Source organism: Olleya sp. NP1-10 (genome assembly GCF_055804415.1).
This window is the reverse complement of record NZ_CM147840.1, coordinates 3,148,089-3,609,461: the sequence shown is the minus strand read 5'-3', so window position 1 is coordinate 3,609,461 and position 461,373 is coordinate 3,148,089. Positions and strand designations below refer to the sequence as shown.

At 31.0% G+C, this 461,373-nt stretch carries 425 protein-coding genes, 2 tRNA genes, 29 pseudogenes and 1 riboswitch (2 of these 457 running past the window's edge); of the genes and pseudogenes, 220 read left to right on the top strand and 236 right to left on the bottom strand.

Going from position 1 to position 461,373, the window contains the following annotated elements:
- From AC0L4B_RS17105 to AC0L4B_RS17090, 4 genes and pseudogenes are all read right to left on the bottom strand, one after another.
- Positions 1-1,200, bottom strand: partial view of a TonB-dependent siderophore receptor gene (locus AC0L4B_RS17105; protein ID WP_473437972.1) — the 5' portion only. It extends 1,170 nt beyond the left edge of the window; the window shows 1,200 of its 2,370 coding nt (coding positions 1-1,200); it begins with the start codon at positions 1,198-1,200; its stop codon lies off the left edge, out of view.
- A gap of 112 nt (positions 1,201-1,312) precedes the next feature.
- A complete protein-coding gene (locus AC0L4B_RS17100; protein WP_473439464.1) occupies positions 1,313-2,269 on the bottom strand; it encodes a M48 family metallopeptidase in 957 nt (318 codons plus the stop codon).
- Complete coding sequence (locus AC0L4B_RS17095; protein ID WP_473437971.1) at positions 2,221-2,544, bottom strand: hypothetical protein; 324 nt, start codon at positions 2,542-2,544, stop codon at positions 2,221-2,223. Before AC0L4B_RS17095 ends, AC0L4B_RS17100 begins: the two co-directional genes overlap by 49 nt.
- 4 nt (positions 2,545-2,548) lie before the next feature.
- Positions 2,549-3,345, bottom strand: a pseudogene (locus AC0L4B_RS17090) (TrmH family RNA methyltransferase).
- On the opposite strand from AC0L4B_RS17090, the gene AC0L4B_RS17085 reads away from it, so the two are divergent.
- The 3 genes from AC0L4B_RS17085 (at position 3,338) to AC0L4B_RS17075 (ending at position 7,396) form a co-directional block, all read left to right on the top strand.
- Positions 3,338-5,536, top strand: a complete 2,199-nt coding sequence (locus AC0L4B_RS17085; RefSeq protein WP_473437970.1) for a DUF7619 domain-containing protein — start codon at positions 3,338-3,340, stop codon at positions 5,534-5,536. The pseudogene AC0L4B_RS17090 and the gene AC0L4B_RS17085 sit on opposite strands and share 8 nt — an antisense overlap.
- A 127-nt stretch (positions 5,537-5,663) precedes the next feature.
- Positions 5,664-6,482, top strand: coding sequence for a DUF6503 family protein (locus AC0L4B_RS17080; RefSeq protein WP_473437969.1), 819 nt, complete (start codon positions 5,664-5,666; stop codon positions 6,480-6,482).
- 110 nt (positions 6,483-6,592) lie between these two features.
- Positions 6,593-7,396 carry a DUF6503 family protein gene (locus tag AC0L4B_RS17075; protein ID WP_473437968.1) on the top strand — a complete coding sequence of 268 codons (804 nt, stop codon included), beginning with the start codon at positions 6,593-6,595 and terminating at the stop codon, positions 7,394-7,396.
- An 86-nt stretch (positions 7,397-7,482) separates the two neighbouring features.
- On the opposite strand, the gene AC0L4B_RS17070 is transcribed toward AC0L4B_RS17075, so the two are convergent.
- The 3 genes and pseudogenes from AC0L4B_RS17070 to AC0L4B_RS17060 form a co-directional block, all read right to left on the bottom strand.
- Positions 7,483-8,778: an amidohydrolase family protein gene (locus AC0L4B_RS17070; protein ID WP_473437967.1), complete on the bottom strand. Its 1,296-nt coding sequence runs from the start codon at positions 8,776-8,778 to the stop codon at positions 7,483-7,485.
- Between the two features lie 60 nt (positions 8,779-8,838).
- Complete coding sequence (locus AC0L4B_RS17065; protein WP_473437966.1) at positions 8,839-11,829, bottom strand: amidohydrolase family protein; 2,991 nt, start codon at positions 11,827-11,829, stop codon at positions 8,839-8,841.
- A gap of 84 nt (positions 11,830-11,913) precedes the next feature.
- A pseudogene (locus AC0L4B_RS17060) lies at positions 11,914-12,935 on the bottom strand (DUF3810 domain-containing protein).
- A gap of 304 nt (positions 12,936-13,239) precedes the next feature.
- On the opposite strand from AC0L4B_RS17060, the gene AC0L4B_RS17055 reads away from it, so the two are divergent.
- The 3 genes from AC0L4B_RS17055 (at position 13,240) to AC0L4B_RS17045 (ending at position 15,703) form a co-directional block, all read left to right on the top strand.
- Positions 13,240-13,779, top strand: coding sequence for a phospholipase D-like domain-containing protein (locus AC0L4B_RS17055; protein WP_473437965.1), 540 nt, complete (start codon positions 13,240-13,242; stop codon positions 13,777-13,779).
- Between the two features lie 50 nt (positions 13,780-13,829).
- Positions 13,830-14,114, top strand: coding sequence for a hypothetical protein (locus tag AC0L4B_RS17050; protein WP_473437964.1), 285 nt, complete (start codon positions 13,830-13,832; stop codon positions 14,112-14,114).
- Between the two features lie 128 nt (positions 14,115-14,242).
- Positions 14,243-15,703: an aminoacyl-histidine dipeptidase gene (locus AC0L4B_RS17045; protein ID WP_473437963.1), complete on the top strand. Its 1,461-nt coding sequence runs from the start codon at positions 14,243-14,245 to the stop codon at positions 15,701-15,703.
- A 683-nt stretch (positions 15,704-16,386) separates the two neighbouring features.
- Here AC0L4B_RS17045 and AC0L4B_RS17040 read toward each other — a convergent pair.
- The 4 genes from AC0L4B_RS17040 to AC0L4B_RS17025 all read right to left on the bottom strand — a co-directional run bounded on the left by AC0L4B_RS17040 (position 16,387) and on the right by AC0L4B_RS17025 (position 19,267).
- Positions 16,387-16,959, bottom strand: a complete 573-nt coding sequence (locus AC0L4B_RS17040) for a hypothetical protein (protein ID WP_473437962.1) — start codon at positions 16,957-16,959, stop codon at positions 16,387-16,389.
- Positions 16,960-17,216: 257 nt separating this feature from the next.
- Positions 17,217-17,834: a hypothetical protein gene (locus AC0L4B_RS17035; RefSeq protein WP_473437961.1), complete on the bottom strand. Its 618-nt coding sequence runs from the start codon at positions 17,832-17,834 to the stop codon at positions 17,217-17,219.
- Positions 17,835-17,991: 157 nt separating this feature from the next.
- A complete protein-coding gene (locus AC0L4B_RS17030; RefSeq protein WP_473437960.1) occupies positions 17,992-18,711 on the bottom strand; it encodes a hypothetical protein in 720 nt (239 codons plus the stop codon).
- A gap of 208 nt (positions 18,712-18,919) precedes the next feature.
- On the bottom strand, positions 18,920-19,267 hold the full coding sequence (locus AC0L4B_RS17025; RefSeq protein WP_473437959.1) for a hypothetical protein: 348 nt from the start codon (positions 19,265-19,267) through the stop codon (positions 18,920-18,922).
- Between the two features lie 236 nt (positions 19,268-19,503).
- On the opposite strand from AC0L4B_RS17025, the gene AC0L4B_RS17020 reads away from it, so the two are divergent.
- Positions 19,504-20,496 carry an IS110 family RNA-guided transposase gene (locus tag AC0L4B_RS17020; RefSeq protein WP_473437958.1) on the top strand — a complete coding sequence of 331 codons (993 nt, stop codon included), beginning with the start codon at positions 19,504-19,506 and terminating at the stop codon, positions 20,494-20,496.
- 177 nt (positions 20,497-20,673) lie between these two features.
- Here the strand turns inward: AC0L4B_RS17020 and AC0L4B_RS17015 are convergent, their stop codons facing one another.
- The 3 genes from AC0L4B_RS17015 to AC0L4B_RS17005 all read right to left on the bottom strand — a co-directional run bounded on the left by AC0L4B_RS17015 (position 20,674) and on the right by AC0L4B_RS17005 (position 22,819).
- Positions 20,674-21,222, bottom strand: a complete 549-nt coding sequence (locus AC0L4B_RS17015; RefSeq protein WP_473437957.1) for a hypothetical protein — start codon at positions 21,220-21,222, stop codon at positions 20,674-20,676.
- A 227-nt stretch (positions 21,223-21,449) separates the two neighbouring features.
- A complete protein-coding gene (locus tag AC0L4B_RS17010) occupies positions 21,450-22,046 on the bottom strand; it encodes a hypothetical protein (RefSeq protein ID WP_473437956.1) in 597 nt (198 codons plus the stop codon).
- A 155-nt stretch (positions 22,047-22,201) separates the two neighbouring features.
- Complete coding sequence (locus tag AC0L4B_RS17005) at positions 22,202-22,819, bottom strand: hypothetical protein (RefSeq protein WP_473437955.1); 618 nt, start codon at positions 22,817-22,819, stop codon at positions 22,202-22,204.
- A gap of 289 nt (positions 22,820-23,108) precedes the next feature.
- Here AC0L4B_RS17005 and AC0L4B_RS17000 point away from each other — a divergent pair.
- Positions 23,109-23,410 (top strand): annotated as a pseudogene (locus tag AC0L4B_RS17000) (transposase); the annotation flags it as partial.
- Between the two features lie 169 nt (positions 23,411-23,579).
- Here the strand turns inward: AC0L4B_RS17000 and AC0L4B_RS16995 are convergent.
- The 3 genes from AC0L4B_RS16995 to AC0L4B_RS16985 all read right to left on the bottom strand — a co-directional run bounded on the left by AC0L4B_RS16995 (position 23,580) and on the right by AC0L4B_RS16985 (position 26,179).
- Entirely contained in the window at positions 23,580-24,485 is a 906-nt protein-coding gene (locus AC0L4B_RS16995; protein ID WP_473437954.1) for an SH3 domain-containing protein, read from the bottom strand.
- Positions 24,486-24,725: 240 nt separating this feature from the next.
- Complete coding sequence (locus tag AC0L4B_RS16990; RefSeq protein ID WP_473437953.1) at positions 24,726-25,376, bottom strand: hypothetical protein; 651 nt, start codon at positions 25,374-25,376, stop codon at positions 24,726-24,728.
- 383 nt (positions 25,377-25,759) lie between these two features.
- Positions 25,760-26,179, bottom strand: a complete 420-nt coding sequence (locus AC0L4B_RS16985) for a winged helix-turn-helix transcriptional regulator (protein WP_473437952.1) — start codon at positions 26,177-26,179, stop codon at positions 25,760-25,762.
- A gap of 134 nt (positions 26,180-26,313) precedes the next feature.
- On the opposite strand from AC0L4B_RS16985, the gene AC0L4B_RS16980 reads away from it, so the two are divergent.
- Positions 26,314-27,330: an SDR family oxidoreductase gene (locus AC0L4B_RS16980; RefSeq protein ID WP_473437951.1), complete on the top strand. Its 1,017-nt coding sequence runs from the start codon at positions 26,314-26,316 to the stop codon at positions 27,328-27,330.
- Between the two features lie 166 nt (positions 27,331-27,496).
- Here the strand turns inward: AC0L4B_RS16980 and AC0L4B_RS16975 are convergent, their stop codons facing one another.
- From AC0L4B_RS16975 to AC0L4B_RS16945, 7 genes are all read right to left on the bottom strand, one after another.
- The gene (locus AC0L4B_RS16975; RefSeq protein WP_473437950.1) at positions 27,497-28,084 is read right to left on the bottom strand and encodes a hypothetical protein; all 588 of its coding nucleotides are present in this window, start codon (positions 28,082-28,084) and stop codon (positions 27,497-27,499) included.
- A 183-nt stretch (positions 28,085-28,267) separates the two neighbouring features.
- Positions 28,268-29,032, bottom strand: a complete 765-nt coding sequence (locus AC0L4B_RS16970) for a YoaK family protein (RefSeq protein ID WP_473437949.1) — start codon at positions 29,030-29,032, stop codon at positions 28,268-28,270.
- A gap of 274 nt (positions 29,033-29,306) precedes the next feature.
- Positions 29,307-30,137, bottom strand: a complete 831-nt coding sequence (locus AC0L4B_RS16965) for a hypothetical protein (RefSeq protein ID WP_473437948.1) — start codon at positions 30,135-30,137, stop codon at positions 29,307-29,309.
- A gap of 384 nt (positions 30,138-30,521) precedes the next feature.
- On the bottom strand, positions 30,522-31,655 hold the full coding sequence (locus AC0L4B_RS16960; protein WP_473437947.1) for a polysaccharide deacetylase family protein: 1,134 nt from the start codon (positions 31,653-31,655) through the stop codon (positions 30,522-30,524).
- On the bottom strand, positions 31,655-32,149 hold the full coding sequence (locus AC0L4B_RS16955; protein WP_473437946.1) for a tetratricopeptide repeat protein: 495 nt from the start codon (positions 32,147-32,149) through the stop codon (positions 31,655-31,657). The genes AC0L4B_RS16960 and AC0L4B_RS16955 overlap by 1 nt, the downstream gene beginning before the upstream one ends.
- Before the next feature lie 8 nt (positions 32,150-32,157).
- Positions 32,158-32,820, bottom strand: coding sequence for a hypothetical protein (locus AC0L4B_RS16950; RefSeq protein ID WP_473437945.1), 663 nt, complete (start codon positions 32,818-32,820; stop codon positions 32,158-32,160).
- 700 nt (positions 32,821-33,520) lie between these two features.
- Positions 33,521-33,946 carry a hypothetical protein gene (locus AC0L4B_RS16945; RefSeq protein WP_473437944.1) on the bottom strand — a complete coding sequence of 142 codons (426 nt, stop codon included), beginning with the start codon at positions 33,944-33,946 and terminating at the stop codon, positions 33,521-33,523.
- 161 nt (positions 33,947-34,107) lie between these two features.
- Here AC0L4B_RS16945 and AC0L4B_RS16940 point away from each other — a divergent pair, with 161 nt between their 5' ends.
- Positions 34,108-34,725, top strand: coding sequence for a class I SAM-dependent methyltransferase (locus tag AC0L4B_RS16940; protein WP_473437943.1), 618 nt, complete (start codon positions 34,108-34,110; stop codon positions 34,723-34,725).
- Positions 34,726-34,792: 67 nt separating this feature from the next.
- On the opposite strand, the gene AC0L4B_RS16935 is transcribed toward AC0L4B_RS16940, so the two are convergent.
- Genes AC0L4B_RS16935 through AC0L4B_RS16925 form a run of 3 tightly spaced genes read right to left on the bottom strand, consistent with a single transcriptional unit; the run spans position 34,793 to position 37,573 of the window.
- Entirely contained in the window at positions 34,793-36,001 is a 1,209-nt protein-coding gene (locus AC0L4B_RS16935; RefSeq protein WP_473437942.1) for a peptidylprolyl isomerase, read from the bottom strand.
- A 17-nt stretch (positions 36,002-36,018) separates the two neighbouring features.
- Positions 36,019-36,564, bottom strand: a complete 546-nt coding sequence (gene gldI, locus AC0L4B_RS16930; protein ID WP_473437941.1) for a gliding motility-associated peptidyl-prolyl isomerase GldI — start codon at positions 36,562-36,564, stop codon at positions 36,019-36,021.
- Positions 36,554-37,573 (bottom strand): DHH family phosphoesterase, encoded by a 1,020-nt coding sequence (locus tag AC0L4B_RS16925; protein WP_473437940.1) that lies wholly within the window; start codon positions 37,571-37,573, stop codon positions 36,554-36,556. Before AC0L4B_RS16925 ends, gldI begins: the two co-directional genes overlap by 11 nt.
- A gap of 141 nt (positions 37,574-37,714) precedes the next feature.
- Here AC0L4B_RS16925 and AC0L4B_RS16920 point away from each other — a divergent pair, with 141 nt between their 5' ends.
- Positions 37,715-38,134 (top strand): nucleoside-diphosphate kinase, encoded by a 420-nt coding sequence (locus AC0L4B_RS16920; protein WP_028290520.1) that lies wholly within the window; start codon positions 37,715-37,717, stop codon positions 38,132-38,134.
- Between the two features lie 170 nt (positions 38,135-38,304).
- Here the strand turns inward: AC0L4B_RS16920 and AC0L4B_RS16915 are convergent, their stop codons facing one another.
- The 4 genes and pseudogenes from AC0L4B_RS16915 to recF form a co-directional block, all read right to left on the bottom strand.
- Positions 38,305-38,496: a cold-shock protein gene (locus AC0L4B_RS16915; protein ID WP_028281616.1), complete on the bottom strand. Its 192-nt coding sequence runs from the start codon at positions 38,494-38,496 to the stop codon at positions 38,305-38,307.
- A 108-nt stretch (positions 38,497-38,604) separates the two neighbouring features.
- A complete protein-coding gene (locus tag AC0L4B_RS16910; RefSeq protein ID WP_473437939.1) occupies positions 38,605-38,901 on the bottom strand; it encodes a DciA family protein in 297 nt (98 codons plus the stop codon).
- 3 nt (positions 38,902-38,904) lie between these two features.
- On the bottom strand, positions 38,905-39,318 hold the full coding sequence (locus AC0L4B_RS16905; protein WP_473437938.1) for a lipocalin family protein: 414 nt from the start codon (positions 39,316-39,318) through the stop codon (positions 38,905-38,907).
- Position 39,319: 1 nt separating this feature from the next.
- Positions 39,320-40,398, bottom strand: a pseudogene (recF, locus tag AC0L4B_RS16900) (DNA replication/repair protein RecF).
- 134 nt (positions 40,399-40,532) lie between these two features.
- Between recF and AC0L4B_RS16895 the strand changes: the two are divergent.
- From AC0L4B_RS16895 to AC0L4B_RS16860, 8 genes are all read left to right on the top strand, one after another.
- Entirely contained in the window at positions 40,533-41,309 is a 777-nt protein-coding gene (locus tag AC0L4B_RS16895; RefSeq protein ID WP_473439463.1) for a tetratricopeptide repeat protein, read from the top strand.
- An 8-nt stretch (positions 41,310-41,317) separates the two neighbouring features.
- Positions 41,318-41,797 (top strand): 6,7-dimethyl-8-ribityllumazine synthase, encoded by a 480-nt coding sequence (gene ribH, locus AC0L4B_RS16890; RefSeq protein ID WP_473437937.1) that lies wholly within the window; start codon positions 41,318-41,320, stop codon positions 41,795-41,797.
- 90 nt (positions 41,798-41,887) lie between these two features.
- The gene (locus AC0L4B_RS16885; protein WP_028607764.1) at positions 41,888-42,106 is read left to right on the top strand and encodes a hypothetical protein; all 219 of its coding nucleotides are present in this window, start codon (positions 41,888-41,890) and stop codon (positions 42,104-42,106) included.
- 8 nt (positions 42,107-42,114) lie between these two features.
- On the top strand, positions 42,115-42,396 hold the full coding sequence (locus AC0L4B_RS16880) for a riboflavin synthase subunit beta (protein ID WP_473437936.1): 282 nt from the start codon (positions 42,115-42,117) through the stop codon (positions 42,394-42,396).
- A 3-nt stretch (positions 42,397-42,399) separates the two neighbouring features.
- Positions 42,400-44,256 carry a DNA mismatch repair endonuclease MutL gene (gene mutL, locus AC0L4B_RS16875; RefSeq protein ID WP_473437935.1) on the top strand — a complete coding sequence of 619 codons (1,857 nt, stop codon included), beginning with the start codon at positions 42,400-42,402 and terminating at the stop codon, positions 44,254-44,256.
- A gap of 3 nt (positions 44,257-44,259) precedes the next feature.
- Complete coding sequence (locus AC0L4B_RS16870) at positions 44,260-45,087, top strand: rhomboid family intramembrane serine protease (RefSeq protein WP_473437934.1); 828 nt, start codon at positions 44,260-44,262, stop codon at positions 45,085-45,087.
- Between the two features lies 1 nt (position 45,088).
- A complete protein-coding gene (locus tag AC0L4B_RS16865) occupies positions 45,089-45,949 on the top strand; it encodes a rhomboid family intramembrane serine protease (protein WP_473437933.1) in 861 nt (286 codons plus the stop codon).
- 8 nt (positions 45,950-45,957) lie between these two features.
- Positions 45,958-46,974 carry an endonuclease/exonuclease/phosphatase family protein gene (locus AC0L4B_RS16860; protein ID WP_473437932.1) on the top strand — a complete coding sequence of 339 codons (1,017 nt, stop codon included), beginning with the start codon at positions 45,958-45,960 and terminating at the stop codon, positions 46,972-46,974.
- Here AC0L4B_RS16860 and AC0L4B_RS16855 read toward each other — a convergent pair whose 3' ends face one another.
- The 14 genes and pseudogenes from AC0L4B_RS16855 to udk form a co-directional block, all read right to left on the bottom strand.
- Positions 46,975-47,289 carry a DUF6122 family protein gene (locus AC0L4B_RS16855; protein WP_473437931.1) on the bottom strand — a complete coding sequence of 105 codons (315 nt, stop codon included), beginning with the start codon at positions 47,287-47,289 and terminating at the stop codon, positions 46,975-46,977.
- Positions 47,282-47,911, bottom strand: a complete 630-nt coding sequence (locus tag AC0L4B_RS16850; protein ID WP_473437930.1) for a WbqC family protein — start codon at positions 47,909-47,911, stop codon at positions 47,282-47,284. Before AC0L4B_RS16850 ends, AC0L4B_RS16855 begins: the two co-directional genes overlap by 8 nt.
- A gap of 53 nt (positions 47,912-47,964) precedes the next feature.
- Positions 47,965-49,659 (bottom strand): signal peptidase I, encoded by a 1,695-nt coding sequence (lepB, locus tag AC0L4B_RS16845; RefSeq protein WP_473437929.1) that lies wholly within the window; start codon positions 49,657-49,659, stop codon positions 47,965-47,967.
- 63 nt (positions 49,660-49,722) lie between these two features.
- Positions 49,723-50,424: a 4-hydroxy-tetrahydrodipicolinate reductase gene (dapB, locus tag AC0L4B_RS16840; protein WP_473437928.1), complete on the bottom strand. Its 702-nt coding sequence runs from the start codon at positions 50,422-50,424 to the stop codon at positions 49,723-49,725.
- Between the two features lie 45 nt (positions 50,425-50,469).
- The gene (locus AC0L4B_RS16835; RefSeq protein WP_473439462.1) at positions 50,470-50,874 is read right to left on the bottom strand and encodes a DUF5683 domain-containing protein; all 405 of its coding nucleotides are present in this window, start codon (positions 50,872-50,874) and stop codon (positions 50,470-50,472) included.
- Between the two features lie 221 nt (positions 50,875-51,095).
- Positions 51,096-52,004 (bottom strand): ParB/RepB/Spo0J family partition protein, encoded by a 909-nt coding sequence (locus AC0L4B_RS16830; protein ID WP_473437927.1) that lies wholly within the window; start codon positions 52,002-52,004, stop codon positions 51,096-51,098.
- Between the two features lie 3 nt (positions 52,005-52,007).
- Positions 52,008-52,771: pseudogene (locus AC0L4B_RS16825) on the bottom strand (ParA family protein).
- A gap of 248 nt (positions 52,772-53,019) precedes the next feature.
- On the bottom strand, positions 53,020-55,140 hold the full coding sequence (scpA, locus tag AC0L4B_RS16820; RefSeq protein ID WP_473437926.1) for a methylmalonyl-CoA mutase: 2,121 nt from the start codon (positions 55,138-55,140) through the stop codon (positions 53,020-53,022).
- Positions 55,140-55,490, bottom strand: coding sequence for a hypothetical protein (locus AC0L4B_RS16815; RefSeq protein WP_473437925.1), 351 nt, complete (start codon positions 55,488-55,490; stop codon positions 55,140-55,142). Before AC0L4B_RS16815 ends, scpA begins: the two co-directional genes overlap by 1 nt.
- The gene (locus AC0L4B_RS16810; RefSeq protein WP_473437924.1) at positions 55,477-55,749 is read right to left on the bottom strand and encodes a hypothetical protein; all 273 of its coding nucleotides are present in this window, start codon (positions 55,747-55,749) and stop codon (positions 55,477-55,479) included. Before AC0L4B_RS16810 ends, AC0L4B_RS16815 begins: the two co-directional genes overlap by 14 nt.
- 30 nt (positions 55,750-55,779) lie before the next feature.
- Positions 55,780-56,475, bottom strand: a complete 696-nt coding sequence (locus AC0L4B_RS16805) for a hypothetical protein (protein WP_473437923.1) — start codon at positions 56,473-56,475, stop codon at positions 55,780-55,782.
- Between the two features lie 13 nt (positions 56,476-56,488).
- Positions 56,489-57,811, bottom strand: coding sequence for a methylmalonyl-CoA mutase subunit beta (locus tag AC0L4B_RS16800; RefSeq protein WP_473437922.1), 1,323 nt, complete (start codon positions 57,809-57,811; stop codon positions 56,489-56,491).
- Positions 57,804-58,103, bottom strand: coding sequence for an FtsB family cell division protein (locus tag AC0L4B_RS16795; RefSeq protein ID WP_473437921.1), 300 nt, complete (start codon positions 58,101-58,103; stop codon positions 57,804-57,806). The genes AC0L4B_RS16800 and AC0L4B_RS16795 overlap by 8 nt, the downstream gene beginning before the upstream one ends.
- Before the next feature lie 5 nt (positions 58,104-58,108).
- Positions 58,109-58,717: a uridine kinase gene (udk, locus tag AC0L4B_RS16790; protein ID WP_028607778.1), complete on the bottom strand. Its 609-nt coding sequence runs from the start codon at positions 58,715-58,717 to the stop codon at positions 58,109-58,111.
- Positions 58,718-58,940: 223 nt separating this feature from the next.
- Between udk and AC0L4B_RS16785 the strand changes: the two genes are divergently transcribed.
- Positions 58,941-59,015: transfer RNA gene (locus AC0L4B_RS16785), tRNA-Pro, on the top strand.
- A 40-nt stretch (positions 59,016-59,055) separates the two neighbouring features.
- On the opposite strand, the gene AC0L4B_RS16780 is transcribed toward AC0L4B_RS16785, so the two are convergent.
- Positions 59,056-59,208 carry a hypothetical protein gene (locus AC0L4B_RS16780; RefSeq protein ID WP_473437920.1) on the bottom strand — a complete coding sequence of 51 codons (153 nt, stop codon included), beginning with the start codon at positions 59,206-59,208 and terminating at the stop codon, positions 59,056-59,058.
- A 6-nt stretch (positions 59,209-59,214) separates the two neighbouring features.
- The gene (locus AC0L4B_RS16775) at positions 59,215-60,579 is read right to left on the bottom strand and encodes an NAD-dependent succinate-semialdehyde dehydrogenase (RefSeq protein WP_473437919.1); all 1,365 of its coding nucleotides are present in this window, start codon (positions 60,577-60,579) and stop codon (positions 59,215-59,217) included.
- Between the two features lie 191 nt (positions 60,580-60,770).
- Here AC0L4B_RS16775 and AC0L4B_RS16770 point away from each other — a divergent pair, with 191 nt between their 5' ends.
- The 6 genes from AC0L4B_RS16770 (at position 60,771) to AC0L4B_RS16745 (ending at position 63,480) form a co-directional block, all read left to right on the top strand.
- Positions 60,771-61,097 carry a YtxH domain-containing protein gene (locus AC0L4B_RS16770; protein ID WP_028290493.1) on the top strand — a complete coding sequence of 109 codons (327 nt, stop codon included), beginning with the start codon at positions 60,771-60,773 and terminating at the stop codon, positions 61,095-61,097.
- Between the two features lies 1 nt (position 61,098).
- A complete protein-coding gene (locus AC0L4B_RS16765) occupies positions 61,099-61,479 on the top strand; it encodes a hypothetical protein (RefSeq protein ID WP_473437918.1) in 381 nt (126 codons plus the stop codon).
- The gene (locus AC0L4B_RS16760; RefSeq protein ID WP_028290491.1) at positions 61,448-61,648 is read left to right on the top strand and encodes a hypothetical protein; all 201 of its coding nucleotides are present in this window, start codon (positions 61,448-61,450) and stop codon (positions 61,646-61,648) included. Before AC0L4B_RS16765 ends, AC0L4B_RS16760 begins: the two co-directional genes overlap by 32 nt.
- Positions 61,649-61,668: 20 nt before the next feature.
- Positions 61,669-62,025, top strand: coding sequence for a hemerythrin domain-containing protein (locus AC0L4B_RS16755; protein ID WP_473437917.1), 357 nt, complete (start codon positions 61,669-61,671; stop codon positions 62,023-62,025).
- 87 nt (positions 62,026-62,112) lie between these two features.
- The gene (locus tag AC0L4B_RS16750; RefSeq protein ID WP_473437916.1) at positions 62,113-63,189 is read left to right on the top strand and encodes a DNA topoisomerase IB; all 1,077 of its coding nucleotides are present in this window, start codon (positions 62,113-62,115) and stop codon (positions 63,187-63,189) included.
- A 132-nt stretch (positions 63,190-63,321) separates the two neighbouring features.
- On the top strand, positions 63,322-63,480 hold the full coding sequence (locus tag AC0L4B_RS16745; protein ID WP_473437915.1) for a DUF1328 domain-containing protein: 159 nt from the start codon (positions 63,322-63,324) through the stop codon (positions 63,478-63,480).
- Between the two features lie 2 nt (positions 63,481-63,482).
- Here AC0L4B_RS16745 and AC0L4B_RS16740 read toward each other — a convergent pair whose 3' ends face one another.
- Positions 63,483-63,893, bottom strand: a complete 411-nt coding sequence (locus AC0L4B_RS16740; protein WP_473437914.1) for an arsenate reductase family protein — start codon at positions 63,891-63,893, stop codon at positions 63,483-63,485.
- Between the two features lie 176 nt (positions 63,894-64,069).
- Here AC0L4B_RS16740 and trxB point away from each other — a divergent pair, with 176 nt between their 5' ends.
- The gene (trxB, locus tag AC0L4B_RS16735) at positions 64,070-65,053 is read left to right on the top strand and encodes a thioredoxin-disulfide reductase (RefSeq protein WP_473437913.1); all 984 of its coding nucleotides are present in this window, start codon (positions 64,070-64,072) and stop codon (positions 65,051-65,053) included.
- A 69-nt stretch (positions 65,054-65,122) separates the two neighbouring features.
- Here the strand turns inward: trxB and AC0L4B_RS16730 are convergent, their stop codons facing one another.
- The 5 genes from AC0L4B_RS16730 to AC0L4B_RS16710 all read right to left on the bottom strand — a co-directional run bounded on the left by AC0L4B_RS16730 (position 65,123) and on the right by AC0L4B_RS16710 (position 68,921).
- Positions 65,123-65,947 carry a GIN domain-containing protein gene (locus AC0L4B_RS16730; RefSeq protein ID WP_473437912.1) on the bottom strand — a complete coding sequence of 275 codons (825 nt, stop codon included), beginning with the start codon at positions 65,945-65,947 and terminating at the stop codon, positions 65,123-65,125.
- Between the two features lie 188 nt (positions 65,948-66,135).
- Positions 66,136-67,419, bottom strand: coding sequence for a hypothetical protein (locus AC0L4B_RS16725; protein WP_473437911.1), 1,284 nt, complete (start codon positions 67,417-67,419; stop codon positions 66,136-66,138).
- A complete protein-coding gene (locus AC0L4B_RS16720) occupies positions 67,406-67,978 on the bottom strand; it encodes a PspC domain-containing protein (protein WP_473437910.1) in 573 nt (190 codons plus the stop codon). Before AC0L4B_RS16720 ends, AC0L4B_RS16725 begins: the two co-directional genes overlap by 14 nt.
- Positions 67,975-68,316 (bottom strand): PadR family transcriptional regulator, encoded by a 342-nt coding sequence (locus tag AC0L4B_RS16715; protein WP_028290483.1) that lies wholly within the window; start codon positions 68,314-68,316, stop codon positions 67,975-67,977. Before AC0L4B_RS16715 ends, AC0L4B_RS16720 begins: the two co-directional genes overlap by 4 nt.
- 158 nt (positions 68,317-68,474) lie before the next feature.
- On the bottom strand, positions 68,475-68,921 hold the full coding sequence (locus AC0L4B_RS16710) for a DUF4870 domain-containing protein (protein ID WP_473437909.1): 447 nt from the start codon (positions 68,919-68,921) through the stop codon (positions 68,475-68,477).
- A gap of 145 nt (positions 68,922-69,066) precedes the next feature.
- Here AC0L4B_RS16710 and AC0L4B_RS16705 point away from each other — a divergent pair, with 145 nt between their 5' ends.
- The 7 genes from AC0L4B_RS16705 (at position 69,067) to AC0L4B_RS16675 (ending at position 74,184) form a co-directional block, all read left to right on the top strand.
- Positions 69,067-69,522 (top strand): DUF4442 domain-containing protein, encoded by a 456-nt coding sequence (locus AC0L4B_RS16705; protein ID WP_473437908.1) that lies wholly within the window; start codon positions 69,067-69,069, stop codon positions 69,520-69,522.
- A gap of 60 nt (positions 69,523-69,582) precedes the next feature.
- On the top strand, positions 69,583-70,413 hold the full coding sequence (locus AC0L4B_RS16700; RefSeq protein ID WP_473437907.1) for a TIGR00266 family protein: 831 nt from the start codon (positions 69,583-69,585) through the stop codon (positions 70,411-70,413).
- A gap of 147 nt (positions 70,414-70,560) precedes the next feature.
- On the top strand, positions 70,561-70,758 hold the full coding sequence (locus AC0L4B_RS16695) for a hypothetical protein (RefSeq protein ID WP_028290479.1): 198 nt from the start codon (positions 70,561-70,563) through the stop codon (positions 70,756-70,758).
- A gap of 137 nt (positions 70,759-70,895) precedes the next feature.
- Positions 70,896-71,249 carry a hypothetical protein gene (locus AC0L4B_RS16690; RefSeq protein ID WP_473437906.1) on the top strand — a complete coding sequence of 118 codons (354 nt, stop codon included), beginning with the start codon at positions 70,896-70,898 and terminating at the stop codon, positions 71,247-71,249.
- A gap of 65 nt (positions 71,250-71,314) precedes the next feature.
- Entirely contained in the window at positions 71,315-72,118 is an 804-nt protein-coding gene (locus AC0L4B_RS16685) for an MbnP family protein (RefSeq protein ID WP_473437905.1), read from the top strand.
- 133 nt (positions 72,119-72,251) lie between these two features.
- The gene (locus tag AC0L4B_RS16680; RefSeq protein ID WP_473437904.1) at positions 72,252-73,220 is read left to right on the top strand and encodes a cytochrome-c peroxidase; all 969 of its coding nucleotides are present in this window, start codon (positions 72,252-72,254) and stop codon (positions 73,218-73,220) included.
- Positions 73,198-74,184, top strand: a complete 987-nt coding sequence (locus AC0L4B_RS16675) for a transporter family protein (protein ID WP_473437903.1) — start codon at positions 73,198-73,200, stop codon at positions 74,182-74,184. The genes AC0L4B_RS16680 and AC0L4B_RS16675 overlap by 23 nt, the downstream gene beginning before the upstream one ends.
- Positions 74,185-74,239: 55 nt before the next feature.
- Here the strand turns inward: AC0L4B_RS16675 and AC0L4B_RS16670 are convergent, their stop codons facing one another.
- Positions 74,240-75,181 carry a LysR substrate-binding domain-containing protein gene (locus AC0L4B_RS16670; RefSeq protein WP_473437902.1) on the bottom strand — a complete coding sequence of 314 codons (942 nt, stop codon included), beginning with the start codon at positions 75,179-75,181 and terminating at the stop codon, positions 74,240-74,242.
- A 104-nt stretch (positions 75,182-75,285) separates the two neighbouring features.
- On the opposite strand from AC0L4B_RS16670, the gene AC0L4B_RS16665 reads away from it, so the two are divergent.
- Complete coding sequence (locus AC0L4B_RS16665; protein WP_473437901.1) at positions 75,286-75,765, top strand: Dps family protein; 480 nt, start codon at positions 75,286-75,288, stop codon at positions 75,763-75,765.
- A 64-nt stretch (positions 75,766-75,829) separates the two neighbouring features.
- On the opposite strand, the gene AC0L4B_RS16660 is transcribed toward AC0L4B_RS16665, so the two are convergent.
- The gene (locus AC0L4B_RS16660) at positions 75,830-76,288 is read right to left on the bottom strand and encodes a DUF2141 domain-containing protein (protein WP_473437900.1); all 459 of its coding nucleotides are present in this window, start codon (positions 76,286-76,288) and stop codon (positions 75,830-75,832) included.
- A 333-nt stretch (positions 76,289-76,621) separates the two neighbouring features.
- Between AC0L4B_RS16660 and AC0L4B_RS16655 the strand changes: the two genes are divergently transcribed.
- Entirely contained in the window at positions 76,622-77,224 is a 603-nt protein-coding gene (locus AC0L4B_RS16655) for a trimeric intracellular cation channel family protein (RefSeq protein ID WP_473437899.1), read from the top strand.
- A gap of 16 nt (positions 77,225-77,240) precedes the next feature.
- On the opposite strand, the gene AC0L4B_RS16650 is transcribed toward AC0L4B_RS16655, so the two are convergent.
- From AC0L4B_RS16650 to AC0L4B_RS16630, 5 genes are all read right to left on the bottom strand, one after another.
- The gene (locus AC0L4B_RS16650; protein WP_473437898.1) at positions 77,241-77,765 is read right to left on the bottom strand and encodes a hypothetical protein; all 525 of its coding nucleotides are present in this window, start codon (positions 77,763-77,765) and stop codon (positions 77,241-77,243) included.
- Between the two features lie 4 nt (positions 77,766-77,769).
- The gene (locus AC0L4B_RS16645; RefSeq protein WP_473437897.1) at positions 77,770-78,681 is read right to left on the bottom strand and encodes a helix-turn-helix domain-containing protein; all 912 of its coding nucleotides are present in this window, start codon (positions 78,679-78,681) and stop codon (positions 77,770-77,772) included.
- Between the two features lie 67 nt (positions 78,682-78,748).
- Positions 78,749-79,360, bottom strand: coding sequence for an SRPBCC family protein (locus AC0L4B_RS16640; RefSeq protein WP_473437896.1), 612 nt, complete (start codon positions 79,358-79,360; stop codon positions 78,749-78,751).
- A 31-nt stretch (positions 79,361-79,391) separates the two neighbouring features.
- Positions 79,392-80,342, bottom strand: coding sequence for an SDR family oxidoreductase (locus tag AC0L4B_RS16635; RefSeq protein WP_473437895.1), 951 nt, complete (start codon positions 80,340-80,342; stop codon positions 79,392-79,394).
- Between the two features lie 150 nt (positions 80,343-80,492).
- Positions 80,493-81,611 (bottom strand): transglutaminase domain-containing protein, encoded by a 1,119-nt coding sequence (locus AC0L4B_RS16630; RefSeq protein WP_473437894.1) that lies wholly within the window; start codon positions 81,609-81,611, stop codon positions 80,493-80,495.
- Positions 81,612-81,969: 358 nt separating this feature from the next.
- On the opposite strand from AC0L4B_RS16630, the gene AC0L4B_RS16625 reads away from it, so the two are divergent.
- A complete protein-coding gene (locus AC0L4B_RS16625; protein WP_473437893.1) occupies positions 81,970-82,719 on the top strand; it encodes a hypothetical protein in 750 nt (249 codons plus the stop codon).
- 501 nt (positions 82,720-83,220) lie between these two features.
- On the opposite strand, the gene AC0L4B_RS16620 is transcribed toward AC0L4B_RS16625, so the two are convergent.
- From AC0L4B_RS16620 to AC0L4B_RS16580, 9 genes are all read right to left on the bottom strand, one after another.
- Positions 83,221-83,334 (bottom strand): T9SS type A sorting domain-containing protein, encoded by a 114-nt coding sequence (locus tag AC0L4B_RS16620; RefSeq protein ID WP_473437892.1) that lies wholly within the window; start codon positions 83,332-83,334, stop codon positions 83,221-83,223.
- An 8-nt stretch (positions 83,335-83,342) separates the two neighbouring features.
- Positions 83,343-84,302 carry a DUF6923 family protein gene (locus AC0L4B_RS16615; protein WP_473437891.1) on the bottom strand — a complete coding sequence of 320 codons (960 nt, stop codon included), beginning with the start codon at positions 84,300-84,302 and terminating at the stop codon, positions 83,343-83,345.
- Positions 84,303-84,762: 460 nt separating this feature from the next.
- Complete coding sequence (locus AC0L4B_RS16610; protein WP_473437890.1) at positions 84,763-85,374, bottom strand: hypothetical protein; 612 nt, start codon at positions 85,372-85,374, stop codon at positions 84,763-84,765.
- Between the two features lie 139 nt (positions 85,375-85,513).
- Positions 85,514-85,885, bottom strand: a complete 372-nt coding sequence (locus AC0L4B_RS16605; protein ID WP_473437889.1) for a hypothetical protein — start codon at positions 85,883-85,885, stop codon at positions 85,514-85,516.
- The gene (locus tag AC0L4B_RS16600) at positions 85,882-86,553 is read right to left on the bottom strand and encodes a hypothetical protein (RefSeq protein WP_473437888.1); all 672 of its coding nucleotides are present in this window, start codon (positions 86,551-86,553) and stop codon (positions 85,882-85,884) included. The genes AC0L4B_RS16605 and AC0L4B_RS16600 overlap by 4 nt, the downstream gene beginning before the upstream one ends.
- Positions 86,554-86,611: 58 nt before the next feature.
- Positions 86,612-87,151 carry a hypothetical protein gene (locus tag AC0L4B_RS16595; RefSeq protein ID WP_473437887.1) on the bottom strand — a complete coding sequence of 180 codons (540 nt, stop codon included), beginning with the start codon at positions 87,149-87,151 and terminating at the stop codon, positions 86,612-86,614.
- 164 nt (positions 87,152-87,315) lie between these two features.
- Positions 87,316-88,032 carry a hypothetical protein gene (locus tag AC0L4B_RS16590; protein WP_473437886.1) on the bottom strand — a complete coding sequence of 239 codons (717 nt, stop codon included), beginning with the start codon at positions 88,030-88,032 and terminating at the stop codon, positions 87,316-87,318.
- Positions 88,033-88,181: 149 nt separating this feature from the next.
- Positions 88,182-88,436: a hypothetical protein gene (locus tag AC0L4B_RS16585; RefSeq protein ID WP_473437885.1), complete on the bottom strand. Its 255-nt coding sequence runs from the start codon at positions 88,434-88,436 to the stop codon at positions 88,182-88,184.
- Positions 88,437-88,645: 209 nt separating this feature from the next.
- Positions 88,646-89,140 carry a hypothetical protein gene (locus tag AC0L4B_RS16580; RefSeq protein ID WP_473437884.1) on the bottom strand — a complete coding sequence of 165 codons (495 nt, stop codon included), beginning with the start codon at positions 89,138-89,140 and terminating at the stop codon, positions 88,646-88,648.
- A gap of 279 nt (positions 89,141-89,419) precedes the next feature.
- On the opposite strand from AC0L4B_RS16580, the pseudogene AC0L4B_RS16575 reads away from it, so the two are divergent.
- Positions 89,420-89,722 (top strand): annotated as a pseudogene (locus tag AC0L4B_RS16575) (IS110 family transposase); the annotation flags it as partial.
- Positions 89,723-89,805: 83 nt separating this feature from the next.
- Here the strand turns inward: AC0L4B_RS16575 and AC0L4B_RS16570 are convergent.
- From AC0L4B_RS16570 to AC0L4B_RS16550, 5 genes are all read right to left on the bottom strand, one after another.
- A complete protein-coding gene (locus tag AC0L4B_RS16570) occupies positions 89,806-90,183 on the bottom strand; it encodes a hypothetical protein (RefSeq protein ID WP_473437883.1) in 378 nt (125 codons plus the stop codon).
- 196 nt (positions 90,184-90,379) lie between these two features.
- A complete protein-coding gene (locus AC0L4B_RS16565; RefSeq protein WP_473437882.1) occupies positions 90,380-90,961 on the bottom strand; it encodes a DUF3885 domain-containing protein in 582 nt (193 codons plus the stop codon).
- Positions 90,962-91,108: 147 nt separating this feature from the next.
- Complete coding sequence (locus tag AC0L4B_RS16560) at positions 91,109-92,098, bottom strand: Kelch repeat-containing protein (protein ID WP_473437881.1); 990 nt, start codon at positions 92,096-92,098, stop codon at positions 91,109-91,111.
- Positions 92,099-92,466: 368 nt separating this feature from the next.
- Entirely contained in the window at positions 92,467-92,736 is a 270-nt protein-coding gene (locus AC0L4B_RS16555; RefSeq protein WP_473437880.1) for a hypothetical protein, read from the bottom strand.
- Between the two features lie 299 nt (positions 92,737-93,035).
- Positions 93,036-93,617 (bottom strand): DUF3885 domain-containing protein, encoded by a 582-nt coding sequence (locus AC0L4B_RS16550; protein ID WP_473437879.1) that lies wholly within the window; start codon positions 93,615-93,617, stop codon positions 93,036-93,038.
- Between the two features lie 343 nt (positions 93,618-93,960).
- On the opposite strand from AC0L4B_RS16550, the gene AC0L4B_RS16545 reads away from it, so the two are divergent.
- Positions 93,961-94,932, top strand: a complete 972-nt coding sequence (locus tag AC0L4B_RS16545) for an IS110 family RNA-guided transposase (RefSeq protein ID WP_473436607.1) — start codon at positions 93,961-93,963, stop codon at positions 94,930-94,932.
- Between the two features lie 48 nt (positions 94,933-94,980).
- On the opposite strand, the gene AC0L4B_RS16540 is transcribed toward AC0L4B_RS16545, so the two are convergent.
- From AC0L4B_RS16540 to AC0L4B_RS16495, 10 genes are all read right to left on the bottom strand, one after another.
- The gene (locus tag AC0L4B_RS16540) at positions 94,981-96,756 is read right to left on the bottom strand and encodes an AIPR family protein (RefSeq protein ID WP_473437878.1); all 1,776 of its coding nucleotides are present in this window, start codon (positions 96,754-96,756) and stop codon (positions 94,981-94,983) included.
- A gap of 165 nt (positions 96,757-96,921) precedes the next feature.
- Positions 96,922-97,431 (bottom strand): hypothetical protein, encoded by a 510-nt coding sequence (locus AC0L4B_RS16535; RefSeq protein ID WP_473437877.1) that lies wholly within the window; start codon positions 97,429-97,431, stop codon positions 96,922-96,924.
- 538 nt (positions 97,432-97,969) lie between these two features.
- On the bottom strand, positions 97,970-98,539 hold the full coding sequence (locus tag AC0L4B_RS16530; protein WP_473437876.1) for a hypothetical protein: 570 nt from the start codon (positions 98,537-98,539) through the stop codon (positions 97,970-97,972).
- Positions 98,540-98,652: 113 nt separating this feature from the next.
- Positions 98,653-98,949 (bottom strand): hypothetical protein, encoded by a 297-nt coding sequence (locus tag AC0L4B_RS16525; RefSeq protein WP_473437875.1) that lies wholly within the window; start codon positions 98,947-98,949, stop codon positions 98,653-98,655.
- A 107-nt stretch (positions 98,950-99,056) separates the two neighbouring features.
- Positions 99,057-99,449, bottom strand: a complete 393-nt coding sequence (locus AC0L4B_RS16520; RefSeq protein WP_473437874.1) for a hypothetical protein — start codon at positions 99,447-99,449, stop codon at positions 99,057-99,059.
- A gap of 148 nt (positions 99,450-99,597) precedes the next feature.
- On the bottom strand, positions 99,598-100,026 hold the full coding sequence (locus AC0L4B_RS16515) for a UPF0158 family protein (RefSeq protein ID WP_473437873.1): 429 nt from the start codon (positions 100,024-100,026) through the stop codon (positions 99,598-99,600).
- Positions 100,027-100,326: 300 nt separating this feature from the next.
- On the bottom strand, positions 100,327-101,358 hold the full coding sequence (locus tag AC0L4B_RS16510; RefSeq protein WP_473437872.1) for an SH3 domain-containing protein: 1,032 nt from the start codon (positions 101,356-101,358) through the stop codon (positions 100,327-100,329).
- A gap of 150 nt (positions 101,359-101,508) precedes the next feature.
- Entirely contained in the window at positions 101,509-101,859 is a 351-nt protein-coding gene (locus AC0L4B_RS16505; RefSeq protein WP_473437871.1) for a hypothetical protein, read from the bottom strand.
- Positions 101,860-101,861: 2 nt separating this feature from the next.
- Entirely contained in the window at positions 101,862-102,209 is a 348-nt protein-coding gene (locus AC0L4B_RS16500) for a hypothetical protein (RefSeq protein WP_473437870.1), read from the bottom strand.
- 388 nt (positions 102,210-102,597) lie between these two features.
- Positions 102,598-103,404 (bottom strand): AraC family transcriptional regulator, encoded by an 807-nt coding sequence (locus AC0L4B_RS16495; protein ID WP_473437869.1) that lies wholly within the window; start codon positions 103,402-103,404, stop codon positions 102,598-102,600.
- Positions 103,405-103,583: 179 nt separating this feature from the next.
- On the opposite strand from AC0L4B_RS16495, the gene AC0L4B_RS16490 reads away from it, so the two are divergent.
- A complete protein-coding gene (locus AC0L4B_RS16490) occupies positions 103,584-105,092 on the top strand; it encodes a succinate CoA transferase (RefSeq protein WP_473437868.1) in 1,509 nt (502 codons plus the stop codon).
- Between the two features lie 192 nt (positions 105,093-105,284).
- Here AC0L4B_RS16490 and AC0L4B_RS16485 read toward each other — a convergent pair whose 3' ends face one another.
- Positions 105,285-105,578, bottom strand: coding sequence for a hypothetical protein (locus tag AC0L4B_RS16485; protein WP_473437867.1), 294 nt, complete (start codon positions 105,576-105,578; stop codon positions 105,285-105,287).
- 552 nt (positions 105,579-106,130) lie between these two features.
- Between AC0L4B_RS16485 and AC0L4B_RS16480 the strand changes: the two are divergent.
- A pseudogene (locus AC0L4B_RS16480) lies at positions 106,131-106,385 on the top strand (IS110 family transposase); the annotation flags it as partial.
- 412 nt (positions 106,386-106,797) lie between these two features.
- Here AC0L4B_RS16480 and AC0L4B_RS16475 read toward each other — a convergent pair.
- Together AC0L4B_RS16475 and AC0L4B_RS16470 are read right to left on the bottom strand one after the other, a co-directional pair.
- The gene (locus tag AC0L4B_RS16475; RefSeq protein ID WP_473437866.1) at positions 106,798-107,025 is read right to left on the bottom strand and encodes a DUF7660 family protein; all 228 of its coding nucleotides are present in this window, start codon (positions 107,023-107,025) and stop codon (positions 106,798-106,800) included.
- A 167-nt stretch (positions 107,026-107,192) separates the two neighbouring features.
- The gene (locus AC0L4B_RS16470) at positions 107,193-107,900 is read right to left on the bottom strand and encodes a hypothetical protein (protein WP_473437865.1); all 708 of its coding nucleotides are present in this window, start codon (positions 107,898-107,900) and stop codon (positions 107,193-107,195) included.
- A gap of 444 nt (positions 107,901-108,344) precedes the next feature.
- Here AC0L4B_RS16470 and AC0L4B_RS16465 point away from each other — a divergent pair, with 444 nt between their 5' ends.
- Positions 108,345-109,316, top strand: a complete 972-nt coding sequence (locus AC0L4B_RS16465; protein WP_473437864.1) for an IS110 family RNA-guided transposase — start codon at positions 108,345-108,347, stop codon at positions 109,314-109,316.
- Positions 109,317-109,364: 48 nt separating this feature from the next.
- On the opposite strand, the gene AC0L4B_RS16460 is transcribed toward AC0L4B_RS16465, so the two are convergent.
- The 7 genes from AC0L4B_RS16460 to AC0L4B_RS16430 form a co-directional block, all read right to left on the bottom strand.
- On the bottom strand, positions 109,365-109,583 hold the full coding sequence (locus AC0L4B_RS16460) for a hypothetical protein (RefSeq protein ID WP_473437863.1): 219 nt from the start codon (positions 109,581-109,583) through the stop codon (positions 109,365-109,367).
- Between the two features lie 18 nt (positions 109,584-109,601).
- Complete coding sequence (locus AC0L4B_RS16455; RefSeq protein WP_473437862.1) at positions 109,602-110,042, bottom strand: hypothetical protein; 441 nt, start codon at positions 110,040-110,042, stop codon at positions 109,602-109,604.
- A 131-nt stretch (positions 110,043-110,173) separates the two neighbouring features.
- Entirely contained in the window at positions 110,174-110,725 is a 552-nt protein-coding gene (locus AC0L4B_RS16450) for a hypothetical protein (protein ID WP_342862894.1), read from the bottom strand.
- A 152-nt stretch (positions 110,726-110,877) separates the two neighbouring features.
- Positions 110,878-111,882, bottom strand: coding sequence for a TlpA family protein disulfide reductase (locus tag AC0L4B_RS16445; RefSeq protein WP_473437861.1), 1,005 nt, complete (start codon positions 111,880-111,882; stop codon positions 110,878-110,880).
- Between the two features lie 661 nt (positions 111,883-112,543).
- Positions 112,544-113,251: a VOC family protein gene (locus AC0L4B_RS16440; RefSeq protein ID WP_473437860.1), complete on the bottom strand. Its 708-nt coding sequence runs from the start codon at positions 113,249-113,251 to the stop codon at positions 112,544-112,546.
- Positions 113,252-113,376: 125 nt separating this feature from the next.
- A complete protein-coding gene (locus AC0L4B_RS16435) occupies positions 113,377-115,533 on the bottom strand; it encodes a M3 family metallopeptidase (protein ID WP_473437859.1) in 2,157 nt (718 codons plus the stop codon).
- A gap of 82 nt (positions 115,534-115,615) precedes the next feature.
- Positions 115,616-116,293: a peptidylprolyl isomerase gene (locus AC0L4B_RS16430; RefSeq protein WP_473437858.1), complete on the bottom strand. Its 678-nt coding sequence runs from the start codon at positions 116,291-116,293 to the stop codon at positions 115,616-115,618.
- A 7-nt stretch (positions 116,294-116,300) separates the two neighbouring features.
- On the opposite strand from AC0L4B_RS16430, the gene AC0L4B_RS16425 reads away from it, so the two are divergent.
- Together AC0L4B_RS16425 and AC0L4B_RS16420 are read left to right on the top strand one after the other, a co-directional pair.
- Positions 116,301-116,942, top strand: coding sequence for an NUDIX hydrolase (locus tag AC0L4B_RS16425; protein ID WP_473437857.1), 642 nt, complete (start codon positions 116,301-116,303; stop codon positions 116,940-116,942).
- Between the two features lie 47 nt (positions 116,943-116,989).
- A pseudogene (locus AC0L4B_RS16420) lies at positions 116,990-117,792 on the top strand (lysophospholipid acyltransferase family protein).
- Between the two features lie 72 nt (positions 117,793-117,864).
- On the opposite strand, the gene AC0L4B_RS16415 reads toward AC0L4B_RS16420, so the two are convergent.
- Positions 117,865-118,497 carry a hypothetical protein gene (locus AC0L4B_RS16415; protein WP_473437856.1) on the bottom strand — a complete coding sequence of 211 codons (633 nt, stop codon included), beginning with the start codon at positions 118,495-118,497 and terminating at the stop codon, positions 117,865-117,867.
- Positions 118,498-118,500: 3 nt separating this feature from the next.
- Entirely contained in the window at positions 118,501-118,995 is a 495-nt protein-coding gene (locus AC0L4B_RS16410; protein ID WP_473437855.1) for an RNA polymerase sigma factor, read from the bottom strand.
- 265 nt (positions 118,996-119,260) lie between these two features.
- On the opposite strand from AC0L4B_RS16410, the gene AC0L4B_RS16405 reads away from it, so the two are divergent.
- Positions 119,261-121,414 carry a TonB-dependent receptor gene (locus AC0L4B_RS16405; protein ID WP_473437854.1) on the top strand — a complete coding sequence of 718 codons (2,154 nt, stop codon included), beginning with the start codon at positions 119,261-119,263 and terminating at the stop codon, positions 121,412-121,414.
- 680 nt (positions 121,415-122,094) lie between these two features.
- Here AC0L4B_RS16405 and AC0L4B_RS16400 read toward each other — a convergent pair.
- Complete coding sequence (locus AC0L4B_RS16400) at positions 122,095-122,337, bottom strand: hypothetical protein (protein ID WP_473437853.1); 243 nt, start codon at positions 122,335-122,337, stop codon at positions 122,095-122,097.
- 231 nt (positions 122,338-122,568) lie between these two features.
- A complete protein-coding gene (locus tag AC0L4B_RS16395; protein WP_473437852.1) occupies positions 122,569-122,754 on the bottom strand; it encodes a hypothetical protein in 186 nt (61 codons plus the stop codon).
- Between the two features lie 178 nt (positions 122,755-122,932).
- Between AC0L4B_RS16395 and AC0L4B_RS16390 the strand changes: the two genes are divergently transcribed.
- Genes AC0L4B_RS16390 through AC0L4B_RS16375 form a run of 4 tightly spaced genes read left to right on the top strand, consistent with a single transcriptional unit; the run spans position 122,933 to position 126,104 of the window.
- Positions 122,933-123,559, top strand: coding sequence for a hypothetical protein (locus AC0L4B_RS16390; RefSeq protein ID WP_473437851.1), 627 nt, complete (start codon positions 122,933-122,935; stop codon positions 123,557-123,559).
- A 30-nt stretch (positions 123,560-123,589) separates the two neighbouring features.
- Entirely contained in the window at positions 123,590-124,930 is a 1,341-nt protein-coding gene (locus tag AC0L4B_RS16385) for a 2TM domain-containing protein (protein ID WP_473437850.1), read from the top strand.
- A gap of 11 nt (positions 124,931-124,941) precedes the next feature.
- Complete coding sequence (locus tag AC0L4B_RS16380; protein WP_473437849.1) at positions 124,942-125,289, top strand: 2TM domain-containing protein; 348 nt, start codon at positions 124,942-124,944, stop codon at positions 125,287-125,289.
- A 59-nt stretch (positions 125,290-125,348) separates the two neighbouring features.
- Entirely contained in the window at positions 125,349-126,104 is a 756-nt protein-coding gene (locus AC0L4B_RS16375; RefSeq protein WP_473437848.1) for a LytR/AlgR family response regulator transcription factor, read from the top strand.
- A gap of 3 nt (positions 126,105-126,107) precedes the next feature.
- Here the strand turns inward: AC0L4B_RS16375 and AC0L4B_RS16370 are convergent, their stop codons facing one another.
- Positions 126,108-127,286, bottom strand: coding sequence for an LETM1-related biofilm-associated protein (locus tag AC0L4B_RS16370; protein WP_473437847.1), 1,179 nt, complete (start codon positions 127,284-127,286; stop codon positions 126,108-126,110).
- Positions 127,287-127,441: 155 nt separating this feature from the next.
- On the opposite strand from AC0L4B_RS16370, the pseudogene AC0L4B_RS16365 reads away from it, so the two are divergent.
- From AC0L4B_RS16365 to AC0L4B_RS16345, 5 genes and pseudogenes are all read left to right on the top strand, one after another.
- Positions 127,442-127,714 (top strand): annotated as a pseudogene (locus AC0L4B_RS16365) (DUF4331 family protein); the annotation flags it as partial.
- A gap of 33 nt (positions 127,715-127,747) precedes the next feature.
- A pseudogene (locus AC0L4B_RS16360) lies at positions 127,748-128,677 on the top strand (DUF4331 family protein).
- A 96-nt stretch (positions 128,678-128,773) separates the two neighbouring features.
- On the top strand, positions 128,774-130,057 hold the full coding sequence (locus AC0L4B_RS16355) for a tetratricopeptide repeat protein (RefSeq protein ID WP_473437846.1): 1,284 nt from the start codon (positions 128,774-128,776) through the stop codon (positions 130,055-130,057).
- A gap of 11 nt (positions 130,058-130,068) precedes the next feature.
- Positions 130,069-131,373: a TonB-dependent receptor plug domain-containing protein gene (locus AC0L4B_RS16350; protein WP_473437845.1), complete on the top strand. Its 1,305-nt coding sequence runs from the start codon at positions 130,069-130,071 to the stop codon at positions 131,371-131,373.
- Positions 131,271-132,296 (top strand): TonB-dependent receptor domain-containing protein, encoded by a 1,026-nt coding sequence (locus AC0L4B_RS16345; RefSeq protein WP_473439461.1) that lies wholly within the window; start codon positions 131,271-131,273, stop codon positions 132,294-132,296. Before AC0L4B_RS16350 ends, AC0L4B_RS16345 begins: the two co-directional genes overlap by 103 nt.
- 302 nt (positions 132,297-132,598) lie before the next feature.
- On the opposite strand, the gene AC0L4B_RS16340 is transcribed toward AC0L4B_RS16345, so the two are convergent.
- The 4 genes and pseudogenes from AC0L4B_RS16340 to AC0L4B_RS16325 all read right to left on the bottom strand — a co-directional run bounded on the left by AC0L4B_RS16340 (position 132,599) and on the right by AC0L4B_RS16325 (position 137,916).
- Positions 132,599-133,396, bottom strand: coding sequence for an anti-sigma factor (locus AC0L4B_RS16340; RefSeq protein ID WP_473437844.1), 798 nt, complete (start codon positions 133,394-133,396; stop codon positions 132,599-132,601).
- A gap of 1 nt (position 133,397) precedes the next feature.
- Positions 133,398-133,925: an RNA polymerase sigma factor gene (locus AC0L4B_RS16335; RefSeq protein ID WP_473437843.1), complete on the bottom strand. Its 528-nt coding sequence runs from the start codon at positions 133,923-133,925 to the stop codon at positions 133,398-133,400.
- 79 nt (positions 133,926-134,004) lie between these two features.
- Positions 134,005-134,637 carry a YceI family protein gene (locus tag AC0L4B_RS16330; protein WP_473437842.1) on the bottom strand — a complete coding sequence of 211 codons (633 nt, stop codon included), beginning with the start codon at positions 134,635-134,637 and terminating at the stop codon, positions 134,005-134,007.
- A gap of 70 nt (positions 134,638-134,707) precedes the next feature.
- A pseudogene (locus tag AC0L4B_RS16325) lies at positions 134,708-137,916 on the bottom strand (WD40/YVTN/BNR-like repeat-containing protein).
- Positions 137,917-138,013: 97 nt separating this feature from the next.
- Here AC0L4B_RS16325 and AC0L4B_RS16320 point away from each other — a divergent pair.
- The 3 genes from AC0L4B_RS16320 to AC0L4B_RS16310 all read left to right on the top strand — a co-directional run bounded on the left by AC0L4B_RS16320 (position 138,014) and on the right by AC0L4B_RS16310 (position 142,135).
- Positions 138,014-139,159, top strand: a complete 1,146-nt coding sequence (locus AC0L4B_RS16320) for a vWA domain-containing protein (RefSeq protein WP_473437841.1) — start codon at positions 138,014-138,016, stop codon at positions 139,157-139,159.
- Complete coding sequence (locus AC0L4B_RS16315) at positions 139,140-140,606, top strand: MoxR family ATPase (protein WP_473437840.1); 1,467 nt, start codon at positions 139,140-139,142, stop codon at positions 140,604-140,606. The genes AC0L4B_RS16320 and AC0L4B_RS16315 overlap by 20 nt, the downstream gene beginning before the upstream one ends.
- A 134-nt stretch (positions 140,607-140,740) precedes the next feature.
- Positions 140,741-142,135, top strand: a complete 1,395-nt coding sequence (locus AC0L4B_RS16310; protein WP_473437839.1) for a glycosyl hydrolase family 8 — start codon at positions 140,741-140,743, stop codon at positions 142,133-142,135.
- A gap of 25 nt (positions 142,136-142,160) precedes the next feature.
- Here the strand turns inward: AC0L4B_RS16310 and AC0L4B_RS16305 are convergent, their stop codons facing one another.
- The 5 genes and pseudogenes from AC0L4B_RS16305 to AC0L4B_RS16285 all read right to left on the bottom strand — a co-directional run bounded on the left by AC0L4B_RS16305 (position 142,161) and on the right by AC0L4B_RS16285 (position 148,543).
- Positions 142,161-142,712, bottom strand: coding sequence for a PepSY domain-containing protein (locus AC0L4B_RS16305; RefSeq protein WP_473437838.1), 552 nt, complete (start codon positions 142,710-142,712; stop codon positions 142,161-142,163).
- An 88-nt stretch (positions 142,713-142,800) separates the two neighbouring features.
- Positions 142,801-144,012: a bifunctional alpha/beta hydrolase/OsmC family protein gene (locus tag AC0L4B_RS16300; RefSeq protein WP_473437837.1), complete on the bottom strand. Its 1,212-nt coding sequence runs from the start codon at positions 144,010-144,012 to the stop codon at positions 142,801-142,803.
- 56 nt (positions 144,013-144,068) lie between these two features.
- Positions 144,069-144,640 (bottom strand): annotated as a pseudogene (locus tag AC0L4B_RS16295) (YdeI/OmpD-associated family protein).
- 1 nt (position 144,641) lies between these two features.
- The gene (locus AC0L4B_RS16290; RefSeq protein WP_473437836.1) at positions 144,642-146,291 is read right to left on the bottom strand and encodes a M1 family metallopeptidase; all 1,650 of its coding nucleotides are present in this window, start codon (positions 146,289-146,291) and stop codon (positions 144,642-144,644) included.
- Positions 146,292-146,344: 53 nt separating this feature from the next.
- Positions 146,345-148,543, bottom strand: a complete 2,199-nt coding sequence (locus AC0L4B_RS16285) for a bifunctional alpha,alpha-trehalose-phosphate synthase (UDP-forming)/trehalose-phosphatase (protein ID WP_473437835.1) — start codon at positions 148,541-148,543, stop codon at positions 146,345-146,347.
- Positions 148,544-148,624: 81 nt separating this feature from the next.
- On the opposite strand from AC0L4B_RS16285, the pseudogene AC0L4B_RS16280 reads away from it, so the two are divergent.
- Positions 148,625-150,423: pseudogene (locus AC0L4B_RS16280) on the top strand (glycoside hydrolase family 15 protein).
- Between the two features lie 83 nt (positions 150,424-150,506).
- Here AC0L4B_RS16280 and AC0L4B_RS16275 read toward each other — a convergent pair.
- The 13 genes from AC0L4B_RS16275 to AC0L4B_RS16215 form a co-directional block, all read right to left on the bottom strand.
- A complete protein-coding gene (locus AC0L4B_RS16275; protein ID WP_473437834.1) occupies positions 150,507-151,838 on the bottom strand; it encodes a M28 family peptidase in 1,332 nt (443 codons plus the stop codon).
- 80 nt (positions 151,839-151,918) lie between these two features.
- Positions 151,919-152,143, bottom strand: a complete 225-nt coding sequence (locus AC0L4B_RS16270) for a hypothetical protein (RefSeq protein ID WP_054851480.1) — start codon at positions 152,141-152,143, stop codon at positions 151,919-151,921.
- Positions 152,144-152,452: 309 nt separating this feature from the next.
- Positions 152,453-154,261: an acyl-CoA dehydrogenase family protein gene (locus AC0L4B_RS16265; RefSeq protein ID WP_473437833.1), complete on the bottom strand. Its 1,809-nt coding sequence runs from the start codon at positions 154,259-154,261 to the stop codon at positions 152,453-152,455.
- Positions 154,262-154,297: 36 nt separating this feature from the next.
- Positions 154,298-154,654, bottom strand: coding sequence for a four helix bundle protein (locus AC0L4B_RS16260; protein WP_473437832.1), 357 nt, complete (start codon positions 154,652-154,654; stop codon positions 154,298-154,300).
- 46 nt (positions 154,655-154,700) lie between these two features.
- Positions 154,701-155,891, bottom strand: coding sequence for an acetyl-CoA C-acyltransferase (locus AC0L4B_RS16255; protein ID WP_473437831.1), 1,191 nt, complete (start codon positions 155,889-155,891; stop codon positions 154,701-154,703).
- A 7-nt stretch (positions 155,892-155,898) separates the two neighbouring features.
- Positions 155,899-158,307, bottom strand: coding sequence for a 3-hydroxyacyl-CoA dehydrogenase/enoyl-CoA hydratase family protein (locus AC0L4B_RS16250; protein WP_473437830.1), 2,409 nt, complete (start codon positions 158,305-158,307; stop codon positions 155,899-155,901).
- A gap of 2 nt (positions 158,308-158,309) precedes the next feature.
- Positions 158,310-158,765 carry a MarR family winged helix-turn-helix transcriptional regulator gene (locus tag AC0L4B_RS16245; protein WP_028291275.1) on the bottom strand — a complete coding sequence of 152 codons (456 nt, stop codon included), beginning with the start codon at positions 158,763-158,765 and terminating at the stop codon, positions 158,310-158,312.
- Positions 158,766-158,952: 187 nt separating this feature from the next.
- Entirely contained in the window at positions 158,953-160,722 is a 1,770-nt protein-coding gene (locus tag AC0L4B_RS16240; RefSeq protein ID WP_473437829.1) for an AMP-dependent synthetase/ligase, read from the bottom strand.
- 259 nt (positions 160,723-160,981) lie between these two features.
- Entirely contained in the window at positions 160,982-161,149 is a 168-nt protein-coding gene (locus tag AC0L4B_RS16235) for a helix-turn-helix domain-containing protein (protein WP_473437828.1), read from the bottom strand.
- Between the two features lie 22 nt (positions 161,150-161,171).
- A complete protein-coding gene (locus AC0L4B_RS16230) occupies positions 161,172-161,786 on the bottom strand; it encodes a DUF6597 domain-containing transcriptional factor (protein WP_473437827.1) in 615 nt (204 codons plus the stop codon).
- Positions 161,787-161,854: 68 nt separating this feature from the next.
- Positions 161,855-165,547 carry a phosphoribosylformylglycinamidine synthase gene (gene purL / locus AC0L4B_RS16225; protein ID WP_473437826.1) on the bottom strand — a complete coding sequence of 1,231 codons (3,693 nt, stop codon included), beginning with the start codon at positions 165,545-165,547 and terminating at the stop codon, positions 161,855-161,857.
- 167 nt (positions 165,548-165,714) lie between these two features.
- Positions 165,715-166,824 (bottom strand): endonuclease, encoded by a 1,110-nt coding sequence (locus AC0L4B_RS16220; protein WP_473437825.1) that lies wholly within the window; start codon positions 166,822-166,824, stop codon positions 165,715-165,717.
- A 59-nt stretch (positions 166,825-166,883) separates the two neighbouring features.
- Positions 166,884-168,095, bottom strand: coding sequence for an RsmB/NOP family class I SAM-dependent RNA methyltransferase (locus AC0L4B_RS16215; protein ID WP_473437824.1), 1,212 nt, complete (start codon positions 168,093-168,095; stop codon positions 166,884-166,886).
- 167 nt (positions 168,096-168,262) lie between these two features.
- Here AC0L4B_RS16215 and AC0L4B_RS16210 point away from each other — a divergent pair, with 167 nt between their 5' ends.
- The 11 genes from AC0L4B_RS16210 to AC0L4B_RS16160 all read left to right on the top strand — a co-directional run bounded on the left by AC0L4B_RS16210 (position 168,263) and on the right by AC0L4B_RS16160 (position 175,910).
- Positions 168,263-168,841: an RNA polymerase sigma factor gene (locus AC0L4B_RS16210; protein WP_473437823.1), complete on the top strand. Its 579-nt coding sequence runs from the start codon at positions 168,263-168,265 to the stop codon at positions 168,839-168,841.
- 42 nt (positions 168,842-168,883) lie between these two features.
- Entirely contained in the window at positions 168,884-169,198 is a 315-nt protein-coding gene (locus tag AC0L4B_RS16205; RefSeq protein WP_473437822.1) for a hypothetical protein, read from the top strand.
- Between the two features lie 34 nt (positions 169,199-169,232).
- On the top strand, positions 169,233-169,661 hold the full coding sequence (locus tag AC0L4B_RS16200; RefSeq protein WP_473437821.1) for a Spy/CpxP family protein refolding chaperone: 429 nt from the start codon (positions 169,233-169,235) through the stop codon (positions 169,659-169,661).
- A 122-nt stretch (positions 169,662-169,783) separates the two neighbouring features.
- Positions 169,784-170,068 (top strand): EF-hand domain-containing protein, encoded by a 285-nt coding sequence (locus AC0L4B_RS16195; protein ID WP_473437820.1) that lies wholly within the window; start codon positions 169,784-169,786, stop codon positions 170,066-170,068.
- Between the two features lie 31 nt (positions 170,069-170,099).
- Positions 170,100-171,563 (top strand): CotH kinase family protein, encoded by a 1,464-nt coding sequence (locus AC0L4B_RS16190; protein WP_473437819.1) that lies wholly within the window; start codon positions 170,100-170,102, stop codon positions 171,561-171,563.
- 167 nt (positions 171,564-171,730) lie between these two features.
- A complete protein-coding gene (locus tag AC0L4B_RS16185; RefSeq protein WP_473437818.1) occupies positions 171,731-172,015 on the top strand; it encodes an EF-hand domain-containing protein in 285 nt (94 codons plus the stop codon).
- Positions 172,016-172,071: 56 nt separating this feature from the next.
- Positions 172,072-172,626 (top strand): EF-hand domain-containing protein, encoded by a 555-nt coding sequence (locus AC0L4B_RS16180; RefSeq protein WP_473437817.1) that lies wholly within the window; start codon positions 172,072-172,074, stop codon positions 172,624-172,626.
- Positions 172,627-172,671: 45 nt separating this feature from the next.
- Complete coding sequence (locus AC0L4B_RS16175; RefSeq protein WP_473437816.1) at positions 172,672-173,436, top strand: YHYH protein; 765 nt, start codon at positions 172,672-172,674, stop codon at positions 173,434-173,436.
- A 106-nt stretch (positions 173,437-173,542) separates the two neighbouring features.
- Positions 173,543-174,067, top strand: a complete 525-nt coding sequence (locus AC0L4B_RS16170; RefSeq protein ID WP_473437815.1) for a toxin-antitoxin system YwqK family antitoxin — start codon at positions 173,543-173,545, stop codon at positions 174,065-174,067.
- A complete protein-coding gene (locus tag AC0L4B_RS16165; protein WP_473437814.1) occupies positions 174,067-174,738 on the top strand; it encodes an SCO family protein in 672 nt (223 codons plus the stop codon). The genes AC0L4B_RS16170 and AC0L4B_RS16165 overlap by 1 nt, the downstream gene beginning before the upstream one ends.
- A gap of 74 nt (positions 174,739-174,812) precedes the next feature.
- The gene (locus tag AC0L4B_RS16160; RefSeq protein ID WP_473437813.1) at positions 174,813-175,910 is read left to right on the top strand and encodes a WD40/YVTN/BNR-like repeat-containing protein; all 1,098 of its coding nucleotides are present in this window, start codon (positions 174,813-174,815) and stop codon (positions 175,908-175,910) included.
- Between the two features lie 70 nt (positions 175,911-175,980).
- Here AC0L4B_RS16160 and AC0L4B_RS16155 read toward each other — a convergent pair whose 3' ends face one another.
- The 7 genes and pseudogenes from AC0L4B_RS16155 to AC0L4B_RS16125 all read right to left on the bottom strand — a co-directional run bounded on the left by AC0L4B_RS16155 (position 175,981) and on the right by AC0L4B_RS16125 (position 182,917).
- Positions 175,981-176,421 (bottom strand): hypothetical protein, encoded by a 441-nt coding sequence (locus AC0L4B_RS16155; RefSeq protein ID WP_473437812.1) that lies wholly within the window; start codon positions 176,419-176,421, stop codon positions 175,981-175,983.
- Positions 176,422-176,433: 12 nt separating this feature from the next.
- The gene (locus AC0L4B_RS16150) at positions 176,434-176,922 is read right to left on the bottom strand and encodes a hypothetical protein (protein ID WP_473437811.1); all 489 of its coding nucleotides are present in this window, start codon (positions 176,920-176,922) and stop codon (positions 176,434-176,436) included.
- Between the two features lie 33 nt (positions 176,923-176,955).
- Positions 176,956-177,501, bottom strand: a complete 546-nt coding sequence (locus AC0L4B_RS16145) for an RNA polymerase sigma factor (RefSeq protein WP_473437810.1) — start codon at positions 177,499-177,501, stop codon at positions 176,956-176,958.
- Between the two features lie 271 nt (positions 177,502-177,772).
- A complete protein-coding gene (locus AC0L4B_RS16140; protein WP_473437809.1) occupies positions 177,773-179,602 on the bottom strand; it encodes an ABC transporter ATP-binding protein in 1,830 nt (609 codons plus the stop codon).
- A 4-nt stretch (positions 179,603-179,606) separates the two neighbouring features.
- Complete coding sequence (locus AC0L4B_RS16135) at positions 179,607-181,334, bottom strand: phospho-sugar mutase (RefSeq protein ID WP_473437808.1); 1,728 nt, start codon at positions 181,332-181,334, stop codon at positions 179,607-179,609.
- Between the two features lie 56 nt (positions 181,335-181,390).
- A pseudogene (locus AC0L4B_RS16130) lies at positions 181,391-182,351 on the bottom strand (glycosyltransferase family 2 protein).
- The gene (locus tag AC0L4B_RS16125; RefSeq protein WP_473437807.1) at positions 182,336-182,917 is read right to left on the bottom strand and encodes a DUF4199 domain-containing protein; all 582 of its coding nucleotides are present in this window, start codon (positions 182,915-182,917) and stop codon (positions 182,336-182,338) included. The pseudogene AC0L4B_RS16130 and the gene AC0L4B_RS16125 overlap by 16 nt, the downstream one beginning before the upstream one ends.
- Before the next feature lie 159 nt (positions 182,918-183,076).
- Here AC0L4B_RS16125 and AC0L4B_RS16120 point away from each other — a divergent pair, with 159 nt between their 5' ends.
- From AC0L4B_RS16120 to AC0L4B_RS16105, 4 genes are all read left to right on the top strand, one after another.
- Positions 183,077-183,328 carry a type B 50S ribosomal protein L31 gene (locus AC0L4B_RS16120; protein WP_473437806.1) on the top strand — a complete coding sequence of 84 codons (252 nt, stop codon included), beginning with the start codon at positions 183,077-183,079 and terminating at the stop codon, positions 183,326-183,328.
- Between the two features lie 98 nt (positions 183,329-183,426).
- A complete protein-coding gene (locus tag AC0L4B_RS16115) occupies positions 183,427-184,602 on the top strand; it encodes a GlmU family protein (RefSeq protein ID WP_473437805.1) in 1,176 nt (391 codons plus the stop codon).
- Positions 184,603-184,969: 367 nt separating this feature from the next.
- A complete protein-coding gene (locus tag AC0L4B_RS16110; RefSeq protein WP_473437804.1) occupies positions 184,970-185,437 on the top strand; it encodes a lysoplasmalogenase family protein in 468 nt (155 codons plus the stop codon).
- A 1-nt stretch (position 185,438) separates the two neighbouring features.
- Entirely contained in the window at positions 185,439-186,134 is a 696-nt protein-coding gene (locus AC0L4B_RS16105) for a lysoplasmalogenase (protein ID WP_473437803.1), read from the top strand.
- Between the two features lie 9 nt (positions 186,135-186,143).
- Here AC0L4B_RS16105 and AC0L4B_RS16100 read toward each other — a convergent pair whose 3' ends face one another.
- A complete protein-coding gene (locus tag AC0L4B_RS16100) occupies positions 186,144-187,763 on the bottom strand; it encodes an ABC transporter substrate-binding protein (protein ID WP_473437802.1) in 1,620 nt (539 codons plus the stop codon).
- Between the two features lie 132 nt (positions 187,764-187,895).
- On the opposite strand from AC0L4B_RS16100, the gene mtaB reads away from it, so the two are divergent.
- Positions 187,896-189,227 (top strand): tRNA (N(6)-L-threonylcarbamoyladenosine(37)-C(2))-methylthiotransferase MtaB, encoded by a 1,332-nt coding sequence (gene mtaB, locus AC0L4B_RS16095; RefSeq protein ID WP_473437801.1) that lies wholly within the window; start codon positions 187,896-187,898, stop codon positions 189,225-189,227.
- Positions 189,228-189,269: 42 nt separating this feature from the next.
- Here the strand turns inward: mtaB and AC0L4B_RS16090 are convergent, their stop codons facing one another.
- Positions 189,270-189,566 (bottom strand): N-acetyltransferase, encoded by a 297-nt coding sequence (locus AC0L4B_RS16090; protein ID WP_473437800.1) that lies wholly within the window; start codon positions 189,564-189,566, stop codon positions 189,270-189,272.
- Positions 189,567-189,688: 122 nt separating this feature from the next.
- Between AC0L4B_RS16090 and AC0L4B_RS16085 the strand changes: the two genes are divergently transcribed.
- Genes AC0L4B_RS16085 through cls form a run of 4 tightly spaced genes read left to right on the top strand, consistent with a single transcriptional unit; the run spans position 189,689 to position 192,788 of the window.
- On the top strand, positions 189,689-190,348 hold the full coding sequence (locus AC0L4B_RS16085) for a YqiA/YcfP family alpha/beta fold hydrolase (protein WP_473437799.1): 660 nt from the start codon (positions 189,689-189,691) through the stop codon (positions 190,346-190,348).
- A 53-nt stretch (positions 190,349-190,401) separates the two neighbouring features.
- Complete coding sequence (locus tag AC0L4B_RS16080) at positions 190,402-191,331, top strand: lytic transglycosylase domain-containing protein (protein WP_473437798.1); 930 nt, start codon at positions 190,402-190,404, stop codon at positions 191,329-191,331.
- A complete protein-coding gene (locus AC0L4B_RS16075) occupies positions 191,332-191,490 on the top strand; it encodes a hypothetical protein (protein WP_473437797.1) in 159 nt (52 codons plus the stop codon).
- Positions 191,487-192,788: a cardiolipin synthase gene (gene cls, locus AC0L4B_RS16070; RefSeq protein WP_473437796.1), complete on the top strand. Its 1,302-nt coding sequence runs from the start codon at positions 191,487-191,489 to the stop codon at positions 192,786-192,788. Before AC0L4B_RS16075 ends, cls begins: the two co-directional genes overlap by 4 nt.
- A gap of 72 nt (positions 192,789-192,860) precedes the next feature.
- Here cls and AC0L4B_RS16065 read toward each other — a convergent pair whose 3' ends face one another.
- Positions 192,861-193,439 (bottom strand): tetratricopeptide repeat protein, encoded by a 579-nt coding sequence (locus AC0L4B_RS16065; RefSeq protein WP_028291244.1) that lies wholly within the window; start codon positions 193,437-193,439, stop codon positions 192,861-192,863.
- A gap of 211 nt (positions 193,440-193,650) precedes the next feature.
- On the opposite strand from AC0L4B_RS16065, the gene rpmH reads away from it, so the two are divergent.
- Positions 193,651-193,812 carry a 50S ribosomal protein L34 gene (gene rpmH, locus AC0L4B_RS16060; protein ID WP_028291243.1) on the top strand — a complete coding sequence of 54 codons (162 nt, stop codon included), beginning with the start codon at positions 193,651-193,653 and terminating at the stop codon, positions 193,810-193,812.
- Between the two features lie 104 nt (positions 193,813-193,916).
- Positions 193,917-196,769, top strand: coding sequence for a carbamoyl-phosphate synthase large subunit (gene carB / locus AC0L4B_RS16055; RefSeq protein ID WP_473437795.1), 2,853 nt, complete (start codon positions 193,917-193,919; stop codon positions 196,767-196,769).
- 55 nt (positions 196,770-196,824) lie between these two features.
- Here carB and AC0L4B_RS16050 read toward each other — a convergent pair whose 3' ends face one another.
- The 6 genes from AC0L4B_RS16050 to AC0L4B_RS16025 form a co-directional block, all read right to left on the bottom strand.
- Positions 196,825-197,328: an acyl-CoA thioesterase gene (locus AC0L4B_RS16050; protein ID WP_473437794.1), complete on the bottom strand. Its 504-nt coding sequence runs from the start codon at positions 197,326-197,328 to the stop codon at positions 196,825-196,827.
- A 52-nt stretch (positions 197,329-197,380) separates the two neighbouring features.
- A complete protein-coding gene (locus AC0L4B_RS16045) occupies positions 197,381-197,746 on the bottom strand; it encodes a hypothetical protein (RefSeq protein ID WP_028606468.1) in 366 nt (121 codons plus the stop codon).
- 12 nt (positions 197,747-197,758) lie between these two features.
- Positions 197,759-199,144: a DNA recombination protein RmuC gene (locus AC0L4B_RS16040; protein WP_473437793.1), complete on the bottom strand. Its 1,386-nt coding sequence runs from the start codon at positions 199,142-199,144 to the stop codon at positions 197,759-197,761.
- Between the two features lie 548 nt (positions 199,145-199,692).
- The gene (locus tag AC0L4B_RS16035) at positions 199,693-200,487 is read right to left on the bottom strand and encodes an ABC transporter ATP-binding protein (protein WP_473437792.1); all 795 of its coding nucleotides are present in this window, start codon (positions 200,485-200,487) and stop codon (positions 199,693-199,695) included.
- Between the two features lie 4 nt (positions 200,488-200,491).
- Positions 200,492-201,517, bottom strand: coding sequence for a FecCD family ABC transporter permease (locus AC0L4B_RS16030; RefSeq protein WP_473437791.1), 1,026 nt, complete (start codon positions 201,515-201,517; stop codon positions 200,492-200,494).
- A 56-nt stretch (positions 201,518-201,573) separates the two neighbouring features.
- On the bottom strand, positions 201,574-202,731 hold the full coding sequence (locus AC0L4B_RS16025) for an ABC transporter substrate-binding protein (RefSeq protein ID WP_473437790.1): 1,158 nt from the start codon (positions 202,729-202,731) through the stop codon (positions 201,574-201,576).
- A 181-nt stretch (positions 202,732-202,912) separates the two neighbouring features.
- A riboswitch (cobalamin riboswitch) is annotated at positions 202,913-203,105 on the top strand.
- Positions 203,106-203,135: 30 nt separating this feature from the next.
- Between AC0L4B_RS16025 and AC0L4B_RS16020 the strand changes: the two genes are divergently transcribed.
- From AC0L4B_RS16020 to AC0L4B_RS16005, 4 genes are all read left to right on the top strand, one after another.
- Positions 203,136-204,971, top strand: a complete 1,836-nt coding sequence (locus AC0L4B_RS16020; RefSeq protein ID WP_473437789.1) for a TonB-dependent receptor plug domain-containing protein — start codon at positions 203,136-203,138, stop codon at positions 204,969-204,971.
- Between the two features lie 23 nt (positions 204,972-204,994).
- Positions 204,995-206,047 carry a hypothetical protein gene (locus AC0L4B_RS16015; protein WP_473437788.1) on the top strand — a complete coding sequence of 351 codons (1,053 nt, stop codon included), beginning with the start codon at positions 204,995-204,997 and terminating at the stop codon, positions 206,045-206,047.
- Between the two features lie 177 nt (positions 206,048-206,224).
- On the top strand, positions 206,225-206,365 hold the full coding sequence (locus tag AC0L4B_RS16010) for a hypothetical protein (protein WP_473437787.1): 141 nt from the start codon (positions 206,225-206,227) through the stop codon (positions 206,363-206,365).
- 26 nt (positions 206,366-206,391) lie between these two features.
- Positions 206,392-208,179 (top strand): T9SS type A sorting domain-containing protein, encoded by a 1,788-nt coding sequence (locus AC0L4B_RS16005; protein ID WP_473439460.1) that lies wholly within the window; start codon positions 206,392-206,394, stop codon positions 208,177-208,179.
- Positions 208,180-208,252: 73 nt separating this feature from the next.
- Here AC0L4B_RS16005 and AC0L4B_RS16000 read toward each other — a convergent pair whose 3' ends face one another.
- Both AC0L4B_RS16000 and AC0L4B_RS15995 read right to left on the bottom strand, forming a co-directional pair.
- The gene (locus tag AC0L4B_RS16000; RefSeq protein ID WP_473437786.1) at positions 208,253-208,972 is read right to left on the bottom strand and encodes a Dph6-related ATP pyrophosphatase; all 720 of its coding nucleotides are present in this window, start codon (positions 208,970-208,972) and stop codon (positions 208,253-208,255) included.
- Between the two features lie 9 nt (positions 208,973-208,981).
- Positions 208,982-210,424, bottom strand: a complete 1,443-nt coding sequence (locus AC0L4B_RS15995) for a S41 family peptidase (RefSeq protein WP_473437785.1) — start codon at positions 210,422-210,424, stop codon at positions 208,982-208,984.
- A 110-nt stretch (positions 210,425-210,534) separates the two neighbouring features.
- Here AC0L4B_RS15995 and AC0L4B_RS15990 point away from each other — a divergent pair, with 110 nt between their 5' ends.
- Genes AC0L4B_RS15990 through AC0L4B_RS15975 form a run of 4 tightly spaced genes read left to right on the top strand, consistent with a single transcriptional unit; the run spans position 210,535 to position 212,650 of the window.
- Positions 210,535-211,044 carry an RNA polymerase sigma factor gene (locus tag AC0L4B_RS15990; protein ID WP_028291228.1) on the top strand — a complete coding sequence of 170 codons (510 nt, stop codon included), beginning with the start codon at positions 210,535-210,537 and terminating at the stop codon, positions 211,042-211,044.
- A complete protein-coding gene (locus AC0L4B_RS15985) occupies positions 211,031-211,513 on the top strand; it encodes a hypothetical protein (protein WP_473437784.1) in 483 nt (160 codons plus the stop codon). Before AC0L4B_RS15990 ends, AC0L4B_RS15985 begins: the two co-directional genes overlap by 14 nt.
- 23 nt (positions 211,514-211,536) lie before the next feature.
- Complete coding sequence (locus tag AC0L4B_RS15980) at positions 211,537-212,103, top strand: DUF4252 domain-containing protein (RefSeq protein ID WP_473437783.1); 567 nt, start codon at positions 211,537-211,539, stop codon at positions 212,101-212,103.
- Between the two features lie 4 nt (positions 212,104-212,107).
- Entirely contained in the window at positions 212,108-212,650 is a 543-nt protein-coding gene (locus AC0L4B_RS15975; RefSeq protein WP_473437782.1) for a DUF4252 domain-containing protein, read from the top strand.
- A gap of 52 nt (positions 212,651-212,702) precedes the next feature.
- Here AC0L4B_RS15975 and AC0L4B_RS15970 read toward each other — a convergent pair whose 3' ends face one another.
- The 3 genes from AC0L4B_RS15970 to AC0L4B_RS15960 form a co-directional block, all read right to left on the bottom strand.
- A complete protein-coding gene (locus AC0L4B_RS15970; RefSeq protein ID WP_473437781.1) occupies positions 212,703-212,906 on the bottom strand; it encodes a hypothetical protein in 204 nt (67 codons plus the stop codon).
- Positions 212,907-212,908: 2 nt separating this feature from the next.
- Positions 212,909-214,252: an adenylosuccinate lyase gene (gene purB / locus AC0L4B_RS15965; RefSeq protein ID WP_473437780.1), complete on the bottom strand. Its 1,344-nt coding sequence runs from the start codon at positions 214,250-214,252 to the stop codon at positions 212,909-212,911.
- A gap of 92 nt (positions 214,253-214,344) precedes the next feature.
- A complete protein-coding gene (locus tag AC0L4B_RS15960) occupies positions 214,345-214,908 on the bottom strand; it encodes an adenylosuccinate lyase (RefSeq protein ID WP_473437779.1) in 564 nt (187 codons plus the stop codon).
- Positions 214,909-214,944: 36 nt separating this feature from the next.
- Here AC0L4B_RS15960 and AC0L4B_RS15955 point away from each other — a divergent pair, with 36 nt between their 5' ends.
- From AC0L4B_RS15955 to AC0L4B_RS15945, 3 genes are all read left to right on the top strand, one after another.
- Positions 214,945-215,418 (top strand): heme-binding domain-containing protein, encoded by a 474-nt coding sequence (locus AC0L4B_RS15955; protein ID WP_116823124.1) that lies wholly within the window; start codon positions 214,945-214,947, stop codon positions 215,416-215,418.
- A 31-nt stretch (positions 215,419-215,449) separates the two neighbouring features.
- Positions 215,450-215,995 carry a hypothetical protein gene (locus AC0L4B_RS15950; RefSeq protein WP_473437778.1) on the top strand — a complete coding sequence of 182 codons (546 nt, stop codon included), beginning with the start codon at positions 215,450-215,452 and terminating at the stop codon, positions 215,993-215,995.
- A gap of 96 nt (positions 215,996-216,091) precedes the next feature.
- Entirely contained in the window at positions 216,092-216,697 is a 606-nt protein-coding gene (locus tag AC0L4B_RS15945; RefSeq protein ID WP_473437777.1) for a glycosyltransferase family 4 protein, read from the top strand.
- A gap of 118 nt (positions 216,698-216,815) precedes the next feature.
- Here AC0L4B_RS15945 and AC0L4B_RS15940 read toward each other — a convergent pair whose 3' ends face one another.
- On the bottom strand, positions 216,816-217,262 hold the full coding sequence (locus AC0L4B_RS15940; RefSeq protein WP_028291219.1) for a KTSC domain-containing protein: 447 nt from the start codon (positions 217,260-217,262) through the stop codon (positions 216,816-216,818).
- A gap of 316 nt (positions 217,263-217,578) precedes the next feature.
- Here AC0L4B_RS15940 and AC0L4B_RS15935 point away from each other — a divergent pair, with 316 nt between their 5' ends.
- Together AC0L4B_RS15935 and AC0L4B_RS15930 are read left to right on the top strand one after the other, a co-directional pair.
- Positions 217,579-219,045 carry an alkaline phosphatase PhoX gene (locus AC0L4B_RS15935; RefSeq protein ID WP_473437776.1) on the top strand — a complete coding sequence of 489 codons (1,467 nt, stop codon included), beginning with the start codon at positions 217,579-217,581 and terminating at the stop codon, positions 219,043-219,045.
- A gap of 3 nt (positions 219,046-219,048) precedes the next feature.
- Complete coding sequence (locus AC0L4B_RS15930; protein ID WP_473437775.1) at positions 219,049-220,830, top strand: cytochrome-c peroxidase; 1,782 nt, start codon at positions 219,049-219,051, stop codon at positions 220,828-220,830.
- Positions 220,831-220,912: 82 nt separating this feature from the next.
- On the opposite strand, the gene AC0L4B_RS15925 is transcribed toward AC0L4B_RS15930, so the two are convergent.
- From AC0L4B_RS15925 to AC0L4B_RS15890, 8 genes and pseudogenes are all read right to left on the bottom strand, one after another.
- Positions 220,913-222,613: a sodium:solute symporter family protein gene (locus AC0L4B_RS15925; protein ID WP_054851425.1), complete on the bottom strand. Its 1,701-nt coding sequence runs from the start codon at positions 222,611-222,613 to the stop codon at positions 220,913-220,915.
- Positions 222,614-222,727: 114 nt separating this feature from the next.
- A complete protein-coding gene (locus AC0L4B_RS15920) occupies positions 222,728-225,259 on the bottom strand; it encodes a PIG-L family deacetylase (RefSeq protein ID WP_473437774.1) in 2,532 nt (843 codons plus the stop codon).
- Between the two features lie 176 nt (positions 225,260-225,435).
- Complete coding sequence (gene corA / locus AC0L4B_RS15915; RefSeq protein ID WP_473437773.1) at positions 225,436-226,467, bottom strand: magnesium/cobalt transporter CorA; 1,032 nt, start codon at positions 226,465-226,467, stop codon at positions 225,436-225,438.
- Positions 226,468-226,841: 374 nt separating this feature from the next.
- Positions 226,842-227,762 (bottom strand): septum formation inhibitor Maf, encoded by a 921-nt coding sequence (locus AC0L4B_RS15910; protein ID WP_473437772.1) that lies wholly within the window; start codon positions 227,760-227,762, stop codon positions 226,842-226,844.
- A 27-nt stretch (positions 227,763-227,789) separates the two neighbouring features.
- Positions 227,790-228,383: a Maf family nucleotide pyrophosphatase gene (locus tag AC0L4B_RS15905; protein WP_473437771.1), complete on the bottom strand. Its 594-nt coding sequence runs from the start codon at positions 228,381-228,383 to the stop codon at positions 227,790-227,792.
- A 2-nt stretch (positions 228,384-228,385) separates the two neighbouring features.
- Positions 228,386-229,321 carry a geranylgeranylglycerol-phosphate geranylgeranyltransferase gene (locus AC0L4B_RS15900; RefSeq protein WP_473437770.1) on the bottom strand — a complete coding sequence of 312 codons (936 nt, stop codon included), beginning with the start codon at positions 229,319-229,321 and terminating at the stop codon, positions 228,386-228,388.
- A gap of 20 nt (positions 229,322-229,341) precedes the next feature.
- Complete coding sequence (locus AC0L4B_RS15895) at positions 229,342-229,872, bottom strand: KdsC family phosphatase (RefSeq protein ID WP_473439459.1); 531 nt, start codon at positions 229,870-229,872, stop codon at positions 229,342-229,344.
- Positions 229,873-229,893: 21 nt separating this feature from the next.
- Positions 229,894-230,619 (bottom strand): annotated as a pseudogene (locus AC0L4B_RS15890) (Rossmann-like and DUF2520 domain-containing protein); the annotation flags it as partial.
- Positions 230,620-230,677: 58 nt separating this feature from the next.
- Here AC0L4B_RS15890 and AC0L4B_RS15885 point away from each other — a divergent pair.
- Entirely contained in the window at positions 230,678-231,082 is a 405-nt protein-coding gene (locus AC0L4B_RS15885) for a group III truncated hemoglobin (RefSeq protein WP_473437769.1), read from the top strand.
- Between the two features lie 91 nt (positions 231,083-231,173).
- Positions 231,174-234,395: a cytochrome c biogenesis protein gene (locus AC0L4B_RS15880; protein WP_473437768.1), complete on the top strand. Its 3,222-nt coding sequence runs from the start codon at positions 231,174-231,176 to the stop codon at positions 234,393-234,395.
- 243 nt (positions 234,396-234,638) lie between these two features.
- Here AC0L4B_RS15880 and AC0L4B_RS15875 read toward each other — a convergent pair whose 3' ends face one another.
- Complete coding sequence (locus tag AC0L4B_RS15875) at positions 234,639-235,442, bottom strand: hypothetical protein (protein ID WP_473437767.1); 804 nt, start codon at positions 235,440-235,442, stop codon at positions 234,639-234,641.
- Between the two features lie 324 nt (positions 235,443-235,766).
- On the opposite strand from AC0L4B_RS15875, the gene mscL reads away from it, so the two are divergent.
- Positions 235,767-236,213, top strand: coding sequence for a large conductance mechanosensitive channel protein MscL (gene mscL / locus AC0L4B_RS15870; protein WP_473437766.1), 447 nt, complete (start codon positions 235,767-235,769; stop codon positions 236,211-236,213).
- A gap of 4 nt (positions 236,214-236,217) precedes the next feature.
- Positions 236,218-236,376: a hypothetical protein gene (locus AC0L4B_RS15865; protein ID WP_473437765.1), complete on the top strand. Its 159-nt coding sequence runs from the start codon at positions 236,218-236,220 to the stop codon at positions 236,374-236,376.
- 1 nt (position 236,377) lies between these two features.
- On the opposite strand, the gene AC0L4B_RS15860 is transcribed toward AC0L4B_RS15865, so the two are convergent.
- The gene (locus AC0L4B_RS15860) at positions 236,378-236,749 is read right to left on the bottom strand and encodes a hypothetical protein (RefSeq protein ID WP_028291201.1); all 372 of its coding nucleotides are present in this window, start codon (positions 236,747-236,749) and stop codon (positions 236,378-236,380) included.
- A 140-nt stretch (positions 236,750-236,889) separates the two neighbouring features.
- Here AC0L4B_RS15860 and AC0L4B_RS15855 point away from each other — a divergent pair, with 140 nt between their 5' ends.
- The 4 genes from AC0L4B_RS15855 (at position 236,890) to AC0L4B_RS15840 (ending at position 239,820) form a co-directional block, all read left to right on the top strand.
- Entirely contained in the window at positions 236,890-238,041 is a 1,152-nt protein-coding gene (locus AC0L4B_RS15855; RefSeq protein ID WP_473437764.1) for a trans-sulfuration enzyme family protein, read from the top strand.
- 11 nt (positions 238,042-238,052) lie between these two features.
- Positions 238,053-238,946 carry a 23S rRNA (adenine(1618)-N(6))-methyltransferase RlmF gene (gene rlmF / locus AC0L4B_RS15850; protein ID WP_473437763.1) on the top strand — a complete coding sequence of 298 codons (894 nt, stop codon included), beginning with the start codon at positions 238,053-238,055 and terminating at the stop codon, positions 238,944-238,946.
- A 5-nt stretch (positions 238,947-238,951) separates the two neighbouring features.
- On the top strand, positions 238,952-239,668 hold the full coding sequence (gene bshB1 / locus AC0L4B_RS15845) for a bacillithiol biosynthesis deacetylase BshB1 (protein ID WP_473437762.1): 717 nt from the start codon (positions 238,952-238,954) through the stop codon (positions 239,666-239,668).
- Positions 239,669-239,744: 76 nt separating this feature from the next.
- A tRNA-His gene (locus tag AC0L4B_RS15840) sits at positions 239,745-239,820 on the top strand.
- Positions 239,821-239,925: 105 nt separating this feature from the next.
- Here the strand turns inward: AC0L4B_RS15840 and AC0L4B_RS15835 are convergent.
- From AC0L4B_RS15835 to AC0L4B_RS15820, 4 genes are all read right to left on the bottom strand, one after another.
- Complete coding sequence (locus AC0L4B_RS15835) at positions 239,926-241,320, bottom strand: M28 family peptidase (RefSeq protein WP_473437761.1); 1,395 nt, start codon at positions 241,318-241,320, stop codon at positions 239,926-239,928.
- Positions 241,220-241,486 (bottom strand): hypothetical protein, encoded by a 267-nt coding sequence (locus AC0L4B_RS15830; protein ID WP_473437760.1) that lies wholly within the window; start codon positions 241,484-241,486, stop codon positions 241,220-241,222. The genes AC0L4B_RS15835 and AC0L4B_RS15830 overlap by 101 nt, the downstream gene beginning before the upstream one ends.
- A gap of 162 nt (positions 241,487-241,648) precedes the next feature.
- Positions 241,649-241,978 carry an FUSC family protein gene (locus tag AC0L4B_RS15825; RefSeq protein WP_473437759.1) on the bottom strand — a complete coding sequence of 110 codons (330 nt, stop codon included), beginning with the start codon at positions 241,976-241,978 and terminating at the stop codon, positions 241,649-241,651.
- A gap of 7 nt (positions 241,979-241,985) precedes the next feature.
- Positions 241,986-242,777: a DUF3108 domain-containing protein gene (locus AC0L4B_RS15820; RefSeq protein WP_473437758.1), complete on the bottom strand. Its 792-nt coding sequence runs from the start codon at positions 242,775-242,777 to the stop codon at positions 241,986-241,988.
- 128 nt (positions 242,778-242,905) lie between these two features.
- On the opposite strand from AC0L4B_RS15820, the gene AC0L4B_RS15815 reads away from it, so the two are divergent.
- The 3 genes from AC0L4B_RS15815 (at position 242,906) to AC0L4B_RS15805 (ending at position 246,097) form a co-directional block, all read left to right on the top strand.
- A complete protein-coding gene (locus AC0L4B_RS15815) occupies positions 242,906-243,322 on the top strand; it encodes an HYC_CC_PP family protein (protein ID WP_473437757.1) in 417 nt (138 codons plus the stop codon).
- 187 nt (positions 243,323-243,509) lie between these two features.
- Complete coding sequence (locus AC0L4B_RS15810) at positions 243,510-245,726, top strand: TonB-dependent receptor (RefSeq protein WP_473439458.1); 2,217 nt, start codon at positions 243,510-243,512, stop codon at positions 245,724-245,726.
- 14 nt (positions 245,727-245,740) lie between these two features.
- Positions 245,741-246,097, top strand: coding sequence for a heavy-metal-associated domain-containing protein (locus tag AC0L4B_RS15805; protein ID WP_473437756.1), 357 nt, complete (start codon positions 245,741-245,743; stop codon positions 246,095-246,097).
- Positions 246,098-246,163: 66 nt separating this feature from the next.
- Here AC0L4B_RS15805 and AC0L4B_RS15800 read toward each other — a convergent pair whose 3' ends face one another.
- The gene (locus AC0L4B_RS15800; RefSeq protein WP_473437755.1) at positions 246,164-247,591 is read right to left on the bottom strand and encodes a TlpA family protein disulfide reductase; all 1,428 of its coding nucleotides are present in this window, start codon (positions 247,589-247,591) and stop codon (positions 246,164-246,166) included.
- Positions 247,592-247,743: 152 nt separating this feature from the next.
- On the opposite strand from AC0L4B_RS15800, the pseudogene AC0L4B_RS15795 reads away from it, so the two are divergent.
- Both AC0L4B_RS15795 and AC0L4B_RS15790 read left to right on the top strand, forming a co-directional pair.
- Positions 247,744-249,365 (top strand): annotated as a pseudogene (locus tag AC0L4B_RS15795) (ABC-F family ATP-binding cassette domain-containing protein).
- Between the two features lie 199 nt (positions 249,366-249,564).
- A complete protein-coding gene (locus AC0L4B_RS15790; protein WP_473439457.1) occupies positions 249,565-250,098 on the top strand; it encodes a fasciclin domain-containing protein in 534 nt (177 codons plus the stop codon).
- Positions 250,099-250,163: 65 nt separating this feature from the next.
- Here AC0L4B_RS15790 and AC0L4B_RS15785 read toward each other — a convergent pair whose 3' ends face one another.
- On the bottom strand, positions 250,164-250,394 hold the full coding sequence (locus AC0L4B_RS15785) for a putative signal transducing protein (RefSeq protein ID WP_028291188.1): 231 nt from the start codon (positions 250,392-250,394) through the stop codon (positions 250,164-250,166).
- A gap of 342 nt (positions 250,395-250,736) precedes the next feature.
- Positions 250,737-253,166 (bottom strand): phenylalanine--tRNA ligase subunit beta, encoded by a 2,430-nt coding sequence (pheT, locus tag AC0L4B_RS15780; RefSeq protein ID WP_473437754.1) that lies wholly within the window; start codon positions 253,164-253,166, stop codon positions 250,737-250,739.
- 248 nt (positions 253,167-253,414) lie between these two features.
- Here pheT and AC0L4B_RS15775 point away from each other — a divergent pair, with 248 nt between their 5' ends.
- From AC0L4B_RS15775 to AC0L4B_RS15760, 4 genes are all read left to right on the top strand, one after another.
- Positions 253,415-253,627, top strand: coding sequence for a hypothetical protein (locus AC0L4B_RS15775; RefSeq protein WP_473437753.1), 213 nt, complete (start codon positions 253,415-253,417; stop codon positions 253,625-253,627).
- Position 253,628: 1 nt separating this feature from the next.
- Positions 253,629-253,769: a hypothetical protein gene (locus AC0L4B_RS15770; protein WP_473437752.1), complete on the top strand. Its 141-nt coding sequence runs from the start codon at positions 253,629-253,631 to the stop codon at positions 253,767-253,769.
- Positions 253,770-253,776: 7 nt separating this feature from the next.
- Positions 253,777-254,343 (top strand): hypothetical protein, encoded by a 567-nt coding sequence (locus AC0L4B_RS15765; protein ID WP_473437751.1) that lies wholly within the window; start codon positions 253,777-253,779, stop codon positions 254,341-254,343.
- Between the two features lie 104 nt (positions 254,344-254,447).
- Entirely contained in the window at positions 254,448-255,656 is a 1,209-nt protein-coding gene (locus tag AC0L4B_RS15760) for a peroxiredoxin family protein (protein ID WP_473437750.1), read from the top strand.
- A 23-nt stretch (positions 255,657-255,679) separates the two neighbouring features.
- On the opposite strand, the gene AC0L4B_RS15755 is transcribed toward AC0L4B_RS15760, so the two are convergent.
- The 9 genes and pseudogenes from AC0L4B_RS15755 to recG all read right to left on the bottom strand — a co-directional run bounded on the left by AC0L4B_RS15755 (position 255,680) and on the right by recG (position 263,630).
- Complete coding sequence (locus AC0L4B_RS15755; RefSeq protein WP_473437749.1) at positions 255,680-256,168, bottom strand: GDYXXLXY domain-containing protein; 489 nt, start codon at positions 256,166-256,168, stop codon at positions 255,680-255,682.
- On the bottom strand, positions 256,155-256,349 hold the full coding sequence (locus AC0L4B_RS15750) for a DUF4401 domain-containing protein (RefSeq protein ID WP_473439456.1): 195 nt from the start codon (positions 256,347-256,349) through the stop codon (positions 256,155-256,157). Before AC0L4B_RS15750 ends, AC0L4B_RS15755 begins: the two co-directional genes overlap by 14 nt.
- 59 nt (positions 256,350-256,408) lie before the next feature.
- Positions 256,409-257,215, bottom strand: a complete 807-nt coding sequence (locus AC0L4B_RS15745) for a DUF4401 domain-containing protein (RefSeq protein ID WP_473437748.1) — start codon at positions 257,213-257,215, stop codon at positions 256,409-256,411.
- Positions 257,203-258,153, bottom strand: coding sequence for a DUF2157 domain-containing protein (locus tag AC0L4B_RS15740; RefSeq protein WP_473437747.1), 951 nt, complete (start codon positions 258,151-258,153; stop codon positions 257,203-257,205). The genes AC0L4B_RS15745 and AC0L4B_RS15740 overlap by 13 nt, the downstream gene beginning before the upstream one ends.
- Before the next feature lie 122 nt (positions 258,154-258,275).
- A complete protein-coding gene (thiD, locus tag AC0L4B_RS15735) occupies positions 258,276-259,088 on the bottom strand; it encodes a bifunctional hydroxymethylpyrimidine kinase/phosphomethylpyrimidine kinase (RefSeq protein WP_473437746.1) in 813 nt (270 codons plus the stop codon).
- Positions 259,076-259,729: a thiaminase II gene (tenA, locus tag AC0L4B_RS15730; RefSeq protein ID WP_473437745.1), complete on the bottom strand. Its 654-nt coding sequence runs from the start codon at positions 259,727-259,729 to the stop codon at positions 259,076-259,078. The genes thiD and tenA overlap by 13 nt, the downstream gene beginning before the upstream one ends.
- A gap of 63 nt (positions 259,730-259,792) precedes the next feature.
- Positions 259,793-260,374: a MiaE family protein gene (locus AC0L4B_RS15725; protein WP_028291177.1), complete on the bottom strand. Its 582-nt coding sequence runs from the start codon at positions 260,372-260,374 to the stop codon at positions 259,793-259,795.
- Between the two features lie 75 nt (positions 260,375-260,449).
- Positions 260,450-261,526 (bottom strand): flavin monoamine oxidase family protein, encoded by a 1,077-nt coding sequence (locus AC0L4B_RS15720; RefSeq protein ID WP_473437744.1) that lies wholly within the window; start codon positions 261,524-261,526, stop codon positions 260,450-260,452.
- A gap of 2 nt (positions 261,527-261,528) precedes the next feature.
- A pseudogene (gene recG, locus AC0L4B_RS15715) lies at positions 261,529-263,630 on the bottom strand (ATP-dependent DNA helicase RecG).
- Positions 263,631-263,741: 111 nt separating this feature from the next.
- Here recG and AC0L4B_RS15710 point away from each other — a divergent pair.
- Both AC0L4B_RS15710 and AC0L4B_RS15705 read left to right on the top strand, forming a co-directional pair.
- A complete protein-coding gene (locus AC0L4B_RS15710) occupies positions 263,742-265,802 on the top strand; it encodes a M1 family metallopeptidase (protein ID WP_473437743.1) in 2,061 nt (686 codons plus the stop codon).
- A 1-nt stretch (position 265,803) separates the two neighbouring features.
- On the top strand, positions 265,804-266,733 hold the full coding sequence (locus AC0L4B_RS15705; protein ID WP_473437742.1) for a patatin-like phospholipase family protein: 930 nt from the start codon (positions 265,804-265,806) through the stop codon (positions 266,731-266,733).
- A gap of 51 nt (positions 266,734-266,784) precedes the next feature.
- On the opposite strand, the gene AC0L4B_RS15700 is transcribed toward AC0L4B_RS15705, so the two are convergent.
- Complete coding sequence (locus AC0L4B_RS15700) at positions 266,785-267,216, bottom strand: DUF7935 family protein (RefSeq protein WP_473437741.1); 432 nt, start codon at positions 267,214-267,216, stop codon at positions 266,785-266,787.
- A gap of 316 nt (positions 267,217-267,532) precedes the next feature.
- Between AC0L4B_RS15700 and AC0L4B_RS15695 the strand changes: the two genes are divergently transcribed.
- From AC0L4B_RS15695 to AC0L4B_RS15650, 10 genes are all read left to right on the top strand, one after another.
- Entirely contained in the window at positions 267,533-268,327 is a 795-nt protein-coding gene (locus AC0L4B_RS15695) for a prolipoprotein diacylglyceryl transferase (RefSeq protein ID WP_473437740.1), read from the top strand.
- A gap of 10 nt (positions 268,328-268,337) precedes the next feature.
- Positions 268,338-268,793, top strand: coding sequence for a hypothetical protein (locus AC0L4B_RS15690; protein ID WP_473437739.1), 456 nt, complete (start codon positions 268,338-268,340; stop codon positions 268,791-268,793).
- Between the two features lie 10 nt (positions 268,794-268,803).
- A complete protein-coding gene (locus AC0L4B_RS15685) occupies positions 268,804-269,457 on the top strand; it encodes a hypothetical protein (protein ID WP_473437738.1) in 654 nt (217 codons plus the stop codon).
- A 5-nt stretch (positions 269,458-269,462) separates the two neighbouring features.
- Positions 269,463-269,912 carry a hypothetical protein gene (locus tag AC0L4B_RS15680; RefSeq protein WP_473437737.1) on the top strand — a complete coding sequence of 150 codons (450 nt, stop codon included), beginning with the start codon at positions 269,463-269,465 and terminating at the stop codon, positions 269,910-269,912.
- 8 nt (positions 269,913-269,920) lie between these two features.
- The gene (locus AC0L4B_RS15675; RefSeq protein ID WP_473437736.1) at positions 269,921-270,223 is read left to right on the top strand and encodes a hypothetical protein; all 303 of its coding nucleotides are present in this window, start codon (positions 269,921-269,923) and stop codon (positions 270,221-270,223) included.
- 27 nt (positions 270,224-270,250) lie between these two features.
- Positions 270,251-270,781: a hypothetical protein gene (locus AC0L4B_RS15670; RefSeq protein WP_473437735.1), complete on the top strand. Its 531-nt coding sequence runs from the start codon at positions 270,251-270,253 to the stop codon at positions 270,779-270,781.
- Positions 270,782-270,863: 82 nt separating this feature from the next.
- The gene (locus AC0L4B_RS15665; RefSeq protein ID WP_473437734.1) at positions 270,864-273,035 is read left to right on the top strand and encodes a two-component regulator propeller domain-containing protein; all 2,172 of its coding nucleotides are present in this window, start codon (positions 270,864-270,866) and stop codon (positions 273,033-273,035) included.
- Positions 273,035-273,676 (top strand): sensor histidine kinase, encoded by a 642-nt coding sequence (locus tag AC0L4B_RS15660; protein ID WP_473439455.1) that lies wholly within the window; start codon positions 273,035-273,037, stop codon positions 273,674-273,676. The genes AC0L4B_RS15665 and AC0L4B_RS15660 overlap by 1 nt, the downstream gene beginning before the upstream one ends.
- Positions 273,676-274,416 (top strand): LytR/AlgR family response regulator transcription factor, encoded by a 741-nt coding sequence (locus AC0L4B_RS15655; protein WP_473437733.1) that lies wholly within the window; start codon positions 273,676-273,678, stop codon positions 274,414-274,416. The genes AC0L4B_RS15660 and AC0L4B_RS15655 overlap by 1 nt, the downstream gene beginning before the upstream one ends.
- Before the next feature lie 83 nt (positions 274,417-274,499).
- The gene (locus tag AC0L4B_RS15650) at positions 274,500-276,257 is read left to right on the top strand and encodes a hypothetical protein (RefSeq protein ID WP_473437732.1); all 1,758 of its coding nucleotides are present in this window, start codon (positions 274,500-274,502) and stop codon (positions 276,255-276,257) included.
- 63 nt (positions 276,258-276,320) lie between these two features.
- Here AC0L4B_RS15650 and AC0L4B_RS15645 read toward each other — a convergent pair.
- Positions 276,321-277,873, bottom strand: a pseudogene (locus tag AC0L4B_RS15645) (FMN-binding glutamate synthase family protein).
- A gap of 178 nt (positions 277,874-278,051) precedes the next feature.
- Here AC0L4B_RS15645 and AC0L4B_RS15640 point away from each other — a divergent pair.
- From AC0L4B_RS15640 to AC0L4B_RS15630, 3 genes are all read left to right on the top strand, one after another.
- The gene (locus tag AC0L4B_RS15640) at positions 278,052-279,623 is read left to right on the top strand and encodes a hypothetical protein (protein WP_473437731.1); all 1,572 of its coding nucleotides are present in this window, start codon (positions 278,052-278,054) and stop codon (positions 279,621-279,623) included.
- Between the two features lie 79 nt (positions 279,624-279,702).
- Positions 279,703-282,042, top strand: a complete 2,340-nt coding sequence (locus AC0L4B_RS15635) for an ATP-dependent helicase (protein ID WP_473437730.1) — start codon at positions 279,703-279,705, stop codon at positions 282,040-282,042.
- A 17-nt stretch (positions 282,043-282,059) separates the two neighbouring features.
- On the top strand, positions 282,060-282,680 hold the full coding sequence (locus tag AC0L4B_RS15630; RefSeq protein WP_473437729.1) for an L-threonylcarbamoyladenylate synthase: 621 nt from the start codon (positions 282,060-282,062) through the stop codon (positions 282,678-282,680).
- A gap of 76 nt (positions 282,681-282,756) precedes the next feature.
- Here AC0L4B_RS15630 and AC0L4B_RS15625 read toward each other — a convergent pair whose 3' ends face one another.
- The 3 genes and pseudogenes from AC0L4B_RS15625 to AC0L4B_RS15615 form a co-directional block, all read right to left on the bottom strand.
- Entirely contained in the window at positions 282,757-283,614 is an 858-nt protein-coding gene (locus tag AC0L4B_RS15625; RefSeq protein WP_473437728.1) for an OmpA/MotB family protein, read from the bottom strand.
- 93 nt (positions 283,615-283,707) lie between these two features.
- A pseudogene (locus tag AC0L4B_RS15620) lies at positions 283,708-284,693 on the bottom strand (glycosyltransferase family 2 protein).
- Positions 284,690-285,136, bottom strand: a complete 447-nt coding sequence (locus AC0L4B_RS15615; RefSeq protein ID WP_473437727.1) for a type I restriction enzyme HsdR N-terminal domain-containing protein — start codon at positions 285,134-285,136, stop codon at positions 284,690-284,692. Before AC0L4B_RS15615 ends, AC0L4B_RS15620 begins: the two are co-directional and overlap by 4 nt.
- 25 nt (positions 285,137-285,161) lie before the next feature.
- Between AC0L4B_RS15615 and holA the strand changes: the two are divergent.
- The 3 genes and pseudogenes from holA to AC0L4B_RS15600 all read left to right on the top strand — a co-directional run bounded on the left by holA (position 285,162) and on the right by AC0L4B_RS15600 (position 287,290).
- A pseudogene (gene holA / locus AC0L4B_RS15610) lies at positions 285,162-286,164 on the top strand (DNA polymerase III subunit delta).
- Positions 286,165-286,200: 36 nt separating this feature from the next.
- Entirely contained in the window at positions 286,201-286,566 is a 366-nt protein-coding gene (locus AC0L4B_RS15605) for a cupin domain-containing protein (protein ID WP_473437726.1), read from the top strand.
- A 163-nt stretch (positions 286,567-286,729) separates the two neighbouring features.
- Complete coding sequence (locus tag AC0L4B_RS15600; protein ID WP_473437725.1) at positions 286,730-287,290, top strand: type 1 glutamine amidotransferase domain-containing protein; 561 nt, start codon at positions 286,730-286,732, stop codon at positions 287,288-287,290.
- A 61-nt stretch (positions 287,291-287,351) separates the two neighbouring features.
- On the opposite strand, the gene AC0L4B_RS15595 is transcribed toward AC0L4B_RS15600, so the two are convergent.
- The 7 genes and pseudogenes from AC0L4B_RS15595 to uvrA all read right to left on the bottom strand — a co-directional run bounded on the left by AC0L4B_RS15595 (position 287,352) and on the right by uvrA (position 298,416).
- Entirely contained in the window at positions 287,352-287,822 is a 471-nt protein-coding gene (locus tag AC0L4B_RS15595; RefSeq protein ID WP_473437724.1) for a hypothetical protein, read from the bottom strand.
- Positions 287,823-287,864: 42 nt separating this feature from the next.
- Positions 287,865-288,128 (bottom strand): DUF202 domain-containing protein, encoded by a 264-nt coding sequence (locus tag AC0L4B_RS15590; protein WP_028291153.1) that lies wholly within the window; start codon positions 288,126-288,128, stop codon positions 287,865-287,867.
- Between the two features lie 86 nt (positions 288,129-288,214).
- Positions 288,215-290,626 carry an alpha-ketoacid dehydrogenase subunit alpha/beta gene (locus AC0L4B_RS15585; protein WP_473437723.1) on the bottom strand — a complete coding sequence of 804 codons (2,412 nt, stop codon included), beginning with the start codon at positions 290,624-290,626 and terminating at the stop codon, positions 288,215-288,217.
- Between the two features lie 154 nt (positions 290,627-290,780).
- Positions 290,781-293,543 carry a gluzincin family metallopeptidase gene (locus AC0L4B_RS15580; protein WP_473437722.1) on the bottom strand — a complete coding sequence of 921 codons (2,763 nt, stop codon included), beginning with the start codon at positions 293,541-293,543 and terminating at the stop codon, positions 290,781-290,783.
- Between the two features lie 65 nt (positions 293,544-293,608).
- The gene (locus tag AC0L4B_RS15575) at positions 293,609-294,799 is read right to left on the bottom strand and encodes a hypothetical protein (RefSeq protein ID WP_473437721.1); all 1,191 of its coding nucleotides are present in this window, start codon (positions 294,797-294,799) and stop codon (positions 293,609-293,611) included.
- 85 nt (positions 294,800-294,884) lie between these two features.
- Complete coding sequence (locus AC0L4B_RS15570) at positions 294,885-295,574, bottom strand: LOG family protein (protein ID WP_473437720.1); 690 nt, start codon at positions 295,572-295,574, stop codon at positions 294,885-294,887.
- A gap of 11 nt (positions 295,575-295,585) precedes the next feature.
- A pseudogene (gene uvrA / locus AC0L4B_RS15565) lies at positions 295,586-298,416 on the bottom strand (excinuclease ABC subunit UvrA).
- Between the two features lie 130 nt (positions 298,417-298,546).
- Here uvrA and AC0L4B_RS15560 point away from each other — a divergent pair.
- Positions 298,547-299,071: a hypothetical protein gene (locus AC0L4B_RS15560; protein WP_473437719.1), complete on the top strand. Its 525-nt coding sequence runs from the start codon at positions 298,547-298,549 to the stop codon at positions 299,069-299,071.
- A gap of 38 nt (positions 299,072-299,109) precedes the next feature.
- On the opposite strand, the gene AC0L4B_RS15555 is transcribed toward AC0L4B_RS15560, so the two are convergent.
- Genes AC0L4B_RS15555 through AC0L4B_RS15545 form a run of 3 tightly spaced genes read right to left on the bottom strand, consistent with a single transcriptional unit; the run spans position 299,110 to position 302,146 of the window.
- Positions 299,110-299,823 (bottom strand): hypothetical protein, encoded by a 714-nt coding sequence (locus tag AC0L4B_RS15555; RefSeq protein WP_473437718.1) that lies wholly within the window; start codon positions 299,821-299,823, stop codon positions 299,110-299,112.
- Positions 299,824-299,870: 47 nt separating this feature from the next.
- Complete coding sequence (gene ggt, locus AC0L4B_RS15550) at positions 299,871-301,550, bottom strand: gamma-glutamyltransferase (RefSeq protein ID WP_473437717.1); 1,680 nt, start codon at positions 301,548-301,550, stop codon at positions 299,871-299,873.
- Between the two features lie 5 nt (positions 301,551-301,555).
- Positions 301,556-302,146, bottom strand: coding sequence for an acyl carrier protein phosphodiesterase (locus AC0L4B_RS15545; protein ID WP_473437716.1), 591 nt, complete (start codon positions 302,144-302,146; stop codon positions 301,556-301,558).
- Between the two features lie 41 nt (positions 302,147-302,187).
- Here AC0L4B_RS15545 and AC0L4B_RS15540 point away from each other — a divergent pair, with 41 nt between their 5' ends.
- The 3 genes and pseudogenes from AC0L4B_RS15540 (at position 302,188) to AC0L4B_RS15530 (ending at position 306,166) form a co-directional block, all read left to right on the top strand.
- On the top strand, positions 302,188-303,255 hold the full coding sequence (locus AC0L4B_RS15540) for an acyltransferase family protein (RefSeq protein ID WP_473437715.1): 1,068 nt from the start codon (positions 302,188-302,190) through the stop codon (positions 303,253-303,255).
- Positions 303,255-304,642: pseudogene (gene glmM / locus AC0L4B_RS15535) on the top strand (phosphoglucosamine mutase). Before AC0L4B_RS15540 ends, glmM begins: the two are co-directional and overlap by 1 nt.
- A gap of 24 nt (positions 304,643-304,666) precedes the next feature.
- Entirely contained in the window at positions 304,667-306,166 is a 1,500-nt protein-coding gene (locus AC0L4B_RS15530; RefSeq protein ID WP_473437714.1) for an aminotransferase class V-fold PLP-dependent enzyme, read from the top strand.
- 67 nt (positions 306,167-306,233) lie between these two features.
- On the opposite strand, the gene AC0L4B_RS15525 is transcribed toward AC0L4B_RS15530, so the two are convergent.
- On the bottom strand, positions 306,234-306,941 hold the full coding sequence (locus AC0L4B_RS15525) for a lysophospholipid acyltransferase family protein (RefSeq protein ID WP_473439454.1): 708 nt from the start codon (positions 306,939-306,941) through the stop codon (positions 306,234-306,236).
- Positions 306,942-307,186: 245 nt separating this feature from the next.
- Between AC0L4B_RS15525 and AC0L4B_RS15520 the strand changes: the two genes are divergently transcribed.
- A complete protein-coding gene (locus AC0L4B_RS15520; protein WP_473437713.1) occupies positions 307,187-307,822 on the top strand; it encodes a rhomboid family intramembrane serine protease in 636 nt (211 codons plus the stop codon).
- A 16-nt stretch (positions 307,823-307,838) separates the two neighbouring features.
- Here AC0L4B_RS15520 and AC0L4B_RS15515 read toward each other — a convergent pair whose 3' ends face one another.
- On the bottom strand, positions 307,839-308,258 hold the full coding sequence (locus tag AC0L4B_RS15515) for a peroxiredoxin family protein (RefSeq protein ID WP_473437712.1): 420 nt from the start codon (positions 308,256-308,258) through the stop codon (positions 307,839-307,841).
- A 136-nt stretch (positions 308,259-308,394) separates the two neighbouring features.
- On the opposite strand from AC0L4B_RS15515, the gene mnmE reads away from it, so the two are divergent.
- The 35 genes and pseudogenes from mnmE (at position 308,395) to AC0L4B_RS15340 (ending at position 350,042) form a co-directional block, all read left to right on the top strand.
- Positions 308,395-309,786, top strand: a complete 1,392-nt coding sequence (mnmE, locus tag AC0L4B_RS15510; RefSeq protein ID WP_473437711.1) for a tRNA uridine-5-carboxymethylaminomethyl(34) synthesis GTPase MnmE — start codon at positions 308,395-308,397, stop codon at positions 309,784-309,786.
- A gap of 130 nt (positions 309,787-309,916) precedes the next feature.
- Positions 309,917-310,369, top strand: coding sequence for a helix-turn-helix domain-containing protein (locus tag AC0L4B_RS15505; protein WP_473437710.1), 453 nt, complete (start codon positions 309,917-309,919; stop codon positions 310,367-310,369).
- Between the two features lie 7 nt (positions 310,370-310,376).
- Entirely contained in the window at positions 310,377-311,471 is a 1,095-nt protein-coding gene (locus AC0L4B_RS15500; RefSeq protein WP_013622768.1) for a site-specific integrase, read from the top strand.
- Positions 311,471-312,418, top strand: coding sequence for a DUF6617 family protein (locus tag AC0L4B_RS15495; protein WP_013622769.1), 948 nt, complete (start codon positions 311,471-311,473; stop codon positions 312,416-312,418). Before AC0L4B_RS15500 ends, AC0L4B_RS15495 begins: the two co-directional genes overlap by 1 nt.
- 156 nt (positions 312,419-312,574) lie before the next feature.
- Positions 312,575-312,877: a helix-turn-helix domain-containing protein gene (locus AC0L4B_RS15490; protein ID WP_013622770.1), complete on the top strand. Its 303-nt coding sequence runs from the start codon at positions 312,575-312,577 to the stop codon at positions 312,875-312,877.
- The gene (locus AC0L4B_RS15485; protein WP_289044129.1) at positions 312,874-313,170 is read left to right on the top strand and encodes a helix-turn-helix domain-containing protein; all 297 of its coding nucleotides are present in this window, start codon (positions 312,874-312,876) and stop codon (positions 313,168-313,170) included. Before AC0L4B_RS15490 ends, AC0L4B_RS15485 begins: the two co-directional genes overlap by 4 nt.
- Entirely contained in the window at positions 313,157-314,065 is a 909-nt protein-coding gene (locus AC0L4B_RS15480; RefSeq protein ID WP_289044127.1) for a BT4734/BF3469 family protein, read from the top strand. The genes AC0L4B_RS15485 and AC0L4B_RS15480 overlap by 14 nt, the downstream gene beginning before the upstream one ends.
- Positions 314,062-315,813, top strand: a complete 1,752-nt coding sequence (locus AC0L4B_RS15475) for a DUF3987 domain-containing protein (RefSeq protein WP_289044125.1) — start codon at positions 314,062-314,064, stop codon at positions 315,811-315,813. Before AC0L4B_RS15480 ends, AC0L4B_RS15475 begins: the two co-directional genes overlap by 4 nt.
- A 155-nt stretch (positions 315,814-315,968) precedes the next feature.
- Positions 315,969-316,265: a helix-turn-helix domain-containing protein gene (locus AC0L4B_RS15470; protein WP_038507003.1), complete on the top strand. Its 297-nt coding sequence runs from the start codon at positions 315,969-315,971 to the stop codon at positions 316,263-316,265.
- A 15-nt stretch (positions 316,266-316,280) separates the two neighbouring features.
- Positions 316,281-316,972, top strand: a pseudogene (locus AC0L4B_RS15465) (ApeA N-terminal domain 1-containing protein); the annotation flags it as partial.
- Between the two features lie 36 nt (positions 316,973-317,008).
- Entirely contained in the window at positions 317,009-317,533 is a 525-nt protein-coding gene (locus AC0L4B_RS15460; protein WP_473439453.1) for a HEPN domain-containing protein, read from the top strand.
- Between the two features lie 21 nt (positions 317,534-317,554).
- Positions 317,555-319,666, top strand: a complete 2,112-nt coding sequence (locus AC0L4B_RS15455) for a Piwi domain-containing protein (RefSeq protein ID WP_289044119.1) — start codon at positions 317,555-317,557, stop codon at positions 319,664-319,666.
- Positions 319,667-319,729: 63 nt separating this feature from the next.
- The gene (locus AC0L4B_RS15450; protein ID WP_289044117.1) at positions 319,730-320,125 is read left to right on the top strand and encodes a hypothetical protein; all 396 of its coding nucleotides are present in this window, start codon (positions 319,730-319,732) and stop codon (positions 320,123-320,125) included.
- Positions 320,126-320,248: 123 nt separating this feature from the next.
- Positions 320,249-324,583: a CusA/CzcA family heavy metal efflux RND transporter gene (locus AC0L4B_RS15445; RefSeq protein WP_379899985.1), complete on the top strand. Its 4,335-nt coding sequence runs from the start codon at positions 320,249-320,251 to the stop codon at positions 324,581-324,583.
- A 4-nt stretch (positions 324,584-324,587) separates the two neighbouring features.
- On the top strand, positions 324,588-325,793 hold the full coding sequence (locus tag AC0L4B_RS15440) for an efflux RND transporter periplasmic adaptor subunit (protein ID WP_289044113.1): 1,206 nt from the start codon (positions 324,588-324,590) through the stop codon (positions 325,791-325,793).
- 2 nt (positions 325,794-325,795) lie between these two features.
- Complete coding sequence (locus AC0L4B_RS15435; protein ID WP_054851361.1) at positions 325,796-326,209, top strand: Fur family transcriptional regulator; 414 nt, start codon at positions 325,796-325,798, stop codon at positions 326,207-326,209.
- 56 nt (positions 326,210-326,265) lie between these two features.
- Positions 326,266-326,628, top strand: coding sequence for a DUF3703 domain-containing protein (locus AC0L4B_RS15430; RefSeq protein ID WP_013622781.1), 363 nt, complete (start codon positions 326,266-326,268; stop codon positions 326,626-326,628).
- Between the two features lie 43 nt (positions 326,629-326,671).
- The gene (locus AC0L4B_RS15425) at positions 326,672-328,573 is read left to right on the top strand and encodes a heavy metal translocating P-type ATPase (protein ID WP_473437709.1); all 1,902 of its coding nucleotides are present in this window, start codon (positions 326,672-326,674) and stop codon (positions 328,571-328,573) included.
- Positions 328,574-328,645: 72 nt separating this feature from the next.
- Positions 328,646-329,059 carry an HYC_CC_PP family protein gene (locus AC0L4B_RS15420; protein ID WP_226696413.1) on the top strand — a complete coding sequence of 138 codons (414 nt, stop codon included), beginning with the start codon at positions 328,646-328,648 and terminating at the stop codon, positions 329,057-329,059.
- Positions 329,060-329,168: 109 nt separating this feature from the next.
- Positions 329,169-332,876 (top strand): efflux RND transporter permease subunit, encoded by a 3,708-nt coding sequence (locus AC0L4B_RS15415; RefSeq protein WP_289044109.1) that lies wholly within the window; start codon positions 329,169-329,171, stop codon positions 332,874-332,876.
- Positions 332,873-334,108 carry a TolC family protein gene (locus AC0L4B_RS15410; RefSeq protein ID WP_226696415.1) on the top strand — a complete coding sequence of 412 codons (1,236 nt, stop codon included), beginning with the start codon at positions 332,873-332,875 and terminating at the stop codon, positions 334,106-334,108. The genes AC0L4B_RS15415 and AC0L4B_RS15410 overlap by 4 nt, the downstream gene beginning before the upstream one ends.
- A 2-nt stretch (positions 334,109-334,110) precedes the next feature.
- Complete coding sequence (locus AC0L4B_RS15405; protein ID WP_226696416.1) at positions 334,111-334,842, top strand: heavy-metal-associated domain-containing protein; 732 nt, start codon at positions 334,111-334,113, stop codon at positions 334,840-334,842.
- Positions 334,843-334,854: 12 nt separating this feature from the next.
- On the top strand, positions 334,855-335,337 hold the full coding sequence (locus AC0L4B_RS15400; protein ID WP_226696417.1) for a DUF305 domain-containing protein: 483 nt from the start codon (positions 334,855-334,857) through the stop codon (positions 335,335-335,337).
- The gene (locus tag AC0L4B_RS15395) at positions 335,327-337,105 is read left to right on the top strand and encodes an efflux RND transporter periplasmic adaptor subunit (protein ID WP_289044106.1); all 1,779 of its coding nucleotides are present in this window, start codon (positions 335,327-335,329) and stop codon (positions 337,103-337,105) included. The genes AC0L4B_RS15400 and AC0L4B_RS15395 overlap by 11 nt, the downstream gene beginning before the upstream one ends.
- A 32-nt stretch (positions 337,106-337,137) precedes the next feature.
- A complete protein-coding gene (locus AC0L4B_RS15390; protein ID WP_473437708.1) occupies positions 337,138-337,638 on the top strand; it encodes a heavy-metal-associated domain-containing protein in 501 nt (166 codons plus the stop codon).
- Positions 337,639-338,797: 1,159 nt separating this feature from the next.
- Positions 338,798-339,310, top strand: coding sequence for a DUF6943 family protein (locus AC0L4B_RS15385; RefSeq protein ID WP_226696420.1), 513 nt, complete (start codon positions 338,798-338,800; stop codon positions 339,308-339,310).
- 125 nt (positions 339,311-339,435) lie between these two features.
- Complete coding sequence (locus AC0L4B_RS15380) at positions 339,436-340,077, top strand: DUF6266 family protein (RefSeq protein WP_226696421.1); 642 nt, start codon at positions 339,436-339,438, stop codon at positions 340,075-340,077.
- Positions 340,078-340,678: 601 nt separating this feature from the next.
- On the top strand, positions 340,679-341,062 hold the full coding sequence (locus tag AC0L4B_RS15375; RefSeq protein ID WP_473437707.1) for an HU family DNA-binding protein: 384 nt from the start codon (positions 340,679-340,681) through the stop codon (positions 341,060-341,062).
- 511 nt (positions 341,063-341,573) lie between these two features.
- Positions 341,574-343,216 (top strand): annotated as a pseudogene (locus tag AC0L4B_RS15370) (type I restriction-modification system subunit M).
- Positions 343,216-344,397, top strand: a complete 1,182-nt coding sequence (locus AC0L4B_RS15365) for a restriction endonuclease subunit S (protein WP_473437706.1) — start codon at positions 343,216-343,218, stop codon at positions 344,395-344,397. The pseudogene AC0L4B_RS15370 and the gene AC0L4B_RS15365 overlap by 1 nt, the downstream one beginning before the upstream one ends.
- Positions 344,381-344,545, top strand: a complete 165-nt coding sequence (locus tag AC0L4B_RS15360; protein ID WP_473437705.1) for a restriction endonuclease subunit S — start codon at positions 344,381-344,383, stop codon at positions 344,543-344,545. Before AC0L4B_RS15365 ends, AC0L4B_RS15360 begins: the two co-directional genes overlap by 17 nt.
- Before the next feature lie 11 nt (positions 344,546-344,556).
- On the top strand, positions 344,557-346,263 hold the full coding sequence (locus AC0L4B_RS15355) for a hypothetical protein (RefSeq protein ID WP_473437704.1): 1,707 nt from the start codon (positions 344,557-344,559) through the stop codon (positions 346,261-346,263).
- A gap of 30 nt (positions 346,264-346,293) precedes the next feature.
- Positions 346,294-349,164, top strand: a complete 2,871-nt coding sequence (locus AC0L4B_RS15350) for a type I restriction endonuclease subunit R (protein WP_473437703.1) — start codon at positions 346,294-346,296, stop codon at positions 349,162-349,164.
- Between the two features lie 227 nt (positions 349,165-349,391).
- On the top strand, positions 349,392-349,679 hold the full coding sequence (locus AC0L4B_RS15345) for a GIY-YIG nuclease family protein (RefSeq protein WP_473437702.1): 288 nt from the start codon (positions 349,392-349,394) through the stop codon (positions 349,677-349,679).
- 207 nt (positions 349,680-349,886) lie between these two features.
- A complete protein-coding gene (locus AC0L4B_RS15340; protein ID WP_473437701.1) occupies positions 349,887-350,042 on the top strand; it encodes a hypothetical protein in 156 nt (51 codons plus the stop codon).
- Positions 350,043-350,159: 117 nt separating this feature from the next.
- Here AC0L4B_RS15340 and AC0L4B_RS15335 read toward each other — a convergent pair whose 3' ends face one another.
- The 5 genes from AC0L4B_RS15335 to AC0L4B_RS15315 all read right to left on the bottom strand — a co-directional run bounded on the left by AC0L4B_RS15335 (position 350,160) and on the right by AC0L4B_RS15315 (position 356,691).
- A complete protein-coding gene (locus AC0L4B_RS15335; protein WP_473437700.1) occupies positions 350,160-352,274 on the bottom strand; it encodes a UvrD-helicase domain-containing protein in 2,115 nt (704 codons plus the stop codon).
- Positions 352,268-354,619 carry a RecQ family ATP-dependent DNA helicase gene (locus AC0L4B_RS15330; RefSeq protein WP_473437699.1) on the bottom strand — a complete coding sequence of 784 codons (2,352 nt, stop codon included), beginning with the start codon at positions 354,617-354,619 and terminating at the stop codon, positions 352,268-352,270. The genes AC0L4B_RS15335 and AC0L4B_RS15330 overlap by 7 nt, the downstream gene beginning before the upstream one ends.
- Positions 354,620-354,750: 131 nt before the next feature.
- Positions 354,751-354,975, bottom strand: coding sequence for a hypothetical protein (locus tag AC0L4B_RS15325; RefSeq protein ID WP_473437698.1), 225 nt, complete (start codon positions 354,973-354,975; stop codon positions 354,751-354,753).
- Positions 354,976-355,206: 231 nt separating this feature from the next.
- A complete protein-coding gene (locus tag AC0L4B_RS15320; RefSeq protein ID WP_473437697.1) occupies positions 355,207-355,929 on the bottom strand; it encodes a LytR/AlgR family response regulator transcription factor in 723 nt (240 codons plus the stop codon).
- A complete protein-coding gene (locus AC0L4B_RS15315; protein WP_473437696.1) occupies positions 355,930-356,691 on the bottom strand; it encodes a LytS family sensor histidine kinase in 762 nt (253 codons plus the stop codon). It abuts the gene before it with no gap.
- A gap of 494 nt (positions 356,692-357,185) precedes the next feature.
- Here AC0L4B_RS15315 and AC0L4B_RS15310 point away from each other — a divergent pair, with 494 nt between their 5' ends.
- From AC0L4B_RS15310 to tssD (AC0L4B_RS15290), 5 genes are all read left to right on the top strand, one after another.
- Positions 357,186-357,329: a hypothetical protein gene (locus tag AC0L4B_RS15310; RefSeq protein WP_473437695.1), complete on the top strand. Its 144-nt coding sequence runs from the start codon at positions 357,186-357,188 to the stop codon at positions 357,327-357,329.
- A gap of 58 nt (positions 357,330-357,387) precedes the next feature.
- Entirely contained in the window at positions 357,388-358,815 is a 1,428-nt protein-coding gene (locus tag AC0L4B_RS15305) for a viperin family antiviral radical SAM protein (protein ID WP_473437694.1), read from the top strand.
- Positions 358,816-359,094: 279 nt separating this feature from the next.
- Positions 359,095-359,520: a 5' nucleotidase, NT5C type gene (locus AC0L4B_RS15300; RefSeq protein WP_473437693.1), complete on the top strand. Its 426-nt coding sequence runs from the start codon at positions 359,095-359,097 to the stop codon at positions 359,518-359,520.
- 40 nt (positions 359,521-359,560) lie between these two features.
- On the top strand, positions 359,561-359,836 hold the full coding sequence (locus AC0L4B_RS15295; RefSeq protein WP_473437692.1) for a hypothetical protein: 276 nt from the start codon (positions 359,561-359,563) through the stop codon (positions 359,834-359,836).
- A gap of 102 nt (positions 359,837-359,938) precedes the next feature.
- On the top strand, positions 359,939-360,466 hold the full coding sequence (gene tssD, locus AC0L4B_RS15290) for a type VI secretion system tube protein TssD (protein ID WP_473437691.1): 528 nt from the start codon (positions 359,939-359,941) through the stop codon (positions 360,464-360,466).
- 153 nt (positions 360,467-360,619) lie between these two features.
- Here tssD (AC0L4B_RS15290) and AC0L4B_RS15285 read toward each other — a convergent pair whose 3' ends face one another.
- Positions 360,620-361,015, bottom strand: coding sequence for a hypothetical protein (locus AC0L4B_RS15285; protein WP_473437690.1), 396 nt, complete (start codon positions 361,013-361,015; stop codon positions 360,620-360,622).
- 328 nt (positions 361,016-361,343) lie between these two features.
- Between AC0L4B_RS15285 and AC0L4B_RS15280 the strand changes: the two genes are divergently transcribed.
- Positions 361,344-362,144, top strand: coding sequence for a hypothetical protein (locus AC0L4B_RS15280; RefSeq protein WP_473437689.1), 801 nt, complete (start codon positions 361,344-361,346; stop codon positions 362,142-362,144).
- Between the two features lie 16 nt (positions 362,145-362,160).
- Here AC0L4B_RS15280 and AC0L4B_RS15275 read toward each other — a convergent pair whose 3' ends face one another.
- The 7 genes from AC0L4B_RS15275 to AC0L4B_RS15245 form a co-directional block, all read right to left on the bottom strand.
- Entirely contained in the window at positions 362,161-362,802 is a 642-nt protein-coding gene (locus tag AC0L4B_RS15275) for a response regulator (RefSeq protein ID WP_473437688.1), read from the bottom strand.
- Positions 362,803-364,641, bottom strand: coding sequence for a tetratricopeptide repeat-containing sensor histidine kinase (locus tag AC0L4B_RS15270; RefSeq protein WP_473437687.1), 1,839 nt, complete (start codon positions 364,639-364,641; stop codon positions 362,803-362,805).
- A 150-nt stretch (positions 364,642-364,791) separates the two neighbouring features.
- Positions 364,792-367,053, bottom strand: coding sequence for a hypothetical protein (locus tag AC0L4B_RS15265; protein WP_473437686.1), 2,262 nt, complete (start codon positions 367,051-367,053; stop codon positions 364,792-364,794).
- Positions 367,041-367,700 carry a DUF1266 domain-containing protein gene (locus tag AC0L4B_RS15260; RefSeq protein ID WP_473437685.1) on the bottom strand — a complete coding sequence of 220 codons (660 nt, stop codon included), beginning with the start codon at positions 367,698-367,700 and terminating at the stop codon, positions 367,041-367,043. Before AC0L4B_RS15260 ends, AC0L4B_RS15265 begins: the two co-directional genes overlap by 13 nt.
- A 4-nt stretch (positions 367,701-367,704) precedes the next feature.
- Positions 367,705-370,191: a hypothetical protein gene (locus AC0L4B_RS15255; RefSeq protein WP_473437684.1), complete on the bottom strand. Its 2,487-nt coding sequence runs from the start codon at positions 370,189-370,191 to the stop codon at positions 367,705-367,707.
- A gap of 66 nt (positions 370,192-370,257) precedes the next feature.
- Positions 370,258-370,647, bottom strand: coding sequence for an SMI1/KNR4 family protein (locus AC0L4B_RS15250; RefSeq protein ID WP_473439452.1), 390 nt, complete (start codon positions 370,645-370,647; stop codon positions 370,258-370,260).
- 68 nt (positions 370,648-370,715) lie between these two features.
- A complete protein-coding gene (locus AC0L4B_RS15245; RefSeq protein WP_473437683.1) occupies positions 370,716-371,303 on the bottom strand; it encodes a hypothetical protein in 588 nt (195 codons plus the stop codon).
- Positions 371,304-371,472: 169 nt separating this feature from the next.
- Between AC0L4B_RS15245 and AC0L4B_RS15240 the strand changes: the two genes are divergently transcribed.
- From AC0L4B_RS15240 to AC0L4B_RS15205, 8 genes are all read left to right on the top strand, one after another.
- On the top strand, positions 371,473-372,384 hold the full coding sequence (locus AC0L4B_RS15240; RefSeq protein WP_473437682.1) for a DUF6892 domain-containing protein: 912 nt from the start codon (positions 371,473-371,475) through the stop codon (positions 372,382-372,384).
- Positions 372,385-372,502: 118 nt separating this feature from the next.
- A complete protein-coding gene (locus AC0L4B_RS15235; protein ID WP_473437681.1) occupies positions 372,503-373,150 on the top strand; it encodes a hypothetical protein in 648 nt (215 codons plus the stop codon).
- Between the two features lie 50 nt (positions 373,151-373,200).
- Entirely contained in the window at positions 373,201-374,457 is a 1,257-nt protein-coding gene (locus AC0L4B_RS15230) for a YncE family protein (RefSeq protein WP_473437680.1), read from the top strand.
- Between the two features lie 15 nt (positions 374,458-374,472).
- Positions 374,473-374,898: a DUF2262 domain-containing protein gene (locus AC0L4B_RS15225; protein WP_473437679.1), complete on the top strand. Its 426-nt coding sequence runs from the start codon at positions 374,473-374,475 to the stop codon at positions 374,896-374,898.
- 36 nt (positions 374,899-374,934) lie between these two features.
- Positions 374,935-375,456: a hypothetical protein gene (locus tag AC0L4B_RS15220; protein WP_473437678.1), complete on the top strand. Its 522-nt coding sequence runs from the start codon at positions 374,935-374,937 to the stop codon at positions 375,454-375,456.
- A gap of 32 nt (positions 375,457-375,488) precedes the next feature.
- Positions 375,489-376,244: a DUF2314 domain-containing protein gene (locus AC0L4B_RS15215; protein WP_473437677.1), complete on the top strand. Its 756-nt coding sequence runs from the start codon at positions 375,489-375,491 to the stop codon at positions 376,242-376,244.
- A gap of 36 nt (positions 376,245-376,280) precedes the next feature.
- The gene (locus tag AC0L4B_RS15210; RefSeq protein ID WP_473437676.1) at positions 376,281-376,790 is read left to right on the top strand and encodes an endonuclease V; all 510 of its coding nucleotides are present in this window, start codon (positions 376,281-376,283) and stop codon (positions 376,788-376,790) included.
- A gap of 18 nt (positions 376,791-376,808) precedes the next feature.
- A complete protein-coding gene (locus AC0L4B_RS15205; protein WP_473437675.1) occupies positions 376,809-377,240 on the top strand; it encodes a hypothetical protein in 432 nt (143 codons plus the stop codon).
- A gap of 82 nt (positions 377,241-377,322) precedes the next feature.
- On the opposite strand, the gene AC0L4B_RS15200 is transcribed toward AC0L4B_RS15205, so the two are convergent.
- The 8 genes from AC0L4B_RS15200 to AC0L4B_RS15165 form a co-directional block, all read right to left on the bottom strand.
- Complete coding sequence (locus tag AC0L4B_RS15200; protein ID WP_473437674.1) at positions 377,323-378,093, bottom strand: hypothetical protein; 771 nt, start codon at positions 378,091-378,093, stop codon at positions 377,323-377,325.
- Positions 378,094-378,206: 113 nt separating this feature from the next.
- Complete coding sequence (locus AC0L4B_RS15195) at positions 378,207-378,581, bottom strand: hypothetical protein (RefSeq protein WP_473437673.1); 375 nt, start codon at positions 378,579-378,581, stop codon at positions 378,207-378,209.
- A gap of 47 nt (positions 378,582-378,628) precedes the next feature.
- Positions 378,629-379,249, bottom strand: a complete 621-nt coding sequence (locus AC0L4B_RS15190; RefSeq protein ID WP_473437672.1) for a DUF1444 domain-containing protein — start codon at positions 379,247-379,249, stop codon at positions 378,629-378,631.
- 164 nt (positions 379,250-379,413) lie between these two features.
- The gene (locus tag AC0L4B_RS15185) at positions 379,414-379,929 is read right to left on the bottom strand and encodes a GNAT family N-acetyltransferase (RefSeq protein ID WP_473437671.1); all 516 of its coding nucleotides are present in this window, start codon (positions 379,927-379,929) and stop codon (positions 379,414-379,416) included.
- Between the two features lie 65 nt (positions 379,930-379,994).
- Positions 379,995-380,273 carry a hypothetical protein gene (locus tag AC0L4B_RS15180; protein WP_473437670.1) on the bottom strand — a complete coding sequence of 93 codons (279 nt, stop codon included), beginning with the start codon at positions 380,271-380,273 and terminating at the stop codon, positions 379,995-379,997.
- 53 nt (positions 380,274-380,326) lie between these two features.
- Positions 380,327-380,677: a hypothetical protein gene (locus AC0L4B_RS15175; protein ID WP_473437669.1), complete on the bottom strand. Its 351-nt coding sequence runs from the start codon at positions 380,675-380,677 to the stop codon at positions 380,327-380,329.
- 178 nt (positions 380,678-380,855) lie between these two features.
- Entirely contained in the window at positions 380,856-383,825 is a 2,970-nt protein-coding gene (locus AC0L4B_RS15170; RefSeq protein WP_473439451.1) for a DUF5724 domain-containing protein, read from the bottom strand.
- A gap of 89 nt (positions 383,826-383,914) precedes the next feature.
- The gene (locus AC0L4B_RS15165) at positions 383,915-385,855 is read right to left on the bottom strand and encodes a DUF5724 domain-containing protein (RefSeq protein ID WP_473437668.1); all 1,941 of its coding nucleotides are present in this window, start codon (positions 385,853-385,855) and stop codon (positions 383,915-383,917) included.
- A gap of 370 nt (positions 385,856-386,225) precedes the next feature.
- Between AC0L4B_RS15165 and AC0L4B_RS15160 the strand changes: the two genes are divergently transcribed.
- The 10 genes and pseudogenes from AC0L4B_RS15160 (at position 386,226) to AC0L4B_RS15115 (ending at position 400,471) form a co-directional block, all read left to right on the top strand.
- Positions 386,226-386,723, top strand: a complete 498-nt coding sequence (locus AC0L4B_RS15160; RefSeq protein WP_473437667.1) for a PAS domain-containing protein — start codon at positions 386,226-386,228, stop codon at positions 386,721-386,723.
- Between the two features lie 17 nt (positions 386,724-386,740).
- Positions 386,741-388,564 (top strand): annotated as a pseudogene (locus tag AC0L4B_RS15155) (PAS domain S-box protein); the annotation flags it as partial.
- Between the two features lie 102 nt (positions 388,565-388,666).
- Positions 388,667-389,347, top strand: a complete 681-nt coding sequence (locus AC0L4B_RS15150; protein ID WP_473439450.1) for a sensor histidine kinase — start codon at positions 388,667-388,669, stop codon at positions 389,345-389,347.
- A gap of 35 nt (positions 389,348-389,382) precedes the next feature.
- On the top strand, positions 389,383-393,057 hold the full coding sequence (locus tag AC0L4B_RS15145; RefSeq protein WP_473437666.1) for a PAS domain S-box protein: 3,675 nt from the start codon (positions 389,383-389,385) through the stop codon (positions 393,055-393,057).
- Positions 393,027-395,558, top strand: a complete 2,532-nt coding sequence (locus AC0L4B_RS15140; RefSeq protein WP_473439449.1) for a sigma 54-interacting transcriptional regulator — start codon at positions 393,027-393,029, stop codon at positions 395,556-395,558. The genes AC0L4B_RS15145 and AC0L4B_RS15140 overlap by 31 nt, the downstream gene beginning before the upstream one ends.
- Positions 395,559-395,746: 188 nt before the next feature.
- Positions 395,747-396,160, top strand: coding sequence for a hypothetical protein (locus tag AC0L4B_RS15135; RefSeq protein ID WP_473437665.1), 414 nt, complete (start codon positions 395,747-395,749; stop codon positions 396,158-396,160).
- Between the two features lie 17 nt (positions 396,161-396,177).
- A complete protein-coding gene (locus tag AC0L4B_RS15130) occupies positions 396,178-396,573 on the top strand; it encodes a DUF7793 family protein (protein WP_473437664.1) in 396 nt (131 codons plus the stop codon).
- 23 nt (positions 396,574-396,596) lie between these two features.
- Positions 396,597-398,594 carry a T9SS type A sorting domain-containing protein gene (locus tag AC0L4B_RS15125; RefSeq protein ID WP_473437663.1) on the top strand — a complete coding sequence of 666 codons (1,998 nt, stop codon included), beginning with the start codon at positions 396,597-396,599 and terminating at the stop codon, positions 398,592-398,594.
- A 2-nt stretch (positions 398,595-398,596) separates the two neighbouring features.
- Complete coding sequence (locus tag AC0L4B_RS15120) at positions 398,597-400,060, top strand: autotransporter outer membrane beta-barrel domain-containing protein (protein WP_473437662.1); 1,464 nt, start codon at positions 398,597-398,599, stop codon at positions 400,058-400,060.
- 51 nt (positions 400,061-400,111) lie between these two features.
- The gene (locus AC0L4B_RS15115; RefSeq protein ID WP_473437661.1) at positions 400,112-400,471 is read left to right on the top strand and encodes a hypothetical protein; all 360 of its coding nucleotides are present in this window, start codon (positions 400,112-400,114) and stop codon (positions 400,469-400,471) included.
- A gap of 176 nt (positions 400,472-400,647) precedes the next feature.
- Here AC0L4B_RS15115 and AC0L4B_RS15110 read toward each other — a convergent pair whose 3' ends face one another.
- Positions 400,648-401,394 carry a hypothetical protein gene (locus AC0L4B_RS15110; RefSeq protein WP_473437660.1) on the bottom strand — a complete coding sequence of 249 codons (747 nt, stop codon included), beginning with the start codon at positions 401,392-401,394 and terminating at the stop codon, positions 400,648-400,650.
- Positions 401,395-401,657: 263 nt separating this feature from the next.
- Between AC0L4B_RS15110 and AC0L4B_RS15105 the strand changes: the two genes are divergently transcribed.
- The 4 genes and pseudogenes from AC0L4B_RS15105 (at position 401,658) to AC0L4B_RS15090 (ending at position 406,736) form a co-directional block, all read left to right on the top strand.
- The gene (locus tag AC0L4B_RS15105) at positions 401,658-404,039 is read left to right on the top strand and encodes an ATP-dependent Clp protease ATP-binding subunit (RefSeq protein ID WP_473437659.1); all 2,382 of its coding nucleotides are present in this window, start codon (positions 401,658-401,660) and stop codon (positions 404,037-404,039) included.
- Between the two features lie 149 nt (positions 404,040-404,188).
- Positions 404,189-404,637 (top strand): annotated as a pseudogene (locus AC0L4B_RS15100) (hypothetical protein).
- 3 nt (positions 404,638-404,640) lie between these two features.
- A pseudogene (locus AC0L4B_RS15095) lies at positions 404,641-405,995 on the top strand (DUF5458 family protein).
- An 87-nt stretch (positions 405,996-406,082) separates the two neighbouring features.
- The gene (locus tag AC0L4B_RS15090; protein WP_473437658.1) at positions 406,083-406,736 is read left to right on the top strand and encodes an outer membrane beta-barrel protein; all 654 of its coding nucleotides are present in this window, start codon (positions 406,083-406,085) and stop codon (positions 406,734-406,736) included.
- A 265-nt stretch (positions 406,737-407,001) separates the two neighbouring features.
- On the opposite strand, the gene AC0L4B_RS15085 is transcribed toward AC0L4B_RS15090, so the two are convergent.
- From AC0L4B_RS15085 to tssD (AC0L4B_RS15000), 18 genes are all read right to left on the bottom strand, one after another.
- Entirely contained in the window at positions 407,002-407,733 is a 732-nt protein-coding gene (locus AC0L4B_RS15085; RefSeq protein ID WP_473437657.1) for a hypothetical protein, read from the bottom strand.
- 105 nt (positions 407,734-407,838) lie between these two features.
- Positions 407,839-408,126 carry a hypothetical protein gene (locus AC0L4B_RS15080; RefSeq protein WP_473437656.1) on the bottom strand — a complete coding sequence of 96 codons (288 nt, stop codon included), beginning with the start codon at positions 408,124-408,126 and terminating at the stop codon, positions 407,839-407,841.
- A complete protein-coding gene (locus AC0L4B_RS15075; RefSeq protein WP_473437655.1) occupies positions 408,111-408,365 on the bottom strand; it encodes a hypothetical protein in 255 nt (84 codons plus the stop codon). The genes AC0L4B_RS15080 and AC0L4B_RS15075 overlap by 16 nt, the downstream gene beginning before the upstream one ends.
- A gap of 482 nt (positions 408,366-408,847) precedes the next feature.
- Positions 408,848-409,654 carry a hypothetical protein gene (locus AC0L4B_RS15070; RefSeq protein ID WP_473437654.1) on the bottom strand — a complete coding sequence of 269 codons (807 nt, stop codon included), beginning with the start codon at positions 409,652-409,654 and terminating at the stop codon, positions 408,848-408,850.
- A 558-nt stretch (positions 409,655-410,212) separates the two neighbouring features.
- Complete coding sequence (locus tag AC0L4B_RS15065; protein ID WP_473437653.1) at positions 410,213-410,929, bottom strand: hypothetical protein; 717 nt, start codon at positions 410,927-410,929, stop codon at positions 410,213-410,215.
- A 21-nt stretch (positions 410,930-410,950) separates the two neighbouring features.
- On the bottom strand, positions 410,951-411,145 hold the full coding sequence (locus AC0L4B_RS15060) for a hypothetical protein (RefSeq protein ID WP_473437652.1): 195 nt from the start codon (positions 411,143-411,145) through the stop codon (positions 410,951-410,953).
- A gap of 257 nt (positions 411,146-411,402) precedes the next feature.
- Complete coding sequence (locus tag AC0L4B_RS15055; protein ID WP_473437651.1) at positions 411,403-412,161, bottom strand: hypothetical protein; 759 nt, start codon at positions 412,159-412,161, stop codon at positions 411,403-411,405.
- Positions 412,162-412,207: 46 nt separating this feature from the next.
- On the bottom strand, positions 412,208-412,927 hold the full coding sequence (locus AC0L4B_RS15050) for a hypothetical protein (RefSeq protein WP_473437650.1): 720 nt from the start codon (positions 412,925-412,927) through the stop codon (positions 412,208-412,210).
- Between the two features lie 21 nt (positions 412,928-412,948).
- Positions 412,949-415,201 carry an OmpA family protein gene (locus tag AC0L4B_RS15045; protein WP_473437649.1) on the bottom strand — a complete coding sequence of 751 codons (2,253 nt, stop codon included), beginning with the start codon at positions 415,199-415,201 and terminating at the stop codon, positions 412,949-412,951.
- 100 nt (positions 415,202-415,301) lie between these two features.
- Positions 415,302-415,712, bottom strand: a complete 411-nt coding sequence (locus AC0L4B_RS15040) for a hypothetical protein (RefSeq protein WP_473437648.1) — start codon at positions 415,710-415,712, stop codon at positions 415,302-415,304.
- A 2-nt stretch (positions 415,713-415,714) separates the two neighbouring features.
- Positions 415,715-416,215, bottom strand: coding sequence for a DUF4280 domain-containing protein (locus AC0L4B_RS15035; RefSeq protein WP_473437647.1), 501 nt, complete (start codon positions 416,213-416,215; stop codon positions 415,715-415,717).
- A gap of 3 nt (positions 416,216-416,218) precedes the next feature.
- A complete protein-coding gene (locus tag AC0L4B_RS15030; RefSeq protein ID WP_473437646.1) occupies positions 416,219-416,662 on the bottom strand; it encodes a hypothetical protein in 444 nt (147 codons plus the stop codon).
- Between the two features lie 41 nt (positions 416,663-416,703).
- The gene (locus AC0L4B_RS15025) at positions 416,704-417,165 is read right to left on the bottom strand and encodes a hypothetical protein (protein ID WP_473437645.1); all 462 of its coding nucleotides are present in this window, start codon (positions 417,163-417,165) and stop codon (positions 416,704-416,706) included.
- 24 nt (positions 417,166-417,189) lie between these two features.
- Positions 417,190-418,956, bottom strand: coding sequence for a type VI secretion system Vgr family protein (locus tag AC0L4B_RS15020; RefSeq protein ID WP_473437644.1), 1,767 nt, complete (start codon positions 418,954-418,956; stop codon positions 417,190-417,192).
- 924 nt (positions 418,957-419,880) lie between these two features.
- A complete protein-coding gene (locus AC0L4B_RS15015) occupies positions 419,881-420,033 on the bottom strand; it encodes a hypothetical protein (RefSeq protein WP_473437643.1) in 153 nt (50 codons plus the stop codon).
- Positions 420,034-420,189: 156 nt separating this feature from the next.
- Positions 420,190-420,585, bottom strand: a complete 396-nt coding sequence (gene tssD / locus AC0L4B_RS15010) for a type VI secretion system tube protein TssD (protein WP_473437637.1) — start codon at positions 420,583-420,585, stop codon at positions 420,190-420,192.
- 91 nt (positions 420,586-420,676) lie between these two features.
- The gene (tssD, locus tag AC0L4B_RS15005; RefSeq protein WP_473437642.1) at positions 420,677-421,063 is read right to left on the bottom strand and encodes a type VI secretion system tube protein TssD; all 387 of its coding nucleotides are present in this window, start codon (positions 421,061-421,063) and stop codon (positions 420,677-420,679) included.
- 333 nt (positions 421,064-421,396) lie between these two features.
- Positions 421,397-421,783, bottom strand: a complete 387-nt coding sequence (gene tssD / locus AC0L4B_RS15000; RefSeq protein WP_028291068.1) for a type VI secretion system tube protein TssD — start codon at positions 421,781-421,783, stop codon at positions 421,397-421,399.
- Between the two features lie 631 nt (positions 421,784-422,414).
- On the opposite strand from tssD (AC0L4B_RS15000), the pseudogene AC0L4B_RS14995 reads away from it, so the two are divergent.
- Positions 422,415-422,615 (top strand): annotated as a pseudogene (locus AC0L4B_RS14995) (IS110 family transposase); the annotation flags it as partial.
- A 47-nt stretch (positions 422,616-422,662) separates the two neighbouring features.
- Here AC0L4B_RS14995 and AC0L4B_RS14990 read toward each other — a convergent pair.
- The 9 genes from AC0L4B_RS14990 to AC0L4B_RS14950 all read right to left on the bottom strand — a co-directional run bounded on the left by AC0L4B_RS14990 (position 422,663) and on the right by AC0L4B_RS14950 (position 430,720).
- Positions 422,663-423,235 carry a DUF7638 domain-containing protein gene (locus tag AC0L4B_RS14990; RefSeq protein ID WP_473437641.1) on the bottom strand — a complete coding sequence of 191 codons (573 nt, stop codon included), beginning with the start codon at positions 423,233-423,235 and terminating at the stop codon, positions 422,663-422,665.
- Positions 423,236-423,422: 187 nt separating this feature from the next.
- The gene (locus AC0L4B_RS14985; RefSeq protein ID WP_473437640.1) at positions 423,423-423,986 is read right to left on the bottom strand and encodes an NADPH-dependent FMN reductase; all 564 of its coding nucleotides are present in this window, start codon (positions 423,984-423,986) and stop codon (positions 423,423-423,425) included.
- A gap of 260 nt (positions 423,987-424,246) precedes the next feature.
- Positions 424,247-425,356 (bottom strand): hypothetical protein, encoded by a 1,110-nt coding sequence (locus tag AC0L4B_RS14980; protein ID WP_473437639.1) that lies wholly within the window; start codon positions 425,354-425,356, stop codon positions 424,247-424,249.
- Positions 425,357-425,521: 165 nt separating this feature from the next.
- Positions 425,522-426,424: a hypothetical protein gene (locus AC0L4B_RS14975; protein WP_473437638.1), complete on the bottom strand. Its 903-nt coding sequence runs from the start codon at positions 426,422-426,424 to the stop codon at positions 425,522-425,524.
- Positions 426,425-426,874: 450 nt separating this feature from the next.
- Complete coding sequence (tssD, locus tag AC0L4B_RS14970; RefSeq protein ID WP_473437637.1) at positions 426,875-427,270, bottom strand: type VI secretion system tube protein TssD; 396 nt, start codon at positions 427,268-427,270, stop codon at positions 426,875-426,877.
- Between the two features lie 89 nt (positions 427,271-427,359).
- Complete coding sequence (gene tssD / locus AC0L4B_RS14965) at positions 427,360-427,746, bottom strand: type VI secretion system tube protein TssD (RefSeq protein WP_054851291.1); 387 nt, start codon at positions 427,744-427,746, stop codon at positions 427,360-427,362.
- A 135-nt stretch (positions 427,747-427,881) separates the two neighbouring features.
- Positions 427,882-428,760 (bottom strand): TssN family type VI secretion system protein, encoded by an 879-nt coding sequence (locus tag AC0L4B_RS14960; RefSeq protein ID WP_473437636.1) that lies wholly within the window; start codon positions 428,758-428,760, stop codon positions 427,882-427,884.
- Positions 428,761-429,307: 547 nt separating this feature from the next.
- The gene (locus AC0L4B_RS14955; RefSeq protein WP_473437635.1) at positions 429,308-429,679 is read right to left on the bottom strand and encodes a hypothetical protein; all 372 of its coding nucleotides are present in this window, start codon (positions 429,677-429,679) and stop codon (positions 429,308-429,310) included.
- 12 nt (positions 429,680-429,691) lie between these two features.
- Positions 429,692-430,720, bottom strand: coding sequence for an NlpC/P60 family protein (locus AC0L4B_RS14950; RefSeq protein WP_473437634.1), 1,029 nt, complete (start codon positions 430,718-430,720; stop codon positions 429,692-429,694).
- A 209-nt stretch (positions 430,721-430,929) separates the two neighbouring features.
- On the opposite strand from AC0L4B_RS14950, the gene AC0L4B_RS14945 reads away from it, so the two are divergent.
- The 14 genes from AC0L4B_RS14945 (at position 430,930) to AC0L4B_RS14880 (ending at position 450,916) form a co-directional block, all read left to right on the top strand.
- The gene (locus AC0L4B_RS14945; RefSeq protein ID WP_054851288.1) at positions 430,930-431,361 is read left to right on the top strand and encodes a GPW/gp25 family protein; all 432 of its coding nucleotides are present in this window, start codon (positions 430,930-430,932) and stop codon (positions 431,359-431,361) included.
- A 7-nt stretch (positions 431,362-431,368) separates the two neighbouring features.
- On the top strand, positions 431,369-433,201 hold the full coding sequence (locus AC0L4B_RS14940) for a type VI secretion system baseplate subunit TssF (RefSeq protein WP_473437633.1): 1,833 nt from the start codon (positions 431,369-431,371) through the stop codon (positions 433,199-433,201).
- Between the two features lie 11 nt (positions 433,202-433,212).
- The gene (locus tag AC0L4B_RS14935) at positions 433,213-434,214 is read left to right on the top strand and encodes a PKD domain-containing protein (protein WP_473437632.1); all 1,002 of its coding nucleotides are present in this window, start codon (positions 433,213-433,215) and stop codon (positions 434,212-434,214) included.
- A gap of 30 nt (positions 434,215-434,244) precedes the next feature.
- The gene (locus AC0L4B_RS14930) at positions 434,245-435,402 is read left to right on the top strand and encodes a hypothetical protein (protein WP_473437631.1); all 1,158 of its coding nucleotides are present in this window, start codon (positions 434,245-434,247) and stop codon (positions 435,400-435,402) included.
- Between the two features lie 27 nt (positions 435,403-435,429).
- Complete coding sequence (gene tssO / locus AC0L4B_RS14925; protein WP_473437630.1) at positions 435,430-435,936, top strand: type VI secretion system TssO; 507 nt, start codon at positions 435,430-435,432, stop codon at positions 435,934-435,936.
- Between the two features lie 150 nt (positions 435,937-436,086).
- Positions 436,087-436,275: a hypothetical protein gene (locus tag AC0L4B_RS14920; RefSeq protein ID WP_473437629.1), complete on the top strand. Its 189-nt coding sequence runs from the start codon at positions 436,087-436,089 to the stop codon at positions 436,273-436,275.
- A gap of 119 nt (positions 436,276-436,394) precedes the next feature.
- A complete protein-coding gene (locus AC0L4B_RS14915; RefSeq protein WP_473437628.1) occupies positions 436,395-436,877 on the top strand; it encodes a hypothetical protein in 483 nt (160 codons plus the stop codon).
- A gap of 120 nt (positions 436,878-436,997) precedes the next feature.
- Entirely contained in the window at positions 436,998-439,796 is a 2,799-nt protein-coding gene (locus AC0L4B_RS14910; RefSeq protein ID WP_473437627.1) for a helix-turn-helix and ligand-binding sensor domain-containing protein, read from the top strand.
- 229 nt (positions 439,797-440,025) lie between these two features.
- Positions 440,026-443,073, top strand: coding sequence for a SusC/RagA family TonB-linked outer membrane protein (locus AC0L4B_RS14905; protein WP_473437626.1), 3,048 nt, complete (start codon positions 440,026-440,028; stop codon positions 443,071-443,073).
- A 3-nt stretch (positions 443,074-443,076) separates the two neighbouring features.
- Positions 443,077-444,543, top strand: a complete 1,467-nt coding sequence (locus AC0L4B_RS14900) for a RagB/SusD family nutrient uptake outer membrane protein (RefSeq protein ID WP_473437625.1) — start codon at positions 443,077-443,079, stop codon at positions 444,541-444,543.
- 30 nt (positions 444,544-444,573) lie between these two features.
- Positions 444,574-446,181, top strand: coding sequence for a hypothetical protein (locus AC0L4B_RS14895; RefSeq protein WP_473437624.1), 1,608 nt, complete (start codon positions 444,574-444,576; stop codon positions 446,179-446,181).
- 12 nt (positions 446,182-446,193) lie between these two features.
- Positions 446,194-447,831 carry a glycoside hydrolase family 16 protein gene (locus tag AC0L4B_RS14890; RefSeq protein ID WP_473437623.1) on the top strand — a complete coding sequence of 546 codons (1,638 nt, stop codon included), beginning with the start codon at positions 446,194-446,196 and terminating at the stop codon, positions 447,829-447,831.
- Between the two features lie 2 nt (positions 447,832-447,833).
- The gene (gene bglX, locus AC0L4B_RS14885) at positions 447,834-450,134 is read left to right on the top strand and encodes a beta-glucosidase BglX (RefSeq protein WP_473437622.1); all 2,301 of its coding nucleotides are present in this window, start codon (positions 447,834-447,836) and stop codon (positions 450,132-450,134) included.
- A complete protein-coding gene (locus AC0L4B_RS14880; RefSeq protein WP_473437621.1) occupies positions 450,134-450,916 on the top strand; it encodes a glycoside hydrolase family 16 protein in 783 nt (260 codons plus the stop codon). The genes bglX and AC0L4B_RS14880 overlap by 1 nt, the downstream gene beginning before the upstream one ends.
- Positions 450,917-450,988: 72 nt before the next feature.
- Here the strand turns inward: AC0L4B_RS14880 and AC0L4B_RS14875 are convergent, their stop codons facing one another.
- The gene (locus AC0L4B_RS14875) at positions 450,989-451,666 is read right to left on the bottom strand and encodes a Crp/Fnr family transcriptional regulator (protein ID WP_473437620.1); all 678 of its coding nucleotides are present in this window, start codon (positions 451,664-451,666) and stop codon (positions 450,989-450,991) included.
- 110 nt (positions 451,667-451,776) lie between these two features.
- On the opposite strand from AC0L4B_RS14875, the pseudogene AC0L4B_RS14870 reads away from it, so the two are divergent.
- The 9 genes and pseudogenes from AC0L4B_RS14870 to AC0L4B_RS14830 form a co-directional block, all read left to right on the top strand.
- Positions 451,777-454,148, top strand: a pseudogene (locus AC0L4B_RS14870) (heavy metal translocating P-type ATPase).
- Positions 454,149-454,365: 217 nt separating this feature from the next.
- Positions 454,366-454,551 carry a cbb3-type cytochrome oxidase assembly protein CcoS gene (ccoS, locus tag AC0L4B_RS14865; protein WP_473437619.1) on the top strand — a complete coding sequence of 62 codons (186 nt, stop codon included), beginning with the start codon at positions 454,366-454,368 and terminating at the stop codon, positions 454,549-454,551.
- Between the two features lie 12 nt (positions 454,552-454,563).
- On the top strand, positions 454,564-456,762 hold the full coding sequence (gene ccoN / locus AC0L4B_RS14860) for a cytochrome-c oxidase, cbb3-type subunit I (RefSeq protein ID WP_473437618.1): 2,199 nt from the start codon (positions 454,564-454,566) through the stop codon (positions 456,760-456,762).
- Between the two features lie 6 nt (positions 456,763-456,768).
- Positions 456,769-456,960, top strand: coding sequence for a cytochrome c oxidase subunit IV (locus AC0L4B_RS14855; protein ID WP_028291035.1), 192 nt, complete (start codon positions 456,769-456,771; stop codon positions 456,958-456,960).
- Positions 456,957-457,925 (top strand): cbb3-type cytochrome c oxidase N-terminal domain-containing protein, encoded by a 969-nt coding sequence (locus AC0L4B_RS14850; RefSeq protein WP_473437617.1) that lies wholly within the window; start codon positions 456,957-456,959, stop codon positions 457,923-457,925. Before AC0L4B_RS14855 ends, AC0L4B_RS14850 begins: the two co-directional genes overlap by 4 nt.
- Positions 457,926-457,935: 10 nt before the next feature.
- The gene (ccoG, locus tag AC0L4B_RS14845; protein ID WP_473437616.1) at positions 457,936-459,360 is read left to right on the top strand and encodes a cytochrome c oxidase accessory protein CcoG; all 1,425 of its coding nucleotides are present in this window, start codon (positions 457,936-457,938) and stop codon (positions 459,358-459,360) included.
- Between the two features lie 11 nt (positions 459,361-459,371).
- Entirely contained in the window at positions 459,372-459,818 is a 447-nt protein-coding gene (locus AC0L4B_RS14840) for a FixH family protein (protein WP_473437615.1), read from the top strand.
- Complete coding sequence (locus tag AC0L4B_RS14835; RefSeq protein ID WP_473437614.1) at positions 459,818-460,519, top strand: sulfite exporter TauE/SafE family protein; 702 nt, start codon at positions 459,818-459,820, stop codon at positions 460,517-460,519. Before AC0L4B_RS14840 ends, AC0L4B_RS14835 begins: the two co-directional genes overlap by 1 nt.
- 99 nt (positions 460,520-460,618) lie before the next feature.
- A protein-coding gene (locus tag AC0L4B_RS14830; RefSeq protein WP_473437613.1) for a universal stress protein crosses the window boundary here: on the top strand, positions 460,619-461,373 show its 5' portion. The gene runs 73 nt beyond the window's last position; 755 of the gene's 828 nt are visible here — the first part of the coding sequence; its start codon is at positions 460,619-460,621; its stop codon lies off the right edge, out of view.

Genomic DNA, 461,373 nt, shown 5'->3' with positions numbered 1-461,373 from the left:
CGTGTAATACCCTAAAGATTTAGCTAATCCACCAGAAATTAATGTTTGAGAAGACCATTGGTCAGATATTTTCCAAGCAATTTCACCACGATAATTCTGAGTAATGTTTTTAATGCTAATATCATCATTTGTAAATGATAAGTCCGTATTGTAATTTAACTCGTCAATAGAGCTAAATGCTAAAGGTGCATATCTGTTTAAAAATAAGAAAGTTTCATTTGTTTGTTCGTTATCTGAGGCTTCATATGAAAAGTTAAAAGTCAAGTTATTGTTTACCTTATAAGAAATTGAAGGTGCTACAAATACAGATTTTTTAAATCCAGCATCTTGAAAACTATGTTCTTGTTGAAAACCAGTGTTTATTCTAAACGATAATTTATCACTTGGGCTAACATTGACATCTGCATTAAACTTTGCAAAATCAAAAGATCCACCAGATACAGTTATTTCTCCACCAGTTTTATTGTATGGTTTTTTAGTAATGATGTTAATTAACCCTCCGTATGAAGAAACAGAGCTTCCAAATAATGTTCCAGCAGGTCCTTTAATAACCTCAACACGCTCTACGTTAGAAGGATTTATAAAGCCATTAGTAATACCAGCAACACCATTTACCAATTGTGGTTGTACCGCAAAACCACGACTAGAATAGTAACCTGCACCATCACCACTACGACCAGTAGATGACCATAATTTTGTTATACCAGCAGCATTTTTTAATGCATCTTCAAAAGTATTTACAGACTGAGATACTAATAATTGGTTTGTAATTGTATTATAAACTTGTGAGTTATCAATATTTTTTAATGGTAATTTAGAAACATAAGCACTTTGCTTTCTTGAAAATTTATTTTTTCTGTCAATATCTAATACAACCTCATTTAGTATTTCGTTTCCTTCGTACATTGTTGTTGTTCCTAAAACTACGCTTTCATTATTTAAAATAGAAACTTCTATTTCTTTGGTTTTATAACCTAAATAGGATACAGAAATTACATAATCTCCATTGGTTACATTTTTTATTTTAAAGTTTCCATCAATATCAGATGTTGTTCCTTTTGTAGTGTTTTTAATTAACACATTAACACCTACTATTGGTGATTGATTATTATCCAATATAGTTCCTTCAATTGTCGCATTTTGTGCAATTGATACAAATGAAACTAAAAATAGGGTTAGTAATAGTAATAAATTTTTCATTTATCTTTATTTAGACTTAATTTAAATAGTTAATTTTGTGCAAAAATATCTATGTACTTTGGATTAACCAAATTATTTATAATAATTCTAAATAATATTTTAAAATTTTAATCTAACCCTTTAAATTTGAGATACGTTGTAATAAAGTAGGATGAGAGTAATGCATGAAAACGTAAGCTGGATGTGGTGTTAAATTACTTAAACTGTTTTTAGATAATTTTTTAAGAGAAGAAATTAAAGGCTCTGGCTTATAGGTGTTTTTAGCATAATCATCAGCTTGATATTCAAATTTACGCGAAAACCAATTCATTAATAAACCTGTTATTTCTGATAAAGGTGAATACAAAATACCAAATGCTATTAATCCTATATGAAAACTTGGTGTTGCAACACCTAAAGCTTCACTTAACACAGGGTTTCCTATTAATAAAGATAAAATATATAGTGTAAATCCAGTAAGTAATACAGAAGTCACTAGATTAAAAATGATATGTTTCTTTTTATAATGACCAATTTCATGAGCCAAAACAGCAACAATTTCATCTTCATTTAAATCATTAATTAAAGTATCGTAAAGTGTGACGCGTTTTTCGCTTCCAAAACCAGAAAAATAGGCATTGGCTTTGGTACTTCTTTTAGAACCATCAATAACAAAAATTTTATCTAAATTAAAACCAACCGTTTTAGCATAGTCAGATATTGCGGTACGTAGACTTCCATTTTCTAAAGGGCTTTGTTTGTTAAATATCGGGACAATTAATTTTGAGTAAAATAAATTTATAAAAACTGTAAATACCGTTATTAATAACCATGCATACAACCAAAAATTAGTTCCTGTTGTTTGATAAAACCAAGTTAAGGCTGCCAATACAGCTCCTCCTACAATTATAGTCATAAGCCAACCTTTAATTTTATCTAAAATAAAGGTTTGTTTTGTGGTTTTATTAAAACCAAATTTGGCCTCAATTACAAAGGTTTTATAATAAGAAAACGGAGTCGTTAATAAATCACTACCCAACATTATAATTCCAAAAATATAAGAGTTACTAAAATGGAATGATCTGTTAATTGACGTGCTATATGGTCTACAAAAGCAAAGCCATCTAAAAAGAAAAAACTAAGCGTTAGTACAATTGAAAACCCAGAAGTTAACAACCCAAATTTATAGTTTGTGGCTTTGTATTGTTGTGATTTTTTATAGTCTTCAGTATCGTAAACATCTTCTAATTCGGTTGGAAGTAAATTGTTGTAATGTTTCGCGTTAAGCGCATCTAAAACTTTATCAATCAAAAAACTAATAATTATTATGGCTATAATGATGTAAAATAGTGTGTTTGCTGTCATAATATTATTTAAAATTACGTTGACGTTTAGCTTCAAAAATTAATATTCCTGCTGCAACAGATACATTCATAGAGTCAATTGCGCCTTGCATTGGTATTTTTATGTTTTTTTGGAAGCGTCTCTCCATGCGTCGCTCAATCCAATAGCTTCTGTACCAACAACTATGGCTGATGCTTGAGTAAAGTCTTGTGTGTGATACTCTTCAGCTTCCTGTAAAATAGCACTGTAAATGTGGATATTATTTTGGTTTAAAAATGTGATAATATCATTGGTGTTTCCTGTAGCAATTTGGTTGGTAAAAACGCAACCAACACTAGAGCGTACTATATTTGGATTGTATAAATCTGTTTTAGGATTTGCAATAATTACAGCATCTACATTTGCTGCATCAGCAGTACGTAAAATAGCTCCAATATTACCAGGTTTTTCGGGTGCTTCAGCAATTAATATTAGAGGTGTTTTGTTAGTAAAAATAATACTGTCTAATTGATGAGGTCTACTGTTTACAATTGCTACAATCCCTTCCGTTGTATCACGATAAGCAATTTTTTGATAGACTTCTTTTGTAACTTCAATACAATTTATATTTTCAGGAAGCGCACTTAGTTTATTAGTATCATAAATTTCCGGAAAATATAAAACGGTTTCAATACTATACTGTCCATTAATGGCTAATTGTATTTCGCGTTCGCCTTCAATAACAAAAGTCTTTGTTTTTTTACGTTCACGAGATTTTTCTTTTAACAAAACTATATGCTTTATTAATTGATTTTGTGTACTTGAAATTTGTTTGTTGAGCATATTGAATATTAATACTATATTTGAGATTATAAAATTACAGTTTTATGAATTACAAAATATTTTTTTATATGTTGTTTTTAGTATATCTTCAGTTAATTTAAAAGCGCAAAATAATACTTTATGTGAGAATTTACAGGCTTTATGTTTTGAGAATAATACGTTTGTATCTACAAATAATATAAATAGTAATAGTATAGGACAAATCGCTTGCTTAGGATTGACACCTAATCCTTTATGGAATTATATTCAAGTAGATAATTCCGGAACTTTAAATATAGAAGTAAAGCAAATTAATAATTCAGGAAATTTAATTGATGTAGATTTTGTAATTTGGGGTCCATATAGTTCTTTTCAAACACTTTGTGATAATTCATCTTCTTATCCTAATGAAGCAGATATAATTGATTGTAGCTTTAGCCCATTTAGTATTGAAAACTTTACTATTACAAATGCTCAATCAGATGATTTTTATATTTTATTAACTACTAATTATTCTGGGCAACAAGGCGAAATAATTATAACACAAAGTAACTCTAGTTCTGTTAATGCTGGTTCCATTTATTCTAATGTAGAAATAGATTTAGGTCCAGATCAAACGCTTTGTAATGATGAAATTTCAACAACGTTAAGTGCATATTTTCCTGGAGTACAGAGTTATGAATGGTTTAAGGATGGGGTTTTTTTAAGTGATCAAAGTAGTTCTGAGTTAATAGTTTCAGAGTCTGGTAATTATGTGGTTACAGCCTATAATTCTTGTAATACTGTTGGTCAGGATAATATCAATATAGCTTTTGTGGATTGTTCTAATTATGGCTTAATAAATGTAAATTCCTTTTCTGATTTAAATAATAATTCGGTTTTTGATTCTGATGAGTCATTATTTAATAACGGATATTTTACTTATGAACTAAATTCTGATGGAATAATAAATTATATAACCTCTTCTACTGGTGATTTCTCAATTATTAGTAATGATGGTAACAATACATATGATATTTCATATTTTTTAAATGATGATTATCAAAATTGTTATAGTTTACCATTAACACAATTTAATAGTGTTAGTGTAGAAAATGGGGAGGAAATAAATTTAGGTTTCTCTGTTACAGAACAGCAGGTTTGTGAGGATATCGCAGTTTCTTTAAATAGCAGTCAACCTCCAGTACCAGGATTTAATATCTCTAATTCGCTTACAATTGAAAATCTTGGAATAGTTCCTGTTTCAGGAACAATAGAGTTTAATTTGGATGATAATTTAACTTTTAACTCAGCTACGTATATTAATCAAAACTATACACTTACTCCAAGTGCTAATGGATTTGTTCTAGATTTTGTTGATTTACAACCTAATAATAGCTCGAATATTGATATATCTATTTACTGTCCAAATAATCTAGTATTAGGTAATTTAATTACAAATACAGCCGAATATATAACAGGATCTAATGACTTAATAGTCGATAATAATTTTTATGCTATTACTGAGAGTATTGTAGGGTCTTTTGATCCCAACGACATTATGGAGTCCAATGGTCCTGAAATTATTTATGAAGATTTTATAACTACCAACGAGTTCTTATATTACACTATTCGTTATCAAAATTTAGGGACTGCAGAAGCTGTTAATGTAAAAATTGAAAATTCTTTAGATTCATTTTTAGATAAAGAGACATTACAAATGGTAGATTCTAGTCACGATCTTATTCTTAGACGAGTTGATAACCAATTAACATTTGATTTTAAAGATATATATCTTCCAGCAGAATCTCAAAATGAAGAAGGTAGTAAAGGTTTTGTTACATATAAAATAAAACCTGTTTCTGGTTATGATATAAATACCATAATTCAAAATACAGCTGAGATTTATTTTGATTTCAACGCAGCAGTTGTAACAAATACTTTTACCACAAGTTTTGTTACAACACCTTTATCGGTTGAAGATTTTGAAATAAAAGGTTTTGACTTATACCCAAATCCAGCAAACGGAGAAGTATCAATTCGTTTAAATGAAACTTTAATTGGTGATTTCGATTTAAAAGTATTAAATATACAGGGTAAAGTTATGTTGTCTGAAAGTGTTAACTCAGGCATTTCAAATACAATTAATGTATATGGATTTGAGAGCGGAATGTACTTTGTGAAAATTAATAATAGTATAACAACACATACACAAAAACTAATAGTAAAATAAGTAGTTTACAATACTTTATCAAGTTGGATATTAATGAAAAGTTTATTTTAACTTTTTAAGCTTTTTTATGTAAGTTATTGTGATTAATTTAGACTAAGTATAAAGTACTAAACCAATTTATTTTAAAATGAAACATTTATTTTACACCTTATCTTTAGGGTTATTATTGTTTTCTTGTAAAACAGAAACAAAAAAAGAAACAACTACAGTTGCAGAAGAAACGACTAAACCAGAAACTAAAAAAGTAGTTAAAGAGACTAAAAAATATCCAGAAAACTTGGTTAAGGTTTTTGATGCACATGGAGGCTTGGACGTTTGGAAGTCTATGAGAACTTTAGAGTATACTGAAGAAAAACCAGATGGTAAATTAATTACTACAACAGATTTATATAACAGAAAAGCGTTATTAGATTCGCCAAAACACGCAATAGGTTTTGATGGAGACAAACCTTGGTTGTTAAATAAAACAGATGAAGAATATAAAGGTTACGATCCTAAATTTGGATATAATTTAATGTTCTATTTTTATGCGATGCCTTTTATTTTGTCTGATGACGGAATTACATTTTCTGAAGCTGAAGCATTAACGTTTGAAGGAATAACTTACCCTGGAATTAAAATATCTTATGATAGTGGAGTAGGAGCAACACCTGAAGATATTTATGTACTGTATTATAATGCTGAAACTTATACAATGGAATGGTTAGGTTATACAGTTAATTTTGTACCAGGAATTGATACCAAAGAATTACACTTTAGACGTTATGGAGATTGGCAGGAAGTAAGTGGTTTACTTTTACCAAATACAATTACAGGTTATGGTTTTAAAAATGACCAACCTACAACTCCAAAAAAACCAAACGTTTTTACTGATGTGAAATTATTAAAAACAGCTCCTGATGCTGCTATGTTTGTTAAGCCAGAAAAAGCAGAATTTGTAGACTAAAAAATTCAACAGATTATATATTTAAAAGCTTCAGTTTAAAACTGAAGCTTTTTTTGTAAAGAAACAGAAGTATTATCGACTATAACCAGAATTATAAAACAATAAATTAAATGAAACACTTACTTTACACATTATGTATTGCATTGCTTGTTGTATCATGTAAAAATGAGACGCAGTCAACACCTAAAGATTCACCAATGCCAAAAGCGGTTACTAAAACAGTAGCGACTAAAACTTATCCAGAAAATATTACTAAAGTATTTGATGCTCATGGTGGTATTGATAGCTGGAATGCATTAAAAGCTTTAGAATTTACTATTACAAAACCAACAGGTAAAGAAGTAACCACTGTTAATCTAAAAACAAGACAATCTGTAATTACTATGCCAAATCATACTCTAGGTTTTGATGGCAACAATGTGTGGTTAGATAGTAAAAATGATGAAGCTTATAAGGGTAACCCTAAGTTTTACTACAATTTAATGTTTTATTTTAATGCAATGCCTTTTGTTTTAGCTGACAACGGAATTAATTATGAAGACACTAAACCATTAGAATTTGAAGGGGTTACGTATCCAGGAATTAAAATTAGTTATGATAATGGTATTGGATCGTCTTCTGACGATGAGTACATTGTTTACTACAATCCTGAAACATTTAAAATGGAATGGTTAGCCTATACCGTTACTTTTAATACTAAAGCTAAAAGCGAAAAATGGTCATTTATTAAATACGGAAAATGGCAAACCATTGAAGGTGTAGTTGTACCAGATACATTAACATGGTATGTAGTTGAAGATAATTTACCTGTTAAAAAGCGTAATGATTTACCTTTTACTGATGTTAAATTATTTAAAACAGCACTTCCTGTAAGCACATTTGCAAAACCAGAAACTGCTAAAATAGTTGAGTAATTTTACTGAAAACAATAAAAAGGCGACCCAATGGGTCGCCTTTTTTATTTAACTATGAGTTAGTATTACTAAAACTGAATACAGCTTTAGTTTTTCTTATACTTATTTGAGTAACGTTTGTATAATTCTGTTTGATGAGTTTCTAAACTTACATCACGACCTTGTATAAACGCTTTGTCAAGTTTGTTGGTTCTCATGTCTAAAGCATCACCTTCACTTATAAAAAGGGTTGCATCTTTACCAACTTCTAAAGATCCAACACTATCATCAACACCTAATATTTTGGCAGTATTTAATGTAATTAAACTTAATGCTTGCGCTTTGGTTAAACCATGTGCAACAGTTGTACCAGCTAAAAACGGTAAGTTTCTTGTATTCATACGCTCCATATCTCCAGCGTTTTCTAATCCAACTAAAATACCATCATTTACTAATTGTGTTGCTAGTTTGTATGGTAAATCATAATCATGATCATCTCCATTTGGTCTAGAATGTACACGTTGTAATAACACAGGTACATTGTGTTGTTTTAATAAATCACTAACATTATTAGCTTCATAACCACCAACTATTACAAGGTGTTTTACATTTTGTGTTTTAGCAAAATTGACAGCGTCTGTTATTCCTTTTTCATAATCTACATGTACAAATAGTTTTTTACTACCATCAATCAAACCATGTAAAGCTTCAAACGGTAAGTCTTTAGGACTGGTTTTGTTGGCATTGTATGCTTTACTTTGTGCAAAGTAGTTAGAAAGTTCTTCAACTTCTTTTGAGTAGTTTTTGTTTTCTTTTAAAACATTAGGTTCTCCTAACCACCAACGACCTCTAGAATAATTTCTTGGCCAATTTAAATGAATTGCATCGTCTTCTTTAATAACAGCATCTTCCCAGTTCCAAGCATCTAATTGCACAACACTTGACGTACCAGAAATACGTCCACCTCTAGGAGTAATTTGTGCCATCAAGACTCCGTTAGGTCTCATAGATTCTACTATTTTTGATTCTGTATTATAAGCAATTAAGCTTCGTATGTGTGGATTCATTGCGCCAACTTCGTCCTCGTCATCACTAGCTCTAACAGCATCGACTTCTACCAAACCTAAAGTAGCGTTTGGTGCTATAAAACCAGGATACACATGTTTACCTGATGCAGTAATAATATTACCTTTTCTTGCAATTTTTGTATTGGCACTTCCAACAAAGGTTAGTTTACCGTTTTCAAAAATTATTAATGAATTTTCAATGACTTGACCGTTGCCTATATGTGCTGTAGCACCTTCAATAGTAATGGCTTGAGATTGTTTGTCTCCTGGTGTTTGCTGGGCAAAACTAATTACCGAAATCAACAACGCAAGGATTAATATATTAAGTTTTCTCATGATTTATTATCGTTTTTATTTCCGCTTAAAGCGAAAAATTTATGAGTGTTTTTCTGTTTACTAATGGATGTGTTGGTGATCAATAGAGTCGCAATGCAATAATTCTTTCTCCTTTTTTTCAATAGGTTTTGTTTTTAAACCTTTGTTTTTAGCATCAAGCATTAACATTGTTAATTCGTTTTTCTCTTTTTTGATAGCCTCTCTAAGTTCTGCATCACGTTTTAAATCAAAATAAACAGCACCTTCAATGATTGTTTTTTCCGCTTTAGCGTAAATAGATAAAGGGTTATCTGTCCATAATACAACATCAGCATCTTTACCAACTTTAATACTACCTACACGATTGTCAATATGTAATAGTTTTGCAGGATTTAAGGTGACAAATTTCCAAGCATCTTCTTCGCTAATGTCTCCATATTTAACAGATTTTGCAGCTTCTTGATTTAGACGTCTTGACATCTCTGCATCGTCACTATTAATGGCTACTAAAACACCTGCATTATGCATGATTGGTGCGTTAAAAGGTATGGCATCATTAACTTCATATTTGTAAGCCCACCAGTCAGAAAATGTAGACCCTCCAGCACCATGTTGTACCATTTTGTCTGCGACTTTATAGCCTTCTAAAATATGTGTAAACGTGTTGACGTTAAATCCATATGCTTCACAAACCTTCATTAACATATTAATTTCGCTTTGCACGTAAGAGTGACAAGAAATAAAACGTTCTTTATTTAAAATTTCTGCAATAGTTTCAAGCTCTAAATCTTTACGGTAAGGTTTACCGCTTTTTTTAAGAGCATCATATTCTTTTGCACGTTGGAAGTAGTCTGTAAAAACTTGTTCTACACCCATTCTGGTTTGTGGAAAACGTGTTTTAGCATTGTCTCCCCAATTTGATTGTTTTACATTTTCTCCTAAAGCAAATTTTATAAATTTAGGACTGTTTGTGTACACTAGGTTATCAGCTTTTTCACCCCATTTTAATTTAATAATTGCTGAGCGTCCACCAATTGGATTGGCAGATCCATGTAAAATCTGAATACTTGTTACACCTCCAGCAAGGTTACGGTAAATGTCTACATCTTCAGCATCAATAACATCTTCAATAGTAACCTCTGCGGTACTGTTGTGTCCAGCTTCGTTTACACTTTCTGTCGCAATATGCGAGTGTTCATCAATAATTCCAGCAGTTAAGTGTTTACCTGTTCCGTCAATAACAGTTGCGTTACTAGCACTTAGATTTACACCTATTTTAGCAATTTTTCCGTTTTTAATTAAAACATCAGTATTTTTTATAATGCCATCTTTCTCATTAGTCCAAACCGTTACATTTTTAAACAATAATGTTTCTTGCTGTGGAAGGTTTTCTGTACCATAAGCCATGTTAGGGTAGGTAACAGGATACATTTTTGGTGTGTCTGTTTTTTTATTCTTTTTATCTTTTTTACTACCTTTTTTATCTTCTTTGTTTTGTTTGGAAGCAAAAAAGGTTGTTTCGTTTCCGTTAGGATAAAAGACCTTACCATTTAAAGTGTTGGTATTAGTAACATGACTTACAACTCTAAAAAACTCTTTTTTGGTAGTGTCTTGTGTTGCAAATGTTAGTTGCATCCAGTTTTTATCAAAACTAATTTTTCCGTCGTAAGCTTTAGTATCGGTTTTAACCTTAGATTTAAGTTTTTTAATATTACCAGTAATTTCTAATTGGTAGTCTGTATTGTCTAAATTAAAAGTGTAATTACCACGTAAATCCGTGGTGTTCATGTCAGTTAGTTGGTCTTTAATACCTGTAATCCAGTTTTCATAAATTGTAGTTTCTTTATCAAAAATATCTCCAGAGGTAATTAAAAAGTTAGCATAAGCACCAGACTTAAGATGTCCTAATTCTTCAGATTTTCCTATTATACTTGCAGGAACAGAAGTTAATGCTTGTAATGCAGTAGTTTTATCTAAACCATATTTTATAGCTTTTAATAAATTAGGCATTAATTGTTTAGCGTCTTTTAACTTATGAGTAGTTAAAGCAAATGTGATATTGTTTTCTGCTAAAATTTTAGGATTAGCAGGACTTTGGTTCCATGCTTTTAAATCTTCTAAACTAACAGATTGCGCTAACAAAGGATCTTCCATATCATAAGCAACAGGAAAATCTATTGGAAGTACAAATTTTGCATTTGTATTTTTGATGTCTTTAATAAGTTCAAACTCGTCACCACCACCAACAAATACATATTGTATACCAAATTGGTCGCCTAATTTGTCAAAACGTAAAGCGTTGACTTTTTTTCCTGCATTGAAAAACTGAACCAGATTTTTGTTAGCTATATACGCCTCTAAAGCTCTGTCTTTTTGTTTAATATTACCTTTTGCATACCAATCTGCATCATGATTAACTTGACGTAATAAAGCCATAGTACCCATTAAAGATGTTGGGTAAGCTTGTCTTGACGTTCGGCTTTTTGAAGTACTAGAAAACTGTCCCACTTTTTGGTCTAGTAATCTAGTAGCATCATTACCATTAGCAGCTAAAGTAACTAAAACTCCAGTCCCTTGGATAATACCATCATCAATATGTGACGTTACAACACCAAAACCAGCTTTACGTAAAGCTTCTGCTTTTTTGCTGTCAAACTTAAAATGATCTACAGCGTTTTGGTCAGGTCTAATGTGGTCATTCCAATAGTAACCTTCACGACCAGCATCATACTGAGGGTTTCTTCTGTTACCAGGAGTGCTGCTTGGTTTTTTAACACCAAAATCAGAATAGATATCAATAAAAGAAGGATAGATAGTTTTACCAGAAATATCAACAACAACAGTGTTTTTAGGGATAGTAACATTGTTTCCGCTAGAGACAACTTTACCATCTTTTATTAGTAACGTTCCGTTTTCAATAACTTGATTTGCAGTGACATAAATTTTAGCATTTGTAAATGCAGTGTAGTTAGAAGTGTTAGTTTTAACACCATCATTTTTAGGTACATACTCCTGTGCAAAAGAAAAATAACCACACAGCAGTAGGCTTAATATTGCCCATTTTTTAATCATTTGTTGATAGTTTAAGGTTGTTTAAACCTTAAATATACGCAATAGCCAATATGCTAAACAAACGTTAAAAGCTATTTTAACGTTTTATATGGGTTTTCCGTCTAGGTAATTAACTAATAATGCAACGACATAACTATAGCTGTCCATACCCTTAGATTGGTTGTTTGCTTTAAGGTAAGAGGTGTATGTAGATCTAAAAAGGGTTCTAACGGATTCATATACTCTAACCAAAACTGTCTGCTTTCTTGGAAATTTTTTATAATCCCTTTATTTATGTCGGCTAATAAGGTATCATACAATTCAGGATCACGTTTATAGACTTCGCCTAAACAATGTCTTAATCCAAAAGTGTAACCAGAATATTTAAAATATATATTGTGATTACTAATAGTCGCTAAAAAAGCGATAAAATTGGCTTCGTTTTCTTTTGCATAACCTAATTGGTGTGCAACTTCATGTGCAGAAGTCGTTGGGTATTTGTATACAGGAATAAGGTAATTAACCTGAGCTTCATGTGTTAAAGGGTTAAAATAACCAGCAAAACCCATATAAGCTTGAGGATAACTAAACAGTGATTTTTTTAAACTCTTAGGATGATATGCCAATTCTGGAAAATCATTTTTTAAGACCTCGTAACTTGTTGGCGTTAACTCTAAAATTTCTGACCTTGTAAATGGTAACACCACTTTAATACTATCATTTTTAACAATATCTAAATGTAAAGCATTAGACTTATTTATAAGGTGTTTAGTCACCTTAATAAGTTGTTCTGTAGTATAGTCGTCTTCAAGATCTAAGGTTTTATGTAAAGCAACTCTATGATAATTTAAACCCCAAAATAACTGAAAAGCAATAAAAATAATACTAACAGTAGCACCAACATCCAATAACCAGTTGACAGTGTCTTTCCAGATGCGTTTAAAATTTAGAATTAACCAACGGATTGCATAAATAATAGAAAAACCTAAAAAAACATCACCAATACTAAATGGTATCCATCCTAAAGTATATCTAAACAATTTAGCTATAAAAGGGTAGATGCCTTTACTGTAAATAACTTCGACTGTTTCAGGGTAATTAGTCGCTAGTTTTACAACAATGTACATTGGTATTATTAGTAAGACAACCCAAAGTTTTTTGTTTTTAATCATAACTCAAAAATAATTAAAAATTAGGACCAATCACTTAGGTTTATTTAAAAGGTTTCTACCTGCTGTCCGTTATATCTTTTTTTGCAAAAAAGGATGCCACTACCATCAGGAGTAGCGACTAAGGTTGTTTTGTATTTGTAATGGTATGCTAAGTAGTTTAAAGATTTGAAAAACATTCGATATTGAGGAGTCATTGAAGTATAAATCAATTTATATTTCTACTTTTAAAAATTCAATAAAAATAAACTGTTGTAGAGTAATGAAATTTATACCACCATTAGAAATAGCTTCTAAAATTATGACTTTAATTGAAGAGTCAAATAATGAGCTTATTTTAGTTTCACCATATGTTGAATTGTCAAATTGGAATAAAATGAAAAAATGCATTGATCGAGCATTAAAAAGAGGTGTGAAAATCACTTTTGTAGCGAGAAAAAATGCTAAGCAAAATTTAAGTTTTTTGAAACAATCAGGTATAAAATTAATTTTAGTAAATGATTTACACGCTAAACTTTATGTAAATGATAGTTATGGAATTGTGACCTCTCAAAACATTGTATTCTATTCAGATATTAACTCTATTGATATAGGATACAGAACAATTAATCCTGAGCAAAGATTAGAGTTAATTGACTTTATAAATAAATATGTTTTAAATAATAGATTAGAAGTAGATGATAAAAAATCTATTAAAATTTTAGATATTAACAGTACAAACAAAAAGGTAAAACTAACTTTAAATCAATTAGAAGAATTGTCTGTTTTTTTAACAGAAAATACAATGAAATTAAATTTGTAACAACAGATTCTTATCTTTTTAGTAAACACTTAATTTCTTTTGCTGATGTTATGATTAATGGAAGTTATACTATAAAAACTCATAAAAAAAGAAATGAGAATATTAATGAGTTTATAGATGAGATTATAACATTTGATTTAAATCTTCAAAATCAATTTGAAGTTAAATTGGATTCAGAACATAACAGGTTTTATTATATAAATTTCTATCCTAAAGAAAATTTTCAAATAGAAGGATTAATTAAAGACTTTTGTTTAATTACAGAAGCTGTTGTAAATTCTAAATATGCTAATCGAACAGTAAAATCTGAATCAGTATTAATTATTAATCGTTAATATTATTTGTTGTTTACATCTTTTTTAAGCTTTTAGTTGTTTATAATAGCCAATATTATTTCTAAGCTAAAAAGGTTTCTAAATGCCTATGCAATTTGTATTTTTGTACTTCAATTAAAACAACACAAATGAGTCAAGACGTTAGGGCTTTAGAGCCAAAAGCATTATGGAATAAATTCGCAGATTTAAACGCAGTACCTAGACCTTCAAAAAAAGAAGAACGCGTTATTAAATTTATGAAAGACTTTGGGACTAATTTAGGTTTAGAAGTTATAGAAGATGAGGTAGGAAACGTCATCATTAAAAAGCCAGCAACTGCAGGTATGGAAGATCGTGTGACTATTGTAATGCAATCGCATTTAGATATGGTACACCAAAAAAATGCTGATACCGATTTTGATTTTGACACACAAGGCATCCAAATGGTAGTGGAAGGTGACTGGGTAAAAGCAAAAGGAACAACACTTGGTGCAGATAACGGATTAGGAGTGGCAACCATTATGGCACTTTTAGAAAGTACAGACATACCACATCCAGCTATTGAAGCTTTATTTACTATTGATGAAGAAACAGGTATGACAGGTGCAATGGGACTTAAAGGTGGTTTGTTAACTGGAGGAATCTTACTAAACTTGGATACAGAAGAGGATGATGAGATTGGTGTTGGTTGTGCAGGAGGTATTGATGTTACAGCAACAAGAACCTACGAGCAAGAAGAAACACCAGAATTTAAAATAGGTTTTGAAGTAACAGTAAAAGGCTTACAAGGAGGACATTCTGGTATGCAAATACATGAAGGTTTAGGTAATGCTAATAAAATAATGAACCGTTTATTATTTGATGGTTTCGAAAACTTTGGTTTACGTATCTCTGAGATTGATGGTGGAAGCTTACGTAATGCAATTCCAAGAGAGAGTAGAGCAGTAGTTGCTATTGATGCAGTACATGAAGCCGCTTTTGTAAACGATATGCAATTATTAGCAGATAGCATTAAAACTGAACTTAAAACCATGGAACCTGATTTGGTTGTTGAGGTGTCTAAAACCGAAACTCCAGAATCTATTATGGATCTTGGTGTGCAAGAAGGATTAACACGTGCTATTTATGCTGCATTAAATGGCGTGTATCGTATGAGTGCAGATATTCCGGAATTGGTAGAAACTTCTAATAACATTGCGCGTGTAATTGTTAAAGATGGACACGTTAAAATAGGGTGTTTAACGCGTAGCTCTGTAGAAAGTAGTAAAATGGACTTAGCTAATACGTTGCGTGCTGCATTTGAGCTTACAGGTTGTGAGGTTGAATTGTCTGGAGACTATCCAGGTTGGACACCAAATATGGATAGCTCGATATTAAAAGTGTTAGATAATTTGTATCAAAAATTAAACGGAGAAAAAGCACATATTGCTGCCTGTCATGCTGGATTAGAATGTGGTATTTTAGGACAAAATTATCCAGATATGGAAATGATTAGTTTTGGACCAAACATTAAAGGCGCACACAGTCCTGATGAGCGTGCACAAATATCGTCTGCTCAAAAATATTGGAAATTTGTTTTAGAGATTTTAAAAGAGATACCAAAAAAGTAATCTTTTAAGCGTATTTTAAATAACATAGAAAAAGCACAATCTTAGGATTGTGCTTTTTTTGTGATTTATTTTATTTGTTCAAGGGTTTGTTTAAAATTAGTTGCGTTGGTTTAGTGTATAAGACAATGAATGTAAATTGAATATGCCATCCAATAGAATGCTAAAACTAGGCTAGAACCTATTAACTTGGATATTTGCGTCTTAACGTTACACGCTTAAATTGCTAAATGGTCTATTAGGGTTAGTACTTACTGACTAACTAATATTATGCTATAAACTTGCTATAAGCACTTTATAACCATGCTATAACCACGCTATAACCTATATTTGAATATTATGTAAACCTTTGTTTTATAGGTGTTTAGTTTGAAATGTGATGATTTTATAAAATAGACAGAAATTATACCTTTTTTGGGACTTTTAAGTGATATAAAATTTTATTATTCGAAAAGGAAGTATAACACTACAGCTAGTCTTTCAAAGTGATTTTTAAGCAATTGATAGCTAGAGAAAGATGTGAAAATTAAGTGTTGATAACCGTTTGGAATACACTATTAAAACAAGCTTTTTTTAATAGTAAATCAAGACTAAGTTATGATAATAATTATAGAAGTTTTTTATTAAAAAATTAATGAGGTTTTACTTGTTTTTTGCCACAGTACTTTGTTGTGCGTTCGGCTTTGTTACATAGACCATAAGTTCCATTTTGTTTTTACAGCATTTGGGTTGATTAATTTTATTTTCTCATAAAAAAGAGGGAAATTTTTATTCCAGATTGTAAAGTTATGAGCAAATTTGAAAACGATTTCTTTATCATTTTCTTGTTTTATTTTTACTTGCCAAAGTCGCCGATTATTGATTTCGATAGACGTTTTTTTAATTTCTACAATATCACTAATTTTAAAAACTGCTTTTTTAAAATTTTTGTTTATTGCGTAAAAATTATTATCATCAAAGTAAAATTCATAGTCATTTATGAGTTTTTTTTCAAGTCCAAATAAGAAAGGTCTTGTCGATATTCGTTTTAGGTTGTCAAAATCAGAGCTTGCTATATTGTTGTAGCTTATCTTGTTATTGTTTGGCTTGAAACCAAGAATGTGTTTTTTATAAATTTCTCTGATTATTAAAACTGAAAATGCTAAACTAATTGCTATAATTATAAAAATGTATGAATCGCCAACTTTCTCCGTATTTAACGTTAGAGTCAAATTGACTAATATATAAATTATAGATAATATTATTATTTTTTTTACCATTTTGGTTTCGATGCGATTTTTCAAATGTTTGTAAACGTGTTTCGTTAGTTTGTAATAAATTATATTTAGATAGAAAAAGAGGAGAACTATAACGTGTTTTAGAACACTAGGTCCATGACACCTACCGGTTATGTATATGGTTTGTTGCGTGATTTAAGCGCTAAAGTTAGCAAATAAATCACAGATAGAAAGTCCGCGAGGACTTTCGTAAATAAGCTAAAAACAAGCAATTAATTTTATACGGTGTTAGCAAATCGTTATTTTCTTTTCCATTTAACTCCACTCCAAATAATTCCTAATGAAACTAAAATTAAAGCAAAACTCACAAAATTAAATTTCTCATCCGTAAACGATTTGTAAATTGTTCCAATCACAAATAAAATCGACATAATTACAGCAAAGTAATAACCCTGTTTAGATTCGAAAAACGACTTTTTTCTTTCTATTTGTCCGTTATTATATTTTAAGAGTTTTGAGTCAATATTATGGCATAAATTCACAAATTTCTCGGAATTACAGAAATTATCATTTGAGCTTAATCGGACTGTTTTTCCGTTTTTGAGCCTAAATTTTATTCCAGCTCCTTTCATCCAATGAATTTTATAATATTCTAAATTTTTAAAATCAACATTTTTATTATTCCATTCCAACTGATTTGATGTTAATTCAAAATCTGAAACTTTTACTATAAACTTCTTTTTTAATAAATAGAAATAAATTCCAGCGAGAACAAGAGCTAAAATTCCTTTTAATAGCCCAAAACTCATAATTCTATTCAACACGAATATTATTCCAGAAAAGACAGCTACTGTTGAACCAAGTAAGAATAGTAATTCAAATTGGTTTGTATATTCAACATTTTCGTGTTTCCGCATTGTTTTGTGTAATGTTTGCCAACGTTGTTGTATAAGATTAGTTGCGTGTTTTAAGCACTAAACTTAGCAAATAAATCACAGATAGAAAGTCCGAGAGGACTTTCGTAAGTAGGCGAGAAACCAGCAATAAATTATATACGGTGTTACCCACAGGCTTTTATTCCCAAATATTTTCTAATTTAATTTCTTCTCCAACTTGTCTCGATAAAGATGCAAGTAATCTTTCGAAAATCTCTTTTTGCATTTCAACAACTTTTTCTAAACTCTCTGTTGAATTAAATTCATCTAATGACTTTTGGAATTCATTATCAACATCAGCTTTTTTTGAAAGATCAGAAATTAGGCTCGAAAAATATTCATCAAGTATTTCTTGAACAGCATAAATATGAGAACGTCTTATGATTAAAACTCTGTCTGGTGGTCCATTTTCAAATTCTGGACTTTTTGTATGTTCAGTCATTAATTCGAAACGACCCAAAATATCCAATAAATCGTGAATTTCAAATGTCAGTTCAGGAATAATTTCACTTTCTTTTTCTGCAACAACTTTGAATTTTATTATTTCTTCTTCAAAATTGTCAATTTTGTCAATCATTTGAATTAGAGCAAAATCGGGAACATTTTCAACACCATTTTCCGCAAATAGCATTTTATGTTTTACATATGAATGATAAACTTTTAATAGATTTCCTAAAACTCGATTATAAGCTTTTGATTTTTCTATTTCGTTCTTTTCAGATTGAAGTTTGAAGTTCCTTTTATTATTAACTACTGTAAAAATTAATGTTCCGATTGCAGATAGAAATCCCAGTATTCCAATAAAGATTGAAACTGTTGCTGTTGTATCATTAAATATTCTGTCTTGTATTTCAGTCACGATGTTTCTTTAGCTTGTGGGTAACGTGTTTGTATAAGAATAGTGCGGTTTTGTGTGCGAGGATTTTCCGAAGGAAAATCAGATGTAACAAAAAAGCACGACACTTTGATTAAGCACTAAACTACGCATTATTTTTATACGGTGTTGGCAACCGTTTTTTATTCAGATTATTAATTTTAAAATTCAACATATTATGAAAAATATTAATTCATATTTTTTTCAATCGTTCGTTTTCTTTCTCCAAAGTTCGCACTTGATTCTGAAGGTCGAGTAAATAAGTGGACATTTCTGATATTGTTTCAGATTGTTTTGATTGCGTGTCAATTATTCGGTTTATGGATTCGTTATAGTTAGGTTTATCAACTAATAATTCAGCAGCAATAGGAACTAAACTAATAACAATGGCAGCAATAGTCAAAAATATTGAAATTTTATACTGCTTATCAGATGTTTTTGATTGTATTTCAGCAGTCTTTAATTGCGAATCTATTAAATCACGAATTTCTATTTGTGTTTTTTCAGAACCGCTTAATAAATCAAAAGTAGGATAGTTCATGTTTTTAAGATTATGAGTGAGTAATGGTTGCCAACGTGTTTCTTTAGTTTGTAATAAATTATATTTAAATAGAAAAAGAGGAGAACTACAACGTGTTTTAGAATATTAGGTCCATGACACGTACCAGTCCTCTCTTTCTATAAAGTTGCAAAGAACCATTTGGAATACTAGAAGTATTATCTCCCGATAAAGGAAGTAGTTAAAGCAACATAATTATTAACTGTAATTGTAAAAATATGAAAAATTATGAAGAAGTTGTAGGAATCGATGTTTCAAAGACAACATTAGATGCTTATTGTTACCAAAGTGAAGTACACAAAGTGTTTGTAAATGATTTAACAGGCTATAAAAGTCTTATAAAATGGGTTTTAAAGCAAGCCAAAGGAAGGTCTTTATTTTATTGTTTTGAGAATACTGGTTATTACTCGTTAAAACTGGCTCTTTATTTAAGCAATCAATCAATTGTTTATGTAGAAGAGAGTCCATTAAAAATCAAGCGCTCTTCAGGAATAGTTAAAGAAAAGACGGATAAATTAGATGCTCAGCTAATCGCACGATACGCATGGTTATATAGAGAAGAGTTAGCGCCAAGCAGTGTCAAGAGTAATTCACAATTAGAATTAGGTAGATTGTTAGCCTTGCGCGACCAAATAGTTAGAAATAATGCAGGACTTAAGGGGACTTTAAAAGAAATGAAAATGCTTTTATCTAGCCCAACAACAGATTTAGGTTGTATTAGTTTAAAACGCAGTATAGACTATTTAACCAAGCAAGTAACCAGTGTTGAAGCACGAATAAAAGAAATTATATCAGAGAACGAATCGATGAATACAAACTATAAATTATTAAGTAGTTTAAAAGGAATAGGTTTGGTAGTGGCATGTCAATTAATATATCACACCGGTAATTTTACCCGTTTTGATAATTGGCGAGCATTTTCAAGTTATTGTGGTACCGCACCCTATGAACATCGCTCAGGGACAAGCATCCATAGACGAAAACAATGTCATTATTTAGGAGATAGAAAAATGAAAAGTCTATTGAGTATGGCAGCGGTATCAGCTATACAACACGATAGTGAGTTGCGTTTATATTACAAACGAAAATTAGCTGAGGGTAAAAAAACTATGATTGCAGTCAACAATGTTCGAAATAAATTAATAGCAAGAGCTTTTGCTGTGGTAAAGAGAGGAACACCTTATGTGGTTCTTGATCAATATGCAGCTTAAAAAAAATGTTTTTTTATTAGGATTTGATCTTGGAATACGTGTATGGTTAGTTGCGTGGTTAAGCAACTAAATTAGCAAACTTTTACGAACCTGTGAATATTCCGCAGGAATATTCGCAAGTAGGGAAGAACCTAGCAATTAATTATACACGGTGTTGTGTGTAGTTTTTATTCTATATTATATTTTTATTCTTTGCTTTAATTCAGAAAGTTCTATCCCAATCTGTATGTCTTTTGTAACTAATTTTAAATATCCTGTAATCGAATCATCATTTTTTATTAAAAAACAGAGGTTATCTGCTCTCTTAAAAAAAATAGCAGAGTCGTATTTAACTTCTTCGATTTCTCCTTTTTCAATTCTTTCGTAAACAATTATTTCTGTTAGCTTGGATGTCGCACCTAAAAGAAGTGAACTAAAATTCGGATAGTGGATAAGCGAGTTTTTTAGTTTTGGGTCTTTCTTTGTTTTTATGTCAGCTGGTTTTTTCTCAATTCTTGCGTTTAATTCGAAATAATTAATTCCCTCTTTTTGAGTATCTGACCATTCATTTGTAATTATCAAATATTCCTCACGGCTTATATTTATTGATATTGTTGTAGTCAAAATAAAATCAGTTCGTACATCCAATTGAAAATTTCCAGATTTAATTGATTGTACTGATTTGTTGAGCATATAATTCAACGCTTGTTCACTTTTTGAGTCTAATTTTTTTATGATTTTGTTCATTCAGTTTAAGTTGCTCAAATTACACACAACGTTGAGTGTATGGTTAGTGCGGGAATAGAAAGTCCCAAGACTTTCAATTTAGCACGAAGGCAAACCATTTTGTTTGTCTTTAAATTATTTTTACTGAAGTCGAATCAAAATGATTTGACGACAATGTAAAAATACACAAAACTTTTGATAAAACAGAAAACCCCGCATTAACTATACACATTGTTAGCACCTGCCTTTTATTCATCATAAGTGTCATTCTCTTGAAGAGGAAATATTTCCCACTCAAATTCCGTTAATATACTTTTTTCATATTTGTCATTTTCCTCGTGGTATAAATGTCCGTGTGGTGCTGGAAAAGAAAAATTTTGTTCCTTGTATTTATTATTAATTAATCGAGTTCTATATTTTTCGATGCTTCCATAAGCAAATATTACATTATGTTGGTCATAAACAAATAATCCATTATTTTCAATTGTTCCAATCCAAATATGGTGTCTTGAATCAGTTTCAAAGTATTCTTGATACTTATTTAAGAATTCAGTTAATTCGTTTTTAGTTTCAAAAATTGGGGATTGATATCTTCCTCTTTCTTGTTCTATTCTTGAAACAACTAAAACATACAAAACATAAAAGGGCGGTTGCAAGTCTTCCAGTAAATCACATAAAAGTTCAATTTGGTTTTTACTTGCTGAAATTTTTATAGAATTATCAGATTGTTCAAATATTTTTCCATAATCAAATTCAATTTCAGGAGTATCTAAATCTCCGGCAACAAATTTCACTAATCTTTTAGATTCTGTTTTATTAGATTTAAATATTCGACTTAGTTTCATTTTTTTTGTTGGTTGGTGCTAACGTGTTTGTATATGGTTTGTTGCGTGGTTTTAGCACTAAAGTAAGCAAATAAAAACCGAATAGAAAATCCGAGAGGATTTTCGTAAGTAGGCTAGAACTAGCAATAAATTATATACGGTGTTACCAAACGTAATTATTCAATTTTTAATTTCTTTATTATACTTTCCAGCGCTAAGGTTTGTTTTTCAGTTAATTTTCCTTTTTTCTCACAACTCGATTTTAAAGAATTCACGAAAGTTTTGTCAAACCAAGATTTGTCCTCTGCCCATTTTAAAACAAGATTTATTCTCGTAAAATTCGAATTCGATTCATAACTCGTGAAGTCAATTAGTTTCTGATTTATTCTTTCTCTAATAGCTAATTGTTTGTCCGATAATTTCCTCTTTCTAATTGTGTCAGAATAGAATTTATAATCAAATTCCGTTAAAACATTCTTTTTTCTTAAATATTCCAAAACTTCAGGACTCATACTTTTGGATTTGTCTATTTTTAGTTTTTTAATTGATGTGAAAATTTTATTTCCATCTTCGATTCCTAAAAATTTATTTACGCAACAATTCCCAACTTCCGTTTCGTTTTTGTTGTCACTATTTTTTATGACACAAACATTTTTAATTGGATAATGTCCACAAAGGCATCTTTGTAATTCTTCGCTATAATAAGCGTATTCAAAATTCCATTCAAGTTTTGCGCTACTCCAAATGTCAGAATTACTTAATTTAATAATTTCCTCTGTCAATTTATAGTGCATTTTCCGGTCGGTTTTTTATGTTTGGTAACTGGTTATATGACAACTAATATAGTTGTTTTTGGGGTTATATTTCCCGTTATGACAACTTTTTATAACTCATATCAAATAATTGTCATTTTATTATTGCTGTATTATTGATAGCTAAACTATAATAATGCGCTTGCAAATGCAATACGTATAACTACGTATTTTTATTAAAAAAAGCAATCCGATTACTTTTATATGACTTTAGTAATTGTACGTTTTAAGATGCATTTAATTTTTAATCCAACTATTTCAGGAAAATTAATTATATGGTTACGCTAGTTCAACACCAGTGATTTAGCAAAGTGGGAATAGCGTAAAAGGACGTTCGCGAATTGGTAAAATAAGAAATTAAATGCTTCGAAATTTATTATTTATGTGCAGTTTTAATGCCTGTAAATATAACTATGCTTGAAAAGCAATATACGATCGATTAGTAGCTAAAGGGAAGAGTAAAAATTAGTCTTAAAAGCGGTTTGTAATACACTATTAAAACAGGCTTTTGCTATGGCAAAATCAGGAGTAAGTTATGATTATAATTACAGAAGGACTTTATTGAAAAATTAATACGTTTTCTTATACCACATAACGTGTAACGAATTTCATTCCGATTTAATAAATGATATTTGAGGTTAGTATAAAAAAATGACATAGTCAAGTGGGTTGTTAATTTGTGGTTTAGCTAATTAAAAGTAAATTAGATAAGTGTGTTTTAGTTGTTTTTGTTTGATGCTTTTTATTTACAAAGACAATCTGTATTAGTTAATTCAACTCTGTTCCCTTTTTTTATATCTAATGTGCTTTTTTCTAATTTAAAATTAATGAAGTCAATTAGATAAGTTTCATAAATTTCTTTTTCTTCACTCCAAACTGACGTAAAGTATGTCTCGTTTTGATAAAACCAATCTCCCAAAGGTATTTCTAATTCTTTTTTTAAGCGAACTTGTTTATTTTTTAAATCATAAATAGTTAAACCACCAATATCTGATTTCCAGTTGGATACCAGGTATTGATTATTTTTTGTTATAAAATATTCTCCTCCTTCATATTTTAATATTTTACCAGTGGTATCGATGATAATAATTTCTCCATTATAGTCACCAAATTTTGAAAGAATAAATAAATCTGATAGATTTTGATTTTCAGAAAAAGTTATTCCATAACTACCACCAACCGGTTCAATGTCATTATAATATGTTTCATCTATTAATTTATTTGTCTTACAGGTTCTTATTAAAGCTTTACAGTAAAATTTATAATTAACGTTTTGAGGTTTTAACTGAAATACAGAAATGTTGATATTATTAAGTGAATATTCAAATAATGAAATATCTACTTTATTATTTAAAATTTTTCCTTGATGATAATATCCTTCCTTAAAGAATGAAATTCTACTTTTATGTACGTATCCAATGATTCCTGATTTTGATTCTACTATCCACCAGTTTGAAGACCTGTCTTCAAAAAAATTAAAGGATTCATTTTCAGTCAACGTTCCTATTAGATCACTTTTACTTGATTTTTTTAATCTAATATTTACAAAACCATCTTTATCATTTATAATACCAATTTTTGAATGACAAAACCCTTGTGCTGATGTTAGTAATAAAAATAATAATAATATTTCTTTAATTTTTTTCATAATGTGTACAACTTTAAGCTAACGTAATTCCGTTTTAACACATTATTTTATGCGTTAACCGAAGTGAATTTTAAAGAAATAGAGACTCAAAATAAGTGATTAATTTGTCAAGTACATTTGATTTGTCTTTTTTAATCTAAAGCCCAAATCAAAAGATTTGGTAGTATTAATTAATAATTCAACGTTACATCTTAAGCACCAAAATCTGTATTTATTTGTAGTTATTGTTAGTTGTGGTTTTTATTTGATAATTATAGAACCAATTAAAAGAATTATTTGAACAATAATTAATATCCAGAATAACTTTAAAGATGGTTTTGTGGTTTCAGTTATAAAATTATTAAACTTGCTAGTTAATATATTTGATATATTTAAGTTTTCATCTTGAAAATTAATTTCGTCAAGTTTTATTTTATTAAACCCAAAATTTATAATCTTACGTTGTAATTTAGATGTATCATTGTCATTTTTTGTTAGCTGTAATATTTTAGCTTTTAAAATAGCTTTATCAGTAAGATCTTTTTTCCATCCTTCTTTTTCTGTTAATTTTTTAGTTACATTTTCTACTTTCGACGAAATATAATTTCCAGCTTTTGCTTTCCATAATAGATATATTGCATTTTGAACAGAAATTTTATTTGCAATTATAAAATAGATAGCAATGAAAACTGGAGATCCAAAAATAAGTATAAAGGCAAATATATTTGTTGTGATTAGTCCAGTAAATAAACCTATAATACTTCCATGACCACCACCAGCTAGTTCGATATTTCCATACAAAGCTATAAGGAATGTTATTAAGGTTACTATAGTTCCAAATGCAAAAATAAAAAGCCATTTAAGAGCTGTTTTTCCACTAATTTTTACTGCTATTTTAAAGTTTTCTTTCATTGTTTTCTTTTCGTTTATAATACTGTCAACGTATAGAGGGTATCATTCTGTTTTAATAAATTATATTAACGTTAACCGAAGTTAATTTAAAAAATGAGAAACTCAAAGTTGATTATTAATTTCTTACTTAAGTAAGTCAAGTTATATGTGATCTACTATTTTAGTTATTATACAGAACGTTTGTCTTGTAAATGTTAAATGAGGTGTAAAAACGTAATTAGTATATATCTTGAGATTGTATTAATTTATTTGTTTAACGGTTTAGTATATGATTTCGTTACGTGTTTGAGATTTAAATATACCAAATAAATCACAGATAGAATGTCCGCAAGGGCTTTTGTAAGTAGGCTTGAACTAGCAATAAATTATATATAGTGTTGTAGCTAGTTATTTTTCTTGTAATTTTCTATTATATTTTCAATAAACTTTTCTTTGTTATCTCTTATCATTTCTATCTGTTCTCCTGAATATAAATCTGAATGAAATTCTCGTAGGTTATTATCGCTCCAAATTATTAATTCTACAATTAATGGTGTAAGTGCAATTCCCTTTTCTGTTAATGTGTATATGTTTGTTTTTTTGTTTTCAGGAAGTTTTCCCTTTATTATAATTTTAAATTCCTCAAGCATTTTTAATCTCGTGGACAATATATTTGTTGCGATAGCTTCTTCACTCTCAATAAAATCTTTAAATGTTTTTTTATTTTCAGTTAGCATTTGCTTAATAATAACTAAAGACCACTTATCTCCAATAATATCAATTGCACTAGTAATTGGGCAGTCGCATCTAAATTTATGTTCCATTTTTAATTTTGTATTACTTTAAAATTATTTTGTAAAAATACATTTTTTTATTTATTGCTTGCAAAACAAAAGTAATATATTATATTTGCTTGCGATTTGCAAGTAATAATTTGATGTAAATAAAATATAATAAAATGAAAAAAGTATTAGTAACGGGAATTTCAGGATATGTTGGTCTACACGCAGCGGTAGAATTATTAAAAAATGGATATGCAGTCAAAGGTTCAGTTAGGAATTTATCCAAAAGAGACGAGTTAACACGAGCAATTCGTAGAGAAGTTGAGCCCAAAGGTAATTTAGAATTTTGTGAACTTAATCTTTTAAAAGATGAAGGTTGGAGGGAAGCAATGCAGGATTGTGACTATGTTTTACATATCGCCTCACCTTATGTGGCAAGTGAGCCTAATGATGAAAACGAGCTGATAAAACCTGCTATTGAAGGTACACAACGTGCTTTAAATTTTGCTAAAAACGCAGGTGTGAAACGAGTAGTTTTAACCTCTTCTATGGTAGCCATGTTTGGTGATGCAAATAAGTCATTAAACATAAAACAAGATACTTGGACTAACCCAAATGCTAAAAATATGTCTGCCTATGTAAAAAGTAAAACACTTGCAGAAAAGAGTGCTTGGGATTTTATAGAAACTCAAAAAGGGGATAACAAGTTAGAACTGGTTGTTATTAATCCAGGTCCAATTTGGGGACCAACCTTGTCTGATAAACTTTCTGGTGAATCGATGAATATTGTAAAAGATATGATAACTGGTAAAATGCCAATGCTTGCCAAAGTGCGTATTAATATGTCAGATGTAAGAGATATTGCCAATATCCATGTTAAGGCTTTAGAGAATGAGAAGGCTAATGGACAACGATTTGTTGTTGCAACTGAAAATCCATATTCGTTTAAAGAAATGGCTCAAATCTTAAAATCAAATGGAAATGATAAAGTAAGCACTTTAGAAGGTCCAAATTTCTTATTAAAATTTATGTCTAATTTTAATAGCGATTTAAAAGGTATGAAGCCTTTTATTGGAAACACTTATGACGCAGATGTTAGCAAAACAAAGGAAGTGTTTAATTGGAAGCCGATTTCTTTTGAAAAGTCGATTTTAGACACAGTTCAATCAGTAAAACAACGATTAAACAAATAGTTGTTTTTCAATTATCACTCGAATTTCAATTAAAGTTCGAGTGATTTTTTAATTGGATACAACGGTTCATATATGAGTATTTGCAGATCTCTAATCACAAACTCTTCGGTTTGTACTGATCTTTTTTATATCTAATCTTTCGTTTTATCACTTAAAACGTTATTACTTATACAGTGTGTTGTAGCACGTTTTTATTGTTTTCTTTTAATAAAATTAAGCTAAAACCAATTAGAGTTATCGCGTATCCAAAAACCAGTCGGTAAGGCAATGGGATTATATGCCATAAAATAAGATTGGCTATAAAAACTAAAATTATTCCCAGTTTACCCTTTTTTATATAATTTAAACTTAAAATTAGTAATCCTAGGTTGAAAATTTTTGAGCTTGGACCTATAGTCATAAATGGTTTCCAAATGGACGGAACTTGAGAGATATGATTAGTGAATTCATTTCGCATTTCTGCATTCGGAAAACTCCACCAAATAATATCCAACACACACATTCCGATAATACAAACAATTCCAATTAATGTTAAGGGTATTCCTATCAGACTATAGATTTTTTTAGGAAAATTTACTACCTGTGGAATCAATAAAGCCACACCGATTAATAAAAACCAATGAGCAAAATCAATAGGTTCTTGTTTATACACAAAATCATTGCCTTTTGCTAATATTAGTTCTCCTATTAAGAAGAAAACAAGTCCAACTAGAAAAAGTATTCTATTGGTTATGTCAATTTTTTTATCTGTCATAAATTTCGTTATGTCAAATGTGCTACAACGTATAACGAATATTACTCAATTTCAATGAATTATATTCGATGTTAAACGAAGTTAGTAGAAAAAAAGGACAAAGTCAAATGTGGGATTTAACTCATTTAAATTATGTCGTTAATGTTAAAATCCATAAGATTTGAGTATTTATTATTAAAGATATTATTGCCAATAAAAAGCTTTTGAATTAAGCTTTTTTCTTTGTTTATATTTTCTGTTTACTCGGATTAACTTATATCTTAAATCGTCGTAAAATAGACTTGTTAATAAAATTACAGCACCAATAATTAGAGTGTTTAATTTTAGGTCTAAAGTTGAGTAAAAATAGCCACCAATTATTCCTCCAAGAAAGAAAAAACAGATAATATACATACGTAGTTTTATAGTCGATTTTATTTTTTCTTTATTTGGTTTGTATTTACGAAAAAACAGTTGTGATAGCTCAATCCCTAAGTCGGTAAATAGTCCTGTTAGGTGTGTTGTTCTTACAACAGCATCCGAAATTTTTGTTACAAAAGAGTTTTGAATACCCATTGCAAAAAGTAGTATGCAAACTATTATATCAGGATGTTTAATATTTGTATAATTACTTGTAATAGCGATTGATAATAAAAGGAGACATTCAATTATTGTTGGTAAAACAAAAACATTAAGTTTTTTGTTTTCGTTAAATTTTTCAATTAAAAAACTTGATAAAAAAGCACCAAATAGAAAGAAGAGTATGTATAAAAAATAGATGGTTCCTTTCCAGAAATTAAAATGAGCAACATCATTAATAAATAACGCAAAATGCCCTGTTACGTTAGTAGTTAGTTGCTTAAATTTTAAAAAGCCTGTTACATTTACAATCCCAGCCACAAAGGATAAAATTGTAGCAATACGCAGATTGTGTTTTAAAGTTCTGCTTTTGCCTTGATGTCTAAACATTATTTTTGGTTGTATTTAGATGATTCATTTCTTGCTTAAGTAAGTCAAGTTGCATTTGATCAATTATTTTAGTTACTACAGGACGTTTGTCTTAGAAATGTTAAATGAGGTGTGAAAACGTAATAAGATATATCTTAAGATTGTATTATTTTATTCGTTTAACGGTTTTGTATAAGATTAGTTGCGTGGTTTGTATGCGAGGGTTTTCCGAAGGAAAATCAGATGTTACAAACACGCAACAACCTTTGATTAAGCACTAAAACCGCAATTATTTTTATACGGTGTTGTACAACGTAATTTTTAATTCGGTTATTTTTCTATCAAAAAAGTCATAAATAAATATCTCATCAAAATTTGATTCAAAAGGTTTTTCTGTAATGTCAGAATCGAAAAATGAATAATCAGATGATTTTTCAACTCCTCCAATGACTAATAGCAACCAAATCTCATCAAGATTTTCATTTGAGTAACTTTTTAATTTATTCTCTTTTGTTTTAATTTTTTCTTCAACAACTTTTCGTTCTAAGTTTCCAACAATTGTAGTTTCTCCTTTGTAAATGCTAATTTCAGACATTGGTCTTTTCTTGATAGCTTTTACATATTTCTGTTCTATTTGCTGACCTTTAATCAGAACAATTATTTCTTTCTTGAGAGCTTCTCTATTTTTCTTTTTTAAAGATAAATTCTCATCGATTAATTCTACACGATAGAGTCCGCAAAGAGATTTTTCCTCACTTTTTAATTCGGATTTAATTTGCTCAAAAAGTGATTTTAAAATTCCCTCTTTTTCTTTTTCATTCTGGCGAATTACTAAATCTTTTAATTCGACACCAATATTTAGTTCATTTTGTTTTATTATAAAATCAGGACTCTCACTTAATGCGTCTTCAATTATTAAACTTGAATCAAAATAATGTATAAAATTCCCAATGTCAATAATTTCTTTACGTTTTTGTTTTTTTTCAATTTTTGATTGTGAACTCTTTTCTAAAATATCTAACCAAGGATTTATTTTTGAAAGCACAACTTTCCTATCTTCTTGAAGTTTTTTACTTTGTTCAAGAAGTAATTCAATGAGATTCGGATTATCTGCTTGTATTCCCATTCAGTTTGGTTATGTTGCACAACGTATAACGAATATCATTCCATTTTAATGAATTATATTCGAAGTTAAACGAAGTTAGTAGAAAAAGATGACAAAGTCAAATTGGTTGTTTATTTGTAGTTACACTTATTATTGAATGAAAAAGGGAGATTTTAAAATTATACTTTTTTAATCCAGTCATTAACTGTTGATGAGTAACGGAGTGGTGTTTGCGTGGTAAGCTATGTGTAAGTTTTACTAAAATTTTTAGTTTAAAAGGTTAGTTATAACACCTAATTATTATATTGTTGTTGAGCACAATACTTAAACTAAATTTTAAATATAACATAGTACAATGTTGGGATTGTACTATGTTATTATGAGGTATCAAAATGTCTTTGTTAATTATTTAGAGCTATTAAAGATTGAAAATTCATTAGGTTTTATCCAATTTATATCTGAGTTTTTAAAGTAGGTATAAACAATTGGAGTTACTTTTTGAGCTTTGGAGTGTATATCATGAAACAATAGGATCCCTTTTCTCCATAATAACATTAATTTTATTTGTCTGTTAGCTACTTGTTCGACAGTTAATTTCGAGCTCCAATCTCTAGAATCAATATTCCAATATAAAATTTTAGATTTTTTAGATGTAAAATAATCAACTATCTCTTGGTTTCTTTGTCCATAAGGAGGTCTAAAATAAATTAATTTATTAGCGGATGGGAAAATAGCTTGAATTAGATCATTAGTATGATTAATAGAGGTTTTCCATTCGGCATATTTTTGATGAGGTTTGTGTGTTTTTCCATGAGAAAATACTAGATTTTTATTGTATAAAGTTTTAATAGACTCTACAGAGGTTTCTTTTAATCTTTTTGTTAGATTATCTCCTAGGACAAAAAATATTCCTGATAAATTATATTTATCTAATACTTTAATTAGTTTATCTGTATTACCATTTGTTTTTGTAGGACCATCATCAAAAGTTAATAGAAATTTTTTGTCTTCAAAATTGTGTCCTTGAATTTCATTATCTGAAAAGGTTAAAATTTCACTAGTAATTGTAGGGAATAAAGCTGCTAGTCTAATTTGTTCTTTTACATAATTGGTATAAAACACTTTAGTTTCATTATACCAATTTAAAAAATGCTTGGGTAAATTGGTTTTTAAATTTACATTAGATAATGTTTTCCATGAATTTTCCTTTTGTATAACTACGATCTCTTTTAAAGATTGACTTGAAAGATTATTAAAATTGGTTAAAATTCTTTTTTTAGTTTCTTTTTTCCAAAGGTTAATAGAGCTTTTGTTTATGTTTTTAACCTTTATTTTAGAAGCTAGATCTACTGTAGACAACGTATCAATAGAGTTAAAGACTTCTATAAATACTAACATTTCACATTTTGAAGCAATATCAAAATCATTACCAGAATTTAATTCTAATGGCCAATTAGTATTGCCTATATTGTTTTTTTCTGCAAAGGAGTAGGAGAAAATCAAAAAAGGTAGGTAACATAAAAATAGAAGTTTTTTCATTATTGTAACTTAATGTTCATTCTTGAAATCCCTTCTGTATAAGCTCTGTGTTCTCTATTTTGTTTGGCATTTTTATAGTTTTCTAAAGCATCAGCCCATTGTCCTTTCTTTTCGTAAATTTTTGCAATGTTGTAATATGAACTTGCTCTAACAATGTGTGCTTTACTTCCGTTTGCTAAATCAATAGCTTTTCTATTAGCCCATAACGCTTCAGCTTCTCTATTCAGTTTTTGAAAAGCTAATCCTAAATTACTATATGCTTGTCCGTTATTATTATTAAATTCTATGGCGCTCTGATATAAAGAAACCGCACTTTCTAAATTACCAGAATGATATTCTTGTTCTCCTTTTTTATTTAATTTTAATGATTCACTTTTATCATAATCTGACACTATTAAATTTTGTCCATCAAATCTATAGTTTCTTAAAATACTGCGTACTCCTTCCCAAGTAGTTGCATTTTTAAAATCACCAACATCTACGATATTACCCATTTCATCAATTAAAAACGGAATCCAAACGGTTCCTTTTTTTCTCTAGGTATTTCATAAGTTTTAATAAGCGTATTTCCTATATATATAAATACTTTTGCTCCACTTATATTAGAAATATTTTCATTGTTAATTGAGTTTCTGTCTGAGTAGTTGTGTACCGCATAAACATATTTTTTTCCATGCTCTTTTTTAGTTATGGTAATAGTTTCTGGTCCGTAACCATCTGTGTCATCTACATCTAAATTTGCTTGAGAAGCATCTTTATCATGATAACAAACATACCCTCCTTCATAAGATAAATGAGAGTCAATATCTTCAGGTGAATTATTCCAATTTAATACAATTCTCATACCATCTAATTCTGACATTGTTGGACTAATTGCATATGTTAACCCGTCGCATAAACATTTAGTTACTAGTGCAGAATAGCCTTGTTTTTTTATTATTACTAAAACATTTTTGTCATTTCTATATTCAACAGGGATTGTAACTTTTCCGTTACTATTAGTATACTGAGTTATTGATGTTTCTCCATTTTTTTGAAAAATAACTTTAGCACCTTCTATGGCTTTGTCTTTTATGGTTGCACTTAAAACTAATATTTCAGTTGAAGACTGTGCAAAAATTAATGTGTTAAAGAGTAATAATGCTAGAATTAATATTTTTTTCATGATAGTTATGTGTTTTAAAATCTACAACAAATAGGGTTTAGTGTTAATCAGTAATACTAGAAGTTAAACGAAGTTAATTTAAAAATACATAAACACAAAGTAGATGATTAATTTCTTGCTTAAGTAAGTCAAGTTGCATTTGATCAACTATTTTAGTTACTACAGGACGTTTGTCTTAGAAATGTTAAATGAGGTGTGAAAACGTATTAAGATATATCTTAAGATTGTATTATTTTATTCGTTTAACCTATAACGTATATCATTCTTTTTTAATGAATTATATTCGAAGTTAAACGAAGTTAGTAGAAAAAAATGACAAAGTCAACCTCTGTATTAATTTGTACTATTATTAGAGGTTCGATAAAGTCAAGTCGTTAAATTTTAAAAATTTAAAATGTATACTCAACAAAATTTTGTTGATCAAACAGGTTAGGGTTAGTAACTAGTTTAAGGTATTTATTTTTGGTTGTATTTAATTAGTATTTTTTTAATTTTTCTGCTCCGTTATTATCAAATGAAAAATCTGATGGTTTTAGATTATAATTTTTAGAAAGCCATTCAAAAAATAATTGATATTTTTTTCTTCTTGGCAAGTCATATGTTGTGTATCCATCAAATTCTCCATCAGTAATTTTTTTTAATATATAATTAGACTGTAAAGCCAGTCGTGTTTTTTTATCATTGAGAGTAGTTAGATATGCTATTTCAATTTAACACCATTTCCTCCGTATAAATACACTGCTATGGCACTAAATTCATCTTGTATTACTTGTCGTTTAATCCCGTATTTTTTTCCGGAGTCTTTTAAGTTGTTTTTTAATTGGTTGTTTAATCTTATAGCTACTATTGCTGTTATTATTAATGCAAAAACAAGTATGCCTACAATAGATATTTCGATTGTTTTAATAGAATTATATGTGTCATAATCATAGGTTTTTCCTGCTATAAAAACATTGTGTATTAAAATTAAAACAGGAAATATTATAAAACTCATTTTAGCATAAGCTTCAATATTAGCAGATTTAGCATATAAGTTTAATTGATCTGTTAATAATTGCTTGGGTAATTTCTCTGTTATTTCTAACTTTTCTTCTTCAGTTTGGTTTTGTTGTTCAATTGTATTCATAGCTTTGGTCGGTCGTTATTAATAATTAAAATATATAAATATGATCTTTTAATTATGAGTGTTTAAATTTATTTTTGGTAATATAGTGTAAATCGAAATATTAATATTTTAGTGTGAAGTTAAAAAAGAAAAATAAACAGCCTTGGCCAACTAAAAAAGCAATGGAACAAGTATATGATTTAAAACTTTGGGGAGATAACCAAGCTCCGTTTTATTCTGGAGAAGGGTCTCATGATCCAGAAATAATTACTCCATATTTACAAGTTGTTAGCACATTTTTAAAATCTTTTAAAACACCAATAGAGGTTTGCGATTTAGGTTGTGGAGATTTTAATATAGGGAAACATTTAGTTCCTTTTACAAGGATATATCATGCAATAGATATTGTTGAAAATTTAATAGATTATAATAAGTCTAATTATAAAACTGAACATTTAAATTTTAAATGTTTGGATATTGCAGTTGATGAATTACCAGATGGCGATTGTGCTATTATTAGACAAGTTTTACAGCATTTATCTAATGCAGAGGTTAAAAATGTACTTAGTAAATTAGTGAAGTATAAATACCTTATTTTAACTGAACATCTCCCAAATACGACGTTTGTACCAAACTTAGATATTATTTCTGGTCAAGGGATTAGAATAAAAAAGAAGAGTGGTTTAAATATTTTAGAAGCACCTTTTAATTTTAAAGTCACGTCAGAAAAACGACTAATGTCACATGTTTTAAAAAATAACAAAGGGCTTATTGTAACCACTTTATATCAAGTTTTTTAATTATTTGTCTATACTTTAAAGCAAAAAAAGCACTCCGTAGAGTGCTTTTTTATATTTTGATGTTGTTTTATTTTTTATCTAAACCAACTAATTCTATATCAAAAATTAAGTTAGCATTTGGTGGTACTGGACCACGTCCAGCAGCTCCATAACCTAAATAACTTGGTACAAATATTCTGGCTTTATCACCAATATCCATATTTAACATCGCTTCTCTAAATCCTGGAACTAGGGTAGCAGACTCGTTGTATGGCATTGCAAATGCATTATATGCACCTTGCTTTTCAGCATCTTCATTGTAGTTGTTGTATTTTTTAGCGTCTTCTACTATTGTAGAAAAGAAAAAACTTCCATCTTCAAAAAGACCAGTACAGTCAATTAAAACACGATCAGAAGGTTTAGGTTTAACACCATCTGCTTTAGCATCTAATATCATAACCATTCCTGTAGGAAACTCTTTAACTTCTCCAGGGAAATCAGCATGCTTTTTAATAAAGTTAGCAGCTGCTTCTTTTGACTGTTCTTTAATACGCTCTAATTCTTTTGCTTTAAGCTCTTCCAATTTTTGCGGTAATAATGGTTCTTGTTCTGTAAATACTTTAGCTGCATCAAATGCTTTAGCTGCATCACCTTTACGTATTATATTTAATTTTTGAATCACAACATCTTCTAAAGGTTTGTTTTTAGGATTAACAGCAACATTAGAGATACTGTCTTGTACTTCTAATCCTTTAACTAATTCTCCAAATACAGAATGACAACTTACGCGACCATTACAGTTTTTTAAACTACCATCTGCATAAAAACCATCAAGGTTTTGTTTTGGTACCTCTGTTATAAAAAATTGACTTCCGTTTGTATTGTAACCACCAGAATTAGCCATAGATAAAATTCCTGCTTTGTCATGACTTAAACTTGTGTCAAACTCGCTAAAAAATTTGTATCCAGCGCTTCCCATTCCTGTTCCTGTTGGGTCACCACCTTGTATCATAAATTTATCCATCACACGATGAAAAATAATGCCATCATAAAAAGGTTTTCCTTTTAAGCTATCTGCTAATTTTGGATGTGTCCCTTCTGCTAATCCAACAAAGTTAGCGACTACAACAGGTACTTTTTCATAAAATAATTTAGCAACCATTGTCCCTTTATTTGTAACAAACTCTGCGTAAAGACCGTCTTCTAAATCTTGGTGTTTTTCTTGACAAGAGCTACTTGTTAAACTGACCATTAAGGCAATAAATAATAATTTCATTGTGTTAATTAATTTGTTCATTTGTTTTGGGTTTATATCTATTCTTTTTGGTAAATCGAAAATACAGAAACTTCACAAATTATAGGGATGTTAGTTCCTATTTTATTTTCATCTCCATAATAACCATATGCTTTTTGTGACGGAAAAATAAAAGTTGCACTCTCGCCAGCTTTCATTAATTTTAATCCTTCGCGAAGACCAGAAAATAGCTCTTCTTGATCCATTACATACTTTTGTACTTTAAGCTCTTCTTTGCTGTATATAGTCGTTCCTTTTAAATCTTTAACATTGTAGCTATACACGATTTTATCTCCAAAATTGGGTGTAGATAAGCTGTCGCTTTCAATTTTAGTGCTAAAGTAATACCAAAAGCCATTACCAGATATTTGATAGTTTTTTTCTGGTTGTTGGGCTATTATGGCTTTAATAGCTTTAGTTTGTTTTTGATTTAAAGATTTATTTCTTTCAATAGATTCGTCTATAAAAGAGCCACTACTAACTGTTACTGGTTTTCTAGCTTCAGGAGATTTGCATCCTAAAACAGTACAAACTATAATAACTAATATAACTAAACTATGCTTCATGTAATGCTGTGTTGTATTGTGGTAAGATACTAATAAATTTTTCAACAGTTTTAGCAATATTTACATCGCTTTTTCCTCCTGCAGCATTAGTGTGTCCTCCACCTTGGAAGTGCGCTCTTGACATTTCGTTTACCGAAAAATCTCCTTTTGATCTCAGAGATATTTTTATAATCCCTTGTTGTAAATCTTCAATAAATATAGCAGCTAAGACCACGTTATTTAAAGATAATGCATAGTTTACAAAACCTTCTGTATCTCCTTTTTTGTAATCAAATTGTTGTAATTCTTTTTGAGACAAAGTGATAAACGCAGCTCTAGATTCTGGTATTACTTTAAGATTACTTAAAGCACAACCTAAAAGTTGTAGTCTATTGTAGCTATTAGTGTCAAAAACTTGATTGTGTATAAAAGTGTTGTCTGCACCTTTATCTATTAAGTTGGCAATAATCCTATGTGTAGCACTGGTTGTAGATCTAAATCTAAACGAACCAGTATCTGTCATAATACCAACATAAATGGCTGTAGCAATATTACTGTCAATAACTTGTAAACCGTCTAAATACTCTATAAAATTATAAATCATCTCACAAGTGCTACTCATGCTAACATCACTATATGTGTATTTAGCATAATCATCAGGTTGTTGATGATGATCTATCATAATTTTTAATGCTTGGCTATTAGTTAACACATCAACCATGTCTCCAGCACGATGGAACGCGTTGAAGTCTAGAGTAAAAATAATATCAGCTTCAGCTATTTTTTGTTCGCTATCTTCTTTTTGACTGTCGTATTTTAATATTAAATCTTGACCAGGAATCCATTTTAAAAAATCCGGATAATCATTAGGGACAATAACAGTCGCTAGATGATTAGTTTTTGTTAAATAATGAAATAAAGCCAAACTAGAACCTATAGCATCTCCATCAGGATTTTTATGGCTTACAATTACAATTTTTTTAGGTGTTGCCAATAACTGATTAATGGCTGTAATGTCTTGTTTTGTCATAGCCAACGAAGATACAATTTTTTAATATTGGATTGTATTGTTTTTCTTAATAAATGGCGTACTTTTGCACAAAATTAACAGCCACTTTTTACAAGTATAGTGGTTGTAATTAATCACATTAGATAACATTAAAATTAAAAAATGGCAACTAACAGAACATTTACAATGCTTAAGCCTGACTCTGTTGAAAAAGGGTACATTGGCGCAATCTTAGAAAAAATTAACGCTTCAGGTTTTAGAATCGTTGCAATGAAGTTAACACAAATGACTAAGCAAGATGCTGAAGCATTTTATGCTGTACATAACGAAAGACCTTTCTTTGGTGAGTTAGTAGAGTACATGACACGTGGACCTATTGTTGCTGCTATTTTAGAAAAAGATAATGCAGTTGAAGATTTTAGAACTTTAATTGGTGCTACTAATCCTGATGATGCAGCAGAAGGTACTATCCGTAAATTATATGCAGCTTCTATTGGAGAAAATGCAGTACACGGAAGTGATAGTGATGAGAATGCAGCTATTGAAGGTGCTTTCCATTTTTCTGGACGTGAAATGTTTTAAGTATAAAACACTATAGATTATATAAAAAAATCCAGCGTATGCTGGATTTTTTTGTTTTAACATTACTCAGAAATAAATTTAAAAGTAATTGAGTAATAATGTGTGCCACGAAAAAAGCCTTTCCAATTGGAAAGGCTTTTTTTGTAATGGTTTAAATAGAAAATATATAATTATACTACTTTTACATTTACTGCGTTCATTCCTTTTCTTCCTTCTTGTAAATCGAATTCTACAACATCACCTTCACGAACTTCGTCGATAAGTCCAGAGATGTGTACGAAATGGTCTTTGTCTGATCCTTCTTCAGTTATAAAACCGAATCCTTTTGAATCATTGAAAAATTTTACTGTGCCTTGAGCCATTGTAATAAAAAAATTTGTTAATAATAGTGTCAAAGATAGAATTAATAATATTAACTAAACGTTATTTTTAAATTATTTCAAAAAAATATTTAGTTTTTCTATTTTTAATTATCTCAAAACCAGTTTTTTAATAATTTCCTTTCCTAATTCTTCATTTAGCATGGTAATTATCTTTTGATTACCATAACTTAATTCTTCTCTTAAAGCACTAGAACTTAGTTGTATATAAAGGATGTCTTTTTTAAGCTCAATTGCAGTGGTGTAATTGTTAATTCCGTTGCCCATTAACTTCGACCAAGCGTCTCTAACATTAACTTTGTCTAGTCCTTTTTCAAGTTTATTTTCGGTAACAAAATCTTGTAATGCTTCAGATATGTTAAGTAAATTGTTGCTGCGTTTTGCCATGTTTTAATCTAATGTAATTGGTGTGTAGCGTTTGTATAAATACAAATCTTTATTTTGGTTAATGACGTGTAATTTGTCCTCGCTTGCTTTTAATATCGTTTCTTTCCATTTAGCAAATGGAGTAGTGTAATATAAATTTAGACTATCGTTTTCAATTTTAAATAAAAATTGTTCTTGACTTTTTGAAGTTTGGTAAGTGCCTCCAAAATTAGGTTTTAGTTTTTTTCTAAATCCAACCGAGTCGTTACTTATTTCAATATAATCAATAGTCTCGTTAATTGTGTATTGTTTTTTTGTGCCATCCTTAAGGATCACCTCTTCAATCTCCCAATATCCAGTAATGTGTTGTTTAAATTGTTCGGGATTATTGCTACAACTAAGTATAAGTAATAATATTATATAGATGGATTTTTTCATGTTAAAGTTTAAAAATTTCATAGGATTGATGCACTTGTTTTACTGCGTTTTCGGTACGTTCTGCATGTGTATCGCTTATAAAAATCTGACCAAAATTTTCGTCATTTACAAGTTTTATAATTTGTGCGACACGTGTTTCATCTAACTTATCAAAAATGTCATCCAATAATAATATAGGGTTATCACCACTTAGTGCCTTAATACTATCAAATTGTGCTAATTTTAATGCTATTAAAAACGATTTTTGTTGGCCTTGACTACCAAATTTTTTAATAGGATAGTCTCCAATATTAAACTCTAAGTCATCTTTATGTATACCAACACTAGTATATTGTAGCGCTTTATCTTTATTAATGGATTTTCTTAGTAATTGCTCTAAATCGTTTGTAAATAAATCACTTTTGTAGTTTAAGCTAACTTCTTCGTTATTATTACTTATAGCTTTATGACGAGCTTTAAATAACGGGATAAAGTCTTCTAAAAATTGTTTACGTTTTTCAAAAATTTCGGTACCATATAATTGTAATTGTTGGTTGTAAACCTCAATAGTGTCGTTGTTATAAGTGTGATTTGCAGCAAAATATTTTAATAACGAATTACGTTGCGAAAGTATCTTGTTGTAATTAATAAGGCTACTTAAATAATTTTTATCACTTTGGCTAATTACGCTATCTATAAACTTACGCCTTGTGTCACTACCTTCAATAATTAAATCTCTATCTGCTGGACTTATTATAACTAAAGGTAAAAAGCCTATATGATCACTAAATTTGTCATAAGCTTTAGTGTTACGTTTGATAACTTTTTTTGTCCTTTTTTTAGACTAACAACTATGTTTTCGGTTTTATTATCTTTATGATATTCACCATTTATAACAAAAAACTCTTCGTTATATTTAATGTTCTGCGATGCGACAGGGTTAAAGTAGCTTTTACCAAAGGATAAATGATAGATTGCATCCAATACATTGGTTTTTCCGACACCATTATTACCTACCAAACAGTTAATAGTCTCATTAAATGCAAAGGTTTTTGAGTCAAAATTTTTGTAGTTTAATAGTGATAAAGACTTTAAAATCATAGAGTTATTTCTAAAAGGGAAGGCTTTTAATGTGGTGGCCTTTTAAGGATGTGCAAATTATTGAAAAATATCAAATAAATAACCTTTTATTTCTGAAGAAAAATTATATTTTTGTGCGCATTAATAAAATTAATATGGCAACTTACAAGAAAAGAGGATACAAACCAAAAACAAAAGTAGAAAAGGAAATTGAGGTTGAAGACACATCGTCATCAACAACAGCTGAGGTTTTTGATACTTTAGATGAATCTGCTAATAAAGCAGAAGAATTTGTTGAGAAAAATCAGAAAAATATTTTTATTATCATTGGTGCTGTAGCAGCTGTAGCATTGCTATATTTAGGATATAAACAATTTGTTGTTAAACCTAATCAAGGTGAAGCAATGAATGAAATGTACCAAGCACAAAAATTCTTTAACGATGCTGTAACAGCAACAGTTGGACAGGACTCTTTATACACGTTGTCTTTAAAAGGAGGAGAAGGTAAATTAGGTATGGTCGATATAGCTGACCAATACAGTGGTACTGCTGCAGGAAATTTAGCTAACTATTATGCAGGAATGGCATATTTAAATACTAAAGATTACCAAAATGCTATCACATATCTTGATAAGTTTGAGAGTGATGACGAAACTTTAGCTCCTATGGCTAAAGGTGCAATTGGTGATGCCTTTATGCAATTAACAGAAGCAGAAAATGCTTTAGATTATTATATAGAAGCTGCTAACTTACGTCAAAACGAGTTTACTGCTCCAACATATTTATTTAAAGCTGGTATTACTGCTTTAAATTTAAACCAAGCATCAAAAGCATTAGATTTATTTAATAAAATAAAAGACAATTACCCAAGCTCACCTGAAGCAACTCAAGCAGAAGTGTTTATTGGTAAAGCTAAGGCAATGTCTAACTAATACATACTATGGCAACAACAAATTTATCAGCATACGATAAAGCAACAATCCCAAACGGAGAGCAATTTCGGTTTGGGATTGTTGTTTCTGAATGGAACGAAAAAATCACTCAAGGTTTATTAGAAGGTGCCAAAAGCACATTAATAAAACATGGTGTAAATGAAGATAACATAGCTATTTGGGATGTTCCAGGAAGTTATGAGCTAATTTATGGTTGTAAAAAAATGCAGAACCAAATGGTAGATGCAGTTATAGCAATAGGTAGCGTAGTGCAAGGTGAAACAAAACATTTTGATTTTGTTTGTGAAGCTGTAGCACAAGGTATTAAAGACCTAAATGTTATAGATGAGACACCTGTTATTTTTTGCCTATTAACCGATAATACGATGCAACAAGCTATTGATAGATCTGGAGGTAAACTTGGTAACAAAGGTGTTGAAGCAGCAGTTGCAGCATTAAAAATGGCCCAATTACGTAGTAATGCTTAAGGACTGTTAACAATTTTTAGCATTCTTAACCTATAGCTTTATAGTATTTTCAGTATTTTTGAGTAGTATTCACTTAAAAACTACTTAGACTTGTTTGGTCAAAAACAAAATAAAAAATTTAACTATCAGTCTCGTTTTTCAAAAGACGAAAACTCAGCAGCTAAACTTAAACAAAGTTTAAATACAAGTTGGACTGAAACTAGACGAACAGCTTCAAAATCAAAAAAAGGAAACACATTGTTTCTACTTATTGGTGTGTTAGCTGTTTTGCTGATTGTAATGGTGTACTTAAACACCAAAATTAAATAGATAACGCTATGGGATTACTATCTAAACGTAAAAATAAAAAGTTTAATTACTCGCCTAGATTTTATAAAGGTGAAGGTAATCCGTATGAAATCAAACATAAGTTTGATGAACATAGAACAACAGTTGGTGAAAATCCAAATCTTAAACAAAAATTTAATAATGCTTTTGATGAGTTTAAAAATAGCCCAGATAAAGCAGCCAATAGACGTATACTGATAATCGTAGCTGTATTAATATTTTTATTTTTACTAATCATCGGTTTTGATTTATCTATATTCTTCTCTAATTAAAGTATGGCAGATATTATTCAATTATTACCAGATCATGTAGCTAATCAAATTGCTGCAGGTGAAGTAGTGCAACGACCAGCTTCGGTTGTAAAAGAGTTACTTGAAAATGCAATTGATGCAAATTCAGACTCCATTAAATTAATTATTAAAGACGCAGGAAAAACCCTAATTCAAGTTATTGATAACGGAAAGGGGATGAGTGCAACTGATGCAAGACTTAGTTTTGAGCGTCATGCAACTTCAAAAATAAAATCTGCTGACGATTTATTTCAACTTAATACAAAAGGGTTTAGAGGTGAAGCTTTAGCAAGTATTGCTGCAATTGCACATGTAGAGCTAAAAACGAAACAAGACCAAGAAGAGCTTGGTACAACTATAGTTATAGAAGGTAGTGAAGTTAAAACCCAAGACGTTATTGTTACACCAAAAGGGACGTCATTGTCAGTCAAACACTTGTTTTTTAATATTCCTGCTAGACGTAATTTTTTAAAATCTAATACAGTTGAACTTAGGCATATTATTGACGAATTCCATCGTGTTGCATTAGCTCATCCATCCATTGCATTTTCAATGTTTAGCAATGGTAACGAGACTTTTAACCTTCCTCAAAGTAATTACAGACAACGTATTGTAAATATTTTTGGAAATAAAACAAACGAAAAATTAGTACCTGTAGAAGAAACCACAGAAGTATTAACCATATCTGGATTTGTTGGTAAACCTGAGTTTGCTAAAAAGTCTAGAAACGAGCAATTCTTTTTTGTTAATAACCGTTTTATTAAAAGCGCGTATTTAAATCACGCAATTAATTCTGCTTTTGAAGGTTTGCTAAAAGATGGAGCACAACCAAGTTATTATTTAAACTTAACGGTTAATCCGCAAACTATAGATATTAATATTCATCCAACAAAAACCGAAATTAAATTTGATGATGAGCATACGTTGTATGCTATTTTAAGATCCGCTGTAAAACATAGTTTAGGACAATTTAATATTGCACCTGTTTTGGATTTTGATCGTGATGCTAATTTGGATACACCTTATAGCTACGAGCAAAAAGGTATGCCAAGTGTAGAGGTAGACCAAAGCTTTAATCCATTTAAGGATGACACACCAGTATCTAAACCTACAGCAATTGCTAGTCCTAGTTTTAAAAAAGATACAGGAGCAAGTTGGGAGAGTTTATATGTTGGTTTAGAGTCTAAAGGCACTAAAACGACTAAAGATTTTGATGAAATTACTTTTGAAAGTCAACCTGAAAATGAAAGTATTTTTAAAAATGAAAATGAAGTCGAAACTAAGCAAACTACGTACCAATTAAATAATAAATTTATAATAAGTACCATTAAATCTGGTATGTTGGTTATAGATCAGCATCGCGCACATCAACGTGTTTTATATGAAGATTTTTTGCGACATATTACTATAAAAGAAGGCGTAAGCCAACAATTACTGTTTCCGTTAGAATTGCATTTTTCCAGTCAAGAAATAGCCTTAATTAATCAATTAAAAGAAGATTTAGAATCTACAGGGTTTGTATTTCAATCCATAAAAGATGATACCATTTTAATTTCAGGTGTACCAGTAAATGTACCAGAAAGCGAAGTCTCTATAATCTTAGAACAGCTAATTAGTGATGTTGAAAACGAAGTGCCTGACAGTAATTTTTCGGCAACAGATTTATTAGCTAAATCTATGGCAAAAAGTTTAGCCATAAAAACAGGTCAAACGTTAACCAATCCAGAGCAAGAGCATTTGGTAAACCGATTGTTTGGTTGTAAAGAACCTAACGTGTCACCTACTAATAAAACCACATTTATAACAATGACTGTGGATGAGTTAGATAAAAAATTTATGTAAGTTATGATTAAAATAACAGATACAGTCAAGCACCTAATTATCATAAATGTACTAATGTTTATTGGAACAATGACTGTTGGTGATGGACGTTTGTTTTACGATTTATTTGCAATGCATTTTCCTGCAAGTGACGCCTTTAAGCCTTGGCAAGTGATTACTCACATGTTTATGCATGGTGGTTTTACACACTTGTTATTTAATATGTTTGCTTTATGGATGTTTGGAAGCCCAGTAGAGCAACGTTTAGGTCGAAATAAATTTTTATTCTTATATTTTTCAGCTGGATTAGGAGCAGTCTTGTTTCAGTTATCTGGATATTATTGGGATTATTTTCCAGCTTTAAAAAGCTTACTAGAATCAGGGTTAAGTAGTTCTGCTATTAATGATATTATAAATTTTAATATTTTAGATGGTCAGCAATATACAGGTCAGTTATTACAAGAACAATTAGCAACGTATATGGCAGATCATAACATCAGTAGTAATGTTATTAATCAATCTGTATTTCAGTCTTTATTTGAAACTAATGTACTTATAAATAATAGTACAATGGTTGGTGCGTCAGGATGTATTATGGGTGTTTTAGCTGCTTTTGGTATGATGAATCCAAATGCTGAGCTAATGATGATATTTTTACCAATCCCGATAAAAGCTAAATATTTTATACCAGGAATTATACTTTTAGATGTTATCTCCGCGTTTACAGGACAGTCGTTTTTTAGTCCAAGTAATACTGCTTATTTAGCTCACGTAGGAGGAGCGATTATTGGCTTTTTTATAATGTGGTATTGGCGTAAAACACAATTTAATAAAAACCGTTGGGATAGGTAATATGAATCAAATTCAGCAATTAAAATATAAATATGCTAGACTAAATGTCCTAGAAAAAATTATAGCAATTAACGCTGTAGTGTTTTTATTTGCTTTATTGTTAAGGCGTTTGGTTCCTGAATTATTTGTTTGGCTGCGTCTACCTAGTGATTTTATTGGCTTTTTATATAAACCATGGACAATCATCAGCTACGGGTTTCTTCATTTTGATCCGTTACACTTGATATTTAATATGTTATGGCTTTACTTTTTAGGTAGAATCATGCTTAATTTATTTAGTCCTAAAATGGCACTTAATATCTATTTTATGGGTATTATATCAGGAGGTTTGGCTTTTTTATTGGGTTATAACTTGCTACCAAAATTATTTTTGCAACCAGCATATTTAATTGGTGCATCTGCAGGAGTAAGAGCTATTTTAATATTTTTGTGTACTTATATGCCTAATAAGGAGTTAAGGTTTTTTACCTTTAATTTAAAATTATGGTGGATAGGAGCAGTGTTAATTGGATTTGATATTATTAATATATTTAGTGGTCAAAATGCTGGTGGAAATTTAGCCCATTTAGGAGGTGCTTTATTAGGTTTTATCTATGCTAAACAGCTAGTAAAAGGCCATGATATTGGTACTGGTTTTTCGCGTTTTATGGATTGGATTTCTGGTGTTTTTAAAAGTCGTCCTACTACCAATTTAAAAACTGTACATAAACAAAAAGGGAAAGTTGCTGGTTATAAAAAAGAAGAGTTTAACCAATTTAATAATCAGAAAAAAGTAGATACTATATTAGACAAAATAGGCAAAAGTGGTTATGATAGTTTGTCTAAAGAAGAAAAAGCGTTTTTATTTAAAGCAGGTAAATAATTAATAATATGAAGAATTTAAATTTTTTCGAGAAAGTCGTGTTCTTCATAAATTCTATTGTTGCTTTTTTATTGCTGTTATCTTATGTTTTGCCTAATATTCCGCCAAAAACATTTGCAGTATTATCTGTTTTAAGCTTAGGAGTTCCTTTTTTAATATTACTTAACGTTTTGTTTTTTGTGTATTGGTTGCTTAAAATAAAAAAGCAATTGCTATTGTCTTTAGTAGTTATAGCAGTTGGTTATTTTTTGTTTGGATCGTTGTACAAATTCTCTAACTGGGAAGAAAATGATGCAGATAGTTTATCTATAATGAATTATAATGTGCGTTTATTTAACCTTTACGATTGGATTGAAGATGATGCTATAGATACAAAACTTGTAGATTTTGTAAAGAATGAAAATCCTGATGTTTTATGTATTCAAGAATATCATGAGCAGGACGGTGTTGATTTTTCGTTTTACAAATACAAATACAAAAAACTGGATGACAAAACTAAAAAAATAGGACAAGCTATATTCTCTCACTATCCAATTGTTAATTCTGGCTCTGTTCAGTTTCCTAAAACAGCTAATAATGCTATTTTTGCAGATATTGTTAAAGGTAAAGATACTGTTAGAGTGTATAATTTGCATTTACAATCTTTAAGAATTGATCCTAGAGTACAAAGTTTAACGACTCAAAACTCTGAAGACCTGATAAACGGAATAGGAGAGACGTTTAAACTTCAGCAAAATCAAACAGAATTATTTTTAAAACATAAAAATCAAAGTCCTCATAAATCCATTATAAGTGGAGATTTTAACAATTCTGCATTTTCATACGTTTACAAAGCTATTAGAGGAGACATGAAGGATGCTTTTAAGCAACAAGGTAACGGTTTTGGACGTACATATAACTTTAAGTTTTTTCCGTTGCGTATAGATTTTATTTTAGTCGATAAATCTTGGAATGTCAACAGTTTTAAAACTTACGATGTACAATACTCTGATCACTTTCCTATTCTTACTAAAATTTCATTTTAATTAGTAAGACATTAAAAAACAGTCTGTAATGTCTGCAATAATATGAATTACTAATCCTAAACCAATTAACCTCGTGGCTTTAGGTAGTAATAAAATAATATATAATGCTATAGCGTAATAACTGTGTAAAGGATGAAAGTTTATGCTACATCTATCAGCTTGAAAAATTGGTGTAGCTAATAAGTGGTCCAAGTCTATTAAATATCCTGAAAGCATAATTAAATATGCTTTTTTCCAATTCGATTTAAAAAATAACAAAGCTACTAAAAGTGGTAGTAAAAAATGAATTCCGTAATGTATAAACGGTCTAATCATTATGTGTTATCATTTGGTTTTCAAGATAATTTAAAGCATTTGTACCTTCGTTAAATAATAAATCTAGGATACTTAAATTATTTAAGAAACCATGTTTGGGACTAAAAACTTGTGTGTAAGCTTCAAAATTAAAATTTTGTTGCTGTCTCGCCTTAGATAAGAATCTATAATCTATTGTGTTTGCATTGGTTTCCTTATTAAAGGTCGTTGTGAATTTTGGTGTTATATCCAACTGAAGACAATCACAGACTATTTCAAAACATTTAAGATTATGGTCAAAAATAAATTCTGATTTTAAATCAAAAAGAGGCTGTAATTCATCTTCATAAAATTCGAAAAAAGGTGACGTTCGGTAAGCAGACTCTAAGCTTTTCCAGTGTACAGTTTGCCAATTATCTACATCACTAATTTTAACATCTTTGTAAAGCTGACGTTGTTTGTGACTATGAATAATAGGTACACTTAATTGTAACTTACCGTTTGCTCCATATATATAGGTCCTATTTCTGTAGGACTGTTTCTGAAAATTATCATGTATTTCAAACGTCAGACTTTCAGCTTTAGCTATAGCAACAAATTGTGCTATACTTGGAAAATATGTTGGATGCAGTACTATATTCATTTTAAAATAGAGCACACTAAAATTAATATTAGTATACTAATGTCTTTTTATTATTAAGCCGCTTTTTTATTTTTCCTGAATTTTTTGTAACCAAAAAATAAAGCTAAGACTACCAAAAACGGAATAAAATATGATGTTAATTTACCATCACCACCAACAGTTGTAAATAATCTGTTCCAACGTATTTTATTTATTCCTTTTCCATTAGTATCATAACTCATCCATACAAAAACTGGTTTTCCAACAACATGATCAAACGGTACAAATCCCCACATTCTAGCATCTTGAGAGTTATGTCTATTGTCTCCCATCATCCAATAATAGTCTTGTTTAAATGTGTATGAAGTTGCAACTCTTCCGTTAATTAAGACTTGATTCCCTTTTACATTAACTGTATTGCCTTCATAGGCTGTTAATAAGCGTTTGTAAACTGGTAAGTTGTCTACATTAATATCAATAGATTTTCCTTCTTGTGGTATATAAATTGGTCCAAAATTATCTCTGTTCCAGGTATATCCAGGTGCATTTGGGAAAATGTTTTCAGTTGTACTATTAGATAAATCCTTAGTAACGCTTTTAACGTCAGGATCACTTTTCATTATAGTAGCCAAATCTTCTGTAAGATTAACGTGTAGTAAACTTTCAGCAATATCTAGTTTAAGTAAATTGAAAGATTCTTGATCAATATTAGCTGTAAAATTAACTTGTAAAGAGTCTTGTTTTGTAATCTCTACTGCAATTTTTTTAACTTTTAAGTAATTCTGAAATTGAGGTCTATTAAAATTAGCGGTTTCAGTTTTAAAAACGTATTGGTCGTATTTTTCTGTAATGTTATATTTTTGGTAGATTGATTCTGGAGAAACACCGTTTAATACTACTTTATAAAAAAACTGTAGTTTAGCTCTATCTGGTAATTGGTTTTTAGTTCCATTAATATAAACATAACCATCTTTAATAGATAGGTTGTCACCAGGTAATCCAACACAACGTTTTACATAATTGGTTTTTTTGTCAATTGGTTTGTGTCTTACTTCTCCATAAGGATTATTTATGTCTACTAAGGTATCTACAGGCCAGTTAAAGACAACAATATCATTACGTTTTATACTTTGAAAAGCAGGAAATCTAAATTTTGGTAATTGTGGAAATTTAAGATAAGATGGCGTAGTACTTCCAGGTATTGCATCATGTATCATTGGTAAAGCTACTGTCGTTTGAGGCGCTCTGGCTCCATAATGTATTTTACTTACCAATAAAAAATCACCTACTAATAGTGTTTTTTCAAGTGATGATGTAGGTATAACAAAGGGCTGAATAAAATAAGTATGCACTATAGTCGCTGCAACAATTGCAAATAATATCGAGCTTACCCAATCACCAACTTCTGTTCTAGGTTGTAAATCTCTGTCTTTTATATGGTTGATATCCTTAGCGACATAGTTTAAATAAAAACTATAAAAACCAAAAGTAAAAATAGCTAAAAAGGTATCTATAGCAGAATTTTTGCCATAGCTTCTTGCAATTTCAACCCAAATTACTGGAAATAAAATTAGATTAACAATTGGTAAAAATAATAGAATTGTCCACCACCAAGGTCTGTTAATAATTTTCATTAAAATTACAGAATTATAAACAGGAATAAATGCTTCCCAAGCTTGTCTGCCAGCTTTAATGTATAGTTTCCAAGTGGCTAAACCATGTAAAACCTGAATAACTAGAAAAAATATAATCCACTGCGTAACGTCCATATTGGTAAAAATTATTGTCTTTTGGTTAATCTATTAATGCAAATGTTGTTAAAATTAATAAAGTTACCCAATATTTAACACATCTTTCATAGTAAAAACACCAGTTTTATCTGCAATCCACTCTGCAGCTATAACAGCACCAAGCGCAAAACCTTGCCTGTTGTGTGCTTCGTGTTCAATTTTTATAGTATCAATTGGACTAGTGTAACTTATAGTATGCGTTCCTGGGACTTCAGGGATACGTTTAGCAACTATAGGTATATTGTCATTATTAGCTTTATCTAATTCCCAACCTTTGTAAGCTTCATTATTTTTAATGATACCTTCTGCTAAAGTTATAGCTGTACCACTAGGAGCATCTAATTTTTGAGTATGATGTATTTCTTCAATATCTAATTTGTAATCCTTTAATTTGGACATCATTTTTGCTAAAGTTTCATTTAGTTCAAAAAATATATTTACTCCTAAACTAAAATTAGAAGCATAAATAAAAGCTCCTTTTTGTTTTTCGCAAAGCGAAACCACATCGTTATATTGATCTAACCATCCTGTAGTACCAGATATAACAGGTACTTGATTGTTGATACAGTTACTAATGTTTCCAAATGCAGCAGAAGGGACACTAAAATCAATAGCTACATCGGCATCAGTTATAGTGTAATTATCTGTTTTTGAAGTTTTAATTACTATGGTATGACCACGTTGTAATGCTATGGCTTCAATTGCTTTTCCCATTTTACCGTAGCCTAGTAAAGCTATTTTCATAAGATGATAGTGTTTTAGTTTTCAGAGTTGTTGAAAACTATAGTTTTAAAATTGAAAATTTAAAGTTAATCCTACACGACCTACATTATCAATTTCTTCGATTTGATAGTGTGGTTTTAAACTTAAATCGTCGTTAATATTATATTGTAGTAAATGCGCATCAACATTGGCATCAATTATATTTAAAGCATACATACCTATGGTGACTAAAAGTGATAATTCTTTATTTCTACGATAGTTTTTTTGAGCTTCTTGTAAACCTTCATCAGTTATTCTATCTTGGAACTCGTCATCAGAAAAACCAGCTAAACGTCTTTTATAAGCATCTCTAACACGTTTGTATTGGTTGTTATTGTCTATATAAAAATATATACCTGTACCTAATGCAGCATAGACAATAGGTATTTTCCAATATTTACCATTGTAAGCTTGGCCTAAACCTGGTAAAATAGCAGAATAGAAAGCAGCTTTTGAAGGCGCTAAAGGATCGTAGGCTTTAGTTTTTTTAATAACTGTACTATCTATAATTACAGGTTTGTCTCTTTTTTTGTTTTAAAGATTTAGGTAGCTTTTTTGATGATTTAGAACTGTCTGTTGTTTTGACAGCATCATCTGTTTGAGCAAAACCAATTGCACAAAATAAACAGAATATAATACAGAATAGATATGGCTTATTTACCACCTTCGACTAGCTTTTTAATACGATTAAAATCTTCTTCAGAATGAAAAGGAATCGTAATTTTACCTTTACCATTATTAGATACTTTAACGTCTATTTTATGACCAAAGTATTCAGAAAATGTGCTAATCCCTTTTTTAACAAAAACTGGTAATTGTTCCTTTTCTTTTTTAACAGGAATTTTGACTTCTTTAGTCGTATTGTAGTTGCGTACTAAAGCTTCAGTATCTCTAACAGAAAGTTTGTTAGCTAATATTTTTTCATAAATTTCTAACTGTATGTTTTGATCTTCAATATTAATTATAGCACGACCATGACCCATAGATAAAAATCCGTCACGCATTCCTGTTTGGATAATTGGATCTAATTTTAAAAGACGTAAATAGTTAGAAATGGTACTACGTTTTTTTCCAACACGCTCACTCATTTGGTCTTGAGTCAGTTCAATTTCGTCAATCAAACGTTGGTAAGATAAAGCAATTTCGATAGGGTCTAAATCTTGACGTTGGATATTTTCTACCAATGCCATAGTTAGACTTTCCTGATCATTAGCTATCCTGATATAAGCAGGTATGGTTTCTAACCCTATGGATTTAGATGCTCTAAAACGACGTTCTCCAGAAACTAGTTGGTACTTTTCAAATCCTAATTTTCTAACAGTAATAGGCTGTATAACACCTAACTCTCTAATAGAAGAGGCTAATTCACGTAAAGTTTCTTCGTTAAAGTTAGTACGTGGCTGAAATGGATTCATTTCAATAGCCTCTAAATCTAACTCGACTATATTTCCTATTACTTTATCTGCATTTTTATCTTTTGCAGTTTGAATATCATTTTCTGGATCTTTTAATAATGCTGAAAGTCCACGTCCTAAAGCCTGTTTTTTTGTTGCCTTCGCCATATTTTAGGAGTTTTTTGTAATAATTTCTTTTGCTAAACTTAAATAGTTACTAGCACCTTTACTTGACGCGTCATAGTTAATGATACTTTCTCCATAACTTGGGGCTTCACTTAACTTAACATTACGTTGAATGATCGTTGAAAACACCATGTCGTTAAAATGCTTTTGCACTTCTTCTACGACTTGATTAGATAAACGTAAACGAGAATCGTACATGGTAAGTAGTAACCCTTCAATATCTAATTCTGGATTATGTATTTTTTGAACACTTTTCACAGTGTTTAATAGTTTTCCTAAACCTTCTAATGCAAAATACTCACATTGTATTGGTATAATTACAGCGTCTGAGGCTGTTAAAGCATTAAGGGTAAGTAATCCTAAAGAAGGCGCACAGTCAATTAAGATATAATCGTACTGATTTTTGATGTCTTCTAATGCTTTTTTAAGCATGTATTCTCTTTGGTCTTTATCTACAAGTTCTATTTCAATAGCAACTAAGTCTATATGAGCAGGAATAAGATCAAGGTTAGGTGACTCTGTTTTTAATACAGCTTGTGCAGCCGAGTTTGTATGCTCTAATAATTGGTAGGTACCAATATCTACGCTTTCAACATCTATACCTAAACCAGATGTAGCATTAGCTTGTGGATCTGCATCAATAAGTAGGACTTTTTTTCTAAAACACCTAGAGATGCTGCTAAGTTTACTGAGGTTGTTGTTTTACCAACACCACCTTTTTGATTGGCAATTGCTATTATTTTACCCATTAATTCGATTTGGTTTTATTGAAATTTTAGCTTTTAACAAAAGCTAAAAGACCAGCGTAAAAATACAATTATTTATGACTAATAAAAACCTTAGTTGTTAACAATAGATAAAATGAGACAACCATGCTTTATAAACCTGATTATAAACCTCTATTTTAATAAAAGTTATGCTTAAAAAATAAAAACAAACTTATATTTTTATAAATTATATTTGAATTTGATTGTTTATGTAAGAATTTAATGAAGGATTAATCAATCAAAATCTCTAAAATTTTAATAGCAGCATCACTAATTTTTGTTCCAGGTCCAAAAACAGCAACAGCACCTGCATCAAATAAATATTGATAATCTTGTTTTGGTATCACTCCACCGACAATTACCATTATATCGTCACGACCGTATTTTTTTAGTTCTTCAATAACTTGCGGAACTAATGTTTTATGTCCAGCAGCAAGAGAAGATACACCAAGTATGTGTACATCATTTTCTACCGCTTGTTTTGCAGCTTCTTCTGGAGTTTGAAATAACGGTCCAATGTCTACATCAAAACCTACATCAGCATAGCCAGTAGCTACAACTTTTGCACCACGATCATGTCCATCTTGTCCCATTTTTGCAATCATTATACGTGGTCTTCTACCATCTTGATCTGCAAATTGATCTGCAAATGCTCTTGCTTTTGCAAAAGACTTATCATCTTTAATTTCTTTACTATACACGCCAGAAAATGATTTTATTTGTGCTTTGTAACGTCCAAATTCAGCTTCAAGAGCATCACTAATTTCACCTAAAGTAGCTCTTTCACGAGCAGCAATTACAGCTAAAGCTAATAAGTTTTCTTGACCTGTTTTAGCAGCTTTAGTTAAATTAGCTAAAGCATCATTGACTTTACTGGTATCTCTAGTCGCTTTTATCTTTTCTAAACCTTCAATTTGTTGTAATCGTACAGTTTGGTTGTCTACTTCAAGCGTTGCAATAGCATCCTCTTCATCCAAAACAAATTTATTAACACCAACAATTATATCTTGACCGGAATCTATACGTGCTTGTTTTCTAGCAGCAGCTTCTTCAATACGTAACTTTGGTATACCTGCTTCAATTGCTTTTGTCATACCACCTAAAGCTTCAACTTCTTCAATTAAAGACCAAGCTTTTTCAGTAATATCATGAGTAAGTTTTTCGACATAATAACTTCCTGCCCAAGGATCAACTGTTTTAGTAATATTAGTTTCTTCTTGTAAAAATATTTGTGTGTTACGTGCAATTCTAGCAGAAAAATCTGTAGGTAATGCTATGGCTTCGTCTAATGCATTGGTGTGTAAGCTTTGTGTGCCACCAAAAGCAGCAGCAGCAGCTTCAATGGTTGTTCTAGCTACATTATTAAAAGGATCTTGTTCGGTTAAACTCCATCCACTAGTTTGGCAATGTGTACGTAGCGCTAAACTTTTAGGGTTTTTAGGATTAAATTGACTTACTAATTTTGCCCAAAGCATTCTAGCAGATCGCATTTTTGCAATTTCCATAAAATGATTCATCCCTATTGCCCAGAAAAAGGATAATCTTGGTGCAAACGTGTCAATATCCATTCCTGCAGCTAGTCCTTTTCTAATATATTCCAGTCCATCAGCAAGTGTGTATGCTAGTTCAATATCACAAGTTGCTCCAGCTTCTTGCATATGATATCCAGAAATACTAATACTATTAAATTTAGGCATATTTTGACTAGTGTATTCAAAAATATCCGAAATAATTTTCATGGAAGGGGTAGGAGGATAGATGTAGGTATTACGTACCATAAACTCCTTTAAAATATCATTTTGAATAGTTCCTGCTAGTAATTCTGGTTTAACACCTTGCTCTTCGGCTGCAACAATATAAAAAGCCATAATAGGTAAAACAGCTCCATTCATGGTCATTGAAACAGACATTTTATCTAATGGAATTTGATCAAATAACACTTTCATGTCTTCAACAGAGTCTATCGCAACTCCTGCTTTACCAACATCTCCAACAACACGTGGATGATCAGAATCATATCCTCTATGAGTCGCTAAGTCAAAAGCTACTGATAGCCCTTTTTGACCAGCTTCAAGATTACGTCTGTAAAAGGCATTACTTTCTTCAGCAGTACTAAAACCTGCATATTGGCGTATAGTCCAAGGTCTTCTAACGTACATCGTGCTGTAAGGACCACGCAAATTAGGTGCTAGTCCAGCAACAAAATCTATATGATTGACTTGACTTAAATCGTCTTTAGAATATTCAGATTTAATACTAATGTCTTCTGCAGTTAAAAACGTATTGTTGTTTGTGTTTGACTTATTTGCGTCAGATTTTAGGGTTATATGTTGAAGGTCTTTTCTAGCCATTAGTTAATTATGGTTTTTTGAATGAACTTATTATAATCTCTGTTCAATAAAGAGCGAAAGGTTATTATAAAAGATTTATAATTAGAACTAACAGCGTATATCGTTGAATAGCTAGAAGGTTCTGTTTCAGAATCAATTTTAAATTTAACCATAAAAGCTTGTGTTTTATGGTTTCCTGAATACCCTGATTTTATCTTTGTACACGTACTGTTAGTTGTTTCAGCAGTTTCTTGACAATGCTGTGTTAATAATGCTGACATATAATTTGAGTCTTTTTTATTAAAAGGATAGTAGTCAATCATTTTTATAGAAACATCTGTTGTGTGATTTGCAGATCTAAAGAAGTACACGTTTTTTTGAATATTTTAAAATATTATAACGCAATATTTCAGATTCTCTAGCTATTGAATCTTCAATAGTATTAAGCATTCTTTTGTATTCAACTAAATTGTAATGCTGTAAAGTGTTAGGTAAATATATATCAATATTATCTTTTTTTAAGTTGAAATATTTACCAAATATATCTTGTTTGACAACAGTTTGTTTCTTTTTCTCTTCACAAGAAAAACAAATAAATAGAATTATTAATATTGAAACTTTTATTTTCAAACTGTGTTATGTTTAAGTAGAGTTGTTTTATTAGTTATGATTATGTCCTGTGTGGTCAATACTACTATTAATAGGTTCTTTAACTTTTAAAGGTGTTTTAACAGGCGTCTTATTAAAGTCTATTGGCTCTGGTTTTGGCGTGTTTGCTGTTAGATCAACTTTAGAAAAATCTATATCATGTAATTTAGAATAGTATAAATCTAAAGCAACAAAAGTTGCTAAATAGGCATCTCTTGAGTACGCAGTACTACTTCTTAATGGTGCTGCAAATAAGTCCGAACTCATACTGTTAACAGACAATAAAGATTGTATAGTTTGTTTTAAGTTTTTGTCGTTTAAATTGTCAATAATGCATGTTACTTCAGGACTACTGTAATTTAATTGTTTGCCATTCCATAAAGTTTTTTTCGATTTTAAAACATCAAACACAGCTTTTGTGTGAGGTGAAACAGTTTCTTCTAAAGCGGTTCTATTAGAAATGTAATTACTGATATATGCACGATAAGCGCGTAATTTGTTTTTTTGTTTTGGGTCGTATTTATTAATAATATCACTCTCAAAAGTATACAAAGCTTCTTTTAAAATAGCGTCATAACCTGTATTACAAGTTATGGTTTCTTTTTGGTCTGCGTATTTAAACTGTTCAAGCTTAGCTTCATTTGTATTACAACTTAAATTAAAAGCAATGATTAATAATAATGAAATTTTTAAAATACGTGTACTCATGGTTGTTTTGATTTTATTCGGTTTTTAAACGATTTTGTTCAAGGGTTTCGGCTAATCTTTTTTCTATAATAGGTTCGATTAAAGTTTGTCTTGGGTTCATTTTAACAAAAGGATACAATTCCAACTCATTTTGCATTTTATCGTTTTTATTAGGATGTTTGTTTGTTCCTAACAAAGTGATTTGTCCATTGTCAAATTGTTCTTGCTCTTTGGTAGCGCTTTCTTTTATTTTTTTCTGAATACTGCCTTCTTTTAACTGAGCGATAAAACCACCGTTAGCCTCAATCTCTTTAAAGAGAATTAAAGCTTTATCTGCTAATTGAGAGGTTAAAGTTTCGATGTAATAACTACCGTCAGAAGCATTATTGACAATATCAAAATAGCTTTCATTTTTTAAAATTAACAATTGGTTTCTGGCAATACGCTCGCCAAACTCATTGTCTTTATGGTAAATCGCATCGTATGGCAAGTTAAAAACGGTATTGGCACCACCTAAAATAGCACTCATACATTCCGTTGTAGTCCTAAGCATATTTGTATTGTAATCGTAAATAGTTTTATTACGTTTACTAGGAATAGCATTTATAACCAAATCTGCATCACAATTATACTCAGCTGTTAAAGTGTTATAAAGTGCACGAAAAGCACGAAGTTTTGCAATTTCAAAAAAGTAATTGGTACTAATAGCTACATTAAAAGTGACTTGTTGTATTGCTGAAATGTTAGCTTGGGCAACATTAAAATATTCGTTTAAATGTGATAAACCATACGCTAATTGTTGCGTTATATTTGCTCCAGCATTTTGATACGTATCCGTATTAATGGTAATGGTATTACCAATTATTAAGTTGTTATTGGTTGTGTTAAACCAGTTGCCTGATTTAGCAAAATGACCAATTGGGTCTATAATTAATATTGCTTTCGCAGAAATTTTAGCTAGTTGATCTATATATTCTTGGTCAAAAAACTGAAGTTCTATTTTAATATCAACAGTATTTAGGTCGATATTTAATAATGTTTTTTCAATTGAAATATAGCTATTTGGAATTACAAACTTTATTGTTTGTGCACCTCTACTTAAAGCATCAATAGCCTTTAGATTCGCAGCATTTTCATTCTGAACAAATATAATTTGACCAATCGTCCATTGTTGTGGTTTTATGGTTAATGTTTCAGTCATTTCATCTTGATGATAAAATGGTCTTACATCTATACCATGATTGGTGTTCCAAATTAAAGTATCGTTATAATCAGCACCTTTTAAATCTACATGTATTTTTTGTTTCCATGCTTTAGACGATACTTTTTCAAATGCGGAAAAAAGTGAATTATTCATTGTTATTAGTCTTTAAACTGTCAGCATACTCGATGATATAAATATCTTCGTTCTCTTTTTTCATGTAATATTTTTCTCTAGCAAAGGTTTCTAATCCCTCTTCACTAGTCAAACGTTTGATAGCTTTCTTATCCTTAATGATTTCTTTTTTGTAATATTCTTTTTCGTCTTCCAATTTGCTTTTTTCTTGGTTAACATCATTATGGTTTAGCAAAGAATTGGTGTCAAAAAATATCATCCATACACCAAAAATGATGAGGATAAGAATATATATGTTTTTGAACCATTTCATATTAATTACTGAAGTTTTTCGTTAATAATAGTTTTAACAATACCGACAGCAACCGTATTATACTTGTTGTTAGGTATAATAATATCAGCATACTCCATCATTGGTTGTATAAATTGCTGATGCATTGGTTTAAGGGTGTTTTGATAGCGCGTTAAAACCTCGTCAATATCTCTACCACGCTCAGTAATGTCGCGTTTAAGTCTTCTAATAAGTCGCTCATCACTATCCGCATGCACAAATATTTTAATATCAAACATTTCTCTTAACTCAGGATGTGTTAAAATTAAAATACCTTCAACAATCATTACCTTTCTAGGTTTTGTTCTGATGGTATCACCTGTTCTGTTGTGTTTTACAAACGAATATACAGGTTGTTCAATAGGTTGACCTTGTTTTAATTCTTTTAAATGTTGTTCTAATAATTCAAAATCTATTGACCTTGGGTGATCAAAGTTGATTTTAATACGCTCGTCATAAGTTAAATGACTTGTATCTTTATAATATGAATCTTGAGAAATAATACCAACTTCTCCTTCTGGCAACTGGGTTAAAATTTGATTAACAACCGTTGTTTTTCCGCAACCTGTTCCTCCTGCAATACCTATAATTAGCATAATATTTTATTAAATCTTTTAAAGTACAAATTTAATAAAATCTTTAGGATGTTTGTTATTGATATATATGTAAATGCAAATTAGTTTAATCTGATAATGTAGAAATTTTCTTGCTAGATTTATTTTTAAAAATAATTTAATAAAAACAGCATTAGTTTAAAGAAAAATTATATATTTGCACCTCCAAAAAAACAAATAGTTTTTGAGGAAAGATAATCAAATTCGGGGTGTAGCGTAGCCCGGTTATCGCGCCACGTTTGGGACGTGGAGGCCGCAGGTTCGAATCCTGCCACCCCGACTTTTAGAGCTTCAGTTTTTACTGAAGCTTTTTTTATATATTAAAACCACTTAAATATATAGCCTGATACGATTACAGCCACTACTAATATAGCTAGTACAGTGACTACAAACCCTCCTGTACGTTTTGTAGTTTTATCTTTTTGCAAAATGTAATCTTTTGTGTTTTCGTCTTTTTCTTTAATTAAACTCATAGTTTTTTATTTGTTAATATATACTGTTTTTGTGTTTACAAATTCTAAAATGCCTTCTTTAGATAATTCTCTACCGTAACCTGATGCTTTTGTACCACCAAAGGGTAATCTTGGGTCTGACTTAACCATTTCGTTTATAAAAAGTGCACCATCAGGAATTTGACTAATGTCTTGATAAATATTATCAATATCTTCGGTGAAGATCATGGTTCCTAGACCAAATCTTGAATTTTTGGCAAGATTTAAAGCTTCGGTTTTGTCTTTTGCTTTAATTATTGCTGCAACAGGACCGAATGTTTCTTCTTTAAATATAGGCATGTCGGTAGTTACTTCTGTAATGATTGTTGGTTGGTATTTTGCTTTGTCTCTTAAGTTACCATAATGAACTTTAGCTCCTAATTGTAATGATTTAGAGACTTGATCTTCTAGCTCTTTAGCTAAATCTTCTCTAGCCATTGAGGTACTGTAAGCATCAGAGTCCTTAGGGCTTGCTTGTTTTAAGTCTTTTACTTTATTAGTAAACTTTGTTAAGAATGTGTCATAAATATTTTTAGTTACAATAAATCTTTTTGCAGCAATACAGCTTTGACCATTATTTTGCATACGTGCATTTACCATTGTGTCTATATGTTTATCTAGATTAGCATCATCTAATACGATGCATGCATTATTTCCTCCTAACTCTAAGACTGTTTTTTTTAAGTTTTTTCCTGCTAAAGCAGCAATGCTTCGACCAGCTTTTTCGCTACCAGTTAATGTCACCGCTTTTATAGTATCGTTTTCTAATAAGCTGTCCATTTGATCATGCTGAATGATTAAGGTTTGAAAACAACCTTCAGGATAACCAGCATCAGTAAAAAGTTTTTGAATGGCTAAAGCTGTTCCGGTTACATTTGATGCATGTTTTAAAAGACCTACATTACCTGCGGTTAAAGTTGGAATAGCAAATCTGAAGACTTGCCAAAATGGATAATTCCAAGGCATTATGGCTAAAATTGCTCCTAGTGGATCGTAGCTAATGAAACTTTCTGAAGCTTCAGTTTCAATAATTTGATCTGCTAAAAAGTTTTCCGCATTAGCGATATAAAAATCACATAAAGTTGCGCATTTTTCGATTTCAGCTATACTTTGGGATATGGGTTTCCCCATTTCTTCAGTCATTAAATTAGCATACTCTTGTTTATTGTCTTCAAGTAAATTAGCTAAATTTTTTAAAAGTTTAACCCTGTGTGCTATTGGCTTGTTGCTCCATGCGTTAAACGTTTGATTAGCAGTTTCAAGTTTTGAGTTGACTTCAGAATCAGAATTAAAGTTGTAAGAATTTAATTTTTCGCCTGTATAAGGATTGTAGGTTTCAACTTGCTTTTTCATTTCTTTTTGTTTTTGTTAAAATTATGAATAATCAGTATTTTTAGCTTTGTTAATTTGGGTTTTAACATAGATTTATCAGTTTATTTAAAGTTTTATTAAGAATTATTTAATGTTAAAATTTTATCTTTGAGTAAGTTGCTTTGAGAGACCTCTTAGAGCAAAAATTATTAACCAAAAAAACAAAAAGAAAAATGAGCAAGAACACAAACACAGCGTTAGGATTATTATTAGGAGGAGCAATTGGTACAGCGGTTGGAATTTTATTTGCGCCAGATAAAGGAAGCAATACTAGAAAAAAACTGAAAGAAGATGCAGTTGCTACTAAGGATAAGTTAACCGATAGTGCTTTACATATGAAAGATCAAGTTACAAGTACTTTGACTTCTAAAAAACATACGTTAGATACTCAATTAGAATCCATAGTATCTGATGTAAGCTATAAAGCAGATGATGTTATTACAACTTTAGAGAATAAGTTGAAAGAATTAAAATTGAAGAACAAAAAACTTCAGAAATAAGATGACTGTATTTGAATCGATACAAGACTCGTCCAATCAAGCTATAGATAAAGGAGAGGAATATCTTAAAAAATCTCATGAATACTACAAATTAAAAGTTTTTGAGCAACTAACTACATCAGTAAGTTTAGTTTTAAAAGCACTTTTAATTGGTGGTTTAATTTTGATTGCTTTTGTTTTTATGGCAATAGCAGCTTCCATTGCTTTAGGTAATGCAATAGATAGTTATTCAGGCGGATTTTTAATAGTTGGTTTATTTTTTATTGTTTTTGCAATTGTCATATACGTTGCTAGAAAACACATAAATAATAAAGTCATCCAATCTATATCTAAAACTTTTTTGAATAACTATGGCACAATACAAAACACAAGAAGATATTGAAATTAATTTAAAGCGTTTACGTCTTGAAAAAGATATTGCTTGGGAAGAACTTAAAGGTATTAAAGGGGACTTTAAAGAAGCAGTCCAACTACCAAATTGGTTACAAACTGGATACAAAATGATTTCTAAGTTTAGTACCATGATGCTTTTAAAAAGAATTATTAAATAATTAACCACAAAACAACCACCATGACTATATTTGAATCTATTAGAAAAGATCACGATACACAACGTCATTTACTTGATAGACTTGTTAAAACAGAAGGCGATAGTGACCAAAGAGATGATATTTACAAATCGTTAAAAAACGAGTTAGAAATTCATGCTCAAGCTGAAGAGCGTCATTTTTATAAGCCATTAATTAGTAATGATATGATGCAAGAGAAAGCCAGACACGGTATTGCTGAACATCATGAAATTGATGAATTGATTAGTCACTTAGATGAAACCGATTACAGCTCGTCTGCATGGTTAAAGATAGCTAAAGATCTTAAAGAAAAAGTTGAGCATCATTTGGAAGATGAGGAGCACGTTTTTTTCAATTAGCAGGAAAAGTTTTTAATGAAAATGAAAAAGAAAGCTTAGCAAAACAGTATAGTGATTTCATGGTGAATAACCTTTAATTTTAACAAATTGAAGGCTTTAACAAAACAAATTTACAATCAAATTCTTTTACAACCAGAACAGGTTATAGAAGAATTTGATTTGGTTTATACCAATCCGTCTCATCTAAAAATTATTAGAGAAAGACAGGATGAAAATTTTATTTTTAAATTGAAAAATAAAATTATTAAAGAAAAAACGGAACTAAGCAGAATAAATAACTTAGTTATACCTCCAGCTTGGAATAACGTTAAGATTTCTGAATTAAAAAATGGTCATCTTCAAGTTGTTGGAAGAGATGCTAAAAAACGTAAACAATACCGCTACCATCCTAAATGGAATAAAATAAGGAATCAAACTAAATTTTATAAAATGTATTTGTTTGGTCAACAGCTACCAAACATTCGTGCTCAAGTTGATTTGGATTTAGATCAAAACACTTGGACTAAAACTAAAGTGTTAGCTTTAATTGTAAGATTAATGGAAGAAACACATATAAGAGTTGGTAATACTCAGTATGCAAAGCGAAATGAAACTTATGGCTTAACTACACTTAGAAGTAAGCATGTTAATACTTATAAGGATAGAATTTTATTTGAATTTACAGGAAAGAAAGGGAAGAAGTATAAAATTTCATTAAGGAATAAGAAATTAATACGTTTAGTTAATAAATGTGAAGACATACCTGGTTGGGAATTGTTTCAGTATTATGATGAATTTGGAGAAAAGCACAAGGTAGATAGTGCTATGTTAAATGATTATTTAAAAACTTTAAGCGGAACTTTATTTACAGCAAAAGACTTTAGGACTTGGGCAGCAAGTATTATTTGCTTTGAAACCCTAAAATCTATTGGTTATGTTTCCAATATAAAACAGAATAGTAAAAATATAATTCAAGCTATAGACATTGCAGCACAGCAATTAGGTAATAGTCGCAATGTGTGTAAAAAATATTATATACATCCAGCTGTTATTAGTAGTTATCAAGATGGTACAATTGTTAATTACTTTAAGCAGGAAGCATTAGTCAGTAAAACAGTAAATTTCACCAAAATGGAACATGTGATGATGCTGTTACTTAAATCTTATCAGCCTAAGTTTGATTAAGTTTTTTCTTAATAACGTCTTAATAATCTAATATTAGTGTTAAGTGCAGTTAAAGTCTTTGTAAATGCATGTTAAACACTGTTATACAGTTTGTTTTAGGTTTTATATTTGTAAAACTAAATACAATTAAACATGCGTTGGACTATTTTTTTTATAACATTTGCATTTATATCTGCTGTGTTGGGATTTGGACATATTGCAGGTAATTTAGCTATTATAGCTAAGTTATCTTTCTTTATTTTTATAGCCTTATTTTTAGCAAGATTATATAAAACGATAAACGAATATTAAATTTATATGTGTTTTTTATCGTCAATAGCGTTCGAGCTTCCTTCTAAATAATGTCTAGCTTCAGAGGGATTTTCAATCTTATAATACTTATCACCAACAACTAATATTGAAAAAGCAACGACTTGAGGACTTTTTTGTATGACTTTAATCCAATCTTCATTACTTAAATCACTATTAGAATTATAATTATTTGTGTAATCTGGATGCTGTTTGTTTACCAAATCAGCAACAGATATATTTAACTTATCACAAATTTCAATCCATTGTGTATCTGCAACTTTTGTTTTAGAAAAATCTATAGTTAAAACCTTTTTTAAGCTGTCAGTAACATAAGCTAAGGTTTGTTTGTCTAAGTTGCTGTTAGAGTTGTAATAAAAGGTTGTTTTGTTGATATTGGTGGCTATAATTCCCATGATTTAGATTTGTTTGTATTTAAGGTATAAGTTATACTATTTGAATTATAATTTTCTTAAAAAAATCAAAAATTGCAGTATAAGTACTGTTTATGATTAAATAATAACTTTTAATAATTGTAGTGTAAGTTTTCTTTTAAAAATTCTACTTTTGTAATAGATAAAATGATAAAATTATGTCAGACACAATAGAAAGAGTAAAATGCTTAATAATAGGTTCTGGTCCTGCTGGTTATACAGCAGCAATCTATGCAGCTAGAGCTAATATGAGTCCTGTTTTATATCAAGGCGCTCAACCAGGAGGACAATTAACAACAACCAATGAGGTTGAAAATTTCCCTGGATATCCTGACGGAATTACTGGTCCTGAAATGATGATGGAACTTCAAAAACAAGCAGAACGTTTTGAGGCTGATATTAGAAATGGTTGGATTACTAAAGTAGATTTTTCTGGAGATGTACATAAAGTGTGGGTCAATGACGAGAAAGAAATACACTGTGATACTGTAATTATTTCTACAGGAGCTAGTGCTAAATATTTAGGACTTGATTCTGAGCAAAAATATTTAAAACTTGGTGGAGGAGTATCTGCTTGTGCAGTATGTGATGGATTTTTCTATCGTAACCAAGAAGTAGTGATTGTTGGAGCAGGAGATAGTGCTTGTGAAGAGGCGCATTACCTATCAAAATTATGTTCTAAAGTTACAATGTTGGTACGTCGTGACGAGTTTAGAGCTTCAAAAATTATGGCAGAACGTGTTAAAAACACTGAAAATATTGAGATATTATTCAATACTGAAACAGAAGAGGTTATTGGTGATGGTCAAGTTGTAACTGGTGTTCAGGTTAAAAACAATCAAACTAACGATCAACATTTAATACCAGCTACTGGATTTTTTGTTGCTATTGGACACAAGCCTAATACAGACATTTTTAAAGGCTTTATAGATTTAGATGAAACAGGGTACATAATCAATGCTAAACCAGGAACTTCAAAAACTAATGTTGATGGTGTTTTTGTAAGTGGTGATGCTGCAGACCATGTTTATAGACAAGCTATTACAGCTGCTGGAACAGGATGTATGGCTGCTTTAGATGCAGAGCGTTACTTAGCAGCTAAAGACGCTAACTTTGAAGTAAGTACTTCAAATTATAACTAAAGTTTTTAAAACTTAGACACAAAAAAACCGAAGCTAAATGCTTCGGTTTTTTTATTGGTATAATTATAATTATTTCTTTTTTAAGATCGCATTATCTTCAAAAGATTCAATTATTATTTTTGGACTTCCAAATGTTTCAATAATCGAAGATCCTGAAGCATTAATAACTAATTCTGAAGTTGTTTGGACGCTTACTTCTGCTCTGTTTGCAGTTGTTAGATTAGTGTTTTTAGCTGTTAGATTTTCTCCTGTAAAATCTGAAGAGTTATCTATGTTAAGTATTAGGTTTTTAGTGTCACCTTCAATTTTAGCATTTGCACTTTCTAGCATGTCTACAACAATTTTTGATGCATTTATTAAAGCTTCCACTTTACTACTTCCGTTTAACTCTAAAGTTGCAGATTGTGCAGTTATATTTAATTCAGCTTTAGCTTTATCATTATTGATTAGTTTAAATAAATCAGTTTCAATAGTTAAATAAGCTTCAGAGCTAGATGTGGTTGTTAAGGTTAAGTCTTTAAATTTTAAACTTGTTTTAGATAGGATTTCAGCATCTTCGTTTAGCTCGATAGTATTTAAAAAGTCATTATAATATATAGTTATATCTAATCTTTTTTCTTGAAGTCTAGCAGTAGTTTTAAGGCTTAAAGTACTGTCTTGAGATACAATTTTGATGTATTCGTGTAGGTTTTCATCTGTAGTGATTTCTATTTTAGTAGAATCTGATTTAACTAAGTTAACTTCAAATTCTTCGTTTAAAACCAAACGTTTAAAACTATGCAAAGGGGTTGCAACCTTGGTTAGTACACGACTACCTTTTACTTTTTCCTTTTTTTGAGCAAAAGCTGTAATAGTTATGAATGTAAAAATTAGTGTAAGTAAGCGTTTTGTCATTTATCTGTAAATTTATTTGTGTACAAATATAATCAAAAACCATCCCAAACTTTTTGTTAAGGAAAAAGTGAGATGGTTTTTTTGGTTGGTTTTTTAAATGTGTGTCATAAAAATATAGACACTAGGGTATTTACTATGTACTCGATTACAGTAATCATAATGTTTGGTTTTTGATTGATGATTGATTATTAGTCTTTTGGTGTGATGTTAATTCCGTTTTTATTGTCAATAGTTACATTAATATTTTCGGTACTAGCTTCAGTCCCTTCGCTTTCAATTATAGGTTCTGTGTTTTTAGGTTTTTCAATGTCATTGCTGTTATTTTTATTTATTAGTGGTTTAGTATTGATTTGTTGTTCATTTACATCACTATTTTGGTTATCACAATCTAGACATATTAATTTAGAGCGTTTAACTAACAAATAGTGTTCTTCCATCTCGTTATTTAAAATATCATTGTAATAATGCGTATTATTTCTGTGGTAATTATATGTGCTTTCGTCTGCATATAAAATTGTTCCTTCAGGTAAAAATAATGTTAGTTCAATTTCTTGATCTCTTGATATTGCATCGTTAGGGACTGTAAAATGATTATTTAAAACCAAATTATTGTTAGTTAATCTGTAGTCATACTGTATGTTTTTTGCTCTGTCTTTTGCAACGTTATAATTTGTACCTCTAGCCGATTTATCCACTCTTAGTTTAGCAACGCTGTCTTTAGTAGATTTTACGATTAGTCTGATGCCTTGCGAGAAAATTATTGGATTGCCATTATCATCATGTGCCTTTTGTAAGCCATAATCACGTCTAAAACGATCTGCAAAACTATCGTTATAATTCATGCTAACTACTAAAGTGTCATTAGCTTTAATTGAAGTAAAAGGCGTTGTTTTAACTACTGCAGCTTCTTCTTTATAGCTTAGGCCTTGTCTAGCGCTAATTACAGCTAAGGCAATTACAGCTAATATCCAAAATCCAATTAGGCTATATTTGGCAACATTACCCATTGGTTTTAGGTTGTTTACCAAGATTTTTAATCCTAAGTAAATAAAAAAGATAATTGGAATAACGCTAACAATAAATATTAATACCGGAAACATCCAAAAAGGTCCAGCTTCAGTGTTATATCCATTTACAAAATTAGTATCAAAAAATCTTAAGTCGGCTTCAAAGAAGGTTCCGAAAATTAAACCAACTAAAAGCGCTATAATTCCTGCGACACAAGATACAACCAGAGCGACACCAATAAATTTAGAAAACACTTTAAATACAGATGAAAATACTTGACCTAAACTTCCGAAAAAGGATTTACTACTAGATTTTATTTTATTGGTATCTATGCGTTTAACCGAGTCTGATATACTATCTGAGGCTTGGTCAAAACCTTCTTTAAACTTATCTGCATGTTTCTGAAAGTCTATGTTTTTTACGTTTTCAGAAACGCTGTCAAATCCGTCTCTAATTTTTTTCAATGTTTGTAATCGTGACTTCTTCTCCTGTCATGGTTATCTTGTCAGAAGTAGAAGTTGCTTCAGGAATAAATATCCATAATAAGATGTATAAAAACACACCTGTTCCAGCTCCAAAAATTAGTAATACCCAAATTAATCTGATCCAAACAACATCAATGTTAAAGTAGTAAGATAATCCAGAGGCTACACCACCAACATAACTATTGTCTGTATCTCTAAATAATTTTTTAGAGTTACTGTTAGATGATTTTGATCTAGAGGTTTTGGTTTTAGGTTCGTCTTCAAATATTTCGTCATCAACAAGGTAATCTTCAGGTTGTCCCATAATGGTAATAACCTGGTCTACTTCTTTGTTTCCAATAACTTGACGATCTGTTTTCATACGTTCAGAAAACAATTCAGCTATTCTAATTTCTATATCAGCAATAATTTCAGAACGCCCTTGAGAGTCAGTAAATGAACGTTTTATAGCCTCAAGATAGCGCTGTAATTTTAAGTATGCATCTTCATCTATATGAAAAAATATACCTGCTAAATTTATGTTGACTGTTTTATTCATTTTTTAGTTGATTTAATTGATGTTACTATATTAACTGCATTTTGTAATTCGTCCCAAGTCGTGGTTAATTCTTTTAAAAAAAGTTGACCTGTTTCTGTTAATCCATAATATTTACGTGGTGGTCCAGAAGTGGACTCTTCCCAACGATAGCTTAGTAATCCTGCATTTTTAAGTCGTGTTAGTAAAGGATATATTGTGCCTTCAACAACCAGCAGTTTGGCGTCTTTTAATGTGCCTAAAATTTCGGCAACATAAGCGTCTTCGTCTTTTAATACAGACAAAATACAGTATTCAAGAACACCTTTACGCATTTGTGCTTTAGTATTTTCTATTTTCATAAGTCTTTTCTAATGTTTGTTACAAGTCTTATGCATTTTGCATCATAGACATCAGTATATAATAATAAAGTATGTGATGATGTAGCTGTCATAATTGTGTAATTGATTTCATAATTAACTGTTCGTTTTTTGATGATTTGATTGATTGATGATGATGGTTATTTGATAAAATCAATGGTAAAAGGATACTTATAGTCCTCACCATCTCTAGCCTTTAAACTAGCATTGATAATAAATACAATTTCTAATATAAACCCTAATATAGCAAGTAGTGTAAATGTACCGCAGATATAAAATAATGGCGACGGACTGTTTATTTTAATGCTAATGTCACTAAAATAATTAAAGTCTAAAATGTCTAAATGATTAAACAAGCTAAAAGCAAAAAAAGGAATGCATAATGTACCAATTATTAATACATATAATAAAATACTAAACTGAAAATTAATAGCTTGTTTACCATGTGTATCTACAAAATCAGACTTTTCTTTATTAGTTATCCATAAAACTAAAGGCGCTATAATGTTTCCAAACGGAAATATAAACCTAGCAAAGGTGGATAAGTGTATAAAAGTAGCAATGTTTTTGTGGTGATTAGTTACCATGATTTAAAAGTATATAATAGTTTCTTATGCAAATATATATCTTTAAAAAGGTATTATGCAATACAAAGTACTAAAAATTAACATTTTTTTAACATATTGGTAATTCAATTATTTTCAATAATTTAGCTGAAAAATATTTAATATAATGAAGATGACTCCTAGTAAACTCAATACTTTTACAATGTTTAAGTTACCATCTGCTTTCTTGTGTGGTGTACGTACTAAAGTATTAAACGAAGCACAATGTGTAACAACTGTAAAACATAGATGGATTAATCAAAACCCATTTAAATCCATGTTTTGGGCTGTTCAAGGTATGGCTGCCGAGTTTTCAACTGGAGCTATGATGATCATGAAAATTAAAAATTCTGGTAAAAAAGTATCCATGCTTGTTACTACCAATAATGCTACATTTACAAAAAAAGCTACAGGTAAAATTACATTTGTTTGTAATGATGGAGCAAAAGTAGATGCAGCTTTAGCTGAAGCAATAAAAACAGGAGAAGGTCAAGCCTTTTGGATGCAGTCTATAGGTACCAATGAAGATGGAGTAGTCGTTTCTACTTTTAATTTTGAATGGTCTATAAAAGTAAAAAACTAATAGATTTTGTAACAAAACAGAATCCTTTGCAACATATAAATAAATTAAACCCTTAATAATATGTATCAAAAAGACCAAATACCAAACAATAAATTAAATGCACACGAGATTGATTTTGAAATCTTTGGTGAAGAAATGCAATATGTAGAAATCGAATTAGATCCTGAAGAAGGTGTTATAGCTGAAGCAGGTAGCTTTATGATGATGGACGATGGCATTAAAATGGAAACTATATTTGGTGATGGTTCTCAAAAAGACACAGGTTTTTTAGGAAAAGTTTTTGGTGCAGGAAAACGTCTTTTAACAGGAGAGAGTCTTTTTATGACTGCTTTTTACAACAACCTTACCGGAAAACGCAAGGTTAGTTTTGCTTCTCCATATCCTGGAAAAATTGTAGCAATCGATTTGTTAGAATATAATGGTAAATTTATATGTCAAAAAGATGCTTTTTTATGTGCAGCTAAAGGTGTAAGTGTAGGTGTCGAATTTAGTAAAAAGCTTGGTCGTGGATTATTTGGAGGAGAAGGTTTTATCATGCAAAAATTAGAAGGTGATGGATTAACATTTGTACATGCAGGAGGAACTTTAGCTAGAAAAGTTTTAAAACCAGGTGAAACTTTAAGGGTAGATACAGGATGTATTGTTGGATTTACACAAGATGTAAATTATGATATAGAGTTTGTTGGTGGTATAAAAAACACTGTTTTTGGAGGCGAAGGTTTGTTTTTTGCCAAGCTTGAGGGTCCAGGTGTTGTTTATATACAATCTTTACCTTTTAGTAGGTTGGCTGGACGTGTTTTACAAAGTGTGCCAAGTGGAGGTAAAAGTAAGGGTGAAGGTAGTATTTTAGGAGGTTTAGGAGATTTGTTAGATGGTGATAATAGGTTCTAATTTTACTGTTTTAACTTTGTTTTAACTGTTAAAATTTGTAGCCAGTAAGTTTTGAATAATATTTTTTCATTACCTTTAATCGAAACTTTTAAACTGTTTGCCTATAGTATAACACTACTTTAATTTAACCAAATCCAATAATTAATTATGGCAAGAGCAATGTTTGAGTACACTAAAACTGTACTACAAAAGGTTAGTTTTGACACCACGTTGTTTTGCAAAGAAGTACAAAAAGCCCTAGAACGCCTTTTACCATATGAGGTAGAAGAACTTAAAGTTTATATACAGTCTTTAGTACAGCAAAACCCAAAACTAGACCAGTGTTTAATTTATTTAAACCCTTAAAAAAATAAAATTTAAAAAAAGCGACCAAATAGGTCGCTTTTTTTGTGTTAATGCACAAGATTAATTAAAAAAAGACGTCTTAATAATGTAACTTTGCCAAAATTTTATTTTTTCTGAAAAAGCTATTTACAATATTATTGTTTTTATCATTTGCTATACGTCCAATGTATTATGTTGGGTATGTGGCTTATTTTCAGTTAAACATAGATTACATTGTAGATACTTATTGCGTTAATAAAGAAAAACCAAAATTAGCCTGTAATGGTAAGTGTCATTTAGCTAAACAACTTCAATCTGCAACTGCAGATAGCATAAATTCTGAAGGAATAACTTCTTTAGCTGAGTCTTTTTTTCCAGTATTTTATGCAACTTATAATTATGATCAACAACAAGTATTTTCAACAGACTCAGACAATCGTGTAACTATAGCTTATAAACAGAGTTATTCTTTTGACTTTGATTATGATCATTTTAAACCTCCAATTGCTTAATTTTTATTTTCGGCTTAAGCCAAATATGGCTTAATAACTTACTATTTAAAATAAAAATTATACAAATGAAATTATTAAAATACACATTTGCACTATTAGCATGTGCAGTAATAACAGCATGTTCATCTGACGATGACGCAACATCAACTGAAGACTTATCAGGACAAACAGGATCATTAACATTAAAATATGATAATGGAGTAGGAGATCAAGATTTTTTATTCTCTACGTCTTACAATAAATCAAATTCAGAATCTTTTAAATTAGATAATGTAAAATACATTATTAGTAATGTAAGATTTACAGATAGCAATGGAGATGTATTTATGTATCCTGCTGAAGATAACGTATTTATTGTTGATGAGGAAGATGGTAATAATGCAGGAGAAATTTACATCACTTTAGATAATGTAGATGCAGCAGATTACGTATCTGTAACTTTTGGTGTAGGTATAGATCAAGAACGTTTTGCTCTAGGAGCAGAAGGACAAGGAGACTTTTTAGACTTAGCAGACGAAAAAGGTATGATGTGGAGTTGGGCTACTGGTTATAAGTTTATTAGATTAGACGGAACTTACACAACCAGTACTGTTATTGATGAGCCATTAAACATACACATGGGAAGTGTAGGTACCTCTTTAGATAATTATAAAGAAGTAACTTTAGATTTTCCTAATACTGTTTTGGTAAGAACAGATAAATCTCCAGAAGTACACATAAAAGCAGATATTGCTAAGGTGTTTGATGGTACTGTATCAGTAAATTTTGCAGATGGATATAATCAAGTGCATACCGACGAGCTTACTACAGGTATTATTGCAACAAATATCTCTTCAATGTTTGAAGTACACCACGTACACAACGATTAAAACTAATAATAATACACCATTATAAATTTTATAATGGTGTATTAAATTTTATTAAAATGAAAAAAGTAAGCCTTTTAATTTTAGGGTTGGTTACTTTTTTTCCTGTTCTGATAACTCATCACAAGAAAAGTATGTGCCAATACCTTTACAAATGGAATTGCCGACTAATTTTCCGGACTTAGCCTACAATTTAGATAATAATCCAATCACAGATGCTGGATTTGAGTTAGGTAAAACCTTATTTTACGATGGTAAACTATCATCAAATGGAGCAATACCTTGTGCTTTTTGTCATGAGCAAGCATTTGCATTTACACATCATGGACACACATTAAGTCATGGTGTAAATGGAGCTGTTGGTTTAAGAAACGCACAACCCATTCAAAACTTAGCCTATCAAACCTCGTTTATGTGGGATGGAGCCTCTACACATCTAGATTTACAGCCAATAATACCGTTAACTAGTGAGGTAGAAATGAATGAGACATTAAGTAATGTTATCAGTAAATTACAAGCCGATAGTTATTATCAAGAACAATTTGGGATAGCCTTTGATGATGGTGAAGTTAATTCTGAAAACATGCTAAAAGCATTATCTCAGTTTATGTTAATGATGGTATCTTCTAATTCAAAATACGATAAATATGTAAGAGAAGAAGATGGTGTAACATTAACCACAACAGAATTAGATGGACTTAATACCTTCCAGAATAAATGTAGCACTTGTCATGCAACAGATTTGTTTACAGATCAAACCTTTAGAAATAACGGTTTACCTGTAAACCCTCAATTAGACGATAAAGGACGTTACAACGTGTTAGAAAATCCTGATGACTTATATAAGTTTAGAGTCCCAAGTTTACGTAACGTTGAGGTGTCTTATCCATACATGCATGATGGACGTTTCTCTACATTAGACGCTGTTTTAAATTTTTATGATACAAATGCAGTAGATAATGGTAACGTAGATCCAGAGTTATTAAGACCTGACGGAACTTACGGAATAACATTATCAGATTACGAAAAAGAAAGCTTAATAGCCTTTTTAAAAACATTAACCGATACTCAATTTTTAGAAGATGAACGTTTTGCCGAATTTTAAACAAATACTATTAATTGTGCTGTTATTAGGTTTCGCTAAAGCGGAAGCACATAGCTTGAAAACACCTTGTTCTACACATCAACCATTACAAGTGTTGTGTGATCTTTGTGGATGTTCTACCAGTAGCGGAAGCTTTGGCTTTGGAACGCTAAGCAACGCTAACTTTGTTGGTGTACGCTATATTTATCAAAATTTTGAATCAAGAAATGGAATTTTTGAAGATTCGCCATTAAGTAAAGAAACCTTCAATACGTATCAAGTTTGGGCTCAAATACCAATTAACGATTCGTTTTATGTTACCGCTAGTTTACCTTATCAGGATCTTACTAGAGATTTTAACAATGTAAAAGAAAACTTAAACGGAATTGGAGATGCTAACATTATTGGTTGGTATAAACATGTGTTTTATAAAAAAGAAGACGAAACTGTTATTAATTTTTCAGGCGAAAAAATAGCTTCAGGACACAGTTTACAGTTTGGTTTAGGTGTTAAGCTACCAACAGGCGAGTTTGAACAACGTTTAACAGATAATATTAATCCTGGTTTTCAAGTTGGAACAGGAAGTGTAGATGGTATATTTTCGGTTGGATATAATTACGGTAGTGATACCTTTGGTGTCAATACTTTATTAAGTTATTATCTAAAAGGAGAAAACAAAAATGATTACCAATTTGGAGATCAGTTTAGTTATGCAGTTAACTTTTTTACTGCTATACCTAAAGAAAAAATGAATATTATGCCATTTGTTGGATTATCAGGAGATCGATATGATAATATTACACAATATGGAGAAACCTTAAAAGACACTGATGGAAGCATCCTAAATGCGTCTATTGGTACAGAGTTGGCTATCGAAAAATTTATTTTTGGAGCCAGTTATACGTTACCAGTCAGTCAAGATTTATTTGGAGATAATGTGCAGTCCAAACAACGATTGTCTTTATATGTTAATTTTGCATTATAGCAATAATAAAAAAACGCGACCAAATGGTCGCGTTTTTTTATTACATAAAGTCATTCTATTTTTTAGAAATAGGACTTATAATTTGTACGTTTTGAAACGCAATAGCACCTCTAATAACTCCAGAGATTACATCTTGTAAAGCTTCAATGATTTGCATTTTAAGTTCGCTTTTATGATAAATTAGACTGACTTCTCTAGCAGGAGAAGGCTCAGTAAAATAATGTAAGTTTGCTTTAGATTTTTCATGTATATCTAAGGTGTGTAAATAAGGTAGTAATGTCATACCTAAACCTTCATTAGATAATTTAATTAATGTTTCAATGCTTCCGCTTTCTAACTGAAACTTATCATCTGTATGGTTTTTAAATGCTTTACATAGGTTAATAACACCTTCTCTAAAACAGTGACCATCTTCAAGCAACAGCATATCGTCTATGTCTAAATCGGTAATGTTTAAACTTTTTTTGTCTCTTAATCTATGATTATTGGGTACGTAAGCTACAAATGGTTCAAAATACAAAACACGTTCTTTAATCGTTTCATTTTCTAAAGGTGTTGCAGCAATTGCAGCATCTAAATGCCCATCATTAATACGTGCAATAATTTCTTCAGTAGTTAATTCTTCAATTTTAAGTTTAACTTTTGGGTATTTTTTCACAAAGTTGTTTAGAAACATTGGTAAAAGAGTAGGCATAATTGTTGGAATGATACCTAATTTGAATTCGCCACCAATAAATCCTTTTTCTTGATCTACAATATCTTGTATTCTATAAGATTCGTTTACAATATTTCTGGCTTGCGTCACTATTTTTTTTCCAACTTCGGTTAACTCGATTGGTTTTTTACTTCTATCAAAAATTAAAATATCTAATTGATCTTCTAGTTTTTGAATTTGCATGCTTAATGTTGGTTGTGTTACAAAACATTTTTGAGCAGCTTTAGTAAAATTTTGGTGTTCGGCTACAGCCAAAACATATGATAATTGAGTAATCGTCATGGATATAAATTTAGGTTATAAAAATATAACATCTATCAATAAAACTTATTGAATATCTTGATTATTTAATCGTAAATTTGAATAACAATCAAAACACAAATATTATGACTTTAAATACACTAGGATTAGATACCCAAAAGACCAAAGAATTAGCAGGACAATTAAACCAATTATTGGCTAATTTTCAGATTTATTATCAAAATTTAAGAGGAATCCACTGGAATATTAAAGGGAAAAACTTTTTTGATTTACATGTGAAATTTGAAGAGCTTTACAATGACGCTAACATGAAAGTTGACGAAATTGCAGAACGTGTTTTAACTTTAGGCGAAACCCCTTTACATACATTTGATGATTATGTTAAGCTAGCAAAAGTGCCTGTAGGACACAATATATCTGTAGATGACAATGCTGTAGCTTTAATTGTGACCTCTTTAACTGAGTTATTAAAATTAGAACGTGACATTTTGAATGCAGCTGGAGACGCTAATGACGAAGGTACAAGCTCTATGATGAGTGACTTTATCTCTGAACAAGAAAAAACTGTTTGGATGATGAATGCTTGGTTAGGTAAAAGTTTATAACATATATAATTTAGTAATATAAAAAAAGAGCAACTATTGTTGCTCTTTTTTTATTTAATGAGGTTTAGAATCTAACCTTAAAATCTAAATCTTGGTTAGCGACCTCAAACTTTGCGTCACTAAATTGTGGTGGTCCATAACTTAATGGATTATTGGTCATTCCGTAGTTTTCTAAAGGCATACCGTTTTTAAAATCCATGCGGTTATTTTTGTTTTCATCATGTAATACTAAAACTGCATAATTACCAGGTTTTACGTTTTTAAAAGTTACAGTCGCTATATTGTTTTCAATTTTAGTTGAGGTGCTTTGTATGCCTTGGGTTTTCATCCAAGTTTGATTATTATGTAATCCAAATGTAACTTGTCCAGAATTGTTTTTAACATTGTTAACTGTTACTGTTATGGTTTGTCCAGTTTCAGCGTTTTGCTCAGTTTGACCAATTGTTGTCAGGCTAAATGCAAAAAATAATATAACGTTTAAGATTATTGTTTTTGTTTGGTTAAATGTTGTTGATGTTTTCATGATGTGTTGTTTTAATTGGTTAACACTTCAAAATTGCAACATTTACTAAGTGTTTAATAAAACAACTTACTGAACTGTTATTTTATAGATCTCAATTGTATTTTTAGTGTAAAAAGATGATTTCTACACCTCTGTTTTTTTTGTAATGTTACTTCTGTGTTAGTTTTGTCAATAGGAAACTTAAAATAAACATTAAAACGATTAAGTTAAGATGCTTTTTTTGAGTGTTTAAGGTGCGATTGTTGTGTTTTTTAGACTGAAAATATTATGGATAAAACCAAGCTTTAAATTTTTAGTTTACATTATAAAATCTAATTTTACCTTTTTTAAAATATGTTTTATATACTTGATATTTTAGGGACTGTTGCTTTTGCTATTTCGGGTGTTTTGGTAGCATTAAACAAACGTATGGATGCTTTTGGAATATTTATTATTGCCTTTGTAACAGCAGTTGGAGGTGGTACTTTAAGAGATGTTTTAATTGGCGAAACTCCGGTAAGTTGGATGAAGGATATGACCTTTATTTACGTAGTGATTTTATCTACCATATTTGCTGTGGTTTTTAGAACTAAAATTGACTATCTAAGAACCTCTTTGTTATTGTTTGATACTATAGGTATTGGTTTGTACACTGTTGTTGGTGTAGAAAAAGGGATTTCGGCAGAATTACATCCAATAATCTGTGTGTTTTTAGGTACTATGAGTGCTTGTTTTGGAGGTGTTATAAGAGATATTTTATGTAATGAGATTCCTGTTATTTTTAGAAAAGAAGTCTATGCAACTGCATGTATCTTAGGAGGTGCAACATACTTTTTAGTTATAAAATTACCTATAGCCTCTAATTTTGTATTTATTATTGCAGGAGCTGTTGTTATTACTGTTAGACTGATAGCTATAAGATTTAAGATTAGTTTACCTAATTTGTATAAGGATTAATTAGGTTGATATAAACCTACTTCACTACATGTATAGCCTGTTGTTTACTTACTATTAGTAATTGTTTATTGTAGGAGTCTATTCTTGCATATGCGGTACCATCGATTAACAAAATGACAATTAGCATTGCTATGGTTGTCACACTTATTGCACGCCAAGTTGGACTACTTAGACACATGATTAGTAATGCAGCTACAATAATGATTATAGGAATGGCTTTAAAGACTACTGTTTGGTATTCTTTTAAAGTACTTTCAGTACGTTCAATCTCTGATTTTACAAAAGCTGAAGCATTTGTATTGTAGGCAGTTTCAAATGCTGAAATTCTTGATTTGTTTGTAAAAAACAAACCTAACCCAATGACTGTTAATAAAAGTCCTGCTACTAGTGTAGGTATAATGTATGCTTTTGCTATATCTGTTTTTCCTAATTGCCAAAAGCCGATACTTGCAGCTAAAAACATAAGCCCAAATATTACAAAAAATGGTGTTGAAAAAAGTTCGGCTTTAGCCCAATCTGTTGCTGTTTTTAAAATATCCATACTATTAATTCATTTTATATAATTCTCGGTATTCTGTAGGACTAATACCTTCTTTCTTTTTAAATAATCTAGAAAAATACTGAGGATACTCGAAGCCTAATTCATAAGCCACTTCAGAGATGCTTTTGTTAGGTTTTAATAAAATATTCTTAGCTTGATCTATTAAATATAACTGCAAATGTTCGGTTGTCGTTTTACCAGTTTCAATTTTAAGTGTATCACTTAAATAGCGTTTAGATACTGACATTTTAGTTGCTATCTTTTCTATACTAGGTATACCGTTTTCATGTAAAAGTCCTGATTCGAAATAGTCAGTTAGTTGCTTGTTAAATTGTTCTAATAAGCTATTGGATAGTTCTTTTCTGTTTAAAAACTGTCTTTCGTAAAACCGATTAGCATATTTTAAAAGTGTACTTAATTGCGAAATAATGATGTCCTTACTAAATTCATCTTGATTGTTTTGGTATTCTATTTCAATGTTTTCAACTAAAGCTTCAATTTGTCTTTCTTCTTTAGGAGACAGGTGTAATGCTTCATTAGCTGAGTAAGTGAAGAATCCATATTTTTTTATTTGATGCGCTAACTCTGTTCCTTTTAGAAAATCTTCGTGTAAATTAATAGAAAAGCCTTTTTGTTCAAATACGACACTATTATCCCATTGTAGCACTTGTTTTGGGGCTATAAAAATTAAAGCTCCATTTGTGAAATCGTATTTAGTGCGTCCATAATTAAGATTTCCTTTCACGAATTTTTTTAAACTAATAGAATAACAATCTGTAGTGATAGGAGGAGAGCTTTCTCTGGGACAAGGTAAAAAACCGTCACCTTTGGATGTGAATATGCTAAGCATAGGATGCTCTGGACTAGGAAGTTCTAGATATTCTAAATAAGAGGATAGTGTTTTAAAGTGTTTCATGTTTAATGGTGTATTACTTTTAAAATACTTAAGTTGTCGTTTAAAATTACTAATTTTTAATCAACTATTACTTTTGTTTTGTAGCACCTAAATTAATAACAATATTAGCAGGACCTTCTGGAAACCATGTTTTTATTAAAAAGTTAGGAATAGACCCAATTGGTATGTAATCTGCATTGTAAGTAATTTTAGTTGTTGATTCATCAATCTTTTCGAACTCGTAGATTACTTTATAGGTTTTCATTCTTTCAACCTTCTTCGTTTTGTAATCACTGCTTGAAGCTGTTGCTATAAATTTAAGTTTGTTATCTTCTTTATAACGGTTGATTTGAATGACTAAATCACTATCAGAAAGTGGCCAAGGCGCATTAAAATAATAATAGGCTAGCCATTGGTTGTCAGATGTTTTTTCTATTTGTTTAGTAATGGGTGTTCTTTCTAGAAATAGTTTATGATTATCTGTATTAGAAAAATAGGTATCTAATATATCTAAAGTTGTGTTTGCAGTCGTTTGTGCTATGTAATAAAAATGAGTCCCTTCATCATCCTTTACTAATTCATATTTTACTGTGGTTTTTCCGTCTTTTAAGGTTTTTTCTGTCCAATTTCTGTTTTGAGAAAAAGCATTACTAGCCATTAACAAAACGACCACTATGCTTAGGTGTTTAATATATTTCATGATAATATGTTTTAGGTTACTTAATTAATGGTTATAACTTCCAGTTAAAGTTTACTGCTTGTTCTGACACTTCCCAAAGCTTTTCCATTACAGTTTTATCTTTGGCATGAGGTTGTAGTTTACATTCTCCAACAGGTCCAGTCCAGTAATTTCTTCCTGTAGGTCCATAATATCCCTTTTGATCAAGGTCTGGTTCTGTTGCACACATTAATTGTGGATAAGCGCCTCTTTCTGCAGATTGTACCATTGGTGATAACTTCATTATTTGCCAAATAAACCTAGTCATTAGGCTACCACTAGTTTTAATTAAAGCGGTTCTGGAAGCACCAGGATGACAAGCATACACTTTTACGTTTGTTTTACCAGCCTTTTTAAGTTTATCTTGTAGTTGATACACAGACATGATTTGAGCTAATTTACTTTGACTGTAAACCGTGTTAGGGTTATAGTCTTTATTCCAATTCATGTCATTAAATTTGATGGTTTTAATTCCCATTTTATAACCTTCGCTACCTACAGTAACGATACGTCCATTTGATTTTTCAATACGAGGAAAAAGTAAGCCTTGTAATAAAAAATTACCATAATGGTTTACCCCTAATTGACTTTCAAAACCATCAACAGTAAGGGTTTGTTTAGGGACTTGTGCAATTGCAGCATTACAGATTAATGCATCAATATGAGGTATGGTTTGATTAACTACTGCAGCTGCTTTTTTTACAGATGCTAGCTCAGCCAAATCCAAATGGATATTTGAGACGTCTATAGTATTACCAAGTTCTTGTTTTAATGTATCAATAGTGTTTTGGGCTTTTTTATTATTACGGTTAAGCATTACAACTTTAGCGCCTTTTGATAATAATATTTTAGCAGCTTCAAAACCTGTACCACTTGTGGTACCTGTTATTACATACGTTTTACCTTTTAAATTATTAAGTCTATCTGGTGTCCATCCCTTTTTTCCAAATTGATTATTTTCCATTGTGTTTATCTTTTAAAATTATAATACAAAGGTCGTTTGGAGATGGAAAAAGCACTTACACAGATTTTCTAAACTTGTATACTTTTTTGTTTTGCGGTCTCTTTTTTACTTAAAAATGTGTGTCAAGTGCTGTTTTATAAACTGTTTGGTTTATTTGCTAACTGGTTTAGCATAAAAGTCTTGTATTGCGTTGGTGTATAAACAATAGTCTACAGTCATTTTCCAAAAGTCTATTTTTGTAAGATTTTGTGCTCCAAGTGGGACTAGCATTATAGATTTTTTTCCATTTATTGTATAGCTATCGTTTTCAGAATAACTATTATTTAAAGTTGTGTCTAAATAAAATAAGTAGTCGTATACAAAGGCTACATAATTTCTTTTTGTAACGACTTCTTTTCCTAGGCTTTCTAAAACCAAATCCTGATAGCTGTTATTTATTGCATTTTGAAACTGGACAGCATTTAAAGGTGTACCGTTTAAGGTTGGCATCACATTAAACTGTCCATCAATAAAAGCCCATTTATTACTGTCTTTTAAATATACTTCGGTTACAACATGTCCAGGAGATCCTTTTCTATTTGCAGCATCTTCGGTTTTTAAATATACTGTTCTAGCTTTGTAACCATTAGCGTTTAATTGGTCTTTAAGCACTATAGCGTATGCAAAACAAGGAAATTCTCCTCCATCTTTAGCTTCGTTTAAAATAGAAATAGCATCCTGTCCTTTAGGTGTATTATTACCATTATGTTTCCAGCGACTATTGGTCCAATTTAAAGCTTTTAAAACAGTTTGTTTGTCAGACTTATTTTTGTTTATAAAATCAAGTGGATATTCATTTTTTAAAGCTTTTAAGTAACTGTTAGAGTCCGCACTATAATTAATTGTAATATTGGATTGTTTTTTATTATCATGCGTAATCTGGTTAGCCTTAAATGGTACACCTTTAACAATGGTATGAGCATATAAACTATCATTTAATACGACATAAAAACTTTTAGTAGTATTGGGTTTGATGTTAAATGATATACTATCTATGTCCGTTTTAAATGTAAACTCTTGATTTTGTTTATAGCAAATAATAGGTAAGGTATCATTTGCAACCTGAGGTGCAATTCCCCATCTGCCAAAGCTCCAAGTGTCTTCTATTTTATAATCTATATTTTGTTTAGTTGCTTTGACTATGGGTAAACCGTTATGGGTTTGTTGTTGGTTGTCTTTACAGGCATTAAACAATAACGCTATTAGCAATACTTTTAAAACTTTTTTCATTGGTAGACTATTTAAATTAATTGTTTAAAGGTTTTGAGTAATCTATTTGAACTACTGATTACATCATTTATTTATATAGACGTAATTATTTGGTAATTAGTTGCCTGAGTGTCTTGTTTTTTTATGCTAGGTATTGTTTATAACTAGGTATGCCCCAAGCTAGTCCAATCTAGCTGGCTTAGCGTTTTACACTTGTATTGCTAAGTTGGCTATTATGCTTAGTCTTTAGTGACTATTATATAAAACGCTATAAGCATGTTATAAGTACTTTATAAGTATGCTATAACCACGCTATAACCCTTATTAAAATATTTTGTATATTACTGTATTATAGATGTTTAATTAAAAAAATGATGATATGGCAAAACAGACAGGAATTATTCCTTTAGTAGGAACGTTAAATGGTGTTAATTTTTATTATTTGAACGGTAAGCCTATTGCCCGAAAAGCAGGTGGTGGGTTTAGTAAAAAGGCTATTAAAAGCAAAGCTAGTATGCAGCGTGTGCGTGAAAATGCCAATGAGTTTGGGCATTGTTCTGCAGTTAATAAAGCGTTTAGATTAGCTTTGGCTCCGTTTTATAAGGGGTATACTTTTCCGCATTTTCATAGTCGTTTGATGGGTTTGTTTATGCGTATTAAGGCTTTAGATGCGACTAATACACGTGGAGCACGTACTGTTATTAATGGAGTAGGGCAGGCGGAAGGTTTACAGCTCTTACAAACGTTTAGCTATACACCAACTTGCGATGTACGTCAAGTATTGCCTTTTGAGTATGTTGTATCTGATAGTGATTACGCGTTAACCTTTACAGATTTTAATATTAATCAGGTTGGTTTTGAGGATGGAGCCACACATATTGCACTGACTTATGGTGTTTTGGATTTTGATTTTGAGCGTTTGGATTACGCCTTGCATTTGGCACCACCTTTAGTTATGGAGCGTAGTTATACTGGATCTGCTTTGACTTTAACACCAGATGCTTTGCCTAATGTGCTTGGAACTAGGCTTTTTGTGCTTGGTGTGCGGTTTTACCAAATGGTTGATGGTGCTTTGTATGCTTTAAACGCTACAAATTGTGTTGGTCTTACGGTTTTGAATGGTTTTTAGGGTGTGTAAAAGAACGTCCACTAATTAGTCAATATGGAATTAAATGTTATGCCATTTATTATTTTTTAACAGCTTATGATAAGCTGTTAAAGGAGGCTTTAGCAATTGTAAAAATTAGGACTAATTTATGATGATTATTGCAACAGTATTTTAGTTAAACATTAGTGGGTTTTAAGTTGTTTTTTACTACGGTACTTTGTTGTGCTGCGTTTTATATTTTATATGTTCGTTTATTTTTTCAAACCATAATTTTCATTTATTAATTACAAAGTCAAATTCTTTATTGTTATTTGTTATTATTCTAATTCCGTCATAAATAATCTTTGCGTTTTTTTATCTAATAACTTCCTTTGTGTTTTTATATTCAATGTTAGTTTGTCCTTTCTGAATATTAATTTTATGATTTAATATTTGATGCTATAAATATTTATGGCAGGTAATAAACATTATTGATTGATTAGGTGTAATATTTTAGTTTTACTTTTTTTATTATTAGTTTTTTTATTTTTTAATAAACTTTAATGTATTTCCGTTTTCAAATTTTAAGAAGTATAAACCATTAGAATAGTTTTTGATGTTAATTTTTTCATTTTCAGAAATGGTTTTTTTAAGCACTTCAAGTCCTAGTGCATTGTATATAATGATTTTTTTGCTTTTGTAAAGTTTGAAACTTGAATCAAGTCATTTGAAGGATTTGGATAAATTTTTGTAATAGATGGTGCAAATAAACTTTCATTTATTGAGAGTAGAGTATCTTCAAGCTTAGAAATTTTATTACCAGCACTTTCAACGATATATAAATCATTTCCAATAATTAAAGAGGCATTAGGATTATTTAAACCAGTAATAACATTTGTTGCTGTAGGTGTATTATCTGTAATATTTACTTTAGAAATTTTATTTCCAAAATGTTCAGATATATATAAGTCAGTTCCGTATATATTAATTCCTGTAGGATTATTTAATCCAGTAATAACATCTGTAGCTGTAGGTGTAGTATCCGTAATATTTATTTTAGAAATCTTATTTTCAATAGGTTCAGATATATATAAGTCGGTCCCGTAAATATCAATTCCTGTAGGGTAATTTAATCCAGTAACTACATCTGTGGCTGTAGGTGTAGCATCCGTAATATCTATTTTAGAAATCTTACCGCTATTATTTTCAGCAATATATAATTCGTTTCCATAAAAAGCTATCCCTATTGGGCGATTTAATCCTGTAACAACGTCTGTTACTGTAGGTGTAGCATCTGTAATGTTTATTTTAGAAATTTTATTTCCTGTAGATTCAGATATATATAACTCGTTACCTTTAAGTGCAAATCTGTATAGACCTCCTAATCCGGTAACTACATTTGTTGCTGTGGGTGTAGTATCTGTAATATCTATTTTTGAAATCTTATCTCCACCATTTTCAGCAATATATAAATCATTACCAATAAGTATTATATCAATAGGCCAATTTAAGCCAGTTACAACATCTGTTGTTTGAGCAGTTGACAAAATATAATTTAAAAGAAAGACTATGGTTAATAAGTATTTTTTTTCATTTAATAGATAGGTTATGATTATGAATTTCAAAGTTACTCTAAAAATTATATTATTAATATATTTTATTTTTTTGTATTTAAATAGAAGGGGCATTTTTTTGTTAATTTTTACGCTTAATAGATTTTTACTTTTTTAGAAGGTGAAAAATTAAGAGGCTTTAATGTACTTAGTTTTTTAATTGTTTGTGATTTACAACATAAAATTGCAGGCTTTTTATTGAAAGGAATTAAGCAGATTACGGATTATCTAATTTAATTTACTGTTTTTGTTTTTTCCAGTATTGCACACAACGTCTCGGCTATGGTTAGTACGGGAATTATAGGTAGTGAATTTCCGATTAAGCATTTAGCCAAAACTTTTTATTTTGTTTTATCTTTTTTGTTCTAAAGCCAAATCAAAAGATTTGGCGGACTTGGTTTAAAAGCATTTACTTCTGGGTTAAGCACAAAACCCGTATTAATTATAGCCATTGTTGTGTAGGTATTACTTATCAAAGTCCATCAACATAGCAATCAAAAAATTGCCTTTCACGGTAAATAATCTTTTCGTCATAATCATCTGGTCTGTCAAAAAATGGAACTTTATGTTCTTTTAATTCTCCGCTTTTTGATAAATAACTGTGGTTAATTATTTCTTTTATGTCACTCGCTGTATATCCGTTTGGCATTTGAAAAAAATCAAATAAAAAAGAACTTCCATATCCGAATATTTTTCCATCATTCATTTTTACGCAGAATCCAGTCCAACCCATTGTTGTTTCTCCTTGAATTTGGTCAAGGACTTCTTTTGAAAAAGCACAAGGACTCTTTTCAATTCTATCAATATCATATTCGTTAATACGATTTCCTGATGCTACAAATGTTTTAACTATATCTTTGTATCCCATTACTGAATCTCTACTAAAAATACTTTTCCCTTTTCTTTCGTCATTGAACCTTTTTACAGCAAGTTCAGTTATGGGTTTTGAGTTTCTAAATCGAACGCAAGGAATAAAAGTTCCATCAGTCAAATATGCAGATGCTCTAAATCCATTTCCATAAATTTGGTCTGATAAAGGTTCAATATTGTCTTTTAAAAACTTTATTTTTTCTTCTGTCGTCATTTTTTTGCATTAAGCACAACGTGTTTGTGTATGATTTCGTTGCGTGTTTAAGCACTAAAGTTAGCAAATAAATCACAGATAGAAAGTCCGCGTGGACTTTCGTAAGTAGGCGAGTACTAGCAATGAATTATACACGGTGTTAGGCAAAGTTTTTATGATATTCTTTATAAAATTCTATATGTTTCTTATTCAACTCAATTGTTTTTTCAAAAGTTCTTTCCTTACCCGATATTACTTTTGATAGAAAAGCGTTTTGTCCTTCATACACTTTAGCGATGAGCTCTCCGATTATTTTAACGTCTTTTCCTTTTACAGATTCAAAATATAATTCAGCATTTAAATCATAGATAGGAATTACATCATCATCGGCAAATCGGAATAGTGTTCCTATTCTTTTTTCTCTATCGATACAATTTTGAATTAAATACGAATCACTGAAATAATTAGTTTCATAATTCATTTCAGTGTGAATAGGTTGTAAAACAGTTAATACTCCTTTAAGTAGTTTCAATCCGCTAATTTTTTTGAAACCGTTCTATTATATTCCCAATCTTTTAATGATAGCATTCCGTTTTCAACAGATTCAATTTTCTTTGGAAATGGAAATCCACAATTTTCAGAAATAATAAAGTCGTTCGAGCCATTTAGTATTAAAATATTATTAATTCTTAAGCCAAAACAAGATGGGTTAAATTGAAATGATAAAGTTTCTACACCGAATGCATTTAAGCCGTCTGATTTTTTATTGGATTCGAGGAATTGAACTTGCATAAATCTATCTTTCCTTCCCATTCTATTTTCAATAAACATTCTCGGGTTTATTTGCGCTTTATTTTTTTCTAAATAATAATAGTTTATCCATAATCCAATTCTAACTTTATCAAGCCAATCCAAAAGCTTAATAGCTTCATTTGAATTGATTTCTGTTTTGTCACATAATTTCTCAACTATAGGTCTTACTTCTCTTTCGAGCTTTGCATATTTGTCATTACATTTTGTGCAAGATGGAACAGTGAATTTTTTCCAACTAAAAATTATATCTTTTCCTTCAAGGTAATTATGTCCAAATTTTACTACTCTATTTGGGTTACCTGTCATCTTTAATAGCCATTGCGGAAGAACGTGTTCTTTGTTCTTGTTTTCAGGTGGGTTTCCACAAAAAACACAAATTTTGTTCATTTACTATTCGTTTTTTTAAATTTTGCCTAACGTTTATGTATATGGTTTGTTGCGTTTTTTATTCCCACTCTAAATTAATTATTATCAATTTTCCGTTTATGATTTGTTCTTCTGTTCTTTTCTCATTTTCATTTAGTCCAAATTCAGAAATCACGTTTTTAATTAATTCATTTTCTTTTTCAAGAGTTAGAATTAGTTGAAAGTTCAGATTTGATTTGTTTTCTTTTTCTTGGTCATAGGACGTTGTGAAATAATCTCTAATGATTTCCGTTTTCCAATTATCTTCGATTTCGTCAAATTCCTCAAGTACAATTAGAATGTTAAACGTGTTATCAGTCCAGTCCAAATGAAAATCCCAAATTTGATTTAAAGTCCATTTTTTCGGATTTTGCTCGTCCCAATTGTAAGGGACAAATGGGAAAATATTTCTTACTTCTTCAATATATTCATCAAAGTCTTTTAGATTTCGTTTAAATCGATAGATAACTTTATCTGAAGTTGAAATTATATTATCAACGTATTTTTTTCTTTCGTTTTCAGATTTTCCAACAATCAGTATATGTTTTTTGTCGGTATATTTTTCTTTGTCAAATGTCATTTCGTTGGTTGATTCAAATGCTCTACAACGTGTTTGTATATGGTTTGTTGCGTGGTTAAGCAACTAAGTTAACAAATAAAAACCGAATAGAAAATCCGAAAGGATTTTCGCAAGTAGGCTAGAACCAAGCAATAAATTATATACGGTGTTGTAAGCAGTTTTTTTTAATTCGTTTGTAAATAACAATTGTCTTTCAGATGGATTTTTTCTCCGTCATAAAAATCAATTTCTTTATTTAAATCTTCAATGTATTTCAATTCATCTATCGGACAAATTTTAAGAAATCTTTTGTTTAATATTAATTTTCCTGTGTCATAATCGTAAATTGAAATTTGAGCATTGTTTTTGTGATTGTGAATAGAGTTGATTAAAAACCAATTCAGTTTATCTTCTTTTCCAGCCAAAAATGCATTTTCTGGAATTCCGCCAACTTTTTTTACTAATTTTCCATTTATGTTTTCCGCTAAAACATTAGTTCCATTTTCGGTTTTAATGAATTTCGCACTTTCTTTTGATATTAAATTTCTCAAATTTGAAAAATCACCAATTCCTCTTGAAACTTCTGAAATCTTAACAGACTTTCCGTTTTTTAAGAAAACTAAAAGATTGATTGAATCATCATATTCGATTCCATTTTCTCTTATGTTTTCCAAGTCTAAATTCAATTCTTTTTCTATGTTGTCGACTACAGAATATGGTCCAAGAATTAATAGATTATCCCAATCAAATTCATTAAAATTCTTTAAGTCTATTATTTCCGATTCCGATTTGAATTCTGTTTCAATTTTTTCAGTCAGAGAATTGTCCGAACTCAATTGGTTTAAGTATTCACAAGAAAATAAAGTCGAAAATATTATTCCAATTATTATCAGTTTTCTCATTTCTCAAATTGCTTACAACGGTTTTGTGTATGGTTAGTTGCGTGTTTCAAACACTAAAGTTAGCAAATAAATCACAGATAGAAAGTCCGCGAGGACTTTCGTAAGTAGGTTATTACCAAGCAATTAATTATACACGGTGTTGTGGGTAGTTATTCTTCTTCCTCTAAATTTTTTCTAACTACCCTATTTGGTTTAAAAAATGATTTTGAAATATAAAACTCTGCACATAATGAATCATTGACATTTTGAGAAATGAATAATTCGTTTTGATTAGGTAAACAAAGTATTTCATATTGGTCATTGTCAAAACATTCTGATACAATAAAGGATGAAAAAATATTTATAAGAATACAATCTAGTTCTATTTCTATAAAAACTTTTCTTGTATTGTTTTTACTAATCATAAACTTTTCAGCAACTCGTCTATTTAAACTATAAGAGTTTAAGATTTTATTTTCAAAATATGAGATTGGTTCTTCTAAACCAGTAAAAACTGAAAGAAAGTCAGGGTCATTATTTTCTATATTGTTTTTTTGATAATGTATATTACCTAATCCTCGATATACATATTCTGAATTTAAATCAAATTCATCTGAAATCTTAAAAAATTTAATTAAAGCTTTAGAGGTATATAAACTGGCAAGTTTTTTATAAGCTTTAATACTTTTTTTGAAATCAACTTAACATCTTTAGTTAGTATTGATTTTGTATTCTCAAAATAATCTTTTTTTATAATTTGTTTAGTTTCCTCATCCGCATAATTATATGTTTGAGTTAGTATATCATCGTTGAAAGCATTTAAGATAGATTTTTTCAGGGTAATCAAATTTTCAGTTTCAACTCTTGAACTTTGAACATAATCTGTAAGACCTGAATTTATTTTTTCAAAATCTTTTAATCCAATTTTAGATATTATTTTTTTAAATTTCTTTCTTGCTTTGATAATTATTGGGTTTAATAGCTCGTAATTATATATTGTTTCAAAGCCATCATCTAATTTTTTTCTACCTTTTTCTGCTTTTGGTAGATAGTGACCTTCTAATTCTGTAATACCATCCCAAATACCAAATTGTCCTAATTTATTCGTTAGTTTTTTTTGTTTAGACATAGTTTTTTAATTACCCACAACTAGTTATATAACAACTAATATAGTTGTTTTTGGGGTTATATTTCCCGTTATGACAACTTTTAGTTACTTATATCAAATAAGAGTCATTTTACAATAGCTGTATTATTAAAAGCTAAACTACAATAATCCGCCTGTAAGTACAATACGTAGAACTACGTATTTTTATTAAAAAGCAGTCCTATTATTTTTATATGGCTTTAGTAATTGTACGTCTTAAGATGTATTTAATTTTTAGTATAACTATTTCAGGAAAATACATTATGTTGTTACTGTTGGTTAACATCTTTGTTTGATCCACATGGAAAGTGTGTAAAAGGGCGTCCGCGAATTAGTAAAATAAGGAATCAAAAGCTTCGAAATTTATTATTTATGTGCAGTTTTAATGCCTGTAAATATAACCATGCTTGCAAAGCAATGTATGATAGATTAATAGCCAAAGGGAAGAGTGAAAAATTAGCATTAATAGCGGTTTGTAATACCCTTTTTAAACAGGCTTTTGCAATAGCAAAATCAGGGCTAAGTTATGATAATAATTACAGAAGTACTTTATTAAAAAATTAATGAGTTTTTACTTGTTTTTAACCACAGTACTTTGTTGTACACAGTTACTTTTTCAGTTTATTAGTTTAAATTCATTATTTTTTTTAACAACAAACATTTTTTTCGGAATATTTTTCTAAATCGTTTTTAGCATTTTTGTTTCCGTTGATATAGGCCTTTAATAAATATTTCAATGCAATTTTCTGTTCGATTTTTGTCAAGTCAGATAATTCAAAACCATTAATGTTCTTATAAGTCAGATAGACATCATAAGTTGCATTTTCATGTTGATGTTTATCAGACATTAGTTTAGCTATTGGTAATAGTTCTTTAAACTGGTATTGTTCTTCCAATTGAAATTTCGTGTATTCATAAACAGGAATGTTTCCACGTTTTTCAATAATATTTGTTAGCCTTGAGATTTCTTCTTTTGTTACTTTTTCATACTTCATTCCACCATGATATGTTTCTTTACAAGACATAAAAATCAATAAGAGAAAGATTCCGCAAAGTTTTTTCATAATTGTGTACAACGGTTTTGTGTATGGTTAATTGCGTGTATAAGCAACTAATTTAGTAAACAAATACGAACCCGAGAAAATTCCGAAGGAATATTCGTATGTAGGCTAGAAGCCAGCAATTAATTTTATACGGTGTTGCCACACGTTTTTGATTCCGCTACATTCCATCTTTACGATCAGAAAGCCAATCTTTATATTTAGTTTTTAATTCGTCTCTTTTCTCTTGAGTGTCAACTATTATGTCCATTCCGCCATCATAAGGTGCTACTATACAATTCCTTTTCGGACAAATAAACATTGCTCGAAATTCACCATCTGCAATATTTTTCAACAGTTCATTTTTATTGTTTTTTCTCCAAACACCAGACGTTATATAAACTCCAAAAAAATCGTTCTCGTCATATTCTTCTGGGTATATTTTATGCAAATCGATTGTCCTTACTTTATCAAAATTAGAATACTCAACTATTTCTGTAGATAATTTATTAGTTGTTTCCCATTCATATTGTCCTGTTGCAATTATTATATCAGAATTTTCTCCGATTAAATTAGAAATCAGTTCATTTTGTCTATTTAGAATTATCTGATATTCCTCTTCCGATTCTGCATATCGTTTCGATTCGGGTAAACTATGGATTCGTAACCATCTTTTTGGATAATAACTTTTCAATTTATATCCGATTGGATTTGATTTGGGATAGTTTAATTCCCAATATTTATTGAATTCTATGACGTTCATTTAATGTATGGCAATGGTATAGTGTATGATTTCGTTGCGTGTTTAAGCATTAAAGTTAGCAAATAAATCACGGATAGAAAGTCCGCGAGGATTTTCGTAAGTAAGCTCTAACCAGCAATGAATTATATACTTTGTTGGCAATAGTTATTAGTTATCAATAAATTCGAATTCTATTTGATCTAATGTTTCTTTATAAATAATTTCATTATTGTCAATTGTTTGACCACCTATAAGATAAAATTTATTATTATACTCAAATGATAGAGAAACATACCTACCCTCATAAAAATTATTTTCAATTTTTTTGAAGCTATTGTTAGTTGTATTGTAATAGTAGAATTCATTATTCAACTGGAAACTTGTAATATTGCCATTTCCGTCACCTGAAGACTCTCCTCCTAAGCCAAAAACAATATTGTCATTAAAAACGAAACCAGAGCCTTGTGCAATATATTCAGATTGATATTCATTCAAAAACTCAAAAGTTGTAAAGTTATCAATCCATTTATAGATTGATATTCTGTTATAACCGGATAGTTTTGTGAAATAATAAGTATCTCCAATTTTAAATATAGATTTTACTAATTGTCCATAATTACTTTTTTGTTCAAATGTACTATGTTCTACAAGTGTGTTGTTTTCAAAGTTATATTTGTATACTTTATCGAATATGTCTGAAAATATAAAAAGAGAATCATTATGATATACACCAATTGGAGATGTTAAAAAGTTATTGGTAAATTCTTTTAATTTCTCCCAATTATTAGTAGTAAAGTCAAATTCCCATAGAGCATTTTGATTAATAATATTCCATTTATTATCTCGAATAAAGCTTACATTATATTCAAAATAAGGGTAATTCGCAACGCCAGTACTATTGGTGTTAATTGTTTCCCAAGAATTTGAATTGAAATCATATTTGTAAGTATTCATATCATTTATTGTGTATAAATTATTACCAAAAACAATAGCTTCTCTAGGCTTAGAAAATGGAGTATTCGATACACTTGAAGAGTTTGTTAAGGTTAATACACTAACTGTTTCTGTTTCTGTTTCTGTTTCTGTTTCGGGATTTGTTTCATCACTTGAGCATCCTAAAATTATTAAAAAAAATAAGAATTTTAATGTGTTTTTCATTTGTAGTTTAGTTTTTTGTTTAATTATTGCCAACGGTTTTGTGTATGGAAAGTTGCGTGGTTTAAGCGAGTAAGTTAGCAAATAAAAACCGAATAGAAAATACGTGAGTATTTTCGTAAGTGGTCTATAACCAGGTAATTAATTATACGCGGTGTCGGCAGTAGTTTTTTTTAATCGGTTATCAATTAATTCAATTTTCTCGCTCCAATATTCGACAGCTTTTTCTATTTCAACTTTTCGATTCTTTTTAGTTCCAGTATAAAAATCATTTGGAATACTAAATAGATATTCATTGTTTTTATCCCAGTCTCTGCTTTTCTCGCTGTCATTTTTTGGTTCAATTCTATTAGACCAAAATCTTCTGTGCTTTATATAATTCTCTTTTTTTCTTTAAGAAACCCAATTAAACTTTGTTTGTCTTTCGGAATATAACCAGGTCCAGTACATCCACAAGAATGAAAAGTAATTCCAGTTTCGTATAAATCTCGAATATGATTCCACGCTTTTAAATCAGTTTTTTTTGGCGATTCAAAATCCAATCCCATATTCGCAGTCATTCCTCGACATTCAGGACATTTATACGGCTGATTTTCCCAAACTTTGGAATATCCTGTATTTCCGTCAATATCAATTAACAATCTCCTCTTAAATGTTTTTCGACACTCGAAGCAAGCATAATGAGGTTTGTATGAGTTAATTCCGTATCGACACATTTTGTTTGATTTTAATATTATTTATAATTCCGATTACTAGATTTTCTTTCAGTTCACGATTTTTTAAAATTACAGCCAACGGTTTTGTGTATGATTAGTGGCGTGTTTAAGCACCTAATTTAGCAAACTTTAACGAACCTGTGAATATTCCGCAGGAATATTCGTATGTAGGCTAGAAGCCAGCAATTAATTTTATACGGTGTTGCCACACGTTTTTGATTCCGCTACATTCCATCTTTACGATCAGAAAGCCAATCTTTATATTTAGTTTTTAATTCGTCTCTTTTCTCTTGAGTGTCAACTATTATGTCCATTCCGCCATCATAAGGTGCTACTATACAATTCCTTTTCGGACAAATAAACATTGCTCGAAATTCACCATCTGCAATATTTTTTAACAGTTCATTTTTATTGTTTTTTCTCCAAACACCAGACGTTATATAAACTCCAAAAAAATCGTTCTCGTCATATTCTTCTGGGTATATTTTATACAAATCGATTGTCCTTACTTTATCAAAATTAGAATACTCAACTATTTCTGTAGATAATTTATTAGTTGTTTCCCATTCATATTGTCCTGTTGCAATTATTATATCAGAATTTTCTCCGATTAAATTAGAAATCAGTTCATTTTGTCTATTTAGAATTATCTGATATTCCTCTTCCGATTCTGCATATTGTTTCGATTCGGGTAAACTATGGATTCGTAACCATCTTTTTGGATAATAACTTTTCAATTTATATCCGATTGGATTTGATTCGGGATAGTTTAATTCCCAATATTTATTGAATTCTATAACGTTCATTTAATGTATGGCAACGGTCTTGTATATGAAAAGTAGCGGATTTTACCCACTAACTTTTCGAATTATAAATGACCCTTAATTTATTCATTTTACTTCGATTAAGCGATTAAACCGCTATTTTTTATATACGTCTTAAGTTTGTAATTCATTAAATTAGAAACATAAACAGAAAGTACAAAAGAGAGGAATAAGGTTAATATATACGCAGAGACTATGATCTCGTCAACATTGAAAATCCCCTCTCTTTTTCTACACAGATTTCGTACAGTTCTATGAGGCTTTTAGACCTCGATTTTAAGTCGTTGAAACTCGCGTAGCTTGTCCTTTCAAAAAACATTTTCTTATGAATAAAGATATAAAATATTTTGGACTTGACATCAGTCATTTAGTTTTTGATGTAACAGATTCTGATGGTAATTATTACCAATTTAAAAACAGTATTTCGGGCTTTAAAAAGTTTACAAAACTGTTAGATTTTAATAGTCATTGTGTAATGGAAGCTACGGGTTATTATCATTACCAATTAGCTTATTTTTTACAAGAAGAAGGGATTAAAGTTTCGGTAGAAAATCCCTTAGCCGTAAAACGATTTATACAAATGAAGTTGTCTAAAATAAAGACAGATAAAAGTGACTCAAAGTTGATTTGTGAATATGCCAAAGATGTAAAATTAAAGCTTTGGAAAGGCAACTCAAAGCATCAATTAGAATGTCTTCAAATGACCAGACTCCTTGGTGTGTATACAAAACAAAGCACAATGTTAAAAAATAAACTACATGGCGAAGCTGTTTTAGGCAATCCAAGTAAAGTAGTAGTTAGCTCTTTAAAACGCAGTTTAAAACAAGTTCAGAAAGAGCTAAAAATGATAGAAGATAAATTGTTAGTTTTAGTAAAAGAAGTGCATCAAGATGTTTTAACACGCTTAAAAAGTATTCCAGGAATTGGTCCCAAAACATCATTAATGCTAGTGGTTTTAACCGATGGATTTGATCGTTTTACAAGCGGAAGTGAATTGTGTAGTTACGCAGGTTTAACACCAGTGATCCGTCAAAGTGGAAGTAGTGTAAAAGGACGTCCGCGAATTAGTAAAATAGGGAATCAAAAGCTTCGAAATTTATTATTTATGTGCAGTTTTAATGCTTGTAAATATAACCATGCTTGCAAAGCAATATACGATCGATTAGTAGCCAAAGGGAAGAGTAAAAAATTAGCATTAATAGCGGTTTGTAACAAACTATTAAAACAGGCTTTTGCAATAGCAAAATCAGGACTAAGTTATGATAATAATTACAGAAGTACTTTATTAAAAAATTAATGAGTTTTTACTTGTTTTTTACCACAGTACTTTGTTGTAGCCAGTTTTTTATTTAATATTATTTACTAATTCTTTGATATCTTTCTCAAAACTCCCAGAACGATACCACTTTTGTGGAACAAATCGCTTTAGTTCTAGTTTTGTCTCTTTATCATAAAACATTCTATGATATTTCGATGTGTTTTGACTAAACTTAGCCATATGCTCATCCCAAATCTTATTAATTTTTCCTAGATTTTCACTTATAGCATTTTTATAATCTTCTAATGAAGAAGGTTGGTATAATTTTGTCATCAGGAAAAGTTTCGCAAAACCGCTTTTATCCCTTCTAGCTCTATTGTTACTACTAGGAAGAGGTATTTTTAATTGCATTAAATATCCAAAGTAGAATTTATCTAAGTCTTCAATTGAGTCCAGAGAGTTTAAAGTAGTATCAAAACTCTGAAAAAGTCTCTTACTTGAGGCCTTATTAATATCTCCTTTTACAGCATAATAGATTCTAAAAAATAAGTTTCTTTCAATAAGCTCGTCTCTATTTATGTATCCATTGATAATTCCATCTTCAAATTCTCCTCTTTTGCGCTCCAACAAAAGCCCATATCTTTCGAATAATGTTTTTTGTAAATTTTTATAAACTACATCATTGGCAAATTTATCAGCATTAAGAACTGGTGTTTGTTGATTAGTGGCATTTGAAACTCTATCAATTAGTTCGACTTTACTTTGTTTTTCTTCGAAGTTTTCAGGTGAATCTAAGAATGTAATGACTTTTAGTAATACTTCCTTATTTTGAAAGATTTCTAAATTATCTTGATTTTCTTCCAATAAACGACTTAGAGTATATGCTGTTTGTCCACCATTAATAATTTGTGGATTCCTTACGGATAATTGCGCCTTATTTTTCTGACCGATTCTCTCGTTAATCGAAGAATCGTCAGATAACATAGTAATTCCATTATTAAACAAAGCAAACTCATTTGTTGATTCGTTTATTATTGTTTCTCTTATTGCTGTATTTACTTTTTTGCCTGCAAATTCTAAATAACTTCTTGGATTGTATTTAAGAACTGAGTTCCTATACTTTAAAAGTACTTTGGCAATTTCAATGGTTGGCACAAAAAGTACTGTTATTTCACACTCTCCATTTCTTGTGCTTACTGTGTAACTAATTTTACTTCCAGCATTTTTGTTACTTAAGTCAAGAGATATATTTAACTCTGTTGCATTAAAAAATGTTCCTGTAATAACTGGGAAAACTAAATCATTATAGCACTTTTCATAATCAAAAGACGTAACAGGATATCCACCTGTTAATTGTCTGAATTTTGAACTAGGAATGTTTTCCTCAATATTAGCAAGTAAAATTACTTCATAACGATATCTCCCAATATTCTCAATTTCCGAAACCTCCCTTTGAAGTTGTTTTATTTTTCCATTATAGACATTTCCCTTAGCGTCTTTTTCATTGCCTTCTAAAATCTCATTGATATCCATCACAAGAATTTCATCTAGCTCTATTTTTTTTGATTCAAAATTATCTTCATTCGTTCTAAATTTTGATTGGATGAAGTAAATAGTTCTAGAATCTTTGTCAATATAATAACCATCAATTCCCCCATCATATGAGCCATCTGTTATGTATTTTTCTCTTTCTTCGAATGATGAAATTCCAAAACCAACTTTTAAATATAAATGAATGAATGCCCTTGACCTACTTTGGTTCGTTTTCTCAATAGATTCAGTAGAATAAAGCTTAGTAAACCTTTCAGGTTTTGACTGAATTATTTTATCTAAAATGTTAGTTAGAATTGTATATTTTTTCATTTATCTAATTCAGTTTTTCAAATTGGCTACAACGGTTTTGTATATGATACGTTGCGTGTATAAGTCACTAATTTAGCAAATAAAAACCGAATAGAATATTCCGCAGGAATATTCGTAAGTAGGCTAGAACTAGCAATGGATTATATACTTTGTTACCTGTTGGCTTTATTCCGCTCGTTTTAATTTTTTTGCTATTTCTTTTTCAAGGTCTTTTAACGTACTGTTTTCCGTTAAATTCAATTCCGATAATATTTTATTCGTAATAGGTCTGCAATAATCAATATCGTTTTCACTTCCAGCACAATTCAAACAACCAGAGTTATTATAAAAGATATAGCTCTCATTTATAATTAAATCTCCACCAAGATGCGAGTCAAGACAACTCGAAAACATTATCATTTTTCTTGATATTTCCTCACAATATTTTAAGTCCGAAATGCTATAAATGTCAAAAGCCATTGAAGGATACCAATTTTCATTGTAGGTTTCTTCTCTTAATTTGTCTTTTATAGATTTTGTTCTGCGAAATTCAATTCGTCCAATCGGTTTTATTGAATCCCTGTTTTCAATTTCATAAGCAATTTCATAAGTCCAATATTTTGGATTATTTATGTCAGGTTTCGAATCACACGAAAAAAGAAACAGAATTAATAAAATGAATAGAATTTTCGGCATTCTCAATGTTGGTTTTCAGCTTGCAGGTAACTAGTTATATAACAACTAATATGGTTGTTTTTGGGGTTATATTTCCCGTTATGACAACTTTTGTTAACACCTATCAAATAAGTGTCATTTTATTAAAGTTGTATTTTTTATAATTAAAAGCTAAATTACAATAATGCGTTTGCAAGTACAATACGTATAACTACGTATTTTTTTAGCTAGTGATTATTTTGTATTTTAATAAGTGACCGTAATTAATTGTTTAATTTTAGTCTACCTATTTTTGGAAAGTATATTATGTAGTTGCGCTAGTTAAATACCAATGATCTGGTAAAGTAGGAGTAGTGTAAAAGGACGTCTTAGAATTAGTACATAGGGAATTAAATGTTGCGGAATTTATTATTTATGTGCAGCTTGTGATTAGCTGTTAAAACAGGTTTTTGTGATTGTATAATTAGGACTGGTTTACGACGGTTATTATAGGAATGCTTTATTATAAAATTAGTTTGTTTTTATTTTTTTTTACTTTAGTGTTTTGTTGCACACAGTTTTATTTGACGTATACTTTTTGAGTGTATTCCATTATTTTTTTCAAAATGATTTTATTAACGTTTTCTTTGTTAATAACTCCGTTTTCATTATTTCTTCTCCAAAATTCATAAAGACTTTCTACTTCATATGACAATAAAAAATACTCATACTGTTTTTTCTTGAAACTTTGAAGATTCTCAAAATTGAATGTTCTTTTCTGTATAAAATTTCCATTTTCAATCTCCAAATATTCAAATATTCCGTTTTCAGGTTCTTTATCAAATTCTCCTCTAAATTCATCAATTCTTATAAGTCCTGAATACCATTCAAACTTATTATTTGGAAATAATTGTTCACGAAATGATTGCATATTAAAATCCATATCGGTTAACCAATCAAGTTCTTTAATTAAAAGCTTATTATTCTTGACCTCAAATATTGCCAGGTATCCTCTCCACAAAGCAGTACAGCTTATTTCAAATTCAGGTCGTTTTTCTGGATATTGTCGAAAATATTGTTCTATGAGTTCAACATTAAGATAATATTCTTGATTCTCATAAATTAATTTGTCTCTGATTTGACGTGTCATTTTATTATTATGTACAAAGTGTTTGTATACGATTAGTTGTGTGGTTTAGCGGGTAATTTAGCAAATAAAAACTTAATTGAAAATACGCGAGGATTTTGGTAAGTAGGCTTTACTCAATTTAATTTATTAAGTTCTTTATCAATTTTTATATGTACTTGCTCTAATTGTTGAGTATAATTCTCGGAATCCTCCTTAATTGCTTTTCTGAATAATTCAAACGCTTGAACTCTAAGTTCTGAATATTTTAATAAAATCTCGTTTTGTTTAATTAGTTCAGAAGGTAAATCTTCGTATTGATTTGTTTTATTAATTATCTCAATATTTTCTTTCCATTTAGGAATCGTTTTCTCGTCTAATTCTTTTAGTAAAGTATAGTTGGTTTCTGTATTTAAGTTGTCGTAAAATACCAAAGTTTCATTTTCGTTTTTTGAGAACTTAGCAATTTCGGTATCATATTTCTCATATAGTTCGTTATCTGTAGAAAGGAAGACATAACCAAATATTCCAATTACGATTATTAATAATGAAATGAATCCAATTCCAGCAGCTCTCCAGCCAGAAAAAAAGAATTATTATTTTCTTTATGAGCTTTGAGTATATCTCCTTGTTTCCATTCAATAATTCCCCAAATAATTCCTGTGTAAATTATTGGAATTAATTGTCTAGGAATTTTGTCAATTATATTTTCAGGAATCATAAATATTCCTCCAAAAAGCAATATTGTTGAAACAATTCCAATTATCAAAGAATTACGACCTTCAGTCGGTTTGTCTATTGCTTTGAAATTTTCTCCAATTAAATATCCAGCTGCAAGTGGTCCGCCTAAGAATGTTGCGCCACTTATCGCTTTTGAGGAATACAATTTAATGTTTTTAGTATTATTCACTGTTTTCAATTCAGTTTCGGTCATTTTTTTTCAGCTTACAGGTAACGTATTTGTATATGGTTTGTTGAGTGTTTCAAGCAACTAATTTACTAAATAATTACCGACCAAGAAAGTCCGTTTGGACGTTCTTAAGTAGGCTAGAACTAGTAATTAATTATATATGGTGTTGTGTTTAGTGCTTTCCACCCTCTAATTTGGTTGAGACAATTTTTTCGAGTTCATTTGTTTTAAAATCGAACCAATTTTGTCTAAAATCCGAGTTGTCAATTCTGTTTTTAAAATTCTGAAATGGTTTTTTTCTTCCCAAAATATATTCCAGTTCCGCTTGTAATTTTTTATTCTCAAGTTGCGAAACGAAACGTTCCATAATTTTAAAAGACTCAAAACTTTCCAAAACTTCGATTTTTAAATATTCTGTTTTGTTTTTATTCACTTTTTTTAATTCCGCTCCAAAAGATTCACGAAATTCTTCTTCGTCTAACATTTCTCCAAAATTCGGAATCGTTATTAATTCGTCTGTTTTCGGATTGTAATAACAGTCATTTCCGCAATCCAATTCTTGCGCAATTTCATTTATTATTTTTGATTTGGAATTTTCCATTTTTGAATATTTTTTGTTTAAAAAGTTAATTTAATATATTGATTTTAAAATCAGATTTTCTCTTTTAAAAAACTAAATTTTAAATGTTTAACGTTAAGTATAAGAAATTGTAGGGCAGGTGATAAGCACTATAGTTTCGGTTTATTACTTAGCTAAATATAAATATTTTGCTTTTATCCTTTTTTAAATGCCAAATTTTATCTTTAGCGGACTTTGTAAATGTGCACAGAATTTTCGATTTAGCACGAATGCCCTATGTTTTTTACCACAGTTCTTTGTTAGTAATAGTTTTGTAGTTAATTATTCATAATTATAACCATTCCATTTTAATATTTTATTACATTCAATGACTAAGTCATTAACATTATTAGTTTTTGTTTTTAATATTCCTATTCTTTTAGGTGAACCTAAAGCATCACATTTTAATTTTTTGTTATTTAATGTTATTTCTAAACCACTAAGTATTCCCCATCTCTCCCAATAACTCGCACTTATTTTGTCAATTATACCATTATTATCTAAATCATACTCAATATGTAGTGTTTTATCATAAATATGAGTTGCATCAGATTCTTTTGGTAGAAAGTCCTCAGATTTTAGCTCTAATATGGCTTCCTTTTTTTGTTGATGTTCAACATTTATAAGTTTTAATTCATAGCTTTCAAATATGTATGTTTCTTTTTTATCTTCACATAACGAAGTGTTTCCGGCTCCAATGTTTTGAGTATCTATTATAAAATGCCTTGTGTTGTTTTTATTATAGTTTAATTCTATTCCGTCAAAATCATATCCTACTTCTTGAGTTTGAATAAATTTATCACCATTATATGAAATAACAAAAAGGGTATTTCCACAACAATTCCCACCACAAGCATTAGTTTCTATAAGAGCTTCCTCTAAGCCATCATTATTATAATCTTGTACTTCAATAATCTCAAAACATTTTCTGTCTTTGAAACTAATTATATTAATTTTTTCGTTGTTTACAGTGGCATTTAATTCTTCATAAATATCTTCTCCATTTCTTTTTAAAGAATATTTTATTTTGTTTTGGGTAAATGGTTTGATGAAGCCATTAAAAACATAACCTTGCTTATTGTCATCAGTCTTAATTTTTATCCAATATCCTTTTATTTTTTCTGTAGTAAAAGAAAAGTCTGTAGTTTCTATTATATGAATTTTTTCTTTAAAATTTAACTTACCTATTTTAAGTCCTTCGATACTTGGTTTGTTCCTTATAGATAAGCCACTTTTAGCTGTTACTATATATTTTTTTTGACTAAAAGAGTTAAAGCTTATTAATATTAGAATTAAAGAAATTAAGTTTTTCATTTTTAATTATTGCCAACGTGTTTGTATATGGTTTGTTGCGTGGTTAAGCAACTAAGTTAACAAATAAAAACCGAATAGAAAATCCGCGAGGATTTTCGTAAGTAGGCTAGTACCAAGCAATAAATTATATACGGTGTTGGCAACTGTATTTTATTTTATTAAAGGTTCATAATTTTCATCAATTAGACTTGTATTCATCATTCCATTTCCTGTGTGAATTTTATCCTTAAACTCTATTCCTACTTCAAGCAACATTAATCTATAATAAAGTGCAAATTCGTCATAGTCAAATTCCTTACTGTAGATGTCATTTGAACTATTGACAGTTAGCTGGTTATTGAAAAAATGAGAATGATAATATGGAATTTTAGCTTTTATTGAAGCGGAATAAAACAAATAAGCTGTAATTTCAATTTGTTGAACAAAACTAAGAGGTGTAAATCTTATTTGTTTAAACTTAAAAAAATGATTTTCAATAGCGTTGTTATCCTCGAAAAGCACAATTACAATATACTTTCCAAGTTTAATTGATAAACAGGGGTAACTAACTCTTGTTTGATAAAAAAACTTTCAGTTTCTGATTCAAAAAGGAATAAACTCCAAGGTTTAACATTCCAAGTAGTTTGGTATCTAATTGATTGAAGAAAAAGTTGAAAACACGAATAACTTTGAAATTCTTCATCTGATATTATAGAACCTAATTCTGGTTTTTTTCGGTCATTTAGTAATGATAATTCTTTATGTCTCGTTGCATATAATATTTTACCACACCAATTAAAAATAACTTGTTCATCAATATTTGTTAATTCTTTAAAACCTTTTTTTAATAATTTTTGGAAATTACTTTCCATTATGGATAAATGTTCATTATTGCATTTCGAACAACAAGGAACTGTTAGATTTTTATATTGAATAGTTGTATCGTTTGTTATTGAGATAGTTTTATCCCATAAATCAAATTCTTTTTGTAACCATTTAGGGAAAACGTGTTCACGAGTTTTTTTCCTTCAATTTTATGTCCACACAAGAAACAATTTTCGGTCTGGAATTCCGAATTCTTAAATGGTATGTAAAACTGTTTCTCCATATAGTTGCCAACACATAACGAATATGATTCCGTTTTAATGAATTATATTCGAAGTTAAACAAAGTTCGACTATTTTTTTAGAAAAGTAAATTACTACTTTTTAAAGACGTTTATAGTATATTATAAACAATTTTTAGATTGATGATTTTGATTTAAGGCTCATCGTAAATCTCATTAGCTTTTCTATATTCCGATGGACGTTTACCTATAATTTTACTAAAAGTATTACTAAAAGTTGGTAAGCTGCTATAACCTACCATATTTGCTATTTGCGTAATATTATAATCGGAATTCATCAAATATTCTAAAGACTTAAATATTCTTAACTGCGTGTAATATTTTATAAAAGACATGCCAATATCTTTTTTAAAAAGACGGTATAGAGATTTGTCTGTCATACTAAAATTAGAAGCCAATTTTGTAAGTAAATGTTCTTGATCAATTTTTTCTGAAAGGTAATTAGTTATACTTATTAATTTTCTATCTGTAGGATGCGGTAATTCTAAATGTAAAGATTTCGATACACTTTGTTCTAAAAGCACTCTAAAAGCATTTACAATTGGATATTTGTTTTTTTGCGACTTTGTAATATCTCCGTTCCAATTTTTGGTAAACAAGAGTAATTCCATCACTAAATTATTAATGTGATAAATACCTTCTTTTTTATAAAAGGCACTCGCATTTGATTTTATAGGGAAATATAAGTTTCTCATAATCACTTTAGGAGAACTTGGATAAATAGCGTGTTTCACGCCTGCAGGAATCCACATATAATGTCTTGCAGGTAAATAATACATTCTTGTTTTAGTTTTAACATGTACAACACCGCCTTCGGTATATAAAAATTGTCCTTTATCATGACTGTGAGGCTCAATTAATGAAGTTCCCATAGGATTGTGGTAACAAAATATGCTTTTAGGATGTTTGTCCACTTCTGTTAAATAATATTTATTGTCCATGAATAATAACAGCATTTGCGGTGAATGCACTAAATTAATAAAACATTGTCTTTTTTCAATAAAAAGACATTAAATATCTTACATAAATTGCCAATGTATTTTATTGAAAAGTCAATTTTAAGGCTAATTTTAATTAAATATTAAATTTTTCAATCCCAAAATTATTAAATAATCATATTATGCAAAGAATAAATTATGCACCTTATAAAGATAAAATTCAAACAGCAAAGAAGGCCTCTTTATTAATTAGAAATCATGATGTTTTAGGTGTTAGTGGTTTTACTAAAGCGGGAGATAGTAAGGCTGTTTTACCAAAAGTTGCAGAAAGAGCTATTTACGAAGATTTTAAGGTAACGGTATTAAGTGGTGCATCGTTAGGGTATGATACTGATGCTAATTTGGCAAAAAATGGAGCATTGCATAAAAGAATGCCATTTCAAGCCGATCCTACTTTAAGAAAACATATTAATAATCATGACGTACTTTATGTAGACCAGCATTTAGGACAGACAGCTGATATGCTTCAAAAAATTGACACATTTAAAATTAATGTTGCCATTATTGAAGCTGTATCAATTACTGAAGAAGGTTATATTGTACCAACAACATCAGTGGGTAATTCTCCTATATTTACAGAAAAAGCCGATAAAATTATTATCGAAATTAATACTAGTTTTCCAGAAAGTTTATATGGCTTGCACGATATTAAACTATTAAAAAAACAACCAAACCGCGATATTATACCAGTACTTGAGTCTAATACACGAATAGGCGACCCATATATTAAAATAGATCCGAGTAAAGTGGTTGCAATTGTATATACAGAAATGCCAGATGCTCCAGCTGTTATTTCAGATGCCGATGAAAAAACAAAAGCCATCTCTAATCATATTCTTGAATTTTTAGGAAAAGAAGTGGATGAAGGTAGGTTAACAGAGTCCTTGCTACCATTACAAGCAGGTATCGGTAAAACAGCCAATGCTATTTTAGCTGGTTTTACCAACAGCAGATTTAATAATTTAACGATGTATTCTGAAGTGCTTCAAGACAGTACTTTCGATCTTTTTGATTCTGGTAAATTGGTATTTGCTTCTGCTTCATCGATTACTGTGACACAAAAGTGTTCTGATAAAATATTTAAGGACTTTGAAAAATATAGAAGTAAATTGATGTTACGTCCTCAAAATATTAGTAATTCGGCCGAAGTTATAAGTCGCTTAGGGATTATAGGTATTAATACAGCCATAGAATTCGATATATATGGAAACGTAAACTCTACACACATAACAGGAACAAAAATGATGAATGGTATTGGTGGATCTGGAGATTTTGCTAGAAACGGATACCTTAGTATTTTTGCTTGTCCTTCTATGTCTAAAGTAGATAGTATTTCGCATATTGTACCAATGGTGTCTCATACAGACCATACGGAACACGATGTAGATGTTTTAGTTACAGAGCAAGGTTTGGCAGATGTAAGAGGTTTAGCGCCTGTAGAAAGAGCTAGATTGATTATTAATAATTGTGTGCATCCAGAATATAGAGGGCAATTATTAAATTACTTTGAAAAAGCTTATAGTTTAGGCGGACAAACACCACATATATTAAAAGATGCTTTTAGTTGGCATACGCAACTAAAAGAACATGGTACAATGAAAATTACTGAGTACTCTAATTGTGATGCTTAGTTAATAATATTAAACCAAAAAAAGCGAGCTTTTGGCTAGCTTTTTTTGGTTAGTTTAATGTTTTTGTATAAGATTAGTTGCGTGTTTAAAGTACTAAAGTTAGCAAATAAAAACCGAATAGAATATTCCGAAGGAATATTCGTAAGTAGGCTAGAACTAGCAATGGATTATATACTTTGTTACCTGTTGGCTTTATTCCGCTCGTTTTAATTTTTTTGCTATTTCTTTTTCAAGGTCTTTTAACGTACTGTTTTCCGTTAAATTCAATTCCGATAATATTTTATTCGTAATAGGTCTGCAATAATCAATATCGTTTTCACTTCCAGCACAATTCAAACAACCAGAGTTATTATAAAAGATATAGCTCTCATTTATAATTAAATCTCCACCAAGATGCGAGTCAAGACAACTCGAAAACATTATCATTTTTCTTGATATTTCCTCACAATATTTTAAGTCCGAAATGCTATAAATGTCAAAAGCCATTGAAGGATACCAATTTTCATTGTAGGTTTCTTCTCTTAATTTGTCTTTTATAGATTTTGTTCTGCGAAATTCAATTCGTCCAATCGGTTTTATAGAATCCCTGTTTTCAATTTCATAAGCAATTTCATAAGTCCAATATTTTGGATTATTTATGTCAGGTTTCGAATCACACGAAAAAAAAACAGAATTAATAAAATGAATAGAATTTTCGGCATTCTCAATGTTGGTTTTCAGCTTGCAGGTAACTAGTTATATAACAACTAATATAGTTGTTTTTGGGGTTATATTTCCCTTTATGACAACTTTTAGTTACTTATATCAAATAAGAGTCATTTTACAATAGCTGTATTATTAAAAGCTAAACTACAATAATCCGCCTGTAAGTACAATACGTAGAACTACTTATTTTTATTAAAAAGCAGTCCTATTATTTTTATATGGCTTTAGTAATTGTACGTCTTAAGATGTATTTAATTTTTAGTATAACTATTTCAGGAAAATACATTATGTTGTCACTGTTGGTTAACATCTTTGTTTGATCCACATGGAAAGTGTGTAAAAGGGCGTCCGCGAATTAGTAAAATAAGGAATCAAAAGCTTCGAAATTTATTATTTATGTGCAGTTTTAATGCCTGTAAATATAACCATGCTTGCAAAGCAATATATGATAGATTAGTAGCCAAAGGGAAGAGTAAAAAATTAGCTTTAATAGCGGTTTGTAATAAGCTATTAAAACAGGCTTTTGCAATAGCAAAATCAGGACTAAGTTATGATAATAATTACAGAAGTACTTTATTAAAAAAATAATGAGTTTTTACTTGTTTTTTACCACAGTACTTTGTTGTGCGTTCGTTTTTTTATTCAGTTTTTGTTCCGTTCAAATCAATTTCCAATAAATCAGAATCCTCTTGATGAACTTTTATTTTAAATTTTTGTCCAACCTTTAGCAATTCAGGTTTATAAGTCTCTCTCATTTTATTTATTTTTTTCCTTTGTGCTGAAATTCAAATAAGAAAACATCTCGTCTTCCTGTAGTTCCTTTCGAAACGTTAAGTTTTATTTCAGTTATTGTTCCTTCTGTCCAGATAAAATTTGATTCAAGTTTTTCAATTCTATTTTGTCTATAAGTAGAAAATATAATTCCGAATATTAATATTAGAATTCCTCCAATTAATGCACTTTTTTTCCGTCAGTTAAATTCTTATAGAAATCAATAATCTTACTCATAAATCGATGCGCCTTTTAATATCTGACTAAAATTTTCCCAAGTTGGATTGTCAGCATTAATATCCATTTTCATATTATCATAAAATCCTTGAATGTCGTTTGTGTAACCAATCATACTTTCTAAAAAATCAGAAAGATTGACGTTCTCCCAATTCTCTTTGTTTTGGTCAAAATCAGTTTTAAATTCCTTTAAAAATTCAATAAATTCTATTCTTGTCATTGGTTTTCGGGATTTGTCTTAAATGACGCACAATGTTGTTGTATAAAGAAAGTTGCGGTTTTGTCAGCGAGGAATTTCCGAAGGAAATTCAGAAGTTGATAAAAATGCAACAGACTTTATTTTAGCACTAATTTAGCATTTTTTTTATACGGTGTTGGCATTAGTTTTTATTCTTTTTGTCCAAACCAATTCAAATTATTTTCATAATCGGTTTGTTTATTTTTATAAGTTCTGAAAATCCGCTTAATTGAAGTTTTTTTAAGTTGGTCTTTAATTGAATCCATTTGAAAATCAGTTATATTTTTGTCAGCAATCAAGTTAAATCTTGCGAATGGTCTTAATTCTTCTCGTAAGTTTTCTTTAAAATCGCTTACTTCTTTTTCCAGATTTTTCAGGTTAGATGTAGAATTGGTTTTTACAATAAAATTGTTATCAGAAAAACCTGCATAAACATTAAAAATCAAATTATTAGGCAAATTTAATGGAATTAATTCGTTGCTTTTTATTGGTAAATCAATTTCAATACCGATATTTTTTTGGAAAAAGTCATAAGTATTTTTAGCTTTAATTAGTCCAGGAAGTTGAATTATAGTGTCTCCTAAAATTTTAAGGGTAAGTAATTCGTTTGATTTATTTAATTTATAGGAATAAGTTAATTCCTTTTTATTGGTAAATCCGTTTATGTCTGTTAAGTGAATTTTGTCTTTATCAACTTCCCATTGCGCGAAAGTTTTTCCAAGTCTATCATAAAAAATAAGCGAGTCATTATAAAATTGAAATTCGAAAAACCCAAAGTTATCATCACTATTTGAATACCAATTTCCAATTAACTTTTCTTTCTGTTGTGTAGAAGAACAACTAAATAGAAAAATCAATAAAATGTATGTTAAAAAGTTCTTCATGAAATTAATGCCAACGTTGTTGTATATGGTTTGTTGCGTGTTTCAAGCAACTAATTTAGTAAATAATTACTGACCAAGAAAGTCCGCGAGGACTTTCGTAAGTAGGCGATAAGCCAGCAATAAATTATATACGGCTTAAGTTAGCATTTTAATAAAAACATTAAATTTAAGACATATAAATAAGAAAGCACAAAAGAGAGGAATAAGGTTAATATATACGCAGAGACTACAGATCTCGTCAACATTGAAAATCCCCTCTCTTTTACTACCCAGATTTCGTACAGTTATATGAGGCTTTTAGACCTCGATTTTAAGTCGTTGAAACTCGCGTAGCTTGTCCTTTACTCATTTTATAATATTTCAATAAATTGGAAATCGTGAATCTTCGTTCCTTGATTTCAAAAAAAACATTTTGTTATGAATAAAGATATAAAATATTTTGGAATAGACATCAGTCATTTAGTTTTTGATGTTACAGATTCTGAAGGTAATTATTACCAGTTTAAAAACAGTATTTCTGGCTTTAAAAAGTTCGTAAAATTGTTAGATTTTAATAGTCATTGTGTAATGGAAGCTACGGGATATTATCATTACCAATTAGCTTATTATTTACAAGAAGAAGGGATTAAAGTTTCTGTAGAAAATCCCTTATCAGTAAAACGATTTATACAAATGAAGTTGTCTAAAATAAAGACAGATAAAAGTGACTCAAAGTTGATTTGTGAATATGCCAAAGATGTAAAATTAAAGCTTTGGAAAGGCAATTCAAAGCATCAATTAGAATGTCTTCAAATGACCAGACTCCTTGGTGTGTATACAAAACAAAGCACAATGCTAAAAAATAAACTACATGGTGAAGCTGTTTTAGGCAATCCAAGTAAAGTAGTAGTTAGCTCCTTAAAGCGTAGTTTAAAACAGGTTGAGAAAGAATTAAAAATGATAGAAGATAAATTGTTAGCCTTAGTAAAAGAAGTGCATCAAGATGTTTTAACACGCTTAAAAAGTATTCCAGGAATTGGTCCCAAAACATCATTAATGCTAGTGGTTTTGACCGATGGATTTGATCGTTTTACAAGCGGAAGTGAATTGTGTAGTTACGCAGGTTTAACACCAGTGATCCGTCAAAGTGGGAGTAGTGTAAAAGGACGTCCTAGAATTAGTAAAATAGGTAATCAAAAGCTTCGAAATTTATTATTTATGTGCAGTTTTAATGCCTGTAAATATAACTATGCTTGCAAAGCAATATATGATCGATTAGTAGCCAAAGGGAAGAGCAAAAAATTAGCATTAATAGCGGTGTGTAATAAGCTATTAAAACAAGCTTTTGCAATAGCAAAATCAGGATTAACTTATGATAATAATTATAGAAGTGTTTTATTGAAAAATTAATGAGTTTTTACTTGTTTTTTACCACAGTACTTTGTTGGCAAATCGTTTTTATTTTTCAGTTTTACTTTTCTCTTTTTCGCTAACTGCCCATTTCCTTATTTTTTCATTTAAATCTCGAAATCCAATTCCGCCGAGTAACATTCCAATAGGCATTCCGATAATAGTTCTCCAAAATTCTTTAGGGTTTCGTTTATAGTCAGGTAAATATGCCCAATAAAGGAAAGCTCCAAAAAGGATTATTAAAGCACCAATTATTATGTATTTCATTTTTTAAATCTCTCGTTTTTAATTTTCAAATTCAGTTTCTTCATAATTCATCATCTTATCAATTTTCCATTCAGAAACTTTTCTGATTCTTTTAATTCGGTCAGATAATTCAGAGTTGTAAGAGCATCTATTTTCATTAAATCCAACCCAATTCGGAAAGTGTTTTTTTGCTAATTTAAAAGTTCGTTTTCCAATTTTTCCTGAATTATCGTTTTTGGTTTCCAAGTCTTTATTCGCAATTAAATTCGTCCGATAATTAAGTGCATATCTTAAAGCGTTTTCCAATTTAGGGTTACATTTTTCAATTCCTTCGTCTTCCCAAACTATCGCATCAGCTAAAACGTGATAATTAAATTTCGGATTTTCACAATCAGATTTAGTTGGAAGGCTATCTTTATATTTTCTGAAAGCTCTTCTAATAAATAATTCTTGTATTATCCATTCTGCTGTTTTGCGCATTGATTTTTTAAATGTTTGCCAACGGTTTTGTATAAGATTAGTTGCGTGTTTAAGCAACTAATTTAGCAAATACAAACCGAATAGAAAATCCGCGAGGATTTTCGTAAGCAGGCTTGCACTCGCAATTAATTTTATACGGTGTTGGCAACCGTTATTAATTGTTCAATTTCTTTTTCGTTTTTGGAACAATAAATAAAATTATCTCCATTCAGTATAAAACTGTCAGGATTAATTTCTTTCAATTCCAACCAGAATTTTCTTTGAAGCTTTTCAGTTTGATTCAAATCGTTTTTAAGAGCTACTTTATCCCAAGTTGGGTCAATATCATCCAGTTCAAAATTTCTATCCTTTAAAGTGAACATTCCGTAATTCACAAAGTCACTCATAGATTCAATTTCAGTTTTGTTTTCAAATAAACACCATTGGTCGTAATCTTCAAATATTGGACATTTTAGTTCTGCTTTTGTCAAAACAGGCGAAAAACTAACTTCGTTTATTTTATTCCAACCTCTTAATCTTTCTTCCTCTGTCGGAACAAAAATTCCGCCATCAAAACATATAATTGCAAGATATTTTCCAATTAATAAATTTGGCATTTGCTCAACCAATGATATTAAATCAAAATCTGTTGAGCTAAATTCAACCCAAAAGTACTCTGAGGTTTTTCCTGCGTAATGTTTCATCTAATGTTTGCCAACGTGTTCGTGTATGGTTAGTTGCGTGGTTAAGCAACTAATTTAGCAAACAAATACGAACCTGAGAAAATTCCAAAGGAATTTTCCAAGTAGGCACTTGCCAAAGCAATTAATTATACACGGTGTTAGGCACAGTTATTTTATTCCAGTTTAGTTTTTATTTCCAATAATGAATTCGTGTATACGACTACATTATTTTCTTTATCAAGTAAGATGTAAGTCGGAAAAATACTTATTGCTAAATTATCCGTCAGTCCGTTTGCTTCTTTTTCAATATAATTTGTCCAAGAAAGATTCTTTGAATTTAGATATTTTTTCCAAGTTTCAATTCTATTTCCTTGGTCGCTTGATAAACTGACAATTTTAATTCTATTCTTTTTAAAACGCTCTGTTAATGTTTTAATTTCTATATGGTCTTTAAGACAAGGTGGGCAAGCAGTATGCCAAAAGTCAAGCAGTATATATTTATTATCCTCAATATATATTTTTTGCTCGTTATTATTTTGGTCTAAAAATGTGAAATCAGATAGTTTGATATTACCACTATTCAGTTTTGATTTTAGAGTTTTAATTAACAAGCCAGAAGTGTAATGACTTTTTAAATTTTCTGGTTGTGAATTTATTATACTCATCAGTTGAGAAAGTACTTCTTGATTGTTTTGATTTTTAAACATAATATTCAATCCAATCATAAATGAGAATGGATTATCAATGTTCTTGTTAAGTTGTTTAAATAAAAACTTGCTTATTTCTTCGTCAGTTGCATCTGTTGAGTTAAGACTTTTAAACCCTTTGTTATATTCGGTAATTTTGTCAAAAATTTCAGAACCTATGACATTTATCTGTAGAGATTTAGACTTAACAGAAATTTTAATATCAAAACTCCCTTGGTCTAGCCAAACCCTCTTTTTGTATAAACTATCTTGAGTTTTAATGTCAAAAAAATACTCCTCTGTCAATTCATTCTGAAAATTAAGGTTTGTTTGCTCATTGAATTTATATTCTAAATTACCTCTGAAATTCCTAAAATTAATTGTTTCAATTTTTTCATCTGAATCAATATCGATAGATAATTCCAACTTATTATCTTGACTAAATAAGAAGTTAATGAAAAAGAATAAGATTAAGTTTAAAGTGATTTTCATTCTTGTTTTGGGTTTTAATTGTGCCTAACTGGTTATATGACAACTAATATAGTTGTTTTTGGGGTTATATTTCCCGTTATGACAACTTTTTGTGACTTATATCAAATAATTGTCTTTTTATTATTGTTGTTTATTGATAGCTAAATTATAATAATGCACTTGCAAATTCAATACGTATAACTACGTATTTTTAGCCAGTGTTTATTTTGTGTTTAGATAGGTGTCTGTATTTAATTGTTTGATTTTTGTTAATGTATTGCAGAAAATTTGCTTTGGCGCATTGTGTTGAATATGTTTGTTTATGAGGTTGTTGTGTGCTTGTGTAACTAGGTTAGTAGATACAAACCGAATAGAAAATCTGGGAGTGTTTTTGTGAATAGGTTAAGGGAGTTATAAATTATGTGTAGTGTTATGTCTTGGCTTTTTAAATTCTGATTATTTTTTAAAACTGTTTCGGGAACTTATGTCTAATAAACATGTTTGTTGAAAATTTGCTTTGAAGTAAGCGTAAATTTTCAGCTTGCTTTATTGTTTTTAGCATAAATCATGTATATAAGCTTTTGAAGTTGTTTTTAAGGAATATTAAAATAGTTAATTGTAAAGTGGACTTAAAAAAGAAAACGCCTTAAAAAGCAATTATAGAAGCCTGTTTTTTTATAATTTATAGTCTTGTGCAACGGTTACTGGTGTTGGCAATCATTTTTATTTTTAATCGTTCTTCTATGTATTCTATTTTATATTCTTGTTCATTATTTTCAATAATAGCGTTAAAAGGTTGTGGTTTTATCTTTAAAGTTGTTGGAAACCAAATTTCTTTTACTTTATAGTTAGGTAACAATAAAATTCCTTCTTGATTTCCGTTTGTTCCAAACCTTTCGAAATCTCCTTTCCAAAATTTAGTACCCAATTCGTTTTCTAATTGTGTATTTATTTTTCTTACGTCATTTGTAGGCATTCCCATTTCATTTATTCCTAATACTTTTGAAATATCAAAATCAGTTTTATCGTCATTTTTCAGGTCATAACGGACAATGAATTCAGCTACATTTCCGCTAGCATCATAAAAATAGAAAGAGTCTGCATTCCAAGATTCAAATTTTTGAGTTTTTCTACCGTTTTCAATATCTATTACTTTTGTTCTCTTTTCCATCCAATCTAATGCTTTGTTTAGATGGTTTGCTGGGATTAAAAAACAATAATGGTATTTGTATTCTTTTTTGGATTTTTTAAAGGTTAATTTACTCCAACCGATTTGGACTGTAAATGAAATATCACTTTGTTTTAAAAGTTTAAAACCTAATGTTTTTGAATAGAATTTCAATTCAGACTCAAATTTTTTTGTATAAAGTTCTAATTCTATGAATTTCATTAAAATTATTTTTTGTTTACGATTAGCTTAAATTACAGACAACTAGTTGTATAATAATTAAAGGAATAAATATCCCGTAATATTATTACGGGATATTTATTCCTTTTAGTGATGATTATTTCGGTTTAATTATTTGTTGGTACAGGAAAACCTCTGTCGCGTAATAAGGCTTCGATTTTAGCATCACGACCTCTAAATAATCTAAAAGCTTCAGCTGGATCAATACTATTTCTTGGTGCAAATAAGTATTTAACTAATTTATCTGCTACAGCTTTGTCATAAAAACCATCTGGTGCATTTTTAAATGCTTCAGAGGCATCACTTGTTAACACATCTGCCCACATGTATCCGTAATAAGCTGTTGCATAGCCTTCTCCTGAAAATACGTGTCCAAAGTGTGGTGTTCTGTGACGCATTGGTAACTCGTTTGGCATATTTAATTCGGCTAAAGTTTCGCGTTCAAAAGCATCAATATCAATGTTTTCTGGATCTGCTAAATGTAGTTTCATATCCATTAAAGCAGATGCTAAATATTCGGTTGTAGCAAATCCTTGATTAAAGGTAGATGCTTTTTTAATTTTTTGTACTAAACTATCTGGTATAGGTTCGCCAGTTTTGTTGTGTACTAAAAATTGATTAATAACTTCGTCTGTAGATAACCAACGCTCTAATAACTGACTCTGGAACTCGGTATAATCTCTAACACCACCATTTAAAGTTGGGTATTTTACGTTAGAAGAGAAAAAGTGTAAAGCATGTCCAAATTCGTGAAAAAATGTTTCGGCATCATCCCAAGACACTAATACAGCTTCTCCTGGTGCAGGTTTTACAAAGTTTGAGTTGTTGGATGCTAATACTGTTTTTGGACCATCAAATGTGGTGTGACTTCTGTAGGTTGTCGCCCAAGCACCTGAGCGTTTTCCTGGTCTTGCAAATGGATCTAAATACCATAAGCCTATGGCTTTACCACTGTCTTTGTCTGTTACTTCCCAAACTTTTACATCCTCATGAAAAACAGGAACTTTACCTTCTTTTACTGGAGTAAAGTTATAGTTAAATAATCGTCCAGCTGTATAAAATAAGGCTTGCGTTAATTTGTCTAATTGTAAGTATTGTTTAACCTCGTCACTGTCTAAATTATATTTTTTTTGTCTTACTTTTTCAGCATAAAAACGGTAATCCCAAGGTTGTATTTTTAAATCATCACCTGCAACATCTTGCATGTCTGCAACTTCTTCTTTTACACGTGCTATTGCTGCTGGCCATACAGCTTCCATTAGTCCCGTAGCATTGGCTGGTGTTTTAGCCATTCGGTCTTGCAAACGCCATTCGGCATAATTACTATATCCTAATAATTTAACACGCTCTCTACGTAGTTTTAAAATTTCCGCGATAAGCGTATTATTATCATATTGGTCACCATTATCTCCTCTAGAGTAATAATTGGTCCAAACTTGTTTACGTAATTCGCGCTCTGTACTGTAAGTCAAAAATGGATCCATTGATGATCTGGTATTGGTAATAGCATATTGTCCCTCTTTACCGTTATCTGTAGCTATTTTTGCAGCCGATTTTATAAACCCATCACTTAAACCATCCAATTGGTCTTTGTTTAAGTAGGTAATGTAGTTTTCTTCGTCATGTAATACATTATCACCAAACTTGTTGTAAAGGGATGATAACTCTTTATTAATTTCGGCATAGCGTTTTTTCTTTTCAGCATCCAGTTCGGCTCCATTCATTTCAAAACCTTTGTAAACCAACTCTGTCACACGTTGTTGGTCTGCAGGAAGCGGATTGGTTTGTGAGGCATCATAAACCGCTTTGACGCGTTTAAATAACGCTTCGTTTTGATTGATTTTAGAACGATAGTCAGACAGTTTAGGTGCTAATTGACTTTGCACTTCTCTAAATTCTGGACTACTCATATTACTACTAAAAATTCCGTAGTAAGTAAATACGTTATTTAAACCGTGTCCAGCACGTTCCATAGCTTCTATAGTATTTTCAAAAGTAGGCGCTTCGGTATTATTTGCAATAGCTTCAATGTCTTTTAAACCTTGTTCCATACCCTCAATAACTGCAGGTTGGATTTGGTCCACTTTCATTTTATCAAAAGCAGGTACACCACCATAAGGTCCAGTGTAATCTTGTAACAGAATATTGTCGCTCATGGCAGTTTCGGTTTTAGTATGTTCTGTTTTAGTTGTTTTGTCCTTACAACTTGTAGAAAACAGTAACACTGTACAGGTTATAAAGGAATAAATTGAGTTTGTTTTCATGTTTAGTTTTTTATTGAAGCTTAAAGATAAGTGTTTTGTGTACTGCTAAAAAATGTAGCTTGTTAAAATGAAACCAAGAGGTTTAATCCAGAATTTTTACCGTTTCAATGTATATGTTTTGTAAAGGCCAATCGGCTTCATCAACATCCACACTATTAATATTATCCACAATGTCCATGCCTTTAGTGACTTCGCCAAAAACGGTATAGTCACCATCTAAATGAAATGCATCTTGTTGCGTGATAAAAAACTCGTAAGGAGAGGCTAATTTATGTGGGTTTTCTATATCACTGCTTGGCATAGATATAACTCCACGTTTGTGAGTAAAGCCACGATTTGTATCTGTAGGTAATAAATAATGACCAATTTTACGTCGTTTTGCAGCCACATTGACATTGTCTGTATTACCACCTTGGATAATAAAGTTTTTAACCACACGATGGAATTGGGTATTGTCAAAAGCTTTTTGTTTGGCTAAAAAAATAAAATTAGCACGATGGAATTTAGTTTTGTCATACAATTGTATATCAATATCTCCAACAGAGGTTACAATACGGACTTTGCTTTCTTTATGAAGTGGCTCAAACTCTAAAAAAAAGTCCATTACATTATCTTTATCTAAATATGGATATTGACGTTTAGGAGTTGTGTCTTTTTTAGTAGCGACTTCAGTTTTAATGTCTTTTGTTTTAGCTTTGGATTGTTTATCTTCACAATTAAATAAAACTAAACACAAACTAACCAATAATAATACGCGCATTTTTAACATGAATTTTAATGAATTTATCATAGCGTTACCAAAAATAAAAAATATCCCTTTGCCAGCCGAAGCATCTCAGCTTAAAATGGTGCCACCATATAGACAAGAGTTGGTAAAACAGCAAGGTGATGCTATTAAAAACGCAAGGCAAAGTGCTGTATTAGCGTTGTTTTATCCAGATTTAGAAGCCCAAACAAAGCTAATTTTAATATTAAGAAAAACCTACAAAGGGGTTCATTCTGGGCAAGTTGGTTTTCCTGGAGGAAAAGTAGAATTAGAGGATTATGACTTAAAGCATACTGCCTTAAGAGAAACTCATGAAGAAGTTGGTGTATCTCCTGACTTAGTTACGGTTTATAAAAAACTAACTCAAGTTTACATTCCACCAAGTAATTTTTACGTACAACCTTTTATAGGAGTCGCAGATAGTACACCAATTTTCACCAAACAAGATAGTGAGGTAGAGGATTTATTAGAAGTGTACCTATCCGATTTGTTAAGCGAAAGTAACTTAACACAAAAAACGGTAACGACCAGTTATGGTGCTGATGTACAGGTGCCTGCATTTAAATTAAGCAATCATTTAGTTTGGGGAGCAACCGCAATGATGCTTAGCGAAGTCAAAGACTTGTTAAAACAAACCCTTTAACCTAAAGGTTTTGCTATATTTGCATTTACTAAATGTAAAATTAAACTATGGGTTTATTTAAAAAAATCCTTTTGGACACATACTTTTTGTAAAAAAATGGTTGATTAGGATCTTAGGTGTCTTAACACACAGACGTTATAGAGGTTTTAACGACTTACAGATTGAAGGGTCTGATATTATCAGAGATTTACCAGATACTAACGTATTATTTATATCTAATCACCAAACTTATTTTGCAGATGTAATCGCCATGTTTCATGTTTTTAATGCAGCCTTAAGTAACCGTCAAGATACTATTAAAAATGTTGGGTATTTATGGCATCCTAAACTAAACTTTTATTACGTTGCTGCTAAAGAGACCATGAAGTCTGGATTAATTCCTAAAATATTTGCTTACACTGGATCTATAAGTATAGAGCGTACATGGCGTAGCCAAGGTAAAGATGTCAAACGACAGGTAAAAATGTCTGACATATCTGCTATTAAAACAGCATTGGATGATGGTTGGGTAGTGACTTTTCCGCAAGGGACAACAACACCATTTAAACCTATCCGTAAAGGTACAGCACATATAATCAAACACTATAAACCAGTAGTAGTACCAATTGTTATAGACGGTTTTAGACGTAGTTTTGATAAAAAAGGGTTACGTATTAAAAAGAAAAATGTATACCAATCTTTTGAAATTAAAGAACCTTTAAAAATTGATTACGAAAACGACAGTATTGCAGACATAGTAGAACAAATAGAATATGCTATCGAGCAACATCCTTCGTTTTTAAAAGTGATACCAGAAAAAGAATTATTAGCGCAAGAAGAACTTAATAAACAACGTGAGTTTTTAAGTTAATCCGAATATTACAATATAAAAAAAGCATCAAAAAATATTTATTTTGATGCTTTTTTTAGTTTTAACTAAAAGCTAGATTTCTATCTTTTTAAGTTCTTTATAATTTCTGTTTAATCGCTTTAGTAATATACCATATATCAAGCTGTAAAACGCATAAACAATACCAACCATAATTAAAGTCAGTAAGGTCACTACACCAATAAATTTTGATAATTCAATGGTAGATAATGCAGAGACATCAAACTCTGTACGCTTAGTTTTTAAGGATAAATAAGTGTAGTAAGGTGCCATTACTACAATCATAAACAAATTATAAACCACATAGTATTTAATGATTTTTCTGGTTTTTAAGATGTTTTTCATTAGCTGTTTGGTACTATCCACAACCGAAATTGTTTTGTACGATTTGTACAACAAATAGATGAAAATTATAATAACCACATAGGATAACCCTAAGATTACATAATGAAAAGTCCCATTGTTATACGTTTCGTTAAACTGATTTTTATAATCCTCCGACACAAAAAACGGAATAAAATTACAGAATAATATAAACACCAACTCAGCAATACTTATATAAAATAACGTCTTTACAATGCTAGACGATTTTTTTAATAGCATTGGATATATTTGGGCAGCCGATTTTTTTTCAAATTTATCGTCACTCTTAAGCCAGTCTTTTTTTAATAATTCTAATTCATCCATAGGTTACGGATTTAAAATGGTTCTTAATTTAGTTTTCACTCTATTCATTTTCACTCTAGCATTAACTTCAGTAATACCCATTGTTTCACTTATTTCTCTATAATTTTTGTCCTCCAGATATAAAAATACCAAAGCCTTTTCAATATCATTTAATTGGTGGACAGCCTTGTATAACAATTTTAACTGTTCTTCTTCAGTACTATCGTACTCCTCTGCACTAATTTTAAATTGTACACTATCAAACTCTTGTGTATTAATAGTACGTTTAGACTTTCTGTAAAGTGTAATTGCGGTATTTAATCCCACACGATACATCCAAGTACTAAACTTACTGTCACCTCTAAACTTCGGGAAAGCTTTCCATAATTGGATCGTTATTTCCTGAAATAAATCGTTATGCGCATCATAATTATTGGTATAAAGTCTACAAACTTTATGCACAATATTTTGGTGCTGTTCCAACAATTCAACAAAATTTTGTTCTAGTGGTTTACTCAATGGTTTGATTAGTTAGTTTAACTATTAGTAGCAATTAATATAAAGATGTTACACAAAATTAAAAATATTTTTTTTGGCGTTACCACAAGGGTCGCGTTTTACGTTACAATCTTTTTTTGCCATATGTGGCAGCAAAAAAAGGATACCACTGCAACCGCTAACGCAACTCATCCGCCAAAAACAACAATTCAGAAATTTAAAATTCTAAATCCTAGAGGTTCAGTACATCTTTGTACCATCAAACAATCAAAAAACAAACTTCGTTATGAAATCTCTATTATCCCTTTTACTAGTTTTATTAACCTTAACACTACACGCGCAAACCACAATATCAGGTACAGTAACAGATCAAAACAAACAACCTGTTTTAGGAGCCAATGTTTACCTAAAAGGAACCTACGATGGAGCCAGTACCTTAGCCAATGGTCGTTTTAGTTTTAAAAGCACAGCAACAGGAACACAAACCTTAGTTGTTTCGTTTTTATCCTATGAGACTAAAACCTTAGTTAATAACATCACCCAGTTTAAAGACCTGAAAATAACATTACGTGAAGATGTTAATACATTAGATGCAGTAGTCCTATCAGCTGGTACCTTTGCTGCAGGAGACAATAGTAAAGTTTCAGTATTAAAACCATTAGACGTCGTAACAACAGCTAGTGCTTTAGGAGACTTTGTTGGAGCATTACAAACCCTTCCAGGAACCACAACAGTTGCTGAAGATGGACGTTTGTTTGTACGTGGTGGAGAAGCCGAAGAAACGCAAATTTTTATAGACGGAATACGTGTATTTACACCATATGCACCAACCACAAATAATGCACCTACACGTGGACGCTATTCTCCATTTTTATTTGACGGAATTACTTTTTCAACAGGAGGTTACAGTGCAGAATATGGTCAAGCTTTATCAAGTATCTTAGAATTAAATACAATACATCAGCCAGATCAAGAAAAAACAGATATAGGTATCATGAGTGTAGGAGCTAACTTGGGTAATACGCAAATTTGGGGTAAAAATAGTTTAAGTGTTAATGCTTCATATATTAATTTAGCACCATATTTAGAGCTTTTTGAAGATAGAAACGATTGGAAACAACCTTTTGAAACCCTTTCTGGAGAAGCCGTATTTAGACATAAAACTAATAATGGATTATTAAAACTATATTCCGCATTTGATACCACAGATTTTAGTTTAGTTCAAGAGGATATAAATTATAGTAACGGGATTCCGTTTAGTCTAAATAATAACAACTTGTACTTTAATGGTTCTTATAAAGAAGCATTAAATAATAATTGGACAATTTCTGGAGGTGCTAGTTATACTTATGCAAAAGCCAAAACAGAGGTGTTTGAAAGTCAAATTAAAAGTACACAAAACTCAGTTCATGCTAAGGTGAAATTAAAACACCGTTTTAATAACCGATTTAAATTAAACTTTGGAGTAGAGCAATTTACCACACAGTTTAACGAGAATTATAATGATGATACTATCACCAATGTAAGCTATGGTTATAATAATAACCTATCTGCTGCATTTACAGAAGCTGATGTGTTTTTCTCGAAAAAGGTAGCTTTAAAAGCTGGTTTTCGTGCGGAATATAGTGCTTTGTTTGATGATATTAATGTGTCACCACGATTGTCTTTAGCTTATAAGACAGGATCTAAAAGTCAGTTGTCATTAGCTTATGGACGTTTTTTTCAGCAACCTAATAGTACTATTTTAAAATTTAATCAAGATTTGCAAGCACAGCAGGCACAGCATTATATATTAAACTACCAATACAATGCACATGGAAAGATTTTTAGAGCAGAAACGTATTATAAACAATATAGTGATTTAGTAAAATACGATTCAGATTTTACAAGTTTTGATACTGATTTTAATAACTCAGGAGCTGGATTTGCAAAAGGTATAGATTTGTTTTTTCGTGATAATAAAAGTATTAAAAATATAGATTACTGGGTAAGCTATTCGTTATTAGATACGCAACGTGATTATAAAAATTATGCAAATGCAGCACAACCAAATTTTGCTAATACACACAACTTATCAGTTGTTGGTAAATACTGGATAGATAATTTAAAAAGTCAAGTAGGCTTAAGTTATAGTTTTGCTTCAGGACGTAGTTATACAGACCCAAATCAAGAAGGGTTTTTAAATCAAAAAACAAAAAGCTATAATAGTTTAAGTTTAAATTGGGCTTACCTGTTAAGTCCTCAAAAAATCTTATATTTTTCGGTAAATAATGCTTTAGGATTTAATAATATTAATGGTTACCAATATGCTAATACACCAGATTTAAATGGACAGTTTAATAGTCGTGCATTGCGTCCTGCTGCAGATCAGTTTTTCTTTGTAGGATTCTTTTGGACCATAAGCGAGAAAGGTACAGACAACCAATTAGATAATTTATAGTTATACCTTCTCGATACAATTTGCTCGTTCCTCACAAATCACTCGAAGTGACGAATATGGATACAAAACTTGAGTTTATTAGGTTGTGAGTTATCACATAACTTCAGTTCGAGTGCTTCGACGCAGGAGGAGTGTATCGAGAACTATTAATAATTATAGCTTCTCGATACAATTTGTTCGTGCCTCACAAATCACTAGAAGTGACGACTATGGATATAAATTTTGAGTTTATTGGGTTGTATAATTCATTACATAACGTCAGTTCGAGAGCTTCGACGTAGTAGAGGTGTATCGAGGACTATTAATAGTTAAACTTCTCGATACAATTTGTTCGTACCTCCCAAATCACTCGAAGTGACGAATTAAGTAAGTAGTATTAATAAAGTTAGCGGAAGTAATAGTTGTAAGTCATCACGTAACGTCAGTTCTAGTGCTTCGACGTAGGAGAAGTGTATCGAGAACTATTATTAATGATTTTATCAATCAATATCACTGCTTCTTACTACTTTGCCTCCAAAAAATGAAAGCCATTATAAACCCAAAAGCCATGTAAATACCATGTGCAATACGTATGTCGTTTTCTGTTGGTCCAATAAGAGTTTCAACTTTAGTACCTAAGCTAAACCAATAAATAAAAATAGCAAAAACAACCAAAATAATACTACCAACAGTACCACTGACTAGTAAAACATGTTTTGTTGTAAAAAAGAAATTGGCAGCCAAAGCTCCCCAAAAAAGGTTAATACATATAAGCCATTATCTGTGTATGTTTTTATAATTCGGCTAATGGTATCGTTGTCCGTTGTATTATCTACAGCTAAATAGATGTCAAATCCAATTAGAAGTATAAATAAAATAATAATTAGGTATTGTACCTTTTTTACAAAAGCATCATTGTCTAATAATTGATTTAAAGGTCGCATACTATTAGTTGTTTAAGGTAAATTGGATAAATTCTTCATGACGTTGTGACCATATAAAATGCCCAAATAGTAATCCGCTAACCAATAAGATAATTTGATACTTGGTCTTTATTATATAATCTTTAGGCAATTTTCTACCATATATAATCATAATAATAACTATTACAGCTAGCACTATTGGAGGGATTTCCCAATGGGTAATAAAAATATCAAGTACAGGTTTTTTACTTCCTAAAAAAAGTGACCACCAAAAACGCCCCAAAGAAAAGGTATAAAAAAGTACTTGTTATAGCTCCAATTTTTAATAACAACATTAATAGTATCATTTTTATAGTAGTTAATATTTAAAATCGTGTTTAGTAAAATTAATAAGCCAATGGTACTAAATACAATAATTTCAACGGTTTTTATTGACATGAATAGCGAGTTTTAAGACTTAAAGTTAGTGGTTTTGTGTTGTAAAAACAATGCTAAATGAAGGCAAATGATAAAACTATTACAATTCAGACTAAAAAACTTACAGTTGGGTCATCTGCTTTTTTAAAAGCTGTAGTAGTGTTGGATATTTGTAGTGTTAATTTATAACTCATTAATTATGTACAAAATAGCAATTATTATTACCTTAATGTTTAGTCAGATTTTATCTGCACAAAGTGCTTATGAAACTGGTATGAATAAAGCCTTCGAGCTTTGGAAATCAGGACAACCTGCTGAAGCTTCTAATTTATTTGAACGTATAGCAACAGCAGAAAGCGATAACTGGTTACCATCCTATTATGCAGCTCAGGTTTTAATTCTAGACAGTTTTACTAAACTAAAAGACAAACAAGCTTTAGAAGCACAATTAAAAAAAGCACAAACTTTTCTAGATGATGCAGTTTCAAGATCAAAGGATAATCCTGAAAATATGGTGTTACAAGCCATGCTACACACAGCTTATGTCGCTAGTGATGGTGCAACTTACGGCATGTCATTATCCCCAAAAATTAATGCATTATATGCTAAAGCAGCACAATTAGCACCAAATAACCCTCGTGTGATGTTGTGTAAAGCAGAATGGGATATGGGAAGTGCTAAATATTTTGGGCAAGACACAAAGCCATTTTGTGAGCAAATAGAAAAATCTCTGCAACTTTTTGCTAACTTTAAACCAGAAACTACTTTTGATCCCAATTGGGGAAAAGAGCGTGCAGAGCAATTAACAGCACAATGTAAAGCTTAATTATTGCAACTGTTTTAATAACAAAACATTATGAACAAAGTATTTAAAAATATAATATTAACTTTTGCTATAGGCTGTGTAGTCTTTGTCATTGGACAATATTTATCCAATGGGTTTAAGTATGACACTACAACACAATTTATAGAAGATTTTATATTCTATCAATTATATGCTTTTGTTTTAGGCTTTTCAAACATGACGTTTTTTTCATACATGGAACGTCGTAAATGGATGTCAGGACAGTATGTTAAACGAGTACTTTTAGGGATTTTAGGATCTACACTAATTACACTTTTAGGCCTGTTTTTATTAAGGGCATTTACCTCTGTAGTGTATGTTGGTAATTCGTTTTTATTTTTTATATCAAATGAAACTTGGAAAGGCTATTCGTTTGGACTATGGATAACATTAACCATTGTGTCTATCTTTCATGTGGTTTATTTTTATAATAGATATCAAAAAAATAAGCTGAAAGAACAAAAAGTAATTGCAGGAACAGCAAGTGCTAAATTTGATGCTTTAAAAAACCAATTAGATCCTCATTTTTTATTCAACAGTTTAAATGTATTAACCAGTTTAATTGAAGAAAATCCAGATAACGCACAAAAATTTACAACCAGTTTATCAAAAGTATATCGTTATGTTTTAGAACAAAAAAATAAAGATTTAGTAACTGTAGATGAGGAACTTAAGTTTGCTAAAACCTATATGTCTTTATTAAAAATGAGATTTGAAGACAGTATTATTTTTGACATACCAAAACAAGCCACAAATCCAGAAAGTAAAGTCGTGCCTTTATCATTACAATTGTTATTAGAAAATGCAGTAAAGCACAATATTGTCACTAGTAATAAACCGTTGCACATTAAAATTTATGAAACTAACGGAAACTTAGTGGTTGAAAACAATTTACAAACCAAAGAAATAGTAAAAAAGAGTAGTGGAGTTGGTCTTGAAAACATCAAACAACGTTACCAATTATTAACTAATAAACGTGTAGTAATTAACCAAAGTCAAAACGATTTTATGGTTTCAATTCCTATACTAACAAAAGAAATAGTAATTATGAAACAAATACCAAAACAACAATTAGACGACTCTTATGTAAGAGCACGTAAGCATGTAGAAGAATTAAAAGAATTTTATTATAACCTGATTTCCTATTGTATCGTTATTCCTTTTTTAATTTTTATAAATTATAAAACAAGTTGGGATTACAAATGGTTTTTCTTTCCAATGTTTGGTTGGGCAGTCGGCATATCATTTCACGCATACAAAGTGTTTGTAAACGACGGAATGCTAGGGAAATCTTGGGAAGAAAAAAAGATTAAAAAGTTTATGGAAGAAGACAGTCAAAAACGTTGGAACTAAAATTTAATATTATGAAAAGCGATATAGATAATTATATAGAAAATAACCATCAAAATAACTTTGAAAAAGAAGAAGCTTATATTAGAGCAAAGAAAAAAGTAGAAAAAATTGTAGGTTTTTATTGGCACTTTGCCATTTATATTGTGGTTAATATTTTTTTAATGATAATGATTTATTCTAAATCAGGAGAACCTTTTTGGAGCTTTGCTGTTTGGTCGACGCCTTTATTTTGGGGAATAGGTATAGGATTTCATTTTTTAGGTGTTTTTGGAACAGATTTTTTATTTGGTAAAAACTGGGAAGAACATAAAATTGAAAAATACATGAACAAAGAAAAAGATAATAGGCGTTGGGAATAAGCAGTTAATTAGTTAACCATTGCCAGCTAAATAAATACAAAAAAGCAAATATTAAAACCATGAAAGTAATAATTATAGAAGACGAAAAACCATCAGCAAGACGCTTACAACGTATGCTTAAAGCAATTAATGTGGAAGCAGAAACCATGTTGCATTCGGTTGAAGAATCTATAGATTGGTTTAATAATAATACACATCCAGATTTAATATTTTTAGATATTCAGCTTAGTGATGGTTTGTCTTTTGAAATTTTTGATCAAGTAGAAGTAAAGTCAGCTATAATTTTTACAACTGCTTATGATGAATATGCATTGCAAGCTTTCAAATTAAATAGTATCGATTATTTACTTAAACCTATTGATGATGAAGATTTAGAAGCTGCTGTAACAAAATATAAGGCTAGGCTTCCGCAGAAAACAAATATTGCTTTAGACTTTGAGGATATTAAAAAACTATTGGTTAATCCTATTGATAGAGTCTACAAAAAAAGGTTTTCTGTTAAAGTTGGACAACATATAAAATTAGTAAATATTGATGAGGTTGAATGCTTTTATAGCGAAAATAAAGGGACTTATTTACATACCACAGAAGGTAGAAACTACCTTTTAGATACAACTTTAGAAGCACTTGAAAACGAGTTACAACCAGAAACATTTTACAGAATTAACCGTAAGTTTTTTGTAAACATTAATGCTATTAAAGACATTATTAGCTATACAAATTCACGTTTGCAAATCAAGTTAAATAATTATAATGACGACGATGTAATTGTTGCTAGAGAGCGCGTAAAGGACTTTAAACAGTGGTTGGAGTAGGTGTTATTCTTCTTCATCTATCCTGTTGTCATCAAATGCACTTGGTAATAATTTAGGAATAAATTTTACAACTAATGGTAGTAATAAAGCACCTCCAGGTAAAATAAAAATAGCAAGACTAGGTATGGATTTAAAAACATCTAATAGTTGGTCTTGTACTTTTTTTTGTTCGTCTTTGCTTAAATCTCTAACTGTAGATTGTGTCAGTAAAATTAATAGTTCCTTACTTTCTAATAACTCTTGTGTTAATTTTTTACTGTTTCGTTTTATTAATTTTAATACCATATTGGTAGAGTTATCATAAAACGTTTTTACTATATTTTTAGAGCCTAATAAAGGGACTTTACTTCTGTAAGTGTTATAAAATTGTGCAATGGTTTTGGATGCTTGATTAGTTTGATGCTGTGTTAAATTTAGCTGTTCGCCTAGATTATTTAAAAATAAGACTTCTTCATTATCTAATTTTGCATCAGTCCAAGTTGCCATAGCAGCTAGGTCTAAACAGTATCTAGCAAATAAATTAGTATCTACAGAGGCAATAGCTTCATTAAACAATAAAACACTATCTCTTTGATATCTTAACGATTGTTCAAAAAGCTCAATTAAACTGTTGTCATAATCAGATTTTTCTTTTTTACTGTTTAGTGTGTTTAAAACAATACTTTCAATAATAGATTCGTATTCTTTTATAATATCATCGTTAATAATGCCTGTTTTTAAATAATTTCTAAAGGCTAATACATCTACAAATAATAAGGCATTAGTTATAAAATAATTAAAACTTTTGTCTATTAAATTATCATCTATCTGTATACGTTTATTTATAATATTTTCAGTTTGATCTTTAACATCCTTTGATCCAATAATAGATTGTAAAAACGAGACTCTTTTTTTGTTAATAGCGTTATAAAAATTAACAACTTCGGTATAAAAATCGGAAGTGGTGTTATGGTTTGTGTAGGCAATATGCAGTGCAATGACTAAATTTATTTTACAAATTTCGTCTGCTTCAAAATCGTTGTCTTTTACCCAATTATTTACAATTGTTACATTACTTCCGTATATAAAACCGCAATCTCTAAAGTGTCTGTAGTACACCTCCAAGTCATTGTCTTTAAACAGCTCATTTGGTTTAAGCTCTTTAAGTAATTTTTTAATCCAGCCTGAAGCAGAAGGGTTCATTCAACATTTTTATTAGATGGGTTAAAGATACTTTTTTAAAATTATTTTTCACATTTTTTCATTTAAACTAAACTTTAATAAAACCGCTTTTATAAAAGTTGCGTAAGTGTTTCCGAGAACCAAAAATATTAATTAACAAAAAATCTCAAAACATTATGAAAAATTTAAAGTTTATTTTAGGAGTAGGTGTGTTTGCAGCAGCAAGTTTCTTCTTCTTATCAGCAGATCATATTGATGCTCCTGCTGTACAAGGTGGTACAAGTGATATTACAGATTTTTACGCTTTTCAGGGTGAAGACACAAACAATTTAGTATTTGTTGCCAATGTACAAGGTTTATTAAGTCCAACAGCAAGTGCTAATGCAAGTTTTGACGAAAACGTGATGATCGAGTTTAACATTGATAATACAGGAGACAATGTTGAAGATCTAGTGATTCAAGCTATACCAAGAGATGGTAAAATGTACTTTTTTGGACCAGTTGCTCCTGGAACAACAGGCTTAAGTAGTACAGTAATGACAGATGCAACACAAACTGTTGTAGACATTACTGCTTATGGTGAGTCTGCAATGACAGAAACTAGCAATGGTATTACTGCTTTTGCAGGACCAAGAGACGATCCATTTTTCTTTGATTTCAACCAATATTCTGCAATTATAGCAGGTGATGCAACAGCATTTAACGACCCAGGAACAGACACTTTTGCAGGTACAAATGTAATGTCAATAGTAGTTGAGGTACCAAAATCTATGATTGGTGGTACAGGAACAATCAATACTTGGGTAGAATCTAAGTCTAAATAATTACAAACTTTCAAAAACATATAAATTATGAAAAATTTAAAAAATATATTTACAGTACTTCTAATAACTTTGGTTGCCTTTAATTGTTCTGATGACGATGACGCAACTATGGTTGTAACTCTAACAGGAACTGATTTTTCTGGAATCTACACACAACAAGATCAAATGGGGAGACCTGCTGTAAACACAGTATTTGTGTCTTCAGGATCAAAGGATACTTTTAACACCACTGTACCTACAGACCAAAATGCTGGGTTCCAGTCTATGTTTGAAACTAATTTAACAGCTTTAAGTCCAGCATTTGCTAATCCAGGTGATGCTAATGCATTAGGTCAAGATGCTGCTGCTTTTACAGGATTATTAGCTACAGATGTACTTAATGTGTCCTTAGAAGGAACCACTACTTTTTATGACGGAACAAATGTTTTAACTGGTCGTAACTTAGCAGATGATGTAATAACAGTTGAGTTGTTATTAATTTTTGGAGGTGAAGATTTCTCTGAAAACCCAACACTTTCTAATGACAATGTTAGCGAAAATGATAAGCCATTTTTAGCCTCTTTCCCTTATTTAGCGTCTCCTTGGTAGACAGTATTTTAGTCCAGAGTGTTTTGTAGAAACACTCTGGATTATTTTAAAACCATAATATTTCCCATTTAAAACAAACAACAAAACAAAAATATCATGAACACAAAACTATACATGCTACTACTTGTTATAATTACAGCAACTAGTTGTTCAGACAAAAACCAAGGAATTACCAATCCAGAAGACTACAATAAATACCTAGTAAAACAACCCAGTAACGAGACTTTAGAAGCTACTGCAGATTATAACTTTTGGAATAAAAAAATAGAAGCTGCTCCAAATCAATTATCTTATTTATCACAAATAGCAAGTGCAGAAACTAGATTGTTTAAATCTACTGGTTATATTAAATATTTAAAGCATGCTGAAAAATCTTTATTAACTTTAAATACACGTACACATTATAATTGGGCTGGACATTTAAGAAGCTTAGCTCGTAATTATATTTCACAGCATAAATTTAAGGAGGCATTAGAGCTGCTTAAAAAAGCAAAAGCTAATGGACAAAATTTAGACGGAACAAAAAAAATGCTATTTGATGTACACATGGAGTTGGGTAACTTTACAGTAGCAAAAAATTATTTAGAACAAACTAAAGATTTAAACGATTTTGGATATTTAATAAGATTATCAAAATGGAGTGATCATCAAGGTGATCTAGATGCAGCGATTAAGTATTTAGAAAAAGCAACAGCTAAAGCTGAATCTTCAAAATTAGATCATTTAATGGAGTGGTCTTATACTAATTTAGCAGATTTTTATGGTCATGATGGACAAATAGAACAATCTTATAAACATTATTTGAAAGCATTAGCTTTAAATCCTGATGATGCTTATGCTAAAAAAGGAATTGCTTGGATAGTGTATTCTTACGAGAAAAATACAACCGAAGCTAATCGTATTTTAGATGCATTAACCCAATTACACCATGCGCCTGATTATTTATTGTTTAAAGCAGAAATTGCAGAATACGAAAATAATAATACTGCAAAAAACAAGTATTTAAACACTTACTTTGAAGCCATTAAAGACACCAGTTATGGAGATATGTATAATGTATATTCTTCAAAAATATTAGCAGATACCAAAAATGAAAAAGCCATAGCTTTAGCTAAAATTGAAGTCCAAAATAGACCAACTCCTTTATCTTATGATTTATTGGCTTGGAGTTATTTTAATAATGGAAATATTACTGAAGCTTTAAACATAGCCGAAAAACATGTTGTAGGCCAAACTTTTGAGCCTGAAGCACAATACCATATTGCCGAAATTTATAAAGCCAATGGTAAGTTAAAAGAGGTGGCTTTAATTAAAAAAGAATTACAAGAAAGTAGTTACGAATTAGGTCCATTAACTTCAAAAATTGTAAACAAATTATAATCTTTGTAACCATGAAAAATATATTAATACTACTAGTTTTAGTAGGCTTTACGCTTACTGTTAACGCTCAGACAGTTAAAGGGTTTGTTACAGATAACAATCAGCCTTTAGAAAATGCTTATGTGTATAATCAAAACTCAAAACAGCATTCGCATACTAATCAATTAGGACAATTTATAATTAATGACACTAAGATTGGAGACAGCTTAGTTGTTGGTTTATTAGGATACCAAAAACAAAGTGTATTATTAACAGAAACCCTTTTGCAACAACCTTTAGTTATAAAGTTAAAAACTAAAGCATTTTTGTTAGATGAGTTAGTGCTAACCGAACCTGTTAATGTTATTAATAGTATGGTTAAGATAGATTTGGCTACAGATCCAATAAATTCTTCTCAAGAAATTTTACGTAAAGTTCCTGGGTTAATTATAGGTCAACACGCAGGAGGTGGTAAAGCCGAACAAATATTTTTAAGAGGTTTTGACGTAGATCATGGTACTGATGTTGCATTATCAGTAGACGGAATGCCAGTAAATATGGTTTCACATGCTCATGGTCAAGGCTATAGTGATTTACATTTTTTAATTCCAGAAACTATTAATAATATAAGTTTTGGTAAAGGTCCATATTACGCAAACCATGGTGATTTTAATACTGCTGGTTTTGTAGATTTTAAAACCAAAGATAAGTTAGATGATAATCTAATAAGTTTTTCGGCTGGACAATTTAATTCCTTAAGAACCTTAGGGTTGTTTAATGTATTAGACAATAAAAATGCCCAAAATGCATATGTTGCAGTTGAGTATATTGAGACAGATGGACCTTTTGAGTCTCCTCAAAATTTTGACAGATTAAACCTAATGGGTAAATACAATGCTTATTTAAATAACAATTCAAAAATAGGGTTAACCCTAAGTCATTTTACTAGTCAATGGGATGCCTCAGGTCAAATTCCACAACGTTTAGTAGATGATGGTACAATCTCAAATTTTGGAGCAGTAGATGATACTGAAGGTGGAGAAACTAGTCGTACCAACTTTAACATTCAGTATAGTACCATTTTAGAGAATGATATCGAAATGCAAACTAATGCATTTTATTCAAATTATGATTTTCTGTTATATTCTAACTTTACTTTCTTTTTAGACGATCCAGTAAATGGTGATCAAATTAAACAAAAAGAAGACAGAAATATCTTTGGATTTAATACACAATTCAAAAAAATAAAAACTATAGTTCATTTGATGTCAATTATACTTCAGGAGTTGGATTACGTTTTGATGATGTTAATGATATCGAGTTATCACATACTTTAAACCGAAAAGAAACACTAGAAAATATACAATTAGGAAATGTTAATCAGCGTAATTTATATGGATTTTTTAATGCTGAAATTGACCTAGGAAAAGTAACTATTACTCCAGCTTTGCGTTTAGAGTACATCAAGTTTCAATACCAAGACCAATTAAGCGACACTTATAGTAACCTAACAGATAGTGAAGTCGCAGTATTACCAAAGCTAAGTATTCAGTACAATCAAAATAATAATGTACAGTGGTTTTTAAAATCAGGAATAGGATTTCATTCTAACGATTCTAGAGTTGTGTTAAATCAAAATATAGATAATGCTTTACCTAAAGCCTATGGTGTAGATTTGGGTAATATTTGGAAACCAACAGATAAATTAGTGCTAAATTCTGCATTATGGTATTTGTTTTCTGAAGAAGAATTTGTTTACGTTGGTGATGCAGGAATTATAGAGCCTAGCGGAAAATCTGAACGTTATGGCGTTGATTTTGGTGTAAGGTATCAGGTGTCAGATAACATTTATTTTAATACTGATGCGACCTATACTAGAGCAAGAAGTTTAGAAGAAGACAATGGTAATGATTACATACCATTAGCACCAGATTTTACTGTAGTAGGAGGACTGTCTTTTAAAGATATTAATAATTTTTCAGGAGGAATCAATTACAGATATGTTGATGATAGACCTGCAAACGAAGATAATTCGGTACAAGCAGAAGGTTATTTTGTAACCGATTTAAATCTTAATTATGCGTTTGATAAACATTGGAAATTAGGTGTTAGTATTGAAAATTTATTAGATACAGACTGGAAAGAAACTCAGTTTTTAACAGAGTCAAGATTACAAAATGAAGCAGCCTCTGTTGAAGAAATTCATTTTACACCAGGAACTCCTTTTTACTTTAAAACGACATTAAGTTACTCGTTTTAAAAACAATAAAACCTTACTTGTTAAACTTACGTAAGTATAATGCAATCGATTTAAGGGAAATAGTTAATTGCATAACTAACAATACGTGAAGACTATGAAAAAGTGAGGTTGTTTTTTGTTAGTTTGTTTTGAAAGTGTTTGATAACAATGTATATCAAACACTTTCTTTATTTAATAATGTTGCTATTAATTAAAATCAATAGACTTGTATTAAGTGTAATACAGATACAATTACATGAATTTTTAAAACTAAAAAAGACACCACATGGTGTCTTTTTTAGTACTATTAAAATAGTGATTTGTTATATTGAAGCTAAAGCTCCTAATGTATATAGTTGCTCCAATGTTGGCGATTTACTTCCTCCAGCAGGTTCTAAAGTGATACCAAATGCTTGTGATTGATTTGCATTTTTAAGCTTAAAAATCTTATTGTCATCTTGTATAAAGTCGTTAATAGTACCTAAACTAGTAGGTGTTAACGGATTTAATGTCAAGGACCAAACTTGGTAAACCTTACCTGCTGGTGGTTCTGGTAGACCTTGTAAGTCTAGATATACAGTATCATCATTTTTATCCCAATATACATTTGCATAAGCTCCAGGAGCTGCTGCTTGACCTTCTAATGGGATGTTAATAATACTTTTGTCTCTAATGATGTTTAGTAGATTTTTAGTTTCAGCTAGATCCGTTTTAGAAGTTTCCATTTGGATTTCTAAAAAGTCTTTTTCAGTATTTACTGTTTGTATCTGGTCTTCTAAATTAGATTTTTGATTAATTGTCCAAATAAGTCCACCTGCTAATACCACAGCTGCAGCCCAACCTGTATAGTTAAACCACTTAGTTTTTGGTCTATTTAAACTAACTACTTTAGTATCGTTATTTGTGTTTAAACGACCTTTAATAGTGTTAAAATCAATATCTTTTTTAGGTGCAACACTTGCGGTTAGTTTTACTAAAGCAGCTTCAATTTCTAAAACTTCTTTTAAAACTTCAGGGTGTTTTAACATTAGGTCATACACCTCTTTGCTTTCTTTTTCAGAAAGCTGACCAGCAACGTATAGTTCTAGTGTACCTGAGTTTATGTAGTCGTTAATGTTCATATTATAATACTGATTCTCTTAATTCTTTAATACAATTTCTGTTTCTAGTTTTGATAGTTCCAATAGGCATATCTAAAGCTTCTGAGGCTTCTTTTTGTGTAAAACCTTTAAAATATAATAGCTCGATTACCTGAATACATTTTTTAGCTAGTTTGTCTACAAACTTTTTTATTCCAATAGCATCTGTGCTATTATCTAAATTATCTTGCGACTCTATAATATCTACGAAAAAATCCGAGTTAAGGTTTTTACCAGCATTTTTGTAAGCCTTTGATCTGGTTTTATCTATGGCAGCATTTCTAGCAATATTAATTAGCCAAGTAAAAAAACGACCTTTGGTAGCATCATAACTATCTGATTTATTCCAAGCTTTGATAAATACATCTTGCATGATTTCTTCTGCAATATCATTGTCTCTAACAATATTATAAATTACACCATGCATGCTGTCTTTATACATGTTGTATAATTTTTCAAACGCTTTTTCGTCTTTTTGTTTAAATTTTGAAACTAAAAGTTCTAATTGCATAAATTGAATTAATGGTTAAGGCTAAAAAAAGCAGCTAATATTTAGCTGCTTTGTTTGGTATAAAGATAATAAATTATAATTAATTTTCTCTTAAAAAGGTATTCACATTAATTGCAACCTCTTCCCAAGTTTTACTAACTCCATCTGCACCTTTGTGTAGATCAAAACAAACTTTATTTAAAGCGCTAAGAGCACCTAACGCATCCCAATCTTTTAATTGCATAGTTGCTGTCATAGCCACACGTCTTTTGTCAGTAATTTTCACATCTAAAGGTAAATCTTTAGTAACATTATTCATTGTGATAGAAGCAACATACTTGTTGTCAATGTATTTAATGGTTCCTTTAATAAATTCAGGATTAAGCATTTTTCCAAAAAACGACGTTTTTAATTTTAAATCTCGGGCTTCGTTATTTGTAAATAATCCAGTAATAGGAATAGAAAAACTTAAGTCATTTAACGCTTCTTGAGGTGTGCTTCCTGTTTTTTGGTCAAATTTTAATACATTAAATTGTCCTCCAACAGGTACTTTTTCAGTGGTTTTATAAGCTGTAAACTTTACTGTTGTTGCTTCAGGTTTAACTACAAATTTTTCAGTTTTAACGTCTGTTTTTGTAATCTCTTTTTCAGCATCATTTGTTTTAGCTTCATCTTTACAACTTACCGCAAAAATAAGTGTAAAAGCTAATACTAATTGTGTTATTTTTTTCATTTTAAATAGTTGTTTTCTTTAATAATTATAAAGTTAAGCAGATAAATGTGCTTATCCAAATTACTGTACCTTAATCTAAGCTAAAGGTCTTTATTTCCTCGATAGGTTTAGTCATATTAATTTTGATGATAGACTGGTAATATGGTTTAAAACTGTCATTAAAAAAGGTGTTTGTTTTTTCTAATGCAGCTTTTAAATCGGTTTTAGCATGTTCTATCAACGTTGTTTCGGTTTTTGTTAGACCATTTTGTCTAGTCGCTGTATACCAAGACGCTGTACCTAATCTACTATTAACACTAACATCTAATGTTCTGGTTATACCTTGTCGTTTGTCTTGTTTACCTGTGTAGATGTCTAATAATGTATCAATCTCCTTGATAATATCTTTAGATGCTTTAATCTCTTCTTTGTATTTTGACTTATCTAAATCGGTTAATTCTTTTTTATACTTTTCAGCTAGTTTTTTATTTTCAGCTAACTGTTTAGTCGCGTCTGCAGCAATTTGGCGTAATTTTTCAATTTCTTTCAAAGCAGCATAAACTTCGTCTGTGTTTTTAGAAGACACCTCTAATCTAGGGTCAGAAGCGACAGTAATCATAGTTTCAGAAGTTTGATCACCATATTCTAAAACAGCTTTGTAAGTTCCTGGTTTAACATCAACGCCACCTGATTCTCTTTTTTGTTTTCTAATGCTTCTTGAAGGTCTACTACTACCTTTTTCATTCATGTACCAAGCCCATTTATGTAATCCTTTTTCTTCAGGGACTTTTCGTTTTAAAGTTCTAATTAACTTATTGTTGTTGTAGATTTTAAGTGAAATAGAATCCCATTTAATTTTATTTTCTTTGGTTTCAGAATCTTCTTTCTTGTCCTTTTTATCATCTTCTTTTTTAGTTTCTTTTGAAGCTTTTTCTGGTGTTACATAGTATGTAAACTGTGCACCACGACCTCTATTTTGACCATGAAACATAGCATCTGCACCAAAACGACTTCCTGTTGGTTGTTGGTAAGCAGCTTGGTAAGCAGTAGGAGGAGAAAATAGTTGTACTTTATTGTTTATAATTTGTTTGTTTTTAGCTATTGCTCTTAACGGTCTAATATCGTCTAAAACCCATGCAGCACGACCAAATGTACCAATAACTAAATCGTGTTCTCTTGGATGTATTACTAAATCTTTTACTGAAACCGTAGGAAAGCCTTCCGTCCATTTAGTCCATTTGTTTCCTGCATCAACAGATACATACAAACCATCATCGGTACCTAAAAACATAAGGTTAGGTTCAACTAAATCCTCAACAATGGATAGAGCATAACTTTTAACATCGTTTTGGTCTACAATTCTTTCCCAAGTTTTTCCGTAATTTTTAGTACGATAAGCATATGGTGTGTAGTTAAAGCGTCTATAATCATTAGCTATAAGTAATGCTTCTCCTTTATTTTTATTGCTTGCTTTTATTTGTGCAACCCAACTTCCTTCTGGTAAACCTTTTAAATTTTTAGAAACGTCATTGTAAGTTTGACCTCCATTTTGTGTGATGTGTACACGACCATCATCAGTTCCTACCCAAAATACATCTTTCTCAACAGGGGATGGTTCTATAACTAAAATAGTACAATGGTTTTCTGCACCAGTAGCATCCATTGTTAAACCTCCGCTTTCATGTTGTTTTAATTTTTCAGGATCATTAGTGGTTAAATCTGGAGATATTACGTTCCAAGTCAATCCTTTGTCTGTGGATTTATGCACAAATTGACTACCAAAATAAATGGTGCTATTATCAAAAGGGTCAATATTTATAGCACTATTCCAATTAAAACGTAGTTTAACATCTTTATTTGGATGGGTTGGCTTAACCGTATAGTTATTACCAGTCTGCCAATCGTATCGACTAACAGATCCTTGTTGACTCATAGTCCAACCATAACGTGCATCATCCTTATCTGGTACAACATCAAACCCGTCGCCAAAACTAATTTCTTGCCAATAGCTATTACGTATACCTTGAGCACGCCAAACATAAGCTGGTCCTCTCCAAGATCCATTATCTTGCATTCCTCCATATACATTGTATGGATACTCATTATCTACATTAATATGATAAAACTGTGCCACAGGCATATTACCTATAAAACGCCAATTTTTTCCACCATCTTTAGTGATGTTTAGTCCACCATCATTTCCATCTATCATAAAGTTTCCGTTAGTAGGATGGATCCACCAAGCATGATGATCAGGGTGTACACCATTATCTGCTCCATAAGCAGGCATTAATTGCGAAAAGTTTTTTCCACCATCTTCACTAACATTTATGTAAGTAAAAACAGAGTACACTCTATTTTCGTTTTGAGGATCTACATATATTTCAGAGTAGTAAAAAGGTCTGTTACCAATATCACTTTTATCGTTAACTTTTTTCCATTTAAAACCACCATCTTCGCTTTTGTATAACGCATTTTTTTTAGCTTCAACTAAAGCATAAACAATATTTGGTTTATTTCTAGCAATAGCTACTCCGATACGTCCTAATTCCCCTTTAGGAAAACCTTCTTTTTCTGTTACTTTAGTCCAGTTTTTACCACCATCATGCGTAATGTGTAAGCCTGAACCTGCTCCACCAGATTTAAAAACCATGGATCACGCTTGTGCTCCCATAGAGTTGCAATTAATTTATTTGGATTAGTCGGATCCATAACTAAATCTGCTGCTCCTGTTTTATTATTAGCAAATAGTATTTTTTTCCAGGTTAAACCACCATCTGTAGTTTTAAAAACACCACGTTCTGGATGTTCTCCCCAAGGACTACCTATTGCAGCAGCATAAACTATGTCTGGATTTGTTGGATCTATTACCACACGATGTATGTGTCTGGTTTTTTCTAATCCCATAGACGTCCAAGTTTTTCCAGCATCTAAAGATTTGTAAATTCCGTAACCACCATTTAAACTGTTTCTTGGATTTCCTTCACCTGTTCCAACCCAAATAACACTTGGATTAGATTGTTGAATAGCTACATATCCTACAGATGCTGTTACTTCTTTATCAAATAAAGGGTCCCATTTGATACCACCAGAAGTAGACTTCCATAAACCACCAGATGCTGTACCAACGTACATAATATCAGGATTGCTATGCACAACGTCAATTGCAGTTACACGACCAGACATACCACCTGGACCAATGTTTCTTGGTGTCATGTTTTTAACTAAATCCATCGAGAATTCTTGCGAAAAAGCTGTGATAGAGAAGAGTAATAAAAGTAAAAAGGATAATTTTTTCATGTTTGGTAAATTAGTTTGCATAAAGTTAAGCAACATATTCTTAAAAAGCTGTTAACACATTTATTTAGATGTTAATTTGTTGTATTTTTATACTGCAATGAAAGAAAAAAACATACACAAAAAAGGCTTCGTATTTAAACCTTACGAAGCACCTTCACTGTCACCTTTCGAGAAGCTTTTTGACATATTTAAAGAGTTAATTACGCATACTTCTGGAGATTTTGACGAGGCTATAGATTGGCTTCGTGAATTAGATAAAGAATATAAGTTAACCACTCCAGAATATACTATTGACGACTTTATTGAAGATCTTAAAGCTAAAGGTTACATTCGTGAAGAGATTAAACCCGATGGAAAAAAAGGAAATGCTATTACTGCAAAAACCGAACGTGCTATCAGGCAATCTGCACTAGATCAAATTTTTGGAAACATAAAACGAAGTGGTTCTGGTAATCATAAAAGTAAAGGCACAGGAGTAGGAGATGAGCATACTGGCGATTTTAGAAATTACCAATTTGGTGACAGCTTGGATAAAGTGTCCATGACTGAAAGTCTTAGAAATGCCCAAATTAACAACGGAATTGGAGATTTTAACTTAACCGAAGATGATTTAGTGGTCGAAGAAACGACACACAAATCTCAAATGAGTACGGTTTTAATGATTGATATTAGCCACAGTATGATTCTGTACGGAGAAGATAGAATTACACCTGCAAAAAAAGTAGCTATGGCTTTAGCCGAATTAATTACAACACGTTACCCAAAAGATACATTAGATATTTTGGTTTTTGGTAACGATGCTTGGCCAATTAAAATTAAAGATTTACCCTATTTAAATGTTGGTCCTTATCACACAAATACTGTTGCAGGACTAAAGTTAGCAATGGATTTATTAAGACGTAAGCGTAACACTAATAAACAGATTTTTATGATTACGGATGGTAAACCTAGTTGCTTGCGTTTACCAGACGGTACATATTATAAAGACAGTAATGGCTTAAACCCATACATAACCAATAAGTGTTATGCACAAGCACAGCAAGCTAGAAAATTGCATATTCCTATTACAACATTTATGATTGCTCAAGACCCTTATTTAATGCAATTTGTAGAAGAATTTACGCATGCCAATCAAGGAAAAGCCTTTTATACAGGATTAAAAGGTTTAGGTGAAATGATTTTTCAAGATTATGAAACAAATAGAAAAAAAGAATTAAAGGATAATGAAAATAGAAACAATTAAAACTTTAGGCGAATTAAAAAATGCTGGATACCAAAGCAAATCGATCAAAGATGAATTACGAGATAATTTAATTGAAAAAATAAAAAGTAATACAACCGTTTTTGAAGGTGTACATGGTTATGAAAACACTGTAATACCTGAGTTAGAACGTGCTATTTTATCACAACATAATATTAATTTTTTAGGATTACGTGGTCAAGCTAAAACACGTTTAGCACGTTTAATGCTTAATTTGTTAGACGAACATATTCCAGTGGTCGAAGGAAGTGAAATTAATGATGATCCCTTACAGCCAATCTCACGTTTTGCTACAGAGTTAATTACCGAAAAAGGTGATGATACACCAATTACTTGGATGCACAGAAGCGAGCGTTTTGCAGAAAAATTAGCGACTCCAGACGTAACGGTTGCAGATATCATTGGAGATGTTGATCCTATCAAAGCAGCCAATTTAAAACTAAGCTATGCAGACGATCGTGTGATACATTACGGAATGATTCCTCGTGCCAATCGTTGTATTTTTGTAATTAATGAGCTACCAGACTTACAAGCTAGAATTCAGGTTGCTTTATTTAATATTTTACAAGAAGGAGATATTCAAATCCGTGGATTTAAATTGCGCTTGCCTTTAGATATGCAATTTATTTTTACAGCAAATCCCGAAGATTATACTAATAGAGGAAGCATAGTAACACCTTTAAAAGATAGAATTGGGTCTCAAATATTAACGCATTATCCAACGGATATTGAAACTGCTAAAACCATCACACAGCAAGAAGCTAAGTCTGATGGTAGACAAAAAGAGAGTATTCATGTACCAGAATTAGCCAAAGATTTATTAGAACAAATTGTTTTTGAAGCTCGTGATAGCGATTTTATAGATGAAAAAAGTGGTGTAAGTGCACGTTTAAGTATTACTGCTTTCGAAAATTTATTAAGTGCAGCAGAATTACGAGCGTTAAAATCTGGAGACGAAAAGACAACCATTAGATTGTCAGACTTTTTAGGAATTATTCCTGCAATTACTGGTAAAGTAGAATTAGTTTATGAAGGAGAACAGGAAGGTGCAGCTCAAGTCGCTTATAATTTAATTGGTGAAGCTGTAAAAAGTTTGTTTCCAGAGTATTTTCCAAAGATAGAAAAATTGAAAAAACAAGAAGACGAAAGTCCTTACGACACTATTGTTTCATGGTTTTTTAATAATTCTGATGGGTTTGAATTGTTAGATGGTTTACGCGATAAAGAATACATTAGCCTATTGGATGCTGTGTCACCATTAGATGATTTACTAGGAGAGTATCAACCTAAATTATTAAAAGAAGAAAGCTATTTTGTAAAAGAATTTGTGCTTTGGGCTTTAGTAGAGTATAAGTTGTTAAGCAAATATAGATTTACGGAAGGGATTCAATTTAAAGATCCTTACGGAAGTTTTATAAGTGGATTATAAGATTTTTGAAATAAAGTAAAAATAGATAAAAGTGCCTAAATTTTTTTAGGCATTTTTTTATAAAAAAATGAATTTTGAGCAACCATAAAAGGTGGTTTGTTCGTATATATTTAAACCCCAAAAAAATATCAACCATGAAACATTTTTACAACTTAACCTTTTTAACTGCTTTTTTGTTTGCTACAACGCTTAATGCACAAATTTCAGCAGTAACTTTTCAAAATCAGACTTACCAACACGGTACACAACCTGATAACATTCAATCCAATGACATTTATGATGTATACGTCTCTTGGAGAAACACCTTTGCCGAACCCTGTAATAATGGTCGCTATCGTATAAAATTTGATACTCCAACGGAAACCGTTTCAGAAGGAGTTGCTTACGGTATGTTATTATCTGTTTATGCCAATGACAAGGAGTTATTTGATGGCTTATGGCTATACTACCAAGATTTTGTAAATAATAATGGAGTTATGAATTGGAAAATTGATGGCTGTAATAGTGTTATTGGTAGCAATGGAGCTACTGATGCAGAACTAGATGCAGCTTACGCTTTAATAGTCGCAGATCAACGTTGGCAAAGTTTAGGTGCAATTGACTATCAAAGTGATGCTATATCACTAATTACTATTATTAAAAATCATGAGGTTGAAGCAGGATCAAACGTCCTAAAACCAGGTGACGCTTGGGGAGGAAGTAACACGACTAATCCGTCTTATCTAGCTCCTGGTTACTTTAAGGTTTTTGGAACTTATACTAATGATAGTGCTTATTGGAATGCTGTTGCAGATAAAAGTTATGCTATTATTAATGCCAATTTAGCTCAGAATAATGCGAGTTATAATTTAGTGTCTGATTGGTGTAAAGCAGACGGAACCTACTCGACAGAAGTATCATGGGCTTATAATCAAGGTCAATCTTATTACTATGATGCAGCACGTACACCATGGAGATTTGCTACAGATTATATTTGGTATGGTAATACAGAAGCTAGTAATTACAATCAATTATGTATTGATTTTGTTAATGCACAAGGTGGTTTCAATCAGATTTATCCTGGTTATTCTCAATCTGGAGTAGCTATAAATACGTCTTATAAAGATCCAACTTTTACAGGAGCTTATGCTACAGCAGCAATGACGTCAACCAATCAATCTTTTGTAAATAATGGGTATTCTGAATTAAAAAATCAAGCAACAACTGCATATTTTGGAGCGACTTTACGTGCTATTTATATGTTTGCTTTATCTGGAAACATGTATAATGCTATAGAAGAGAATACTTTAAGTACAACGGAAAATGTTTTAGATACATTTAAATATTATCCAAACCCAGTTAAAGATACTTTACATATTCAGTTTAAAACAGCACAATCAAGAACTGTAGAAGTGTTTTCTATTAATGGACAGCAACTTTATCAAAACCAAGTAAACAAATCAGAGTTAAAATTGGATATGTCGCAATTTAAAACAGGTGTGTATTTTCTTAAAATAGATAATAAAAGCTTTAAAATAGTTAAGTCTTAGATGTAGCTATTTTTAATTAAAAGGTTTAATCAAGTAATCGTTTATTCCTTTTAATTTGTTTTGGTTTTAACCACAAATAAAAACCACTAACGCAAATAAATAATAATCCTAAACCAAGAACTGTAGAGTAGATTAATTTTGAATATTTAAAATGAAATAAATAATCTATGATTGATCCATCATGAATCATTTCAATTAAATCTGCAGTTCTTGTTTTTTCTGAAACAATATTTCCGGTGTAGCAGTCAATCTGTAATTCGGTAAAATGTGTTTCAAACCTAACCTTAGCAATACCTTTTCTAGGTCTGTAATCTATTCTATTAATTTCAGTTGAAAGATTAAGACTATCAATATAATGTATTGCATTCTGTTCAATTTCATTTAAAGAAATTAAAGGTCTATTATCAGAATGTACAGCAACTGAGGAAGGTTTAATACCTAACTGATCTTTCCATGCTAATAATAAACCTGTAGTACTCATTACTACAATAAAAAGAAGTAACACAATAGCTACTTTACGATGTGTTTGTCTATACCAGCGTGCTGATTTGGCTAAATTTTTATTTTTTTGTTTCACAGCTCATAATTAACAACTTATCTGACAAAAGTTGATGCATTAACTTCTTAAAAATTAGTTAATATTATGCCTGCTAATTTTAATACATTTATACTAAAGAGGTAACCACGTCAATATCACTATGTAATGTTTTATGTACAGGACATTTATCTGCAATTTGAAGTATACGTTGTATTTGCTTATCGTCTAAAGTTCCAGTTAGTTTAATCTCTCTGTTAAAAGTGTCAACTTTAATTTCTTTTGGCTCTCCATTTTCTACAATCTGCTTTGCTTGTTTAGAGTGAGAGGTATGCACTTCAATATTTTGTAAATCCCAACCTTTTCGTTTTACATACATTTGAACACTCATTGCTGTACAAGCAGATAATCCTGCAGAAACAAACTCATAAGGTGAAGGACCAAAATCATTACCTCCAAAACTAGTAGGTTCATCTGCCATCATGGTATGATTACCGACCGTCATTTGTGTAGTAAAACCATCTTCTTTTTCTAAACTAGCAACTGCTTGATGCGTCGTTTTAAGGGTCTCGATAATAGGGATAGAAATATAGCGTTTCGCCCAAGTTGCAATGACACTTCCAACGTAAACAGAATCTTCTTTTTTCATTAATAAATGATCAGCACCATCTAGAGTTACAAAACTTTTTGGATGTCTAGCAACCACATAAATGTCTTCTGCATTTACAATACCAACGGTTGTGTCTTGAGGCGAGTGCATAACTAATATTGCTTTGCGTAAGTGTTGTGCAACGTCAGGTAACGATTTTGTTTGGATATCGTCTAAAAATTGTTTTTTGATAGTAAATGGACGTCCTCCAATATTAACATTAGCTTTTCCTGTAGCGTTAATTTCTTCGACACTATTTTGCATTAAATGTTGTACATGTTTTGGGTTTGAAGGCGCTCCAATTGTTGCTACAGCTTTAACAGATTCTATTTTTGAGGCTGCAAAAATAACAGCAGCACCACCTAAAGAATGACCAATTAGTAAGGAAGGAGCAATGTAATTTTCTTTTAAATAATTAGAAGCACTAATTAAATCCTCTACGTTTCCAGAAAAATTAGTGTTTTCGAAATCCCCTTCACTTTCTCCTAATCCAGTAAAATCAAAACGTAAGACTCCAAAACCATTGGCTGTCAATTCTCTTGAAATATTTTTTACAGCTGATAAATTTTTATTGCAAGTAAAACAATGTGCAAAAATGACAAAATTATGAGGATGTTGATTAATAGGAAGCTCTAAACGTCCAATTAATTGTTGTCCTTCTGTATTTGTAAAATTTACTTTTTTAATATTCATTGTAATAGGTTTTTTATTCAGTCGGAAAATATTTAAAGCCTTTCAAAATGATTATACTACCACGTCTCTCTAGATTTAATATTAGCTTCGCATAATTTAATAATTTCTGTAACTCTTTTTGCTTAGTAGCCTCTCGTTTAGCTTGGTTTAACCAATATAAATAACTTTTTCTGTAGGAAGGTGCAAAGTTATTGTAGTTACTAAAAGCTTTGGGATTCTTGTCAAATGCAAGTTGTAACAGGTCTGGAATGATGCCTTTTTCAACTGCATCTAAAGCGGTCCAACTTCCGTTTTGCTTGCCAACTTCAATTATTTCTATACCTTTTGGATGCATTAAATCCTCAGCTATCAAAGTTTTAATATGTTTTTTGTTTAAAGCACTCCACACACTTTTTGGGTTTCGTTTGCAAAAATATTGTCTACGTTTTCCGTCGCCTAAACTTTTAACAGTACTATCGATCCAGCCATAACATAAAGCAACTTTTACAGCCTCTTCCCAACGCATACTTTGTTTTTTGTGGTTTACTTTGTAAAAGATAAGGTAAACGCCTTCATCGTTATCATGATTGTCGTGTAGCCACGCTCTCCATTCAATATCTGTTTTAAAATAGAGCTCTTTACGATTCATTTTAAAGTTTTTTTGTCTCTATATAAAAATCTCTGTCTATAACTATCTCAGCGTTTTTAGTTTTTAATTTTAGAGTTTGATTTTTTGAATTTGGTGTAATCCACTGTGAAACACCATTGACTTCAATTTGAATTGGCATTACAAAGTTTTCAACTGTATTATTCCATTTGTAAGTTAATTTTTTACCATCATAATTATACTGTAATTCAGGGATATTTGTAGTACGCAAATACTGATTAAAGAAGCCTTTTAAATCCAAACCAGATTCTTCTGCTAAACACTCTTCAATTTGTTGTGTTGTAACTGTTTGATGATAAAACTTACGATTTAGAGTACGTAGTATTTCTCTCCATTTTTTGTCATTATTTACAAGTTGACGTAAGGTATGAAGCATATTTGCACCTTTATAATACATGTCCCCAGATCCTTCTTTATTAACATTATAATGCCCAATTAAAGGTCTGTCGTTTTGAATATTTCGTCTTGTACCAATAACATAATCTGCCGAAGCTTGTTTTCCATAATAAAAGTCGATAAATAACCCTTCAGAATAAGCTGTAAAGCTTTCGTGAATCCACATATCAGCAATATCCACATTTGTAATATTATTAGCAAACCACTCATGACCAGCTTCGTGAATAATGATGAAGTCAAATTTTAAACCCCAACCTGAACCAGATAAATCACGACCTAAATACCCTTTTATATATCTATTACCGTAAGTCACAGAACTTTGGTGTTCCATGCCTAAATAAGGGACTTCTACTAGTTTAAAACTATCTTCGTAAAAAGGATAAGGACCAAACCAATGCTCAAATGCTTTCATCATTTTTGGAGCATCATTAAAGTGTAGTTTAGCTTTTTCTAGATTGTCTTTTAGTACATAGTAGTTCATATCTAAATCTCCTTTTTCTCCTTTGTATACCTCAGAGAAATTAGCATAATCACCAATATTAATATTTACACCATAGTTATTAATAGGATTTGCTACGTGCCAATGGGTTGTAATGGTTTCATCTTTATTATTTACAATACTTTTAAGCCTACCATTAGAAACATTCATTAAATTTTTAGGAATGGTAACGCTAATATCCATACTGTCAACTTCATCATACATATGGTCTTTATTGGGCCACCAAACACTAGCACCTAAACCTTGACATGAGGAGGCTATAAAATGTTTTCCGTTATTGTCCTTTTTCCAAGAAATTCCACCATCCCAAGGAGCTCTAACTGCTTCACGTGGTTTACCTTCGTAATAAGCAACAACACTATTAATTTCGCCTATGTTTTGTTGTTTTTCAAGAGTTACAAAATGCGCATTTCCATCGTGCTTTATCTTTAATTTCTTATTATTTTGAGTCACTTTAGTTAAAGTTAATGGCTCTTGTAAGTCTATTTGTAAAACCTGATACGGTTTTAAAACGCTATAAGTGATTGTGTTTTTTCCAGTAATAGTTTTGTCTTCTGGATTAACCTTAATGTCTAAATGGTAATGCGTTAAATCCCACCATTCACGCTCTGGAGTAATACTACCACGAAGTGTGTCTTGATGTGTAAAATTGTTTTTTTCTTGAAGTAAACCTTCATTATTTTGAGATATACAATAAGTTGCAATAAAACAAGTAATTAATATAACTAGATTTTTCATGTATTTAAATTGAATGTAAAGAACAAAAATAGATTAGTTTTTAATAAAAATAATTAAACTAACTGCTTTAAAAGTGCTCTAACTTTTTCTGGATCCTTAATTTGATATTTAGCTTTTGTTTTAACGTATCCTATTTTTATGGTTGTAGCCAAATCAGGAGCTACTTCAAACATATACTCATCTGTCCAATCGTCTCCCATTATTAAAATAAAATCATAGTCTTCTTTCATTAACAATTGTGTTGTAGCTCTACCTTTATTAACGTTACTACTTTTTATTTCAATAACCTTGTTTCCTTGTAAAACAGATAACTCATTATTAGCAACCATACTGGTTAAAACAGTATTTAGTTCCATGGTACGTATTTGAGCTAGTTCTGGATCTGCTGTTCTGTAATGCCAAGCTAAAGAGTATTCTTTTTCTTCTATAAATGTACCAGGAGTCCTGTCTACAAAAGTTTCAAGAATGGGTTTAATGTTTGTCATCCATTCTGTTTTTAAAATTTCTAAGGGTGTCCATTGATTTTGTTCTCTCATCCATACTCCATGATCTGTAATTAAATCATAAGATTTATTACCATACCAGTTTTCAAAAGTGGCTTTGTCTCTTCCACTTATTAAACATAATTTGGTGTTATTTTGATTTTCAAACTGGTCTAATAAACCGTAAAGTTCATCATCTGGTTTTGCATCTTGTGGATTGTCTTTAAAGCCAACTAAAGTACCATCATAATCAAGAAGGATTAATCGTTTTTTTGCTTTTTTATAAGCTTCAACAATATCGTTTTGTACAGATTCATTTATTTTTTTAGATACGACTACGTCTTGTAATTTATTAGTAGCCTCAAGGGTTTTAAAAAATTCGTCAGCCCATTTTTCAACATCATAACGCTTTAAACGTTTCTGAAGAATTTTCATTCTATTATGTTGTTCTTCTAAAGGCATTGTTAATGCTTTTTTAAGTGCAGATGCAAAATCTTCAAAACTATTTGGGTTAATAAGTAAAGCTTCATTCATTTCTTTGGCAGCTCCAGCCATTTCACTTAAAATTAATACACCATCTTGTTTAGTTCTAGTGGCAACATATTCTTTAGCAACTAAATTCATACCATCTCTTACAGGAGTAATTAATGCAATGTCTGAAGAAGTATATAAATCTATTAAGTTTTCAAAGGGTAACGATCTGTAAAAATACCAGATTGGAGTCCAACTTACTGTTGAAAACTCTCCATTTATCCTGCCGACTAATTCATCGGTTTCTTTTTTTAATAATTGGTATTGTGGTACACCAGATCTAGAGGGTACAGCAAGCATTACTAGTCTTACTTTTTCTTTGTATTCGGGATGTTTATTCAAAAAATATTCAAAAGCCCTAATTCTATTTGGTATTCCTTTGGTATAATCTAAACGGTCTATAGATAAGATTAATTTTTTGTCATCATCTTCATTTAAATGAGTATCAATTCTTTTTTGAAGTTCAGAAATTTCAGTGTTAGGATTATCATGTTCTAAAGCAGCATCATGAAATTTATTATAATCTATTCCCATTGGAAAAGAATCCACTTTTACAACCCTATCATGATAAGTAATTTCATTAAAATTAACATCTAAACGCAAAATTCTTTTAACAGAACTTAAAAAATGACGTTCATAATCGTAGGTATGAAAACCAATAAGATCAGCACCAAGCATACCAGTTAATAACTCTTCACGCCAAGGAAACGTCCTAAAAATCTCGTAAGATGGAAAAGGTATATGTAAAAAGAAACCGATAGTTACTTCTGGTTTAACGTCTTTAATTAGTTGCGGTAGTAATAATAATTGGTAATCATGTATCCAAACGGTATCTCCATCTTCAATGGTATCTAAAACGACTTCAGCAAATTTTTGATTAACACGTTTATAAGCTTCCCATTGGCTGTCTTCAAACTCAGTATATTCTAAAAAATAATGAAATAAAGGCCATAAAGTACGATTACTAAATCCTAAATAAAACTGGTCAATATCGTCTTGTGTAAGTCCAACAGCTTTACATTTTGCATCTTTAACTTTTGCATCAACCTCTTTTTTTAGGTCAGTATCTAATTCTTCATCAGTAATACCAGTCCAACCAACCCAAAGTCCATTACCATCTGCATGAACAGATTTCATACCTGTTGCCAATCCACCAACACTAGGTGTTACATTAAGCTGGTCTTGATCTATTGATATTTGTAGCGGTAACCTATTCGAAACTATTATTGTTTTATTCATAGTAATATTTTGGATGGTTTTATAGTTTTTTGTTAATTTAAAGAAATTAGTAATTATACCACTACTTTAAACAGAAAAATAATGAACAATTTAGATTACGGAATTATAGGAAATTGTAGAAGTGCTGCTTTAATATCAAAAGATGCATCAATAGATTGGTGTTGTTTGCCTAAATTTGATTCAGCATCAGTTTTCGCTAAGTTGTTAGATGATGATATTGGAGGTAGTTTTGGATTTAAAGTTGACGATGGCTATACTACAGAACAATTTTATCTTGAAGATACTGCAATATTAGTTACACGATTTACAGAAGGCGATAATATATTTGAAGTTATTGATTTTATGTCAAGATATCATAAGCCAAACGGAAGCTATCATTCTCCTCCAGAGTTTATTAGATATATTAAATACATCTCTGGACAACCCCAAATAAAGGTGGCTTATGACCCTAAATTAGAATATGCAAAAGGCGTAACTTCAACCTATGTAAAAGATGATTTTATTGTCAGTTTAAATAATGAAGATACCTATGATACGTTATTTTTATATACAGATTTAGACAAAGAAAAGGTCTTAAATGGAGATGTTATTACATTAGATTCTGATCATTTTTTCTTGGTAGGTTATAACGAAAAACTATTTGTACCAAACTTGAAATATGCAAGTTTAGAATATGAGCGTACTAAAGTTTATTGGTTAAATTGGTTAGAGCGTACACCAACATATAAGAAATATAACAAACAGATTTCACGTAGTGCCATGACTTTAAAATTACTAAGTTATGATAAAACAGGAGCAGTTTTGGCAGCAGCGACCACATCGTTACCAGAAACGATAGGAGAAGTCAGAAACTGGGATTATCGTTTTTGTTGGATTAGAGATGCGTCCATGGTCATTAAGGTCATGTCAAAACTTGGTCATAAAAATATAGCCAGACGTTACTTAAAGTTTATTATAGATTTGATGCCTGAAAAGGATGAGAAATTACAAATCATGTATGGTATAAGCGGAGAAAAAAATTAACAGAAACCTCTTTAGACCATCTTTCAGGTTATAAAAACTCAAGTCCAGTAAGAGTTGGTAATGCTGCTTATATGCAAAAGCAGAATGATATTTATGGAATATTAATGGACGTAATACATCAATTACTTCTTAATTTTAGTAATGATATCGATAATGGAGAAGAGTTGTGGACCATGACCAAAGGTATTGTTTGGGTAGTAAGTAATCATTGGCAAGAACCAGATAAAGGTATTTGGGAATTTAGAGAAGGAGATCAGCATTTTACGTTTTCAAAAGTATTATGTTGGACAGCAGTAGACAAAGCTTTAAAAGTAGCCAAAATATTAGGTAAAACATCCAAATTACCACGTTGGGAAGCTTTAGAACAGGATATTAGAAAAGACATCATGCAAAATGCTTGGAACGAAAAAGCACAAGCTTTTACTCAAGCTTATAACTCTGAGGATTTAGATGCCTCAGTTTTATTAATGGAATCTTATGGATTTATTGATGCAAAACACCCCAAATTTGTAAGTACCGTTAAAGCTATAGAGCGTGATTTATGTTATGAAGGTTTATTATATAGATATAAAAATAAAGACGATTTTGGTTTACCTTCATCATCTTTTACTATTTGTACGTTTTGGTTTATAAATAGTTTATATAAAATAGGAGAGGAGCAAAAAGCAACAGAACAATTCGAAAAACTGTTGTCTTATAGTAATCATTTAGGCTTGTTTAGTGAAGATATAGATTTTAAAACAAAACGATTATTAGGTAATTTTCCACAAGCCTATTCACATTTAGCTTTAATTGAAACTGCTATTAATTTATCTAATGTTACAGCAGAAGAAAAAGTAAAAGACTCTATAAGTTAACTTTTTAAAATGAAAAATAGAATAAACAAACAAGCCATTTCAATCTGAAATGGCTTGTTTGTTATCTTATAAAAGGTGTAAGGTTATCGCATGATTTTATTAGGAAACACAACAGGACTTTCAAAACCATCTTTTCCTACCGAAGCTATTCCAAAAAAATAGTTATCTATGACAATACCATCTAACATAAACTCTGAAACATCACCAACATAACGACTATGATCCCAAGTTGGAGACGTGGTATCTCTCCAATATATTTTATAACCAACAGCACCTTCAACTTTATCCCATTTAAATTTAACCGACGGTTCTACAATACCACCAATAGCAACAGTCGTTGGAGCAGGAGGAGCCCAAGCCAAATTGGCCATATTTATTGCATTAACAGTTGTTAGTTTTTTAGCGTATTCAAAATTAACATGTTCTATAACATCTCCATATTTAATACCATTTTCTTCTCTAATATCTTGGTGTTGTTGCGTATAGTTTTCATGAGCTTCCATAATTCTAATTCCTGCAAAACCAAGATCATTAAAAGGTCTGTGGTGTCCACCACGACCAAAACGATCTAAACGATAAACCATCATCGGATTCATTTCTGGCATATACGTTTTTACAGTTTTATGGATATATCGTGCTAATTGACGTGAAATACCATCAACTTCACCACCATAAAAACGTCTTAATCTTCGCTGTTTTTCAGTCTCGTTAGCAGGAACAGGTTCAGAGAAAATTCTAAACGTACGGTTGTCAATAACACCATCTACACCTTTAATGTTTCCAATCATGTCATTATTAAGTATACCAATAATATCCCAGTTTTGTTCCTTAGCATATTTAGCTAAACCACCACCACCAAAAAGACCTTGTTCTTCACCAGATAAGCCAACATAAACAATACTGTTTTCAAATTGATGTTTAGATAAAACCCTAGCAGCTTCAATTGTTCCAGCCATACCAGACGCATTGTCGTTAGCACCTGGAGCGTCTTTAGTAAACTCCATGGTATCACTACCTCTAGAATCAATATCTCCACTCATTATAATGTAACGATTTGGATATTTTGTACCTTTTTGAATCGCAACCACGTTTACTACCCAAGCATCGTGTGGTACACGTCTGTTACCTTCTTTAGTTACAAAATCCTTTTGATAAAACACCTCTAAACAATCTTTACAGTCTTTTGATATAGTTTCAAATTCAGATTTTATCCAACGTCTGGCTGCACCAATGCCTCTTGTTTCAGAAATAGTATCACTAAACGTATTTCTAGTACCAAAATCGACTAATTTTTGAATGTCTTTTTCTATACGTTCTGCAGAAACAGCATCAATAATATCGTATATTTTTTGACTAGTTTGCGCAGAGGCTATAACAGTTGTTAATAGTAATAAGGGAAGAATTAATTTTTTCATTTATTTTTTTCCTAAAAATACGAAAAAAGAAAAGCTGTTTCAAAATAGAAACAGCTTTTAAACTTTTATAACAATATTTGTTACTCAACAACTTCATTTTTAGTTTCATTTTCTATTGTTGGTTCTTCTGATTTGCCCATAAAAAATAAAGCACCTCCAATAACAATAAGTCCTATTTTAATGATCCAAGCAGGTGTTTCTCCCCATTCATAAATCCACATTAATATTGTAGGAACACGTCCCATAAAACTTAAAACAATAGCGAATAACCCGAAAAAGGCCATATAACCTCCAATTTTTTTCATATTTATATATTTAGTTGGTTTTTGAATTTAAATATATAAAAAAATAGTTTTTATAAAGTTTAAGCTCATATTTTTTATTGTTTTTGAAGAATAAATTATTTTATTTTTTAACTAGTAGTTTTGGTTATATAATTGTTTGACAAACTTAATTCCAAACAATCCTCTGCTACTAGAGGATTGATTATACTTTTCAAATTTATTAAAGCTTAAATGATTTATATAATTAAGATTGCGAAGAGTAAGTTTTAAGGAACAAAAAAAGCTACTTCATTACAAAGTAGCCTTTTTAGGATAATTAAAACTTAATTTTTAGAAGCAGTATTTGTTTTCTGCTTTTACTTTTTCAGCAATCTCGATACGTAAGTCTACGATATCTGGATAGTTAGCGTATTTTGTAAAACGCTTAAGCCCCATTAACATCATACGTTGTTCGTCTCCTTCAGCAAAAGAAATAATGCTTTCCTTTCCTTTTTCTTCAACGATATCAACAGCGTGATATAAGTATAATTTAGCCATTGCGATTTGAGCAGATTGCTCTGCTTCGCTAGTACGTTTAACGTTTTTCTCAGTTCTTAAAATTGCAGATTCTGCCATGTAGATCTCAATTAAGATATCTGCAGCTGCAATTAATAATTGTTGGTGCTCTTCTAATTGAGGACCAAATTTTTGAACAGCACCACCAGCAACCATTAAAAAGGCTTTTTTAAGCTTTTTAATCATTTCTTTCTCTTCTGAAAATAATTCAGAATAATCAGGAGTTTCAAAAGATGGTATTCCCATTAATTCTTCTTGAACTTTAGATGCTGGACCTAGTAAGTCAACGTGACCTTTCATAGCTTTTTTAACAAGCATACCAACGGTTAACATTCTGTTGATTTCATTAGTACCTTCATAAATACGAGCAATTCTAGCATCTCTCCAAGCAGATTCCATAGGAGTTTCTTCAGAGAATCCCATTCCACCAAAAATCTGGATACCTTCATCTGCTGCGTTTTGTACATCTTCAGAGACAGCAACTTTTAAGATAGAACACTCGATTGCATATTCTTCAACACCTTTAAGTTCTGCTTCTTGATGAGTATTTCCAGCAGCTTCACGCATTGCAATTCTGTCTTCAATGTTTTTAGCAGCTCTGTAAGTCGCAGATTCACCAGCATAAGCACTAGCAGCCATTTCTGCTAATTTAGTTTTTATAGCACCAAATTCAGCAATAGGTGTTTTAAATTGTTTACGCTCGTTTGCATAATTTACAGCAGTTGTTAAGATTCTTCTTTGCGAATCTAAACAAGCAGCAGCTAATTTAATGCGTCCAACGTTAAGTGCATTCATTGCAATTTTGAAACCTTCACCACGTCCAGCTAACATGTTTTCAGCAGGCACTACAGTGTCGTTAAAAAATACTTGACGCGTAGAAGACGCACGTATACCTAATTTGTGTTCTTCTTCACCTAAAGTAATTCCGTTAGGATTCTCACCATCATATTCAACGATAAATCCAGTAATGTTTTTATCATCTTCAATACGAGCAAAAACAATCATCACGCTACAGAAACCTGCATTTGAGATCCACATTTTTTGTCCGTTAATTTTATATGATTTACCATCTGCAGAAAGTTCCGCGGTAGTTTTACCAGAATTGGCATCAGATCCTGCTCCAGGCTCTGTTAAACAGTAAGCACCAAACCACTCTCCAGAAGCTAATTTTGGTACGTATTTTTGTTTTTGCTCATCAGTTCCATAAAGAGTAATTGGCATAGTACCAATACCTGTATGTGCACCAAAAGCAGTACTAAATGATCCAGTTCCAGAAGAAATGTAATCACATGTTAATACTGTAGAAACAAATCCCATTCCCATTCCTCCAAAATCTTCAGGAACAGCAACACTTAAAAAGCCCATTTCTCCAGCTTTACGCATAACTTCTTCAGTTAGTGCATAGTCTTTAGCTTCAAAACGTGCTTTATGTGGTATAATTTCACGGTCATTAAATTCCATTACAGAATCTTTCATCATTGCTTGTTCTTCTGAAAAATCTTCAGGAGTAAACACATCGTCACAATTTGTTTCTTTTACTAAGAATTGACCTCCACGAAGGATATCTTTTTCTGAATCTGCCATATTTTTATTCGATTTTTAGATTTCTAGAACCAAGAATCAAGACAGTTTAAGTCCAGATTTGAAACTTGAAATCATTTTTTGTATTTGTTTTATTTTGTTTTCTAATTCTTTAAATTTTTCTTCTGAAATATAACTTTCATTAAAAGCGACATTCAGTTGTGTTTCCCATTCAAATGCCGAACCTAAACTGTGCTCTAAATAATTTGCAAAATGTTTATTTGAACTTTTACTAGTTCCTTCAGATATATTTGAAGGAATAGAAACAGCGCATCTATTCATTTGACTCATTAATCCATAAGTTTCAAACTTTGGAAAACTTCGAGTTATTTTGTAAGACTCTGAAACTAACTCCATACTTTCAATCCAAATTTTCAACTTTTTGAAGTTATGCATAGCGTCTAGTTTTCGTCTTGCCTCTTGGTTCTAAGCGTCTTGATTCTTAATTAAGAAACTCAAATATTCCACAAGCACCTTGACCAGTACCAACGCACATGGTAACAGCACCATATTTACCTTTCATGTCTTGCTTACGCATTTCATCAAAAAGTTGTACTGAAAGTTTTGCTCCTGTACATCCTAATGGGTGACCCAATGCAATTGCACCACCATTTACGTTAATGATATCTGGGTTAAGACCTAATTCTCTAATTACTGCTAAAGATTGAGAAGCAAAGGCTTCGTTTAATTCAATTAACGCTAAATCGTCTTGTTTTAAACCTGCCTGTTTTAATGCTTTTGGAATGGCTTTTACTGGTCCGATTCCCATAATACGAGGCTCAACACCTGCAGCAGCATAGTTAACCATTCTTGCAATAGGTTCTAAACCTAGTTCTTTAACCATGTCTTCACTCATAACCATTACAAAAGCAGCTCCATCACTCATTTGAGACGAGTTACCAGCTGTAACACTTCCTCCAGCAGCAAATACAGCTCTAAGTTTAGCTAAAGCTTCTTTGCTAGTTCCTTTTCTAGGACCTTCATCTTTAGTTACCGTGTATGATTTAGTTGCTTTCTTTCCGTTGGCATCAATGTAAGTTTGTTCTACTTCGATTGGTACTATTTGATCTTGAAAACGATTTTCAGCTTGCGCTCTTAATGCTTTCATATGTGAATTGTAAGCAAATTCATCTTGGTCTTCACGAGATACTTTAAACTGTTTTGCAACAGCTTCTGCAGTATTTCCCATTCCCCAATAATAATCTTCATGACCAGATTTTACGATATCGTAGTTTAATTCTGGTTTAAAACCAGTCATTGGTACGCTACTCATACTTTCTGCTCCACCAGCAATAATACAATCTGCCATTCCAGCTTGTATTTTTGCAGTTGCCATACCAATTGTCTCTACTCCAGAAGAGCAAAAACGGTTTACAGTTACTCCAGGAACATCCACTATATCTAATCCCATTAAAGAGATTAAACGTGCCATATTTAATCCTTGAGAACCTTCTGGCATTGCGTTACCAACAATAACGTCGTCAATACGTTTTGGGTCTAAATTAGGCAACTCTTTCATCATGTGTTTGATGGTTTCTGCAGCTAATTCATCAGTTCTTTTAAAACGGAACACGCCTTTTGGTGCTTTACCAACTGCTGTTCTGTATGCTTTTACTATATATGCTGTTTTCATTTTTTTCTTAGTTTCTTAAAGGTTTTCCTTTGGTTAACATGTGTTGAATTCTTTCCAATGTTTTACGTTCTGTACAAAGAGAAAGGAATGCTTCACGCTCTAAATCCAATAAATATTGCTCGCTAACTAAAGTTGGTTCAGATAAATCTCCACCAGCCATAACGTAAGCTAATTTATTAGCAATTTTCATATCGTGTTCTGAAATGTAATTAGAATCTTGCATAGAGTCTGTTCCTACTAAGAACATACCTAAAGCTTGTTTACCCAATACTTTTACATCAGTACGTTTTACAGGTTGTGTATAACCAGAATTAGCCATTAACATAGCGTGTTGTTTTGCAACTGCTATTTGACGATCTTTATTTACTACAACAACATCTTTTCCTTTTTGAAGTAGGTTTAAATCGAAAGCTTCATAAGCTGAAGTCGATACTTTAGCCATACCAATAGTTAAGAAATGCTCTTGTAACACGTTAAGTTGTACGTCTCCTTTTTGGAAAAGATCTTGCGCTCTTAAAGCCATTTCTTTAGAACCTCCACCACCAGGAATAACACCAACACCAAACTCTACAAGTCCCATGTAAGTCTCAGCTGCTGCAACTACTTTGTCTGCATGTAGTGATAATTCACATCCACCACCTAAAGCCATTCCGTGAGGCGCAGAAATAGTTGGGATAGAAGAATAACGCATACGCATCATACTATCTTGGAAATATTTGATAGCCATATTAAGCTCGTCATATTCTTGCTCTGCAGCCATCATGAAAATCATTCCGATGTTTGCACCAACCGAGAAGTTTGCAGCTTGGTTACCAACCACTAAACCAGCAAAGTCTTTTTCGGCTAAATCAATAGCTTTATTTAATCCAGCTAAAACGTCACCACCAATGGTATTCATTTTAGATTGGAATTCTACGTTAAGGATTCCGTCACCTAAATCTTCGACAACAACTCCAGAATTTTTAAAGACTTCTTTAGTTTTTCTGATATTATCTAAGATGATGAAACTATCTTGACCAGGAATTTTTGTTTGTGTTTTAGAAGGAATATCATAGAAATATGTAGCACCTTCTTTTACTGTATAGAAAGATGTATTTCCAGAAGCAATCATCTCATTAACCCAAGCAGCTGGTTCTAAACCTTCAGCTTTCATTAACTCGATACCTTTTTCTACACCAATAGCATCCCAAATTTGAAATGGTCCGTGTTCCCAACCAAAACCAGCTTTCATAGCATCGTCAATTTTATAAACATCGTCTGAAATTTCTGGAATACGATTAGATACGTAAGCAAATAATGCAGTGAAGCTTTTTCTGTAAAACTCACCAGCTTTATCTTTTCCTTTTACTAATACTTTAAAACGGTCAACAACTTTATCAATCGTTTTCGTAAGTTCTAAAGTTGCAAATTTTGCTTTTTTAGAAGGTCTATATTCTAAGGTGTTTAAGTCTAAAGCTAAAATTTCTTTTTTGCCTTCAGCAGAAACGCTTTTTTTGTAAAATCCTTGTTTAGTTTTACTTCCTAACCATTTGTTTTCCATCATGGTGTTGATGAAATCTGGTAATTCAAATAACTCTAAACGTTCGTCATTAGGGCAGTTTTCTCTAATTCCGTTTGCTACGTGAACTAAAGTGTCTAATCCAACAACATCAACCGTACGGAAGGTTGCAGATTTAGGGCGACCAATAACTGGTCCTGATAATTTATCTACTTCTTCAACTGTTAGATCTAAATCTTTTACAGCATGAAATAAACTTTGGATGCTGAAGATTCCAACTCTGTTTCCGATGAAAGCAGGTGTGTCTTTAGCAACAACAGATGTTTTTCCTAAAAATTTTTCGCCATATTCATTTAAAAACTCTAGTACAGAAGCATCCGTATTTGGTCCAGGAATTATTTCGAATAATTTTAAGTAACGTGCAGGATTAAAGAAGTGCGTTCCGCAGAAGTGTTTTTGGAAATCTTCACTACGTCCTTCGTTCATGAATTTAATTGGAATACCAGAAGTATTAGAGGTGATTAATGTTCCTGGTGTTCTGTATTGTTCTAGTTTTTCAAAAACTTGTTGTTTAATATCAAGTCTTTCTACAACAACTTCCATAATCCAATCTACGTCTGCTACTTTAGCAATGTCGTCTTCTAAATTACCTGTGGTAATACGACTTGCAAAAGCTTGACTGTAAATAGGAGAGGGTTTAGATTTTAGTGATGCAGTTAAGGCATCATTTACTAATCTGTTTCTAACGACTTTGTCTTCTAAAGTTAGACCTTTAGCTTTTTCTTTGTCGTTTAATTCTCTAGGTACGATGTCTAATAATAGTACATCTACACCAATGTTGGCGAAGTGACAAGCGATACTGCTTCCCATAATTCCGGAACCAATAATGGCTACTTTTTTAATTCTACGTTTGCTCATGATTATTTTAAAGTGTGTTCTTTTTGATTGTAAATCTTTTTGTTAGAAATCATTTCGTTAATAGTTTCAGAAACTTCAAAAAAGTGTTTTAGTTTATCCTGAGGTATTTTACTTTTTATAGCCTCATTAAAAACTAGAACGCGTTCTCTTGCGTCGTTTCTTTTTTCTTTTCCGTAAGGAGTTAAATATATCAAAACACCACGACCATCGTTAGGGTTAGGTTTACGCATAATTAAATCTAACTCTTCCATACGTTTAAGTATACGAGATAGACTTGTTGCTTCCATACCCATAATTGGTCCTAGTGATGTTGAAGGAGTCCCTTCGTCTTGATCTATGCTTAGTAAAGTAAAACCAGTTGCCATTGTTGTACCAAATTTAGCAGCTTCTTCATTGTACATCTTGTTGACAGCTAACCAAGTGGTCCTTAGCATGTAATCAATGGTTTTGTCTTTCATATTGAAAACTCAATTAATTTGTTACTTCCAAAGATAATAAAAATTTATTATGCATGCATAATAAATTTAAAAAAATATGTACAAAAAAAGCTACCTAAAGATAGATAGCTTTTTTTAAATAACAACATGTTTAGTTGTAAAATATTAATAATCAATTAATTAATTGATTGATTAGTTGTTTGTTTTGTTAATGACCATAAATGTCATTGTATAATGCTTTATAACGTTCTTTTATAATTTTACGACGTAATTTTAAAGTAGGTGTAAGGTGTCCGCCTTCTACAGTCCATGCTTCTGGTGTTAATCTAAACTGTTTGATTTTTTCCCATTTGGCAAAGTTTTCGTTTGCTGCATCAATTTCTTCTTGAAAACGAGCTACAACTTCAGGGTTGGTTACAATTTCTTCATTAGTCCCTAATGTCTTGTTATGTATTTTACCCCAATCCCTAACAAAATCAAAATCAGGTTGTACAAATGCTGCTGGCATTTTTTCGCCTTCACCAATAACCATTACTTGATCAATAAATCTAGATTGCTTACATCGGTTTTCTAATAATTGAGGTGCAACATATTTACCACCAGAGGTTTTAAACATTTCTTTTTTACGATCTGTAATTTTTAAGAAACCTTCGTTATCAATGACACCTATATCTCCTGTATGGAAAAAGCCATCTTTGATTACTTCTGCAGTTTTAGCATCGTCTTTGTAATAACCCATCATGACTTGTGGACCTTTTACACAGATTTCACCATCTTCAGCTATTTTAACTTCTGTACGATCTAGTAGTTTTCCTACAGTACCAATTTTAAATCCTCCATTACGCATATCGTTTACAGATACTACAGGAGAAGTTTCGGTTAATCCATAGCCTTCCATAACGCCAAATCCTGCAGCATTAAATACACGAGCAAGTCTTGGTTGTAAGGCTGCACTACCTGATGCCATTACAGCAACTTCACCACCTAAAGCAGCTTTCCATTTACTAAAAATTAATTTATTGGCTAGGTTTAACTTTTGAGTATACCACCAACCATTTTCTCCGTAAGGCTTATAATCTAAGCCCACTTCTACAGCCCAGAAAAATAATTTTTTCTTTATTCCTGTTAAGTCAGCTCCTTTGGCAATGATTTTATCGTAAACTTTTTCTAAAAGTCTAGGCACAGCAGTCATCACTTGTGGTTTTACTTCTTGAGCATATTCGCTGATTTGATCAATAGGTGCATAATGTATTGAGGCACCACAATATTGGTATAAGTAAATAAGCATACGTTCATATACGTGGCAAAGTGGTAAAAAGCTTAAAGCTCTTGCTTTACCAAGCTCAATTGGTATGCGTTTAAAGCTTTCTAAAGCATTGCTAACAAGGTTATCATGAGATAACATAACACCTTTTGGTCTTCCTGTAGTACCAGAAGTATAAATTAATGTTGCTAAATCGCTAGCTTTAACTTTGTTTTTTAAATCTTCAACTTCATTTTGGTTAGATTGGTCTTTACCTAAATCTAATACCTCTTGCCAATTTTTACAATCTTCAAGTTGGTCAAAACAATATACTTCTATTAAAGAAGGTACTTCTGATTTTATTTTTTTGACTTTGTCATATACGTCTTGACAAGAAATGAAGCAATATTTAGCTTCAGAGTGGTTGAGTACGTACGCGTAGTCTTCTTCAGAAATGGTTGGGTAAACAGGTACATTTTGTGCTCCAAGTTGTAAAATACCAATATCCATGATATTCCATTCTGTGCGATTTGTTGAAGATATTACCGCTATTTTGTCGTTTTGCGAAATTCCTAATCTTAGTAGCCCTCTACTAATAGTATTAGCTTTTTCAATATAGTCTTTAGTTGAAATAGATACCCATTTATCATCATATTTTGTTGATAAAGCTTTTTCAAGATTATATTTTTCAAGTTGATAGTAAGGAAAATCGAAGAGTCTAGTTATTTCTATCATTTGTTAGTTTGCGAAGTTAATGTTTTGCAAAGTATGAAATTTTATTTCGATTTCAAATATTAGTTAAAAAAAGGAGCTGTAATTAAACAGCTCCTAAGCTAACTGATTGATAGCGTGAAAAAATGTTTTAATGATTTTTTTTAATAACTAACTGTGTTTAAATGAATCCCTTAACTTCCATTTAAATTAAATAAATCACATTATTTCGGAGCTAAATTATATAAAATCTATTTAAATAAAATGTAAATTTTCGTAAAAATTATTTTTTTAAATAATTTGATAGAAAAGGGGTTTTGGTATTAAAGTAGTCTGAGGGCTTTAAATTCATGAATAATTTAAAGTCTTTAGTAAAGTGAGAGAAGTCGTAATATGCGTAATAATCAATTAATTGAGAGATAGATGTGTTAGTGGTTTCATACTTTCTCATAAGGCTTACAAACTTGAAAAGTTTAATGAATTTTAATGGTGTAAGGCCTATTTTTTTTGAATTGTGTTTCCAAATGTTTTTGAGAAATTGGAAAAATTTTCAAAATTTCTTCAACATTTATTCTCCCTTCTTTTTTGTAAATAACATGAATGGCATCATCGACTAATTTTGTGTTTTTACTTTCATATAATTCAAGTTTTAAAAGTTCTTTTTCTATTTTATTAGCTAATTCTTCACCTGAAAATTCTTGTTTAAAAATTGGGTCTAGTAATTGATATAGTTTTTGATCTACTCCAGATAGATTAATATGTTGGTCTGTAAATTTTGAAATATCTGTTTTCAAAATTTTATAAAGCGCAGTAGGGTGGAAGTTAATTCCAAAATTATAGTATGGTTTTTGGGCAAGCAATGTGTATGATTTGTACGATTGCCCAAAAACCACAATACCTTTGTTTTTAAAAATTTTATTATTTACACCAGTTTGTAAAGGTGATTGAGATTTGAAAAATAAAATATGTGATTGTGCTGTAGGAATAACCCTAGAGCTTAATGGTATACTTGATTGTTTAACATTAAGCTCGAAAAAATTTTGTACCAACTGGTTAGGTTTAGTACATTCAATGTATCTAAAATTCATTAATAGCTTTTTAAATTCAATGTAGTTATACTATAAACCTAACGATTTTTTTAAGTTTCAGTATGGTATTAATTGTTTTTAACATTTATCCATTTTTTTGCATTTACAAAAGCTTCAATCCAAGGTGATACTTGATCTGTTCTATTGTTTGGGTAATTAGCCCAATTCCACTGAAAAGTTGAACGCTCTATGTGTGGCATCATTACTAAGTGACGCCCTGTTTTATCACACAACATTGCTGTGTTATAGTCAGACCCATTTGGATTAGAAGGGTAACTATCATAGCCATATTTAGCTACAATATTATAATCTGCTTCATTTTTAGGAAGGTTAAACTTACCTTCACCATGACTAATCCAAACTCCTAGAGTTGCATCTTTTAAAGTAGATAGCATAACAGAGTTGTTGTCTTGAACAGTTACAGATGTAAAAGCGCTTTCGTGTTTTTTAGAGTCGTTATGCAACATTTTTCCGTGGACATCATGTTCTGGATTTATTAATTCTAACTCCATAAATAATTGACATCCATTACATATGCCAACCGATAATGTGTCTTCTCTATTAAAGAAGTCTTTAATTGCTTTGTTAGCATTTGCATTGTATTTAATTGCTCCAGCCCATCCTTTTGCAGATCCTAAGACATCACTATTAGAAAAACCACCAACAGCTCCTAAAAACTGAATGTCTTCAAGTGTTTCTCTTCCAGAAATTAAATCTGTCATATGTACGTCCTTAACATCAAAACCAGCTAAATACATTGCGTTTGCCATTTCACGCTCTGAATTGCTACCTTTTTCACGTAAAATTGCAGCTTTTGGACGTAGTTTACTAGAGTCAATTACAGGTAATTGTCCTGTAAACTGTTTTGGAAAACTATATTGTAATGGTTGTTGAGCATAATTTTTATAGCGAGCTTCAGCAAGATTATTTGCAGTTTGTTTTTGATCTAACAAATAAGATGTTTTATACCACATATCTCTTAACCTAGAGACTGTCATAGTAAAGACTTCAGCATCATTAATGATACTTAAAACATCAGTATCAGTTACTTTTCCTATGTTATTAAAAGTAATATTAGCATCTTTAAGTACCTGTTCTATCGAAGCGTCTTTGGACTGAAATACAATTCCTGAATTTTCTGCAAATAGCACTTTATGTGAATCCTTTTCTTTTAAATCAGAAATATCTAGTTCGGCACCAAGATTAACATCAGCAAAACATAGCTCTAATAAAGTGGTAATTAAACCACCTGAAGCAACATCATGTCCAGCAACAATTTGATTATCTTTTATTAAATTTTGGATAGTATTAAAAACTGTTTTTACATAGTTGGCATCTTTAGTATTAGGTGTGTTATTACCGACTTTATTTAATACTTGAGCAAAACTACTTCCTCCTAATTTAAACTCGTCTTGAGAGATGTTTATGTAATAAATATCACCTGCGTTTTTCTTAAAAACAGGCTCTACAACTTGTTTGATATTATTGCAGTTTGCAGCAGCAGAAATAATTACTGTTCCAGGAGAAATAACGTCTTCTGTAGCATATTTTTGCTTCATTGACAACGAATCTTTTCCTGTTGGAACATTGATTCCTAAATCAATAGCATATTCTGATATTGCTTTTACAGCATCGTATAATCTTGCATCTTCACCTTCGTTTTTACAAGGCCACATCCAATTGGCTGATAGAGATACAGATTGTAAACCATCTTTTAAAGGTGCCCAAATAATATTAGTTAAAGCCTCTGTAATACTGTTTCTACTTCCTGCAACAGGGTTAATTAATCCTGAGATAGGAGAGTGACCAATAGAGGTGGCAATACCTTCTTTACCATTATAATCTAAAGCCATTACACCAACATTGTTTAATGGGATTTGTAATGGTCCAACACATTGTTGTTTAGCAACCTTACCACCAACACAACGATCTACTTTGTTTGTTAACCAATCTTTACAAGCGACAGCTTCTAACTGTAATACTTGATCTAAATAGTTGTAAAATTCATCAGATTTGTAAGTGACATCGTTATAATTTCTGCTAATTGTATTGTCAGTCATTATAGTTTTTGGAGAACTTCCAAACATGTCTTCTAAGGCTAAATCCATCGGCTTGTCACCATTTGTTTTAGATTTAAAAGTAAATCTGTCATTTCCAGTTACATCACCAACTGTGTATATTGGTGATCTTTCACGATCAGCAATTCTATTTAAAGTCTCTAAATGTTTTTCGGCAATTACTAATCCCATTCTTTCCTGAGATTCGTTACCAATAATTTCTTTTGCAGATAAAGTAGGGTCACCAACTGGTAATTTATCTAAATCTATTGTACCTCCTGTGTCTTCAACTAATTCTGAAAGACAATTTAAATGTCCTCCAGCTCCATGATCATGTATTGATACAATAAAATTTTCTTCGCTTTCAACCATTCCACGTACAGCATTGGCAGCACGTTTTTGCATTTCTGGATTGGATCTTTGTACTGCGTTTAGCTCAATACCTGTAGAGAACTCTCCAGTATCAGCAGAGGATACTGCAGCTCCACCCATTCCTATTCGGTAGTTTTCACCACCTAAAATTACTATTTTGTCACCTGTTTTTGGTGTATCTTTTAATGCTTGGTCTGCTTTTCCATAACCAATACCTCCAGCTTGCATGATGACTTTATCATAACCTAATTTACGAGGTTTTGCTGTAGGATTTGTGTCTGTATTTTCATCATGTTCAAAAGTTAGTACAGATCCGCAAATTAAGGGCTGTCCAAATTTATTACCAAAGTCTGAAGCACCATTACTAGCTTTAATTAAAATATCCATTGGTGTTTGGTACAGCCAAGGACGCGCTTCCATAGTTTGTTCCCAAGGTCTTGCGTCTTCTAATCTTGAGTAAGAGGTCATATACACAGCTGTTCCAGCTAATGGTAGCGATCCTTTTCCTCCAGCTAAACGGTCTCTAATTTCTCCTCCAGATCCTGTAGCTGCTCCATTAAAAGGTTCTACTGTAGTTGGAAAGTTATGTGTTTCCGCTTTAAGCGAAATAACAGAATCATAATTTTTTGTAGTATAAAAATCAGGAATATCTGCACGTTGTGGTGCAAATTGCTCTACCGTTGGTCCTTTTATAAAAGCAACATTATCTTTATAAGCCGAAACGATGTCGTTTGGATGTTGTTTTGAGGTTTCTTTAATTAGTTTAAAGAGAGAGGTTGGTTTTTCTTCTCCATCAATAATAAATGTACCGTTAAAGATTTTATGTCTACAGTGCTCTGAATTAACTTGTGAAAATCCAAAAACTTCAGAATCTGTTAAAGGTCTTTTAATTTTTTTAGAAACACCTTCAAGGTATTCGATTTCTTCATCATTTAAAGCTAAACCTTCTTTAGTATTATATGCAGCTATGTCTTCAATATTTAAAATAGGTTCAGGCTTTACGTCTATATTAAAAGAGGTTTGTGATAAGCTGTTGTATTTTTCAGAAATCATTGGGTCAAATCCTTTGAAGTCTTTGTCGCAAGTTTCAAATTCTTCTATTCTAAGAATGCCTTCAACACCCATATTTTGGGTGATTTCTACAGCGTTAGTACTCCAAGGAGTTATCATTGCAGCTCTTGGTCCAACAAAAAAAGCATCTAAAGATGCTTGTTCTATTTTTGGTTGGTCGCCAAATAACCATGTCAATTTTGAGATGGTGTCGGTTGATAATTCTTTTGTTGCTTGAACAGCAAATACTTTACTGTTTTGGTTTCCGAAGAAATGAATCATTATATGTTTAGTTTGAGTGTTGTTTATAATAAAGGCACAAATTTAGCTTTTTTAGTTAAATTTTACGCTTAAAAAAGTGACTTAATTTAATAGTTGTTCACGACTTTATTAACCATAAAAAAAGCGATTCTGTTTAGAATCGCTTTTGTATAATTTTATTGGGTTATTTAGCTTTTTACTAGTTTTTTAGTGATATTTCCTTTTTCAGTTTTTAAATTAAGGATGTATACACCACTTTTTAATTTGCTAACATTAACTTGTTTGTTGCTAGGTGATACGTTACCTGATAATATTTTTTTACCTAGCACATCATAAATATCATACGCAATTGTGTTTTTAACTTCAATATTTAATTGATTTCCATTAATTGGATTAGGATAGATTTTAAGAGAGCTTTCTGTATCAAATGTATTAACCGATAATAAGCTTTGCCAAATTGAATCTACATAACTTGGGTTGTCAATAAATGGATTACGATTGTTTTGAGCATTAAAAATAGCATTATTACGATCTAATTCACGTTGTGATACAGGATCCTGTGTATGCCATTGATACAAGATGTTGAAAAATGTTGTGTCAAATGCTTTATCTGCACTTCCGTCAAACATTGCATAACTATTGAAGCTAGTTAGATTGCTTTCGTATCTGGTTACAAAATAAAAATACATTCTTGCAATATCACCTTTAAACTCATCTATAGGTTCAAATACAGTGTTGGAATAACCAGCAGAATAGCCTGAGTTTAAATTATTACCTCTTTTAGATCCATTTGTAGATGTGAAATTTGGAGTTGCAACCACGCCAAAAGGAAAACTACCACGTTGTGCATTTACATATTTATCTGATGGTACCACAAAATGAGCATCATTTTTCATTGGTGAGTCACTGTCAAAAACGGATTGCGGTATGATGTGTTCTCTGTTGTATTTTTGTCCTTCAGATGTACCTCCAGTTCCGTTATCTTGGTTTGTCCCATAAGTATATTCATAAGCATCAGTACCTGATGGATTTTCAGAATACATATCTAATAATGTACCATTATTTTCATAATAAACATCAACATCAGAACTTGCGTAAGTTGTATACAACGCACCATAACCTAGATCTTGAGCTTGATATTCTGGTGATAAACCATCGTTACCATTATCAATAATATCTTGTAATTGTGTTTTTAATTGGTAACCACTACCAGTAGCTGAACTGTAATAATCAGTAGGTGCTTGACTATAACTAAGTGTTACTGCTAAGAAGAATAATACTGAGTAAATTTGTTTCATATTTATAATTTAGGATTATTTATCTTGTAAAATAATGTTTAATAATTTATTTTCAAAAACTATTTCTTTTCTAATAAAGCCATGTAAAAACCATCAAAGCCTGATTGATGTGCCAGTATTTTGTTGTCTTTTACAAATGTAAAATCTTTACCGTTTTCTGAGGCTAAAAATTTAGAAACTTGTTCTTGGTTTTCAGAAGGTAATATAGAGCATGTAGCATACACTAATTTACCTCCAGATTTTACCATACGCGAGTAAGTACTTAATATTTCGGCTTGAGTTTGTTTTATCTTTTCAATAAACTCAGGTTGCATTTTCCATTTAGCATCAGGATTACGACGTAAAACACCTAATCCAGAGCAAGGAGCGTCTATTAAAACACGATCTGCTTTGTCATAAAGTTTTTTAATAACTTTAGTAGACTCTATATGACGTGGCTCAATATTATGTGCACCATTACGTTTAGCACGACGTTTAAGTTCTTTTAACTTATTATCGTATATATCTAAAGCAATAATTTGACCTTTGTTTTCCATTAAAGCAGCAAGGTGTAATGTTTTACCTCCAGCACCAGCACAAGTATCTACAACTCGCATTCCTGGTTGGACATCTAAATATTCTGCAACTAATTGCGATGAGGCATCTTGTACTTCAAAATGACCATTTTGAAAAGCTTCAGTTGTGAATACATTACCTCGTTCGGCTAATTTTAAAGCAGTTGGATGCTTTGCTATTTCTTCAGTTTCAATATCTAAATCAAACAATTCAGATTTAAGCTTTTCCTTAGTCGTTTTAAGCGTGTTGACTCTTAAAATCACGTCTGCTTGTTGGTTTAAAGCAGTTGCCTCTTTAGTCCAAACTGCTTCACCTAACTCTTTAGCAGCTAACTCATCCATCCAATCAGGAAAAGATTCTTTGATTTTTCTTACTTTAGATAATTCGTCAAAACGACCTTTTATTTTTCTAGAAGGTGTATTTTCAAAATACTTCCAATCAGGTAGTGTTATTCCTTTTAAAGTCGCCCAAACCGCAAACATACGCCAGATGTCATCTCTGCTAAAAGGTTCTTTAACTTCTGCAATTTCGGCATATAAGCGTTTCCAACGGACAATATCGTAAGTGGTTTCGGCAACAAAACCTCTGTCACGACTTCCCCAACGTTTATCACGTTTTAATAATTGTTGTACTACTTTATCTGCATATTTACCTTCGTTGAAAATTAATAGTAATCCATCAACGGTTGCAAAGCATAAGTTTCTGTGTAAGCGCATTTTTTAAGTTTTAAAAGCGTGCAAAGTTACGTTAAATAACACAAATTAGTATTGCTTTTTTGTTATAAGATGACTAGTTTTATTAATAAAAATAAAAAAATATCTAATAGCGCAAGTTTTTGGATTAGATTGCATCTAATATTTATTAATAGCACAATTAAAAATTTTTGACCGAAACCCAATTTATAGAAGCCCTTAAAACTCAGTCTAGAGCAGCTTTTACCAAGCTGTTGCACGATTATGAGCAAAAAGTATTTGGGACTTGTTTGTCATTTGTGCCAAATAAAGAAGATGCTGAAGACATTGCGCAAGAGGTGTTTGTTGAGGTGTTTAATTCTATTAATAAATTTAAGGGAGACTCTAAATTATCTACTTGGATTTATAGAATAACAACTAATAAGTGTCTTGAGTTGATTAGAAAACGAAAAACTAAAAAGCGTTTTGCTTTTTTGCAATCGTTATCAAGTGATGATTATGCATTAGATAAAGCTAGTTATTTTACAGAGATTAATCATCCTGGTTTGGTTTTAGAGCAAAAAGAAATTAGTGAAACTTTATTTTTAGCAATCAATAAATTACCTGAGACACAAAGGTTAGTGTTTACTTTAAGTAAAATTGATGATAAAAGCTATAAAGAAATTAGTGAGATTACTAACAAAAGTATAGGATCTATTGAGTCATTATTATTTAGAGCAAAAAAGAATTTACAAAACATTTTAGAAGAATTTTATAAAAGTCAAATGTAGACGCAAGTTTTTAAAAACTATAGCATCTAATACTATACAATTATGAAAACAGATAAAAACATACAAGATAAAGTGAATCAAACACTTGATGTGGTTGAGTCCTTTGAGCAAGTTAATGTTTCTCCTTTTTTTAAAGAGCAAACGTTGCAGCTTTTATTTGATGAAAAAGAAGAAAAACAGACTATTTGGAGTTGGTTTACACCTCAATTACAACTAGCAACTTTAGTTTGTATAGTTGTAGTAAATGTTTATGCAATAGCACAAATTAAAAATTCAACATACGAATCTTCAGTATCTACCTTTGCATCAGATTATGGATTAGACACTTCAACAGAAGATTCATTATTTAATTTATAACAATGAAAAAAATACAATTTTATACCTGCTTCTTTTGGTATTAATTATAATGAATGTGTTTTTCTTAATAAATTATTTAGGAAGTCCTAATCATAAAGGTCCAAGAGAATCTAGTGATTTTATAGTTTCTGAATTAAATTTTAACAACGCACAATTACAGCAATTTAAAACTTCCGAAGCCAAACACATTGAGGTTATGAGACGTTTTGGAGACCAACTTAAGTCAGATAAAGATCAATTGTTTAACGCTATGCAGCAACCAAACATAGACACTAAAGTTATTGATGGTTTATTTGAATCTATTGCTAAAAAAGAAACAGCTAAAGAAAAAGAGATATTTTATAGATTGCGTCGCATTTATCAGATATGTAATGAAGAACAAAAAAAACGATTTACAGAAATAATAAAAAATGCAAGACAATTTGATGGTCAACGACCACCAGGACCAAGTCAAAGACAATAACATTAAAACAATAGAGACCTTCAGTAAAACGAAGGTCTTTTTTTTGTGTTTTAATTAACATAGGCTAGCACAAGTAAATAGTTAATACTTCATCTAAAACTACATAACAAAACAATTTAATAATGAAACAACAAGTAATAAAAACAGGAATATTAATATTTGGATTAACAGTGTTTAATCTAACTAATGTTAAAGCGCAATCACAAGATAGACCAAATAGAACTCCTCCAACATTTAGTGAATTATTAAAAAAGTTGGATACAGATGAAGATGGTAAATTATCTAAAACTGAAATTAAGGGACCATTAAAAGAAAGCTTTACAGAAATTGATACTGATGAAGATGGATTTATTAGTGAAGAAGAATTTAAAAAAGCACCAAAGCCTAAAAGAAGAGAACGTAACTAATTATATGAAAAAACAATAAAACCACAGTAATATGAAACAAAACAATAAAAACCTAAAACGACTATTTTTAGGATTACTTTTTACAATAACATTTATATCTTTTAATTCATGTAATGATGATGATATAGAAGATGTGGCAGCTGTAGGAGATGAAGAATCAGAAGTTGTTGATGATACAGATTTTGAAGCTACAGATTGGACAACAGCTACACATAGTAAAGATGCAGATCCTAATTTTGAAGAGGTATTTGAAGACAATACAGTTAAAAGACTAGATATTGTAATTACTGAAGCACGTTGGCAAAGTATGTTAGACGATATGACTAGTCTTTATGGCGAGTTTGGAGCAGGAGTAGGTGGGCTAGGTTCAGGTCCTGGAGCAGGACCAGGAGATGACGTTTTGACTGAAACAGATGAAGATCCAATATTTGTTCCTGCAGAAGTTTTTTATAATGGTATCGAATGGTATAGAGTAGGAGTAAGGTTTAAGGGTAATTCTAGCTTACAAACTAGTTGGCAAAACGGAATTTTAAAATTATCATTTAAATTAGATTTTGACGAGTTTGAAGACGATTACCCACAAATAGATAATCAACGTTTTTATGGATTTAAAAAACTAAGCCTTAAAAATAATTTTGATGACAAGTCTATGTTACGTGAAAAAGTAACAACAGATGCTTTTAGAAATGCAGGACTAGTAGCTTCGCACACTGCTTTTTACACTGTTTATGTTGATCATGGAGATGGACCTGAATATTTTGGAGTTTATACAATGGTTGAAGAAGTAGACGACACAGTGTTAGATACACAATATTCTGATAATGATGGTAATCTTTACAAACCAGATGGTGATGCAGCAAGTTTTGCTTTAGGTACTTATAATGAAAGTGAATATGTTAAAAAAACAAATGAAGATGAAGCCGATTTTGAAGATGTTGCAAGTCTTTTAGAAATTTTAAATGATGACATGAGATTGTCAGATTCAGAAACTTGGAGGTCTAACTTAGAAGGTGTTTTAGATACAGATGTGTTTTTAAAATATTTAGCAGTAAATACTGTTGTACAAAATTGGGATACTTACGGAAGGATGACACATAATTATTTTTTATATAACAACCCAGATACAGAAAAATTAAATTGGATCCCTTGGGATAATAATGAAGCTTTAGATATTGGTAAAATGGAAGGAGCGTTACCTTTAGATTTTAGTGGGCTAAATGCTTCAGAGTGGCCTTTAATTGGATATTTATATCAAGATTCTGTATATAAAACGCAATATGACAACTATTTGCAGGAGGTTATAGATGGACCATTTAATGTTGCTACTATTCAATCTCAATACGCTAATTATTCAGCTTTAATAGAACCTTATGCAACATCTGAAATTGCAGGTTATAGTTTTTTAGATAATAGTTCTGATTTTCAAAATGCAATAAATCAATTAAATGCACATGTTACATCACGTACAGCAGCAGTTAATGATTATTTAGATTAATAAGTATCACCTTAAACTATATAAAGGTTATAAAAACAGTTAAATACAATTATTAAAAAAGACCTTCAGTAAAACGAAGGTCTTTTTTTTGTGTTTTAATTAACATAAGCTAGCACAAGTAAATAGTTAATACTTCATCTAAAACTATATAACAAAACAATTTAATGATGAAAAAACAAGCAATAAAAACAGGAATATTAATATTTGGATTAACAGTGTTTAATCTAACTAATGTTAAAGCGCAATCACAAGATAGACCAAATAGAACTCCTCCAACATTTAGTGAATTATTAAAAAAGTTGGATACAGATGAAGATGGTAAATTATCTAAAACTGAAATTAAGGGACCATTAAAAGAAAGCTTTGCAGAAATTGATACTGATGAAGATGGATTTATTAGTGAAGAAGAATTTAAAAAAGCACCAAAACCAAAACGAAGAGAACGTAATTAAAATTTAATATTAAACTTTTATAAAAAAAAGTAATCTTAATAAAAAAACTAACCAAAATGAAACAAAACATTAAAACAGCAATCACAATTTTTTCAATGGTATTATGCTTTAGCGTATTTGCTCAAGGACATTCAGGAGGTGGTCGTGGTCAGGGTCGAGGTCAAGGTAGAGGTCAGGGTCAAGGTCGAGAAAAACCTGATGCGTCAAAAATAATGTCACAATTAGATAAAAATGGTGATGATGTTATAGATAAAGAAGAAGCTGCAAATGATACAAAAGGTAAAATAGCAGAACAATTTGATACTATAGACTTTAATGAAGATGGTGTTATCGATTTAGAAGAATTAGAAGCTGTAATTGATAGTGGTAAGCCTCGAAAAATTTCGGCTAAAAGAGTTTTAAAAGAAGTAGATGATAATGATGATGGTACTCTAAACGAGCTTGAAGTTGCAGCACAACAAAGACAAGAATTATCAGAACATTTTAGTGAAATAGATACAAATAATGATGGCGAATTGGATTTAGAAGAGCTAAAAGTATTTTATGAAAATGTCCAAGACAATTCTAAAAAAGAAAGAGAAAAGATTAATTATTACGCAAGTATTTTTTAAATGTCGCATCTAAATAGAACAGTCATAAATTAAACATTTTATTATATGAAATTATTTTTTAAACCTTTTTTAGTCGTATTAAGCATAGCCATAACTACCTATGCATGTGATAGTAATGATGATTCATCAACAGATACATTAGAATCAGCAAGTACAGATGATACAGTAACAGAGCTTCATGCTGCTTTTGAGGCATTTAACACAGATGCTACAGATATTTATTTGTCAAATAATGGAGCAACTGTTACTATTGAAACTACAGGATTACCAAATCATGAAACAGTGTATTGGGGAGAAGGTCACGATTTATATTTAGACGAGCCTAGTGTAGATACAACACCTTCAATAATGTCAAGTAACAATAACGCAACAACAATAACAGTAGATGCTATACCAGATTTAACAGGTAGTACCGTTGCAACAAATTTTGATACTATTGGTATAGCTGTTAGTGGAGCTTCAATTTTTAATGATCAAGAAGGTGGTGGACCACTTGATGCAGCTGCAGCAAGTTTAGATTGGACAGGAGCACACATTGGTCCTGGCGTTTACCACTATCATTTAGAGCCAAAAGCATTCTCAAATGATGATGATGCCTTAGTAGGAGTTTTACTAGATGGTGTATTTTTATATGGTCGTAAGTGTAATAATTTAGGGACTTACCCTTCAGATTTAGACGCTTCTGGAGGTCATACATCAGTTACTCAATATACAGATGGAGAAGAAGAATATCACTATCATATTATTAATGAGTTATACTCTACAACTGGTTCATATCTTGCTTTTGCAGGACCATATCAAGGTTATTAAAAAAAATGAAAGTTTATAAGCTTTTTTTATTATATTAGTTTTTTTAATTGTTAGTTGTAATACTAATACAACTTCAAATAGCAATTATAAAGCAAGTGTAGTAAATGTGGCATCAATTGATGCAGACAAAAATGTAATTAAAGATAGTTTATCGTTAGACGGAAACACAGGAGTGTGGTTCTATAAAGGTCAACCGTATACTGGCTATGCCATAAGATTACATAAAAATAATAAGTTAAAAGAAAAAACAGGCTTCTTAAACGGAAAAAAAGAAGGTTTGTATTGTGTTTGGTTTGAAAATAGTGTGCTAAAGTTACAGTCACATTACAAACAAAACGTGTTAGAAGGTAATTATAAAACCTGGTGGCAAAACGGAACTTTAGCTTTAGATTGTATGTATGTTAATGGAGCAGTAAATGGTGAAGCTTTATCATGGTACAATACTGGTCAATTATCAAAACAAAGGCAATTAGCTAATGGTAAAGAAGATGGTTTACAAAAAGCTTGGTTGAAAAACGGAAAGCTTTATGTAAATTATGAAGCTAAAAACGGAAGAATTTTTGGTATGAGACGAGCTAACTCTTGTTTTAAACTAGAAGATGAAGTTGTAGTACTAGATAAAAAAGAATAATGAAACAGTTTTTAATACTATTATTAGTCATTTTTGCTAGTTGCGATAGTAAAGTAAAAAAAGAAACTATTGTTGTAGAAGAAAATAGTAGGACAGATTATTTACCGTATTATAATGATGAGTCTTTTACACCAAATTGGTTAACACCAAATAGTGATGCAGAGAGGGATTTTCATAAAATACCAGAGTTTTTATTAATAAACCAACTAGGTGATACAATTACACATAGTACATTTAATGATAAAATTTATGTAACTGATTTCTTTTTTGCGACTTGCCCAGGAATTTGTCCTAAAATGACAGGTAACATGGCAAAAATACAAGAAGCATTTAAGGATGATGATGAGGTACTATTATTGTCACATTCTGTGACACCAACTATAGATACTGTAGCAGTTTTAAAAAAATATGCAACAGACTATAATGTAAATGATAATAAATGGCATCTTGTGACAGGTGATAAAAATGAAATATATAATTTAGGAAGAGAACAATATTTTGTCGAAAATGATTTAGGTGAAAGTAAAGATATTAATGATTTTTTACACACTGAAAATTTTTTACTAATAGACAAACAAAAACATATTAGAGGGATTTATAATGGATTAAACAGAGCTTCAATTGCTCAATTAATTATAGATATAAAAACCTTAAAGCATGAAAGTAAATAATTTTGGTTGATTATTTTTTTTGAAAAGCTTCGCTGTAATGGTGGAGCTTTTCTATTTTTATGAAAATTTTAAACATGAAACAAACACTATACATTGTATTCAGCTTAACAATAATCATTGGTTTTATAAGTTGTGGAGTAGGACAAAACAAATCAGAATCTAAACCTGAACAAAAAAGCTTTTCTTCAGTTAATATAGAAACTTTAATTGAAGATCCATCTCTTAATGTAAGAGCTATCGAAATAATAGATTCTGTTGGTTTAGCTTATTTAACCTCTGATGGTAAACTTGGAATGTATTTTCATAATGATGCACCAGAGTTTAATACAATTAAAGATATTTTTCCTATTCAGATTAAACACGATACAATTACTCCTAATTTTAGAGCTCTTGCTATTGCTAATAATAAAGGTTATGGTTTAAGTATTGGATCGCCAGCTTTGATTTTTAATCTTGATGTGGATTTACATAAAAATAAAGTGGTTTATCAAGAAAATCATGACAAGGCATTTTATGATTCGATGGAATTTTGGAATGATGAAGAAGGAATTGCAATTGGAGATCCTACAGATAATTGTCTAAGCATAATTATAACTAGAGACAAAGGTGAAACTTGGACTAAAATACCTTGTAGTAACTTACCTGAAGCAAAACCTGGTGAAGCTGCTTTTGCAGCAAGTGACACTAATATTGCTATTGTTGGAGATAAAACTTGGGTAGCTACAGGAGGTAAGTCTAGTCGTGTAATGTTTTCACCAGATAAAGGGATGACTTGGGAAGTTTTTGATACTCCAATTATTCAAGGCTTAGAAACTACAGGAATGTATAGTATTGATTTTTATGACCAAAACAATGGTTTTGCTATTGGTGGAGATTATACAAAAGCAGAGAATAATGTAGCTAATAAAATAATAACTAAAGATGGTGGCAAAACGTGGACAATAGTTTCTGATGGAGTAGGACCAGGTTACAGAAGTTGTGTCAAATATGTACCCAACAGTAATGCACAACAACTAGTAGCAATTGGTTTTAAAGGTATAGATTACAGTCGTGATGCAGGACATACTTGGACACATTTAAGTGACGATGGTTATTATACATTACGATTTATAAATGATACTACAGCTTATGCAGCAGGAAATAAAAAGATTAGTAAACTTAGTTTTAATTAGATTATTATTCAGAACAATACTCCATATTTGATAATAAAAAAGAAGCCATTTGGCTTCTTTTTTATTGATGTTAATTTTTTCGGTGTCTACCTTTGTATTCTTCAATCATTTTTTTCTTGAATGTTCGCTCTGCTCTAAATAGGTTTATTATTTTTTTTGCAGGAAGGATTTCTAGCAAATCTATTATATATTGGTCTTCAAGTTCATGCTTTTGCTTTTCTATTTTTAACACATCTAACAATAGCTTTTTAGCTTCACTATCTGATAAAACATCTAGATTAGCTTCTTTTCTCCTATCTGTAGATTGTTTTTTGATTTTATGTATTTTTTCTTCTTGTGCATTATAAATAGGCCAAAAAGCTTCGGCTTCTTTAGCAGATAAATCTAATTGCTCTGTTATATGCGCAACTTTAAGAGCTTTGATTTTTTCGTGTTGTTTGTTCTTATCTTTTTGTGCAAACGCGCTAAAAGAGAACAATAAAACTAGTGCTATTAATATGTGTTTTTTCATTTTTAATGTTTTTTATTCTTGATAGAAGTCGTTTAAATCTATATCATCTAAATAATCGTCAACCTCTATAATATTATAATCAATAAAATCTGTTTGGGATAATTCTGTGTCATTAATTAAAAGATTTAAGTCATTTAATTCAATTTCATCTAAAATATAATTTTCAACAGTATCAGTATCTAAAGCATCTAATGTTGTTATTGGAGATGATTTAAATAAGTTGAGGCTAAAAAATAGGACCAATGCTGCAGCAATACTTGATACAGATAGTAGTGTTTTTTTAGTAAATAACTTAAAAACTTTTGGTTCTGGTTTGTTTACTTTAGATATTATTGAGGTTTCAATAGTATCAAAATAGTCTTCAGGAACCTTAAAACCAGAGGATTTAGATTGGGTTTCTAAATGTATTTGTGTAAGTATTTTGTCTTCTAATCCCTCAAAATAATTTTCAGGGATTTTAAAACCAGAAGCTTGTGTTGTATTTAATTGTTTCTTTTTCATTGTATTAATAGGACTTTAAAAAAGTAAAATAGTTTAATTGTTTTTTAAATAGGTTTCAATTTTTTTTGCAGCAATATGGTAAGAAGCTTTTAAAGCGCCTTCGCTAGTCTCTAAAATTTCTGACAATTCGCTGTATTTTAATTCTTGAAAATATTTCATATTAAACACTAATTGTTGTTTTCCTGGAAGTGAAGCAATTGCTTTTTGAAGTTTTAATTGAATATCATTGCCTTCAAAATACACATCAGATTGTAAACTATCTATAGCTAATTGGTTAACTTCTTCACTACTACTATTTTTTATTTTAGAATTACGTTTTATATGTGTTAATGCTTCGTTAGTTGCAATCCTATACATCCATGAATATAATTTACTATCTCCTTTAAATGAATTTATATTTTTGAAAATTTTTATAAAGGTGTTCTGTAAAACGTCATCGGTGTCATCATGAGATTTAACAATGTGACGGATGTGCCAATACAAACGTTCTTTGTAAAGCGATATTAGTTTTTTAAATGCAGCATTTTTGTCTTTGTCAGACTGTAATTGTTGCAGTAAAAGTGTTTCTTCTTGTTGCATATATTTACTTAGACTCTAATTTAACGTAAAAGTTTAATTTAAATAAGTAAGAATTGTCTTGCTTTTAAAGTGTTGTTTTTTAGTTGTTTGAATCGGTTGATACGATTAAGAGTTGTGTTTTGACGATTAAGCGTTTTTTTCTTGTTTAATGTCAAAAAAGGTTTACTTTTGTCTTGTAAGCGTATTTATGTTGTTAGCCCCAAATCTAACAACTAATAAAAAAAAGGATAAACAATTGTTTATCCTTTTTTTGTTTTATAAATGTACGTAATTATTCAAAACTTTGCATTTCTACTAGCTTTTTATACATACCATTTTTCTCTAAAAGTTCGATATGAGTACCTTGTTCTACAATTTCACCTTTTTGCATTACAATAATTTGATCTGCATTTTGGATGGTAGATAGCCTATGTGCAATTACAATAGATGTTCTGTTTTTCATCATATTTTCTAAAGCAACTTGGACTAGGCGTTCGCTTTCAGTGTCTAGAGCAGAGGTGGCTTCATCTAAAATCATAATTGGAGGATTTTTAAGCACAGCTCTAGCAATGCTTAAACGTTGTTTTTGTCCACCAGAAAAATTATTTCCAGCATCTCCAACATTTGTTTCTATACCTTTTGGTAATTCACTAACAAACTCCCAAGCATTTGCAATTTTTAAAGCATCAATAATTTGGTCTTCGGTTGCATCAGGTTTACCTATTAAAATATTGTTTTTTATAGTGTCATTAAACAGGATAGAGTCTTGTGTTACTAATCCCATTAGATTACGTAATGATTTTTTTGTCACCTTTTTTATGTCATTACCATCTACGGAAATTGTTCCTTTATTAATATCGTAAAATCTTGTTACTAAATTAGCAATTGTACTTTTTCCACTTCCTGATTGACCTACAAGTGCTATAGTTTTTCCTTTAGGAACTTTGATGCTAAAGTTTTTTAGTACATAGTCGTCATCATATTTAAAAGAAATATTATCAACTTTTAATTCGTTTTCAAAACCATTTAAAATTGTAGCGTTTGGTAAGTCTGGTAATGTGTCATCTTCATGTAAAATCTCAAAAACACGATCTGCAGCAGCGATCCCATTTTTAACTTTATAAGAAGCTTTACTTATAGCCTTTGCAGGTGTTAATATTGCATATGCCAAACCCATAAAGGCTAAAAAATCGGTTCCTTTTATTATGTTTTCAACCAAAACTAGTTGTCCTCCATACCATAATAATACAGCAATAGTAGCTATACCTAAAACCTCACTTACAGGTCCTGCAAGATTATTTTTAACACCTATTTTATTGGCTAATTTTAGAATTTTATCTGCTGAATTAGTGAATTTTTGATTAAAAATAGTTTCAGAATTATAACTTTTCACAATTTTTAATCCTGTTAAAGATTCTTCAACAATAGATATTAATCGTCCACCTTCTTGTTGCGCTTTAAGAGAATTGCTTTTTAAACTTTTTCCTAATCTTGAAATTAAAAATCCTGCAACAGGAATGAATAATAGGACAAATAAAGTTAGTTTCCAGCTGAAGGAAAACATGAAAATTAAAGAAAATATGATAGTTGCTGGTTCTCTTACTATTAATTCTAATGCGATGAAAAAGGAATTTTGCATTTCATTTATATCACCTAAAATTCTAGCCATTACATCTCCTTTTTGTCTTTTAGAATAAAAAGCTAATGGTAAACTGATTATTTTTTGATACATCTGTTTTCTTAAATCTGTGAGAATTCCATTTTTTAGATACATCATATGTTGCATAGAGAAGTATCCAAACAGATTTTTAAGTAAAAAAGTGGAGATCACCAAAGCTATAACTATAACTAATGCCATTTGAGCGTTTCCTGCTTCTAAATAACGACTTACATTATAATTTAATAATTGTTCTCCGTAATCTTTAATACCAGATAGACCTGTCCAAACAGGAGCTTTATTAACTATTGTTGTTTTGTCGAATAAGACGTTTAACATTGGTATTAGAGATACAAATGCTAGGGCACTGAATAAAGCATATAATAAATTAAAAAGCACATTAAAAAAAACGTGCTTTTTAAACTTTTTTATAAATGGATAAAGTTGATCTATTATTTTTTTCATGAAATTATAACTGCATATCTTTTAATATTGCATCAATCTTTGATTCCAATTTTTGTTCCGTAGCTTCAAAATCTGACACATTGTCTAAAGTGGTATTGACGCTAATGTAAAATTTTATTTTTGGCTCTGTACCACTTGGTCTTAAGGCTATTTTACTTCCGTCTTCAGTATAATAAATTAATACATTTGATTTAGGAATGTCAATAGTGCTGGTTGTATTGTCAATAGTATTTTTTGATTCAGATAATTGATAGTCTTCAATTTTTACAACTTTAGATCCATTAACACTTGTTAAAGGATTTTCTCTTGCATCAATCATCATTTGCTTGATTTCTTGAGCACCTTCAATGCCTTTTTTAGTTATTGATATTAGTCTTTCTTTATAAAAGCCATGTTTTGTATATAAGGTTATTAGTTCTTTATAAAAGCTACTACCTTTAGCTTTGGCTTGTGCAGCAATTTCGCAAGCTAATAGTGCAGAGGTTACAGCATCTTTATCACGCACAAAATCACCAACCATAAATCCAAAACTTTCTTCTCCACCACCAATAAACTCTTGGTCAGGAAAATCTTTAATCATTTTAGCAATCCATTTAAATCCTGTTAAACCTACTTTGCATTCTACATTATATGCTTTAGCTAAAGCAGACATCATTGGAGTAGATACTATGGTACTTCCTATAAATTGATTGTTATTAATTTTATTGTTGTTTTTCCATTGGTCTAATAAAAACTGAGTCATCATGACCATGGTTTGGTTTCCGTTTAATAAAATCATTTTATTGTCCAACCCTCTAACAGCAACTCCAACTCTATCACTATCAGGATCTGTACCAATAACGATGTCACCATCAACTTTTTCAGCTAAATCTAAAGCCATTTTAAGTGCCTCAGGTTCTTCTGGGTTAGGAGATTTTACTGTCGGGAAATCGCCATTAGGTTCACGTTGTTCTTCAACAATATGTACATTGTTATAACCAGCACGTTTAAAGGTTTCAGGTATGGTTGTAATTGATGTACCATGTAATGATGTAAAAACAACATTTAAATTGTCTTTATCTTTTTGTGGTGTGTCGAAACTTCCGTTTTTTACTGAAGCATCAATAAAAACGTTGTCAACCTCTTGCCCAATATATTCTATTAATTCAGGCTTAGCTTCAAATTTAATTTCAGCATAATCTAAAGCGTTTATAATGTTAATTATTTGACCATCTTGAGGTGGTACTAATTGTCCACCATCTTGCCAATATACTTTGTAACCATTGTATTCTGGTGGATTGTGCGATGCTGTAAGTACAATACCACAATGACATCCTAAGTGTTTTAAGGCAAAAGATAACTCTGGAGTTGGACGTAGGTCTTCAAATAAATAAACTTTTATATTATTTGCAGAAAAAACATCTGCAACGACCTTTGCTAAGCTTTTACTATTGTGTCTGCAATCAAAAGCTATAGCTACTTTATGGTCTTCTCCAGGAAAAACGGTTTGCATATAATTGCTAATACCTTGTGTGTTTTTACCTAGTGTGTATTTGTTAATACGGTTTGTGCCAATACCCATTACACCACGCATGCCTCCTGTACCAAACTCTAAGTCTTTATAAAAACTTTCATTTAACTCATTAGGTTGTGTTGCTATTAGGTTTTTTATATGGTCTTGTGTGTCTTGGTCAAAAGTTGGTGTAAGCCAAGTGTTTACTCGGTTTAAAAGTTCTGGTTCAATATGTCTCATAGGTTTACTTTTTAATACTTGGTGATTGTATAAACTATTGATTAAGCGCTTTATAATTATATGTTTTGCTCTTCTAAATTTAAGGATTCTTTAATTAGATAGCGTTTTTTTCTGATTTTTGGCGTAAAATTATTTCACCTAAAAAACCAGCTACAAAAAACTGAGATCCTAATATCATGGTTACTAAAGCTAAATAAAACTGAGGTCTTTGGGTAATTAGTCTACCTGAGGTATTAAAAAACAGTTTGTCAATTCCTAAATACAAAGCAAAAATAAGTCCTAAGCCAAACATAATAACGCCTAAAGCACCAAATAAATGCATTGGTCTTTTTCCAAACCTAGATAAAAACCAAATAGTTATTAAGTCTAAAAAACCATTGACAAAACGGTCCATTCCAAATTTAGTTTCGCCATATTTTCTGGCTTGATGTTGAACTATTTTTTCGCCAATGTTAGAAAAACCAGCATTTTTAGCTAAAACAGGAATGTACCTGTGCATTTCTCCGTTTACATCAATGTTTTTAACAACATCTTTATGGTAGGCTTTAAGTCCACAATTAAAGTCATTAAGTTGGACGCCTGAAGTTTTTCTTGCTGCCCAATTAAATAATTTAGAAGGTAAGTTTTTAGTTAACTTGTTATCGTAACGCTTTTTTTCCATCCAGAAACTAACTCAAACCCTTGGTTAGTAATCATATTGTAAAGTTCCGGAATTTCGTCTGGATTATCTTGTAAGTCGGCATCCATGGTAATAATAACGTCACCTTCAGCTTTAGCAAATCCAGCGTGTAGAGCTTGAGATTTTCCAAAGTTTTTTAAAAATCGAATACCCTTTACATGGCTATTTTTAGCTTGTAGATTGGTAATAATTTTCCAGGATTGGTCTGTACTACCATCATCGATAAAAAGTATTTCATATGAAAAACCATTGGATTGCATCACATTTGCTATCCAATGGTGTAATTCTGTTAAAGATTCTTCTTCGTTAAGTAGTGGTATGACTACTGATATGTCCATAATTTAATTTGAAAAATATTTTCAAATATAAAACTATTATAAGTCTTCGTTGTTTTTTTCATTATTAATGAAATTATTAGACCTATTACACTATAAATTATTAATTGGATTATTACAGACTGTACCATACTACTTATAGCAAATTGACTAGGTGAATTTTCCATTTGGGTCAATGCTTCAGCTAAAGCGTCTTCAGGCGTGTTAAAGTTTCTCATCATTTCAATAGATTTTTCAATGACAAGTTCTTTTAAAGTAATTGCAGCTTCAGGGTCAATAAAATTAAAAATTATAACACTTATGATTGCGTTTATTAAAATACCAATCATAACAGTAATAAAATAGGCTGTAAAAGCTTCTTTAAAACTAATATATCCACCTAAAGCCTTTTTTGACTTGCTTACAGCTATAATACCAAAGGCTATAATAGCGACAAACAAACTAATGCCTAACCATGTTTGGGTCAGTAATTCAAGATTAGTAGCATAAGCAATTACTGTAACGGAAGACAGTATTACCCCTAGATAAATACCAAAATTTGTAGCAATAGATTTAATAGTTTTGTCCATGATATAATTATATTTGTTTTGTTAATACATGATAAGTATAAATGTACAATAAAACGTTACAAATTTTAACAATAAATTTTTTTAAAAAATTAGTTGTAGGTTTATAAAAATTACTTAAATTTGCACCTCGAATTTAGTTAAGATAAAAAGCATTTAGCGATGAAAAAAGGTATACATCCAGAAAATTATAGAATGGTAGCATTTAAAGACATGTCAAATGACGACGTATTTTTAACTAAGTCTACTGCAAACACTAACGAAACTATTGACGTTGATGGTGTTGAGTATCCAGTAATAAAAATGGAAATTTCTAGAACGTCTCACCCGTTTTACACAGGTAAGTCTAAATTAATTGATACAGCTGGACGTATTGATAAGTTTAAAAACAAATACGCAAAATTCAAAAAATAATTTTAGCGTTAACTATATTTTAAAAGCCTTTCATTTTATTGAAAGGCTTTTTTGTTACCTTAAATTGGATTATTTTTGAATCAAAACTTACTTCTAACATGAATTATATTCTTTTTGACGGACCAGTTCGTAATCAACTTTTACCATTTACATATACACGACCAGTAGCCGATATAAGAGTTGGTATTTTGACAATTAGAGAAAAATGGGAACTGTACTTAGGTAATACAACGACAACAATTACTGAAGATTATTTGTCGGAGAAATTTCCTATGGTCGAACTAGAAGCTAATGTAATGCTTAATGCTGCGTATTTACCAAATGCAGATTTAGTAGAAATTATTAAAGATTTATCCGAAAATCAGGCTGTTTTTAAAGATGAAGATGTTATTGCTTTTTATACTACAGATACTCAAGAAGCAGTAGATTTTGATGCTTATGAAGCGATAGAATTTGATAAAGACATTTTAAAAATTGAACATACTTGGGATATCTTTTCAAAAAATGGTGAAGCTATCCAACAGGATTTTGATTTGTTAACTAAAGATAGTATTTCACAACCTATCCCGAAAAGTAATAATGTGATTTCTCCTGAATATATTTTTATTGAAGAAGGCGCTAAAGTTGAATTTGCAACGCTTAACGCTAGTTCAGGTCCAATATATATTGGTAAAAATGCAGAAATAATGGAAGGTACATTAGTTAGAGGTCCTCTAGCATTGTGTGATTATGCAACATTAAAGTTAGGAGCTAAAATTTATGGACCAACAACAGTTGGACCACATAGTAAAGTAGGAGGAGAGGTCAATAATTCTGTATTATTTGGGTATTCAAATAAAGGACATGATGGCTTTTTAGGAAACTCGGTGTTAGGAGAATGGTGTAATTTAGGTGCTGATACAAATAATTCTAACCTAAAGAATAACTATGTGCAAGTTAAATTATGGGATTATGAAACTGAACGTTTTACAAAAACAGGTTTACAGTTTTGTGGTTTAATGATGGGAGACCACAGTAAATCTGGTATAAATACAATGTTTAATACGGGAACAGTTGTTGGCGTTAATTCTAATATTTTTGGAAGTGGTTTTCCTAGAAACTTTGTACCAAGTTATAGTTGGGGAGGAGCCTCAGGTTTTACAACATATTTAACCTCTAAAGCGTTTGAAGTGGCTAAAGTCGTTATGGAAAGACGAGGTATTGATTTTACAGCTCAGGACGAGGCTATTTTAACACACGTGTTTGAAGAGACTAAAAAGTTTAGAAAAGACTAACCGTTAATTTAACAGGTTCTCTTGCTATTCAACGGTTAATCATATAAAATGTAAGGTTTTATGGGTTAATTTTGATTTAAATTTTTATATTGTTTTTGTTTTAAAATCAATATGAATTTCATTTTTAAAAATACTTTAAGATTTTCAATCTTATATCTAAGCTTGTACTTATTGGACTCATTTTTTAAAAATAGTTACGATTTGTATTCATATAGATATTTTTCGAAAATTGCTTTAAGTATCAGTTTGTTATTGTTTTATGTTTTAAATAATAAGCAAAAGGATAACACTAAAAAAAGATTAGTCATTTATGCATTATTATTATTTATAATAGGAGACTTTTTTTATTACCGGTAATTCTGGTAAAATGAGTCATTTTATAATTGCTGCATTCTTGTTTATTGCAGGAAAAATATGCTACTCTGTAAGGTTTTTAAATAATGAGGATTTTAAAATTTCGAAGTTAATTCCGTTTTTGGTCTTTTGTTTTACCTATATGACCCTAATTACTTCTGTAGTCTATAGTAATTTAGATCATTACTTTTTTCCTTTTCTAATTTATCTTTTTGTTGTAATGTTATTAATGCAGTTTGCTTTTTTGAGAAAAAACGAAGTTAATAACAGTAGTTTTTGGTTAGTAATGTTAGGTGTGTTTTTGTCTATGATTGCCGATAGTATAAATATTCTTAAAATATTTTACAATCCTATGATAGCATATAATAAAATAACCGTAATGCTATTTTATTGTTTATCTCAGTATTTGATTATTATTGGAATTTTAAAAGAAAAAACAACTACAGATTATAAAGAAAGTGTATTAAAAACTAATCTGTAATATGGAAAAGTTAATACGATATTATACACCTCTATTTATATTTTTGCTTGTAATAGATATTTATACTAAAATCTATTTACCTTCAATGCCTTACAGGTATTATAGTAAAGTTTTAGTTATGGGTAGCTTGTTGGTTTTTACAGCTTATGCTATTTACAGAAAAAAGGTTTATGTTAAAAAATATATTTTTTATGGTTTAATTTTATTTTTTATTGGTGATATATTAATAATAGATCATCTAAATAAAATTAAATTTATAATAAGCATATGTTTATTTGTGATAGGTAAAATATTATATATTTTAAAGTTTTCTCATAAAGAAGACTTTAGTAACAAGCGATTAGTTCCGTTTTTTGTGATTTGTTTTTTATTAGTAGCTATATTATACAGTCTTATTTTTCCTAATCTTAAAGATTATTTTTTACCAATAACCTTATATTTTTTTATATCATTGGTCATGACTCTGTTTGCTTACATTAGAAAAGGTGTAGTTAATGCTAAAAGCTATTATACTGTTTTAATAGGAGTAGGCTTGTTTGTGTTATCTGAAGCTACAATGGTTATTAAAATGTTTTATGGAGATGTAATGTTTCAGGACTTTTTAGTCATGTTTGGTTATGCAATGGGTCAGTATTTAATTATTTTAGGATTAATGATAGATAAAAAGGTAAATAAGGATAATAAAATTTCAGTCTAAATCTTATTACTATTTTTCTTTTTTGACATATTTAATTTCTAATAAATTAATAGGGTTACTACTAAGACCAGAGATATTTTTTTGAGTAAACCTTATCACTTCATCATAGTATAGTGGTACTACAGGCGTGTTTTTTAAAACTAGACTATCCATAGTTGTATACGACTGTATCCTTTTGTTTATATTGTTTTCTAAAAATGAGGTTTTATAAAGACTGTCAAATTGTGTATTATAAAAATGCGTGTAATTTGGACCATTAGGAGCAAAATTTTCAGAGTAAAATAAAGATAAATAATTTTGGGCATCAGGATAATCTGCGACCCAACTAGCTCTAAACAGATCTAATTTTCCGTTAGCTTTTCCTTCTTTAAGTGTGGAAGCAGGAATCACATCTACATTTACAATAAGTCCAATTTTGGTTAATTCACGTTGTATATATTCACAGAAATTAAGATAATTACTTGTCGTTGTAATTGTTATTTCAGGATTGTTGTTTCCCGTTTGTGACTTGTAAGCTTCTATTAATTGTTTAGCCTTTTCAGGTTGATAAGTATAGCCAATATTACTGCTGTAACCAGGTAAACCTTTAGGAATAAAACCACCAGTAGCAGGTATACCTATTCCGTTTCTTAAATAAGTCATCATTTTTTGTTTGTCAAAACCGTAATTAACAGCTTCTCTAATACGTTTAGACTGTATTTCATTTAGGTCAGACTCCATGAAAAACGCTAAATATTCAGTGTTTAAATAAGGTCCTCTAATTAAGTCAATAGTGTTGGCGTATTTATCACGTAAGGCTCCTTTTGTGGTTAAAATATCATCTTGATATGAAGCATCTAAACTATTTAAAAAGTCTAAGTTACCTTGTATAAACTGCATATATTCACTTTGTTTATCAGGTAAAAACGTAATGGCTACAGCTTCAAGATAAGGTAATGTTTCGCCTTCAGCGTCAGTTTCAAAATACTGATTGTTTTTTCTGAACACTAATTTGACGTTTTCTTCCCAACGTTTAAATTTAAAAGGACCAGTGCCAATTGGATTGGCTCTAAAATCTGTGCCATAATGTTCTGTGATTTCTTTAGGAACAACACTACAGTATTTCATAGTCAATAATCCTAAAAAAGCAGGAAAGGGTTGTTTTAATGTAATATTAAAAACGCTGTCATTTACAGCTTCAAAATGCTTTATTTTATTAAAAATCCAACGTCCCGAAGACGCTATTTTAGGATCCAATATTCGATTAAAACTGTATTCAAAATCATAAGCAGTTACAGTTCTAGTGGAATCTCTTTTAAATAATTCGTGTTTATGAAAATACACATCGTCACGAAGTACAAAACGGTATTGCAAAGCATCCTCGGATACAGTCCAACGTTTAGCGATACTAGGTTTAACCAATAAGCTATCATCCATTTGGACTAAACCATTAAATAATTGGTTGACAGCCCAAATATCGGCATTATCTTTAGCAAAAGCAGGATCTAAAGAACCAATGTTTTTGTGTTCGTTATATCTAAAAACCAAATGGTCTTTGTTGCTTTTTTCTAGATTTGTACAAGATATAATACTGCTAATAAAGGCAAGTAAAATAAGATAATTAGTAGTGTTACGTTTTAAAACAGTCATTAATAGTAATCAATATATAAGCGTCTAAACACCTTTTAAGGCTTAAAAAAATACGTAATTTTGCAATCACAAATTTGTAATTACACTAGGTAAATATAAACAATCTTACTTAGCATTAAAGACTATTTTAAATTGAATACTAAAAAGAAAGTCGGCTTTTATACCTTAGGCTGTAAACTTAATTTTTCTGAAACATCAACCATTGCTAGGTCTTTTAAAGACGAAGGTTTTGATCGAGTGGATTTTAACGATCCAGCAGATATTTACGTTATAAATACTTGTTCTGTTACAGAAAATGCAGACAAGCGTTTTAAGACTATTGTTAAGCAAGCCCAAAAATCTAACCCAGAAGCTTTTGTGGTTGCTGTTGGATGTTATGCGCAGTTAAAACCTCAAGAGTTAGCAGATGTCAATGGTGTAGACTTAGTCCTTGGTGCTACCGAAAAATTTAAAATAACAGACTATCTTAACGATTTATCTAAAAATGATTTAGGCGAAGTCCACTCATGTGAAATAGAAGACGCAGATTTTTACGTCGGAAGTTACTCCATTGGTGATCGTACCAGAGCTTTTTTAAAAGTTCAAGATGGTTGTGATTATAAATGTACTTACTGTACAATACCTTTAGCTAGAGGGATTTCAAGAAGCGATACTTTAGATAATGTTCTGAAAAATGCAAAAGAAATATCTCAGCAAAATATAAAAGAAATAGTCTTAACAGGAGTTAATATTGGTGATTATGGTAAAGGTGAATTTGGTAATAAAAAGCATGAGCATACGTTTTATGAGTTAGTACAAGCATTAGATGAAGTAGAAGGGATAGAGCGTCTAAGGATTTCTTCAATCGAACCTAATTTGCTTAAAAATGAAACCATAGATTTTGTGTCTAAAAGTGAAACATTTGTACCTCATTTTCATATTCCGTTACAAAGCGGAAGCAATGACATTTTAAAAGCAATGCGTCGTCGTTACATGCGTGAATTATATGTAGATAGAGTTGAGAAAATAAAACAAGTTATGCCTCACGCTTGTATTGGTGTGGATGTTATAGTAGGTTTTCCAGGTGAAACCGAAGATCATTTTCTAGAAACCTATAATTTTTTAAGCCAACTTGATATTAGTTATTTACATGTTTTTACTTATTCTGAAAGAGCCAATACTGTCGCAGCAACTTTAGATCAAGTTGTTCCTAAAAATATACGCACTAAACGCAGTAAAATGTTACGTGGTTTAAGTGCAAAAAAACGTCGTGCATTTTACGAAAGTCAAATTGGAGCCACAAGAAAAGTATTATTTGAGTCTGAAAATAAAGCAGGTTATATCCATGGATTTACAGACAATTATGTAAAAGTTAAAACACCATGGAATCCAGAGTTTGTTAACACCTTACACAATATAGAATTAACTAAAATTGATGATGACGGTTTAGTAAGATTTGATTTTACTAATCAGCAATCAGCATAAAAAAACCGAAGTAATTTTACTTCGGTTTTTTAATTTCATTGTTTAGATTCTAAGACCAACAGGTAACAATTTTTTGTATCGTCTGTTTCGTCTAATAAATTTTGCAATTTCTGGACTTGTTGGCACAACACTTAAGTTGCGGTCTTCCATTGTATCCAAAACAGTTTTTAAAAATTCTGATGTAAACTCTTCGTTATTAAGTGGTTCAGGAAGTATTAATTTAGTTAAAAAAATCTTTCGTTCCTGTAAAGAGTATTCAATTTTAGCAAAATGATCGTCTATTTTCAGTTCAAATTGACGTAAAAACTCGTTGTCAACTAACTCTGCTGCATCAATCATGTTTATAAAGTTTTATTAATTATTGGGAGAGTTTCAAAAATAGTACCAAACTATTTTATAGCTTTACAGTACAAATGTACAAAAAAACTATTAGCAATAGCCTTGCGTAATGTTAAAACCTTATGAGTCAGCAAGTAATACCAGTCTATTTAATGCCAGGAATGGCAGCTAATCCGACTATTTTCGAGCACATAAAATTACCCGAAGATCAATATCAAATACATTGGTTAGAATGGAAGATTCCAGAAAAAAACGAAACCCTTTCTTCTTACGCCAAACGTATTTGTCAAGATATAAAACATGACAATCCAGTCCTAATTGGTGTTTCTTTTGGAGGTATTTTAGTTCAAGAAATAAGTAAATTAATTAATACTAAAAAGGTAATTATTGTCTCAAGTGTAAAAACGAAGCATGAGTTGCCAAAACGTATGAAACTTCTTAAAGCAACTAAAGCTTACAAGATTTTACCAACTCAATTGCTAGGTAATATAGATTTATTAGCAAAATATGCTTTTGGTAATACTATTACCAAGCGTATTGAGTTATACAAAAAGTACTTGTCTGTTAGTGATAAAAACTACCTTGATTGGGCAATACAACAAGTTGTGTGTTGGGAGCAAGAACAACCAATGGAGGGCATTGTGCACATCCATGGTGATAATGATTTAGTATTTCCGTTTTCCAACCTTTCAGATTGCATTACAGTTAAAGGAGGTACGCACATTATGATAATAAATAGGTACAGATGGTTTAATCAAAATTTACCAAAATTAATTGCTTAAACATAAATCAAATTACATAAAATATTTTATATTTAAAAGAAAAAGATAAGACGATGAAGATAGTACAAAAAAGCCTTGCAGTAGTAGGTTTAGCAGCATTAGGAATGTTATTTATTAACGCCTATCAAAATGCACCAACAGATGAAAATTTTGAAAAACAAATCATAAATGACTATAATGTTTACGCCATACAAATGCCGACCTATTTAGAGTTTGCAGGTGAGGAAGTCCCTTTATCAAATCCAGATATTTATGAGCGTATGGATAAAGAGCTTTTAGTCAACACTTATTGGCAATCTAATGGCTTATTAATGTTTAAGCGTGCTAAAAAGTATTTTCCTATTATAGAACCTATTCTAGCAAAACATGGTATTCCTGATGATTTTAAATATTTAGCAGTAATCGAAAGTGGTTTGACTGACGCACGTTCTCCAGCAGGAGCTAGTGGGTTTTGGCAAATCATGAAAGCGACAGGACGTGAACATGGATTAGAAGTTAATGATAATGTAGATGAGCGTTACCATTTAGAAAAAGCAACAGAAGTAGCATGTGATTATTTAATAAAAGCTAAAAGAAGTTTAGGATCTTGGACTTCTGCAGCAGCAGCATATAATGCAGGAAATTACGGAATTTCAAAACGATTAAAAGCACAAGATGTAACAAGTTATTACGACCTACTTTTAGGAGAAGAAACTGGTCGTTATGTGTTCAGGATTATAGCTTTAAAAGAAATCTTATCCAACCCAGATAAATACGGGTTTAATTTTAGAGATAAGGATTTATATACTACAGTGCCAACTTATCAAGTTGCTGTAGATACTGCTGTCACCGACTTTGCTGGTTTTGCAAAACAGTTTGGTATAAACTATAAAATTTTAAAATTACACAATCCTTGGTTGAGAGAGCCTCACTTAAATAACAAATCTAGAAAGCAATATTATATTGACATCCCTAGAGAAGGATATTACAAAACAAACCCATAAATGCTAGATTTTATAAGTCAATATTGGTGGACTTTTGCAATTGTATTAAACTATATTTTAGTAATTATAGCAGTCGCAACCATATTATTTAAATCTATTAATCCAACAAAAACACTAACATACATTATTGTATTGTTAGTGTTTCCTTTTTTGGATTGATTGTATATTACTTTTTTGGTCAAGAATATAGAAAAAATAAAATTTTTAACCGAAAGGACGTCTTAAACAATACGTTAATCAAATCAATAAACCAAAAGTTAAATCTTGATCCTGAGACCTTAACAAGTTATGAAGCTAATATTGAAGAAGATCAAATTAGATTGATTCATTTACTTCAAAAAAACGATAAATCACCATTAACCAAGTATAATGATATCGAGATTATATTAAATGGTGAAAATAAATTTGAAATCCTTTTTAAAGCTATTCAAAATGGCAAGGAACATATTCATATTGAATATTACATTTTAAAAGATGATAAAATTGGAACTAAGTTTATTAACTTATTATGTCAAAAGGCAAAAGAAGGTGTCATAGTTAGATTAAGTTTTGATGATGTTGGTAGTAAAATTTCTTCTAAAATGAAGAAAAAAATGACTGAATCTGGTATTCAGTTTCATGCTTTTATGCCTGTATTATTTCCTAGGTTTGCTGGTAAAATGAATTACAGAAACCACAGAAAAATAGTAGTCATTGACGGAGAAATTGGATTTGTTGGAGGTATAAATGTATCTGACACTTATGTTAATTATCCAGAAAGTACAGCTTATTGGAGGGATACACACCTAAAAATTGTTGGAGAAGCTGTGTTTACTTTACAAACACAATTTTTGACAAACTGGAATTTTGTAGCAGATACGACTTTAGAGTTAGATCGTTCATTCTTTCCTCAAAATAAGGTTCAAACCATTCAACCTGTTCAAATAGCAGCTAGTGGACCAGATACTGATTGGGCTAACATTATGGAAGCCATATTTTTTTCTATAGTTACGGCAGAAGATTATGTGTACATCACTACACCATATTTTATTCCAAACGATCAGATTATTACAGCCATGCAAGTAGCTTCAAAAAGTGGAGTAGATGTTAGACTTTTAATTCCGCATAAATCCGATTCTTGGACAGCAAAACATGCTACAAACTCGTATTTAGAACAATTATTAGAAGCAAATATTAAAATTTATAGATACGAAAAAGGTTTCATTCATGCTAAAACCATGGTTGTTGATGATGTCTTTACAACCATAGGAACTTGTAATATGGATTATAGAAGTTTCAATATTAATTTTGAAATCAATGCTTTAATCTACAATAAGGATAAAGCCAAAGAGGCCAAAGCTATATTTATGAATGATTTAGAGAGTGCAGCTCAAATAGATTTAGATAGATGGGTAGAGCGTTCTAATTTAAGACGTATTCAAGAAGCTTATTGTAGGCTTTGGGCTCCATTATTATAATCTATAAAGGTAAGCTTATAAAAAAAGGTCAAACAATATTGTTTGACCTTTTTTTATAATGAGAAGAGATAGTTATCTGCTACGTCTTTTTTGGGCTCTAATAGATCCACCTTGACCATAATGTTGTTTTGGTGCTTGGGCACGTTTCATGTTTTCTTTCATCATTTTAATCTGATCTGTTAACATGCCTTGTTTATCTAATTTTTGAGCTTCGGCTAATAGGTTAGTCGCTTCTTGCTTTCTTCTTTTTGATAAGGCAACACCAGCTAAGTTTAATTTAACCATTGCCATGTCATGATCCATAGATAATCCAAGTTTTTCAGCTTTTCTAAAATAACGCTCAGCTTCACTCATATTATCTTGAGATACCATGATACCATTTAAAAAGTTATAATAACCTTGTTGTTTTTGTACTAAAGCAGTTTCTGGATTTTTAATTTTATCTAACCATTTTTTAGCACCAGGATAATCTTGTTTTCTTAACCTTAAAAACGCAAGTAAAATAAATTCATTTTTAAAATATAAAAAGACAAATATCAGAGATAAAAGGATGTACATGATACCATTTCCTATGTTTCCTTCTACAAATTGCCAGATGGCTACACCAAAAATCCCGATTGCTATTATTAATTTTATTACTTTATTGTACATTATTGTTAATTTTAAATGTCTTATTTTTACTTAAATTTACACGCTTTTAGACGTATTTTATATTGGAGTACAAAGAAACTAAAAAAATCTTTAAAAATATTTTTAAAATTAGGTTTGTCAAATAAAAAAGTCGTTGTATATTTGCGCTCAGTTTTAGGGAAAGTCTAAAACATTTAAAACATTTACTATTTAGATTTAAAAACATAAGACAATGCCAAAAAGAACGTTTCAACCATCAAAGAGAAAAAGAAGAAATAAACATGGTTTTAGAGAAAGAATGGCTTCTGCTAATGGTAGAAAGGTATTAGCGCGTCGTCGTGCTAAAGGAAGAAAGAAAATATCTGTTTCAACTGAGACTAGACATAAAAGATAATTAATGATTTTCAATTGTTAATATATTAAAGGCGTTACTTAGGTGTAACGCCTTTTTTTGTATCCAAATTTGACTATTTTTGATAACCGAATAAAATTAAGACAATGCCAAAAAAATCTAATTTAAAATCTATTCTAATTATAGGCTCTGGACCTATAGTTATTGGACAAGCCTGTGAGTTTGATTACTCTGGTACACAAGCATTACGATCGTTAAGAGAGGACGGAATTGAAACTATTTTAATAAATTCTAATCCTGCAACAATAATGACTGATCCAAGTATGGCAGATCATGTTTACTTGTTGCCTTTAACAACTAAATCAATAATCCAAATTTTAAAAGAGCATCCACATATTGATGCTGTTTTACCTACAATGGGTGGGCAAACAGCCTTAAATTTATGTATTGAAGCAGATGAAAAAGGAATTTGGAAAGATTTTGGTGTAGAAATTATCGGAGTTAATATTGATGCTATTAATATTACTGAAGATAGAGAGAAGTTTAGAGAGTTAATGCTTGATATTGGTATTCCTATGGCACCTCAAGCTACAGCAACTTCTTATTTAAAAGGAAAAGAAATTGCACAAGAGTTTGGTTTTCCTTTAATTATTAGAGCGTCTTTTACTTTAGGTGGTGCAGGTGCATCATTTGTATATAAAGAAGAAGATTTTGACGAGTTGTTAACTCGTGGTCTGGAGATATCTCCAATCCATGAAGTTATGATTGATAAAGCTTTAATTGGTTGGAAAGAATACGAGTTAGAGTTACTTAGAGACTCTAACGATAATGTTGTTATTATTTGTGCTATTGAAAACATGGATCCAATTGGTATCCATACTGGAGACTCGATTACAGTCGCTCCAGCAATGACATTAAGTGATAAAACGTATCAAAAAATGCGTGATATGGCAATCCATATGATGCGTAATATTGGAGATTTTGCAGGAGGTTGTAATGTACAATTTGCTGTAAGTCCAGATGAAAATGAAGATATTATTGCTATCGAGATTAACCCTCGTGTATCGCGCTCTTCAGCTTTAGCCAGTAAAGCGACAGGGTATCCAATTGCAAAAATTGCAGCCAAACTAGCTTTAGGATATCATTTAGATGAATTAGAAAATCAAATTACTAAATCTACGTCTGCTTTATTCGAGCCGACTTTAGATTATGTAATCGTAAAAATACCACGTTGGAATTTTGATAAATTTGAAGGATCAGATAGGACTTTAGGTTTGCAAATGAAATCTGTTGGAGAAGTCATGGGAATTGGACGTAGCTTCCAAGAAGCCTTACACAAAGCAACACAATCGCTAGAAATTAAACGTAACGGATTAGGTGCAGATGGTAAAGGTTATAAAAACTACGACCAAGTTATAGACAAATTAACACATGCTAGTTGGGATCGTGTATTTGCTATTTATGATGCCATTCAAATGGGAATTCCGTTAAGTCGTATTCATGAAATCACAAAAATTGATATGTGGTTTTTAAAGCAATACGAAGAATTATATTTTATAGAAAAAGAAATCTCAACTTTTACTATTGATACTATTCAAAAGGATTTATTACTTGAAGCGAAACAAAAAGGATATGGAGACAGACAAATAGCGCACATGTTGGGTTGTTTAGAAAGTCAAGTCTATAATAAACGTGAAGAATTAAATATTAATCGTGTTTATAAACTGGTTGATACTTGTGCAGCAGAGTTTGAAGCAAAAACGCCATATTATTATTCAACGTTTGAAAACGATGTTGAAACTGCGGATGGAACACGTCAAGCAGATAATGAAAGTATTGTTTCAGATAAGAAAAAAGTAATTGTTTTAGGATCTGGTCCAAACCGTATTGGTCAAGGTATCGAGTTTGATTACTGTTGTGTTCATGGTGTATTAGCTGCAGCAGAATGTGGTTACGAAACCATCATGATTAACTGTAATCCAGAAACAGTTTCTACCGATTTTGATACTGCAGATAAGCTGTATTTTGAACCTGTATTCTGGGAACATATTTACGATATCATTAAGCATGAAAAACCAGAAGGTGTCATCGTACAACTTGGTGGTCAAACCGCTTTAAAGTTAGCCGAAAAACTTGAACGTTACGGTATTAAAATATTAGGAACAAGTTACCAAGCATTAGATTTAGCCGAAGATAGAGGCCATTTTTCTACCTTATTAAAAGATTTAGAAATTCCTTATCCAGAATTTGATATTGCAACAACAGCTGATGAAGCTGCAGCAATTGCAGATGTATTAGATTTTCCAATATTAGTAAGACCATCTTACGTACTTGGTGGACAAGGTATGAAGATTGTTATTAATAAAGAAGAACTTGAAAAACACGTGGTAGACTTATTAAGTCGTATGCCAGGAAATCAATTACTTTTAGATCATTATCTAGATGGTGCAATTGAAGCTGAAGCTGATGCTATTTGCGATGGTGAAAATGTATACATTATTGGTATCATGGAGCATATTGAACCTTGTGGGATACACTCTGGTGATAGTAACTCTTTATTACCTCCTTTTAACTTAGGAGATTTAGTAATGCAACAAATTAAAGATCATACTAAAAAGATTGCTTTAGCATTAAATACCGTAGGTTTAATTAACATACAGTTTGCTGTTAAAGATGATAAAGTGTATATTATTGAAGCCAATCCAAGAGCTTCAAGAACGGTTCCGTTTATAGCTAAAGCTTACGGAGAACCTTATGTAAACTATGCAACTAAAGTGATGTTAGGAGAAAAGAAAGTAACTGATTTTGAATTTAACCCAAAATTAAACGGTTATGCCATTAAGCAACCAGTGTTTTCTTTTAACAAGTTTCATAATGTAAATAAAAAGCTAGGTCCAGAAATGAAAAGCACAGGAGAAAGCATCTTATTTATTGATGATTTAAAAGATGACGAATTTTACAATCTATACTCAAGACGTAAAATGTACTTAAGTAAGTAATTGTCAAACAGAGATAATACAAAAAAACCTTCAATTTTAATTGAAGGTTTTTTTATTAAAAATTATCAGGTAAATCTATCCTAACTTTATGATCTTGTAGTAATGGTAAATAATCAATATGTGAAAAATCTTGATGATCAAATTCAAACTGACGTTGTTTTTTTGTTTCCATACGTTTTAAAGCTTTTAAAAAACGTTTGACTTCATTTTTGTCATTTAAAATTAGACCAGGTACAGGTGTGGATTTACCACTTTCGTCTTTTGCAACCATTGTAAAGTAAGACGAGTTACAATGTTTTATAACTCCTGTTTGTATGTTTTCTGCAATAACACGTATACCAACAACCATTGATGTGTTTCCAACAAAATTTACAGACGCTTTCATGGTTACTAACTCTCCAACTTCAATTGGATTTAAAAAATCTACAGTATCCACACTAGCAGTAACACAATAGGCTTTTGAGTGTTTAGACGCGCAAGCAAACGCAATTTGATCCATTAAATTTAGGATGTATCCACCATGTATTTTTCCGCTAAAATTGGAATGTGATGGTAGCATTAATTCTGAAATACTAATGCGTGAAGCGTCTACTTTTTGTAATTTTTCATAATTAATAATTAGATCGTCGGTCTTTGTCTTCTTCTACTTTTGTAATAAAATATTTAGTGTCACCTAACCAGAAAAAAGTTTTGTAGCGTTCAAAATACGTTAATTTTACAAATTTACCTTGCAAACGATTTAGATCTTTAATAACCTGTGTTTCTTTATCTTCTACTGAAAATTTAAAAAGTTGAGCCTCAGACACACCTTGGCTAACTTCGCCTTCCCAAGTTTTAAACATAACACCTTTACTACTAAATTTAACCAACTCACCAGCTCTTACACCTTCGCTATAGGTTGCAAAATAGATAAAGCTGAAGTATGCAGCGATTATTAATATAATTACAACTAAGGTTTTTACTAAAAATTTTATCATAATATCTTTGGGTTAATCGTCAGATTCGGCACGTTTGATAAAAGCTTCTGGTAAAGATTTTTTAGCTTTTGCACCAAGTTTTTTAATTTTTTCAACACTTCTAATCAGGTTACCACGTCCATCAACAAGCTTGTTCATTGCAGCAGAATAGTCTTTTTTAGCATCGTCAATTTTCTTTCCAACACCAGTTAAGTCAGATACTAAACCTTCAAATTTATCATATAAAGCACCTGCTTGTCTTGCAATTTCAATTGCATTTTGTTGTTGTTTTTCGTTATTCCACATGCTATCTACAGTACGTAATGTAGCTAATAGTGTAGAAGGTGTTACAATGACAATGTTTTTTTCAAACGCTTTGTTGTATAAAGTATTATCTGCGTTTATAGCAACTGCAAAAGCAGGCTCGATAGGAATAAAAAGTAATACAAAATCAGGAGATTCTATATCATACAAATCTTCATATTTTTTGTCAGACAGTTGGTCTACGTGTTTTTTAATCGAGTTTAAATGCGCTTTTAAATAGATGTCTCGTTCTTGATCTTCAGCATTAACATAACGTTCATAATCGGTTAAAGATACTTTACTGTCAATAATCATTTTTTTGTTTCCAGGTAAGTGTAAAACAATATCTGGTAACACTCTAGAGCCATCTTCTCTGGTAAAGTTTTGTTGTACAAAATACTCTCTATCTTTTTCTAAACCAGATTTTTCAAGAACACGTTCTAAGACCAATTCTCCCCAATTACCTTGCATTTTACTATCACCTTTTAAAGCTCTAGTTAGGTTTGTCGCCTCTTTAGTCATTTGTTGGTTTAAGTCTTTTAAACCTAACAATTGCTCTTTTAACGCACTATGCATACTGATACTTTCTTTTTGAGTATCGTCTACTTTTTTCTCAAAAACCATGATTTTTTCCTGTAAAGGATTTAAAATGTTTTTGATGTTTTCTTTATTTTGAAGTGTGAATTTTTCGCTTTTTTCGTCCAATATTTTTGTAGCTAATAGCTCAAAATCTTTACGTAACTGTTCTTGTCTAATTTCAAGTTCTTCATCACGTTTAATGTTTAATTGTTGTAGGTTTTCAAACTCGGTATTTTTTCTAGCTAATTCTTGACTTAAAAAATCCTTTTCACGTCTTATGGCTTCACGATCGGTTTCAATTTTAGAAATCGTGTCACGTAAATCTCCTAATTGTGTATTAAAATTAGAGTTTTGTTTTTCGTTTTCAGTGGTGTGATATTGTTTTAAATCGTTTAGTTGCTGTTGTAGGTTATTGTTACGTTCTTCTAAGGTGCTTTTTTCGCTTTTACTTTTTAATTTAGTAAATAGCATACCTAAGTAACCACCAATTGCTGCAGCAATTAATATAGCAATAATAAGGATGATGTTGTCGTTCATTTTTATTAACAAAGAATTTGTGTAAAGATAGTTAATTTGTCTCTCAGTGAGAAGTTAGTATTTTTATAAATTGAATACTTAATTTAGTTACTACTGAAAGTAATTAATAGTTAGTTTATGAGGTATCAAAATAGACTTTTAAAATGCTAAATTTGATATGAGATACTGAAACAAGTTCAGTATGACGTATGTTTGAAGGTTTTTACTACTGATTGATATTTAAGTTAGTATAATTTAATTGAAGAAAACACAAAACACTCAATAAAGATGAGATACTGAAACGAGTTCAGTATGACATGGTTTATAATTATTGATTTAAATTCAAATGAAGTTGATACAATAAAAGGGAATTCATAAAAAGCTTAATTAATGTGTGATACTGAAACAAGTTCAGCATGACGTTTGTTTGGTTTTTAGTAGTACTGATTCTTATTTAAGTTAATATAATTTAATTTAAGAGTATACAAAACACTTAATAAGTATAAGATACTGAAATAAGTTCAGTATGGCGCTTGTTTGTTATTTGAATCTTAAAGTATGACGTCTTATTACTTTTTAACTCTAAAACTGCCTGTATTTGGGTCAAAAACAATCATATCTTCAGGAAAAAGGTTAGAAAATGCACCTTTTTCGATTAAATGACATGGTGAGTCACTGATAATTTTGTTTGAAGTCATAACTATCATACTATCGCATAACTGTATAGCTAAATCTATTTCGTGAGACGAAAACAAAATGGTTTTACCGGTTTCTTTGGTTATTTTTTGAAGTAGTTTTAAGATGTACACCTTGTGGTACATGTCCAAATGTGATGTTGGTTCGTCTAGAATAATTAAATCGGTATCTTGTGCTAAAGCACGTGCTATCATTACTTTTTGTAGTTGACCATCACTAAGCTCGAAACATTTTTTATGTTTTAAATCTGTAATATTTGTCTGACTGATAGCTTTATTAATAATACTTAAATCAGCTTCGGTTATTGTGCCAACCCAATTAGTGTAAGGCTGTCTTCCTAGGGCAATCAATTCAAAAACGGTTAAGTTTTTTGCTGTTAAAGTTTCGGTTAAAACCAAACTTAACGTTTTGGCTAGTTCTAAATTACTGTAACTTTCTAAAGTTTTTTGCTTAATGCTAATATTTCCATGTAAAGGGTTTTGAACTTTTGTTAGTGTTTTTAATAATGTAGATTTTCCAATTCCATTACCACCAACTAAGCCTATTAATTCACCTTTGTTTAGGGCTAAATTAATATTGGAGGCAACTGTAATAGTTTCTTTTTTGGACGCATAACCAATGTGTAGATTTTCGGTTTTTAGGATGATATGTTTTAAAGCGGTTTTCATAATATTAAAACACCATTTTACGTTGTCTAATTAATAACCAAATCACAACTGGCGCACCTATTAATGAGGTAATGGCATTGATAGGTAATAAATAGTCTGTGTTTGGTAATTGTGCAATACTGTCACAAATTAACATGATTATTGCACCAAATAAAAATACTGCAGGTAATAATATTTTATGATTTGAAGTATTAAATACTTGTCTTGTTATATGCGGAATGGCTAAACCTATAAAAGCAATTGGTCCTGCAAATGCAGTTATTGTACCTGCTAATAAACTAGTAGCAATAATAATAATTAAGCGACTTTGTTTGATGTTTAAACCTAGACTTTTTGCATAGTTTTGACCTAATAATAAGGTGTTAAGTCCTTTGATAGAGGCTATGCTAAAAAGGATACCAATTGTATAAATAAGTGTAAATATTTTGACTTCGGTCCAATCTAAATCTCCTAAACTACCAAATCCCCAAAAAATGTATTGCTGTAATTGTTCTGCACTACTAAAGTAGGATAGTACGCTAACTATGGCAGACGTAATGCTACCAAACATTAATCCAATAATTAAAATAGCCATTGTATCTCTAACTTTAGAAGAAACTATTAAGACTAATAGTAGGACTAAAAAACTACCCATGCTTGCAGCAATGACTAAACTCCATTTAGATAATAGGAATGTGGCTAGAAATCCGCCAAAAATACCACTACCCAAAATAACTAAAGCTACACCAAGACTTGCTCCAGAGGTTATACCTAAAACAAAAGGTCCAGCTAAAGGATTTTTGAATAATGTTTGCATTAATAAACCAGAAATACCTAAGCCAGAACCTACTAAAATAGCTGTGATGGCTTTTGGTAAACGGTAATTTTGTATGATGTATTCTTTACTGCTATACGCTTCAGGATTTACTAAAAAACTATTTATTATAGTATCAAAACTAATAGAAATGGAACCTAAACTGATGTTAACACAGCATAAGATAACCAGTAGTATTATTAAAATGATAAAGCTATATTGATAGTTGTTTTTCAATAGTTTAGTGTTTGACTGAAATAGAATAACGTTAAACTCTTAGACGTCGTGTTGTATTACTTTAATTGTTTAAAGAAAAACGGTGTGTAGTTTGGTAATAACTCTGGGTGACTAATTTTAATAATATCTTTTAATACCAAATCAGGTCTTGCTAGACCAAGCTCATAATACAATACACCTCCTGTTTTACCTGTAGTATTAGAAAATGTATATATGGCATTATTTTTAAAAGCATTAAATTGCGTGTAATGTGTGTTAGCCTCTTTTAAGGATTCCATTGTAGGAAAATAAGATGGACTTAACCAAAGGTCTGCACTTTTTGCTTTTTCAAAAACGGTTTCAAAACTTAAAGCTAAACTTCCTTTTCCTGTTGTGTCAGCATATAAATAGTCCACATTAGCATCTTTTAAAAACTGAGCTTCAGTACTTGTCCCGTTTGGAAGGTACCATACATCTTTGTGCATTGCTCCACTTATTACTGTTGGTCTGTTTTTAACCGTTTGTGCTAGTTTTTTTGCTGCTTTATAATCCGTTTCGATGGTTTTAAAAATAGAATCGGCTTGCTTGGTTTTATTATATAAGGCACCAAAAAACTTAATCCATTCAGCTTTAGCTAAAGGCGATTTTTCTACCCAATCACCATTGTAAACTACAGGTATATTGGCTTTGCTTACAGTGTTTAAGGATTTACTTGATCCGTCAACACCAAATCCAACAACTAGATTAGGATTTAAATCTAATACAACTTCTGTATTTAAGCCTTCATTTTTTCCTAACTCTCTAACATGACCATTATCTATAAGTTGTCTTGTTTTTTGCGACGAGACATAATCTGTGCCAGGAAAACCAACCAAACTTTCTTCTTCATTTAATAATTCTAATGCAGGAATATGTGTTGTTGATGTGACTACAATACGTTTGACAGGAGTAATAATTATTCCGTCGTACTCACCTTTCATAAACGATCTTTTTGCAGCTTCTTCTTTAGATATTAATACATATTTATAGGTTTTGTCTGCATTTGGCCAAGGGTTATTGATTGTTAAAACTTTAAAACCACTGACCTCTTCAACACTAAAACCTTCAGCATAAGTAATACTATTTGTTGATTTTTGAATAGGAGGAAGTTTTCGACTGATGCCTTTATCTTCTTTACAATTAAATAGTAAAAATGAAGCTATAAACAGTAGTAAGTAGGCTTTGTTTTGTAACATTGGTAACGCTTTATAGAGATTGATTCCTTTAAATTTATATAAAATTCTAGTTATGAGAGATGGTTCAAATTTAACAATATATATAGTAGGAGGAATTATATTATTACATTTTTTAGTGGGTTTTATTTATTTGATTTACAAAATGAATAAGAAAAAATAGGCAAAACATTATTTTAAATAGTATTTTTGCGTCGAATTTAGGTTTCATTCAGTTTTTATTGAATGGATTAAAAGGGAATCTGGTTAAAATCCAGAACTGTTCCCGCAACTGTAAGCTATAACGCTTGTTATTACACTTCATGTCACTGTCATTAAGATGGGAAGACCAATAGCAAGACGCAAGTCAGGAGACCTGCCAAATTTGTCATCTAATACAATCTTCGGGAGAAAGATTTTTAAGATTTATGAAACAGAATATTGTAGTGTTTTTTGCTGTATGTTATTGCGTGTTGTCCTTTGGACAAACACCAACGGACTCTATTCAATTTTTAGATGAAATTGAGTTGAGTGATGTTAAGTTGAAAACATTTTCAAATTCTCAGTTTGTTTTAAAATTATCTGATAGTGTTATTAAAAAAGGAAACCCTTTATTAACACATTTATTAAATAGTAACAGCTCTATTTACTTTAAAGAAAATGGTTATGGCATGGTGTCGTCTCCTTCTTTTAGAGGGACTACTTCACAACAAACAGCTGTGATTTGGAATGGAATTAATATAAACTCTCAATTAAATGGTCAGACTGATTTTAGTACAGTAAATACTAAAATATTTGACAATATAGATGTTAGAAGTGGAGGAGGAAGTGTTTTATATGGTAGTGGTGCAATTGGTGGCTCTATTCATTTAAACAATGATATAACTTATAGTGAAAAGGATTCTCATTTCATTGGAGTCAATTTAGGTAGTTTTAGTACAATTAACAATACTTACAAAGGTCATTTCTCTACAGACAAAATAAGTGTAAATACTAATATTAGTTATTTACAATCCGAAAATGATTTTGATTATGTCGATAGTAATAAAACTAATTTAAATGGAGAATTTTACAGTAATAACATAGCATTAAATATAGGGTATAAGATAAATAGTACCAACATAATTAAGGTGTTTAGTAATTATTACGACGGTCAACGTCATTTTTCATTACAACTACCATCAGAGACTCCTTCTAAATATAAAAATAGAGATTCAAGAAACTTAATAGAGTATTCTGGTTTTATGGGAGATTTTATCTCTAAATTAAAAGTGGCTTATTTAACAGAAACATATAAATATTTTTCAAATATTGAAAGAGATACTTACACTGATGGAAACGTAAAAAGTTTGATTGCAAAATATGACTTGTCCTATAAATTTGGTGATAACGTTACTATCAATCCTGTTATAGATTATACTCAGAACACAGGTGAAGGTTCTAGTATAAGTAAAGTAAAAAGAAATGTAACAGGAATTAATTTATTGTTTAAGCAACGAATAAGTTCTGATTTTTTATATGAAATTACTACAAGACAAGAAATTACTAATAACTATAAAAGTCCATTTTTATATAGTTTAGGATTAAAATATAATTTATCTGACTTATATACTATAACCGTTAATGGTTCTAAAAATTACCGAGTACCAACATTCAATGATTTATATTGGCAAGATGGAGGTAATCTAGATTTAAAACCTGAAACATCATATCAATTAGAGCTTGGTAATACATTTAGATATAGAATTGTAAAACTATCAATTATAGGTTTTTATAATGATATAAAAGATATGATTAGATGGTTGCCAACTAACACTGTTTGGAGACCTATAAATACTGACCATGTTAAAACATATGGAGTAGAAGCGAAATTTAACGCAGCACTTTCTTTTGATAATAACCATCTGGTTTTGAATAGTAATTACGCTTATACTATATCAGAAGATCAGCGACGTAATGCACAACTGATTTATGTGCCTTATCATAAATTTAATACGACCCTAAGTTACAATCATAAAGCTTTAAATGCTTATTACCAATATGTATTTGTTGGTGAGGTTTTTACTCAGTCAGATAATAATTCAAAATATAATGTAGATGCATATTACTTATCTAATTTGGGTATAGATTATACATTTGGTTATTATAAAAATTTCACGGTTGGTTTACAACTAAATAATATAATGAATCACAATTATCAAAGTATTTTAGGGCGATTTATGCCAGGAATGCATTTTAATACTTTTTTAAACTTTAATTTTTAAACACTAATAAATAATACACTAAAATGAAACATTTAAAAAAAATACTATTCTTACTATTATCTAGTACCTTTTTATTAAACTCTTGTAGTAATGATGATGATGAAATAGGATATGACTCTGAGCCTATTAGTTCTTATGAAGATGGCTATTTTGTTTTGAATGAAGGAGGAGGAAGTTCTGTAACAAATTCTATAATTTTTGTAAGTGAAAATGGGACAAGAACTGATGATGTATTTAGAATTGAGAATCCAGAAGCAGATGAAATGGGGATTTATATACAAAATATATTTTTTGATGAAACTAGAGCCTTTATAGTTGCAGGAAGCGGATCTGTAACTGTTGTAGATCGTTATACTTTTGAATATATAACTACTATTAGTACAGATTTGGAAGCTCCAAGATATGGAGTAGTAGTAAATGATAAAGCTTATGTCACAAATAACGGAGACTTTGGTACTGTTACTGATGACTTTTTAACAGTTATAGATTTAACAGATTATTCAACGTCTCAAGTTTTAATTGGAAATTACTTAGACCGTATCTCTGCGTTAGGAGATAAAGTTATAACAACAAATAATCAATATGGTACAGAGCATTCTGTATCAGTAGTAGATACAAATACTTTAAGTGTTACAGATATAGATTTAGGAGAAGGTAATACTTCAAATTCTATAGCAGTTGTAAATAATGATGTTTATGTCTTGACAAATTCGGGTAAATTTATAGAAATTGACTTGGATACAAACACAATTGCAAACACTTTAGATATTCCAGCTTCTATACCAAATACTAAAAACTTAAATATTGATAATAATACTGTTTATTTTACTTCTTCTGCCTCAGTATATAGTTTTGATTTAGGAGATACTGTAGTTTCAGAAACACCTGTATTAACCTATGAATCTTCATCAGATTATGGTGTTATGTATGGTTTTGCAGTACATAATGATGTAATATATATTGGAGATGCTGGTGATTTTACATCTAATGGAACGTTTTATGAATACTCAACCTCAGGGATATTATATAGCGCGAATATAGCAGGTAGTGCACCAAACGGTTTTTATTTCAACTAAATAAACCACAAACCAACCAACCATTAATAAAGGCTTCTAAAATATTTAGAGGCTTTTATTTTATGTACAACAATTTCATCCGTACTTGTAATTTTAATCAAAGCGCGTAATTAAATAATTATTGCTTTATAAAATAATTTAAAGGGTAAAATCACAAACAAACTAAAACTTAAATACATGAAAAAAAACTATCTATTCGTATTAACATTTATTTTTAGCTTATTAGCCTATTCTGGCTATGCTCAAAGCTTTGATAATGGTGTTTTTATATTAAATGAAGGTATGTTTGGTACAAACACAGCTTCGGTCTCTTTTTAAATGATTCAGGAACATTAGAAAACGACATTTTTGTAACACAAAATCCAGGTCAAGATATTGGGCAATTAGGACAAGGCATGGGATTTGATGGTGATAATGCCTACATCATTGGTAGTGGAAGTAATGAGATTAATGTTGTAGATCGTGTAACATTTACACATATTGCAACAGTAACAACGGATATTAATAATCCAAGGTATATTGCATTTGATAATGGATTTGGTTACATAACTAATTGGGGAGATCCAGCAGTTACTACTGATGATTATGTTGCTGTCATGGATTTATCTACAAATACTGTCGTAAATACCATACCTGTTATTGAAGGTCCTGAAAGGATTATTAAAAAGAATGATCAATTGTTTGTAGCACATCAAGGAGGTTATGGTTTTGGTAATTCTGTGTCTGTAATTAACTTAGTAGATAATAGTGTCTCTCAAATAATAGTTGGAGATATACCTAATTCTATAATAGCAGATGATGATTATTTGTATGTGCTTTGCGCAGGAAAACCTGGATGGTCAGAAGATGAAACTTTAGGACAATTATATAAAATTGATTTAAATGATTTTTCTGTCATGAGTATTTTTGATTTTGCAGCGACTGAGCACCCAAATTATTTACAAGTACAAAATGATAATGCTTTTTATGTGTTGAATAATAGTATATATAATTTTAACTTTACAGGAAGCTTACCAACAACAGCTTTTATAGATACGTCAGCTCAAAACGTAACTTTAGCTTATGGATTATCTTTAATTAATGATATTTTATATTTGGCTGATGCCGAGGATTATGTCAGCAATGGTAAAATAAGAACCTATACAACGTCAGGTATATACGAAAACGAATATACCGTTGGGATTATCCCAAATGGAGTTTATAAATATGAAATTCCGTTAGGTATATATGCGCCTCCTGCTGGGCAAACAGGTACAACAGCAATAGCACAAGACAGTCCATTGTTTTCAGAATGGGCAACTGGAGCGACCATAACAAGAGGATTAGTAGACATTTCAAATCCATCTGATAATACATATGCTAGTGTTGGTGATTCAGATTCTGCTTTGGGTATCGCAGACGGAAGTGTTGTAAGTTTAGGAGATGGTGGTGAAGCAATTTTAACATTTGATACACCTATTAAAGATGATGAAGGTTTTGATTTTGCTGTATTTGAGAATAGCTTTAGTGATACATTTTTAGAGTTGGCTTTTGTTGAGGTAAGTTCAGATGGTGTTAACTATTTTAGGTTCCCTTCACACAGTCAAACACAAACAGATTCACAAGTCGGTGGTTTTGGCAATGTAGATGCCACTTATGTAAATAATTTAGCTGGAAAATATCGTTCTGGATTTGGTACTCCTTTTGATATAAGCGACATTGAAACGTCTACTATGTTAGATAAAAATAATATTACACATATTAAAATTATAGATGTAGTAGGATCCATAGATCCTGCATTTGCAACATACGATTCTTATGGAAATATTATTAACGATCCCTTTTCAACACCTTACGCTTCAAGTGGATTTGATTTGAATGCTGTTGGAGTTATTAATAGAAACACATTAGAAGTAACTTCTTTTTCAAAAGAAATAAAAATCTCTCTTTTTCCTAATCCTACCACGTCTCAATTTTATGTTTCAGAAATTGGTTTAATAACTATCTATTCTTCTGAAGGACGTTTGGTTTTAAAGAAAAATGTGGAGTCTACTGATAATCCAGTAAATATCGAAGATTTAAGTTCAGGAGTTTATATCGTAAATATCGCTACTAATAAAGGAAGAGCTACGCTTAAAGTTGTTAAAAAATAAACAAGCTTAAATACCAATAAAAAGCCTCTAAATTATTTAGAGGCTTTTTTATGCGTTATAATTTAGATAATTGTTATGGTATTAAATCACAATACCACACACCATAAGTTTCGGCATCACTTTTACAGATATCATTATCATCGGTTTTAGGTGCTTTATATTCGCGATATACTTTTTCTCCGATAGTAAACGGTATTGGATTATTAAAGATTGGACCATCAAAACAAAACGTGTGGAATTCTCCATTTTCGCCACAAGGATCTACACCTTCAGGAAGGTTGTCTATAAAATTTTCGTCTATAATAGTACCAACAAAATCTTGGTCAAAATATTTAGAATTTGCACAAACTACAATAGTTTTAAAACCCAATTTTAAAAATTGAGTCAATAGTTTTTTGGTGTCTTTTTTCCATAATGGAAAAACAGCTTCAATATCTAAAGTCGCTAATTGGTTTGTACGATAGGCTTTTAAATCTTCAAGAAAAATATCACCAAATGCACTATGCGTAAATCCTTGATTTTTTAAACTAATCACACTGTCTTGCATGATTTGATTATAGACTTCCATGGATGGTTGTTCTGGTAATTGTATAAAACTAGCTTTAATATTTAATGCTTGGGTTTGTGATACTAGTAACTCTTGTCTTAAACCATGCATTGTGACACGATTGTAATGCGAGTTTATGGTAGTCACTAATTGGTTGACGCTATAATTGTTGTCGTTTAGTAAATAATATAATGCTAAAGCAGAATCTTTTCCTGTACTCCAGTTAAAATAGGTGTTATGTTTCAATAGGATTGGTTATTTAAAAATGTTAGGCATATCATTAGTATCGATATACATATTATCTTTAAGTATTGTTTTAGAATTAGAACTTTCAATTATTTTAAATTTAGTGTCATTTTGCGTGTTACTAAATCTTCCATTGCCCGTTAAATGCTGAATAGCTCTAGCTAAAAGGGGTTCGTCTTGTTGTCCTAAAACTCCATAATTAGAAATGGTTTCTTCTAATTCAATAGTTGGTGTTAGCCCAGCTTCATATTCATAAAAGCCATTAGCATTTTCATTTTTACCAACTAAAGGTTGCATAGCCCAAGTATGATTAGGATTTATATTTGATGTGCAAGAGTAAGCGCAATCTGGACTATCATATAATGTTATTGAAAATTCGTTTTTACCACGAGTTGTGTCTCCAATATGTACAACATTAATATATGGGTTTAAACCGTTAATTACTAATTCGCTAGCCGAAGCACTACTGCCTTGAGCTAAAATGTAAACCTTATCAAGATTAAGCGTATTAATAGCTGTTCCGTCAGATAATTGGTTAACAAAGTTTCTAGTTACATCATCTTCACTTAATGCAGCTTGTATTTTATCATTCCAGCGTTGTTTTAAAAATAAATCCGAGGTGTCTTGACCAGCTATCATACTTGATAAGTTAATCGCAGAAGCAACACTTCCTCCAGGATTGTAACGTAAATCTAGAACTAATTCTTGTACACCTTCGGCTACGAATTGTCCGAAAATAGTATTAAGTTGTTGGTCAAAATTACTTGTAAAACGATTGTACATTAAATAACCAACTTTAATACCATCTACAGTAAAGGTGTTACTAATTAATATTGGGTTTTCTTCATAGACTTGTTTGTTCAGTGTAATTGTTTCGCCTGTTAAAACAAAGTTGTCATTAGCATCTATTTCGGCAAGACCAATTGTATAGGTGTCGTTGTCAGAAAATAATAAGCTACCAAAGTTGTTTTCGGTTAATTGTACACCATTAACAGTTAAAAATATATTACCACGTTGTACACCATTAGAAGTAGCGCTTGTGTTTGGTAATACATAATTAACAACTCCAAAAATATCAGTCTCAGAAGCGTCAACAAAACCTAAACTAAATTCCATTCCATTGCTTTTTGATACACCATTTAAAGCATCATTTAGTTCAAAATAGTTGTCAACAATCCAGCTAAAACGGTCTTCATTGGATAAAAGGTTATAAAACAAATCATCAGGAGCATCAAAGCTATTTAAATAAGCAGTGTAATCTTCAGAGTTAGAAAATCTATTATCAGCTAAATCTGTAACCTGATCTTGCCAAAAATACCAAAGGTTTAATCCTTTCCATACAAAATCTTTAATATCTACATCAGCAATAGTATTATCATCCTGATCTTCAAAACACGCTGTAAAACTAAGTGATAATAGCAATAGCATGGCATAAACCCAAGTCTTTTTCATAGTCATAATTTTAAGTTTTTCTTTATAAATGTACTTACTTTATTTTATTTTGGAAATAAATTGTAACAAATTTAATAATGGCTCGTCATAATAGAAACCAACCAACCAAAATGACACAAACCGAGTTTTTAAATATTGTGATGCCTTTTAAGGACAAGGTCTTTAGATTAGCCAAACGATTACTTGTGTCTCGAGAAGAAGCAGAAGATGCGACACAAGAAGTTATTTTAAAATTATGGAATAACAAAGCTAAAATGGAACAGTATAAAAACGTTGAAGCGTTTTCCATGACCATGACCAAAAACTTTTGTTTAGATAAGTTAAAATCTAAACAAGCACAAAATTTAAAAATTGTGCATAGTAATTATCAAGACCACAATGTTGCTTTACAAAAGCAAATTGAAGTTAATGATAGTTTAAAATGGGTCGCAAAAATTATAGAAGATCTGCCAGAGCAACAAAAAATGGTAGTGCAATTAAGAGATATAGAACAATATGATAACGACGAAATAGCAAAAATGCTAGACATGAATCCCACAGCTGTTAGAGTCGCATTATCAAGAGCAAGAAAAGCAATAAGAGAAAAATTAACAAGTACACATAATTATGGTGTTAAATAATATAGAAAAATTACTAGAAAAATACGAAGATGGCCTGACTACTTTAAAAGAAGAAGCACAGTTAAAAGACTATTTTAAACAAGAGACTGTTGCACCTCATTTAGAGCATTACAAAGCTATTTTTGGTTACTATATAGCAAATCAACAAGAAACTTTTACTAAAAACGTACCACTAAACACTAAAAATAATTATAAAATTAAGTGGTTAAGCGTTGCAGCAGTAGCAGTATTAATGGTTGGTATATATTTTAATAGACCTAAGGAAGACACAATAACAGAGGCAGATAGGTTAGCTTACAATCAAGCTAAATCGTATTTAGAGTTGGTGTCCAGAACCTTTAATAAAGGTACAGCACAAGTCCATTATTTAGGTGCTATTAACAAAGCAGGCACACAAGTTGACTATTTAAAAGAAATGGAAAACCCAGTAGGTCGCATTTTAAATAATAACAAACCCCAAAAACAATAAAATAATTTTAAAAACCAAATACAATGAAAAAATATATAACAATAACAGTATTAGCAATATTATTGATGCCTTTAACAGGAATGGCTCAAGACATTTTTGAAAAATATAGCGATGAGGACAAAGTAAGTTACGTGTCAATTAAGCCTAAAATGTTTCAGATGTTGGCTAAAATAGATATTAATACAGATGATGCCGAAGCTAAAGCTTACATGGATATGGTAAACAGTATTACTAGCTTTAAAACAATGGCTACAGGAGATAAAACTATAGCAAAAGACATTACCAAATGGGTAAATACACGTAGTGGTGCTTTAGAAGAACTAATGGAAGTTAAAGACAATGGTGTGATCATGAAGTTTTACGTTAAAGAAGGTAAAGACAGTGATCATGTAAGTGAGTTATTAATGTTTATTAATGGTCTAGAGGCTGTAATGAAAGACTCTGAGGTTGAAATTAATGGAGAAAAACGTAGTATTGAAACTGTTGTAATATCATTAACAGGAGATATTGATTTAAACCAGATCTCAAAATTAACTCAAAAAATGAATCTTCCAGGAGGAGAGGAATTAGAAAAGAAAACAAAAAACTAAAACCATGAAAACAACCATCCAATCCATAATAACATTCCTTGCTTTAAGTCTTGTTTTAGTAAGTTGTAAAGACCAGAATTCAATACAAACCTATTTTGTAGATCATCAAGAGTTACCAGCGTTTATGTCATATGATGTTGCTGCAGATGTCGTAGATTTTTCTAAAGCTAACCTAAGTCCAGATGAGCAAAAAGCATATCAATCTGTAGATAAATTGGACATTTTAGCTTACCGAATTAAAGATAATAACCTAGAAAGCTATAAAACAGAGTTACAAAAAGCTAAAAAAGTCTTTAATAACGAAAAGTATGAAGAGTTAATGGAGTTTAAAGACAAAGGTGTTAAAGTAAAAGTGAGCACTTTAGGTGACGAAGATGCAATTGACGAGTTTTTAGTACTTGCAAGCTCCAATGAATTTGGATTTACAATTGTTAGAATTTTAGGAGATAACATGAAACCAGAAGAGTTAATTAAATTAACAGATAAGTTACAAAATGCAGACATAGATCAGGCACAACTTAAAAGCTTAACTAACTTTTTTAAATAATCCTTAATAGAGTTTAAAAAAAAGGCTTATCCATTGGATAAGCCTTTTTTTATTATGCATTATTTTCTTTCTCAAAAAAATTATCATCGTAATCTTCAGGTTTTTTAACCATAAAAACGTTAATAATTACTATTAAATAAACAAAAACAGTTATACCAATATAAACAGGATGGCTTAACCAACCTGTAGCTGCACCAACTATAAATAATATAGCTGTCATAGTGCAAAGCATTAAAGAGGTTTTGTCGTTAAACATAATTAGATACCTGTGTAATTACTTGGAGAGATCGCTTTTAATTCGGTTTTAATAGCATCACTTACCTCTAACGTATCAATAAAATTTGAAATAGAGTTTTTATTAATAGCTTCGTTAGTTCTTGTTAGACCTTTTAAAGCTTCATATGGATTAGGATAAGCTTCACGTCTCAATATAGTTTGTATTGCCTCAGCAACGACAGCCCAATTATTTTCAAGATCAGCTTCAAATTTAGCTTGGTTTAATAACAGTTTACCTAAACCTTTAAGTGTCGATCCAAAACCTATTAAGGTATGTCCAAAAGGGACACCAACGTTACGTAAAACAGTACTGTCTGTAAGATCACGTTGTAATCTTGAAATTGGTAATTTAGCAGATAAGTGTGTAAAAATAGCATTAGCAATACCTAAATTACCTTCACTATTTTCAAAATCAATTGGGTTTACTTTGTGTGGCATTGCACTACTACCAACTTCACCTTTATTAATTTTTTGCTTAAAGTAATCCATAGATACATAGGTCCAGATGTCTCTATCTAAATCTATAATAATAGTATTTATGCGCTTTAAACAATCAAATAAGGCAGCCATATGGTCATAATGCTCTATTTGTGTTGTTGGAAACGAGTGTTGTAACCCTAGTTTTTCTTGTACAAAAGTACTTCCAAATGCTTTCCAGTCAATATTTGGATAAGCCACTTTATGAGCATTAAAATTACCAGTTGCACCACCAAATTTAGCAGCACTTGGTATATCATTTAGTAAATTAAATTGTTCTTCAAGACGTACAACAAAGACTTCAATTTCTTTACCTAAACGTGTTGGGCTAGCAGGTTGACCATGTGTTCTGGCTAACATTGGTATGTCTTTCCATTCTTCAGCTAGACGTTTTAATTCTTTTACAACAGTTAAGTATTCTGGTACATAGGCATCATTCATAGCCTCCTTAATGCTTAAAGGTATGGCAGTATTGTTAATATCCTGAGAGGTTAACCCAAAGTGTATAAATTCTTTATATTCACTTAATCCTAAAGCATCAAATTGCTCTTTAATAAAATACTCAACCGCTTTAACATCATGGTTGGTTACTTTTTCAATATCTTTAATAGCCTGAGCATTTTCAGTACTAAAAGAGTTGTAAATGTCACGTAAAGCTTCAAATTTACTACTATCAACAGATTCTAGTTGAGGTAATGGTACTTCACATAAAGCAATAAAGTATTCAATTTCGACTAAAACGCGATATTTTATTAAGGCTTCTTCAGAGAAAAAATCCTGTAATTTTTCAATTTTATTACGGTAACGACCATCAATTGGAGAGATGGCATTAAGTTGATTTAAAGACATAAAAATAGTTGTTTTTTAACAAGCTATAAATATAGTTTTTTTAACTAGAAGACTAAAGGATTACACTTTAAGAATTTAATAAATATTAACAGCTATACATTCAGTTTTTTAAAGATATGTTTGGCTCTTGCCTTAAAAGCAGCACTTTGGCTAGTAAAATCGCGTTGTAAAATCTGTACTAATTCAGGGTGTATCCAGTCGTAATCTTGCCCAAATAAATATAAAGTGCTCATACTATAAGCTTTTGGAGCCACTTTACAATCATTAATTAACCAATCAAAACAAGCTTCAATAATTTTTTCTCGATGTATCGGAAGTAAGGCCTTCTTTAATTTAGAAGGTGCTTTACCATAGTAGGCTTTAGCAATATATTCACAGATTTTTGCGACAGGTCTTTCTGCCGAATCTAAATGCACTAAACCCATTTGATCCGTAAACTTATCTAAGTATGGGATTATGGCTTCAAGGTTTTCGCCACACATAAACTCTAAAATCCAAGCAGCTCTTGCAGATATTTTATCATCTACTCTAAATAGAACATCTAGGGTTTTAGGTATTAGCGTACTGTCGTTTAATAGCATTTTTGCATAATACAAGCGTTTTTCTCTTGAGTGGTTTACATAATTTAATTCTTGATAAAAAGCGTCAGTAGTCAAAGATTTACTATTTTTAAGACCTAAAAATAGCTAAAAATGAAAATACTTAAAAAGTTAGGACTTCTTATTTTAATACTTTTTGTAATTGCACAGTTTTTTTCGCCTGAAAAAAACGAAGGAAACACAGAAGACCTAACCGCTTTTTTAAACGAAACAAAGCCAAGTCCTGAGGTTCAAAAAATATTAGAAACCACATGTTTTGACTGCCACAGTAGTCATACTAACTATCCATGGTATGATAAAATCACACCTGTTAATTATTGGTTAGCAGAACATGTAGAAGATGGTCGTAAGCATTTAGATTTTTCTAAATGGTCTGATTATTCAGTAAAACGAAAAGACCATAAATTTGAAGAAATCGCGGAAGAAGTTGAAGAACACAAAATGCCTTTACCAAGTTACACGTGGACGCATTCAGAAGCTAATTTAACGCAAGATCAAATTAAGGCTATAGTGGATTGGGTTAACCAAGTCAGAGTAGGCTATGCATTAGCGCCAAAAGCACAATAGTACCAAGTAATAATCCGTAAAAACCCCTCATTTGAACCAAAAATTATTAATCATAGGATTTGTATGGCCAGAACCCAAAAGTTCGGCAGCAGGAAGCAGGATGATGCAACTTATTAATGTATTTAAGTCTGCAAACTATGATATAACCTTTGCATCTGCCTGTACAAAAACAGACAATGCTTTTGACTTAACAACTCTTGATGTTGTTACTAAAACTATTGTTTTAAACGATAGTAGCTTTGATACATATATAAAAGATCTAAATCCTTCTATGGTGTTATTTGATCGTTTTATGGTTGAAGAGCAATTTGGTTGGCGTGTAGCAGAACAATGTCCTGATGCACTCAGAGTTTTAGATACAGAAGACTTACATTGCTTACGTAAAGGTCGTGAACAAGCTTTAAAAGATCAAGCTATATTTGATACAAACTATTTGCAAAACGATACAGCAAAACGCGAAATTGCAAGTATATTACGTTGTGATTTATCGTTTATAATCAGTCAGGTTGAAATAGAAATTTTAGTAAATCAATTTAATATAAACGAGTACCTTTTATATTACTTGCCTTTTTATTAGATCCAATTCCTCCGGAAACACAAAAAATAAGTCCAAAATTTAAAGATCGAAATCATTTTATTACCATTGGTAATTTTATGCATCCACCAAATTTTGATGCAGTACTTTTTAAAAACCGATATTTGGCCTCTTATAAGAAAAGAATTACCAAAAGTAGAAATGCATGTTTATGGAGCCTATGAGTCTCAAAAAGTAAAGCAATTACACAATCCTAAAGACGGATTTTTAATAAAAGGTTTTACAGAGGATGCTAATAAAGTAATGCAAGAGGCTAAGGTTTGCTTAGCGCCTTTAAGATTTGGAGCTGGTTTAAAAGGAAAACTTATTGATGCCATGATAAATGGTACACCTTGTGTAACTACAACTATTGGCGCAGAAGGTATGTACGGAACATTAAGAGATACCAATGCGTTTATTGAAGACGATGCTATTGCATTTGCCAAACAAGCAGCAGAATTGTACACCAATCGTATTTACTGGAATGGTAAACAAAAAACTGGTTTTATGATTATTAATACCTTATATGATAAAGCAATCTATACTAAAGATGTTTTACATAGACTTGAACAACTTCAAGCAGGATTACAAAGTCATAGACAAAAACATTTTATTGGCCAAGTATTAATGCATCATACAGTGCAAAGTACTAAGTTTATGAGTCGTTGGATTGAAGAAAAAAATAAAATTCAAAAAACAACCTAATATTCTTATTTTAATTAATGTTATGTACATTAAAAGAGGCAATAAAAAAAGAGCTTCGGTTTTAAACTGAAGCTCTTTTTTTATTACTCTATATCTTATATAATATAGCGTTACTTTATTAAGCAGTAACTTCACTTTTTTTGATTTTTCTGTAAGGAAAAGAATTAAAAATACTGCGTTTTGCAAAACGTGTTTGTTTATCACTCTGAGAAAATTTAATGTACAATCCTTTATTTACACCAAAATACTCATAAGTATCACCATTTAAAAACGTCACTTCTAATAAAAGACCTTTGTGTTGCCAGTCCATAATAGGTGTTGTAATGGTTGTCATATATTCTTCCTTATTTGCTTCAATAGTTTCAGGAGCCATACTTACTAAAAAGTGGTAACCATCAATAATTTTTCGGCTCATTGCTTCAGCTTCAATAGCTTTTTCATCTCCAGCTTGGAATTTGTCAGGATGCCATTCTTTTACCAAATTACGGTAAGATTTTTTTAAAGTTTTTAAAGATAAATCTTGATCAACGTTAAATAGCTTTTTGTACTCGTTAATACGTTTCATAACAGGTGTTTTTTTTAATAAGGCGCGAAAGTACTCTTTTGTTTTGAATTGACTATTAGAAAGTTGCAAAATTATTTGATTATAATTTCAAAATAGCATTCGAGGTGTTCATTTGCTTGTTTTTAAGTCGTTAACAAAAAGCTTAACCTATAAAAATAATGTATTTATTTATTAAATAAATTTAGTGATGTAGGTATAACCTAAATTTAATGTAGCTTACAATTTGGTTATACTTTGGTAATTTTTAGTTAAAAAACCTCTTCGATACTTATTGTTTTTTTGTGAAAAAATATTTATCCTAAAAACACAATTTAAAATGAAAACATTTAACTACTATGCATTAGCATTTGTAACATTATTTACAATCACTTCTTGTAACGATGATGACGATTCTGGAGCAGATGAGATGGAAGTAAATCCAGTGACGCTTATGTCACACTCACAAACGCCAAATTTTTTACAAAAAACTAGCGATTTTAACAATATCAATATATACAACTTAATATCATCCGAGGATCAGTTAGAAAATACTCCTGATTTTGTTTACGGATCTATGGCAGATGGAGCAGGATTGATGAAAAATGATGATGGGACTTTTACTTTAATCAATAATATTGAAGCAGATTACTCTATTGCAAGAATAACTTTAGACAAGACTTTTAAGCCAGTAGGTGGAGAGTATATTTTAAATGCTGCAGCAACAGCATCTACAGCACAATGTTCTGGAACGTTAATTACTCCAGAAGAGCATGGTTTTGGACCATTATATTTATCAGGAGGAGAATGGGGTGGAGCCTCTAAAGGTGTTTTTATTACAGATCCATTTAAAAGTGCTGGTAATGCATCAACAGCTACATTATTAGATGCCATGGGACAATGGTCGACAGAAAATGCTGTGGCTATTGGTAAAAATGCTTATTCTGATAAAACAGTTGTTTTTATTGGAGATGATCATTCTGATAACTCTGTGCCTTCAGGTCATTTAGGGATGTATGTTGGTGATGCTGGAGATTTATATGGTGGTCAATTATATGGGTTAAAAGTAACTGCAGAAGGTGTAGACTTTGAAGTGGATATGGAAGAAGGAGAATCTTATACTGCAGAATTTGTACAGTTAGATGAAACACAAATAGACCTTTTGGATGCTGAAGCTAAAAATAAAGGTGTTATGGGATTTTCTAGATTAGAAGATATAGACTGGAGAAGAGGTAGCGCTGCTAATAATAGAGAAATTTATTTTTGCGTTACAGGAAGACATAAACCAGATTTAATAGGAAAAGGATCTTTATATGGAAGAATCTATAAAGTTACTTTAAATGAAAACGATCCAACTGGACCAGCAACTATTACTTGTGTATTGGATGGAGATAAATTAGATGGTGTCGCAAAAGCATTTCATAGTCCAGATAATATCTTAGTGACTGAAAATTATGCTTACATTCAAGAAGATCCAAACGGATATTTTGATACAGATGATAAAACACACTATGCTAGATTATACCAATATAATTTAAATACAGGTGAATTTAAAACAGTTTTAGAATGTGACCAAATATCTGCTGCAGCTCAAGGTTATGGATCTGAAACTAGTGTTTGGGAACTTACAGGTATGATTGATATTTCTGAAACAGTTGGAAAAGAAGATACATTTATATTAATTACTCAAAATCATGGTTGGGAACCAGCAGATGGTTCTTCTTTTACAGATCCAAATGCAAATCCAGATCTAGAAAACCGTAAAGAAGGTAGTATGCTTTTTGTAGTTGAAGGTTTAGAACGTTAATACATGAAAGTATATTTTTATAAAAATATAAAGACACACCAACTGTTGGTGTGTCTTTTTTTAATGGTTTTATGTGGTTGTAAAAAGAATGATACAACTACTAATATTAGTCCTGTTAAGCAATATCAAAAAACTTATTTAAAACATTTAAACGCTAGCGTAAATTATCTAGACTCATTGTTATCTAGTACTTCTAAAAACAAATTTCAAGACCACTATTTAAAAGCTAGACAACATTTTAAACAGATTGAAGCAGTATTTGCTTTTGTAGATAAAGAAAATTACAAAACTATAAATGCTCCAAATATTTTAAAAATTGAAGAAGAGGATGCAACAGATATTAAAATAAATAATCCGTTTGGTTTTCAGGTTATTGAAGAGACTGTTTATGAAGACACAATAGACACAGTTGAGCTTAAAAAGATAGTTTTAAAAACAAAAAATAGATTACAATTAATAGCTAATAACACCAATCTAAAATTAAAAGACTACCATGTTTTATGGATTATTCGTAATCAAATTGCTAGAATAGCACTGACAAGTATTTCTGGTTTTGATTCACCTGTATTACAGTCCCTAAAAGAATCTGCAATTGCTTATCAAGGTGTTTTAGATGTATTAGAAGTATTTAAGAATAATTTTAAGTCTAAAACAGTATATCAAGATTTTAAATCTGAGATTGAAACTTCGCAAAACTTATTAAATTCAAGTGATTTTGAAACTTTTGATCGTTATAGTTTTATTAAAAACCATGCGCATAAACAGTTAGAGTTATTACAAACTATTAAAAAGGATTGGTCAGTAGACTTTCCTTTGGAGTTGGCTTTTAATAACGACATGACGTCTTTGTTTTCTAACACGACTTTTAATCTTGATTTTTTTGCAGATTTACCTCATGCAGATACATTGCAATTACAAAAGCAACAATTAGGGAAAGTATTATTTAATGATACTAGATTGTCTAAAGATAATAGTATGAGTTGCGCTAGTTGCCACCATAAAGACAAAGCCTTTACAGATGGACTTAAGGTGTTTCCTAATCAAAAACGAAACTCGCCAACATTACTTTATGCAGCTTATCAGCAAAGCTTTTTTTATGATGGTCGTACTGGTAATTTAGAAGGTCAAATTGTAGATGTGGTAAATAATAAAGCCGAATTCCATTCGGATTTAGACAATTTAACAAAGGTTGTTAAAACGGATTCTATTTACGTTAATACTTTTAACACCTTGTTTAAGGATGGTGTTAATCAGCAAAACATTAGAAACTCAATTGCTGCTTATGTTAGAAGTTTGGGAGATTTTAATTCTAAATTTGATTTAAATATTAACGGAAAAGAAAACACTTTAACCACTCAAGAAATAAATGGGTTTAATTTATTTATGGGAAAAGCAAAGTGTGCAACTTGTCATTTTCCACCAGTTTTTAACGGAACAGTACCACCTGTTTTTACTGAAACAGAGTTTGAATTGTTAGGCGTACCAAAAGACACGATTACTAATGTGGTTGATACAGATTTAGGACGATATAATGTGTTTAATACACCACAACGACAGCACTTTTTTAAGACACCAACAATAAGGAATATTTCTAAAACAGGACCTTATATGCACAACGGAGTGTATACCACTTTAGAGCAAGTCATGACATTTTATAACAATGGAGGAGGAGCAGGACTTAAAATGGATTTAGAATACCAAACATTACCTTCGGATTCATTACAGTTATCCAATAAAGAAATTAAAGCTGTGATTAGTTTTATGAAAACATTGGATGATCTATAATCTATTATTCATTTAAAAGAACAAAAAAACAACCATTATTAATGGTTGTTTTTTTTGTTTTCAACTTTAGTATAAAGTTTTTTTAAAATTCTAAATCTGTATTTTTAAATAATGCTTGAAAGGCAAAAGCAATAAGCATAACGATGACACAACCGACAAAGTTTAGCCATAAAAAAGGAAGGTTTATAACCTCAAATTCATCTAAAAAGAATAATCCAATGACTAATACTTGCGTAATTAAAGCAGCTACAAAAACAGCATTAGCTTTGATATGTTTAAAGAAAAAGGCTAATAAGAAAATACCAAGTACGTTACCATAAAATATAGATCCAATAATATTTACTAACTGAATTAAGTTTTCGGCTAGATTTGCAACACAAGCCACACCAATAGCCAAAATACCCCAAAGTAATGTAAATCCTCTAGAGGCTTTCACCATTTCTTCGTCTGTTTTAGATCCTACTCTGTTTTTGTATAAATCAATAGTTGTAGTACTAGCTAGTGCATTAAGCTCTGAAGCTGTACTTGACATAGCTGCACTTAAAATAACAGCCAATAACAATCCAATTAATCCTTTTGGTAAATTATTAAGTATAAAATGAATAAAAACATAATCCTTATCGTTGCTTTCTACTTTTAAACCTTTTGCTTCACCAGCTTTTTCAATTAACGCTTTAGCTTCGTTACGGATATCATCGTTAGCTTCATTTGCAATAGAAATATATTTTGCAGCATTAGGAGTTTCGTTGTTTGTAAACGCACTGATAATGGTTTGTTTATCCTTGAAAATTTTACTTTGTTCAGCTTCCAAACTTTTATAATCCTCAGCATATTTACTATTTAATACTAAATCTGTAGCAGTTGGATTAAAATTTAAAGGGGCTTCATTAAATTGATAAAACACAAAAACCATGACACCAACTAGAAGAATAAAAAACTGCATTGGGACTTTAAGTAATCCGTTAAAAATTAATCCTAAGCGCATTTCTTTTACAGATTTACCAGATAAATAACGTTGGACCTGACTTTGATCTGTACCAAAATAAGATAGCATTAAAAACGTCCCTCCAATTAAACCACTCCAAACTGTGTATCTATTATTTAAATCGAAAGAAAAATCAAGGACTTCCATCTTACCACTAGCTCCAGCAATGTCTAAGGCTTTTCTAAAAGTAATGTCGTCAGGTAATTGATTTAAAATTAAAATGAAAGCAATGACCATTCCTGTAAAAATGACCACCATTTGATGCTTCTGTGTCACATTAACAGCTTTAGTACCACCAGAAACCGTATAAATAATGACCAAAACACCAATAATTACGTTTAATAACAAAAGGTTCCAGCCAAGTACAGCAGATAATATTATAGCAGGCGCAAAAATGGTGATTCCTGCAGCAAGTCCACGCTGAATTAAAAATAAAACAGCGGTTAGGGTACGTGTTTTACGGTCAAATCTGTTTTCTAAAAACTCGTAAGCAGTGTACACTTTTAGTCTATGATACAATGGTATAAAAACCATACAAATTACAATCATAGCAATTGGTAGTCCAAAATAGAATTGTACAAATCCCATTCCGGAATGAAATGCTTGACCTGGTGTACTTAAAAAGGTGATAGCACTGGCTTGGGTAGCCATTACAGATAGACCAATAGTCCACCATTTGCTATTGCTTCCGCCTTTTAAATAATCTTGTACATTTTTACTTCCTCTGGTTTGATACGTACCATATATAACAATGGTTAATAATGTCCCGATTAAGACAATCCAATCTAGTGTTTGCATAATTTAGAACAGTTTTGTGATAAAGTAAAAAGCGATAACATACGCAAGGTTAGCGACTAACAGTAAGGTGTATAATGGTTTCCATTGGTATTTTGGTTGGTCTTTTTGCATGGTTTAGTGTTTTAATCCATTATCATTATTAATATTGTCTTTACCTATACTTAGCATATTTGCAAATAACCTATATGCACCAGAAACTCCTGCAGGAAACTCTCTAAAAAAGCTTAAGCCTGTATAGATATAATGTCCTTTTCCATGTTTTGCTACAAGTAAACTTCCTGTTTTTGCAGTTTCGTTTTTATCATGCATAGATAGTATTGGCGTAAACTGTGGAGCCCATTGATTTGGAAAATACAAACCACGCTCTTGTGTCCAGCCTTCAAAATCTTTAGTGGTAATAGTATTTGGAAAGTTTAATATCTCATGTTTTGGAGCTAATAAGGTAACCTCTGCGTTTTCATCAGTGACACGATCTCTAGATAATTTTAAGTCGTAAGGTGCAATTTGGTCTGTTTTTAAACGACGATTTGTATTGTATTGCACAATCATGTTTCCTCCATTTTCAACAAAATCAAATAGCAGGTCTTGTTTAAATTTTAAAGCTTCAACAATATTATAAGCTCTAATACCAACGACTACAGCATCAAAAGCACTAAGTCTTTCTGCTGTAATGTCTTCAGGTTTTAAAACCATAACATTATAACCAATTTGCTTTAAACTTTCAGGAACCACATCTCCAGCACCTTCAATGTAAGCGATGTTATTTCCTCTTTTTTGAATGTCTAAACGTACAATTTTACTTTCGCTTGGTAGTAATACCGTTTGAAACGGAATGTGCTCATAGTCAATTTCTACTAGCTCTCTAGTATAATTTTTATCACCTATAGTGACAATAGGGCTTAATAAGCCTTCATTTTGATTTTTAGGAGGAATAACAGTAAAAACTAAGGTTTGCTCTTGACCTTTATTAGCAATTAATATTTTTTGTTTTTCAGGATATACAGTCCAGCCATTTGGGTAAGCAAGTGTTGCAAAACCTTCTAAATTATTTTTACCAGCTTTAACTGTAACTGACACCTCTTTTTGTTTGTCATTTTCAAAAATGATGACTTTTTGATCAATTTTAGCAGATGCTTCAGGAATGATTTCAAATGGTCTGTATAATTCACCTTTATCCGGTTTTGAATAACGATAAATCAGGTCTTTTGTAATAGTTAAAGGAAAACCATTAATATTTAAATTGAAATCAACCGTTATAGCACGAGGTGTTTCAGGTTTACCAATTAAATTTTCATCTTCAACAGTATACATTCCTAAACTTCCTTTTTTGTTTAACCAATAAGGTGCGGTTGTTTCTAGTTTTGATGAAATAGTAATAGGTTGCTTTATTTGTTGTCTATTATTGTAACTTAAAGGTTTGCCATAACTTGTCGTGTTTTTTTCGTGATTTAATATAGAATAACTATCCAAAATAACGGTAGCGTTACTTCGGTTTAAAGCTTCGATATTTATATCAATACTTTGTCCTGTTGAAGCATTTGGTGTGTTAGCAGATGCTTCTAGATATAAACCAGCGCAAGCTTCAATAATTCTATCAATTTCTTTAATTTTTTGAGTTTTCCATTGTGGACTATCTATGTTAGCTATTAATTGTCTAGCTTCTAAAAGCTGACTTAGATGTGCTGAAGGATTCTCAAAATTAAAATTGTTTTCAATGGTTTTTAAAATAGCTTCAATTTTTTCACCACCTTTAACTCTTGTCCAAGTGGTGTTTATGCCATCAAAAAGATTGTTTTTATCTTTTGGTAAATCACCTTTAATTAACTCGATATACTCAGTTTGACTTCCTCTTTGAGATAAACGACCAAAACCTTGGCATAAATGTTGGCTACTAGCCAGTGCTGCTATTTCGTTGTTTGAAAGGCCTAAAGCAGGATAATAAACACCAATGTCAAAGCTTAAAAGATTAGTTTTATCTGCTTGGTCAAATTTTTCTTGGCTACCATAAAACCACCATGAGGTATTAAAAAACTCGCGTTGAGGTTGCCAAGTTCCGTATTGTTTAACTTGTTCTGGATAGGCATTTTTATCGTTAGCCAGATCAAAAGCTTCTACACTTAACATAGCCGAACTTGTGTGATGACCATGTGTCGTACCTGGACTTCTGTGGTCAAAACGATTGATAATTATATCTGGTTTAAATTGTCTAATAGCTAAAACTACATCACTTAAAACTTCGTCTTTATTCCAGATCTCTAAGGTTTCATCAGGATGTTTAGAGTATCCAAAGTCATTGGCTCTTGTAAAGCGTTGTTCTCCACCATCTGTGCGTCTTGCAGCTAATAGTTCTTGTGTTCGTATTACACCTAATAATTCTCTAATTTCTGGACCTATAAGGTTTTGTCCACCATCACCACGTGTTAATGATAAGTAGGCAGTACGTGCTTTGACATGGTTTGCCATGTAAGAAATTAATCTTGTGTTTTCGTCATCAGGATGTGCTGCTAAATATAAAACAGAACCCAAAAAGTTTAGTTTTTTAACAGATTGATGTATCTCTGAAGCGTTAAGTTTTTCGGGTTGTTGTGCTTGTGTAGTAAGCGAAAAACATAGTAGTAGTAAGACCGAAGCCAATAATTTTTGCATGGTTTATTTTTCAAATTTGAAACTATTTCAAATATAAACAAGTCATGTAGTGATTATTGGTTTTTTAGTTTTCTTTAACTATAATTAACACAAAGTGAAAAGTGAAAAGTGAAAAGTGAAAAGTGAGAATGTTTATAAGTTTAGTAATGAAATTAATTTAAATTATGTTTGTTAACTCACAGCCACTTTTTACGTTTAAAATAAACAACCATACTAATAAAAATAGCAATCATGACAATCCAAACAATGTAATAACCGTTAGGGTTTTCTAATTCAGGTATGTTTTTAAAATTCATACCATACACACCAGCAATAAAGGTTAATGGTATGAAGATAGTAGCCATGATGGTTAGTACTTTCATGACTTCGTTCATTTTATTACTTATGGACGTCATGTACATGTCCATTAAACTCCAAATCATTTCTCGGTAAATGTCAATGTTTTCTGTAACCTGAATAATATGGTCGTAAACATCTCTAAAATAGTGCGTAGTTTTTTCTTCTATTAACGTTCCTTCGCTTTTTTCTAGCCTATTTATTATTTCGCGAAGCGGAAAAATTGCACGTCTAATTTTTAAAATTTCTCGTTTTAAGTTTTGTATTTGCTGAGAGATTTCTTCTTGTGTTAAACCTGTAAATAAATCGTCTTCAAGATCTTCGATTTTGTTACCCATGGTTTCGATAATTGCATAGTAATGGTCAACAATAGCATCAATTAATGCATATAATAAATAGTCGGATCCTTCATCACGAATACGACCTTTTTTGTGTCTTATACGTTCTCTTAAACCGTTAAAGACATCTCCTTCCGCTTCTTGAAAAGTCAATACGTAATTTTTACCCATGACCATGCTAACTTGTTCTGAGACTATTTTTTCAGATTCGTCATAATACATCATTTTTAAAACTATAAAAAAGTAGTCTTTATACTCGTCTATTTTTGGTCGTTGTGATGTATTTACGATATCCTCTAATATTAAAGGATGAAGATTGTAATGTTGTCCAATTTTTTCGATTTGATTTATAAAGTTTAAACCGTTTAGATTAAACCAAGTTACGGTTTCAGAATCTTTAAATCTAAATGCTTCTTCAACAGAAGATAAATCGGCTTCTTTATAATCATGCTCATTATAATCAAAAGCATGAAGTTGTAATTGCTTATTGTCTTTGGCACCTGTATAGACTAATGCGCCTGGAACTTGTCCCAAGTGTTTTTTATAATTTTGAGTACGCTTTTTTTGTTTTTTTAGCCATAATATTTACCTAGTGCATGTCGCCAAAATGTTCAATAGCATCTTTTTTCACTAAAGTTACAGCTTTTTGCAGAATTAGATTGTTTGGATAGGTTACTAAGTCTCCATCATCAAGTCTTAGTAATAATTGAAAGGCTCTAATGTCCTCTATAATAGCTTAGATTAGAGCGTCTTTATCTTGTGTTTTTATAGCCTCCTTGTTTTTATTGAAATTTTTAATAGCATACGAGTAACTATAAAAATTAATAACAATATAGTTGAAGCTAAAATCTCGGATTCTAAATTTTTAAAAAACATATAGCGCTTTAATAAGAAGGCTAATATGGTTTTTATTCTAATTTAAGTGTTTGTCTTAATTCTAAATCTGCATTGCTTTTTTTGTTCCAATAGGCCGATTTTATGGTTTTTAATTTTGTTGCTTTTGTAGTTAAACCGTTGATGGTTTCCTGCCAAGATTCGATAGTAAACGGAAATTTAGGACTGAAGTTGATGACTAGCTTTTTGTCTAAATCTGCTATAGTTAGCGTGTACTGTCCTGACTTTATTTCCGCGAAAGCGTTATAAGATTTTAAGGGTTTATGGGTTAGTCTAGTAAACTCTAAACTTGGTATGATTTTAAAGTTACCTACTGGTAAACTTTTAGGGTCGATACGTAATTGTGTCCACAGTTGATTTTCTAAAATGGCTTTGTCTAAGTTGAAATTTTGGTCTGCTTCACCTTGAAAGTAGGAGTGAGAGCTAATTTGAAATTGCTCGCGATTATTTAGTTGCGTGTACACATGTCCACACCATTCTTGCATTGATGCGCTGACTTTTATAGCGTGTTGGTTATTGGCTATTGGGTAAAATGTGCTTTGCATGATGCTGTAAGGATAAATACCTGTGTTGAATTTTTTTGTGGCATTTAGTTTTAAAACATTGATGTTTTTTGAAGTGTTTTGGTCTGCTTTGACTTGTTGATCTTCTAGAAATGGTTCGGTAACAAATACCAAAACTGCTTTTCCGTCACGTATTTCGCCATAACGAGCTTGGTCTAATTGGTACGAGGTGATTTCGGCTTGACCTTGGTACCAATAATCATTAAATTGTTTATTAGGTTTAAAAGCAGGTGTTTTTATGGATTTAGTATCCGTTTTCTCCACTTTTGCTGTTGTTTTAGTTGTATCTTTTATTGTGCTTTTAGGCTGATTATTACAGCTTAAAAACATGAAAGCTATTATCGTTACTGTAGCGTATTTTAGGATTTTCATAATGTATTTTATTATAAAAATACAATTCTAAAATTGGTCAGCAATGGTATTTAACGTTTCATAAACAAGGTGTGTTGGCATACCAACAACATTAAAAAAGGATCCTTCTATACTAATAACTCCAATTTGACCAATCCATTCTTGGATACCATACGATCCAGCTTTATCCAAAGGTGCATAGGTATTTACGTAGTGCCAGATTTCGTCATCAGTAAATTCTTTAAATGTGACTTTAGTGACTGCATTTACGGTTTTTTGAAAGTTTTTAGTGTGTATGCTTACTGAGGTAATGACCTCGTGAGTATCATTACTTAATGAGGCTAGCATTGCGTAGGCTTCATCGTTGTTTTGTGGTTTGCCTAAAGCTTTACTTTTGTGCCAAACAATGGTGTCACTGGTAACTAATATTTCATGAGGTTTAAGTTGATCCATAAACGGAACAGCTTTAAGCTCGGCTATATAATCACTAATTTGGTAGTGTAATAAATGCTTAGGATAATCTTCTTTAGTGTCTTTTAAACGGACTTCAAAATCTAAGCCTAAATCTCTAAAAAACTGTTGTCGTCTTGGAGATCCTGAGGCTAATATTATATGTCTGTCTTTTAGTTTTTGGTTTAGCATAATTACTTGTTTAAAAGATGAATGACCATTGATAGTATACCTAATAACATGATTACTTTAAGCCATTTGCTTATATTTTTAAACTCTGTTTTTTTCTCGGCAGTAAACAGTTTGATTGCAACGTAAACTAAAGGAGCTATGACGGTTATTAAAAAATAGACAACTACTATTTCTTGCATGTATAAAAAAGCAGCTAAATAGTAAATTAAAATACCTATAGCTATTATTGTTATTACAAATGCGATTTTTGAAGCTCTGTTAATACCTAATACTATTGGTAAGGTTTTTAGTTGGGCTTTATAATCGCCATCAACGTCTTGTATGTCCTTAACAATTTCTCTGATTAATGTCATAATAAAAGCAAAAACAGAATAGTCAAAAAGAACCTCAAACATTGAGGATTGTAGGTATTGGTTTTGAGGTGTTACTGCAGGCAGTAAGTCAAAAACACCAACTATAATTAGGCTTAAACCAACCATTAAACCAATAACAATATTACCAACAAGTAGTATTTGCTGTAAAAAAGTAGCATAAATGTAAAGTAAGGCTGCTATGATAACAAATATTGCGAAAAAGCTACTTTGACCCACAGCATGAGATAAATAAAACCCTAAAACGACACCAATGACCGTAAATATCATATAATAATTGTAGGCTTTGTTTACTGAAATGTGTTTGCCGATAACAAGTTGGTCTGGTTTATTTATGGAGTCTGCATTAACATCAAGAATATCATTAATAATATAACCACCTGATGCAATACAAAGTGTTGAAATTACTAAAAGTATAAACTGAAAAGTGTCTAGAGTAGTGGATACAAAAACCGAAGTTCCGTCAATAAACATGCTTAGCGATGGGAATAAGGCATACTTAATCAAGATTTGTACTAATGCTATTAGTAACAAATTTTTAAACCTAATAAGTTGTAGTAGTTTCAAGTTGAAAATTATATTAATTATTAAAACGTTTGTGCGTCAAAATCGCTATCCCATTTACCTTGTACTTTTAGTACTTGTTCTATGACATCACGTACACAGCCTTCTCCTCCTAATTTATGAGATATGTATTTTGAAACACGTTTAACCTCTGGTACTGCATCTTGTGGACAACTAGATAAACCAACTTGCTTTAATACAGGTAGATCAGGTATGTCATCTCCCATGTACAATACATTTTCGGCTTTAATTTGGTTGTTGTTTAAATACTCATCAAATTGTACTACTTTTTGGTGTGCACCTAAATACACGTCTTTTATACCTAAGTGGTTTAATCTAGTACGTACACCTTCGTTTGTACCACCAGATATAATACAAACATTAAAACCATGGTTTAATGCTTGTTTCATAGCATAACCATCCTTAACATTCATATGTCTTATCATTTCACCAGTGGAAGTAATTGTGATCATTCCGTTAGTTAATACACCATCAACATCAAAAATGAAGGTTGTAATTTGGTGTAAATATTCTTTGTAGCTTTTAGTGTCCATGGGTTTTTTTATAGATTCAGTCATTAGTTTGTAAATCACTTCATGTTCTGGATTATCTAATAACTTTAAATGTCTTTTAATGGTTTTTTTATCGTTTCGTTTTGCTGGTCCTGTTTGTGCCATGTAAGGTGATACTTCTTGGACTTTTCTTGCAGTTTCGGTAATTAAGGGTTTTAAAATGTCAAATTCTGCACCTTGTTTTTCTGTTATTTCATGCGCTATTCTGTAAATTTGATTTGTAAAATTATTAACAAAAACAGCAGCAAGATGTAAAGCAGGTCTTTGTTTTGGATTTACTTTATAGGTGACGCAACCCAAGCTTTGTCCTAGAGTTTCCAGTAATTTAAAATCTTTTTTTCTAAGGGTTTCTATACAAATTGGTACGGTTGTAAAATCTAAATCTACAGCTTTACTAAAGGTTTGTAATGGGTAAAAAACGCCTCTATAAAGTTTTTGGTCAATATCATACAATCTTGCGCTACCAGAGGTATGTACAACCAGTCGGTTTTCAAAGGGTAGTGCGCTACTTAATTCTGGTATAGCATCATCATTTACAGCAATAATATATACGTCAGCTTCAATTAAGTTGTTTACGTTGTCTGTAATTTCAACCTCATTTTTATAAGTTTCAATACTTTTTAAGTTTCGGTTATACCATTGCACAACGTTGACATCATTAGCCTTTTTAAAGCCTTTATATAAGTGTGTGGCAACATTTCCTGCGCCAAGCAAAACTATTTTAATCATACCGCTAAAATACTAAGAAAATAGAAATTTAGAAGTGCAAAACTTTATCTTTGTTATTATGAATAGGAAAACTATATCAAACCGTCAAGATGTTAGGCTTTTAGTAAATCAGTTTTATTTAAAAGTAAGAGCAGATAATGTATTGGGTCCTATTTTTAATGAAGTTATTACAGATTGGGACAATCATTTGGACCATTTAACTACCTTTTGGGAATCTAGTTTATTTATTGGTAAAAAATTAGCACATAAATATATTGGTAATCCTTTGGAAGCTCATGAAAAAGTTGACGCTAAGATGAAGCACACTATTACCGAAATGCATTTTGGTATTTGGTTAAATTTATGGTGCGAAACTATTGACCAATATTTTGAAGGTGAAATTGCTGATAATGCCAAGCGTCGCTCAAGAAAAATGGGAACCTTTATGTACTTAAAGATTTTTGAAGCTAGGCAAAAGACTTAACCGTAATTTTAACACAAGATTTGGAAGTTTTTGAGGAATTAAAACCAACAAAAACAATTATCTTTGCACGAGCTAAAAAAGGCCTATTATTATGCAAAATAGAATTGCCAAAATCTTGTTTTCTACTAGATTGACATCTGTCTTATTTATTGTTTTTGCTGTTGCTATGGCAGCTGGAACGCTTTTAGACAGAAACATGGATACCTCTCCAACACCTTATACCAGAAACTTAATTTATAATGCTTGGTGGTTTGAAGCCATTATGGTATTGTTTATGGTTAATTTTATTGGTAATATTTTTAGATTTAGATTATTACGAAAAGAAAAATGGGCTACATTATTGCTGCATTTGGCTTTTATATTTATCATTTTAGGTGCTGGAATTACACGTTATTTTGGTTTTGAAGGGATGATAGCTATCAGAGAAGGTGAAACTGAAAGTGGCTTTTTGTCTCAAAAAACATATATCACAGCTTACATTGATGGAGATTATAAAATTGATGGTGTACCACAGCGTTTACCTGTAGAAGAAGAAGTAGATTTTTCTGGACGTATGACTAATAGTTTTGATTATACCGCGTCTTACAATGGAACTCCAGTAAATTTTGAATTAACAGATTTTTTTCTTGGAGCAGAGGAAGATGTTGTTCCGGATGACGCTGGTGAAAATTATTTAAAAATAGTTGAAGCTAGAGGTAATGGACCACATAATCACTTCTTAAAACAAGGTAGTGTAGAAAATATACATAACCTTTTAATTGCTTTAGATAAACCAACTCAAGGTGCAGTAAATATTACATCCACAGAAAATGGGTTGATGGTTGAGTCTCCTTTTGAAGGTGAATATCTTCAAATGGCAACCATGAATACAGGTTTATTAATTAAAGATAGTATTCAGCCTTTAATGTTACGTTCTAGATATGTAATTGGTGACATGCAATTGGTGTTTCCAAAACCTGTAGTTAAAGGTAAGTTTGATGTTGTTAAAAAAGCAAGTTTCCTTAAACAAGATGATAATGCAGTGGTATTAAATGTCTCTGCTAATGGCGAAACTAAAGAGATTAAATTATTAGGTAGTCAATGGTCTAACAACCGTTTTAAGCAAGTTAAAGTAGGTGGTTTAGATATAGCTTTAAAATATGGGTCTAAAGTTTTAGAATTACCTTTTGAAGTTAAGTTAAATGATTTTATAGCCGAAAAGTTTCCTGGTACAGAGAATAATTATTCTTCTTACGAGAGTAAAGTAACTGTATTGGATAAAGAACAAGGTGATTTTGATTTTCATATTTATATGAATAATATATTAGATCATAGAGGTTATCGTTTTTTTCAAGCCGATTTTGATAAAGATTTAAAAGGAACCATTCTGTCTGTAAATCATGATTATTGGGGAACTTGGGTGACCTATTTAGGTTACTTTTTATTATATATTGGTATGATGGCAATTTTATTTGCTAACCATACAAGATTTAGAGATTTACAAAACGGTTTAGAGAAAATTAAAAACAAAAAAGCAAAAGCAGCAACATTACTTTTATTGTGTTTTAGTTTAAGTGGTTTTGCGCAACACGAGCAACATACCGAAGATGATGGTCATAATCATGAGACAGTTGCTGTTACACCAAACAGTAGGCCAACAAAAGCTCAAATAGATTCTATTTTAAAGGCTAATGTGGCTCCTATTAAACATGCCGAAAAGTTTGGATGTTTAGTAATACAGGATTTAGATGGTCGTATGATGCCAATTGATACGTATGCATCAGAATTAGTTAGAAAACTTACTAAGCACGAAGGTTATGAGGGTTTAACTTCTAATCAAGTATTTTTAAGCATTCTAGAAAGTCCAATGCTTTGGTATAACGTGCCAATAATTTATTTAGCACCAAAAAAAGCAGATTCTATTAGAGGTATTATTGGATTGGATAAAAGTCAGAAATACGCAACAATGTTAGACTTTTTTGATGACAATTTTCAGTATAAATTAGATTCGTATTTAGAAGAAGCTTCTGCAGTAAAAGCACAAACAGGAATACAAAAAGAGTTTATAGAGGCTAACCAACGTATTAACCTTTTAAGTAATGCTATTGAAGGTCGATCGTTAAAGATTTTTCCTGTTCCTGATGATGAAAACAATAAATGGATTTCTCCTTTTGAATATAAAAACGAAGGATTTAACCAAAAAATACAAGATACTACTTATGGTAGTTTTATAGGTTCTGGTTTTGATTGGTATTTATTAACTTTAAATGAAGCCAAAAAAACAGGTGATTTTACTAAAGCTGAAAAGTTGTTAGATGCTTTTAAAGTTTCGCAGAAAAAAGTTGGAGCTAACGTCATGCTTAGCGACGATAAGATTGATACTGAAATCTTATACAACAAGTACGATGTGTTTAAAAAGCTATTTAGTTGGTATATGTATGCAGGAACGTTATTGTTTGTATTGTTATTATGGCAAATCTTTAAATCTAACAATAAGTGGTTAAACAAAAGTGTAGTTGTTTTCAAGTTTATTATTTTAGGGTTGTTTGTAGTACATACTTTAGGATTGATTGCACGTTGGTACATTTCTGGTCATGCACCTTGGAGTGATGCTTATGAGTCTATGATTTATGTGGCTTGGGCTACAATGTTTTTTGGTTTAGCTTTTGGACGCAAAAGTGACTTAACTTTAGCCTCTACAGCATTTGTGACAGCTATGATTTTAATGATAGCGCACTGGAATTGGATGGATCCAGCAATTGCAAATCTTCAACCGGTTTTAAATAGTTATTGGTTAATGATACATGTAGCTGTAATTGTAGCAAGTTATGGTCCATTTACTTTAGGAATGATATTAGGAATAGTATCCTTGGTTTTAATTTTGTTGACCAACAAAAACAATAAAGCTAAAATGGATTTAAATATAAAAGAATTAACTATAATCAATGAGATGGCTTTAACCGTAGGTTTGGTCATGTTAACAATAGGAAACTTCCTTGGTGGTCAATGGGCTAATGAAAGTTGGGGAAGATATTGGGGTTGGGATCCAAAAGAAACTTGGGCTTTAATCAGTATTATGTTATATGCATTTGTTATTCACATGCGATTAGTGCCAGGTTTACGTGGACGTTGGTTCTTTAATTTAATGTCAGTAATAACTTTTGGAAGTATATTAATGACTTATTTTGGAGTAAATTTTTACTTGTCAGGATTGCATAGTTATGCAAGTGGAGATCAAATTGTAAGCTTTAAATTTATAGGAATTGCATTAGTAATTATTGCAATATTAGCTGTGTTTTCATACAGAAAGTACGCTAAGTTTTATAAGAAATAAAAAGGATTAACTTTATAGTAGAAAAAAACTCACTAAGATTAGTGAGTTTTTTTGCTTTAATAAGTAGCTTGTTAATAGTAATACTTATTATGATGAATCTGATACTTAACAGTAAGTCTATTACGTGTATTCAATATGGAGCTATAAGCAGTTATTTTTTGCTAAGATATTCTCTCAGGTTTTTTATAAAAAAAGACTTGCTATCTCTAGCAAGTCTTATAAATGTAGGTTGTAATTAACTAATTATTTGTTCAGAACAATTTGTTTAATTAGGGTTTCTTTTTCAGTAGTAATATGTAGTATTATGTTTTTTTCTTCGCTAGCAAAATTTAAATATGTTTGATTAGCATTTATATTTTTAGCCATTTGTAATGTGTTACCGTTGTAATTGTAAACTTTAATTTCTTTTATTGTGTCATTATCTGGAGCAGTAACTTTTAATTGCCCAGAGTTAATTAGGTACCCAACTTTAGCTTTCTTTTTCTTTTTTGGGTCTAATGACGAGATGTTATCGTTATTCTCATCTGTTGTTTCTGGTTGGCTAAAGGTAATGTAAAAACGATCTGTATAATCTGTAGCATCTACAGTTTCAGTATAAGCAGTGTCGTTTATTTTAGTGTAAGTGTTTAATAAAGCATCGTGTATGTAAACATCAATATCATTAGAAAAGCCTTGCAAGCTTGTTAGTGCTATTTGTGCTGTTCCAGAAGTTTCGTTATACATTCCTAGTAAATATTGTTTGCTATTGTCAAAACTACCAACTCCTTGTATTACATACCTGTTACCTTCAATAATCCAGTTTAAATCATTGGATTGTGGAAAAATAACTGAGGCGTCATAACCATAATCAACACCTTCTGTAGCAATGTTATTTGATGTAAAACCTAATACAAGCTCTCTAACAGCTCCATTTGGAGAGGTATATTCTAATCTTAAAATTTGAACACTGCTTGATGCATTATAAGTGTTTTTCGAATTGGTATTAGAGTTTAAAGCGAATATGTTATTACAGATTAAAAGTAATATTAGTAAAGTAGATTTTTTCATAACTAGCGTATTTGTCGGTTAAACGGTTAATTTCTTCGGTAAAGTTACATTTTATTTTGAATTACAGCCATGAATTGCAATTTTTTTCGATGAAATGCAATTTTTACAACAAATAGAAGTTTGATATTCGATTAAATACATATAAATAAGTTTAAGTGTATTATTTCGTCCTTTACATTCAATATAAACAGATAATCGAGTGATTTTCTGACAAAACATAAAGCAATGGTTGTGTTAAGTAAGAATCATAAAGTTTTAGCTGCTTCAAAAATGACTTGATTAGTAATCTTTATTAACTTTGAAACATAAATAATATGATATAGTATGAAGTTTTTAAAAGAGTTTAAAGAATTTGCTGTAAAAGGTAATATGATGGATATGGCTATTGGTATTATTATAGGTGCATCCTTTAATAAGGTAATAGATGTTATGGTAAAAAAAGTGTTTTTACCACCTTTATCTTTAATGACAGATGGTTTAAACTTTCAAAATAAACGCTTAATCTTAAGGGACGCTATCACAAATAATGAGGGTACAATTACTACTCAGGAAGTAGCAGTGCATTATGGAGAGTTATTTGAGGTGTTTTTAGATTTTTTAATCGTAGGTTTTACTGTATTTTTGGTTGTAAAGGCAATGAATAGATTAAGAGATAAGTCTCAAGATGTTAAAAATAAAACCGTTAAAACGCCTAAGGATATAGAATTACTGTCAAGATTATCAGAGTTAATGGAAGAGCAGAATTCTTTACTAAAAGCATCTAAAAAATAAGGTCATGCCAAAACCAAAAGGTCAAAAAAACACTAAAAATAAAGCAAAGCACTCTAAGTTAATGGCTAAAAAGATTAATAAAAAGAAAAAAGAAGAGTCGCTCAGAAAGCAACGTCTTAAAGCAATTATAAAAGGAGTTTCAAAAGAAGAAGATAGTAATTAAACTATAATTTAATTAAGGTTTTATCAAGATTAAGCTCTTTAATTATAGTGTTAGCAAAACTATAATGTCCTTTAGTACTTATAATTTTAAATCTATGGTCTTTCATTCTAGTAAAAACATCTAATAATCGCCATTTTGATTTTAATAATTTAGGCTTCTCACTTTTTAGTCCAAGTTCAAAGTAATATTTTTTGGTTCGTTTATAAGCGGTAATATCTGGTGTCATAACCAAATTGTTTTCCTTTTTAATAAAGGTTTTTGGTTGCTCGTAACCAGTTAAATCTGCTTTAATGTTTTCAAAACCTAAAAACTCTAAATGGTTAATAGATTGTTGTAAAATGTCTTCGTGTGTGGTTTTATCTTGTGCTATCATACTCAATAGTATACAAAATAAATAAAACCTATTGCGTTAATAAGTCGTTAAATTTGAATAAGTTATTTATATTATTGTAGCTTACAATTAAATATTCAGCTATTAAATTAGTAAATTACAGCTTTAAAATTATGTATTAAATGAAAGCAAAAAAACAAGGTTTAAATACTATTTGCACTCACGTTGGAGAAGTGCCTGATGATCAGTTCAAAGGTGCTATTTCACCAATATATCTATCTTCATCTTATCAATTTATGGATGTTGACGTAAAAAGGTATCCAAGATACTTTAACACACCAAATCAAGAATATCTAGCTAAAAAAATAGCTGCTTTAGAGTTTACTGAAACTGCAATGATTTTTGGTTCAGGTATGGCAGCAATTAGTCATATGTTTTTAGCCTTTTTAAAATCAGGTGATCATATTGTTGTACAAAACACATTATATGGTGGAACAGCAAATTTTATAAGAGAAGAATTTCCTAAGCTAAATATAGAATTTACTTTTACAGACGGTTATAAAGTTGAGGATTTTGAAGCTGTAATTCAACCTAATACAAAGTTGATTCATATTGAAACACCTTCTAATCCGTTACTAACTATTACAGATATTAAAGCAATTGCAGAATTAGGGAAGCAAAACAATATTGTAACTAGTATTGATAATACGTTTGCAAGTCCAGTTAATCAAAATCCAGCACAATTTGGTATAGACTTAATAATGCATTCGGCAACTAAATATTTTGGTGGTCATTCAGATATTTGCGCAGGTGCAGTAGCAGGAAGTCATGAACACATGGAAAAAATTTGGCATGTTTCTAAAAATTATGGAGGTAGTTTAAGCGATTTTACTGTTTGGATGTTGGAGCGTAGTATGAAAACTATGGGATTACGTGTTAAAGCACAAAGTAAAAATGCTTTAAAAATGGCAAAATGGTTAGACAAACAATCCTTTGTTAAAACGGTATATTATCCTGGGCTAAAAAGTCATCCAGAACATAAATTAGCTAAATCACAAATGAAAAGCTTTGGTGCTATGTTATCTTTTGAATTGATAGACAGTATTGATTCTGATCAATTCATGAAACAATTGCAATTAATAAAACCATCAATAAGTCTTGCAGGAGTAGAAAGCACAATACTGTCACCAACACAAACCTCTCATGCATTATTAACACCAGAGCAGCGTGAAGCTGTTGGGATTTCTGACGGTTTAATTAGATTTTCATTAGGAATAGAAGAAACTAAAGACTTAAAACAAGATATTAATCAAGCGATAATAACAATCCAATAAAACCAAAAGTTGTGCATAAAAAAAATAAACATTCTGAAGATTACAATTTTGAAATACTAGCAACAGTACACCCAAAACTAGAATCTTTTGTGTTTACAAATGCCAATAATAAAAAGACCATTGATTTTGCAAATCCTAAAGCGGTTAAAACCTTAAATGCAGCATTATTACATACGCATTACGGTATAAGCTTTTGGGATTTTCCAGATCATTTTTTGTGTCCTCCAATACCTGGTCGTGTAGATTATATTCATCATATATCAGACTTATTACAACGGTCACAATTGGATAAAGACATCACTATTATGGATATTGGTACAGGTGCAAATTGCATTTATCCTTTATTAGGGACTTCAAGCTATGATTGGAATTTTGTTGCTGTAGACAGTAATGATGAAGCCATAAAGTCTGCTCAGAATATTATAGAAAAAAATAGCCTACAAGATAAAATTAAGCTCAAAAAGCAAACAGATGATACACATATTTTACAAGATGTATTAGATGAAAATGATAAGGTCACAGTCACGATGTGTAATCCACCTTTTTTTAAAAATGAAGCTGATGCAATTAAAGCGACAACCAGTAAGCTGAAAGGTTTAGGGAAGCCAACGGACCAAATGGTGCGTAACTTTGCAGGACAAGCTCATGAGCTATGGTATAAAGGAGGAGAAAAAGCTTTTTTACATACTTATCTTTATGAAAGTTCATTACAAAAAACAAGTAGCTTTTGGTATACTAGTTTAGTTTCTAATAAAGATAATATTAAAACCATGAATCAATCTCTTAAAAAGTTAGGAGCTACATCAGTAATGACTATAGCAATGAATATTGGAAATAAGAAAAGTCGTATTGTTGCTTGGACTTTTTTAAATGAAGAACAAAAACAAAATTGGAATAAAAAATAATAACAATGAAAGTAGATATATTAGCATTTGGTGCGCATCCAGACGATGTCGAGCTTGGAGCAGGAGGTACCATAGCTAAAGAAATTGCAAACGGAAAAACTGTTGCAATTGTAGATTTGACTAAAGGAGAATTAGGAACACGTGGTACAGAGTTTACACGTAAAGCTGAAGCTGAAGATGCTAAAAATATTTTAGGCGTATCTTACAGAGAAAACTTAGGTTTTGCTGATGGCTTTTTTGTTAATGATAAACAGCATCAGTTAGACATTATAAAAATGATACGTAAGTATCAACCTGAAATTGTTTTATGTAACGCTATTGACGATAGACATATAGATCATGGTAAAGGTAGCAAGTTAGTTAGTGATGCTTGTTTTTTAAGTGGTTTAATTAAAATTGAAACCAGTATTGCTGGTCAGCCACAAAAACAATGGAGACCAAAACAGGTGTACCATTATATACAATGGAAAACTATAGAGCCAGATTTTGTTGTAGATGTTTCAAATCATATGGAAACTAAGTTAAAAAGTGTATTAGCCTACAAAACTCAGTTTTTTGATCCTGATAGTAAAGAGCCTGAAACACCAATTTCTAGCAAAAACTTTACAGATAGTGTAAAATATAGAGCTCAGGACCTAGGAAGAATCATAAATGTTGATTTCGCAGAAGGCTATAATGTAGAACGTTACGTTGCTGTGGAAAGTTTATTTGATTTAAAGTAAAATTTTTTATAAAAAATATTTGTAATAACTAGTAAATAAATTACCTTTGCACACGCATTATTAAATGCGCACAAATGGTGGTTGTAGCTCAGCTGGTTAGAGCGTCGGTTTGTGGTACCGAAAGTCGCCGGTTCGAACCCGGTCTTCCACCCAAAAGTAAAAAGCTTCTCTGAAAAGAGAAGCTTTTTTTGTTTATATAAATTTAGAATTAAGACATAAAAAATCCCGTAATTTTAATTACAGGATTTTTTAAATTATTACTCAGCTTTATCGACTACAAGTCTCGCGTCTCTATTAGCGACTTCCCAAGCAGTGTAAAACACTAATCGTGCTCTGTTTTCTAATAAGTCATATTCAATCTTATCTGGTGTATCACTCGGTCTGTGATAATCATCGTGTGTTCCGTTAAAGTAAAAAATTACAGGAATATTGTTTTTAGCAAAGTTATAATGGTCCGATCTGTAGTAAAAACGGTTAGGATCATTATCGTCATTAAACGTATAGTCCAACTCAATGTTTGTGTATTTAGTATTAACGTCTTCAGATATATTATGTAAATCTGTACTTAGTTTATCACTTCCAATTAAGTAAATATAGTTTCTATCTCCTGTTTTACGTTTTGGATCTGTACGTCCAATCATATCAATGTTTAAGTTAGCAACAGTGTTTTCTAAAGGAAAAATAGGATCGTTATCTGTATAATGTCTACTTCCAAGTAATCCTTTTTCTTCACCTGTTACATTTAAAAAGACAATCGATCGTTTTGGTCCATGACCTTCTTTTTTTGCTTTGGCAAAAGCCTCAGCTATTTCTAAAACAGCAACAGTACCAGAGCCATCATCATCAGCTCCATTATATACTTCTCCATCTTTAACACCTTCGTGATCTAAATGTGCCGAGATGACAACATATTCATTTGGCTTTTCGCTTCCTTTAATAATAGCAGCAACATTTTCAGAAGACAACGCTTTAGACTTGTTTGTATAATCTAAGGCTATCGTAGCAGGTTGTGTTTCATTAGTAAAAGATTTGTCAAAACTAGTGATGTCCTTATTAAATAAAGCTTTTACAGTTTCGGTATTAACTAAAAAGTAAAACATTTTTTTATCCTTGCTGACTAAGCTCATTCTTCCGCTTGAAGTTCCGTAGCGTAAAGCAGCCATAGCAAATACTTTTGGATTATAGTATAATACTGCTTTAGCACCTTTTTTCATAGCTATGTCGCGCTTTAAAGCAAATTCTTGTCTAAAATTCGACCATTTAGAATCTTCTTTAGTACCAGAAATAACGTAAGTTCCATCGTCATTCTTTGGCTCACCATTAATAAAAAAGACAACTTTATCTTTAATGTCTACATTTTTATAATTGCTGAATTTATCATCCTCAATTCCGTAACCTAAATTAACAATTTCATTAGCTTTTAAGGTAGAAGTCTCCATTGGATTAATAGACACAAAATCTTCAAGGCTTGTTAGGTTTTTATCATTAACAGTTAACGAGACCTCTGGTTTTGATTGTAACTGTAAAGGTACATCTTGAAAATAGTTTCCGTCAGACTTTGCTGCAGGAATACCATATTGTATATAATGTTCTTTTAAAAATTGAACTGCTTTTTTGACCTTCAGCTCCAGTTTCTCTTCCTTCAAACTCATCTGAAGCATATTGGTATAATGCTGTTTTTAATTCTGCCTGAGTTATAGTTTTTGCATAAACACTAGGATCTGTAGTCGTAGTGGTTGTTGTGGTTTTGCCTTTTTGAGAACTTCCGCAGGCAATAAATAATAAGCTTAATGAAGCTATTGAAAAAATGGATTTCATTTAATAAAATATATTTTACAGTTACACTTGTAAAAGTACAAGAAATTATAAGCTTTTACCAAATTATAATTGCATTTTATAGTTTAGTCTAAATCAATAAAAAAGAGCCTATTTTAAAATTTAAAACAGGCTCTTTTTAGTATAATATTAGAATGTATTGATTTAATCAGTTATGATTATATCTTCTAATTCTTCTTTAGCTTCTTCTTTCCTTTTGTCCTCTGTTTGTTCTAGTTCTTTAGTGTCTCCAACCTCTGCAACAGTAAAAAGGGTTTTATAGGTAGCAAGACTTAAACTAATTATAGTTAATAGAAAAATGACCTGAATGACATGAGTTGGTAAATCTTGATTACGAGCTTTCAAAAATGCTACAACACCAAATATTGCAGCTAAAATAGCAGGTATAAATGCTAGTTTGTATAACGGTAAAACAGATAATATTACTGCCAATACAGCAAAAATTAAACCTAAAATAATACTTAGTTTTCTCATGTTTTGATTAGTTTTTTAATCCAGTTGCCGATTTAATTTTTAACTCACCACTACCTACTGCAATTTTAAATTTAGCAAAAACAGGTATTTTATTCTCATCAGCAGTTAACCATAACAGGTTAGAGTTGCTTCCTTTTAAAACATCTGTTCCTGAGGCACTAATGGCTAATTTATAACATTCTTTTTTACCTAAAGCTGTATTAATAGTCTCTTTAGCTAATAATTTAAATCTAAACTTAGTCTGCTTATTATCAAATAAAACAGTAAAAGAGTCTGATGCTCCAATTGGAGCTTTTTTAATGTCTAAAGTTCTAATTTTATAAATAGTAGCAACAATATCTTTTGTTCCTCCATTTATTTTTACATTTTCTTTTTTATCCCAAAATCCAGAAGCAGTGTTTTTTGTTTTCTTTTTAATAACACTATTTACGCGATTGGTTTTATGGTTGTATTTATATTTTACAAATTTGTAATAACCACCTTCATTAATTTCTCGGTTGTATAAATATGGAGTTATAGTTCTTGGGTTAACATAGCTTTCATATAAATCTCTAATTTTAAAATAACTATCAAAACTACTGTATGTGGTTGCTGTACATTTTAAATGTAAAAGTTTAGAAGAGCTTGTATTCATTTCACTAGTTTCCATCTTAACTTCTGCTACATCTGTTAAAATTCCAGACATGTTGTAAGCTGCTGAAAACGTAAGTTTTTCACCTGCTTTAAACGCTCTGTTGTCCTGTCCATAGCTAAAAGTTAAAGCAGCTAGTAGTAATAATAAGGTTAGTTTAAACTTCATAATATGAGTATTTAATTGTCAAAGATATAACTAAACATTAATTGTGCCGAAATTATTGTATGAATTTAAAATCATGTTAAAGCTTTTTTTACATCTCTATCAATTAATCAATTTTGTATCTTTGTATTGTGATAAAAGTATTTTTACATAAAAGTTTGTCCTTTGTTATGGCTTTGGTGGTGTTGTTTTCAACATTGTCTTTTACCGTAGAGCGTCATTATTGTGGTGACTTTTTAGTAGATTCAGCAGTATTTACTAAAGCTAAAAGTTGTAACACAGATGTTTCTCATGCAAATGAAGAGCCTGTAGTGGTAATGAAACCATGTTGTAAAAATGAAATTGATGTCGTTAAAGGTCAAGACCAATTAAAAGTTAATTCGTTTGATGATTTAGACCTTACAACACAATCTTTTATTACTTCTTTGGTGTTGTCTTATTTTCATTTATTTGAAACTTTACCAAAGTTAAATATTCCTCATAAAAATTACGATCCACCTTCCTTAATTGTGGATTATCAAGTCCTTCACGACGTGTATATTATTTGATAAAATGCTTTGTTTAGTTTTCGCTAAAACGGAAAAGATATAAAGTAATTTTATTAAAAATATATAAATGAAACAAACTTATATTATTACAGGTCTGTCCTGTAATACAGGTAAAGTAGATGTTAAATCTGCTTTACAACCAAATAAACAACAGGTTTTAAAACCTATTTATGCTGTGCTTTTACTAATGTTTTGCTTCTTGCCAACAGCTAGTTTTGCTCAATCTGAATTGTCAGGTGTAATTTATGAAGCCTCAACAGATAACAATCCACAACCCTTATTTGGTGCCAACATGATTTGGTTAGGTACTAGTGTTGGGACTTCTACAGATATAGATGGACAATTTAAAATACCATATAATTCAAACTATAAAAAGCTTATAGTTAGTTATGTCGGATTTAAAACTGACACTATAGATGTGACAAGCAACAAGACTATTAACCATTATTTAAACCCAACTACAGATTTAGATGAAGTTGTTGTACAATCCAGAAAAAAAGCAACTTCCAGATCCTATTTGAAAGCCACAAATACAATGTTAGTTAGTAGTGATGAACTTTTAAAAGCAGCTTGCTGTAATCTGTCAGAAAGTTTTGAAACCAATCCGTCAATTGATGTTAATTTTAGCGATGCAGTAACAGGAACAAGGCAAATAAAAATGTTAGGGTTATCAAGTCCTTATATATTAATTGCAACAGAAAATATTCCGTCAGTAAGAGGTGCTTCTCAGGCATTTGGATTAAGCTTTATTCCAGGAACTTGGGTTGAAAGCATTCAAATTACCAAAGGAGCAGGTAGTGTAGTTAACGGTTTTGAGAGTATTGCAGGACAGATTAATGCAGAGCTAGTAAAGCCAACTACAGATAATTCGTTTTTTTTAAATTTGTATGGAGCAAGTAGTACGCGTTTAGAGCTTAATACTCATTTTAATACCAGTTTAAACGATAAATGGAGCACAGGCTTATACCTTCACGGAAACACACATCAAGAAAAACATGATGTTAATCATGATGGGTTTTTAGATATGCCTGTATATAGTCAAGTTAATGTAATGAACCGTTGGCAATATACTGATACCGAAAAGGGTTTTGTAAGTTTTATAAATCTTAAATACTTAAATGATGATAAACAAGGTGGTCAGTTAGATTTTAATCCTGATACTGACAAATTAACTACAAATGCTTGGGGAAGCGAGATTAATACTCAACGTTATGAGTTGTCTGCTAAACTAGGTTATGTTAATCCAGAAATTCCTTGGCAAAGTATTGGTGTGCAATTAGCAATTAGTCAGCATGATCAAGACTCTTACTTTGGATTAAATCAATATGATATAGAACATACAAGTGTGTACACAAATGTTATGTATAACTCTATAATTGATGACTCTAGACATAAAATAAAAACAGGTGTTAATTTTACTTACGATGCTTATGACGAATTTGCTATTGGTCAAAACTTTGAAAGAGTAGAGCGTTCTTTTGGAGCTTTTGGAGAATATTCGTTTGATAATTTAGAAAAATTTACACTGACTGCTGGACTGCGTTTTGATAGTCATAATTTGTTAGGCGAATTTATAACACCTAGACTTCATATGCGTTACTCTCCATGGAGTAAATCTGCTTTTAGAGCTTCCATTGGACGAGGTAAACGAAGTGCAAATATTTTTGCTGAAAATCAAAACTTATTTGCGTCGTCTAGAGTATTTTCAATTTTAAATTCAAACGGAAGTATTTATGGATTAGATCCTGAAATTGCATGGAATTATGGTGCCTCTTACTTACAAGGATTTAATCTTTTTGGCAGAGCAGCAGATGTTACGTTTGACTTTTATCGTACCGATTTTAAAAACCAAATTGTGATTGATTTAGAAAATGCACAACAAGTTAATTTTTATAATTTAGAAGGTGATAGTTATGCAAATAGTTTTCAAGTAGAATTAAATTATAATGTATTTAATCATTTTGATTTTAGAACTGCTTACAAGTTTTATGATGTGAAAACGCAATATCAAACAGGTAAATTAGCAAAACCATTAACGCCAAAGCATCGTTTTTTTGCTAATACATCTTATGAAACCAATATAAGAAACAATAGTAATTGGAAATTTGATGTCACCTACAATTGGTTAAGTCAGCAACGTTTTGCATCAACAGCAACTAACGCTTTACCATATGTACTTGATGATTATTCTCCAACAATAGGCACAATTAATACTCAAGTAACCAAAGTATTTTCTCCAAAATTTGAAGTATATTTAGGAGGAGAAAATATAACAAATGTTAGACAAAGTAATCCTATAGTTAGTGCAGAAAATCCATTTGGCTCAAGTTTTGATACAAACTTTGTGTATGGACCAATATTTGGAAGTATGTATTACGCAGGATTAAGATATAAACTAAAATAAAAACTTATAAAAAAATGAAAAAAATAATAGTTTTACTACTAATGGTAACGTCATCATTGACGTTTGCCCAAGACAAAAACAAAAGAGAAAGCATAGATGTAGATGGTGTTTGCGGAATGTGTAAAGCCAGAATAGAAAAAGCATGCTTTAAAACCAAAGGTGTTAAAAGTGCTATTTGGAGTGTGGAAACCCATGAGTTAAAATTGATTTATGACGAGCGTAAAACAGATTTAAAAACAATACAACAAAGTGTACTTAATGCAGGACATGATTCAGAGGGTTTAAAAGCACCTGATGAAGCTTACGCCTCTGTTCACGATTGTTGTAAATACAGAGATGAAGCTATTAAAGATGATCATAAAAAGGAATAACCTTTAAATTGACTATAAAAAAAGCGTCTACAATGTTGTAGACGCTTTTTTTTAATGAAGTATAGATTATTTGTTAATCAAAGACAACATTTCTTTTTCAATAGAAATGTCAAACATATTAGCCTTTGGGTTAACAATAATAGCATTTTTATCTAATATAAATACCTTGTTAATGGGTTTGATAGAGAGATATTCTATAGCTTTTTTAGCGTTTTCAAAATGGTATTCGTTTTTGTGAGTTAAGTTATTACGTTGTAGTATAGCAGCTTGTTCTTTACTACTAATAGGATTAACACAAATGGCCTTAAAATCAAACTCAGGATATTTGTTCTTTAACTCTTTAGCACGTTGATGGCATACTTTTAAGTGGTATCTATCCTTAACATCCCAAAAATATACAATACTAGGTTTTGTTATAATATCTTTTAAATGTAAAGAGTTTTCGTCTTTATCTATAACAGTAACATCTGGTACTATTTTCCCTGGTTTTAATCGTTTGTAAGAATCAACTAAAAGGTTTGCTTTTTGTTTTTGTTTAGTATTAGTACTTTTTTCTGAAAAAGATTTAAAAAGCGTATCATAATCATCTACACTTTTTGAAGCATTAATAAACTTAATCATGTTATAATATAACAGTCTGTTTTTTATAAATGTATCTGTTATTTTATTTTCAATTAAATCTAATTTATCAAGGTTATACTCTAAAGACTGGTTGTTGTAAATGTCGTCTTCTGAGTGTTTAAAATGCTCTTGTAATGCTATGTTGTTAAAGTGAAACCTTAAAAAAGAGATATATGGTCTGTAGTCCTTTAAAGTGTTATTATTGTAATCTATCTCATCTCTAAAAGCAAAAAAGTCTTTAGGTAAATCCTTAAATAACTCACTTTCACTTTTACTGTAATTAATAAAAGGATAAGCTTCTTTACTGTAATAATAATTGTAATTTATATTAGCTAAAGCAAATACAGTAAATAATTCCGAAGCTCCATATCTTAATTTAAACTTAGCTAATTTATCAAGTTTGTCTTGTCGTATTCTAGATAGTTTTTCTTCAAATGCAATAGGTTTTAATTGACTAATTTCTAAAACTTCTTGTTCTTGTTTTTCGGTTTCAAGAAATAAATTAATAAGATAATTATTTTCTTTTTCACCAATACCATTAAAAACTAAAGACTCATCAAATTCCATAGTATTAACGCGTATCATAATACTATCGTTAGGTTGTATTAAAAAAGCTTGAGACTCTTTACCATCATAAAAATTATATAAACCTGCTTCAAAATTTTTAAAATTGTATTTAAATCTGTTTCTAGAATCTAAATATACGGTATCGATTATTTCCGACGATTTAAAAATAATAATGTGGTTACTACTTGGGTTTACAATCTGACCACCAAAAAAAGCAGAGTTTTCTTCAATTACGTTTTTATCTTTTTTACAAGATACTAAAACACTTAGGCAGATTATACTATATAAAATGGGTCTTAAAGACATAAATTAGTTTGTAAGGCAATCATAATTAAACAAAAATATGTTTTGCAAAACTGTACTCGTGTTAAGGCGTTGTTAAAACTTATTAAAGACTCAATGTATAATGGCTATTTCGTGTTAATTTTCTACTTTTGCACAAAATTAAAATTATAGATATGTTATCAGTATCAAATTTATCAGTTCAATTCGGTAAGCGTGTACTTTTTGATGAAGTTAGTACCTCTTTTAATAACGGAAATTGTTACGGGATTATTGGAGCTAATGGAGCAGGAAAGTCAACGTTTTTAAAAATAATCTCTGGACAAATGGAGCCAACCTCAGGTCAAGTACACCTAGAAGCTGGTAAACGTATGTCTGTTTTAACTCAGGATCACAACAAACATGACGAGGATACTGTTTTAGAAACTATTTTAAAAGGAAACCAAGAACTTTATAAAATCAAGTCTGAAATTGATGCATTATATGCAGATTATACAGACGAAAATGCAGAAAGAATAGGAGAGCTTCAAGTACGTTTTGAAGAGATGAATGGTTGGAATGCAGATAGTGATGCAGCAGCAATGTTATCTAACTTAGGGATTAAAGAAGATTTGCACTATACTTTGATGGCAGATTTAGATGGTAAACAAAAAGTACGTGTGTTATTAGCACAAGCGCTTTTTGGAAATCCTGATGTCCTTATTATGGATGAGCCTACCAATGATTTGGATTACGAAACAATTGCTTGGTTAGAAAACTTTTTAGCTAATTATGATAACTGTGTGATTGTGGTATCTCACGATAGACACTTTTTAGACGCAGTTTGTACACATATTAGTGATATTGATTTTGGAAAAATAAACCATTTCTCTGGTAATTATACGTTCTGGTACGAGTCGTCACAGTTAGCAGCTAGACAACATGCACAACAAAATAAAAAGGCTGAAGAAAAGAAAAAGGAGTTAGAAGAATTTATTCGTCGTTTTTCTGCCAATGTTGCAAAAAGTAAACAGGCAACAAGTAGAAAGAAGATGATTGATAAGCTTAATATTGAAGATATTAGACGTACAAGTCGTCGTTATCCTGCTATTATTTTTGAACGAGATAGAGAAGCTGGAGATCAAATATTAAATGTAGAAGGTTTAACTTCTACTTTAGATGGTGAAACATTATTTAAAGACATAGATTTAAACTTACAAAAAGGAGATAAAGTGGTTGTGTTTTCTAGAGATTCTAGAGCAACAACTGCATTTTACGAGATCTTAAATGACAATTTAAAAGCTGATTCTGGTAAATTTGCTTGGGGAGTTACAACGACACAATCTTACTTACCATTAGATAATAGTAAGTTTTTTGATGATAAAGATTTATCTTTAGTAGAATGGTTACGTCAATGGGCTCAAACAGAAGAAGAGCGTGAAGAAGTACACATTAGAGGGTTTTTAGGTAAAATGATTTTTAGTGGAGAGGAAGCTCTAAAAAATGTAATGTACTTTCTGGAGGAGAAAAAGTACGTTGTATGTTATCTAGAATGATGATGACTAGAGCTAATGTTTTACAATTAGACGAACCAACCAACCACTTGGATTTAGAGAGTATTACAGCGTTTAACAACTCGCTTAAAAACTTTAAAGGGACTATGTTGTTTACAACACATGACCATGAGTTTGCTCAGACAGTTGCAAATAGGGTAGTAGAGTTAACACCAAACGGAGTTATTGATAGATACTCAACATTTGATGATTACATGCAAGACAAAAAAATAAAAGAATTAAGAGATAAAATGTATACCGTATAATCATACGTTAACCTCAATATATAAAAGCCTTCAGAGTTATCTGAAGGCTTTTTTTATGTCTCTAATTGTTGTTAATGTGGTGTTAATTTAAAATAAAATAAAACCGACTTTATAAATGTTGCGTAGATAAACCGAATACAAAAATATTAAAACTATGAAAACATTAAAATTATCAAAAATCGTATTAGGGCTTAGTGTAATGCTAGTGGCAAACTTAGGTTTAGCACAAGATAAAATGATGTCTAAAGACACTAAAATGGTTGGAGGAGCAGCTATGTATCCATCAAAAAACATCGTAGAAAATGCAGTAAATTCTAAAGATCATACAACATTAGTTGAAGCAGTACAAGCAGCCGAACTAGTTGATGTTTTACAAAGCGAAGGACCATTTACTGTGTTTGCACCTACTAATTCAGCTTTTGACAAATTACCAGAAGGTACAGTGGCTACTTTAGTAATGCCAGAAAACAAAATGCAATTACAAACTATTTTAAAGTATCATGTTGTTGCTGGAAAATGGAGTGCTAAAAACATTGCTAAATTGATTAAAAAAGGAAAAGGAAAAGCAATAATTAAAACCGTTTCTGGTGGTACACTAACTGCTTGGGAAAAAGATGGTGCTGTTTATGTGTCTGATGAAAACGGAAATTCTGCTCAAGTAACAATAGCAGATGTTAATCAATCAAACGGAGTAATTCATGTTATAGATACAGTATTGTTGCCAAAATCATAAGGTGATAAAATATTAAATTAGTCTTACTAAAAACGCTTTATTCTAGTTTAGAACAAAGCGTTTTTTTATGCTTCAGTTTCAGCTTTTACAGCTTCGATAATTGGTAATGCTTTGTCAACCTCAGATTGATGTACATATACTTCTGGAACCCTAGGCATGTCATGAACAAATCCACCAAGTCTTCCAGATTCGTTTTCATCTTTAATTACAGGATTTATACCTATGTCTTCTAATCTGGTTTTAATTAATTGAACAACAATAAAGTTACCTTCAAAAATTTTTATATAATCTGTCATAGCTTTTATATTTATGTGTTTACTTAAATATACGAATAAAAACTAAAAGTAACCATTTAGTGTATTGCTATGATTTTGTTAAAATAAAAAACCTCCAAATATTATTTGAAGGTTTTTGTATAAAATTTATTCTTGTTTTTTTAGCTGTGTATATTTATACAAGCTATAAATACCGTAAATAATTGCAAAAACAGCAATTGCCAACTTTATATTATTTAAAGTTAACTTGGTATTAAAATGCTGATACAATCTAAAACAACCAAAACCTATTAACAATAGTCCTGATAATAAATTATACATTTTATTGTTTCTTAAGGATTCCATTTTGTTGATTACTATTAATTACCTTAACTCAGCACCAAGCTGACGCTCAAAGTTATTTTGCAATTTGTTCATTATTTTATCTACAACTTTATCGGTAAGTGTTTGACGCTCGTCTAAAAATGTAAAACTTACGGCATAACTCTTTTTACCTGCAGGAAGGTTTTTTCCTTGGTATACATCAAAAAGGTTAACCTTTTTAAGTAGTTGTTTTTCGGTTTTTTTAGCAATAGCTTGTAAACTATCAAATGTTATATTATCATCTAATAATAAGGCAAAGTCACGACGTACTTCTGGATATTTTGGAATAGCTGTAAACTTGATTTTATTACGTTTTGCTACTTCAATTATTTTGTCCCAATTAAAATCTGCATAAAAAACGTCTTGACTGATGTCAAAATGTTTAGCTATTTTAGATTTTAATACTCCAAAATTAACTAATGTATCACGTCCAATACTAAGCTGTAACCCTTCGGAAAACACATCATTTGTAGATGTACTTTCTTGATAGCGTTTAATACCTAGACGTTCTAAAATACTGGCAATACTTCCTTTTAAATAAAAGAAATTTGTTTTTGCTTGTGGTGCGTTTGACCAGCTTTCTTCTGTTTTAAAACCAGTGACTAATAGTGATAGGTGCTTGTATTCTTCACGTTTACCATTGTAATCATGGTAAGTTTTTCCAAATTCAAAAAATCTTAAATTAGTTTGACGTCTATTAATGTTATGGCTTAAAGCTTCTAGTCCAGAAAATAATAAACTTTGACGCATTACACCTAAATCTTGACTTAAAGGATTTAGCATTTGTACATTATGATCTGCATTTAATTGCTCAGATAAATCGGTATAACTTGCACTAGTTAATGAGTTTGCCATAATCTCATACCAACCTTGTGCAGCTAATTGATTACCTATAACGTTTTGAAGTTTATAATCTTCAAATCTTGAGGCATTAGCTATTGAGGCATTAAGTTTAGAGCTAGTTTCAATGTTATTGTAACCAAATACTCTTAAAATTTCTTCAATAACATCAGCTTCACGCGTAACATCGTTTCTAAAAGCAGGAATGGTTAAACCTAGTCCTGTTTCGGTAACGCTATTTATTTTTATGTCTAAAGAGGTTAGTATAGATTTAATAGTTTCAGTTGGAATTTCTTGTCCTATTAATTTTGTGACTTTATCAAAACTTAGTCGTACTTGAAAATCTTCAATTTTATTAGGATATAAATCTGCTATTTCGCTTGTAATTTCTCCTCCAGCAATTTCTTGTATTAGTAAAGCAGCACGTTTTAAAGCGTATTCAGTAAGTTTTGGGTCAATACCACGTTCAAATCTAAATGAAGCATCAGTATTTAAAGCATGACGCTTTGCTGTTTTACGGACACTTACAGGATTAAAGTAAGCACTTTCTAAAAATATGTTGGTTGTATGCTCTGTCACACCAGAGTCTATACCTCCAAATACACCTGCAATACACATTGGTTTTTCTGCATCACAAATCATTAAATCATCTTCATGTAGCTCGCGCTCTACGCCATCTAAAGTTGTAAATTTAGTGCCAGCAGGAAGTGTTTTAACTTCAATTTTTTGACCAGATACCTTATTAGCATCAAATGCATGCAAAGGTTGTCCTAAATCGTGTAATACGTAATTGGTAGCATCTACGATATTGTTAATAGGTGATAAGCCAATGGCTTTTAATCTGTTTTGTAACCATTCTGGTGAGTCTTCAACTTTTAAACCAGAAATAGTCACACCACAATATCTTGGTGCCAGATCTTTGTTTAAGACATCTACATCTATTTTAAGTATGCGACTGTCTATATTAAATGCACTTACACTTGGTGTAATAAGCTCTACATTAATGCCTTTTTGTTGTAAACCAGCTTTAAGGTCTCTAGCAGTACCATAATGACTCATCGCATCTGCACGATTTGGTGTTAAACCAATTTCAAACACTTGGTCATTTTCCACATCAAAAAGTTCTGCACAAGGTGTTCCAACAACAGTATCCTCTGGTAAAACTAAAATACCATCGTGAGATTTACCTAAACCAAGCTCATCTTCGGCACAAATCATTCCGTGACTTTCTTCACCTCTAATTTTACCTTTTTTAATAGTCCAAGCTTCACCTTCATTGGTATACAAAGTTGTACCAATAGTAGCAACAGGGACTTTTTGACCAGCAGCTACATTAGGCGCACCACAAACAATTTGTAATGGTTGGTCTTGACCAATATTTACGGTTGTAACTTTAAGTTTGTCAGCATTACTATGTTGTTTGCAAGTTAAAACTTCACCAACAACAACACCTTGCAAACCACCTTTAATACTTTGGTAAAGGTCTAAACCTTCTACCTCAAGTCCTAAATCTGTAAGTAACTCGCTAGTTTGTTCTGGATTCCAATCAATTTTAATAAATTGTTTAATCCAGTTGTAAGAAATCTTCATTTTGTATACTAATTAAGACCACAAATATAACAATACTTAGTAGTTTTTAAGATTTTAAAATCAGCTTTTATTTCAATTTTAAAGCATTTTTTTTAGTATTATTTTACTCATGTTATGTTGCGTGTGTCATTTATCGGTTTTATTAACAGTTAAGCCGTATTTTCTATCTTAATTAACCTTGTTATAATCTATAATAGCTTAACTAAACGTATCTTTAAATAGATATAAACCATCAAACTTAAATATTTATGAAAACCATTTTAAAACTAGCTCTAGTAGCAGTATTGTTTACGACGTTTTCTTGTCGTGATACAAAAAAAGAAGAAGCTTTAGTTAAAGACGCTGAAACTATTGAAAACATTGAAATTGCTACAGATAGTGTTAATGATATTTTAGAAGCTCAGGCTCAAGATTTACAAAATGATTTGGATGAATTAGAACAACTTGAAAACGTAGAATAAGATGAAACATTTAAAAATAGTAGTAGTAACAGTAGGTTTATTTGTGTTAGGTACACAGCAAACAGTATTTGCTCAAGAGTTAGCACAAGATAAATTAGAGCAAAAAGGGAAAGCTAAGTTAAAAGAAAAAAGAGCTTGGTGAAACCAAAATGAATGCTAAAAAAGGAGAGCTTAAACAAAAAGGTGAACAAAAGAAAGAAGCGCTTAAAGATAAAAAGGAAGCTTTAGAACTTAAAAAAGGTGAGTTAAAAGAACAGAGTTCAGCTGTTAAAGCTGAGATGAAAGAGAAAATGGCTACAGCATCTCCTGAAGAAAAAGCAGAACTTAAGTCTAAAATGTTGGAGAAAAAGCAATCTTTATCAGAAAAAAGAGAAGAGCTTAAAGCAAAACGTGAGGCATATAAAGGTGATAAAGAAGCGTATAAGCAAGAGCTTTTATTTGAAGCTAAATCAAAATTAGAAACAAGCAACCAGCAGCTAACTAAAAATGATAAGTTAGTAAGTAACGGAAAATCTCGTTTAGCAGAAGCTAAATTAAAATTTGAAGCTCAAAAAGCAGAAGGGACTTTAACGGATGAGGAAGTAACAAAACGAGAAGCTTTATTTAGACGTATTGAAGATAAATTAAGTCAAAATGAAGAAACGTTAGAAAATAGTAAAGCACTTTTAGAACAAAATCGTGAGAAACTAACAAAATTAGAAGTTACAGAAAAGTAATTTTTAACACTTGATAATTTAAAAAAAAGACATTGTTAGCGCAATGTCTTTTTATTTGTAAGTATTTTAACGATATTTCGATTAATAAAAAAACAAACATCCTCATGCGCTACCTTTTAGTTATACTAACCTTATTTACCGTTTTGTCTTGTGATAAAAATGAAACCGAATTTTTAACTTTTGGTACTTACAGAGGACAATTAAAAGTTAGTAAAACTGTACAATTACCTTTTACATTTAAAGTTAAAGATGCAAATACTTTAGAAATTTATAATGCTGAAGAAGTGATTGAAGTTGATGAAGTTGAGTATAAAAATGATTCGGTTTATATTAAACTTCCTGTTTTTGAAGGGATGCTAATTGCAAAAATTACAGATCAAACTTTAAATGGTCGCTTTATAATTGAAGAAAAAGGGCGTCAACAAGTTTTTACAGCATCAAAAAATAATAACAGGTATGACAATAACGCTAAAGCGGAAACCAATATAACTGGAAATTGGCAAACAGTATTTAGTCCAAATACCGAAGCTGATCGCTATGTCGCAAAAGGCGTTTTTACCCAAAATGAAAATATCGTAACAGGTACTTTTTTGACAGAAACAGGAGACTATCGTTATCTTGAAGGCGTTGTAAATGGTAACCAATTGCAGTTGTCAACTTTTGATGGTGCACATGCTTTTATGTTTACAGGTACAGTAACAGACAGTACAATTAATGGTCAGTTTTATTCAGGTAACCACTGGAAAGAGCCTTTTACGGCTAAACGTAATGAAAATTATAAGCTTAAAAGTGCAGATCAATTAACTTACTTAAAAGAGGGCTATGACACTTTAGCTTTTACATTTCCTGATGCAGATGGTAACCAAGTTTCATTAACAGATGCTCAGTTTAAAAATAAAGTAACAGTTGTACAAATTATGGGAACGTGGTGTCCTAATTGTCTAGACGAAAGTAAGTACTATACATCCTATTATAACGCTAATAAAGATAAAGACATTCAGTTTGTAGCTTTAGCTTTTGAGTATGTTAAAACAAAAGAAAAAGCTTTTAGTTTTATAAAACGTTTACAAGATCGCTTAAATATTACTTATCCAATATTATTAGCACAAACAGGAACAACAAGTAAATCTAAAGCAAACGAGAAATTACCAATGCTTAACCATGTGTTAAGTTATCCAACGTCTATTTTTATAGACAAAAAAGGGAAAGTTAGAAAAATACATACTGGTTTTAATGGTCCTGCTACTGGTGAAAAATTCACAGAATTTAAAACAGATTTTACTAGTTTTATTAACGGGTTGTTAAACGAATAACGTTTTGCTTTAATAACTTGGGTTTATTCGATTTTATTAAAGTTTTGGTCATATAATCCAACTAATAAGCTATTACCATCTTTATCAATCTTGATGCTGCTGTATTTAGCATTTTCATATTTTTTTCCTTCACCTTCCTGAAAAAAATAAGATTCAGCACCAATATTAACTCCTCTGTATTCTTTTAAAAAATATTTAACTAGTTGTTCATTGTTTTTAAGAGGTGTTTTGTTGTCATATATTTTTGCAGAACTAGCAACTCCATTGTCTTCAATAGTTATCGTGCAAAAACCTCTTGTTTCAACCTCGTTAGTTTTAATGTCGTTAAGGATAGTATATCTCAAAATCATGTAATCTCCTTGCATTAAAGATCTTGGGTCAACTGGTTTTAGTTCTAAAAACACGTCAGATCCATCAGATAATAATATTTCTTTTTTAATAACTGAGTTGTTAAATAATATTAATAAAACAACAAGGTTTATTAAAATGATTATGGTTTTAAACTTTTTCATTTATTTGAATTGTTAGTATAAAATAAATTAATAAAAATACTATACCTAAAGTGATTAATATTATGGATTTAGTTAATAAGGTTTGATCCATGAAATAGTAATATTGAGATATAAAATAAATCATGGTTATTATACCAATAGCTAAACCTGTTTTATAGTTAATATAAAAGCTAGATAAAATTATAATTAAAGCACCAATTATTGCTGAAGAAAAAAATGTGGTTATTAATATTATTGTGCTTAAAAAAATATTAATAGCTTACTTTTAAGATTGACAATGTTATTAATTTTTATAATAGCATTTACAAGGTACAAAGTGGTAATAATGATTATTGTATTAGCAATCCATGTTAAATAATGGTAAGTTAATGTCTTAAATTTATCCTCTATTAAATATAATCCAATTATTAGTGCTATTACAGTCCCTATTTTTAAAGGGTTGTAAAGTCTAGATAGTTTATTGTTTATTTTAATGATTTTAGCTTCATTTAAAAAAATATAAACTAATAAAGCTGTGTTTAAAGCAACGTAAATAGGTAATATATCATAACGGTTTTCTACAATTAATATAAATATATTGGCATTTACAGTTAATATGGAAATAAATGATAAAATGTAGTTTTGAGTAACCATTAATGCTATAAATACAATAATTAATAAATTAACCCAATTGAGGTCTACATCATGCTCTAACAAGCCAACACTAAGCATAATATATCCTATACTATAAATGGCTACACTAAACGTGTCAATAATCAGTTGCTTATAGGCTTTGTTTAAAGCAATAGCTGCTGTAATAAAAATTAAACCAAATATAATTAGGCCTATTGGCGAATCGTATAAACCTGTAAGGAATAAAAAACCACAAAAAGCTAATGACGCTAGAAAACCACCTAAGATTGAGATGATTTTAATAGCTAAGCTTGAAGTGTTTTCAATGTTAAAATTATACTCTTCGAATATGCCCTTTTCGTTATATTCAAAATCAACACCTTCATTTGTCTTAATTAAATTTAATATAGCTTTTTTATTGTTTAGTTGTTCCATTTTTTTTGAAGCTTAATTAAGGTTTTAATGACAAGGGTTATTGATCCAATAATAAATAAACATATAATAAATAACATTTCAGAACTGTCAAAAAGTTTAATAAGGTAGGATGTTCCCATTATTATTAAACTAAAAGCAATTACTGATAGATAAAAGCTGTTTTTAGATTTTAGTCCATAAATAATACCTAGCCCATAAATAACTATAATTGTTAAAATTGTAAGTAAGTATTGTGAGTTAAAATCTTCAAATAACCCAATTATAAATGCTGTTGTACTAAAAAGTAAAGTAAATATTGTCAGTGTGTTAGTGAGCCAATTAGGAATGCTAATAGAGTCGTTTTTATTTTTTAGCAACAAAAATCCAGCTATAATAAGAGTATTAAAAAGAAATAATGAGTTTAATACAAAAAGTTCTGACCAATCATGCGCAACCTGTTCTGTGTATAAAATAAATGTCGTATTTATTAATGTTATAAAAATTAACCATAAGGGAGGGAAGTTGGATATAAAAGTCCATAAAATAATAGACAGTGTCCAAACTAAAAATAAATCATAGGCATCAGCTCCTGTTTGATATATTTGTCCAAATACAGCATATAAAACGCCTACTAAAATGGATGCACTTGTTAGTAGTATGTTTTTAAAGGATTGATTAGTTTTTATAAAAAGTGATGCTAAAGTAACACTAATTATTAATGCCTCAATTATACCAATTTTGAAAAATTTATTTAAATCATTCCAGTTATAAGCAAAAAAGAAAATAATACCTATTGTTGTAAAACCAACACCTAAACTAATAAATAATAGTTTTACAAATTTATACCAAGACGCTTTGTCGTTATAGGTGTTTTTTAACAGAATGTTATTTATGCTTTGTTCAGATAAGTTACTATGTCTGGCAATTATGTGTATGTCCTCACGACTAATTTTTGTCATTATTTTATATTGAAATTATTTTCTAGTACTCAAAATGAATATTAAGAATGAAGCTAATTTGCTTTTGTTTGATTTATATGTATTTAAAGCTTTATGATATTAAGTTGCCGACTTTTAAATATCTACAAATCAAAATGATTAATTGGTCCATTGCCTTGTCCTAAAACTTTATTTTTACCGTTAATAATTGCTTTATTTACATACTGACATCCTTTTTTAACAGCAGTTTCTAAATCATTATTTAAACTTAAGTAAGTAGCAATACTAGAGGATAGGCTACAGCCTGTGCCATGAGTGTTATTGGTGTCATGCCAAGGGTTTGTGATTGTTACAGTAGAGTTGGAGTCTAAAATATATAATACGTCTGTAATAATATCTGTTGTTTTGTTTAGATGACCTCCTTTTAAAAGTACAGAGGTTTGATATTGTTGTCCTAATTTGATAGCTGTAGCTTCATGATTATCGATAGCTATGCTATCACCAATCAGTAATTCTGCTTCAGGTATATTTGGAGTAATTAAAGTAGCTTTAGTTAACAACTGTTTTAAACTTAAAAGCGCATTATCTGTGATAAGTTTATCTCCAGAGGTAGCAACCATAACAGGATCTAAAACAATGTTGGTAATTTTATACTGGTCAAGTGTCTTGCTTATTAGATTAATGACTTCAGCAGAATGCAACATGCCAATTTTTACTGTATGACATTGTAAGTCACTTAATACAGCATCCAACTGTTTTTTTATATGTTGTATAGGCATTGGATGAATATCTGTAACACCTAATGTATTTTGAGCAGTAGAGGCAGTTATTACTGAGGCTGCAAAAGCACCACAAGCACTAATGCTTTTTATATCTGCCTGGATACCAGCACAACCACCAGAATCGCTTCCTGCTATGGTTAAAACAGTATTGTAGTTGGTGTTTATATTTTCCATTGTTCTTTGTTATAAGCGCTATCCCAAAATAGCCATTCTAATTTTGACGCTTTAATAAAGGCTTGTTCCATATCTTGTAAAATAGTTTCGGAAGTATTATTAGCGTATTTGTTAACTATTGCTGTGGCTTTATTTACGGATTCTTCAAATGCTGTTCCTCCATAAGTATTTATCCAATCTTGATAAGGATTATTGTCTTTATTGTTTTGGTGTTTTAGAATGTAATCACCAATTTCTTTGTAAATAGTAAAACAGGGTAAAATTGCAGCTAAACCTTCTTCTAAACTATGGTTATTGATAATTTTAGTTAAGTAACTTGTATATAACTCACAGGTAGGAGAGGGTTGCTTGTCTAAAATTTCGTTTTTAAGGAATACTTGATGTAAAGCGTTTTCAACAGCAATAATACCAGTAGCTGCATCTAAAAAATACTGCGTTTCGCTACTCTTATTACATTTTATACCAACAGCAGCAAGGTTTTTTTTGTATTCTGCTAAATATAAAGCGTCTTGATTAATATAGAATCTAAACACATCATCAGGTAATGTACCATCCATTAATTGAGTAATAAATGGATGTTTTTGTATAGCTTCTAATATATAATTGGTGTCTTGTCTTACTTTATTATACCAGTTTGGCATTGGTTAGATAGTTTAAAATTGATTATGTTTTGTCAAGTAAAGAATACAATAATTGTGTTAATCCTAACCATGTATACTTTCACTTTTACCATAGCTTTTAATTAATTCGCCTTCAAAAGCGACTAATTCTTGCCAACGTTTATCAACATCAATATCTTTTCCGTATTTTCTTGCAAAGGTTATAAAAGTCGTGTAGTGACCAGCTTCGCTAACCATTAAATCGTAATAAAACTTAGATAATTCTTCATCATTAATACGTTCTGATAACAATTTAAAACGTTCACAACTACGTGCTTCAATCATAGCCGAAAACAATAAACGATCCACCATAGATTGTACTCTGTTTCCACCTTTATTCATGAATTTATATAACTGATTTACATAATGGTCTTTTCTCTCACGACCAAGTGTATAACCACGTTGCTTTATAATATCATGTACCATTTGAAAATGCTGTAATTCTTCTTGAGCTAACAACGTTAATTCGGTAACTAAATCTTCGTGTTCAGAGTTTAGGGTAATAATAGTTATGGCATTAGTAGCAGCTTTTTGCTCACACCAAGCGTGATCTGTCAAGATTTCTTCAAGGTTAGATTCTGCAATAGTGACCCAACGTGGATCGGTTTCTAGTTTAAGGTGAAGCATGATAATGTTTTAGGTTATGCGTAAGACAAATATAATTATAATTTGGGTCTGTTGTTAAAGTCTTAATAGCGAAAGTTAAGTTTGTTTAATTTCCGCTTTAAGCAAATTAAAAACCTCATGAGCACTAGTTACTGCTGCTTCCATTTTACCAGAAAATCTGGGATTAGTTTCTGCTCCAGCAATAAATAATTTATTATTTAAATACGTAGATTTAAATAACGGATGACCATTATTTTGTTGTGGCATTACAAAATTGTTATAACTAGGTGTGGTAAACGGTTGTTGTTGCCAAACACATTCTTCATAGCTTAAAAACTTTAGTGCCTGATTACCATAATAACCTTGCAGCTGTTGTAAAGCCATTTGTTGACGCTCGTTTTTAGTTTTATGTAATAAAGAACCACTCATAAAACCACTTAACGCAAACAAAGATTGCGCTGCATTACTATGGTCATAAAACTCTTGTAAAGGTCCCGAATTTGCATATATTGTTCCGCTAGTATTTTGGTTATTCCAAAACGGAGTTTTATAAGTAAATCCAGCTCTAATAGAGTTGTGCATCCATGTATGCGTGTTTGCTAAAATATTTATTAAAGCATCAGATAATTTAGGTTCTGTACTAATTTTTTGATTAAATAACGCTGGAGGTAAAGTTGATACCACGTACCTTGAATTATAGTTTTGTTTATCTGTTTTGACTAAAACGGTTTCAGCTTTAAGCTGAAGAGACTGCACACTAGTATTTGTTTTAATAGTTTGTTCAGGTAGTGTGTTTGCTAAGGTTTTAATTATAGTTTCTGTACCGTCTTTTATTCTATAACTCACCGAATCATTATTGGGTAACATCACCAATTGTGGTTGTTTGCTATTATCAGGATGGTAAATAGCTGTTTTACCATAAGATTGTTTAAACAACTTGATATCTAATTGTTGGATTAAGTTTAATACATTACTTTGCTGAGGTACAATCCAAGTTGCTCCTAAATCAATAGCTGCTTCATTGGTGTTGTGTTTTGTTAAAATACGTCCACCAATACGTGTATTGGCTTCAATAACAGTCACTTTTAGAGGTGTTTGTTTAAGTAAATAGGCAAGCGTTAATCCTGTTAATCCAGCTCCAATAATAAGGACGTCTGTGTCTTGTGTAGTCATAATTAGCTAATGTAGTTCCAAATATTTTTATACTTACTCATTTGTCGGTAAGTCTCTAAAATAATTGCATTCTCTGGACTACTTAAACTAGGATCTTTAGTTAGAAGGTCTTTTGCCCAATAACGTGCATGTTGTAAAATGTCATTATCTTTTACAATATCTGCGATGCGTAAATTTAAAATTCCGCTTTGTTGTGTACCCATAATATCTCCAGGACCACGAAGTTTTAAATCGACTTCAGCAATCTCAAAACCATCATTAGTTCTGGTCATGGTTTCAATACGTGTTTTACTGTTTTCTGATAATTTATGACCAGTCATTAAGATGCAATAACTTTGTTCTGCGCCACGTCCAACTCGACCTCTTAATTGGTGTAATTGTGCTAGTCCAAATCGCTCTGCACTTTCAATAACCATCACTGATGCATTGGGTACATTTACACCAACTTCAATAACAGTTGTAGCAACCATGATTTGTGTTTCACCTTTAACAAAACGTTGCATTTCGTATTCTTTATCTGCAGGTTTCATTTTGCCATGTACAATAGAAATTTGATACTCTGGCATCGGAAAATCTCGAGTTAAACTCTCGTAACCATCCATCAAATCTTTGTAATCCATTTGAGCATTTTCTTGGATTAAAGGATAGACAATATAGGCTTGTCTTTTTTTTGCAATTTCGTCACGTATAAACCTAAAGACTTTTAGTCTGTTTGAGTCGTATCTGTGGACTGTTTTTATAGGTTGTCTTCCAGGAGGTAACTCGTCAATAATAGAGATATCCAAATCACCATAAACAGACATAGCTAATGTTCTAGGAATTGGAGTAGCAGTCATGACTAAAACATGAGGAGGAAGGCTGTTTTTTTCCATAGTCTAGCACGTTGTTTTACACCAAACCTATGTTGCTCATCAATAATTGCAAGTCCTAAATTCTTGAATTTAACTTTGTCTTCCAATATAGCATGTGTCCCAATTAGGATGTCCAATTCGCCACTTTCTAACATACTATGGATTTCTCTTCGTTCTGAAGTTTTGCTTGAACCTGTTAGTAGTTTAATGTTGATTTTTAAATCATTACACATTTCAAGTAAACCGTTATAGTGTTGGACTGACAAAATTTCAGTAGGAGCCATAAGGCAAGCCTGAAAACCATTGTCAAGAGCCATTAACATTGACATTAAGGCAACTATGGTTTTTCCAGATCCAACATCACCTTGTAAAAGACGGTTCATTTGTGCATTACTACCCAAGTCAGCACGTATTTCTTTAAGGACTCGTTTTTGTGCATTAGTTAATTCAAACGGTAAATGGTTTTTAAAAAACGCATTAAAATGTGTTCCAACTGTAGAAAACGGAAATCCTTTTATTTTTGTTTTATGAATTAAGTTTTTAAGAATTAATTGCAATTGAATGTAAAATAATTCTTCAAATTTTAATCTAAATTTAGCTTTAGAAAGTAGTGTTTGATCTTTCGGAAAATGAATATTTAAAAGCGCTTCAGATTTAGAAATTAATTTGTTTTCTGAGAGTAGTTTTTCGGACAAGGTTTCGGCAAATCTTCCTTTGGTTTCAAGAAACAAATTTTGCATGATTTTTGTCATCACACGATTGGTAATACCTCTATTAGCTAACTTCTCAGTAGACGGATAAATAGCTTGCATTGCACTGCGTAAATTAGCTTCATGTTCTGATAATAACTCAATATCAGGATGAGGCATGCTAAACTTGTTACCAAACTTAGTTGTTTTTCCAAAAATAACGTAAGGCGTGTTTAGTTTTAAAGCGTCTTTAATCCATTTCTGACCTCTAAACCAAACCAGTTCCATTGTGCCAGTGTCGTCTTTAAAAGTTGCAACTAGTCGTTTTCCTCTTTTTTGTGCAATCTCTTCAAATTTTGTGATTTTTCCAATGATTTGTACTTCCGATGCGTTGGGTAATAATTGGCTAATTTTATAATACTTTGTACGATCCAAATACCTGTTTGGAAACAGGTTAATTAAGTCTTGATAAGTGTGTATAGCCAATTCCTTGCGTAGTAAATCTGCACGATTTGGTCCTACACCTTTTAGGTAATCAATGGGAGTTTGAAGATTAACACTCATAAACAACGAAATTAATGTATTTTGATTTAAAGTGAAAGTTAATTTGGTTAGCATTACTTTACCACATCACAAAAAATCGTATTTTGGTCTGATACTTGTTTGAAATTATTTATGAGAAACTTTTTAATCCTGTTTTTTACGTTTTTATGTCTTTTTGCGAAAGCACAACAGACAGAAATTGTTGATTTTAAAACTATTAATTCTAGATTAGTTATAATCCCAGAACAGTCTAAAGTGTCAGGTGAATTTGTGTGTTCTTTTAAAATTTTAAAAGACACGGATTCTATTTACTTGGATGCTATTGATATGAAATTTAAAAATGTTGTTTTAGATAATAAAACAGTTCATTTTGAAAATGATTTAAAAAAGATTGAGATAAGATCTAAATTCAAGAAAAATAAAATTTATAAACTAAGTTTTGACTACATCGTTTATCCTAAGAAGGCAATGTATTTTGTTCAAAATGAAAAAGATTGGCAAGTTTGGACCCAAGGTCAAGGTAAATACACCAGTCATTGGTTGCCTAGTATTGATGATATGAATGATAAAATTGAATTTGATTTATCAGTTATTTCATATGCTGACAAAAAAGTTATTGCTAATGGTGAATATAGAAAACGCGACACTGCAGATAATGTTTCTATTTGGCATTACAACATGCAAAAACCAATGTCAAGTTACTTGGTAGCATTAGCTATTGGTAAGTATGATAAAAAAGTAATTACTTCTGAAAGTGGAATTCCACTTGAGTTATATTATTACCCAAAAGATTCGTTTAAAGTAGAACCAACGTATCGTTACACCAAACAACTATTTGATTTTTTAGAACATGAAATTGGTGTGCCTTATCCTTGGCAAAACTACAAACAAGTACCTGTTAAAGACTTTTTGTATTCTGGAATGGAAAATACTAGTTGCACCATTTTTAGTGATGATTTTATTATCGACGATATTAGTTTTGTTGATAAAAACTACGTCAACGTTAACGCACATGAGTTAGCACACCAATGGTTTGGAGATTTGGTCACAGAGACCTCAGGAACACATCATTGGTTACAAGAAGGTTTTGCAACTTATTATGCATTACTTGCAGAACGCGATATATTTGGAGAGGATTATTATTACAATCAGCTTTTTGAGTACTATCAAGAGTTGAAAGCACAAGAAAGTGTTGGTCAGAGTACAGCGCTTTTAAATCCAAAATCTAGTAGTACAACGTTTTACAAAAAAGGAGCTTGGGCTTTACATGTTTTAAGAGAAAAAGTAGGAGATAAGGCATTTAAAGATGCTGTAAAAAGTTACTTAAATACTTATGCTTATAAAAATGTTGAAACTACTAATTTTATAACTGAAGTCGAAAAGACTTGTGGTCAAGATTTAAGTACATTTGTTAAGGATTGGTTGTCTTCTTCAGTTGTTTTAGAGCAGCAAATAGAAGCAAGTTTAAAACGTAACGAAACAGCTTCGTTTTTATTGACAATGCAAACCGAACCTTATTTAAGTTTTAGGACAGATCAGGATGAAAATTATATTCCGTCAAGTTTAACAATGTCTTTACCCGAAGGATTTTATACTATTAAAACTGCTGTGCTGCAAGAGTTGTTAACCAAACAAGATTATCCAATGTATGATGATTTGATAACGGAAGCGTTTCAATCTGGTCAAATACAATTACGACAAACTTTAGCTTTGGGATTAAGAAAGATCCCTTTAAAATTTCAAAAAAACTACGAAAGTTTACTTAACGATAGCAGTTATGTAACCATTGAAGCTGCGTTGTATAATCTTTGGGCCAATTTTCCGCGAAAGCGAAACTTTTATCTAAATCAAACCAAAAATTTGTATGGTTTTAATAATTATAATATCAGAATACTTTGGTTGGCTTTAGCTATTGCTACACCTGATTTTGAACAAGAAAAAACAGAAAGTTTTTATAATGAGTTGGTAAGTTATAGCGATCCTAATCAACCCTTTTCAAGACGTCAATCTGCTTTTGATACCATGTCAAGTTTAGGTGTGTTTAATCCACAAGCTTTGACTAATCTTTTGGAAGCAACCAAACATCATAATTGGCGTTTTAAAAGTTTTGCTAAACAAGTTGTAGAAATGTTATCTGAAAATGAAAAATATAAATCTTTAATTAGTAATTTGCAGGACAACCAAAAACAATAATTTGAAAGCATTAGTTATATCTGGAGGTGGAAGTAAAGGCGCATTTGCTGGTGGTGTTGCGCAATATTTGATTGAACAACAGGATAAAAAATACGATATGTATTTAGGGACTTCTACAGGAAGTTTGTTAATTCCGCATTTAGCAACTGGTAATATTGGTAAGCTTTATGATATTTATACGCATGTTAATCAAAATTCGATTTTTAATATTAATCCTTTTGTTTTAAAGAAAAAAGGAGATCGTGAATATGTGTCTATAAATTATTTTAACACCACTTTACAGTTTTTAAAACGAAAGCGAACCTTTGGTGAGAGTAAAAATCTTAAAAAACACATTAAAGAAAACTTTACCAAAGCAGAATATGATTTAATTAAGGCAACTAAAGAAGATGTGGTGGTTACGGTTACCAATTTGTCTAAAAATAGAGTGGAATATAAGTCTATTAACGATTATGATTATGAGGAGTTTTGTGAGTGGATTTGGATTTCATGCAATTATATTCCGTTTATGTCATTGGCTAAAAAAAATGGATTTGAGTATGCTGATGGTGGCTTAGGTTGTGTGATACCAATTAGAGAAGCGATTTTAAGAGGTGCCACAGAGGTTGATGCAATTGTTTTAGAAAGTGAAAACCTAGAGTACAATAAGGTGTTGGGAAAAAACCCATTTTCATTAATGATTAACTTATTTGGGCATTTATTAGACCAAGTAGAAAAAGGAGATATTGCTATTGGAAAATTAGCAGCAAAACACAGAAACGTAAAGCTTAATTTATATTATACACCAACCAAGTTAACAGAAAACTCATTGATTTTTAATAAAAAACTAATGGAAAAATGGTGGTTGCAAGGGTATTTGTATGCACAAAGTAAATACGATGTAAATAACGAGTTTGGTACCACTGTACCTATAAATCAGGAAGAAGAATAATATTATAAAAAAAGCCTTATCCGATGGATAAGGCTTTTTTTATGTGGTTTATTACCAAATTTCTCCGACTTCTTTTTTTATGTAATGTAAACCAGCGTTACTTGGTGCTGGTTTGTCAAGCATTTCGTTTAAAATAGCTTCTCTTAATTTTGAAGCAGAATCTATTTTATCACTCATTCCTGCTTTTCTTATTAATTGTATTGTTGCACTTTTAGAGGCATTTACAATAGTCCAGCAGTCGTTGCTTAAGTATATTTGTTGTGATAAGTTGTGTTCAAATTCTTGCTCGATATTTTTAATAAGTAAATCTTCGTAACCTTGTTTGTCTGAAGATAATGGAGCAACACGTAATAATAACTTGTTTGGTGAAATGCGTTCTAAAAATAAAGCTATTCTTTCATAGGCTTGTAAGCGTATTGGTAACGACTCTTTACTTAACTCTTTAGTGACTGCGTATTTACGACGTTGTTCTTCGTTTTGCATGTGTTCTCTAAAAAAAGATAAGCTATTGCTCCTGTCACTAAAGCAGGTAATGTATACATTAAGAGGTTTAATAATTGTTCTTCCATGGTGTGATTAGTTTATATAACAAACTTAATGTGTTTTAAATTATTGTACAAGAAAACAGATAATTGAATCAACCTTGTTTTTAATAGATTGAAATCAACAGGTTAAGTAATGTAAGTGTTTTCTGTTGTTTTTGTAAGTTACTTTTGGAAAGCTGTTAATCTAAATTAAAATCTACAATAGTGTTATAATAAAATAAATTATTGTCGATTTTTTTATAACATAATACATCATGTTTCCAGAGTTATTTAAATTTTCAATCCCAGATTTTTTATCCAGCTTTATAGGTACTAAGCAAATAACCATTTATAGTTATGCAACTTTAATTGCTTTAGGGACTTTGATTGCTGCTTTATATACTAAATGGAGGGCAAAAAAGGAATTAGGTCTAAGTAATTTACCAAATACATTTTTCTATTTAATATTTATTGCTGGATTTGTTGGCGGTAAGCTGTTTTTTTACCTAGAAGATCCAATGTTGTATGTAAATAATCCTAATTTAGTTTTAAGTAGTTTTAATGGTGGATATGTTTTTTATGGTTCTTTTGTAATGATAATTCCGTTTATAATCTGGTACCTTAAAAAACACAAAATACCAGTATTGCCAATGTTAGATATATTGGCAGTTACAACGGTAATTGTACATACAATAGGTAGGTTGGGTTGTTTTACTGCTGGTTGTTGTTTTGGTGCTCCAACTGATAGTTATTTAGGAATGGTTTTTCCAACAACACATAATACAGCTGTGCATCCAACACAATTATATGAAGTTTTGGTTTTGATGTCCATACTTTTTATACTTCTTTTTATAAAAAATAGAAAACAATTTAAAGGTCAAATATTTTTAATCTACTTAATCCTTTATGGTTTAGGTAGAGGTGTATTAGAGTTGTTTAGAGGAGATGAAAGAGGGTATGTTATTGATGGAGTCTTATCTCACTCGCAATGTATTGGACTCTTTTTTATAGGTGTAGCAAGTTATTTTTATTTCAAATTTTATAAAGCAAGTAATACTAATTTAATTTAAGTTTAATACAATGAAAAAGAAAATTTTTAACACAGTATCTCCAATTACATTATTGGTAGTTGCATTATTTTTAATTGGGTCTGGTTGTCCTTCAGACGATGGAGTGCAAGATGAACCAGATACATCAGTATGTGATTATGAAGGTTACGATGGTTTAGACACTACAAGTAATACTACAATATTAATACCTGAAGCAGAATTAACTACAGATTTTTTTAATACCTCTTCTAATGGTCCAGAAGTAGAAATTTATGAAACCAGTGATCCTGGTAACTTTTGGTTTGTAACAACAGTCGTAACACTTAATGCAACAGGGACAGGTCAATTAAGTATTAATGGTAATATTCAGACTGTAAATGTAACGTGTTTAGCAACAGGGAATGCAGTTGGACAAGGCATGCAATTTATAGTAACAGCTTCTGGTCTTGATGCCGAGTTTTGCGTAGTCATAGACGAATTTCATTAATAAAAACATAATGAAAATAATTTTTAAAATAGCATTTTTAACTGTGTTAATCACGTCTTTTTTTAGTTGTGATAATAACGACGATGCTCAAACCGATCTAGTAAATCCAACCGATGGATTTACACATAATAATATGTTTTTTGAAACAGCAAATGCCTATTTTGAAATTGATGAAGAAGACAATAATGCAGATGGTATGCCAGATAGCTACAGCTTCTTTTTTACTAATGGACGTATGTTTGACAACGATGCTAATGTAAACGGATCTTCAGGAGATTTTTTGTTGTCTTTAAATACCACTAATTGGGTGTTTTTAAATGTAGAGGTATCAGACAATCCAAGTTTAGCCAATAACTCACCTTTACCTGGTAATACTTACATTGTTTCAAGTATTAACGATTCTGTAATTATAGAAAACGGTCAAATAGATCCATTAACACCAGCTTATATTCAAAACAATATTCAATTTGGAGAAGGTAATGAAAATGTAGGTGTTTTTAATTGGCCAGGCACACAAGGTCCAACCATTACCATAAATGCTATTAATATTGATAATACAAATACAGCAGATAGTACAATTAATGCAGATTATACTTTTATGAATCAAAATGGTGATATCATTACAGGACATTATGAAGGAACCTTTGGAGTAATTTTAGACTAAAACAGATGAAAAATATATTTAAAATAATAATGTTGTTTTGTATGTGTATTGCATGTAATAATGACGACGATGTTAATAACGATGCAACCAATGAAACCCAATGTAATTATCAAGGATTTTCATATTTAGATGCTTCAAATAACGATCAGACTTTAATAGCGGAAGCCGAATTAAATACCCAGTTTTTTCCAAATGCAAACAATGGACCTTATGGAGCTCCAGGAATAGAAATAGTGTCTAACACAAGTACACCATCCTTGTTTTTTGTAACCAATGTAATTGCCTTAAACCAAACCGGAACAGGGTATTTAACTTTAGATAATGGTCAAGAACAAACCGTAACTGTTACTTGTCAACGCGCAGGAACAGCAGTTGGTGAAGAAATTAGGCTAGATGTGGTTTATGGGAATATTGAAGTCGAATTTTGTGTCATAATTGACGAGGTCGTTTTATAAATTTAAAGATGAAAACATACCTTAAATACATCGTCTGTGCTCTTGGTTTATTGCTTTTTAATTGCAAAGACAATACATTAAAAACCGAAACGACAGCCCAAACAACACAATTAACCAAAGCTCAAAAAACAGAAATAGTAACATATTATCTTATTAATGATAGAAAATTATCTGAAAACGATTTTCATGAAATTATTTTTTTAAATGACTTTGTAGATGGAGTTAAAGTGATTTTTCACGAAGGAAAAGATGCTTTTTTTGGATTTAAATTTTCAGAAGCATTAGAGTTTTATAACGCAAATAATAAATAAACGAAAACAATTATAAAAATATTACTGATGTTAATAATCAGTATTACAGTTGTAAATTGTAGTGACGACGACGATGGATCAACCACTACAGGAAATACTAATGAATATTTTAAATATACTATAGATGGCGTAGAACGTATTTTTGATTATCAGGTTGAAGGTCATCTAGAAACTGATACATCTACCATAATTGATAGATTTGAGATTAACGCATCTGGACAACAACCTAGTGGAGATTTAAGACGTGTAGGTATTAATTTTTCGTTTGATAGTTCTGGCACATTCCTACCAAATACGGTTTATAATTGGGGAGTTGCATTAGATAACTCGCCAACCGAAAAGTTTTATTTTGGTGAAACCACTTCAACAAATTTGTTTTTATTGTCTGCAGATTTTAATGCACACCCAATTATAGCAACCGTAACATCAGCAATTCCAAATGCGATAGGTGATTATTTAGAGTTTACTTTTACAGGTAGTTATACAGACGATAATAATGTTATGCATGGTATTTCAGGAGAATGCAGAGTCCAAAGAGATGCAGATCAAAATTTTTAAATTTTAATTCTATTACATTTGTATAGCCACTAAAATCATACTATTGAATTACAAAAAACTCCATATCACAATATATTTCGTTTTGATATGGAGTTTTTCGTTTGCGCAACAGTTTTTTAATTATAGTACTAAAGACGGTTTGCCAAGTAATCATGTATATACTATAGTACAAGATGCTAAAGGTTTTATGTGGTTTTTAACAGATAAAGGTATGGCAAGGTATAATGGTAAAACATTTAAAATCTTTACGACAAAAAACGGATTACCTATTAATGATGTATGGGACGCTTTACCAACACCAGATGGAAAAGTTTGGTATTTATCAAAAACACCCAAATTAGGATATATTCAAAATGATACAGTAGTTTCATTTTCTAATCAAACTAAAAACCAAATAATAAATCCTATTTACTCCTCTCAAGTAGGAGATTCTGTTTACCCAACTGAGCCTCATAAAATATTTTCATTACAAAATAATAAATGGGTCGCTTTATTAAATTCGAAATATAAAACCCAGTCAAACGAGAGGATTACTATAAAACATGATTTTGTTTCAAGTATAGTAGTTAACAGGTCTGGACAATTAAAGTTGTACAATAAACAAGAGCAGAAGATAAAAACAATTACAACAACAGGTATTTATGGTACAACAGGAACAAGAGGACAACTAAATGATAGTTTGTTTTTTTGGGCAAACCAAAAAAGTTATTTCATTTTAAATTTAAACACCCATCATTTAAAACATGTGGATTTAAAACAAGCCATAGCTTTAAATACAGTAGATAATCTTAGGGTTAATGTTGTTGATAATCAAATACAGGTTTCTGGAAGTGGATTTGTCGCAAAATTAAATCAAGATTTAGAGATTGTTACTCCTTATTTTTTTCCTAAAAATATAGATGCTCATTTTGGTTTTATAGACAGACTAAATACAATATGGTTAGCGACATTTAATAATGGTATTTATAAGTTACCTTACGTAAAACGAAAGGCTGAATACCATTTACTAAACCATAAAATTCAGAGTTTTAATTGTATTGATTCTAGTTTAGTAGTAGGTGTTTATCAAAAAGGATTTTATAAGTTTAAGGATGGTATATTTTATGAATTAATAAGTGACAACGACTATGTTTATGGAGCAAGTCATTTAAAATTAAATAATATTAATTTTTATGCCTTTAGAAATACTTTAATTAAAGAGGAAAAGGGTAAGAAAACAATTGTAAAAGTTAATGATTTACAATCCAATGATTTATTAGCAAATGAAGTAGGACGTAAATTTGTTTGTCATAATCATAAAATTTACAGTAATTTTTCTTTTGGTATTAACAGGATAAATGCAAGTTCTTTAAAAATAGAAAAAGAGTTTAAACAACGTGGAGTAAACGATTTAATTAGTTTTAAAAATCGCTTACTAATAGCTACAAATAATGGCCTAAAGGAAGTCGTTAATGATACTTTAAAACCTGTAGTATTCAGTAATATTGTATTTGATAAACCTATTTTAAACATCAAATTAGTAGATAATAATAAGTTACTAATTAATACAGATGGATTTGGTGCCTATCTTTCGGATTTAAAAACCATACAGCCTTTAGCATTAACCGATTATTTAATTGTTGAAGACGCTTTTATAAAGGATAATATAATATGGTTAGCAACAAATACAGGCGTTTTAAAATTTAAAAAAGTAAAGGGTAATTACCAATATCAAAAACGATTTACAGTTAGTGATGGATTACCCACAAATCATATTAAAAGGTTATATGTTGACCAAGATAATTTAATTTTAGGAACTAATAACGGAGTCGCAGTTTTACCTAAAGACCAAAAAAGTGTGCCACAATTACTAGATGTTTATATCGCTAATGCGACTTATAATTCTATGGTGATTAATCATAAAAAATCAGCATTTAAATACTCAAAAAATAATAGTATAAATATCACAGTTGCAAATATTGATTTTTCTGATAATAATACAAATTTAACCTATCAATTTAAGTTGCAACCGTCCCAAAAACAATGGGTGTCTTCTAATACCAATGTATTTAATTTTAATAATTTACAACCAGATGACTATGTGTTTTATGTAAAATCTGGGAGTATCAAAAAACAGCTAAAATTTACAATATTACCATTGTGGTGGCAGTTACTTTGGGTTAAATTACTGCTTACCCTTTTAACAATTACTATAATAATTTTGTCAGTTTGGAGGCTCAGTAAAAAGTCTCAAGAGAAAAAAATAATAAGTTAATACAAGACAAAAAGTTATCCGAAATACAATTAAAAGCATTACGCTCTCAAATGAATCCTCATTTTGTGTTTAACTCTTTATCAGCCATACAATATTATATCAATAATAATCAGATTGAAGCATCAGAAGCTTATTTGGTAAAGTTCTCAAAGCTAATACGTCAGTTTTTCGAATTGTCAAAAGAAACAGATATTAGTCTGAAGGAAGAAGTCGAATTAATTACTAATTATCTAGATATCGAAAAGTTGAGATTTAAAGATAAATTTGACTATCAAATTAACATCTCTAAAATTATTAAAGCAAATCAAGTTAGATTACCAGCTATGTTACTTCAGCCTATAGTTGAAAACGCAATAAATCATGGCATATTTAATAAACTAGAAAAAGGAACAGTTATTATTAATATTAACGAAGCTAAAAGTCAGTCTATTAAAATTGAAATTATAGATGATGGCGTTGGTTTTATAAATACCATAAAAAAGACCAACCGTAAAATAAAATCTTCAAATGTATTAGATGATAGATTACGATTTTTAAACAAAAGTGGCCAATGGACTGTAACTTATTCTGCTAAAGCATTACATCCAAATCATGAAGATAAAGGTAATGTATCAACTTTTTTAATAACAAAAAACAACTAATGGATACAGTAAACGCTATTTTAATTGATGACGAGATTTCTAACCTAAAAGGATTAGAACAAAAACTGGGTAAATTATTTCCAGAGGTTGTCATTCAAAATACATTTCAACAACCAGAAAAAGCAATTACAGCGTTAAAAAACAACCAACCTGATTTAGTGTTTTTAGATATAGAAATGCCAAGGTTGAACGGATTTGAAGTCTTATCTCAATTAAAAGACATTAATTTTCAGGTCATATTTGTAACAGCTTATAGTGAGTACGCAATTGAAGCCTTTAAACAAAACGCTATTGACTACGTACTAAAGCCAATAGATAATGACGACCTTAAAATAGCAGTAAATAAAGCTTTAGAGGTTATAAAAACTAAATCTGATTTAGTTAATAAGCACAAATTAGTTAACCTATTAACGCAAACTATTTCTAATAGTAACAAGATTATTGTACCAACCGCTAAAGGCATGTCTTTTATACCTCAGGCAGAAGTGATGCATCTAGAAGGTTATGATGGGTATACAAAAATTCATTTATCAACTAAAAAAACAATTATAAGTAGTTATAATTTAGGGCGTTTTGAAAAAATATTATGTGACAAATTTTTCAAATGCCATAAGTCTCATATTATTAATCTTGAAAAAGTTAGACATTTTGAAAACGAAGGCTATTTGATACTAGAGGATAACCAACGGATTCCTATATCTAGAGCTAATAAAAAGGCTTTTTTAGAATTATTTAAATAATTTTTAAAAAGAGGGTAACAAAATTTAGTCATAGTGTATATAAGGTTGAATTAATAATAAATCAATAATTAAAACAATACATTATGAAAACTTTAAATCAACATTTTAAATTTATGCTTAGCCTAATGGTCATGTTAGGTGTCTTATCAACATCATGTAACCCAAATGAGTCTGTTGATATGCCAGATACTCCAGAAGGCAACCCAGCTTCAAGTCAATTAGATTTGGGTGCAAACATCCAAAGAGACTTTATGGGACGTATTGTGGATCAATCTTCAAATCCTTTGGATAATGTTTCTATTATAATAGGAAATAAAACAGCAACAACGGATAATAACGGAATGTTTAAAATTTCTGATGTTCAAGTCAAGCAACGACAAGCCTTTATTTTAGCTGAAAAACCAGGTTTTTTAAACGGAATGCGATCTGTAGTACCTACACAAGGTACAAACATGATTAACATTATGATGATTACTGAAAACTTAGCAGGTACAGTAGCTTCAGGTGTAACTAGTGAAGTTAGCTTACCTAACGGAACAAAAGTAGGTTTTGACGGAAGCTTTAAGGATCAAAACGGAAATGCTTATTCTGGAAATGTAGACGTGTACATGTATTATTTAGATCCAGCAAATCCAGATAATAATATACTAATGCCAGGAAATTTACAAGCAGTAAATCAAGGTGGTGATGAGCGTGTGTTAGAATCTTATGGTATGTTAAATGTAGAATTAAAAGGAGATTCTGGTCAAAAATTAAATATCGCAGATGGACATTTGGCAAGTATTGAAATGCCAATGGATCCAGGACAATCAGGTGTAGCACCTTCAGTAATTCCATTATGGCATTTTGATGAGGTAAATGGATATTGGGTTGAAGATGGAGAAGCAACTTTAGTTTCTGGTAAGTATATTGGAGAAGTATCACATTTTTCTTGGTGGAACTGTGATGCACAATTTCCAACAGTTACTTTGTGTATGACAGTTGTTGATGCTTCAAACGTACCATTATCTAATGTTAAAGTAGAATTATGGAGAAGTGGTCAAACCTATCCTAGAATTGGGTTTTCTGATGGAAATGGACAAATTTGTGGGCTTATTCCTGCTAATGAAACTATAACTCTTAAAGCAATTGATCAATGTGGTTTGGAAGTCTATAATACTAATATAGGACCATTTGGGTCAGATACTAGCTATGGTGATCTTGTAATGTCTTCTGTTAACTATTCTTCTGTAACAGGAAATTTAGTAGATTGTTCAAGTCAACCTGTAACTAATGGATATGTAACAATACAATATGGTCAAGAATACGCTTCCGTAGAAGTTGTAAATGGTAGTTTTACTTTAAATATGATAGAATGTGCTTCAATTACAGAATTTACTTTAGAAGGTGTTAATTATGATACATTTCAAACGACTACACCTTTGCCATTTAATTTTACTACTCCAAATGTCGGAAATATAATAGCTTGTGATACTGTTACAGAATATATATCTGTACAAATTGATAATGATCCAGTAGATTATTACTTGTTAAATTTATCAGCTCAAGAAGGTGATAATGGGACGTCTATGTATATAGGTACGCAAAACTCAACAGGTAGTTTTGTTGTATATGGTAACACGACAACACTAGGTACTTATACTAGTTCTGGGTCACAAGCATTTTATGTTGAAACTGGAATAAATATGGATTTTGGACAGCCCAATACATTACAGTTTACATTAAGTAATTATGGAGCAGTTAATGACTATATTGATATGACTATATCAGGTACATTTACAGATAATGATGGTGTTTTAAGAAATCTGTCTGCATCAATACACGTATTAAGAGATATGTAATATTAATATTTAATTATAAAAAAAAGAGGTTTCAAAATATTTGAAACCTCTTTTTGTATAACTCTATTTCACACCACCTAAATGGTTGCAATCTTTTAAACGTTGTATGCCTTCAAAAGGCACATGTGTTTTATGGTATTGGTAAGTGTTACTTAATTCTTTAGATAAGTTGTGGTCATCAACATTAACTTCAATATCATTCATTGTAAATTGGCAAGGATGCTCGTAGCCAGCAGCATGAGTGATTTCTAAAAATTCCTTTTTAAAAGTATTAAAATATTGTGCTAATCGTTCAGACTTTAAAGGTACGTCAATACCACGTTGTAACCATTTACTTTGTGTAGCGACACCACTTGGACAAGTGTTTGTATGGCAAACCTGAGCTTGGATACAACCAATACTCATCATAGCTTCTCTAGCAACATTTATACAATCGGCTCCCATTGCAAAAGCCATAGCAGCTTTAGCAGGAAAGCCTAATTTACCACTTCCTATAAAAACAATTCGCTCGCTTAATCCTTTGCTCTGAAACAATTTATATAAATCTCCAAAACCATACACCCAAGGTAAAGAGACATGGTCGGCAAAACTTGGAGGAGCAGCACCTGTACCACCTTCGCCACCATCAACAGTAATAAAATCTGGACCTTTACCAGTCGCTTTCATGATGTCTGCAAGTTCTTCCCATTGTTCTAATTTACCAATAGCAGCTTTAATCCCAACAGGTAACCCAGTAGCATCTGCAATACGTTCAATAAAATCTACTAGTTCTGAGACATTGCTAAACGCTTTATGATTAGGAGGCGATAAGACGTCTTTACCAACTTCAACACCTCTAATTTCTGCTATTTGAGGCGTTATTTTTGCTCCTGGTAACACGCCACCTTTTCCTGGTTTTGCACCTTGAGATAATTTTACTTCTATAGCTCTTACAAAAGGATTGTCTTCCACTAATTTTATCATTTTTTCCATAGAAAATCCTCCGTCTTCAGCACGTACACCAAAATATCCTGTACCAAAATGAAACACAACATCTCCACCATTACTGTGATAAGGAGACAATCCGCCTTCACCAGTATTGTGATAAGCATCTGCTATTTTTACACCTTTGTTTAAAGATTCTACTGCTTTCGCAGAAAGCGAGCCAAAACTCATTGCAGACACATTAATAACCGAAGCTGGTCTGTAAGGTTTACGTCGTTTATTATATTCACCCATAACTTTTGCACAAGGCAAAAAACTTTTGTCTTTAGCATGTGGATGATGGTCTTCAACCTTGTAAGGCATCATGGCATTATTAATAAAAATATGCTGATGCGCAAAAATGTTTCTATCAGTTCCAAAACCTTCGTAGTTATTTTCTTTTTTTGCAGAAGCATAAATCCAACCACGTTCTATTCTATTAAAAGGTAGTTCTTCTCTGTTGTTTGCAACTAAATACTGTCTTAATTCTGGACCAATTTTTTCTAACATATATCTAAAATGTCCAACTACAGGAAAGTTGTGACTTATGGTATGTTTTTTTGTAAAATGTCTCTAATAGCAATTATTACCAAAGCAATTATAATCCAAAGCCACCAAGATATTGATGACAAAACGTTTAAAATAGTATCCATATATGTATGTATAGGTTTTTCTCAAAAATAAACAATCTGTGTAATTTCAGTAACTATTTAATTTATTAATAACGGTTTTAAATAAATAGAGAAGTGGTCTAAATTCTACTTTTAGTTATTAGTGTTAAGATATTTTTAAAAAGTTGTCTCTGACAATCTAAGGGTTATCTTTATAAGTATGGAACAGAAAAAGAAAAAACGGATCGTTATCATATCAATAACTTTAACATTAATTGTGTTATTGTTTTTTATAACTAAAGCTATTATTAAAAATAAATTAGAACACTATCTTGCTAATTTACCAGAACAAATAGAGTTAAAATATGAAGGCCTTTCAATTGGCTTGTTATCAGGAGATGTTGTTTTTGATGGTCTTAGGGTTAATTTAAAAGGGCAAACGACTGGTCAGTCTAATGGGTTTGTACAGTCCAAAAACCTGTCTTTAATAGGGTTTAGTTATTGGGATTACATAGTAAACCAAACGATAAATGTTTCAAGTATTATTGCTAATCAACCTGTAGTAACATACTATCATAATCCTTTAGCTAGTACATCTCAAGGTAGTCAAGCCATTTTTGATGATATTAAACAAAAGGTTACTGTAGATGATTTTAAAATAAAAAATGCAAAAATAGAGGTCTTCGATTTAGAAAAAGATTCAGTATTGCTAAAAACTGAAAACCTCAATTTTAGCCTAACAGATTTTATATTTAACGGAAAGCAGTCAAGTAATACCAAAACCCCTTTTCAATTTAAAAATGTAGCATTAAAAATTAATCATCTAGAGTATCAGGTTAACAATTTTGAAACACTTTCTTTTAATGAATTAATATTTGATAATAATACAACAGCGATTTCAGATTTAAAACTGAAAACAAAACTCTCAAAAGAAAATTTATCTAATCAACTGCAAACCGAACGTGATTATTTTGATTTACACATACCTAAGATACAAATAGAAAATCAAGATTTTGATTTTAAAGGCGCAAAGTTGTTAGCATTTTCTAGTAAAAACATGACAGTATCAGACTTAAAACTAATCATTTTTAGAGATAAGCTGGTAGCGGATGACTTGACTAACAAAGACATGTACAGTAAAATGTTAAGGGATTTGGATATACAGTTGGACTTAAAAGCAATTCAAATTATTAATGGATCTATAACCTATCAAGAAAAAGTTAAAAAAGACACGCAAGCAGGTACTTTAGATTTTAAAAATTTTAATGCAAAATTGTCAAATGTTAGTAACACTTATCAAAATAGTCAAACTACAATAGATATAGATTGCATTTTCATGGAAAACACTCCGTTGCAAGTCAACTGGTCCTTTGATGTTAATAATTTACAAGACCATTTTACATTTAAAGCAAATTTAGGTAATCTCAAAGCCGAAGCTTTGAATCAATTTATGACACCTAATTTAAATTTAAAATTAGAAGGAGACCTAAAACAAACATTGTTTACAATTGATGGTAATGCGGTCACATCAAATGTAGATTTAAAAACAAAATATAATCAATTTGATATTATAATATTAAAAGAGAATGGTAACGAAAAAAACAAACTCTTATCTGGAATAATAAATCTTTTTGTATCTAAAGACAGTAAAGATCAGAGTGATAACTTCAGGAATAGTGACACCAAGCAAGTGACAAGAGATAATACAAAATCCATTTTTAACTTTATTTGGAAAAATACTCAAGCTGGTTTAATCTCAGCTATGGCAGGAGATGGTACAAAAGAAAATTAATTGTTTATAATTATTAATAAATACAAGGGGTTAAAACGGTTACATTACTTATTTTTGTATCCTTTAAAAAACAAGCCATTTGGAAAAGTATCTAAGTCAGTTAAACGAAGCACAATACGCGCCAACAGTTCAAAAAGATGGACCTATGATTATTATCGCAGGTGCAGGTTCTGGAAAAACACGTGTGCTTACCTATAGGATTGCCTATTTAATGAATCAAGGTGTGGATTCTTTTAATATTTTAGCATTAACCTTTACCAATAAGGCTGCTAAAGAAATGAAAGGAAGGATTGCCGAAATAGTTGGTGCTAGCGAAGCTAAAAACCTTTGGATGGGAACCTTTCACTCCGTTTTTGCTAAAATTCTTCGTTTTGAAGGACATCATTTAGGTTATCCAAGTAATTTCACTATTTATGATACCCAAGATTCTCAAAAATTAATGGGATCTATTATCAGAGAAATGGGCTTAGACAAAGACTTGTATAAAACAAAACAAGTATACAGCAGGATTTCATCTTACAAAAACAGCTTGATAACAGTTAAGGCCTATTTTAGTAATCCTGAGCTAATGGAAGCTGACGTTATGGCTAGACGTCCAAAAATGGGTGAAATTTATAAAACCTATGTGGATCGCTGTTTTAAAGCAGGAGCAATGGATTTTGACGATTTACTGTTACGTACCAATGAGCTGTTAACACGTTTTCCTCAAGTTTTAGCACAATATCAAGATAAATTTAGATACATTTTGGTGGATGAGTACCAAGATACTAACCACAGTCAATATCTAATAGTTCGCGCTTTAGCAGACCGTTTTCAAAACATATGTGTAGTAGGTGATGATGCACAAAGTATTTATGCCTTTAGAGGTGCAAATATTAGTAACATCCTTAATTTCCAGAAGGATTATGACGATGTAAAAATGTATCGTTTAGAACAAAATTACCGTTCAACAAAAAATATAGTTGGTGCTGCCAACTCAGTAATAGAGCATAACCAAACTAAACTTGAAAAAGTAGTTTGGACAGCTAATGACGAAGGACCAAAAGTGCAAGTACATCGTAGCTTGACAGATGGTGACGAAGGACGTTTTGTAGCCAGTACTATTTGGGAAACTAAAATGAATGATCACGTGCCAAATAGTGCTTTTGCTATTTTGTATCGTACCAATTCACAATCTCGTGCAATGGAGGACGCGTTAAGAAAACGTGATATTCCGTATCGTATTTATGGAGGTACATCGTTTTACCAACGTAAAGAAATTAAAGACGTTATTGCCTACTTGCGTTTAATACTCAATTCTTCAGATGAAGAAGCTTTAAAACGTGTAATAAATTATCCAGCTCGAGGTATTGGACAAACTACAATTGATAGATTGATTGTAGCTGCTAACAGTTCTGGTAAAACCATTTATAGCCTTTTAAAAAATATTGATAACGTAGATGTTAACATTAATAACGGAACCAAAAACAAATTAAAAGATTTTGTAACGCTTATTGAGAGTTACCAAGTAATGAATCAAACCGCTAATGCTTTTGATTTAGCTGAGCACGTTACCAAAACTAGTGGTTTAATAAAAGAATTTAACAAAGACGGTACACCAGAAGGTATTTTAAGACTTGAGAACGTTGAAGAACTTTTAAATGGTATTAAGGATTTTGTTGAAGGACAGCTAGAAATAGCAGACTCTAACGACAATTTAGCCGAATTTTTAGAAGATGTTGCATTAGCAACAGATCTAGATGGAGATAAAGGAGATCCTGACCACGTAGCACTAATGACCATTCACTCTTCTAAAGGGTTAGAGTTTAGTCATGTATTTGTTGTTGGTTTAGAAGAAGATTTGTTTCCTAGTGCAATGAGTATGAATACACGTAGTGAACTAGAAGAAGAACGTCGTTTATTTTATGTAGCACTAACAAGAGCAGAGAAAAAAGCATATTTAACCTATGCATTATCAAGATACCGTTGGGGAAAATTAGTAGATTCTGAACCTAGTCGTTTTATTGAAGAAATTGACGATCAGTTTTTAGACATCATTACTCCAATTGAAGAAAGGCGTATTAATCCAATGTTATCAGCAGATATTTTTGGAGATACACCACCAAATAAGATTAGATTTAAAAAAGCAGTACAACCTAAATTACAAAAGAAAGTGGCCAAAAAGAAAGAACCAGTAAACTTCGAAATCAGTGCACCAAAAAAATTAAAAAAAGCATCAGAGGTGATTCCTCATGAAGATGCAAACTCATTTGGAGGAGAGCTTGCTGAAGGAAACAGAGTAAAACACCTTAAATTTGGAAGAGGTGAAGTATTAAAAATTGAAGGAAAAGGTAGTGACGTTAAAGCCGAAATTGATTTTGAATTTGGAGGTAAAAAGAAACTATTATTACGTTTTGCAAAATTACAGCTTATAGGATAGATTTATACTCACATGTTATGGCAGATTTTATCAGAATTTACGAAGAAAACCCAAATCCAAAGGAAATTAAAAAAGTAGTAGATGTCCTAAAAAAAGGAGGTCTTATTATTTATCCCACAGATACGGTTTATGGTTTAGGTTGTGATATTACTAATACTAAAGCATTAGAACGTATTGCTAGAATTAAAGGGGTTAAATTAGAGAAGGCTAATTTTTCGTTTATATGTCATGACTTAAGCAACCTTTCAGATTATGTTAAGCAAATTGATAGTAGCACTTTTAAAATTTTAAAACGTGCTTTACCTGGACCTTACACATTTATTTTACCAGGTTCTAAAACATTACCAGCTGCTTTTAAAAAGAAAAAAGAAGTCGGTATACGTGTACCTAATAACACTATCGCTTTGGATATAGTTAAAGCATTAGGTAATCCTATTATATCAACGTCTATTAGAGATGAAGATACTATTTTAGAGTATACTACAGATCCTGAGTTAATATTAGAAAAGTGGGACAATCTAGTAGACTTAGTAATTGATGGTGGCTATGGAGATAATCAAGCCTCAACAATTATAGATTTGTCAGGTGATGAACCAGAAATAATAAGAGAGGGAAAAGGAAGTTTAGAGATTTTCTAAATCCCCATTTTATTATTAGCATATAAAAAAAGCTCAACCATTAGGTTGAGCTTTTTTTATGTAAGATTAAATAAATTTATTCTTTAGATAAGCTTTTCATTTCAGTTTCAATCATTTCGTAAAACTGATCAATTTTTGGTAAGATGTAAATTTTAGTACGTCTGTTAATAGCTCTGTTTGTTGGAGAGTCATTAGCTACTAAAGGTAAATGATCACCACGTCCTGCAGCAATTAATTGTTTAGGGTCAACACCTAAATCTTGTAACGCTCTAACAATTGCAGTACTACGTTTAACACTTAAGTCCCAATTATCAATTAATACACCACCTTTTTTGTAAGGTACATTATCTGTATGTCCTTCAACCATTGCTTCAAAGTTTGGCTTTCCATTAATAACTGTAGCAACTTTACCTAAAATCTCATTGGCTTTAGAAGAAATGTTATAGCTTCCGCTTTTAAATAATAATTTATCTGATAACGAGATAAATACGACGCTTTTTTCAACGTTAATCTCAATATCTGGATCATTTAAACCAACCTCTTTTTTAAGACTAGTAACTAACGCTAAAGTAACGCTGTCTTTTTTAGTTAAAGCATCTTGTAATCTTGATATTTTTAAATCTTTTTCTTTTAAACTTTCTAAAGATTTTTCAAGATTAGCAGCTCCTTTTGTAGTTAAAACAGTCATGTCTTTACTGCTTTCTATTAAAGCTTGATTATTAGCTTTCATATCTGCTAAACGTGCTTGTAGCTCTTTTAATCGTGCTGCAGATGCAGCTTCGTCAGCTAAACAAGAGTTTAATTTTACAGTTGCTGTGTTTAATAAATCCTGTGTTTCTTTTTGTTTTGCTTCTAATGCAGCAAATTCTTTTTTAGATACACAAGAGCTTAATAATAAAAGTGCACTTGCACTTAGTAATAGGATTCTTTTCATAATTTTTAAATGATAAATTAGATTTATACAATACCAAATGTATAAATAATTAAAATGTTAAAATTAGGTTTAACAAAATTTTTACTAAAAGATTTAAAATTGATTAAATTTATGTTTCTTACTTACAAAGTAAGACCATACAACGGATTTTTGATTAAAATATTTTGCCTTTTGTGTGTTATTTTTTCGCCATTTTAAAAGTGTACTTAAGTTTTTGTAATAGCTAAAATGTGCTTTTAGTATGGCAATGATGTGTTTAGGCTTCCATTCGGTTAAAAATTTTAAAGCAGCAATACCATCTAAAATTAGTCTTGTTAAGACTAAAATAAACAAATTACCATTAGCATTTTTTGTAAGAGTAAATAGACTGTTTCTAAAATTTAAATAGGTTTTTTTGGATGTGATGCATCTAAGGTTGCGCCTCCAACGTGATATACTAGCGATTCATTAATATATTTGGTTATATAGTTTTTATTAAAAGCTCTCCAACACAAATCTATTTCTTCCATGTGAGCGAAAAACGATTGATCAAAGCCTTCTAATACTTCAAATGTTGATTTTCTTATAAAAAAGCAAGCGCCTGAAGCCCAAAAAATAGTCGTGCTTGGGTATTGGTTGTGGTGGTCTTCAATAGTATTAAAAATACGACCTCTACAGTATGGATATCCATATTTATCAATAAAGCCACCTGCAGCGCCAGCGTATTCAAATTTAGTTTTGTCTTTAAAATCTAAAATTTTGGGTTGTATAATTGCTGTTTCAGATTCGTTTTTAAACGTATTAATAATAGGTATTAACCAATTAGGAGTAACTTCAATGTCACTATTTAATAAACAATAAATATCTTCTTTGACATGTTTTAAAGCATCATTATATCCCTTTGCATAACCACCATTTGTTGTGTTTTGAATTATTTTGATATCAGGAAAATTAGCTTTTACATACGCTACAGAATCATCCGTAGAAGCATTGTCTGCGACATATATCACTGCTTCTTTAGAGTATTCAACTACAGAAGGTAAAAATTGTTCTAACAATTTAATTCCGTTCCAATTTAATATTACAACTGCTATTTTCATTTTGTGTATTCTGGGATGTCTTTTAAAAAATGATACTGTTCTGCATCAAAATCCATGTTACAATAATAATGATTAATACCGTTGGTAACCATTAAATATGTTGCATTAAGTACTAAGTTGTAGCGTGCTATTTGGTCAAAGGTATCTTGTTTGATATTAATTTTTGGTGCTTTACATTCCACAATTAAATGGATGCTTCCGTCTGTATTAAAAACCACAATGTCATAGCGTTTTTTTAAATCATTGACTTTAAGTTCCTTTTCTACATTAATTAACGAGATAGGATATTTTTTAACTTCAATTAAATAATGCACGCAGTGTTGTCTAACCCATTCTTCAGGTTGTAGAATCACAAATTTTTTACGAATAACATCAAAAATAGAAACTTTATTTTCGCTATTTTTGAATCGAAACGAATATGTAGGGAAATTTAATTTTTGCACTACACAAAATTGGTGATTTTTTTTAATGGACGAAGTCAAAAAGCTAGTAACTGATATAAAAAATAAGCAACTAAAACCTATCTATTTATTAATGGGTGAGGAAGCTTATTATATTGATAAAATTTCGGATTTTATTGAAGACACTGTTTTAACAGAAGAGGAGCGTGGCTTTAACCAAATGGTTTTATATGGTCGTGACATTACTGTGGATGACATTGTAAGTAATGCTAAGCGTTTTCCTATGATGGCAGAACGTCAGGTAGTCATAGTTAAAGAGGCTCAAGATTTAGCAAGAACCATTGATCAATTAGCTAGCTATGCTAAAAACCCGCAACCTACAACTGTTTTGGTTATATGTTATAAGTATAAAAAAGTTGATAAACGAAAAGCGGTTTATAAAGAAATAAAAAAATCAGGATATGTTTATGAGAGTAAAAAGTTATACGAAAATCAAGTTCCTGATTGGATAAGACGTGTACTTTCACCTAAAGGGTATTCTATAACTCCAAAAGCCTCACAAATGTTAGTTGAGTTTTTAGGGACCGACTTAAGTAAATTAAGTAACGAGTTAGAAAAACTTCAAATAGTTTTACCAAAAGACACACAGATTACCCCAGATCATATTGAGCAGAATATTGGAATAAGTAAAGATTACAATAACTTTGAGTTACGTAAAGCTATTGGTGCAAAAAACACTGCTCAAGCGTTTAAAATAATTAATTATTTTGCCGAAAACCCAAAAGCCAATCCTATGGTTTTAACTGTATCTTTATTGTTTAGTTTTTTCTCAGTTGTTGCAACTTCATGGAATGACAGATCGTAATCCACGTGCTGTAGCCTCTGCATTACGCGTAAACCCTTATTTTGTAAACGAATATTTAGAAGCTGCAAGACAATATCCAATGCGTAAAGTCAGCCAAGTTATAGCTATCTTAAGAGAGTTTGATGGTAAAAGTAAAGGTGTAGACAGTAATGCTGTGCCACAAGGCGATTTGCTAAAAGAGATGTTGTTTAAAATTATGAGCTAATTAGGCTTTACCTTATATAGTAGTAAAATTAATATCATGAAATTAATACCTTATTTTTTTGTCTTAATGATAGTAATGTCTTGTAAAACAACTCAAGTTTTACCAGACCCTTTAGAAGCAGGTTGGAACGGGGAAAAAGTGTGTGAGGTTTTAAATGAAACTAAAAAACAACGCATCTTAAAATGTACCTTTCCACTAAATGTTGGTCACCAAAAACATTATCATAAACCACATTTTGGATACACTTTAGCAGGAAGTACTTTTAAAATGATAGATCATAAAGGAGAAAGAGTAGTACCTGTACCAACAGGAGTTACTTGGTATAAAGATGTATTAACAGAACATGAAGTTCTAAACGTTGGAGACAGTACAGCTGTTTTTTTAATTATTGAACCTAAATAGTTAAATCCTTTAACGTATTGCTGTAGCTTTTAACACTACTATTATAAGCTTTAACATTTCCTATTAAATACAAGTTAAACCATGTCTTAAATTCTTGAAAGGCTAATGTTTATAGTAATTTAGATGAGAATCGAATTATTAATAACAAAACCAAAAAAAGAAAATGGAAAACTTAGAGAGAAAGAAAGTTGCAATTTTAGCAACAAATGGATTTGAAGAAAGTGAATTAAAAGAACCAATGAATGCTTTAAAAGAAGCAGGAGCAGACGTACATATTGTTTCTGAACAATCAGGAAAAATTAAATCTTGGAACGACGGAAATTGGAGTACAGAATATGACGTTGACAAAACCATAAATCAAGTATCACAAAGTGATTATAATGCACTAGTGTTACCAGGAGGAGTCATTAATCCAGATGTTTTAAGACGAAACGATGATGCTATTAGATTAATAAAATCGTTTTTTGAAAATAAAAAACCAGTAGCAGCAATTTGTCATGCACCATGGTTATTAGCAGAAGCTGGAGTATTACAAGGACGTAAAGTAACATCGTTTAACTCTATTAAGAGAGACTTGGTAAATGCTGGAGCCATGTGGGAAGATAGTGAAGTTGTTGTAGATGAAGGTTTGGTTACTAGTCGTAATCCAAATGATTTGCCAGCCTTTAATAAAAAGTTAATTGAAGAAGTTTATGAAGGTAAGCATGAGATGCAAACTGCATAAAATATTTGATTTTTCATAATAAAAAAAGCCAACGTAAAGTTGGCTTTTTTTATTATGAAATTTACATGTCCTCTAACTCAGAAGTATAATCGTATTGTAAGTCTTCATGAAGCGCTAAAACTTTTTTAGTTATGGCTTCAATATTTCTATCATAAATATTGGTCAAGGTAGTGTTTCTAGAAATAGAGGGTTTCATTACTTTAAGCTTCTTACAAAAATAGAGTAGTAGTTCAACTTCAGTTTCCTTATTCAGTGAGTACCTAATATATTTTTTTGTGTTTCTTAATATTTTTCGAACACTTTTTTTGATGTAAAAAAAGCTATCTGTATTGATCAATTCAAACTGTTCGTCTATTTCTGCTTTGACAGTATCAATATATCCCGCTTCGCTATCAGCTTCAAATAATAAATAGGTTAAAAGTTCTTTGTTTTCTTTTTTAAACCTAGACAGTCTTAGGCATAGTTGAGCTAATTCTTCGTTAGATTTATGTTTTAATTCTTTACGTATAGTAACTACAGATACTGCTTTCATTTATGTTATTATTTTTTCCGCTTGACGGAATCGATACCAAATTTACACTTTATAATGTTTTTTGATAGTGCGTTTTACAGTAAATAATCTAAGAATTCCGATTAGTAATATTACAGGAGCAATACCTATTAGAATTATTCCGTAGGTTTTTAAGTCTGCTAGAAGATCTAGCTTTAATATGGTTATTCCTGTACCTAAAATAACTAAGAATGTTCTGAAATAGGCTAAAAAGGTGCGTTCGTTTGCAAGTTTAGTACGCTCTATAGCTAGCCAGTCTCTTGTGGTAAGGTTTGAATTGTTGGACATGTTTTAAGTATAGGTTTTAAAGATATAAAAAAAGCCCATCTAATTATTTAGATGGGCTTAATATTATTTAAATTAACTGATGTTAATTATCTTAATTTTGGGTAAGTGCTAGGATTAGCCTCATGCATAACATCATAAATAGCTTCAAAGACATCTTCAACAGATGGTTTAGAAAAATAATCTCCATCCGTACCATAAGCTGGTCTATGTGGTTTTGCAGCTAATGTTTTAGGTTGACTGTCTAAAAATTTAAAAGCCTCTTGCTTGTTTAAAACTTGATCTAAAATGTAAGCCGAAGCTCCTCCAGGTACATCTTCATCAATAACCATTAAGCGGTTAGTTTTTTGTACACTTTTGACAATATCATGATTTAAATCAAAAGGTAATAAAGATTGTACATCAATAATTTCAGCGTTAATCCCAACTTCAGCTAACTCTTTAGCAGCTTGTTGTACAATTCTTAAGGTTGATCCGTACGACACTAAAGTAATATCTTCTCCTTCTTTTACAGTTTCAACAACTCCAATAGGTGTTTTAAATTCACCTATATTAGATGGTAATTGCTCTTTTAAACGGTAACCATTTAAACATTCTACGACTAAAGCAGGTTCGTCACTTTGTAATAATGTATTGTAAAAACCAGCAGCTTTAGTCATGTCTCTTGGTACTAAAACGTGAATACCTCTTACTAAATTTAATACACCTCCCATTTGTGACCCAGAGTGCCAAATACCTTCTAGTCTATGACCACGCGTACGAATAATTAAAGGTGCTTTTTGACGTCCTTTTGTACGATATCTTAATGTTGCCAAGTCATCACTAATAATTTGTAAAGCATACATGATATAGTCTAAGTACTGGATTTCAGCAATTGGACGTAAACCACGCATTGCCATACCAATTCCTTGTCCTAAAATAGTAGCTTCTCTAATTCCTGCATCAGCAACACGAAGTTCGCCATATTTTTCTTGTAAACCTTCTAAACCTTGGTTTACATCTCCAATATTTCCTGCATCTTCACCAAATACTAAAGTTTCTGGATAGTTGTTAAATATATAATCAAAGTTTTCTCTTAAAACCACACGTCCATCTACAGATTCAGTATCGTCATTATAGGTTGGCTTAACTTCTTTTACATGTATAGCAGCGCTTTCAGAATCGTTATGTAAATCTGAACTATATAAAGGTTGAACTTTTTCAAAAAACGCATCAATCCAATCTAATAATTGTTGTTTTTCTGAAGTGTTTTCAGAAATAACATAACGTAACGCTTTTCTTGCTGCTTGCACAGCATCTTTTCTATTAGGTTCTTTAGAGTCTTCTAATTCGTTTACTATTTTTTCAATAAAAACTTTGTTAGGACTTGAATTTGCAACGGTTTGTAAAAGCGAAACAATTTCATTTTTTTCAGCTAAAGCTGGTTCTAAATAATTAGACCAAGCAGCTTTTTTTGCATCTCTAACTTGTTTTTTTATGTTTTTTTCTATGGTTTGTAATTCTTCGTCAGTAGCAATATTATTGTCTATTAACCAAGTTCTCATTTTTACATTACAATCATTTTGGGCTTCCCAATTTAAACGTGCTTTATCTTTATAACGTTCATGTGACCCTGAAGTCGAGTGACCTTGAGGTTGTGTTAACTCGTTAACATGAATTAAAACAGGTACGTGCTCTTCTCTAGCTATTTTTGATGCTTCTTCATAAGTTGCAATTAAGTTGGCATAATCCCAACCTTTGACACGAAGTATCTCATAACCATTAGCATCTTTATCACGTTGGAATCCTTTTAAGATTTCAGATATATTTTCTTTTGTAGTTTGGTGTCTAGCGTGTACTGAGATTCCGTATTCATCATCCCAAACACTTATAACCATTGGTACTTGTAAAACACCAGCAGCATTAATGGTTTCAAAAAATAGACCTTCACTAGTACTGGCATTACCTATGGTTCCCCAAGCGACTTCGTTTCCTTCAACAGAAAAGTTTGTTGTATCAATGCCTTTTACATTTCTGTAAATTTTCGAAGCTTGAGCTAATCCCAATAATCTAGGCATTTGTCCAGCAGTAGGAGAGATGTCAGAGCTTGAGTTTTTTTGTTGTGTTAAATTATTCCAGTTACCATTAGCGTCTAAACTGTGTGTGGCAAAATGCCCTCCCATTTGGCGACCTGCAGACATAGGCTCTTGACTTAAGTCTGTATTAGCATATAAACCAGCAAAAAATTGCTGGATTGTTAATTGACCAATAGCCATCATAAATGTTTGGTCGCGATAATAACCAGATCTAAAGTCTCCGTTTTTAAAGGCTTTAGCCATAGCAAGTTGTGGTACTTCTTTACCGTCTCCAAAAATACCAAACTTAGCTTTTCCTGTTAAGACCTCACGACGTCCAAGTAAACTACATTCTCTACTGGTTACAGCAACTTTATAGTCGTTAAGTACTTCTGTTTTGAAATCGTCAAAAGATAGATCTTTATTGGTGTTAGCTTCTGTTTGCATATATAATGGTGTTATTTGATAACAAATTTACTGAATATTTGTGGGTTTTGCAATATCGAAAATGCTTAAAAAATAAGAATTATTTAAAAAATAGATTGATTGAGTTAATAATCTGTAAAAAAATAGGATTATATCTAATTCTGTTAAGAATTTATTAATACCAACGACGTGTAAATAGTCCTAAAAGTGTTTTAGGGGACAGTGTGACTATAAATCTAATCTTTTCGTCATAATTAGGTTGTCCAATCTCCCAACCTAAATTGGAGTAAATAGGGAAGTATAGCTCAAAATAATCTTCGACCAAATTTAATCTGATACCAGAATCGTATACAAACTTAGGTTTAAAATTATGGCTTTTTATAATTCCTGCATCACCATACAACATGATATACCTCCAAAGGGTTGTGCTGGTATTGGCAGTGGTCATCCATTGGTTAGCAAATGGTTGTCTTAATTTAGATTTAAAACCACCTTCCGCAATTATAATCTGTTGACTCAATATTCCCGTTTGTTCACTTCGACCTAAATAATTATAATCAAATAAATAGTCTGTTGGTCTGTCTAAAGCAAAGCTAAAAAAGTCTGAATCTTGATAGGTGTCATTGTATAAAAACACACCAGAAAATAGTCTTAGGTTAAATTGTTTGTTGCGTTCGTTTAAATGTCTAAACTCTAATGTAGCAGATAATTTACCAAAGTTTTTAGCTAATTGTAAATCTGTAAATAATGAGGCGTAATCTTTTAAGTTATTATCTACAATACCAAATTTGGTATTAAAAACCGAGTATTTTGGTTCTCCATTAGTTTCAAATTCTCCTGTTGGATCAACCTCTCTATTTATATTGACGTATCTAAAAGATAAAAATTCGCGTTTATTATCTCTTAGGTTTTTATGGTCTCTAAAATTAAAATCGATAAATGGTGTAAAAGAGGTGTAAGTTAAATTAGGCGCATAGTTATAATAGTTACCAGATAAACCATAACGTGTACGATAATTATCAGAATCTTCAGGACGTGCGTTATATATTAAAGATGCACTACCAACTATTTGTTTACTTTTAAACCCAAATTTTGGACTGATTTTGTATAAGAAACGTTTACTAAGTAACGTTTTGTTGTATAATTTTAAACCAGGAGATAACCCATCATAAAAGTTATATTCAAATTCTGGCATAAAAAAGACTTGACTGTAATTAGGGTCTTCAATGTCTTTAAATAATCTAAATTGAAGTGGTTTATTAGTTAAGAAAAAACCATTCAGTTTTTTATAGTTATTACGTTGGTTAAATTCCGGAATTGTATAATCATAATTAAGGGCTAATTGGTCAACATTATCATTAGCAATGGTTATTTTTTTTGTACCATCAAAACCCTCAATCCATTGTTTAGAGGTTATGCTGTCATTCTTTAAAGTGAATAAAGAAATAGGCATTGCATTATTACGTATGTTTTTTAAGGTTATGGTAATAGAATCTTCAGTTTTTTTGACCTTTTTTATTTTGAAATCTATTTTTTTATTAGTCTTTACATAGTCATTAAAAAACCAATCAATATTCTTATCGGTTTTTGAAGCTATCAAGGTTTCAAAATCTTCAGGCGTTGTTCGTTTAAGCTTAGTTTGTTTTACAAACTCGCTTATAGTTTGGTCTACAACAGAATCTCCAACATAGTCATCCAGATATTTTAAACCAACAGCAGCTTTGTATTTGTTAGAAATGTTTTTGTTAAATTTTAACAACGAATCCTTAGCCATACCAATAGGTTGGTCAATATTTGTACGAGCCATGTGCATGTATAAAAACGAATATTGGTCGTTAAAATTTAAGTCTGAGGCATGAAACGCTCGGACACCCCAAACTTTGGATAGCTTTCCTAGAATCTTTTGATTTGGATAATACTCTTCTACATATTTAATCAAGTAATACACTTGAATACCATCTAATAACCATTGTTCTTCTCTAGGGTTTATTAGTAAGGTGTTTTCTAAATATACTTTTAAAGCTGTTTTAAGTATTTTAAGTTCATATTGAAAACTATCTTCAAAAGGTCTAATAAAATCTGGTAATAGATTTAAACCATAAATTGGGTCTTTTTTATAGTCAATCCAAGTTAGTAAGACTTTTTTATGAGGATATTGTCCAAGGTTTTTAGTGATAAATTGTGCAACCCTATCCGATAAAATGGCAACATCAGTAGCAGGTAAATCTTCGTTATCTAAATTAGATTGAATACTAAAAAAGTCTGTTTCAACTGTATTAAAATCGTTTGTTGTAACTAACGAGAATTTAGTGTTTATTCTGTCGTTTCCGCTAAAAATGGATGTTGTCCTATCTCTAATAGTATTGTTTTCAACTAAATCTAATTCTGTTATGGGTTTAAAGTTATTTGGGTAATTAACTTTTAGTGTTATGTCAGAAGGATTGACATAAAGGTCATCTAAGTCTTTGTTGCTATAATAATGCCAAGTTCCGTCAAATACAGCAGGAGTTATGTACCAAAAGCGTAAGTTGTATTGTCCATCACTTGTAAGTCCATAACGCGTGAATTTATTATTAGGGACTTGTACAATGTAATTTAATGATAAATCATAGGTTTCGTTTGGTGCTAAAGGATTTTTTAACGCGACTTTTATAACATCTGGATGCTGCTTTAATCTTTGATGATAAACGTCTTGGCCTTCTTGTTTTATAGCTGTTATGGCAGTAAAACCTCTGTCTTCATTATTAGCAAAATGGAATGTGGTTTTAAATTCATCTGCAAACCGATCTGCTAGAGGAGTCGTTTTGGAAGAGTAACTATGGCTCCAATCATTAAGGTAAATGGTATCTAAAGTTTGATTTGTAGTATTTTGGTATTTTATGTTTTGAGTAATTTTAATACTGTGCTTTGTGGTATCAAAATCAGCATCAATAGTCATGCTATTTTGGCTTAAAGCCGAAAGACTTAAAAGTAAAAAACAAATTAATAAATAATGATTTAGCTTCAATGTATTTTTACAAACTTTAAGGGTTTAACAGCAATATTATCTAATGAAATATAATATATTCCTTGTGATAAATACGAAACATCTGTCAAAATAGTTTTGTTAGAAGATACAATAGTTTTTAATTTTTGACCTAAACTATTGTAAATGTGAATCTTGTGTTTTTTATTTTGTGTGTTATTTATTTTTAAAGCTAATGTATTATCAATTAGGTTGGTGCCAATAATTTCAAAAACAACAGGGTTTTTAGTAAATTCGGTCAGATTTAAAAAATTTTGATTGGTTTCAAAGTTTAAGGTAACAGGAAGGTGATCACTAAAATTATGAAGTGATTCTCTAATAGTGCTAGAAAATAATGTCCCAGAACAATCATTACTATTAATAGCGCTATTCCAACAATCTATATTATTGTTATTACCAAAAACTTGATAACTATTGGGTTGTACTTGTAAACCTGTGTTGTTACTTAATGAGGTACTTGTCATTATAAAATCAAACCTATCATCAAATCCACCCGTTGTTCCGCCTAAACCAGTTGCTGTTCTTGTAGATTGCGTAAATACATCTACATAATTACTATTATTATGCCAGCTTCCCATACGGTTTGCAGGATCTGTAAAAGTAATCGTGTTTGTTGGATTAATAAATTCTTGAAAAGCGGGTTCTGAATTGGTATACACATTAAAATCTCCAGCTAGTATAAAATAATCATCATCAGAAAAACCATCTAAATAAGCAGTTAAGTCTTGAGCCATTTGCAAGCGTAGTTGCTGGTTGTCTGTACCGCTAGAAGCTTTTAAATGACATACTATAACATTAAGAGTAATTGGGTTTGTATTTTGGTTTACAGTATTTAATTTTAAAGTATAATGGTTAAAATCTCTGTAAATGGTAGTGATTACAGTTTGGTTATCTAAAGTGAATTTTGAGCTATCAAAATAGATTAGATTTTGTAAGTCGTTTTGGTCGCTAATAGTGTCATCGCTTGTGTTTAAAACAAAATTAGCCATTTGGTAGTCTGGATTGATGCTTTGTTGCATCATGTTTAAAATTGAATTTGCGCCAGACTCATTATTAAGTTCGCAAACCATAAATAGATCAGGTTGATAGTCTGATAAAATAATATCTAACTCTGATAATCTTGAAGTAGAGGGTTCTTGAAGCGGGAAGTTTAATAGGTTGTAAAACATAGTTTTAAAGGTGTCTTGCCCGAAGACACCAGTAAAACTTAGTAATGTTATAATGAAAAAAGAGACTTTTTCATTGTTTGTGTGTTTAGAAATTAGGACTTAATCCATAATCTTTATAGAAACTGTCTAAAATATCTACAACTTCTTCAGCTGTATCCACTAAATGTATTAAATCTAAGTCACCATCGCTAATATTAGCAAACTTATCTAGTAAAGTAGATTTTACCCAATCCATTAATCCAGACCAAAAATCTGTTCCTACTAATATAATTGGAAACTTTTCAATTTTATTAGTTTGTATCAAGGTAATAGCTTCAAATAACTCGTCTAATGTCCCAAAACCTCCAGGCATTACAACAAAACCTTGACTGTATTTTACAAACATTACTTTTCTAACAAAAAAGTAGTCAAAATCTAAGCTTTTATCAGAATCAATATATGGATTATCATGTTGTTCAAACGGTAATTCGATATTTAATCCAACAGATGTACCTCCTGCTAAATGTGCACCTTTGTTACCAGCTTCCATAATACCAGGTCCACCACCTGTAATCACACCATAGCCAGCATCTACAATTTTTGAAGCTACATTTTCGGCTAGTTTATAGTATTTATGATCTGGTTTAGTACGTGCAGAACCAAAAATAGACACAGAAGGTCCTATGGCACTCATTTTTTCAAATCCGTTAACAAATTCTCCCATGATTTTAAAAATCGCCCAAGAATCGTTTGTTTTTTTCTCGTTCCAACCTTTTGGATGTTGTTCTTTTCTCATTTACTTTAATATTATTTTAATTCTTTTTTTAAAAATTTAGCTGTGTAGCTTTTTTTATGTTTTGCAACTTTTTCGGGTGTCCCTTCCACAATGACTTGACCACCACCTTTTCCGCCTTCATACCCAATATCTATAATATGGTCTACGGTTTTAATGACGTCTAAATTATGTTCAATAATCAATACCGTATTACCTTTATCTGCCAATTTGTTTAATACGATCATTAACACTCTGATATCTTCAAAATGTAAGCCTGTAGTAGGTTCGTCTAAGATATAAAAAGTATTCCCAGTATCACGTTTACTTAATTCGGTAGCCAATTTAATACGTTGTGCTTCACCACCAGACAGCGTTGTACTTTGTTGTCCTAAGGTAATGTATCCTAGCCCAACATCTTTGATGGTTTTAAGTTTTTTATGGATTTTAGGAATGTTTTCAAAAAAGTCAACTCCTTCATTTATAGTCATATCTAAAACATCACTAATACTTTTTCCTTTATATCTAATTTCAAGTGTTTCACGATTAAAACGTTTTCCTTGACAGGTTTCACACTCGACATATACATCAGGTAAAAAATTCATTTCAATAACACGTAAACCTCCACCTTTACAGGTTTCGCATCGTCCACCAGCCACATTAAAACTAAAACGTCCTGGTTTATAACCACGTATCATAGCTTCTGGTATCTTGGCAAAAAGGCTACGGATTTCGTCAAAAGTTTTGGTGTAAGTAGCAGGATTACTTCTTGGTGTGCGACCAATTGGAGATTGATTTATATCAATAACTTTATCTATATGCTCTAAACCTTTAATGCTTTTGTAAGGCATTGGTTTTTTAACACCATTAAAATAATGTGCATTTAAAATAGGGTAGAGGGTCTCATTAATTAAAGTAGATTTACCACTACCAGAAACACCTGTAACACCAATCATTTTTCCTAACGGAAATTTAACCGATACATTTTTTAAGTTATTACCTGTACAACCTTTTAGCTCTAAGACATGCCCATTACCTTCACGTCGCTTTTCAGGGATTTCAATTTCTTGTTTCCCATTAAGGTATTGCGCTGTTAATGTTTTTTCTTTTAAAAGCTGTTTAGGTGTCCCTTGACTAATAATTTCTCCACCATGTTTACCTGCTCTTGGACCTATGTCTATCACGTGATCTGCACGTTCTATCATGTCTTTATCATGCTCTACAACAATAACAGAGTTACCAATGTCACGTAAAGACACTAAGCTATTTATTAGCTTTTCGTTATCACGTTGGTGTAAACCTATACTTGGTTCGTCTAATATATAAAGGACACCAACCAACTGAGACCCAATTTGAGTGGCTAATCTAATGCGTTGTGCTTCTCCACCAGATAAAGATTTTGAGCTTCGGTTTAAGGATAAATAATCTAGTCCAACATCTAATAAAAACTGAAGTCTGGCATTAATTTCCTTTATAATTTCTTCAGCAATTTTAATTTGCTTCTTGGATAAAAATTCTGGTAATTGCTTAAACCAAATTGCTAAATCACTAATGTCTTGATTAGCTAGTTCGGCTATATTTTTACCGTTAACTTTAAAGTATAACGATTCTTTTTTAAGTCTTGCACCTTCACAAACAGGACAAGTCACTTTATCCATGTAATCTTTAGCCCAACGTTTTAAAGACGTTGACTCTGCATTTTTATATTGGCTTTCAATAAAATTAGCAACACCTTCAAAATCTATTTTATAATCTCTAGTAATGCCTAAGGTTTTACTTTCTACAGAGAATTTTTCATTACCACCAAACATAATGATTTGTTTGGCTTCTTTTGGTATGGATTTGTACGAATCTGTAAGTTTAAAATTATAACGTTCGGCAATCGTTTCAAACTGTTTAAAAATCCAACTCTTTTTTCTGGACCATGAGGTGCTAATGCACCAGCTTTAATGGATAATGAGTCGTCAGGTATGATTTTATTTTCGTTGACTTGGTACAATGTTCCAATACCATTGCAATTATCACAAGCTCCTTTTGGCGAGTTAAATGAAAAATTATTAGGTTCTGGATTTGGGTAAGAAATACCAGAACTTGGACACATTAAATTACGACTAAAATAACGTGCCTCTTGTGTGTCTTGATCAATAATCATTAACACATCATCACCATGATACATAGCAGTATTAATGGTTTCGGTTAAGCGTTTATCATTATCTACACCATCATCAATTTTTAATCTGTCAATTACAATTTCAATATCATGCGTCTTGTAACGATCTAGTTTCATGCCTTTCACTAAATCCTTAATCTCACCATCGGTACGTACTTTTACAAAGCCTTGTTTAGCAATTTGCTCAAATAACTCGCGATAATGTCCTTTTCTGGATCTAATTACAGGAGCTAATATATTAATGCGCTTGCCTTTATAACTTTCGGTAATTAATTGTTTGATTTGATCATCACTATAACTTACCATTTTATCTCCAGTATTATAGCTGTAGGCATCACTACCTCTGGCATATAATAGACGTAAAAAGTCATAAATTTCAGTAATAGTACCAACTGTAGATCTTGGTGATTTGCTAGTCGTTTTTTGCTCAATAGCAATAACAGGAGATAAACCATCAATTTTGTCTACATCAGGACGTTCTAATCCACCTAAAAATTGTCTTGCATAAGCCGAAAACGTTTCGATATAACGACGTTGTCCTTCGGCATAAATGGTATCAAATGCTAATGATGATTTACCACTACCTGATAAACCAGTAATAACCACTAGTTTTTCACGCGGAATGGTAACGTCAATATTTTTAAGGTTATGTGCTCTAGCACCTTTAACCTCAATGTTTTCTTCAAAATTTTTCATAGCATTTTTAAGCTTTATCCAGAGATAGACAAGATAGCAAAGATACGCATTTTGTAATTCTTTTTAAAAACGATGTTTGTTAGGATTTTATTAATTATTGTTATTTTTGAAAGGACTAAACATCATAAAAATGGAAATATTAGGAATAGGGTCTAGAATTAATCATCCCGAACATGGTAAAGGCGTTGTCACTAACATCGATAGCAAACACTATTGGGTGACTTTTATTGAAAATGGATTAGAAACCATAGCATTAGATGATACTTTTGAAATCATCGAAACGACTAAAAACGAAGTAGATACGGTTAGTTTTTTTGATATTGAAAGTAGTTTGGTAAAGATTTTAAAATCTTATAGCGATGTCTCGGAAATAGTGCCAATTGGCGATAAGTGGAAAGGCGGAATGTTAGAGTTAAAGCCAGCAGACAGCAATTTAAAAAGTAAAGAAATTAAAATAGACGATTTTTTTAAGAAAATAACCATGGTCAGAGATAGACTTAGGGTTATGGAACAAAAGGTTAACTCTAGTAACTTAGAGTCACAAGAAAAAGTGGATTTACAACAGTATATTACACGTATCTACGGAAGCTTAACCACATTTAATGTATTGTTTAAGTCCAAAGAACAACATTTTGTAGGCCAAAAAGGAAAGTGAAAATTAGACAACTAAAATACCAGTAAATAACCTTTTGTTTATTTACTGGTTTTAATATTATCTAATTCGATTCCTAAAAATAACAATTTATGATGTGTCGGTAATTGTGCTCCTGTACTTGTAGTTTTCCAACTATCCCATGACGCTTCCAAGCCTCCAATAGGTAATATGTCAACCCACATTTTAAATGTAGTAGGTTTATAATCTTGATCTAAAATCCATAAATAAGAATCTCCTGGTGTACTTCCGCCTTGATTATAAGTGACTAATAAGGCATCTCTACCATTGTGTTTAACTATGCTTCGTGATACACCTTTGTCTAAGACTTTGTAAGGAGCAACCAACCAAAACGAATCATTATTAAAATAATCTGTTGCAGTTTTGATTAGGTCTGCATTGTTAGCCTTTTCCACTTTAAGTTTATCTATGTAAACCTCACTTGTATTTGGATTGTTAAGATTTAAAATGACTTTGTAGTTTTTCCAACTCACTTCACAAGTGTTTTCTTTTTTGTTCCATTTGTAATGGTGTCTATTTTTAAAAGTCCATTCTATGATACTAGTTGCCTCATATGCTGACGAGTTTAATGCGATTAACATTTTATGAGCTAATATTTCTGCTTTTTCAGGTTGTGAGCCTACAGGTAATTCTTCGTTATATTTAAAATATAAAAATCCAAAAAACAGAAGACTTGGTAGTGTGATAAATATAATTACTCCAGCGACTATTTTTAATATTTTTTTTGGTTTCATAAATTTAAGCAATTATTTTTTTGTAAAAATAGTATTAATAAATGGGTTTAAAACCCAAAAGCGGTGTCATCACCACGTTTATCTGCTCCAGCTTCTAATTGTCCATTGTCTAGTATTAAAACGCCATCTACTTTTCCTATAACATCAGCATTTTCTTCGTTTATAATGTAGCCTTTTGCTTTTAATTGCTCAATTAATTGTTTAGAAAACGAATCAGGTTCCATTCTTATAGTATCTGGTAACCATTGGTGATGGAATCTTGGTGCATCTACAGCGTCTTGCATAGTCATACCAAATTCATGTACATTTAAAATAGTTTGCATCACAGAGGTAATTATTGTGGATCCACCAGGCGTACCTAAAGTCATATACAGTTGGTCGTTTTTTTCAACAATAGTTGGTGTCATAGAGCTTAGCATGCGTTTTTCTGGTAAAATGGCATTGGCTTCCGCTCCAATTAATCCATACACGTTTGGCACACCAGGTTTACTTGAAAAATCATCCATTTCGTTGTTAAAAAAGAATCCTAATTCTTGACTATATAATTTAGATCCGTAGCCTGAGTTTAATGTTGTGGTTACTGCAATAGCATTACCAAATTGATCAACAATAGAGTAGTGTGTGGTTTCGTCACTTTCAATAATTTGTACTTCGCCATGAGATACAGTACTTGAAGGAGTGGCAGCGTCAAAACTAAAATTAGACATTCTACTTTTAATATAACGCTCACTAATTAGTTGGTCTTGAGGTATCGTTACAAAATCAGGATCTCCTAGATAATAACTTCTGTCTGCATACGCACGACGTTCAGCTTCAGTTATAACCTGAATGGCTTTAAGCGAATTATGACCAAATTCATCTAAATTATAATCTTCAATCTGAAGCATGATTTGAGCTAAGCAAATCCCACCACTAGAAGGCGGAGACATAGATATAATATTAAGATTGTCATACTCAAAAGTAATTGGTTGTCTCCATTGGGCTTCATAGCTTGCTAGGTCGTCCGTAGTAATAATGCCTCCATTTTTTTGAATAAAATCTGATATGTTTTTAGCTGTTTCCCCTTTATAAAATTCATCACGTCCATTTTGCATTATCGCTTTAAGTGTTTTAGCTAGTTTAGGTTGTTTTATGGTATCATTAGCTTTCCAAGGTTTACTAAATAAAATAGGTGTTTTATTAACTTCTAAAAAGGCTAGGCGTTTCTCGTCTAAGACTGCTTGGTCTTTTTCTGTTAATACATAGCCATTATTAGCTAAATCTATTACAGGTTGCATGATGGTTTGTATTGGAAGTGATCCAAATCTGTCATGTACCTCAAATAAGCCTGCTATTGTACCAGGTATTCCAACTGCTAAAGCTCCTTTAGTACTTAAACCAGGTATGACATTGCCTAAACTATCCAAATACATGTCTTTGGTGGCTAGTTTAGACGCTTTTTCACGATAGTCTAAAGCACCAATGCTTCCGTCTTTTAAACGATACACCATAAAACCACCACCACCAATATTACCAGCATATGGGTAACAAACAGCCAAAGCTAAATCTGTAGCAACCATAGCGTCAAAAACATTTCCACCTTGTTTTAAAATGGCTGTTCCAATTTTAGACGCTTCTGCTTTAGCAGAAACCACCATAGCATGATCTGTTATTAATCCGCGTTTTTTATTGTTTTGACAGCTAAAGATTAAGCTAGAAAACAGGATGACGATTAGTAGTTTTTTCATTAGTATTAGGATTGTAATTGGGCTAAGGTTTGATTTGAAAAAGCAATTAATTCGTCAAAAAAACTAGTAAATTCAGCTTCAAATTCATTGTAAAATTCTTCTAACTCATTTACGGCTAAATTCATTTTAGATCTGTTTTTAGTGCGTTTATTCATCCCTTCTAAGACTTTTCCAATACCTTCAATTGACGCATAACTTAGTAGCCAATTATCGGCTAACATGTAAGGCATCATTTTTTGTATGCGTTGCGGTAAAATTTCAAAGTTGTCTTCTAAGGTTTGATAAAAATCATCAATATAATTAGCTAACGGAATGTCAGAATATTTTGACCAATTTTTGGCTAAATAATGATCGTATAATATATCTACAATCACACCAGAATAATGTCCGTAATTTTTGTGAAGGCGCTTAGTACTTTTCCTTACCGTAGGATGCGCATCGGTAAAGGTGTCTATTTGAAGATGTAATTGTATCCCTATTTGGATTTGGTCATCAAAATCATCATATTTGTTACCTTTGATGCCATCAGCAATAAAGTTGCCAATGGTTATTTTTTTGTTCTCTCCGGAAAGATATATATGTGCAAGAAAATTCATCTTATAAATATATATAAATTTAGTCTGTAAACTTTTAAAATTTGATACGATTACCCAATTTAGATGTGTTACGTTTTGTACTAGTCAGTATGGTGGTATTTTTTCATTTACCTCAATTATGTAAAAATCAGGGACTTCCGTACTTTATGGATGCGCCTATCTTTAATCGTGGTGTAGAGGCTGTTTATATGTTTTTTGTATTAAGTGGTTTTTTAATTATTAAAATAATTTATGACAAAAAGCAAAAAGGGACATTTTCTATCAAAAAGTTTTATGCTAGGCGTGTATTAAGGATTTTTCCACTGTATTATTTAGTCATGATTTTTGGATATATTTTTTATTGGTTGATTTTACCAAAATTAGGGGTTGCTTTCAATAACGATTACTCGCTTACAAAAAGTGTTTTGTTAACCACTTTTTTTATGCCTAATATTAGTGCAAAGCTGTATATGCCAGGAGGTATTTTAGAGGTGTTATGGTCTATTGGTATTGAGGAACAGTTTTATATTTTAGTAGCACCAATATTATGTTTGGTCAATAAAAAAAGATTATTACAACTATTAATAATAATAACAGTAGTGTACTTTGTTGTATTTCATATTGATGATTTTAGTGTGTTTAAAAAGTACAATATGGTGTTTTTCTTTATGTTTTTTGGTGGTATAATGGCTATTTTAGAAGAGCAAAAAAAATTAGAGTTTTTAAAATATACAGCCTTAATACCTCTCACGATTTTTACATTAACAGTATTGTATTTTACAACAACCGCTTTACATGGTATTGAAGGCGTTTGGTTTAACCTAGTATCCATGGTTTTATTTGGGTTGTTTGTGCATACTTTAGCTCATAATAACAAAGGCATACAAATAAAAAATAAAGCCTTAAATTATTTGGGGCAGATATCTTACGGATTATATATGTACAATGTTATTGCATTATACATTGTAGTTTACTTATTTTTGGAATTGCAAAAAATAATAAAGATTAACGCGACTTTAATGATCGTATTAATTCATTTATTGACCTTTGCATTAACATTTGTAATAGCCCATTTATCGTATAAATATTTTGAAGGCTATTTTTTAAAACTTAAAAACAAATTTAGATAATGACACTTATAAAATCTATATCAGGAATTAGAGGAACCATTGGCGGAACCGTTGGAGATAACCTTACACCAATTGATGCAGTAAAATTTGCATCTGCTTACGGGACGTGGTTAAAACAACAACGTAATAAAACAGACTATAAAGTTGTGGTGGGTCGTGATGCACGTTTGTCAGGAGATATGATTCAAAATTTAGTCATGAATACCTTAGTCGGATTAGGTATTAACGTGGTGGATTTAAATTTATCGACCACACCTACAGTAGAGATCGCTGTGCCAATGGAGCATGCAGATGGAGGAATTATCCTAACTGCAAGTCATAATCCTAAACAATGGAATGCCTTAAAATTGCTTAATGCTAAAGGTGAATTTTTAGATGGCGCAGAAGGACAAAAAATATTAGAAATTGCAGAATCTGATAGCATGTCATTTGCAGCAGTTGATGATTTAGGAAAAATCACTAAAAACGATGCTTATATAGATATTCATATAGATGAAGTTTTAGAGCTTGAATACGTTAATCAAAAAGCTATTGAAGCAGCTAATTTTAAAGTTGTAGTCGATGGGGTTAATAGTACAGGAGGTATTGCAATTCCTTTATTGTTAGAGCGTTTAGGTGTAGAGGCTGTTAAATTGTATTGCGATCCAACAGGTCATTTCCCGCATAATCCAGAGCCTTTAAAAGAGCATTTAGGCGATTTGTCAAACGAGGTTAAAAAACATAATGCCGATTTTGGTATTGTGGTAGATCCTGATGTTGATCGTTTAGCATTTATGGATGAAAACGGAGACATGTTTGGTGAAGAATACACACTTGTTGCTTGTGCAGACTGGGTATTGAGTCAAAATCCTGGAAATACTGTCAGTAATATGAGCTCTACAAGAGCACTACGTGATGTGACCGAAAAACATGGCGGAACTTATGAAGCGTCTGCAGTTGGAGAGGTAAATGTCGTTACTTTAATGAAAAAAATAAGGCAGTTATTGGAGGAGAAGGTAATGGAGGTATCATTTATCCAGAGTCTCATTATGGTCGTGATGCGTTAGTAGGTGTGGCTTTATTTTTAAGTTTACTTGCCGAAAGACAATTAAGTGTTAGTGCATTACGTAAAACGTATACAAGCTATTTTATGAGTAAAAAGAAAATACAATTAACGCCAAGCCTTGATGTTGATGCTATTTTAAAAGCTATGGAAGACAAATACAGCAACGAAAACTTAACCACTATTGATGGGGTTAAAATAGATTTTGCTGAAAGTTGGGCACATTTACGTAAAAGTAATACCGAGCCTATTATTAGAATTTATACGGAAGCTAAAAGCCAAACTGAAGCAGATAATTTAGCAGATAAAATTATTGCCGAAATCAAACAAATCGCAAATATTTAGTATATTAACTGTAAATCATTGGTTATGCATCATACAAACATACATAGAACAGAAACCTCTAAATTAGAAACGTATTTCTCTCAGTTTAGACAGCACATAGTTGGTATACATCAAGAATTTGAATCGCCTTACGGAAATCAAAAAATGGTGTATACCGATTGGACTGCTTCGGGACGTTTGTACAGACCCATTGAAGATAAATTACTAAATCAATTTGGTCCTTTTGTAGCTAATACACATACCGAGACTACAGTATCAGGTACAGCCATGACTAATGCTTATCATAAAGCAAGACAAATTATAAAAGGGCACGTTAATGCTAATGCAGACGATGTTTTAATTGTTGCTGGTAACGGTATGACTAGTGTAGTCAATAAATTTCAGCGTATTTTAGGAATTAAAATACCGGAAAACATACAAAAGTATACCACTATTCCAGACGCTATAAGACCTGTGGTTTTTGTATCACATATGGAGCATCATTCTAATCATACCTCTTGGTTAGAGACCATTGCTAAAGTAGAAGTTATTCCTGCTGGTGACGACGGTTTATTTAGTTTAAAAAATTTAGAAACTCTTTTAGAAAAACATAAAGAGTGCCCTTTAAAAATAGCATCAGTTATTGGAGGTAGTAATGTTACAGGTATACAAACCCCTTACCATCAAATTGCAAAATTAATGCATGCAAATGGAGGTGTGTGTTTTGTTGATTTTGCCTGTTCTGCACCTTATGTAGATATAAACATGCATCCAGACCATCCAGACGAAGCTTTAGATGCCGTTTTCTTTTCGCCTCACAAGTTTTTAGGAGGACCTGGTACTTCTGGTGTGTTAGTATTTAATAAAAAGTTATACAAAAACATGATACCAGATTGTCCTGGAGGTGGTACAGTAAGCTGGACTAACCCTTGGGGAGAACACAAGTATATTGACAATATTGAAGATCGTGAAGATGGTGGTACACCAGGTTTTTTACAAACCATAAAAACAGCCTTGTCCATCAAGCTTAAAGAGCAAATGGGTGTTAAAAACATGTTAGATCGTGAGCATGAGTTATTGCATCAAATATTTACAAATTTAGACGGTGTGGATAATCTGCATATTTTAGCAGGAGATCACAAAGACCGTTTAGGTGTGGTCTCATTTTATATAGATAATTTACACTTTAATTTAGGGGTTAAATTGCTTAATGATAAGTTTGGGATACAAACACGTGGTGGTTGTAGTTGTGCTGGTACTTATGGTCATTATTTATTACACGTAGACCAACAACAGTCGCATGATTTGGTTAACGAGATTTCGTTAGGGGATTTAATCCGTAAACCAGGTTGGATCCGTTTATCGGTTCATCCAACAACGACGTGCAATGAAGTTGATTATGTTTGCGAAAGCTTGATTGCTTTAGCCAAAAATCATGAAGAATGGGCTAAGGACTATGAGTATAACAAAGCAAACAACGAGTTTATACACAAAAGTTTTATACCCAAAAACGATGTTAGAGTTAGTGATTGGTTCGAGTTGTAAAACGTTAAGCGTTTTTCACTTTTAAACACATAAAAAAGCCCTTTATATTTAATAAAGGGCTTTTGTTTTACTTGAAATCTTCTGGAGACTTATCCCGATGTTTCCAACGTTTATGCGTCCATAAGTAATATTGTGGTGCGGCTTCAATTTGTTGTTCTACTAACTTAAAAAAGGCATCAGTAATCTCGTAATCTTTATAGTCGTTTGGGTGTTCTGCAATGGTTTTAAAGGTTGTTTCGTAAAACCCTCTTTTAACACGTTTTACAGCAAAAAACACCACAGACATGTCTAATCTTTTAGCTAATAATTCGGCACCTGTATGTGCAGGCACATGTATGCCCATAAAATCTAGCCAATGGTGTGCTTTCCAAGGTTTAGGACTTTGATCAGACACAAATCCATTAATGGTTAATTCGCCTTTATTTTTAGCCTCTTGTAAGGTGTCAAAGGTGTCTTTAGTAGTAATTAAATACGAGTTGTATTTGGCTCTGATGCGTTTGACTAACCTGTCAAAATATTTGTTTTCTAACCTTTTGTAAACCGCATATCCTTTGCTGCTAACATGATTTTGTAAAATAAAAATCCATTCCCAACTCCCATAGTGTGCACACATTAGCACAATGCTTCGGTTGTTGTTTTCATGTTTATGGATTTCTTCTATGTTAGGAAACGTCATGCGCTTCATCATTTGTTTTTCACTAATGGTTAAAGACTTAATAGCTTCAACCACCATATCACATAAATGATGGTAGAATTTTTTTCGGATACTTACAATTTCATCTTCAGATTTATTAGGGAAAACGAGGTGTAAATTCTCTTTAACAGTTTTTTTCTGTATCCAATAATGTAGTAGATTAAAAAATACAATCCATCAGAAAAAGCATACAATAGCCTAAACGGAAGTATTGATATTAACCATAAAAAGGGATAAATTAAAATATAGGCTAAAAGTTGCATGAATACTTATTAATTTTGCTATTGCAAATATATGCTATATTTGATTTAAACTTAATCTAGACCATGGGTAATTTTAATATTATAACAATTATAATCATAGCTGCAAATGTGATTATCTCTTATAAGGGATTTGAAGATCGTTTGTTTTTTGAAAAGTATAAATTTAACGTTGGCGCTATAAAAAGAGGCGAGCAATTTAGGGTGTTTAGTTCAGGCTTTTTACATGTTAATCCGCAGCACCTATTATTTAACATGATAACGTTATACTTTTTTGCATGGTTGGTTATTGCAAGGGTAGGAGAGACTAAGTTTATTGTTATCTACTTAGTTAGCTTGGTAGCAGGTAGCTTACTGTCTTTGGTTTTTAATAAAGACAATTACCATTATAGTGCAGTTGGAGCCAGTGGTGCAGTTATGGGTATTATTTATTCTGCTATTTTATTTGATCCATGGATGGAAATTAATTTTATAATTCCAGGTTGGGTGTTTGGTATTGGGTATTTGCTATATTCTATCTACGGAATGAAAAAACAAATTGGTAACATTGGTCACGATGCACATTTTGGTGGTGCAGTTGGTGGCTATGTAACAACACTAATAATAGCTCCTTGGTTATTAAAAACAGATTTAACAATGGTATTGGTTTTAGCCATACCCATTGTTGTACTGTATGTCATGCAAAAAACAGGAAAGATTTAGTGATCTAAGATTTCTGCTACCTTTTTTCTAAAGCTTTACCACGTAAATTTTTAGCAATAATTTTACCTTCTCCATCTAAAATATAGGTTGCAGGTATGGCGCGCACACCATAAGTCGCTGCAATAGGCTCTTGCCAACCTTGAAGATTAGATAAATGCTTCCAAGTCAATTTATCTTGTGCTATGGCATTTATCCAACGTTGTTTATGACCTTGTTTGTCTAAAGAGATACCCACTATTTCTAAACCTTTACTGTGGTATTTATTATACATTTTTACCACGTTAGGGTTTTCACGTCTACAAGGTCCACACCAGCTAGCCCAAAAATCTAATATAATTAAATCGGCTTTAATATCGTTAAGCGATAGGGCTTTGCCTTCTGGCGTTTGTGCAGTAAAAGTAGGAGCATAATCCCCAATTTTAGTACCATAAACCATAGGTTTTTTTGTTCTTGTACACAAGACAAACTAAAAGTAGCAACTAATAAAAGTAATATATAATGTTTCATGATAATTAGTGTTTCTCACAAATATAAAATATAAAAATTGATTTTTTTATGTCTATTTTTGCAATATGATTTATAACGACACCATTGTAGCATTAGCAACCGCTTCTGGAGCAGGAGCAGTAGCCATTATTAGATTATCAGGTAAAGACGCTATAGCTATTGCAGATAGTTGTTTTAAATCCGTTAAAAGCAATAAAAAGCTTACAAAACAAAACACACATACCATCCATTTAGGTCATATTATGGATGATAAACGTACCATTGATCAAGTCTTGGTATCGGTATTTAAAAACCCCAACTCTTATACAGGTGAAGATGTAGTTGAGGTGTCTTGTCATGGCTCGGTGTATATTCAGCAAGAAATCATACAATTGTTTTTAAGACAGGGGTGTCGCATGGCAAATGCTGGCGAGTTCACCTTACGTGCGTTTTTAAACGGAAAACTAGATTTAAGCCAAGCCGAAGCGGTTGCAGATTTAATATCTAGTGACAACGAGGCGTCACACCAAATTGCTATGCAACAAATGCGTGGTGGCTTTTCTAGCGAGATTGCTAAACTAAGAGCAGAATTAATGAATTTTGCCTCGTTAATCGAGTTAGAATTAGATTTTGCAGAAGAGGACGTAGAGTTTGCAGACCGCAAACAATTTAAGGATCTAGTCGAAAAAATTACTTTTGTCTTAAAACGATTAATAGACAGTTTTGCGGTTGGTAATGTGATTAAAAACGGAATTCCGGTAGCTATCGTAGGAGAACCTAACGTTGGTAAATCTACATTATTAAATGCCTTGTTAAACGAAGAGCGTGCTATTGTTAGTGATATTGCAGGAACCACTCGTGATACTATTGAAGACGAGTTGGTGATTGAAGGGATAGGGTTTAGATTTATTGATACCGCAGGAATTAGAGAAACTGAGGATGTGGTTGAAAGTATAGGGATTAAAAAAACTTTCCAGAAAATGGAGCAAGCCCAAGTGGTCGTGTTATTATTTTCTGCTGAAGAATTTAAAACTGAAAGTCAACGTCTAACCGTTGAAATAGAAAAAATTAAAAATAAGTTTCCGTTAAAGCCATTAGTCATTATCGCTAATAAAATAGATACCTTAATTCCAACCGAAGTTGAGGCTTTACAAGCTCAGTTTGATGGCGTTCATCTGTTATCGGCTAAAACGGGTCAAGGGGTAGAGGCGCTTAAAACTAAATTAATAGGTTTTGTCAATACAGGCGCTTTGCGTAATAACGAAACTATCGTGACCAACACCAGACATTACGACTCGTTACTAAAAGCCTTTGAAGAGATCCAAAAAGTAAAAGCAGGTCTAGAAATGGGACTGTCTGGAGACCTTATGGCTATAGATATCCGACAAGCGTTGTACCATTTTGGCGAAATTACTGGTGAGATCACAAGTGATGATTTACTAGGTAATATATTTGCTAACTTCTGTATTGGAAAGTAACTTACTTTCTTTTATTTGTTAATACCTTGTTATTGTTGGCTTTATAGTATTTTATCTTCTTTTATTTGTTGTTTATTTGCTCTTTTTTGATTAAATTTGTTGTATATCTGTTGCCTAAAATATAGAATTGTTGCCCATTTCTGTTGGCGAAGATATTGGCGAAATGATGCACCATAACGCACCACGTTGCACCATTACGCTACATAAAGCACCATTTATGAGCAGTAATTTATTCATTCCTAAAACTTGTAAGCATTGCGGTAATGCATTTACAGCACGTACAACAGTTACTAAATACTGTGGTGATACTTGTGCAAAAAGAGCCTATAAGGCACGCAAACGTAAAGAAAAAATTCAAGCTACTCTTACTGAAGATATGCAACAGCAAAAACAAGTTGTTGAGGTTCATAATCCTAATGCAGTAAATAACAAGGATTTTTTAAGTGTTACAGAAGCCTCACAGCTTATTGGTGTGAGTAGATGGACCATTCAAAGAATGATTCAACAAGGACGTTTAAAAGCAGTTCCTTTTGGTAGAAAGCGTATTGTGGCCAGATGGCAAATAGAAAACCTTTTTAATTAATTCCATTATGAAAGTAACATTAAGACAACGCAAGAAGAACGACAAAATAAGTCTGTATTTAGATTACTATCATAAAGGCAAACGTAAAACAGAATACTTACGCTTATACCTTACACCTAATCCTAAAACCAAAACTGAAAGAGAGGTTAATAAGAAAACCAAACAATTGGCTGAAACTATATGTGCACAGCGACAAATAGAAATTCAAAATGGTATTTATGGCTTTCAAGATATTGAAAAGCTAAAAGGTAGTTTTATTACTTATATCACAGCTTTAGCAGAAAAGAAAAATACAAGCTCTGGCAATTATGGTAATTGGAATAGTATGCTAAAACATTTAAAAAAGTTTTGTCCAACAGATGTTAGTTTTCAAGATATAGACAAATCGTTTGTTGAGCGTTTCAAAGAGTATTTAGATAAAGAAGCAATAGGTAGAGCAGGTAAGCAATTGTCTCAAAATTCAAAATATTCGTATTATGGTAAATTTTCAGCGGCATTAAAACAGGCGGTCAAGGATGGAATTTTAAAAGTAAATCCTGCAAATGGTGTAGAGTATTTTAAACAAGGAGAACCTCAACGAGAATTTTTAACGCTTGATGAATTACAAAAAGCAGTTAATACAGAATGTGAACTGCCTATCTTAAAGAATGCTTTTATTTTTTCAGCTTTAACCGGATTACGTTGGTCAGATATTGAAAAACTGATATGGTCAGAAATCCAGCACTCAAAAGAAATGGGATATTATATCCGATTTAGACAAAAGAAAACTAAAGGTGTCGAAACCTTACCAATATCAGACCAAGCAAGAAATCTATTAGGAGAAAAAGGTAATCCAGACGATAAAGTATTTGATGGCTTACATTATAGTGCCTGGTCTAATTTAAAATTACAACAATGGATGATGAAGGCAGGTATTACTAAAACTATTACGTTTCATTGTGCGCGTCATACCTACGCTACCTTACAATTAACTTTGGGTACAGACATATATACTGTATCAAAATTATTAGGTCATAAAGAGTTACGAACTACACAGATATATGCCAAAGTAATTGACGATAAAAAGAAAGAAGCTGCTAACCGTATTCAACTGGATTTATAATGAAAGGAAGTATATTTTCAAGTTTGGTTTCTATAACCAATGGCTTACATAGAGATAATAGACAGGAAAAGGATTTTAAATACTTATTGTCTGATTTTAAATTGAACCAAAAAGCTAATAACGCAGTTTTTAAAGTAAACTTTAAAAAGCCTTTAAATGCGAAAAAAGAATACTATCAAAAGCTAATAATTAATGAAACAGAAAATACAGTAGCATCATTTGTAAAGGAATTTCCGAAAAATGCAACTACACCAGAAAATAAATACAGCTATACCATTCTACTTAATAAATTTGATAAGTACTTAAATGACATTGCAACTTATATCAATAAAAGAGGTATAACAACAGATTTAAATAATGATGACAATTATATCATAAACTACTTAAAAGTATCTGTAATAAGGTTGTATGCTGAACTACAAGAGCAATACGGACAATTTTCGGAAAATACAAAATTCTCAATTTCTGAAATTGCAGAAAAATACTTTAATGATGAAACTTTTGATGTTAGCTTAATAGAAAAGAACACCACTAAAAAAGTTGCTACCAAAAAAACATCAAAAACGAAAGCAACACCCAAGACTTCTTTTGGATATAAAAGTAATGACACTTCAACTTTGCTAACTGTACTTAAACAAGTAAATCTAAAAATCGATTTGTTAGATAACCGCACAACTGTTGAACATTTGCACCAATTGTTATTAGCAAAAGATTTTGCAAATACAGAATCGCAAATTTATCTTCAATGCGAAACTACACAGTTTAGTTACCTTGTAACAAAACTTAAACCATTTTTTAATGGTTTCAATCCTACCTCAATAGAACGTTCTGGAAAATTTATTACTAAAACAGGTACGCTATTAAAGGCGAATAATCTTCACAAAAACAAAATTCACAATCCAAAAGAAAAGGAAGAAATAGATAAAATCATCCAACAACTGCAATAAAAAACAGTAAGAATAGTAAGAAACCTTACTGTTGTCTTACCCTTGTTTTACACTCTTACTAAAATCGGGAAGCCAATTTTCAACCTTTGTCCTGTTCTTGAAAACCAAGAATGACATTTGGCCAGATGTCCTCATTTATTTAAAACAAAATAAACGATGGACACAAATATCATCGAAAAGTTAGACCGCATTGAAAAACTCTTATTAGAGCAACAAACAATGCAAAAGCAAGTATTAAACTTTAATGAAACTTGCAAGTATTTAGAATTATCCCAATCGCACTTGTATAAACTCACAAGTACGGGAACCATTCCACATTATAAACCGAATGGTAAAAAGATTTATTTTCAAAGAGAAGAGTTAGACCATTGGTTACTGCGTAACCGTATGAACTCAAGAGACGAAATCGAACAGCAAGCTGCCGATTACCTTATTAAGAAAGGAGCGGTGAAGTTATGACTGAAATAATCGATTTACTCTTAACGCTCTCTCAAGAAATAAAGGACATTAAAGCACGTATCGAATTGTTACGACAATCGAGAGCAGAAGTATTAAAAGATACGTGGATAGACAATCAAGATGTATTGCAGACCTTACATATAAGTAAGCGAACGCTACAAACTTTAAGAACCAATGGCACTTTGCCTTACAGCAAAGTAAAAGGTAAATTTTACTATAAAGTTGCTGACATAGAGCAATTGCTTCAAGACAACTACTACAACCATAATTTCAAGCAAGATGAAAATAAGTAGAGAAGCAATTTTAGACAAAACACATTATGGTTTAAAAATCTATGCCTATGTGTTGAGACAGTATTATCCTAATCAAACAGTCCTTTCTGTAAAAGGAAGGGACTGTGGGATAACTCGAAACCCTTTTAATGGTGGTAAAGAAACCTTACGGATTCATATTGATGGTATTATAGCAACACATCGAGATACAGAATTAGAAGCCTTTAAAGGTGATGTATTCGATTTTGCACAATATCATTTTAGAATAACCGATGAAGAAGATTTGTACCAGAAGATAAATCAAGAGTTACATCTTAATTTAGATGTCAAGGAAAAAGACAAATTGGAATGGTTGAATGAACCAGACGACACCTGGTATGCCAACTGTAGCTTTTTTAAAGCACCTGTTCGCAATGTGTTTCCTTCGGAAACCTTGCGATTGCATCAAGTATTTGCATTAATCACAAGTAATAAATACAAAAAAATTACTGAAGAATTAAGAGCAATTACCAATGTAAAAGAAGCACGTAAATTTAAAGCGAATCGATTTGATTACGTAACACTTTCAGGAACATTTGAAAAACGAAGCGATAATAATTTGCTAAAGCATTCTAATTTATTAACCATTGATTTTGACCATTTAGAGAATCTACAAGAGTTAAGAACGCAACTCTTAAATGATGAATATTTTGAAACCGAAATGCTATTCATATCACCATCTGGCGATGGTTTAAAATGGATTATTAGAATAGATGTTTCAGAAGTAACACATTCAGAATATTTCACAGCAGTTGCAAATTATATTAAACACAATTATAACATTGAGGTTGACCAGTCAGGTAAAGACGTTTCCAGAGCGTGTTTTTTACCATACGACCCAACAGCCTTTCTACATAAAAGACATCAAGCATTATGACTAAAATATTTAACCCAAAAGATTGGTTAGAAGTTCCTAAAGAGCCAACAAAACCAAAAAGCAACACCGCAACAACTAATGTTGTTGCAGTTGCTGATAACGACATTGAATCCTACATTTCAGCAATCGAGCAATCAGGTACAGACATAACAGGAAGTTATGCCACTTGGCGAGATTTAGGCTTTGCTTTAGCCGAAGAATATGGAGAAATAGGTAGAGATTATTTCCACCGAATAAGTAAAAATTATGCAGGTTACGATGCTAAAGAGTGTGATGCACAATTCGATAAATGCTCAAACGCAAAAGGACACGGAATTACAATTGCTACCTTTTATCACTATGCACATCAGTCAGGTATCAAACCGACTAAACAACAGTATAACAACGAAGTTGCAACAAACGTTGCAACTGTTGTCGATACAGCCAACCAATCAATGCCTACAATACCAGAAACGGTATATGAGAATTTGCCACAGTTTTTACAACAAGTTGTAAATCCTGCTAATGGACAAGAAGAAAAGGACATTTTATTGTTAGGTGCATTAACAGCATTTAGTGCGTGTTTTCCTAAACTCTTTGGTATCTATGACCAACGTAGAGTATTCAGCAACTTATATTTATTTGTAACCGCACCTGCATCTGCAGGTAAAGGAAGACTTAACCAAATTAAAAATTTGGTAGAGCCTGTTCATAAATTAAAACGAGAACAAGCCAAAGTATTAAAGCAGCAATTTCAAGCAGAAACTGCTACTTATAATATGAATAAAGGCAAAGATGAAAACTTGGAAAAACCGAGTAAACCGCCAGAGCGAATGCTGTTCATTCCTGCTAACAATAGTGTAACAGGCGTATATCAATTAATTTCTGATAATAAAGGCAGAGGTTTAATTTTTGAAACCGAAGGCGATACATTAGCACAAGCCTTTAAAAGTGATTATGGCAATTATTCCGATGGATTTCGTAAAGCATTTCATCACGAAACCATAAGCTATTATCGTAGAACAGATAGAGAATATGTAGATATTGAGAAACCGTGCTTGTCAACAGTATTATCAGGCACACCTAAACAAGTGGCAACCTTAATACCCAATGCAGAAAATGGGCTATTTAGTCGCTTTATGTTTTACTATATGAATATAAAACCAACTTGGAAAAATGTATTTCAAAATAGTAATAAGTTAGGTTTAGATGATTACTATAACCAATTAGGTAGTGAGTTTTTAGAATTGTACAAAACGCTAAAAAACAACCCAGAGATTGAAATACGATTAACCACAACCCAACAACAGCAATTCAATACGTTCTTTGAATCCTTACAGACCAAATACATCAACCTACAACCCGAAGAGTACATCGCAACAATAAGGCGATTAGGCTTAATTGCGTTTAGGATAATGATGCTATTCACAGCATTCCGAATTATGGAGGATGGTGATGTAAACGCAACTAAAGAATGTGAGGATATAGATTTTGAAAATGCACTAACCATAATTTCAATTTTAGTAAAACACAGTAGTAAAGTATTTAATGATTTACCAATAGAGCAAAAAGCAACAAAACGCTTAAATAGAAAAGAACGCTTTTTAGAAAGTTTGCCAAAGCAATTTAGCAGACAAGAGTATTTAGATTTAGCCACAAAACAAAGCATCCCACACAAAACCGCAGAAGGCTATATTACCAAATTTGTTGATGCAGGTTTAATATACAGAGAAGCACACAACAACTATTCAAATCCTGCAAAGACATAGTTAAGGATTTTAAGGATTTAAGGATATGATTAAATTGACTTCCTCAAATCCTTAATATCCTCATTACCTGTTAATAACTGTTTATATCTTTTTACTTTCCTTTGGTTTCCTTTTGTTAAATTAGACAAAATTTGACAAGTCTAAATAATTCTATTATGGAGTTTGGAGAGTACATACGTTCATTGCGTGAAAAACGCAATTTGCTATTAAGGGAAATGGCTGCAAACCTAAATATGGATGTTGCCTATTTAAGTAAAATAGAACGAGGAAATCGGATGGCAAGACGCGAACAAGTAGTTGCTTTTGCCAAAACATTAAAAGAAGACGAAAACGAATTAATTAAGCTATGGATGTCCGAACAAATTGTACTAATGCTCAAAAATGAAAAGGAGCGTACGGAAATCCTCAAAATAGCTGAAGAAAAAATTAGTAAGATTGTAAAAAAGGGTTAGGATTTAAAGTAATTTATGTTTAAAGAGAATAAATATTATGGCGAGGTATGGTTTAAATCTGCAGAGGATAATAAGTGCTTTTGTGTATTAGAGTTAATTAATGATGAAGTACACATAACGACCAATTTGTCAGAAAGATTACCTGCCTATCAAATAGAGTTAATTTATGGGGTTTTTACAGGTTTAGGCTATTTAACTTTTGTAAACTGCAAGATTAAAAACAGTAGCAATGGAATAGTAGAGACTAAAACTTATAAGCCTAAATATACGTTTGCTTGTGCATATCATTTAATTGAACCTATAGGTTTGAAAATTAATGAATTTCAAATTGACAATTTAGCAATAGTGAGTTGGGTTAGAAAAATGCATTGGTATAATTCTTTAGAAGACAAACTTGAAAAAGAGGATGACGTAGTCCACAATACGAATATTACTGAAGACTTATCTATTAAAATCACAAAATCAACATCCAATACTTCTAACCACAACTTTTTTAGAATGGACAATGTTGGATATGTCGATTTTAAATCAGAAAAAAATTGAGTATTCTTGAGAGTATAGATTTATATAATTCATTTCAAAAATTATTTCATTTTTTATACGGTAAGTCTGTACAATTTAAAGCTTTTAATTTTAAATGTTTAAGCTGTGGTAATTGGGCTTCGTTATATTACAAGGATGATTTCAACAAAGAAAACATATCTGGTTTTATAGCGCTTGACTATGATACTATTAAAGATGATTTGTCCAATATAATTAAGCATTGGTATAACAATGAAGGCATAGGTTATTGTGCTGATATTATTATCGAAAATTTACTCTCGGTTAAAACGAGCCATAGTAGGCGATTTACAAATTCCTATACAGCTTTCGAAGCTTATAGTTTGAAATTTGGTAATAAGATTAAGAACTCATCTTTTGCCAAAGATTTATTAGAACAAAAGCAATTATTAGTCGATATAACTAATATTCCAGAAGATGATATTAAAACATATGTATCAAAGATTGTTCGTCATCGAGATTATTTAATACATCGCACTAAAACAAAAAACAATATTTTTTCACAGTTTGAACTATTGTATATATCCTTTTTATTAGATTATTTGGTTGGTTTAGGCTTGGTGAAACAAATGGAAGTTTCTGATAAAATTATTGAAAAAATAATAGAGCGTGCTAAATCTACATACCAAGATATGCAGTCTGTAAATAGACTACTAAACAAAGATTTATTAGTTGATAACAATAATAAAGTTCAACCTTCTATGTAAAATTACAATATAATTTCATTTATGCAAGAACACCTCAAAACCAACATACTAAACTTTAAATGGCCTAATAGTGCGCCTACTATTTATTTAACTTTAGAGGATATTGAAGGTAGTCATCCTATCCATAAATCTAAATTTTCAAGGCAGATAAAAGAGGTGTTTCCAGATGCAGACTTATCTAACAAAGACCAAATATTTACAACATTTACAACAGAAATACCAGATGCACCAAGCATTAAGCTAAATTTAGTAGATGGTAGAGAATTAAGAATTTATAAGCAATTCCTTAAACATAAATTAAGAAGCTATTTTAAATCGAAAGACTATATAGTAGTAAAAAACTTCGTTGGTGATGTACAAGTGTGGATGCCTTCAAAAAAAGGGAATACATCAGACTATAACCTCTACTATAAATTTTCATTTAAGATACAGTTTGCAAAACTCACAGACTTACCAGAGTTAATTGTATCATACGATGGTACTTCAAAAGTCCTTACAACATCGGTTAAGGATATAGAGGATTCAGAGTTAATAAAACGTTGTGTATATGGTCAAAAAACGTTCAATTACCAAATGGACCTCGATACAGAGGAAAAACAAGAATTTTACAATGCTATTCAGTTTGACCAAGCATACCCAATTTTTAATTTGTCATTAGCACGAGCATTAGATATACCTATTGAGGAACCTATAAGACCAATTAATAAATATCAAAAGTACGTAGCACTTATTAATAATTTTGCAACCAACTATCTGTTTAAAGAAGATTTTAAAGTCATATTTCCATTTAAAACTGATACGTTTATAGATGTGCCACTCAATCGTATCAACCATATCGACCCACAAGTAGGTTTATTGGAATTTGGTAAAGACCAATACGGTAACAAGAAAACCCATTTAGTGCCTAAAAAGGCAATGAATATCCTAAACCCTTACAGACGTCCAAACAATCAAAATATCAAGATATTTTTCATTTGCCATACTTCTCATAAAGATTCGGTATTGTCTTTCTATCAAAATTTAAAGGAAGGTGTAAATACAGAAAAGAATTATTATAAAGGATTAGAAGCCTATGTGAACATTAAAGCATCATCATCCAAAGAACACTTCATTGAATTTACCAACGAAAACGACCCAATACCAGAAATAGTTGAAAAGTTAGAGAGTTTAACCTTCGACCACGATAATGTGCTTTACGCAGCTTTTTATTTAAGTCCTTTCGATAAGTTCACACAAAATCCCGAAGACCGCGAAATCTATATTCAAATCAAAGAACTGTTTTTAAATGAAGGCATTGTTACACAAGTGGTAGATTATGAAAAAATGGTGGTCAATATCGAGAATCAATACAACTTCCAATTTTCATTACAAAATATGGCATTGGCTATTCACGCTAAATTAGGTGGTGCACCTTGGAAACTTGCAGTAACCGATAAAAAAGAATTAGTAATTGGTGTTGGTGCATTTACCAATCAAGGCGAAAACAGGCGGTATATAGCAAGTGCCTTTAGTTTTCAAAACAATGGCTTATTTAGAAAGTTCGAATATTTTGACCAAAGCGAAACAGACCTATTGGCAGGAAGTATATGTAAAGCCATTAGAGATTTTACATCGGTTGCAGAAGCAGATAAAGTAGTCATTCACTTCTATAAGGAAATGAGTTACGAGGAACTAAAACCAATTATTAGAGGGATGCATACATTAGGGTTAAAAATTCCGCTTTACATTCTAAATATCAATAAAACAGAAGCAGAAGATATTATTGCTTACGACCTTAATTGGAACAAAAAGTTAATGCCTGTAAGTGGCACATACATACGTATTAGCGAAAATCAATTCCTACTGTTTAATAATGCGCGTTACCCTAATTCACAGAGATATGCAGATACAGATGGTTATCCGTTTCCAATAAAAATTAAGGTAAGCAGTCCAGATGAAGATGCTTTTGAAGATGCAGACGTAGTGTTAGAACTATTAACACAAGTATATCAGTTTAGCAGATTGTATTGGAAATCACTTCGACAACAAAATGTACCAATCACAATTAAATATCCTGAAATGGTAGCACAAATAGCACCGCGTTTTAATAATGGCGTTCCAGACGATGCTAAAGATGCTCTATGGTTTTTGTAATTTACCAATCAATTTATTTGCAACACCATTGCATTCAATAATTTGTATATTTGTATAAATTATATGAAAATATTTGTTTCCATATCAATGTCTATTTTATTCTTTTTTCAAGGGATAAGCATAGATATGGACTTTTGTGGTCCAATTAAAGAAATTTCAAATGTAATTACCCATTATCAAGACCATAAAGTTTATGGAGACTCTTTCTTTGAATATGTAGTTGAAGATTACATTGAGAGCGATGCTAAAAATGAAGAGCATCATCATAACCCAGATAAGGAGAATACACCAGTCCATTCCCATAATCAATGTTGTCACCCTTTGGTATTAATTATTGCGAACAATAATTTGGCTTTAACCAATCGATTTAAGTTTGAAGAGAAAAAACAATATAATTTACATAAAGTAAACTTCACTTCCAGATATTTGGAATCACTTTTCCAGCCACCTAAAGTATAATTCAGTTTTTTAATGGATAGCTATATCCAATTTTGAGCCTAAAGGGTTCATTTCATTTTGTGTAATTCTATTTTCTTATATCAGAATTGTATCGAATAGTTTAACTGAATTAATACATTTTCTATGATTAATAAAATCATTGATTTTTCAATCAATAACAAATTCATTATTGGTTTGCTTACGCTTACCATAATCGGAACAGGTATTTGGAGTATGACCAAAGTGCCAATAGATGCTGTTCCAGATATTACCAATAACCAAGTACAGGTTATAACACAATCCCCCAATTTAGGTACTGAAGATATTGAGCAAATTGTTACTTATCCAATTGAAGTGGCAATGAGCAATCTTCCTGATGTTCAGGAAATAAGGTCAATTTCTCGTTTTGGCTTATCTGTGGTTACTATTGTATTTGATGATGATATGGGAACATATCTACCTCGCCAATTAGTAGCCGAAAAACTAAACAAAGTCAAAGAGCAAATACCTGCTGGATTTGGCGAACCTACAATGGGTCCTATTTCAACAGGTTTAGGAGAGATTTACCAATACACACTAAAAGTTGCACCAGAGTTTAAAGACAAATACAACATTGCAGATTTACGCTCAATGCAAGACTGGATTGTACAGCGTCAAATGGCAATGGTTCCTGGTGTGGTAGAAGTAAACGCTATTGGTGGAAAAATAAAACAATACGAAGTAGCGGTTGACCCAAACGATTTAAATGCTATTGGCCTTACCATTACAGATGTGTTTAATGCACTTGAAGCCAATAATCAAAATACAGGAGGTGCATATATTGAAAAGAACCATCAAGCCAATTTTATTCGTGGTGAAGGCTTGGTGAGAAGTTTAGAGGACATTAAAAAAATCACTGTCAAGAATATTAATAATATACCTGTCACTATTGGCGATATTGCTACGGTACAATTTGGCTCTGCAATTCGTTACGGTGCATTAACCCAAGATGGTGAAGGAGAAGTTGTAGGTGGATTGGTAATGATGCTAAAAGGAGCTAATTCCAATGATGTTATTGCCAATGTAAAAGAGCGAATGACTCAAATTGAAAAGTCGTTACCAGAAGGCGTAATTATTGAACCATTATTAGACCGAAGTAAATTAATTGGCGAAACAACTTCTACAGTAACAACTAACCTTATTGAAGGTGCATTAATCGTCATTTTTGTGTTGGTCTTTTTATTAGGTAATTGGCGAGGAGGTTTAATAGTTGCCTCTACTATTCCATTATCCTTATTATTTGCTTTTATTTTAATGAATGTTTTTGATGTTTGGGTAAACCTAATGAGTTTAGGAGCAATTGATTTCGGAATCATTGTAGATGGTGCTGTAATTATTGTTGAAAGCACTGTTTTTCTTATAGCATCACAAGTTTTGAAAAAGAAACAACTTACATCTAAAGAAAGAGATAAAGTTGCTTCTAATGCTTCAAAAAAGATGATGAATGCTGCCTTCTTCGGTCAGTTGATTATCCTTATCGTTTTTCTACCCATTTTAGCCTTACAAGGTATTGAAGGAAAGATGTTTAAACCAATGGCTTTGACCTTTATTTTTGCTATGATTGGTGCAATGGTACTTTGTTTAACCTATGTGCCAATGATGTCAGCTTTAATATTAAGAGCACCTAAAAACGATAAAAAATCTTATGGAGATAGATTTGTGCATTGGGTTGAAGATAAATACCAACTTTTATTGGTTAGAGCCTTGCGAAAAGGGAAATGGGTAATTGGTATTGCAGTTGTGTTGTTCGGAATAACCGTTTTTATGTTTTCAAGAATGGGTGGCGAGTTCATTCCGCAACTCGATGAAGGTGATATTGCATTTCACGCTATTTTAAAACCAGGTAGTTCACTTACAGAAACTATTGAAACTACTACCAAAATAGAACAAATAGTAAAAGCAAAATTTCCAGAAGTTGATAAAATTGTGAGTCGTATTGGTGTTGCCGAAATTCCAACCGACCCGATGCCTATGGATATTGCCGATGTTTTTGTAATTCTGAAACCTAAAAGTGAATGGACTACTATAGAATCAAAAGATGAATTGATTGAAGCAATGAAAGAAGCAGTTGAAATGGTTCCTGGTGTTAATTATGAGTTTACACAACCTATTGAAATGCGTTTTAACGAGTTATTAGAAGGTGTTCGTGAAGATATTGCTATAAAACTTTATGGTGAAGACATTGATATTCTATCTCAAAAAGCCGAAGAAATATCTAAAATTATCGCAGGTACTGAAGGTATTGGTGATATGAAAGCGGAAGCCACAATAGGTTTGCCACAAATGACAATCAATTACAACAGGAATAAATTGGCGCAATATGGTCTTCAAATAAATACGCTTAATCAAACCGTACAATCTGCATTTGCAGGTGGTACAGCAGGTGTAATTTTTGAAGGTGAAAAACGCTTCGATTTAGTAGTACGATTAAGCGATCAAAACCGTAAGGATATTTCAGATGTTCAAAACCTGTATATCAATTTACCTTCGGGTGCTCAAATTCCTTTACGTGAAATTGCAGATGTAAGCTATAAAGCAGGACCAATGCAAATCAGTAGAGATAACACCAATAGAAGAACCTATGTAGGTGTTAATGTTAGAGGACGTGATGTAAAATCGTTAGTAACTGAAATTAAATCAAAATTAGATGCACAATTAGAATTACCATCAGGTTATTTTATTCGTTATGGTGGTGCATTTGAAAATTTAGAACGTGCTAGCAACCGATTACAAACCGTTGTGCCTATTGCATTGTTACTCATATTTATACTAATATATTTTGCATTAAAATCTTTACCACAGACCTTAATGATTTACATAGCTATTCCAATGGCAACTATTGGTGGTGTTGTGGCGTTGTGGTTACGTGATATGCCATTTAGTATTTCGGCAGGTGTTGGTTTTATTGTGCTGTTTGGTGTTGCAGTTTTAAATGGTTTGGTAATGATAAGCGGACTCAACGAATTAAAAGAAGAAGGTGTAACCAATCTAAAGGATAGAATAGTTGAAGGTACTAAACGAAGAATCAGACCTATTATGCTAACTGCTTTTACAGATGTATTAGGCTTTCTACCAATGGCTATTTCATCATCAGCTGGTGCAGAAGTACAACGTCCATTGGCAACGGTTGTTATTGGTGGATTATTAACTTCAACTTTGCTTACCTTATTTGTTTTACCAATTTTATATCATTGGGTAGAAAACAAATCTTTTACGTTTAAGCCAAATAAAAAGTTAGTAACAGCAACAGCAGTTGTATTATTACTATTTGGCTTTTCACCACAAAGTAATGCACAAGAGTTGAATGATACAATTCCCGAAATTTCATTACAGGAAGCTGTTAAACTCGCAAAAAGTAATTATCCATTATTGAAGCAAAAGCAGTTGGAAATTACAAAACAAGAACAATTAAAATCGACTGCCTATGATTTCGGAACGACTCAAATTTTTACAGGTGGAGAAGAAATTGATAATGGAAATGGCATCTATACAACCATTGGTATTGGTCAATCAAATATCGATGTATTTGGCATTGGTTCTAAAAAGAAGCTACAAGAACAACGCATTCAATTGGAACAAAAAGCCTTTCAACTTTCCGAGTTGGAATTAGAATTGGAAGTTAAAAAAGCTTGGTCTAATTGCTATCAAATGAAACAAAACTATGATTTGTATAAGGAATTGGATTCCATTTATTCCAAATTCGAGCAAGCAGTAGCTTTAAATTATGAAGTCGAAGCTATTTCTAAATTAGAATATTCGGCAGCAAAAAATCAAGCGTTTCAAATTCAGAATAAAAAAGCGCAAGCCTATAGTAATTATCTTATTGCCTTACAGCAATTCAATTTGTGGTTGGTATCAGAAGAAATTTTTACAGTTTCAGATGAATTTGAGGTAGCGATAGATAGTGATATGGAAACATTCAGTATTGAAAGTCATCCATTGTACAGTATGTCGCAGAACATTGTAGATGAAGCGGAAGCTAAATATAAAGCTGCAAAAGCAGATAATTTGCCAAAGTTCAATCTTCAAGGTGGTTTACAAAAAGTAAATGGCAATTCAGGATTTTACACCTATCAAGCAGGAATTTCAGTTCCGTTTTTATCAGGTTCTAGCAAAGCACAAGTTAGAAGTGCCAGAATTGATAAAGAAATAGCGGAAACCAATGTAGCGTTCAAAAAACAGGAAGTACAATCAAGGTTTGTTCAGGCTAAAGAAAATTATATGAAATGGAAAACATCTTGGGAGTTTTACAAAGACCAAGTTTTACCATTAACAAAAGAGCAAAAAACAGGTGCATTACTGGCATATAGAGAAGGCGAAATTGATTATACTGCATTTACGCAGTTGATAAAAGAAGCAATTCAATCGGAACTGGAAGCACAGACTGCATTAGTAAACTATTTAGAAAGCACATTTCAATTACAATATTTTAATAAATAAGACAATGAAAAACAAAATATATAAAATCCTTACCGTAATGGTGTTAGCCATATTTGTTTCAGCTTGCGGAAATAAAGAAAATCATAACGAGAATGATGGTCATTCCCACGATGAGGAAGAAAAAACAGAAGTTAACGAAGAGCATCACAATGAAGACGAAGTAATGCTTTCACAACAGCAATTCGATGCATTGAAAATGAAAATAGATACGTTAGCATTACGTAATATGAGCGGCTATGTAGAAGCAAACGGAACGTTAGAAGTACCACCACAAAACGAAGCAGCTATTACTACTGTTGTTGGTGCAAATGTCGTTTCAATTGAAGTGATTGAAGGTGATAAGGTTAATAAAGGTCAAGTTGTGGCTTATCTATCGCACCCAAATATCATACAAGCGCAAACGGATTATTTAAACGCTTATAGCAATAGCGAGCTTGCAAAGAAAAATTATGAACGTCAACAAAAATTATACGATGCTGGTGTTGGTTCTGGTGCTAATTTCCAGAAAGCAGAAGCAGAATATCAAGCATCAAAAGCAATGGTTAATGGTTTAGAAGCGCAATTAAGAATACTCAACGTTAACACTACATCAGTTCGCAATGGAACAATTGCACAGCGCATAGCATTGCGAAGTCCAATAGAAGGCTTTGTGCAAAAAGTTGAAGTAAAAACAGGTCAATATGTAGAGCCACAAACCGAATTATTTGAAATTGTAAATACGCATCACGTTCACGCCGATTTAATGGTTTTTGAAAAAGATGTTTATAAAGTACAGAAAGGTCAGAAAGTTAACTTTACGGTACAATCCATACCAGATGCAGAGCTTATCGCAGAAATCTATTCCGTAAGCAAAACCTTTGAGGACAACCCAAAAGCAGTCCACGTTCACGCAGAAATAGAAAACAAAAAAGGTAACTTAATTCCTGGTATGTATATTCAAGGTAAAATTCAAGTAGATAATACCCAAACAAAAGCTTTACCAGAAAGTGCAATTATAAAAGAAGGCGAAAGATATTATGTGTTTTCAGTAGAAAAAGAAAATGACGATTGGAGCTTTAAACCTATCGAAGTTGTGTTAGGCACTAAAGATGGTGATTGGGTATCGGTTCAATTTACTGAAAACATAGAAAGTAATACAAAATTTGCTTATAACAATGCTTATTATCTTAACGCAGAAATGAAAAAAGGAGAAGCAGAACACGCACATTAATTATGGAAACAATAGAACAAGTATTAGAGTCAAAAAATATTCGTGTTACAGCAATGCGTTTGCTTATATATAAGTTTCTTACAGAAAAAGAGGTCGCTGTTACTTTAAGTGATATTGAAAATGCTTTCTCAAAAGCAGACAGAACCACTTTATACAGAACTATTAAAACCTTTGAAGAAAAGGCTATTGTGCATCAAATAGACGATGGTACAGGGATTACAAAATATGCATTATGTGAAAAGGGATGTAATTGTGAAATTGAAACCGATTTGCACTTACATTTCCATTGTAATAATTGCAATGAAACCATTTGCTTAACAGAACATAAAATACCTCAAATAAAAGTGCCAGATGGTTTTGTGTCAGAGAATGTAAATTTGGTGGTAAAAGGTATTTGCGATAAGTGTAGTGTCTAATTATTGCACTTCCATTGCACTTACTATTAAAGTACATTTATCCAAAATTAGAGGATATGAAGTTTAATACTAAAATACCTAAACATCTAAAACAGGCGTATAACCAAGAATTAAAACAATACAGTTTCTGTTTAGAAAATAAGCAGTTTGGTAATGCTTGGTATCATTTAGAACGTAGTCATATAATAGGACAATCTTATCCTATAGAACATACCTATTCACATTGGCTTATGCTAAAGTTTGGATTTAGACAAAAAGATACGAAAGAAGTAATAGGTCAAATAATTAGGTTGCTTGTGGGTGGCTGGAAATCATTTATAAATCACGTTCCACTTGGTAATACTGGTGGAGCAAACGTGCCACCATTAAAACGAATGCCTATTCCCAATGACATTGAAAAATTATTAGATATTAAATGAAAAAAAGAAAGTCAATTTAAGAGATTTAAAACCAAATTCAGAAGTGCAACACACGCATAATGATGGTCATAATCACGGTAATGGAAGTGCATTCAAAACCTACGTGCCTGCAATAATAAGTTTTACAATGCTTATCATTGGTATAGGTTTAGATTATTTTGATGTTTCATTCTTTAAGGATTGGATTCGTATTGCTTGGTATGGTATTGCATATCTTCCTGTAGGGTTTCCTGTTGTAAAAGAGGGTTGGATTAGTATTAAAAAAGGTGATGTTTTTACAGAGTTCTTTTTAATGTCTATAGCAACCATTGGTGCATTTGTTATTGGTGAATATCCCGAAGGTGTTGCAGTAATGCTATTTTATGCAGTAGGCGAATTATTTCAAAGTGCTGCTGTAAATCGTGCAAAAGGAAATATAAAAGCATTATTAGATGTTAGACCTAAAGAAGCCAATGTATTTCGTGAGGGAGATTATAAAAGTGTTTCGCCTGAAGTTGTCAATATTGGAGAGAAAATTCAAATTCGTGTAGGTGAAAAAATTCCATTGGATGGCATTTTATTATCCGAAAAAGCATCTTTAAATACAGCTGCGTTAACAGGAGAAAGCAAACCAGATTCCATTCAAAAAGAAGCAAAGGTTTACGCAGGTAGTATTAATTTGGAAAGCGTTATTGAAGTTGAGGTAACCAATAAGTTTGAAGACAGTTCTATTGCGAGAATATTAGACTTGGTTCAAAATGCAACAGCACGTAAATCTAAAACAGAATTATTCATCAGACAGTTTGCTCGTATCTACACACCAATTGTAGTGTTTTTAGCTATTGGTGTTACTTTTATACCTTACTTTTTTGTAGATGATTATGTGTTTAGAGATTGGTTATACAGAGCATTAATTTTCTTGGTAATATCTTGTCCTTGTGCGTTAGTGATTTCAATTCCATTAGGATATTTCGGTGGATTGGGAGCAGCTTCAAAAAATGGAATCTTATTTAAAGGTGCTTCATTTTTAGATGCAATGACCAAGATAAATACTTTGGTAATGGACAAAACAGGAACCGTTACCAAAGGTGTTTTTAAAATCAAAGAAGTAAAAGCAATTGGTTGGAATGAAACCGAATTTATGCAATACTTAATGGCGATGGAAGAACAATCCACGCATCCAATTGCTAAAGCCATTTTAGAGTACAAAGCTGAAGGTGAAGATTTTGAAGCACAAGACGTTTCTGAAGTTGCAGGTAAAGGTTTAAAAGGCATTGTAAATGGTAAAACAGTTTTAGTAGGTAATAAAGCCTTAATGACTGCGAATAATATTAATGTTCCAACGGAAACGGAATCTATTGTAGAATCGATAGTGTTGGTAGCAATCGATAATCAATTTGCAGGTTTTGTAGTAATAGCAGATGAATTAAAGGAAGATGCAAAAAAAACAATTACTAATTTACATAAAGTAGGCATTAAAAATATTATGATGCTTTCCGGTGATAAAGATTCCATTACGCAACAAGTCGCTAAAGAGTTGAACATCGAAAATGCTAAAGGTGGTTTGCTACCAGAAGATAAATTAAACGAAGTTGAAATTTTAAAGAAAAATCCTGTAAACAAAGTAGCTTTTATAGGTGATGGTATTAATGACGCACCAGTTTTAGCAGCAAGTAACGTTGGTATTGCAATGGGTGGTTTAGGGAGCGATGTAGCTATTGAAACAGCAGATGTTATCATTCAAACAGACCAACCTTCAAAAGTAGTAAGAGCCATTAAAATAAGTCGTTCTACACGTAAAATTGTTTGGCAGAATATCATTTTAGCATTTGGTGTTAAAGTTATTGTCTTAATTTTAGGAGCAGGTGGTTTAGCTACAATGTGGGAAGCAGTTTTTGCAGATGTAGGAGTAGCATTATTAGCAATTTTAAATGCAGTTAGATTACAACGAATGAGTTGGGATTAAGCAGATTAGTCAATTAAACTTCTGTTAAACAAAATCAATAGTTGTAAAATTTTTATACATTTGCAATTAGATATGAAGCAAATTTTCCATAAAATAATGTCTTTAGTAATGGCTTTTGTAGTGTTATTCTCTACAATGTCATTTACTGTGAATATGCATTATTGCGGAGATACTTTAGTAGAAACTGCTATTTTTCATAAGGCCAAAGGGTGCGGAATGGAAATGGAAAAGCCTTCAACCGAAGGATGTTCTATTACCAAGAAAAATTGTTGTGATGATGAACAATTAGCAATTGAAGGTCAAGACGAATTACAATTGCAAGTTGACAAAATCACGTTTGAGCAACAAGTATTCGTCGCTTCATTTGTTTACACTTATATTAACCTTTTTGAAGGTTTAGATAACAATGTATCTTCTTTTGAAGAATACAAACCACCACTCGTCATAAAACAAATCTTCAAGATTGACGAGACTTATTTAATTTGATTTTTAAACAATAGACTCTTTTATCCTATGACAGCAATGTTGTAAGGATAATTTGCTGTATTCGGTGTTGTCGTAACACCAATGTCTAACTGTTTAATAATCAAAGCCAATGCTCAATAAAAGCATCAAATTTTTAATAGAAAACAAACTCGTAGCAGTTCTGCTACTCGTCCTTTTTGTAGGATGGGGAACGGTTAATGCACCTTTTAATTGGGATACAGGTTTCTTACCAAGCAATCCTGTTGCTGTAGATGCCATACCAGATATAGGCGAAAACCAACAAATCGTTTTTACTAAATGGGATGGTCGCTCACCACAAGATATAGAAGACCAAATCACCTATCCACTCACAACATCTTTACTCGGTATTCCAGGTGTAAAAACCATTCGTAGTTCCTCTATGTTCGGTTTTTCAAGTATCTATATCATTTTTGAAGAAGACATAGAATTTTACTGGAGTAGAAGTCGTATTCTCGAAAAACTTAATTCCTTACCAAGTGGTTTATTGCCCGAAGGTGTTAATCCTGCTTTGGGTCCAGATGCAACAGGATTAGGACAAATATTTTGGTACACTTTAGAAGGTCGTGACAAAAACGGAAATGTAACTGGTGGTTGGGATTTGCAAGAGTTACGCAGTATTCAGGATTACTATGTAAAGTATGCGTTGTCCTCTGCAAGTGGTGTTTCAGAGGTTGCTTCTATTGGTGGCTATGTTCAGGAGTATCAAGTAGACGTAAATCCAGAACTAATGCGTCAGTATAATATTGGATTGCATCACGTTGTAAAAGCGGTTAAGGAAAGTAATAAGGATATTGGTGCACAGACTTTGGAAATTAACCAAGCCGAATATTTAGTTCGTGGTTTGGGTTATGTGAAATCCATTTCAGACATCGAAAATGCAGTAGTCACTTCAGAAGATTATACTTCAATTAGGATAAAGGATATTGGTAAAGTTTCATTAGGTCCTGCAACAAGACGTGGTTTATTAGATAAAGAAGGTGCAGAGGTTGTTGGTGCTGTTGTGGTGGCTCGTTATGGCGCAAATCCAATGGAAGTCATTAATAATGTAAAAGAGAAAATTAACGAGTTAAGCGCAGGTTTACCTTCGAAAGTATTAGCGGATGGTAGAACCTCACAAGTAACCATAGTGCCTTTTTATGACAGAACAGAATTGATACAAGAAACATTAGGCACACTTAACGAAGCCTTAACTCTTGAAATATTGATTACCATTTTAGTAATAATTATTATGGTGTTTAATCTACGAGCTTCCGTATTAATTTCTGGACTATTACCTGTTGCAGTTTTAATGGTATTTATTGCAATGAAACTCTTTGGTGTAGATGCCAACATTGTCGCTTTATCAGGTATTGCTATTGCTATCGGTACAATGGTCGATGTTGGTGTCATACTATCAGAAAATATTATTCGGCATTTAGATGAAGATGATGGAACTCAATCCATTAATACGGTAGTTTATAACGCAACAGCTGAAGTGTCTGGCGCAATCGTAACCGCAGTTATGACAACTATTATCAGTTTCATTCCTGTATTTACTATGATTGGTGCGGAAGGAAAACTATTCAGACCATTAGCCTTCACAAAAACTTTTGCACTAACAGCTTCTATAATCGTAGCATTATTTTTAATTCCACCGTTTGCTGCATTTTTATTCAGAAAGAAAAACATTAAAAGCACTTTTAAATATGTTTTAAATGGTGTTTTAATAGCATTTGGAATCGTAGCCATAGTCTATGGATATTGGATAGGGTTAATTTTAATTGCGTTTGGGATTACAGCACTTCTCAATCTTCAAAGTAAGATAAAAGACAAGCAAGCTAACCTTATTAATATTATCATTTCTGTATCAGCTATTGTGTTCTTGTTAGCCGAATATTGGAGACCGTTAGGCGTTGATAAAAGCATTTTTTGGAATCTCATTTTTGTGAGTGTTATTTGCTTTGGTTTATTAGGTGTTTTCTCATTATTTATCAAATATTACACACGTATTTTAAGGTGGTGTTTAGATAATAAGTTGCTCTTTTTGTCTGTCCCAACAGCTATTGTCATTGCAGGTTTTTTCATTATGAAAAATACAGGCAAAGAGTTTATGCCCTCATTAAATGAAGGCTCATTTCTACTAATGCCAACCTCGATGCCTCATTCTGGCGTAGAAGAAAACAAGCGTGTTTTACAGCAATTGGATATGGCTGTCGCCAGTATTCCAGAGATTGAAACCGTAGTTGGTAAGGCAGGAAGAACAGAATCAGCTTTAGACCCAGCACCACTATCAATGTACGAGAATATGATTCAGTATAAACCAGAATATATGCTGAATGAAAACGGAGTACGCCAACGCTACAAAATAAATGATGATGGCTTCTTTGAATTGAAGGATGGTCGTTTGGTTTCTAATCCTAATAATTCCGAAAACATCATTTTTAGCACTATAAAAAGGTCTCAATTAATTGAAGATGATGATGGCGAGTACTATCGTAATTGGCGACCAAAAATTGAATCACCAGACGATATTTGGAATGAAATCGTAAGAGTTACAAAGTTACCAGGTGTTACATCTGCACCAAAACTACAACCTATTGAAACCCGATTGGTAATGCTTCAAACAGGAATGCGAGCACCAATGGGAATTAAAGTTAAAGGTCAAGACTTAAAGCAAATAGAAGCGTTTGGAGTGCAATTAGAAAACATCATCAAGGAAGCTGAAGGTGTTAAAAAAGAAGCTGTTTTTGCAGACCGTATTGTTGGTAAACCCTATTTGTTAATTGATATTGATAGAGAGAAAATTGCACGTTATGGCATTTCGATACAAGATGTTCAAGATGTATTAAAAGTAGCAGTTGGCGGTATGGTATTAACGCAAACGGTAGAAGGTCGTGAGCGATATGGTGTACGAGTACGATACCCAAGAGAATTACGAGCAAACCCAACCGACTTACAACAGATTTATGTGCCAGTTGAAAAAGGTAGTCCTATGCCATTAAGCGAATTGGCAACTATAAGATACGAACAAGGTCCACAAGTCATTAAAAGTGAAGACACCTTTTTAGTTGGCTATGTCTTATTTGATAAAATGGATGGTTTTGCTGAAGTAAGCGTTGTTGAAAATGCACAAGTACTAATCCAAGAAAAGATAGATTCTGGTGAGCTAATTGTACCAAAAGGAATCAACTATGCATTCACAGGAACTTACGAAAATCAATTAAGAGCAGAAAAAACTTTGTCGGTTGTTGTGCCTTTAGCATTGGCCATCATTTTCTTAATTCTGTATTTCCAATTCCGTTCTGTAGGGACATCACTAATGGTATTCACAGGTATCGCAGTAGCGTTTGCAGGTGGTTTTATAATGATTTGGCTCTATGGTCAAGGTTGGTTTTTAAACTTCAATTTCTTTGGTGAAAACCTACGCGATTTATTCCAAATGCACCCAATCAATTTAAGTGTTGCAGTTTGGGTTGGGTTTATTGCACTCTTCGGTATAGCAACCGATGATGGTGTAGTAATGGCAACCTATTTAACCCAAACTTTCGATAGAAACACACCAGATAATAAAAAGGAAATTAGAGCATCAGTTGTTGAAGCAGGAGAAAAACGAATCAGACCGTGTTTAATGACTACAGCTACTACAATTTTGGCATTATTACCAGTATTAACCTCTACAGGTCGAGGAAGCGATATAATGATACCTATGGCAATACCAAGTTTTGGTGGAATGCTTATAGCCTTAATAACCTTATTTGTTGTTCCAGTATTATATAGCTGGAAAGCCGAATTTCAACTTAAAAGAACTGTAAAATGAAACACATAAAATCACACATAAAAACAGTCTTTATTCTTTGTTCGTTATTCTTTGTTCTCAAAGGAAATGCACAACAATTAGAAGTACTCATAGATGAAGCCTTAACAAACAATCCAGAAATTCAAAAGTTTGAGTTACAATACAAAAGAGCTTCCGAAAAAGTAAACGAAGTCAATACCATTCCTAATACCGAATTTGGTGTTGGTTACTTTGTAAGTGAACCGGAAACCAGAACAGGTGCACAACGCTTTAAAGTATCTGCTAAACAAATGTTACCGTGGTTCGGAACCATTACATCGAGAGAAAACTATGTAAGTTCATTGGCAGATGCTAAATACGAGGACATTGTTATCGCAAAGCGAAAACTAATGGCTTCGGTATCGCAATCTTACTACAATCTATATGCTAACAAAGCAAAGCAAGAGGTCTTAACTGAAAACATTAAACTATTAGAAACTTATGAGACGTTGGCATTAACTTCTGTTGAGGTTGGTAAAGCATCCGCAGTAGATGTGTTGCGATTGCAAATGCGCCAAAACGAAATGCAACAATTAAAAGATGTATTGCAACAACAATTTTTAGCAGAACAAACTAACTTCAATAATCTATTGAATAGAGATAACGATGTTACCGTGAATGTGGTAGATAGTTTAATGATACCTTCAGAAGACTTTGATATTACTTCTGAAAATTTAGCATTACATCCTGAATTACTAAAATATGATAAGCTCTATCAATCCATAGAGCAATCAGAATTATTAAATCAAAAAGAAAGCAGTCCAATGATTGGTTTTGGATTAGATTATATCAATGTTGCTGAAAGACCTAATATGGATTTTAGTGATAACGGAAAGGATATTGTAATGCCAATGGTTTCGGTATCTATCCCAATTTTCAATAAGAAATATAAATCCCAAACCAAGCAAAATGAGTTGCAACAACAAGAAATTACTGCCCAAAAACAGGAACGTTTAAATGCTTTGGAAACGCTTTTAGACAAAGCGAATAACGAACGCATTTCTGCAAGAATAAGTTATGCTACCCAAACCAAAAACCTACAGCAAGCCAAAGATGCAGAAGACATTTTAATCAAAAGCTATGAAACAGGAACGATTGATTTTAATGATGTTTTGGATATTCAAGAGTTGCAACTAAAGTTTCAAATCAATCAAATAGAGTCAATTAGAACTTATTATGTTCAATCAACGATTATTAATTATTTAACACAGTAATAATGAAACATACATATAAAATATCAGGAATGACCTGTAACAACTGTAAGGCTTCCGTCGAGAAATATTTAAGTGAAATAGACCACGTATCAGAGGTGTCTGTTAATCTTGAAAAAGGTGAGGCAGAAGTGAAAATGAATAAACATATTTCAACTGATATACTACAAAAAGCATTACCAGAAAAGTATACTTTATCTGAAAAGAATGAGAAGAATGTGTTTGCATCTTCAAGTATGTCGGCAATGCCAATGGAAGAAGAAAAAAGCAAGTTACAACAATTAAAACCACTCTTGCTTATCATCTTTTATATCGCAACAGCAAGTATATTATTACATTATAAAGATTGGAGATGGAACGCGTTTATGCTTGACTTTATGGGGTTGTTTTACATCGTATTTAGCTTCTTTAAAATGCTCGATTTAAAAGGTTTTCCAGAATCCTTTCGTATGTACGACCCTTTAGCTAAACGTGTTCCTTTTTATGGGAAAGTTTATCCATTTATTGAAACAGCTTTAGGTTTAATGTTCTTAATGCGATTTGAAGTGAACATTGCTTTAATAGTAACACTTGTGGTTTTAGGGCTAACTACAATAGGAGTCACAAAAACCCTTTTAGATAAAAAAGCTATCAGATGTGCCTGTTTAGGTACAGCCCTGAAGTTACCAATGACAGAAGCTACTTTTATCGAGAATGCCATAATGATAGTTATGGCAAGTTTAATGTTAATTTTTTAAAATCAATTAATTATGAAAAATCCAAAAGAACACTCAAACAAAGGAAATTACAAAACCTTCTTTATAATGTTGGCTTGCTCATTTGTAGCAATGTACATAACGATGTATTTAAACACCTATTCCATAGACCACGTATGGTTTAGTTTAACACGATTCTATATGACGTGTTTAGGAATTTCAACAATGGCAGTAATAATGTGGTTTTTTATGCGAAAAATGTATAATGATAAAAAGAAGAATATCGCAATACTTGCAGGTAGTTTTATACTGTTTGTAGGTGCATTAGGGTTGGTAAGAACACAAGCACCAATTATTGATGATGTCCTTTGGATGAAAGCAATGATACCACATCATTCTATCGCTATTTTAACAAGTGAAAGAGCAGATATTCAAGACCCAGAAGTTAAGAAATTAGCAGAAGACATTATAAAAGCACAACGTAAAGAAATAGAAGAAATGAAAGCAATGATAAAACGATTAGAGAATGAAAAATAATAAAATAGTCATATATATTGGCATACTCGTAGTAGGTGTGTTATTGGGTTGGTTGCTTTTTGGTGGTTCATCAAAAAAAGATACAGAACATAATCACGATGCGGTTGCAGAAACTAATCAACTATGGACGTGTTCTATGCATCCACAAATTATGCAACCAGAATCAGGCGATTGTCCTATTTGTGGTATGGATTTAATTCCTGCTGATGGTGGAAGTGATGGTTTATTAGCAGACCAATTCAAATTGACTGAAAACGCAATGGCTTTAGCTAATATTCAAACATCTATTGTTGGTAAAGGCAATGTTGAAGGCAATACTATCAAATTATCTGGTAAAATTGCTGAAAACGAAGAAGCCAATGCAGTACAGGTAAGTTATTTCGCTGGAAGAATTGAACGTTTGAATGTGAGTTTTACAGGCGAAGAAGTTCGTAAAAGTCAATTATTGGCAACCATTTATTCGCCAGAACTCTATGCCGCGCAACAAGAATTAATTACTGCAGCATCTTTAAAAGAATCACAACCTGCTTTATACAAAGCAGTCCGTAATAAACTGAAATTATGGAAGCTCTCTGACAATCAAATCAATCAGATTGAAGAAACAGGAAAAGTAAAAGAAAACTTTCCTGTGTATGCAACCGTTTCAGGAACTGTCACAGAAAAATTGGTAGAGCAAGGCGATTACATTAAACAAGGACAACCCTTACTTAAAATTGCTAATCTAAACACGGTTTGGGGAAATTTTGATGTGTATGAAAATCAGATTGACCGCTTTAAAAAAGGACAGGAAGTGATGATAACAACCAATGCTTATCCTAATAAAGAGTTTAAAGGTAAAGTAGATTTTATAGACCCAGTTTTAAACAACAAAACAAGAACTGTAACCTTGCGTGTGGTACTAAATAATAAGGATGATGTTTTTAAACCAGGAATGTTTGTAACCGCAAATATTGAAGGCAATACAGCTAAAAATGACGAAGTATTAACAATTCCTGCATCTGCTGTTATGTGGACAGGTGAACGTTCTGTAGTGTACCTCAAAACAAATCCAGACCAACCTATTTTTGAAATGGTTGAAATTAAATTAGGCAATCAAATTGGTAATGAATATGAAGTTGTAGAAGGTATATTTGCTGGAAATGAAATAGTGACTAACGGAACATTTACGGTTGATGCAGCTGCACAATTACAAGGCAAAAAGTCTATGATGAATAAAGAAGGTGGTAAAGTAATGACGGGACACGAAGGTCATTTAGGTATGGATAACAATGCTTCTAACAAAGAAAGTGACCACACTAATATGAATGAGCGTTTGAAAGTGTCAGCGAAATTTCAAGAGCAGTTAAAAGCTGTTTTCAATGCGTATATCAATTTAAAAGATGCTTTAGTAAAAGAAGATTCAAAAAGTACTTCAGCAAACGCAACAACTTTATTAAATAAATTGAACAAAGTAGATATGAAATTGTTGTCAGATAATAAGGCGCATAACCATTGGATGTCATTAGAAGGCGAAATAAAATCTTCTGCAACCTCAATTTCTGAAACATCCGATATAAAATCACAAAGAGACCATTTTAAACATTTATCATCACATCTAATCAATGCTGTTCAACTATTTGGTATCAATGAAAAGGTCTATGTAGAATTTTGTCCAATGTCAGATAACAACAATGGTGCATATTGGTTGAGTAAAGAAGAAAAAGTAATCAATCCATACTTTGGCGAAGCAATGCTAACCTGTGGTGAAGTAAAACAAGTAATAGAATAAAAAATCAAGTAATAACAATTAAATTTGAAACAATGAATTTTTCAAAGAAAAATCACGAACACAAAAACAAAAATGTAATCGACGTGAGTAAAAAAGTAATTTTAAGTGTAGCTGTAATAGCAGCATTAGGTTTTACAAGTTGTAAAAACGAAACCAAAAAAGAAACAGAAACCACAACTACTGAAATGTCAAAAGATATGGCAATCACAGACCTGTCTTTTGATGTAAGAGGAAATTGCGGAATGTGTAAAAACACTATCGAAGAAGCAGCTAACGGTGTTGAAGGCGTAGCAAGTGCTAATTGGGATGTCGATAAAAAGAAGATTGACGTGTCTTTTGATGATACAAAAACCGATGCAATGGCAATCCATAAAGCAATCGCAGCTTCAGGATATGATACCGAAAAAATTGCAGGTGATGAAGAAGCATATGATGGTTTACCAGGTTGCTGTAAATACGACCACGAAATGATGATGAATCAATCTGGTGAAGAAAAAGTGATGACCATTCAAATCACGACCATTAAGCAATAATGAAAGAGTCTTTTTCGGAAGGCTCTTTTTTTATTCCCCACAACCCAAAACCCAGTTTTTTCGTACCTCAAAATCCTCTGTCTTTTGTGTTGTTCCGCACGCCAATACATAATTGGTTTTATGTCATAATACTTGTAGCCAGCGCTATAATAGCACATTTCTTTTTTTATTTAAAAGTATCCATTTTAATAAATTGGTACAATAAAAAAGCAAAGAGCTATTGCCAACGTTCAAAACAACTATTCCGCCACAAAACCAATCCCAAGCTATGTTACATAATAGAAGTTATAGGAGCAAAAATCCTTTCAGAGGTTGCCTACGGCGTGTTATTATATTTTCGTCGCTATAACTGCTATTATGTAAAATATCCGCTATTCCAACGCTCACATTGGAATATAAAACCACATTTGGCACTATATTGAATCAGTAGTAATTTAAAGTAGGTTAGTATATAAGTTATCTCATTCATCTGCACAAAACCATCGTTAAGTCCAAGTATTCCTTACCTCAAGTCTTTGTTTGTTTCATTTCGTTAACAAATATTAAAGACCACTTTTCCCAACCACCCAAGTCAGCGGTTATAAAAAAATAGGTTTATAATATGTAGTATTACGCCATAGCACATTACTTTTTATCGTGCCTCAAAAAAGCAATAAGCTATTGTCTAAAAGTCCTGTATAAGTAGCTTGTTTAAATGCTGTTTTATCAAACAACTATTTAAAACGCTACCCATACAAACGCTTCATCCAACACTCAATAACAAAATGCAACCTATTTTTTTAAGTGTTAATTCCCCAGAAAAGTTATATTTAATGTATGAAAAAACTGATTGAATCATTATTTGATTTATTCTTTCCTCACGATATAGATGAAAACGGTAATAAAATCGAAAATCCTGAAGGAGACGATTCTTATTCTACAAAATTTTTCACAATAGTTATATTGATAATAATAGTAATATTTGCATTTATAGGATTAAAATAAAAAAAGGTAGCAAATATATGTGGCTACCTCTGCCAACCGCACAAGGCTATAAAGGTCAAGCCCTACGGGTTTTGAATAAAACTTTTTTCAAGACCCTTTTTCTTTTGATTTAGACATTCAACTCAAAAAACTTTTATCCAAAAACCTTGACAGCCTTACCCACGCCACAACAACTATGGCTATCTTTTTTCTTTTCAAAAAAAATAATGGCGCGAAGCGTAGCGAAGCAATTTTAAATTGGATAGCTATGTCAACTTTTAAACTGAAAACACATCGAGCAGGAAAAACTTACTCAAACCCTCATTTTTTTATACTAAACAAAGGGCTAAACAGCGGAAAACCACTCTTAAAATCCTGTGCTAACTGTTTCGTTGTCACTACTACAACAGAAGAGGTAAAACACACACTTTTTCACTTATCTATGATGTTACAAATAGGCGGTTTTTACGCTTACTATTTAAAAGGAAGTGTTATTCCGTTTATTTCAATAGATGATTGCAGAAATACTCTAAAAAATAGTTTTACATCATTAATAAATAATGAATTTCAATTGCAAAAGCATATTAATATTGTGTCAGTAATTAGTAAAAAAGAAGCCGAACTTCAAAAAGTCATTTCAAAAATGGCAGATTTGAAAGTATCATACATTCAAAGTTTATTTTCTAAAATGCAAAAAGAAGCAATCTAAAGCAACAAAATCCATATCTAACGAATAGCATAAAATTTGCTATATATTCAATCGGAAGGTACAACTTCGTGTTAAGTCCGTACCAAGTCCGAAGAAAAACAAGTTTCATTTAAATTATTTATGTTATGGGTAAAATTTCCCAAGGTATTTTAGGAGGGCTTTCAGGTAAGGTTGGAAACGTTATCGGTGGAAGCTGGAAAGGAATTGATTACATTAGAATTAAACCCTCAAGTGTAGCCAATCCAAGAACTGTTGGTCAAGTAAACCAAAGAACGAAGTTTACTGCCACTTTAGAATTTTTACAGGCTGTAAAGCCTTTTATTAAGTTAGGGTATAAAGGATTAGCTGTTAAGAAAACAGAATTTAATGCTGCAATGTCGTATGTGTTGAATAATGCGATTACAGGTACAGAACCAAACTTTGTTGTTGACTATCCAAACGCTTTAGTAAGTCGCGGAGGTTTATCTGGTGCGTTAAACCCGACGACTGATTTAGCAACTGCTGGAGAAGTAACTTTTGGGTGGGATGATAACTCTGCTGAAGGTAACGCAAATGCTACTGACAAGGCAATGTTATTGGTTTACAATCCATCAAAAAAGGAATCTATTTCTTTACTTAATGGAGCAGACAGAACAGTAGGTTCTCAAATTGTTTCAATCCCTACAACTTATGCAGGTGATACGGTAGAGCTATTTATGGCGTTTATTACTGCTGATGGTAGTCAAGTATCAAACAGTATTTATTTAGGCTCTGGTACAGCTAATTAATGCTTGGTGTTTTTATTTGGAAACCGCTCTAATCGAGCGGTTTTTTTATGCTATATTTGTTGCTTTATTTATTGATGTTTACTCTTTATTTACTCTTTTTATGTGTTTTTTGTATCCTATTTGTTGCCCAAACGGCTTAACGCTAATAGATATAAGGATAGTTAAATATTGTATTGGTAAATAAAAATTTTCATTGTAGACCAAACAAGACTTCACTTAAAGGCATCATTATAAATGGCTTAAAATTAGTCCTGTTTCAAGTTTTCTTTAGTAGTCCTAAAAACAAAAGCCCCTTCTTTTTGCTCTAATAAGCTACTTTTTTAGATGTCATTATAATAGAGTGGTTACTTTATAGTAATCATTATGAACACAAATTGCTTGTTATTTAAAGATGTTAAACAACTGTAAATCAATTACTTATATTTTTAGTTAAACAGGTTTAAACACAAAATAGTAGTCTTATTTGGGCGTTACGAAATAACGGTGTTATAAAATTAAATAGTTTTTTTGTAAACTTGCAGAGTCAGTTAGACGACTAGTTATTAATCAGTTAGGTCGTACTAAGGCAAACAAATTATTTTTTAATTTATATCATAGATATATGAGTGTAAAGTTTAAGGCGCAAGCCAAAAGAAACCCTCAGGACATTACGTTACCTGAGAAGTACTATGCTGCAGCGATTGCAGATGGTGAAGTAGATTTAGATATACTTGCAGAGCAAATTGCTTACGAGTGTACTGTAACCGAGTCCGATTGTCATGCGGTCCTATTATCCTTAGAGCGTAACATTATACATTCGCTTAAACAAGGACGAATAGTCAAATTAGGACGATTGGGTAATTTTCAGGTCGGACTAAGCTCTACAGGTGTAGATACTGTAGAGGCTGTCAATGCCAACCTAATTACCAAGTCTCGTATTTTGTTTAGACCAGGTAAGCGGTTACGTCAATTATTAACAGGGTTAACTTACAAAAAAGCCAGCTAGAATCTCGTTTTAGGTAACCTATTATAAGGTCTTGAGTGTTGTCTTACCACTCAGGGCCTTTTTTATGCCTTTTTTTACCCTAAAAAGGTGCGCAACTTACAAGACTAAGGTGCTGACCTCTGTCATCCAAGGTGCTGACCTTACATTATAAAGGTGCTGACCTATTTAAAACCTCACGTTTAGGCACAAAAAAAGCCTAAATACCAGCTAGAATCTCTGTGTTTAGGCTATTATTATAAGGTCTTAAGTGTGTCTTACGCACTAATTGTACACTAAGTACACAACAAATATAGCTGTTTATTAGGTTGATATGCAAAAAAATCAACTTTTTGTTAGGTAAGACTATTCCTATACAAGGCTTTTTTTAGGATAATTACGAGTATTTACAAGCACATTTTTTAAAAAGTTTCTATATTTAGGCTCTCCCTTTTTTGATAATACTTCTAAAAAAGTAAAATACTTATTATTAGAAGCTTATAATGTTACAATAAATTTAAACAACAAGTTTTAAATGTCCGAAGACCAAAAACAACAAGTTCTAAAACAAACCCTGTGGAATATTGCCAACGACCTACGTGGTAATATGGATGCAGACGATTTTAGAGACTATATACTAGGCTTTATTTTTTACAAATATTTAAGCCGAAAAATGAAACTCTACGCCAACGAAATTCTAGAACCAGACGGTTTAAGTTACGATACCGTAGAAAGTCACGAGCAAGCCGAAGAATTGTTAGACGCCATTCGTTATGAAGCATTAGACAAACTTGGGTATTTCCTTAAACCAAGCGAACTGTTTAGCGAGCTAGCCAAACGTGGTAACTCAGGCAACAAAAACAACTTTATTCTAGGTGACTTAGCAAACGTGCTAACCAGCATAGAGCAAAGTACTATGGGAAGCGAAAGCGAAGACGATTTTGGTAACCTGTTTGAAGACCTAGATTTAACAAGTAGTAAACTAGGTAAAACCGAAGACGCTAAAAACGAACTCATCGTAAAAGTACTCACCCATTTAGAAACCATAGATTTCGACCTAGAAAACTCAGATAGCGATATTTTGGGTGATGCTTACGAGTATTTAATAGGGCAATTTGCCAGTGGAGCAGGAAAAAAAGCAGGCGAGTTTTACACACCACAGCAAGTCTCTAAAATACTAGCACAATTAGTAACCACAAATAAAACCAAACTAAAAAGCGTGTACGACCCAACTTGTGGTTCTGGTTCGTTATTATTACGTGTTGCTAAAGAAGTCAAAGAAGTAGGCGAGTTTTACGGTCAAGAAAGCAACCCAACCACTTATAACTTGTGCAGAATGAACATGATTATGCACGACGTACACTACAAACGTTTTGATATTTATAACGAAGACACACTAGTAAACCCAAGCCCAAAACACAAAGAAGAACGCTTTGAAGCCATAGTTGCCAATCCTCCATTTTCGGCAAACTGGAGCGCAAGCCCATTATTTATGAGCGACGATCGATTTTCTGCCTACGGTAAACTAGCACCAAAATCTAAAGCAGATTTTGCCTTTGTGCAACACATGGTACATCAATTAGACGATAATGGTACAATGGCTTGCGTATTACCACATGGTGTATTGTTCCGTGGTGCAGCCGAAGGTCATATTAGAAAGTTTTTAATAGAAGACAAAAACTATCTAGACGCAGTAATAGGTTTACCAGCAAACATATTTTATGGTACAAGCATACCAACCTGTATTTTGGTACTCAAAAAAATAGAACTAACGTACGTCATTCTGAACTCGTTTCAGAATCTCATCCTAAACGTCACGAATCCATCCTATTTATAGACGCCAGCCAACATTACGAGAAAGTAAAAACACAAAACGTATTACAAGACCAGCATATTAATGCTATTGTAGACACCTACAGAGCGTACTGTCATTCAGAGCGTGGCGAAGAATCTCAAGCTACTATTGATAAGTATTCATACGTAGCCACTTTAGACGAGGTTAAAGAAAACGACTATAACCTAAACATACCACGTTATGTAGATACTTTTGAAGAGGAAGAACCTGTAGACTTAAAAGCGGTTTCACAAGAGCTAAAATCGTTGGAGGCAGACATAGCAAAGACTGATGCCACCATTGCAGACTTTTGCAAACAGTTAAACATAGATACTCCTTTTTAATGGCAACACAGAACAACAAAGGTAACGTCATTGCGAACACACCTGTCATTGCGAACGCAGTGAAGCAATCTCATGATGCCAACGATAATAATAAACAGATTGCTTCGTCCCTCGCAATGACACACGCAAGAGTACCCAAACTACGTTTTAAAGAGTTTGAAGGGGAATGGGAGGAAATTTTACTTGACGATTTTGCAATTAGAGGATCTGGACATACTCCAAGTAAAAGTCATCCAGAGTATTATAATGGAGATATTAATTGGATTTCCCTATCAGATTCAAAACGGTTGGACAATGGTTATATTGAAGAAACTAATACAAAAATTACAGAATTAGGTATAAAAAAATCTTCCGCTGTACTTCATCCAAAAGGAACTGTTTTACTCTCAAGAGATGCAGGTGTAGGGAAAAGTGCTGTAATGAAACACGCTATGGCAGTTAGTCAGCATTTTATTGTGTGGAAAACTGAAGACAATAAATCATCAAATTGGTTTCTTTATAATTGGTTACAAATTATGAAACCACAATTTGAACGAATAGCTATTGGTAATACAATAAAAACAATTGGATTACCTTTTTTTAAGAAGCTTAAGATAGTTGCTCCTAGTTTTAAAGAACAACAAAAAATAGCCAATTTCCTAACATCAGTAGATACCAAACTACAGCAACTCACCACAAAAAAAGAAACCTTAGCCCAATACAAAAAAGGCGTAATGCAACAACTGTTTAGCCAACAATTGCGCTTTAAACCAGACGTCACAAATACATCCGTCACTGCGAGGCACGAAGCAGTCTCTTCAAAAGCCACGCAAACAGAATTCCCGGATTGGGAAGAGAAGCGGTTGGGAGAGGTTTGTAATATCAAAACAGGTAAATTAGATGCTAATGCGATGGTTGAAAATGGAGAATATCGTTTTTACACATGCGCTAAAGATTATTTTCAAATAGATAGTTATGAATTTGACACAGATGCTCTAATTGTTTCTGGAAATGGAGCAAATGTTGGTTATATTCATCATTTTAAAGGAAAGTTTAATGCTTATCAAAGAACCTATGTGTTAGATGGATTTGAGCAGAATATTTTTTATATACGACACTTTTTAGATAAGTTTTTACATAAACGAATTTTTAGAGAAAAAAGATGGAAATACACCTTATATAGTAATGTCAACTTTAAGTGAGATGGAAATATTACTTCCTAAACTTCCTGAACAACAAAAAATAGCCAATTATTTAAGTGCTATAGATACAAAAATAGAAGCAGTACAAACGCAAATAACCAAAACGCAAGCGTTTAAAAAAGGGTTGTTGCAGCAGATGTTTGTTTAAAAATAAAGTTAATGAGTGATATTAAAGAATATAAACCGCAAGACTATAATAATTTTAATTTAACTTTTCCAGAAGTTGATAAATTATTAGATAAAATAGAGCTTATAAAAAGACGGAAAATAAAGGATTACAGTAATCATATTAATTATATAGACCCTTTAAATCATGTAAAAACACTTAAAAATCCAGTAAATCATTTAATTGTTGGTAGGCGAGGAGCAGGTAAAACTTCTCTATTAATTAAAGTAATTGAAGAAATAAGAAAAGAAAAAGGATTTGTTACTATAATAGACATGCAAGGTAAACAGAGGCAAAGTGCAGATTTACCATTGGTTGAAGTATTAATAACATTATTTAAAGATATTAAAGATAAATTAGAAAATAGTAAACAGTGGGAGCCATACGTTCAAAGAAAAACTAAAATAAAATTTTATAAAATTAAATCTTTAATTAATGGACTAACAAATAAGCAAACTTGGTCTAGTGAAATAGTAGAATACGATAAGTTGTTTAATACATTAAATATATTATTAGAGAAATTAGAGGTAATTAAAAAAACTCCCAACGGTTCTAATATTCAGATTATTGATTCTAATAGAGTAAACCAAAAAAGTAACAGTAAAGTTAATTTATTTGGCAGTATTACCGCAGATGCAAAATATTTAGCACTTATTAATGCTTCGGCTACAAGTGAATTAAGTTATACTCTAAATAAGGAAAAGGAAAAAAATGAGGAAAATAATTTAGAGTACACAGGAGTTTATTCAAAACAAGAAGCTTTGGATGAAATAAAACAAGAAATTATAGAATCTTTAGAAGCTTTTCATAAATTATTTGAAAAACCAATTTTTTTAATTCTTGATGATTTTTATCAAATACCTATAGACAACCAGCCTTACATATTCCAGTACCTTCATGATATAAATAAAGAAACTTCAAATATGGCTTTCTCCTATAAGGCGTGTTTAGTTCCAAATAGATTTAAACTTAATGAAGAAAATAATAAGATATTATCTCACAAGGATGATTTTAGTACAATTAATCTTGATAGGGATTTCTATGAATTAGAAGCTAATAAGGATTTGTTATTTAAAATACTTTGTGGTATTGATCCTTCTTTAGAGTTTACAACTGTTAGAATTAATAAGTTGTTTAATGATAAAAATGTAATAAATGATTGCGTTCGTGCTTCTGGTGCTTTGCCAAGGTATTTTTTAGATGTTTTTAGCCATATGGTGAAGTATTCTAAAGCGGAAAATAAGCCAAAAATACATAGAATGGTATTGTCGCAAGTAATAAGAGAAATTAAGAAAAGTAAAGACGAGTTAATTACAGAAGAAGCTTATTTACCACAAGAACAAATTAGAGAATTATATGGAATAATTGATGAACAAGTTGTACATGGCTTACAAACAAATGTAATTTTATATCCTTATAATGCATTTAAGAAAAATGAGAATATTTTGAATTCATTGATTAATTTAGGATACATCCACAGAATAAAAGAAACCTTAATGGTTAATAAAATAAATTATATTCCATTATTTATAGATATGATTTTTACGCATACAAAGTCAGATAAAATGCCTAAAAATTTTAAAGACGTTAAATTTTGGACTAAGAATATTAAAAATCTAACTAGCTGTCAAGTTTGGGAGTTTGAAAAGAGTAAACTTGAAGAATTAATTGCAAGAAATATACAGGTCGCTGCGACCTAAAGGTCTCGCAATGACAGAACATAACAAACTATGTCAAAACAATCTGAAGCACAACTAGAAAACAACCTAATAAAGCAGTTAGCAGGTTTAGGTTACCAAAACGTAAGCATACCAGATGGAGACGCTTTAGTATCTAATTTAAAAGCGCAATTAGAGGCATTTAATAAAACCGTATTTTCTACCAAAGAGTTTGATACTATTTTAAACCATTTGGCAAAAGGTAATGTGTTTGAAAAAGCTAAAACGCTACGCGATCGTTTTAATATTACCAGAGACAATGGAGACAGTTTTTATGTGCGCTTTTTTAATAGCGACAATTGGACATCAAATTTGTTTCAAGTCACCAACCAAATCACCCAAGAAGGGACTTACAAAAACCGTTACGATGTAACTATTTTAGTAAACGGTTTGCCTTTAGTGCAAATAGAATTAAAGCGTCGTGGTTTAGAAATTAAAGAGGCTTTTAATCAGATTAATCGGTATCAGCGTCACTCGTTTTGGTCTAATCATGGTTTGTTTCAGTATGTGCAATTGTTTGTTATTAGTAATGGCGTTAACACTAAATATTTAGCCAATAATAAATTACAGTCTGTTAAACAAACTTTTTTCTGGGCAGATGTAGATAATAAAAATATTACCGATTTAACGCAATTCGCTACTTCGTTTTTAAACCCAAACCATTTGGGTAAAATGATTGCAAAATATGTGGTGCATAACGAAACGCATAAAATATTAATGGTTTTACGACCATATCAGTTTTATGCAACAGAAAAGCTAGTAAATCAGGTAACTACAAGTAACGATAATGGTTATATTTGGCACACTACAGGTTCTGGTAAAACCTTAACGTCTTTTAAAGCAAGCCAGATTATTATGGACTTGCCAAACGTACACAAAGTAGTGTTTGTGGTAGACAGAAAGGATTTAGATTACCAAACCATGTTAGAGTTTAATAGCTTTAAAAAAGATAGTGTAGATGTTACCAACAATACACAGTCTTTGGTTAAGCAGTTAACAGACGATTCTAAATTGGTGTTAACTACCATACAAAAACTAAACAATGCGATTTCTAAAGCTAATTATGAGAAAAGCTTAACGCATTTACAAGATAAAAAAGTGGTCTTTATTTTTGATGAGTGTCATCGCAGTCAGTTTGGAGATACACATAAAAAAATTACAGAGTATTTTAAAAGCAGTCAACTTTTCGGTTTTACAGGAACACCAATTTTTAAAGACAATGCGTCTAAAAATGATTTAGGAAAACGTACCACCAAAGATTTATTTGGTAATTGTTTGCATAAATACGTGATTACAGATGCTATAAAAGACCAGAATGTATTGCGTTTTGGTATTGAGTATGTAGGGAGATACAAACAAAAAGGGAACACGCTTATCGATATTGAAGTAGAAGCTATTGATACTGCGGAAGTTTTTGCAGATGAAAAACGTTTAGAAAAAATAGCCGATTATATAATTGCGTACCATAATCAGAAAACATTTAGCAAAGAGTATTCGGCTTTATTTGCAGTGAGCAACATTGATACGTTAAAGAAGTATTACGACATTTTCAAACGTAAAAAAGAAGCAGGCGAACACGATTTGCGTATTGCAACTATATTTTCTTACGGAACCAATGAAGATGACGAAGATGCACAAGATTATATTCCTGGAGAACAATTGCCTCAAGCAGCAGAGCCAGCTTTAGTATATAAAACAAGTCATACCAGAGAAAAGCTAGACGAATACATTGTTGATTACAACACCATGTATAACACTAGTTTCTCAACAAAAGATAGTCAGCAGTTTGAAAACTACTTTAAAGATATTAGTAAGCGTTTAAAAGAACGTGAAAAAGCAACGTTTCAAGATAAAGACCGTTTAGATATTGTTATTGTAGTAAATATGATGCTTACCGGTTTTGATGCTAAAAAAGTAAACACATTATACGTAGATAAAAATTTAAAGTATCATGGTTTAATACAAGCGTATTCTAGAACTAACAGGATTTTAGGTGAGCAGAAGTCGCAAGGAAACATATTGTGCTTTAGAAATCTTAAAAAAGCAACGGATGAAGCAATTACCTTGTTTTCTAATAAAGAAGCAATAGAGGAAATCATTTTACCACCTTATGATAAAATTGCAGAAAAGTTTGATGACGCTTTAAAAAACTTGTTAGAGATTGTACCAACATTTCAAGAGGTTGATAATTTACCAAGCGAAACCGAAGAGTTAGCCTTCATACAAGCGTTTAGACGTTTGTTACGTGCTAAAAATGTATTAGAATCGTACACTGATTTTGATTGGGAAGATTTAGGTATAGACGAGCAAACCTTTGAGGATTACAAAAGCAAGTATCTAGATTTACACGACAAGGTTAAAAACGATAGTCAAAAACACAAAACATCTATTTTAGATGATATAGATTTTGAGTTAGAACTCATTCATCGTGATCAAATAAATGTAGCCTACATTTTACAGCTTCTTGCAAAATTAAAAGATGCTAAATCTGCTGATGTCAAAGCACAGAAAAAAGCCATTATAGATATGCTATCTGGTGATGTAGAGTTACGTAGTAAACGCGAGTTAATAGAAAAATTTATAGAAGAAAACTTACCACACATTAATGATGTAGACGCAATACAAGATGAATTTGAACGCTTTTGGCATGAAGAAAAAATACTAGCATTATCTAAAATATGTGAAGACGAAAATCTTGATAAAGCACAATTTAAAGCCTTAATAGAAAGCTACACAGATTATGGCAGAGAACCATTAAGAGACGATATCTTTAAGTGCCTAGACAACAGACCAAGTATTTTAAAAGCACGTGAAATAGGAGAACGAATTCTTGATAAAATGAAAGAGTTTGTGCAAGTGTTTATTGAGGGAATGACAGGTTAGAGAAGAATCGTCAGTACAAAACATGAATAATACTGTCATAGCGAGGACACAGGACGAAGCAGTCTCATGATGACAAACCGTCACTGCGAGGCACGAAGCAGTCTCATGAAGCGTAGTACTAAATATTAAACAGATTGCCACGACCAGAGGTCTCGCAATGACGTAACAACAAACAGATTGCTTCGCTACGCTCGCAATGACGTAAGCGAGACTATGACATATACAGTATGAAACCAGGTTATATTTACATCCTTACTAATAAAAACAATACCACATTATATGTTGGTGTTACTGCATATTTAAAACAACGGATACTGCAACATAAAGAAAAACACAATTTAAAATCATTTACAGCCAGATACAATTTAAACAAACTGGTATATTATGAAGCACACCAAATGATTGGAGATGCAATAGCAAGAGAAAAGCAGTTAAAAGGAGGAAGCAGAGCACAAAAAATAGCTTTAATAGAAAGTATAAATCCAGAATGGTTGGATTTGTTTGATGAGGTGTAACGTCATTGCAAGACTCGCTGCGCTCGCAATGACGTTGTAAACTAGGATGAAGCAGTCTCCTGATGGCAAACCGTCACTGCGAGGTACGAAGTGGTCTCATGAAGCGTAGTACCAAATATTAAATAGATTGCCACGACCAAAAGTCTGGCAATGACGTGACAACAAACAGATTGCTTCACAACGTTAGGAATGACAAACATATTGCTTTTGCTTCGTTCCTCGCAACAGGCTATAAAGCCTGGGAATGACAGTAGTGTATTACTTTTTCCTTTGCAAGGGCGTAACAAGAAACATCATCAATTATTTAATACTAAAGAAGTAGAGCAGTTTGATGTAAATAAGAAACCTAAAGTAATTGGATAATTATATGTCAAGACCCTAAACCATACAAAAATTTTTACCAGACGCATCACCAACTAGTATTCGTGAAGAAGACTAAAGCATAAAAATAGAGTAGATGAAAAATGAGTTATTAAAATTTTAATGTTTCACAAACTTCAACCTAGGTAGTACGATTTTATATTCTTTTTCTTCTTTAGTATCGTACCAATACACTAAATATTCTACTTGGCCAGATGCTAATTGATATCCATCTTTAACAAATGAACGATACTTAGTTTCTATAAAATGTTTAGAAAAAAGGAGAACATTCTCTTTATACGTATTAGCTAAACCTAAAGCCGTATTACCAGTAAATTGAACGGTGTCTTTTAATAACGCATCACCAGAATGCAGTTTCTTTATTTTATTAGCTGTTTTAAAGTATTTTTGAGACGCTAGATAAATGTCTTTATGTCCCAGTAGGAGCTCAAAGTGATTGGGTTGTATTGTTTTACCAACAAATGCTATGGTTTTTAATGTATTAGTGTTAAAAGTGTCAAAAAAGGAAGCATTACAGTGTAGTTGTAAACTTTGCTTCGCTCTAGAACAGCCAACATATAAAACCCGTTTAGATTCCGTATCGGTAAAGTCGTAGTTTTCTAGTAGTAGATAAACATGATCAAACTCTTTACCTTTTGCTTTATGCATGGTTGCTATTACAATGGCATTAGCATCTGCATTTATAGCGTCTTCCATTTTAATTTCACGAATGTATTCGTACCAATCAATAAGCTGTTTTTGTTTATTGTAATGGCTTTCAAATGTTTTAATAATAGCGATACAAATATCAAAATGCAAACTGTTTTGATGTTTAGATTCAAAAAACGTTATAGCAGCATTCCATGCATTATTAAAAATTAAACCAGCATCGTTTTTGTTTTTTTGCAGGGCTTGGGTAAACGTTCGTAATTCATATAGAGCCTCTAATCTAAAGCCTTCTAATCCTGTGATTAGTTTTGTTTTTTGTCCTGCCTCTTTTAAAAAAGTACTAAGCATTAATGCTTGTTTATTGGTTCTAACAAGTATAGCACGAGTGCCAGAATACGCATCTTTTATTACAGCATTAGTTAATGATTTTTCTAGATAATTGCTGTTGTACTTAACTAATTGTATAAAAGCTGCGCTTCCCTTTTTTACTGGTTCTAAAACTTGTTGTTTTAATCTATTAGGTAGGGTTGTTAATAGCTGGTTATTAAAGGCAACGATATGCGAATGACTTCTATAGTTTTTAATAAGCGAATAAGAGGTCGCATTATATTTGTTTTTAAATGCTAACATATAGGCATTGGACGAACCTCTAAAGCCATAAATGTTTTGGTCGTCATCACCCACAGCTATAACACGTATGCCTTTAGATTTATTTATTATTAACTGGATAAGTTCCCATTCTGCTTTATTGACATCTTGAAACTCATCTAGAAGTAAAACACTTTTATTAATGATGGAAGAAATATCAATATCTTCATTTTTTATAGCTTCTAAACAGTCTTGTATTATGTTTTCAGACTTTTTTAAATCGCCCAATTGTCCTAAGAGTTGAAAGCAAAACCCATGAAAAGTTGTTATTTTTATTAAGCCCGAATATTCGGGAACTAGTTTTCTGGTTCTAGCCTTAAACTCTAAAGATGCTGCTTTAGAAAATGTAAGCATTAAAAACTGTTCTGGTTTTATATCTTCTAGTAATAAAAGACTAGCTATTTTGTGAACTAGTACTTTAGTTTTACCACTACCAGGTCCTGCCAATACTAGGATGTTATCCGATTTATTATCGTTTACTATTTTGGTTTGATCGGTATCTAAATCTCCAATTACTTCTTTAAGTCTATTGGGTGTTAAAGGTGTGCTTATTTCTTTTTTTCGTCTTGGAAAATATTTTGCAAGAAACTCATCATAAGGTTGACTAAAATAATCATTAACATACGCTAGTGCAGATTCGTAGTTTTGGATTCTTCGTTTTGCATATTCACCAACAATATGAATTTGTTCGGTTTTGTGGTGGTAATGATCGTTCATTTTCTTGAAGTTATCTACAGTAAACCTTGGTATAGAATTGTCAATTTCTTCTATGTTTAACCTATTATAGGATACCATAAAACCTCCTTCTAGTTTGATGGATTTTATCTGATTTAAAAAGAGTAGAGTTTTTTCATAGCGTTTTATGTCTTCTTCTTTAATTTGCCCGAATAATTGATTTGATTTTTTTAATTCTAACATAGAAAAGGATACAGGTAAATCTTTTTGCTCTTTAAAACTTGCTTTTCCTTTTGCTCTATTTGGAATTTTTCTAGTAATTGATAGGTGTCTATAGATAGGTCATGTCTCCATAGTATATCCTCTTTAAGTAGGTCGCTATTTTTTATTTTAATTTGATATAAATCATGGGCTCTGTCTATACGTTTTTTTTGAATAAAGTTTCTGATTTCCCAATAATTTAATATGTTTTTTATGGCATCTATAGATGTTTGTATAATACCATTATCAATTAAATCTTGATTTAATTGACGCATAGAGATTTTAATGTCTTTAGTTAATAGTTGTTGTAAGGCGGTTTCAATAATGCGATACCTTTCAATAATTTTTCTTGAACCATTAGACGATTGTGTTAAGTTAATAAATGCAGTTAAATCTTTGGCGTCTCCTAGTATTTTAAACTCTCTTAAGATATCAATAACATCTCTTATTTCATTTAGTTTTAAACCTGTTCTATCTGCTAAATAGTCAATCCTACACTCATCATCTTTTACTATACGTTGCAAAACTCTAGAACAGTTTAGAACCTGGGTATCTGTTAAATTGTTTTGTTGACGAATTATTTTTAGCGCATTTTCAATTTTAGGAACCATTAAACTGTCGGCAAAAACACTTGGTGAGTTTTGTTTTCTTTTAAGAAATCCTTGGTCTTCTAACGCTGCTATTGATGTTTTTACTTTGGTTTCTAAATCTATAATCTCTGTATCCCAACCTGCTTTTTGCGCAATTTCTAGAGCAGAATTACTAATTTTTTTGTTTGTCCTAAACTTAGAGAGAAACTTTAATCCTTGCCAAATTTGTTGAATCTCTTTTTGGTTAATTTTTGTTTGCTGTAATAAACTGAAGTGTTTGTTTAAATCATGCTCATTAAATAGAATGTAACATTTTGCCTGTATGCTTTCATCCCGACCAGCTCTTCCTGCTTCTTGTACATAGTTTTCTAAAGAATCTGATATGTTATAATGTATTACAGACTTTACATCGTCTTTATCTACTCCCATACCAAAAGCAGATGTAGCAACAATTATGTCTTTTTCGCTGTTCATGAAGGCATCCATACTTCTCTTTTTTAAATCTTTGTCTAGCTTACCATGAAAAAAGGTAGCATTAAAACCAGCTTTTTCAATAGATTTATGGACTTCTTCTACTCTTTTGGTTCTAGAAGCATAAATTATTGCAGGTTTTTCACAGCGTTCTAATAATTTAAGTAAAGAGTTAGTTTTTGTTGTAGCGTCTTCAATTTGAATCACTTCATACCTTAAATTTGTTCTACTAGCTCTAGTTATGTGCTCGTCTAGTTCTAATTCTAGCTTTTCTTTAAAATAATTTTTTATGTCCGTTATGACCTGTGGTTTTGCGGTTGCTGTAAAACAGGAGACAGGAATCTTTCTAAAAGTATTGTGTGCTTCTAGAGTTTTAATAAAATCGGCTATATATAAATAATCTACTCTAAAATCTTGTCCCCAAGAAGAAAAACAATGCGCCTCATCTATTACAAATCTAGCAATAGAGCGCTGTTTTAGTATTCTTAATATAGTAGGTGAACGAAGAGATTCTGGAGATAAATAAAGTAATTGTACATCACCACCTTCTACACGTTCAATAGCATCTTGTCGCTCTAATGGAGATAATAAACCATTTATAGCTACAGCTTTAGTAATATCAAATCGTTTTTCAAGATTTTCTACTTGATCCTTCATTAATGAAACCAACGGTGAAATGATAACTGTAAGTTGACGTGAAAGTGAACCATTCATTAAAGCAGGAAGTTGAAATGTTAAAGATTTACCTCCTCCTGTAGGGAACACAGCAACAAATGATTTTGCGCTTAAACCCGCTCGTACTGTTTTTTCCTGTAAGCTTATTTTTTCATTTAAGTCAAAACTCCTAAAATTTTCATAACCAAAATAGGTTTGTAATGCATTTATGGGGTTTAAATTTGTGTTACAATAGGTACAACTTGTATCGTTACAGTTGTTAAATCTAAGATTATCAACTATTTTTTGAGTAACGGGTAGTGTATTACTAATCCAATAGGCTAATATTGATTTGTCTTCGGCTGTACAAATTAAGGAATATGCGTAGGCAAATTCTATGGGATATTTTTTAGCTATTTTATCTATTTGTGTGTTTTTACATATTTTATTGGCGAATAGGTTATTTAAATTATTACTTATATCTAAGTGTTCTATTTTGAAATTTATTAATTCTAAAAAACCGGAATAACTTTTTGATTGAAAAAGTAAATTAGCATAAATCTGTTGTGTATTTTGGTCTAATTCATTAAATCTATTTAGTTCATCACTCAACAGTATTTTGGTAAGCTTACAATCGGATAGTGGGTTGTTGTAATCACTATCATTAACTATTTTGTAACCTTTTACAAGTTTATGGTAAGGATTATCACTAAAGAGAATAGGTGACCAAAGTAGCGTGTCAATTATTTTTTTCCTTTAAAAATGTTCTCGCCTAATACGTTTTTAATCAACGGGATATCATGTGCAATTATATTATGGCCACAAATATATTGCGTATGATTTATCCATTTTTCAAGTTTTGTTAAACTTTTTTCATGTAGCTCTTGCCCATTATAAATAGCGCCTACATCATTTATTTTGCCATTTTTAGAGGTCTCAATGTCTATATAGAGTATTTTGTTAATCATTTGCCGAAATTATATTCTGGTTTAGATTTAACCATATAAAAAGGAAAAGCTTCCTATTTTAATTATGATATATAAATCTATTATCAGTTAGGGAGAATTTTTATAATAACAATGCTATAATCAAATTTAGGAAAAAAACTGTGTTTTATTTTTAGAAATTAACTGTGTTTAATTTCAGTTTTTAGATAATTAATATTTTTTAGACACCAAATAGCGTTCGTATTCTAGAGACTATTCCTTTTTTTCATTGTCTCCAATGAACAGTGTTTCGTCACAATCCAATAACTTAATTTTTTTGTTATTTCTGCTATCAATTTTAGATAGATTAACAATAGTGCTTTGGTTAATTTTTTCAAAACCGTAAGGTTCTAATTTTTTAGAAAGCTCGTTAATACTAATTCGAACATTAGTAACAGTAACGTCGTCTTGCTCACCAAAAAAATGAACACAGTTTTTGTTGGATTGATATTTTTTGATATTTCGCGATGTTGAAATGTAACAGGTTTCGTCAGGACAAAAACCTATGTCTTGATTTACACCAATTGCAAGAGTTAATCGTTCGCCTTTTTTAAAAGTGTTATTATTATTTATTTTACCAATAATTTTATTTTTCAAAATAGCTTCAAACTCTTCAACCTCAAAAGGCTTGCTTAAAAAACCAGAAATATCTAAACTATTAATGACTTTTTTCTCATTATTACTTGTAGAGGTTAGAAATATTATTTTTTTGTTTGTTGCAATTTTATGTGCCAACTCAATACCATTATACACAGGCATTTCAAAATCGACTATAAGTAAATCAAAGTCGTCTTCATTTATATTTTCATAAGCCTTTTTAGAGCTATCATAACTTGCTATATGTTTTAACTCATAATCTTTTGATAGCTTATCAATTTTAGTTTTAACATTTTTCGAAATACTAGGGTCATCATCAATCAGTATATAACGTATCATTTAGTTTAAGCTTAAAGTTAGTTCTGATAAATATTGATTGTTAGGTAGTGTTTTATGCTCCAATTTACTTTTTGGATAATGGAGTTTAAGCAGCTGCTGTAAAGCATTCAAGCCAAAGTTAGATGATTGTGAAACTTTACTGTCATAATCTAAACGTTGTTCTGCGCTATTCACCAAGCAATAGCTTAATTGTTTGTCGTCATTTTCTTTTAAAATGATACTTATAAAAGAGTCTTCGCTATTTAAGCTACCATGTTTTAAAGCATTTTCTACAAATGGAAAGAAAAGTGTTGGTTTTATTTTGATAGTATTGTTTTGTTCTGACTTTAACTTATTACTAAAATTAATGTTAGTATTTGGTTTGAGATATTTAATAAGATCTAAAAACATGGTTATATGTGCTAACTCTTCTTCAAGTGTAGTGTTTTCTTTATTTAATGCTGACACATTGTAGTCTAATAGTTTAAAAATGTTTTTTAAAGCTTTAATAGGTGGGATTTTACTTTTAGTTGTCCCTACTTTATAATTAATGCCTAAAAAAGACTTGTAACTATTATCTGTTTGTTCAATATCATTGTAAATCTGGCTAATCACATTTTTTATAAAATGCGCTCCAAGTCTTGTATTATTTGCTTCTACGTTTTTATAGTTTACAAAACGTTCATAAGCTCTTTTTTGATGGTTATTGGTTTCTTTATGTTTTGCTATCTCTTTTTCTTTTTGACTTAAAGTAGAATAGAATTTTTGTTTGTAATCTTCCATTTCTTGTTGTAGCTGAAAGAGTTCAGTGTGTTTACTCGTTAATTTTCTTTCGAGATTAGAGATGACCTTTAGTTTATCATCATAATTTGTTATTGCTAGTTGCGTAGCTTCTAGTTGTTCTGTTATTTGTTTATTCTTCTTCCTAAAAGAACGCTTTTTATACAGATTGTACCAGTTTCTTATTATGACCAATAGCAATACGCATAGTAAAATGAGAATAGTACTTTTTGGTATTTCTATTTGTTCGGATAGTTGGTATTGATTATAAAATTCTGAATAGCGATTCATACAGTTATAGTAGGTGGTTGGTTGATTAAATGGTTGTTTTTTTGAGAGTCATTTTTTTATATCCCAGAAAAACAGAGCGATATCCCAAATATAGTCGGTCTGTCACAAATTAGAAAATTTAATTGTAATCATCTGCATCTTTACAGTAATAACAACGGGTTTAGCATGGTGCTAAGCTTTTAAAAATCTAATTAATACCATAAAAAATGAGTAAATCAAGACCAATGACAAAAACAGCAGCTTCAAGAATTCAAAGCAGCACAACTAAAACTTCAAATACAGGAGGAGTAACAAAAGGAAGCTTTGTAGCAAGAGCCCAAAGTGCAGCAGCTAAAAACGCTAACAAGTAAAAAACTAATAATATCTCATCCTTTTAGTTAAGGGTGAGATTTTAAAAAAACAAAAATTATGAATAAAAATATAACATTAAGCGGATTTGCTGGAACGGGAAAATCTACAGTAGGTAAAATTATTAAAGAACAATTGAATTTTGAGTTTGTCTCGATTGGAAATTACTCTAGAGCCTATGCAAAGGAGACCTACGGAATGACTATTAATGAGTTTCAAGATAAATGTAAAGCACAACCAGAATTGGATCATGAAATAGATGAGAAGTTTACAATAGAATGTAATAGTAAAGAAAACCTTGTAATTGATTATAGGTTAGGGTTTCATTTTGTCAAAAATGCTTTTAATGTGTTATTAAAAGTATCTGATCAAAAGGCGTCTGAAAGAATATGTTTAGGGAACAGAGTAGATGAGGTAACAAGTCCAGAAGCTATTAAACTGCGCAATGAGGCTATGAGAACACGTTTTTTAGAATGTTACAATGTTGATTTTACCAACGATAAAAATTATGATTTGGTTATCGATACAGATAATTTAACTCCAAAACAAGTATCACAACAGATAATTAAATCATACCGAGAGCTTAATGCTGTAATCGCAATACCAAGTATCAATTATCATTTATGGGAACCGTGTAATATGCGTTGTAAGTTTTGCTTTGCAACTTTTCAAGATGTTAAACAGACTATTTTACCAAAAGGGCATTTGCCAGAAGCAGACGCTCTAAAAGTAGTTGAAAATATAGCAGCAGCAGGATTTGAAAAAATAACATTTGCAGGAGGAGAGCCTCTATTGTGTAAGTGGTTACCAAATTTAATTAAGAAAGCAAAGCAATTAGGAATGACTACCATGATAGTAACCAATGGTAGCAAATTAACAGATACATTTTTAAAAGCCAATACAGACTACTTGGATTGGATTGCAGTAAGTGTAGATAGTTTAGAGGATGAAAACAATATTAAAATAGGTAGAGCAATTTCAGGAAAAAGACCATTAAGTAAAGCATTCTATTATGATTTAGTAGATACTATTAAAAAGTATGGCTATGGCTTAAAAATTAATACAGTAGTTAATAAAGTAAACTATAAAGATGACTTAACGGAATTTATAGAGTACGCTAATCCTAAGCGTTGGAAAGTATTACAAGTATTACCAATAGTGGGACAAAATGATATAAAAGTTGATGATTTTAAAATCACAAATGCAGAATACACCCATTTTTTAAACACACATAAAGATGTAGAAGCTATTGTCCCAGAATCTAACAAGGAAATAAAAGGAAGTTATGTGATGGTTGATCCTGCAGGACGTTTTTTTGATAATGCAGAAGGAACTCATAATTACAGCAAACCGATTTTAGAAGTTGGAGTACAAAAAGCTTTAAAAACCATGAATTATGATTTGGAAAAATTTTTAGATAGAGGAGGTGTTTATAATTGGAATACTAATAAGAATCAAGATTTAAGAAAGGAGGAGGTAGTATCATGAGACATTATGTAGCAAGTTTTTGTAAATCAGAACATTTTACTTACCGACAATGGGATAGAACTATTAATGATAAAGTATTGAGAGCTATCTTAAAAAATGTTGATACCAATAGAAGTAATACGTTACTTATAGTGAGTAGAAAAGTATTGAAAAAGGTAAACATTAAAGTCAACAAAGAGTTGTTTATTAAAATAGATAATAACACCTTAATCACATGCTTTTATTGTGAGCTTCAAAATTATTGCGCAAAGAACAGAGAACAAAATTATATGATAATAAGTGAAATTTAAAATGGAGAAAAAGATTATATTAATAGATATGGATGGTGTTTTAGTTGAGCTAGGAGACGGACCATTTAGCGAGAATAAAAATAAGAAAGGTTTTTTTCTAAATAATAAACCAATTGAAGGAGCTATAAATGCTTTTAAAATTTTGAGTGCTAAGTATGATTGTTATATTGTGTCAACACCTGTATGGAGTAATCCGCATTGTTGGATGGAAAAACGCTTATGGGTTGAAAAATACTTAGGTTTAGAAGCTCATAAAAAATTAATATTAACTCATAATAAAGATTTAATTAGAGGAGATTATATTATTGATGACACTAAAAATTATGGTGTAGATAAATTTGGGGATAGACATGTCCATTTTGGCAGTAACGCCTTTTTAACATGGAATAATGTTTTAGATTTTTTAATTAATTAAAACACTTACATTTGTCATTTTTTAACCTTAAACCAAAACCATGTTAGAAGCATTTGCAATAGCTTATTTTATTAAACAAATTAAATTAGTAGCCGATCAAAAAGGGATAAAACCCGGAAAATGGATAGCAGGCACAGTTATTACTTGGATTGTTGTGGAAGCCTTAATAATTATAACCGCTTTTATGACTTTAGATTTATCTCAAGATGATTTAATTATGGTAGCTATTCCTGCCATATTAGTATCTGCTGCCTCGGCTTATTTTATTTTAGAGCAACTAAAAAAGCAACCTGATGCAACACCTGTAGACCTATAATTTTATAGACCATTTAAATAAAAAAACGCTTTACTAAAAGCGTTTTTTTTATGCCTAATACTAATACAATCCAGTGATTAAATTATAATATCACGGTAAACCGTGAGGTTTATTATTTTAAAAAACAGCAATTTTGTAGGGTTAGTGTATACAGCTAAGCACCCAGTGTTTACTGGATTTACATTTTGTAAGCAACATAGTATAAACGATATAATTAATATTAAAACAATAGGTATGGAAGATGAAAATCAATTAAAAATAGAATTAGTACTAAAAAAAGACAGTACCACAGAACAAGTTTTTGCATTAAGCCAATGTGATTATAATTTTTCGCCACCGTATCAGTATGACAAAGACGAAAAAGAACCTATTACGTTTAACCTATCAGGAGGTATTAAAAGTGTTACAGATCCTATGTTATTGGATTGGTTGTGTGATCAAGAAGGGGAGTGGTCTGGTAATATAAAGTTGTATAAACAAGAGGCATTGACTTTACATATAACCTTTAAAAAATCTAAAGTAACAGGATGTAGTCAATCGTTTTCAGAGCATCATCAATTTGAAGCACTTGAAACATACTTTAGTGCGGTTTTAAAAGGGGTTGTATTAAATGACACGGTTATAAATTAAGCTGACATTAATTTATTTTTTTAAGCCTTTAAGTTGAGTACTTAAAGGCTTTTTTATGTGATAGGTTTAAATGTAGGGTGTAAAAAAAACAGGAGACTAAATATATAGTGTCCTGTTTTGGTGGTTGCTATTAATGGTTGGGTAAGCGGTAATTTATAAATTGTTTTCTAAAAACGTTTTAATAGTGATATCAGGAAAAAAACCACTATGGTGTCCTCCCCAACAGGCGGTTAATGAGAATACGTTATCGTCTAGTTTTAGTTCTTTTTTAGCTTCTGCACCTTCATTTGCTATACAAAATACTGCAATGCTATTAATGTTTTCTTGTACTGCTTCTTTACCAAAATCGTCTTTACAAACGTCTTTTAATGCATCAGTAAGACGTTGTAAACACACGCTTGGGACAAATTTTATATAATCTAATTCAAAGGTATCCCAATGTATTGTTATTGGTAACGGTTTGCCGACTAACTCATTAATCTCTTGTTGATAGTCTCCTAAATATTGATCTTCGATAGCTTTGGCAGCTCTTTTTTCTTGTAGTCCCATGTGTCGTTGTTTTTTACTATTAAAAACTCAAAGTTATAGTGTTAACCAGTAGTTATGACACCTTTAATAAGTGAAACTAAAAACTCACTGATTTCAGTGAGGGGACAACAACTAGAGACGGTTACCTTTATTTTTTAAAGTATTACATTATGAGATATGTATTAATACCAGTAGCGTTATATATACTGTATCTAATTGTTTTGGGTTGCAGTAAATATATTGGAATATCAAAAACGCAAGCCAAAAAAATTTAGAGAAGTACTTAAAACGCGAGTTTAAAGACGATTTAGGTTTTAATAATTGTAACCGTTTTTTTAATGCAGCAACCATGAATCCTAATATCTTTAGTGTATTGATTTACAATAAAGCGATTCCTGAAATAGAGTTTTATACACACCTTAATCTTAAAACCATATTAGATGACCAGGCGTTACCATTACGTACCACAGAGGCATTAACTTGTCATGATTTGTATGAGGCTTCAAAGCAACGTTATGAGGTTAGGCAAGCGGTTAAAAAACAACTTAAACCAGAATTAGATTTAGATTTTGATTATAAAAAATGTACCATAACATTGCCTAATCATCTCAATCCTGTAGCATTAAATGCTGTTTTAAAACGGTTTTTAGATGTATTAAATCAATATTATAAAGCGTTAGATCGTCATGATGATTATGAGGTTACCGTTATAACACCAGAACAACCTAAAGGATTTGTAACATTTACATTAAAAGACGACTTAAAACAATGGACTATTTTACCATTAAAACTGTCTGATAATCATAGTAATTATGAGGCTTTGATACAGCAGTTACAACGTTATGCTTTAGATAAACTGTCTGCTAATGCAACCTCTTATGCTTTAGCAGAAAGACAATCTATTTATATAGATAAAACAACATTATCAAGAGCTGCTTGGGTACAATATTTAAATGATACAGCTATTAATAATGAAACAGAAGGCCCATGGATAAATCCTCAAAAAGGAATATATGTTATTTACTTTGATGTGGACTCTAATTTTATTTATAAAGGTGAATTATTAACCGAAAGCAATGACACTATGGATTACTCTGAAACTTTAACACTAATCCAAACCGCACTTAATGCGGAAGGCATATACTATTAAAATTGAAAGCATTGTTTTAGTCAAATAAACCTGACTCAATCGCATATTTTACAGCTCCTGTAGTGGTTTTTGAACCTGTTTTTAATAAGATGTTTTTACGATGTGTTTCAACAGTATTGACAGAAATGAATAGTTTTTCTGAAATTTCTTTAGAGGTTAATTCTTCGGCTAAAAGGGCTAAAACTTCCTTTTCTCTGGGCGATAATTCTATGTTTTTATATTTCTTTCTTTCAAAAACACTTTCCATATAGCGTTGTTTTATCAGTTCAGAAAAATATTGTTCGTCATTTAAAACTGTTCTTACCGCCTTTTGTAATTCGTCTTTACTAGTAAATTTTGGTACAAAACCATCAGCCCCTTTTTGTATGACTTTATGTACTGTCCTGTGGTTGTCTAACATGCTAAGCATGATGATTTTTACAGTACTGTGTTTTTTCTTTACTTCAGAAAGCAATTCTATTCCGTCCATTTTTGGCATGCTTATATCGCTAATTATTAAACCAATCTCAAATTGGTTTAATAATCTAATGACTTGTTTGCCTTCTGTTGCTAAATGTATTTCTCCGACCTCTTCCATATCGCTTAATATGGTGTTTATACCTTCTAAAAACATAAGATGGTCGTCTGCTATGATGATATTTGTTTTTTTCAATGTCATTTAATTTGTAGGGATGTCAATGGTAATTGATGTTCCGTGATTGTTGCTACTATCTATGTCTAAAGTTCCTTTTACTTTTTGTAAACGCTCTTTAATATTACGGAGTCCTATACCTTGTGTTTTGTTAGATTTAAAGCCTTTACCGTTATCGTTAACAACAATGTTTAAATGGGAGTCATGCTTGGTTAACTGTATGTCTGCAGTGGTTGCTTTGGCGTGCTTTAAAATATTATTTATTAACTCTTGTACAATACGGTAGGCATCTGCTAATAAAGCTTCTGGTAATTGATCGATATCGTCTTCAGGAAAAAAATAAGTATTTATTTCTAGGTCAGAGGCGTTATTAATCTGATTAACAAAATCCTTTAAAAAACTAATAAACCCTATTTTTGAAAAGGATAATGGATGTAATTGATGTGAAAAATTTCTAATATCTTGACATGCATTATTAATCGCTTTTGCAATTTTTTTAGATTGTATATCTTCCTGGTGTGGCTCGATATAATGCTCAAACGCAATTTTAATACTTGCTAAGTCACTACCAATACCATCATGTATTTCTCGTGCTAGTCTAGAGCGTTCTTCGTCTTGACCTTCTTGGTAACGCTCGATAACAGAGAGCTTATGATCTTTCATCATTTCGCTAATTTTCTGTTTAGCATTTTCTTCTTGCTGTAAATTAAGTTGTTTTTGGATTTTTAAACGTTTAATATAAGACCACCTTAAAATCAGTAATATGATTATTGCCAATGCAATACCAGTAATAAGCGTATTTCTAATTAAACGTTGTTTTTTTACGGTAAGTTCTGCTTTTTGTAGTTCGGTTTCGCTTAATTTTTGTTCTTTTTCCAGCAGTTTTATTCTGGCTTCTTTTAATTGGGTTTCGTAACCTTCTTGTATTTTAGCAACATATTTTTCTTTATCTAAACTTTGTTGTTCTGCTACAGTAGTCACTCCTTTTTGATAAAATTCTAGTGCTTTTTCATAGTTTTTTTCCTCTTGATATAATTGTGCTAAATTTTTGTAAATGTCGGCTTTGTATGTCATTAGTGATTGTTGGTTACCAATGGCTAAAGCTTGATTAAAATAGTTAATCGCTTTGGTTTTATGTCCTAATTTGGTCTCGCAAACCCCTAAGTCGTTTAAAACTATTGCAATGTCAGAATTAAATTGAAGCGCTTTTAATAAGCCTAAAGTCTTTTTTAAAGCCACAACCGCTTCTTCACAACGTTTTTCTTGCACTAACATTTGTGATAGATTGATGTTGATATAAGCAATGACTGCTTTATTGCCTTCTTTTTCTCGGTACCTTAAAACGGTATTGTAATGCTCTCGTGCTTGATCAAATTTACCTTCTTCTTTTAAAATATTAGCAAAATTAAACAGTGTGGTCAAAACACCATCATCATCACCAATTTCGCGATATAAATTGGCTGCACGATCTAAATTTTCTGCCGATTTTTTATAGTCTTTTTGCAATAAATATAAGGTGGCTATATTTTGATAGGCATTGGCTTCTTGAGGTTTGTTATTATTTTTATTAGCAAATTTTAAGCATTGCATAAAATAATCTATGGCTTTAGGATACTCTCCTAAATTTTTATAAGCTGATGCTAATATATTGTAACAGGCAGCCCTACCTTTATCTAGTTCTAGTGTATCTAATACTACTAGAGCATCATTAGTGTAGTGTATCGTGCTTTTATAATCTCCTATAATATTGCTTAAGTTACCAAGTGCATATAAGGCTCTAACTTCTTGTAAATCTATCTTTTGTTTTTGACTTTCTTCCAACCATTGTAAGGCTGCCTTTTTAGCTACTAACGGATTTTTTTGCATTTTGATAATAGATTGAAGCTAACGAGTCTATTACAGACGTACCATTGGTCTGTTGTGCCAAAGATACAGTTGTAACGCTAATAAAAAACGCTATAAAAAGGATACTATGTTTAGAGAATACTTGCATTTAATACAGTAAAATTAATAACTTTAAGTGAAATAGGTCGTGCTAATTTTAGATTTGATTGCTTTTAACAGTTCAGGTTCGTTATTTTCAAATGCGGTGTCATAATTTGTTATTTTTTCTAATAGATTATGACGACTGAAAAGGGATTCTGATTTAGAAGAATCAATCCATTCTAGATGCTCTAACAAAGCACTAACCGAAGGGTTGTCTTTGCTTAAAAATAGGGCATTATATTTGGCGTAATCTTCAACTTTACCCAAAGCTTTTGTTATGTTTTTTAATGTTTGTAACAACATGTTGTTTTGATCCTTTGGGAAATTAAAAAAGGAGTGATCAGGATAACTTAGTAATAATTGTTTAAAAGCAAGTAAAGCTTGGTCGTATCGTTTTTCTAAATACAAAAGATTAGCATAATCGTACTCTATTTTCCAATCCAATGCTTCAGGTGTTTCTGTTTTTATAACCTCACAAATTTGGATGCTTTTTATATTATTAAAGCCCTCTTTTGCACAGGTTAAGGCTAATTTAAAATAATAGGCTTTATTAGTCGCTAAAGTAGCAGCCTTAAGTAAGGCGTCTGCACCAGCATTAGTGTCTCCTGTCATCCAATGGATTAAGCCATTATTGCGATAGTCGGTAAAAGTGATTGGTTCTGGTATTAAATCTTCAATGGAAGCGTCCTTAATATCTTCTGGTTTTTCGTTTAAAAAATCATAAAAACAAATCCATTGAAACACAGGATACAATTCTGGTAACAAATACTCTTGCTCGTGATTATATATGGCGTATTTGTAACATTCCTCATAATCTTCCTTTTCCAAAAGGACGTCAACAGCCATATTTATGGTACTGCAATATTCGCTATCACCTTCTTGATAATAATAGATTTCAGAATTAAGATCTTCAAAAAAGGCATCGTAATTTTGGTTGATTTTATGAATGCTCATACGTAAGTTATAAAACCAAGGCGCATACGAATGAGGTGGTAGTGGAAATCCAGTTAACGCCTCATTAATAACCACTAAAGCCTCATCAAATTGTTGTAGTTTAACCAGTGCTCGTGCTTTAAAATATAGCGTTTTAAGTGTTGGTGGATTTTTAATATGACACTGAGTCACAATATCTAAAATGCCTTGCCAGCTTTCTATTCTGCTATTAACTTCTAATAAATACAATAAATACTCTTTTGTTCTAAGTCCATTATTAAATGCAGCATGATACATAGCTCCTGTATCTTTGTAATTAGCTTCTAAGAAAAAGGACTTTGCTTTTAAAACAAAAAATAAAGGGTTATTTGGGTTTAAGGCTAAACCTTGAGCGATAGCTTGATCTAAAACCGTTTTATTTTTAGTGTAATAGTAAGCAGCGTTACCTATTAGTACATAATTGTGTTGTGCTTGCTGCCAACCAGAATTAACTAAGGCCTGCATGAAGTTTTGATACTGTGTAAAGGTGTCGTTTTGTACTTCTGGTAACTGAGGAATTGCAGGTGCTTTTACTATTTGAGTTACCATCTCATACAGCATAAACGCTTTGGCATAGTCCGCTAATAAAAATTGAGTAGTGTCCGATAACTCAATATATTTCCATTCTGTTTTCCATTGTTTTAAAACTTCGGAAGATTTATTGTCCCACAACGCCACTTGAATATGAGCTAGGTTTAAATTAGTTTGATCTAACCTTTGATCTAATTGTAGGCCTTTTAATGCGTCTAAATTATGGGTTGATGACGCTAATTGTAATAGTTGATTTGCATCAGATTCTTGTGCAGAATTACATAATTGCTCTAGTAATTGAGCTTCAATAGTTCTTAATAAAAACCTAGCTTCGGTTAAACTAGGATAGCACTCTAAAATATATTTTAAGGTGGTGATCGCTTCTTCAAAACGTTGTTCTTTTTGCAGTTTTAAGGCGTAATGAATGTGTAATGTTTCGTTATAAGGATATAACATTAAAGCTTTTTGAAACACATGTTCTTGACATACTGTATAATAACTGCAAATAAATTCAAAATCTGACGCTTGTACTTCGTTTATGTTAATTAAGGCGTTTAAATAAGACTCTAAAACCGGTAGGTTTAGCTCTTCAAAAACACTGATGTATAACATGTACAGTCTGTAATACCTAGCGTAGTCTGTATAATTATCCTCGCCTAAAGCCTCTAAATTGTCCTTAATGACAGTCATTATAGATTGTAAATGGGTATATAAATTGGCTTTATATAATGCTTCTGCACGCTGGATATGTGCAATAACGTCTTCTCTAGATAGATTTATATGTTCCATACTTTAAACTCATTTTTTTGTTCAATATGTAATCTTTGATACGTGTCCCAAAGGGTATCTGTTCCAGGAAATTTGCTAATATCCGGTTCGGTTGCTCCTAAAACGTATTCATAACCTAAACAGACGTTATTATGGAAGGCGTCCCAACTATTAAAAGTAGATTTTATAATATTGTTAGCGTCTTCTAAGCGTAAAATGACTTCTTTAGTTGTTATAAAACCAGCGACTAAACCTAATCGCATTTGGAAAATATAATTAGCCATCTCATACCCTATAAGTTTTTGATCTTTAAGGCTAAAACGATACTTCCAGACTAATTTATAAACGTGTTTGGTTTTTGGATTTTGCTCAGCGTTATATTTAGCTTCAAAGGACGTGGTTGTATCCATTCTAAATTGGGTTGCTAATTTTTGAAATGAATTGGAAACCATTTGTCCATCGTGATAACGATGTAAGCTGTTACGTAAATGAAAGCCAGATTTTATGCCATATAAATTTAAAAGTCTTTTAGCCATTTGAACCTGTAAATCTTCTGATAAGTCAAATCCTGACCAGCTGTATAGGTCTGCTTTTTTATGGTGTTTTTTTAAAACTAAAGCCGATAAATTAAGCTGATCTTGAATTTTTGGTGTGATATTTTCTGTCATTTTATTAAGCTTTTATGTCTGCAACAACCTGTAATAAGACCGTTGATACATCCTCTGAATAAGCTCCAGATTTAACCATTGTTTTTAAACCCATAGCATAAGAACTTGCCATTTTAGTCCCTTGTATTAATTGTACAAACAGTGTTTTACATAAATTAATAAACGTAGCTAATGTTTTGTCTGATACTAAGTTAGAATCTAATAATATCATATAAAGCGCCTGACTAAATCTAGAACTTGTATTATTTTGATCGTTATGTAACCAAACTTTAAACTCGGTTATATTGTCAAGTAAAAATGTTAAGGACTCTGTGTCATAAACTTTGGTTTGCGAATACTGTTCTAGGTTGGTAAGGACGTAATCCACAAACTTTTGATTAATCTCATTAGGTTGCATTTTTACCTCAATAGTAGAAGTTTGTTTGGTATTACTAACAGCTTCGGATTTAGGGTTAAAGTATAGGTTGTTTAAGATTGTAATGTTACTATTTAAGGTGTCTTGAGAATCAAAACCATTAGTTTGAACGGTCATGTAGTCAAATAAAAAACGGACTGTATTAGCGTTAATTTTGTTGTTTTTTAATTGACTGAAAAAGTCCTTTAAAAATACTTCAATACTTACCCAAATTAAAGGAGTCGTATCATTATTAGTTTCTGTTTTTTTACTTTTTTGATGTATAGTAATAATACTTTTAATGACATTGTCTAAAAAGTAGCTTACATCATCATTAATTTTATTAAAGACGTTTGCAGTGCGCACACCTTGTGTGGTTAACATGTCATTTACCCAAATGGCTTCTTGTTTAAAGCTGTAATAATAATCAGACAAATAATTAAACCAAGCTTGTATTGTATTAAGTGTTAATGGAGTATTTGGGTTTAGGTAATGTTTAGCAGCAAACGCATTGCAAAGCGTTGTAATACATGGGTGTATGTCTTTAAGCGCCCAAATCTGGTTTACACGCGTAAAATTACCAGACTCAACACATAAACGGCTTAATGTGTTAATAATATAAGGAAGGGTTTGGGTTTTGATAGCCTCTTCAGTTTTTGTTGCTGAATAAGCTAGTTCTAGCAAATATATTTGTAAAGCTTCAAGTTGCTCTTTATTATATAAATTGAACAATTCTTGATCTGCATCATAAAAAATACGAACTAAAAACTGATTTAAAGGATTTGTAATTCCAGAGGTTTTGAAGTCTTTTAAAAAATCTATTAACGTTTTGGTATTATTTAATACGTGTTGGATTAAAAATGCTCCAGTAAGTTTAAAATCATTGTTTTGATAACGCATAGTTGGTAGCGTTGTCTTACTATTTTCAAGGAATAGCTTTGAAAAAATAGTATTATAAGTATCCGTTTGATTTTTTAAACCAGATTTTGGATGACAAGTAACAAACCAAAATGTAATAAAGTGTATCGGTAAATGATTTGCAGTTGCTTGTTGTAATTGTGGTTTAGCAAAATCTGTAAATACTTCGGTATTAAAATGTTGGTTTTTATTTATACTTAGCCATTCTAAAAATTTATGATAACATGCCTCTAACAGATTTTGTGAAATGTCTTTATCAAGATCAAGATCACTAAATATTATAACATCACCAGAGTCCCAAGTTTTTGTACTTAAAGCATCAATAAAAGGGTAGTGGTGGTTATGTGTTTTTAGGTGTAAAAGCGCAGTGCTTTTAACTTCTGCAAAAATCCAACGCTCTTTTATTGTTTCAATTGCTTCTAGTACTAATTGTTTATTATTGGCATAGTAATCTGCTAGTTCTGAAGACAACCAATTAGAGACTATAGTATAGGCGCTGGATTTGTAAACATGACCAACAGGTACTATTTGATGAAACGCAGTAATAAAATTGGACCAGTCATTATTAAAAAAATGCTTAATAAACGTATCGTTAATCTTTAAAGGATGCGTGTCTATGTTGTTTTCATTTTGAATAACAGCATACGTTGAGTTTAGTATGTCAAACTGAAGGCATTGTTGAATTAAAAAGTCTGAATTTATAATGTTTGTAACATCAAAAATACAATCGATTAAACATTGGTTTACAACCATTGAAGCTTCAGTTTTACTTTCTGAAAGTAGTTTTATAGCTTCAAAAATTTGATCTGTAATGGTTTGATTGCAATGTTCAGATTGAAAATAATTTAAATTGAATTTAAAAAAATGAATAAATAATTCGGTACTTTTTTTATCAGGAAAAAAGCCTTGTTTTACTAACGGAAGCCAAGCCCTGACAAAAGTGATACCTTGTTGTGTATTACCATAGAGTTTTGGATAATAGTAAAGGTTTTGTGCTAGTGTATTGGTGAAATTAGCGTCAGCACTATCACTTAAGTTGTTGCTTTTAATGTTCTTATAAATCTTATCATCGGTTATGTCTAAAAGTTCTAAAATTGTAATTAACGCTTGTTGTTCTGGTGCTAAAAATGAATTTAGTTTGATGTTAGGCAGTATTTCTTCTTTAAATATTGACGACATTTATAAGGTTTTATTCAAATTAGGATGCATTGTTTTGTGGTAAACAGCGTTTAGTAATGTTGTTATTTAGTCTGTATGTAACCACTCAAAATCTTCGATATCTGACTGGTCATTAGCCAGGTTTAATAAAAAACTACTTAATGTTTTATCTTCTATGTAACCAATCTCTTGGTCTGCACCAAACCTAATAATTTGACCAGGTGTCCCTTTTGTATTTGGTGCAAAATCTATAGCTAAAAAGTTTCCGTTTTGTAAATCAAAAAACGGTATCCAATATGGGGTTGTATACATTAGTAAGGCTTTGCCTTCATTTGTACTGTAGTTATCTAATAAATCGCCTTGCGTCCAATCGTCATAAATCATTTTCCAATTCACCCATTCAAGCACCATTTGTTCAGCAGACATAAAAGCGGTGTTTTTAATACCATTATGTAGGGTTAAAAACGATTTTAAAATAGCAGGAAATTCAAAACCAGCTTCATTTTTAAACTTAGTATAAGCAGCATCGTTATTTATAGGTGATGTTATAGATAAGTTTTTTTGGCTACTAAGGTTTCAAAACTAGCTTTAATGTTTTCAAAATTGTATGTAACCTCTAATTGAATGTAAGGCGTAATAAAATCGGTTTTTTCTTTAGTTAATTGTTCGGCAATAAATTGATTAGGAATACTGTCTAAAATAAATTCGCCTGTATTTTTGAAAATTAGTTGGTCTTCAAAATTTGAGACTGGTTGATAACTGTATTCATTTGAACCAAAATTATAGACCTTTGCAGTCTTATTATTGACCTTTTTATCAATAGATTTATACCATAGATCAAAAAGCGGAGTGCGTTGTATTGTATAGCTAGCAATGGTTTTGTCTTCTAAAAACGCAAAACAATAAAATGAGGTGTTAGTAGTCTCATCTGGTGTTAATAGTAACGACTTAAAAACTTGTTTTTTTGTAGTATTAGATACTGCCTGCAACACAGCATCTCTAAAAGTAAAAGGATTAAGGTCGTCCAATGGATGGTCTAAACTAGGAAGCGTGTTAATGTTTAATGGTTTAAAATTAAAGGCGTCCCAAGTCATGTCCTTTACTTGATGATTGTATACTGTTATGTGATTCATAATAACTAATTTTTAATAGAGGGCTAAGGTACTCGACTTGTTTTGGGTTTTTATCACTGAAACTAATGATTTTAAAGATTACAATAAGACAGACAGTTAAAATCACTGAATCTAACGAGTCTAGCTTTAGTTGTAAAAGCTATATTTGAAACTGCTAAATAATTATATCATGATCGTACTACATTTATCCGATAAAGGGTTTCAAATAAATACAAAAACTATACAATTTCCGGTATCAATAGAGGTTTTAAAAACTAGTCTGAGTACTAATTTTAGAGTTTCAAAAACAAAACATAATACTATATATACTTGGGACGACTTAGGTCTTTTGGGATATTCTAAACAAGGCGATATTATAGAGGCTTTAATTGTTAGTTATCAGCAAGAATCTCATGGTTTTAGTGCTAAAGCCAATTTTTCAGGGATATTTTATTGTAATAATCAGGATATTATAAGCTATTATAAGTCTCATGATTATAACCGTGTTAAATTATTTAAAGGTGATGATAGTGGTGCGATAGTCATGTCAGAGGTTAGTGCTTGGTTTGATGTAGACGATTCAAATTCTAACGTTAGAGCCATACAAATTGGACAATATGTACCTTATAATAAAGGTGAAGGCATACCAGACGATAAATACACGATTACACCTTTGGATGAAGCGATAATACCTTTTGAAGATTTTGGATTTAAATTATCTGTCATAGAAGAGTTGATGTATGTTAAAGAATTACTTCTGCCTAAGTTTGATTTATATGAGTTTGCAGATTGGTATAAAGCACGAGATATAGATATAGATGAAGAAGGATATAATCCAATCCCAGAAGTAGAACAGTATTTTAAAGATTTGCCAATACCTATGCGATTGGCATCTGCTGTAACCGAAATTTATCAAGATGGAGGTAATGATATTTATATGAATTTATCACCATTTTCTGGTGGAGCTGTAGATTATTGGGACATTAAAAGCAGTGCAGATGTTAAACACTTTTCTAATTTAAAAAAGGCGACATTATGCTATGCGACAGATACTGCATATAATGAGATGATTGCCTTAGGAATAGATGCAGAGTGGTTGTAACTGACTGTTAGGTTTTGCTAAAAGCTTAATATGATTATTTACAGATATCATTAATTTCAGTGATAAATACAGTGTTATCAAATTATAATTTTGTGTTATAATCATTAAACAATTTACAATGGGATTAACTATAACAAGCGGAATTTTAGCAGATTTTATAGACAATGAGCCTGAAGGGTATCAAGCCTATAAAGTCATATTTGATAATATTAATACTATTTTAAAAGCTAATAATGTTACACCACATCTAGAGCCAGATGTAATGGACAAAAAACCTTTGCACTCTGGTGGCATCCCTTATGCGTTTTTGCATGTTTTAAGGCGTTTTGCTGCACACGTTTGGGAAAACAAAGATCAGGGCAACGATAATTGGGTACCATCACCTTTTTCAATAGATGATGCACCTGGAGATGATCCTATTTTAGAAACACATTACTCTTACATGTCTAGTCATCTTTTAACACATTCGGATTCTGAAGGATTTTATATCCCTGTAGAATTACCTGAAGTGCTTTTTGATACAGATGCTTCGCCTGTACCTGGTGCTATGATAGGATCATCGTATGATTTATTAAGTGAATTGAAGAGTTTAACTAAGCATTTAGGGATTGTTTTAAACGAAGAAGATATTATTTCTAATTTACCAGAAATTAATCAGAATATTCAAGATGAAGGTGATTTTTGGGTAGAAAAATTAGTATGTGCTACACTTTTAGACGCAGCCAAGTTTAGTATTACCAATAATACAGCTATTGTATTTAGTTAATAATAAAACTAACTATTAGTTTTAGCGTAATAAAAAAAGACCACATAAATATGGAATTAAACAACGAAAGCATCAACGAGATAAAAACAGAATGGAATACCTTAGGTAGTCAATATGCTATTGCTGTAAATGAGATGGTTAAATTTGGGGATACTAATGGTTGGGACAATTGGAAAGGAGAAGATCCTAAAGACGAAAGAGACCATTTGTCTGATGCAGTTTTTCAATTATTAAAGGACGCTAATACTAATAATACAGTAGAGCAGTTTAGACAAGATTTTCCGCCAGCACACACTCCTTTATTAAAATTTTTAAAAGATAAAGGACAAAGCATTTCGCAACTCAATTTTATAACGGAGCAAAAAATCGCGTTTTTAGTTGGTACTGCATATCAAAAGCGTCAAGCTTACATCCTTGATAATGATACTGTTTTAGAGTTGGATGCTTCAATAGATATTATAGGTAAATCCAAACAAAATAATGTATTTGCAATAGCTTCAAATAATACTATTGTGACCACTCAAGGTTGGGAAGGTGACATAATTTCAACGTTTCAATTAAAGGACGCTAAAGATATAGCAATAACAGACTTGCTTCCGTTTAACGATGGTAAAAAAGTCTTGCTAATATCATCAGATGGGATTTTTATTATTTCAAATGAAACAGAACATAGAATCCATCCTTTACCAGATCCTGAAGATGAAGAGTGGGAACCTTATTTGGATATGGAAAATGCCACACTGTCTCATGATAATAAGTATATAGTTGTTGGAGATCAATGTTATGATCATCGTGTTTTAAATAGCGATGGAGCCCAATTAGGTGACATTGGACCACAATCGTCTTATCCTCATTTTTGTTTGTTTTCTAAAAACGATAATCAATTAATTACAAATTCTTGTCATTTTTATAATGGTGTTACCATTGGTGTAAATACGTCAGATATAGATACTATTAAAATTGAAGCTTATGAAGACAGTGAAGATTTTACTGTCATAGATGATGGTATGCGTGTGTATTGTGGTTTAGCGACTTCAAAATACTACATTTTAGGTGATGCTTACGGTTATATTAAAGCTATAGATACTTCTGGGCATTGTGTATGGAAATACTTTTTAGGATCGACCATTAGCGGAATGACGATTTCTGAAGACGAAAACACCTTATGGGTTGGGTCTTATTCAGGTATGCTTCATAAACTTCAGTTAAATAAAGGTTTAAGAGATAATCATACTATTGGAACAGGTCAACATTACGAGGATTTTAGATTGGTGATTTGGAAAGACGAACCTATTAGAACATGGTAATAAATTGTCAGAGCTATGGAGATTACTACAAATAACCTTGAAAAAGACCCAGATTTAGACGATAGTTATAAAATAGAGTTAACGTTTCATGGAGATACTATTGTGTTTAGATTAAGTCCTGATGATGCGACTTTAAATGAAACACTAGCATTAGCTAACAATGTTGCAAGTAACTTTAGTGACTTTAAAGCGAGTGCGATAGAGGCTATTACTAGAGACTTTTTAGATAATTATAATGATAATTGGGCAGATGAAGACGAGGGATATCCGAAATTAACTAGAGAGGCATTTATAAGCAAACTAACCATGACAGCTATAAATTTTACTTCAACAGATTTAATAGATGTGTTTTTTAATGAAGATGGCATGTTTGGTTACCACTCATTAATAGCACAATCTTATGACGGTAAAACTTTTGAAGACACCACAATGTTTGGGTAATGTTTTAATAAAAGTACATAAAACAACAGAATACTTATGGAAAACACAAAAATAGAACAAGCCTATCAAAATACATTTTCAGGTTTAACAATGTATTATAGAGATTGTGAGCTTTCAGAGGATTTAGTGATGCGGTATAAAGTAGATCAAATAATACAAGAACGTGGTTTTACAGATGTCTCTAATCAAGCAGAAGGTTTAGCTAAAAATGTGCGCTTTGCTATCGCCTCTAATTCGGCTTCTAACTTAGGAGGTATAAATCCTGAAGTAGCTAAATATGGGTTTCATTTAATTGCTTCTGGAGCCTATTTTAAAGTTCTAGATATTTATAAAATTGAGCATAAAACACAGATTATGTTAATGCATTTTAATGAAGCCTATTTAGAAGTTTTCAACAATACTAAATCTAACATAGAAGATAAAATAGTACTTGTGGGTAGAAAAAGTTTAGATACCAAAATAGTAATGCAACCACATTCTATTTTAAATAACGAAGAATGGACTGCACGAACAGCACATCCTATCGGAATGTCTAATGCAGGGACATTCTTTATTTAATAAAACAAAAATCATAAATAAAACAATACACAATGAGTCAAGATAAGAACATCATTTTTACTGAACAAAACGAAAAAATGAAAGCAGCTTACCTTAAAGCACAAGAAACATTTAACTATTTCTGGAGAGAAATTTATTGGGAAGCAAAACGTGTGGTTCCTGCTCACGATTTAGCGTTAGTAAAAATTCCTTTTTTACAAAACGTTGAAGGTAGAGAACAACCTTTAGTAGAACACATGTGGATTAGTGAAATCACTTTTGATGGCGAATGTATTACAGGTGTTTTACAAAACGCACCAAATAAGTTGACTAATGTTGCCGAAGGCGATACCGTAACCAGAAAAGTATCAGAAATATCAGATTGGATGTTGTCTATAGATCGTAAAACTTATGGAGGTTACACCATTCATGTCTTACGTTCAAATATGACGGAGGACGCCAGAAAGCAACACGATAACGCTTGGGGATTAGATTTTGGTGATTATAACAATATTTTGGTGGCTTATCAGCAAGAAGAAAATGCGGAAAACCTTATTGAACATCCAATGAGTAAAGTAATGGAACAACCAGCTAAAGATTACTTTGAATCAAATCTAGATGTGGTTAAAGCTGCTGATGAAAATGGAGTGACTAGACTACACACAGAAACTATTGCGGGAAACAAAATTGCTGTGGATATTTTATTAAAATTAGGTGCCGATAAACAAGCAAAAACCAATGCAGGAAAAACAGCTTTAGATTATGCGACAGCCTTAAATTGGGAGCATATTATTCCTGTTTTAAATTAATCCATACATATTAATTAATCTAATCAAGTATACTAAATGATATTAGCTTTTGATACTTATTATTATAACGGAAAAGCCAAAACCATTGCGGTAAGCTTTAACGATTGGGAAGACGAAGAGCCAACAAAAATTTACACCGATATTATTGAAGGTGTAGCACCGTACGAACCAGGTTCCTTTTATAAACGCGAATTGCCGTGTATTTTAAGTTTACTAAAACAAGTGAATTTAGATGAGGTAGAATTAATTATTGTAGATGGATATGTGATTCTAGAAGAAAAACACTTGGGTTTGGGTGGTTATTTGTACCAAGCTTTAGACCATAAAATTCCGATTGTTGGTATTGCAAAATCTGAGTTTGTGTCTAAAACAGCGGTGTTTAAAGAAGTGTTTCGTGGCGAAAGTAAAAAACCATTATATGTGACTTCTATGGGTATTGATAAAGAATCCATTTGCAACGCTATACAACATATGCACGGTAAATACCGAATGCCAACGCTACTACAGATTGTAGATACTAAAACAAAGGAAAATACGAAGAACTAATACATTAAAAACACTATTATGAATGAAGACTTAATCGTAAGCTCTGAAGATGAACTAAAACCACTATTTAGAAAAAATTACAGGGAGTTTATTGCAGAAAAACCAAGGACTGTAATTTTTGAGGAAGAAGAATTTACCTTGTATAATTTTGAAAAGATGATGGAACGCACCAACATAGATGGAATGGAAGTTAGCCGTATTTACGCATTAAATCCGTATGTTAAAACGTTAAGTGAATTTATGAACCCGACATTTAAAGATTTAGACGGGTACAGGTGGAGTTTAGAAAAATTAGCTTTAGGTAAAGCTATTGGTGCTAATTCTGAAGGTGATTTATTGTTTTTTGGTTGCTATGATAATACTAAAGTACATTTATTTCGTCACGATGATGGCAGTATAAAGAGAACTAAATTAACCTTGTTTGAAATTATAAAACAATTTTCTGAGTAAATTTTAGATTATCATCCTAAATAATAAAAAAGCTCAATTATAAATTTTATAATTGGGCTTTTTAGTTTTTTTAGAACTGAAATTATTCGGTGTATCTTAAAAATAAATGGTTTTTATTTTTAATGATGTTTGCTAATTTTTCAAATTCTGATTCGGTGGTGTTGTACAATTTTGCTAAGTCAATTACCAATGCTTTTAATTTATTGTCTTTTAAGGGTTCATTTCTAATAAATCCTAAAAAGGAAGCCCCTATGCCAAAAAGTTCAAAATTATAGGTTTCAAATAAGTGCTTCGATAAAGCGTAATTTTCAAAAGGACTGAAGTCGGCATCAAAATATCCATTCGGAAATCCAGTAAGTCCTTCGTATGGTTTTTCAACAGGAAGAATTTTCAAGATAACTTGTTGGTCTAAAAAAGCTAATGGAGATTTATTAATGTTTTCTAAATCTATAACATCGTCTTCAGCATTGTCTATGCCTTTTTCGCAAACCGTTTTAAAATCAATTCCTTTTGTTTGTTTCAAAAAGTTTTCTCTGATAATGAAATATTCCGATGGTGTAGAAAGATGCCCCAAATGCTCGTTGTCTTCATCATAACAAGCTTCATCGAGTCCAGATAAATCATACCCATCTGTATCTAGCAGAGAATTGTAATCACAAGCGTGACCACTGGTATATTCGGCTTGACCTAAATCATCAAGGGTTAAAATTACAGTCTTGTCAGGATGATTTTGTCTATAGATTTGATAAATGTCCACAAGTTCTTCGTACGACTTTATGTTTTCGATTAAGAAACTCTCAAATAATCTTTCTTGGTAAGGCTCCCGAGTTTTAATTAATTTTTCTATGTTCATAGTTTTTTTTGGGGTTTGACAATCAGATAGATAAGTATTATTTTAGGGTTTTAAAAAAAACTTTGTATAAGAAGTTTTTTGAAAGCTTTTTATATCTTAATAATAAGTTGTTTTTAAACAGCTATACGGTTTATCATTTCCATACGTTTTAAAATAATGGGTACAAATAAGGCGAATTTTGCATTAAATTCTTCTTGTGTTTTAGATGTGTTTAGGTTTTTACCCATAGTCATCCAGATGTTAAATAGCGCTTCTTCTTTATGTTGTGTTTTGGCATCAATGTTTAAAGACTTTATTAGCATGAAATTATCATCATGATTATAAAAATCTGTTGTATTTACAATCTCAAAAACAAGCTCAAAAATACTTCTGGTGTCTAATAATTCGTTAATTTTTATGGTCGATTCTTTCGATGCGCTTACCGCATCAAAAACATCGACCATTAAATTTTGTACTCTGCTGTTAATACTAAAGTCTAAATATTTCAAAATATTAAAATTTATAAATTAATATAATTGTCATGATTGGTCTTTACTTATTCTTTTATTGGTATATGTCCAACAATAGTACCTTCTTTTACAATAAAAAATGAATTTGTTATTGGTGCGTTACCAAAGCTATCATCGTTCCATGTGTAATTGTGCAAGTATGCAAATTTTTCTAAAATTTCTTTATCTTCTTGTCTAGAGATAATGGTCATGCAAGTTCTGCGTGGTATTGATACTAATAATTCTTCAGCGTCTAGCATTGCATGTGCTTTTAACATATGGGTTTTAGAAAGAATGGTTTCACTAGAAAAATCGTTTCCGTTAGCACCAAGTGCTTTGTTATCCAGAGCTTCAACATATGTTAATCCTGGATCACATTTTTCTAAATTAGTGAAGGCTTTTTGCGTAATTTGCTTGCCATCCATAGTCTCTAGGTGTTTTTTTGTCAAAAACACAAAGTTGTCTGGTGTGTCAATTCCATAACCTATCACTACTTCAGCTCCATTTTCGCTTGGAATTAAAGTTGAACTTAATGCGCCAGCTTTTAGACCAACCCAATCACCAGGTTTTAAAATCGGATAGATTTTTTGATCACTATTTTTAGTTTGTTCTATTATTTTTTCAACGTCTTGATTGGCTTTATTTCCTTCGTTTGTAGTATCACTCATAGCGTATTGTGTTTAATTGTTTTAAACAAAATTATACAAGTGACTTACTTTTTTTATCACGGAATTCAGCGATTTAAAGATTTAGTTGTTAATTGTCTTCTGAAAATTTTAAGATTGTGATGTTGTATGTTAGAAAATTGAATTAGTAATGGAGTAGGGACGTTTTAGTATTGTAAATACATAACATGATTAGGGTTACTATGTGTTTCAGAAATTTTAAAATCATAAACACCTACAATTTTAAAGCCTATTTTATTGTAAAAATCGATAGCTTTATGATTGTCTACCCAAACGACCAACCAAAGTCCATTTTGTTGATGTTGTTTAGATTTTTGAATACAAAAATCTAGTAGTTTAGCGCCAAGTTTTTTACCATGAAAAGCCTCTAAAAGATATATTCTATCTAATTTAGTGATATTTTGATCGCTAACATTAGTATTTGGTGTGTGCAGTTGAATTTTGCAGAATCCAGCCAGTGTATGGTCAATATACAGTAAATAGTACTCGCTATTAGGGTTTTCAAATTCTTTTAAAACAGTAGCTTCATTGTATGTTTTACTAATAAAATTAGCGACATCTTCTTTAGAAGCACTATGACCATGGGATTCAAAAAAAGTTTGCTTACCAAGCGTTGCTATAAGTTTTGAATGTTCTGGATTTGCTTTTGTAATTGTAACCATTTCTTTTTAATACTAAAGACTTTTTTTGCAAAACTATGTAATTATTTCTTTGAAATTATAATATTCTAGTCTAGAATTAAGGTTTGAAGTTGAATGTCGTTAGCGTCTAAATTTTGGTAAGTACCATGTCCGCAAACTTGTTTTGTAAATAGCTTATAATCATCACTATAGTTAACTCCGGAATTGACATCAAATGTAAAGATTGCGTGTTTAAAACGGAACGTGTTATTACATGTATTAATCAAAATATCAGTAGGTTGCAAAGTAATATTCCAATAGCTGGAAGCTTCATTGCCAAGTTCTAGATTGACTAATAAATTGCTCCAAATTTTATGATGATTCATAATTAGTGTAGCTAATTGGTTTTGTGTATTTTTTATTATCAGGAATTAAAAATCTACCAATAGGTACCAACTAAAAAGGTCATTCTGATAAAAGCAATTTGACTTTCTGAAGTTATAGTTATGGCTGTTTTTAAATCTGTTATTGGACTGTCGTCTATAAAAACAACAAATAGTCCATCCTGAAATGCAAGTAATACATTGTCTATGGATTGCTGTAAATTAGCAAGCGTTTTATTAGTTATTTCACCAAAATCTACTTTTCCAGAGGTGACTTGATGTTGTATTTCTGAAGGACTTAAAAAACCAATAACATTAACTTCTAATCGTTTATTATTAAAAGCTTCTACTTGATTTGTGACACAACTTATTAATAATTGTTCTAAAGTTTTAGGGGTTTTATCCAATGTAAACGGAACAAGTTTTACTTTTTTTGCCTAATCTTTTTAGCTGTAATGTTAGTTGCATAGGATGTTTTTTTCGCGTTAGGGATTGTCGTGGAAAGCCCACAGTGCAATTGCACGAGGACTTGCAACAAAAGCCCGACCACACCTAAGTGTGGTAACGCCATTATTGTTTTTAAAATTAACTGTTTATTTGAGCTAAAATTGTTGGGTCTTGTATTTTATTGTCTTCAGAAAGTAATTTCATTTTAGAAATGATTTCTGCAGATTTTGGGTCGTCATCAACAAAAGGTAAAAATAGTCGACCTCTGTGTTGACTATGTACAGGTATGATAGATAAAGCCAGTCCATTTTTACTGACTTGTCCGCTACCTAAATGTATTCTGTACTCTCCAAAGGTCCCTTTTATAAATATGTGACGCTCTTTAACCGTAATATTTTTTAGCTGAAATAACCTTGCAGACTCTTCAGCCAATGCAGCACGCATTTGCATTGTACTATGACTCGCTTCAGGATCTACTCCACCAACATGTGCAACGCTAACAACAAGGTCAATGTCTCGCATTATTTCGCTAAAAACTACCGAAGGGATTTTAGTAAGCGGTATGCTTTGATAATCATTTATAGAATGAAAACAGATGTCTTCAAGTGTTGGTGCTTCTGTGTCTGAAGGCGAAAACCAATCTGCCATAGCATACATGGTAGCAATAAAACCGCGTTTGTGATATACTTTTTGCAAACCATCTTCCATGCTTACGGTCCAGCCACGACCCCTTAATAATGCTACGGTTTTTTTAGGTTGAATTTGATGGCCTTGGTAGCGCTCTGATCGGTTGCTATGTTCGCGCTCATCATTAGTAATTAAATACAATTCTCTGAAGACTTGCTTAAAGGGTTGTGTAATACGGTTTGCAAATAAATATTTTTGATATAAATCCCATTGTACAGCCTGGTACAGCTGTGAGGCATGCGCAATACATAAAATAGTGTCTGCTGTAAGTTTTTGTGATGTACCAGTAGTGTCTGTTAAACTTCCGTTGTTATAAAATCCTGATAGTTTTGTTTCAGGGTTAATTAACACTAATTTACTAAGCATTACTTTTACAATAGGATGCTGCATCATTTTATCAATTTCGGATGCAGTAAATTGGTCTTCGTTTACCATTGCATTTTCTAAGGATAAACGCGTGCGACTGTACTGTTTTGATAAATAGTTTTTATTGTTTTTAAGCGCAATAACTTGTTTGTCTTTTCTTAATTTGGCAGGAATAGATTTTAAGGTTTTGCCAGCTTTGGTAACTTTAATGTCAGCTTTTCCAATAGCATTAATGACTAGTTCCATTTCAGTATTGTCAATGGTTAGTAATGCTTGATCCATAATAGCTTTAGTGGCTTTAGCTTCCATTGCCCAACTAAACCTAACACGATCTTTATAACCCGCATTTCTTGATAAATTATCTAATGCTATAGTGACTGCAATGGCTTCGCTTTCTTGTCTTTGTGCACCAAACTGTTTACTTTGTTTTAAAAAGTCTTGTAATAAGTTGTAACGTTTTAAGACGTCCTTTTCTGGAACAGTTTTACTTAAAGGAATTAAACCTAAAGCACGAACGTAGTCTTTATCACGTTTATCTTTAATTTTTTTTAAGGTTTCAGTAATTTTAACTTCGCCAAGCATGACACTTGAATATAATTTTACTTGTCTGTGACCATTACCATCTGAAATGTATTTGGCTGCTTCGTGTAGTATTTTCCAGTTGGTTTTACCTAAGCTTTTGTATACTTTGTTAAACCAATCTATGTCTATAGCTCCTAGCTTGAAATCGTTTTTAGGAATTTCTGAATAACGTGAAATTATAGTTTCCTTTTCACTATTCATGTAATCTGATGCATGTGCCTGAAACCACCATACAGCGTTTTCAAGGTTGTCTATTTTTAAATATTGACCAACAACAGCTGCCCATTGTGTGGCATAACAAGCAAGCTCTATTAATCGTTTTTTAGGAATTTTAGCTTGGTCAGCATGCTTAGCAAAGTCTGCATAGTCTTCAGTGTCTTTAAAAATGGTCTTTTTTAGTAAGGCACTAAACTTAGATTTTTTACTGTCAACATAATAGCTGTAACCACGTTCAAAGTTTTCTTTGCCAAGACGTTCTAAAATTCTAAAAACATAATCTACACCTTCAACTTTATGAATAGCACTAACGTATCCTGAAGCAGGTGTTGCAAGATCACCTCGTTCTAACTCCGTTTCTAATAAATTAGTTTTTAAAGGTAGAAAGACGTGTTTAGGAATCATGTTTTGTTTGAGTCCTTTTTTGTAGTTCATTCTGTAATTAAATCCACCATCAATAATGGTCATTAAACTGCTAGAATGTAGTGCTTGAAAGAGTAAGTCGTCTACATTTATTAATCCCTCTTGATATAGCTTAATCGTTATTTCAATATCAGGAAACTCCAAGTTTTTAGGTTTTTTATTACTTTCTGTAATAACATCAATACTTGTTGCGTCTGAAGGATGTGAGTAATTTTGAGCAACTAAATACATATGGATATTCCAGTATCTTAAAAGCTCTTGTTTAGATAGTTGGTGTAATGTCTCTAATCCAAAATTAGGTGTAAGTGGTAATATAATACTGGTCCAATTAAATGTGGTTGTATAATGGTAACCATTATCCTGGAAACCAGTTAGCTTATATTTTTTAGGAAAGTTAGCAATGATGTCTTCTAATACATTTAATTTAAACGACCCTATAACATTAGTTTCAGCGTAAGCATAAAACAGACGTTTTAAAATGGTTTTATAGTTGTGTAATTTGATGTGATAGTTATCTTTTGTATCTAGATTTAAACCGTTTAAATCAGGGTAATATTGTCTTAAAAAAGGTTCTAATGCTTTATAGTTTCCAAAAGGGTAGCTACTACGATTTAAATATCTTATGACTGAATATAATTCGAAATCATTTAAGCCACTATTGTCGTACCATTCAATCCATAAATTAGCTAATGGGATATTGTTTAACTTATCCAAAGCTGAAGCCTCTTCATTTAATCGTTTTATGTCGTGTATTCCTTTTTCTATGTATAAAGTTTGTATTTCACCTTGATAACCTTCATGTTGATATTCCTGGTTTTTGTGGTTATTAACAATGTTTATTAATAGGTTAACTTGGCTAATAATTTTATTAGTATCAATAAATTCGCTGAATTTAAACCCTGAAGCTTGTGAAGTAGAAATTCCTAATTTATCAAAAAAGCTAGTTTTTTCTCAAAACAGCTTTCTGGTTGGTATAAAGCTGTAAGATTAGAATAGTCAATAACACCAAAACCATTACTAAAATTAAACTCTTTATTAGTGTCTGAAAATTTATCTAAATAGACCTGTTCGTTTTTACTGATTTTAGGACGTTGATTATAAACGTTTAATTGGTCTTTAATAAACAATTGGTCTTTATTGTCTTCATGTAATAGCGTCAATATTTCTAAACCAGCAAGTCTTTGATTTATGTTTTTAGCAGATATTAAATGTGTTACACAAGTCCTCATGCGAAACGATTTTAATGAAATTATTAACCGTATCAGGTTGGTGCGTAAGCCTTTACTTTTTCGTCTTAATAAATCTTGTGCAATCTCTAATTCTTCATCATAAAGATGCATTTTGCTAAATATATTTAGACCTGTAGCCATAACCATTTCATTTCGGTTGTAAACGGCTTGTCTAGCTAAGGTTCTTTTCCAAGAGGTTTGATTTAAATCTAATTGATCCTTTTTAGTAGTTTTTTTATTTAAACTGTAAAAAGAGTAACTGTAATGTTTAGGAAATACTTTACAGATATAGTTTTCTCTAAACTCGGTTGGAAGTTGGTCTAAATCCTTACCAAGAATTTCTAATTGTTGCTCTGTGGCACTATTAATTAAAAATCTGAAAAAATAGTTAGGTCCAGGTTTAAAAGTCCACCATGAAAAGATATTGCTTTCAAAGGTTTTGTCGTTTTCAGAGACCGTTTTAGCAACGTTAAATAATTTTTCAAAAGTCGTATTATCTAAAGTTGTTGTGGGTAAGTTTACAGCCATCCAATGGTCTAAAGCATAATCTTTACCAACCTGGGTTATAAAATAATTAACCAATGCATCATTGGTTCTTTCGGTTTGATAGATAAAATAGAGGGCTAAGATCTTTTTGTTTCTATCTTCAGAAGTCATTACAATATCTAAAGCTTTAGCGTTAGCACGATCTACATCTAAAATACCAATGGACCATAAGGCAATATAGATATCTAAATTATCTTTGCTTTTTAAAAGAGTATCTACTTCTGCTAGATTTAAAATTAATGACTGTGCAGTTTTTAATACGCGATTTAAAGTGGCCTTTTTAGGGGTTTCCCAATTTAAACCAAACCATGTATTAATAGCTCTAGTGACACTACTAAATCTGGTTAAATCGTTTGCTATAAGAATATTAATTATATATTTAAAAGCACCAAGACTTGCATAATCTAAAGCCTCTAAGATGATTTGTCTTAAACCTTCTTGGCGTTGTGCTGCCAATAAAAGTTTTCCGACCATTTCCCAATGCTTTTGGTCTTCAGATAGTAACATTGCTTTTATAATATCAGAACTTACTCCACCAATCTCATCTTCACCTTGAATTATATCTTCTAATAATGTATCAAACATACCTTCAGCATTGTGTAATACTGTAGCTAAAAAATAACTGTTAGCGTTAGGGTAATAGGTACTGTATTGAAAATGTTCTTGTAACGATAAACCATTAAACCCAATACGACTAAAGTTTAAAAATTTTATAAAATAGTCAAGTTTGTTTATTAAAATGGTTTTGTTAGGTTTAGATCTAAATGCTTTTTTATTATAATCTGTTTGATAGGGTAGTGTGTCAATAAAATCCCATAACGATGATAAATATGGCGCTTGTATGACTCCGTAAAGTTGTATGCCTAAACGCATACCTTCAGGATTAGCCCAAGGATTAACAGTTATTGGGTTGTCAAAAGCTTCAATAAAATCGTCAACATAATAATTAACGTATTTCTCTTTTTCTATTTGACCTAAAATTTTAGCTAACACTCTATAAGGTTGTGAAAACTGCCTAAAGTCAAATCTATCAATTGCAGGCTTGCTATAGGTTTTAATATATTTATGTGCGTCTTCTACAGGTATCATACTGTAATCTTATTTTTATAATTAGTAGTAATTAATAATCTATCTAAATAGACCTAAATATGTTTAGGCAAGATACTAGTAATTGACTTTTTTAAACTCACTGTATTCAATGATTTTTAAATTACATAAATAAGGAGAGTCCTTTGATACAAATAACTTATCGTAACCTTTTAAGTAAAGAGTTTAATTATCTACAAGGAATATTTGGATGAAACTTAGTTGGTTAATTTTAAGTCTATAATCATAAAGGATATTGTTTTTTATACGAAAATTACTTTATTAAATTATAAAATATTATTTTAATGGTTTATTAGTCTGTTCTCCCTTATTGTTAAATTTTTGACAATTTAATAAAACCATTTTTTTGCTAATGCAAAATTTTATGACTAAAAAGAAAATCAACATACTAAACCAATTAAACGGTTTTGGATACGACTATTTAGAATCTTTAGAGGAAGGTTTTGTCGTTTTTGATGCTAATGGAAAAATCATAAGTGTCAATACTGAATTTTGTAATATGTCTGGCTTTTCAAAAAAAGAGCTCTTAGGCACAAGTACCCCATTTCTTTTTTGGCCAAAAGATAAAAAAGAGGAATTTAGTGCAAGGTTTAACCACATTATCAAAGAGCAATTAAAGGGAGAGTTTAATGGCATATATCAACATAAAAATGGAAGTCAATATCCCGTAATAGCTTATGTGTCAAATGTCAAAAATGAAAAGGATGCTGTTATTGCTCATGTTGTATTAGTTCAGAATACTACAGAATATAAGCCTCATAATTTGTTTGGTTTTTTCAAAAACAACGATTTATCTTCAGTTTTAAATTATAGAAAAAAGTATTTAGATCTAATTGTTCAAAAAAATTAGCCTATAGACTAGAAAATACTTTAGATCATATTACCGATGGGTTTATTTTATTAGACAATAATTGGTGTTATACTTATGTCAATAAAAAGGCAGGCGAGTTAATGCAACGTGATCCTAAAGCTATTTTGGGCAAACATCTTTGGACCGAATTTCCTGAGATTGTTAAAAGTAAGTTTGAGGATGCTTATCAAACAGCAGTTAAAACTAAACAAACACAGTCTTTTGAAGATTATTTTGAGTTATACGATAAGTGGTTTGAAAATAGGGTGTATCCAACAGAAGATGGATTATCCATATACTTTACAGATATAACCGAAAGAAAACGTTCTGAAGAAAAATTAATAGAAAGTGAGATACTGTTTAAACGATTAACCTCCAAAGCTCCTGCAGCCATTTTTCAAACAGATGTTAACGGATTTTGCAACTACGTAAATGAGAAATGGACTGAATATGCAGGAATTACTTACGATGAGGCAATGGGTTACGGTTGGTCCAAAGCAATTCACCCTGATGATAATGACAGGATAGTAGTAGAGTGGGAGCACTACATGAAGTCTGATGTATTTGAGCTTGAAACAGATTTTAGATTTAAGCATAAAGACAATTCTGTTAGATGGGTATCTGTAAAAACCGTAGGGACTTATGATTCTGAAAATAATCCTAATGGTTATATAGGAATGGCTTTAGATACGACAGACCGAAAAATTGCTGAAGAAAAATTAATTAACAGTGAAAAACTTTTTCGTGGCTTAACAGCTAATGCACCAGTCGGAATATTTAAAACAGATTTAGAAGGAGCCTGTAATTTTGTTAACCAACAATGGATAGATTGTGCAGAGATACCATTTAAAAAAGCAATGGGTTTTGGTTGGATAGAAGCAATCCATCCAGGAGACAGAGATCATGTTGTTGATGCTTGGATGCAAATTGTACCTACAGGTAAAGACTTTAATATGGATTTTAGGTTTTTAAACAAAAAAAGAAAAATTAAATGGGTGTCCGTTAAAGCTGTTGGGACTTATAATGCGCAAAACAAACTTTATGGGTATATAGGTGTTTTAGTAGATATTAGTGATCGTAAAATTGCAGAAGAGAGATTAATTAAAAGCGAAAAATTATTTAGAGGCTTAGCTGCAAATGCACCTGTAGGTATATTTAAAACCAATAAAGATGGTGCTTGCAATTTTGTTAATCAAGAATGGATTAATTATTCTGGTTTATCGTTTAAAGAAGCTTTAGGTTATGGTTGGATAAATGGACTGCATCAAGAAGATAAAGTCCGTGTTTTAAAAGCATGGCAAGCGTCTATAATAGGTAAAGTAGACTTCGAGGTGGATTGTAGGTTTATAAATAAAAAAGGAATTGTAACCTGGTTAACTGTTAAAGCTATTGGGTTATTTGACGTTAATAAAACTTTATATGGCTATTTAGGAACGTGCTTGGATATTACCGAACGTAAAAAGTCTGAAGACCAAATTAAATCAAGTAAAATTTACTTAGATAATATTATAAACAATATTGGAGATCCTGTTTTTGTGAAAAATGAAAAAAGTGAGGTGATTCTAGTTAATAATGCAGCTTGTACTTTTTTTAATTTAACTAAAGAAGAGATTTTAAATAAAACAAAAACTATAAATCAATTATGTACAACCTCATTTGATTTTTTGAAAAATGATGCATCCGTACTTTCTTCAGGATTAGAAACCGTTATAGAAGAAACCTTTGAAGTCTCTAAAATAATAACCAAAACTATTTCGACAAAAAAAACAAGGTTTATAGATAATAAAGGAAACCGTTTTATCATTGGTGTGATTAGAGATATTACACATATTAAACAAACCGAAATAGAGTTAGAGAAGCATAAAAATAAATTAGAAGAATTGGTGGTAAAACGTACTGCTCAGTTAGAAGAAGAAAAGATAAAAGCGCAGTCTGCAGATTTAATGAAATCAGCTTTTTTAGCTACGATGTCACATGAGTTAAGAACACCAATGAACTCTATATTAGGCTTTACTAGTGTGCTTTTAAAAGAGTTTTCAGGACCATTAAATGATGAACAAAAAAAGCAATTATCTATGGTTAAATCTAGTAGTGACCACTTATTAGGTCTAATTAATGATGTTTTGGACATCTCTAAAATTGAAGCAGGTAAACTAGATGTAGTTTTAAAAGAATTTGACTATTTACTGACACTAGAAAAAACTATAGCAATATTAATGCCTCAAGCTCAAAAAAAACAGCTAACTATAATGGCAGAAGTTAATGTAACTAAAGTTAATTTACAAAGTGATCAACGCAGGGTAAAACAAATTTTAATTAATTTAATAAGTAATGCAATAAAGTTTTCTAACTCCGGAACAATAACAATTAAGGTTAGTCAAGAAAAAGATTGGATAATAACTCAGGTTATAGACCAAGGTATAGGTATTAGTAAACAAAATTTAAGTCATTTATTTAAACCGTTTATGCAATTAGAAGGTGGCTTAAGCCGAAGTCATGAAGGTACAGGATTAGGATTAGCAATAACCAAAAGTTTAGTCGAAAAATTAGGGGGAACAATAGAAGTAATAAGTAAGCTTAATCAAGGTAGTCGTTTTACCTTCAAATTACCATTTAATCAATAAATCAAAATACATTAAGTAAAGATTACAAATAGCTCATGGATTCTAAAACAATTTTAATAGTAGATGATACCTTTCAAAACCTATACTTATTAAGGGTGATATTAGAAAAAGAAGGGTTTCAAGTACTGGAAGCAAATAACGGACAAGAGGGTTTACAGGTTTTAAAAAAATATCAAGTAGATTTAATAATTTCGGATATTTTAATGCCAATAATGGATGGGTATTTGTTTTGTAAAGCCTGTAAAGCAAATAGTGATTATAGAAATATTCCGTTTGTGTTTTATACGTCAACATATACAGCCAAGTTAGACGAAGATTTTGCATTAAAGTTAGGTGCTGCTTCTTTTTTAAGAAAACCAATCGAACATGAAGAATTAATAAAAGAAATAAAATACATATTAGATAAAAATCAAAAAGCAACATCAATTAAACATCAAATTAATATCTCAGAAGATGAGGTGTTAAAGCTTTACAGTCAAAGATTAATAGATAAGCTAAAACAAAAAAGCTTAGATTTAGGTAATGAAGTTTTAGAGCGTAAAAAAGCAGAGCAGTTATTAATCCAAAAAAATCAAATCTTAGATTTAATTGCTTTAAATACACCTTTAGATTCTATTTTTGATCAATTATTGCTTAATTATGAGAGTAATCATCCTAACTATTTGGGGTGTATAAGTTTACTTAGTAAAAACGGAAAACAATTACATCTTAAATCTTCACCTTCGCTACCTAAACAATATTTAAAGGGCATTGAAAAATTAAATATTCATCCAGAAAAAGGATCATGTGGTACTGCAGTTTTTTCTAAAAAACCAGTTATAGTTTCAGATATAGAGAATGATAAACTTTGGGTAAATGATAAAGAAATAGCGTTAAATCATGGTCTTAAATCTTGTTGGTCACTTCCTATTTTAGATGAAAAAAATACTGTTTTAGGAACCTTTGCAATTTATAGTAAGGCTGTAAGTTCTCCAACTATTGATGACATACAAGAACTTAATTTTGCAGTTAATTTAGCAAAAATTGCAATAGTTAAACATAATATTGTTTCAGAAATAAAAAGAAAAGACGAAACCTATAAAACATTAATAAATCATGCAAGTGATGCTATTGTTGTATATTCTTTGGATGGTACAATTCATGAGTTTAATGATTTTTCAGCCAAGGCTTTAGGGTTTACTAAAAGCCAATTTTCTAAGCTAAAAATTCAAGATATTTTAGTTGGAGATATCATTGTGGATAGTGATAATAATACACAATTATTAAACGGAGTCCCTGTAGTTTTTGAAAGACAATTTATAAAAAAAGACAACACTGTTATTGATGTTGAAATATCTTCTAGATTAATAAAAGAGGATAAAATTTTAGCAATTGCAAGAGATATTTCTGATCGTAAAAAGTACCTTCAAGAAATTAAGTCTGCTAAAGAGTTTTCAGAAAACCTGATTAAATCCATGCATGAAGGTCTTGTGGTTTTAGCTGAAGATACAGAGATTTTAAGTGTTAATCCTGCTTTTTGTAAAATGACAGGTTTTAATGAAAAAGAATTATTGGGCAAAAAAATCCCACATCCATTTCATTTACCAGAACAACTTGAAGTGCTTCAACAAAATAATGAAAATCTAAAAAAAGGAACTTCAAACCCTAATATTAATACAATTTACAAACGTAAAGACGGAACCAAGTTTTTGGCACACGTTATTATGTCTACTATTAAAGATGATGACGGAAAATCAATTATAAATTTTACAACCGTTCAAGATGTAACAGAACGAGAGCAAATATTACAGAAATTAAAAGAGAGCGAAAACCGATTAAAACAATCTCAGATAGTAGCCAATATTGGGTCTAAAACCTTAGATTTTAAAACTATGATTTGGGAGTCTTCAGAGATTTTAGATAATATTTTAGGTATAGATAAAGACTTTGATAAAACAATAGTAAACTGGAAAAATTTAATCCATCCGGAAGATAAAGATGAGGTAAATAGGTATCTAGAATATTGTATAAATAGTCATAAAAAGTTCAACAAAGAGGTTAGAGTAATTAGGCATTGCGATAATAAAGAAATTTGGGTACATATCATTGGTAGGCTAATTTTTAATCAAGAAGGTGAGCCAATAAAAATGGTTAGTACTATACAAGATATTACTGAACGTAAATTATCCGAAATAAAATTATTAGAAAGTGAGTATAGTTTAAGACAATCTCAAGAAGTAGCTAGTATTGGGTCTATAACAATAGATTTAAAAACGATGACTTGGCAATGCTCTGAAGTTTTAGACGATATATTTGGTATTGATCACACATTTGAAAAAACAGTGTCTAATTGGAATAATAATTACATACATCCAGAAGACAGAGATAGTCTTAATAATCATTTAGAAGACTGTATCGTTAATAATAAAAGGTTTTCAAAAGAATATAGAGTAATTAGACCCGAAGATAATAAAGTGATTTGGGTACATGGTATTGCTGAAGCGTTATTTGATAAAAATGATAAGCCAATCAAATTAATTGGTACCATACAAGATATTACAAGTCGTAAAGTATCGCAATTAAAATTACAAGAAAGCGAGTATGTTTTAAAGCAATCCCAAAAAATTGGTAACATAGGCTCTTACACTATAGATTTATTAAACATGACTTGGGATAGCTCTGAAGTCATGTTTAACATATTTGGGATAAACCAAGATTATCAACGTACAATAGATAATTGGGTAAATTTAATACATCCATTGGATAGAGATCATATATATCAATACTTTTTGGAATGTGTAAAGTTAAAACAACGTTTTAATAAAGAGTACAGAATATTAAGGCCAATTGATAATAAAGAAATTTGGGTACAAGGCGTAGGGGAAGCCATTTTTGACAATACAGGTAATCCTATCAAAATGATAGGTACAATTCAAGATGTTACAGTAAGAAAACGATCAGAAATTACATTGCTAGAAAAAGAGCAATCTCTAATTATTGCACAAGAAATTGCTAAAATTGGAAGTTTTAACCTTGATTTGGTTAACAAAATAGCAATAACATCTATAAACTTTAATACAATAATAGGTGTCAAACAAGAAAAAAACATTCCTTTCTCCTTATGGCAAAATATAGTTGTTTCAGAAGATAAAAGGCTTGTTAAGCATGAGATGATAAGATGTCAAAAACAAAACAGAAAATTTGATTTAGAGTATCGTGTCAAAACACTTAATACTAAAGAAGTAAAATGGGTTCATGGTTTAGGAGAAATATTCTTAAAAAATAATACGCCAATTAATTTTGTAGGTACAATTCAAGATATCACAGAGCGTAAAACAGCAGAGTTAGAATTAAAAATTGCTAATGAGTTTGCAGACAATTTAATAATGTCTCTTCAAGAAGGGCTTATTATAATAAATTTTAAAGGAGAGATTCTAAAAGTTAATCCATCGGTAACTAAATTACTGGGCTATGAAGAAGAAGAGTTAGTAGGTATGAAAAGGCCATTTCCTTTTGAGTTTTTAGATGATGAGGGATCAATAACTAAAGCAATAACAGAAACCAGAAAAGGTAATAAGCAAAATACAAAAGGTAGATTAATTAAAAAAAATGGCGAAAAAATAATAGTATCCTTTACAACTGGATATATTAAGGACAATAAAAATACTTTAACAGCTCTTTTTGCCACTTTAAAAGATATATCAAAAGAAGAGAAAGCAAAAAAATTCTAGAAGATTCAGCTTTTAAATCTAATCAGAAAAAGGAGGCTATAATTTCATTAACAAATTTAATTGGTGAAGATTTAAATCATTCATTTAAAAAAATTACAGAATTAGCTTCAAAAACATTAAACGTGGCTAGAGTTAGTGTTTGGAGTTTTAATACAAAGATGAATCAATTAACCTGTCAAAAAATATTTAGTCTTGAGACAGAAAAATATCAATCAGGTACAGCATTATCTGATAATGATAACCCAGAATATTTTCGTGCTTTAGATAAAAAAGAAACCATAATAGTCACCAATGCGCAAAAAAATAAATTAACTAAAGCATTTGCTAAAGATTACTTAGTACCAAATAATATAACTTCATTAATGGATGTATTTATTAATAGCGCAGAAGGTTATTATGGTGTTTTGTGTTTTGAGCATGTTGGTAAACCATTAAAAAAATGGTCTGCAGAGGATCAGGAGTTTGCAACATCAATAGCAAGTGTGGTGTCGTTGATGGTGGAGAGTACAGAGCGAAAGGAAGCTGAAAGAGAACTAAAATTAGAAAAAGAGTTTTCCGAGGAGTTAATTACGTCATTACATGAAGGATTATCAGTTGTAGATTTAGATAGTAAGCATATAAAAGTTAATAAAGCACTATGTACAATGACAGGCTTTTCTGAAGACGAATTATTAGGTGTAAAACCTCCTTTTCCATATTGGCCTCCAGAAAAAAATAATGATATTTTTGATTTATTTGAAAATCCAAGTCAAAAATTAGGATCCAATATTAAAGTCACATTAAAAAGAAAAAATGGCGAGTATTTTCCAGCTTCATTATCCTATTCTATGATAAAAGGTAAAAACGGAAAAGTAAAAGCTTATTTTGCAACTATAAATGATATTTCATTAAGTGTTAAAGCTGAAAATATTTTAAAAGACAATATAATTTTATCTAACCAACGTAAAAACACTATTATAGAGTTGGCTAACCTTATTGGAGAAGATTTTAATTCATCTTTACTAAAAATAGCAAAGACCTCAGCAAATGCTTTAGATATTGCTTTTGTTACTATTTGGAAGTACCAAGACAATGATAATCAGTTATTAAGTAAGCTTCATTATAATTCTTTAACAGGTGATTCTCAAATAGAAAAGTTAACTATTTATAAGAAAGATTTTCCTGACTATTTTAACATTTTTGAAACTAAAAATAGTATTAATATATCAGATGTAAATGCAAATCCATTAACCAAAGCATTTTCAGAAAAATATTTTAAACCTAATCAAATCACTTCAAGAGTAGACGTTTTAATCTACGGAAGAAATAAACATTACGGAATTATAAGTTTTGAATGTCGAGCACCAAATCGTGTTTTCACCCATGAAGAAGAAAGTTTTGCAACATCAATAGCTAGTATTGTTTCCTTAATGGTAGAAAGTAAACAGCGTACGTTGGCCGAAAAAGAAATTGCTAAAACTAACCAGCAATTAACCGAAGCTAATTTAGAGTTAAATGATTTACGTAAACAACTTGAAAGAGAAAACGTATACCTTAGAAACGAGCTTGATCTTGTTTTTAACTATGAAGAAATGGTTTATGGAAGTGCTGAGTTTAGTGACGTTTTAACGCAAGTAGAGCAAGTCGCACCAACAAATGCTACGGTTTTATTGCTAGGTGAGTCTGGTACAGGAAAGGAATTGTTAGCTAGAGCAATCCATAATATAAGTACAAGAAACAATAAACCATTAATAAAAGTTAACTGCTCTGCAATACCAAGAGAGCTTATTGAAAGTGAATTGTTTGGTCATAAAAAAGGATCGTTTACTGGTGCATTTGCTGATAAAATAGGGAAATTTGAATTAGCAGATGGTGGTACACTATTTTTAGACGAAATAGGAGAGCTTCCATTGGACATGCAACCTAAAATATTAAGATTTTTGCAAGAAGGCGAAATTGAAGTTGTTGGAGGTATAGAAACAAAGACTTTAGATGTTAGAGTCATTGCAGCAACTAACAGAGACCTTGAAGAGGAGATTAAGAAAAAACAGTTTAGAGAAGATTTATATTTTAGACTTAATGTATTTCCTATAAATGTCCCTTCATTAAGAGATAGAAAAGATGATGTTCCGTTATTGGTAGAACATTTTGTAGATAAATTTAATAAAGCTTATGATAAGCAAGTTAAATACATTTCCGATGAAGCAATGACTAAATTAAAAGCTTACAATTGGCCTGGAAATATTCGGGAGCTTGAAAACTTGGTTGAACGTGCATTAATACTATCCTCGGGAGATACTTTAATTGTGCCAGGGTTTGAAACCGCTAATCAAAAAATTAAACAACGTATTAATAGTAAAGACTTAAGTCTTGATTCTGTATTGCGTAATCATATACTCGAAGTTTTAGAAGGCTGCAATTGGAAAATTAGCGGAGAAAAAGGTGCGTCAGAATTGTTGGGTCTTAAACCAAGTACTTTACGCGATAGAATGTCTAAACTAGGCATTAAAAAACCTAAATAAAAGTAACGGTATTCCGTGAGTAGTGTCTTTAATCGGTAAAAAATGACGGAATACCGATTTGTGATAAAGTATTATACAAACTAGTGAGATATTTTAAATCATTGATATATAGTTGTTTAGAATTTATTTGTATATTTATATAAGTTTTGGCATTCGTATTGTTTGTTGTTTTTTAAATAAAACCGACAATGAGAAAACAATTATTAATCAATGACTTAAAGTTTTGGGTCGATCAAAATATAATCTACTGTAAGGTATTTAATACGTTCTCAGATTGTAATCGTCCAGAAGACTTAGATCAAATTTTTAAGGAAGCCATCACCAAGCTTTCTGAAGGTGCACACATGCCTATACTATTTAATCTTGAAGTATTGGATTTTAATAGTTCTATTAGAGTGTTTAAGTTATTGTCAAAAAATAGAATCATCAAATCTTTAGCATTGTCAAAAACGTTTTTGGTTAACTCGTTTAAGTTAAGTGTATTATTAAAGGTTGTTAGTTTTTTCTGTAATCCAGCGATGCCAGATTTAATATTTGTAGATACAATATCTGCTGTTAGATTTTGTATAGAGGATAACCAAGCCTATAATTCTATTAGTTAAATCTAAAAATGAAAAAAATGGTAACAATAGGACAAGCAAAATTTTGGACAGATTATGACAATATACTTTATTTTGAGTTTACTCAAAATCAATCAGATTTTGTTTTAGACTTAAACACAGCTAAAAAATACTTTAGTGGTATACTTCAAATTAGTGAAGGTCTGTCTATGTCTTCTGTTATTGATTTAAGAGGTTTTAGAGGTACGTTTTCAACAGAGGCTGCAAAGTTTATTGCTAAAAATAGTCTATTAAACAATTCTAGTATCTCTCAGGCATTTATTACAAATTCTATGGCTACTAAGTTGTTAATAGCATCTTATAAGCGCATTTATGACCCAATTATACCATTTAAAGTCTGCAAAGACCTTGAAGTAGCTAAACAATTTTGTTTAGAAACTAGCAATCAAATTTAATAACCTTAATACTAATAACAACTATGATTTTTTTAATCACTAAAACAACTTTTATGACAAAAAACTATTTTATAAGTACTTGTTTTATACTCTTTAGTTTGGTTTGTGCATCTGCACAAATTATAAATAAAGGTATTCTTAAAATTGAATCGTCTACTGATGTTTATTTTGAGAACGAGTACACAAACGACAATAGCGCTACGCATGTTAGTGACGGAGAACTATACCTTAATAATAATTTTATTAATAATGGATCTACAGAAGCTTCTGACGGAACAACATTTTTTAAAAGTGTAGATAACCCGTTGCTAAGTATTTCTGGAACTACAGAAACTGTAAACTTTAATAATCTACAAGTAGATATTACAGCAACTAACACTAAAGGCGTATCTGTAACAGATGGATTTGCAATAAATGTAGAGAATAATGTTAATTTGGTTAGTGGAGATGTGAGGTTGGTTGGAGAGTCTCAATTAATTCAAGCACACACAGGCTTGGATGGTAACACAATTTCGACTGGAAAAATAATGGTAGATCAGCAAGGTCAAGCTTCAGCTTATAAATATAATTTCTGGTCTTCTCCTGTTAATAGTTCTGGCGCATTTACAATAGCTGGTAATAAATTTGATGGTACAGACTCTGCTATCAATTCATTTACTCCGCAACCTGTACTCTTTAATTCAGGAGCTCCATATAACGGATTACCATCAGTTGTAGACGGAAGTGATAATGTCACAACCCCTTTAACAATAAATACAAGATGGTTGTATCAATATGCTCAAGGTGCGTCAGGATATGCAGATTGGGCAGCTATAAACCAAAACACATCTTTAGATCCAGGTATTGGATATACCATGAAAGGTACAAATACAACTGATGGTACTCAAAATTATGTGTATTATGGTGCTCCAAATAATGGAGAGTATTCTACACCTATTAATGCAGGTGAAGAGTCTTTAGTGGGTAATCCTTATCCTTCAGCATTAGATGTTGTACAGTTTATTAGTGATAATGTAACCGTTTTTGATGCGCTATATTTTTGGGTTGATGGAGGATCAACCTCACATTATTTATCTGATTATTTAGGTGGCTATGCTATTAGAAATATAACAGGAGGAACACCTCCATCTGTAGCGTCTCCATTAGTATCTGGTGTTGGTACAGCAGGAAGTATATCTATTCCGCCACCTTATGTACCTATTGGTCAAGGATTTTTTATAAGAGCCACAGGAACAGGAAATATTCAGTTTAATAATGGTCAGCGAATTTTTAGAACAGAATCTTCAGGAGACGCTGTGCACTACAGAACAGATCAAGCTGCTGCGGAAAATGCTTCAGGTAATCAATATATAAGATTGGGTTATGAAGATCCTGAAGGTTTTCATCGACAATTGCTTTTAGGTTTTTTACCTAATCAATTAGCAGATATTACTTATAATCCAGGTTATGATGCTTTAATGAAAGTAAATAGAGATGATGAACTGTATTTTATAATTGATGGTCAAACGGATAATAAATATGCTATTCAAGGTGTGGATGCTTTTAATGACAGTTTTGAGTTTCCATTAGGATTGTTAATCTCAGAAAGTGGTACGCATCAAATTATGATTGATGAGGTAGAAAATTTTCAGAATACAATTTATATTAAAGACAACATATTAAATACGACTCATAACCTTACAGACTCTGATTTTTTAATCAATTTGCCTATTGGCGAATATTATGACAGATATTCAGTTGTGTTTACTCCTTCTGAAACTTTGTCCCTAAACGAAGATGAGATCAAAAACGTTAAAATTTACTATAACCCTAATAAAACTATAGTATTAAATAACTGGGATAATATTCATCTAAAAAACATACAAGTATTTAATGTTTTAGGTCAAAAAATACTTCAATTAAATTCAAATATTAATCATTCTACTAAAATAGAAATTCCTTTTAACCAAACAGATGGAGTATACTTTGTAAAAGTAGAAACTGCAACAGGAGAAATTTCACAAAAAATCTTAACTCATTAATTATGAAACATTTTAACTTAAAAATAAAGACATTTACATTGTTAGCTTTTATTTGTATTAATGTCAACTTACAAGCACAGGTTGGTATTGGTACTTTAACTCCAGATCCATCGTCTATGATTGATGTAGCATCTGTAAGCAAAGGATTACTTGCACCTAGAATGACGTCTGTGCAACGTTTAGCTATAGCTAGTCCCGCAGATGGATTGCTGGTGTATGATATAACGGAATCTTCTTTTTATTTCTATCAATTTGATACATGGTCTAAATTAGGTTCAGAAAAAAGAGATAATCATAAAATTATAAAATCCGAAGCCGATTTAGCAGATGAACTAGCAGCAGGAGGTGGGTCTAAATATTTATTAACTGACGATGTATTGTATGAAATTAACGGAACAATTAATTTAGATCATTCAATAGATCTAAATAATGCATATATTATTGGTTTAGATACTAATGAAGACATACTACTTAAAACAGGAGGGACTATGTTTGTTGGTAATGCTGGAGGAAGTATAAGGGGTGTGACTTTATTAGCTCCTGGAGCTACTGTATTTAATATGACAGGAACTAGTGTTGATAATTTTGTTTTTAGAGATTCAGTTGTTGCAGGAGCTGCTTCTGTGGGATCTATAAGTGGTTATGGATTGACTTTTTTAAGTATTGTGCAATTTTCAGATAATACAGATGGAATTACCTATAGTAATATAGATGAATTATTGCTTAGTAATATGGGATGGTTAAATACCAACTCAGGTACTTACGAGAAATTTACAGGTACTTTTGGAATTCTTGAAAAACAAGGAGGGTTTTCTGATATAGATGGATCTGCAATAGGTATAGATGTTAGTTTAAATCCTGTGGTTAATAATGGTGTTTTATCAGGAGCAAGTTTTAGCGGTACTAGTACAGAATATATAAAACGATATACTACTGGTTCATACCCAGGATTTAATTTTAGTAACACTTGGACTGTTGATTGTCCTGGTATTCCTGTAGAATCAGATGAGGTTGCTGCAGGTAACATTTATTATGATGGGGCAATTACTACTGGTTTTGTTCAAAATGTACTTAGTAATAGTGAGTTTAACCTAACAGGTAATAGTGGTTCTAATACTACAACAGCAGTTAATATGCTAAGGATGACATCTCCTCAAAATAATAGATTGACTTATCAAGGTAAAAAAACTAGAACTTTTCAAATTACAGGTACGTTGTCTGTAAGAGGTAATATACAAGTAGGAGATTTTTATGCCTTTTTTATCAAAAAAAATGGGGTGACAACTTTAACAGAAACTAATACTTTAATGAGAGTTAATTTATTGACGGATATTACAAGTAATTCAATATCAGGAACGGTAGAGTTAGAGCCAGGAGATTACATTGAGATTTGGGGACACCGTCTAGTAAATACAATTTTAAGTACTTCAATATCTGTATTCTCGCTTAACTTATCATTAAAATAAAAGCTATTAAATAATTTTAATCAATATCATTAAACAAAACAAACCAAAAAAATGAAAACTAATTTAGATACAATTACACCTTTTGATCAAGGAGCTAAAACAAAAGTTTCAGATGAATTTTATATAATTAATTTATGCGATAAATTACTTAAAAATAATAAGTCCGATTGTAGTTCTTTTGGATGGGTTTTGGGTGATTTAAGCAATAATGGTAAGGTTAATAATAATTTGCCAGTAGCCGTATTTTATGAAAATATAGATTTAGTAATCGAGTTTAAAGGAAAGCATAGTAATACTGATAGCGATAGTTTGGAGTCTTTATTATCTAATGATTTTAAAAACAAGGACAACATCCAAGATTATAATAATAGACGTAAACAAATGTTAGAAAAAAAGGTATTAACCTGGTAACAATTAATTATTATCAGTTTAATACAGATTTAAATAATAATTTAGTGAGAAATCAAAAACAAGATATACTTGAGCTTAAAAGTATATTAAAACAATATATAAAATAATAGTGTAGTAGTTTTTTATTTTTTAAGGTAAAACCCAATCTTTGTTAGTTAATGATTGGGTTTTTTAATTTATAAAGTTTTAGTCAAAGATTGTATTTTACCATTTACAACGGAGATTTTAAAAATTTGTCCTTCATCATTTTTTGTTTCAAAAGATTTTAAATCTTCAAACTTCATATCACTAGGTAAAAAAGTTGTCTTGTTTGTAATAGCAAATGTTCTTAATTTGGGATTATTATTTACTATTTCAAAAAAACTTTGGCTTTCAGTAGTCGCTTTTTTTAACTGTATAAAATCCACTGTTATAAGCTTAAATTCTTCTTTAATAGCTTGACTTTTAATTAAACAATCATAAACTACAGTTTCGTTATCAATCCAATGATAAATATTTTTTTTATCATCAGGTCTTTTCTTTTGATTAGTTGTTATTCCTGTATCGTTGTTTGCAAGTTTAGTGTTTGTTATTGTGTAATCAGTATCTGCTATAGCTTCTTTTAAGGGATTATTATTCTCAGGTAAAAATAATTTAACAGCCTTTTGACAATTCCATTCTTTAGGTAATATTAATTCGTTTGTTTTGCTGTCAATAGCAATTATTTCGTTTGCAGTTTCAAAAACATCGTCTTTAGTAACTAAACCAGTAATGTATTTATCGTTATCCCATTGCATAATATAGCTGTTATTATTTACTTTTTTAAAGGTGTAAATCGTGGCAGATCCATCATTGCACTGCCATTCGCCATCAAATTTTGAGGGATTTTCATTACAAGACATAAAGCATAAAGCTAAAATTATTGTAGATACTCTTAAAATCATTTTGTTTAGTTTAAATGTTTGAAAACGCTTAATTTGCAAAGACTAAATTAAATAGATTATTTTAATTTTATAATAATAAATTATTTTGTTTCATTTTTTATTTATTTTTAGCAGGATTAAAAAGATAATATTACCATGCTATTGGTTGTATTAAAATGCTATTCATAGACAAAACCGTACATTTATTCGTTTTTTATATTACCAATCCATATTATTTATATATTTTTAAATCTAAGTCCAACCAAAAACCATTAAGACTTTAAATGGAGTACTCCCTAGATCAATCATTAAACCAAGCAATTCACATTGCACAATCCATAGCAAAAGAGTATTCTCATAAAGAATATTCGTCAGCACATTTATTAAAAGCACTTTTACATAAAGACATAGGTATGCTTAAGTACCTAAACAGCATTGACGTAGATGGCTATTATATAGAAGAATGGGCAGAAGTAAGGTTAGAATCTTACCCAAAAACCAACAAAATACCAGAACAACCTGGTCATGATGCTTTTGTAGAAGCTATTTTTAATGAAGCAGAAACAATAAAACTAAAATTAGGTGTAGATAAAGTCAATGCACATTGTGTTTTGGCTGCATTAGCAATTCCTGGTGTGGGATTTTCTTTTGAACAATTAAAGACGTTTCCGTTACAGGCTGAGGATGTTATAAAACACTCAAGCGTAGCGTCATCATCAAACCAAACTACAGAATCAGGTACACAGGCAAAAACAACTCAAAATACGTCTAATAAAGCAATTGATTACACGATCAACAAAACAGATTTAGCTGAAGCTAATCAATTAGAAATAATCTCAGGAAGAGATGCCGAACTTAAAATGATCACAGAGATTTTAGGTAGACGCTCTAAACCTAATGTTATTATTTTAGGAGAACCAGGAGTCGGTAAAACCGTATTATTAAACGGATTAACTTACACGACTTTAAACAACAACATACCTGAGCAATTAAAAGACGCAGAGGTTTATGAATTAGACTTTATAAGTCTAGTGTCTGGAGCTGGTTATAAAGGAGAAATAGAAGACCGATTAAAAAAGGTTATAGATCAAGTTAAAGCGAAAGATAAAGCTATATTGTTAATTGATCAGCTTAATGTAATTACTGATAAAACTAATAATAATCAAGGTTTAGTAAATATTTTAAAATCAGAATTAGTTAAAGGCGAACTTACAATTATAGCTACAGCTACAAATGATGCTTTTAGAAAACATATTGAAGTAGACGAAGGTTTATCAAGACAATTTGAAACTGTTACATTAGAGGAGCCTTCTGCAATTGAAGCTTTAAGAATGATTGAAAACACAGTATCTTATTATACAGAACACCATAATTTAGATATTGATAGTGAAACTATAACAGAAGCCATACGATTGGCCAAACGTTATAATAAAGAAAGAAGTTTACCAGATTCGGCAATAGACTTAATAGATCGTACCATGTCTGCTGCTAAATTTATGATTCAAACCTCTGTACCTGAAATCGAAACTTTAAAAGAACGTGTTGAAGCACTTAAAGCAGAAAAACGACCAACAGATCAGGCTATTAGTGAGATAAAATGGATGTATACTCAAATGAAAGATAAACTAAGTTATCTTTTATTTACCGAGTTGGAAGAAGAAAATAAACTAGAACACATCACAACAGCTGCAAAAGGATTTAAAGAGCTTAATTCAATTTTAAAAAATCTATCAAAAGTTGCTTCTAAAGACAAAACTCATATCACAAAAAATGATATTGCCTTAACTATAGCTAATAAAACAGGGATTCCAACAGGAAAACTTCAAGCAGACGAAAAAGACAGATTGCTTAATATGGAAGACCAGTTAAAAAAACGAGTAATTGGTCAAGATCATGCTGTAAAAGTTATTACAGAAGCTGTCTTAGAGTCTAGGTCAGGATTGAGTAAGCCAGGTTTGCCAATAGGATCCTTTTTCTTTTCTGGACCAACAGGAACAGGTAAAACCGAATTAGCAAAAGCGTTAGCCGAGTTTTTATTTCAAACCGAAACATCAATCATTAGGTTTGATATGTCAGAGTTTAAAGAAGAACATTCTGCAGCCTTATTATATGGAGCGCCTCCAGGATATGTTGGTTATGAAGAAGGTGGTTTACTAGTTAATAAAATTAGACAAAAACCGTATTCAATAGTTTTGTTTGACGAAATAGAAAAAGCGCATCCATCTGTTTTTGATATCTTTTTACAAATTTTAGATGAAGGTAAATTACATGATCGATTAGGTAAGGAAGGTGATTTTTCTAATGCAGTAATATTGTTTACATCTAATATTGGAAGCGATCATATTGTAGATACTTTTAATGCTGGACAAATCCCTAAATCTAATGATTTATTAGAAATGATGGGTAAACATTTTAGACCAGAATTTTTAGGACGATTGACCGAGATTATTCCGTTTTCACCAATAATGGAAGACTTTATAACTAAGATTTTTAAAATTCAATTAAAAGATTTACACAAAGCACTTGATAAGCAAGAAATGTCCTTGCATTTAAGTGATAAAGCAACAACACATCTAGCCAAAAAAGGATTTACACCAAAATATGGTGCAAGACCATTAAGAGGTGTTATTAGAAAAGACCTTAGATCTCCATTGTCAAAAAAATAATTTCAGGCGAATTAACAAAAGGTGCTACTATTAAATTAGATATTGACAAAAAGGGTGCATTAACATGGGATATATCTAATAAATAGATACCGAATAAAAAAATAGTTTTATATTTAACATAATTATTAATCTAATTTGAAACCAAAAAAATGAGTAATACTTACGGAATAGGAGGTAATGAAGTAAAATCTGATTCAGCCGAAGCTCTTCAGGAAATTCCTCAAAACAGAACACTACTTGTAGAAAAATTAACTCAAGATCAACCAATAAAACCAGAAGTTGTTAAAGGGTTAAAAACTATAGACGATGTTTTTGAGCATTATCAACCAAATGTTGAAGTAGATTTTGAAGACTCTGATGGTGTTGGAAAAAAGAAACCTTGAAATTTAAAAACCTTGGAGACTATGGTGCTCAGGGAATTACAAGGCAAAGTAAGTTTTTAAAAGACCTAAGTACAGAAAAAGATCAGTACATTAAAATTGCAAAGCAATTAAAAACCAATAAAATACTAAAAACAGCTCTTGAAAATCCAGAAGCAAAGGAAGCTTTACTAGAATCTATTAGAGCATTATTAACAGAAATAGAAGAAAATAAATAGATTATGGCAGCCTCTCAAGATAAAGCACAAGGATTTCAGCCAGTTGAAAATCCTTCAGAGTATTTAAAAACTAATAGCGAGAAACTAGCAAAATATGGTGGTTTTGACTTAATGGAAGCTTGTGTAGAAGGTGTTCAAAACATGAATCCTGAACGTAAAGCAAGAAAAAAATATTTTTAACAGAAAATTCTAAAAAAGACGAGCGTGATACCTTAAAAAAGGTGCTAGAAATGTGGTCTTCAGTATTATCTGGATCTGATGATATTACTGAAATGGTAGAAGAGTCACAAAAATTATCACAAGTTGCAGATGTGTCTTTAAAAAAGAACTTAGGTACAGCTATCGAAGCTACTAGAGACCTTGAAAGATCTTACAGGTCTATGGCGCTTTTTTATAAAAATACAGAAGCAGATAAGCTTAAGAATTTATCTATTGTTAATGCAGAATTAGATCAAGTTAAAGATTTAGATAATACAAGATTTATTGATGCTATTTCAGAAGAATTAAACTCGTCTTTTGACCGTTTAGATTTAAGAGATAATTATGGCTTACTTGTAATTCCAGGTTATTTAGGGTCTAATAAGGTTGTTGAAAAATGGGCTAAAATTGCTTATGACAATAAAGTAATGTTAGTAACAGATTTTGCTCATTTAGACGAGCCAGATGATGTTATGGAAATGTTTGAATCAGCAAATTTAACAGGAGGAGATAATTATAGATCAAATGTAATTATGTCTTGTAACTGGCTAGTAGGTCGTGGTAAACATGATGAAGTAGGAGAAGAGGATGACTTATTTGTACCACCAGCAGGAGCATTAGCAGGAAAAATTTATAATACATTAATGTCTCAAGTAACTGCAGGTAAAAAGTTTGGAGGTATTAATGAAATTGATGGTGTACGTTTTGATTTAAAGAAAAGTGAAATAGCTCAACTTGAAAAACTAGGTTTAGTACCAATGGTTAACGAGTACGGTAAAGTCATGGCATTTTCGGCAAAAACATTGTTTAATGGAGATAATTTAGGTTTACAAACTTACTCTGTAGTACGTGTATTTGATTACGTAACTAAAGTATTAATGGACTTTTTAAACAGACGTGCATTTGAAAACTTTAATGCTAAGACCAGAAAAGAATTAATGGGACAGATTGTTAAGTTTTTAGATAATATAACAGGACCAGACAAATTAATTGAAGATTTTTCTATTAAACGTTTTGAACAAGATCATAACCAGAAAGATCGTATCTATTTAGATGTCCATATGAAACCATATTTTCCAGCCAAAAACTTTATGATTAAGATGGATGGACAAAAAGGAGATGATGGAAATGCTTGGGATGCAGAGTATGAACAACAATAAATAATAAAATATTAAATAAAAAAATCCGAAGTTATTCTTCGGTTTTTTTATTTGAAATAAAAGAAAGTAAAATTTAATTATAATCTAATGAAAATCAAATTATCAATATTATTAATATTTATAGTAACTTTTAGTACTTATGCCCAACAAAACGACGAACCAAGAGAGTTTTATATTTTAAAAGGTGATGTGTTGATAGAAGGTATGTTAGGATATAGTACTGAAGATAACGACAAAGATGCATTTAATACAACATCTTATACTATTAATCCTAAAGCAGGACTCTTTGTAGGAGATAACTTTGTACTAGGTATTGATTTATCTTATCAATATTTAAAAGATCAGCAAAACGAAAGTCAAGAAGATACTTCAGAAACTATTTCTACTGGAATATTTATGAGGTATTATTTTCTAGAATTAGGAACACGATTTAAGGTATATGGAGAATTAGGTGGAGACTATTTAACTATAGAAGACGTTCAAAATGAAATTACAGATAATGCAACAGGTTTTCAGGCTGGATTGAATTTAGGTTTGAATTATTTTATTAAAGATAATTTTGCTATCTCATTTGTTATATCAGATATAGCTAACTACCAAAATTTAAGTTACGATGAACAGTTATTAGAAGACGGAAGTTTACGTCAAGATGCACGTGATGTAAGTAAGTTAAATGCTGATATTAATGTGTTTAATAACTTTTTTCAAACAGCTAAATTTGGAGTTATGTTCAAGTTTTAAAAACATTTAATAATACTCAAATCAATAAAAAATCCCAAGATTTAATGTCTTGGGATTAATTTTTTTATCTATTATTTGAAATAACTCTATTGGTAATTGCTCTTTATTAATACTATCTAAAAAAGTATTTGTGTTTACAGTGTGGTTAATTAATAAAACTAGTTTTTAGAACTTTTTTATTATTTGTTGAAGTTTGATTCTTTTTACAAGAAAAAAACTTATTCTAAGAATAAATAAAGCAATAAATAACCTTTTCATTAACTCATTAATTACTAGTTATTTTACCATTTGTGTTTATACTATAATTTTTAATAGGAGTGAATTTAGTAACACCTTCTTCATTCTCATAATAATAACGAATAGATAATTTATAATTCTCATCAATGAAAAATAGTTTTGTTCTTGCGTTTATTCCATCTGAATAATCATAGTAAATGTTCATTTCATCTATTATTTTATTTTTAGAATCAACTATCACAAGGTCTTTTCTATTAGTGTATATAGTATTGCCATCGTAATCATGAATATTTGATTTTCCTTCATAAATTAATAATTGATTTGAATTTATAGATGGTAAAATTTTAACTAAATTAAAATTAGAGTAACCTGTTTTTGATTGTAATGCAAATTTATCTTTTACATTAATAGTGTCTGCTTTTGTTGGTTTGTATAGCGCAGTGTACTTATCTATTTTTATTGGTTTAAAGTTTGGACTTGGGATGCCATTTATAGTACCATAATAATGAAATAAATTTTCTAATTTTTTTTGTTCTTCAATTTTGTACTCTAATTTATTTTTTAATAACAAAGGACTACCAATGGGTAATTTACTTGTTAATGAATCTTGACCTAAGATACTGCTCTTAGAAAGACTATCTAACCTCTCTTGTTGTTTAGTGTTTTTAGATGTTACTAATGTTTCCTCTTTTACATCTTTGCATCCTAATAACAGAAACAGGAGAAAAAAAGAGCCAATTATAACTTTAGTGTTTTTCATAATAGTATTATTTATAATTTGGTGTTAAATCTCCTGAATGCAAATGGTTATTATGAAGTTTACCTTCATTAGATGTATTTGTAAACACCTTTTTATCGCTTCCTCTTAATTGCGACCCAAAACCAAATTTATGCATTGCGTTAATAAAATTTTGCTCAAGTGTATTACTGCTAAGATAACTTGTGTTGACACTCTGCCATTAATATGGCTAACACTTGGGTAAGATGTTACATCTTCTTCACAAGCACCACCAGATTTAATTGTAAAACCATTGTCTGTTAGTGCTCCAATAAGAGCAGCTAAGTGTTCAGGACCACAATATCTTCTTGCAGTTTTGGTAAAACTATAGATTATCGATTTTGTTACTATTTTTTTATTTAAACTATCAGGCATTTTGATAAGGAGTTTATTTGTGCTTCCTTTTTCGTATAAGTAACTAATCTATAGTTGGTTACTTTTTCTGGATTATGGAATTTACTATAAGTTCTCATTATTCCATCATCTATGGCATAAATAGGTTCATTTACATCTGTATATAAGTCTCTTGCTGCATGTAATCTCATTCCTGGATTTCTTGGATAGCTAAAAGTAGCAGCGTTCTTTTCGTGAAAAGTATAGTCATGATTTTCCAATTTCTTCAAGGTATTCACTAAATTCATTTTTAGAAGACTTATCATAATTATCACTAGTAATACCAGGGTAGGACCATTGATTTTAGAAACCCTTAAAATATAATTAAAGTCTAATTTTAGTTCTTTCCAGATTGGTGTGGCATCTAATGAAACTTTTTATTTTTTAAGGTGTCTTCTGTTTTTAGAGCTGAATTATTTGAAACTTTATTAATCTTGACTTTTTTGCAGCCAAAGCATAAAATAACTAATAGAATTATTAAACTTTTTAAAGAGTAATTAATTTTCTTCAAATCTCTCTCTTTTTATTAGATTTCCATCGATAGAATACTCTTCGGTCATTATTAGTATATCTGTCTTTTGTTTATAAGTTTTAATAATATATCCTTCTTCGTTAACATCCTCAACAATATCTAATTTATAATAATGCCATTTGCCAATAGGTAGACCATTTTTATATTCTGCTTTAACATACGTTTCTTGATCTACATAACTATTTTGTTTTTTCTCGATCCAAACCCCTCTTTTAAATGATTTTTGACTAAGCCTTCTTCTTCTTCTTCTTCTGTTTTATGAAGCCCCTCTTTATTGTAATAAGAAACTAAATGACCACATTTTGTTATTATAAAACTATTAATTCTACCTATAAAAGTACTAGAAAGTTCTTCGTCTTCCTCAGCTACTTCGCTGAATATTCTTGTGTGTATAATGTAGTCTTTACTTATGAACCAATATTTTGAAGAAGAACTTAAATCTCCAAAATCAATATATCCGATATTATATCGTCTTATAAGCTTTTTGTTTTTACTTAAAGCTAAACAATATTGAACATCCAAATTATTTTCTCTATGACATTTTTTTGTAACCTTTTCTATAGAAATCTCAAAATCATGAATTTTAGGTAGTTTAGTTAAAAGTTCAAAATACTTAGTATTCGAGTCATCAACTAACTCAGCAGATTCAAAATATTCATGTAATATTCCTCTCTCTGACTTATAACAGGTTGAAGTTTTTAAGTTGCTTATGCTATCATAAGTGACGTAAATTGAATTTAATAAGGAATTATAATGCTTATTGTTATTACTTGTACCTCCTTTTGGGAAATTAAATACAAGAAATTTACTTCCTATTGGTAACTGGGTAATAGAATCATCTTGTTTTATACTTTTAAATCCTTCTCTATTTATTGATATTGACGTAGGTAGATTTACCTGAGTTTCCTTTTTATGTAATGTACTTTTTTTATTACAAGAAAGAAATAATATTATTGTAAAAAATATAGCTACTTTCATTTACTTATAGTTAGGTTTAAAATTAACAATTCCATTTTTTGGAGCACCTCCACAATGTAAATGTGAGTCATGTAAAGAACCATAATCACGCGATGAATGGTTTTTTAATCCATTTAAATAAGAAGTACTGCCTACAATTTGGAGTACTACTCCTAAAACTTTATCATTATAATGTGAGAGAAGTGAAAGTCTTCATTTTTTTTATCCTTAAGCATTTGTTTATCTTCAGGCGTGTTAAATACTATGGTCTCTTTTTCTCTTTTTACATATGCATAGATTTGATCTTTAACGTCTGTAAGTTTTATTTTTTACCTCCTTCATTTTGTATATTGTATTTATTGATGATTTTAGAAAACACATATTTAACATTTTTTTCTTAGGAAAACTCAACCTTAACATGTAATGGTATATGGTTGTATTTATTGGATATTCCTTTTCTTTCGGTACGCAATGAGCCCATGTGTCATTTATCCAAATTTGCCCAGGCAAGTTCCTGCCTTAAAATCTAACATGTAATAAGGTTCTTTGACCATATTGATTTATGTTTTTGTTTAATAATTATTCTGTTAAAATGCTAATATATTCATCACCTTTTTCTGTTTGATCCTTTATATAATCCTGGTAAGTAAAGTTTTCAGGTTTGTCATTAAATTCTTTAAATTTAAGGTATAATCTCCATTTAGAAAACGACGGTAATCCTATTGCTCTTTCATAAAAATAGGGGTTATTATTGTCTACAACATATAGCCAACATTCTTTACCATGTTCTTGCATAGAAATATGTAACAAAAAGCTGCGATTATTAATTTTATCTTCCCATAATTTTCCGTCGTAATTACCTTCTTTTCGATCTTCTACTTTCTGGTAACTAGTAAAATTAGGCTTACCTAAAAAATCATCTAAAGCTTTAATTAGTTGGTTGCTTTTTTCTGTTTGATAAGTGAATAATTCATACATAGCAATAATACTGTTTTTTTTAGCAAAACCAAATTTTACTGAATTTTTCAGATAATTATCCTCTTCATTAAAAAAAACATACAGGTTAACACCATTAAAATTCATTAGTTCTTTTGATGTTGTTTTAAGACTACCATTATCTAAACCATAATGATTCATACTATTCCTATTTATTTTAATATTTGGGCTTACTATAGAGTCAATATGTTTACCTAGTATGTCTTTACTTAAATCAATAGAGTCTTCGTTTTGAGAGTTACAACTTGTTAGCATCATTAATACTAGAATTTTACTAAATAATATTATTTTATTTTTCATTTTATATTATGTTTATTTTAATTATGATGAAATTAATGGTAATGATACTTTTCCTCCTGCTATTTCCTCAAGAATATCAAAAGGGTCAACCAATCGTTCTTTATATTCTATATCTGCTAATTTTTTATCTTTATTAAAGCTAAACCATGACGTTCTAATTTTTATACCGACTTCGGCTTTAATAATGGCTTCAACTTGAATCCCGTCAAACAGCATTTTAGGCTCGTAATTTAGAGATCCCCCATGAGATTTACCAACATAGTTTAATTTATGGCCAAAAGTAATTGATCCTTCTCCTTTTACTTTAATACTAGTATTTATACAAAATTTAGTTTTTAAGTTTGATATATTTTATGTTTTTAACTTCTGATTTTTTACTAAAAACAGAAAAACTATCTAAATATTTAGATAGTTTTTGTTTGATACTATTTGTGTGTCTTACACGTTTTATTAGTGAGTGATATATAGCTTTTCTATATTATTTCAAACTGCTTAGTCTCTTTAGACCAATAAAACTCTATGTCTAGCATAATTTGTTCTTCTTCTTTTATATTTCCAAAACTTAGAGCCGGATTTCCATTTAATCGTTTTAATGAAACTTTTTTACCATAAGCAGATGTTATCATTACCGTGTTTTCAGGGAACTGGACAACATTAAAACCATTTTCAAAGTCTTTTTTTAACCCCTCAAAACGAGCTTCAGATTCTTTTTCAGACAGATACATACATACTTTCATGTTATATTCTCTTGCAGAAATAAGATCTTTATAAAGATTATATTTTTTACTTTGTATTATATTAATAATACGTTTATAAGCATTTCGAAGGTGTTCTTCTGCGTCCTTGACTTTATCAATGTTTTTTCCGTTTTCCCATAAGGTTTTCATTTGATACGGAACAATAGCGTTATATAATTTGGTACTTGTAATAAGTAGCTTTTGTTCATCTTTTTCTAAACGCTTGGATTTAAAACTCCCTAAAGTTTCTATATCTTTAAACCCATTATAAACATCGACCAAAACAACGGAATAATTAAAATAACACCCTTCATCTAAACTAAATGTGCCGGTATTTGGCAACAACTTTATAGTAACTTCAAACGGTCCTGTTTTAGATATACCTGTATTTATAGGAATACGAGTAGATACGCCTCCTTTAATATCCATTGTCATTATTATGTTGTCATTTACTCTAATTTCAAACAGGCAAGTTCCTGCCTTAAAATCTAACATGTAATAAGGTTCTTTGACCATATTGATTTATACTTTTGTTTAATAATTATTCTGTTAAAATGCTAATATATTCGTCACCTTTATCTGTTTGATCTTTTATATAATCCTGGTAAGTAAAGTTTTCAGGTTTATCATTAAATTCTTTAAATTTAAGGTATAATCTCCATTTAGAAAACGACGGTAATCCTATTGCTCTTTCATAAAAATAGGGGGTATTATTGTCTACAACATATAGCCAACATTCTTTACCATGTTTTTGCATAGAAATATGTAACAAAAAGCTACGATTATTAATTTTATCTTCCCATAGTTTTCCGTCATAATTTCCTTCTTTACGATCTGTTACTTTCTGATAACTAGTAAAATTGGGCTTACCTAAAAAATCATCTAAAGCTTTAATTAGTTGGTTGCTTTTTTCTGTTTGATAGGTTTTTATTTCATACATAGTAATAATACTGTCTTTTTTAGCAAAAGCAAATTCAACATAATTTTTTCGAAAATTTGAATCTTCATCAAAATAGCCATATAGACTAAGACCATTAAAGCTCAATATTTCTTTTGATGCCGTTTTAAGGCTACTATTATCTAAACCATAGTCACCAATCAAAATATTTTTATTTATTTCAATATTTGGGCTTACTATAGAATCAATGTGTTTACCTAGTATCTCTTTACTTAAATCAATAGAGTCTTCGTTTTGAGAGTTACAACTTGTTAGCATCATTAATACTAGAATTTTACTAAATAATATTATTTTATTTTTCATTTTATATTATGTTTATTTTAATTATGATGAAATTAATGGTAATGATACTTTTCCTCCTGCTATTTCCTCAAGAATATCAAAAGGGTCAACCAATCGTTCTTTATATTCTATATCTGCTAATTTTTTATCTTTATTAAAACTAAACCATGATGTTCTAATTTTCATACCGACTTCGGCTTTAATAATGGCTTCAACTTGAATCCCGTCAAACTGCATTTTAGGCTCGTAATTTAGAGATCCTCCATGAGATTTACCAACATAGTTTAATTTATGGCCAAAAGTAATTGATCCTTCTCCTTTTACTTTAATGCTTCCATTTGCGTAAAACTCAGCTATTATTACTACCAACTTTGCTTTAACAGTTAAGCCAGCAGTAAGTACAATACCTACTTTAGTATCTATAGCTAGGCTTGCTTTATTAGGTGCAGCTGTGTGATGTGTTAACGATGTGTTAGCACTAATCTCTCCAAACACTTCTAAATCCATATACATGTCTATGTTTACTGGATTCTTTTCATCGGAAAGCCATTCTTTCACTTCTTTTAATAAACCTTTTGCTGCCAGGTTTCCTGCGCCACCAGTTGTGGCAGCAAGAGTTCCTTGAACAATAATATCTAGTAAATCTATTACAATTGCCAGTTTTATAAGTGGAGCTGCAACAACTTTTAGTACTATTTTTGTACCAAGATTTGGAGCTGGTTTATCGTCTGTTATTCCTCTAGCGCATTGCCATTCTGCTCCTAAATATAAGCTAGGTCCATCCATTACAACTGAAAAAGGCATATCTCGTCCTATACGACTTTTAACAATTTTACCTTTAGTTTGACCCGTAATGTATTTAGAAGCTTCTTTTAGTTTAGAAAAAATACTATAAAGTTGTTTTATTTTGCCCTCAAACTCTTTTTCTATTTTAAAGTTGTCCTCGTAATTGTCTTTATTAATTTTATTCCAATAGGCTTTAACAGCTACTTGTAATTTTACATCAGTTTGTTTCCATCTTTTTTCTGCCCCAATTTTACCAGCTTCACTTTGCATTTCTTTATGCTTTTTGGCTGATAAATTAGCCCATTTAACGCCAGCTTTATTATTTAAGTCTAATAAAAAATCAAAACTCCATTTAATATCTGGAAATACTTTAACATATATTGTTTCTCTGTCTTTATAAAAATAGTATCTGCACGTGTGTATATGGTACTTATAAATATTAGGAGCAACACTGTGTGGCCATATAAAATCTAAAGGAGCAATACTGATTTGAGAAGTTGGACTATATAACCTTTTTACGATATCACTAGTACCAGGTTTTTTAACTGTCTTTTCGTTGTGGTTAAAAATACTTACCTCGTTGGTGTGTTCAAGATTTGTACCTCTTTTAAAGCAATGATCAGTACTTTCTAGCCCGTCAATTTTTAAAGTGACATATTTTTTTGCTTTTTTTGCTGTATAATCAGGAGCAAAAGTTTCATAAGTAATAGCTTGACTATCTCCACCAGATATTTTAAAACTTATAGTAACTCTTCGGTTTTTTTCATGTTGGCTTTCTGTTAATTCTTTTCCGTTATTCTTTTCTTTTGTAAGTAGTAATTGCCTTTTTCCATAACCTATGGCAGTTATACGATCTGCTCCAACACCATTTTTAATCAAATAATCTCGTGATGACCTTGCTCTTCTAATGGATAGGTCATCATTATACTTATGATCTTTTCTAATATCACAATGCGCTCCAATTTCAACAGGTATAAATGGATTGTTTTTTAAGAATTTAGCAAGCTGGTTAAGTACTAGAGTTGCATCTTGTCTTATGTAATCTTGATCTAGGTCAAAATTAATGGTCCTAGAAACTGCAAATTTTTTCATTGGAGATTCACCAGCAACACCTAATTTTTTTTCGTCAAAAAGAACTATAGATTTGCTATCGTCAACAAAGCTCATTTTTTTAAAACGACAAGTTTCATAACGCTCTATGTTTATTTGGTTTTGTCCTAATTTTAGAGGACGAGCAGTTTCAGCTAGTTTTACGGTTTTACTAGAAGTTTGAAACTTAAAAACTAAATCTTTTGTTTTATTTCCAATATAGGTGTCTGATCCTTTTAATTTTATTTTTGCATAATACTCTTCAGTACTATCTTCAAGCCATCCATGATATTTTTTCCAGTTATAGGTGTCTCTTATTTGCAAATTAACCTGTCCATTGATACATTGTGTTGAGTATTTTTTTGGTAAAGGATAGTCGTCTCCTTTTTCTAGGTGAAATATTTCTACTTGAAGATACACACCGTTACATCCTTCTAATTTAGCATTTAACCATATATTGTCACCAAATTTTAATTGATCAGATAAAGCACTACCTTCTTGTTTTTTACTCCATGTTGTGCTAAGTAGTTTTTTTGCAATATCCGTAGACTAAAACTTTAGCAGGAGATTGGTTTGTTGGAGTATTCATAAAGGCTTCTAAAGCCATATTTTGTGAGCCACAATATTTAGGTTCAATTTTTATTTCTACCATGTCACCTACTACAGATGTTTTATCGGAAGAAGAATACGGGCAATCTTGATCAGGTTGTGCTATCCATTTAGCTCTCCCTTTTCTATCATCAGGAGTGGCTTCAAAATAGAAAGCCTCAAAGATTTCTTTTTTATTGCCTCTTATAGCTATTCTTTTTTTAAAAGAGTAATTATCAAATTTCATCTCTTTTAAAGCTTTATAAAAATCTGCGTTTACAAATTGATCGATTTCAGTTTTATCAATTAATAAACCTACTTTTTCAACTCCAATTTTCGCCATAATTAATTGTTTTTAGAAATAATGGTTATACCGTCATCAAAAGGTTCTTGGTGTAACTCTCTTGTATCTACCATTGGATTTAATTGTGAATGAACATCGTTATTAGGTTCTTCAATATCGTCTCCCGTACCTTCTGCTGTTTGACCATGGTCTATAATACTAATGCATGGGCTACCTCCAATAGGGCACGTGGCTTTACTATCTTCTAGTAAAATTTTTCCTTGGTTACTTAAAATTACATTGTCATAAGCACCATCCCATTTACTTATTACTATTTGACAAGGTTTAAAACTACTACCTGTAGGTTGCATTTTACATTGACCAAAGGTGTTTTTTTCAAAGGTGGCACCTCCAATTTCCATTGTAGAGGCTAATAACTTTTGTGAGCCTCCACTATCATTAGCATAATTACGTGTCTGTGACAATACTTTTAATTTGTCAGGAAAATCTCCAAATTGACATTCACATAATGCACCTTGTACTACTGCGTGTTTTTCACTCATAATCTATTTATTAGATTTTTTAAAAAATCGAGACCAAAATCCGTTTTCTTCATTATTTTCTTCTTGAGGAGTTTCAATTTCTTTCAATTTGTCTAAAGAAAACATTTTTACAGTTATTTTTTTTGGTTCAACAAAATTAGTTTCAAAATAGGCTTCAATTCCTTGAATAATACCAGTTTCTTTATTTATACCATAAGTGATATCACATGTTCCTTTTAAAGGTTTTTCATCACTGTTAAGTGTTTTGTAATAAGGGAATTTTAATTCTTGCTCTAAATCTAAAGCACATCTTTGATCATTTATAGTTCCGTTTATTTTTACAAAATGTATTGGTCCAGAACTGTTTTCTTTTAATGTTTTCTTTGCTTCATAATGTACTAAACCTGCATTACCTGCAACATAATATTTGGGTTTATCAAAGACGTATCTAGAGTCTGTATACGACACATGTATTGGAGCAAAAAATAAGTGTAAAAACCAATCTTGTTTTATTTTTTTAAAAAAAGTTCGGAAATACTTAGAGTTTTATCATTTAATTTAATGTATTTATCAGTTACTTCTCCTTTGTAGTATTTTTTTAATTCCTTTTTTAAAACAATCCATCTGTCTTTAATTTCGTCAAAATTATTGACACTTTTTAAAGTTCCATTTCTATTACACTCTAATTCTAAGGGGTATATGACTTGACTTACCTTAGAAGTTAATTCATCCATACTGGATTCTGGAAATTTATCGTTTATGTATATATCGGTATTTCTATTTATTTGAAATATATTACTATTAGTATCGGATTTTCCTAAATACTTAATTTCTAATTTATATCTTAAACTATTTTTAGCATGATTATCTTCAAAAATAATCATACATCCATATCTAGAGTATAAGCCAATTGGGTCAAGATTTATTTTATTATTTTGAAGTGATTTTTTTATGGCTATATTTTCTTCCATATAATGTATTTAATTCAGGATGTACTAATATAATTTAACTTTCTCTGTGCTTTGAATATCTACAGTTTTTCCAGACGCTAAAGTCAGGTTTTTAGAATTACTACTAATTGTGATTTCTTCAGATACAGTTTCATTTTTTTCAGAACTAATGGATAGATTTTTTTCAATGACCACATTTGTGTTTTTGGTCATTACAATTAGATCTTCAGCAACACTTTTTGTCATGTCTTTACCTGCTGATAGCTCCATGTTTTCAGAAGCATTAATTCTTATGTTTTTAGCACTTAAAGTCATATTCTCTAACGCAGTGATTTCAATATTATTTTTTTCGGTATCTATTCTAAAAGTATTACTGTTTTTGTCTGTTATGGTAATACTTTCTGTTCCTTTACTGTCATTAAATTCAATTATGTGACCACTTCTTGTTTTTATAGCCTTAACATCATTAGAACTACTTTGAAAAGCTCCTGCTGTTGCACCACCATTATACAAACTACCTAACATGTAAGGGTGTTCTGCATTATTACCTTCAAAACCAATAAGCACTTCTTCACTTATTTCTGGTATAAAATGAAATCCTTTATCACCACCTGCGTGAGGGGTTACAATACGTATCCAAGGTGTCATTTCTCCGGTTATTTTCTGCCAAGGCATTTGCACACGTATACGACCTAAGCCTTCTGGATCTGCATTTTCCATAACCGTAGCAGTTTGTGTACCACTTTTAGGAAATGCATTAATATTGGTATTAGGATAGGCGTCAAAATCTGCAGTAACAGCTTCAAATCTATTTTCGTAATCACCATTTTCACTATTACTGTGTGTAATACTTATAACTCTATAATTAGCGCCTTCTACCTTGACTATATTTCCTAATTTAACGCCTGGATTATCACTAATACCATTAAGTTTTACCTGCTGCATTTCGATAGCTTTTTTCTGCAACTCGATACTATAATCTAATCTTTGTTTTGCTTGTGGATCATTATATAAGTTATGCCATACTTTTGTTTCCTTATTATAAATACTATTAGATTTACTAGATACAAAACCACTGTAACCACTGGCACCAGAACTAATATCTTTAGCATCTTTTTCGTGTACATCGTTTAATAAGTAATCATTAGCATAAAATTTATAATTATTTGATTGTGGCGTAAGGTTTAGGTTATATTCTTTAAGATCAAAACCATAAGTTAATGCTAATTCTTCTGTTTCCGGAGCTCCAAAGATTAATTTTGAACCATTATAATAAAACCACTCGCCATATTGCGCAGCTAAACGACTAGCGTAATTGTAAGCGCTTTCTCCGTTTTGAACAGAGTAGTGTAGGGTAGCGGTGTTATTAGGTTGTATTTGAACTTCTAATTTAGATCTGTCATAGTCACTAAAGGTGCGGTCTAGTATTTCAGCTAAAGATAAATCGTTGTAAGAGGCATAATGAGGTCCATCGTCTGCTATAAAGGTTGGACTTAAAGCTGTAATGACAACTTCGTCGCCAGAACTTGCTTCGTGCCCTTTGATAGTTGTTATTTGTGAGACAATCCCTTTAAATTCTAAGGCTTCATAACCATTAAGAGCACCCAAAGCTGACGTTTGAATTGTTATGGTTTCTCCTAAGTAATTTTTACTAGATTCTCCAAGTGCTTGAGTTAAATTTTCTAAAACATCCATACGACAAACTAGCTCTAGTCTGTGATGAGAATCGATACTTTGATGTAATTGTATTGATTTAAACGCCGAAACCTCTGTTCCTGAGATAAATATAGTTGTGTTGCTTTGTAGTGCCATAGTCGTAATATTTGAGTTTAGAATTGAGCGCTTTTAGAATATCTATAAGCCTCAATGGGTAACCAATTATTTTTGTTTTTTTGTACCATACCATAATAAAGTCTTTTTGGTCTTTGGTTTCCCATTGCACCTCTTTAATTATGATTTTTCTATTATTAAATTCTTCTTTTGAAAAATGATTTTCTAAACCGCTTCTTATTCCCATTAAACGATATTCTCCGTATATAAATTCTCTGTTTAATAAAGTTAATTTACAATTTTTTAAAGCTTTTTTGTAATTAACTCTAGATAAAAAACTAACAGTTATTGAGTCATTTAAGCAGTAAAAAGTTGAATCGGTTGTTTTTACTAGTGCTACAGCTTCTGTAGTGATATTTCTATTTTTTTCTTACAAGAAAAAGCGCATAGTATTACCAATAAAACGATATGTGTCGTGGTTAATTTCATTGATTTAGAAAGCCTATAAAGTAAACGCCTGGAATAATTGTATTTAATTCTTTTTTTACGTCCTTAAGATAGCGTTGCCTTAATTCGTTACCAATATTCATTAACGCTTTAGTGTCATCGACCCACATGCTTATCCTTGTATTACCATACTCTTTTGAGTATTCGTCAGGTATTGATATGGTGTGTCCAAACTCATGTTTTAGAGTATTTTGATTAATATCTCCAGAAACACGTGTTTTAAGGTCTATACTGGCTAAATTAATAGTTTTTGCGTTTCGACTAACGTAAGACCTATAGCGCTGATGTGGTTTGACTTTTGTGACATTTGCTGTCCAGTGCTGGTTAGAGGTTACCCATTCTATGTCGAACTCTACTTTGAATTCTTTTTTATGTAAACTTTGATCTGTATTAGTACTCTCAACAAAAGTTTGAAATACATATTTGTCACCCCATTGATCCCAAATTATTTGATCTGCTTTATGATGCCAAGTTTTTTTCTAAATAATTCCAATCGGATATATCTTTAGAAATTGTTTTCCAAATGTATTTCCATTTTTGACGAATAACTATTGTTTTTCGGCTTGGTTCTATATAGATATCGTAAGCATCTGTTTTTTTTATGTAATTCATTTCAAAAAGTAGCGTTTAAGTAGTACCTGTAAATACAGTTAGGTGTGTGCACATTTTATTGCATACCCTATTTTTGCTTATGTTAATAAACAGTACTAGAATAGTTAACTATGCTATAGTTATACGTTGAAAACCTTAACTTTGGACTTGCAAAAATTAAATTTTAGCAGGCCAATTATTAGTATAGGTTGTTCCTTTTACGCTAATTTCTTTTGCTGAAATTATAACTCTTGTTTTTAAAGGTTGTGCACTAACAGCATCAAAATCTTCCATATAATCTAAGCAATATGCTTCATTAAATGTTATGGTTTTAAGGCTTGACATATTATCTCTTTTGTAAAAGATAATATCTCCATTTTTGGTCATGTTATGAGAAATCATCCATTCCAAAAAGTCTGTTTTGTTAGTCGATTCGATTAAGAGTGTTATTTGTCCTCCACGAGGTTTTTGAGATGGTCGACCTGTAGTATCAGCGCCTTGATGAAAACCAAAGGAGCATTCTAATACATTCATTTCGTTATCATCAATATTAAGTTTTGCTAAAAATGACATTATGAATAGGTTTAAAAAATGAGAATAAAGAAATAAAGGGAGTGCATAAGCAACTCCCTTTAAATTTATAAATTATTAATAACGGGAGTTGTTATACCCAGTCATTAAGATGTTCTCCGTTACCTATTCCAATACCTTTAGCAGATATTACAAAAGATTCTGACATTGGGTTTTTACCTGTAGAGTCAAAGTTTTCTAGATACTTAACCATGTATCCTTCAGTAAACTTTAATTCTTTAGAAGTAGACTCGCTATCTCTTTTTAAGAATACGATAGATCCGTCTCTACGCTCAAAGTTATTAAACATCCAGTCAGAAAGACTTGTGTCTGCAGTAGACTCAACAGTTAATTTGATTTTTCCTCCTCTAGTAATAGAAGAAGGTCTTCCTGTTGCATCCGTTTCTTGGTGTAATTCGTAAGATGAATTTAATACGTTGTACTCTTGTCCTCCTACTTTAAGTTTTGCTTTAAAAGCCATAATAATAAATATTTAATTAATAAAAAAAGTTTAAAAGCCATTAGTGGCATAGCCTAAAATTATAAAACGTAATTGAATACACCTCTCTTTTTTCGTTAAAAAGTTTTTTTATTCGATTAAGTGTGTTTTATATTGTTTGTTTCTAAATTTATAGTGCTGTTGTTTAGAAGATTATCTTACTTTGAATTGATTTGTTTATTGTGAAGTTGAAAATAATATTTTATACTATCAAGTTAAAAGCGGAGGAAGGGGGAATTTAATTGTATTTTTTTATTAATAAAAAAAGGGATGCCAAAGCATCCCTTTTTATTTTGTTAACTATACTAAGTTGGTTTATACCCACTCATTAAGGTGTTCTCCATTACCAATACCAATACCTTTTGCAGATATTACAAAAGTTTCAGCCATTGGGTTTCTGCCTGTAGAATCAAAAGTTTCACGGTATTTAACCATATAACCTTCTGTAAATTTTAATTCTTTTGAAGTAGACTCGCTATCTCTTTTTAAATATACTATAGATCCATCTCTACGCTCAAAATTATTAAACATCCAATCAGAAAGGCTAACGTCTGCAGTAGACTCTACTGTTAATTTAATTTTACCTCCTCTTGTTACAGAAGATGGTCTTCCTGTTGCGTCTGTTTCTTGGTGTAATTCGTAAGAACAATTTAATACGTTGTATTCTTGACCTCCTACTTTAAGTTTTGCTTTAAAAGCCATAAAAAATATTTGAAAAATTAATTGCCATTATCGGCATTTTTATAAGTTACTGATTATGTTGAGTGAATAAGATTTAAATAGGTAAACAGTAATAATATCTGTTTAAGTGTGTTTTTTTTGTTTAATATTCAAAAATATTAAAAACGATCTAAATGTTTAGATCGTTTTAATTTTACTTTAAATAGTACTATTTACAAACGAGTGCTAGTTGGGGATTTGTAAACAGTATTAATGTTTTTTTGAAATTGTCTTGATGTTTTATTATCGCGATACTTTGTATTAAGTTTTATACGCAGCTATGTTTTTGATAATTAATTAATAACAACAACAACCTAATATAAAATCTGTTAGGGTTTTTATAAGTAGGCTGGCATTAGGTATAGATTATATGCGGTTTGACGCTATATGTTTAAATTACTTTGTTATGCATTACGCTAAGTTATAAATGGTTTACTTGATTTATACTATAAGCTTGCTATAAGTATGTTATAACCATGCTATAACCACGCTATAACCTATTTTGAAAAACGCTTTAACGTACTGTTTGTTAGTGATTTATAGTGGTCTTTGGTTTTGTGGTAAAATAGATAAGAATTATCCCTTGTTATGGGTGATTTAAACGGTATGACTTTTATTATTTATGTGCAGTTTTAATGCCTGTAAATATAACCATGCTTGCAAAGCAATATATGATCGATTAGTAGCCAAAGGGAAGAGTAAAAAATTAGCATTAATAGCCGTTTGTAATAAGCTATTAAAACAGGCTTTTGCAATAGCAAAATCAGGACTAAGTTATGATAATAATTACAGAAGTACTTTATTAAAAAATTAATGAGTTTTTACTTGTTTTTTACCACAGTACTTTGTTGTGTGTAGTTATTATTCAAATTCTTTTTCGTTCCATTCGTCCTCAAAATAATCATTCAGCATAAATTTCCTTTGTTCAGGCGAAAATATTTCATTTTTTTCCATCAATCCAATTAAAGGGTCTTTATAATCTACATATTCAAATAAAACTCTTTTATGTCTTGGTAAATCCTCAAATTGATTTTTTAAGTCCAAATAATTTTGTTCTGTATCTTTAAGCAAATAATTTTTGAATAAATCAATACATTTTCGACATCTACTTTTTCCTCCATTCAGCTCGGTTATTGAGTCTTCAATTTCTTTTATAAAGTCTTCATCAGATTTTTCAGAAAGAAACTCTTTTGCATTTACAACACCAAAATTATGAATTCGTAATTCCGAATCTTTAGGTAGATTAATTCTTATCCAACCAGATTTTAATTTCTCTTTGAAAGTATTAAAATCCATCAATTCCCAACAGCGAATCATTCCGTCAGCAAATACAGTTATTTCGGTAAAAAAATACATTCCGTTTTTCACAATTCCATAAAAAACTTCTCCATATATTTTTTCTCCTTTTGATTCTCTGTATACTTTGTTTATCACGGTTTTCTTTAATTACACACAACGGTCTTGTATATGAAACGTAGCGTATAAATAGACGCTAAACTTTCGGATTATACACAAGCCGAATTTTTTAATTTTCTTTTTATCTTATTTTCTCAAAAAGCCAATTTAAAAAATTTGGCGGACTTTGCAAATACACAAAAACCTCACGGAAAACCTGTAATAACTATGTTTTATATACGTTGTTGTCAACTGGGTTTTCCGTCAGATTCTTAAATGACTTAATGAATTTTTGCAATTCAAGTTCTGTCTCTTTATTAATAATTTTTCCATTTTTGTCAACTTTCCCTTTTATTCCTTGAATCAAAAGTGCTGTTTCGTCTGTGAATTTCGTTTGAACAGTTTCCATTATTAATTTCAACTCTTCGTGTCCTTTTAATCCACTTGCGGAAGCTGTGATAAGTCCAATTGGTTTGTCAGAGAAAACAGTTGTCGATATACACCATTCAATCATATTTTTTAAACCACTTGGAATACTGAAAATATATTCAGGCGTACAAATAATAATTCCGTCTGCATTGGCAATTCTATTCCGCAAATCCGTAATTTTTTCAGGCACATTTTTGTCGGTCAGTTCAGTTTTGAAATGAGGAAGTTCTGTTAAATCATCTATTATCTCCAAATTGAATTCAGATTCACTAGATTTCGCTATCCATTTAAGAATAGATAGATTTGCTGAATCTTTGCTGGCACTTCCGCAAATTCCAATTATATTTTTATTTTCTGTCATTCAAATTGTGTTCGGATGTTTTTTCAGCTTGTTGCCAACGTTTCGGGTATGGTATCGTAGCATCCCGAAGGGTGCTATGCACTATACCCATTGTTAGCGATATTTATTTCGATTTTGACTTTATTTTCCGTTTTAAGAATAGGCTTGTTGCAATAGCAAAATCAGGACTAAGTTATGATAATAATTACAGAAGTACTTTATTAAAAAATTAATGAGTTTTTACTTGTTTTTTACCACAGTACTTTGTTGTGGGTAGTACTTTATTTTTTCGGTTCGTCTTTTTCTTTGGTTTCATATTTTTCAATTAGTTTAAGTCTGTCTTCTTTTGGTAATTCCTTTAATGCTCTTCTATTACTAATTGATGTTAATCTAATTTCATCAGCTTCTTCTTCAAGTTCCTCATATTCTTCTGGTGTAGCAAGTAATTTTATATCATTCCCTTTTACTATATGCTCTGAAAGAATATCTGCAACATCTTTTACTTTAGCTTTTATAGCTGTTTCGTCAATTCCGTTGTCTTCTTTTTTTGCGATTTTATGTTGTTCTAATATTTTTGCTTCTATTGCTTTATGTATATTCTCAAGCATTTCATTTTCTCTTTTCTTTTCTTGATCAATGAGAATTTTATTTCCAAAATAAGTTGCAATTATTTCTTTAGCTTTCGTTTTGTAAAGTAAATATCCTCCAAAAACTTTAAAACCTAATTTTATTAACTCAACTAAATCAAGTGCAATATCTAAATCGATATTTACTAATACATCAATAGAGCCATTTTGAACCTCTACAATTTCTATATCTTTTGGTGCTTCGCTTTTTAAAAGTTGATGATAAATCAATAAAGTCCTATTCCATTTATTTAATACTCTTGAAAATTCCTTTAAACTTTTAGTAGTTTTTAAGTCTTTGAATATTAATGAAATTACAGCGTATTCTTCTGAATTAATTTCTTGTTGTTCAAAGTCAGCATAATTTTTAAAAATAGTTTTAAGTCGATTAAGTTCAGTATGATTTTCCTCAATTTGAGATTGAAGTGAATTTAAGAGTCTATTTAATTTGCTAAAATATAGGGGAGTTTCTAATTCGTTATCATCGAGAATTTCATTTAACTTATCCAAATGGTTAGTTTCAGTAAATGGTCTTTTAGATTCTGTTGGAAGAACAGATTCCAGAGATTCTGGTAAATCAGATTCATAAATCATGTTTAGATATGCTTGTATCTTTTTTGCTATATCTTGAAAAAGTTGAAGATTTTGTCTGTTTTGTTGTGGTGCAATACTTTCTTTAAATCCTGTAACATCTCTTTTAAAACCACTTTCAACTACAAGTTTTTCAAAAAGGTTAATTTTTTCTAATAATGATTGTATGTTCATAAATTTTCTTTTTTCGTATTACCCACAACGGTCTCGTATAACTGTCAGTTACGGGTTAATATGCGTTAATTTTCGGTTTAGTACAGGCTTTAGCAATTCCGATTGGATTCGGACGTAGTCGAATCCGCCGTAATTGCGGTTATACATTGTTGGCAAATCGTTTTTTTATCTTTTATTCCTAGTTTTTTTATCTGGAAATCCATCTGCTGGTTCTATTTTAGTAACAAGATTTACTTCTGGAAAATATTTTTTCATTAAATGTCTTAGTGGAACTTTAGTCTTTTTATTTTCCTTAAACATTTCCTGTAATTTTTTTTCGTCCATTGTCATTCCTTCAGGCATTGATGCCATAGTTTGACTGTTAAAAGTTGCTGTCTCCATATTTTCAGAAGCAACCATTAATTCGTCCATTTCTTTGAGTAATTCCTTATCTTCAATAACAGACATTCCTGGTGCCTGACTGTGTCCAAATTGTATCATATCACTAGCTTCGTCCATTAGTTTAATGTCAATTAGGTCATATTTTGAAAAAGGAATATGAAAATCATTGAATCTTATGAATGGTCTTTCATCAATCAGCATTTGAATATGAAAATGAGGGAAGTCCGCATTTTTTGAATTAGAGTGACCTTCTAAATCTGTTTTTCCATAATGCAACGACCACTCAATATTTTTATATTTTATTGTTACTTCTCGTAATTTGCTTTTGGAAGTTTCACTTTCCAAATCATTGATGTTCTTTATGAAGTTTTCAGTTGTTGCAACCCAACGTAAATAACTTTCTAGTTTAAAAAAACCAATTGGTTCGGATAGATAGTTTTTAAAGTCTCTTTTTCTAATTCCGTTAGGTCTTAAAAACCAGTGAAAGCAAGGCTCATCAGGATAGAATATTTCTAATTTATTTCCACATAAAAAACAACAGGATTTTGAAAATGCGTCTTTAAATTCCGCGAACATTTTTTTGTTTTCCTCAATTTGTTCTTGGTTTTTCTTTTCCACATATTCAGGCGGAAGACTTGCTATGTAGTCTTTTAATTCTTTCGTGTTATGTGGGTTTATCTTTTTCAATTACGTTTTGTGAAAATGTTTGCCAACTAGTTATATGACAACTAATATAGTTGTTTTGGGGTTATATTTTCCGTTATGACAACTTTTAGTAACTTATATTAAATAAGTTTCATTTTATTATAGCTGTATTATTATTAAGCTAAACTACAATAATGTACTTGTAGTTACAATACGTATAACTACGTATTTTTATTAAAAATAAGTAGTATTAATTTTATACGCTTTTAGCTATTTTAGGTTTTGAAGATGTATTTAATCTTTAGAGATATTTAGATCTGCCAGAAATGTTTTGGTGTTACTTAATGTAGGTAATGCTATTTTTTTAGCTATTGTGTTTGAAACTAATATGTTAAAATAATTATCCTTATTATTGTTTATTAAAAAACAATAGTACAGTCTTTAACTACATAATAGCTATAGATTAAAACGTTATATGCGGACTTATAAAAATTAAATTTTAGCAGGCCAATTATTAGTATAGGTTGTTCCTTTTACACTAATTTCTTTTGCTGAAATTATAACTCTCGTTTTTAAGGGTTGTGCACTAACAGCATCAAAATCTTCCATATAATCTAAGCAATATGCTTCATTAAATGTTATGGTTTTAAGGCTTGACATATTATCTCTTTTGTAAAAGATAATATCTCCATTTTTGGTCATGTTATGAGATATCATCCATTCCAAAAAATCTGTTTTGTTAGTCGATTCGATTAAGAGAGTTATTTGTCCTCCACGAGGTTTTTGAGATGGTCGACCTGTAGTATCAGCGCCTTGATGGAAACCAAAGGAGCATTCTAATACATTCATTTCGTTATCATCAATATTAAGTTTTGCTAAAAATGACATTATAATAGGTTTAAAAATGAGAATAAAGAAATAAAGGGAGTGCATAAGCAACTCCCTTTAAGTTTATAAAATATTAATAATGTGAGTTATTATACCCAGTCATTAGTGTGTTCTCCGTTACCTATTCCAATACCTTTAGCAGATATTACAAAAGATTCTGACATTGGGTTTTTACCCGTAGAGTCAAAGTTTTCTAGATACTTAACCATGTATCCTTCTGTAAACTTTAATTCTTTAGAAGTAGACTCGCTATCTCTTTTTAAGAATACAATAGATCCGTCTTTACGCTCAAAGTTGTTAAACATCCAGTCAGAAAGACTTGTGTCTGCAGTAGACTCAACAGTTAATTTGATTTTTCCTCCTCTAGTAATAGAAGAAGGTCTCCCTGTTGCATCCGTTTCTTGGTGTAATTCGTAAGATGAATTTAATACGTTGTACTCTTGTCCTCCTACTTTAAGTTTTGCTTTAAAAGCCATAATAATAAATATTTAATTAATAAAAAAGTTTAAAAGCCATTAGTGGCATACCGTAAAGCTATCAATGTAAATGAATAAGATAGATTTTTTTCGATAAAAAGCTTTTTTATTAGCTAAAGTGTAGGCTGGTAACTTTTAGTTAACATTAGTACGTTGACAAACAATGACATAGTCTTCTTTTATGTCGTTGTTTATTATTGTTTTTGAAAAGTTAATATGTCTTAAAGAGGATATCCATGTAGGTTTTTTGTAAAAAATCCAGCCATTTGGTTCTTTAGTGTTTTGATCTAAGTAGTCTATTTGGCTTTCTGGATGTCTTTCATTATAGTCATTAATAAAAAAATAAAATAATTTACCAAACTCCATATTTTCTGGAGCTTTAACTCTAAAATTAGTAATATCAGGTAAGTTTTCATTTTTCTTAAACTCAAAACTTATGACTAGTGGATTTTGAAGTTCTTTTTTTGTAGGTTCTTTTACATCAACTTCCAATGGGTAAAACCAGTTTTTGTATTCAGGAACTGGTATTAGTAACGAAAATTCATATAATTTATATACCATAAAAGGAAAAATAAATGGTATAGATGCTGCTAGAAACGTGTAGTTAATACCTTCTCTAAAATTGGTTACGACATTTAAAAAAGCAAATAATCCAATTAAAGTTATAGCTATAGTAAATAAAAATTCTGAAAAGTAATCAGATTTATCTTCAGATAGAGCTGGAAAAAATTTTCTTAATATATAAAGGTGTAATAATCCTAAAATTAAAAATACAATTTGCATCCCAATAAAACTATTTACAGCTGTGTCGTTTAAAATTTTACTAGAACTAATAAATCCGACTAAACCAAAAGTGATTAATACAAATATGGCATATAGTATAGATTGCTTTTTTTGTTTTGAAAATGTTTTTCTTATTTTGGTAAATAGCATCATTATTATAGAGCCTACTATAAATAACAAAATGCTAATTTTAAAAGCGTTACCGTTTAATAAACTTGAAAGAGAACCCATTTTTTTCTTTTTATAATGTTGTTGAAATTCCTAAAGAGGAACTATTATTGTTGTCTAGTGAAAATGCTGAAGGATTTTTAACTTGGTATTTTGTTGTTACATCCAGCTCTAAAGGTAAAAAATAACTGTAAAATACCTTTAAAAAATTTGAAATTCCTTTATTTGAAATATAACTATCTATTTCGTTTTTATCTTTTAACCAAATAGTAACTTCTAGATTTAAGGTTGATATAGGGTTGTCAATATTTTCTAAAACAGCATTTATACCTAATTTTAGATCTATATTTTTTTGACTAGACTTAAAACTGTTGTTTTCGTATTTTTTTGAAACGTTACGTCTGTTTTGAGTATTTTTTCTAAACTTAATCTTGTTAATTCTAAATTACCAGCTATTTTAAAGCAATGTGGTAGTAACTTAACAAGTTTTAGTAAATATGCTTTTGGCATATCTTGATTAAGGTTCCAGAAGTCTATTAAGTAATCATCTTTTAAACTATAAAAGTTGTTTAATAATATGCGTTCATTTTTTTCAATATTTAATCTTTGTTCAAAAAATTCGTTTTCGATAGGAGAGAAGAAAGACCTTGCATCTGCTTCTTCTTTTTTGTTTTAATCCTGTTTGATGAAAACGAGTTTGATCGATTGTTTTTTGAGTATGAAAAAAACCTTCTGGTAAATAATCATAAAGACCACTTCTAGATATATCCATGCTTAATAAGTTGTCTTCAAGCTTTGATACATCTATATTTAATAAATCGCGTCTGTATGGTCTTTGAAAAGTACTTTTATTATTGACAATGATTTGTTCAGACTTTAAGTCTGTACGTTCTTGTACTTCTGCTATTAAAACTTCGGTTTTTAAGTTTTGATATACAGATAATAATTCACTAAAAATTTCTTTTATTTGAGACGTATTCATTGTAATAAGGACTTAGTTTTCTGGTAATAGTCGTCCTGCTGCAACAAATTTTGTTTTCCAATATTTATCATTTAAGTTGCTTATTTGAACACCGCTTTTTCCGTTAGCATCCAAATTACTTGTAGAATGAACAAACATGCCATTAAAAAGGTATAATCCAACATGATTTAAAGCGTCGTTATCTTTACCAACACCAGTAAAAAAGATTAAGTCACCTTCAAAAAGTGCTTCTTGTTGTTTAAACTCGTCTATAAAATCCGACTCATATTGTTCTCTAGCAGTTCTTTCAATTCTTACATCATAAATTTTAGAGGCAATTAATTGTGTGAAAGAGGAACAGTCAATCCCTTTTTTTGTAACTCCAGCATATTTGTAAGTTACATTATCCCATTCTTCAATTAGGTTATATAATTCAACATTTGTTAAATCTAATGGGTCAACATTCAAGATTTCTGCATATTTTTTTTGTACTTCTGTAATTTCAAAAGTATCAGTGCCTATTGTTGGTTCCGCTTCTGGCTGTTTGTAGTCAACGACAGGTTCATCTTTTCCTGTTTTTCCTTTACTATGCAGTTTTTCTAATTTTTTAAGTTCTTTAGAATAAGCTTTGTCTTTTTTACGTAATTCTTTCTCTATTGATGCAATTCGTTCGGCTTCTTCTTTCTCTGCAATTTTTTCTAATTTTTTAGCTTCTCTTGCAGCAACTTTACGATTATAAAGTTCTTTTTTAGTAGGTTCAAGTTTTACTTCTTTAGCTTCGATTTTTGCAGACCCTTTGACGTCAATTAAAAAGATTTCATGTTCAAATTCCTTCTTTTCAACGATTATAGCATACTGACCTTCTGGTAGTCTGTTAGTAAAAATAAATTTACCTTCAGCATCTGTAGCTTCAGTGTATTCCGTGTCTTTAATCGTTACGATAGCTCCTTCTATAGGTGTAGATAATTGGTCGTCAAAAACAACGCCTTCAAAAAATGTTTCTTGAGCATTACTTACTAAACACAATAAGATTAAAAGTGGAGTTAAAAGTAGTTTTTTCATTTAACTAAGTATTATTTTTTTTGGTTATTTTATTATTGAAAAATTTGATTTATAAAAGTAGATAAAAAAAATATCGTAGACTTTATATATCGACAAAATGCATTAAAATAAGTATGAAATGAATTTAATTTTAAAAGTAATAAAATTATATTTAATTTCAGCTTTTTTATTTAAATGATACACTTATCTTAGTACAGTAACAATACCTAATGAACAATAATTACTATAAATTACCGATAAATGCCGAGTCGCTTATTAAAAGCAGAATACATCAAACCTGTGGATTGTCAGATTCCATAGCAAATAATATTCATTTGATAGCAACATCATACTTTGGAGAGTGTACTTTTGATGATAGTTATGGATGCTCTATTTGGAATATAGATTTTGATAATTTAAAAAGCACTAATAAATTAAAATCTTTAATTGAAGAGTCTTTGATAGACTCGTTAAAAATTCATGAAAAAAGATTAACTCATGTTAGAGTTTCTGTAAGAATTAAACAAGAAGAATTAAATCTAAACGAACAAAGTAACAGGATTAAAAAAAGAGTAGATATTAATGTTAAAGGAAAAATTAAAAAAATTGATGAAGATTTTTCTTATATCGAACACTTTTTTATCGGACCATTATCATATTAAAGAGTAAATGAATAATACCAAAGAACAGATTAAAAATAGGATGCTTAAAAAGGCAGCAACACTTTGGGGTGTTCCTGCTAATGAGATAGAGATGTCCTTTGACCCACTGGTCGCTTTGTTAATTAGTGCTTGCGCTAGTGAAATTGAAAAAATTAGCGGAGAAATAAACGAGTCTCAAACTAGGATTACAGAAAAAATAATCCAGTTAATGACGCCAGAAACCATTTATGGTCCAAAACCGGCTCATGCAGTTATGACAAGTCATCCAATTGATGCTAAGGCAATAGTAATGCCTGAAACCTTATATTATTATAAGAAAAAGGTGACACAAAAAAAGACAACCCAAAATTTTAAAAACTTATACTTTACACCAGTATCAGAGTCTACTTTAATTAACGCAAAGATAGATTATATAGCTGCAGGCAAAACTATAAAACAAATAGAGGGTAAAAATGACGATATAGTTTTACATGACTCTGGATCTAGAAATAACTTACCTAATTCTACATTATATCTAGGTATATCTAGTGATTTAGAAGTTTTAGATTTAAATGATGTTTCATTTTATTTTGAATTATTAGATTTAGATGACAAAGCATTATTTTATCACCATTTAAAATTTGCCGAATGGTATGTCGACAATAAAAGAATTAATACAGAATCAGGTTTTATAAGTAATCAAAAAAGTGCAGAGCTAGATTTAGATGCTATTTTTGAAGATGCACCCAATAAAACAAACAACATTGTACAACAAGCTTGTGAATTTTATGATAAGCACTTTGTTAAGATTCAGCCTAACAAGCAAAATCCAACTTTTAGTGATTCGAAATTTGAAGAATTAGAAAACATAATATCTGAAAATAAAGTAAAGATTGCAGAAAATGTTAGATGGATTAAAATTGTATTTCCTAGAGTTATTTCTAACGCTACATTGTCCAATATATTTGTAACTGTAAATGCATTTCCTGTTTTAAATAGAGAGATTAATAATTTTTCATACAGACTGAAAGAATTTATTAGTATTGTACCTATTAAAACAGATGATTTGTTTTTAGATGTTAATAGTATATCAAATACTAGTGGTAAGCAATACAAGCCACAAAGTAAAGATAATTCTTACGAAGAAAAAGGAACTTATATTACAAGAACAGAAAATGTAGGTAAATTAGGATACAGAAAGGCTAAAGAGTATGTCGTATATCTTTTAGAGCTATTAAAAGATGAAAGTGCGTCTTTCTCGATGTTTAATAACGATTTTTTACAATCTAATCTTAAAGAACTAAATCAGCTAATAGCGCGTTTAGAAAAAAAGGTGTCAGAAATTACTAATGATGTGTCAGAAACCACATATTTAAGTCTTAAACCAATAAAACCTAAAGAGTCTTTAATAGTCGAGTACTGGACAACAAATGGTGCACAAGCCAATAATATAAAAACAGGTAGTGAGCTTGAAATATATAAAGGAATAGGTATAAAACAAAAAAGTAGTAAGTTGTTGTCTCCAACTTTTGGTGGAAAAGATCATCTTACTATGGAAGAGCGTTTAAATGCTTATAGACGTTCTTTGTTGTCAAGAGATAGAATTGTGACTAAAGAAGATGTTAAGGCTTTATGTTATGAGATATACAATAACAAAATCGTTGATGTAAAAATTAAAAAAAGTTATACAAAAGATATAGCATTAAATAAAGGATTAGTAAATTGTATCGAAATTGAACTTTTAGCTAATCCAGAAAACAATACAAATGAAGAAGAATGGGAGGCTTTAAATAGTAATTTATTATTATTTTTGGAAAATCATTCGGTAAGTGTTTTTCCTTACAAAATCAAAATATCTTAAAAATTATAATCATGTCAGAAAAAAATATTACACATTATCACATGGATAAAATGGTAAAATATTTATTCATTTTTGTATTTTTAATATCAGCCTCAGTATTGGGTTATCATTACAATAATCAGTCTGGCTGTAACATTGTTGTTTTTGAGTCTGAAGCTCAGAATTATACAGTAAAAGAAGCAATTGTATTTAATGATAAAACAATTGATGCTGAAAAATGGCAATGGGATTTTGGAGATAACACGTCTTCGTTTCAAAAAAATCCTGCGCATTATTTTGAAAAACCGGGTAGTTATGATGTGCAACTTATAGTAAATGGTAAATGTTCAACTATACAAACAGTCCAGATTAACGAAGCTATTAAAATTGTTGATTCTACAAAATTTCCTGTTTTTAACTTGCCAGAATCTATTAGAGCAGGAGAAAAACTAGTGTTAAATGATGAAACAGATAACGCTAGTGCATGGGAATGGCGTTTTGGTGAAAGTGCAAATGTTGATGATAATAACAAAATAGCAAGTTATGTTTATAAAGAGCCAGGTTTGTATACTATAAAACTTGTTGTAAATAATGAGTATGATTACATTTCTAAAAAGAAAATTAAAGTATTAGAGCCGGAAAAACCAATATCTATTTTAGATCAAGAAATACCAAGTACAAAACCAATAAAAAATTGGAAAGTAAAGGATTATCCAATTGGTTATAATCCAGATGATGATGATAAATCAACAGATGTAAAGCCTATGACTGCACCTAATATTACAGATAAAAACTTTTCTAGAATGTTAATTCAGGTCTCTAACGGAACTAAAACAGCTTTAGATTTTAAGATGTATTTCTGTGGTGATATTAACAAAACGGTTGTAGTAAATAAAAGTACAATGTCATTTTCTGTTTTATGTCAAAAAATAGCAAACAAGAATATTAAAATTAAATCTTTAGAGTTAGATAAGCAAAAAGGGACCAATTGTATTGAAAATGTATCTTTAATATATAAAAGAACCATTTTTTAATAAACTTTTACCCAAATAATATAATATAAAATGAAAGCAGAACACACACATCATAAAATCAATTGGGTTGATGGCATGAAGATTAATAAAAATCATTTTATTGGTATGGAAAATGCCATGATGAGTGCCTTGCATAGCAGTAACGCTAATCATGTTACACCAGTAAACTTTGGTTTATTACCCTCAAATAGTTTGGCTCAAAATTCTATTGATGTTGTAATGTCAATGGATGGCCAATCAACAATACATGTTGATGTTAACATATGTAGAGCTATAACACTAGGTGGTTTTGAAATTAATATAACAGAAGACACTAAAGCGCTATTAGAACAATCGGGTCAAATACTTAAACATCAATACGATCTTGATGCTAATGATCAAGAATGGTTTATAGTGTTATATGTTAATCCATTTAACAAAATACCTGTTGGAGACGCAGATCCACAAGAAGATCCACCACGCCATCCTTTTGTGTTATCAGATTATAAAATAGATATCATTCCAAAAAATGAATCGTCTGACAACGAAATGGGATTGTATCACATTACCATTGGTAAGGTCGAAATGGTAGGAGATACACCAACATTAGTAGAAGATTTTATACCACCATGTCGATCAATCCAAAGTCATCCAGATTTAAAATTTACATATTCTGAGATTGGTGCTTTTCTAAATCAAATGGAGCATTTCTCAATGCATATTGTTCAAAAAATATATCAAAAAAAGCAAACTAATGATCTTGCGCATATGGTTTTGCATTTAGCCCAAAAAACGGGAGAATATTTAAATGCAATAATACCAGAGTTTAGACTTAAAGATAAGTATGAAGCACCTGTAGTTATGTTAACAAAATTAGTTAGTTTAGCTAGAGTTATTAAAAGTGCTTTAGATGTATACGTAGGAACAGGTAAAGAAGAACTATTAAATTACTTAACAGATTGGTGTGATTTAAATCAAGGTGCTTTTGAAAATGTTTTAATAGAAATGATAGAGTTAGACTACGTTCATACTAATATTAACGAATCATTATATAAAACTTCTGCATTTACTAGATTAATGTTATCCTTGTATAAAAAATTAAATGAGTTAGATTATATTGGAAAAAAATCAGATTCTAATATATTTGTAAAAGAAGAAGTTGTAGATAATACAGAAGTTAAAAGCAGAAGAAGCTTTTTATTAGATTAATCAACCATAATTACGTCCACATAAATAATGAAACCAAAAAACAGCAAAGAAAGAAGAAATAGTTTTTTAAAATTCCTTTTAATTTTTTTAGTAACCGTAGGTACAATAGTTGGTGCTGTATTTTTTAATTTTCAGATTTCTAATAAAGAAAATGAAGTTTTAAAAGAACAAGCTTCTTTGGTTAAAGAAGAACTTAAATTTCAAGCCAGTTTTGCTAATAAAATGGAAGAAGTTTCGGTAATAATAGATTCTTTAACAGCTCCAGGTGCTACAGTATCTTTTGATAATGCAGAAATTGGAAAAAGATTATCAGAACTTCAGAATTCAATTCCTAAAAAAGATTCTACTCAAAATTATGATCTTTATGAAAATATAATCAGTACATTTATGAAGCTTCAAAAAGCTCAAAATAGATTAATTAAAGTTAGAGAAACAGAGCAAAAAATTAATGAATATGAATTAAAACTTGAAGAGTGCTTTGAAAGTGTTAAAGACCTACAAAGAGATGTTCAGTTTTACAGTAGAAATAATTAAATATAAAAATTATCATAAGTCTAAAAGCCTGATTACTTAAATAAAAGTAATCAGGCTTTTTTTGTGCTAGAGTAATAAGCTAATAATTATTGGCTTATCTTGCAGCGTTTTATTTGTAGTTAATGCAAATAGAAAAAGTAAACTATAAATATGGAAAGAAGTCTTAAAGCAGAAGATAAAATTGCACAAATAAATAAAGTAGTACAGGCCTACTTTGATAATAATCCTAATACAGATTGGATACCAGCAAAACAAATTATGCCTGAATTAGTTAAGGTAGGGATATTTGCAAAGGATCAAAAAAAGGATTACCACTCCGAAAAGTTTTACGTGATTTAGATCAAAAAAATGCTTTAGACTCAATATCGTTATTACATGTAGAGCGAACGGATAAAGCAATTTACTGGTATTTTGTAAAAGAGGGAGCTAAATTTCCTGAGAATACAGCTATAAGTACTGTGTCTAAAAAAGATAAAGCTAAAACAACAAGAGAAAATACGGATGAGTTTTATATTATAAACCTTTGTGATGAAATTTTAAAACAAACCGCGTCTCGTAAGCATACTTTTTCATGGTTGTTTGGAGACATGCATAAAAAAGGAAAAACAAGGACTTTATTACCCTTAGCAGCATTTTATGAAGCTTCTAACTTAGTGATAGAATTTGCTGAAAATAGAAAGAAGACAGAAGCTCAACAAATAAAACTAGAGGAGTTAACTGTTAGTGGTGTAACAAGAGGTGAGCAAATCCAAAAGTATAATCATAGACGAAAAGAAATGTTATCAAAAAAGGGTGTTAATTTGGCTGTAATTGACTATTCTTCATTTGAAACAAACAATAAAAATAGATTAGTTCGTAATAAGACAGAAGATATTATTGAACTAAAAAAATACTTAAAAAATATCTATAAAACATTATTTCTAATTTTGATAATTTATTAATTTTTATTCAATTAAGTTTATAGTAATATTACTTGTATAGTTTGATTTCTCTATTTAATTTAACCATACAATGTTGTATATTGCTACATGCTTAAATTGAATATTTTTTATACTAAAACAGTGTTTAAGACACTGTTTTTTATTGTTATATGTTTTTTTTGTGGTAATATAATATCTCAAAATTTACCACCTATACAATATTTTTCTCCCAAACATTATAAAGCCGAAAATCAAAACTGGGCACTTTCACAAAGTGACAATAAACATATATATGTAGCAAATTCAAAAGGGCTTTTAGAGTTTAATGGAGCAGAATGGACATTGTATCCTTCCTCTAATCAAACAATTTTGAGGTCTGTAAAGGTTTTTAAAGATAAAATTTATACAGGAAGTTATATGCAATTTGGTTTTTGGTCCAAAAACTCTAAAGGAGCATTAAGTTATACTTCTCTTTCGGATAAAATAAAAGATAAGCTATTAGAAGATGAGCAGTTTTGGAAAATTACTAATCTAGATGATTGGCTGTTATTTCAATCGTTAAACAGGATTTATGTTTATAATTTAAAAACACAAACATTTAAAATATTGTCCTCTGATGCTGGTATTATAAAGATGTTTAAAGTTAATAATACTATTTATTATCAGGATAGGGTAAAAGGAATTTTAAAGTTAGAAAACGGTAAGCCTTCTGTTATTGCTGGTAGTACTTTTTTTAATCAAAAAATAATTTCTGGTTTATACCTTATCGATAATAATTTAATGGTTGTCACCCAAAATAATGGGATTTATAAAGTTAACAGTGATAATATTACGGTTTGGTCTCAAAAATTAAATCAAAAACTATTACAATATTCAATCTATAGCAGTATTAAAATAAAAGATAATAGTTTGTTATTGGGTACCATTAGTAATGGTTTAATTAAAGTTAATTCTGATGGAGTTATAAAGCAACACATCAATCAGATCAATGGTTTGGGGAATAATACAGTATTATCATTATTTCAGGACTTAGATAATAATTTATGGTTAGGTTTAGATAATGGTATTAATTTTATCAACACCAATTCTCCTTATAAAATTTTTAATGATGATAAAGGAGCTTTAGGAGCAGTTTACGCTTCAATTGTTTGTGATGATATACTATACCTAGGTACTAATCAAGGCTTGTTTTATAAAAAAGAAAATCAAACCAAGTTTTCTCCTGTTATTAACACCAAAGGACAAGTTTGGGTTTTAAAAATTATTAATAATCAATTATTTTGTGGTCACAATTCGGGTACTTTTTTAATAAAGAATGATCAAGCTGAAAAAATTTCAAGCATAGACGGAACTTGGGATTTGAAAGCAGTTAAAGGGAAGCCTAATTTGTTACTTCAAGGGAATTATAACGGATTAAATGTTTTAGAGAACAAGAATGGAGTATGGCAATTAAGAAATAAAATTAAAGGTTTTGATAACTCCTCTAGATTTTTTGTAATGCCAACAACTAATCAAGTTTTTGTTAGTCACGAGTATAAAGGTGTTTTTAAATTAGAGGTTGATGATGACTTACAAAAGATTTTAAAAGTTTCGAAGGTCAAAAATTTAAAAAAGGGTTTGTTTTCTTCGTTAGTAGAATATAATACGACTTTATATTACGCTTCAAATCAAGGTATTTATAAAAAAGAAACAACCAATAACGAATTTGTTAAAGATTCATTATTAACTAGCTTATATGATACTCAAGGGTATTCTTCTGGTAAATTAATAACAGATCAAGCAACTAATTCTTTATGGATTATTACTCAAAAAGGTATTAACTATATTAGTCCTGGTAAATTAAGTACAGTTCCTAAAGTATCATTTATACCTTTGCCAAGCACTTTAAGAGAGGGTATTTCAGGCTACGAAAGTATATTTAGTATTAAGCCTAGTACCTTTTTATTTGGTACTTCAAAAGGGTATATTGTTATTGATGTCACTCAAATTCTAAACAAAAACTACAATGTTTCTATCAATTCTGTTAACAAATCCCCTTTGGTTAGCACTAAAGAATTAATAGATTTAAATCAAGACGTTATTTTAAATAATAAAGAGAATAACCTTCAGATTGGTTACAGTATAGCTGAGTTTGATAAGTATTTAGAAGCAGAATATTCCCATAAATTAGAAGGCTTATATGATTCTTGGAGCAATTGGACCACAAAGCCAAGTGTCTTATATAAAAACTTGTCTTATGGTGATTATGTTTTTAAAGTAAGAGCTAGAGTAGGTGAGCAGGTAGTGACAAATCAAGCATCCTTTAAATTTACAATTCAAAAGCCTTGGTATATATCAAATTTAATGATTGTAGTGTATGTGTTATTTGGATTGCTAACCGTTATTTTAATCAATTATCTTTATAAACAGTATTACAAAAAACAAAAACAAAAATTAGTAATTAAAGCAAAACGCGAATTAGAACTTAAAGATTTTGAAACACAACAGCAATTAATGGCTTTAAATAACGAAAAACTTAGACAAGAAATTGAAAACAAGAACCGTGAACTTGCGATTTCTACAATGAGTTTAATTAAAAAGAATGAATTTTTAAATACAATTAAAATTGAATTAAACGAAAAAGTTAACGATACTAATTTAAAGTCCGTAATTAGAATTATTGATAAGAATATTAATAATAAAGATGATTGGAATTTGTTTGAAGAAGCTTTTAATAATGCTGATAAAGATTTTTTAAAGAAGGTAAAATCAAAACATGAAACTTTAACTCCAAACGATTTAAGATTGTGTGCATATCTTAGACTTAACTTATCTTCAAAAGAGATTGCTCCGCTACTTAATATTTCTCCTAGAAGTGTAGAGGTTAAACGATATCGTTTGCGTAAAAAAATGAATTTAGAACATAATGTTAATTTAACAGACTATATTCTTAGCATTTAAACACTATACACTTAGGTGTTTTACCTATACATGACCTATACAAACCTTGTTTTACAACGTTTTAGTAGCCTTGATTAATTATGGTTAAATAAACGTTAACACTGTATAAACATAATATTAACAGGTTTTTCTGTGATTTTTTTATCGTGTATGTTTTTTGTAGCGGTTAATTTTATCAAATTATCATTTTATGTCAATAATTTTGGTAAAAGCACAAAAACTTTATCATATGAAAAAAACTATTTTCTCATTTCTACTAATATTTTTTACTCTATTTGTTTCGGCTCAAGAGTATACAATATCCGGAAATGTTACTGGTGTTCAGGATGGATTTCCCATTCCTACCGTTAACATTATAGTTAAAAACACATCAAATGGTGTGACCTCAGATTTTGATGGTAACTATACTATTAATAATGTTCCAAAAAATGCAACTTTAGTATTCTCTTATATAGGATACAAAACAAAAGAAGTTGTAATTACTAATGGTAACATATTAAATGTACAATTAACTGAAGACGTTGAAGCTTTAGAAGAAGTAGTCGTAATTGGTTATGGTACACAAAAACGAAAAGAAGTAACAGGTGCTGTTGCTACTGTATCAAGCGAAACTATTGAAGCGCTAAAACCTACACGTATAGAGCAAGCATTACAAGGCCAAGTAGCAGGTGTTAATATAACATCTCAATCTGGTGCTCCTGGAAGTTCTTCAGATATTAGAATTCGAGGTATTTCTACAAATGGAGATAATAAGCCTTTAATCTTAGTAGATGGTAACGTCATTGAAGATTTAAGTGTAATAAACCCAAATGATATTGAGAGTTATACTGTTTTAAAAGATGCTACAGCAGGTATTTACGGTGTTAGAGCTGCAAATGGTGTGATTTTAATTACAACTAAAACAGGTCGCAAAAATAAAAAAATGGTTTTTAACTACGACTCTTATGTTGGTTTTCAGAAAACGACAAGAAAAATACCACTTCTTAATGCTACTGAATATGCTTTAATTAAAAATGAAGCAGCAGTGGCTAGTGGAGATGATTTAATTTTTCCAGATACATTTGGTTTAGGAGAAGGTACAAATTGGCAGGATGAAATTTTTGAAACAGCACCTATATTCAGCAATGCTTTAACAGCAAGTGGTGGTACTGAAAAATCAACGTATTCTTTTGGAGCTTCTTTACTTACTCAAGACGGTATTGTTGGTGGTAGTAAAGCAAATTTTACTCGTTATACAACACGTGCTAATTATGGATTAGAAATAATTGAAAACTTAAATTTTAAGGCTAATTTAATTTATACAGGTACAACAAGAAAAACGCTTTCAGAAGGCGGTTTAGGTTCTGTCTTATTTAATGCAATTAATTTTTCTCCAACAGATGCTCCAACAGATCAATCAGGACAGTTTACTTCTTCAGAAGGATACCCAATTGAAGTTGTAAACCCTTTAAAACAATTAGAGAATACTTTTAATCGAACTAAGGTGGATAAGATTAGTGGTGTTTTTGGTTTAAATTATGATTTTTTAAATAATTTTTCTGCCCAAGCTAATTACCAATGGAACTATTCAGAGGTAAGAACAAGAGCATTAAACCCTATAGTAGATTATGGTAATGGCTCAGTATTTAATAATACCAATAATGTACAGTTTACAGAAGGGGTTTCATTTTATAGAGATTATACTTTTGATGCCTTTGTTAATTACGACACTTCTTTTAATGATGAAACGCACAATATTAAAGCGACATTAGGGACTTCAGTTTTTAAAACTACAGGAGATTCTTATTTAGCTGTTGGAGACGGAATGCCTTTAAATACAGTTTTTAGTGATGCAGATATAAACGATGCTACTACTATTACAGATCCATATTCTCAAATCAGTAATCGTTTTTATGATTCTAGATTATTATCCTATTTTGGAAGATTACAATACAATTATAAAGGAAAGTATTTATTATCAGCAGTAGTTAGACGTGATGGTTCTACAGCATTTGGACCAGAAAATAAATTTGGAGTATTTCCTTCAGGTTCTGTTGGATGGGTAGTGTCAGATGAAGATTTTTTATCAGATAGTAACACTATTAACTTTTTAAAATTTAGAAGCTCTTATGGTATTTTGGGTAATGATAGAATTGCACCATTTGCATTTGAATCGTTATTAGATGGAGAAGCAACTTATGGCTTTGATAATCAATTGGCTTTGGGTAATGCTGTAGGTCGCATTTCTAACCCAGAAGTTAAATGGGAAGAACAAAAAGCTTTTGATATTGGTTTTGAAACGAGATTATTTAATAATAAAATAGATATTTCTGCAGATTATTTTAACCGTAAAACCGAAAATTTATTACTTCAAGTAGAGAGTTCTGCCATTTTAGGTGTTGCTGCTCCTGGGTCTGGAAATCCAATTGTTAATGCAGGAACAGTTCAAAACAGTGGATTAGAATTTCAGATTAGTTATAAAGATCAACTGTCAGATGATTTTAAATTTAATATAAGTTACAATTTTGCAACATTAAAAAATGAAGTGTTACAAGTAGATAATAGCATTGGTTATGTTACTGGAGGAGTTTTTGGTATAGGACAATTACCGCCTTCAAGAATGCAAGAAGGACAGCCAATGGGTGTGTTTTATGGATTACAGACTGATGGTGTTTTCCAAACACAAGAAGAAGTTGATGCTCATCCTTCTCAATTAGCTTTAGGAGCAAATGCAGAAGCTGGTGACTTGCGTTTTGTAGATGTTAACAATGATGGAATTATAGATGATAATGATAGAACGTTTATTGGAGATCCAATTCCAGATGTTACTATGGGGTTAAATTTATCATTTGATTATAAAAATTTCGATTTTCAAACTTACTTTTTCGCATCTATAGGTAACGATATTGTTAGAAACTATGATCGTAACAGCGTTAAAACAAACTTAACGACTAATGTTTTAGATAGATGGACTGGTCCAGGGACTAGTAATACTGATCCTAGAGTTACAAATAGTGCAACATCTAACACTGTCTTTTCAGATTATTTTGTAGAAGATGGTTCATTTATAAGAGCACAAAACATGCAATTAGGATATTCTTTTAATAAAGATAAATTAGATAGTATAGGTTTAAAAGATATAAGATTATATGTGTCTGTAAGTAATGCTTTTACATTAACAAAATATAGTGGTTTTGATCCAACAACATCTAATGGAAATCCAATAGGAGGAGGAATTGATAATGGATTTTACCCTAACCCAAGAACATTTTTAATTGGTACTAACGTTAAATTTTAAGTAATGAAAAATATTAAATTTACAATACTACTCATAGTTACATTATTTTTAACTGTATCATGTAGTGATGATTTTGTTGATGTCGAATCACAAAATGAAAGTTCAGAAAATTATTTCAACTCTGAAGAAGATTATCAAAATGCATTAATAGGTGCTTATGACTTATTACAGTCCACTTATTTAAATGTTATGTTAGGCGAAATAGCCTCAGATAACACATTAGCAGGAGGAGAAAGTGCTACAGATACACCTGGTATTCAGCAAATAGATGATATGATACATACACCCAATAACGAGCAGTTACGCTCAATTTGGGGTTGGATGTTTGCTGGTGTTAATCGTGCAAACTACATTTTAGAGTTTCAAGACAAAACAGATTTTACAGGTAAAGAAAATGTCATAGCTCAAGCAAAATTTTTAAGAGCATATTATTATTTTGAATTAGTAAAATGGTTTGGTGATGTGCCATTAATTGTAGACCAACGTTTTTTGTTTGGAGATCAATTTGATGTAGATAGAACACCAAAAGAACAAATCTATGCTCAAATCGAGTTAGACTTAATGTATGCTTCAGATAATTTACCTTATGTACAATCACAAATAGGACGTATAACTAAAGGTGCTGCTCAAGCATTATTAGGTAAAGTTTATTTATTTCAAGAAAAATTTGGTGATGCAGCTTTAGTATTAGAAGATTTAATTAACTCAGGACCTTACGACTTAGTAGCAGATTATTCAACCATTTTTGAAAATGATAATGAAAATAACATCGAATCTGTTTTTGAAGTGCAATATTCAGATTTAGAAGGAGCCGGTTTTGAATGTTTACAGTGTAGTGAAGGTAATGTAGCTGTCGGTTTTAATGGTATACGTAATTATGATGGTCCAGAATTTGATTCAGGTTTCAGCTTTAATATCCCAACCCAAGAGGTTGTAGATCAGTTTGAAAGCGATGATCCAAGAATTGATACAGCAATATTAGATATAGAAGCTTGGGCAGCATCAACAGGTGCAACTTATAGCACAGGTAATGAGCACACTGGATATTACAATAGAAAATATATTGCACGTCAAGGAGACTCTAATATTGGTGATCAAAATTTAACAAATCCTAATAATTACAGAGCTATTCGTTATGCAGATGTTTTATTAATGGCTGCCGAAGCTTTAAACAGAGGAGCCATTGCAGATGATAGAGCTCAAAATTATCTTAACCTAGTAAGACAACGTGCTTTTGGAGACATGGATCATAATATAACGTCAACAGGAAGTACATTAACACAAGCTATTTATCATGAGCGTCGTGTAGAATTAGTAGGAGAAGGACATCACTTTTTTGACTTAGTAAGAACAGGTCGTGCTGCTTCAGAAATTGATGGTTTTGTAACAGGAAAAAATGAATTATTTCCAATTCCTCAAATTGAAATAGAACTAACAGGTAATCGCTGGGCTCAAAATCCTGGTTATTAAAAAGTATATAAATTAATAACAAAATAGAATATGAAAAATTTCAAATACATTCTAAGTTTATTCTTAATTATAACAGCCTTTGTTGGTTGTGAAAAAGATGACGATTTACCAGATGTTAGTACATTGGCAGCACCAACTAATATTGCAGCTGTGGTAACAATTACTCAAGGTAATTCTGGTTTAGTAACTATTATACCTACAGGAGAAAACGTAGCTAAATTTATAGTTAATTATGGTGATGGATCAGCAACTGACTCAGGAGAATTGAATCCAGGAGAAAGTACCGAGCATACCTATGCAGAAGGTACTTATGAAATAGTAATTACAGCTTCAGGTATTAACGGAAAAACGACTACAGCAGTACAAACAATTGTTGTGTCGTTTCAAGCACCAGAAAACTTAGTGGTATCTATCCAGAATGATCCTGGTATTTCTAGACAAGTTAATGTAACTGCTACAGCTGATTTTGCAATATCTTATGATGTCGATTTTGGAGATGCTTCAGGTACCGTCATTACTAATACTATTGGTGAAACAACGTCTTTTGTATACGATGCAGCAGGTGTTTATACAATAACAGTTACAGCAAATAGTGGTGCAATAGAAACTATATCATACACTGAGGATTTTGAAGTTACAGAGATTTTAGCACCTTTAGTTTCAGCACCAACAGCACCTTCTAGACAACCTGAGGATGTTATTTCAATTTATTCAGGAGCTTATACAAATATTGAAGGAACAGATTTTTATCCAAATTGGGGACAACAAACAACGTTTGAAGAGGTTGATGTCGCTGGAGATTTAACTATTAAATATGGTAATTTAAATTATCAAGGTATTCAATATGGAGAAGAAGTAGATGCGTCTGCAATGGAAATGTTGCATATAGACGTTTGGACAACAGACGCTACTCAAATAGAAATTTATCCTATAAGTGTCGCTTCTGGAGAACAACAGGTAACAAAGACTTTAGTGGCTAATCAATGGAATAGTTTTGACATACCTGTATCAGATTTTACAGATCAAGGTTTAAGTGTAAACGATTTGCATCAGTTTAAGTTTGAAGGTTCAGGAACTGTTTTTTTAGATAATATTTATTTCTATAAAGAACCAGAAGTTTCTACAGTACCAAGTTTACCACTAGATTTTGAAAATTCAACTTTAATTTACACTTGGACAGGATTTGGTGATGCAGGATTTGGACCTATTCCAGCTGCAGTTATTGCTAATCCTGATGCTTCCGGAATAAATACAAGTGCTAATGTTTTAGAGTTAACTAAAACAGCAGGTGCGCAAGTTTGGGCAGGAGCTTCAATGGATTTAGATGGAGCAGTAGATTTTTCAAACGGAACAATAGTTAAAATGAAAGTATGGTCTTCAACAGCAGGCGCAACGTTCAGATTTAAATTTGAAGATTCAAATTCAACTCCAGATGCAAACGGAAACCCTACAATTGTTGTAGAAGTAGATGCAGTGTCAACAGTAACTAATGGTTGGGAAGAGCTTACATTCGACTTAACAACAGGAGCAGGATTTAGTACATCAGAGTCGTATGATACCATAGTGATTTTTCCAAATTTTGGAGCCAATGGTAACGATGATACCTATTACTTTGATGATATAATGTTAACAAACTAAAATAAAGTTAAAATGAAAAAAAGAATAATATATAATTTTAGTATACTAACTTTAATGTTAACGCTTGTTTTTGCTTGTCAAGAAGAAGATCAAACATTTGGAGACATAGTAGCGCCAAGTAATCTTGTTGTTACAGCAACAATAGTTGGTCAAGATGCGTCTAATCCTAATGGAGATGGTAGTGGATTGGTACATTTTACAACAACAGCAGACAATGCTCTAAGCTATAAATATGGTTTTGGAACCGTACAACAAAATGCACCTTCAGGAACTACTAGTTTTACATTTTCAGATTTAGGTGTTAATACATACACTGTAACTGTAGTAGCTTATGGTACAGGTGGTGTATCTACAACAAGTACGATTGATGTCGAAGTTTTAGCGACATATTCTGCTCCAGCAGATTTATTAGAGGCTTTAGTTGGAGACGGTTCTAAAACTTGGAGAATAAAATCCGAAAAGCAAAGTCATTTTGGACTAGGACCTGTAGGAGGTGAGATTGCAGCAGAATGGTATGGAGCTGCTCCAGGAGAAAAATCGGCAACTGGAATGTACGACGATCGTTTTATTTTTAACGAAGATGGTACATTTACCCACATTGTTAATAGTACCAACGATGATCCTGCTACTGATACTTCAGGAACTATTTTTGGACGTGATCCATTAGTTAATGAGTTAGGTCCACACAGTGAAACACCAAATGGAGCAGATATCGAAAATTATCCTTACCAAGATTATTCTGAAACGTGGGTAATTACAGCTCCAGGTGGAGTTGAAACTATTAATTTATCAGGTTTAGGTTTTATTGGATACTATACAGGTGGTAACCATAGATATGAAATTTTTGATAGAGCTAATCCTAATGAATTAACCATCAGAACTACTGATGGTAATAGCGAGTTTGATTGGTGGTTTATAATAACTTCTCAAGAAGAAGGTGTTTCAGACGAGCTTCAGACAATATATAATAATTTAGTTTGGTCAGATGAGTTTGATGTAGATGGAGCTCCAAATCCTGATAATTGGACCTATGATTTAGGAACAGGAGATAATGGTTGGGGAAACAATGAATCGCAAACGTATACAAATAGCTCAGACAATGTTATTGTAGAAGGTGGTAACCTGAAAATTACAGCTAAAGCTGAAGGAGGATCGTATACTTCTGCACGTCTAAAATCTATAGGCTTATATGAATTTACTTATGGTAGAGTAGAAGTTAGAGCAAAACTTCCTGCAGCGCAAGGAACTTGGCCTGCAATTTGGATGTTAGGTGCAAACTTTGAAACGGTTGGTTGGCCAAACTCTGGCGAGATTGATATTATGGAACAAACAGGTCAAGATAAAAATACAACTTTAGGGACTTTACATTATCCAGGTATGTCTGGAGGGAATGCAAATGGAAGTTCAACTACAGTTGAAACATCTACATCAGAATTCCATAATTATACTGTAGAGTGGACACCAGACGTGATTAAAATTGTAGTTGATAATGAAGTCTTCCATACTGTAATTAATTCTGATACCTTACCATTTAATGATAATTTCTTTTTCATTTTAAATGTCGCAATGGGAGGTACTTTAGGAGGTGATATTGATCCTGCTTTTACAGAAGATTCTATGGAAATTGATTATATAAGAGTTTACCAATAAATATGAAAATAAATAAATATTTTATTTTAGTTATAGTAGGTCTTCTTATTTTTTCTTGTAGAGAAAATAATGAGAAAGGCTTAGCTAAAAATGATAATAATACATCACAAGCTTCAGATATAGAAGATAAAGTTTCAGAATTACTGTCTAAAATGACCCTTGAAGAAAAAATAGGGCAAATGAATCAGTATAATGGATTTTGGGACGTTACTGGACCAGTTCCTGAAAATGGAGATCAAGCCTTAAAGTATGAGCATTTACGTAAAGGTTATGTAGGATCAATGCTTAATGTTAGAGGAGTTAAAGATGTTAAAGCAGTTCAAAAAATAGCGGTTGAAGAAACCCGTTTAGGGATTCCTTTAATTATTGGTTTTGATGTTATTCATGGTTATGAAACATTAAGCCCAATACCTTTGGCTGAGTCTGCAAGTTGGGATTTAGAAGCTATCAAAAAATCAGCAGAAGTTGCAGCTAAAGAAGCTTCTGCAGCAGGAATAAATTGGACTTTTGCTCCAATGGTTGACGTTTCAAGAGATGCACGTTGGGGACGTGTAATGGAAGGTGCAGGTGAGGATACCTATTTAGGATCTAAAATTGCTGTTGCCAGAGTTAAAGGATTTCAAAGTGATGATTTATCAACACATAATTCAATAGTTGCTTGTGCAAAACATTTTGCGGCTTATGGTTTTGCAGAAGCTGGTCGAGATTATAATACTGCAGATGTTGGAACTTCAACTTTAAATAATATAATTTTTCCGCCTTTTAAAGCAGCTAAAGATGCTGGAGTTAGGACATTTATGAATTCGTTTAACGAGCTTAACGGGATTCCTGCAACGGGAGATAAACATTTACAACGTGATATTTTAAAAGGAGAATGGGAGTTTGATGGTTTTATTGTTTCAGATTGGGGATCTATAACAGAAATGATTGCTCATGGTCATGCTAAAGATGGTAAACATGCAGCAGAGTTAGCTGTTAATGCAGGATCTGATATGGACATGGAATCTTATTTATATGTCGAAGAGTTAGCTAATTTAGTTAAAGAAGGTAAAGTAGATCCTAAATATATTGATGATGCTGCACGTCGTATTTTACGCGTAAAATTTGAATTAGGATTATTTGAAGATCCTTATAAATATTTAGACGAATCAAGAGAAAAAGAAGTTATAGGTAGCCAAGAAATACATGCTGCTGCTTTAGATATGGCTAAAAAGTCTATTGTTTTACTTAAAAATGAAAACAACCTTTTACCTCTTAAAAAAGAAGGACAAAAAATAGCTTTAATTGGTGCTTTAGCTTCAGATAAAACTAGTCCATTAGGAAGTTGGCGTATAGCAGCAAAAGATGAAACTGCTGTGTCTGTTTTAGAAGGTTTAAATAAATATACAGGCAATACAGTGACTTATGCAAAAGGAGCAGATGTTTCTATTGGTAAAAACGAGTTTGCTTTTGAAGTTAAAATCAATACTACAGATACTTCAGAGTTTGATACAGCTATTCAAACAGCCAAAAAAGCAGATGTTGTTGTGATGGTTTTAGGTGAACATGGTTTTCAAAGTGGGGAAGGTAGAAGTCGAACAGATTTAGGTTTACCAGGTGTTCAGCAAGAGCTTTTAGAAGCTATTTATAAAGTCAATAAAAACATTGTTCTAGTTTTAAATAACGGAAGACCATTGGCTATTAATTGGGCAGATCAAAACATTCCTGCAATTGTAGAGGCTTGGCAATTAGGTACTCAAAGTGGTAATGCAATAGCACAAATTTTGTATGGAGACTATAATCCTAGTGGTAAATTACCAATGACATTTCCTAGACATGTTGGCCAAGTACCAATTTATTATAATTACAAAAATACAGGACGTCCAACCTTACCTGGTAAAGATGTCGTATTTTGGTCTCATTATCAAGATGTAGCTAATACACCATTATATCCGTTTGGTTATGGATTAAGCTATACTACTTTTAACTACACTAATTTAAAAGTTTCTAACACGTATAGTAAAGATAAAAAAGTAACAGTCACTGTTGATGTAACCAATACTGGTGACGTAAAAGGTAAAGAAGTTGTACAGCTATACGTTAAAGATAATTTTGCAAGCATTACAAGACCTGTGAGAGAACTTAAAGGCTTTGAATTATTAGAATTAAAACCAAATGAAACCAAAACAGTACAGTTAACCTTAACTGAAGCAGAGCTTGGTTTTTTTGATAATCAAGGACAATATTTAGTAGAAGAAGGCGATTTTGAAGTTTATGTTGGAGGAGATTCTAACGCAAGTTTAACTTCTAAATTTAAGCTATAATGAAATTTTTAAAACTTATATTAATTGTACTTCTATTTTGGTCATGTAAAGAGGCTAAAAACAAGGATGAAAAAACTGAAACTTTTAGTTTTATAGAACAGTTTGAAGGTGATCAATTAAATTTGAACCATTGGAATTATGATCTTGGAGATGGATGTCCTAGTTTATGTGGATGGGGAAATAACGAAAGACAAATCTATACCAAACAAAACGTACAAGTAAAGGATGGTAAGCTTTTTATAACAGCAACTAAAGATTCTACTGGATATTATTCTGGTAAAATTACGACTAAAGATAAAATCCAATTTCAATATGGTACAGTTGAAGTCAGAGCAAAATTAGCTTTAGGTAAAGGCTTGTGGCCAGCATTTTGGATGTTAGGTAGTGACATAGATACCAATACTTGGCCTGCTTGTGGAGAGATTGATATTTTAGAATATGTAGGTAAAATGCCTAATCAAATTCATACGACATTACACACGCCAGACAGTCATGGTCAGTCTGTAAATACTAAAATTTCTAAAATTGAAAATATAGAAGAAGGGTTTCATAATTATAAAACTAAATGGACAAAAGATGCTATTGCATTTTATGTCGATGATGTTTTATTGTATACCTTCTCTCCAGAAATTAAAAATGATCAGACCTGGCCTTTTGATAAACCTTTTTATCTAATTTTAAACTTAGCTATTGGCGGGAATTTTGGTGGTCCAGAAGTGGACGATACCGTTTTTCCTGAACAGTTTGTTATAGATTATATAAAAGTATCTAGTCCAGAATAGTGCTACCCTAAGAACTATTAATAAAAGAGGATGTAATGTTATATTGCATCCTCTTTTTGTTTTTAAAAGGTGTTATTCAATATGTTTTAAAGCTTCTAAATTTTCAATTTTAATTTGTTTGCCTTTAGTGCTTATTAAACCTTCTTTTTTAAATTGAGATAAAATTCTAATTGCACTTTCAGTAGCTGTACCAACGATGCTTGCATAATCATCTCTAGAGAGTGTTAAAGATAAATATCCATCCTTATCAATTCCAAAATTATCATAAACGTATAATAATGTTTCTGCTAAACGTTGTTTTACTGTTTTTTGTGCCATATCTACAATACTATTGTCCGCATGTTTTAAATCTAAAGCCATACGCTTTAAAATATCCATTGAAAACTCAACATTAGTTTGTAAATTATTTAAAATTTCTTGTTTAGGTATAAAACAGACTTGCATATCATTTAAAGCTACAGCTTTTAAATTAGCTGTTTGACCGCTTACCAATGTACGTTGGCCAATCAAACCTCCTTTAATGGCTAATTTTACAACTTGGTCTTTCCCATTTTCACTAAGTTTAGTCATTTTACAAACGCCTTCCCTCACACAATAAATTCCATTTAAAACATCACCTTCTTCAAATATGACGTCTCCTTTTTTAATGGTTTTAGTTGTTTTACAGTCTGATATACGTATTAACTCTTCTTTAGTTAGGGTTCTTAAACTGTTAAATTGCCTAACAATACATTGTTCACATTTACTCATACCTTAATTTGTTGGAAGTTTACCAAAAGTTTGCAATATCTAACATGACAAATATCATATAATAAAAGCGCTTAAAATGTAACCTTTGTTACAGGTAAAAAGAGCAAATTATGGATATTAAAGTATGTTATCATTGTGGAGATAATTGTACCGACACCACTATTATTTTAGAAGACAAACCGTTTTGTTGTCAAGGTTGTAAAACAGTTTATGAGATTTTATCAGAAAGTAACCTAACGTGTTATTATGATTTACAATCCTCTCCAGGAGCTATTCCAAAAGAAATAGAGGGTAAATATGATTTTTTATCTCAAGATAAAATTATAGAAAAGTTAGTCGAGTTTTCAGACGATAAAACTCAGATTGTAACACTTTACATTCCGCATATCCACTGTAGTTCTTGTATTTGGATTTTAGAAAACCTAAATAAATTAAATCCAGCCATTACCTTATCGCAAGTTAATTTTGGAAAAAAACAGTAAGAGTATCTTACAATACCGAAGCGTTTTCGCTTAAACAATTGGTTCTTCTGTTAAGTTCTGTTGGATATGAGCCATACATAAGTTTAGACGATTATAAAACAGGACTAGAAAATGTTAACCGAAGTTTAATTTACAAGCTAGGTGTTGCAGGTTTTGCTTTTGGGAATGTTATGTTTTTGTCGTTTCCGGAGTATTTTGAGGTTAACGAGTTTTGGTTAGAACAATACAAACATGTTTTTAGATGGGTAATGTTTGCCTTTTCATTACCTGTAGTGTTTTATGCAGCTCAAGATTATTTTGTGTCTGCATACAAAGCAATAAAAACCAAAATATTAAATATTGATATTCCTATTGCACTTGGTATAGTTGTTTTATTTATAAGAAGTACTGCCGAAATAGCATTAGACCTTGGTTCTGGTTTTTTTGACAGTTTAACGGGATTAGTTTTCTTTTTGTTATTAGGAAAGTTTTTTCAGCAAAAAACCTATTCTTTTTTATCTTTTGAGCGTGACTATAAATCCTATTTCCCTATTGCAATTACTAAAATAACCAATGGTTTAGAAACACCTGTTCAGGTATATGATATTAAAAAAGGAGATCGTCTTTTAATAAGAAATCAAGAGTTGATACCTGTTGATGGTATTTTAATTAACGGAAACGCTAAAATAGATTACAGCTTTGTCACAGGTGAGTCTGAAGCGGTAAAAAAACAATCAGGAGATAAACTATTTGCAGGAGGTAAGCAAACCTCAGGTGTTATAGAAATGGAAGCTATCAAGTCTGTTGAACAAAGTTATTTAACGCAATTATGGAGTAATGATGTGTTTAATAAAAACAAAGAGGATGGTTTTACAACTTTGACCAACGCAATTAGTAAACGCTTTACAATTGCAGTTTTAAGTATTGCCTTTATCGCTACTGTAATTTGGTTGTTTTTAGATAATAGTAAAGCTTTAAATGTATTTACAGCGGTTTTAATTATTGCATGTCCTTGTGCAATTGCTTTATCTGCACCTTTTACCTTCGGAAACTTGTTGCGTATTTTAGGTAAGAAAAAATTCTACTTAAAAAATGCCTCAGTTTTAGAGCAATTAGCTCATGTTAATACATTAATTTTTGATAAAACGGGAACCATAACTTCTAACAAAAAAAGTGATGCTCAATATGAAGGTTTACCATTAAACCAAACCGAAGAAACATTACTTAAAAATACTTTAAGAGGATCTAATCACCCTTTAAGTAGAAGTTTATACGATATTTTAAAAGAAAATGCTATTGTTACTTTAGATACGTTTGAAGAACATTTAGGGCAAGGCATTGAAGCATCACACAATACGGATCACATTAAAATTGGGTCTGCTAATTTTGTTGGTTTTAAAACCGAAACAGCTTTGCTTAATACAGCTGTACATATCAGTACAAATAATAATTATAAAGGGAAGTTTACTTTTTACAACAGTTACCGTAAAGGTTTGTCTAAGTTGTTTAATACTTTAAAAAAGCATTATGATTTAGTCATTCTTTCTGGAGATAATGAAGGCGAATTAGAAAACTTAAAAAAACTACTTCCAGTAAAAACAAAATTACTTTTTAATCAAAAACCAGATGATAAGCTCGAGTATATTAAATACCATCAATCTGAAGGTGCAAAGGTGTTAATGGTTGGAGATGGTTTAAATGATGCAGGAGCGTTGGCGCAAAGTAATGTTGGGATTGCTATATCCGAAAATGTTAATGTGTTTTCACCTGCTTGTGATGCCATTTTAGATGCAAGTAAGTTTAATCAATTAGATCAATATATTAAGGCTTCTAAAAGCGCTATAAAAATTATAAAATGGAGCTTTGTATTGTCTTTTTGTTACAATGTTGTGGGATTATATTTTGCGGTAACTGGTCAATTAGCTCCTGTAATTGCTGCTATCTTAATGCCTTTAAGTTCTATTAGTATTGTTGTGTTTACAACATTAGCTACCAATTGGATTGGACGACGATTGCAGTAGGTTTTAAAGTAGAAAAACAGTCTCCATTAATTGAATAAACTATTAGTGTTAAGGCATAAGTTTCGGTATGAAAAATGACTTATGGCTGTATTTCCGCGACAGCGAAAAACAATCTTAAAATAATCTTAATTTTTTTTGATAAATCTGCTTAAACATGATAAATGTCATCTTTTAAAAAGCCCTTCTAATTTACTTTTGTAACATAACTTCTAATGGTATGAGTGTTATTTATATTTTACTTACGGTCAGTGTCATAGTGGCAATAGGCTTTTTTGCAGCGTTTATAATGGCTGTTAAAAATGGACAATTTGATGATGGTTATACACCATCTGTACGTATGCTTTTTGATGACGAATTGGTTAAAAGCAAACACACACTAACAAAAAACAATAAAAAAGACTAATCACAATTAATTATGGAAATGCAGCAATTTTATTACGATAACAAGATCGTTAAAAAGTTTCTTTATGCTACTATGCTCTGGGGAGTTGTAGGTATGCTTGTAGGACTTATTTTAGCGTTCATGTTTTTATTCCCAAACATGACTGATGGGATTTCATGGCTAAGCTTTGGTCGTTTAAGACCGTTACACACTAATGCAGTAATTTTTGCATTTGTTGGTAATGCTATTTTTGCAGGAGTGTATTACTCGACGCAACGTTTGCTTAAGGCTAGAATGTATAGCGACTTATTAAGTAATATTAATTTTTGGGGTTGGCAGTTAATTATTGTTGGTGCTGCTATTACATTACCGTTAGGTTACTCTACTTCTAAAGAATACGCAGAGCTTGAATGGCCTTTTGATATTGCTATTGCTTTAATTTGGGTAGCTTTTGGAGCTAATTTAATTGGTACGATGCTTAAGCGTCGTCAGCGTCATTTATATGTTGCGATTTGGTTTTACATAGCAACGTTTGTTACAGTAGCAGTTTTACATATTTTTAACAGTTTAGAAATGCCTGTAAGTTTTACAGGAATGAAAAGTTACTCGGTTTACGCAGGTGTACAAGATGCCTTGGTACAATGGTGGTATGGTCATAATGCGGTTGCATTTTTCTTAACGACTCCGTTTTTAGGATTAATGTACTACTTTGTACCTAAAGCAGCTAACAGACCTGTTTACTCTTATAGACTATCTATTGTACACTTTTGGTCTTTAATCTTTATATACATTTGGGCTGGACCACACCATTTATTATACACAGCTTTACCAGAATGGGCTCAGAATTTAGGAGTTGCTTTTTCGGTAATGCTATTAATGCCTTCTTGGGGAGGAATGATAAATGGATTATTAACACTTCGTGGTGCTTGGGATAAAGTGCGTGTTGATCCTGTACTTAAATTTATGGTTGTGGCTATTACTGGTTATGGTATGGCAACATTTGAAGGTCCAATGTTATCGCTTAAAAATGTTAATGCAATTGCACACTTTACAGATTGGATTATTGCACACGTACATGTTGGTGCTTTAGCATGGAATGGGTTTTTAACTTTTGGTATGATCTATTATTTAGTACCAAAATTATTTAAAACAAAATTATACTCTTTAGCATTAGCTAATCTACATTTTTGGATTGGTACGTTAGGTATCATCATGTATGCATTACCAATGTACGTTGCTGGATTTACTCAAGCTAGTATGTGGAAACAGTTTAATCCTGATGGAACTTTAGTTTATGGTAACTTTTTAGAAACAGTATCTGAAATCATACCAATGTATTGGATGCGTGCTATTGGAGGAACGTTGTATTTAACAGGAATGTTGATTTTAGTATTTAATGTTATTCAAACTATAAGAAAAGGAAGTACTGTTGAAGATGAGCTAGCAGAAGCTGCTGCATTACAACGTGTGTCTAAAAAACGTGTCGCTGGAGAAGGATGGCACACATGGTTAGAACGTAAACCAATTAGATTGACAATTGGAGCAACGATAGCTATTTTAATTGGTGGTGTGGTACAAATTGTACCAACTATAATGGTTAAATCTAATATTCCAACAATTAGCAGTGTTCAACCTTATTCGCCTTTAGAATTAGAAGGACGCGATATTTATATTCGTGAAGGTTGTGTTGGGTGTCACTCGCAAATGGTACGTCCTTTTAGAAGTGAGGTAGAACGTTATGGCGAGTATAGTAAAGCAGGAGAGTTTGTGTATGATCATCCGTTTTTATGGGGAAGTAAACGTACTGGACCAGATTTACATCGTATAGGAGGAAAGTACTCAGATAACTGGCACTTTAACCACATGTACGATCCACAAAGTACCTCTTCAGGTTCGATTATGCCTTCTTATAAATGGTTAATTAATAATACCTTAGATAAGTCACAAATTGAAGATAAAATGAGAGTTATGGTGTCTTTAGGTGTACCATATACAGAAGAAGATATTGCTAATGCTAAAGCAGAAATGTTAGCACAAGGAACACAAATAGAGAAAAACTTATATACAGATCCTGATTTTGCAAAGTCTTATGAAGCTAGTAAGAAAAAAGGTGGAGATGATTTTGTAGAAATGCGAAACAGAGAGATTGTTGCTGTAATAGCTTATCTGCAACGTCTGGGAACAGATATTAAAGTAGAACAAACAGAAGAAGAAACAACAGTACAAAACTAAACTATCATGTTAAAATTTGTGAAAAATCATTTAGAAAGTATTACAGGTGTAGAGATATATCCAATCCTTTCATTACTTATATTCTTTGGCTTTTTTGTAGTACTTTTTTGGTGGGTTATTACTGCCAAAAAAGACTACATCACTAAAGTGAGTAATATTCCATTAGAATTAGATAACCAAAACGAAACCGAAATATGAAAAATTTATTCCCATCATACATCAGAGTTCCTGTAGTGTTTTTTATCATCTTCGGAATGGTAGAGTATTTTGTAGACTCTGGTGATAAGCCTGCTTTTTTAGAGTATCCAATAATAATGTTGTTTTTACTATTAATACTATTTGTATTAATTGCAATTGAAGGTATTGTTGGTGCTATTGAAAGCGTATTATTCCAAAGTTTAGACGAAGCAGGTAAAGCACGTTACATAGCAAATGCTGCAAAAGTGCCACAGTTTACAAAGCTTAAAGCTATATATGCTAAACTTAAAGGAGACGAAACACCTATAGAGGAAGAACACGAAATTATTTTAGATCATAATTATGACGGAATAAAAGAACTGGATAACAATTTACCGCCTTGGTGGCTATATTCTTGGTATGCATCAATGGTTTTTGCAGCAATTTATTTATTTAATTTTCATGTTACAGGAAGCTCAGATACTCAGTATGAAGAATTGGATAATGAGTATGCTCAAGCTAAAATTGAAATTGAAGCTTATAAAAAGACTGCCAAAAACTTAGTAGATGTAAACTCGGTTGTTTTACTAACAGATGCTGCAGATTTATCAAATGGTAAGAAAATATTTGGAGCTAACTGTGTGGCATGTCACATGGCTGATGGAGGAGGAGGAATTGGACCAAATCTAACAGATAAATATTGGATTTTAGGAGGAGACATTAAAAGTGTGTTTAGAACAATATCTGAAGGAGGTCGATCAGGAAAAGGTATGATATCTTGGAAAAAAGAAGGGTTAAAACCAGTCGAAATGGCTCAAGTAGCAAGTTATGTATTGTCTTTACAAGGTACAACGCCAGCAAGTCCTAAAGATCCAGAAGGAGATATTTGGCAACCAGAAGGTACAGAGGATACAACCACACCAACCGAAACAATTGAAACAACAGAGGATTTAGAAATAGAAGATTCTGTTTCAATGAATGATTAAATTATAACAAATGGAAGCTCCAGATAACGAGAGTTTTAGAGACTCGATAGCAACAATAAATGAAGACGGTAAACGCGCTTGGATTTTTCCTAAAAAACCAAGTGGTAAGTTTTACGACTACAGGAAAATTGTAAGTTATGTTTTATTAGCCTTTTTATTTGCAGCTCCATTTGTTAAAATTAATGGTAATCAGTTTTTACTGTTTAATGTTTTAGAGCGTCGTTTCAATATTTTTGGATTTCCGTTTTGGCCTCAAGATTTTCACTTATTTGTAATCTCAATGATTATTGGTGTTGTCTTTATAACCTTATTTACTGTTGCTTTTGGGCGTATATTTTGTGGATGGATTTGTCCTCAAACTATATTTCTAGAAATGGTATTTAGACGTATTGAATATTGGATAGATGGAGACAGAGGTGCACAAATGAAACTTAAACGCTCTAAATGGACACCTCAAAAAATAAGAAAACGAATTTTAAAACATACCATTTTTGTTATTATTTCATTTTTAATAGCTAATGTGTTTTTAGCCTATTTGATTGGTAGTGATAAATTATTAAATTATGTAACAGAAGGTCCTTTTAAGCATTTATCAACATTATTTCCATTATTAATATTTACTGGTTTATTCTACTTTGTATTTTCCTGGTTTAGAGAGCAAGTTTGTATTATTGCTTGTCCTTATGGACGTTTACAAGGTGTACTTTTAGATAACAAATCTATAATAGTAGCTTATGACCATAAAAGAGGAGAAGGAGATAACGGTCGAAAAAAATTCCGTAAAAACGAAGACAGAGCAGCTTCAGGACATGGAGATTGTATAGATTGTATGCAATGTGTTAATGTATGTCCAACTGGTATAGATATCAGAAACGGAACACAGTTAGAATGCGTTAATTGTACAGCTTGTATTGACGAGTGTGATACAATTATGGATAAAGTTGGATTGCCTAAAGGGTTAATCCGTTATGCTAGCGAAGATAATATAGAGAAAAAAGAACCTTTTAAACTCACAACACGCCTTAAAGCATACATAGTAGTTTTGGTCATATTAACAGGTGTATTATTTGCAATGCTTCAATTACGTAATGATGTAGAAGCACGAGTACTTAGGTTACCAGGTCAATTGTACGAGCATAAAGAAAATAACATTATAAGCAACGTCTTTACCTATAAATTAGTTAATAAAACAACACAACAAATTGAAAATGTTAGCTTTAAATTACAAGACTACCAAGGTACTATCAAATTAGTATCTACAGACCATAGTTTTGTGGTTCCTGAGCAAGGATTAGCAGAAGGAACGTTGTTTATAGAGTTAAATGAAAACGATTTAAAAGGAGATAAAACCAAATTAACTATACAAGTTTATAGTGGTCAAAAATTAATAGAAACCACAACAGTTAACTTTTTAGGACCAAGAAGCTATAATTAAAATACAGTATTATGAAATTAAATTGGGGAACAGCAGTCGTAATAGCATTTATATTATTTATAAGCTTTATCATGTACTTTGTAATAGCCATGAATACAGACAAAAGTTTAGATCATGACTTGGTAAATGATAATTATTACAAGCAAGAGTTAGAATATCAAAACGATATTAATAAAGAAAAAAATGCTAAAACTTTAGCATCTAAATTAACCTGGGAAAAAACACCAGAAGGTATGCAAATACACTTTCCTAAAGAGTTAGATTATAAAAAAATAAAAGGACAAGTGTTCCTATACAGACCATCTAATAAGCAATTAGACTTCAATACCACAATTTTGTTGTCTAACCACACTTTGCTCATACCTGACAATCGTTTGTTAGATGGTCGTTGGAACCTTAAAATAGACTGGTCTTACAACAACAATAACTATATGTTTAAAGATCAAATACAATACTAATGTTACTTACAGCATTCATATTTGGATTATTAGGAAGTTTTCACTGCGTTGGTATGTGTGGTCCAATAGCCTTTATGTTGCCTGTTGACAGAAGTAATTCAATTAAAAAAATATCACAAATCACAGCTTATCACATTGGTCGTTTATTAGCCTATACTATTATTGGGCTAATTTTCGGGCTAATAGGTAAAAGCTTGTATATATTTGGATTACAACAAAAATTATCCATCATAATTGGTGTGTTAATGATAGTTGTGATTGTATTTCCATATAAAAAAATAGGTCAAAATTTTATAGTAAAACCTATTTACAAAGCTATAGGTTTTGTAAAAAAACAAATGGGACAGGCCTTAAAAAAGAAAACAGCAGACACCTTTTTAACCATTGGTTTTTTAAACGGTTTTTTACCATGTGGATTAGTTTACATGGCAGTTTTTGGAGCCATAGCAACAGGTACAGCATGGCAAGGCGGTTTGTATATGTCTTTTTTTGGATTAGGTACCATACCCTTAATGACCACAGCTATTTACTTAGGTAAATTTTTAAATGCACAAGTTAAACAACGTATTCAAAAAGCCATCCCTGTGTTTATAGTCATTATTGGTCTCTTATTTATTTTACGTGGCTTAGGTCTTGGTATTCCTTATCTATCTCCAACACCTGTCGTAGAAATGGTTAGTAGCGCTATAGATTGCCATTAAAATAATAACGCTTTCGCGGAAATTTTGCCAGATAGCTAGTAACTTATAATTTAATTGTAAATTAGTGGAGGCTAAATAATTTTTTAATTCTGTATTTAAATGAAAAACATAGTATTACTTACCGATTTTTCCAATAGTTCAAAAAATGCAATGCACTACGCATTACAGTTATTTGCAAACCAAACTATAAATTTTCATTTGGTTTATGTGCATAAAGCATCTGGATTTACTTCAGCAGATTTAATGACTACAGGTAATGATAATCTATATGCTTCAATAGTAAAATCGCCAAAAGAAGATTTAGAAGATTTAATTGTAACGCTTCAAAATTCATTTAAAAACAAACAACACAATTTCACAACACATATAGATTATGATGTGTTTACAGATGCAATTAATCAGTTAGTAGACACTAAAAATATAGATTTAATTGTAATGGGTACTAATGGTGTAACAGGTGCAGATGAGGTTGTTTTTGGTAGTCACACATTAAATGTTATTAGAAAGGTAATTTGTCCTACATTAATAATACCAAAAGATTTTAAATTTACTAAACCAAATAATGTATTATTACCTTTAGATTTAAAAGACCGATTAACAGCACAACGTTTAAACAACATTTTAAGCGTAATAGGTAAGGACAATGGACATTTTCATGTATTACGTATTAATCAAGATAATACAGATGTAACCTTTGATGATCAAGCAGTTTTAAAGCAATTATTACAAGATAGTCTTTACAATTATTACAATATATCAAACGTGCCAATGCATTATGTAATTGATACATATGTGCAAACAAATACTATAGATCTAGAAGTGTTTATAATCCAAAAAACAAGCTTTTTAGAACG

Excerpts from the sequence above, each read along its gene's own strand:
- AC0L4B_RS15110 (WP_473437660.1), bottom strand. The coding sequence starts at position 401,394 with ATGATTTTAAGAGTATCTACAATAATTTTAGCTTTATGCTTTATGTCT.
- carB (WP_473437795.1), top strand. The coding sequence starts at position 193,917 with ATGCCAAAAAAATCTAATTTAAAATCTATTCTAATTATAGGCTCTGGA.
- AC0L4B_RS15375 (WP_473437707.1), top strand. The coding sequence starts at position 340,679 with ATGAGTGTAAAGTTTAAGGCGCAAGCCAAAAGAAACCCTCAGGACATT.
- AC0L4B_RS16475 (WP_473437866.1), bottom strand. The coding sequence starts at position 107,025 with ATGACAAGAATAGAATTTATTGAATTTTTAAAGGAATTTAAAACTGAT.
- AC0L4B_RS15405 (WP_226696416.1), top strand. The coding sequence starts at position 334,111 with ATGAAACATACATATAAAATATCAGGAATGACCTGTAACAACTGTAAG.
- AC0L4B_RS15445 (WP_379899985.1), top strand. The coding sequence starts at position 320,249 with ATGATTAATAAAATCATTGATTTTTCAATCAATAACAAATTCATTATT.
- AC0L4B_RS15490 (WP_013622770.1), top strand. The coding sequence starts at position 312,575 with ATGGACACAAATATCATCGAAAAGTTAGACCGCATTGAAAAACTCTTA.
- AC0L4B_RS15495 (WP_013622769.1), top strand. The coding sequence starts at position 311,471 with ATGAAAGGAAGTATATTTTCAAGTTTGGTTTCTATAACCAATGGCTTA.
- AC0L4B_RS15695 (WP_473437740.1), top strand. The coding sequence starts at position 267,533 with ATGTTTCCAGAGTTATTTAAATTTTCAATCCCAGATTTTTTATCCAGC.
- AC0L4B_RS16535 (WP_473437877.1), bottom strand. The coding sequence starts at position 97,431 with ATGCCGAAAATTCTATTCATTTTATTAATTCTGTTTCTTTTTTCGTGT.
- AC0L4B_RS16025 (WP_473437790.1), bottom strand. The coding sequence starts at position 202,731 with ATGTTACAAAACAAAGCCTACTTACTACTGTTTATAGCTTCATTTTTA.
- AC0L4B_RS14880 (WP_473437621.1), top strand. The coding sequence starts at position 450,134 with ATGAAATTTTTAAAACTTATATTAATTGTACTTCTATTTTGGTCATGT.
- AC0L4B_RS16565 (WP_473437882.1), bottom strand. The coding sequence starts at position 90,961 with ATGAACGTCATAGAATTCAATAAATATTGGGAATTAAACTATCCCAAA.
- AC0L4B_RS16230 (WP_473437827.1), bottom strand. The coding sequence starts at position 161,786 with ATGAATTTTAGATACATTGAATGTACTAAACCTAACCAGTTGGTACAA.
- AC0L4B_RS15600 (WP_473437725.1), top strand. The coding sequence starts at position 286,730 with ATGGAAAACTTAGAGAGAAAGAAAGTTGCAATTTTAGCAACAAATGGA.
- AC0L4B_RS15145 (WP_473437666.1), top strand. The coding sequence starts at position 389,383 with ATGGATTCTAAAACAATTTTAATAGTAGATGATACCTTTCAAAACCTA.
- AC0L4B_RS15520 (WP_473437713.1), top strand. The coding sequence starts at position 307,187 with ATGGGTAATTTTAATATTATAACAATTATAATCATAGCTGCAAATGTG.
- AC0L4B_RS15855 (WP_473437764.1), top strand. The coding sequence starts at position 236,890 with ATGAAAGCAAAAAAACAAGGTTTAAATACTATTTGCACTCACGTTGGA.
- AC0L4B_RS16710 (WP_473437909.1), bottom strand. The coding sequence starts at position 68,921 with ATGGTAACTAATCACCACAAAAACATTGCTACTTTTATACACTTATCC.
- AC0L4B_RS15945 (WP_473437777.1), top strand. The coding sequence starts at position 216,092 with ATGCAGTACTTTTTAAAAACCGATATTTGGCCTCTTATAAGAAAAGAA.
- AC0L4B_RS16485 (WP_473437867.1), bottom strand. The coding sequence starts at position 105,578 with ATGGCTTTTGACATTTATAGCATTTCGGACTTAAAATATTGTGAGGAA.
- AC0L4B_RS16300 (WP_473437837.1), bottom strand. The coding sequence starts at position 144,012 with ATGAATATTAAAAAAGTAAATTTTACAAATACAGAAGGACAACAATTA.
- AC0L4B_RS15545 (WP_473437716.1), bottom strand. The coding sequence starts at position 302,146 with ATGAATTTTCTTGCACATATATATCTTTCCGGAGAGAACAAAAAAATA.
- AC0L4B_RS16065 (WP_028291244.1), bottom strand. The coding sequence starts at position 193,439 with ATGTACAATAAAGTAATAAAATTAATAATAGCAATCGGGATTTTTGGT.
- AC0L4B_RS16740 (WP_473437914.1), bottom strand. The coding sequence starts at position 63,893 with ATGGGAATTATAGCCACCAATATCAACAAAACAACCTTTTATTACAAC.
- AC0L4B_RS16455 (WP_473437862.1), bottom strand. The coding sequence starts at position 110,042 with ATGCGCAAAACAGCAGAATGGATAATACAAGAATTATTTATTAGAAGA.
- AC0L4B_RS15640 (WP_473437731.1), top strand. The coding sequence starts at position 278,052 with ATGGAACAGAAAAAGAAAAAACGGATCGTTATCATATCAATAACTTTA.
- AC0L4B_RS16010 (WP_473437787.1), top strand. The coding sequence starts at position 206,225 with ATGAAAAAAAACTATCTATTCGTATTAACATTTATTTTTAGCTTATTA.
- AC0L4B_RS15740 (WP_473437747.1), bottom strand. The coding sequence starts at position 258,153 with ATGACAAAAATTAGTCGTGAGGACATACACATAATTGCCAGACATAGT.
- AC0L4B_RS15760 (WP_473437750.1), top strand. The coding sequence starts at position 254,448 with ATGCGCTACCTTTTAGTTATACTAACCTTATTTACCGTTTTGTCTTGT.
- AC0L4B_RS16955 (WP_473437946.1), bottom strand. The coding sequence starts at position 32,149 with ATGGGTAATATCGTAGATGTTGGTGATTTTAAAAATGCAACTACTTGG.
- AC0L4B_RS16965 (WP_473437948.1), bottom strand. The coding sequence starts at position 30,137 with ATGGGAATACAAGCAGATAATCCGAATCTCATTGAATTACTTCTTGAA.
- AC0L4B_RS16045 (WP_028606468.1), bottom strand. The coding sequence starts at position 197,746 with ATGATAAAATTTTTAGTAAAAACCTTAGTTGTAATTATATTAATAATC.
- ccoG (WP_473437616.1), top strand. The coding sequence starts at position 457,936 with ATGGAAGCTCCAGATAACGAGAGTTTTAGAGACTCGATAGCAACAATA.
- scpA (WP_473437926.1), bottom strand. The coding sequence starts at position 55,140 with ATGGCTAGAAAAGACCTTCAACATATAACCCTAAAATCTGACGCAAAT.
- AC0L4B_RS16250 (WP_473437830.1), bottom strand. The coding sequence starts at position 158,307 with ATGAGCAAACGTAGAATTAAAAAAGTAGCCATTATTGGTTCCGGAATT.
- AC0L4B_RS16980 (WP_473437951.1), top strand. The coding sequence starts at position 26,314 with ATGAAAAAAGTATTAGTAACGGGAATTTCAGGATATGTTGGTCTACAC.
- AC0L4B_RS16155 (WP_473437812.1), bottom strand. The coding sequence starts at position 176,421 with ATGAAAAAACACATATTAATAGCACTAGTTTTATTGTTCTCTTTTAGC.
- AC0L4B_RS15225 (WP_473437679.1), top strand. The coding sequence starts at position 374,473 with ATGGAGATTACTACAAATAACCTTGAAAAAGACCCAGATTTAGACGAT.
- tssD (WP_473437642.1), bottom strand. The coding sequence starts at position 421,063 with ATGGCTTTTAAAGCAAAACTTAAAGTAGGAGGACAAGAGTACAACGTA.
- AC0L4B_RS14940 (WP_473437633.1), top strand. The coding sequence starts at position 431,369 with ATGAATAATACCAAAGAACAGATTAAAAATAGGATGCTTAAAAAGGCA.
- AC0L4B_RS16625 (WP_473437893.1), top strand. The coding sequence starts at position 81,970 with ATGGCAAAACAGACAGGAATTATTCCTTTAGTAGGAACGTTAAATGGT.
- AC0L4B_RS16165 (WP_473437814.1), top strand. The coding sequence starts at position 174,067 with ATGAAACAGTTTTTAATACTATTATTAGTCATTTTTGCTAGTTGCGAT.
- AC0L4B_RS16110 (WP_473437804.1), top strand. The coding sequence starts at position 184,970 with ATGAGTCATTTTATAATTGCTGCATTCTTGTTTATTGCAGGAAAAATA.
- AC0L4B_RS15280 (WP_473437689.1), top strand. The coding sequence starts at position 361,344 with ATGAATCCTAATATCTTTAGTGTATTGATTTACAATAAAGCGATTCCT.
- AC0L4B_RS16595 (WP_473437887.1), bottom strand. The coding sequence starts at position 87,151 with ATGACATTTGACAAAGAAAAATATACCGACAAAAAACATATACTGATT.
- tenA (WP_473437745.1), bottom strand. The coding sequence starts at position 259,729 with ATGCCAAACTGGTATAATAAAGTAAGACAAGACACCAATTATATATTA.
- AC0L4B_RS15315 (WP_473437696.1), bottom strand. The coding sequence starts at position 356,691 with ATGGAAGATTACAAACAAAAATTCTATTCTACTTTAAGTCAAAAAGAA.
- tssD (WP_054851291.1), bottom strand. The coding sequence starts at position 427,746 with ATGGCTTTTAAAGCAAAACTTAAAGTAGGAGGACAAGAGTACAACGTA.
- AC0L4B_RS16520 (WP_473437874.1), bottom strand. The coding sequence starts at position 99,449 with ATGACCGAAACTGAATTGAAAACAGTGAATAATACTAAAAACATTAAA.
- AC0L4B_RS16935 (WP_473437942.1), bottom strand. The coding sequence starts at position 36,001 with ATGAACAAATTAATTAACACAATGAAATTATTATTTATTGCCTTAATG.
- AC0L4B_RS15585 (WP_473437723.1), bottom strand. The coding sequence starts at position 290,626 with ATGCAAACAGAAGCTAACACCAATAAAGATCTATCTTTTGACGATTTC.
- AC0L4B_RS16960 (WP_473437947.1), bottom strand. The coding sequence starts at position 31,655 with ATGAAAAAACTTCTATTTTTATGTTACCTACCTTTTTTGATTTTCTCC.
- AC0L4B_RS16975 (WP_473437950.1), bottom strand. The coding sequence starts at position 28,084 with ATGACAGATAAAAAAATTGACATAACCAATAGAATACTTTTTCTAGTT.
- AC0L4B_RS15325 (WP_473437698.1), bottom strand. The coding sequence starts at position 354,975 with ATGATTAACAAAATACTCTATATAGACATTGAGACCTCTAAAAATGGC.
- AC0L4B_RS14935 (WP_473437632.1), top strand. The coding sequence starts at position 433,213 with ATGTCAGAAAAAAATATTACACATTATCACATGGATAAAATGGTAAAA.
- AC0L4B_RS15810 (WP_473439458.1), top strand. The coding sequence starts at position 243,510 with ATGTTTTGCTTCTTGCCAACAGCTAGTTTTGCTCAATCTGAATTGTCA.
- AC0L4B_RS15555 (WP_473437718.1), bottom strand. The coding sequence starts at position 299,823 with ATGAAACCAAAAAAAATATTAAAAATAGTCGCTGGAGTAATTATATTT.
- AC0L4B_RS15530 (WP_473437714.1), top strand. The coding sequence starts at position 304,667 with ATGCATCATACAAACATACATAGAACAGAAACCTCTAAATTAGAAACG.
- AC0L4B_RS15515 (WP_473437712.1), bottom strand. The coding sequence starts at position 308,258 with ATGGTTTATGGTACTAAAATTGGGGATTATGCTCCTACTTTTACTGCA.
- AC0L4B_RS15200 (WP_473437674.1), bottom strand. The coding sequence starts at position 378,093 with ATGAACATAGAAAAATTAATTAAAACTCGGGAGCCTTACCAAGAAAGA.
- AC0L4B_RS15120 (WP_473437662.1), top strand. The coding sequence starts at position 398,597 with ATGAAACATTTTAACTTAAAAATAAAGACATTTACATTGTTAGCTTTT.
- AC0L4B_RS16315 (WP_473437840.1), top strand. The coding sequence starts at position 139,140 with ATGAAAATAGAAACAATTAAAACTTTAGGCGAATTAAAAAATGCTGGA.
- AC0L4B_RS16335 (WP_473437843.1), bottom strand. The coding sequence starts at position 133,925 with ATGCAATTAGAACTTTTAGTTTCAAAATTTAAACAAAAAGACGAAAAA.
- AC0L4B_RS14875 (WP_473437620.1), bottom strand. The coding sequence starts at position 451,666 with ATGAGTAAATGTGAACAATGTATTGTTAGGCAATTTAACAGTTTAAGA.
- AC0L4B_RS16150 (WP_473437811.1), bottom strand. The coding sequence starts at position 176,922 with ATGAAAAAGAAACAATTAAATACAACACAAGCTTCTGGTTTTAAAATC.
- ggt (WP_473437717.1), bottom strand. The coding sequence starts at position 301,550 with ATGAAAAAACTACTAATCGTCATCCTGTTTTCTAGCTTAATCTTTAGC.
- AC0L4B_RS14905 (WP_473437626.1), top strand. The coding sequence starts at position 440,026 with ATGAAAAAAACTATTTTCTCATTTCTACTAATATTTTTTACTCTATTT.
- AC0L4B_RS17020 (WP_473437958.1), top strand. The coding sequence starts at position 19,504 with ATGAAAAATTATGAAGAAGTTGTAGGAATCGATGTTTCAAAGACAACA.
- AC0L4B_RS14895 (WP_473437624.1), top strand. The coding sequence starts at position 444,574 with ATGAAAAATTTCAAATACATTCTAAGTTTATTCTTAATTATAACAGCC.
- AC0L4B_RS16945 (WP_473437944.1), bottom strand. The coding sequence starts at position 33,946 with ATGAATACAATTGAACAACAAAACCAAACTGAAGAAGAAAAGTTAGAA.
- AC0L4B_RS15255 (WP_473437684.1), bottom strand. The coding sequence starts at position 370,191 with ATGTCGTCAATATTTAAAGAAGAAATACTGCCTAACATCAAACTAAAT.
- AC0L4B_RS14900 (WP_473437625.1), top strand. The coding sequence starts at position 443,077 with ATGAAAAATATTAAATTTACAATACTACTCATAGTTACATTATTTTTA.
- AC0L4B_RS15895 (WP_473439459.1), bottom strand. The coding sequence starts at position 229,872 with ATGGACACTAAAAGCTACAAAGAATATTTACACCAAATTACAACCTTC.
- AC0L4B_RS16730 (WP_473437912.1), bottom strand. The coding sequence starts at position 65,947 with ATGACAAAACGCTTACTTACACTAATTTTTACATTCATAACTATTACA.
- AC0L4B_RS15390 (WP_473437708.1), top strand. The coding sequence starts at position 337,138 with ATGAATTTTTCAAAGAAAAATCACGAACACAAAAACAAAAATGTAATC.
- AC0L4B_RS16255 (WP_473437831.1), bottom strand. The coding sequence starts at position 155,891 with ATGAAAACAGCATATATAGTAAAAGCATACAGAACAGCAGTTGGTAAA.
- AC0L4B_RS16400 (WP_473437853.1), bottom strand. The coding sequence starts at position 122,337 with ATGCGACCTTTAAATCAATTATTAGACAATGATGCTTTTGTAAAAAAG.
- AC0L4B_RS16415 (WP_473437856.1), bottom strand. The coding sequence starts at position 118,497 with ATGGATGAATTAGAATTATTAAAAAAAGACTGGCTTAAGAGTGACGAT.
- AC0L4B_RS16180 (WP_473437817.1), top strand. The coding sequence starts at position 172,072 with ATGAAACAAAACATTAAAACAGCAATCACAATTTTTTCAATGGTATTA.
- AC0L4B_RS15220 (WP_473437678.1), top strand. The coding sequence starts at position 374,935 with ATGGAAAACACAAAAATAGAACAAGCCTATCAAAATACATTTTCAGGT.
- AC0L4B_RS15185 (WP_473437671.1), bottom strand. The coding sequence starts at position 379,929 with ATGGTTACAATTACAAAAGCAAATCCAGAACATTCAAAACTTATAGCA.
- AC0L4B_RS15345 (WP_473437702.1), top strand. The coding sequence starts at position 349,392 with ATGAAACCAGGTTATATTTACATCCTTACTAATAAAAACAATACCACA.
- AC0L4B_RS15475 (WP_289044125.1), top strand. The coding sequence starts at position 314,062 with ATGACTAAAATATTTAACCCAAAAGATTGGTTAGAAGTTCCTAAAGAG.
- AC0L4B_RS17040 (WP_473437962.1), bottom strand. The coding sequence starts at position 16,959 with ATGGTAAAAAAAATAATAATATTATCTATAATTTATATATTAGTCAAT.
- AC0L4B_RS16870 (WP_473437934.1), top strand. The coding sequence starts at position 44,260 with ATGATTAAAATAACAGATACAGTCAAGCACCTAATTATCATAAATGTA.
- AC0L4B_RS16120 (WP_473437806.1), top strand. The coding sequence starts at position 183,077 with ATGAAAAAAGGTATACATCCAGAAAATTATAGAATGGTAGCATTTAAA.
- AC0L4B_RS15770 (WP_473437752.1), top strand. The coding sequence starts at position 253,629 with ATGAAACATTTAAAAATAGTAGTAGTAACAGTAGGTTTATTTGTGTTA.
- AC0L4B_RS16920 (WP_028290520.1), top strand. The coding sequence starts at position 37,715 with ATGGCAACTAACAGAACATTTACAATGCTTAAGCCTGACTCTGTTGAA.
- AC0L4B_RS15805 (WP_473437756.1), top strand. The coding sequence starts at position 245,741 with ATGAAAAAAATAATAGTTTTACTACTAATGGTAACGTCATCATTGACG.
- AC0L4B_RS16685 (WP_473437905.1), top strand. The coding sequence starts at position 71,315 with ATGAAATTATTAAAATACACATTTGCACTATTAGCATGTGCAGTAATA.
- AC0L4B_RS15470 (WP_038507003.1), top strand. The coding sequence starts at position 315,969 with ATGGAGTTTGGAGAGTACATACGTTCATTGCGTGAAAAACGCAATTTG.
- AC0L4B_RS16375 (WP_473437848.1), top strand. The coding sequence starts at position 125,349 with ATGAAAGTAATAATTATAGAAGACGAAAAACCATCAGCAAGACGCTTA.
- AC0L4B_RS16240 (WP_473437829.1), bottom strand. The coding sequence starts at position 160,722 with ATGATAGAAATAACTAGACTCTTCGATTTTCCTTACTATCAACTTGAA.
- AC0L4B_RS15440 (WP_289044113.1), top strand. The coding sequence starts at position 324,588 with ATGAAAAACAAAATATATAAAATCCTTACCGTAATGGTGTTAGCCATA.
- AC0L4B_RS15860 (WP_028291201.1), bottom strand. The coding sequence starts at position 236,749 with ATGATAGCACAAGATAAAACCACACACGAAGACATTTTACAACAATCT.
- AC0L4B_RS16385 (WP_473437850.1), top strand. The coding sequence starts at position 123,590 with ATGAACAAAGTATTTAAAAATATAATATTAACTTTTGCTATAGGCTGT.
- AC0L4B_RS16040 (WP_473437793.1), bottom strand. The coding sequence starts at position 199,144 with ATGAACGACAACATCATCCTTATTATTGCTATATTAATTGCTGCAGCA.
- AC0L4B_RS16185 (WP_473437818.1), top strand. The coding sequence starts at position 171,731 with ATGAAAAAACAAGCAATAAAAACAGGAATATTAATATTTGGATTAACA.
- AC0L4B_RS15270 (WP_473437687.1), bottom strand. The coding sequence starts at position 364,641 with ATGCAAAAAAATCCGTTAGTAGCTAAAAAGGCAGCCTTACAATGGTTG.
- udk (WP_028607778.1), bottom strand. The coding sequence starts at position 58,717 with ATGCTAATTATAGGTATTGCAGGAGGAACAGGTTGCGGAAAAACAACG.
- AC0L4B_RS16830 (WP_473437927.1), bottom strand. The coding sequence starts at position 52,004 with ATGGCGAAGGCAACAAAAAAACAGGCTTTAGGACGTGGACTTTCAGCA.
- AC0L4B_RS17070 (WP_473437967.1), bottom strand. The coding sequence starts at position 8,778 with ATGAGAAAACTTAATATATTAATCCTTGCGTTGTTGATTTCGGTAATT.
- AC0L4B_RS15825 (WP_473437759.1), bottom strand. The coding sequence starts at position 241,978 with ATGAGAAAACTAAGTATTATTTTAGGTTTAATTTTTGCTGTATTGGCA.
- AC0L4B_RS16085 (WP_473437799.1), top strand. The coding sequence starts at position 189,689 with ATGAGTCAGCAAGTAATACCAGTCTATTTAATGCCAGGAATGGCAGCT.
- AC0L4B_RS15410 (WP_226696415.1), top strand. The coding sequence starts at position 332,873 with ATGAAACACATAAAATCACACATAAAAACAGTCTTTATTCTTTGTTCG.
- AC0L4B_RS15265 (WP_473437686.1), bottom strand. The coding sequence starts at position 367,053 with ATGGAACATATAAATCTATCTAGAGAAGACGTTATTGCACATATCCAG.
- AC0L4B_RS15165 (WP_473437668.1), bottom strand. The coding sequence starts at position 385,855 with ATGATACCTGTAGAAGACGCACATAAATATATTAAAACCTATAGCAAG.
- AC0L4B_RS16425 (WP_473437857.1), top strand. The coding sequence starts at position 116,301 with ATGAATTTTAATGAATTTATCATAGCGTTACCAAAAATAAAAAATATC.
- AC0L4B_RS15745 (WP_473437748.1), bottom strand. The coding sequence starts at position 257,215 with ATGGAACAACTAAACAATAAAAAAGCTATATTAAATTTAATTAAGACA.
- AC0L4B_RS15910 (WP_473437772.1), bottom strand. The coding sequence starts at position 227,762 with ATGAAAATCCTAAAATACGCTACAGTAACGATAATAGCTTTCATGTTT.
- AC0L4B_RS15160 (WP_473437667.1), top strand. The coding sequence starts at position 386,226 with ATGCAAAATTTTATGACTAAAAAGAAAATCAACATACTAAACCAATTA.
- AC0L4B_RS16100 (WP_473437802.1), bottom strand. The coding sequence starts at position 187,763 with ATGACTGTTTTAAAACGTAACACTACTAATTATCTTATTTTACTTGCC.
- AC0L4B_RS15885 (WP_473437769.1), top strand. The coding sequence starts at position 230,678 with ATGAATAGGAAAACTATATCAAACCGTCAAGATGTTAGGCTTTTAGTA.
- AC0L4B_RS15415 (WP_289044109.1), top strand. The coding sequence starts at position 329,169 with ATGCTCAATAAAAGCATCAAATTTTTAATAGAAAACAAACTCGTAGCA.
- thiD (WP_473437746.1), bottom strand. The coding sequence starts at position 259,088 with ATGGAAAATATAAACACCAACTACAATACTGTTTTAACCATAGCAGGA.
- AC0L4B_RS16125 (WP_473437807.1), bottom strand. The coding sequence starts at position 182,917 with ATGGACAAAACTATTAAATCTATTGCTACAAATTTTGGTATTTATCTA.
- AC0L4B_RS16950 (WP_473437945.1), bottom strand. The coding sequence starts at position 32,820 with ATGAAAAAAATATTAATTCTAGCATTATTACTCTTTAACACATTAATT.
- AC0L4B_RS17045 (WP_473437963.1), top strand. The coding sequence starts at position 14,243 with ATGAGTCAAGACGTTAGGGCTTTAGAGCCAAAAGCATTATGGAATAAA.
- AC0L4B_RS15820 (WP_473437758.1), bottom strand. The coding sequence starts at position 242,777 with ATGAAGTTTAAACTAACCTTATTATTACTACTAGCTGCTTTAACTTTT.
- AC0L4B_RS15480 (WP_289044127.1), top strand. The coding sequence starts at position 313,157 with ATGAAAATAAGTAGAGAAGCAATTTTAGACAAAACACATTATGGTTTA.
- AC0L4B_RS15025 (WP_473437645.1), bottom strand. The coding sequence starts at position 417,165 with ATGGAAGAAAATATAGCCATAAAAAAATCACTTCAAAATAATAAAATA.
- AC0L4B_RS15940 (WP_028291219.1), bottom strand. The coding sequence starts at position 217,262 with ATGAAACGTATTAACGAGTACAAAAAGCTATTTAACGTTGATCAAGAT.
- AC0L4B_RS15790 (WP_473439457.1), top strand. The coding sequence starts at position 249,565 with ATGCTAGTGGCAAACTTAGGTTTAGCACAAGATAAAATGATGTCTAAA.
- AC0L4B_RS17015 (WP_473437957.1), bottom strand. The coding sequence starts at position 21,222 with ATGAACAAAATCATAAAAAAATTAGACTCAAAAAGTGAACAAGCGTTG.
- AC0L4B_RS15625 (WP_473437728.1), bottom strand. The coding sequence starts at position 283,614 with ATGAAAAGAATCCTATTACTAAGTGCAAGTGCACTTTTATTATTAAGC.
- mnmE (WP_473437711.1), top strand. The coding sequence starts at position 308,395 with ATGATTTATAACGACACCATTGTAGCATTAGCAACCGCTTCTGGAGCA.
- mscL (WP_473437766.1), top strand. The coding sequence starts at position 235,767 with ATGAAGTTTTTAAAAGAGTTTAAAGAATTTGCTGTAAAAGGTAATATG.
- AC0L4B_RS15215 (WP_473437677.1), top strand. The coding sequence starts at position 375,489 with ATGAGTCAAGATAAGAACATCATTTTTACTGAACAAAACGAAAAAATG.
- AC0L4B_RS16330 (WP_473437842.1), bottom strand. The coding sequence starts at position 134,637 with ATGAAAAAAATAACACAATTAGTATTAGCTTTTACACTTATTTTTGCG.
- AC0L4B_RS16985 (WP_473437952.1), bottom strand. The coding sequence starts at position 26,179 with ATGGAACATAAATTTAGATGCGACTGCCCAATTACTAGTGCAATTGAT.
- AC0L4B_RS15875 (WP_473437767.1), bottom strand. The coding sequence starts at position 235,442 with ATGAAAAAATCTACTTTACTAATATTACTTTTAATCTGTAATAACATA.
- AC0L4B_RS16350 (WP_473437845.1), top strand. The coding sequence starts at position 130,069 with ATGAAAAATATATTAATACTACTAGTTTTAGTAGGCTTTACGCTTACT.
- AC0L4B_RS15725 (WP_028291177.1), bottom strand. The coding sequence starts at position 260,374 with ATGCTTCACCTTAAACTAGAAACCGATCCACGTTGGGTCACTATTGCA.
- AC0L4B_RS16700 (WP_473437907.1), top strand. The coding sequence starts at position 69,583 with ATGTATCAAAAAGACCAAATACCAAACAATAAATTAAATGCACACGAG.
- AC0L4B_RS15125 (WP_473437663.1), top strand. The coding sequence starts at position 396,597 with ATGATTTTTTTAATCACTAAAACAACTTTTATGACAAAAAACTATTTT.
- AC0L4B_RS15035 (WP_473437647.1), bottom strand. The coding sequence starts at position 416,215 with ATGAGTGAAAAACACGCAGTAGTACAAGGTGCATTATGTGAATGTCAA.
- AC0L4B_RS15295 (WP_473437692.1), top strand. The coding sequence starts at position 359,561 with ATGTTAGAAGCATTTGCAATAGCTTATTTTATTAAACAAATTAAATTA.
- AC0L4B_RS16905 (WP_473437938.1), bottom strand. The coding sequence starts at position 39,318 with ATGAAAAAATCCATCTATATAATATTATTACTTATACTTAGTTGTAGC.
- AC0L4B_RS16675 (WP_473437903.1), top strand. The coding sequence starts at position 73,198 with ATGAACGTTTTGCCGAATTTTAAACAAATACTATTAATTGTGCTGTTA.
- AC0L4B_RS15605 (WP_473437726.1), top strand. The coding sequence starts at position 286,201 with ATGAAATTAATACCTTATTTTTTTGTCTTAATGATAGTAATGTCTTGT.
- AC0L4B_RS16990 (WP_473437953.1), bottom strand. The coding sequence starts at position 25,376 with ATGAAAGAAAACTTTAAAATAGCAGTAAAAATTAGTGGAAAAACAGCT.
- AC0L4B_RS15285 (WP_473437690.1), bottom strand. The coding sequence starts at position 361,015 with ATGGGACTACAAGAAAAAAGAGCTGCCAAAGCTATCGAAGATCAATAT.
- AC0L4B_RS15575 (WP_473437721.1), bottom strand. The coding sequence starts at position 294,799 with ATGTTTTACAACCTATTAAACTTCCCGCTTCAAGAACCCTCTACTTCA.
- AC0L4B_RS16755 (WP_473437917.1), top strand. The coding sequence starts at position 61,669 with ATGACTATATTTGAATCTATTAGAAAAGATCACGATACACAACGTCAT.
- AC0L4B_RS15755 (WP_473437749.1), bottom strand. The coding sequence starts at position 256,168 with ATGAAAAAGTTTAAAACCATAATCATTTTAATAAACCTTGTTGTTTTA.
- AC0L4B_RS15905 (WP_473437771.1), bottom strand. The coding sequence starts at position 228,383 with ATGCTAAACCAAAAACTAAAAGACAGACATATAATATTAGCCTCAGGA.
- AC0L4B_RS16655 (WP_473437899.1), top strand. The coding sequence starts at position 76,622 with ATGTTTTATATACTTGATATTTTAGGGACTGTTGCTTTTGCTATTTCG.
- AC0L4B_RS16510 (WP_473437872.1), bottom strand. The coding sequence starts at position 101,358 with ATGAAAAACTTAATTTCTTTAATTCTAATATTAATAAGCTTTAACTCT.
- AC0L4B_RS15455 (WP_289044119.1), top strand. The coding sequence starts at position 317,555 with ATGCAAGAACACCTCAAAACCAACATACTAAACTTTAAATGGCCTAAT.
- AC0L4B_RS16190 (WP_473437819.1), top strand. The coding sequence starts at position 170,100 with ATGAAACAAAACAATAAAAACCTAAAACGACTATTTTTAGGATTACTT.
- AC0L4B_RS15595 (WP_473437724.1), bottom strand. The coding sequence starts at position 287,822 with ATGAAAGCAGTATCTGTAGTTACTATACGTAAAGAATTAAAACATAAA.
- AC0L4B_RS17065 (WP_473437966.1), bottom strand. The coding sequence starts at position 11,829 with ATGATTAAAAAATGGGCAATATTAAGCCTACTGCTGTGTGGTTATTTT.
- AC0L4B_RS15580 (WP_473437722.1), bottom strand. The coding sequence starts at position 293,543 with ATGACTATTGATGCTGATTTTGATACCACAAAGCACAGTATTAAAATT.
- AC0L4B_RS15765 (WP_473437751.1), top strand. The coding sequence starts at position 253,777 with ATGAATGCTAAAAAAGGAGAGCTTAAACAAAAAGGTGAACAAAAGAAA.
- AC0L4B_RS15980 (WP_473437783.1), top strand. The coding sequence starts at position 211,537 with ATGAAAAAATATATAACAATAACAGTATTAGCAATATTATTGATGCCT.
- AC0L4B_RS15105 (WP_473437659.1), top strand. The coding sequence starts at position 401,658 with ATGGAGTACTCCCTAGATCAATCATTAAACCAAGCAATTCACATTGCA.
- AC0L4B_RS15970 (WP_473437781.1), bottom strand. The coding sequence starts at position 212,906 with ATGTTTAACGACAAAACCTCTTTAATGCTTTGCACTATGACAGCTATA.
- AC0L4B_RS17050 (WP_473437964.1), top strand. The coding sequence starts at position 13,830 with ATGATTAATGGAAGTTATACTATAAAAACTCATAAAAAAAGAAATGAG.
- AC0L4B_RS14850 (WP_473437617.1), top strand. The coding sequence starts at position 456,957 with ATGAAAAATTTATTCCCATCATACATCAGAGTTCCTGTAGTGTTTTTT.
- AC0L4B_RS16805 (WP_473437923.1), bottom strand. The coding sequence starts at position 56,475 with ATGAGTACACGTATTTTAAAAATTTCATTATTATTAATCATTGCTTTT.
- AC0L4B_RS16940 (WP_473437943.1), top strand. The coding sequence starts at position 34,108 with ATGGAACAAGTATATGATTTAAAACTTTGGGGAGATAACCAAGCTCCG.
- AC0L4B_RS16285 (WP_473437835.1), bottom strand. The coding sequence starts at position 148,543 with ATGAATAAAACAATAATAGTTTCGAATAGGTTACCGCTACAAATATCA.
- AC0L4B_RS16925 (WP_473437940.1), bottom strand. The coding sequence starts at position 37,573 with ATGACAAAACAAGACATTACAGCCATTAATCAGTTATTGGCAACACCT.
- AC0L4B_RS16670 (WP_473437902.1), bottom strand. The coding sequence starts at position 75,181 with ATGACGATTACTCAATTATCATATGTTTTGGCTGTAGCCGAACACCAA.
- AC0L4B_RS15985 (WP_473437784.1), top strand. The coding sequence starts at position 211,031 with ATGGTGTTAAATAATATAGAAAAATTACTAGAAAAATACGAAGATGGC.
- dapB (WP_473437928.1), bottom strand. The coding sequence starts at position 50,424 with ATGAAAATAGCTTTACTAGGCTACGGTAAAATGGGAAAAGCAATTGAA.
- AC0L4B_RS16245 (WP_028291275.1), bottom strand. The coding sequence starts at position 158,765 with ATGAAAGACAAAACCATTGATTACATGCTAAGGACCACTTGGTTAGCT.
- AC0L4B_RS15990 (WP_028291228.1), top strand. The coding sequence starts at position 210,535 with ATGACACAAACCGAGTTTTTAAATATTGTGATGCCTTTTAAGGACAAG.
- AC0L4B_RS16640 (WP_473437896.1), bottom strand. The coding sequence starts at position 79,360 with ATGAAATATATTAAACACCTAAGCATAGTGGTCGTTTTGTTAATGGCT.
- AC0L4B_RS15685 (WP_473437738.1), top strand. The coding sequence starts at position 268,804 with ATGAAAATAATTTTTAAAATAGCATTTTTAACTGTGTTAATCACGTCT.
- AC0L4B_RS16775 (WP_473437919.1), bottom strand. The coding sequence starts at position 60,579 with ATGAAAAAGCAAGTTGAAACCTACAATCCTTATACAGGCGAAAAATTA.
- AC0L4B_RS16435 (WP_473437859.1), bottom strand. The coding sequence starts at position 115,533 with ATGAAAACAAACTCAATTTATTCCTTTATAACCTGTACAGTGTTACTG.
- ccoS (WP_473437619.1), top strand. The coding sequence starts at position 454,366 with ATGAGTGTTATTTATATTTTACTTACGGTCAGTGTCATAGTGGCAATA.
- AC0L4B_RS14985 (WP_473437640.1), bottom strand. The coding sequence starts at position 423,986 with ATGACAGAAAATAAAAATATAATTGGAATTTGCGGAAGTGCCAGCAAA.
- AC0L4B_RS15050 (WP_473437650.1), bottom strand. The coding sequence starts at position 412,927 with ATGAAAAATAAAATAATATTATTTAGTAAAATTCTAGTATTAATGATG.
- AC0L4B_RS15190 (WP_473437672.1), bottom strand. The coding sequence starts at position 379,249 with ATGAGTGATACTACAAACGAAGGAAATAAAGCCAATCAAGACGTTGAA.
- AC0L4B_RS16585 (WP_473437885.1), bottom strand. The coding sequence starts at position 88,436 with ATGATTAGTAAAAACAATACAAGAAAAGTTTTTATAGAAATAGAACTA.
- AC0L4B_RS16355 (WP_473437846.1), top strand. The coding sequence starts at position 128,774 with ATGAACACAAAACTATACATGCTACTACTTGTTATAATTACAGCAACT.
- AC0L4B_RS16695 (WP_028290479.1), top strand. The coding sequence starts at position 70,561 with ATGGCAAGAGCAATGTTTGAGTACACTAAAACTGTACTACAAAAGGTT.
- AC0L4B_RS16645 (WP_473437897.1), bottom strand. The coding sequence starts at position 78,681 with ATGAAACACTTTAAAACACTATCCTCTTATTTAGAATATCTAGAACTT.
- AC0L4B_RS16265 (WP_473437833.1), bottom strand. The coding sequence starts at position 154,261 with ATGGCAGATTCAGAAAAAGATATCCTTCGTGGAGGTCAATTCTTAGTA.
- AC0L4B_RS16195 (WP_473437820.1), top strand. The coding sequence starts at position 169,784 with ATGAAACAACAAGTAATAAAAACAGGAATATTAATATTTGGATTAACA.
- AC0L4B_RS14980 (WP_473437639.1), bottom strand. The coding sequence starts at position 425,356 with ATGAACATACAATCATTATTAGAAAAAATTAACCTTTTTGAAAAACTT.
- AC0L4B_RS15420 (WP_226696413.1), top strand. The coding sequence starts at position 328,646 with ATGAAGCAAATTTTCCATAAAATAATGTCTTTAGTAATGGCTTTTGTA.
- AC0L4B_RS15670 (WP_473437735.1), top strand. The coding sequence starts at position 270,251 with ATGTTAATAATCAGTATTACAGTTGTAAATTGTAGTGACGACGACGAT.
- AC0L4B_RS16720 (WP_473437910.1), bottom strand. The coding sequence starts at position 67,978 with ATGAATAAAACAGTCAACATAAATTTAGCAGGTATATTTTTTCATATA.
- AC0L4B_RS16715 (WP_028290483.1), bottom strand. The coding sequence starts at position 68,316 with ATGAAAATAGAAAATACTAAAGCACAAATGCGTAAAGGTGTTCTTGAA.
- AC0L4B_RS15275 (WP_473437688.1), bottom strand. The coding sequence starts at position 362,802 with ATGACATTGAAAAAAACAAATATCATCATAGCAGACGACCATCTTATG.
- AC0L4B_RS16390 (WP_473437851.1), top strand. The coding sequence starts at position 122,933 with ATGTACAAAATAGCAATTATTATTACCTTAATGTTTAGTCAGATTTTA.
- AC0L4B_RS15040 (WP_473437648.1), bottom strand. The coding sequence starts at position 415,712 with ATGGCGAAAATTGGAGTTGAAAAAGTAGGTTTATTAATTGATAAAACT.
- AC0L4B_RS16635 (WP_473437895.1), bottom strand. The coding sequence starts at position 80,342 with ATGGAAAATAATCAATTTGGAAAAAAGGGATGGACACCAGATAGACTT.
- AC0L4B_RS16660 (WP_473437900.1), bottom strand. The coding sequence starts at position 76,288 with ATGAAAACATCAACAACATTTAACCAAACAAAAACAATAATCTTAAAC.
- AC0L4B_RS15150 (WP_473439450.1), top strand. The coding sequence starts at position 388,667 with ATGAAATCAGCTTTTTTAGCTACGATGTCACATGAGTTAAGAACACCA.
- AC0L4B_RS14945 (WP_054851288.1), top strand. The coding sequence starts at position 430,930 with ATGAACAATAATTACTATAAATTACCGATAAATGCCGAGTCGCTTATT.
- AC0L4B_RS16865 (WP_473437933.1), top strand. The coding sequence starts at position 45,089 with ATGAATCAAATTCAGCAATTAAAATATAAATATGCTAGACTAAATGTC.
- AC0L4B_RS17080 (WP_473437969.1), top strand. The coding sequence starts at position 5,664 with ATGAAACATTTATTTTACACCTTATCTTTAGGGTTATTATTGTTTTCT.
- AC0L4B_RS16970 (WP_473437949.1), bottom strand. The coding sequence starts at position 29,032 with ATGTTTAGACATCAAGGCAAAAGCAGAACTTTAAAACACAATCTGCGT.
- AC0L4B_RS16650 (WP_473437898.1), bottom strand. The coding sequence starts at position 77,765 with ATGGATATTTTAAAAACAGCAACAGATTGGGCTAAAGCCGAACTTTTT.
- AC0L4B_RS17010 (WP_473437956.1), bottom strand. The coding sequence starts at position 22,046 with ATGAAACTAAGTCGAATATTTAAATCTAATAAAACAGAATCTAAAAGA.
- tssD (WP_473437637.1), bottom strand. The coding sequence starts at position 420,585 with ATGTCATTTTTAGCAAAACTTAATATTGATGATAACGAAATGAATGTA.
- AC0L4B_RS16800 (WP_473437922.1), bottom strand. The coding sequence starts at position 57,811 with ATGAATAATTCACTTTTTTCCGCATTTGAAAAAGTATCGTCTAAAGCA.
- tssO (WP_473437630.1), top strand. The coding sequence starts at position 435,430 with ATGAAACCAAAAAACAGCAAAGAAAGAAGAAATAGTTTTTTAAAATTC.
- tssD (WP_473437637.1), bottom strand. The coding sequence starts at position 427,270 with ATGTCATTTTTAGCAAAACTTAATATTGATGATAACGAAATGAATGTA.
- AC0L4B_RS16380 (WP_473437849.1), top strand. The coding sequence starts at position 124,942 with ATGAAAAGCGATATAGATAATTATATAGAAAATAACCATCAAAATAAC.
- AC0L4B_RS16320 (WP_473437841.1), top strand. The coding sequence starts at position 138,014 with ATGAAAGAAAAAAACATACACAAAAAAGGCTTCGTATTTAAACCTTAC.
- AC0L4B_RS16745 (WP_473437915.1), top strand. The coding sequence starts at position 63,322 with ATGCGTTGGACTATTTTTTTTATAACATTTGCATTTATATCTGCTGTG.
- AC0L4B_RS16160 (WP_473437813.1), top strand. The coding sequence starts at position 174,813 with ATGAAACAAACACTATACATTGTATTCAGCTTAACAATAATCATTGGT.
- AC0L4B_RS14835 (WP_473437614.1), top strand. The coding sequence starts at position 459,818 with ATGTTACTTACAGCATTCATATTTGGATTATTAGGAAGTTTTCACTGC.
- AC0L4B_RS15380 (WP_226696421.1), top strand. The coding sequence starts at position 339,436 with ATGGGTAAAATTTCCCAAGGTATTTTAGGAGGGCTTTCAGGTAAGGTT.
- AC0L4B_RS16760 (WP_028290491.1), top strand. The coding sequence starts at position 61,448 with ATGGCACAATACAAAACACAAGAAGATATTGAAATTAATTTAAAGCGT.
- AC0L4B_RS16430 (WP_473437858.1), bottom strand. The coding sequence starts at position 116,293 with ATGCGCGTATTATTATTGGTTAGTTTGTGTTTAGTTTTATTTAATTGT.
- AC0L4B_RS15320 (WP_473437697.1), bottom strand. The coding sequence starts at position 355,929 with ATGATACGTTATATACTGATTGATGATGACCCTAGTATTTCGAAAAAT.
- AC0L4B_RS16275 (WP_473437834.1), bottom strand. The coding sequence starts at position 151,838 with ATGAAAAAATTAATTCTTCCCTTATTACTATTAACAACTGTTATAGCC.
- AC0L4B_RS16855 (WP_473437931.1), bottom strand. The coding sequence starts at position 47,289 with ATGATTAGACCGTTTATACATTACGGAATTCATTTTTTACTACCACTT.
- AC0L4B_RS16590 (WP_473437886.1), bottom strand. The coding sequence starts at position 88,032 with ATGAGAAAACTGATAATAATTGGAATAATATTTTCGACTTTATTTTCT.
- AC0L4B_RS14920 (WP_473437629.1), top strand. The coding sequence starts at position 436,087 with ATGGAAAGAAGTCTTAAAGCAGAAGATAAAATTGCACAAATAAATAAA.
- AC0L4B_RS15720 (WP_473437744.1), bottom strand. The coding sequence starts at position 261,526 with ATGACTACACAAGACACAGACGTCCTTATTATTGGAGCTGGATTAACA.
- AC0L4B_RS15435 (WP_054851361.1), top strand. The coding sequence starts at position 325,796 with ATGGAAACAATAGAACAAGTATTAGAGTCAAAAAATATTCGTGTTACA.
- AC0L4B_RS15335 (WP_473437700.1), bottom strand. The coding sequence starts at position 352,274 with ATGTTAGAATTAAAAAAATCAAATCAATTATTCGGGCAAATTAAAGAA.
- AC0L4B_RS15655 (WP_473437733.1), top strand. The coding sequence starts at position 273,676 with ATGGATACAGTAAACGCTATTTTAATTGATGACGAGATTTCTAACCTA.
- AC0L4B_RS16135 (WP_473437808.1), bottom strand. The coding sequence starts at position 181,334 with ATGAGACATATTGAACCAGAACTTTTAAACCGAGTAAACACTTGGCTT.
- AC0L4B_RS15245 (WP_473437683.1), bottom strand. The coding sequence starts at position 371,303 with ATGAATCACATAACAGTATACAATCATCAAGTAAAGGACATGACTTGG.
- AC0L4B_RS16500 (WP_473437870.1), bottom strand. The coding sequence starts at position 102,209 with ATGGAAAGTAATTTCCAAAAATTATTAAAAAAAGGTTTTAAAGAATTA.
- AC0L4B_RS16260 (WP_473437832.1), bottom strand. The coding sequence starts at position 154,654 with ATGCATAACTTCAAAAAGTTGAAAATTTGGATTGAAAGTATGGAGTTA.
- AC0L4B_RS15930 (WP_473437775.1), top strand. The coding sequence starts at position 219,049 with ATGAAAGTATATTTTTATAAAAATATAAAGACACACCAACTGTTGGTG.
- AC0L4B_RS15065 (WP_473437653.1), bottom strand. The coding sequence starts at position 410,929 with ATGAAAAATAAAATAATATTATTTAGTAAAATTCTAGTATTAATGATG.
- AC0L4B_RS14890 (WP_473437623.1), top strand. The coding sequence starts at position 446,194 with ATGAAAAAAAGAATAATATATAATTTTAGTATACTAACTTTAATGTTA.
- AC0L4B_RS17005 (WP_473437955.1), bottom strand. The coding sequence starts at position 22,819 with ATGCACTATAAATTGACAGAGGAAATTATTAAATTAAGTAATTCTGAC.
- AC0L4B_RS16765 (WP_473437918.1), top strand. The coding sequence starts at position 61,099 with ATGACTGTATTTGAATCGATACAAGACTCGTCCAATCAAGCTATAGAT.
- AC0L4B_RS15785 (WP_028291188.1), bottom strand. The coding sequence starts at position 250,394 with ATGACAGATTATATAAAAATTTTTGAAGGTAACTTTATTGTTGTTCAA.
- AC0L4B_RS17075 (WP_473437968.1), top strand. The coding sequence starts at position 6,593 with ATGAAACACTTACTTTACACATTATGTATTGCATTGCTTGTTGTATCA.
- AC0L4B_RS15680 (WP_473437737.1), top strand. The coding sequence starts at position 269,463 with ATGAAAAATATATTTAAAATAATAATGTTGTTTTGTATGTGTATTGCA.
- purB (WP_473437780.1), bottom strand. The coding sequence starts at position 214,252 with ATGTCTTTAAATCAACTTAATGCCATCTCTCCAATTGATGGTCGTTAC.
- AC0L4B_RS15135 (WP_473437665.1), top strand. The coding sequence starts at position 395,747 with ATGAGAAAACAATTATTAATCAATGACTTAAAGTTTTGGGTCGATCAA.
- AC0L4B_RS16895 (WP_473439463.1), top strand. The coding sequence starts at position 40,533 with ATGGCAACTTACAAGAAAAGAGGATACAAACCAAAAACAAAAGTAGAA.
- AC0L4B_RS15060 (WP_473437652.1), bottom strand. The coding sequence starts at position 411,145 with ATGCTGTTTGACGGGATTCAAGTTGAAGCCATTATTAAAGCCGAAGTC.
- AC0L4B_RS15955 (WP_116823124.1), top strand. The coding sequence starts at position 214,945 with ATGAAAATACTTAAAAAGTTAGGACTTCTTATTTTAATACTTTTTGTA.
- AC0L4B_RS16540 (WP_473437878.1), bottom strand. The coding sequence starts at position 96,756 with ATGAAAAAATATACAATTCTAACTAACATTTTAGATAAAATAATTCAG.
- AC0L4B_RS15070 (WP_473437654.1), bottom strand. The coding sequence starts at position 409,654 with ATGAAAGTAGCTATATTTTTTACAATAATATTATTTCTTTCTTGTAAT.
- AC0L4B_RS16015 (WP_473437788.1), top strand. The coding sequence starts at position 204,995 with ATGAAACATTTAAAAAAAATACTATTCTTACTATTATCTAGTACCTTT.
- AC0L4B_RS16215 (WP_473437824.1), bottom strand. The coding sequence starts at position 168,095 with ATGCGCTTACACAGAAACTTATGCTTTGCAACCGTTGATGGATTACTA.
- AC0L4B_RS15365 (WP_473437706.1), top strand. The coding sequence starts at position 343,216 with ATGGCAACACAGAACAACAAAGGTAACGTCATTGCGAACACACCTGTC.
- AC0L4B_RS16490 (WP_473437868.1), top strand. The coding sequence starts at position 103,584 with ATGCAAAGAATAAATTATGCACCTTATAAAGATAAAATTCAAACAGCA.
- AC0L4B_RS15385 (WP_226696420.1), top strand. The coding sequence starts at position 338,798 with ATGGCTATCTTTTTTCTTTTCAAAAAAAATAATGGCGCGAAGCGTAGC.
- AC0L4B_RS15430 (WP_013622781.1), top strand. The coding sequence starts at position 326,266 with ATGAAGTTTAATACTAAAATACCTAAACATCTAAAACAGGCGTATAAC.
- AC0L4B_RS16495 (WP_473437869.1), bottom strand. The coding sequence starts at position 103,404 with ATGGACAATAAATATTATTTAACAGAAGTGGACAAACATCCTAAAAGC.
- AC0L4B_RS15205 (WP_473437675.1), top strand. The coding sequence starts at position 376,809 with ATGAATGAAGACTTAATCGTAAGCTCTGAAGATGAACTAAAACCACTA.
- AC0L4B_RS15350 (WP_473437703.1), top strand. The coding sequence starts at position 346,294 with ATGTCAAAACAATCTGAAGCACAACTAGAAAACAACCTAATAAAGCAG.
- AC0L4B_RS14930 (WP_473437631.1), top strand. The coding sequence starts at position 434,245 with ATGAAAGCAGAACACACACATCATAAAATCAATTGGGTTGATGGCATG.
- AC0L4B_RS15485 (WP_289044129.1), top strand. The coding sequence starts at position 312,874 with ATGACTGAAATAATCGATTTACTCTTAACGCTCTCTCAAGAAATAAAG.
- AC0L4B_RS17025 (WP_473437959.1), bottom strand. The coding sequence starts at position 19,267 with ATGAACTATCCTACTTTTGATTTATTAAGCGGTTCTGAAAAAACACAA.
- AC0L4B_RS15055 (WP_473437651.1), bottom strand. The coding sequence starts at position 412,161 with ATGTTAGATTTTAAGGCAGGAACTTGCCTGTTTGAAATTAGAGTAAAT.
- AC0L4B_RS15570 (WP_473437720.1), bottom strand. The coding sequence starts at position 295,574 with ATGAGAAAAGAACAACATCCAAAAGGTTGGAACGAGAAAAAAACAAAC.
- AC0L4B_RS16705 (WP_473437908.1), top strand. The coding sequence starts at position 69,067 with ATGAAGATGACTCCTAGTAAACTCAATACTTTTACAATGTTTAAGTTA.
- AC0L4B_RS15130 (WP_473437664.1), top strand. The coding sequence starts at position 396,178 with ATGGTAACAATAGGACAAGCAAAATTTTGGACAGATTATGACAATATA.
- AC0L4B_RS16780 (WP_473437920.1), bottom strand. The coding sequence starts at position 59,208 with ATGAGTTTAATTAAAGAAAAAGACGAAAACACAAAAGATTACATTTTG.
- AC0L4B_RS15260 (WP_473437685.1), bottom strand. The coding sequence starts at position 367,700 with ATGACAGAAAATATCACACCAAAAATTCAAGATCAGCTTAATTTATCG.
- AC0L4B_RS15650 (WP_473437732.1), top strand. The coding sequence starts at position 274,500 with ATGAAAACTTTAAATCAACATTTTAAATTTATGCTTAGCCTAATGGTC.
- AC0L4B_RS16205 (WP_473437822.1), top strand. The coding sequence starts at position 168,884 with ATGAAAACAGATAAAAACATACAAGATAAAGTGAATCAAACACTTGAT.
- AC0L4B_RS15775 (WP_473437753.1), top strand. The coding sequence starts at position 253,415 with ATGAAAACCATTTTAAAACTAGCTCTAGTAGCAGTATTGTTTACGACG.
- AC0L4B_RS17055 (WP_473437965.1), top strand. The coding sequence starts at position 13,240 with ATGAAATTTATACCACCATTAGAAATAGCTTCTAAAATTATGACTTTA.
- AC0L4B_RS15995 (WP_473437785.1), bottom strand. The coding sequence starts at position 210,424 with ATGAAAAAGACTTGGGTTTATGCCATGCTATTGCTATTATCACTTAGT.
- AC0L4B_RS16545 (WP_473436607.1), top strand. The coding sequence starts at position 93,961 with ATGAATAAAGATATAAAATATTTTGGACTTGACATCAGTCATTTAGTT.
- AC0L4B_RS15630 (WP_473437729.1), top strand. The coding sequence starts at position 282,060 with ATGGCAGATTTTATCAGAATTTACGAAGAAAACCCAAATCCAAAGGAA.
- lepB (WP_473437929.1), bottom strand. The coding sequence starts at position 49,659 with ATGGACGTTACGCAGTGGATTATATTTTTTCTAGTTATTCAGGTTTTA.
- AC0L4B_RS16115 (WP_473437805.1), top strand. The coding sequence starts at position 183,427 with ATGAATTATATTCTTTTTGACGGACCAGTTCGTAATCAACTTTTACCA.
- AC0L4B_RS16795 (WP_473437921.1), bottom strand. The coding sequence starts at position 58,103 with ATGAAATGGTTCAAAAACATATATATTCTTATCCTCATCATTTTTGGT.
- AC0L4B_RS16020 (WP_473437789.1), top strand. The coding sequence starts at position 203,136 with ATGAAACAGAATATTGTAGTGTTTTTTGCTGTATGTTATTGCGTGTTG.
- AC0L4B_RS15020 (WP_473437644.1), bottom strand. The coding sequence starts at position 418,956 with ATGGCACTACAAAGCAACACAACTATATTTATCTCAGGAACAGAGGTT.
- AC0L4B_RS15935 (WP_473437776.1), top strand. The coding sequence starts at position 217,579 with ATGAAAACATTTAACTACTATGCATTAGCATTTGTAACATTATTTACA.
- AC0L4B_RS16290 (WP_473437836.1), bottom strand. The coding sequence starts at position 146,291 with ATGAAAAATCTAGTTATATTAATTACTTGTTTTATTGCAACTTATTGT.
- AC0L4B_RS15450 (WP_289044117.1), top strand. The coding sequence starts at position 319,730 with ATGAAAATATTTGTTTCCATATCAATGTCTATTTTATTCTTTTTTCAA.
- AC0L4B_RS15675 (WP_473437736.1), top strand. The coding sequence starts at position 269,921 with ATGAAAACATACCTTAAATACATCGTCTGTGCTCTTGGTTTATTGCTT.
- AC0L4B_RS14960 (WP_473437636.1), bottom strand. The coding sequence starts at position 428,760 with ATGGGTTCTCTTTCAAGTTTATTAAACGGTAACGCTTTTAAAATTAGC.
- AC0L4B_RS16395 (WP_473437852.1), bottom strand. The coding sequence starts at position 122,754 with ATGTCAATAAAAACCGTTGAAATTATTGTATTTAGTACCATTGGCTTA.
- AC0L4B_RS16880 (WP_473437936.1), top strand. The coding sequence starts at position 42,115 with ATGGGATTACTATCTAAACGTAAAAATAAAAAGTTTAATTACTCGCCT.
- AC0L4B_RS15880 (WP_473437768.1), top strand. The coding sequence starts at position 231,174 with ATGCAAAATAGAATTGCCAAAATCTTGTTTTCTACTAGATTGACATCT.
- AC0L4B_RS16530 (WP_473437876.1), bottom strand. The coding sequence starts at position 98,539 with ATGACACGTCAAATCAGAGACAAATTAATTTATGAGAATCAAGAATAT.
- AC0L4B_RS15395 (WP_289044106.1), top strand. The coding sequence starts at position 335,327 with ATGAAAAATAATAAAATAGTCATATATATTGGCATACTCGTAGTAGGT.
- AC0L4B_RS15090 (WP_473437658.1), top strand. The coding sequence starts at position 406,083 with ATGAAAATCAAATTATCAATATTATTAATATTTATAGTAACTTTTAGT.
- AC0L4B_RS16910 (WP_473437939.1), bottom strand. The coding sequence starts at position 38,901 with ATGGCAAAACGCAGCAACAATTTACTTAACATATCTGAAGCATTACAA.
- AC0L4B_RS16560 (WP_473437881.1), bottom strand. The coding sequence starts at position 92,098 with ATGAAAAACACATTAAAATTCTTATTTTTTTTAATAATTTTAGGATGC.
- AC0L4B_RS16450 (WP_342862894.1), bottom strand. The coding sequence starts at position 110,725 with ATGAAACATTACGCAGGAAAAACCTCAGAGTACTTTTGGGTTGAATTT.
- ccoN (WP_473437618.1), top strand. The coding sequence starts at position 454,564 with ATGGAAATGCAGCAATTTTATTACGATAACAAGATCGTTAAAAAGTTT.
- AC0L4B_RS15240 (WP_473437682.1), top strand. The coding sequence starts at position 371,473 with ATGATCGTACTACATTTATCCGATAAAGGGTTTCAAATAAATACAAAA.
- rpmH (WP_028291243.1), top strand. The coding sequence starts at position 193,651 with ATGCCAAAAAGAACGTTTCAACCATCAAAGAGAAAAAGAAGAAATAAA.
- AC0L4B_RS17035 (WP_473437961.1), bottom strand. The coding sequence starts at position 17,834 with ATGCGGAAACACGAAAATGTTGAATATACAAACCAATTTGAATTACTA.
- AC0L4B_RS16370 (WP_473437847.1), bottom strand. The coding sequence starts at position 127,286 with ATGAACCCTTCTGCTTCAGGCTGGATTAAAAAATTACTTAAAGAGCTT.
- AC0L4B_RS15800 (WP_473437755.1), bottom strand. The coding sequence starts at position 247,591 with ATGTCTTTAAGACCCATTTTATATAGTATAATCTGCCTAAGTGTTTTA.
- AC0L4B_RS14855 (WP_028291035.1), top strand. The coding sequence starts at position 456,769 with ATGTTAAAATTTGTGAAAAATCATTTAGAAAGTATTACAGGTGTAGAG.
- AC0L4B_RS16665 (WP_473437901.1), top strand. The coding sequence starts at position 75,286 with ATGACTTTAAATACACTAGGATTAGATACCCAAAAGACCAAAGAATTA.
- AC0L4B_RS15920 (WP_473437774.1), bottom strand. The coding sequence starts at position 225,259 with ATGCAAAAATTATTGGCTTCGGTCTTACTACTACTATGTTTTTCGCTT.
- AC0L4B_RS16105 (WP_473437803.1), top strand. The coding sequence starts at position 185,439 with ATGGAAAAGTTAATACGATATTATACACCTCTATTTATATTTTTGCTT.
- AC0L4B_RS15690 (WP_473437739.1), top strand. The coding sequence starts at position 268,338 with ATGAAAAAGAAAATTTTTAACACAGTATCTCCAATTACATTATTGGTA.
- AC0L4B_RS15310 (WP_473437695.1), top strand. The coding sequence starts at position 357,186 with ATGAGTAAATCAAGACCAATGACAAAAACAGCAGCTTCAAGAATTCAA.
- AC0L4B_RS15560 (WP_473437719.1), top strand. The coding sequence starts at position 298,547 with ATGGAAATATTAGGAATAGGGTCTAGAATTAATCATCCCGAACATGGT.
- AC0L4B_RS14950 (WP_473437634.1), bottom strand. The coding sequence starts at position 430,720 with ATGAAAAAACTACTTTTAACTCCACTTTTAATCTTATTGTGTTTAGTA.
- AC0L4B_RS16600 (WP_473437888.1), bottom strand. The coding sequence starts at position 86,553 with ATGAACAAAATTTGTGTTTTTTGTGGAAACCCACCTGAAAACAAGAAC.
- AC0L4B_RS15305 (WP_473437694.1), top strand. The coding sequence starts at position 357,388 with ATGAATAAAAATATAACATTAAGCGGATTTGCTGGAACGGGAAAATCT.
- bglX (WP_473437622.1), top strand. The coding sequence starts at position 447,834 with ATGAAAATAAATAAATATTTTATTTTAGTTATAGTAGGTCTTCTTATT.
- ribH (WP_473437937.1), top strand. The coding sequence starts at position 41,318 with ATGGCAACAACAAATTTATCAGCATACGATAAAGCAACAATCCCAAAC.
- AC0L4B_RS15835 (WP_473437761.1), bottom strand. The coding sequence starts at position 241,320 with ATGAGTTTGAAGGAAGAGAAACTGGAGCTGAAGGTCAAAAAAGCAGTT.
- purL (WP_473437826.1), bottom strand. The coding sequence starts at position 165,547 with ATGATTCATTTCTTCGGAAACCAAAACAGTAAAGTATTTGCTGTTCAA.
- AC0L4B_RS16580 (WP_473437884.1), bottom strand. The coding sequence starts at position 89,140 with ATGTCTAAACAAAAAAAACTAACGAATAAATTAGGACAATTTGGTATT.
- AC0L4B_RS16630 (WP_473437894.1), bottom strand. The coding sequence starts at position 81,611 with ATGAAAAAAGTTTTAAAAGTATTGCTAATAGCGTTATTGTTTAATGCC.
- AC0L4B_RS15180 (WP_473437670.1), bottom strand. The coding sequence starts at position 380,273 with ATGAATCATCATAAAATTTGGAGCAATTTATTAGTCAATCTAGAACTT.
- AC0L4B_RS16405 (WP_473437854.1), top strand. The coding sequence starts at position 119,261 with ATGAAATCTCTATTATCCCTTTTACTAGTTTTATTAACCTTAACACTA.
- AC0L4B_RS15355 (WP_473437704.1), top strand. The coding sequence starts at position 344,557 with ATGAGTGATATTAAAGAATATAAACCGCAAGACTATAATAATTTTAAT.
- AC0L4B_RS16080 (WP_473437798.1), top strand. The coding sequence starts at position 190,402 with ATGAAGATAGTACAAAAAAGCCTTGCAGTAGTAGGTTTAGCAGCATTA.
- AC0L4B_RS16235 (WP_473437828.1), bottom strand. The coding sequence starts at position 161,149 with ATGAGAAAGTATGAAACCACTAACACATCTATCTCTCAATTAATTGAT.
- AC0L4B_RS15015 (WP_473437643.1), bottom strand. The coding sequence starts at position 420,033 with ATGAATTACATAAAAAAAACAGATGCTTACGATATCTATATAGAACCA.
- AC0L4B_RS16035 (WP_473437792.1), bottom strand. The coding sequence starts at position 200,487 with ATGAAAACCGCTTTAAAACATATCATCCTAAAAACCGAAAATCTACAC.
- AC0L4B_RS16340 (WP_473437844.1), bottom strand. The coding sequence starts at position 133,396 with ATGAACATTAACGACTACATAAACTCAGGTACACTAGAACTATACGTT.
- AC0L4B_RS15400 (WP_226696417.1), top strand. The coding sequence starts at position 334,855 with ATGAAAAATCCAAAAGAACACTCAAACAAAGGAAATTACAAAACCTTC.
- AC0L4B_RS15115 (WP_473437661.1), top strand. The coding sequence starts at position 400,112 with ATGAAAACTAATTTAGATACAATTACACCTTTTGATCAAGGAGCTAAA.
- AC0L4B_RS15080 (WP_473437656.1), bottom strand. The coding sequence starts at position 408,126 with ATGCCTGATAGTTTAAATAAAAAAATAGTAACAAAATCGATAATCTAT.
- tssD (WP_028291068.1), bottom strand. The coding sequence starts at position 421,783 with ATGGCTTTTAAAGCAAAACTTAAAGTAGGAGGTCAAGAATACAACGTA.
- AC0L4B_RS16090 (WP_473437800.1), bottom strand. The coding sequence starts at position 189,566 with ATGATTGATGCAGCAGAGTTAGTTGACAACGAGTTTTTACGTCAATTT.
- AC0L4B_RS16770 (WP_028290493.1), top strand. The coding sequence starts at position 60,771 with ATGAGCAAGAACACAAACACAGCGTTAGGATTATTATTAGGAGGAGCA.
- AC0L4B_RS15865 (WP_473437765.1), top strand. The coding sequence starts at position 236,218 with ATGCCAAAACCAAAAGGTCAAAAAAACACTAAAAATAAAGCAAAGCAC.
- AC0L4B_RS15830 (WP_473437760.1), bottom strand. The coding sequence starts at position 241,486 with ATGAAATCCATTTTTTCAATAGCTTCATTAAGCTTATTATTTATTGCC.
- AC0L4B_RS15210 (WP_473437676.1), top strand. The coding sequence starts at position 376,281 with ATGATATTAGCTTTTGATACTTATTATTATAACGGAAAAGCCAAAACC.
- AC0L4B_RS16570 (WP_473437883.1), bottom strand. The coding sequence starts at position 90,183 with ATGTCTTGTAAAGAAACATATCATGGTGGAATGAAGTATGAAAAAGTA.
- AC0L4B_RS15925 (WP_054851425.1), bottom strand. The coding sequence starts at position 222,613 with ATGCAAACACTAGATTGGATTGTCTTAATCGGGACATTATTAACCATT.
- AC0L4B_RS14955 (WP_473437635.1), bottom strand. The coding sequence starts at position 429,679 with ATGAATACGTCTCAAATAAAAGAAATTTTTAGTGAATTATTATCTGTA.
- AC0L4B_RS15710 (WP_473437743.1), top strand. The coding sequence starts at position 263,742 with ATGAGAAACTTTTTAATCCTGTTTTTTACGTTTTTATGTCTTTTTGCG.
- AC0L4B_RS15360 (WP_473437705.1), top strand. The coding sequence starts at position 344,381 with ATGTCAACTTTAAGTGAGATGGAAATATTACTTCCTAAACTTCCTGAA.
- AC0L4B_RS15975 (WP_473437782.1), top strand. The coding sequence starts at position 212,108 with ATGAAAACAACCATCCAATCCATAATAACATTCCTTGCTTTAAGTCTT.
- AC0L4B_RS16270 (WP_054851480.1), bottom strand. The coding sequence starts at position 152,143 with ATGAAAAAAATTGGAGGTTATATGGCCTTTTTCGGGTTATTCGCTATT.
- AC0L4B_RS16050 (WP_473437794.1), bottom strand. The coding sequence starts at position 197,328 with ATGCTACCATCACATTCCAATTTTAGCGGAAAAATACATGGTGGATAC.
- AC0L4B_RS15085 (WP_473437657.1), bottom strand. The coding sequence starts at position 407,733 with ATGAAAAACACTAAAGTTATAATTGGCTCTTTTTTTCTCCTGTTTCTG.
- AC0L4B_RS16550 (WP_473437879.1), bottom strand. The coding sequence starts at position 93,617 with ATGAACGTTATAGAATTCAATAAATATTGGGAATTAAACTATCCCGAA.
- AC0L4B_RS16140 (WP_473437809.1), bottom strand. The coding sequence starts at position 179,602 with ATGAAAAAAATAATAGATCAACTTTATCCATTTATAAAAAAGTTTAAA.
- pheT (WP_473437754.1), bottom strand. The coding sequence starts at position 253,166 with ATGAAGATTTCTTACAACTGGATTAAACAATTTATTAAAATTGATTGG.
- AC0L4B_RS16075 (WP_473437797.1), top strand. The coding sequence starts at position 191,332 with ATGCTAGATTTTATAAGTCAATATTGGTGGACTTTTGCAATTGTATTA.
- AC0L4B_RS15700 (WP_473437741.1), bottom strand. The coding sequence starts at position 267,216 with ATGCAAAACGAAGAACAACGTCGTAAATACGCAGTCACTAAAGAGTTA.
- AC0L4B_RS16310 (WP_473437839.1), top strand. The coding sequence starts at position 140,741 with ATGAAACATTTTTACAACTTAACCTTTTTAACTGCTTTTTTGTTTGCT.
- mutL (WP_473437935.1), top strand. The coding sequence starts at position 42,400 with ATGGCAGATATTATTCAATTATTACCAGATCATGTAGCTAATCAAATT.
- AC0L4B_RS16440 (WP_473437860.1), bottom strand. The coding sequence starts at position 113,251 with ATGAAATTCATAGAATTAGAACTTTATACAAAAAAATTTGAGTCTGAA.
- gldI (WP_473437941.1), bottom strand. The coding sequence starts at position 36,564 with ATGAAGCATAGTTTAGTTATATTAGTTATTATAGTTTGTACTGTTTTA.
- AC0L4B_RS16220 (WP_473437825.1), bottom strand. The coding sequence starts at position 166,824 with ATGAAACAAATTTACTCAGTATTATTCTTCTTAGCAGTAACACTTAGT.
- AC0L4B_RS16915 (WP_028281616.1), bottom strand. The coding sequence starts at position 38,496 with ATGGCTCAAGGCACAGTAAAATTTTTCAATGATTCAAAAGGATTCGGT.
- bshB1 (WP_473437762.1), top strand. The coding sequence starts at position 238,952 with ATGAAAGTAGATATATTAGCATTTGGTGCGCATCCAGACGATGTCGAG.
- AC0L4B_RS16860 (WP_473437932.1), top strand. The coding sequence starts at position 45,958 with ATGAAGAATTTAAATTTTTTCGAGAAAGTCGTGTTCTTCATAAATTCT.
- AC0L4B_RS16460 (WP_473437863.1), bottom strand. The coding sequence starts at position 109,583 with ATGAAATACATAATAATTGGTGCTTTAATAATCCTTTTTGGAGCTTTC.
- AC0L4B_RS16465 (WP_473437864.1), top strand. The coding sequence starts at position 108,345 with ATGAATAAAGATATAAAATATTTTGGAATAGACATCAGTCATTTAGTT.
- AC0L4B_RS15500 (WP_013622768.1), top strand. The coding sequence starts at position 310,377 with ATGAAAGTAACATTAAGACAACGCAAGAAGAACGACAAAATAAGTCTG.
- AC0L4B_RS15230 (WP_473437680.1), top strand. The coding sequence starts at position 373,201 with ATGGAATTAAACAACGAAAGCATCAACGAGATAAAAACAGAATGGAAT.
- AC0L4B_RS15235 (WP_473437681.1), top strand. The coding sequence starts at position 372,503 with ATGGGATTAACTATAACAAGCGGAATTTTAGCAGATTTTATAGACAAT.
- AC0L4B_RS15590 (WP_028291153.1), bottom strand. The coding sequence starts at position 288,128 with ATGTCCAACAATTCAAACCTTACCACAAGAGACTGGCTAGCTATAGAG.
- AC0L4B_RS16995 (WP_473437954.1), bottom strand. The coding sequence starts at position 24,485 with ATGAAAAAAATTAAAGAAATATTATTATTATTTTTATTACTAACATCA.
- AC0L4B_RS16850 (WP_473437930.1), bottom strand. The coding sequence starts at position 47,911 with ATGAATATAGTACTGCATCCAACATATTTTCCAAGTATAGCACAATTT.
- AC0L4B_RS16515 (WP_473437873.1), bottom strand. The coding sequence starts at position 100,026 with ATGGAAAATTCCAAATCAAAAATAATAAATGAAATTGCGCAAGAATTG.
- AC0L4B_RS17095 (WP_473437971.1), bottom strand. The coding sequence starts at position 2,544 with ATGACAGCAAACACACTATTTTACATCATTATAGCCATAATAATTATT.
- AC0L4B_RS16610 (WP_473437890.1), bottom strand. The coding sequence starts at position 85,374 with ATGACGACAGAAGAAAAAATAAAGTTTTTAAAAGACAATATTGAACCT.
- trxB (WP_473437913.1), top strand. The coding sequence starts at position 64,070 with ATGTCAGACACAATAGAAAGAGTAAAATGCTTAATAATAGGTTCTGGT.
- AC0L4B_RS14840 (WP_473437615.1), top strand. The coding sequence starts at position 459,372 with ATGAAATTAAATTGGGGAACAGCAGTCGTAATAGCATTTATATTATTT.
- AC0L4B_RS16145 (WP_473437810.1), bottom strand. The coding sequence starts at position 177,501 with ATGCAACAAGAAGAAACACTTTTACTGCAACAATTACAGTCTGACAAA.
- AC0L4B_RS16445 (WP_473437861.1), bottom strand. The coding sequence starts at position 111,882 with ATGAAAATCACTTTAAACTTAATCTTATTCTTTTTCATTAACTTCTTA.
- AC0L4B_RS16175 (WP_473437816.1), top strand. The coding sequence starts at position 172,672 with ATGAAATTATTTTTTAAACCTTTTTTAGTCGTATTAAGCATAGCCATA.